The sequence below is a fragment of the Streptomyces tubbatahanensis genome, assembly GCF_022699385.1.
Classification (GTDB): domain Bacteria; phylum Actinomycetota; class Actinomycetes; order Streptomycetales; family Streptomycetaceae; genus Streptomyces; species Streptomyces diacarni.
Genome location: NZ_CP093846.1, coordinates 282,156 through 743,528 on the forward strand (window position 1 = coordinate 282,156; position 461,373 = coordinate 743,528).

The following is a 461,373-nucleotide window of genomic DNA, read 5'->3' on the forward strand; positions in this document are numbered from 1 at the left end:
CGCTCGGTGCCCGGCTCGGGCCTCACCTCGCCGCGCTGCGACGGCACCGCGCCGACCAGGCCGCGTACGCGCCGCACGCGCTGGCCGTGGCACGCACCGTCGCCGCGATGCTGAGCGAGGACGAGGCCGGTGGCAAGGGCCGCAAGGGGCCGCGCGGCAGGGAAGAGCCCCGCTTCTCGCTGCTGCTGGAGGAGAGCGCGCAGGACGGCGAGGGGGCGGCGGGGGGCGGCGGCACCGCGCCGGGCGGTGCGGACGGTGACGTGGACTACCGGGTCTTCACCACCGCCTACGACCGGGAACGCGCGGCCCACGCCCTTGTGAGGCCCGCTCTCCTCGCCGACTTCCGCGCCCGGCTGGACCGGCGGATCGAGGAGGCGCGCCCGCCCACGGCGCGGCTGGCGAGGCAGCTGCGCGAACGGCTGGCGAGGCCAGGGCCCGGTGACTGGGCGGGCGGCCAGGAGGAAGGTCTGGTCGACGGGCGGGCGCTGGCACGGCTGGTGGTCTCCCCCCATGAGCGGCGCGTCTTCCGCACCCGGCGGGCCGAGCACCGGCCGGCGGCGCTGGTGACGTTCCTGCTGGACTGCTCGGGTTCGATGAAGCAGCACAGGGAGCAGCTCGCGGCGCTTCTCGACGTGTGGGCGCGGGCTGCCGACCTCGCCGGCGTGCGGAGTGAGGTCCTGGCGTTCACGACGGCCGCGTGGCACGGCGGCCGCGCCCACCGGGACTGGCTGCGGGCGGGCCGCCCGGCGCGTCCGGGCAGACTCAACGAGCGGCTGCACCTCGTGGTCAAGGACGCCGAGGTGCCCTATCGCCGCGCCAGGAGAGCGCTCGCGGCGCTGCTCAAGCCGGACCTGTACCGCGAGGGGGTGGACGGTGAGGCGCTGGAATGGGCCGCGGGTCGTGCCGCGCGGCGTGCCGCGGGGCGCCGGCTGCTGTTCCTGGTCTCGGACGGCGGGCCGATGGACGGGGCGACGGTCCAGGCCAACCCGCCGCACCTGCTGGACTCCCATCTGGCGTCGGTGGCCGCACGGATCGAGGCCGAGGGCACGGTTGAGCTGTACGGGCTGACGGTGGGCGGCGACCTGAGCCCCTATCTGTCCCGTACCTCGCTCCTGGATCCGGCCGCCCCGCTGGCCCGCTCCGCACGGCTGCTGCCCGCCGCCTGCCGGCCGTGACGCCACCGGCCCGGCTCGCCCGGTCGGCGCGGGCGCTCGCCGGCGAGCGCCCGCGCCGACCGGGCGAGCCGGGCCTCACTCGTGTGCGCTCGCGGCCTCCACCAACTCGCCCAGGATCGAGACCCCCGGGTCGATCGCGGCGAGCTGGGGGGCTGCCAGGCCGATGCGGAAGTGGTTGCGGGGCGGGTCGTCCCCCAGGAAGTAGAGGTCGCCGGGCTCGATCAGCACGCCCCGCCGCTGGGCCAGCCTGGCCAGGCGCCGCCCGTCGAGCGCGGGCGGGCCCGTCATCCAGAGGCTGACGCCGCCCGGGGGCGGCGCGGAGCGCCACGGCAGATGGGTGTTGACGGCGGTGCAGGCCGCCTCCCACTTGCGCATCAGCCGCGTGCGGTAGCGCCGCACGGCCCGGTGGTACTCGCCCGAGCGGATGAACAGCGCCAGCGCGCGCTGGGTGTGCCCGGAAGGGTGCCGCACCGAGTAGCGCCGGATGTCGCGCAGCTCCCGTACGAGTTCACGCGAGGCCACCAGGTAGCCGAGCCGCAGGCCTGGCGCGAGGAACTTCGAGAACGTGCCCAGGTAGACGACCTGCCCGGTCTCGTCCAGGCCCTTGAGCGCCGGTGTGGGCCTGCCCTGGTAGCGGAACTCGCTGTCGTAGTCGTCCTCCACGATCGCGGTTCCCGACTCCCGGGCCAGCGAGAGCAGTTCGCGGCGGCGGCCGATGCTGAGTGTCACGTTGGTCGGATGGTGGTGGCTCGGGGTGACGTGCAGCAGGTCGACACCGGCGAGGGTGGTGGGGGGCTTGAGGCCTGCGGCGTTGACGGGCAGGGGGCGCAGCTCGGCGCCGGCGCGGGCGAAGATGTGCCGGGCGTCCAGGTAGCCGGGGTCCTCGACCGCGACCACCGAGCCGCGGCCCAGCAGCGCCCGGCTCAGCAGGTCGAGACCCTGTTGGGAGCCGACGGTGACCAGCACCTCGTCGGGCTCGGCGCGCACGCCCCTGGCGGGCAGCAGCCGGGAGCACAACGTCTCCACCAGCAGCGGATCGTCGGCCGCGATGCTGTCCTGGAGGCTGAACTGGGCGTGCGGGTGGTAGAGCGCTTCGTTCAGCGCCCGTGCCCAGGCGCGCGCGGGGAAGGCCCGGAAGTCGACCTGCCCGGCCAGGAAGGGGTAGGGGTAGCCGACCCAGTCCGTCTGCTTCTCGATGTGCGGCAGCGGATCGGCGCGGCTGGGAAGGTTGGTGAGCCGCGCCGACCAGTCGTAGGGCCGGACGGCGGTGGCGGGTTCCACAGCACAGTACGGGCGCATCTCGCGGTTGACGAACAGGCCCTGGCGGGCGCGGCTCTCGACGAACCCCTCGGCGACCAGCTCCTGGTAGGCGGCGTTCACCGTGTTGCGGGAGAGTCCCAGCTCACGGGCGAGTTCCCGGGACGAGGGCAGCCGGCCTTCCGCGTCCACCAGGCCGGAGCCTATGCCGTGCTCGATCGCCTTGCGCAGCTGCCGGTACAGGGGCTCGTCCGACTCCCGGTCCACCTCGATCACCGTGCGTGGCATGCCGCCTCCTGGAGTCTGGTCCCATCAGAGTTGCCGGTCCTGGCACTTTCCGCCGGACCAGTTGGGCTCGCAATCTAAACCCCATCGCAGCCGCTGGACAGAGCTGCGCAGATGGGAGTTCGTTATGCGGATCGGCATCCCCAAAGAGATCAAGAACCACGAGTACCGCGTTGCCATCACCCCCTCGGGCGTCCACGAACTGACCCGTGCGGGCCACACCGTGTACGTGGAGGAGGAGGCGGGCGCCGGATCATCCATCGCCGACACCGACTACAAGGCCGCCGGTGCCACCGTGCTGCGCTCCGCCGACGAGGTGTGGGGCGAGGCCGAGCTGGTGCTCAAGGTCAAGGAGCCGGTGGCCGAGGAGTACCCGCGGATGCGGGCGGGCCAGACCCTGTTCACCTACCTCCACCTCGCCGCCTCACGGGAGTGCACCGAGGCGATGCTCGCCTCGGGCATCACGGGTGTCGCCTACGAGACGGTGCAGCCCGGCGACGGCTCGCTGCCGCTGCTCTTCCCGATGTCGGAGGTGGCCGGGCGGCTCGCGCCGCAGGTCGGCGCCTACCACCTGATGCGGGCCGCCGGCGGACGCGGTGTGCTGATGGGCGGCGTCTCCGGCACCCGGCCCGCGAAGGTCACCGTCATCGGCGCGGGCGTCTCGGGCATGAACGCGGTCGCCGTGGCCACCGGCATGTGGGCCGACGTGACCCTGCTCGACCTGAACGTCGACAAGCTGCGCGCCGCAGACCGGATGTACCAGGGCCGGATCACCACGGTCGCGTCCAACGCGTACGAACTCCAGGCCGCCGTCGCCGACGCCGACCTGGTGATCGGGGCGGTGCTGGTACCGGGCGCGCGGGCACCCAAGCTGGTTACCAACCAGATGGTTTCGGGCATGCGCCCGGGTTCTGTGCTGGTGGACATCGCGGTGGACCAGGGCGGGTGTTTCCAGGACTCCCACCCCACCACGCACACCGATCCCGTCTACCCGGTGCACGACTCGCTCTTCTACTGCGTGGCCAACATGCCGGGTGCCGTGCCGAACACCTCCACCTACGCGCTGACCAACGTCACGCTGCCCTACGTCCTGTCCATCGCGGGCAACGGCCTGGCCGCCGCGGCCCAGGCCGATCCCGCCGTCCTGCGGGGCGTCAACGTACTGGACGGCCGGGTGACCTACCGGCCCGTCGCCGAGGCGCACGGTCTGGGCTACACCGACCCCGCCTCCCTCCTGCACTGACCGGGCACCGCACACTCTCGTAAGGAGCTCACCGTGACCGTGACCACCACCGGCACCCACACCGGCCTGCGCGCCAAGGCGCAGGCGCACCTGGGCCAGCACTTCACCCGGCGGGACGTGTGGCAGGGCGAGGAACTGCCCGTCTTCGTCCGCAGCGAGGGCTGCCACCTCTACGACGAACAAGGACGCCGGTTCCTCGACGGACTGGCCGGACTGTTCTGCGTGAACATGGGCCACAGCCGCTCCGACATCGTCGCGGCCGCCGCCGAGCAGATGGAGACGATGGCGTACTCCACCAACTGGGGCGCCGCACATCCGCCGTCCGTCGAGGCCGCGAGCCTCATCGCCGAGCTGGCGCCGGGCGACCTGGACGTGACCTGGTTCGTCAACTCGGGCTCCGAGGCCGTCGAGACGGCGATCAAGTTCGCGCGGCAGTACCACAGGAGCCAGGGCCAAGCCGGACGTACGAAGATCATCAGCCGCAGCATGGCCTACCACGGGGTGACGCTGGGGGCGCTGTCCGTCACCGGGCTGGAGAAGATCCGTGAGCCGTTCATGCCCCTGCTGGAGGGGGTGCGGCACGTCCCCAACACCCTCGGCGTCACCGGCGACCAGGGGCCCGCCGACGCGCTGGAGTGCGTCCGCGCCATCGAGCGGGCCATCATCGAGGAGGGCCCCGAGACGGTGGCCGCCGTCTTCGCCGAGCCGGTGCAGAACGGACGCGGCGCGCTCGTGCCGCCCGACGGCTACTGGCAGGAGCTGCGCAGGATCTGCGACCGGCACGGGGTGCTGCTCGTCGCGGACGAGGTGATCTGCTCGTTCGGCAGGCTGGGCCACTGGTTCGGCAGCGGAGCGTTCGGCACCGTCCCCGACATGATCACCTTCGCCAAGGGGGCGACCTCGGGCTATGCGCCGCTCGGCGGGATGATCGCCCGCGAGCCGCTGGTGCGTGCGCTGTACGACTCGCCGCTCGGCGGCACGTTCACCCACGGCGCGACATGGGGCGGTCACCCGGTCTCCACCGCCGTCGCGGTCGCCAACATCACCGCCATGCGCGACGAGCACGTGCTCGACAACGTCCGCACGCTCGGCCCCGAGCTCCGCGCCGGGCTCGAGGAGATCAAGCAGCGGCACCGTGTCGTCAAGGACGTGCGCGGCATGGGATTCTTCTACGCGATCGAGTTCACCGCCGACCGTGACGCGGGCGCCGAGTTGAGCGAGGAGCAGTCGGCCCGGGTGCTGCGCGAGGTGCTGCCCGCCGCGTTCCGCAAGACCGGTGTGGTGCTGCGGCCCGACGACCGGGGCGCCACGATGCTGATGGTCTCGCCGCCTCTGGTGGCCGACCGCGAGGTGCTCGGCGAACTGCTGGCCGGCATCGCGGTGATGGTGGACGACGTGGCGCACAGCGTCCACGGCTGAGAGGGGCACCCTGTGCGACAGGACGGAACGGCCGACACCACACCGGACCCGCCGCGGGTGCCGGAAGTGGCATCCGCGGGCACCACCGAAGTGTCCGGCCAGAACGGGGGGCTCGGCGGAGCCCGGGCCCCCGGCGGGCCCGCGGCCTCCGAGGGGGCGAAGGATCCCACCGGCGGATCGCGGGATGCCGGGGAGCCGGAGGCCGCGGAGGCGAGCGCGGGGCTGCACAACGGGCTCAAGCAGCGCCACATGACACTGATCGCGCTGGGCGGCGTGATCGGGGCCGGGCTGTTCGTCGGCAGCGGTGTCGTCATCGGCGAGACGGGACCCATCTCCATCGTCTCGTTCCTGCTGGCGGGCGGGCTCGCCATCCTCGTGATGCGGATGCTCGGCGAGATGGCGGTGGCCCGCCCGGCGGTGGGATCCTTCTACGCGTACGCGCGGCTGTCCCTCGGCCCCTGGGGCGGCTTCACCATCGGCTGGCTCTACTGGTATTTCTGGGTCAACGTCGTCGCCCTGGAGGCCGTCACCGGAGCCACGATCCTCCACGCCTGGCTGCCCGGCATCGACCTGTGGGTCATCAGCCTGTGTCTGATGGTGCTGCTGACGGTGGTCAACCTCTTCTCGGTCAAGTCCTTCGGCGAGTTCGAGTACTGGTTCGCCTCGCTGAAGATCGCCGCGATCGTCGTCTTCCTCGTCCTGGGGCTGGCGTTCGTCGTCGGCCTGTGGCCCGGCGCCCACGCCGACGCGGGAAATCTGACCGAGCACGGCGGCTTCGCGCCCAAGGGTCTCGGCCCCGCGCTGACCTCCGTGATCCCGGCCGTCGGCTTCTTCACCGGCGCGGAGATCGCGGCCCTGGCCGCCGCCGAGTCCACGGAGCCGCGCCGCGCGGTCGCCCGGGCCACGCACTCGGTGGTACTGCGCGTGCTGCTCTTCTACGTCGGCTCGATCTTCCTCATCGTGGCGATCGTGCCGTGGAACTCCAAGAGCATCGGCGACGGTCCTTACGTGGCCGCTCTCCAGCAGATCGGGATTCCGGCCGCCGCCGACGTGATGCGCCTGATCATCCTCGTCGCTGTCCTGTCGGCGCTGAACGCGGGCCTCTACAGCGCGTCCCGCATCGTCTTCGCGCTGACCCGCAACGGCGACGCGCCGCGCGGCCTCACCCGGCTCAGCGGCAACGGGGTACCGCGCCGCGCGATTCTGCTGGCCACCGTCCTCGGCTATGTCTCGGTGGTCTTCGCCTACGTCTCCCCCGACACCGTCTTCTCGTTCATCGTCCACTCCTACGGTGCCGTCGCGCTCTTCGTCTACCTGCTCGTCGCCCTGTCACAGGTCCGGCTGCGGCGCCGGCTGGAGCGCGAGGACCCGGGGGCGCTGACGCTGAAGATGTGGGGCTATCCGTATCTGAGCTGGTTCACGGTCGCCGCGATGGCCGTCGTGATCCTCGCGATGGCCTTCCTTCCCGACACCCGTATGGACTTCGTCGCCAGCACCCTGACCCTGGTGGTGGTGCTCGGGGCCTACGCGATACGACGACGCCGGGGGCGGACCTGACCCACGGGAACCGAACGCCGGGCCGGTGAGCCGGGGCGGGGCCGCGACGCCCCGCCCCGGCTCACCGGCCCGGCTCGGCGCGCCTGTGTGCCGAGCGCATCGTGCGGTCGGAGGGGACGACCTGGGCCACCTGGCCGGCCACCTCGATCAGCCGCGGCGCGAGCTCCTCGACGCGCGTGTCGGGCAGCCGTACGGCCGGCACCTGGACGACCACGGCCGCGTGGGCGTGCCCGTGCGCGTCCAGCACCGGGGCGCCGATGCAGCGGACGCCCTCGACGTTCTCCTCGTTGTCGATGCTGTAGCCGCGTGCCCGCGTGCGTTCCAACTCACCGGTCAGCTGCCCCGGGCTGGAAACGGTGTGCGGGGTGACCGCCGGCAGGCGCGCGGGGAGGGAGCGGACGTACGCCTCGGTGTCTCCCGCACGGCTCATCATCGCCTTGCCGGACGCCGTGGAGTACAGCGGGAACCGCGCACCGGGGTGCTGTTCGAAGCGGAGCGGCAGTGTCGATTGGACCCGCATCACCACCACCGACTCGTCGCCGTCCCTGACCACGAGGTTGACCGACTCGTTGGTCTCGGCGTTGAGCTGTTTGAGCAGGGGCATGGCCCGGTCGGCGCCCAGGGTCCGCTGGGCGGCCTGGCCGAGCAGGATGGCGGTGCTGCCGAGGTAGTAGCCGTCCGTCGCGGGGTTGCGGACGAGGAAGCCCTCGGCCGCCAGTGCCCCCACGACCCGGTGCGCGGTTCCCGGGGTGAGGCCGAGGCGCTGGGTGATCTCGGTGATCTGGACGTCGCCCTCGGCCTCGATGAACAGCCGCAGCACGGCAAGGGCCCGCCCGACGGCCTGCGTTCCGGCCGGGCTCTCGGACGCCCTGGGTCCGTGCCGCTCCGAGCTGTCTCCCACTGCAGGCGGCCTCCGTCCTCTCACCCCTACGGCATGTCGGGCCCGTGCCCGTGCAGCCTACCGGCGGTGCGAACCGTCTGCTGCAAGACCCTTGACCCTCTGTCCGGGCACCTCTAGCGTGCCACTCACTCCACATTGTGGATGCTCTTCCAAAAATCTTGCTCCCGCGGTCCCTGTCCGTCTTCCGGCCCACCGGCCGAAGCCGGCCGAACGGGCGAAACCGGCCGAACCGCCGCCAGGGAGCACGGCCATCGGCCCGCCCACACTCCCCTTCCCCCGACTCCGAGGAGGCCCCGTGCCGTCCTTCGACCACCCCACCGAGTCCGTCTTCACCTGGGCCGCACCGCCTTTGAAGTTCGGCCTCGGCGCCCTCGCCGAGATCGGCGAGGACCTGCAGGCCCACGGCGTCCGCCACCCCCTGATCCTCACCGACCCCGGTGTCGCGGCGAGCGGGGTGCCCGACCGGGTCGCCCACGCGGTCAAGACGGCCGGGCTGGACGTCGACATCTTCGACCGCGTCGCCGTGGAGCCGACCGACGCCAGCATCGAGGAAGCCGTCGCCTTCGCCCGCTCGGGCCCCTGGGACGGCTACATCGCCGTCGGCGGCGGCTCGGCCATGGACACCGCCAAGGCCGTCAACCTGCTCACCACCCAGCCCGGCACGCTCATGGACTACATCGCCCCGCCCATCGGCGGCGGCGAGGTCCCCGAGCAGCCGGTGCGGCCCCTGATAGCGGTGCCGACGACCTCGGGCACCGGCTCGGAGGCGACCACCATCTGCGTCGTCGACCTGCTGAGTCTGCGCCTCAAGGCCGGCGTCAGCCACCCTCGGCTGCGGCCCGCACTCGCGGTCGTCGACCCGCTCACCACGCTGACCGTGCCCCCCGCCGTCACCGCGGCCAGCGGCATGGACGTCCTCACCCACGCCGCCGAGAGCTACACGGCGCTCTCCTTCGACGCCCGCCCCGCCTTCCCCGACGCCAAGGCACGCGCGGCCTTCTGCGGTGCCAACCCCGTCAGCGACGTGTGGTGCGAGAAGGCCATGGAACTGGTCGGCACTCACCTGCGCAGGGCGGTGATGAACGGCAACGACCTCAGCGCCCGCTACGGCATGGCCTACGCCTCGGCCGTCACCGGCATGGGCTTCGGCAACGCGGGAACACACATCCCGCACGCCAACGCCTACCCGATCGCCGGCGCCGTCGAGAACTACCAGGCCGAGGGCTACCCGCCGATGCCCATGGTGCCGCACGGCCAGGCCGTCGCCTCCACGGCGATGGCGGCGTTCCGCTTCACCTTCCCCTCGAACCCGCAGCGCCACCTGCGGGCCGCGGAGCTGATCGGCGGCCGCCCCGTCGACCCCGACGAGGGTGCCGAAGCGCTGCCCCGCGTCCTGCGCGAACTCCAGCGCGACATCGACATGCCAACCGGTGTCTCCGCCTTCGGCTTCACCGAGGACGATCTCGACACCCTGGTGTCCGGCACGCTCAAGCAGTCCCGCCAGCTGTCCGTCACCCCGCGTCCCCTGACGGCCCAAGCCGCCGCCCGCATCTTCCGCGAGTCACTGAGCAACTGGTGACCGGCACGCCCGGCAAACCCCGCACCCTGCGCCCCCTCCGGAGGCATTCGCATGCCCGCAACCGCGCAGTCGCCGACCAGTAAGGCCGCACTGGCCGGCGCCATCGGCACCACCATCGAGTGGTACGACTTCTTCCTCTACGGCACCGCCGCCGGCATCGTCTTCGACAAGCTGTTCTTCCCCCGCTTCGACAGCGTCGTCGGCACACTCATCGCCTTCGCCACCTTCGCCGTCGGCTTCGTCGCCCGGCCCCTGGGCGGCCTGATCTTCGGCCACTTCGGCGACCGGGTCGGCCGCAAGACCGCCCTCATCACCACCATGTTCCTCATGGGCGTCGGCACCTTCCTCGTCGGCGTCCTGCCGACCTACTCCGCCATCGGCGTCTGGGCGCCGGTCCTGCTGGTCCTCCTCCGCATCATCCAGGGCATCGGCATCGGCGGCGAGTGGGGCGGCGCCGTGCTGATGTCGGTCGAGCACGCGCCGGAAGGCCGCAAGGGCTACTACGGCAGCTGGCCCCAGATCGGCGTACCGGCCGGACTCATGCTGGGGACGGGCGTCTTCGCGCTCCTCTCCAGCGCCCTGTCCAGCGAGCAGTTCCTCGCCTGGGGATGGCGCATCGCCTTCCTGCTGAGCGCCCTCCTCGTCCTGCTCGGACTCTGGATCCGCCTGCAGGTCTTCGAGACCCCGGACTTCCAGGCCGTCAGGAAGGAGGACACCCAAGCGCGCATCCCGATCGTCGAACTCCTGCGCACCTCCAAGCTCAACCTGCTGCTCGGCATGGGCACCCGCATGGCCGAGGGGATCGCCTTCAACACCTGGGGCGTCTTCGCCATCGCCTACACCACGACCGAACTGGACGTGCCCAGGACGCACGCGCTGATCGGGGTGATGGTGGCCGCGGCGGTGTGCGTGCCCATGATCCCTCTGTGGGGGGCCGCCTCCGACCGGTTCGGCAGACTGCGTACGTTCGGGCTGGGAGCCGCGCTCTTCGGCGCTTCGGCGGTGCCGGCGTTCGTCCTCTTCGACACCGGCTCCGCGCTGGTCATCGGCGGCACGCTCGTCGTGACACTGGGCCTGTTCTACGGCGCCATGTACGGCCCCCAGGCAGCCCTGTACGCCGAACTGTTCCCGCCCAACGTCCGCTACAGCGGCGTGTCGTTCGTCTACCAGGTCTCCGGGATCTTCGCCAGCGGCTGCACCCCGCTCATCCTCACCAGCCTGCTGAACGCGGGAGACGGCAGTCCGTGGCTCATGGTCACCTACATCGTGGGCATGTCGGCGGTCAGCCTGGTCTCCGTCGTCCTCATCGCCGTGCTGGCACGACGCCGTGCCCGCGCCGCCGCCCCCGAGCCCGAACCCGCCGCCGCACAGCCGGCCTCCGCTCCGCCCGTAAGGCAGTGAACGTGCCCACCTCACCCTCCGGCGCCACCGCCGACCTCACCGCCGCCCTCCACCGCGCAGGCGTGAGGGAGACCGACGACTCGGCACTCGCCCGCTCCCTGTACGCCTCCGACGCCTCGCTCTACCGCATCCCGCCCAGCGCCGTCGTCTTCCCCCGCCACCCCGACGAGATCGCCGCCGTGCTGTCCGTGTGCGGGGAACACGGCGTCCCCGTCACCATGCGCGGCGCGGGCACCTCCATCGCCGGGAACGCCGTCGGACCCGGCGTCGTCGTCGACACCAGCCGCCACCTCGACCGGGTGCTGGAGGTGGACGCGGAGGCCCGCACCGCGCTCGTCGAACCCGGTGTCGTCCAGGCCCGCCTGCAACAGGCCGTCGCCCCGCACGGCCTGCGCTTCGGCCCCGACCCCTCCACCCACAACCGCGCCACACTCGGCGGCATGCTCGGCAACAACGCCTGCGGCAGCAGAGCGCTCGGCTACGGCCGCACCAGCGACAACGTCCTCGGACTCGACGTCCTCGCGGGCACCGGCGAGCGGCTGCGCCTGGGCGACGTGCCGGGGCGCACAGCGCACTCCCCCCTTCTCGATGAGCTGTCGCGGACCGTCCGCGCCGACCTCGCCGTCATCCGTACCGAACTGGGCCGCTTCCCGCGCCAGGTCTCCGGCTACTCCCTCGAACACCTCCTGCCGGAGCGCGACTTCGACGTCCCACGGGCGCTGGTGGGCAGCGAGGGGACCCTCGGCCTCACCCTGGCCGCGCGGGTCAACCTCGTACGGGACGAACCGGCGCGCCTCCTGGTCGTCCTCGGCTATCCGGCGATGGCCGAGGCGGCGGACGCCGTACCGGCGCTTCTGGCGCACGCACCGGTCGCCTGCGAGGGGATCGACGCGCGTATCGTCCGCACCGTCGCCGAGCGGCGGGGTGCAGCCGCGGTGCCCGCACTCCCGCGCGGGGACGGCTGGCTGCTGGTCGAGCTGGCGGGACCGGACACCGCGGCGCTCACCGCGGCGGCCGAGCGGCTGGTCAAGGACGCCGGAGCGCTGGACTCCCGCGTGATCACCGACCCTGGGCATGCCGCGGCGCTGTGGCGGATACGCGAGGACGGCGCGGGACTCGTCGCCCGCACCGCTGACGGCGCCCCCGCTCACGCCGGCTGGGAGGACGCCGCCGTACCGCCGGAACGCCTCGGCAGCTACCTGCGCGCGTTCGAGGCGCTGCTCACCGAACACCGGCTCACGGGCGTGCCCTACGGCCACTTCGGCGACGGCTGCGTCCACGTGCGCATCGACTTCCCGCTCGGCTCGCCGGGCGGAACCGGTGCCCTGCGCGACTTCCTCTTGGCGGCCGGCGAGACGGTCGCCCGGCACGGCGGCTCCCTCTCCGGCGAACACGGCGACGGACGGGCCCGAGGCGAGCTGCTGCCGCTGATGTACTCGCCCGAGGCCATCGGCCTCTTCGCCCGCGTCAAAGGGGTCTTCGACCCCGACGACCTGCTCAACCCCGGCGTCATCGTGCGGCCAGAACCCGTGGACGCGTCCGTACGCGCCGCCGGCGCACGCCCGCTGCGCCGCACCGAGCTGCCCACCCTCGCTCTGGCCCACCGGCACGACCGCGGCGACCTGTCCATGGCCGTGCACCGCTGCACCGGAGTCGGCAAGTGCCGCGCCGACACCACGGCGGCGGGCGGCGTGATGTGCCCCAGCTACCTGGCCACCCGCGAGGAGAAGGACTCCACCCGCGGGCGCGCCCGCGTTCTCCAGGACGTCGTCTCCGGGCGACTCGGGCCCGACGGCTGGCGGTCGCGGGCGCTGCACGAGGCGCTCGATCTCTGCCTGTCCTGCAAGGGCTGCTCCTCGGACTGCCCGACCGGCACCGACATGGCCGCCTACAAGGCAGAAGCCCTGCACCAGCGCTACCGCAGGCGGCTGCGCCCCCGCAGCCACTACTCCCTGGGCCGGCTGCCGACCTGGAGCCGCCTGGTCACCAGGCTCCCCGTGTTCACCCGGATCGCGAACCGTGTGCTGCGCTCCCCCGCCCTCCGTCCGCTCCTGAGCTGGGGCGCCGGCGTCGACGCCCGCAGGCCGCTGCCCTCCTTCGCGCCCGTCACCTTCCGGCGCTGGTTCGCCCGGCGGCCCGCCGGGCGGCCACCGCGACACGGCGACGTCGTCCTGTTCACCGACACCTTCACCGACGCCTTCTCGCCCGAGGTGGGTCAGGCGGCGGTCGCGGTGCTCGAAGACGCCGGCTACCGGGTCGCCGTCACGGCGCGGCCGGTGTGCTGCGGCCTGACCTGGATCTCCACCGGTCAACTGGACGGCGCGGCCAAGCGGGTACGGGCGACCGTACGCGCGCTCCTCCCGCACGTCCGCGCCGGCGCTCTGGTCGTCGGACTCGAACCCTCCTGCACGGGAGTGCTGCGCTCCGACGCCGCCGAGCTGCTGGACGGCGACGACGCCACGGCAGCGGCCGAGGTCGCCGACGCCACCCGTACCCTCGCCGAACTGCTCTCGGACACCCCGGGGTGGAGCCCGCCCGACCTGTCGGGAAACACCTACGTGGCCCAGCCGCACTGCCATCACCACGCCGTCATGGGCTGGGACACCGACCTCACCCTCCTGACCCGGGCAGGCGCCGAGGTCACCCGCGTCGGCGGCTGCTGCGGACTGGCCGGCAACTTCGGCGTCGAACGCGGCCACCACGACGTCTCCGTCGCCGTCGCGGAACACCGCCTCCTGCCCGCCGTCCGCGAGGCCGCGCCGGACACCGGCATCCTGGCGGACGGCTTCAGCTGCCGCACCCAGCTGAGCAACCTGACCGACCGACCGGGCGAACACCTGGCACAACTGCTCGCGCGCCGCCCTGACACGGCGGGGCAGTCCCGATCGGCTGCACAGGATCAGGGGCGGTGCGCGAAGAGGAGGTAGCCGCCGAAGCCGAGAAATCCGACGCCGGTCGCCTGGTCAAGTCGGCGGCGCGGCACACGCAGCCGGCTGCCGTCCTGGCGCAGCGCCCGTCCCACCGCGATGTACAGCACGGCGGCGACCCCCTCGACAGCGATGTAGGCGGCGGCGAGCGGGACGAGGGAGTGGGCCGCGGCACCCGCGGGAAGAAACTGCGGCAGAAACGAGGCGAACAACAACAGGGCCTTCGGGTTCGACAGGGCGGTGGCGAACTCCTGCCGCACGGCGACGGCATGGCGCGCGGGCGGGCGTGACACGGCCCTCTCACGCCCGCCCGCACCCGCACCCGCTCCCGCGTTCCGCAGAGCCGTGACACCCAGCCACAGCAGGTAGGCGACGCCGAGCCATCGCACGACCTCGAACGCGAGGGCTGAGCGCGCCAGGGCCGTGCCGAGACCCGAGACCACCATGGTGACGAGCAGAGCGAAGGCGGCGAACCGTCCTGCGACCCCCGCCAGCGCGTAGCGCGCGCCGGCCAGGGCGGCGTTGCGCAGGCCGAGGAGCTGATTGGCCCCCGGGATCATGGCCAGCAGGAAGGCCGCCGGAAGAAAGAGCTGCCACGCGATCATGCCGGCAGTCTTCCCGGCCGCCGCCTCCGACAGGGGCCCTCTCCCCCACTTTCCGGTCACAGAACCGCGGTCGCCGCGATCCTTGCCGCCCTTCCTCTCGCGATCGTCGCGTTCATGCCCGGCCGCACCCCTGTGCCCGGCAGCCCCGCGGCGGCCGGAACGCCGGGCCCGGCACCGGGCTCGTTGACGGTCGCCCCCGCGTGAGCCCGCTGTCACTTCACGCCTCAGGCCGAAGAAGTGCGCCGGGTGGATGAACGAGCACCGACCGGGTGGCCACGACGCAGCTCACCGAGTAGGGCTGCCGTTGGTCGCAGCGATGGATACAGCCACCGGTGGTGCATGGTCGAGCAGTCGGCGAGCTTCGGCTTCGGGGAGATCGCCGACTGGAACCGCAAAACGCCCTCTTCGGCAAGCCGCATCGCCCGTGGTCTGACGACCGCTCCTGCCTCACCGTCCTTGTCGGGCACGCGGCCCGACTCAATCCGCTGCGTGCGCTGTGGAACGCGCCTGCAAGATACCCTCAACACTCTCCAGGAACGTCTCGGTGATCAGTCCGGGATCGGAGAGGCACCCCGCGGCCATGGCTCCGTCCCGGAGCATGACGAAGTGCCGCCCCGCTGCCTCGGCGGGCGCGTCACCGACGTTGGCCAACAGCTCCGTGACGGTGTCGAGGAACCACTGGCGGTGTGCGAGAACGGCCTGGTGGATCGGGTGCGCCGGATCGGGATACTCGGCCACGGCATTGAGGAAGGCGCAGCCGCGGAAGCCCTCCGAACGAATGCCCTCGGCGATGGCACGACCGACCGCGCGCACCTTGTCGCCAGGGGTGTGGGCACCGTCCTGTGCGGCCGACAGCTGCGCTCTGATGCCCTGGTCCGCCTGCTCGAGATAGGCGAGGACTAGATCCTCCTTGCCGGAGAAGTGGCGGTACAGGGTCGCCCGGGTCACCTGTGCTTCCTCGATGATCCGGTCGACGCCGACGGAGTGGATCCCCTCGGCGTAGAAGATCCTTACCGCCGTACCGAGCAGCCGCGCTCGGGCCTCGGACGTGCTGCCTTCTGTCGACTTCCGGCTCATGAGCCCCACTCTACAGCCGGGGGAGAACGTTCGGTCTTGACAAGTGACGCAGGGTACCCAAGGATAAAAAGAGACCGAACGTTCTCCCCCGACATGGAAGGCGGATTCGCCATGGGCACCGTCGTCGACCACCCCGCTCCCACCGCACCGACCGAGCTCCCGGCAGCCCTGCGCCGGCTGTACCTCTCACGTTTCGCGTTCGCAGCCGTCTGGGCGGCCCTGCTGTTCGCGAGGGCCGACACGCTGGGCCCGCTCAGCGGAACGCTGCTGGTGCTCTACCCCCTCTTCGACGCGGCCTGCGCGGTGGCCGACCTGCGGTCGACGCGGGCGGCAGACGGCGCGGCCACGAGGCTGTGGGTGAACATCGGGCTCAGCGTCCTCACCGGCGTCGCGCTGGCGGTCGCACTCGCCGCCGGCATCCCGGCCGTCCTGCGGGTGTGGGGTGTCTGGGCTGTCACGGCGGGCATCACGCAACTCGCCGTGGGAGTGGCCCGGCGCCGAATGGGCGGGCAAGGGCCGATGATCGTGAGCGGGGCCATCTCCACCCTGGCCGGCGTGAGCTTCTTCCTCCAGGCCGGCAAGGACGGCGCCACACTCAGCCATCTCGCCGGGTACGCCTTCCTCGGTGGCGTCTTCTTCCTCGTCTCGGCGCTGCGCCTGAAGTCTGCGGGCCGGATCGGCTGAGCGTCCGTCGGCGCGGACTCTCCCTTGATAGCGGGCGGCCGTTTGCGACATCCGTCGAACCGGCATCGCGCTCCACACGACAGCTGCAGCTCGCTCAGCGTCTCGCGCGGTCCTAGCATTCGGCCGAGACCCGCCTTTCGCCCCTGGGAGATCCATGAAGCAGGAGTACGCGACGACGCAGCCCGACCTCGCGACCGAGTACGCCCGAGCGCTGGTGTGGGAGCAGCATTGCTGCCTTCCGCTCGACCCGGACACCCGCATCGACGAGCTGTGGCGGTACGCGGACGCGGGAGCCTCCTTCGTCTCGGTGAACGTCGGTTACGCGCCACACGACATCGCCGACACGATCAGGGTCCTGTCCGCGTTCCGCCGTCATGTGCTCATGAACCCCGACCGCTACGTCATGGCCGACTCGGCGGACGACGTACGCCGGGCCAAGGCCACCGGGCGTCTCGCGGTCGCCTTCGACCTCGAGGACACGCGTCCCCTGGGAGGCCGCATCGACACTGTGCAGACGTACTACGACCTCGGGGTCCGGACCATGCTGCTCACCTACAACCAGCGGAACACCGCCGGTTCGGGCTGTCATGACGACTCTGACGGCGGCCTGACCGAGTTCGGCAGAGAAGTGGTGGCCGAGATGAACCGCGTGGGCATGGTCGTCGACGCCACCCACTGTTCCTACCGCACGTCCATGGACATCTTCGCCACCTCGACGGCACCGGTCATCCTGTCCCACTCGGCGACACGAGCGGTCCACGACCACGAGCGCAACGTGTGGGACGACCAGATCCAGGCGTGCGCCGCGACGGGTGGTGTCATCGGGATCAACGGCGTAGGAATCTTCCTGGGCGACAACGACACGAGCACCAAAGCACTCGTCCGCCACGTCGATCACGCCGTCGACCTGGTCGGCTGGGAGCATGTGGGCCTCGGCCTCGACTTCTGCTTCGCCACCGACGACGTCAACGGTGAACTGAGCCAGAACCCTGACCTCTTTCCGTCGAGCTACGAGCAATGGGATCGTATCGATTTCATCGAGCCGGAGCGCCTGCCCGCGATCGCGTCGGCCCTGGCGGACCGGGGCTATTCGTCCGAGGCCGTACGCGGAATCCTCGGCGGGAACTTCCTCCGCGTGGCGCAGAACGTGTGGCGCTGACAGCTCATCAAGGCGCCATAAGCGGCATCGGGTAGCAAACTTCATTCGACGTGCTGCGCCCCGCAGAAGGACGCAGTCGACCCTGGAAGGAGATCATGTCACTCCTGTTGACCGGTGCGACCGTTATCGACGGCGTCTCCGAAGAAGGAATCGAAGGTCGGTCGATCCTGGTGGACGACGGCCGCATCGTGGCGGTCGGCCGGCCGGACGAGATTCCGGTCCTGCCGGACACCGAGGTGGTCGATCTCAGCGGAAAGTTCATCATCCCGGGGTTGATGAACGCCAATGTGCATCTCTTCGTCAACGTCCTCTTCGAGACGCTCGTACGGTACGAGGGCAGGTACGAGGAGTTGATCGTCGAGGCCGCCCAGGTCGCACTCAGGAGCGGCATGACGACGGTGTTCGACACCTGGGGGCCGCGGCGCGCGCTCACGGCGGTCCGCGACCGGATCGACCGGGGCGAGGTCGTGGGCAGCCGTGTGCGCTGCGCCGGGAACATCATCGGGTTCGAGGGCCCGTTCTCCCAGGATTTCGACGGACGGATTCCCGGGGTCGGCAGCTCTCATTTCGTCGACCGGGTGAACGCGACGTGGGTCGAAAACACCGGGCGGCATCTGATGTGGCTGACGCCCGAGGTGGTGGGGGAAGAGGTCCGGACGTACATCGAGCGCGGCATCGACTTCGTCAAGTATGCGGCGAACGAACACGGCGGCACCGCCGCCGGCGCCTTCCTCCAGTTCTCCGAGTCGACGCAACGCGCCATCGTCGAAGAGGCTCATCGCGCAGGGCTGACCGCTCAGTCGCACAGCCAGACGGTAGAGGGCCTGCGGATGTCGATCGAGGCGGGCTGCGATCTCGTACAGCATTGCAACATGACGGGGCCTGTGGAGATTCCCAGCAGAACCCTCGAGCTCTTTTCGCAGCACAACTGTGGCGCCGTCGTCTTTCCGTTGACCGACAGCGGAATGGAGGCCCTGAAGGAGAACGTTTCGGACCACGAATGGACGATGTGGAAGGCGTCGGACGCCAATACACGCCGCCTCATCAACTCCGACGCGATGATCCTCCTCGCGAACGACGGAGGCATCTTCCCCCCGGAAGTCATGCAAGAGCCGATGATCAAGGGCACGTGGAACGGATTGCCCGAGGACGAAGCTCTGGGACGGCTGGCGACGGGTCACTTCGTCTGGCTGAGGGCCATGGAGGAGAAAGGCATGTCGCCGATGGACCTGCTGCACGCCGCGACCCGGAACATCGCCAGGGCCTACCGAGTCGAGGACGACCTCGGAACACTCGAAGTGGGCAAGATCGCCGACATGGTCGTGCTGGACGCGGATCCACTGCAGGGCGCCAAGAACTACCGAAGCATTCACGCAGTCGTCAAGGACGGCGCATTGGTGGACATTGAGGCGCTCCCGGAGCGGCCGCTCCTGACCGCGGAGCTGGCCGGCCCGCTCGATGAAGAAGCCCGCTACAAGAGGTTCCTCCACCACGGTGCTCGCCTGCCGGGTTGCCCGGCCTGTGCGCACGGAGCGCACTGACGGCCGGACCCCGAACCCAGGACCCCGGACCGCCCCACCACGGCCCCGAAGGCGTCTCAGGACACCTTCGGGGTCGCGCGCATGCCGTGGTGCACATAGCTCTCGCCGGTGGGCACCGCGTAGAAGGTCACCGGTGTCCAGGACGGACTGTCGGCGAACCGCACGAGGAACTGGCTGTCCGAGACCGGCACCAGCGCGGTCTCCACAACCGGCTCCGGCACCAGGTGCGCGAGCGGCCCGGTCGTCGTGTGCCGCAGCCGCAGCCCGTCGGTTCCCTGGAGGATGTCGATGCGCGTTCCGGCTCGCTCGTACCGTCCGAGGTACCGACGGGCATCCACCGCTACGGGTTCGGCGGGTGGCTGCGGCGGCTCTGGCAACGCCACCCCGGCCTGTTCGGCGAAGAGCTCCCCGAACAGGTCCCAGTACAGGTCCTTCGCCGCGCCGCCGTTGGTGAGGAGAGTGACGGCCAGATCCTGTGCGGGCAGCACCCGCAGGAACGCCGCCTGCCCGAGCGTGGACCCGTCGTGCCCGATCAGTCGGTGGCCGGCCCAGCCGAAGCGGATCCAGCCGAGCCCCCAGGAGTCCCCGAGCGAGAGCGCGTCCGGCAGTTCGACCTGCCGCTCGGTCATCGCCTGTGCCGCACGTTCCGAGAGCAGTCGTGTGCCGTCCGGGGTGATGCCTCCCGCCAGGTGCAGACGGGCGAAGGCGAGGACGTCCTCGGCCGTGGCGGTGATCAGGCCGGCCGGTCCTGCGGAGCGCGGCAGACCCCAGGTGGGGACCGGGCGGGGCGGCTGGTCGCCCTCGGCGTCATGGCCCATGGCGGTCCGGAAGCGCAGCGCGTCCTCCGGCAGCGTGACGGTGCGCCGCAGGCCGAGCGGCGCGCACAACCGCTCGTGCAACGCACGGTCCCAACTCGTGCCGGTGATCTGCTCGATGACCCGTCCGGCGAGCACGAATCCGGAGTTGCAGTACGAGAACGTCGCCCCCAACGGGTGGTTCTGTGCGGCCTCGTCCAACTGGTCGACGAATCGTGCCAGGCAGTCGTCGCCGCGGCCGGTGTCGGTGAACACGTCCCCGTCGATGCCGCTCGTGTGGGTCAGCAGGTGCCGCATCGTCACCCGCCGTGCCACGTGCGGGTCGGCGAGGCGCAGTTCCGGCAGAACGTCGGCCACCGGGGCGTCCAGGTCGAGGGCGCCCTCGTCGACGAGTTGCATGACGAGGGTCGCCGTCCACACCTTCGTGAGGGACCCGATCTGGAAGAGGGAGTCCCGCGTGGTGGTGACCCCGGTGTCCTTGTTGAGCACGCCGTACGCGGCCACGTCGCTGTGGTCGCCACGTGCGACGCCCAGGACCGCACCGGGCACCCGGTGTCGTTCGGCGAGTTTTGTCAGTCGCCGCTGCCAGTACGGGAGTTTCAGCGGCGGGAAGGAGGTACGGGGGTGGTCGATGCGCAGCGGTCGGGACAAGGCGGGCTGTCTCCTCGTGGTTCGCAGGGGGCGGCGGACATGTTCGTTCGCGCGCCGCGACGTGCTCGCCGCGGCCGGGACATGAGGTTCGGGCCGGCCGACGGCGATCCGACAGCGGTCGTCGCTCCGCTGCCGGCCGGGCCGCGCCGTCAGCGCAGTGGATCGACGGCGCGCAGGGCCTCAGGGGGCTGACCCGTGGCGATCTGCTCGGCGAGGAGCCTGCCGCTGACCGGGCCCAGGAAGATGCCCCACATCCCGTGGCCGCCGGCGAGGTAGACACGGGGGTTGCTCCCGGATCCGATCAGGGGGAGGCCGTCCGCGGTGCAGGGGCGGGCACCTACCCATTCGTCCTGGCGGTCGTCGAGTTGCGCGCCTCGCAGGAGAGTGCGCGCCTGGATGACGAGAGACTGGATGCGGCGCGGGTCCTTGGGCGCGGTGACGTCCCGGAACTCCATCGTTCCGGCGATCCGTGCCCGGTCGCCGAGGGGGGTGCAGACGACCTTCTGCTCGGTGAAATAGACAGGTCCCTCGGGTAGGCGGTTCATCTTGACGGTGAAGGAGTAGCCCCGTCCCGCCTGCACGATCTGCCTGACACCTGCCTGGCGGGCCAGCCGGTTGATCCACGCGCCGTGGGCGAGTACGACAGCATCGTAGTCCTCGCCGGCCACGGTGACGCCGGCGCCGGTCGGGTGGAGGGTGCGCACTTCGGCCCCCTCGGCGATCAGGCTGCCCCGCGCCCGTACGGAGTCGGCGATGGCCTGGACGTACTGGGCGGGGTCTATGAACCGCTCGCCGTGGAAGCGCACCACGCGGGTGATCTCATCGGCCAGGACGGGTTCGGAGTCCCTCGCGGCGGCGCCGTCGAGGACCTCGAAGTCCACCGGACGGCCGGTGGCCCGCAGATGGGCGAATTCCTCCAGCAGTCCCTTGCTTTCCTGCGCGGTGCGGAAGGCCGCGGTCAGCGGGTCGGCCGGCTGGGTGCGGGCAGTGACCCCGCCCTCCTCCAGCGCGTCGAACGCGGTCAGGGCGCCCTCGATGAGGGGCAGCATGCCCTGCATCGCCCTGTTCCACCGGGCGGACGTGCAGTTGCGGGCGAACTGTGCCAGCCACCGCAGCGTGCGCGGGTCCGCGGTCGGCGGTATGTAAAGCGGGGACGACGGGTTGAACATGGCGCGGACACCGTACTTCAGGACCGCCGGTTCGGGCAGCGGAGCAGCCAGGCTGGACGTCAGCCATCCTGCGTTGCCCCAACTGGAGCCGGCGGCCACGCCCGAGCGGTCGAGGACCGTTACGCCGACCCCGGCCTCCTGGAGGAACCACGCGGTCGACAGTCCGACCATCCCGGCGCCGATCACGGCGACTCGCCTGGGGGGCTTGCGCGTCGAGCGGGTCATGCCTGGACACCACCTTCAGCGTCTGCGCGCGGTGGGCCCGGACGTTCGGTGAGAAGCATGCTGGTCTCCTGAAGAGGGGGCTGTGCGGCGGTGAGGGCGGCTGCCGGTGTGACAGACGTCGGAATGGAGGGCTGCAACACCGGTCAACCGCAGGGCTGACTTCAGGCGGCGGAAGGCAGATAGTGAGCCGGAACGGGGCCCCGACCGACCGTTCCCCGAGTAAGGAGCCGCCGGTTCCGGGACTTCTCCCTCTAGACTCGCGCAGTCCGCGCTTGCAGACACGTGGCCCGCGTTGCGTTGTGGGCATCAGTACTTCAACACCTGTCGTACGGTCGGTCGGCGCCGGCCAACGGCGTTACGCGGACGCCGCCGTCGAGGACGGCCCGCTACGGCACCCAGCCGCAGCAGGACCGTGGACGTCCGACCTGCCCCGCATCACCGCACGCGTCATCTGTCGCACCAAAGCGTCCCACCTTGTGACTGGCGTCGCACGACGTGGTACGACTTGGGGGCGCCGACGGGAGTCGTGGGCGGGCGAGCGTAGGTCTGCGGCAGGGTGGTGAGTCGTGTGCTCGAAGAGCTTCAGCGCGTGGTGGAGGTACTCGCGCATCGTCTCGGGCGAGCGGTCGCCGTGGACGACCTGGACTTCAGGTTGCTGGCCTACAGCGCTCACCTCGGCGAGGGCGACGAGATGCGCGCGCGGGTCATTCTCGGCCGTGAGGCGCCACCCGAGGCCCTGGCATGGTTGCGGCGCCAGCGTCTGGGGCGCGCGACCGGACCGGTACGGCTCCCGGCCGACAACGGCCTCGGAATCCTGCCGCGGGTAGTGGTGCCGGTCGTGTACCAGGGCGTGCGCTTCGGCTACCTGTGGCTGTTCGACGCAGAAGGCTCACTGACCGACGAGCAGTTGGAGCTGGCTTCGGCGGCGGCCGCTGACGCGGGCGCCGCCTGTTTCCGCGAGCGCGTCCTCTCGGACCTGCGCACGGCTCGGGAAGGCGAGCTGGTGCGCGACCTGCTCTCGGAAGACGAAGAGGTGAGGGGCATGGCCTCGGCCAGGCTGGTCGAGGGCGGCCTGTTCGCGCCGCGGGGCGACGTCGCCGTCGTCGTCGCGCGACCGCTTCCCACGGACGCGGACGGAGTCGACGAGGACGACCGGATAGCTCTCCAGGCCGCTTTGGACACGGTCTCCACTCGGCTCGGCGACCGAGGGAGCCTGCGCCTGGTTCGGCCGGACCACGCGGTCCTGGTCGTCCCGAACGTGACACTGCGACGCTCACCGGAGTTGCCGGACGCTCTCAGGACGACTTCACTGGAACGGCTGGGCGGAAAGGCGAAGTGGCGTGACGTCCATGTCGCCACGGGCAGCCCGGCCCGCCGACTCGACGATGCCGCCACTTCGTACACGCAGGCGCTCGAAGCTCTGCGCGTGGCCGAGGTCGTCCCCTCGTTCGCCCCGCTGGTCGCACACGAGGACCTGGGCATCTACGCGCTGCTCGCCGGCCAGCCTTTCGGCCGGCTCGGCAGCCATGGAGTCCACCCCTCGGTAAGGCAGTTGCTCGAAGCCGACCGTGCGCTCTTCACCACCGCCGAGGTGTACCTGGACAGGGCGGGTGACGCACGGGCGACCGCCACCGAGCTCGGACTGCACCGCGCGAGCGTGTACCACCGCGTCCGGCGCATCGAAGACGTCACCGAACTCGACCTCTCCGATGGGCAGCACCGCCTCATCCTCCACCTCGGCATCAAAGTCTGCCGACTCCTGGGGCTCGTCTGAGGCGGGACACTGAACAGAACACCCTGCTGCGACACCCGTCGAACAGCCATAGGGCAATGCGCGACGAGCGTCGCATGTGGCCGAGCGCGCGTTCGTCTACCTTTGTGAGCATGATGACGTCGGAGGAGCTCACTCGTCGCCTTGCGGACCTGGCCGAAGAGTGCAACGTGGCGGGCGCGGCAGCGGCCCTGTGGCACGACGGCAGGGTTGCCAGAGCCGGAATTGGAACGGCCAACGTCGCCACCGGTGCACCCGTGCTGCCCGACACGCTGTTCGCCGCAGGCTCCGTCACCAAGGTGTTCACCGCATCCCTGGCGATGGCCCTCGTGGATGACGGTCTGCTCGAACTCGACGCACCCGTGCGCGCCTACCTGCCCGAGTTCAAGCCCGTGCATTCCGAGCGGGCAGCGGCCATCACCGTGCGCATGCTGCTGAACCACTCATCGGGCCTGCCCGGCGACTACATGCCGGACCTGGCTTCAGGCGATGACGTGCTCGAACGGTTGATGGGCGAGCTCGCCACCCTGCCGGTCACGGGCGTCCCCGGCGAGCGGTGGTCGTACAGCAACATGGGAATGGGCACTCTCGGACGGCTGATCGAAGTGATCACCGGCGAGAGCTACAACACCGCTCTCGACACACGCGTCCTCCGGCCCCTCGGCCTCAACGCCACCGCCGACGCCGAAGAGCTCCTTCTGCGCTCGGTCGCCGTGGGACACACCGTCGACCCCACCACCGGGAACGTGTCACCGGTCTCCCGGCTGCGCGCCTGGCCCGAGAACGGCCCCGCCGGCTCCCGCTTGTGGCTCGACGTCGACGCTCTGATCGATTTCGGGCGGACGCACATCGACGGGACGACGCCCGACGGACGCCGGTTTCTGTCCCCGTGGGCACTTCACGAGATGCGCGAGCCCCAGTTCGACGACTTCTGGGGCTGCTTCCCCATGTACGTGAACTATGGTCTCGGCTGGGCCGTCGTACGGGAGGGTGACGACCCCGTCCTGGCGCACGGCGGCGCCAATCTCGGTATGCACTCGACCCTGTACGTACTCCCGAGGCAAAAGGCTGTTCTGGCGGTGCTCACGAACAGCACGACCGGGTTCCAGCTGTATTCCGCGCTGTGTGAGCGTCTGCTCAGGGAGTGCTTCGGCGTCCACAGCCCGGCTTCCACGTATTCGCCAAGGCCGGCCGTCGAGGTCGACAACGAGCACTTCACCGGGGTCTACCGGTCCCCCAACGGGCAGGTGTCCGTCGACGTGCGCGACGGGCGGCTCCACCTCCGACTGACACCGGCGCCCCACTTGGACGCATGGGAACGGCTGAACGGCCGCACGCCCGGTGTCAGTCAGGCCCTCCCCCTCGTCTGCGTCGACAGCGAGCAGCGCCGGTTCTCCCTGGGCCTCGGCGGGCCGGGGACTTCCGCGGCCGTGCAGTTCTACGACCCGGGCGCGGACGGACGTCCCACGCTGGTCCGGGTGGGAACCCTCTACGAACGGGCACGCTGAGCGACAACCCACCGCTCAACGCGGTCTCCCGGAGCCTAGCCATCCGTCCGGTGCGTGACGCGGATCTTGGACTGGCCGTGCGGGAGGTCCTCCCAGTCGTCCATGAAGCGGGCGGTCAGGCCGTGGGCGGCGGCGAGGGAGAGCAGGGTTTCGGTGCGGTAGTAGAAGTCCTCCCGCAGCACGTGGTGTTCCGCGCCCTCCGTACGGTCGAAGGTGAAGTCGAACCAGCCGCCCGGGGCGAGGACGCGGCCGATGTGGGCGAAGCACTCCTCGATCACCGGCAGGGGCGAGTGGGAGAACACGCTGTGCGCGTGCACCACGTCGAACCGGCCGTCCGGCAGGAAGCCCAGCGAGAGGTCGCGCACCGGTGTCAGCGTCGGCAGCCGGTCCTGGAGCCCCTGGTCGCGGAGTGTGTCCTGCGCCGCGAACAGGATGTCGGGAGAGATGTCGATGCCGTGGTAGTGGCCGGGACGCAGGTACTCGATGAAGCGCCAGCCCGCTCGCAGGTTGCCGCAGCCGATCTCCAGCATCCGGTGCTCCGGGCGCAGCCCGTGCCTGAGCAGGTAGTCGAACTGCATGGCTCCCAGCGCCAGCCAGCGCTCCCGGCTGCGGCCGCCCACGGCCGCGTCGGGATCGCGGCGCGTGTCCGAGCGCATGACCGCCCGGTAGTAGGCGACGTGATCCGGCGAGCGGTAGCGCAGCCACGTGTCGCGGGCGGTGCGGCGCAGGTGCCGTGGCACACGGGCGGGGTGGCGCAGTGCGTAGGACAGGCGGTGGGTGAGGGAGGAGCGGTCGGCTGTCAGGTTCTTGGGCATGGCTGTGCTCGTTCTCGGTAGGGGCCGTTTTCCAGCAGTCTCACCGGCGTCACCGCCTCGGGGCGTCGGATGTGCGGCTGTCCGGGACGGCCCCGCCGGGCCACGCCGGGGTCAGCCGATCGGATGATGTGTCTCATGAGGAGCGCTTGTATACGTGGTGGTGCGAGGCCCCCGGGAGGCGATGAGGACGCGGTGGAGCGAGACGACACGGAGCCGGACCCCGACGCGCGCTGGCTGACCGCCGCCCTCGACGCCGCCTTCCTGCTGTTGCTCGGCGGTGCGCTCGCCCGCCTGTTCACCCACGGCCGGGCCGAGGGCGCGCGCTCCGCATGGGTGCTCGCGCTCTTCCTCGCCTTCGGTGCGCTCTACCTCTTCGGGCGGCTGACGGCGCCTGCCCCACGCCACGGTGAACGCCCCACCGTCCGGCATCTGGTCTGGCTCGGCGCGGTGCTCGCGCTCTGGCTGGTCCTGCTCGCCCTCGAACCGAGCGCCACCTGGTGCACCATGCCGCTGCTGTTCACCGGGCTGCACCGGCTGCCCGTGCGGCTCGCGGTCCCGCTCGCCGCCGCGCTGGTCCTTCTCGTGGTCGTCTCCGAGGTGCGGATCGCCTCCGGCGGTTTCAACCCGAACCTGGTGATCGCCCCGGTGGCTCTCGGTACGGTCGCCACTGCCGTCCTCGTGCACGGCCGGCGTCTGGCCACTCGGCAGCGGCTGCTGATCGGCGACCTGGTGCGCGCCCGCGGGGAGCTGGCCGCCTCCGAACGGCACGCGGGCATCCTGGCCGAGCGCCAGCGGCTGTCGGCGGAGATCCACGACATCCTGGCCCAGAGCCTGTCGAGCCAGCGGATGCTGCTGCAGGCCGCACAGCGCCACTGGCACACGGAGCCGGACGCCGCGCACACGCATGTGTGGGACGCCGCCGCGACCGCGGACCGCGCGCTGGCCGAGGTCCGCAGGTTCGTGCGCGACCTGGCCCCGCTCGACCTCGCCGAGAACTCCCTCGTCACCGCGTTGCGCACGCTCGCCGAACGGGACGGCGCACCCGGCCGGGCCGTCGAGTTCCGCCTGGACGCCGCGCCCGGCGGCCCAGGCCCGCTGCCCGGGGCGGTCGAGGCGGCGCTGCTGCGCGTGACCCAGCAGGCGCTGGCCAACGCGCGGGAGCACGCCGGGGCGTCCCGGGCCGTCGTCACCCTGACCTGTCTGGAGGACCGGATCACCGTGGACATCGCCGACAACGGCTGCGGCTTCGACGCCCGGAAGCCGCCGCGCCGGCCCCGGGCAGCCGAGCGAGGGCACGGCCTGCCCGTCATGCGCATGCGGGCCAGGGAGGCCGGCGGATCGCTCACCGTCGAGTCGGTGCCCGGGGAGGGGACCGTCGTGACGATGGCCGTGCCGCTCGCCACCGGCGACGCCGGAAGGGAGACGCCGTGACCGGCACACCCGCCACGGTCCGGGTACTGCTGTGCGACGACCACGCCGTCGTCCGTGCCGGGCTGCGCGCCCTGCTGTCCAGCACCGACGGCATCGAGGTCGTCGGGGAGGCGGGCAGCGGCGAGGAGGCGCTCGCCATGGCTGCGGGGCTGTCGCCTCACGTGGTGCTCATGGACCTGCAACTGGGTGCCGGCATGGACGGTGTGACGGCCACGCGCCGGCTGACGTCCGCCGAGGACGCGCCGGTGGGCGGCCCAGCGCCGCGGGTGCTGGTCCTCACGATGTTCGACACGGACGCCGACATCGCCCGCGCCGTCGCCGCGGGCGCCACCGGATACCTGCTCAAGGCCGAGCGCCCCGAGCGGCTGTTCGCGGCGATCAGGGACGCGGCGGCCGGGCGTACGGTGCTGTCGGGTTCGGTGGCCGACCGCGTGGTCTCCCGCCTGCGCAGCCCGGGTCCCACTCTCACCCCGCGGGAGAGCGACATCCTCGGCCGGCTCGTGCAGGGTCTCGGCAACCGGGAGATAGCCCGGGCGCTGTTTCTGAGCGAGGCCACGGTCAAGACGCACCTCGGGCGCATCTACGCGAAGCTGGACGTGCGCACGCGGGCGGGGGCGGTGGCAGCCGCCGCCCGCCACCGCCTGCTGCCGTGAGGGCGTCGCGTGCGTCGGGGCATAATGTCACCATGCGGATCTCGGCCAAGGCGGACTATGCGGTACGCGCCGCGCTGCAGCTCGCGACGGCCGAGCCGGGCGGAACGGTGAAGGCCGAGTTCATCGCGGACGCGCAGGAGATCCCTCACAAGTTCCTCGAGGGCATCCTCAACGACATGCGCCGCGGCGGGCTCGTCGCCAGCCAGCGGGGCGTCAACGGCGGCTACCGGCTGGCGAAGCCGACGGAGGACATCAGCATCGCCGACATCATCCGGGTCGTCGACGGTCCCCTGGTCTCGGTGCGGGGTGTGCGTCCGCCGGAGTTGTCCTACAGCGGGCCGGCCGAGTCGCTGCTGCCGCTGTGGATCGCGCTGCGCGTCAACGTGCGCCAGATCCTCGAAGGCGTCTCGCTGGCCGACCTGGTCTCCGGCCGGCTTCCCGGTGAGGTCTCCCTGCTGACCGACTCCCCCTCGGCCTGGGCCAACCCGTAGTCCTCTCGTCCGGATTCCGCCAGGCGCCACTCCGAGGCGCTGTCCGGCCACCGAGACGTGAGCGGATCACATGATGGACGACCTCTTGTAGGGCTTCTCCACTGCCGCCATTATCCCTACCAACCAAGTAGGAAAACTAGGGATCTCAACTGCGAGGTGGCTGCTGTGCGCACGCTGATACTGCTGGCCTTGGCCGGGCTCGGCGCCCAACTGGTGGACGGCAGCCTGGGCATGGCCTACGGCGTCACCTCCACCACTCTCCTGCTGGCCGCCGGCACCAACCCCGCCGCGGCCTCGGCCACGGTCCACCTGGCCGAGATCGGCACCACCCTGGCCTCGGGCGCCGCCCACTGGAGGTTCGGCAACGTCGACTGGCGGGTGGTCGCCAGAATCGGGGCGCCCGGGGCCGTCGGCGCCTTCGCCGGGGCCACCTTCCTGTCCAGGCTGTCCACCGAGGCGGCGGAACCGCTGATGTCGCTCCTGCTGCTGACCCTCGGGCTGTACGTGCTGATCCGTTTCACCGTCCAGGGGCTGCCCACGGGGAATCTGGGGAAGCCGCTGCGCAAGCGGTTCCTGGGTCCGCTGGGGCTGGTGGCCGGATTCATGGACGCCACCGGCGGAGGCGGCTGGGGGCCGGTCGGCACCCCGGCGATCCTCGCCAGCGGCCGCATGGAGCCGCGCAAGGTCATCGGCTCGATCGACACCAGCGAGTTCCTGGTCGCCGTCGCCGCCAGCCTCGGGTTCCTCTACGGGCTCGGCTCCGAAGGCGTCAACGCCGGATGGGCGGTCGCGCTGCTCGTGGGCGGACTCGTCGCCGCGCCCCTGGCCGCCTGGCTGGTGCGCCATGTGCCGCCGCGGATCCTCGGCTCGGCGGTGGGCGGTCTCATCGTCCTCACCAACGTCCGCACTCTGCTGCGTGGCGACTGGATCTCGGCGGGCGACGCCGCCCAGTGGACGGCGTACGGCATCATCTACGCGGTCTGGGCGGCAGCGTTGGTCCACTCCGTGCGGGAGCACCGGCGCGCGCCCGCTCCGCGAGCGGCGACCGCACAGGACGAGACAGCACCGTCGGCATCCGTCTGAACACCCCCTTGCGCCCGCCCCCGGCCTGGGGCCCGGGCCAGGCCGGAAGCTGCGGAAGCTCTCCCTCTCCCCTTCTTCGGAGGCGCGTGTGACATCGGCTGCCGAGGCACTCCCCTGCTCCGTGGACGGTCCTGGGCCCAGCGGTGCCGGACCGTCGCCCCGTGCGGCGGCCCCCCGTTCGCGGCCGTACCGGTGCGGGCCGTGATCCTTCACGAAGAGGAGCGGGAAGGCGAGCGGGAAGCTGACCCGGCGACGCACCGCGCGGCTCCCCCGGACCTGTGGGAGCAGGTGGCCGGTGAACTCGCGGACCATCTCGCCGTCGACGCCGCCGCACGCGACCGTGCGGGCGCACCGCCCCTCGACGAGGTGGCGTACATCCGCGAGTCGGGTCTGCTCGACGCGCTCGTCCCACCCGCGCCCGGCGGCAGCGGTCTGGCGTGGCCGGATGCCTGCCGGATCGTCCGGCGGATGGCCGCCGCGGACAGCTCCCTCGCCGAACTGCTGGGCCGTCACTACGTGCTGGCCTGGAGCGGGCGTCTCCTGGCGCCTGCCGGTCCCGGTGCCCGGTGGGAGACCCACGCCGCCGGCCGGGGGCTGCTGCTGGCCGGGCGGATCGAGCCGGAGGCGCGCGGCGACCGGTCTTTCGACGACGGGCTGACGCTCACGGTCGACGATGACGGCCACAACCTCAGCGGCCGCAGTGTGCCGGTGCCGGGCGCGCGGGTGGCCGACCGCGTCCTGCTCTCCGCCCGGCGCGCCGGCACGCGGGAGACACGCGCGGTGGTACTGATCGACCCGAGCAGTACCGGCGTCACCACCGAACCCCTGGACGACCGGTTCGGCCAGCGTCTCACCGGGGCCGGCACCCTCCACTTCGCTCAGGCGCACGTCGGCGAGGACGACACGCTCGGCACGCTCGCGGAGGACGAGGATCTGACACCTCCACTCGCGGCGCTCGCCCCGCTCGCGCTGAGGATGATGACCGCGCACGTCGTGCTCGGCATCGCCGAGGGCGCACTGGATGAGGCACGCGACGCCATCCTGGCCACGTACCACACCCGCTCCCCCGCCCCCTGGCGGGACGATCCCACTCTCACGGCGGAAGCCGCGGACCCCGACCTCCTCCAGGCCTACGGAGAACTCGCGGCCGCGGCCCACGTGTCCACGGCGGTCGTCGACCACGCCACACACGCCCTGGCGGTAGGCATCGGCCGAGGAGAGCGGCTCGACTCCGTGCACGGTTCACGGATCGCCGCCTCCGTCGCCACGGCAGAGGCCAGCGCGAGCGAGGCCGCGCTGCGCGTCACCGCCCGCGTGCTGGAGCTCGCCGACGCCGCGCATCTCGACCGGTTCTGGCGCAACGCCAGGTCGCTGACAGCACACCGTGCGCTCGCCCGGGAACTGCGCGCCATCGGCGCACACTTCCTGTACTCGCCCACCCCGTCGCGCTCCTCGGGCGCCTGACACGGGGACGGGCGGGCCGGTCCACAAGACGTGACGCGGGCGCGCGCCCGGACTCGGGGAACCGCCGGGGCCCGCCCCGGCGGGCGTGGCCCGGCTCGGAGCGGGCGCCCGCACTGCCGGGCGCCCGCACAGCGACTACTTGCTGACCGCGAAGCGCATCAGGGCGTGCTCGTCACCCTGCTTGATCTTCCCCGTCGTGTTGATCACTTCGAGCTTCCACGCGCCGCCGACCCGCACGGCCTTGGCCACGGCGCAGCCGTTGTCCTGGGTGAGCATGCTGGGCCAGATGTCGGCGACCTGCTGTACGGAGCCACCGGTCGCGTCGTAGACCTTGAAGCTGATGTTGCGTGCCTTCTGGAAGGAGCTGCCCTTCTTGTAGGCGGCGGCGACGAACACGATCGAGGTGATGTTGCCGGGGACGCCGGCGAACTCGACGGTGACGGTCTCGTCGTCACCGTCGCCGTGCCCGGTCTGGTTGTCGCCGCTGTGCACCAAGGATCCGTTGCCCATGGGGTCCAGCGAGTCGAGGCCCGCCAGCCGGACCGGATCCCCGTCCTGCATCGCGATGGCGATCAGGTCGAGGTCGGTTCCGGCCTTCCGGCGGAACCGGCCCATCACCCCGCCGCTGCTGCCGGCCGTCGGGTCCCAGGAGACACCGATGCTCAGATGGGACACACCGTCCAGATCTGCCGGGCCGTCTTCCTTGGTAAGCGTAATCATGCGTGATTCATCCTCGTGTCAGCGGAACTACCCCACAAAGTGTGCCTGGCCTCCTGCGGACTTCTCGTGAGGGGTCCGCGTACACGGTCCTCGCGACGGGTCCTGATCGACGGGCACAGGCGGGCACTTCGGCGACACCGTACGGCCAGGGACGGCCGGTCCCGGCCGCGGACGGCCGCGAAGGTGGGGAAATTCTTGCGTCGCCTGACGTGATCCGTCGCCGTCCCGGCCGGGCCGACGAAGCCCGGGAACTGCCGGTTTTCGCCGCGCGTAACGAGGTTGTTGCCGAGTATCACGGCTATGACCAGCGGGTATGCGGGATTTCATCGTTGACGGCGGGAGACGGCGGCCTCTAGCGTCCGCCACATGACCTACCGAGCCCACGCGGAAGCGATCGATGAGCTGGACCGTCGCGTCATCGCGGCGCTCCAGCTCAACGGCCGCGCCCCGTGGAGCGCGGTCGCCCAGTGGGTAGGAGCCAGCGAATCCACCGCACAGCGCCGTTACCAGTCGTTGTGCGCCCGGGGGCTCCTCCGGGTCGTCGGCACGGTGGAGCTGGACCGCACCCGCCAGGGCTCCTCGATGCTGGTGCGGGTACAGGCCAGGCCGGGACGCGGACTCGACCTGGCAGAACAGCTCGCCGCCAGCCCCGACGTCCGCTTCCTGGCGGTGGTCACCGGCACGGCGGATCTGATCGTCGACTTCGTCGCGCGCGACAACGACGAGATGATCCGCATGCTCTTCACGGACCTGCCAGGCGCCGACCTGATCACCGGCACGGAGGCCGTCGCCGTCATCCGGACGTTCACCTCAGCCTCGAGGTGGGACACCGGGCTGCTGCCGGCGGACGCCGCCGCGGCTCTGCGCCAGGACACCACCGCCCCGCCGTGCGACCGCGACGAGAGGGACCGGGCGCCACAAGCGCTCTCCGGCCTCGAGAAGGAGATCGCCTCGGCGCTGACGGAGGACGGCCGCACGCAGGTCAGCGCCCTGGCGCGGCGGCTCGGACGCAGTCAGTCCAGCGTCGCGCGGGCCCTGGACCGGCTCATCGGCCGGGGCGTGCTCCAGTTCCGCACGCTGGTGGAGCCCTCCCTGCTGGGTTACGAGGCGGAGTTCATGGTGTGGCTGTCCATCGAACCCGACCGGCTGGACGCGGCCGGCCGCAGGCTCGCGGCACATCCCGGCACCAAGTTCCTGAGCGCGGCCACAGGCCGGTTCAACCTCGTGGGTCACATGGTGCTGCCCCGCCGCGCCGACCTGTTCCGTTACACCAGCGAGGTCATCGGGGCCCTTCCCGGGCTCCACGCCTCCGACATCACCCTCCACCTCGCCACCATGAAGTACTCCTGGCACCGGATGACCCAGGCGGTCTGAGCCGCCACCGCACGCACCGGTGCCTGCCCTACCTGCCCCTTCCCCCTGCTCAGCCTCGGTATCGGTCTCGGCCTGACCCGTCCGCCCCTCCGTCCTCCCCCGCGGACGGTCGCGCGGCCTTCACCGAGCCGCGCCCGGTCCCGTCCCCGAAACCGGCCCCGGACCCGAAATACGTCCCCGAATACTTGTGGAGATCCGTCATGCCCACATCCGACACCGGTGAGCCGACGCCGAGCTGGCGCTGGCCGGAGGAGACCTGGCGCGGCCACGCCGAAGCCGTCCGTGCCGGGCGCCGGCTGGTTCCCGCACGCTGGCCCGGCGGCGCCCGCGTGGCCGTCGCCCTGTCCTTCGACTCCGACCACGAGACGATTCCGCTGCGCGACGGGGAGACGAGCCCGGGGCGGCTGGCGCAGGGCGAGTACGGGGCGCGCGCCGGTGCTCCGCGCATCCTGGAGCTCCTCGCCCGCCACCAGGTGCCCGCCACCTTCTTCATGCCCGCCGTCTCCGCGCATCTCCACCCCGACGAGGCACGGGCCTACACGCGCGACGGTCACGAACTCGCCGTCCACGGCTGGATACACGAGCGCAACACACTCCTGGGCCGCGACGACGAGAGGGAACTGACCGCCCGCGCCCTGGAGACGCTCACGCAGCTCACCGGGCAGCGGCCCACCGGTATCCGCACCCCGTCCTGGGACTTCTCGGACTCGACGCTTCAGATCATGCTGGAGCTCGGCTTCTCCTACGACTCCTCCCTGATGGCGGACGACGAGCCGTACGAGGTCCTCGCCCACGGCCGGCCCACGGGCCTCGTCGAGATCCCGGTCGACTGGATCCGCGACGACGCCCCGTACTTCACCATGGACCGCTACGGGTCCGTGCGCCCGCACAGCCGCCCGCGCGACGTACGCGAGATCTGGGTCGACGAGTTCGACGCCGCCTACCGTGCGGGCGGCGTCTTCCAGCTCACCCTCCACCCCCACGTGATCGGACACCGCTCACGCCTCGTCGCGCTGCGGGAGCTGCTGGACCACATCGCGGCACACACCGGGGTCTGGTACGCGACACACGCCCAGGTCGCCGAAGCCTCCCGCGCCGTGCTGCGCACGCCGCCGGACTCCACCGACGCGCACGACACACGCGCCGACCACCCGGAGGCCACCCCATGAGCCACACCGGCCCGCCGCCCGCGGCGGCGCCCGCACCGGGCGCCGCCACCACCGCGCACCACCGGCTGAGCCCCGCTCAGCGCAAGGCCATCGTCGCCGGGACCATCGGCAACACCGTCGAGTGGGTCGACTGGGCCCTGTACTCGATCTTCGTCAAGATCATCGCGGACGAGTTCTTCCCCCGGGGCAACGAGGCCGTCGCCCTGCTGTCCACCCTCGCCGTCTTCGCCGTCGGTTTCGTCATGCGGCCCATCGGCGCGGCCGTACTCGGCTCCTACGCCGACCGGCACGGCCGCAAGAAGGGCCTGACGCTCACGGTCGGCCTGATGGCCTCGGCCGCCTTCGTCATCGCGCTCACCCCCTCCTACGAGACCATCGGGTTCCTCTCCCCGGTGATCCTGCTGCTGGCCCGGCTCGTGCAGGGCTTCTCCGCCGGAGGGGAGTTCGGCTCCTCCTCGGCGTTCCTCGTCGAGTCGGCCGCCCGGGGACGCCGCGCCTTCGCCGGATCGTGGCAGCAGGTGTCGGTCGCGGGCGGGGTCCTGATCGCCTCGCTGCTCGGCACGGTGGCCACCTCGCTCCTCAGCGACGGCGAGCTGCACTCCTGGGGGTGGCGCCTCGCGTTCGTCGCCGGGGGGCTGCTGGGGCTGATCGGCCTGTGGCTGCGGGTCTCGGTCGAGGACACCGAGTCCTTCACCGAGGCACGGGGCGCGGGACGCACGCGCCGCAACCCCGTCAAGGCGATGTTCGTCGACCATCCCGCCGCCGCGCTGCGCGTCGCGGGGATCACCGTCGCCGGCACCCTGACCTACTACATCTGGGTCAACTACCTGCCCACCTACGCCAACCTGACCACCGGCATCCCGCTGAGCACGGCGCTGCTGTCCCAGACCCTGTGTCTGATCGTCTTCGTGGTCGCCCTGCCGTTCGCGGGGCTGCTGTCCGACCGCGTGGGCCGCAAGCCGACGCTCGTCGCTTTCGCGGGCGGCTTCGTCGTCCTGGCCTGGCCGCTGCTCCACCTGCTCCGCGACAACTTCCTGAGCCTCTTCCTCGTACAGCTCGTCGGGATGCTGCTGATCCTCGGGTACTCGGCCAACTGTGCGGTGATCATGGCTGAACAGTTCCCCGCGGAGGTGCGGGCCACCGGCATCGCGCTGCCGTACGCGCTGGCTGTCGCGCTGTTCGGCGGCACGGCACCGTACGTGACGACCTGGCTGCACGAGAGCGGCCTCAGCGATCTGCTGTGGGTCTACGTCTCGGCCGCCTCGCTGATCTCCCTGCTCGTCTACCTCACGATGCCCGAGACCAAGGACAAGGGGTTTCGCTGATGTCCCACGTACTGATCACCGGTGCGGCGGGGGGCATTGGGGCGGCGATCGCCGAGGAGTTCGCCTCTCACGGCGCCCTCCTCACCCTGACCGACCGGGACCGGGCCGCGCTGGAGAGGACGGCCGCGCGCCTCGGTGACGGCACCGTCGCCCACGCCGCCGATCTCACGGAAGCCGAGCAGCCCGCCGCCGTGGTGGAGCGCGCCTGGGCCAAGCGCGGCCCCGTCGACGTCCTCGTCAACGCAGCGGGCCGCTATCCCTCGCTCGACATGGCCGACCTCCGCGCCGACGCCTGGGATCAGCTGTTCGCCGTCAATCTGCGGGCCCCCGTGCTGGCGATGGCCGCCTACGCGCGGCTGGCCATGGAGGCGGCCGGGGGCGGGTCGGTCGTCAACATCTCCTCGGGATCCGCGCTGCGGAGCCGCCCCGGGGGCGGGCCGTACGCCGCGTCGAAGGCCGCGCTGGAGATGGCCACCCGCGCCGCCGCCCTCGAACTGGGGGCGCACGGCATCCGCGTCAACGCCGTCAGCCCCGGATTCGTCCCGGTCGACAGCGACTGCAACCCCGTCTCCGAGGAGTACGCCGCCGCCATCGGCGGCAACCCACTGGGACGCCCCGGCACTCCCGGGGACATCGCCCGAGCCGTCCGCTGGATCGCCGGGCCCGACGCTTCCTGGGTCACCGGCGAAATCCTGCGCGTCGACGGTGGCTCCAGCAGCGGGGCCCTCCAGTTGCCCCGGATCTGGCCCCCCGACGCGCCCGCGAACCCGCCCGCACGCCCGAGCCGTCCCGCACCCCTCAGCACCGAAGGACAGAGCCGATGAGCAGTCAGCAGCAGACCCCGGCCGGGTACACGGTCGTCGGCGCGGGAGCGATCGGCGGCACCCTGGCCTTCGCCCTGGCGCGCGCCGGACACGCGATCACGGTCGTCGACACCGACCGCGCCCAGGTGGCGGCGATCCGCTCCCACGGGCTGACCGTCGCACGCGGTCAGGAGCGCACGAGCGTGCGGGTGACGGCCCTGACGCCCGAGGAGTACGACGGGCCGCTGGGCCGCGTTCTGCTGGCGGTCAAGGCCCAGGCCACGCAGGACGCGATGGAGTGGATCGCGCCCCGGCTGGCGGCGGACGGCTGTGTCGTCTCGCTGCAGAACGGCTTCAACGAGGCCGTGATCGCCCGGTACGTCGGCGCCGAGCGGACCGTCGCGGCGTTCGTCAACATCTTCGCCGACGTGATCGAACCGGGCGTGGTGCTGGACGGCGGCGCGGGCGCGCTGGTGGTGGGCGAACCGGACGGCGCGCCCGTCAGCCGGCGCGTGCGGGACATCGTCGCCGATCTGCACAGCTGGGGACCCGCCAGGGTGAGCGACAACGTCGAGGGGTACCTGTGGGCGAAGGCGGGCTTCGGCGCGATGCTCGCCGCCACCGCGCTCGCCGACGCCCCGATGGCCGACCTCATCGACCGGCACAGGCCCGCGATGTACGCTCTGACCGCCGAGGTCTACGACGTCGCCGACCGGCTCGGCGTCGCGCTGGAGCCCTTCGACGCGTTCGAGCCCGAGGCCTTCCGGCGCACGGCGGACTCCACCGCCCGCAGAGCCGCCACCGACCGCCTCATCGCCTGGCTGCGCACCCAGACCAAGGACCGCAGCGGCATCTGGCGCGACCTGGCGGTACGCCACCGCCCCGTCGAGGTGACCTCCCACTACGCGGACGTCTTCGCCCACGCCGACCGCGAGGGTCTGCCCACCGGGGTGCTGCGCGCCGTGCTGGAGGGCCTGCGCACGCTGGAGGGCGCCCCGGAGCTGATGGCGGAGGAGCGGCTGGAGCGGTTGGACCGGCTCGCCGCCGCCGCGACCGGCCCGGCCGCCCCGGACAGCGCGGCGTCGGGCTCCAGCCCCGCGGCGGCCACGGGCATGGAGCCCGACCAGGCGGCGGCGGTACGGGACTGGCTGGAACACCACCGCGAGGACATGGTGGCCGACCTGGCCGCCTACACCTCCCAGGGCAGCGCCAGCGACGACCTGGACGCGCTCGACTCCTGCCTGGCCTGGGTGCGGGAGTGGCTCGACCGGTCCCTGGGCGAGCCCGCGAGCGAGGAGGTGCTCGCGCGCGAGAACGCCGGAGACGTGCTCGTCCGCCGCTGTCCGCCGACGGAGGGCACGGCGGACAGCGCACGGCCGGTCCTGCTCCTGGGCCACTACGACACGGTGTGGCCCACCGGCACCCTGGACACCTGGCCGTTCCGGCGCGACGGTGACCGTCTGACCGGTCCCGGAGTCTTCGACATGAAGGCCGGACTCGTCCAGGCGGTGTGGGCGCTGCGCGCCCTCGAGGCGCTCGGTCTTCCCCGCCCGGACTGCATGCTGATGCTGAACGGCGACGAGGAGACCGGCAGTCTGGCCTCGCACGAGGCCCTCGTCGAGGAGGCGCGGCGCAGCCGTCTGGCGCTCGTCTTCGAGGCGGCGGCCGACGGCGCGATCAAGACCGCGCGCAAGGGCGTCGGACTGTTCACCGTCACGGTGTCGGGGGTGGAGGCCCACGCCGGACTCGACCCGGCGGCGGGGGCGAGCGCCGTGGAGGAGTTGGCACACCAGATACTCGCGCTGGCCGCGCTGCGGGACCCCGCCGCCGGTACCTCCCTCAACGTGGGGGTGGTCGAGGGCGGCACCCGCAGCAACGTGACCGCCGGGCGCGCGGTGGCACACCTCGACGTCCGGGTGGCCTCCGCCGCCGAGCAGGACCGGATCGACGCCGCGCTGGCCGCGCTGCGGCCCCTCGACACGCGGACCCGGATCGAGGTCACAGGAGGCTGGAACCGCCCGGTCTTCGAGCGGACCGCACAGGTCGCCGAGCTGGCCGAGCTGGCCAAGGGCTGTGCGGCGCTCCTCGGCGTCGATCTGCGGGAGACCTCGGTCGGCGGCGCCAGCGACGGGAACTTCGTCGTCGCCGCCGGCGTCCCCGTCCTCGACGGGATCGGCGCGACCGGATCAGGGGCGCACGCCCGCTCGGAGAACACCTCGGTGCACGGCATGGTCGAACGCGCGGCGCTGACCGCGCTCGTGCTGGCGTCCCTGGGACGGGAGTGACCACGAACGCGGTTCCGGCCGGACCGGTGGCGACGGCCCGCCCCGGCACACGGCTACCGCGGTTCGCGCCACTCGCTCCTCATGGTCGCGAGAAGGCGCGCCGCCTGCCGTGGGTGCCGGTCGGCGACATCGGTGGTCTCGGCGGGGTCGCGGGCGAGGTCGTACAGCTCGAAGTGCCAGTCCTCGTCGGGGTGGTCGCGCTCGCGGTCCGGGGAGAAGCGCACGGCCTTCCAGTCGCCGACGCGCACCGCCTCGGCCGCGCTGCGGGCGAACGGCCCGTCCTCGCGGGCCTGTCCCGGCGTGGTGTACGGGTCGTTCCGGTAGAAGTACAGCGGCCGGTGCGCCACAGGGCGCTGTGCACCGAGCAGTTGGCGGTGCATCGCGACCCCGTCGAGCCCTTCGGGAACCTGACTCCCGGCGCCCGCGAGCGCGGCGAGGGTCGGCAGCAGGTCCCAGGAGGCGACGACCTGGTCGCTGGCCGAGCCCGGGCGGTGGACGCGTCCGGGCGGTGGACGCGTCCGGGGGCCCGGACGATCAGCGGTACCCGGATGCCGCCCTCGAACAGATTGCGCTTGTATCCGCGCAGTCCCCCGCCGGCTCCGTAGGAATGCGGATCGAGCGCGTCCTCCTCCGTGGGTCCGTTGTCGGAGGCGAACAGGACGACGGTGTCGTCGTCGAGCCCGAGTTCCCGCAACCGGCCGAGGAGGACTCCCACCTGCCGGTCGGCGTAACCGACCTGTGAGCAGTGGCGTCGGGCCGCCGGGCTCAGCCGCGGATCGTCCTCGTAGACGGGGTCGGTGCGCGGGATCTCCTGTGGGCTGTGCGGGAGTTGGGAGCTGACCACGCAGAAGAACGCATCGTTTCGGTGGCGCTCGATGAAGTCCAGGGCCTCGCTCAGGACGAGGTCCGGCGCGTACGTGTGCTCGGCGCCGTCCGCGTTCCCGACCACGGCGTACCGCTCGTGGTCGGACCACAGGTACGGCGGATAGTAGTCGTGCGCGGCGGCGTGGGTCGCCTGGCCGAAGAACCGCTCGAAGCCCTGTCTGTTGGGGTGGCCGGGATGGTCGGACACGTCGGGGCAGAACCCCCACTTGCCGAACAGGCCCGTACGGTAACCGGCGCCGCGCAGCACGTCGGCCACCGTGACGTCCCCCTGGCCCAGCGGAGCGTCCGGCTCCCCCGGGTCGGGGTTGGCCCGCACGGGCGCGTGCCCGGTGTGCAGGCCGGTCAGCAGGGTGGCGCGGGAAGGCGCACAGACCGGCGCTCCCGCGTAGTACTGCGTGAAGCGGGCCCCCTCTTCCGCCATGCGGTCGAGGTGCGGGGTGCGGATGATGCTGTTTCCGAAGGATCCGGTCTCGCCGTAGCCGAGGTCGTCGGTGAGGTAGAGGACGATGTTCGGCCGCCGGCGGTGTCCGGTCCCCGAGGGCGTGGCCTGGCCGGCCGGGGCGTCGGCGGACGCCGGCCCACCCAGACCCGCGGCGGCGAGTCCTCCGGCCGCGGCCAGGACATCGCGGCGCGACAACGGTGCGGGCATGTTCCCTCCTTGCCGCCCACCCCGTCGGCGAGCGGGAGCAGCGGGACGGTGGAATGCCGCCGATTTTTGCATGGGCTCCGGAACAACAACAGGGGGCGGAGCCGGACTCCGGGCCTCGTGGTCGGCCTGTCCCTGGTCGCTGACGGCCGACGCGTGGTCGGCCACCTGCTGGCGCACCACCAGTGCATCTCAGCAGCGCCGCGCCAACGGATCCCCTGGGTGTCCTGGCCACCGACACCCCTCCCGAGCTCGCCCACGCCACCGTTTTCCGAGCGTGTCACTCGGGGGCGGGGTCGAAGACCGGGGTGGTGTCCGCGTCGTACGGCAGGCCGGAGAGCACCTCGGCGTAAGCCCGGTCCACCACGTGCCGGTGGCGTGCGGTGTGCCGTGAGGCGGGGTCCGCGGCCACTCGCGCCACCCGCTTCTCGTACGCCTCGGTGATCTCCTCCGCGGTCGCCCGCCAGTGGGCGTCGTCGGCTACGCGGACCACCTCCACGCACTCCGGCGGCGCCCCCTCCGCCAGGGCGGCCGCGGCCCGGTCGTGGCCGTCGAGGAGCAGCCAGCCGTCCAGGAAGGAGACCCACCACAGCAGGACGGGGGCGAGGGTGCCCTCGCGGGCGTGCTTGCGGTACGCCTTCACACGTGCGGCGTCCGGCGCCGGGAGCGGCCGCAGCGGCAGTACACCGTGCCAGCCGCCGCCGCAGAGCAGTTCGAGGGTGGCTTCGGGCCAGTCGCGGACGAGGTCGCAGTCCCAGATGCCCGGGGTGAAGGTGGCGCGCCGGTTCAGCAGCCAGCGCCCGCGGTGCAGTGGGCCGCCCCTCGCTTCCTCCAGCCACCGCGCGTACAGGTGTGGCCAGTCGGGTGAGGTCCGCATTCTCGCGGCGGTCAGGTGCGGCAGCGGTGAACGGTATCCCGGCAGTCGGCGCAGGTGCAGGTCGCGACAGCAGCCGTCGCCCTCGGACCGGGCCCGGATCAGCGGCCGTTCGCCCTGTCGCAACAACCAGCGGCGGTCCGACGCCCTCTCCAAGCGCAGCGGGGGCCGGGGAGTCCCGTCCTCGGGCACGGTGAGGACGAGCCCGCCACCGGGCAGTGGCTCCCTCGTCGCTCTGGCCATGGGATCAGTGTCCGGCCCGGGGCCGCTCGTCGACAAGCGGAAGGCCGCCCCTGCGGGCACCACCGCGGACCGCGCCGGGCCGGCGCGGAGGCTGCCGCCCCGTGGGCGGCCGGCGGCTCGTCAGCCGGTTCGGGTGGCCGGTCCTGCCGCCGCCAGTGCCTCGCGGGCCGCCGCCAGCGCGCGGTCGCGGTCGGCCGCGACCAGGCCGATACGGGTGCGGCGGTCGAGGAGGTCGGACTCGTCGAGGGCGCCCTCGTGCCGGACGGCGAAGCGGAGTTCGGCCGCGGTGACGCCGGCGGCCACGGGTTTCAACAGGTCGGGGTCGCCGTTCGCCTGGGCGACGACGGCCGCGCTCTCGCTGCCGTACCGGGCGCGCAGCCGGGCCGTGGCCTCACGGGCGGACGTGGGCGTGGTGCCCGCGCCGACGAGGGCGAGGGCCTGGGTGCGGCAGGGTCCTGCGTCGAGCCCGGCGCGCGCGACGGCGGCGTCGACCGCGTCCTCGGCCATCGCCCGGTACGCGGTGAGTTTCCCCCCGACCGCGGTGATGACGCCGTCCGGCGAGGTGAGGACGGCGTGGCGGCGGGAGAGGTCGGCGCTGCGTGACGTCCCGGTGCTCTCCAGGAGGGGGCGGAGTCCGGCGAAGGCGCCGATGACGTCCGCCCTCTCCAACGGGGTGGCCAGCGCGCCGGAGAGCGTGCGCAGCAGGAAGTCGATGTCCTCTTCCGGTGCTTCGGGTATGTCGGGAACGGTTGCGACGGGCTCGTCGGTGAGGCCGGCGTAGACCCGGCCGTCTCCTTGCGGCAGGGCGAAGACGAACCTGCTGGACTCCCCCGGCACCGGGACCGTCAGCGCGGCGCGGGGGTTGCCCAGGCGTGCCGCGGGCAGGACGACGTGCGTGCCTCGGCTGGGCCGCAGGGTGACGTCGGGCACCAGCGTTCCGGCCCAGACGCCGGCCGCGTTGACGACGCTCCTGGCCCGCACCTGCACGGGGGCGCCGGTGAGTTCGTCGCGCAGTTCGGCGCCGTCTCCGGTCAGGTCCTGGGCGCCGCACCGGGTGAGGACGTGCGCCCCGTAGCCCGCGGCGGTGCGGGCGAGGGCGACGACGAGGCGCGCGTCGTCGGTGAGCTGCCCGTCGAAGGACAGCTGGCCGCCGCGCAGGCCCTCGGCGCGCACGGCCGGGGCCAGCGCGAGGGTGAGCGGCGCGGGTATGCGCCGCGACGGCGGCAGGGTGCGGGCGCCGACCCTGGCGCCGACACGCAGGGCGTCCCCGGCGAGGAAGCCCGCGCGGGTCCACAGGGCGCGGGCGCGGGGGGTGTGCGTGTGCACCGGGAGCACCATGGGCAGGGCGCGAACGAGGTGGGGGGCGGTCCTGCTCATCAGGATGCCGCGTTCGCGTGCCGACTCATAAGCGATGCCCACGTCTCCACTGGCCAGGTAGCGCAGTCCGCCGTGTGCCAGCTTCGAGCTCCAGCGGCTGGTGCCGAAGGCCAGGTCGTGGCGGTCGACGAGGACGACGCTGAGGCCGCGTGCGGCGGCGTCGAGTGCGATGCCGGCGCCGGTGACGCCCGCGCCGACGACGAGCAGGTCGACGGTGGGTCCGGTGGCCAGCCAGTCGAGGGAGCGGGCGCGGCGCGCGGCGTTGAGGGAGGTGGTGCGTTCGGTCGGTCGTGTCATGCGGCGGCGCTCCAGTCACGCAGGTAGCCGGTGAGGAGCCGGCCGAGGGAGTCGAGGAGGGCGTCCTCGGTGAGGGTGTCCTCCACGAGCCGCCGGGAGGCTCCGATGGACTGGACGGTCAGCAGGACGACGCGGGACAGTTCCCCGGGCTCGCCCGCGCGTACGGAGCCGTCGCGCTGCCCCTCGGCGATCTGGGCGTGCAGCAGTTCGAGGGCGGCGTGCTGGCTGGAGCCCAGTCGGTGGAAGACGTAGGTGGCCAGCAGTTCGGCCTCGCTGTCGAGGAAGCGGCTGAACAGCGAGTGGTGCCACACCGCGCGCACCGTGCCGGTGGCGCCGTGCACGATGCGCCCGAGTGCGTCGGCCTCGGTCGCCTCGGCGACCGCCTCGGCGAAGAGGGCCTTCAGCTCCCGCGTCATCAGGTCGCCGACGAGCGAGGAGATGTCGGGCCAGTGGCGGTAGACGGTCGGCCTGCTGACTCCGGCACGGCGGGCCACGTCGGTGAGTGTGGTGCGCCGCACTCCGAAGGCCTCGACGCACGCGCGTGCGGCGTCCAGGATGTCGTCCTCGTTCTTCCGTCCAGAGCTTTTACGAATTGACGTCACGTGTAAGACTGTACGCCATGAAGCGACCCACTCGCCGCGTCGGTGACATGGCCTGGAACGCCTGGGGCGACCCGGCGCACGCCCGTCAACTGGAGGACTCCCAGCGGCAGCTCCTCGTCGACACGCTCGGAGTCAGCGCCGCCGCGCCGCCGCGCGTGGAGCGCTCGGCGCTGCGGCTGCCGCCCAGCGCGCTGCCCGAGCCCGCCCGTGCCGCGCTCACCTCGGTCGTCGGCGAGGAGCACCTGCGCACCGACGACGCGGCCCGGATCCTGCACCTGGGCGGCAAGAGCACCCCCGACCTGCTGCGCCGCCGGGAAGGAGACGCCCGGCACGCCCCGGACGCGGTGGTGACGCCGGGCAGTCACGAGCAGGTGCAGGCCCTCGTGGAGATCTGCGCGGAACACGGGGTGGCGGTCGTGCCGTTCGGCGGTGGCACCAGCGTCGTCGGCGGCGTGGAGCCCGCACGCGAGGGCCATCCGGCGCTGATCAGCCTCGATCTGCGGCGCCTCGACGCCCTGGTGGAGCTGGACGAGCAGTCAGGCACCGCCACCCTGCAGGCGGGACTGCGCACCCCCGAGGCCGAGGAACTCCTGGGAGCCGAGGGCTACACGCTGGGACACTTCCCGCAGAGCTTCGAGTTCGCCACCATCGGCGGGTACGCGGCCACCCGCTCCGCGGGCCAGTCCTCGGCCGGTTACGGCCGCTTCGACGCCATGGTCACCGCGCTCAGGGTGGCCACCCCGCGCGGCACCCTCGACCTCGGCCGCGCCCCGGCCACGGCCGCGGGTCCTGATCTGCGGCAGCTCTTCCTCGGCTCGGAGGGCACGCTCGGCGTCCTCACCGAGGTGACGGTCCGCGTACGCCGCGCGCCCGTCGAACGCCGGGACGAGGCCTGGTCCTTCCCCTCCTTCGCGGACGGCACCGCCGCGGTGCGCGCGCTCGCGCAGCGCGGGCTGCTGCCGACCGCGATACGCGTCTCGGACGAGACGGAGACGTTCGTCAACGCCGTCATCGCCGGCTCCGCCGCGCCCGAGGGCTGCCTGTCCGTCGTCAGCCACGAAGGCGACCCCGACGACGTCGCGCGCCGCAGCGAGGCCGCGCGCAAGGTGCTGGCCGCGCACGACGGAAGCCGGCTGGACGACGAGGTGGCGGCCGCCTGGCGGCGCTCGCGCTTCTCCGGCCCGTACCTGCGCGACGCCCTCCTCGACACCGGTGTCCTCACCGAGACACTGGAGACGGCCACCTCCTGGGCGGGCCTGGCCGCGCTGCGCGAGACCGTGACCGCCACGCTGACCGCACACCTGACGACAGCCACGTCGACGCCGGTGGTCTTCTGCCACCTCTCCCACGCCTACCCGTCGGGCGGCTCGCTGTACTTCACCGTCGCCGCGGACGCCGGTGAGGAGCCGCGGTCGCGTTGGCAGGCGGCCAAGCGGGCGGCGGGTGACGCGATCGCCGCGGCCGGGGGCTCGATCACGCACCACCACGCGGTCGGCCAGGACCACCGTCCCTGGATGGAGGCGGAGGTCGGCCCCCTGGGTGTGGAGGTGCTCGCCGCCGTCAAGCGGACACTGGACCCCGCGGGCATCATGAACCCGGGCAAGCTCATCCCCGAGGCCGCCGCCCAGCCCCCCGCGGCCTCATGACCCCCCGACCGAGGACGGCCGTACTCGTCAACCCGGCCTCACTGACCGGAAGCTCGGCCAAGAACGCGGAGGTGGCCCTGCGCCACCTGGCACGGGCCGGCTGGGAGGCGACACTCGTCTCGGGCAGCGATCCAGCCGACGCCCTGGAGCGCACCCGCGACCACCTCGCCGCCGGCACCGACGTCCTCACCGTCGTCGGCGGTGACGGCCTGGTCCACCTGGGACTCCAGGCCGTCGCCGGCTCCGGGGTGCCGCTGGCGGTGGTCCCGGCGGGCACGGGCAACGACTTCGCCCGCGCGTTGGGCATACCGCGCCGGGATCCTGCCGCCGCCGCACGCCTGATCACCGAGGGCACCCGGCGCGCCGTGGACCTCGCGCGATGCGGTGACCGCTGGTTCGGCACCGTCCTGGCCTCGGGCTTCGACGCCCTGGTCACCCGACGGGCCAACGCGCTGCGCCGGCCTCGCGGCGGCGCCCGCTACACCGTCGCCACCTTCGTCGAACTCGCCAGGCTGCGCCCACTCCCCTTCCGGCTGCGGCTCGACGACCGGGAGCTGACTCTCGACGCCACACTCGTCGCCGTCGGCAACACCTGTTACTACGGCAGCGGCATGAAGGTGTGCCCCGACGCGGTACCGGACGACGGAGAACTGGCCGTCACCGTCGTGGAGAGCGCACCCGCCGTACGGCTGATGGCCACGCTGCCCCGGTTCTACAGCGGCTCCCACGTCTCCCATCCGAAGGTGCACACCTACCGCGCCCGCCACGTGGAGCTGGCCGCGCCCGACGTGTTCGCCTACGCGGACGGGGAGTTCATCTCGGACCTGCCGCTGACGGTCGACTGCGTGCCGGGCGCGGTGTCGGTGCTGGTGCCGGAGTAGCACCGGGGCCGGGCCGCGGGACCGGCGGTCCCCCCGCCCCCGGACGAGCCCGGGTCAGCCGGCGTCCGCCGGGACGTGGTGCTGCATGTCGACGACCTCGTCGGCGGCCCGGGTGACGACCGGATCGTGCGTGGCGACCACCGTGACGCAGCCGTGTCCGTGGGTGGTGCGCGCGATGAGGCCGGTCAGGTCGTCCGCGCGGGCGCGGTCGACGGCCGCGGTCGGTTCATCGACGAGGAGGAGTTCGGGCCCGCTCAGGAGGGCTCGGGCCAGGGCCACGCGTTGCCGTTCGCCACCGGAGAGCTGGCCGGGACGGTGACCCGACCGGTGTGCGAGGCCGACCTCGGCGAGCAGTTCACGGGCGCGGCCGCGCAGCGCGCGGGGCCTGCCTCCTGCGAGGGTGGCCGCAGCGAGCAGTTGTTCCTCGGCGGTGAGGCCGGATAGGAGGTTGCCGCTCTGGAAGACGTAGCCGATGCGTGTGCGGCGGGCTCGGGCACGTTCGCGGTCGCTGAGCGCTGCCAGGTCGGTGCCGTTCAGCAGCACCTGCCCCTCGTCCGGGCGGAGCAGGGCACCGGCGACGGCGAGCAGGGTCGACTTGCCTGACCCCGAGGGGCCGACGAGGGCGGTGAGCGCACCCGGCCTGAAGACCGTGCTCAGACCGCGCAGGGCGCGGGTGCGGGACTCTCCCTGCCCGAGAGTGACGGTGATGTCGTCGAGGCGGAGGCTCATCGTGCGGCTCCCAGCATGGTCATCGGGTCGACGGTGGTGACGCGCCGCAGAGTGAGGGCGGATCCCGCGAGGCCCACCAGGACCACGGCGCCCATGGTGGCGGCGAGGCTGCTCGCGGGGAGGCTGAACGGCACGCGCTCGCCGACGAGCAGACCGACGGCGAAGGCGAGCACGGCTCCGACCGCGGTGCCGAGGGCGACGACCACGGCGGCCTGGGCGAGCGTGTGACCGAGCAGCCGGTGGCGGGAGGCGCCCATGGCACGCAGCAGCGCCAGTTCGGGGGTGCGCTGCACGGTCCAGACGGCGAAGAAGGCGCCGACGACCAGCGGGGCGATGAGGAAGAGAAAGACCTGTATGGAGGTCATGGTCAGGCGCTCGCCCTCGTACCCGGGGGCCGCGGCGAAGGCGTCCTGGAGCGGAACGGTCGCGGTGTGGTGGCGGCGGTCCGCGCCTGCGAGCTTCTGGTCGGCGAACCCGGCGGGCAGTTCCAAGGCCACCGCGCTGTACTGGGCGGGGAGATCTTCGGAGCGCACGTCGGTCCCCGGCGTGGTGAAGCGGATCTGGCGCCAGGTGTCCGCGGTGACGTAGGCGGCGGGGACGTGGCCGTAGGAGGAGCGGCTGGTGGTGCCGACCACGCGCAGCTTGATGCCGAGCCTGTCGACGGTGAGGGTGTCGCCGATGTGGACACCGTCGTCGGCGAGCTGCCGGGAGATCACGATGCCGTGCGGTTCGTCCGCGTCCAGGGCCTTGCCGCGGTCGGCACCCGGGTCGGTGAAGGCGCCGGGTTCGACGCCGAAGGCGGCGAGGTCCACCTCGACGTCGCGATTGGTGGTGCCACGGGTGAGCGCGACGCCGAGGGGGGTGGCGTCGACGCCTTCCTCCTTGTCCCAGTCGGCGGCGGCCCGCTCGTCGACCAGGCTGCGGGCGAACTGGTCGGAGTCGGAGCCGGGGGCGAAAGCGACGTGCGTGGCGGGCATGCCGCGCAGCGCGGAGACGGTGTCGTCACCGAGGCCTGTGGTGAACCCGGAGACGATGCCGACGAGCGCCGCGACGAGGACGACGACGCTGCCCATCAGCAGGAAGCGGCCCCGAGCCGCTCTGAGTTCCAGCAGGGCGAGGAACACGGTGTTCCTTCCGATCTTAGGGACAGTGCGTCCCTAAGATAGAAGATGGCGACGCACCGTCCCCAAGCCGGGTGCCTCTGCCCCCCCCACAGGGCCCGACGGCGGCAGACGCCCGCGCGGTCACCCTGGACGGCAGGCGGAGAAGAGTGCGGCTCCGCGTGCGCCGGAGTCAGCCCTCGGCGCGGCAGACGGAGGCGTGGAAGCGCGCCGCCTCGACCTCCGCCGCGTCGGGCGCCGAGGCGCGGACGGCGTCGAGCAGCCGGGAGTGGTCCACGTACTCCTCGGGACGCAGCTGAGCGCCGAAGTGGTCGCGCAGCGACTCGCGGATCACCTGCCCCAGGTCCGCGTACAGCGCGATCAGCACCTCATTGTGGGAGGCGGCCACGACGGCCAGGTGGAAGTCCGCGTCCGCGTCCACGAAGGCGTCACGCTCCCCGGTCGCCCAGGCACGCTCGCGGCGCTCCAGCAGCTCGTCCAGATGCCGCAGGTCCTCCTCGGTGCGCCGCTGCGCGGCCGTCCTCGCGGCCTTCGCCTCCAACGCGGCCCGCACGTCGACCACCTCGCGCTGTTCGGCCGCGGCGAAGCGGCGCTGCATCACCCCTGCCAGCTCGCTCGTCGCCGCCACGTAGGTGCCCGAGCCGTGGCGGATGTCCAGCAGACCGTTGTGCGCGAGCGCCCGCACGGCCTCCCGAACGGTGTTGCGGGCGACGGAGAGCTGCCGGACCAGCTCCGGCTCGGTCGGGATCCGCGAGCCCACCGGCCAGGCGCCGGACGTGATCTGCCGGCGCAGCGCGGCGACCACGTGGTCGAACAAACCGGTCGGACGGGGAGCTGGACATAGACTCATCCCATGATTATACGATGCCTGGATGTCAGACCAAGGCGCTTTTGCCGCACGGCAGTTGAGACGGTGGCGCAGTGCGGCCCTGTCCCCCACGGGGAGACGCCGCTTCGCGGCGCTCGCGCTGGTGCTGGCCGCGGTGAACCTGCGGCCGGCTGTCACCAGCCTCGGCCCTGTGCTGGAGGAGACCCGTGCCGGGCTGGGGATGAGCGCGGTCACCGCCGGGTTGCTCACCTCGATGCCGGCGGCGTGCTTCGCGCTGTTCGGCTTCGCCGCTCCCCGCCTGGCCCGCCGCTTCGGGCCCGGCGCCGTCGTCGCGAGCGGCGTCGCGGCGCTCGCGGCCGGTCTGGCGCTGCGTCCCCTCTCGGCGGACAGCGTCCTGTTCGTGGCGCTGAGCGTGCTGGCGCTGGCCGGCATCGCGGTGACCAACGTGCTGCTGCCCGTCGTGGTCAAGCAGCACTTCCCGCACCGGGTCGGCGCCATGACCGGCCTCTACTCCATGGCGCTCAACCTCGGCGCCTCGACCTCCGCGGCGGTCACCGTCCCGCTGGCCCGGTCCTTCGGCGACTGGCGCGTCGGCCTGGGCGCCTGGGCGCTGCTCGCCGCCGTCGCCGTACCGCCGTGGCTGGCTCTGGCACGTGACCGTACCGGCGCGGCCGACTCGTCGCGGACGGCTGAGTCCTCCGCACCGGGCGGCGTCGCCCCCACCCGTCTCCTCGGCAGCCCGACCGCCTGGGCCCTCACCGTCTACTTCGGGCTGCAGGCCACCGCGGCGTACGTCGTCATCGGCTGGCTGCCGCAGATCTTCCGGGACGCCGGACTGTCCGCCGAGACCGCGGGCCTGCTGTTCGCCGTCACCTCGGTACTCGGCGTTCCCCTGTCCTTCGCGCTGTCCGCCGTCGCGGGACGACTTCGCCACCAGAGCGGAATCGCCGTCGCACTCGGAGCGTTCGGCCTCGGCGGGTATTTCGGTCTCCTGGCCTCACCGGCCTCGGCTCCTTGGCTGTGGGCCGGGCTGCTCGGCGTCGCCAACTGTTCCTTCCCGCTGGCCCTCACGATGATCGGCATGCGCGGTCGTGACGGCAGCACGGTGGTCAGGCTGTCCGCCTTCGCGCAGAGCACCGGGTACCTGCTCTCGATACCCGGGCCCCTCCTCGTCGGTGTGCTCTACGAGCACACTGGCGGCTGGCGTATCCCCCTCGTCCTCATGGCCGTGCTGATGCTGCCCCAGCTCGCGGCCGGCTTCTTCGCGGGCCGCGATCGCCAGATCGGCTGACCCGGGCTGTCCGCAACCTCCCAGCCGCGGGCCCACCGGCGGCTCGACGGCAGGAGCCGGCTCCTAAACTGGCTCCGTGCCCAGGATCCAGGCCGCGTCCGTCGCCGACCACCGCGCCCAGCAGCGTGCCGCTCTGCTCGAGGCGGCACACGAGCTGCTCGCCGAGGGGGACGCGTCCCGGGTGACGTTCGCGGCGGTCGCCCGCCGCACGGGGATGGCCCGCAACAGCGTCTACAAGTACTTCACCGACCGCCACCAACTGCTGACGGAAGTGGTGCGGGCGGCGGCACCGCGCTGGACGGGCCGCATCCACGCCGCCCTCGCCGACGCCGGCGACTCGTCTGGGGAGCGGGTCGCCGCCTTCGTCACCGCCCAGCTGGAGATGGTCCGCGACGGCGAACACCGCATCGCCCGCGCCGGCGCGGACGCGCAGGACGGCGCGGCCCTGCGCGCGGGAGCGGACGCGGCGCACCGCGCCCTCCTCGATCCGCTCGTCGAGGCCCTGCGGGACCTGGGCGACGACGCCCCGCTCAGATCGGCCCGGCTGTTGCAGGGATTCGTCAACGCCGCCACCACCGCCCTGGAGGCGGGCGACGACTACGAAGCCGTGCGCGACCGCGCGGTGAGCCTGGCCGTCGCCGCACTGGGAGGCATCGCGGCCCACGCGCAATCCGCCGGAGCCGCAGGGCCCGGCCACGACAGCTGAGCCCCGCGCGGGGTACGGGCGGCGCTCGCCCCGCCCGCCGGCGCCCGGCCGCCACCGCGACAGCCGGCTCCCGCACCCGGCCTGCGAGACTGCTGGCATGGACGAAGTACCGCACCCCGCCGCCGAAGTCCTCTCCTACCTGGCCGGGGAGTGGACCGTGCGCCGCGAGCTGCGCGACGGGCGGACCGGACACAGCGGCTGGTTCACCGGCCGGGCGACGTTCCGGCCCGGCACGGACTCCGCGTGGCTGCACGTGGAGGAGGGAACCCTGGAGTGGGGCGGGGCCCGGCGCGAGGCCGGGCGGACACTGCGGCTGGTGCCCGGCGCACACGGCGGCGCCGAGGTGACCTTCGCGGACGGCCGGCACTTCCACGACCTCGATCTGAGCAGCGGACGGTGCACCGTCTCGCACCAGTGCGGCGCCGACCTGTACGAGGGGGACTACACGGTGGTCTCCCCCGACGAGTGGCGACTGCGCTGGGCGGTTCACGGCCCGGCCAAGGACCAGTTGCTCACCTCCGTCTACCGGCGATCCTCCACCCAGGGCCCGCCCGACAGCTGATCCGGCGCCGGAGCGCGCGCTGCCGGATCGCACCGCAGGAGCCCGGGGGCCGCCAGGTCGGTGGCGTCTGACTCAACGCGGCTCGCCCGTGACGATCCACAGGTGCCCGAAGGGGTCACGGATGCGGCCCGAGCGCTTGCCGTAGTCCCGGTTCTCGATCGGGACGACCGTCTCGGCCCCGTGGTCCGTCATCCGTGCGCCGGTCTCGTCCGGGTCCTCGACGTCGATCTCCAACAGGACCGGGGAGCCTCCCAGGTCGTGCGGGGACAGCCACCCCCACGCCGAGACGGCGGGTGAGACCCGGAAGGACGTGGAGCCTAGAAGGTGCTCGACGACGGTGGGCCGGCCGTCGTCCCCCAGGGCACGGAACACCTCCTCGGCGCCGAGGGAGTCTCGGTAGTACGCCGCCGCGCGGTCGGGTTCCGACACGATCAGGCGAGGCAGGATCTTCAGCTTCGTCATGCTGTGATCGTGCGGCCTTGCGGCGGCGGAGTCTTGAACATTCGGGAACGGCCGGACCCAATCCGACCCGTCCCGGCCCGTCCCGGCCCGGAGACCGGCCGGCCGCGTTCTCCTCGCCGGACGACACCCCGCGAGCCTCCGGGCTCGGGCCGCCGGGCTACCGGGGGCTCAGGCCGCCGGGCCTTCGGTGCGCAGCCATCCGGTGGGCGTGCACCCGGCCATGGCCCGCCACTCCCGGGACAGGTGCGCCTGATCGGCGAACCCGGACGCGGCGGCCACGTCCGCCAGAGCGGCCCGGGTGGTACCGGCGGCCGCGAGCCGGCTCCGGGCCGACGCGAAGCGGACCAGTCGCTGGTACTCCTTCGCTGTCACGCCGAGTTGCGTACGCACCCTGCCGCTCAGGTGCCGCCTGGAACATCCGAGCAGCTGAGCGGCCTCGTGCACCCGGGGAGTGCGGGACAGGGCCGCGAGCATGGCCCGCAGTTCCGGCGCGTTCCCGCGTTCTTGGTGCCGGGCCAGGCCTGCGAGCAGAAAGCGTTCGACCAGCGCGCGACGCTGCGGCCAGCCCGTGCACGCCGCCAGCTGCTCCGGCAGGTCCGCCAGCGCGGGCGCGACGTCGGCGAGATCGGCGACATGTCCTGCCAGAGCGGACGCCGGAACGCCCAGCAGAGCGGCGGCGCCCAGCGGGCTGAGCGCCAGGTACACACCGCGGGTGCAGCCGCTCTGCCGTATCCGCGCCGGATCGAGGTGCAGGCCTGCCACGGCGGCACGATGGTGACGGCGCGAGGCGGGGCGTGCGAGCCATCCGATCTCGACAGGATCGGCCTCGGGAAGAGTGATCGACAGGGTGGCGGAGGGAAGCCCGCGATGCACGCCGACGGGGCCGGGACCCAGATCATACGGAACGAGCGTCGTCACGAACGGCCGCAGTGGAGAATCCGGCCTTGTCACGGGGGTGGCCCGCCGAAACGGCCCGGACGGCGAGACGGGAGAGCAGGACGCGCCACCGGCACTTGCGTCACTCGGCGGCGACAGCGCGGCGGACGCTGTCGCGGAGCAGGTCGCGGCGTTGGTCGTGGACGTCCGAGGGCTCCTGGGCCGTTGCCGCGTAGACGTTGCTGACCGGCGACCACGCCATGGACATGGCGATGACGAGGGCCATCACGTCGAACGGGTCTCCCCGGCGCACTCGGCCGGCCGCCTGGGCTTCGGCGATGGCCCCCCGTTTGTGGTCGTCGAGGCGGTCGTGGTCCTCGACCAGATGGCCGGCCGGCCTGCGCTCCAGGCGCGCCCAGGTGGCCAGCCGGATCAGGTCGGGGCGGCGGAGGTACTCGTCGTAGAGGCGGACGGCCCAGTCCGCGAGGTCGTCGGCGTCGATCGGCACGACGTTCGTGATCCGCTCCAGCGAGCCGAAGAAGATCGCGTCGAAAAGTCCCTCCTTGTTGCCGAAGTAGGCGTACAGCTGGGCCTTGTTGGTGTGCGCCGCGGACACGATCCGCTCGATGCGCGCCCCGGCGATCCCGTGCTGGGCGAACTCCTGGGTCGCCACGTCGAGGATGCGCTGGTAGGTCGCGGCTCCGCGCGAGGTCAGGGGCTGATCCGCCATGCCCGGGACGCTACCAGACAGAACGGTTGGTTTGCCTGGCGCGGAGAGTGCGCTAAGGTCAAACAGACCGAACAGTCTGTTTAGGGAGGCACTGTGCGGACAACGAGCGGATGGCAGGCGACGGGCAGCCCGGCGACACTGCGGCGCGTCTCGCTGGAGCGTCGCGAACTGCGCCCCGACGACATCGCCGTGCGGATCGACTACTGCGGCGTCTGCCACACCGACCTGCACGCTCTGCGCGACCACGACGACGCGGCCGGGCGTCCGCTGGTGCCGGGGCACGAGTTCACCGGCGTGGTGACCGAGACCGGCCCGGCGGTCACCCGCGTCTCCAGCGGCGACAGGGTCGCGGTCGGCAACATCGTCGACGCGTGCGGCGAGTGCCCCATGTGCCGGGACGGGCAGGAGAACTTCTGCCACGCCTTCCCGACCCTCACCTACGGCGGAACCGACCGGCACGACGGGTCCACCACTCTGGGCGGGTACTCCCGGGAGTACGTCGTGCGCGACAAGTTCGCGCACCCCCTCCCCGCGGGCCTCGATCCCGCCGCGGCCGCTCCGCTGCTGTGCGCCGGGGTCACCGTCTGGGAGCCCCTGCACGCCCTGGGCGTGGGACCCGGAAGCCGCGTCGGCGTGGCGGGACTGGGCGGCCTGGGACATCTCGCGGTCAAGATGGCCGTGGCACTGGGCGCCACCACGTCGGTCATCAGCCGCTCGCCCGACAAGGCCGACGACGCGCGCCGCCTCGGCGCCCACGGGCTGCTGGTGTCCACCGACCCGGAGGACATGGCCGGGGCCAGGGACGGATTCGACGTCGTCATCGACACCATCTCCGCGCCACACGACCTGAGCCCGTATCTGCGCCTGGTCGCCCTGGACGGCACGCTCAGCCACCTCGGGCATCTCGGACCCGTCACGGTGGAGACTCTCGACCTGCTCATCGGACGCAAGAAACTCACCTCAGCAGGCTCGGGGGGCCGCCCCGCGACCGCCGCCATGCTGGACTTCTGCGCCGCCAACGGCATCACCGCGGACATCGAACTGCTCCCGTCGGCACGGGTGAACGAAGCCCTCGACCGCCTGAGCCACAACGACGTCCGCTACCGCTTCGTACTCGACATGTCCGACCTGGAGTGAGGACCTCGATGCGTTCGACGGTCTCTCCGGCGTCGCAGCGGGGCGGGGGTCGCTCCGTCGGTGTGGCCGTGGTCCGCGAAGTCCCGTGCCGCAACGGGAGAGGCGCCCGCTGGTAGTGCCGCGTCAGGCCGACGTCTCACGAAGCCAGGCCCTTTCCACGCGGCTGGTGGCCTCTCAACCCCCTGACGACGGCGCTCCTGACGGGAAGCACCAGCCCGCTAGGCTGAGGTCTTTTTCGGTTTCGCCGTGAGAGGGTCGGCTGATGGCCGCTGCCCATGGGCACCGCTCGTGAGCGTTGGGGACAACAGGAGGCTGCTGGTGAGAACAGGTGTCGCATCCGTACTCGGTCAGGTCTCCACGCCGGCGGCGGTGTTCGGTTCCTGGCAGGTGGGTACGCCGCAGCGCCAGCATGCCGTCGCGGAGGCGATCGCCGGCGCCTGGCGGCGCAGGCCGTGGCCGGGCCCTGGCCTGCGCTCGTACGCGGTCCTGGCTGCCGACGACGGCACCACGCTGCTGCACTTCTCCCAGGTCGACGACTTGGAGGACGTTCCGGCTCAGGACCTGACGTGGAAACAGGAGGTGGACGCGGCCGTACCAGGAATCGAGAGGACCGGCGTCAGCGCGGGTGTGCTGCGGCGCAGCACGCCCGCCTATGGGCCGGCGGCCGAGGCAGCGTGTGCCGTGCTGGTCACCCGGATCTTTGACGGCCCCGATGCCGAGCGGGCGAACCGGCTGGTGGATGCGATGTTCGAGAGCAGCGCCGAGACACCGGCGGCCGAGGGGCTGCTCTCAGCCCACTTCTATGTGAGTCCGGACGGGGCCACGGTGCTCAACTACGCGTTGTGGGCCTCCGCCGACGCGCACCGTCAGGCCATCGAAAACCGTCCGGCCGAGTTGGAGGCCAACGCGCAGTGGCAGCAAGCCCACGCCTGCCCGGGTCTGCTCAGCACGTCTTTCCAACGGTTCCGCCCACTGCTGCGACTGGCGCCGACCGCTCGGTAGGAGAGAGCGCGGACGTGGGCCGGAAGCGGGAGGCCGGAGACGGCACGCGGGACAGGATCCCGCGTGCCGTTCGCCGCGCCGGCTCACCGCGCCGGAGCGTCCCGCGCCGGAGCGTCGCTTCACACCGCCAGAGCGCCGACTCACCGCGTCAGCACGCCGGTTGAGCGCGCGAGCGCGCCCCGCAGGCGCGGACGTTCAGCCGGCGTCGCGGTAGATCTTCGCGCCTCCCTTCGCGTTGGCGCCGTCGTAGAGGCCGGTCGGGCTGGTCTGGGTCGAGAGGGCGAACCACGCGTAGCGCTGCACGAAATCCAGCCCCTCCAGCGTCTTCGTCGAGGAGGTGATAAAGGCGTTCTGCTCCTCCTGGCTCGGGTAGCGGGGGGTGTCCTTGGTGAAGTCGATGAGTGCGTACTCGGTCAGCCAGACCGGCTTCTTGTACCGGTCGTGGACCCGCTTCAGGTAGCCGGCCAGCTGCTTGGAGGCGTCAGGGCCGAAGTCCGAGCCGTACCAGTGCACCGGGATGAAGTCCACGCGCAGGCCGCGCTCCTGCGCGCCCTTCATGAAGCGGTCCAGCCAGCTGCCGGGCTTGTCGGCGTCGACAGCGACCGCGGGGGCGCCCAGGTTCAGGCCGGTCTTCTCCAGGCGGGGCCACAGGTCGAGGGCCTGCTCGGGTGTCATGTCGGCCTGCTGGGGCAGATCGGGCTCGTTGAAGGTCAGCAGGTTCTTGCCCTCCTTCTTCGCCTTGTCCAACTCCGCGTCGGTGACCGAGCCCGCGCCCCAGATCGTCGGGACGTACTCGACCCCCTTCGGCTTGGCGACGCCGGCACTCGACGAGGTCCAGTTGTGGAACCAGGACGCGCCCGAGTCGTCCAGCGCCTGGGTGGCACCGTCGACGGGGTTGAGTGCCACGCCCCTGGCGTGCCCCGCCGCGGGATGGTCACCGGAACCGGGCTCGTCGCCGTGCCCGGGGTTGTTCCCGGGCTCGGTGCCCGGCTTGTCGGAGCCGCCGGGGCCGTGGAAGGTGACGGTCATGCCCTTGCACTCGCTGCACTGGCGCACGACCTGGTTGCCCTGCTCGGCGTCGTGCTTGGACCACGCGTACGCCGTCGGGCACTGCTTGGTGAGCGCTTCGCTGTAGGCGGTCTTCGCGTCGCGGTTCGGGTTGACGCACACCAGCGGCTTGCCCGCCTTGTCCTTGGTCAGGTTCTCGGGCGGGCAGTGGGACAGCAGGTCGACGGGACAGCCCACCGAGGCACACTGCCCACCGTTCTCGGGCGGGGTCGCTCCGTCGGGAGTGATCGTGACGGCTGCCGAGACGGCGTTGACGTAGCTGACGTTGTACCAGGGCGCCGCCGCGTCGGCCGGGTCGAAGTTGAACTCCGCCAGGCTGACGGGCTGTTCACCCGTGGTGCAGCGGTCGGCGTACGGTCCGCAGTCACCCACGGCGCAGTGGAACGTGCTGCCCGACTCCCCGCCGCACCCCTGACGGGCGAAGAACTTGCCCCGCCAGTGGCCCGCGTCCGAGCGCTCGGGAACGGTGATGGTGGCCGACTTCCCCGGGTCCAGGACGGGCAGGTCGGTGAGCGGAGTCGATCCGTCCGCGTTGACCGTGGCGCCGACCCACACGCGACTCCCCGTCTGGTTCCGCAGGGTGACCGTGTGCTCGCCGTCGCCGGCGGCCGCGGCCTCGGTGACGTGGTCCTTCGCGTTGTCGGAACTCCCTCCTGTGAACCCTCCCGAGGCCACGGCCGAGACGGCGGCGACAACCAAGAGAAGAGCGAACAGAAGTGGCCGGAATGATCGAAGTGATGAAAGTGGTCTCTCGCGCACAGAACACGCCTCTCGGGTCAGTTTTGTCTGCTCACGCACGACGGATGCGCGCGGCGGACGGTTCACCCGAGAAGCCGTTGGCTTACGGCGGCACCGGCCCAGGTCCTGTGCCGGGCCGAGGCGACCGGCCGTCAGCTGCCGGCCGGGGTTTCCCATGGGCGGCCATCCGGTGGGGGGTGCCAGGTGGCCGCCTCTGGTCGCGGCGAGAGGCCGGCTGCGCACCGGTTACCCCACCCACCGGCCGGATCCGAACGGATCGTCGGAGTCATCCGGCAGTGGGTGGGGAGTGGTCACGGGCCGCCGCGGGTTCCGGCAGAGGCGTCGAGCACCGGGTGCACCGAACTCATCGGGCACCCGGTGCGTCGGTTACTCGTACACCCGGACCCAGTCGACCTCGAAGACCGCGGGCCTCAGGCCGCTGTCACCGGTGAAGTTGTCGAGCTGGATGTTGAGGTGTCCCGAGGGCATCGACTGGATGTTTCCCCGGTCGGAATCCGCGCCGTCCGCCAGGCGGAACCACTCCTTTCCGTCGACGTAGCCGACCAGTGCTTGCGGTGTCCACTCGAACGCGAAGTTGTGCCACTCGTTCATGTCCACCGGGCAGACCTCGCGGTGTTCCTTCTTGTCCGAGGGGCTGCGCGGATAGTGCAGGAACGCCGTGAGGCACTGTGCGTCCGGGTCGGAGTACTCGACCCAGTCGTACTCTCCGTTCTCGAGGCGGTTGCCCTCGGTGGGCCAGATCAGGTGCAGTGCGTGGTAGAGGTCGCCGCTGGAGCCGATGTTCTTCGAGCGGGACCGGATCTCCCACCGGCCGTACTGGGCGTCGCGCTTCTGGCGGAGCCACCCCGTGTCGCCGTTCTCCTCGCCTCGCATGGTGAGCATGCCGTCCGCCACGGTGCTGTTCTTCGCACACCGGCGGCCGTTTCCGCTGTGCCCCTCCCAGCACCCTTCCGTGCCGCCGACGTCTCCGGAGGGCGTCGCCCACTTGTCGGGGTCGACCGCACCGGTGTAGTCGAACTCGTCCGAGATGGGCAGCGGCGTGCCCCAGCTGTGGCGGTCGGCGGCCTGGGTCGAGTCCGATCCCTGGTCGTCGCCGTGTGTGACGTCGAGCCCGTAGATCTTGACCTCTCCGTAGTTCTCACCGCTGCACGGCGAGGAGTTGCCGCAGTTGGCCTGGGTGTAGGCGCCGGTCTTGAAGTAGTTGGTCGAGTCGGAGTGGTCGAGCGTGGTCTCCAGCTCACCGTTGTAGTAGACCTTGATCTCACCGTCGCTCACCACGTACTTGACCTCGAAGACCGTGCCGAGTTCGTAGTGGTCGGTGATCAGGTGGTGGTTGGTGGTGTCCCCCTTGGTGATCCAGAGCTTCTCACCCTCCAGGCGCAGCGCGGTGACGTCGTCGTCCCCGCCGTGGATCTGGGCGCCGACGACCTCGGGCTTGTCCTCGGGCAGGTGGGTGAAGGCCTCCCGCACGGTCATGGTGTGCGTACCGGAGGTCGAGGACCACTCGATCTCGTCCCCGCCCCCGCTCTCCATCTCCCGCAGCTCGGAGCGCGGGTTGCTGGAGCCGCCCGTGGTGACGCCGTTGACGGGTGCGCGGAACCGCACGGCGTCCCCGGGCTCGGGCACGAGGAAGAAGGGGTCGTGGGAGTAGCCGTCGAGCTCGGGCTGGAAGATTTCGGTGGGTTCCTCCTCGTCGCCGATGGGGAGCGTCACCTTCCAGTCGCTCAGATCGAGGACGTCGGACGGGAGCTTGGCCTCGCCGCCGTCGTCGCCGTCGTCATCACCGGGGGCGCCCCAGACCTCGACCTCGGTGAGGCTGTTCCAGTCTCCCTCGCCCTCACCGCTGTAACCATGGCCGACATAGCGGACCTTCGAGGTGCGCACGGGGTCGAACGCGAACGACTCCAGGCCCGTCGTCGTACCGCTGGTCCTGCCGTCGTGAACGGTGACCCAGCTCGATCCGTTCCAGTACTGGAGCTGGAAGACGTTCTGCCGGGTGGTGCCCTTGTGCACCGCGAGCTTGATGTGGGTGACGGTCTTCGTCGAGCCGAGGTCCAGTTGCAGCCAGGCACCGTCGCCTTCGCCCGACCAACGGGTGGTGTAGTCGTCGTCCACGACGTTCCCTGGCTCGTTTCCGTCGTCGGTACTGGCCGTGACGGCGCCGGCCGCGGGGGTGATCTGGACGTCGGCGGCGTGCGCCGTGGCCGGCACGAGCAGCAACGCCAGCACCGCCATCACCGGGGCGAGGACGGCGAACGCCAACGGCTTGCGCCCACGTCTCCCGAGTAAGAAACGAGACAGAACGATGTGCCTCACAGGTGGGTCCTCCTCTTGCGGTTTCGCTCCGTGGTCCGGCCTCTCCGGCGTGCTGCCGGGCGGCTCGGCGGCCGGCCTCGACCGTGCAGCGGAAGCGACGGGGCATCCGGGCACCGGCCGTCGGTCGGTGCGGCGACTACAGCAGCCCCGGAATTGTTCAGCACGCGTCCGGGCCGCGATGAACAACTCCTCGTGGCCGCGGCACCGGTGCACGGCGTCGGGCTGCCGCCATTACGCCCCGGGCGACACCGGATGCCGGGGAGGCGTGTTCCGTCGGCGTCCGCGGCGCACGAGCAGGGCCGTGACGAGCACCAGGACGAGCAGCAGCGCGCCGCCCACCGTCACCATCCAGGCGGGGACGCCGCCCCAGCGCAGCAGGACGTCCCGGTCATAGGTGCGGTGGAAGGGCCTGTCGGAGGCGGCGCGACGCAGCACGTGGTCGCCGGTGATCTTCTCCGGTTCGGGGAAGTTCTGCCGGAGTGCGGTGAGGTGCACGTCGCCGTCCGCCAGTTCCCGCACCAGCTCGGGCTGGTCGGCCGCCTCCAGCCGGTCCGCGAAAGTGACCTCGGGGGCACGTCCGCCGATCGCGTCGCGGGGCTCCATCCGGTGCGGAGCCAGGACGTACAGGCCCAGGCTCTGCGGCTCGCGGGCGGCTCGTGAAAGACGCATCGGGTAGACGAGCCGGTCGGAGGAGAAGGTGAGGTGCAGGGGCTGCAAGGCGCCCGAGAGAACGTCGCCCCCCGTGTCCTGCGCGCCGTCGTCGCCGGCAGCACCGTCCTCACCGGCGGCACCCCCACCCTCGACGGCCCCGCCACCGTCGACGGCCCCGCCACCGTCGGCAGCGTCGGAGGAAGCCTGCTTCTTGCTCGGTGCCAGCCGTACGGCGACGTACTCCCAGTTCCGCTCGACGTAAGGCGCCAGTTCGCCGGCCACCCGAGGCGGGAGGCGGAAGCCGTTGTCGCGCAGCCAGTCGCGCAGCGCTCCGGGGTCGTCGGCCGCGAGCCGGGCCACGTCGAAGGGCCCCAGCCGCTCGCGTCCCACCACGTCGACGCCGGGCCCCTGGGCCGCCGCGCCAGGAGGCGCCGCGGCGCCGTCGGCGTCCTCGAAGGGCCAGTCCCCTGAGCGGGGCCAGAAATAGGGCCGGTCCTCGGGCCGTGGCGCGGTGAGCGCGGCGAGTTCGTCGAACAGCCGGCTCTCCCCCAGCTTCACCGAGGCGCGGTGGGGTACCGGCATGATCCAGGCAGCCTCCTCGGCGTCACCGTGGACGGTCAGGCGCATGACGATCTGCTCGGTGCGCCCGTCCCAGCGCACCGCCGACGTCTCCTGGTTCACGCCGATACGGGACTGGTCCGCCGGCACCATCGCACCACAGCCGCACGCGTACGCGGGCCACGCGAGGGCGACGGTCTGGGCCCCGAGCAACGCCAACACGAGGGTCAGCGCGCGCAACGCGCCCCTCCCCCGCCCCACCGCGTACGCCCCGCCCCGCGCGGAACGTCCGCCACCGCTTCCGCCAACCCTGACCGCGCCCACCGTGGCGACTCCCTCACTTGCGTACGTCCGGCCCGCCGCCGGTCAGCACCGCACACCGCTGACCGGCCATGTCCCTGCCATGACGTCGGGGCCCACCTCGCGGTTCCGCACCACCCGCCCCGCCCCGCGGTGCGGCCGCCCCAGCGGGACACATAGGGACAGGTAACGGGTAAGGACGACGCCATGACGCGCACTCGGCCCCCGAATACGTCGTAGCCTTCGTGATACCTTGTAACCAGTTGTCGCCGCTGAGGCCGCAGAGAGCGCGGAGAGGTGCACGCCGATGTCGGAAACGGGAACGAAGAGTCCCCGCGAGCGGTACCGCGCACAGGTCCGCGGAGAGATCAAAGAACGCGCGTGGGAGCAGATCGCCACGGCCGGAGCGTCCGCCCTCTCCCTCAACGCGATCGCCAAGCAGTTGGGCATGAGCGGACCGGCGCTGTACCGGTACTACGCCGGCCGCGACGAGCTGATCACCGAACTCGTCAGGGACGCCTACCAGAGCCTCGCCGACACCATCCGTGCGGCCTCCGAGGCCGGCGCCGACGTGTCCGCGCTGGCACACGCGTGGCGCCGCTGGGCCCTGGAGGACCCTCATCGGTACCTTCTCGTCTTCGGCACACCCGTCCCCGGCTACCGCGCCCCCGACGACGTCACCGCCGTCGCGTCCCAGATCATGGCGGTCCTGATCGACGCCTTCGCGGCCCTCACCCCCGAAGTCCCCGAGGCCCACCCGACGCCGTTCGGCACCCACCTCGACAGCCACCGGGAGTGGGCCGCCGGCAACCCCGCACCGTCCGCCGTCCTCCACCGCGCACTGGCCCTCTGGACCCGGCTGCACGGCGTCCTGTCCCTGGAAGTCGCCGGCCACTTCGCCGGGATGGGATTCGACCCCGCCGCGCTCTTCACAGCCGAGCTGGACGCCCTGCTGGACCACTGACCATCTCACCTGACTCCGGGCGTTGACCCCCGCCCGCCCGGAGCCCGCGAGACGTCACTTCTCCTCGTCGATACGTCACTTCCCGTCGGCGAGGAAGGCGCGGTACCAGCCGAGGGTGTCCTCGACAGTGGTGTCCAGGGTGAGAGGTTCGGCCCCGAAGGCGTTCCGCATCGCGCTGGAGTCCATGATCTGGGGCTCGGTGTGCTGGTAGAACAGCTCGGCGTAGGAGTCCATGAACGTCTGGTCGAAGGGGCCGAACGGGCGCGGCTCGCTCAGCACAGTGAGACGCAAGGGCCGTCCGAGCTTCGCCTCGATGGTCTCGAAGACCTGACGCGTGGTGCGAGCCGGCGCGGTGGGCAGGTGCCAGACGCGGCCGTCACCGTGCGGGTTCTCGCCCAAAGTGGCAAGCCCCGCGGCGACGTTGCGGATATCCGTGTAGCTGTGCGGCAGGTCGATGTCGCCCAGAGCCGCCACCTCGCCGCCGGTCAGGGCGCCGGGGAAGACGGCACCGCCCAGCGTCGAGTTGAGCACGCCGGGCCCGACGAAGTCGGCCGAGCGGCCCAGCACCACAGCGACGCGGCCCTGCTGGTGCGCGGCCAGGTACTTCTCGTCCAGCTCGGCGCGCATCCTCCCCTTCTTGGCGGTCGCCCGCCACGGGGTGTCCTCGGTCATCACCTCACCGTGGGTCTCGCCGTAGGGGTAGAGGGTGTCCAGGACGACCAGTCGGGCCCCCTCGGCTTCGACGGCGCCGAGGACGGCGTCCTGGATGCCCGGCATCATGTCGACCTGCAGGTGGTAGGCGACGTTGACGCAGTGGTAGACCACCGCGGCGCCCTTGAGGGCGGCCCTGGCCCCTTCGACGGTGCCGACATCGCCGCGCACACGGGTCACGCCCTCGAGGTCGGGGCCGGCGCCGGAGCGGTCGACGAGGTGGACCCGGTGGCCACGCGAGGCCAGCTCCGCGGCGAGCGTGGTGCCGGCCGGCCCGGCGCCGAGGACAACATGCAGGTCGTTTCCGGTAGCGCTCATTCTTGTACACCCTTCCCGCCAGCTCCCCCCGGACTCGGTTTGTCCGGCTCACTGGCCTGTTAGAGCTTATAACGCACGCAAGCATCTGTCACGCGCGAATGAACTTCTAGAGGGGAGGGAGCGGCGCACGGCAAGGGAGCGCCTCGGAAGATGCCTCACGAAGAGCCGGAGAAGGCGGGCGCAGAGGTCAGTGGCCTGACCTCGGCGAGCGGCGACGGGCGCGAAGAGCCTGCTTCGAGCGGCGCCGGGAGACGGTGGCCGAGAAGCCCGGGAACCGAGCCGAGCAGACGTACCCGCGGGGCGGAGGGGCGCGGGGCGGAAACGCGGGGGCGGGCCGCGGGCGACGGCGCGGAGGGCAGAGCGAAGCCCCCCGAGAGCGGAGTCGGGGGGCAAACACCGCCGATTCGGCGGTTCAGGGTGGGCGCGGCGCGTCACGCCCGTTGCGCACGGGCGTGACGCGGTCGGCAGGTCCTACCCGTTGGCGAGTGCGGTCAGCTGCTCGGCCGAACCGTTGAAGCTGTCGTGGTCGCCCACGGTGGGACCGGTCGAGGTGTACTGCCAGAACGTGTGGAAGCCCCAGCCGGCGGGGAGCGCGCCGGGACCGTCGGCGTACCGCGCGACCCACAGCGGATTGGTCGCGCCGAATCCGGCGTTGTTCCCGGTGCACTGGGTCCACCAGTCGGTGGTGGTGTAGATGACGGCGTCCCGCCCCGTCCGGCTCTTGTAGGTGGCGGTGAAGTCCTTGATCCAGTTGACCATGGCGCCCTGGCTGAGCCCGTAGCAAGTCGCGCCGTACGGGTTGTACTCGATGTCGAGGACTCCGGGGAGGGTCTTGCCGTCCTTGCTCCAGCCGCCGCCGTGGTCGGCGAAGAAGTTGGCCTGGTCGGCGCCGCTGGAGTTGTCCGGCAGCGCGAAGTGGTAGGCGCCGCGGGTCATGCCGACGTCGTAGGAGCCGTTGTACTGCTGCGTGAAGGAGTCGCTCTGGTAGCCCGTGCCCTCGGTGGCCTTGACGTAGGCGAACCGCACGCCGCTGCCCCAGAGCGCCTGCCAGTCGACGTTGCCCTGGTGTCCGCTGACGTCGACGCCTTCGACGGAGGCGTCGAGGCTGGGCTTGCCGTCCTGCTTCCAGCCCTTGTGTACGGCGATGCCCGCGCCCATGTAGGCCTCGCCCGGCTGGAGTTCGCCGGGCCGGTCGGTGGCCTGCGCGGCACCGGCCGCGCCGACGGACAGGGCGGCGAGGGCGAGGGAGAGCGCGGTCGCGACGAGAGCGCGCTTGCCGCGGGAGGAGGGGGCGAGGGCGGGAAGGGGGGCGGAGGTGTCGGTGAGTCTGTCGTTGGACATGCCTGTCTCCAAGTGCTCGGTGGGGGGTTCTGGTGTCGGTGTCCCGGACGGAGTGACAGGCAGGACCGGTCGACGGTCCGCCGGGACGGCGCCACGAGCCGAACGCCGACCGTGCGGCACGGTTGGCGCGAGCACGTCAAAATATAGGCAGCGTCGCTACCCGTGAGAAGAGCGTGCTGTCAATGCCGTTGGTCCAACCTGTGCACATCCCTCACCGGTCCCGCCCGGTCCGCGGCGAGCCGGCCGCCGGTGGCCCAGGAACGGCGCCGTGGTAGTACATACACACACCATTGGGTGACGCGGTCAGGGAAGCCGGTGCGAATCCGGCGCGGTCCCGCCACTGTGACCTGCTCTGGGTCCACTCCAGAGCCGGGAGCCAGACAACTGGCGCGTCGCCGCTTCCTTCGACCCGGGGCGTGGACACCCCAGGAGAGGCTCGCGCGTCATGTTCGACAGCGTATCGATGCAGGGTGCCGTCCCCCGGCGCCGCATACTCGCGGGAGCGGGCGCTCTCACGGCGACCGCGGCACTCGGCGCGTGCGGCGGCTCCGGTGGCGCGCCGGGCGGGGCAGGCGGCTCGCGGCTGCGCGCGGCGTTCAGCGCGGGCGGATCCCAGGAGACGCTCGACCCGCACAGGGCACCCCTCTTCGTCGACCAGGCCCGCGCCAAGGCGCTGTACGACAGCGTGCTGACGTACAAGGACGACATGTCCGTCCAGGCCCGGCTGGCCGAGTCCTGGGACAGCGACCGTTCCGGCACACGGTGGACGGTGCGGCTGCGCAGGTCCGAGTTCCACGACGGGTCGCCGGTGACCGCCGCCGACGTGCTGTGGAACTACCGGCGTATCGCCGATCCCGCGGTGGGCGCCCAGTCGGCGCAGCTCTTCTCGGCCGTCGACTTCGCGGCGAGCCGGGCCAGGGGCCGCGAGCTGACACTGGTGCTGAAGGAGCCGGACTTCGAGTTCGCCAGTGCGCTGGCCGCGCCCGGTACCGAAATCGTCCCGCGGGGCACGAAGAACTTCGCGCAGCCGGTGGGTTCCGGTCCTTTCCGGTACGGCTCGTTCACCCCGGGCGGCTCGGCTGTGTTCCGGGCGTGGGACGGCCACTGGTCGGGCGGACCGCACATCGAGGAACTGGAGTTCGTGCCCGTGAACGAGGAGCGGGCACGGGTGAACGCGCTGCTGTCGGGACAGGTGCACTACGCGCACGACCTGTCCGCCGCCTCGGCCGGACGGCTCGACGGCGAGGAGAACGTCAAGCTGCTCCAGACGAAGCTCAGCACCATGCAGGCCCTGCTGCTGCGGTTGAGCCGCGAGCCGTTCTCCGACGCCCGCCTGGTCGAGGCGTTCACCCTCGGTCTCGACCGCGAGGCCCTGGTGAAGGTGGCGTTGTCGGGGCGCGGCACCGTGGGCAACGACCTCTTCGGCAGGGGGCTGCGCGGTTACCCGCAAGGCCTGCCGCCCCGCGAGCGCGACGTCGACAGGGCACGCGCCCTCGTCAAGGCCGCGGGGGCGGAAGGGCTGCATGTCCGGCTGGAGACCGGCCCCGCCGACGCGAGCTGGCAGAACGCCTCCTCGCTGATCGCCGGCCAGCTCAAGGAGATCGGGCTGGTGGTGGAGCCGAACGTACGCGCCGCGGCGACCTACTTCGGCCAGATCAAGACGAAGGGCGTCGCCGCGCACAGCCGTACCGCGACGCTCCCGGTCCCCACCCATCTGCGCACCCGCCTGCTGGCGGACGCCCCCAACAACCTCACCGGCTACCACTCCGCCAGGTTCGACCGGCTGATCGCCCAGGCGGCAGGCACCCGGGACGAGAAGGTCAGGCTGGAGCTGCTGGCCCGTGCGCAGCGTCTGGCCCGGGACGCCTCGGGTCAGCTCGTGTGGGGGTTCAGCGACTGGATCGTCGGGCTGGCCGCAGGGGTGCGGGGGCTGCGCGAGGCACCACCGAACTCCTGTGACTGGGCGCGGTTCGACACCGTCAGGATCGGCTGAAGAGGCTCGCTGTGGACCGCACGACCGCGACGGGATCCGCACCGTGTTCCGCTACGCACTGAGCCGTGCCGCCGTCGCGGCCGGCCAGTGCTTCGCCGTGCTCGTCGCGGTCTTCGCGCTGACGTCGCTGCTGCCCGGGGACACCGCCGACGTGCTGGTGGGTGAGCAGGGCACCGAGGAGCAGGCCGCGCTGGTCCGCACCCGGCTCGGCCTCGACCAGCCGGTGGTCAGCCGCTTCGGCTCCTGGCTCCACGCCGTGCTCCAGGGCGACTTCGGACGCTCGCTGGTCACCGGCCTTCCGATCACGCACGAGGTCACGGCGCGTCTGGGGACTACCGCGCTGCTGGCCGGCTGCGCGCTCGCCGTCGTCGTGCCGCTGGCGCTGCTGCTCGGGGTGGCGAGTGGTCTGCGGGAGGGCTCGTGGATCGACCGGGCGCTCAACGGGGCGACGGTGCTGCTGCACGCCGTTCCCGAGTTCGTCCTCGGCCTGCTCCTGGTCGCCTGGCTCTCCCTGGGCCTGGGGCTGCTGCCTGCCACGGCCGCCGGCACCGCGGGGGCCGAGCTGCCGCTCACGCCCCAGGTGCTGGTGCTGCCTGTGGGTGTCCTGGTGTCCCGGCAGCTGTGCGACCTGGCACGGCAGGTGCGCATCGGAGTGGCCGAGCGCAAGGACGGCCCGGTGGCATCCCACCTGCGCCTGCTCGGGCTTGGCGAGCGCCGGATCGTGGTCCGGCACGTCATGCCGAACGCGCTCGCGCCCGCCGTCCAGCAACTGGCCCGCTGCGTCGACGGGTTGCTGGGCGGCGCGGTCGTCGTGGAGTCGCTGTTCGCGGTCAGCGGCCTGGGTACGGGGTTCGTCGAGGCGGTACAGAACCGCGACCTGCCCGCCGTGCAGTGCTACGCGCTGGTGTTCGCGCTGACAGCGGTCGCGGTGAACCTGCTGGCCGATCTCGCTGTGCACCGGCTGGTCCCGGTGCGGGAAGGACGCGCGTGACCACCTCGGTGCGCCGGCGTCGGTGCCGCGACGCCCCTCACCGGCGGCGCCCCCGGGCCTGCGCGGCGAGTGCGGGAGCGGTCCTGCTGCCGGCCTTGCCGGTCCTCGTGGCCCTGGCCGGCCCCTTGCTGCCCCTCTCGGCCGCACCCGGCGGCACGCCGTCGGCACCGCCGGGGCCCGGGCACCTGCTGGGAACCGACTCGCTGGGCCGGGACGTTCTCGCTCTGGTGTCGCGGGGCGGGCTCTCGGTGCTCGGCATGACAGCCGCCACGCTGGTGCTGGCGTACGCGGCAGGGGTGCCGTCGGGGCTGCTGGCCGCGCACGGTCGCAGGTGGGTGGACGAGACCGTGATGCGCGGGCTCGACCTGCTGCTGGCCTTTCCCTCACTGCTGCTGTTGATGACTCTGGCAGCGACGGGGCACCGCGGGACCGGCACGCTCGTGGCCGCCGCCGCTCTCGTGCAGGTGCCCGCGGTGGCGCGGCTGGTGCGCGCCACCGCGCTGGCGCCGGGCTGCCGCACGGCCGTGGAGGCGCTGCGGCTCCAGGGCATGCCGGAATGGCGCGTCCAGTGCGGCTATGTGGCCAGGAGCGTGAGAGGCCCGCTGGTCACGGACGCAGGGAGCCGGTTCGGGCTGGTGCTGTACCTGCTCGCCTCCGCCAACTTCCTCGGTCTGGGGCTGCCCGCGGACTCCCCGGACTGGGCCGTGGTCATCGAGCGCAACACGGACGCGCTCTTCCTCCAGCCCGCGGCGGTCCTCGTACCGGCAGGGCTGCTGATGGCACTGTGCGTCGGCGCGAACCTGACGGCGGACCGCTTCCTCGCGCGGCACGAGGGGCGGTCGCGGTGACCGGCGCGGGGCCCGGCGCCGGCGTGGGCGCGGACGCCCGTACGAGCGTGGGCGCGGACGCCGGGGAACTGCTGAGGGTGCGCTCGTTGTCGGCACGCTCGCGTGACGGTGTCACGCTGCTGGACGGGGTGAGCTTCGTCCTCGCCCCAGGCCGGGCCCTGGCAGTGACCGGTCCCTCAGGCAGCGGGAAGACCACCCTGGGGCTGGCCGCGCTCGGCCTCGATTGGCCCGGCATCGCCTTGGGCGGCCGGGTGCTGCTGGGCGGAGCCGAACTGGTCGGCGCCTCCGCGGCCCAGCGGCGCGCCGCCAGGGCGGGCCTGGTCGCACACCTGCCGCAGGACCCGGCCAGCGTTCTCGACCCGGTGCGCCGCATCGGCTGCACACTCCGCGAGCTCGCCCGCTATGCCGCAAGCGGCTCCGCACGCGGGCGGCTTCGCCGTTCCGCGTGCGAGGCGGCGGTACACCAGGCGCTCGAAGCCGCCGCGATACCGGAGGGCGCGGGGCTGTTGCGCCGGTTCCCGCACCAACTGTCCGGGGGCCAGCAACAGCGCGTCGCGCTGGCCACCGCGCTGATCACCCGACCGCGGCTGCTGGTGCTGGACGAGCCGACCAGCGGCCTGGACCAGGACACGGCGGCGGTCCTCACCGACCGGCTGCGGGGCATCAAGGAAGGCGGCACGGCCCTGTTGCTGCTCACCCACGATGCGCGGCTGGTGGCCGAACTCGCCGACACCACCGCCGTACTGGAGCGCGGCCGGATGGTCACCCCTTCCGGGGGTCCCGCACCGGCTCCGCCCTCGGGGCGGCGGCACGGTCGTGCTCGCAGCGCACGCGCCCCTGAGGGCGTGTCCGCACAGGAGGTGACCGTACGCGCCGGGCGGCACCGCGCGGCCCCCGTGCTCGAAGGGGTCAGCATGGCGTTTCCGCCCGGCAGCCGGACCGCGCTCGTCGGCCCGTCCGGATCGGGCAAGACGACCTTCGGCCGGGCGCTGGCCGGGCTGACACCCGCCTCCTCGGGACGGATCGTCGTGGACGGGCATGTGCTGCCCGCGGCCCTGCCCGGGCGCGACGCGACGCAGCGTCGGATCGTGCAGTACGTGCACCAGGACAGCAGGGCCTCCTTCGACGAGTTCCGACCTGTGTGGGGCCAACTGGCCGACACCGGGCGCTTTCTGCGCGGACTGCCACGCGCGGAGGCCGAAGCGCAGGCACGCGCCCTGGCCAGGTCGCTGAGGTTGGAGGACGAGTTGCTCTCCCGCCGCCCCGAAGCCCTCTCCGGCGGGCAACTCCAGCGTGCGGCGCTGATCCGCGGGCTGCTGGCCCACCCCAGGCTGCTGGTCTGCGACGAGGTGACCTCCGCGCTCGACAGCGAGGGTGCCCGCCTGGTGCTGGCGGCGCTCGACGAGGTGAGCCGGGCCGGCGGAGCGGTTCTGCTGATCACCCACGACACCGGGATCGCGCAGGAATGGGCCGAGACGGTGCACCATGTCGACTCGGGACGGTTGGTGACCGCCGACTAGGACCCGCCGCGGCAGGAGACCTCGACGCGTGGCTGTGACCGGCGCGGTCGCGGACCGGCACTCACCCCCACAGTCCCCGCAGGGCGGCGTTGACGGCAGCGGGCTCCTGGGCGTGGGGATAGTACCCGGGCACCCGCAGGAGCCGGCCCCCGAGGGAGTCGGTGAGGGACTCCGCCACGGCCATCAGGGGGAGCCCGACGTGCTCGCGGTACGCCGCAGGTGCCTGCTCCCAGGTCCCGCAGATCACCAGAACCGGCAGGGCGGCATCCCGGATCGGCGCCGGCGGGATCTCCGCCTCCCATACGGGCCGCTCCCGCATGGCGGTGGCAACGGCACGAAGCCGGCGCGGCGTCGGGTCGGGCGCAGGCATCCCCAACCCCTCGGTGGACGCCCGCAGATACTGCTCCGGCGTGATGTCCTGCGGGACGCCGGGGGCGCCGTCGCGCACGCGCGCGAGGAGGTCGGCGACGACGGGACGGTCGGCGGCGGCCGTGAAGGCGGAGGGCTGGAGGAGGGCGAGGGAGCGGACGAGGTCGGGGCGGCGTGCGGCGGCGAGGAGTGCGACGACGAGGAGTGCGACGACGGCACCGTTCCCGTGCCCCACGAGGTGGGTTCCGCCGTTCCCGGCGGCGTAGCCGCCGTCGTCGAGGATGTCCACGACGTCCTCGGCGTCGACGTCGACGTCGCTGCGGGCGGTGTCCGGGCTGTCACCGTAGCCCCGGCGGTCCATCAGGAGCAGTTGCCGGCTGTCGGCGAGGGGCCGCTGCCCGGCGAACCCGTAGGCGGAGTCGCTGCCCCAGGCGAAGATGTTGTGGACGAAGAGGGCAGCGGCCGCGTCCGCCTGGGCCGCCCCCTCTCCGACTCCGTCGCGGTCGTCCCACACGGTCACGTGCACCCCTGACACGAGCGACCCTCCTGAGGCCGGGGAACGTCGACTGCCGGGAGACCACTGGTCCACGGCGCGTGCTCGTTCACGTGCGAGCTCTGCGTTCGCGGCAGACCCTAGCCGCAGCGGCCAAGTACGGTCCAGGCGCGCGGAGTCGTCCTCCCTCCGCGGGTCGCGATGTGGCGTGCGCGCGGCATGCCGGTCTCCTCCGCGCTCTCGTCCACAGCAGCGCCCCTCCGGCGGCGAGGACAGCGACGGCAGCGGGGGCGCCGAGGGTGAGGGCGCTTCGCGGCGAGGCGGCGGCCGCATAGCCCGCCCCGGCCTCGGCGGTGGCCCACAGCGAGGCGGCGAGCACGCTGCAGGGAGCGATGCGGCGGTAGGGCACGCCACTCGCGCCGGCCAGATGGGGGGCGAGGGTGCGGACCACGGGGACGAACCGGGCGAGGAGGAGCGCCTGGCCGCCGCGACGGGCCATCAAGGCTTCGGCGCGCTGCCATGCGGTGGCGGGGACGCGTCGGCCGATGCGTGCGCCGCGCAGGCGGGTGCCGAGCAGGCGCCCGGTGCGGTGGGCGAGGAAGTCTCCGGCCACCACGGCGCCCGCGGCGGTCGTCAGGACGAGGAGCGGGTGCAGGTGGCCTGCCCGGGCGAGCGCCCCCGCGGCCAGCAGCAGGGTGAGGGTGGGGATGAGGGCGCCGATCAGCAGCACGGACTCGGCCAGGACGGCTCCCGCCAGTACCAGGTAGGCCGTGGCGGCGGGCACCTGCCCGAGCGCGGCGGTCAGCGAGGTCACCGGCCCGCGCTCACAGCGGCGCCGCTTCCGCGCGGCGCCGGAGGCAGCGGCGCACGGTCGAGCTGCCAGACCCTGGCCGGAGGGAGGTTGGCCCAGACCGTCCGGCAGTCGGCCGCATACCGGCGCTGGTAGGCGGCCACCGCCTCCACGGCCGCGTGGTGGCGGCGGGCTTCGGCGCGGGAGGAGAGCAGGGTACGCGCCTGGCGCGTGCCCAGGTAGGCGAAGTAGGTCAGCGTGCCGCCCGGGCGAAGCAGCGCCAGGTACTTCTCCATGACCGCTTCGGCCTGGTCCGGGCTGAAGTTGGTCAGAGGCAGTCCGGAGACGATCACGTCGTAGCGTCGGCAGGTGTCCATCTCCTCCACGTGGCCCTGGTTGACGCGGACCCGTACCGGTTCGTCTGCCGGGCGCGGGTGGGCGCCGGCGAGCTGACGCAGCGGGCCGGTGAAGCGCGGGTTGGCTTCGACGACGTCCAGGCGGCTGTCCGCAGGGAGCTGTGCGAGGAGAGTGCGGGTGACGGCTCCGGTTCCCGCGCCTGCCTCCAGGACGGTCAGGGGCCGCCGGGCCCGTGCGCGTACGGGTGCGGTGAGTGCCCAAGCCAGCGCCCGGCCGCTGGGGGCGACGGCTCCCGTGGTGCGCGGGTCGCGTGCGGCCTCTTTCAGGAACATCCAGCTTCTGGCGGCGCGCCGCTGCCCGGCGGCACGCCGGGGTGTCGTGGTGGTCCGATCGTTCATGCCGGCGACGCTAGGCAGCGGCACGCGCCGGGGAATCCGCCGAAGTGCGACCGCCCGCCCCCTACGAAAGGAGGGGGCGGACACGGCTGATCGGCCAAGGACCGCACGCGGGTGGCCGCCTAGGCTTTCGCGGGTGAGCTGGAGAAGAAGTGCCGCGTGGAGGGGGTACGGGCGCTGGGGCCTGGTGCTGCTGCTGACTCTGACCGCGGTGCAGAACACCGCCTCGTCTCTGGGCGGGCGCTATCTGACGGTGCGCACCGCGGCAGTCGTGCTGTGCGGAGCGGTCTTGCTGGTGCGCCGGCTGCCGTGGCCCGTCCCTGCGCTCGTGACCACGGCGGCGGCCGCGGCGTGGGGCTGGCCGACGCTGCCCCTGCTGCTGGTCGCCCTCTTCGATCTGGCCGCGCACCGCCGCGCCCGGGCCGCAGTGGGCTGTGCGGTGGCCGCGCTGGTCGCGAACGTGTTCACGGACCCGGTGTTTTCGCTGTGGAGACCGCAGCAGTACGGCTCCAGCCTCTTCCTCCTCCTCGCTGTGGTCGGCGGCCTGTGGCTCGGCAACCGGCGCCGCCTGGTGGAGGCGCTGGGCGCCCAGGTGGAGCACCTGTCGGTTGAGCGGGAGCTTCGCGAACAAGCGGCCCGGGCGGCCGAGCGGTCGCGGATCGCCGCCGAGATGCACGACGTGCTCGCCCACAGGCTCAGCCTGATCGCCCTGCACACAGGGGTGCTCGCCACCAGAGCCGGCACGCTGCCCGCGCCGGTCGCCGACCGCCTGTCCCTGCTGCGGACCGCCTCCACCGAGGCCTTGGCCGACCTGCGTGACGTGCTCGGCGCGCTGCGGGACACCGAGCAGGTCTCCGTCCCTGCCGCTCCGGTCCTGCGGGAAGCGGAGGAGCTCGTCGAGCAGGCGCGCACGGTGGGCCAGCAGGTGGACCTCCGCGTCACCGGGCACCCCGAGCAGGCGCCCGCGGCCCATCGCCTGGCCGTCTACCGGCTTGTCCAGGAAGGCCTGTCCAACGCGCGCAAGCACGCACAGGGCGCACCGGTCGCCATCCGCCTCGGCTACGCCCCGCCTGCCACTACCGTGGAGATCACCAACGTCGCCGGTGCTCCGGCCCCGGAGCGCGTCGAGTCCGGCTTCGGCCTGGTGGGCCTACGGGAGCGGGTCACCGCCCTCGGCGGCCGGCTGCACGCCGGGCCCGGCGACGGCGGTGGCTGGCTACTGACCGCCGCACTCCCCCACCCGCCCGATCCCGCGCAGAACGGTTCCCGCACATGATCCGCGTCCTGATCGCCGACGACGACGCCCTGGTCCGCCTCGGTCTGGCCGACCTCCTCGACGGCGACGACGAGGTCGAGGTCGTCGCACAGGCCCCCGACGGGCTGCGCGCCGTCGAACTGGCCGCCGCCCACCGGGTCGACGTCGCCCTCGTCGATGTGCGCATGCCCACCATGGACGGCATCACCGCCACCGCCCGCCTGCGCGCCCTCCCCCACCCGGCGAGGGTGATCACACTCACCACCTTCGATCTCGACGAGTACGTCTACAACGCCCTCGCCGCCGGGGCCGACGGCTTCCTGCTGAAGGACACGGACCCCGCCGAGATCCTGCGTGCCGTCCACCTGGTCGCCGCCGGCTCGGCCATGCTCCATCCGAGCGCCGCACGCCGCCTCATCGACCGGTACCACCACTCACACCAGCCGCAGGCGACCGCCGCCCGGACCCGGCTCGACCGCCTCACACCCCGCGAACGTGACGTGCTGGCCCTGCTCGCGCGGGGAAAGACCAACGCGGACATCGCCCAGGACCTCCGGATGCGCGAGAGCACCGTCAAGGCCCACGTCAGCCGCCTGCTGACCACCTTGGAGGTCACCAACCGCGTCCAGGCGGCCCTCCTGGCCCGGGACGCGGGGCTCACCCCGGGACGTGACGGGACCGGGTGACGCCGCCGCGTCTGCTGCCTGGGGTCACCATGGGCTTCCCGGCCGGTGCGGGAACGGCTCGGGCTCCGGCGGGACGTGGTGGAAGCGGCGCGGTGGCGGCCGGTGAGGACCCGCGCCTCGGCGACAACCGCCGTGCCGCCCGCCCGCTCGTTTGCGCGAGGGGCGGGCGGCAGGCGGGCCGGCTCGGCCCGGGTGGTGCGAGGTGGACCGGTGCGGCCGGCACGGAGATGCTTACCGCCGTCGGCCGCGCTCCGGCGTTCCGGTGGCGTTCTTCGCGGCACCCTTCTCGATCACGAACTGGGAACCGGGTTCGACGAGGATGTCCCCGTCGGCCGAGTCGGTGATCGTCACGTTCGAGAGTGTCGCGCTGCCGCGGGCACCGCCGTGTGCGCGGATGCCCGCGCCGTTGTTGGACTTGGAGATGCGCACGTCCTCGATGCGCACGTCAGGTGTGGCACCACCTCCGGACTTGAACTGGATGCCATCGTAGGTCGAGTCGTGGATGTCGGTGTCCCGGATGGTGACGCCCGGGATGTCCTGCCCCTGCGCGAACAGGGTGATGGCGCCGAACTCCTGGGCCTCTCCCCAGAAGGCGCCGCCCGTGCGGTACAGGCCGTTGTTGGCGATCAGGGTCTTGCCGGAGAAGGGCAGCGGATCGTGGTCGGTGGCGAGCATGATGCCGGGGTAGTTCATCGTGTCGGAGACCAGATTGTTCTCGATCGTGTTGCCGTACCCGCCGTAGACGGCGATGCCATTGGCGCGCCAGGGCAGTTGGATGGTGTTGTTGCGGAAGGTGTTGTCGTGGCCGATGTCCACGGACGGGTCCTTGACGTGTTTGTTGGCCCACACGGCCAGGGCGTCGTCGCCGGTGTTGCGGAACGAGGAGTTGACCACCGTGGAGTTGCGCGTGCCGTTGGTGAGGTTCACGCCGTCCGCGTAGGTGTTGCGGATCCGCATGCCGCTGAACTCCAGGCCGTCGCCAGGACCCCACAGCTCCGGGATGTTGCTGTAGTCGCGGCCGACCCAGGTGCCGACGTTGGCGTGCTCGATCCAGACGTTCTTGATCTTGGTGTCCTTGCCGAACCGGCCGTTGAGGCCGACTCCGCCCTCCTGGTTTCCGTCCCCGCCGCGGATGGTTCCCGAGCCGAAGATGGCGATGTCGGAGATCTTGGTGTTGTCGTCGATGTCGAACCCGAAGTTGCCCTCGTGCGGATGGTTGATGCCGCCCGCCTCGTGCGGCGGGGTCAGCGTGTAGAGCTGGGAGTGCCACATGCCGGCGCCGCGGATCGTGACGTCCCGGATGCCCACCTGGTTGTAGTTCCCGCGGTCTTCGGGGTCGTCGGTGAGGATCTTCTGCTCCTGGCGCCACTGGCCTGCCGGGATCCACACGCACGCGATGTCGCCGTTCTGGTCGGCGGTCACGGCCCGCTGGATGGCCTCGGTGTCGTCGGCCCCGTCGCCCGGGACCGCGCCGTACTCGGTGATCGAGGTGCACTCGGCCGGTTTGCTCGCCGCCGGCGCCACCTGCTCCAGGTCGATCAGGTCGACGACGTAGTACGCGGCGTCGTCACCCGCGTCGCGTTGCAGCCGGAACTCGGTGCCCTCCGGGTAGGTGTGCTCCAGCAGTGTGTGCGACTCGTCGAAGAGGCGCCGCGCGTCGCCGCCCGGGGTGTTGGTCAGCCCCTCGGGGCTGTCGGTGTTGCCGTACAGCCAGCTGTGTTTGGAGGAGAGCGTCACCTTGCGCACGAACTCACCGTCGGCGTAGAGGCTGAGAGTGGCCTCCTGGCCGCCGCCGCCCGGTGCGTCCGGGATCGAGTTGCGGACGACGAGTGAGTTGCTGGCGCTGGTGGAGGTGAACTCCACGTACTCGCCCGTCGCGTCGAGCCGTACCGACTTGCGCCCCGAGGACTCCGTGGCGAAGTTGGTGTGTCCGAAGGGGCGTTCCGGCTCGGCTTCGAGGAGCTCGCCCTCGTAGGTGGCGTCCTCCGCCTCGTACTCGACGTACGGCACGGCCGCTCCGCGCCCCACCACGATGGAGCGCGCGAAGACGTTGTTGTCCTCGTTCGTCTCGGTCACGACACCGGTGGCGTCGGCCGTCGCGGTGAGTGTGGCGCCGCCGCTGGTCGCGGTCCAGGTGTCGTCGATGTCGACGGTGGCGGTGCCGCCGGCGGGGATCGCCGCGGTGGTGCCCTCCAAGGTGGCGTCGCCCACGGTGAGCCGGGTGACGGAACCGGCGGTCACCGCGCTGGTGCCGCGGTTGTGCACCTTCACCGCGAACGTGACGTCCTCGCCGACGGCCGGATCGGCCGGCTTCGAGGTGATGCCGGTGACTTCCAGGTCGGGGCCCGGGCTCTGGCCGACGGTCAGTTTCTTCTCGGCGGTGCGGCTGTTGTTCTCGTCGTCCTGCTCGAAGACCGTGTCGGTCGGGTCGACCGCGGCGGTGAGCGTGTAGCTGCCCTGCGCGTGTTCGCCCAGGGAGACCGGCACCTTCGCCGACTCCCCCGCGCCGAGTGCGGGCACCGTGGCGCTGCCCGCGACCGCGCCGTCCAGGCTGGCCTCCACGGTGGTCTTCTCCGCGTCCGCCGTGCCGGCGTTGCGCACTGTGGCGTGCGCCGTGATCCTGTCCTTCTCCGTGGGCTCGGCCGGGTCCCAGGTCAGGTCGGAGAGGGTCAGGTCGGGGTTGGGTGCCTTCGTGCCCATCACCTGGAACTCGGCGACCTGCCCGCCGTACCCGGAGCTGTTGCCGGAGATCTTCAGCCGTAGGTCGGCGTAGCGGCCGGTGACCGGGATCGTCACGGCGTTGCCGTTGTCCGAGGGCGAGAACCGGTAGTCCTCGCGGGCCTTCAGCGAGGTGAAGTCGTCGGCCGACTGCTCTCGCCCGAGCACCTCGATACTCTGCGTGCGCGCGGACCAGGACGGGTCGGGGTTGAGCCTGACCACGACCGACTCGACGTCGGCGTTCGAGCCCAGCTTCACCGTCAGCGTCGACGGCTGGTCGCTCGCCTCCCAGTAGGTGCCCGTGCTGCCGTCGTTGGCATTGGCGGCCAGGTAGTTCTGTGTCGACGACGACGCCTCGATCGGCTTGTCCGACGCGAGGTTCGTCGCCCCGGCCGAGGGGTGGGCGGACGGATCGGGGGTGGCTGCCGCGGCGGCCACGGGCAGGAGCCCGGTGGCCGCCAGCACGACACCGAGCGTCAGGCGGGTCAGGCGTCCGGCACGGGGTAACCGGCTCGTGGCGCCCGGCCGCCGGGCACGGTGGTCCGCTCTGGTGGCGCCGGGCCGTTGACCGCGTTGCTTCCGTCTCATGGCGTCCTCTCCTTCCATGGGTGCACGGGTGCGCCGCGCGGGGCGCCCGGGCCTGTGTGCCGGGCCGGCGGCGCGGGGAGACCGTGGCAGGCTGCGCCGACGGCCCGCGGGATGCGCGCAAGGTGCGCGTTGCGTGCCGTTCGCTGCCCCGGCGCGCTCCGGGGCAGCGAACGGGTCGCATGGACGGGCCCTCGGGAGGGGCTTCGCGGGAGCGGCCCCCACGGGAGGGGCTTCACCGTGAAGGCCTCACTCCACGTTGAGCGTGAACGTGGACGTGGTGTTCCTGATGTCCTCGGCGTTGTCCTTCAGGGTGAGGTTTTTGAAGGTGGCCTCACCGGCGGCGGGGCCCTGCCCCTCCTCCGGCATCTCGTTGGCCCAGATGCCGAAGCCGGACTTCTCGTCGAACTCGTCACCGGACTTGTGCGCCCCGGAGACCGTGATGTCGGACAGCACCGTGTCCTCGACCGGGTTCTGCGGCTGACCGCCCACGTAGTTGGTCTGGAACATGATGCCGTGGTAGGTCGGTTCTGTGATGTCCACGTCGTCCACCCGGATGGCCCGGAACGGCTTGGAGGCGGAGAACATCCAGATGCCCGGGAAGGTCTGCCCGTTCCAGAAGTGACCGCCGGCGCGCTCGACGCTGATGTTCTCCAGCCGCGTCGGGTCGGGCCCGAAGCCGTTCATCGGGTAGCCGAAGTCCAGTGAGGAGACGGTGATGCCGGAGTAGACGAGGGTGTCGGCGACGCGGATGTCGCGGAAGGTGTTGAGGTGGCCGCCGTAGACCGCTATGCCTGCCGCCCGCCAGGTGAGCTTGCTGGTGAGTTTCTCGTAGACGTTGTTCTTCTGGTCGGTGCCGCCCGCGTCGGTCGAGGAGAACAGCGCGAACGAGTCGTCCCCGGTGGCGCGCGCCTCGTTGTTGGTGACCAGGTTGTCGGTGGACCCGTTGGTCATGTTGACGCCGTCGGCGAAGGTGTTGCGAATGCGGTTGTTCTTGAGCGTCATCCGGTCCGTGTTCGCGCCCCAGTAGAGGCAGACCATGTGCTCGGTCCAGATGTTCTCGATCGTGATGCCGGACACGTTCTGGAAGTCGAACACCTTGCCCGGGCCGTCGATGCGGGAGGTGTAGTTGCCGAAGTAGGCGAAACCGGAGAACGTCGAGCCGTTCGCGCCCTGGTCGGCACGGAAGCCGATGTCGGTGTTCTGCTGCCCGGCTGGCGCGTGGAAGCGGGTGAACCACGGGCCGGCTCCGACCACCTTGACCGGCTTGCCGTAGACCTGGAACTTGCTGGAGGTTTCGTAGTCGCCCGGCGGCAGGTAGACGCCCTGGATCTTCCCTGTGGTGTCCATCCGCGCCTTGTCCAGGGCGCTCTGCACGTCCTGGTGGCCGGTGCCGGCCGGCTCGACGTACGCGTCCGGATCCGGGTTGGGCGCGGCCGTGACCTTCTCGAAGTCGACGAAGTCGATCGCGTACGTGGAGGTGTTGCCGCCGTCCTTCTGGAGCCTGATCTTCGCACCTGCCGGGACGGTGCGGCCCAGATCGAGGTGCGCCTCGTCGTAGATGTGCCGCGGCGGGCCCGCGTTCGGGTCGTTCACCGGCGCCGCTTCCGGCCCGTAGAGCCACGCGTACTGGGAGGTCAGCTCGAGAGGCTCGGTCTTCTCACCGTCCACGTAGACGTCGAGTGTGGCGTCCGTGCCGTCCGGGATCGAGAACCGGGTGACCAGGGTGTTGGTCTCCACCGGCGCGGTGAACTCCACGTACTGGCCGGTCTCGGTCAGCGTCACGGCCTTCCGGCCCGACGCCTCTCCCGCGAGGTCGCCGATCTTCCTGTTGGGCCCGAGGACCCGCGCGCCGCCACCGGTGGTGCCGGTCTCGGCCTCGACGGTGGTGTAGGGCATCTCGGCGCCCCGCCCCGCCTGTGTCTTGTGGGCGTGGCCGGTGCGCGCTCGCGCCGACGCGGCACCGGTCTCGGGCGGGGTGAACGCGGCCTTCGTGCGCGCGGCCGTGCCGGCGGGGACCGCGCGGGTGACGGCAGGGCTGTCAGGTGACTGGTTGCCGGCCGCGTCCCTGGCCCGCACCACGTAGGTGACCTTCTTCTCGTCCGGACCCGGAGCGGCGGTGTCCTTCCAGTGCAGCGTCTTCGCCGGGAGGCCGGCCCGCAGCTCGCCGTTCGCGTACACGTCGTAGCCGGTGGCTTCCGCGGTGCGCTGCCAGCTGAGCGTGGTGCCCTTGAGCGCCGTGCCGGCTGGGGCCTCGGGCGGCGTGGTGTCGCCGGAGCGCGCCGCGTAGACGGCGAGCTCCGCCACCTTCGTGGCGCCGGTGACGCGCAGGTAGCGCACCGCTGCGCCGTTCAGCGTGAAGGTGGCCTTTCCCTCGCGTGCCGTGAGGCCGGACAGCTCGCTGAAGTCCTTGCCGTTGGCGGACCCTTCGAGGCGCACGGTCCGGCCCGCGCCGGGCAGCCGGACCTCGGCCCTCTCGAGGCGCCGGGTCGCGCCCAGGTCCGCGGTGACCCAGTCCTTGCTGCTGCCTTCGGCGTACGTGTCCGGGTCGCCGTCCTGGACGCGCGCCGTGCCCTCGCCCATGAGATGCAGCGGGAGGGGCTCGGAGCCCTCGGCCGCGTGCACCGGCACCAGCTGCCAGCTGGTCAGCAGCAGGCCGGCGCCGAGCGTGGCCGCCAGGGTGGACCGCCACGCTCTGCCGCTCACTTGCGTCATGCGCATGACATTCCTTTCTTCGTGGGGGTCGCGGCCCGGCCGCGGGCGCTCAGGCCCGCAGCCAGACCGCCGTGTCCTGCGGCAGCAGTCCCCGCGGGGACAAAGGGCCGCTCGCCAGCAGGAGTTCGGTGTCCGAGGGGAGCACCACCTCGTCGGGGCCGAAGTTGACCAGGCAGATCCAGGTGACGCCGTCCCGCTGCGCGGTGCGGGCGAAGGAGAGCACCCGCGGCTCGTCGGCGCGCAGCCGGCGCAGCGGTCCCGCCTCCCCGAAGGAGCGCCGCAGCCGCAGCGCCGTGCGGTAGAGGGAGAGCATCGAGCCGGGGTCGTACGCCTGCCGCTCGGCGGCGTACCCGGCCCAGTCCGGCGGCACCGGCAGCCAGCTCGGCTCCGGGGCGCCCTCCCAGGGCAGCGGTACCCGGCAGCCGTCACGCCCTGGATCGACCCCGCCGGAGCGGGCGTGCATCGGGTCCTGGATCAGGTCCCGGGGGATCTCCACCTCGGGCAGACCCAGCTCCTCGCCCTGGTACAGGTAGACGGCGCCGGGCAGCGCCAGGGTGAGCAGCGCCGCGGCCCGCGCGCGGCGCGTACCGAGCGCCAGGTCGGTGGGGACCGAGAAGCGCTTCCGCTCGAAGGCGAAGCCGGTGTCCTCGGCCCGCCCGTAGCGGGTGACCGTGCGGGTCACGTCGTGGTTGGCCAGCACCCAGGTGGCCGGTGCGCCCACCGGGGCGTGCGTGGCGAGGGTGAGGTCGATCGACTCCCACAGCTGCGCCGGGTCCCACGGCCGGGACATGAAGTCGAAGTTGAAGGCGGTGTGCAGCTCGTCGGGGCGCAGGTAGCGGGTGAACCGTTCGGCGTCGGGCAGCCAGATCTCGCCGATCAGCGCGGCGCCGTACTCCTCGGCGATCCTCCGCCAGGAACGGTAGATGTCGTGCAGCTCAGGGCGGTCGTGGAAGGGGTGCGGCCGCGACGGATCGGTCGAGGGCAGCCCTTCGGCCTTCGCCAGGAGCGCGGCGGAGTCGATCCGCACCCCCGCGGCGCCGCGCTCGAACCAGAACCGCAGCACCTCCTCGTGCTCCTCGCGGACCCGCGGGTGGTCCCAGTTGAGGTCGGGCTGCTGGGGCGCGAAGAGGTGCAGGTACCACTCTCCGTCCTCGGTCCTGGACCACGGCACCCCTCCGAACTCCCCCACCCAGTTGTTGGGCGGCTCAGGCGAGTACGGCCGGAAGTGGAACAGCTCGCGCTCGGGAGATCCGGGGCCCGCGGCCAGCGCGGCCTTGAACCACTCGTGCTGATCGGAGACGTGGTTCGGGACGACGTCCACGATGCAGCGCATGCCCAGCTCACCGGCCTCGGCGATCAGCTTCTCGGCCTCGTCGAGGGTGCCGAAAGCGGGATCGATGGCACGGTAGTCGGCGATGTCGTAACCGCCGTCGGCGAGCGGCGAGAGGTACCACGGGGTGAACCACAGCGCGTCGACGCCCAGCTCGGCCAGGTAGGGCAACCGGGAGCGCACGCCGTCCAGGTCACCTGTGCCGTCCCCGTTCCCGTCCGCGAACGAACGGACGTACACCTGGTAGATGGCAGCACTGCGCCACCACTCCGTCCTTGACAAGAGGGAGTCCTTTCGAAGGAGATGCGTGAACTGCCTGGTGGGGCCAGGTCCGGCCCGCTGCCGGGCGGCCGGCCCGGCCCGTGAGCCCGGCGACCGGGTCAGCGCTGAGCCCGGCGGCCGGGTCAGCCCTTGAGACTGCCGGCGCCCAGCCCGGCGATGATCTGACGCTGGAAGACCAGGAACAGCGCGATCAGCGGCAGCGAGGCCATCACGAGGCCGGCGACCAGGCTGTTGAGCGGGGTGTCCTGGGCCACCCGTTGCAGGAACACGCTCAGCGGCTGCTGTGCGGGGTCCGGGAGCACCAGCAGGGGCCAGAGGAAGTCCTTCCAGGCCGTGACGATGGACAGGATGGAGACCACGGCGAGGATCGGCCGGGACAGCGGCAGCACCACGCGCCACATGGTGCGCAGCGGGCCCGCGCCGTCGATCTTCGCGGCCTCCAGCAACTCGTCGGGTATGCGGTCGAAGAAGTTCTTCAGGATGTAGATGTTGAAGGCGTTGGCCGCCGCGGGAAGCCAGACCGCGCTCGGGCTGTTGATCAGGTTCCGGTTGAACAGGGGGACGTCCACGACGGTGAGGTAGACCGGCACCAGCAGCGCCGTGGCGGGCATCATCAGGGTCAGCAGCATCAGGCCGAGAATTACGTTGCCGAACCGGGGACGCAGTTTCGAGAGCGCGTAGGCGGCCGGTACCTGCACCACCAGTTGCACCAGCCAGGCCCCGCCGGCGAGCACGACCGTGTTCAGGAAATAGCGGGCCAGATCCATCTCCCGCCACGCCTTGGCGTAGTTCTCCGGGTGCCAGACCTCCGGCAGGTACGTGGGCGGAGTCTGCGCCAGTTCCGACGGCGACTTCATGGCGCCGGTCGCCGCCCAGTACAGCGGCACGATGAAGGCCGCGGTGAACAGCACCAGGGCGACGGCGAAGACCGACCAGTAGATCAGCCGGCCCCTGCGGGTCCGCAGGACCGCCGGGCGTACGAGAGTGCGCATCGAGGCGGACATCACGTCACTCCTTGGAGCCGCGGGTGACCCGCAGGTAGAGGGCGGAGAAGGCGCCCAGGACGAGCAGAAGCAGCAGGCTCAGCGCGCTGGCGGTACCGAAGTCGTTGTAGACGAAGGCGTACCGGTAGACGAGGAACATGACGGTCACCGTGGAGTCCTGGGGGCCTCCGCCGGTCATCACGTAGGGCTCGGTGAACACCTGCATCGTCGCGACGATCTGGAGCAGCAGCAGGACCAGCAGGACGAACCTGGTCTGCGGGACGGTGACGTGGCGCAGCCGCTGCCACAGGTTGGCGCCGTCGAGCTCCGCCGCCTCGTACAGCTCACCGGGGATGGTCTGGAGCGCGGCCAGGTAGATCAGGGTCGTGGTGCCCATGTTGGCCCAGGTCGTGACGAGGACCAGGGAGATGAGGGAGGTGGCGGAGGAGTCCAGCCAGGCCGAGGTCGGCAGGTGCACCGTGCGGAGGATCTCGTTGAGCAGCCCGGGCCCCGGGTCGTAGAACCACTTCCACATCAGCGCCACCACCACGGGCGGCAGCATCACCGGAAGGTAGACCAGGATCCGGAAGTACGCCCTCGCGTGCCGGAACTCGTTGAGTACCACGGCCGTCAGGAACGGCACCGCGAAGCCGAGCAGCAGCGCGTACAGCGTGAACACCGCCGTGTTCTTCCAGGCCGTGAGGAACAGCGGGTCGTGGAAGAGCGTGTCGAAGTTGGCGAAACCGGCCCAGGTGTTGCCCGTCGCGAAGTTCACGTGCTGGAAGCCGAGGAGCACGTTGCGGACGATCGGCCACCAGGAGAACAGTGCGAAGATCACCAGAGCGGCGCTGAGGAACCCGTACGCCGTCACGTGCTCACGCAGTGAGCGCCGGCGGGCGCCGCGCTGCTTCGGTGCGGCGGGCGGCGACGGCGACGGCGTGGCCGCGCGCCGGGGAGGCGTCTTCAGCGAGGTGCTCATCAGGCGGCGCGGTAGATCGCGTTGACCTTCTTCTCGGCGTCGTCGAGAAGCCTGTCGAGGTCGGCGTCCTTCTTGGTCAGGACGGCCTGCATGACCGAGTCGAGAACCGCGTAGACCTCCTGGGCCTTCGGCGGCTCGATCACGCCCGGCACGTGCGGCGCGGCCTGGACGAAGGTCTCGTAGTTGTCGGTCGGCACGTTGGCGTTCTTCTTCTTGACCTGCTCGACCTTCTCGCGGACCTCGCCCTTCCAGATGTCGGGGGTGGGCGGCATCGGAAGACCGACCGGGAGTTCGTCCCGCACGTGGTCGGCGACGTTGCGCTCGATGAGGGCGGGGTTGAGGAACTTCCACTGGAGCCACTTGACGCCCGCCTTGACCTGCTCGGGCGACGCCTTGGGGTTGATCATGTACCCCTCTCCGCCGAGCAGTGTCGCCTTCGCGTCCGGCACCGGGGCCAGCCCGTAGTCCTCGTACTCACCGCCGAACTGCTTGGCGATGACGCTGATGTTGTCGGCCGCCGAGAGGTACATGCCGAGCCTGCCCGAGCCCATCATCCGCTGCACGTCCTCGGCCTGGAGCAGCTGCTTGCTGCCCATCGAGTCGTCCTTGAAGCGCATGTCGTGCAGGTCTCGCAGGGTGGCCCTGCCCTCGGAGGTGTTGAACGCCGCTCTCCACTTGCCGCCGTCCTCCTCGGCGACCCGTCCGCCGCGCGAGTACAGCTCGGCGGTGTAGTGCCAGCCGCCCTGGTTGTTCTTGGAGAAGTCGGCGTAACCGACGGTGTTGTCGCCCAGCGCCGCGATCTTCTTGGCCGCCTCGCGCACCTCCGCCCAGGTCTTCGGCGGCTGGTCGGGGTCGAGGCCGGCCTTCTCGAACAGCTTGCGGTTGTAGACCAGGCCCATCGAGTAGTTCGCCGTCGGGAGACCGAACTGCCGGCCCTCGTCGTTCTGGAAGACCTTCATCAGCTGGTCCTGGACGTCCCCGCGGTGCGGCATGTCCTTGACGGCGTCCGTGAGGTCCGCCGCCTGCCGCTTGTCGATGAGCGACCTGGTGTCGGTGAAGTAGACGTAGAAGACGTCCTCGAGCTTGCCGCCCGCCAGCTTCGCGTTGAAGGTCTTGGGGTCCATGAAGCCCTCGTGGGGCACGATGTCGATGTCCGGGTTGGCCTTCTCGAACTGCCTCACGTGCTTGTCGAAGAGCTTGCGTTCGAAGGCCTGCGTCTTGGGCGGCTGCCCGTTGACGTCGAGCCTCACCTTGCCGCCGGAGTCCGCGTCCGCGCTGTCGCTGCTGGTGCCGCAGGCGGCCAGCGCGCTCAGCGCGAGAACGGTCACGGTGGCGAGCCCGAGCGTACGGCTTCTCGCGATGGACATCGATGGACCCCTTCCGGGCGGGTGATCAGCGGCTCGGTGGTGCGCTGTGCGCGCAGCGTGGGATCGGCCCCACGGGCTGGAATCCGCCGCGAGGCCCTGGGCGCCGGGCGTCGCGCACACTCAACCACCGGGGTCATCGCAGCGCAATATCCCGCGCGTTTATTGCAAAAAATCGATAGCCCCGTCGATCACGGTGCGGAAACCGTCGGACCGCACACCGAACAGCCCTGCGTCCCGGAGGGCGCAGGGCTGCGGGGGGGCGGTGAACTGGGGCGGTTACGTCGCGAGAGGCAGGGCCGGCCGGGCCCGCGGCTGTCGCGTCAGCCCAGTGGCGCGGGGCCTGTGGAGGCGCGGACGACCAGCTCCGGCTCGAAGATGATCTCGTCGCGGACGACCTCCTTGCCCTCCAGCTGGGCGGTGAGCAACTGGACGGCGGCACGTCCCATCGCGTCGATGGGCTGCCGGATGGTGGACAGCGGCGGATCGGTGACGGTCATCAGCGGCGAGTCGTCGTACCCCACCACGGACACGTCCCCGGGGACCGAGAGCCCGCGCCTGCGGGCGGCTCGTACCGCACCGAGGGCGATGATGTCGCTGGCGCAGACGATGCCGGTGACACCGGCGTCCAGAAGCCGGGAGGCGGCTGCCTGGCCGCCCTCCATCGAGTACATGCCGCGGACCGCGAACGCCTCGGGCAACTCGCCCCCCGCCACCCGCGCCGCGACCTGGCCTGCCTCCAGTTTGCGCCGGGAGGGGATGTGGTCGGAGGGGCCGAGCGCGAGCCCGATCCGTTCGTGTCCGAGCGAGCTGAGGTGCCGCCATGCCTGCTCCACGGCGACCGCGTCATCGGTGGAGACGCAGGGGAAGTCCAGCCCCGGAATGGGCGCGTTGACCAGCACCACCGGCAGCCGACGCTCGTGCAGCAGCCGGTAGTGCTCGTGCGGGGCGTCCTCCTGGGCGTACAGACCTCCGGCGAACACCACGCCGGAGACCTGCTGTTGGAGCAGCAGGTCCACGTAGTCGGTCTCCTGGATACCGCCCGGGGTCTGGGTGCACAGCACCGGGGTCAGCCCGCGCTGCGCGAGCGCACCGCCGACGACCTCGGCGAAGGCCGGGAAGATCGGGTTCGACAGCTCCGGCAGCACGAGGCCGATCAACTGGGCGCGTTCGCCGCGCAGCTGCGTCGGGCGCTCGTATCCCAGTACGTCGAGCGCTGTGAGAACCGCCTGCCGCGTCCCCTCCGAGACCCCGGGTTTCCCGTTGAGCACCCGGCTGACCGTGGCCTCCGAGACACCCACTTTCTGCGCCACCTGCGCAAGTCGTCGCGTCATACACGCAACAATAGCGCAAGTTTTGCAAGTGGCTTGCGCGTGCCGAGTCAACGCCGTGCGGCCGCGTCACGTGGCGCCACGGGGCCGGGTTGCGCTCCGCGAGCGGCTCGGGGCCACCCCACGACCGTGACTCCGGTCGCGCCTCGTCACGTCGGGCACGAACGTCGCGCGGGCCCGGCGTACTTGACGCTCCCCAGGCGGGTTCCTATGGTCCCAGAGCGACAACAGACATCAGACGTCTTTCGTTTGGTGGCTCTCGTCACCCCCGCACGGCACCGCACCGTCATTTGTTCGTTCGGCCTCGTCCGACGACCCTGCAGGGAGCCCTTTGTGCGCACAAGAAGACTCACGCTGTTCGTCTCCGCCCTGTCCCTGTCCGTCCCCTCCCTGTGGGCCACGGCCCATGCGCAGGCGACGCCGCAGCCGCAGTCCTTCCACGTGGACTGCGGCGCGGACACCTCCGGTGACGGCAGCCGGTCCACGCCCTGGAACACCCTGGAGCAGGTGAACTCCCACACCTTCCAGCCCGGCGACGCCATCCTCCTCAAACGTGGCTCCACCTGTGAGGGCCGGCAACTCTTCCCCAAGGGCTCGGGGGCCGAGGGGCAGCCGATCACCGTCGACACGTACGGCTCAGGGGCCAAGCCGAAGCTCGCCGGGGCGGGTCAGGTGACCGACGTGGTCCGGCTCGCGGACCAGCAGTACTGGGAGATCCGCAACCTCGACATCTCCAACAAGGGCGACACCGCCGCCACCCGGCGCGGAGTCCACATCACCCGCACCGACTCCGGCACCGGGACCCACTACCGGCTCAGCGGACTGGACATCCACGACGTCAACGGCAACCAGACCAAGAAGGACGACGACGCCAGCGCGGGCATCTTCTTCGAGGTGCTCGGCCACTCGAAGGCGACCAGCTTCGACGACGTCGCCATCCTCGACAACACGGTGAAGACCGTCGACCGCTACGGTATCCACTTCTGGACGCGCTGGATGCGGCGCCCGGAGCTGCAGAACGCCAACTGCGGCTCCACATGCGGGCCCTGGAGGCCGCAGACGGGCGTGGTGATCCGCGGCAACTCCGTCTCCGACATCGGGGGTGACGCGATCGTGCCGCACCACACCGACGGCGCTCTCGTGGAGTACAACAAGGTCGACGGCTTCCGCGAGCGGGAGCCCGAGCACTGCGCCGCCGGCATCTGGGGCTGGAACACCGTGGACGCCGTCTACCAGCACAACGAGGTCAGCGGCGGCAAGAGCACGTGCGACGGCCAGGGCCTGGACATCGACGAGGCCAACACCCGCACCGTCTACCAGTACAACTACAGCCACGACAACGAGGGTGGCTTCATCCTGCTGTGCAACGGCTCGGGTTCCACCTCGGCCGACAACGTCGTGCGCTACAACATCAGCCAGAACGACGGCGGGCAGCTCTTCGACATGGTCTGCGCGAAGACGACCAACACGCAGATCTACAACAACACCTTCCACCTCGCCGAGCCGGTCGAGATCGTCAGCAACGGCAACGGATCCACCGCCGACAACGCGGTCTTCAGCAACAACATCTTCCATGTGGCCACGTCGGACGCCGCCTACGTCGACGTGGGCGGTCTCGGCTTCGACGCGAACGTCTTCCACGGCAACCACCCGTCCGGTGAGCCGACCGACCCGCACAAGGTGACGGCGGACCCGAAGCTGGCAGCGCCCGGCACCGCGACCTCGCGCACCGACGCCGACGGCTACCGGCTCCAGGCCGGTTCGTCCGCCCTCACCAACGGCCGCGTCATCGGCGAGCCCGGCAGCCGCGACTACTTCGGCAACCCGCTCGTGGCCGGCTGCGCCCCCGACCGCGGCGCCCACCAACTGACGACGTCCTGCGCCGCTGCCGCCGAGCGGACGAGCGCCGGATAGGAAACGGCGGCGCGCCGCCGGTGCACGGCCGACTTCCCGTGGCCGAGCACCGGCGGCGCCACTGGTGTCTAGCCGTGTTGCCCCGGGCCGTCGGCGGCGCGCACGCCCGCGCCCCGAGCAGGCGCGGTGCTCGCGCGTACGACCAGGCGCGGTTCCACCAGCGCGGGCGCCGGCACCGCCTCCGGCGCGGTGATGTACCGCAGCAGGTGCGCGACGGCCAGCTCGCCCATCTGCGCGAACGGCTGGGCGACGGTGGTCAGCGGAGGCGAGCAGTACTCCGCCAGTTCGATGTCGTCGACGCCGACCACCGAGACGTCCTCGGGGACGCGCCTGCCCAGCTCGTGCAGCGCCCGCACGACCCCGAACGCCATCTCGTCGCTGGCCACGAAGACCGCGGTGACGTCGCGGATCCGTCCCAGTACGAGGCCGTTGCGGTGCCCTGACGCGGGTGACCAGTCGCCCTCCAGCGGCGGTGGCGCCGCGCGTCCCGCCGCTTCGAGCGTCGCACGCCACCCGTCCCGGCGGCTGGCGGCCTCCAGCCACTCCTTCGGGCCCGCGATGTGCCAGACCGTCTCGTGGCCCAGATCCAGCAGGTGCTGGGTGGCCAGGCGTGCCGCGAGGGACTGGTCGACGGCCACGACCTCGGTGGCGTCGGTGCGTGAACCGTCGATGGTGAGGGTGGGTGTGGCCCGGGTGAGTTGTTCGAGCCGCGGGCTGCTGTGGATCAGCGGCACCGCCAGGATGATCCCCTCGACGCCCTGGTCGGTGAGCCGGGAGAGGGCGGCCTCGATGGCGGAGGTGTCGAGCGAGGCGGTGGTCGCGGTGCTGACCGCGTATCCGGCGGCTTGGGCCGCGCGCTCGATGCCCGAGGTGACCGCGGCCCGCGTGTAGAAGCTGGTTCGCAGAGTGACCACGCCGAGCGTGCGGCTGCGGCCCGAGGAGAGCATGCGGGCGGCGTTGTTCCGGCGGTAGTCGAGCTGTGCGACCGCTGCCATCACCTTGGCTCGCGTCGTGGCCTGCACGTTGGGATGGTCGGAGAGCACGCGCGACACCGTCTGCGCGGAGACCCCCGCGGCCCGGGCCACGTCCGTCATGCTCGGCGGCCGCTTTCCGCCGTCGTCCTGCTTCGTCATGGTCCCCGCCTCGAAGCACTCCCCGTGTTGATACCGCCAACACGATCTGTCAGCCGGAATCGTACAGCGCTCTGCGCTGCCCCGGAAACGACCCTTGGCATCGCTAACATCGTCTGCCATAGTTTCGGCCATCAGCGGTCGGCGGCCCCGAGGGGTCAGCCGGCGTCACGTGCTGATCGTCGACCGCGGAGGCCCTTCCTCCGCCCTGTCATGGCATCCAGGAGGAGCTGTGAAGCGGTCCACTGCCCGATGTGCCGGACTGGCGGGAGCTCTCGCTCTGGCCCTCACCGTCTCCGGGTGCGCCGGGTCCGGTTCGGCCTCCGGGAAGGCATCGATAACATTCTGGGGCTGGGCCCCTGGTTACGCGGACGCCGTCAAGGCGTTCAACGCCGGCCACCCGGACATCGACGTCGACTACCAGTCGGTGCAGCCGGGCGCCAAGGGCGGCTATCAGAAGATGCTCAACGCCGTGAAGGCCGGCAACGCGCCCTGCCTGGCCCAGGTCGGGTACGAGACGATACCCAGCTTCGCGACGCAGGGCGCGTTGGAGAACGTCGCCCAGTACGCCTCCTCGGACAAGGACGACTACGTGGACGCGGCCTGGCAGTCGGTGACGCTGGCGGGCAACGTCTACGGCGCCCCCGTCGACACGGGGCCCATGGCGCTGTTCTACAACAAGAAGGTCTTCGACTCGCTCGGCCTCGAGCCCCCGAAGACCTGGGCGGAGTACAGGAGCGCGGCGGAGCGGATCCACGCCTCGGACCCGAAGCGCCACATCTCCTCGCCCTACATGGACTACGACTACGCGGGGCTCGCCTGGCAGGCGGGCGCCAAGTGGTTCGGGACCGCGCACGACTCCTGGCAGACGACCATGGACTCGGCGGCGAACAAGAAGGTCGCCGACTACTGGCAGTCGCTCACGGACGACGGTCTGATCAGCAGCGCGCCGATGTACGACCAGGCCTGGTACACCGGGCTCGGCAACGGGGACATCGCCACGGTCGTCGGCGCCGTGTGGCAGGCCGGGACCATCAAGGGCGGGGTGAAGAAGGCGTCCGGCGACTGGGCCGTGGCGCCGATGCCGCAGTGGAAGGAGGGCGAGAAGCGGGTCGGCAACTCGGGCGGGTCCGCCACCGCCGTCCTCAAGGGCTGCGACGACCCGGAGGCGGCCTGGGAGTTCGCACACTGGATGAGCACCGATAAGAAGGCGTTCGGCGGCCTCGTCGACAAGGCCGCGCTGTATCCGGCCGCCACCGGCCTGCTCGACCTGCCGCAGTTGAAGAGCGACCCCTACTTCGGCGGTCAGAACATCTACGAGGTGTTCGCCGACGCGTCCCCGCACGTGGACCCGGACTGGACGTGGGGCCCGCTGATGACCAAGACGTCGACCGACCTCAACGACGGCCTCGGGAAGGCGTGGGCGGGCAAGGGAAGCATCGCCGGCGCGCTGCGCACCGCGCAGGACAAGACCCGCACGGAGATGAAGAAACAGGGCCTGTCGGTCTCGGACTAGAGCCTCTCGTGCGCCTCGTGCCGGGCCCGCGTCCCGGCGCACGTGCTCTCGCTTCCGCACCGTGCGCGTGCTCTCCTCCTCCGCCCCGTGCGTGTGCTCTCGCTTCCGCACCGTGCGCGTGCCGCGCGCATCCCCCCGGGCGCGACGGGCTCCTCGGCACCAGTCCCGCCCGTCCCCCGCTGCCCCGACACCCAGCTCGCAGCTTCCAGGTAAGGAAGACAGACCGTGACCCACCTCGCCGACCCGGTAAGGGCCAGCGCCCGCCGGGGCACCGACGGCACCTCGCCACCGGGCCCCGGCCGCCGACCGGGACCCCGCATGACACGGCCACGCGCGCGGCGGCTGAGGCCGCTGCTGTTCTGCGCGCCGTTCATCGTGCTGTTCGCCGGCATGTATCTGGCGCCCATCGCCTACGCGGCCGTCAGCAGCCTGTTCGCCCTGCACCGCACCGGGCTCGGACTCACCGCGCCCACCGCGAGGTTCGACCCGCTCAGCAACTACACCCAGGCGCTCCAGGACGACGCGTTCACCTCCTCGCTCGTCCGGGTCGCGCTGTTCGGCGTGGTCCAGGTGCCCGTGATGCTGGGTATCGCGCTGGTCCTGGCCCTGCTGTTCGACGCCAAGTCCGCGCGGGGCAGAGGTTTCTTCCGGCTCTCCAGCTTCCTCCCGTACGCCATCCCGGGAGTGAGCGCCGCGCTCGTGTGGTCGTTCATGTACTCCTCGCAGTCGAGCCCGATCAACCGGCTGCTGGAGCCTCTCGGCGCGGCCGTCCCCTTCTTCGACGAGGACCTGGCCCTGTGGTCCGTGGCCAACATCGTCACCTGGAGCTGGGCCGGCTACAACGCCATCATCATCTACTCCGCCCTCCAGTCGATCCCCTCCGAGGTGCTGGAAGCCGCGCGGATGGACGGCGCCTCGGCCGTCCGGATCGCCTGGAGCATCAAGATCCCGGCCGTACGCGGGGCGCTGGTCCTCACCACCGTGTTCTCCATCATCGGCTCGGCCCAGCTGTTCAACGAGCCGACGGTGCTGCAGCCCGTCTCCGGGGGGTCCATCTCCTCCGCCTTCACCCCCATCATGTCCGCGCAGAGCGCCGTGGCAGCGGGCAACCACCACTACGCGGCGGCCCAGTCCGTGCTGCTCGCGGTGGCGGTGGGCGTGGTGTCCTTCGCGTTCTTCAAGCTGACCGAGCGAAAGGGCCAGGCATGAGCACGGTGTCAGGGAAACGGGTCGCGCTGCGACCACGGCGGGAGACCGCCCCCGTCAGCCGGGGCGCCGTCATGGGCCTGCTCGGCCTGTCCGCCCTGTACTTCCTGTTCCCGCTGTGGTGGCTGATCGTGTCGGCGAGCAAACCGTTCGGCGAGCAGTTCTCCGGTACGGGGCTGTGGTTCGACGGCTTCGGCCTGTTCGACAACATCGCGCGGCTCAGCAGCCAGGACGGCGGCATCTTCTGGCGCTGGATGCTCAACAGCGTGCTGTACTGCGGAGTCGGTGCGCTGGTGGGCACCGCGCTCTCGGCGCTGACCGGCTACGCGCTCGCCAAGTACGACTTCCCCGGGCGCGGTGCGCTGTTCGGGACCATCCTGGCGGCCGTGCTGGTGCCCAAGGTGCTCTTCACGCTGCCGCTGTACCTGATGTTCTCCGGGGTTCAGCTGATCGACAACCCGCTCGCGGTTCTGCTTCCGAGCGTGGTCAGCCCGTTCGGTGTCTACCTGGCGCGGGTGTTCGCCGCTCAGACGGTGCCGGACGAGGTCCTGGAGTCCGGACGACTCGACGGCGCGGGCGAGTTCCGGATCTTCCGCAGCATCGGCCTGCGCATGATGCTGCCCGCGCTGGTGACGATCTTCCTGTTCCAGCTCGTGGAGATCTGGAACAACTACCTGCTGCCGTCGATGGTGCTCGGCGACGACCGGTTGCAGCCGGTCACCGTCGGCCTGGTCGGCTGGAACGCCAGCCATGTCGCGGTGCCTCCGCCGCTGGTGGTCATCGGGTCGCTGGTGTCCGTCATCCCCCTCGTGATCGCCTTCCTCGCGCTCCAGCGGTTCTGGCGCGCGGGCATGACCGCCGGAGCCCTCAAGTGACCCCACCTCCCACCGGGCCCGCCGCCTCGTCCGCCGGGCGAGCGGCGGCCACCCTGACGCACGCCGACGGCCGGTTCCTGCGCGGCGGCCGGCCCCACCGGGTGCTGTCCGGCTCGCTGCACTACTTCCGCGTCCACCCCGGCCACTGGGCGGACCGCCTGGACCGGCTGGCGGCCCTCGGGCTCAACACGGTGGACACCTACATTCCGTGGAACTTCCACGAACGCCGCCCAGGAGATGTCCGCTTCGACGGGTGGCGCGACCTGCCGCGCTTCGTCCAGCTGGCCCAGCAAGCCGGTCTGGACGTGATCGTGAGGCCGGGACCGTACATCTGCGCCGAGTGGGACAACGGCGGGCTGCCGGCCTGGCTCACCGGCACCCCCGGCATGCGGCCGCGCACGAGCCATCCGCCGTTCCTGGACGCTGTGGGCCGCTGGTTCGACGCGCTCCTGCCGAAGGTGGCCGCGTTGCAGGCCGCCCACGGCGGGCCCGTCGTCGCCGTGCAGATCGAGAACGAGTACGGAAGTTACGGCGACGACCGCCTCTACTTGCGCTGGGTCCGCGACGCCCTCGTCGACCGTGGCATCACCGAACTCCTCTACACCGCCGACGGACCCACCCCGCTGATGCTCGACGGCGGCACGCTGCCCGGCGAGCTGACGGCAGCCACGTTCGGCTCGCGGCCCGCCGACGCCGCGGCACTGCTGCGCACGCGCCGCCAGGGCGAGCCGTTCTTCTGCGCGGAGTTCTGGAACGGCTGGTTCGACCACTGGGGCGAGAAACACCATGTCCGCTCGGCCGACAGCGCGGCGGACACCGTGCGCGACCTCCTCGACGCGGACGGCTCGATCAGCCTGTACATGGCACACGGTGGCAGCAACTTCGGACTGTGGGCGGGCGCCAACCACGACGGGGAGACCTTCCAGCCGACCGTCACCAGTTACGACTCGGACGCGCCGATTGCCGAAAACGGCGCGCTCACACCCAAGTTCCACGCGCTGCGCGCGACGCTCGCCACCGCGCTCGGTGCCGCGGCACCACAGCGGCCGCTGCCCGCCGACCCGCCCCTGCTGGCACCCCGGACACTGCCGGTGACCCGGCAGGCCGCGCTGCTGGAGGCGTTGCGTGCGACCACCGAGCCGGTACACGCGCCCTCACCGCTCAGCTTCGAGGAACTGGGGCAGTCCGCGGGCCTGGTGCTCTACACGGCGCATCCCCTGGTGCCCCCGGGCCGGCAGGAGGTGACCGTGACGGGGCTGCACGACCGCGCCCAGGTCTTCCTCGACGGCGTGCCCGCGGCCGTACTCGACCGCGAGACGGCCTCTTTCACCGTGGAAGGAACGGGAGAGCGCACCAGGCTGGAGCTGCTGGTGGAGAACCAGGGGCGGATCAACTACGGGCCGCTTCTGGGCCAGGGCAAGGGCATCCTCGGCGGAGTACGGGTGGAACGCCGACTCGTGCACGGGTGGTCCATGCACCGGCTCCCGCTGGACGCGTGGACGCCGCAGGAGACCGCCCACGCCGCCTCGGCCGCCGCGCCAGGTGGTACGGCCGGTTTCGCCCACGCACGCTTCGAACTCGGCGAACTCGGCGAACTCGGCGAACTCGGCGAACTCGGCGAACTCGGCGAACTCGGCGAACTCGGCGAACTCGGCGAACTCGGCGAACTCGGCGAACTCGGCGAACTCGGCGAACCAGCCGACACCTTCCTCGCCCTGCCCGGTTTCGCCAAGGGGTTCGTCTGGGTCAACGGCACACTGCTCGGACGCTACTGGGAGGTGGGGCCCCAACGCACGCTCTACGTGCCCGGGCCCCTCCTCCGCGCCGGTGCCAACACCCTCACCGTCTTGGAGCTCGAACGGTTCGGTGGGCACCTCGCCCTCGTCGACCGGCCAGAGCTGGGACCGGCGGAGCAGTACGTCGAGACGTTCGACTGACGGGCGGACGCCACGCGCACCGGCCACTCCCCCGCGCGCGGCGCCGTGACGGGCGCGCCGGCACCGGGCGCCCGTCACGGCAGGCGCCGGGACCCTCGGGCAGGCGCCCGGCTACCGTGGCGCCATGGCGTCGCTGTCTCGTCTCGACCGGTTCCACCGAAGGCACCCCTGGAGCCACAACGACCACTACGGACCGTGGGTCGCCCGCCAGGTGACCGCCGCCGGTGCCCGGCACGTCCTGGACGTCGGCTGCGGCACAGGGAATCTCTCCGCGCTGCTGCGCCGGCGCGCCGCCACCGTGACCGGCCTCGAACCCGACCGGGACACCGCCCGCACCGCGGCGGAACGCTTCGCCGACGACCCCTCGGTCGACATCGTCGAAGCCGACTTCGCGGGGCGCGACACCCGGCGGCGCTGGGACGCCGTCACCCTCGTCGCCGTATTGCACCATCTTCCGCTGGTGCCGACGCTGCGGGAGCTGGGTGGCTGCCTGTCCCCCGGCGGGCGCCTCGTGGTCGTCGGCTGCTACCGGGAGGCCGGGCCCATCGACCTGCTCACCGCTGTGCCGGCCGCGCTCGCGAACCCCGTCATGGCGCTTCTCAAGCACCCGGCCCGTGCCGCGGCGCCGCCCCCGCACATGACGGCGCCCACCCGCGAACCGCTGGAGACCTTGGAGGAGATCCGGGCCGCCGCCGCGCGGGAGCTGCCAGGTGCCCGGATACGCCGTCGCCTGTTCTGGCGGTACACCCTGGTCTACGACGCGCCCGCCGCCCCCGGCCCGGCCTGATCTCCTCCAAGGCGGACGCGGTCCCCTGCTGCGGGCGGGACCGCGCTCCCGAGGCAGGGGCCGGCTCAGACGGTACGGGTCCAGCGCCACACGTGGTCCCCCCGTGTGCCGGTCCTGCCGTCGGGCGAGGTCAAGGACCGCTGCACGGTCTCTTGCGTCTCCACCCGCCAGGTGGGCGGCAGAGCCAGCCCGTCGAGCACGCCTTGGAGCGTCGGGAAGGCCGCGTCGAACGGATACTCGTCCTCCTCCATCCAGGACGGCCAGCCAGCGTGCATGACGACGAGCAGGGTGCCTCCTGGTGCCACTGCTTCGGCGGCCCGTGCGAGTACGCCGTCCTGGTCGAGCGCGACAGGTGACTGGAGGAACTGTGCGCTGACCAGATCGAAACCGGCCTCGGGGAAGCTGAGGCCGAGTTCGTGCTGCTCGAACGCCGTCCGCTCGGCGAGACCGGCCTCCGCGGCGTGCGCGGCCGCCCGCTCCAGCGCCGTGGAGGAGATGTCCACGCCGGTCGCCCGCCAGCCGCGCGAGGCCAGCCACAGCACGTCACTCCCCTCGCCACAGCCGAGGTCCAGGGCAGTGCCCGGTGCCAGAGCGTCGACCTCACGGACGAGCAGCGGGTTCGGGTCGCCGCTCCAGAGGCGTTCGCTGGAGCGGTAGCGCTCTTCCCAGAACTGCGCCGGGGCCTGAGGCTGCGGTGTCGACATCGGGGCTCCTTCGGGACGACTGCGTGGTGCCGGCGGCACCTGAGCCCAGAGTCGTCAGACGGACGAAGGCCGGTCAAACACCGTTGCCGGTCCGGCAAAGGCGCCCTGGGGCGCGGACGGTCGAGCTGGGGCACCGTGCTCGTCGGTGGCCGCGCCCACCTCGACCGGCTGGCAGTGGTCGTGCGCCGTCAGCGTGTGCGGCTGCTCCTGGGACAACGCTCAGCGCTGTCTGGACGATCTCGCACGCTGCGTCAGCCGACTCGAACAGCACGTCGGCAGCGGGCTGCGTGCGCCTCCACGAACTCACCGTGCGGCAACCGCTTGACCGTGCCGGCCTCCCGCCCGTGCAGCGCCTTCCCCCCACCCACCTGGCGGGTGACCCAACTTTCGGGCCGACCGCGGCCCCGAGGGCGGAGCGCCACGTCACGTCGCCGTCCCGGACCCCGCTCCCGCTCCCGCTGCTATCAGAAGGTCGGCGGTTCCGGTGTGAGGGCCGGCGTCCATCGCCCATTCCAGAGGCGTGCGACCGGTGCCGTGGTCTTCACGCAGCCGCGGATCGGCTCCGTACGCCAACAGCGCGCGTACCGTCTCGGTGTGCCCCCAGCACGCGGCCGCGCACAGCGGCGTGCCCTCCGATCCGGGCCCGCCGCTCTCGGCGTCAGGCGCGGCCCCCGCTTCAAGGAGCAGGCGGGCCACGTCCGCCTGGCCGCTCACGCACGCCTGATACAAGGGAGTGGCGCCCTCGGCGTCCGCCCGCTGAGGGTCGGCGCCGGCCCTGAGAAGGGTCTGCACGCGAGCGGCGTCCCCCATCACGATGGCCTCGAAGAGACGCCGGGAGAGCTTCTTCCGCTGCCGCTGGTTCATGAACGTGGAGTTTAGGGGTACGGCGCGGGGGCCGAAGCGCCCACCGAGGAGGAACCCGCCACCGAGGACGCCACTCGCTGACCACCGCCGCCACCAGTGCGTCCCGGCAGCGCGCTTTCCCGCACCGCGCCGGAAAGGCCGAGGGCCGCCGCCGCAGTCAGTGCGGCGGCGGGCGAGCCGCGCTGTACCACGTGCGAAGCCGGCGCGCGTCGGGGTCCGCCTCAGCCCAGCTCTCGTGACCGGGTCTCCGGCAGTGCCAGCACACACACCAGGGAAACCACGGCCATCGCGGAGACGTACCAGCCCACGGCGCTGGAACCGTAGGAGGACTGGAGGTCGGTGGCCACCAGCGGCGCCACCGCGCCGCCCAGCACTCCGCCGAGGTTGTAGGCGAACGAGGCACCCGAGTAGCGCACCCGGGCGCTGAACAGCTCCGGCAGGTAGGCGCCCATGGGCCCGTACACGACGCCCATGCAGAACAGTGTGCCGCCCAGCGCGAGGGTGATCAGCAGCGGTTGTCCGGTGTCCAGCAGCGGGAAGAGGACCAGGCCCCAGACGACGGCGAGAGAGCAGCCGATGAGGACGAGTCGGCGGCGGCCGCGGGCATCGGAGCGGGTGGCGGCGATCCAGGTGCCGACGGCGAGGAAGAGGCAGGCCACCATCGACAAGGCCAGCATGGTGCTGCGCGGGACGCCGAGGCCGTCCGTCGCGTAGTTGAGGCAGTAGGTGGTGGCCGTGTAGAAGAGCCCGTAGGCGACGATCATGCCGCCCGCGCCCAGCAGCATCTCGCGCCAGTGGGTCCTGAAGACCTCCATGGCCGGCGCCTTGCTCTTCTCCTGCGCGTCCATCACGCGCTGGAAGACCGGCGTCTCGCTGATCCGCATCCGTACGAACAGCCCCACCGCGACCAGCGCGAACGACAGCAGGAAAGGCACCCGCCAGCCCCAGGAGCGGAACGCGTCGTCGTCGAGCCCGGCGGACAGGGCCCAGAAGATCCCGGTCGCCGCGAAGAACCCGACGGAGGGGCCGAGCTGCGGGAACGCCGCGAACATGCCGCGGCGTTTCTCGGGCGCGTGTTCCACGGCGAGCAGCGCGGCCCCGCCCCACTCGCCGCCGAGTCCGATGCCCTGGAGGAACCGGAGCAGGGCGAGCAGCAGCGGCGCCCACACGCCGAGGGTGGCGTAGCCGGGCAGCAGCCCGACGCACGCGGTGGAGAGCCCCATCAGCAGCAGGGAGGCCACCAGTACGGACTTGCGCCCGACCCGGTCGCCGAAGTGTCCGAAGACCAGCGAGCCGAGGGGCCGGGCCACGAAGGCCACCGCGTAGGTGGAGAAGGCCGCCAGCGTGGCGTTGAGAGAGCTGAGGTTGGGGAAGAAGGCGTCGTCGAGGACGAGGGCCGCAGCAGTGCCGTAGGCGTAGAAGTCGTAGAACTCGATGGCCGTGCCGATGAAGCTCGCGACGGCCACCCGGCGCATGCTCTCCCCGCCACCGTCCTTGCCCCCGCCGTCCACGCCCGCACCGGCCGGGTCGCTGTCCGCCGGGGCCGTGTCGGTCTCGGGGGTGCTGCCCGGCGCGTCCGTGTCCGGGGCGCTGGTCTGTGACAGAGCGGCACCAAAGGTGCCGTCCGCCGAAGTGCCGTCGCCCTGCGGCTGGGCGGATCCCGGTTTCGCTTGTCCTGCTTGCTGGCTCACAGGCGCACCTTTTCGGGAGGGCGGACGCGAGTCAAGAGACGGAAGCGCGCGTCTCGTTCAGCGAGACGATGCTGGTCGAGCGCGCAACCGCGGGAGATCGGCTGCGCCGTCGTCCGGTTTCTCACTACCATCACCGGATGCAGAACATGACGTGCACCCACTGCGATACGGCCGGACTCGAGCCGGGCTTCGTCGAGGATTCAGGCCAGAACTCGCGCGGTTACGCCCGCTGGATAGCTGGGCATTTGGAGCGTGGCATCTTCGGCGGTGCCAAGCGCATGGGCCGGCAGTCCCGGCAGATCGAGGCCTACCGCTGCTCCAAGTGCGGACACCTGGAGCTCTTCGCGACGTACGAGTCCTGACACCGGTGCCGCGCCGACGGCGTGCGTGCCGTGCGGGCGCGGTGACCGGTGTCCCCAGCCGTGGTGTCAGCCGTAGTAGCGGTCGAAGTTCTGCGAGAACTCCGCGCCGTTGAATTGGTCCCAGTTGACCGACCAGGCCATCAGCCCGCGCAGACCGGGGTGGCTGCCGTGTGGCTCGTAGGAGCCGCACTCGGTTCCCTTGGTGAGGCAGTCGAGAGTCTTGTCGACCTCGCTCGGCGCGATGTGTCCGTTACCGGCCTGCGGCGAGGCGGGCAAGCCGATCGCCACCTTGCTCGGAGGCAGACCGGGGAAGACTTTGCCGGTGTCGCCCTGGACGGGGAAGCCCGCGAGCAGCATGTCGGTCATCGCGAGGGGGAAGTCGGCGCTGCCCATCTGGTGGTAGGTGTCGTCCAGCCCCATGATCGGGCCCGAGTTGTAGTTCTGCACGTGGAGCAGCGTCAGTTCGTCGCGCAGCGCGTGGATCACCGGCAGGTAGGCGCCGGCGCGCGGGTCGCCGCCCCACTGCCCGGAGCCGTAGCGCTGGTAGCCGAGCTGGACGAAGAAGGTCTCCGGGGCCATGGTGAGGGTGAAGTCCGTGCCGTACTTCGCCTTGAGGGACTTGACGGCGGAGATCAGGTTCACGATGACGGGTGTGGTGGGGTTCTCGAAGTCGGTGTCGCCCTCGTCGAGCGAGAGCGAGTGGCCTTCGAAGTCGATGTCGAGACCGTCGAGGCCGTACTCGTCGATGATGGCCGAGACGGACGTGACGAAGGTGTCGCGGGCCTGCGCAGTGGTCAGCCGTACCTGCCCGTTCTGGCCTCCGATGGAGATGAGGACCTTCTTGCCCTGCGCCTGCTTGGCCTTGATCGCGGCTTTGAACTCCTCCTTCGTCTCCGCATTCGGACACTCGCTCTGCGGGCAGAGGTCGAAGCGGATGTCACCGGACGTCGCCGTGGTCGGTTCGCCGAAGGCGAGGTCGATGACGTCCCAGCTGTCGGGGACGTCGGCGAGGCGGGTGTAGCCGGAGCCGTTGGCGAAGCTTGCGTGCAGGTACCCGATCAGGGCTTGTTCGGGTAGCGCCGCGCCGCGGGGCTGGACGGCGGACGAGGCCGCGGGCGACTCGGCGGGCGGGTGGTGGGCGCCGGCGGCTCCGGCCGCGGCGGCCGGAGCGGTGAGCAGGCCGGTCCCCGCGAGGAGGAAGGCCGCGCCCGCGGTGCGGAGCCGGGAGAGTGTGCGTCGGCCCTGGCGGGGGCCGGAGGGGGAGCGTGCCACAACTGCCTCCAGGGTGGCGCTCGTTGGGGAGCGAACCATGGCCAAGTTGGTCCAGACCAAAGAGGTTGTCAAGAGCTGACGCCGTGGCGGACCGACTGCCACAATGGGGACACCGCACGGACGAGCCCCGGCGCGAGGGCTCCCCCACCGCGCGGGAGGGGTGTTGCACGAGATGAGATACGTCCTCGTACGCTGCTGTGCGCTGTTGCTCGGTTCCGCGGCGGTGTGGGCGGGCCTGCATCAGGCCGCGGAGCCTTACCGCACGACCGTGCAGTTCCGGCACGCCCGGCCCTGCCCGAGCAACAGCCCGGCGGAGACGAGCGCGTGCGTGGGGCGGGAGAACGGCCGTGTCGCGGACAAGTACACGGTGACGCACACCTCGGGTGACAGCGACGACACCACCACGCACACCTCCTACTACCTGCGCGTCGAGCGCGGCTCGGGGCGGACGGCGAAGTACGAGGTCTCCTCGGGGCTGCACGGTGCTGCGCGCCGGGGCTCGCGCGCCGGGCTCGAGGTGTGGCGCGGGCAGGTGGTGGGCATCACGGTACGCGGCTCGCGCGACCGGCTCACCCCTGACGCGGCCGACGACCTGCTGTTCAACTGGTGGTGCAGCTGGATCGGGGCGGGCGTCGCACTGTGGTCTGTGCTGGGAAGTGGCCGGCCACGCGGGCTGTTCGGCCCACTGGGGAGCCGGGCGGGCGCCTGGGTGTGGCTGGGGCTGTGCACCGCGCTGCCGGCGAGCCGGATCGCCGCTCACGGCACCGCCGGGTGGGGCATCCTCGGGTGGTCGGCGGTATGGCTGCTCGGCGCGGCGGTGAGCGTGGGTGCGGTGGTGGCCTTCAGGGAGGAAGCGGACGGGACGGCAGGCGGCCGGTGGTTCGCGCGCCGGAGCCGGCGTCGGATGCGCGCACGGCCGGGCGCGGGCTGAGACGGCGGTGCGCGCTCCTCGCTACCCCCCTCGGGCGTGCTCGGGGGCCGGTGCGGAGTGCTCGCTCGACGTGTCGGTCGCGGTGAGGCCCACATACATGGTGCGGTGCAGTTCGGCGGCGTGTGCGGAGAGCAGGTGGGCGGCGCGCGCCGCGTCCCGGCCCTCCAGCGCGGCCCTGATCTGCTTGTGCTGCTCATTGCTGGTACGCAGGTAGCCCATGGTGTAGGGCAGGAAGTAGCAGTACAGCTCGCCGGTGACACGCGTGTACATCGCGAGCGCACTGGGCAGCCCCGTCGCGGTGGCGATGAGCGAGTGGAAGCGCTTGTCCGACGTGTGGAAGTCCGCCCAGGTGGTCGCCGCGTCCATCTCGGCGATCGCCGCGTCCAGCAGGCCGAGCGTCTCCGCGTCGATGCGCGCGGTGGCCAGGTGTGCGAACCCGGCCTCCATGACGACCCGCTCGTCGATCAGGCGCCGGACGCGCGCGGCGTCCTCACGGTAGGCGGCACTCTCGGCCACCGCGTGCAGGCGCGGCTGTTCGGCGATGAACGTCCCCCCGCTGCGCCCCGGCCGCCGCCGGACGATGCCTTCCCGCTCCAACGCGCTGAACGCCCGGCGCACGGTGATCTCGCCGACGCCCAGCGCGGCAGCGGTCGCGCGGACGTTCGGCAGCCGCTCCCCCGGCGCCAACAGGCCCAGGTCGACGGCGAGAGAGATGCGGGCTCTGACGGTGTCGAGAGCGCTGGTGCGGCGGATCGCGGTCAGCGGGCCACGACTCAGCGCCCCGGCGGCGCTGTCACCAAGCTCGGATGCCATCGGCACAGCCTAAGCCCGGCGGAGCGCCACCGTGACGCGGCGAGGGCCGCGCGACCGACCCGGCTCGCGCCCCTTCCCGGCCGCTGGACGGTGGCCCATCCGCGAACCCTTTACGTGGTCAAAGTGAGCATGTTTATATGACGGCCGGGCTCCGACCCACCCGCCCTCCGGGCCCCCTCCCGGGCCTACCGCCCGCTTCCGCCACACGCGCCTCGCGGCTGTCCCCCCCCCCGGCCGCGCTCTCCCTTCTCTCTCCCCGACTCGAAGGTGCCGATGAAGATCTCCGCGCTCCAGACCGCCGGAACACCGGGCGACGTGCACGCCAACTGCGGCGAACTCGACGCCGCCTGCGCCCGGGCCGTGAGCCGAGGAAGCCGCCTGCTCATCACCCCGGAGATGTTCCTGACCGGGTACAACATCGGGGAGCGCGTGCACGAACTGGCGGCCACCGACCTGCTCTCCCCGGTGCGGGAGATCGCCCAGAAGCACCGGCTCGCCCTCGTCGTCGGCCTGCCCGAGAGCGAGCACGGCGCCTGCTACAACTCCGCCGTCTTCATCGACCCCGACGGACAGGTGCGCGGCCGCCACCGCAAGACCCACCTCTTCGGCGAACTGGACCGCACCTACTTCACCGCGGGTGACCGGCTGACCTCCGTCGTCGACTTCGAGGGCGTCCGCATCGCCCTGCTGATCTGCTACGACGTGGAGTTCCCCGAAACGGTGCGGGCCGCGGCCATGGCCGGGGCCGACCTGGTGGCCGTGCCGACGGCCCAGATGGAGCCGTACGCGTTCGTGGCCGACCACCTGCTGCGCGTCCGCGCCTGGGAGAACCAGCTCTATGTCGCCTACGCCAACCACGACGGCGCGGAGGGGGCCTTGCGGTACGTCGGCCGCAGCTGTCTCGTCGCGCCCTGTGGCGAGGTGCTGGACCGCGTGGAGCACGGCGACGGGCTGCTCAGCGCGACCGTCGATCCACGCGTCGTCGCGCGGGCCCGCGACGCCAACCCCTACCTCGCCGACCGCCGCGTGGACCTCTATACCGAGGGCCCTGTCGAACACCGCGCTCCGCACGCCACCCGCGACGCCAAGGACTCCGCATGCTGACCGACTCCGGCCGCGCGCCCGCCGAGGGCGCCGCATCGAGCTCCCCCGACCTCAGCGGGCGGCTGGGTACAGGGTCCATCGTCTTCATGGTGATCGCCGCGGCCGCTCCCCTGACCGTCGTGGGCGGCAACGTCCCCCTCGCGGTGGCCGGCGGCCCGGGCGCCGGTGCGCCCGTCGGATTCGCCCTGGCCTCCTTGCTGCTGCTCGTCTTCGCCGTCGGCTTCGTCACCATGACGCCCCACGTGCCGCAAGCCGGCGCCTTCTACGCCTACGCCACGCGCGGCCTCGGCGGCCGTATGGGGGTCGGTACGGCCGCGGTCGCGCTCGTGACCTACACCGCCATCCAGGTCGGCGTGTACGGCTACCTGGGCGGGGCGGTGAACGACGCCCTCTCCCTCTTCGGCGGCCCCACCTCGACACCGTGGTGGGTCTGGTCGCTGCTGGCCCTCGGCGCGGTGGCGTTCCTCGGCTACCGGCACATCGAACTCAGCTCCAAGGTGCTCGGCGTGGCACTGGTGCTGGAGATCGCTGTCGTGGTCGTCCTCGACGCGGTGGTCTTCGCACGCGGCGGTGCCCACGGGATCAGCGGGGAATCGTTCACTCCGCACGCGGCCGTCTCGGGCCCGCTCGGCATCGCGGTGCTCTTCGCGCTCACCGGCTTCATCGGCTTCGAGGCCACGGCCGTCTTCCGGGACGAGGCCCGTGACCCCGAGCGGACCATCCCCCGCGCGACCTATCTGGCGGTGCTGATCATAGGCGGCTTCTACACCGTCTCCTGCTGGGCACTCATCCTGGCTGTCGGCACGACGGATGCCTCGGCGGTCGCGCAACGCACGGTGGACGGCCGGGGCGACATGCTGATGGACACCGCGCAGGCCTACGTCGGCACCACGCTGCGCGATCTGATGCAGGTCCTGCTGCTCAGCAGCCTGTTCGCGTGTGTACTGTCGTTCCACAACGTCATCGCGCGCTACACCTTCACCCTCTCGCGGCAAGGCCTGATGCCCGCGCGGCTGGGTGCCGTCCACCCCCGCCACCAGTCGCCTTCCGTCTCCTCCGTGGCCCAGAGCATCACCGCGTGCGTGCTGGTCACGGTCTGCGCCGCCTGCCAACTGGACCCGCTGGCGGGGGTGTTCGGCTCCATGGCGGGCGTCTCGACGGTCGGCATGGTGATCCTGATGCTGGTCACCTCCGTCGCGGTGCTGGCCCACTTCGTCCGCCGCCCCCAGTTCGCCCGGGGAAAGCTGTGGCAGACCCGCGTCGCTCCCGCACTCGCCGTACTGGGCCTGTTGGTCGCCATGTGGCTCGTGCTGACCAACTTCACACTGGTCACCGGCGGTGGAGTGCTGCTGAGCACCATCCTGGCGCTCGTCCCCTTCGCAGCACTGGGGGCGGGTATCGCCCGCGGGCCCGGGCCCCGTGGCCTGTCGGAACCGGCCGCGGCTGACGCCGGCGTCAAGACCGACGCCGACCTCGGCACCGAGACGTCCTGACGCCGCGGAGCGGTTCGCCCTCGGCGCGGGGAGACGCGTGTCAGCCCGCCACCAGGGTGCGGCGGAGGAGAGGGAGCAGACGGTCCCAGTGGCGCCGCAGTGCTACGGGGTCGAAGGCGTCGGTGTCGGCCATGGTGAAGCCGTGGACGGTGCCGGGGTAGATCTCGGAGGTGTGGTCGACACCCGCGGCGTCCAGGGCCGCGTTGAGCTCGTCGAGGGCATCGGGGGTCATGTCGGTCTCGGCGTGGCCGAGGTGGACCTGTGCGGTGAGCCGGGCCAGCAGGCGCTCCAGACTCTCGGGCCCGTCGGCCACGGGGCCGTGGAAGTTCGCGACGGCGGCCACCTGCTCCGGATGGGCCGCGGCGGTGCGCATCGCCAGGAGGCCGCCGATGCAGTAGCCGGTCACCGCGACCGGGCCCGCGCAGACCTCGGGCCTGGTGGTGAGGTACCTGAGGTAGGCGTCGGCGTCAGCGAGGACACGGTCGTCGGTGTGTGCCTCGATGAGGGGCATCAGCTGGGTGACGAGCGCGGGCCGCACCTCCTCGCCGATGTGCTCGGGGAGTGCGACGACGGGCGCGGGGCCCTGCCGGTAGAAGACGTGCGGAACGAGCACGTAGTAGCCGTGCTCGGCCAGTTCGTGTGCCATCGTGCGCAGCACGGGCCTGATGCCGAAGGCGTCCGCGTACATCAGCACGCCCGGGTGCCGTCCTCGGGCGTCGGGAAAGGCGACGAACCCGTCGGCCTCGCCGTCCGTGGTGGGGATCCGCACAGTCTTGGTGGGCACTGTCTTCCTTCCTCGGGGGTTCACCGCATCGGCGTCGCGGGCATCCGGCGACATCGGCGTCGTCGTCACCGTCGCCGTCGCCGTCGCCGTCGCCGTCGCCGTCAGCGTCATCGTCATCGCCGTCAGCGTTAGTGTCACTAACGGCGTTGGCGCGAGCGAACGTATCTCGTTAGTCCCACTAACGCAACGGTAGGGTGGGGGCATGAGCAGAGCCGATGCTTCAGACGTGCCCGACGACGGCGCGCGCAGGACGCCCGACAGGCTGCGTCGGCGGGCGAGTCGGCTGTTGTCGCAGCTGACCATGCGATCGGACCGGCTGATCAACGAGGGGCTGGCCCGGGTCGACGCCCGTAAGTGGCACTACGCCGTGCTCGCCTCGCTTCAGGAACACGGTCCCGGCAGCCAGGCGGAGCTGAGCAGACGCTCCGGCATCTACCGCAGCGACATGGTCGGGGTGCTCAACGAACTGGCCGAGCGCGACCTGGTCGAGCGGGGGCCGGACCCCGAGGACCGGCGTCGCAACGTCATCACGATCTCCGCCCGGGGCCGCCGCCGGCTGCACCGCCTCGACAAGGTGCTCGACGCTCTCCACGACGAGCTGCTCGCGCCGCTGAGCCCGGCCGAGCGCGACCAGTTCGTACAGCTGACCACCCGCTTGCTCGACCACCACACCCGTACCTCCTGAGCCGCGTCGGGTGACAGCGGCGCGAACGGGTCACCGCGCTTCGTCGGAGGCGTCGCGCACCGGCTGCGCGTGCCCGCCCGGGCGCCGCAGCGCGGCGACGGCGCCCAGGACGATCCCCACGGCGAGGACGACCAGCCCACGCAGCCACACCTCGCCCTCGACCTGCGTCGCCAGCACCACGCAGGACACCGCGCCGAGCGCGGGCACGAGGGCGGGAGAGCGGAAGTGGTCCCGCTCGGCGGGGGTACGCCGCAGTACGAGCGCGGCGGTGTTCACGAGGAAGAAGACAACCAGCAGCAGGAGCACCAGCGTGGAGGCGAGCGACGCGACGCTGCCGGTCAGCGCGAGGAGCAGCGAGAGCACGGTGGTGGCCGCGATCGCGGCCCACGGCGTGCGGCGCACGGGCAGCACCCGGGTCAGGACGCCGGGGAGCAGACCGTCGCGCGCCATGCCGAAGGTGAGGCGGGAGGACATGATGCCGGTGAGCAGCGCGCCGTTGGCCACGGCGACCAGCGCCACCGCACTGAAGACCCGCGGCGGCACCCCACCCGCTTCCCTGACCACCTCGAGGAGGGGGCCGCTGCTGTTGACCAGCTGGTGCGTCGGCACCGCCGCCGCAGCGACGCAGCCGACCAGCACGTAGACGAGCCCGGCCGTGAGCAGCGCACCGAACAGGGCGCGCGGGTAGGAGCGCCGCGGGTTTCTGGTCTCCTCGGCGACATTGACGGACGTCTCGAAGCCGACGAAGGAGTAGTAGGCCAGCACGGCACCGCTGAGCACCGCCGCGGCGGATCCGGTCCCCGGCGTGCCGACGTCGACGAGCCGGCCGAGGTCGCCGTCGCCGCGCGCGAGGACCCATCCGCCGAGCCCGATGACGAGGACCAGCCCGCCCACCTCGATGACGGTGGCGACGGCGTTGGCCCGGGTGGACTCGCTGATGCCGCGCAGGTTGAGCAGCGCGAGCGCGGCCAGGAACACCAGGGCCACCAGTGCGACGGGCAGCGAGACGAACTCGGCCAGATAGTCGCCCGCGAACCCCCGCGCCAGCGCCGCCACGGACACCACTCCGGCAGCCAGCATGCAGAAACCGGCGAGGAAGCCGACGAACGGGCCGTAGGCCAGGGTGGCGTAGTGGGAGGCTCCGCCGGCCCGCGGGTAGCGGGTGGCCAGCTCCGCGTAGGACGCCGCCGTGAGCAGGGCGAGGCACAGGGCGGCGGCCAGTGGCAGCCACACCGCGGGGCCGGATTCCGCGGCCACCTGGCCCACCAGCACATACACCCCGGCACCCAGGATGTCGCCGAGGATGAAGAAGTACAGGAGCGTGGTGGTGAGCGTCTGGCGCAGCGGGGAGGAACGGTTCGCCGAGGGGTGCGGTGTGCGGTTCATGGACCACGTGTGCCCGCTGCGGCCGATCGAGACCCCGCGACTGCCACCCCGCTGCGGCGGGCGGGTGGCCCGCGCCGTGCCGCACGCGGATGTGTGGTGGCTTCCAGGGCTGCCGCCCTGTCCTCGCGCGCCCCGCGCGCAGGAGACCGCGCCCGAGGGCGCGGCCGGCCCGGGCCCCCTTCGGAGCCCGGGCGTACGGCTCATCCGCCGGAGGGGTTCTCCTCGAAGTCCTCCGGGCTGACATCCGCTTCCTCGAACGCCTCCCTCAGTGTGGCGCCGGAGTGGGTCTTCGGCTGCTCTTCGGGGGGCGCGGCTTCCTCGACCACCTGATCCGTGGTCTCGGTCTTCGGACGGCTTTCTTCCGGAACAGTCATGATCACTTTCCCTCGGGGTCGGACCGGGCGACGCGCGGCGCACGGCGTCCGGACTCCGCTCACACCCCGGGGTCCCCAGCCCGTCCGGGATGAACCGTCACAGGCAGCGGGGAGCTCGTCACCGGGACGCAGCACTCCGAGGCGCAGGGCCTGCGTCGTCTGCTCACTCTCCTGGGCTGCTCGGTCTGCTGAACGAACTGCGGGTAGGTGGCGACGGCGAGCGCGTCAGCCGAGGACGAACGGCACTCGCGCCGCCAGTTCGCCGAGCTCGTTCCTCTCCGCCTGCGTCGGTGCCCGGCGGCCGGTGCCGACCAACAGCACGTCCTTGTCGGTGAGCGACGCGGGAAACGCGGAGCCGGCGATCTGCTCCAGCATCGCCCGGGAGCGGGCCAGCCCCTCCGCGGGCGGATCCGCCGCGTGCGGCAGGTGTGCGATCAGGTCGAGGTGGTGCAGCGTCCACTCCAGCACGTAGGCGGCGAGGTAGTCGCCGACGGTCAGGACCATGCCCTGGGTGCGCACCCGAAGGCCCGGGTCGGCGAGTTCCGCGGCGCGTCCGGCGGCGGATCCGACATCGTCGAGATGGAACGTGAGCAGGTGCGGGTCCTCGTACGCGGCGGCGAGTCGGACGGTCAGCGCGTCGAGTGGGTCCTCGCCGGTGGGCAGCCGGTCCTCGACGCTCCAGTAGCCCGCCGCGTCGACGGTCGGTGCGGTGTCGGCGGGGGTCACCAGGGTGATCAGGACGTCCTGCGCGTCGATGATCAGGTGGCACACGAGGTCCCGTACGAGCCAGCCGGTGCAGCCGGAGGGCCGCTGGAAACTGTCGGCGGGAAGGTCGGCGACCGCCGTGCGCAGCGCCGCCCACGAGCGCGAGAAGAGATCCACCTCGGCAAGGTAGTGCCGTACGGAAGTGAAGGACAAGCGCGTCGGCTCGGCCGGTACCGGCCACAGCCGGCGGGCCCCGCCCGGGCGGGGCCCGCCGGCTGCTCAGGTCCGGGTTGCCCTCCCGCAGTCCTCGTCCTCGGCCTCCCGCATCCGCTCGTCCATCGACGTGTCGCGGTCGTACGGATCGACTTCGGGTCCCCTCGCCGCTTCCCCGTCCGTCTGCGCACCGAACTTCGGGTTCAGATAGCCGTTGACGCCGTCGCAGCCGCCGTTGGTGGTGTCCACCCTGTACGACACGAGGGAGAAAGTGCCCGCTTTGGTGTGCACCTTCGCCGGGTCGTCCCAGCTCATCACGGTCTCGCGCCGCACGATCGTCCGTGCGACCTGGTCGCTTCCCTCCTCGGCGGCCACCACCGGGTACACGTAGGTGACGTCCGCGGTGACTTCGAGCGCGCCGTCCTCGCCCTCCTCGAAGGCCACCCGGCCCCGGGTCTTCACCACGTCCCCGGCGAGTCTCACCTTCGCCGGGTCGAACCGGCTGAACAGCATGAGCGGGTTGTTCTTCCTGCTCGGACTATCGAAAGCGGTGTCCAGGAAGTCCTGCACGTCCCTCTGCTGCGGGTTGATCAGCGCGATGGCCCTCTCCGGGCGCTCGCCGCGCAGCACCCCCGACTCCAGGCTGGACGCCGCCAGGAAGTCACGTGTGCTCTCCAGCGCCTGGGCGACCTGCGCCTTGGACATCCAACCGGTCGCGTCGGGCGCGGGGAAGGTGATGCCGGCCAGGCCCTCGCTCCACTCGCGTGCGGGCGATCCCCTGAAGGGCTCCCGCAGGGTGGGCTGTCGCGCGGCCGCCGAGTCCGCGGCGAGCGGTGCCTGCTCGTCGCTCTGGCCGGGGAGCCACCCGAGCACCCCGGTGGGCTTCAACGCCAGTACCAGCAGCCCGAGCGCGAGCAGGAGTCCCGCCCCGTACAGCAGCCGCTTCGCGCCGCGGCCGGTGCCCCTGCGGGTCTTCCCGCCCTGGGCGGACGGCTCGAACGTCCGCCAGCCCGTCGGCCTGTCGGGCTCCTCGCGCAGCCGCCTGGCCACCATCCTCGCCCGCGCCGACGGCTCCTTGGGCGCGTTCTTCTCGCCGGACTCCGCGTCCCGGAGGAACTGCTCCCACTCCTCGTCCGATATGGACGCCCCGTCGTGCTCGTCGCCCCTGCCCACGCCGCTCTCCCCGCCTCAGCCCCCGACCACCGCATGCCGGTCGTCGCGGGCATGATCGTACAACCACGGACGAAGGGTCACGGCCCGGGCCGACCATCACGGCCCGGGACCTCCCCGTTCCCCGACGCGCGGCTGCCCTGAGACGTGCCTACGGAGCACTCACGCCCGCGTGGAGCCACTTGTTCAACGGCTTTCGCGCGAGCAGCAGTGCTCCGCCCAAGGCCACCGCGGACGTCGCGACGATCGTGAAGTAGGCGCTGCTCGGGATCGCGGCGAACAACTGGCCGAGCAGGCCGGACAGTGACGACCCGAGCGCCAGGGTGAGGAAGTTCAGCCCGACCATCTGCGCCCTGAACTTCGCCGGCCCGATCTTCGTGGCCAACGCCAGCCCGATCGGCCCGACGAAGACCTCGGACGACCCGGCGAGCGCCATGAACGTCAGGATGAGGAACAGCGGGATCGTCCCGTTCCCCGTCACGGTCGACACGACGAGGAGGAAGAAGTAGGCGACGCCGATCTGTATGAGCCCGATCGCGAACTTCGCCGCAGGACCCGGCTGACGTCGCCCGAGACGCCCCCACAGGCGTGCGACGAGCGGCGTGATGAGCACGGCCGAGAGCGGACTGACCGTCGTGATCCAGGCGACGGGGAACGACCACCCCCCGATGTCGAGGTCGACCCGGTCGGTGATGAGGATCGAGATCGCCGTGAACTTCTGGAAGAGGAAACCGAAGTAGACGCCGGAGAGCAGGAACAGCGGCAGGTAGGCGCTCACCCGGGTCTTCTCCTCACGGCTCACCTTGGAGGAGGAGAGGATGACGGCGAAGTATCCGGCCGCGGCGACGAGGGCGACGATCGTGACGACGCTCGACAGGTTCTCCGCCGTGAGCCACCCGGCCAGCGAGCCGGCCACGATGACGGCGAGCGCGGCGAGCGTGTACCCGATCGGAGCGACGAGCTTGCCGGAGGGCAGCGGGTTGTTCACCTGTCCCGCCCGCTCGGGCAGGTTCTTCAGCGAGAGCGCGTACTGGACGATGGCGGCGAGCATGCCGATCGCGGCGAGCCCGAAGCCGTAGTGGAAACCCCACTGGTTCTGTGCGAAACCGGTGGTCAGGGGCCCGACGACGGCGCCGACGTTGATCGCCATGTAGAAGTAGGAGAACCCGGCGTCACGCTTGGCATCGGACTGGCCGTCGAGCAGGAACCCGACGATCGAGGTGATGTTGGTCTTGAGGGCCCCCGTACCGAGGATGATGAGGACCAGGCCGACGCCGAGACCGGTCAGCCCGGGCCAGGCGGCGAGCAGGACGTGCCCGCAGGCGATGATCACGCCACCCCACAGCACCACCCACTTCGGGCTGACGAGCCGGTCGCCGATCCAGGCGCCGACGAGCTGCGCGAGGTAGACGGCGCCGCCGTAGGCACCGACGATGCCCGCCGAGGCGGAGGCCCCGAGGTCGAGTCCGCCCTTGTCGAGCGAGTAGAGGAGATAGAACGAGAGGATGCCCTGGAGGCCGTAGAAGGAGAAGCGCTCCCAGAGTTCCGTGAACGCCATGCTCCAGATCGCGCGGGGCACGGCACGGGACGCGTTCGGGGCGGCGAGCCGCGGTCGCGGTGGTGTCACTGTCATGGTGTCGTCCTGGAAGTCGGGTTACTCGTGGAGTCCTGCCAGCCGTGAGCCGAAGCGGGCGATGAGCGAGGTCCGCTCAGCGCGACGCGCGTGCTCCCAGCTGTCGGCGGCCTCGAACAGCCGGTACATCGCGTGGACGCCGAGCCAGCGCACCGGCTCCGGCTCCCAGAGCCCGGAGTCGTGGTCGTTCCACGGCAGATCGGTCCGCGAGGTCGTCCTGCCCTCGGCACGGTCGAGGAGCGTGCGGGCGGCCAGCTGGGTCGCCGTCACCCCGTGCCCGGCATAGCCGCGGGCGACGCCGATGCGCTGGTGCGGGTCGAAGTAGATGCCCGCGCACCAGTCGCGGGTGACGCCGATGACTCCGCGCCAGGCATGGGCGATCGGCATGTCGAACCCCGGGAAGAGCGCCCCCAGCTTGTGCCGCAGCTGCGCGACGGTCCGCTCGTCGACGGCGCCGCTGCCCGGCGTGCCCGAGTTGAAGGCGTAGGGGGATCCGCGGCCGCCGATCGCGATCCGCCCGTCGGCGGTGCGCTGGGCGTAGACGAAGGTGTGCGCGGAATCGCTGAGGCACTCCCGGCCCTCCCAACCGATCCGCGCCCACGTCTCCTCGGGCAGCTGTTCCGTGACGATGATCGACGAGTTGACCGGGATCACCTGGCGGGCGCCGAGGCCGGGCGCGTCCCCGCCGATCGTGCCCGAGTACGCCTCGAGGCAGGACAGGATGGTCGTGCCGCGGACCGCGCCGCGGTTCGTCACGGCGCATCCCGCGCCGATGCGGCTGACCCGGGCGTTCTCGCAGATCCGCACGCCGCGGGCGGCCACGACAGCGGCGAGTCCCCGGGTGAGCAGTGCGGGATCGACCGCGGTCGTGCGCTCGTAGAAGATGCCGCCGACCGCGTTGTCGACGTTGACGCGGGCCCGCGTCTCGGCGGCGGACAGAAGCCGCACGTCGTCCGTCGAGTAGCCGTAGGTGAGGTCGCCCTGGTAGGTCGCGCGGATGCGCTCCATGCCTGCCGGTGTCTGCGCGACCTTGAGATTGCCGCCCTGCGCCTGGTGGGCGTCGATGCCCTCGGCGTCGAGCACGGCCAGGGTCTCGTCGATCGCTGTGAACATGGCCTGCTGGAAGGCGCGCACCGCTTCGAGTCCGCTGCCCCGGGCAGCGGTGGCGGACTTGGCGTAGACGGCCCTGTTGCCGGGGATGAGGGTCGAGAGCCAGCCTCCGTTCCGGCCGCTCGCGCCGTAGCCGACCTCTTCGGCCTCGAGAACGGTGATCGCCCATTCGGGGTGTTCGAGTGAGGCGTAGTAGGCCGCCCACAGCCCGGTCAGTCCGCCGCCGACGATGACGAGATCCTGGTTCCCGGTCGGCAGCGCGGACGCCGTGGTGCTCGCGTCACCGCCACCGGCGGCATCTGTGGTCTCTCCGGCGTCTGCTTCGCTTCGTGCGGAAGGGCCCGGACGGTCGGAGTTCCGCATCCAGTGCGAGACCTCGCCGTTGCGATACGTGGTCATGAGCTGTCTCCTCGACGGTTGCCGGATTACTGGTGTCCCGGTCGGACGGGCCGCGGCGGCGCGGGCGGTGCCGGGCCATGGCGGCGCGGTCGGGCGGTGCCGGGCCATGGCGGCGTCTTGCGCGTCGGAGACATCGCGCCTCGACGGCGGGGGGGGGAAGGAAGGGAAGGTCAGTAGGTCGGAGGGGACATCGCCCACAGGACGCGCGCGTCCTCGGTGCCCGTGCTCTCGACGACGCGGTGCGGTTGGCTGCTGCGGTAGTGGATCGAGTCGAAGGTCGACAGGGCGTGGGTCTCGCCGTCGATCGTGACCTCGACCTCGCCGGCGATGACGAGGAGGACCTCCTCGGAATCGCCGTGCGTGTAGGGCTCGACGCCCGTCGACCCGCCCGGTCCGAAGTGACCGAGGAGGAGTTCGAGGTGGTCGAAGTGTGCGGGCGTCAGCTTGATCTTCGAGGCGCCCTCGCCGAACGCCACGCCCTTGGCGTCGCGAAACCGCAGGACGGGCTGGACCGAGGACTCGGTCTGCGCGAAGAGGTCTCCGACGTTGAGCCGGAGCACCGCGCAGATCCGTTGCAGGGTCAGCACGCTCGCGTTCGAACGGCCGCGTTCGATGGAGGAGAGGTGGCCCTCGGTGACCTCGGCTCGGGCGGCGACGTCGCTGAGGGTGAGTTGCAGGGCGCGTCGGCGACTGCGCAGGCGCTCGCCCGGGGTCCGGGCCGTGACGGGGTCTGTGCTCACGGCGGAGAAGCTAACCGAGTTTGAGTACCACCACAATAGATTGGGCCACGGCATAGAAAACTTTACTGTGCGAGGTCAGAGGGCTACTCGGCCGAGGACGGGCGGCTCGACGCGAGGGCAACTCACCCGCGCCGGCGGGGTGCTGAGCAACTGGCCCGCGCCGAAAAGGTGTTGTCCGGGGCCGGCCGCCCGCGCTACGGTCACCGCACTCTGCACAAGACGCTCTCTTGGAACAACGCCGCAGAACGGGAGCGAGCCCGCGCAGCACGCGCGGAGCCACGGAGGGGCGGCACGTGCTTCGTCATGCCCTCCGGAGGATTCTTCCCATGAAAATCGGCCTCGGCCTCCCCATCGACGACCCCGCCGCGCTCCTGAGTTGGGCACAGCGCGCCGATACGGGCCCGTTCACGACGCTGGGCCTGCTCGACCGGCTCGTCTTCGACAACCCCGAGCCCCTGGTGACCCTCGCGTGCCTCGCCGGCGCGACCTCACGCGTCCGCGTCCAGACCGAGGTACTCATCGCACCGGTCCACCGCACCGCGCTGCTCGCCAAGCAGGCCGCGACGCTCGACCGCCTTGCGGGTGGCCGCTTCACCCTCGGCATCGGTGTCGGCGGCCGCGAGGACGACTGCCTGGCAGCGGGCATCGACGTCCCGCCGCCGAGGCCGCCGGCTCGACGAGCAGATGGCCGCCCTGCGCAGGACGTGGTCCGGCGCGCCGTACGGCGACGGGGCAGGACCGATCGGACCCGTGCCCGCGACACCCGGCGGCCCCGAAGTGCTCTTCGGCGGCTTCGCCCCCGCCGCGATCGAGCGGGTCGGCAGGTTCGGTGACGGCTTTCTCGGCGCGGCGCTGCCGCCGCGCGCCATGGAGGGGATGTTCCGCAGCGCCGAGGCGGCCTGGAAGCGGTACGAGCGCCCCGGCCGCCCGCGCCTGGTCGCCCAGGCGAACGTCGCGCTCGGCCCGCCGAACACGGTGGAGGAGGCTCGGCGCCAGCTCCGCCGCTACTACGCGTTCAGCGGCCATGTGGACCACATGGCCGACGGTCTGCTCACCACCCCGGCACGGATCCGTGAGGCCGTCGACGCCTTCTTCGGTATCGGCGCCGACGAGGTCATGCTCTACTGCTGGTCGTCGGACATCGACCAGTTCGACCGCCTCGCCGACGCCCTGTTCCACCGATCCACTCCGCTCCGCGGGAGCCGCGACGCAGGAGTCGTCAGGGACGCATGAGCCGTAGCGCCGGCACCAAGACAGCCGCGCCTCGCAAGCGGCGCGCACACACCATTAGGGTGACCCGTTGTGGACGCGGGGTCGGGAAAAGAGATGGTCGATGTTCCGCCGGGGCGGGTGACGCTGTCGGATCGGCGGACGCGGCGCAGTTGGCCGGTCGAGGTCGCGCCGTTTCGGATGGCGGTGTTCCCGGTCACCCAGTTGTTGTACGTACAGGTCACCGGTCGGCGGCCGAGTACGGGCCAGGGCGACCGACTGCCCGTCGAGGGCGTCTCGTGGTGGGAGGCGGTCCGCTTCTGCAACGCGTTGTCCCGGCAGGAGGGCCTGACGCCGACATACCGCCTCGGTGCCGACGACGACGTCGCCGAGTGGGACGCCTCCGCCGACGGGTACCGGCTGCCGACGGAGGCCGAGTGGGAGCACGCCTGTCGTGCGGGTACCACGGGCCCGCGATACGGCAGGCTGGACGACATCGCCTGGTACCGCGCGACCTCGGGAGAACGTATGCACCCCGTTGGCGGCAAGCAGGCCAATCCGTGGGGCCTGTACGACATGCTGGGCAACGCGTGGGACTGGTGCTGGGACGTCTACGACGCCGAGGTGTACGGCAGCTACCGCGTCCTCCGTGGCGGCGGATGGTCCGACGAGCACTGGAGCTGCCGGGCGTCGGTACGGCGCCGGAGTCACCCGACCTTCCGCATCGACGACGTCGGCTTCCGCCTCGCTCGCTCCGGGTCGACATCGAACGGGTGACTGCCGGGCCGGGCGGCCCGCACAGCGCTCACCCGCCGCGCCCGTCGGGAGGCGCATCCTCCACCACGACAGGGCGGACTGTCCGCTTTACAGTGGATTCGAGTACAAAGCAGCTGGTATGCCCTTCTTGTTGCTGACGCCCGCCCCAGGGACAGCGAGGCCGCGTGATGAACGAAGAGCAGCGTGACGACGACGCCGGGTACGTCGACGACGAGGACGACCGACTCCGTGACGAGGGGGACGAGGGGGACGAGGGGGACGCGGGGGATCAGGAACCGCAGGAGGGGGAGCTCCTTCCCGCCGGTGACGACGCCGACCAGGGCCCGGACGTCCTCCTCGACGTCCCTCAGCTCGAGGTCGACGAGATCCACCTCGACGTCGAGGATCTGCGCGCCCGCGTCTCGCTCCAGGCGGAGGTTCTCGATCTGCTCAAGCTCAACGTCGGCGCCGACGTCGACCTCGGCCGCGTCCAGCTCGAGATCAAAGGCGTCGAGGCGCAGGCGCTGCTGAAGGTACGCCTGGACAACGTCGCACGGATCATCGACCGGGTGCTGCGCAGCGTCGACAAGAACCCGCAGATCCTGGAGGCGGTCACCCAGGGTGTGGGGGCCGCGGCACAGGAACTCGGCGGCGGGGCCCGGCAGGCGGTCGGCGAGTTGGGACACGGTGCGGGCGAAGCCACCAAGAGCGTCGGTGCGGGCGCCGGCAGCGCCGTTCAGGACGTGGGCGGCGGCGCCGGCGACGCTGTGCGGGACGTGGGCGGCGGCGCGGGCGAAGCCGTTCAGGACGTGGGTAAGGGTGCCGGCGAAACCGTCCAGGACGTGGGCGAGAGTGCCGGCGAAACCGTCCAGGACGCGGGCGAGAGTGCCGGCGAAACCGTCCAGGACGTGGGCCGGGGCGCACGCGAGTCCGCGGAGGTCGTGGGCGAGGAGAGTGGCGACGCGGTCGGGAAGGCGACGGCAGGTGACGCGGCCGGTGAGGTGGCGCGAGGCGGTGAGGAGACCGCACGGCGGCGGGGCGCCTCCACCGGTTCCGCGTCCGACGGCAAGGAGGATGCCGGCAGACGAACGGAGCGTCGCGCCAAGCGCACGGCCTCGAAGCGTACGGCCGAGCGCGGCGACGGCGGACGCAGGCGGGAGCCGCCATGAACAGCGCACTCGACAGACACGCACCAGCGTGAGCAGGCGCCGGACATCTCGCTCACCTCCTCGGTGCGGGCAGTCGGCCTGCGCTTCCCGGAAGAGCCGCAGACACACGTGAGATTTCACGGCTCCCCAGGCCGCCGGTCGACCTCGCGCAGCGTACGGACGAACCTGCCCGAACGCGTGAGCGCGGGCGTCGAGTACCGCGACGTCGACGTCGACTACGTCCTCGCCACCGGGTTCGCGAGCGACACGCAGTCCACTGGACTCCCCGCCGACCACGCGGACGCCGAAGCCGAGCGGGCGGACACCGCCGCCGGTCACGCGGACACCGCCGCCGGGCGCGAGACGGCCGATGAGCGGGACACCGGCCGGCGCCGGGACCGGCCGCACACACCCTGACGCACTGCCGGGAGCCGCGTCTTCGGGCGGGTCGGCCCGCCGTGTCACTCGCCGGGGCGAGCCTCATCGGCACGGTACCGGGGAAGGACAACGTGGCCGGGGAGACCAGCTCGACTCGCACTCCCCCTGAGCGCGACGCTCCCCACGTACCGGCGATCCCCCGTACCGGCGACCTACAGGTGAGGGAACATCTCGTGACTCAGGAGAAAGCCGCAGACAGTGCCCCGGTCGCACCACGGCTGGACGAACGCTCTTCCGCTGTGGATGACCCCCTGCCCCGGCCGGTGACGGATCTGCGACGCGTCGGAATCAGCCCGGACTTCTGGTATCCGGTCGCCCTCTCCCGCGAGGTGCCGAAAGGCGAGACCTGCGCCGCCGCGTTCGCGGGTGAGCGCCTCGCGCTGTACCGGGGCGCGCAGGGAGCGGTGTACGCCCTGGAGGATCGCTGCGCTCACCGACAGGTTCCGCTGAGCATGGGCGTGGTGGAAGGTGAGACCCTCCGCTGCTGCTACCACGCGTGGGCGTACCGGGGGAACGGCCGCATCTGTCAGATCCCCTACCTGCCCAAGGGCGGGGAACGACCGCCGCGGGGAGTGCGTGCCTACCCGGTGCGGGAAGCCTACGGCCTGGTGTTCGTGTTCCCCGGCGATCCGGAGAAGGCGGCCGTGACGCCGCTGCCCGACCTGCCGGAATGCGCCTCGCCCCGGCACAGGACGATGACGTTCTCCCGTGCCGTGCACTGCCACTACTCCTTCATGCACGAGAACCTGCTCGACATGAACCACCAGTTCCTGCACCGGGGCGTCATCGGCCGCATCCAGCCCAAGCTGCTGGGCTACGACGCCGGGCCGCGGTCGGTGGAGGCGCGCTACCTGTTCACCTCCGGCAAGGGGAAGAAGGACTTCGGCGCCGGACTGCTGTCCGCGAAGGGGCCCGGAGGCAGCAAGGGGTCGGACGTCATCACCATCCGTACGGAGTACCCGTATCAGACCCTCCGTCTGGCTCCCACGAACACGGAACTCCCCGCCTTCTCCCTGTGGGCGGCCTACGTACCCGAAGACGCGGAGCAGCGCGTCACTCGCGCGTACGGACTGCTCATGATCGCCAAGCCGCCGGTTCCGGGCGCGCTCTCTCTCGCCTGGCCGTTCATCCGCCGCTTCACCGAACGGGTCTTCGCACAGGACCGGACGGCCGTGGAGGCGGAGCAGCGCGCATGGGACGAGCAGGGAGAGGACCTAAACCACGAGGTGTTCCCCCTGATCCTCGACCTGAGAGACGTACTACGCGGCAACGGCGCCCCCCTCCCCTCCTGATCCGTGGAGCGGGAGTCGGACGCTCGGCGGATGCCGCGTCCGGGGGCAGGCCGGTTGCGGGGCCGGCTACTTCGTCAGGTGGTCTCGTACGTAAGTGAAGGCCTCGCGGGCGTCGCGGGTGCCCACGTCCACCGTCACGACCTGCCACGGGGTCTGGGCGAGGAGGCGGCGGGTCAGGTCGGCCTCGAAACGGAGGTGTGCGGCGGCCGAGGGCAGGTCGTGGACCGCCCTGGTGCCGGGGGAACCGGCGAGTTTGCGCACGTACCAGTCCGCCCAGGGCTCCCCCTCGCGCTGCACCGCGCGGCGCAGTGCCCGCATCGGATCGTCGTGGACGTAGACGACGGTGACCTGGACCGCCGGCTCCAAGACCTGCACCAGCTCGCTCGTCACGCGGGAGAGAGTCCGCTCCTCGTGGCCCCACGCCACGAGAGAGGGGATGAACGGTACGAGGGCGTCCGTCACCGCGTAGTCCATGCCTCGCGCGTCCATCTCGGCGACGTAGGCGCGCGTGCACTCGATGAGGGTCTCAGGACGGACTGCGGCTTCACCACCGGCGAACTCCTCGGCCACCGGCCGGAACGCCGCCCGGGTGAGGATGTCGGCCTCCTCGAAGTGGTCGACGGACGCGCCGGTTTCGGTCAGCCATTCCGCGACCGCACGGCACAGCGTGGATTTTCCGACGCCTGGGCTGCTGCCGATGACCGAGACCATGTGACGAGACATTCGAGCAGTCTCGCAGCCTCGCATCCACGGAGTCGCGCACGTGCGCGGTCGGGCGGTGCCGCGGTCGCGCGGTCGCGCGGTCGCGCGGTCGCGTGGGCGGCCCCCGGCGGGTGGGCGGCGCCTGGACGGCAGTTCGACGGCAGCTGCGCGGCGGTCTCTTGTGGTGACTGGCGTTCTGTAAGAGAGTGGCTCTTCGACAGGGAAGACCGCTCTTTTCGGTGGCTGGGGAAGCGCATGGTGGCCAAGCAGCACAACGGTGCACCCGACGAAGCAGACCTGACGCGCGCGGACTCTCTGGCGCGGGAGATCTTCTCCGACATCGCCAACAAGTGGGCGTTCCTCATCATCGAGTCCCTCGGTGAGGGCACCCTGCGCTTCAGCGCGTTGCGGAACGCGGTCGAGGGCATCAGCCACAAGATGCTCACCCAGAACCTGCGCATGCTGGAGCGCAACGGGCTGGTCGAGCGGAACGTGCACCCCACCGTGCCCCCGCGCGTCGAGTACACCCTCACCGAGCCCGGGCAGGCCCTTCAGGCAACCGTCGACGGCATGTGCGACTGGACCCACCGGTATCTCGGTGACATCGAGGTCTCGCGCCAACGCTTCGACACCTGACAAACGCGGCCCACCGACACGTGCGGCTCACCGACACACACCGTCGTCCGCCTGCCAGAAGGGGTTGTTCATGTCGATCCGCCGGGCCATGCCCGACATCAGGTCAGAGGCCATGGAGGAGAGCCGCGACTTCTACGGGCTTCTCGGGTTCGAGGAGGTCATGAACCTCGGTTGGGTCATGACGCTCGCCTCTCCCTCCAACCCCACCGCGCAGATCACCTTCATGAGCCGCGACGAGACCGCGCCCGTCGTGCCGGACATGAGTGTCGAGGTGGACGATGTCGAAGCGGCCTACGCGGCGGTGTGTGCCAGCGGCGCGGAGATCGTGCATCCCCTGCAGGACGAGGAGTGGGGGGTGCGGCGGTTCTTCGTCCGCGATCCCAACGGTCGGGTGGTCAACGTGCTGGGCCACCGATGACCCGCCGCTGACGCACGCCGCTCGCCGGTGGCAGGGAGCGTCCGTCACGAAACTGTCCGATGGTCACGCGGGGTACGCGGGGTACGCGGGTGTCTCACTCCCCGGTTTCCGTCTCGGTCGATGTTAAGAAGCAGCCATATTCTTCCACAAGAGAACCTATTTATTTTCTTTCCAGTCATAAACACGCGCCAAAAAAGCAGTTCTCGATTTGACAGGCAGTGAAGCCCTGTCGAATGATCCAACACGTCTCACTTCCCGGCTTCGTCGTGCCGGACAGCCGCACAAGCCTCCTTCAGGGCGTGACCCACCGTCCGGCGGTCAGTGACGGGCCACGCGTGCCCGCAGGTTCCCCCGCCCGCCGCGGGGCCAGAAGTCGTGAGGCCACCACCAATGCACCAACCACCCCCGGGACTGTATGCGCGCCTCGGCGCCATGCTGGCCCTCGAGTACTTCGTGTTCGGCACCTGGAAGCCGACCATGGGCCTGGTCATGAGCCAGAACGGCCTGGGCGACAAGATCGGCCTCGTCTTCATCTTCGCGGCGATCGCCGCGATGCTCTCGCCCCTCTTCGTGGGGGCACTGGCCGACCGTTTCTTCCCCGCCCAGAAGGTTTTCGGCGTCCTGCACCTGGCCGGCGGGACCCTGCTCGTTCTCATGCCGCAGGCGATCGTGAACCGCCAGGGCGCCCTGTTCGTGCTCCTGCTGTTCGCTTTCATGCTGTTCTTCCAGCCGACGCAGGCGATGCCCAACTCCATCTCGTTCGCGCACCTCCAGGGGCGCACGCACGTCTTCCCCTACCTCCGGGCGCTGGGCACCGGCTCCTGGATCATCGCGGGAATCGTCGTCGGGCAGGGCGGCCTGTCCGCTCATCCAGCGATCTTCTACATCGCCGCCGCCGTCTCGTTCGCACTCGGCCTCTACTCCTTCAGCCTGCCCTCCACTCCCCCGCTCTCGAAGGGCCGCGGGTTCCGGCCTCTGGACATGATCGGAGCCGGCGCCTTCCCGCTCTTCAAGCGCCGCACGTTCGCGGTGCTGATCGCGTGCATCCTGCTGACCTTCATACCGGCCTCCACCTACAACGACTACGGCGCGACCTACCTGGACGCCGCGGGCGTACACAACGTCGCCTCGATCATGTCGATCGGGCAGGCGGCGGAGTTCGTGGTCATGCTCCTGCTGCCGCGCCTGCTGGTGAAGTTCGGTTTCCGGAAGATTCTGGTCACCGGGGCGCTCACCTGGATCCTCCGCTGCGTTCTCTTCCTGACCCTCACGCACGGCCAGGTCTGGCTCGCCGTCACCGTCGTCGCGCTGCACGGTGTGACCACCGACTTCTTCATGGTCACGATCTACATGTACGTGGACCGTATGGTGGCCCCCGCTCTCAGGTCACAGGCCCAGGCCCTGGTGTTCTTCTTCCAGTTGGGCGTCGGAAGCCTGCTGGGGGCGGTGGCCGCCAGCTCGATCTACAACAGCGTGATCGGCAATGCCACCACCTCCGATCTGAGCGACTGGCAACCGATCTGGCTGGTCGCCGCTGCGGCCGCGGTGCTCAACGCCCTGCTCATGGTGTTCTTCCTCGGCAAGGACGACCCCGGGCAGGAGCAGCACGGGGAAGCTGAAACCGGGTCCGAGGACGCGCCGCGAGCAGCGGACGCACCGAACCCCGCACAAGCGTCGGCCGCCGTGGGCGGGTCCCCAGAGGGGAACGAGGGCGAGGCCGGCACGCCCGCGGACTCCGGGGGCTCCACCGCCACGCCACATTGCTGACCGCCCACCCCTCCCTCGTCCCCTCCCCCCCCCGGCGCACCGGCCACCGGCCCGCCGGCCCGCCGCCTTGCCGGCCAGCGCTGCCACCTCCGAAAGGACCCTCATGAAGATCACTGCCGTCACATGCGCCCTCCTCGGGAACAGCCCCGTCATCCGGGTGGTGACGGACGAGGGCATCGACGGGTTCGGGCAGATCGAGTCGTACAAGCCGTATGCGAAGGCCTGCGTCCCCCACTTCGCGGAGTTCGTCGTGGGCATGGATCCCACCAACGTCGAATCCGTGCTGTTGCGCATCCGGCGACGTGGCGGCAACAAGCCGTGGGGAAGCGTCGTCAGCGCCATCGAGATGGCGCTGTGGGACATCGCAGGCAAGGCAGCGGGGCTGCCCGTGCACAAGCTGCTCGGCGGCAAAGTACGTGACCGGGTGCGCGTCTACAACGGCGGTGTCCGTGTGCCTCGCGAGGGCAACGAGCCCGAGGACTTCGCAGAGCTGATGCGCCGGCTCAAGAACGTGCCCGAGGGCTTCACCCTCATCAAGCAGGCCATCGGCTACCACGACCCGATGGCCGGCGAGCTGGACGACTACTCCTACTCACAGGTGCGCACCGGCGCGCCGCACCCCAACCGCGGGCTGCTCACCGAGCGCGGGCTGGAGCACACCGTGGAGTGTGTGGCGGCCATGAAGGAGGTCCTCGGCGACGAGGTGGGGCTGGCACTGGACTGCGGCCCGGGCTGGACCAGGAGCGACGCGATCCGCTTCGCACGGCGTGTGGAGCCGTATCACCTGGTGTGGCTGGAGGATCTGCTGACGGGTGACTACGTCCCGTGGACCGACGCGGGGGCCTACCGGGACCTGACCACCGCGACCGCCACGCCCATCCACACGGGCGAGCAACTCTACCTGCGTCACAATTTCCGCGACCTGATCGAGCAGCGCGCGGTCGACGTCATCGGCCCCGACCCGGCCGACGTCGGGGGCATCGCGGAGCTGAAGTGGATCGCCGAGTACGCCGACCTGCACGGCATCTCGATGGCGCCGCACGGCGTGTACGACGGGTTGATCGGCCTCGGGGCCCTGGTGCAGGTGTGTGCGACGCTCCCGGACAACTTCATCGCCTTCGAGTACCCGGTGCCCGAACACCCGTGGTGGTACGACATCGTCGAGGGATGGCCCGAGCAGATCGTGGTCGACGGCCACGTCCAGGTGAGTGAGCGTCCGGGGCTCGGCGTCACGCTGATACCCGAGGAGGCCGGCCGGTACCTCTCTGAGGAGGATCGCCACTTCTTCGAGTGAGGCTCGCCGGAGCCGCTGACGTACGGGTGGGCCTGCGCGGCGCAGGCCCACCCGTATGTCAGGCCACCGGCTTGATGTTGAGGTTCACTCCCAGGTCCGCTTCGCTGTCGACGACGGTCCAGCTGCCGCCGGGATAGTGGCCGAGGTTGCGCACCGGATAGCCGAGGCCGGCCAGTTCATCGACCACCGCGTCACGTGCCGCGCCGACCTGGAAGCCGATGTGGTGGACGCCGTTGCCGTGTTCCGTGAGGAACTCACGGAAGGTGGAGGGGTTCTCGTCCGGTGCGTGCAGTTCGATGGCGAAGCCTCGTTCCGGACATGTGATGACGGCGAACTTCAGGCGTAACACGCCGTCTCGCCGCGATAGGACTCGTCGGGGTCGGGTTCCGCGGGGGTGACGCGCACGTGGGGCCGCGGGGTGTTCAACAGCTCGCACCAGGCGTCGAGAGCGCGGTCCATGTCCTCGACGACCAGGGCGATCTGTATGAACCCGTCGAGGGGTACCGGGGTTTCCACTGTCTGCTCCTCGTTTATCGGGGGGGGAGGGTTTGGTCAGCGTGCCGACGGCAGCGCTTCGGAGCCGGTCTCGGCACCGGTTTCCGGGGCATCCGGCGCCGGCGCCTGGGGTCTCGCGGCGAGACCCCCTTCACGGAAGAGAGCGGCGAAGACGGCGAAGGCCAGCACCGACACCGCTCCGGCGACCGCCCACAGGGTGTTCCAGTCGCTCAGCGACGGGGCGGAGCCGACACCGACGGCCTGGTCGTAGAGGAATCCGGCGATCAGTGAGCCGAGCCCCTGGCCGACGCCGATGCTCATGAAGAAGACGAGCGCCTGTGCCTGTGCCGTGAGGGACGGGGAGACCATGCGGTCGACGTACATACAGGCCGTGATCATGAAGAAGTCGTTGCAGGCCCCGTGCATGCCCACCACGACGAAGGCCAGCCAGTGCGGGCCCTCCCCCATGGCGAGGAACAGTCCGCAGCGCACCACCCAGCAGGCCAGGCCGGTGATCAGCACGCCTCGGTAGCCGATCGTGCGCAGCATGACCGGCAGCACGAGGACGAAGAGCAGCTCACACGCCTGACCGAGCGACATGACGGAGGCGACGTCGGAGATTCCGGCGACCGACAGATACGTCGAGCCGTAGGCGTTGTAGATCGAGATGGGCAGGCTGATGAGCAGCATGCACCCCATCAGCACGCGGAAGTCGCGCCGCCGGAAGAGAGTGAAGGCGCCGCTGCCGATGACATCGCCCAGCTTGAATCTCACGTTGCGCTGCTGCGGCGGCGTCGCCGGCAGAGTGAACGCGTAGAGCCCCAGGAGCACCGACCAGCCCGCGGTCACGTAGAAGATGACGGGGCTGGCGGACAGTCCCGCCTGGCCGATGACGAGGCCGGAGACGATCCACGAGCCCGTGCCCAGTGCCCGGATGTAGGGGAAGACGTCGTGCCGGTCTCCCAGGTGCGCGAACGTGATGTTGTTCGGCATCGCCTGCGTGGGCTGGAAGAAGAGCGTGAAGACGAACAGCAGGCTCAGGAAGAGGTTCTCGTTGCCGGACCGCACGGCGTGCGGGAGGCAGAAGAGCAGGCCGGCGCCTGCCAGATGGAGGGCTCCGAAGACTTTCTGTGCCGGAAAGAAGCGGTCGGCCAGGGCTCCGATGAACATCGGCGAGACGACGGCGGCGACCGAGGAGAAGACGAAGACGAGGCCGATGAGGTCGCCGAGTCCGTTCTTGCTCAGGACGAGCCCGATCGTCGGGTACCAGGACCCGAACACCAGGAACTCGAGCATCATCATCAGGCCGAGGCGGGGGTACAGGTGGGCAATTCTTTGCATCGCATGGTCCTCTGCGCTGAGAACAAGCCTGGGGGAGCCGTGATCCGCCGAGTCGTGCTCCGACGTTCCGTGTCACGGCATGGCTGATCACGGCATGTCCGTGGTAGGGACATGCCGTGATCAGGGCGTGGCGAGGGTCGTGTGGTGGAGGCGGTCCGAGCCGTTGCTACAGGCGCCTGACGCGCACGTTCCGCCAGCGGCAGGCGGCGTCGGGGCCCCAGCGGTCCCGGCCGAGACGGGGGTCGGTGTCGTGGACCTCGAACGCGATGTGCCCCTCGGGGCCCAACAGGGCCGCGACCGCCTCGGGGTCGTAGTGCGGCGCGTCGAGGGTGGACATGTCGATCTCGGCGACCAACAGGCCGTTGATCCAGGTCGTCACGCGGGGGAGCAGGCCGACGCAGCGGATCCGGAACTCGTTCCAGTCCATCCAGCGCCACACGCTCAGGAAGTCCGTCACGTCCGCGCCGCGGGTGAGCAGGTCCCGCTTGTGGGAGGAGAACGGCTCGACGCTGGTTTCCGGGTCGTCCTCCCGCAGTCCCACGGCGTTGCCTTCGGCGTCCTTTCGGGCCGTGAGGGCGAACGGGACGGCGTGGAAGGCACCGATCCCGTTGCCGTAGTAGCCGCCGATCGATCCCGAGCGGCGGTGGTCCAGGAGTACCTGGATGCCCTCCCAGGAGTCGGGGCGCCGACGGATCATGATGCCGCTGTCCGCGGGCCAGTCCGGCTTGGCCTCCAGGACGAGTTCGAAGTCGCCGTACGCCTCCTCGGAGACGAGGTAGCCTCCGTATCCGCTGCCGGGCGGGTCCTGCCGTCCGACGAGGGCGCCGTCCTCGACGGTCCACTTGGCGGGGTGTGCGTCGGCGTGTGTCTGGTAGTCAGCCGGGAAGCCGCTGCCCGTCTCCAGGACGTGCGGGCCGCCGGGCCACTGGGTGCCGTAGCTGCGGGGAACGGCGTACCAGCCGTTCAGTGTCGTGCCGTCGAAGAGGCTTGTGTAGCCCTCTGGTCCGCCGGGGTGGTTCTCCCCCGCGGGGAGGTGGTGCGAGGTCATGCCGGTTCCGCCTTGTTGCCGTGTCGTTCCGTGTGGGGAGGTGGCTGCCGCGGGGCGCCGTGCCGCGAGGGGAGGTGGGCGGCGCGGTCACGCGCCGGGCAGCGGGTAGGACACCATCGCGAAGCGCCTGCTGTCGGGGGCCCAGCTGTTGACGTTGAGCGTGCCCTGCCCGCCGAAGAGGGGGTAGCTGTGCAGCGGGCGTGCCCAGTCGTCGGTCGCGACGAGGTGCACGTGGACGTCGAGGTCCTCGGGGTGGCCCAGAGTGCCCGGCGGGAAGGCGAGGTAGGTGGCGTACCGGCCGTCGGGGGAAAGGTGGGGGAACCAGTCGACGGTCTCCGACTCGACCAGGCGCTTCAGCGGGCCGCCCGCTGCGGGGATACGGCAGATCTGGGCATGTCCTGGCGCCGTCGTGAACGCCTCGCTGTTGAGGTGGATCCAGACGCCGTCGGGTGCGTACTCGGGGCCGTCGATGTGGCCGGGGCCGGTGTCGAGGGTGTGGGAAGCGCCGCCCGTCGCCGGCATCAGCGCGAGCCGCCCCGCCGCCCCGTCCGTGTCGCGGGGAAGGGCCACGTAGGCCAGCGTTGCGCCGTCGGGGCTGATGCCGTGCAGGAAGTGCAGCGTCTCGTCGTCGCTGGTCAGACGGGTTCCCTCGCCGCCGGTTGCGGGAGCGGCGTAGAGGTGGCCGTCCATTCCCGAGACGTGGAGCGTGCGTCCGTCAGGCGACAGCAGGTGGTCGTTGTTGACCTCCGGCACGCCGGTCAGAGGGATCTCGTGCAGTGCGGTCGGCTGCTGGAGGTCGAGGCGCCACATGCGGCCCGCTCCGTTGAGGAGCAGGTGCGTCCCGTCGTGGCTCCAGTTGGGGGCCTCCAGGAGGAGATCGGCCGTCTCGAACAGCTTGCGGGGCTCCGGGGAGTCCGGGCCCGCCGTCCACACCACGGTCCGCTGGCCGGGCTTGAGCTGTCGGGGGCGCATGCCGGTGTCTCGGCTGTCGCTCATGTCCTACGCCGTTCTTTCGTTCGGGGCGGTGGCCGCGCGCTGCGCGGTCCGCCGGAGGGCCACCGGATGCGGCGCTGCGCGCCCGGCACCCGGTCGAACGAAACCGGTTGGTGAGACAGGGGCATCTTTCGCCTCGGGGGACGGCGCTGTCAACCGGTGACCGAGGCGGCCTCCGACGTGGGCGACGGGCGTGGAGCGAGCAGCTCGCCCACGCTCTGCGGGGACAGCACGCGTTCGATGCCCGCGACGGCTCCCCCGGCGACCCCCGCGAACTGGCCGAGCCTGCTGTGCGTCAGGGAGAGGTTGCGCGTGGCCAGGGGCAGCGCGCGGCGGTAGACCACGCCGCGGATACCCGCCAGCATGTCGTCGCTCGCCGTGCTGACCAGACCGCCGAGCAGGACGGTCCTGGGGTTGTAGAAGTGGACGAGCGTGGCGACGACCTCACCGAGGGGCTCGGCGGCGGCGCGTACCGCCCGTACGGCGTCGGCGTCGCCGGCGCGCAGCCGGTCGGCGAGATCCTCGATGCCGCGCAACGCGGGCTGCCTCTCGCGCAGTTGACTCAGTACGGCCGCGGCTGAGGACACCGCCTCGACGCAGCCGACGTTGCCGCACACGCACACGACGTCGCCCGCGCCGGGCACCCGGACGTGTCCGATGTCGCCCGCGGCTCCGTCGGCGCCGCGGTGCGGTTGCCCCTCATCGGTGACGAGCCCTCCGCCGATGCCCGTGCCGATCTTGATGTAGAGCAGGGGTGACGCCTCAGGGGGCAGGGCCCGGGCTTCGCCGAGAGCCATGAGGTTGACGTCGTTGTCGACCAGGACCGAGCAGGAGAAGCGCTCCCCCAGCTGGTCGCCGACGGGGAATCCGTCCCAGCCCGGCATGATCGGCGGCCGCACGGGGCGTCCCATGTGCGAGTCCACGGGGCCTGGCAGGCCGACGCTCAGCCACCTGACCTCGTCCGGCGACAGGCCCGCTTCCGTCAGGAGTTCAGCCAGCTGGTCGCCGAGCGCCTTCAGGCCCTGCTGGGGGCCTTGCCCGACGTCGAAGGAGATCTGCCGCGAGGCGAGCAGGTTCTGGCCGAGGTCGGTGACCGCGAGCCGGGCGGCGTGGGCTCCGACGTCGGCCACGAGGATCACGCCGGGCCGGGCCGCGAGCGCCAGCCGGTGGGCGGGGCGTCCCCGGCCGGCGACGGGGGCCCGCCCCGACTCGGCCACGACGCCCGCTTCCAGGAGCTGGTCGAGGTGGGTGTTGACCGAGGTGCGGGAGAGTCCGGTGGCGCGGACGAGGGCCACGCGGGAGTCGGCGGCGCCCGAGGCGATCAGCCGCGCCAGTGAGCTGCGCACCGTGTCGCTGTCGACCCGCCCCGACACGGACGGCCAGGTCAGACGAACCGGCTCCCACATGTCCACCCCTCTCCGGCCGCTGGGGCCGCTTCGTCCGACGCGCCGCCCCTGTGCAGGCGCGCAACGCTATTAATGCTCGGAAAGAAATTTAATGGAAGTTCTTGTAGGCGTAAATAGCCTGGACTTACGGTTTTCCCGAACGAACACCGGGCGTGAGACACCCGCGAACTCCCCGACAGCCCACGGAAGGAGCCGTTTCGTTGCACGAGGAACCTCCGGGGTGCGCACCGCCGCGCCCCGCCGGCGGCCGCCCCCGCGGGGTGGCGATCCTGGGTGCCGGCATGATCGCCGAGGTGCACCGGCGGGCCGCTCTGCTCGCGGGCGCCACGGTGACCGGCGTCCTGGCCTCCACGCCCGAGCGCTCCCGCGAGGTGGCCGCCCGGTGGCGGGTGGAGCGCGGCTACCGTGCTCTCGACGAGGTGCTCGTCGACGACCGCGTCGACGTCGTCCACGTCTGCACCCCGAACGCCACGCACGCTCGCTACGCGGCAGCGGCGCTGCGTGCGGGCAAGCATGTGGTGTGCGAGAAGCCGCTGGGCGTCTCGTCCGAGGAAGCCGAGGCCCTGACCACACTGTCCGAAGAGAGCGGGCTGGTGGCCACGCTGCCGTTCGTCTACCGCTACCACCCCCTGGTGCGGGAGATCCGCGCGCGCAGGCTCGCGGGGGAGTTCGGCCGGTTGCACCTGCTGCACGGCAGCTATCTGCAGGACTGGATGCTGCCGCCGCAGGCGTCGGGCTGGCGGGTCGACCCGCGGCTCGGCGGCCGCTCCCGCGCGTTCGCTGACATCGGCTCGCACTGGTGCGACCTGGTCGAGTGGGTCACCGGCGAGCGCTTCGCCGAGGTACTGGGTGCGCTGTCCATCGCCGTGCCCGAGCGGCCCGTCACCGGCGGCCCCAGCTTCTCGGCCGCCGGCCCGTCCGCCACGGCCGCCCGGAGCGCGCCCGCGTCGGTGCCCGGCGGCGCGACCGGCGCGGGTTCCGACAGCCCGACCGGCACCTCGTCCGGCAGCGCGACCGGCACGGGCCCTGACGACGCGCCCGGCACGGTGCCCGTACGTACCGAGGACTCCGCGACCGTGCTGCTGCGCACGGCGGACGGCGTGCCGGCTTCCACCGTCATCTCCCAGGTGGCCGCCGGGCGCAAGAACCGGCTGTGGTTCGAACTGGACGGCTCCGAAGGAAGCGCGGTCTTCGACCAGGAGAACCCGGAGACGGCCTGGCTGGGCGGCCTGGACGGCAACCGCCAGCTCGTGCGCGACCCGGAACACGGCACCGCGGAACAGCGGCGGCTCTCCCAACTGCCCGCGGGCCACGCCCAGGGCTACGCGCAGTGCTTCGAGTCGTTCGTGGCCGACACCTACTCGGCCATCGACGGCGAACGCCCCGAGGGCCTGCCGACGTTCGCCGACGGGCTGCGCTCGGCCCGCATCGTCGACGCGGTACTGCGCTCCCACCACGACGACTCCTGGACGAAGGTGTAACGCCATGCGACTCGGAATGCTGACCGCCTGCCTGCCCGGCTGGGACCTGGAACGCATCGCCGCCTGGGCCGCGGGCGCCGGCTACGAGGCCCTGGAGGTGGCCGTGTGGCCTGCCACCGGAGGGCGGGACTTCGAGGCGAGCCACCTGCCGGTCGCCGACTTCGGCCCCGAGGAGGCCGAGCGGACGAGGGAGCTGCTCGACCGGCACGGCCTGCGGGTGTCGGCGCTGGCCTACTACGAGAACAATCTGCACCCCGACCTCACACGGCGCGAGGAGATCCGCACTCACCTGCGCCACGCCGTCGACGCGGCCCAGGCCCTCGGCGTGCCCTACGTCGGCACCTTCATCGGCCGGGACTGGACGAAGCCGGTCGCCGAGAACCTCGCGGAGGCCGAACGCATCCTGCCCGAACTCGTCGCCTACGCCGGCGAGCGGGGGGTGAAGCTCATCGTCGAGAACTGCGTCATGGAGGGCTGGCACCCCGACGGCTACCCCGGGAACCTGGCCTACTCCCCCGAGCTGTGGGAGTGGATGTTCTCCCTGGGCTTCTACCTCAACTGGGACCCCTCACACCTGACGTGGATCGGCATCGACCCCGTCGAGACCATCGCGCCGTACGCCGACCGCATCGTGCACGCGCAGGCCAAGGACGTGGAGCTCGACGCACGAGCCCGGCAGCGCTACGGCTTTTTCGGCAAGACCGCCAAGAACGGTGACCCCTGGGACATGGGCTGGTGGCGCTACCGCGTCCCCGGCCTGGGACAGGTCGACTGGGCGCGCGTGGTGGACAGGCTCTACGAGCACGGCTTCACCGGCACGCTCTCCGTCGAGCACGAGGACCCCGTCTGGGGCGGCGACGCCGCACGCGTCACCCAGGGCCTGCGCATCGCACACCGCACCCTGCGGCCCCTCATGGTCGGCTGAAGCAGCGAAGACCGCACGGAACCAGGAAAGAGCCACCCCTTCTCATGAGCACCACGACCACACCCGCCGGCGGTGTCACGCCCGCCGCGCCCCTCTCCGTCCAGCTCTACAGCGTCCGCGAGCAACTGGCCGACGACCTGGACGCCGCCTTGAGCCGGCTGGCCCGGATCGGCTTCCGCCACGTGGAGCCGTTCGGGCTCGGCTCACCGCAGCAGCCCGCCGACGCCAGGATGGCCCACGCCCGCAGGCTGCGCCGCTCCCTCGACGCGGCGGGACTCGGCGTCTCCACCGTGCACGCCGGACTGCCGACGGACCTGTCCCAGCTCGCGGCCGAATGTGCCGTCCTCGGGGCGGACACCGTCCTGGTCCCGCACCCCCACCTGGTGCCGGGGTTCGACGAGGACGCCTTCACCGACCCGGCTCGGCTCGACGCGTTCGCCGGCACGCTGACCGACGCCGCACACGAACTGGCGGGCCACGGGCTGCGCCTCGGCTACCACAACCACTGGTTCGAGTGGACGCCGCTGCCGGACGGCACACCGGCGTGGGACCGCTTCTGGGACCGGTCCCGCGACGCCCTCGTCGCCGAACTCGACCTCTACTGGACCGTGACGGCCGGCGCCGATCCGGCGCACGTCCTCGCCCAGCTGGGCGACCGGGCCGTCGCCGTCCACCTCAAGGACGGGCCCGCCCGGCGGGACGCACCGCAGACGCCCATCGGCACGGGAGAGGTGGATCTCACCGCGGCGCTACGGGAGGCGCCGCGCGGCATCCGCTGGCACGTGGCCGAGATCGACACCACGGACATGGACGTCTACGCGCTCCTGGAGCACAACGCCCGGGCCCTGGTGGGCCGCGGGCTGTCCCGCTGGGCCCGCTGACCGGCGGGCCGACCGCTCGGCCGGGCCCCACCGACAACGGGAGCGGAAGGAGACGCACGGCGGTTCGCGGAAGGAGGAGCAACGCGTTGGAATACCAGGCGGAATGGCTCGGCAGCTTCGTGGGGGTCGCTGAGCGCGGCGGCTTCTCCGCCGCCGCGACCGCGCTGAGCCGTTCGCAGTCCCGGGTCAGCGCCCATGTCGCGGCGCTGGAACGGGCCCTGGACATACGGCTGTTCGACCGGTCGGCACACCCCACGGTCCTCACTCCCCAGGGGCGGGCTCTGCTTCCCCACGCCCGCACGGCACTGCGCCACCTGCGGTCCCTGGCCGGGACCGCCGCCGACATCCGCCGGGGACGGCGGGGAGAGGTCCGTCTCGGCGTACACACCTCAATCGCGCCCTTTCTGCTGCCCCGCACGGTGCTGCGGGTGCGGCGGTCGCATCCGGGACTGCGGCTGACGGTGTGTGAGCACCAGGCCGCCGAGCTGGAACACCGGCTGCTGGACGGGCGGCTCGACCTGGCCGTGAGCCCGGGGGCGGTGCCCGGCTCCGGCGGCGGGGCGCTCGCCGGTGTACCGCTGTGGCACGAACACCTGCTGGCCGTCGTACCGGAGGACACGGCCGTCGAGCTGCCCGGGGTACTCGGCCCCGAGCACCTGCGCGGCCGGCCGCTCGTGGTGCTGGACGACGAGGCGCCCGGCGCCGTGTCCCTTCCGGTCCACGGCGCTTTCCGCGGCACCGCCGTCGGCAACGGCCCGGTTCTGCGCAGCCCCCAGGCGCAGACCCTCGTCGGCCTGGTCCGCCAGGGCTGGGGGATCGGCGTCGGCGAGGCACTGGCGTTGAGCACCGCCGACACGCGGGGGGTCGCCCTGTGCCCTGTCACCGGTCTGCCACCCGGGCGCGACATCGCACTGTGGCGCCGGGCGGGCGACCACCCCGCGCCGGCCCGCGAGGCGGTGGCGCACTGCGTGCGGATCGCGGCCGTGCCCGCGCTGGCCCGTGTCCGCGAGTACTTTCCGACGCCGGGTTCCGCGCCCTGAGCGGGTGTGCCCGTTCCGCGTGCCGGTGCAGCGCGCCGTGCCGCCGTCACCGCGCAGCTGCCCTCACGTGCTCCCCTCTGTGTGCCGGTGAGGTGCGAGCGCGCCCGGCAGCGGGGCGGGAGCGCGTTATCGGCGGCGCGGATACGGCTATGCGCGTCACGGGCGGGCGGCTGCCGTGAGCGGTGCCCGCGGGTTCCGGAGCGAATCGAATGCCGGCCATGCTGCTCCCGCATGAGGGCGTGGGTCCGGGGCCGCGTGGCGGTTCAATCACCACTGTCACACCCCGGGTCGGAAGGATGGCAGTGGAGACGGACAAGCAGACGGAGCCAGGCCGGGACCGTGCGGTGGTCGTTGTCGGAGGCACGAGCGGGATCGGCGCCGCGATCGCGGCCCGTTTCGCGGACGCCGGAGCGCGTGTCCTCGCAGCCGGTCTGGACGCCGACCGCGCCGCGGCATCCCTGCCGCAGGGCGTGCGCGCGGTCGAGGTCGACCTCACCAACAGCGAGCAGCTGGAGCTCTTCCTCGGCGGTCTCGACCGGCTGGACGTGCTGGTGAACGCGGCTGGGCTGATCCGGCGGGACGAGGAGTACGCCCCCGAGGTCTTCACCCGCGTCGTGTGGATCAACCTGCTCGGCACGATGCGTGCGTGCGTGGCCGCGCGTGACGCGCTGCACCGTACGGGCGGCTGTGTCGTCAACGTCGCCTCGATGCTCAGCTACTTCGGTGGCCCCCGCGCGCCCGCCTACGCGGCGAGCAAGGGCGGGATCGTGCAGCTGACCAAGTCGCTGGCCGTGGCGTGGGCCGAGGACGGCATCAGGGTCAACGCCGTGGCTCCCGGCTGGATACGCACCCGGCTGACCTCGGCCCTCCACACGGACCCGGACGCCGCCCGGCGCGTCACCGAGCGCACGCCGATGGGCCGCTGGGGAGAGCCGGAGGAGGTTGCGGGGGCCGTGCACTTCCTGTGCGGGCCCGACGCGCGCTTCATCACCGGAACGGTGCTCCCGGTCGACGGCGGCTACCTCGCCGCGTGAGGCGAGGGCCGACCGGTCCGTGCAAGGCAGTCCGACAGCCCGCGCAGGAGCGCGGAAACACGTGAGGAGTTTCGAGCATGTCCAGTGCGCCAGGCCCCGTCATCCCCGAAACAGCCCTGGTACCCCCCGAGATCGCGGTGGCGGCTGTACCGGAGGACGAGCGCGTGTGGGTTCCCCAGGCCTCCGGCGTGTGGTTCCGGCCGCTGATGTTCAACACCGTCACCGGCCAGTGGTGCAACCTGCTCAAGGTCACCCGCGCCGGCATCGTCTCCCGGCACCGGCACCCCGGCGCGGTCTTCGGATACGTCCTGAGGGGTAAGTGGTACTACTACGAGCACGAGTGGGTCGCCGAGACGGGCCACTTCGTCTACGAGCCCCCAGGGGAGATCCACACGCTCGCCGTGCCCGAGGACTGCCCGGAGATGATCACGTACTTCAACATCGCGGGCGCGATGGCGTACGTCGACGAGAGCGGCGTGCAGACGGGCTACGAGGACACGTTCACGAAGATCAGCATGTGCCGCGACCACTACAGGCGCAACGGGCTCGGAGCCTCATACGTGGAGCAGTTCATCCGCTGAGTGGCGGCGGCCCTCCGCCGCGGGCTTCCCGGGCCGCCGCCCATGGGAGGGGAGTTCGTTGGACATCCACAACGCCTACCACTACCGGATCGACTGGGTCGTCAGCTTCGTGGCCGTCGCACGCCACGGAGGCTTCTCCGCCGCCGCCAAGGCCCTCTACCGCTCACAGCCACGGGTCTCCAGCCACGTGGCGGAGCTGGAACGGCTCCTGGGCGCCCGGCTGTTGGACCGCTCCGTCCAGCCCGCGGTCCTCACGCCCGAGGGCCGCGCGCTGTTGCCCCACGCGGAGGAGATCCTGCGCCACCTGGACATCCTGGCCGACCTCACGGGCGGAACGGTCCGCGGGGAGGTGCGACTGGGCGCGTATCCGAGCGCCACGTCGCACCTCTACCCGCTGGCCGTGCGGGCGCTGCGCGACGCACACCCCCATGTGCGGCTGGTACTGCGCGAAGGGCCGAGCGTCGAGCTGGGCGGAGCGCTGGCCGACGGCGAGGTCGACCTGATCATCCGTCCCCTGCATCCGCTGCTCAGCGCCGGCCACGTCACCCATCGGGTGCTGTGGCGCGAACCGCTGGTGGCCGTCGTCCGCGAGGGCCACCCGCTCGCGCGTGCCCGCTCGGCCCAGCTGGCGCAGCTCGCGGCGCTGCCCGTCATCAGCATCGGAGACAGCGACCAGGGGCACGGGCACCAGTACGAGGCCAATCTCGCCTTCGCCGGTGCCGGGCTCAACCCCACCATCGCCGCACGGACCAACCAGCCCCAGACGCTGATCTCCATGGTCAGACACGGGCTGGGCGCCGGCGTGACCAACAGCCTGGCGATGACGACGGCGAACACCGAGGGCGTTTCGCTGGTGCCCATAGCGGACGCCCGCTGCGAGCGGGTCGTCGCGCTGTGGTGGCGCACCAGCGGTGTGTCGTCCCCGGCGGTGCAGGCGGTGCGGCAGGTCATCGCCCAGCTTCCGGTGCCGCGGTGGCCCTGGAACGACGCGCTGCCGAACGAACGCGCGGCCGCGCGGCCGGCCGCCGACCGCCCGGCGCGTCACCGCGTCTGACGTACGCATCTCCCGCGCGCCAACGAGCGCCGGCGCGGCCCGCAGGGGCCGCGCCGGCGCTCTCGTCGTCCCGTCCGTGGAGTCCGTGGAATCCGTGCGGTCCGTGGCTTTCTCGCGGTAGCCCGCCCGGTCAGCTCCAGGTGCGGTCGTGGGACCTGCGCTTGTTCCACTCCGGCGTCGGAGCGAAGTACTTCTCCCCCTTCTCCAGGTGCTCCTTGACCGCGTCCTCCACCAGCTCCAGGCCGAGCCCAGGCCGGTCGGTGAGCGTGTAGAAGCCGTCCTTCTGCAGGGGCTTGTCCATGCCGGAGACCAGGGAGTCCCACCAGGAGACGTCGGCCGCGTGGTATTCGAGGGCGACGAAGTTCTCGGTCGCGGCGGCCGCGTGGGCCGCCGCCATGGCACCGATCGGGGATCCCGCGTAGTGCAGGGGCATCGCCATACCGTGCTGCTGCGCGTAGTCGCCGATCTTCTTGGTCTCCAGGATGCCGCCCGCCGTCGCCGGGTCGGGCTGCACCAGGTCCACGGCCTCCTTCTCGATCAGCGCCCTGAAGCCCTCGATCCCGTAGATGTCCTCACCGGTCATCGTCGGGACGTTGACCTTGGAGGTGATCTCCTTCCACTGATCGGTGTAGTGCCAGGGAATGAGGTCCTCCAGCCACGCCAGGTTGTACTCCTCGAGACGCTTCGCCAGCCGGATGGCCGTGCTCACCCCGAAGTGGCCCGTGTGGTCCATGCCCAGCGGGATGTCGTAGCCGACGCTGTCGCGCACCGCCTCGACGAACTTCGCCATCTCCTCCAGCCCCTTGTCGGTGAGCTGGACCTGAGTGAAGGGGTGCTCCGTCTGCCCATAGCTGCCGGGCTTGTCGTTGTACTGCTCCAGGTTGTCCCCCCACAGTCCCGCTCCGGTGAGCGTTCCGGGGATCTTCTGTATCAGCTCGATACCCAGGTCCATCTTGAGGAACGTGAAGCCCTTCTCGACGCGTTCCTTCATCCGCTTGCCGTACTCTTCGGGCTTCTTGGACTCGGTCGTGTCGGTGTAGAGCCGCACCTTCTTGCGGTAGGCGCCGCCCAGCAACTGGTAGACGGGCACCTCGTACGCCTTGCCCGCCAGGTCCCACAGGGCCATCTCCACGCCCGAGACCCCGCCGCCCCGGCGTCCGTCCCCGCCGAACTGCTTGAGCCGCTTGAAGAGCATCTCCACGTTGCAGGGGTTCTCGCCCAGCAGACGGCTCTTCAGCTCCAGTGCGTAGCGTTTGTCCGCGTCGTCGCGCACCTCTCCGTACCCGTGGATGCCCTGGTTCGTGTCGATCCGCACGATGGGGCTGCGGAACGGCACGCCGTCCAGCACGGCCACCCGCACGTCGGTGATCTTGAGTTCGGAGGGCCGGGACGCGCGGCTCACCTTCTGCGACGTGAAGGCGACCTGCTCGTCCACGGGCCCGAACGCGAGAGCGCCCAGGCTCAGCCCGCCGACTCCCGCGGCGGCCGTCTTGAGCACATCGCGCCGTCCACGCAGCGCGGGCCGCTCCCCCGCGCCCGCACCCCTTTCCCCGTGTGCGCTCTTTTCTCCCACATTCTTTTCAGCGTCTTCCTGGGACATGACTCTCCCTCATCGTTGAGCGGCGAGGCGGTTTTCCGTCGAGCGCCAACCCTAGGCCGGTGCCGCCGGGAAAGACCGGGACGGATACCAGCGACTTCCGCATGCAGTCATCCGGAACAGGAATACGGCGAGGCAAGCGCCCTGTTTTTCACCGCTCCGGCATTTCACTGCTCCGCCTCGACAAGCTGTTCCGCGCCCGGCGGCAAGGGAGCCTCGCATATCTCCCGCAGCAGGGTGCGGGCCGCCGGTTTCAGCGGCCGGTTGGAATCCCAGAGCACCGCCACCCGCCGCCCGCATCCCTCCGCGAGCCGGCGGACCCGTACCCCGCTGGTGTCCGCGGTGAAGACCGCCAGCTTGTTGGTGACACCGACTCCGAGGTGGTGGCGGACCAGGGAAACGAGTGTCTGCGGCTGGTTGGTGGCCTGCACCGCCTCGACCTCGAAGCCGTGCGCCCTGAAGACCTTGTAGGTCTCGAAACCCGGAGCCTCGCCCGAACCGAGCCGGCCGATCGTGATGAGGGGGTACTCGGCGACGGAGGCCACCGGCAGCGGGTCGGGCAGCCCGGCGAGCGGATGCTCCGGCGTGTGCACCACGCACAGCGGCTCGCGCCACAGGGGCCTGCTCCGGGCCGAAGGGCCGATCGGCGGAGCCATCGGCCGCAGGCACACGTCGATCTCCCCGTGGTGGAGGGCGGTGTCCAGTTCCAGCGTCGAACGCTCCAGGAGCGCGACCTTGATGTCCGGGCTGGTCCTGGCCAGGCGGTCGAGGAGCGCCGGTATGAAGGCGGCGCTGGCGCTGGGGTAGCTGCCCAGGGTGACGACGCCCCGCGCGGCGCCACGGCGGCCCGCCATCGCCTCCTCCGCGCTGTTGAGCGCCCCCAGGATGGAGCGGGCGTGTTCCGCGAGCACGGTCCCGGCCTCGGTCAGCTCCACGGGGCGCTTGCTCCGGTCGAACAGCGGCACCCCCGCTTCCCGCTCCAGCGCCGCGACGTGGGTACTCACGCGCGGCTGCGAGCGGTGCACGGCTTCGGCGGCCGCGCTGAAACTCCCCGTGTCGATGACGCCGAGAAACGAGACGAACCACTCGAGACGAACCTCTGGTCGCAGCATGGCACAGCACTTATCCCAGCCGCTTGTGCCGGCACAACCAGGGGGAAACGAGCCGAATGCCCGGTGCTGCGTTCTGCGAATACTTGTATACCCAACTCGCGCTTCACACCGAGCGGCTGGCTTCCTAGGCTGCCGGTGGCAGACGATCCGTTCTGCATTCTTCTCATCTGGCTTCGCGCCGCTGGCTTCGAGGAGTCATTCCCATGCCGCCACCCTCCGCTCTTTCCAGATCCCCCTCTCCTGGCAGAACGCGCTGGGGAATGATCTGGTTGGCGTTCGGCGCCGTCACCATCAATTATCTGGACCGGGCGAATCTCGGTGTGGCGCTCCCCCACATCACCGAGGACCTGGGCCTGTCCAACTCGGTGTCCGGAATCCTGCTCGGCGCCTTCTTCTGGACGTACGCGGCTTTTCTGCCGCCGTCCGGCTGGCTCGTGGACCGGTTCGGGCCGCGCCGCATGATGGTCGTCGCCGTGGCCGGGTGGTCGGTGGTCACCATGCTCATGGGGGCGGCGACCGGCTTCCTGGTGCTGCTCCTGCTCCGGCTGCTCCTGGGAGCGGCCGAGTCCCCGGCCTACCCGTCCAGCTCGAAGATCGTCTCACGCTGGTTCCCCACCCGCGAACGCGCCCTGGCGGCCTCCATCTTCGACAGCGGCGGACGAGCCGGTACCGCCATCGCGCTGCCGGTGTGCACCGCGGTCATCGCGCTCCTGGGCTGGCGCGGGTCCTTCGTCACCGCGGGGCTTGTCGGCCTGCTCTACTGCGCCGTATGGCTGCGTTTCTACCGTGACCCGGAGACGCACCCGAAGCTGACCGACGCCGAACGCGAGCACATCCGCGACGGCGACACCGCGGCAGGCCACGGCGAGGCCATGCCGTGGCGAGACCTGTTCCGCTACCGCACCACCTGGGCCATGGTCCTCGGCTTCTTCTGCCTGTCCTACGTCCTGTACTTCTTCATCACCTGGTTCCCCTCCTACCTTGTCGACGCCCGCGGCTTCGACCTGCTGAACCTGGGCATCTTCGGCATGCTGCCCTCGCTCGTGGCCATCCCCTCGCAGCTGCTCGGCGGCGCCCTGCAGACCCGGCTGATCCGCGCGGGCCGCAGCGTGTCCTTCGCCCGCAAGCTGCCGCTGGTGAGCGGGCTCGTCCTCTCCTCGGTGATCTTCTTCGCCGGCACCGTGGACAGCGCCGCCGCCGCGCTCGCCCTGCTCGCCTTCTCCCAGTGCGCCCTGACCTTCGCCGCGTCCGGCCTGTGGGCGCTGCCCTCCGACGTCGCCCCCGCGCCCGGCAACGTGGCCTCGCTGGCGGGGATCCAGGGGTTCGCCTCCAACACCGCCGGATTCGTCAGCCCGCTCGTGGTGGGTGTGCTGCTGGACGCGACCGGCGGCTCGTACGTCGTGCCGCTGGCGGTGGCCGGTGGCGTCGCCCTGCTCGGTGCGCTGATCTACGGGCTGCTGCTGGGACGCATCGCCCCGCTCGGACAGACCAGTGAGGTGTCGCAGCCCGACGCCGCTGTGGTGACCGGCACGACCGGCACCTGAACCACCTGACATCGTGAGGAGTCACCTTGCCCAGCTCGCCCCGCTTCACCGACGAGACCCTGCACGCCTTTCGCGACCTGTCCACCGCCTCGGTCGCCGACGCCGTGGAGGCCCACGGCGCCCGCGGCTTCGTGTCCGGAGCCGTCCGCCAGCAGACCCCCGGCACCGGCAGCCTCGTCGGCCCGGCCGTGACCGTACGCGAAGTGCCGGCCGACGCACCGGAACCACCCACCCACGCGCTCGCCGCCATCGACGAGTCGGCGCCAGGAAGCGTCGTGTGCATCGACGCCGCCGGCGCGGACATCGCCGTGTGGGGCGGGCTGATGACGGCCGGCGCCGTCGCCCGTGGCATCGCGGGCGCCGTCCTGGACGCCGGGGTGCGGGACGTGACGGAGATCAGCCGCGACTACCCCGGCTTCCCCGTCTACGCCAGGTCCGCGGTGCCCGCGACCACGGTCGGCCGCTACCGCACGGTCTCGCTCAACGAACCCGTCCTGGTGGGCGGGGTGACGATCCGCCCCGGCGACCTCGTCGTCGCCGACCGGGACGGCGTGGTGCGGGTGCCGGCCGAACTGGTCGATGACGTGCTGCGCACCGCCTCCGAGATAGAGGAGCGGGAGCGCGAGCAGACCCGCCTCATCCTCGACAGCGGATCGCTGCGGGACGGCCTGGCCAAGTACAACCGGATCTGACCGATGACGACCTCCACCCACCCCCAGGTGCTCGCCCTCGGCGAGCCGCTGCTCGAATTCAACGCCTCCTCGGAGGGGCCGCTCACCCACGCCGCAGACTTCCAGGTCGGCTACGGCGGTGACACCTCCAACATGGCCATCGCCGCCCGCCGTTCCGGTGCGAGGGCCGGCTATCTCACCCGCGTCGGGGACGACGCGTTCGGCAGGCGCCTGCTCGACCTGTGGCAGGCGGAAGGCGTCGACACCGCCGGCGTCACCCAGGAGGCCGGCGGCCGCACAGGCATCTACTTCGTCTCCCGGCACGGCCGGGGCGCGCACACCTTCGCCTACTACCGCGACGGGTCGCCGGCCAGCCGTCTGTCCCCCTCGGACGTGCCCGCGAGCGCCGTCGCGGCCGCGGACCTGCTGCACGTCAGCGGCATCACCCAGGCCATCAGCTCCTCGGCGTGCGACGCCGCCTTCCACGCCGTCGCGACGGCCAGGCGGTACGGGACGCTCGTCTCCTACGACCCCAACCACCGTCCGGCACTGTGGAGTCCGGACCGTGCCCGCGGCATCGTCATGCGTACCGTGGAGCTTGCCGACCTCGTGCTGCCCAGCCTGGAAGAGGGCCGCACACTGACCGGGGAGTCCGACCCCGAGCGGGTGCTGGACGCGTTCGCCCGGCGCGGCCCGTCCCTGGTGGTGCTCAAGATGGGCGAGGCCGGGGTCCTCGTGGCCGAGACCGCGCACGGACGGACCACCCATGTTCCGGCGCACCCCGTGCGTGCGGTGGACGCCACCGGCGCGGGAGACACCTTCGACGGCGCCTTCGCCGCTCGACTGCTGGCGGGCGCCACCCCGTTGGAAGCCGCACGCTACGCGGTGATCGCCGCCGCCCTCACCACGACGGGGTTCGGTGCGGTCGATCCGATACCCCACCGCGGAACAGTCGCCGAGAACCTCGAAACACAGCACCGCGGTGAAGACCGCGCAGCCGAATCCGACTCCAGGAGTGACCTGTGATGGCGACCCGCAAGACGATGCTTCCCGCCCTGGCCTGCGGGACCGCGCTGGTACTCGGGGCCCTGACCCTTCCCGCCTTCACGTTCGCCGACGGGCCCTCCCCCGACAGGAGCGGCGGCGCGAAAGAGCCGCAGGCGGCACCGGAGCCGGAAGCACACGCCCGCCCCGTCGTCGCGCCGAAGGACGAGGTCGCCTACACCACCGCCGAATGGAAGGGGAAGCGCTACCCCGACGGGCGCCCCAAGGTCTCCGACGACCTCCTCACCCGCATGAAGATCGTGTCCATCGAGCAGGCCTGGGGAACACTCGAGGAACACGGCTACCACAATCAGTACACCGGGGACTGGAAGACACTGCACTCCGACGAGCCCGTCATCGGCCGCGCGTTGACGGCCCAGTTCCGGCCCAGCAGCCCCGGTCTGGAGAAGCGCCTCACCAAGGCGGGACACGCGGCCGGGCACGACGGCCAGATGAACACCTGGCCCATCGCGATGCTGAGGAACCACGACGTCTACGTCGCCGACGGTTACGGCAAGACGAAGGACGGCACCCTCATCGGAGGCAACCTCGGCCACGACATCCACGCCAGGACGCACACCGGCGTGGTCTTCGACGGCTCCGTCCGCGACGTCGGCGAACTCAGCGACATCAAAGGCTTCAACGCGTTCGTGCGCAGCTGGCACCCCTCCTACATCAAGGAGATGATGCTGGCCGGGGTCAACACCGACATCCGGATCGGGAAAGCTGTCGTACTGCCCGGGGACGTGGTACTCGCCCGACGCGAAGGGGTGGTGTTCATCCCCGCGCACCTGGCGAAGACCGTCGTCGAGGAGGCGGAGTCGGGGCTCTTGCGGGACACCTTCGTCAAGCAGCGCCTGGAGGAGGGCAAGTACACCTCGGGCCAGGTCGACAAGGGCTGGGACGAAGTCGACCGGAAGATCAAGGAGGACTACCGGAACTGGTTGCAGGAGAACAAGGACAAGCTCCCGGTCCCGGCCGACCGCGTGGAGGAGATCATCGAGGAGACCGCCGGCGCCTGAGGGCCGGCCCCGCACCTCCGTCCGCGGACATCGCCAACTCGGCTCCCCTCTAGGCCAGTTGGTGAGCCCCGACGGGTTACGCACCGTCCCTGCCGCCCCTATGCTGCGGCAGCGCTCCCCCTGTGTGCGGGGGGACAGAGCCGACGAGGGGGCCGCGATGAAGCTGGGAAGATGGGGCGCCGCCGCCATGGGCGCCGCGCTGTTGCTCGGGACGGCGCAGGCGGGTCCCGCCGGGGCTGCGGCGGATCCGGTCTGTCCGACGGTCTTCGGGCACGGCGGTTACCCGACCGGGGCCGACCCCTGGGACCGCGACCAGATACGCCAGCCGAACAACCCCGAGGCCCTCGCCCAGCAGAAGAGCTGGGGCGCCGGTGGCGTGGAGGCCGACCTACAGCTCACCAGGAACGGCACCAAGGCCGTGATGTGGCACAACACCACGACCAACGGACTGACCGGCACCCGCACGCCCATCACCGAGCTGTGGTGGGCGACGGGCGCGGATCAGCTCAAGGGCCGTACGATCACGCGCGGCCCGTACAGCGGAGAGACCGTGTACACCTTCCGCGAGTGGCTCGATGACGCCAAGGCCAAGGGTCTGGTGCCGCTGGTGGAGCTCAAGGGTGAGGCCCGGCAGTCGCTGCTCAACAGCGACGCGGCCATGCGCGACAGAGCCTGGAGCGAGATCATCGCACCGATGGCGGAGCGGATGCCCTCCCAGGAGATCATGATGTTCACCCACGACACCGCTCTCGAACCCGAGCTCGTCAAGCGCCTCGAGGCGGCCGGGCTCGGTGCCGCGCTCACGGCCCACCCGGCGTGGGTCGACGGGATCGGCTGGGAGGAGCCGCCTCCGGCGGCCTCGGGCAACTACGCGTCGTGGCAGGACAACCTGTCCCGGCTCGGCTCTCCCACACGTTCGGTCAGGATGGCCACCTCGTGGACCAAGGATTTCAAGGCCTGGCTGTCCGGCAAGTGCGTCTGACGCGGTACACCGCCGGGGAGTACCGCCCTGGGAGTGCGCGGTGGCGGCCTTCACGGCCACGCGGGAGATGCGGGCCGGCCGCCGCGGTGTGCGTACGGCCGGCCGCTCCTGTGCGCGGTCCGAGCGCGTCACGTGTGGCGTGCGCGCTCGCCCATGGCCCTGATCAGGCCACGGTGATGTTCTCGGCCTGGGGGCCCTTCTTGCCCTGCGTCACGTCGAAGGTGACGGCCTGACCCTCCTGGAGCTCGCGGAAGCCGGTGGCGTTGATGTTGGAGTAGTGCGCGAAGACGTCGGGGCCCCCGCCTTCCTGGGCGATGAAGCCGAAGCCCTTTTCGGCGTTGAACCACTTGACGGTTCCGCTGGCCATGCTGATGCCTCTCAGTCGATATCGGGTCCGCACCGCGCGGACCCGGAGGTGATCGCCCTGGCCCTGCGCTGCACAACACAAAGCCCACGCCGGAGCGCGGGCAGGTACGGCGAACCACGACATCTGCCCCAGACGCTACACGGAGATACCGGCCATCACCAGAGAGAAACGATCCCGAACGCCCGAGAGGTCGTTCGACCCGGCGTAGCGCCCTGTCCCGTCACGGCGCGATGTCCTCCAACCGGCGCCCCGCGGTCTCTTCCGCGCCGAGTCCCGCGGTGAGCGCCCCGACGGCGGCGACGGCGGCCAGGCCGAGGAAGACGGCTCCGAGCCGCCCTCCCGCGTAGACGGCGCCGACGACGATCGGGCCCGAGATGACACCGACCCGGTTGAGGGCGCCGCCGACGCTGCTGCCCAGGGCGCGCATACGGGTGGGGAACAGCTCCGGCGTGTAGAGGTAGAGGCAGATGTTGGAGCCGAAGAAGAAGACGGCGGCCAGCGACGTCCACACCAGGACGTGTACCGGCGAGTCGCCGCCGAACAGGCCGAGGGCGAGCAGCGCGGCGGCGGCGAGTCCCAGGCAGCCGGTGACGGTGCGGCGGCGGCCGACGACGTCCACCGTGAGGGCGACCAGCGCGCAGCCGAGCAGTCCCGCACACGAGGTGACGGTCGAGTAGAGGAGGGCGTCGGACAGGGGGAGGTGGTAGCGGGTCTCGTAGATGGTCGGGAGCCACGAGGTGATGCCGTAGTTGACGAAGTATCCGGCGAACCACAGCATCCCGACGACCGCGGTGCGGCGCCGGTAGGGCCCTGACAGCAGTTCACGCAGTCCGCCCCGGGGCCGGTCACCGTCCTGCGTCGGCGTCGGCGTCGGCGTCGGCGTCGGCGCCTGTGCCGGTGCCGGTGTCGGTGTCGGTGCCGGTGCCGTGACCGGGTGCGGGGCGGCGGGAGGCGGCAGCGGGGATCCTGTGGCCCTCTCCACCTCGGCCTCGATCCGGGCCATCACGCGCAGCGCCTCCTCGGGGCGGCCGTGGTCGGCCAGCCAGCGGGGGGACTCGGGGACCCGGTGCCGGACGAGGAGGCACAGGAGCCCGGGCAGTGCCGCGATGCCGAACATCCAGCGCCAGCCCAGCAGCGGAACCAGCCAGGCGGCGAGCAGGGCGCCGACGGTGAGGCCCGCGGGGAAGACGAGTTCGTAGAGCAGGACGAAGCGGCCGCGGCGATGGCTGCGGGTGATCTCCGCGATGAAGGTGGCCGCGACGGGCACCTCTCCGCCGATGGCGAGGCCCTGCACGAAGCGGGCCGCCATGAAGGGTTCCGGCGCGGTGCACAGCGTCAGCAGCAGGTTGCACGCCCCTGAGACGCCGATGCAGGTGGCGATGACCCGTACGCGGCCGTACCGGTCGGCCAGGCGCCCGGAGACCACGGCGCCGACCAGCATGCCGACCGAGCCGACGGTCAGCAGCATCGTGGAGTGCGCCGTGCCCAGGTGCCACTCCTGGCGCAGCTGCGGCAGCGCGTAGGCGATCAGCAGCTGATCGAACGCCTCGAAGAAGGTGACCACCCCGACGATCAGCCGCACGGTGACGTGCCAGCGGGAGAGCGGCAGACGCTCGAACCTGGCGGCCACGTCGGCGGGCACGGTCCGGGGCGGGGGCGGTTTCGGCGGGAGGGGGTGGGCGTCGTGCGCGTCGTGTGCGTCGAGCGTCATGGAGGAGTCCTCCGGCTCCGCCGCCGTCCGTGGTGACCGAGGGGAGCGGATCGGGCCCCGTCGGGAGGGGCGCGGCAGTCGGTGTGCGAAAGGTGGGCGGGCCGGTCGGCGGCCTGACCCCGAGCTGGCTGCTCGGTAAGCACAAAGCCTCTTAGGGCTTAAGTTCTACAGCTCCCCCGTCGGCGAGCGTCAAGACGTCGTGCAGGGGAAAATCGATCCGTCTCGACTCTTGCGAGTGAATACTTAAGCCCTTAGATTTCTAGCGCTTGAGCAACACAGCCCACGCCCCCACCTCTTGGAGGTCCCAGATGCCGCGCATCCCAGCCGACGAGATCCTCATCGCGGGACAGTGGCGGCGCGGAGAGGGCGAGTTGGCCGAGTGCACCGACCCCGCCGACGGCACCGTCCTCGCCACCCTCCATGCGGCCTCCGAGCGCGACGTGGACGAGGCGGCGCGAGCGGCGGCCCGCGCGGCGGCCGACCCCGCCTGGCGCGACCTGCTGCCGCACGAGCGGGCGCGGCTGCTCCACCGGATCGGGGACCTGGTCGAGGAGGCGGCCGAGGAACTGGCCGCACTCCAGACCGCCGACACCGGCAAGACCCTCGCCGAGACCCGCGCCCTCGCCCACAGCGCGGCCGGCACCTTCCGCTACACGGCGGCCGCGCTGGAAACGGCCGAGGACGCCCTCACCCCCGCACGGGGCCCGTATCTGTCGCTGAGCCTCCATGAGCCCATCGGGGTGGTCGCCGCCATCAACCCCTGGAACTCGCCCGTCGCCAGCGACGCGCAGAAGCTCGCCCCGGCGCTCGCCGCGGGCAACGCCGTGCTGCTCAAGCCCGCCCAGTGGACGCCCCTGGTCTCCCTCGCCCTCGGCCGGCTGGTCAGCACGGCGCTCGCCGAACGCGGCCTGCCCGCGGCCCTGCTCTCGGTGCTGCCCGGCTCGGGGCGCACCATCGGTGCGGCGCTCGCACAGCACCCGCTGGTCGGCAGGATCGGTTTCACCGGGAGCACACGCACAGGGCGCGAACTCGCCGAGGTGGCCGCGCGGAAGCTGATTCCCGCGTCGCTGGAACTGGGCGGCAAGTCGCCGACGATCGTGCGGGCCGACGCCGACCTCGAGGCGGCCCTCGCCGGGGTGATGTTCGGCGTCTTCTCCTCCAGCGGCCAGTCGTGCGTCGCCGGGTCGCGGCTGTTCGTCGCCCGGGAGCTGTACGAGGAGTTCCTCGCCACCCTCGTGGAACGGGTGCGGGCGCTGCGCGTCGGCCCCGGCACCGCCCCGGACACCCAGGTGGCGCCGCTGGTCCACCCTCAGCACCGGGACGCCGTCGCGGCCTGGGTGCGGCTCGCCCGCCAGGAGGGCGGACGCGTGCTGTGCGGCGGCGGCGCGCCCACCGGCGAGCCCTACGACCGCGGCGCCTACTACCTGCCCACCGTCATCGACGGCCTGTCACCCACCGCGCGGGTGTGCCAGGAGGAGATCTTCGGGCCCGTCCTGGTGGCCTTCCCCTACGACGACGAGGACGATCTCGTCCGCCAGGCCGACGGCACCGTCTACGGCCTGGCCTGCGGCGTCTGGACCCGCGACCCGCTGGCCGCCTGGCGGCTCGCCCGACGGGTGGAGGCCGGAACCGTGTGGATCAACACCTACAAGCAGTTCAGCATCTCCACCCCCTTCGGCGGGTGGAAGGACAGCGGCCTGGGCACCGAGAAGGGCCGTGACGCCATCCGCGCCTACCAGCGCCAGAAGTCCGTCTACTGGGGCACTTCACAAGCCCCCCTCCCCTGGGCCTCCTGAGTCCCGCCAGGACCCGCACCGCTCATCCGTACCCGAGGAGAACGGCATGCCACACTCTCCGGCGCCCTCCGCGCCCGCCCCGCCCCTCGCGCGCCTGCGCGCGCTGCGCTCCGTCGAACTGCTCACCCCGGCCCTCACGGAGACCGCCGGCTTCTACGAGGAGGTGTGGGGCCTCCAGACCGTCGAGACCGAGCGGGGCGCGCGGTGGCTGCGCGGCACCGGTGAGGAGCACCACGCGCTCCAGCTGACCCGCTCGGACCGCACCGGTCTGGGGCGGCTCTCCTTTGCCGTGGGCACGCCCGCCGAGGTGGACGAGGCGGCCCGGCGGCTCCAGGCGCGCGGCATGGTCCCCGAAGCGGGCCCCGGGCCACTCGACCAGGTGGGCGGCGGGTACGGGCTGCGCTTTCGCGACCACGAGGGACGGCAGATCGAACTGTCGGCCGAGACCTGGGCCGTTCCGCCGCGCGGGCGGGAGGAGGCCGTGCCGGTGGGCGTGACGCACACGGTCCTCAACACCACCGACATCGACGCCTCGGTCGGCTTCTACCGCGAGGTGCTGGGCCTGCGCGTCTCGGACTGGTCCGAACACCAGATGGCCTTCCTGCGGTGCAACGCCGACCACCACTGCGTGGCCTTCAACCAGGCCGACTGGGCGTCACTCAACCACGTGGCCTACGAGATGCCGTCCGTGGACCACTTCATGCGCGGCCTCGGCCGGCTGCGGCACCACGGCGTCGTCCCGCAGTGGGGCCCTGGACGGCACGGGCCGGGGAACAACACGTTCTCCTACTTCACCGACCCCGCCGGGCTGGTGTGCGAGTACACCTCGGAGGTCGCGCAGGTCGAGGAGGACCGCTGGATCGCCAAGGTGTGGCGCCGCACACCCGAACTCTCCGACCTGTGGGGCACGGCGGGTCCGCCGTCTCCCCTGATCCGCCGCCACATGGCGGGCACCGCGGACGGCAGCCCCGTCGCACCGCCCGCCGCCGCGGGGCAGGAGGTGGCGGCATGAGCCGGCTCGCCGTGGGGCTCGTCGGCTGGGGAGCCATCGGCCGCACCGTCGGAACGGCGCTCGCCGCGGGCCGGGTGCCCGGCGCCGAACTGGTCCGGGTCGTCGACAACCGCCCCCTCGGTGACGCCGTGGCCGCCCCGCAGACCTCCGTCGAGGAGGCGCTGGCCCACTGCGACGTACTCGTGGAGGCGGCGGGTGCGGGGTTCGTCCGCGAGTGGGGCGAGCGGGTGCTGTGCGCCGGTACCGACCTGCTGGTCGCCTCCACGGGGGCGCTGACCGACGACGAGCTCGCCAAGCGGCTGCTGGCCACCACCCCTGGCCGGGTGCACTTCACCGGTGGCGCCGTCGGCGGACTCGACCTGCTCCAGGCCGCCCGCTCCATGGGCCCGCTCACCGAGGTGTCGCTGACGACCACGAAGCTGCCCGGCACCCTCGAACAGCCGTGGATGGACGAGGGGCTGCTGGCCCGGCTACGCACCGCGACAGCGCCCGTCGAGGTGATGGCGGGCACGGCCCGTGACGTGCCCGCGCACTTCCCCAGGTCCACGAACGTGGCCGCCTCCGTGGCGCTGGCCGTCGGCGACCTGGACGCCGTCCGGGTGCGCGTCGTCGCCGATCCGGACGCCACCCGCACCCGGCACGTCATCGAGGCGCACGGCCCGTTCGGCTCCTACCGCTTCGAGGTCAACCACCTGCCCGATCCCGGCAATCCGGCCACCAGCCAGGTGGTGCCCCACGCCGTGCTGCGCGGGCTGGCCGCGCTGGCCCACAGCCCGGGGCGGATCCTGTGACCGCCGCGCCCCGGCACACCGCCGCCGGCGCACCGGCCCGCCCGGCCTACGACCTGAGCGGCTTGCACGTGGCCGAGGCGGGCGCCGAGGGGCCGCTGCTGCTGTGCCTGCACGGCATCGGCTCCTCCTCCGCCTCCTTCGGACCGCAGCTGGCCGGACTCGGCGGGCACGCCCGGGTGCTCGCCTGGGACGCACCCGGCTACGCCGACTCGGCCGACCCCGAGGCGCCGTTGGACCTGGACGGCTTCGCGGACGTGGCCGCGGCGCTGCTGCGCTCGCGCGGCGCCCGCGAGGAGCCGGGCTCCCGCGCCCACGTGCTCGGCGTCTCCTGGGGCGGCGTCGTCGCCCAGCGGCTCGCCCTGCGCCACCCCTCTCTCGTGGCGTCCCTCGTGCTGGCCGACTCCACCGCCGGGTCGGGCGGCGACCCCGGCAAGGCCGAAGCCATGCGGGCCCGCGCGGCTCAGTTGCGGGAACTCGGGCCCCGGGCGTTCGCCCGGGAGCGGGCCCCGCGGCTGGTCTCGGCCGCCGCGCCCGAGGACCTGGTCCGCCGGGTCGCCGACACCATGGCCGCGGCCGTCCGGCTGCCGGGATACGGCTACGCGGCCGAGTCGATGGCCGCCACCGACCTGCGGGCCGACCTGCCCGCGCTGGCGGCGCCTGCGCTCGTGCTCTGCGGTGACCAGGACCGCGTCACGGGACCCGAGGCCTCCCAGACCCTGGCCGGCGGCATCCACCGCGCCGCCTACGTGATCGTCAAGGACGCCGGTCACCTCGCCAACCAGGAGCAGCCCGAGCGCTTCAACGCCTGGGTGCTCTCCCACCTGCACATCGTCACCGAGTAACACCGACCCCAGACCCCGCGCGACACCGACCGAAAGGACACCACCGTGCCGCTGACCACCACCGCCTACGACGGCAACGGCGACCTCGCCGCCTACACCGACTCGCTCATCGCCACCCGCGCCTCCCGCGAGCCCGACTGGGACACCCTCGCCTTCCAGGAGAAGGCCGGGCCGCAGTTCCGCCGTGCTCAGATCCGATACGTGGGCTCCGGTGCCACCGGCAACCACGAGGGCGACAACCACATACTGCCCTCGGGCGGGTTCACCTTCTCCAACATGCTGCTGCCGCCCGGCGCCGAGGGCCCCGCGCACACCCACCACGACGTCGAGGAGGCGTTCTTCGTCCTGGAGGGCGAGGTCCGCGTCGGCGTGCACCGCGGCCCTGAGGAGACCGAGTACCGTACCCTGGGGTACCGGGACATGATCGTCGTGCCCGCCGGGGTGACGCGCTCCCTCAAGAACGAGGGCGAGACCGACGCACTGTTCTGCGTCATCATCGGCACCCGGAAGCCGCAGGTGCCCTCCTACCCCGAGTACTCCCCGCTGTACGGCGTCACCCGTGACTGAGCCCCCGGCGGCAGTCCGGACGGTCGTGGTGACCGGTGCGGGCCGTGGTCTGGGGGAGGCCATGGCCCGCCGGGCGGCCCGCGACGGATTCCGCGTCGTGGTCGCGGAGGTGGACGCCGCGCGCGGCGAGGCGAGTGCCGCACGGCTGCGCGAGGAGGGGCTGGAGGCGCACGCGATCCCGTGCGACGTCGCCGACCCGGCCTCCGTCGCCGCCATGGCCGACCGCGTCGCCGCCCTCGGCCCGCTGTACGCGGTGGTCAACAACGCGGCCCTGGCCAACGGCGTGGGCGGCAGGGAGTTCCAGGAGATCGACGTCGCGGAGTTCGACCGCCTGTGGACGGTCAACGCGCGCGGCCCCTGGCTCGTCGCCAAGGCACTGTACGGGCCGCTCACCGCACACGGCGGACCCGGACGCATCGTCAACATCGCCAGCGACGCCGCTTTGTACGGGTCGCCCAGGCTGGCCCACTACCTCGCCGCCAAGGGCGCCGTGATCGCCCTCACCCGGGGGATGGCCAGGGAGCTCGGCGACCGGGGCGTCACCGTCAACGCGCTGGCGCCAGGACTCACCGAGTGCGAGGCGACCGCCTCTGTTCCCGGGGAACGGCACGGGCTCTACCGCGCGAACCGTGCCATCTCCCGTGCCCAGCAGCCCGAGGACCTGACCGGACTCCTCTCCTTCCTGCTGAGCGAGGAGTCCCGGTACATCACGGGTCAACTCCTCGCCGTCAACGGCGGCTTCACCATGCACTGACCGCATGGGCCACCCCACCCCCACTCCCCCGACCCCTTGGAGCATGCCATGGATCTCGGCCTTGCCGGCCGCGCCTACCTGGTCACCGGCGGTAGTTCGGGCGTCGGCCTGGCCACGGTCAGCGCCCTGCTGGCGGAAGGCGCACGGGTCGCCACCTGCGGCCGTGACGCCGCCCGGCTGGCCGCAGCCACCCAGGGGCTGCACGCCGAGCCCGGCGCCCTGTTCAGCGACGTGTGCGACGTACGGGACGCGGACGCGGTGGCCGCCTTCACCGACCGTGCCGCCGCCGCACTCGGCGGTCTCGACGGCCTCGTCAACAACGCGGGCCGGTCCCGCATGAAAACGCTGGACGAGACGAGCGCGGAGGACTGGCGGGACGAACTGGAGCTGAAGTTCGCCGGGATACTCCACCCCCTGCGCGCGGCCCGGCCCCATCTGCGGGCCTCGGACGCGGGCAGTGTCGTCAACGTCAACGCCGTCCTCGCCAAGCAGCCCGAGCCCCGGCTGATCACCACCAGCGCGGCCCGCGCCGGCATCCTCAACCTCTCCAAGTCCCTGTCCAGCGAGCTGGCCGGCGAAGGAATCCGGGTCAACTCGGTGTGTTTGGGACTGATCGACACAGGACAGTGGACCAGACGGCACGCCGCGGCGGACTCCGGCCTGACCTACGCGGACTGGCAGGCCGAACTCGCCGCCGACCGGGGTGTCGCACTCGGCCGCCTCGGCAGCGCGGAGGAGGTCGCCTACGCCGTGATCGCGCTGCTGTCCCCCCGCGCCTCCTACATCACCGGCACCAGCCTGGACGTCTGCGGCGGAGTCGGCCGCGGCGTCCTGTGACCCTGCGAGGAGCACCCTGCATGCGTTACGACAACGGAGGCGAGCTGCTGGTCGCCGTCCTGCGAGAACTCGGCGTCGAGGTGGTCTTCGGAATCGTCAGCGTGCACAACCTGCCGCTGGTCGAGGCCGTCGACCGGGAACTGCGGTTCGTGCCCGTACGGCACGAGGCGAGCGCCGTCAACGCGGCCGACGCCTACGGCCGCGCCCGCGGCGGCCTCGGCTGCGCCCTCACCTCCACGGGGACCGGCGCGGGCAACGCCGCCGGATCCCTCATCGAGTCCCTCAGCGCGGGCGCGTCCGTACTGCACGTCACCGGGCAGATCGAAAGCCGCTACCTGGGCGGCGGCCGGGGCTTCATCCACGAGACCAGGGACCAGCTGGGCATGTTGCGGGCCGTCTGTGCCCACGCCGCCACCGTCGGACCGGCCGACGACGCGGGGCGGGTGCTGCGCGCCGCGGCGGCTGCCGCGCTGGCCACCCCCGGTGGGCCGGCCAGCGTCGAGTGGCCCATCGACCTCCAGTACGCCCGGCAGACCGACCGGAGCGAGCCGCCCGCGCGAGCGGCGCTCCCCCACCCCGCCGACGGCGGGCTGCGGGCCGCGGCCGAAGCACTGGCCACCGCCGACCGCCCCCTGGTGTGGGCGGGCGGCGGCGCGGCCCGCGCGGGACGGCAGCTGCGCACCCTGCTGGAGGCGACCGGCGCCGGGCTGCTGACCTCCAACTCCGGGCGCGGCGCAGTGCCCGAGGACCATCCGCAGGTCATCGGCAACTTCGCCACCGCTCCCGCGGCCCGCGCCCTGCTGTCCGACGCGGACGTGCTGCTCAGCGTCGGCACCCACTTCCGCTCCAACGAGACCGCCGACTACGCCCTCGCCCTGCCCGACACGCACGTCCAGATCGACGCCGACGCCGCCGCGCTGGGCCGCGTCTACCCGGTGACGCACCCGCTGCACGGCGACGCGGCCCGCGTCCTGACCGCGCTGACCGACGCACTGCCAGGCACGCTGCCAGGCACACTGCCCGACGGCGCGCGCCCGCAGGAGAGCTGGGGCGCCCGCGTGCGCGGCGTACGCGCCGACGTGCGCGCCGCGCTGCACGACTCCCTGGGACCCCAGGCCGCCGTCTGCGACGCGCTGCGCGCCGCGCTGCCGCGCCGGGCCGTGGTCGCACGGGACGTCACCATCCCCTCCTCCAGCTGGGGCAACCGGCTGCTGGAGCTCTACGACCCGCGCGACAACCTCTTCCCGCGCGGCGGCGGCATCGGCCAGGGTCTGGGCATGGGCATCGGCGCCGCGCTGGCCCGCCCGCACGAGCCGACCGTGGTGGTGGCCGGGGACGGAGGCCTCGCCGTGCACCTGGGCGAACTGCTCACCCTCGCGCAGGAACGCCCGCGCCTGACGCTCCTCGTCTTCAACGACGGCGGCTACGGAGTGCTGCGCAACATGCAGGACGCGTACGCCGAGCGCCGCAGCGGCGTCGACCTGTGCACCCCCGACTTCGCCGGGCTCGCGGCCGCCTGCGGACTGCCGTACGCACGCGTCGCCGCGCCCGAGGAGGCCGCACCGGTCATCGGCGAGGCCGTCGCGGCGCACGGACCCACGCTCGTGGAGGTCGACCTGATGGCGCTCGGCCCCATGAAGACCCCGTTCACCCCACCCGTCAAGATCCCCGCCACAGGTGCGTGAGGAGGCCGGCCATGACCGATGCCACCGGGCCCGACCCGGCCGAGGACGGCGACGCCGTCCCGCTCGAACTGCTCGTCCACCGCATGACCTGGGAGGCCGACGGCGTCCTCTCCCTCGAACTCGTCCACCCCGACGGCAAGCCGCTGCCCGCCTGGACCCCCGGCGCCCACCTGGAGGTGTCGGCCGGGGGACACACGCGCCAGTACTCGCTGTGCGGAGACCCCCGCGACACCGGCCGCTACCGGATCGGCGTCCTGGACGAGCCGGCCTCGCGCGGCGGTTCGCGGCACATCCACACCGCGCTGCGCCCCGGCCACACGGTGACCGCGCACGGCCCGCGCAACCACTTCGCGCTGGAGGACGCCGAGGCCTACGTCTTCCTCGCCGGTGGCATCGGCATCACCCCGATCCTCGCCATGGCCCGCGAAGCCGACCGCCGCGGCGTGCCGTACACCCTCGTGCACGGTGGCCGCACCCGGACCTCGATGGCGTTCGGCGCGGAGCTGGAGGCCCTGCGCGGCGGCACCGTACGGCGCGTACCGCAGGACGAGCAGGGCCACATCGACCTTCGGGCAGCACTCGGACACCTCTTTGAGGGCACGCTCGTCTACTGCTGCGGCCCCGAGGGGCTGCTGGCCGCCGCCGAGGAGGCCTGCCCGCCGGGGCGGCTGCGCGTGGAAAGGTTCGCGGCACCCGTCGGCGGACAAGCCGGGGCCCAAGGCGGCGACGAGGCGGCCTTCGAGGTCGAGTGCCGCGCCTCCGGGGTCACCCTCGACATCGCAGCGGACACCTCCATCCTCGACGCCGCGGAGGCCGCGGGGCTGCCCGTCGCCAGCTCCTGCCGCGACGGCATCTGCGGCACCTGCGAGACCCGGGTCCTCGACGGCACGCCCGACCACCGCGACTTCCTCCTCAGCGAAGCCGAACAGGCCGCGAACACCACGATGATGATCTGCGTCTCGCGGTGCGCCTCGGACCGGCTCGTTCTCGACATGTGACCCCTTCACCTCTTCGACCCCGCTGGAGACAGCCCATGAGCACCGCAGAGCACGCCTGGCCCTCCCTGGACGTCCACCAGTCCCGCAGCCACGAGCCCACCCCCTACGAGGGGAAGCTCGCCCGCACCCTGGAGGAGGTCTTCACCCAGGACGGGCACGAGCTGGCCGACGTCGTCGCCGGGCTCAACGCCCGCCAGGTCCACACCCCCGACGGGCAGCCGTGGACCGAGGAGACCTTCACCGCCGAGATGCACCGCCTGGGAGCCTGACCATGAAGTACACCCCGCTGTCCACCGCCGCGGACGCCGAGCACATCTACGCCAACGGGCTGCGCAACCAGTGGCACCCGGTCGTGCCCTCCCACTTCGTACGCCCCGGCGGACTACGCAAGGTCACGGCCCTCGGCGAGAACTGGCTGCTGTTCCGCCGCGCCGACGGCACCCTCGCCATGCTCGCCGACCGCTGCCCCCACCGCGGGGCTCCGCTCTCCCTGGGCCGGCACCTGGGCGACCGTATCGCCTGCTGGTACCACGGTGTCGAGGTCGACGGGGGCGGGACCGTCACCTCCGTCCCCGGGCTGCCGGGCTGTGCGCTGGAGGGCCGCACGCTGGTGACCTCGCTGCCGGTGCGGGAGATCGGCGGGGCGATCCTCGCCTACTTCGGGGACGAGGAGCACCCCGAGCCGGTCCGGCTCACCCTGCCCGAGCCGCTGACCGACCCCGAGGTCTCCTCGTTCCTGTGCTACGCCGAGTGGGAGGTCCCCTGGCGGTACGCCATGGAGAACCTGCTGGACCCGATGCACGGCGCCTTCCTGCACCACGAGTCGCACACCATGTACGACGGCGACACCACGGCGAAGTTCCGCATCAGGGAGACCGAGCGGGGCTACTTCTTCGAGAAGACCGACCAGCGCGGCGTCAACTTCGACTGGGTCGAACTGTGCCGCACGGGCGTCGACTGGGTCGACCTGTCGATTCCCTACCCGCCCTCGGCAGGACCCGGCGGCCCGTTCGGCATCGTCGGGATGGCCTGCCCCGTCGACGCCGGGCGCACCGGGGTCTTCTTCTGGCGCTATCGCCGCGTCTCCGGCTGGCAGCGCGACACCTGGCACTTCCTCTACCGCACCCTGATCGAGGAGCGGCACTGGCAGGTACTGGAACAGGACCGCGCGATGCTGGAGGCGATGCCGCGCGACGCCGACCAGCGCGAGAACCTCTACCAGCACGACCTCGGCGTCGTCCGGCTGCGCCGGCTCTACCAGGGCCAGGCCAGGGAGCAGGCGGGCCGGGCAGGACAGCAGGCGGACCAGGTGAGGGAGCGGCCCGCGACGAGCGGGGCTCAGGTGTCCGCGGCGCCCTCGGGAACCTCCGCGTCCAACAGGGAGCGTTCCAGCTTGGACAGCAGCCGGGCCAACTGACGGCGCTCGGCGGGTGAGAGGCCGCCGAGCATCCGGCGCTCGTTGTCCAGATGCTCGGCGAACACCTCATCCACCGTGGCCAGCCCCGCGTCCGTGAGCCGCGAGTAGACGATGCGCCGGTCCTCGGCGTCCCGCTCGCGCACCAGCAGCCCGTCCTTCTCCAGCCGGTCGATCCGCAGCGTCACGCCCGCCGAGGAGACCAGCCCGGAGTCGGCCAGTTGCCCCGCCGTCAGCCGGTAGGGCGCACCGGCCCTGCGCAGCGCCGTCAGTACGTCGAACCCGGCCACCGAGAGGCCGTGCCGCTCGATGGGGCCCTGCATCCGGGCGCTGTAGTGCAGGAAGGAACGGTGCAGCCGGGCGAGCACCTCGAGCGGGGCGGTGTCCAGGTCGGGTCGCTCACGCGCCCAGTCCTCGACGATCCCCGCCACCGCGTCGCGCCGCCCCGCGGCCTTGCCCGCCGCCATACCGCCCCCTCGCCTCGTGTCCGTGACAGCGAGGAAATCTTAGCCCCTAAGTTTCGGCGGCCGACCGCCGCGAGGGCGCGCGTGCGGCACGGCGCCGGGCTGACGCGGGCGTGAGATGGTGGCGGGCGGCGCTCGCCCGGGCGAGGCGAAGCGCTCACCCGAAGACGACGCGACGCGCTCGCTCAGACGATGGTCAAGAGCGTCACGGCCGACGGCAGCTCCTCGCCCGAGGCCCCGCGGAAGGTGACGGTGAGTTCGTGCTCCCCCGCGGCGGCCGAGGCGGTGTCAACGGTGACCCGCGCGGACTGCGACCGCGTCCTCTCGGCCCGCAGGGTGCCCTCGGCGGGGTGCACCGAGACGCCCCGCTCGGCCCGCGCCCGCCAGCTGACCGTGTGCCCGGTGAAGTCGACGTCCTGGGCCGTCACCGTGAGTGTGGCCCTCTCGCCCCGCTCGACGGTCAGCGTCCCCGGGCTGAGGAACCCGGTCGCGGGCGCCCGGTAGGCGTCGGCGATCATCTGCCGCAGCCGCGCGTCGTCGTAGGGCAGTTCGCCGTCCTTCGTCCAGCGCCGCTGGGCGGGGACACCGGGCAGGCACACCCCGGCGAAGCGGTCGCCCAGCACCAGCGTCCGGTATCTCTCCCTTGCCTGCCGCGCCTCGGGGGCGTCCGGGTCCGCCAGGACGCCGATCTCCATGTCCGCCACGGCGATCCGCGCGTTGCGGGCCCACCTGTCCAAGACCAGCCGTGCGCCCGCGTCCTCGGCCCGCTCCGCGGCTTCCTCCACCGCGTCGAGGGCGTCGCGGTAGGCCTCCAGCAGCCGCGCCGCTCCCTGGGCCCCGCCGTGCGCGTCAGGGTCCAGCCGGGTCAGCTCCAGACAGCGGCGTACGGCGGGGGCCGCGCCGGACCCGAAGCGCGCCTCCAGGTAGCCGTCGAGATATCCGCCGGCGTCCAGCGTGGTGTCCCAGGCGAGGGCGGCCACCAGGTTCTGCACGGGTTCGTACGGCACCCAGTCGGCCGGCTCGCAGTACATGCCGGTGCCGTCGAGGCCCAGGCCGTCCTCGAACGCCGCGTCCGCGGCGATCACCTCCAGCGGGTGCACCGGCAGGCTGCGCCACCGGTAGCGGCGGTAGTACTCGTACATCGACAGCGTCCCGCGGAAGCTGGAGCGCCACTCCCGCAGGTGCCGGGCGGCTTCGGCGTTGCCCGGGGTGCCGGGGTCGTCCAGCGGGGCGGTGTAGCTGCGGCCGATCGGTGCGAAGTCCACCAGGACACGCGGATCGCAGGCGTAGTCGGGGTCGGGCGGGCTGAGAGTGGAGGCGTAGGCGATGCGCTCCACCCGTACCCCGGGCAGCTGTTCGTGGACCGCCGCGGCCAGCTTGTTCACGACGACGGACTCGGCGTTCGACGCGGTTCCGTACCTGTCGAGGATCGCGTCCTGGAACGCGGGCACATCCGGCGGCCAGCAGTCGAACACCGAGATCTCCGGGCGCGCGCGCAGGTAGGCGAGCACCTTGTCGACGTAGGCATCGAGTGCGCGCGGCTCGTGGATGTCGAAGACGGGGCCACCGGTGCGGTAGAACTCGGGATACTCGTCGGGCGGCAGGAAGCTGTCGTACCCGTGGCCGCCCACCTCGATCCGCATGCCGCGCCTGCCCGCCTCCTGGACGACGGCCGGCCGCACGTGGTCGTACCGGGTGACACCGAGCCCCAGGTAGTCGGTGGGGAAGACCAGCGTGTTGAGGCGGTTCTTGGCCATCCAGTCGATGAGGGGCGGCAGGGTGGCCAGGGTGTGGCTGTAGCCCTCCTCCGCGTACTGGCGGCGCATCTCCCACGCGGGCGCGTCGACCAGCCGCCGGGCGGGCAACGCCAGGTCCCGGGCGCGGGGCACGTGCTCGCTGTGGCCCTCGTACGCCGGGAAACCGGGGGCGAAGAACCGTACGCCGCACTGTTCGAGCAGCGCGTAGACCGCGTACAGCGGGGCGCGGTCGCCCAGGCCGGTGAGCAGGGCCCACCGTGCGTCGCAGAGCACGGCCAGGGTGTCTTGCGGCCGGTCCGCCAGGTGGCGTCCCGCCTCCGCCAGCCGGCCGGCGGGGAGCGTGGCCGCCCCGTCGCCGGCCCCGGAGCGCAGGGCCACCACGCCGGTCACCCCCTCCGGGGCCTGGCGGTCGGCGAGCCGTGCCCGCTGGAGCGGCAGCCGTACGCCTGTCATGCGGTGCACGTAGGCGCGCAGTTCCGAGGCGGCGAACCGGGCGCTTCCCTGCCCCCACCACAGGACGGCTGCCCTGGCGCGGCCGCCGGCCACCAGGGGCAGTCGTGTCCGGTCGGCGGCCACGGCTCGCCCGGCCACGGCCGGGGCCGTCTGGAGTGCGGTGGCTCCGGCCAGCCCGGCGGCTCCGGCGACGAAGCCGCGGCGCCGTACGCCTCCCGCCCGAGGTGTCACGCTCATCTCGTCACGCCCTTCCCTGTCGGTGCCGTGGCGGCTCGTGCGTACAGGTCTTGCAGGTAGTAGTCGTCCGGGTCCTCGCGCCCGGGGAGCCGTGTCATCTCGTGGAAGACCTGGGCCAGCGCGTCGAACCACCGCTGGAGGGTGCCCTCGCGCCCCAGATCGGTCTTCTCCCGCGAGGTCAGCAACTGCACGTGTCGGGTGGAGCCGGCCGTCCGGGAGGCGGGCACGTCCAGGAAGTCGGCCACGACCTTCTCGGAGGCGGCGGGGTGGCGCACGATCCAGTCGTTGGCCCGCCGCAGCACACCCACCACCTCGGTCACCAGTTCCGGGTCCCGGGAGGCGAGTTCCGGCTGGGTGACGAAGACGTTGGGGAAGGTCATCTTCGGGGAGAAGTCCTGTGTCCTGACGATCTCGCGCAGTCCCGGCACCTGGTCGCGCATGGTGTCGACGAGTGGATACCAGGTGGCCGCCGCGTCGACGTTTCCGGAGGAGACGGCCGTCACGACCGTGCCGGCGTCCATGCCGATCTTCGTGATGTCGGACGTCTTCAGGCCCGCCCTCCGCAGCGCCAGATGCAGGATCATGTCGCCGGACGTGCCCTCGGCGACGGCGACCTTCTTGCCCTTCAGGTCCGCGGCCGTGCGGATACCCGAACCCGGGCGCGCGACGACGCGGTCGGCCTGCCCCAGCATGTTGACGGCGATGACGGGCGCACGGCCCGTGGCCGACATCCACAGCGCACCCGGGCCGAGATAGCCGAAGTCGAGGTCTTCTGAGCCCAGCGCCTGCACCTGGAGCGGCCCGTTCGTGAACCGCTTCAGGCGAGGGGTCAGGCCCGTCCCGCGCCACAGCCCCCGCTTCTGCGCGACGGCGAGGGCAGCCGCTCCGCTGTAGTCCGCGGTGTAGCCGAAGGTGACCTCTCCCCGCGCGTGCCGGCTCGCGGCCTCGTCCCCGCCACAGCCGGTGACGGCGCCCGCCACCAGCAGCAGCGCGAGGACCAGCGCACCCGGAAGGCTCCTGGTACGGATCGTCACCGTCCGGCCTCCTCGCTCGACGCGTCCGGCCGCGGACCGCCCGGCGGGGTGCTCCGCTCGTGCGGCGAGGCGCCGGGTGCGTGCGCCGGGTCGGCCGGCGTGGCACCCGGCGCGTGCGGCCGGTCGTCGCCCGAGGCGCTCGGCGGGTCGAGGTGGCCGCGCTCCGGGCCGGGCTGGTGGTGCACCGCGCTCCACACGCGCCCCCGCAACGCGGCGAAGCGGGCCGACAGGCGCATCTCCTCCGTGCGCGGGTAGGGCAGGTCGACGTGCACCTGTTCGTGTACGCGCCCGGGTCGCGCCGCCATGACGACGACCCGCCCGGCCAGGTAGACGGCCTCGTCCACGTCGTGGGTGATGAACAGGACGGTGCGCCGTCTCCGGCCCCACGTCCGCAGCAGCGCGTCCTGCATCCGCACCCTGGTCAGCGCGTCCAGAGCGCCGAACGGCTCGTCCATGAGCAGCACTTTCGGGTCGACGGCGTAGGCGCGGGCGAGGGCGCAGCGCTGCTTCATGCCTCCGGAGAGCGTCTTGGGAAGCTGCCCGGCGCAGTCGCTGAGGCCGACCAGTTCCAGGACCTGCCGGGCCCGCCGCACCCTCTCGGCCTTTGTGACCCCGGCGAGTTTGAGTCCGTACTCGACGTTCGCCGCGACGGTCATCCACGGGAAGAGCGCGTACTGCTGGAAGATCACGCCGCGTTCCGGTGAAGGGCCAGCCACGGCGTGTCCGTCCACGGACACCGTGCCCGCGTCCGCCTCCAGCAGCCCGGCCGCGAGGTTGAGCAGCGTGCTCTTGCCGCAGCCCGACGGGCCGACGACGGTGACGAACTCGCCGTCGGCGATGTCGAGATCGACGCCGTCCAGCGCCCGTACGGCCGCCCTCCCCTTGACCGGGAACTCCCTGGTGACCTGGCGGAAACTGATACTGGACACCGGCTACCTCCGCTCCTGCCAGTGGGTCAGCCGTCGCTCGGCGAGCAGCAGCCCCCGGTCCATGACGAGCCCGAGCGCCCCGATGACGAGCAGCTGCACGAAGATCGTGGGCAGGTCGTAGAAGATCTGCGCCTGCTGCATACGGGAGCCGAGGCCGCCCTGGGCCGCGATGAGTTCGGCCGCCACGACCGTCGCCCACGCGGCGCCCAGCCCCACCCGCATGCCGACGGCGATGTAGGGCGTGGAGGCGGGTACGACGACGCCGCGGAAGACCTGGAGGTCGCGCGCGCCCAGCACCCGGGCGGCGTTGACGAGGGTGACGTCGACGGCGACCACGCCCTGGTAGGTGGACACGACGCAGGACAGGAACGCGGCGAGGAAGATCACGAACACCTTCGGTGTCTCACCGATACCCATCAGCACGATCGCCGGCGGGATGATCGCCAGCGGGGGCACCATCCGCAGGAAGTGCAGCCACGGCTCCACCACGCGCCGGACCACGGGGTACCAGCCCATGACGAACCCCGCGGGAACGGCCAGTGCCACCCCCAGCACGTAGCCGGTCAGTACCCTGCGCAGGCTCGCCACGATGTCCGCGCCCAGTGTCCCGTCCGCCGCCAGCTGCCACCCGCGCCGCAGCACCGACGAGGGACCCGGCAGGTTGTCGACGACTCCGCCCGCGAGTGCGCTCCACACGGCCAGCCCCGCCACGACGGAGCACGCACCCAGCGCCAGTGCACCGGCAGGACCCGCGAGCAGGCGGCGGGGCGGCAGCGCCCGCCGGGGCACGGGCGGGCTGCTCATGCCCCGCCCTCCGCACCGCGCGGGCGCGGGTGCCCGGGCCCCCGCAGCCGGCCGCCCTGCTCGACGGGCCCGGCCTCGTGCGCGACCTGAGCCGCGACGCCGTCGACGTCCTCGGCGCGCCCGTCTCCGATGTCGGCCATGTAGCTCATCCAGGTGTAGGCGGGGTCGCCGCGGCGCAGCAGCTCGCGGTACAGCCGCACCGTCAACTCCCGCCGCACCCGCGCGTAGGCGGGGGCCTCGTAGACGTTGTGGAGTTCGTGGGGATCGGTGGCCAGGTCGTAGAGCTCGTGGACGCTCTCGGGGTTGTGCACGAGCTTGTGGCGGCTGTCCCTGATCATGCGCTGCGCGTAGGGGAAATGGTGTCCGTGGAACTCGGTGACGACCTGGTCCCTGACGCCGTCCACGGGCGCAGCTCCTCGCAGCAGCGGCAGCAGGCTGTCGCCGTCGCACTGCTCGGGCGGCTCCTGTCCTGAGAGTTCGAGCACGGTGGGATGGAGATCGATGAGCGTGGCGAATTCTTCCCGCACCTGCGGGGGCGCGCCGGGTACGCGGACGATTCCGGGGATCCGGTAGATGTCCTCGTACATCGCGGGCCCCTTGTCGTGGAGGCGGTGGGCGCCGGTGAACTCGCCGTGGTCCGCGGTGAAGACGACTGTCGTCTCGTCCGCGAGGCCGTGGTCGCGCAGCGCGTCGAGCACCCGCCCGACCTGCCGGTCGATCATGGTGACGTAGCCCCAGTAGACGGCGATCAGCTTGCGCCAGGCGTCGGGGTCGAACGCGTCGGTGGACCAGTAGTCGCGGTAGCGGCGCTGCACCTCGGGCTTCCCTGCGAAGGTCTCCGCCATGGAGGGGGGCAGGGGCACGTCCGCCGGGTCGTACAGGTCGTAGAACTCGTCGGGGACGAGGTAGGGCAGGTGGGGGCCGTACCAGTGGCAGGAGAGCATGAAGGGGGTGCCGGTCCGCTTCCAGGCGTCGGCGTACGTCTCCAGCAGTTCCAGGGTGCGCTCGGTCAAGAACGCCTCGACGGTGGCCTCGGCCGGTTGCCGCAGTCGGCCGGCGAGCAGGTGGCCGCGCCCTGTGCCGTTGTCGGCGGTGCCGAAGACCGGTTCCCGCACGGCGAAGGGCGGATGGCCGTGCGCCTTCAGCCACTCCTCGTAGGAGGGGTGGTGGAACGGGTTGAGGGCGCCGGGCAGGTGTTCGCCGTCGAGCCCGTAGTACTCGGGGCCGCGCGTGCGGCCGATGTGCCACTTGCCGACGTGGCCGACGTGGTGGCCGCCTTCCCGCAGCCGCTGCCACAGCATCGGGTGGTCGTCTCGCAGTTCGTCCCTTCCGCCGCCGTTGCGCTCCGGGTTGACGAGCAGGCCGTGGCGGAAAGGGTGCAGGCCGGTGGCGAGGGAGGCGCGGGCGGGTGTGCAGATGGCCGTCGGTGTGTAGAAGCGGTCGAACCGGGTGCCGTCGGCGGCCAGTGCGTCGATGGCCGGGGTGTCGACCACGCTGTTGCCGTAACAGCCGAGTGTGTCCACCCGGTGCTGGTCGGTCATCAGGAACAGGACGTTGCGAGGTGCCACGGTGCCGCCCTTTCTCAGGTCGCGCCGAGCTGGTGCGGGCGTTTCGGGGTCGCTGTGCCGGATCGCCGCCGGGCGCCACCTGGTCCTGCGGGGGGGGGCAGGCGGCGGGCCCGGGTGCCGACGCCGTCCGAGCGGTCGGCGTACGGCGATTGACGGTGAACCTCCCACCGCCCCGACTTTCCGTCAACCCTCCGGAAAAAATTGAGGTCGGGTGTCTCCCCCGCGTTGACGGCGTCGAGCCGGCACGGCAACGATGCCGTCATGACCGCAGGTTCACGGACAGACCGGCCCGGCACGGGCTCGGACACCAGGCGGCGGGAGCGGCCGTCGGAACACCGCGCCACCGAGCACCGCGCCACAGGGCGTGCCGAGACCGCCGGGGAGCCGGACGTGGTCCCTCCGGAGCGGACCGACGCGCTGCGGCGGCTGCGCGGAAGCCACGAGGCGGCGGTCCTCGCCGAGTTGCGGCGCAGCGGCGGCCTCAGCCGCAGCGCGCTGATGACACGCACGGGGCTGTCCCGCACCACGCTGTCCGAGATCGTCTCCGACCTCCTGGAACGCGGGACGGTGGCGGAGAAGAGCGCCGCCGCGGAGGCCGGTCTCCCCCGCCAACGGGGCAGGCCTGCCCAGCAGATCACCCTCAACGCGCGCGGCGCCGAGCTGATCGGGATCGACCTGCGCCGCACCCGGCTCCAGGTCGTCATCGCCAACAGCGCTCACGAGGTGGTGGGCCGCCGCGAGTGCCGGCTGCCCGCCCGTGGCGGGCCCGACGAGCGCGGGGCCGCCATCGCCGCCGCGGTCGAGGAACTGGCCCGCGCCGGAGGGCTCGACCTCGGGCCCGTCCAGGGCATCGGCCTCGGCCTCCCCGGCTACGTGCACGACCCGGCCACCGCCGACCCGGCCGTCATGACACCGGACGCCGCGCGCACCGCCGCGGCGCTGCGGCGGCACTTCCGGGTCCCGGTCGTCACGGACAACAACGCCCGCCTCGCCGCACTGGCCGAAGTCACCTGGGGAGCGGCACGCGGGTACCGCGACATCGTCTACGCCCGCTGGTCCGAAGGGGTCGGCGGCGGCCTGGTCGTCGACGGCCGCCTCGTGTACGGCGCCCACGGCGTGGCCGGAGAGCTCGGCCACGTCAGCCACGACCCGGCGGGAGCGCCCTGCCACTGCGGCGGCAGAGGCTGTCTGGAGGGGAGGATCAGCGTGCCGGCGATGCTGGCCGCCTGCGCGGCGCGCGGCGGCACCCCCGGCGACGCCGCGGGGCTGCTCGCCCAGGCAGCAGCGGGCCAGGAGCCGGCGCGGACGGTCGTGACTGACGCGGCCACGGATCTGGGGCGCGGCCTGGCGGCCCTCGCCGCCCAGACCGACCCCGAGTGCCTCGTCATCGACGGTGAGCCCGCGACGCTGGGCGATCTCGTCCTGACCCCCCTCCGCGAGCAACTCGCGGCGCTCTCCCTGCCCTCCGCGTCCAGGTCGGTGCACGTGCGCGCCGCCGCTCTGGGCGACAACGCGGCGGCCCTGGGCGCGGTGGCCCTGCTGCTGCGCACCGCCGGCCAGGGCGAGGAGCTACCCGACATCCCGTTGCCCGCCGGGCCGTCGGCAACGGTCCACCCCGCTGCTGCCGACACCACCGCCCCGGTCGCCTCGCCTCCCGGCCGCGCCCCCCAAGGGTGACCACGAGGCGCGCGCCACCGTTCTCGGCGAAGCGTTCGAGTACGGCTTCGTGCGGCGCGGGGTCGCTCCCCTTGGCGGCGAGCCACCCGTCGTCGCCGGTGCGCCTCCACGGCCCAGGCACTGGGCGGATGGACCGGACATGGCACCAGACTCCGGGCCAGGGCGACGCCCCCGGTCCGGTGACCGGGGGCGAAGGGCGCGAGGGAGAGCGGCTACCGCGCTCGGGCGGTCACACCCTCGCCGTCCGCGGCATCACCCGCATCGGCAACCGGTCCGGGTGCGCCACCGCCGAGGCCACCTCCTTCACGGAGTGTTCGGGCAGCGGTTCCAGCCGCCAGCGGGCCAGCACGGTGGCCAGCGTGATGACGATCTCCGCCCAGGCGAAGCCGTCACCGATGCACTTGCGGTTGCCGGAACCGAACGGGATGTAGTCCTCGCGCGGTCGGCCCTGGCGGCGCTCGGGGAGCCACCGGTCCGGGTCGAACCGCTCCGGGTTCTCATAGAGGCGCCCGTCGCGGTGCAGCGCGTAGAGGCTGAAGGCGATCTCGGTGCCGACCGGCAGTTCCGCGCCGCCGAGTTCGACGGGTGTGGTGACCCGGCGCATCAGCAGCGGGACCGAGTGCATGCGCGACACCTCGCGCAGCACCTGGTCCATGTACTCCAGCTTGGGCACGTCCTCGAAGGTGACGGGCCGGTCGCCGACCACGGATGCGAGCTCGGCCACCAGGCGGTCCTCGACCTCGGGATGGGTGGCCAGTTCGTGGAAGGTCCACGACAGCGTCGAGGCGGTCGTCTCCGTGCCGGCGAACATGATGGCGACCAGTTCGTCACGCACCTCACGGTCGCTGAGCGCCTCTCCGGTGTCGCTGTCGCGCGCGGCGAGCAGCATGGAGAGCAGGTCGTCGGCCTCGGGGTCCTCGTGCTCGCGGGAGGCCGCCACGACGTCGTCGATGACCTTGCGCAGGCGGGTGGCGGCCGCGTCGAACTTACGGTTGGCCGGGATCGGCAGCCGGTCCAGCAACCTCGGCGTCACCGCACGCAGCAGTGCGGTCTTCAGCAGGATCGGCACGTCGCGGCGGACGGCCACGGCGGCGGGGCGGCTGATGTCGGTGGAGAACATCGTCTCGGCGAGGGTGCCGACCGAGAACTCCGCCAACTCCTCGTCGACGGCGATCGTCTGGCGGGCGGACCAGCCCTCGGCCATGGCCGTGGCCCGGTCCGCCATCACGCGCGCGTACGCGGCGATCCGCTCCCGGTGGAAGGCCGGCTGCATCAGCCTGCGGTGCGGGCGGTGGATGTGCGAGGGCGCGGTCGGCAGGGAGTCGCCGACCAGGACCCGCGCCCTGACGAAGAAGCGGCCCTTGTCGACGTGGCGGGCCTTGGTCACCAGGAGTTCGTGGGTGAGGTCGGCGCTGGTGACGAAGTAGATCGGAAGGGTGCCGACGTCCACCCGGACCAGGTCGCCGGTCGATCTGAGGGACTGCATGAAGTCCAGCGGTCGCCGCAGCAGGGGGACGACGTGGCCGAGCAGGGGAAGTCTTCCCGGGGCCCGGGGTATCGCGCGCGGGGCGGTGTTCACGTGGGTGCTCCTCTTCGTAACGCTCTCGGCGGTCGTTGCTCAGGCGCAGGAGCAGTGGTGGTGTCCGGCCATCGCCACGCGGTCCTTCGCGTGGCGCTGGGGAACGGGGACGGCCGCCTCGCCGTCGGCCGGCTGCCTGTGGCGCGGGGTGGGTGGCGCCACCGGGACCGGTATTTCAGCTCCCTGGGGACCTTCGGGGCCTTCGGTTCCTTCGGGGAGGAGGTCCCACCACCAGGAGACGGCCGGGATGTCGAGAGGTTCGGTGCTGTCGTCCGTCGGTGTGTCGCGGAACGTGGTGGGCAGGTCGGCGGGGTCCTCGGGGGTGGTGTACCGGCGCGAGGAGATGCCCCAGTCCTGGGCGGCCCGGATGAAGGAGGTGAGGCTTGTCAGGTACTGGCGCAGTTGCGGGCTGCCGGAGGCGGCGAGGTGGGCGCTCAGCCTCAAGAACAGGCACATGACGCGGTCGCGTTGGGCGACGGTGGTCTGGAGGGCGTCCGCGGGGCTCATCGCGTGGTGGTGTTCCAGCACGCGCAGCACGTTGAGGTAGTACTGCTGGCCCCGGGACTCCTTGTGGTAGGAGAAGAGGTCGTTGTCCCACGTGATGATGAAGTAGGCCATCTCGGCGGCGGCCCGCACGGACGTGCTGTCCCTCTCGTGCGGCTGGAGTTCGTAGCCGTAGCCCATCTCCAGCAGCGGCATCACGACGGACGTGGCACCGTCGTAGAGCCGCATGAGGGTGTAGTCGTTGAGGTCGGGGACGGTGCCCTTGTTGCGGTGCGAGGCCTCCCACACCACGGACAGGAAGTACTCCCGCAGCGCGTCGACCCAGCGGGCGACCTGCCCCGGCGTCGCGTGCAGGTTCATCCGGTACCGCAGGTCCCGCAGCCCGGCGGCCAGGGAGTCGCCGGTGAGCATGGGGGCTTCCGGGTTCTGGGCTATGCGCAGCAGCCGGGAGAGTTCGGGGACGAGCTCCTTGGGGTCGGCGCCGAGTTCCCCCTCTTCGCAGTGGCCGTCGTCGACGCCGAAGAGCCACAGGACGAAGTCGGCGAGCAGCGAGATGACCTCTTCGTCGCCGTCCGGGAGGATGCGGGCGGCGAAGGTGCCTATGTCGTGGCCGATGAGCTTCTCGCGCAGTTCACGCGAGCCGATGTCGAAGCTCTTGGCCCAAGCGGCGGTCTGTTGGTCGATCCGCTCGTGGCGGGGGTGTATCGCCGGGGGAATCGGAGAATAGACGGGCGGAACCAGTACCCCGTGCTCCACTATCGATCACCTCAGTCACTCCTGCGGCCGCGCCGCTTCCTTGCCCGAACACTCGTCGAGGGTCTGCCGACGGCGCGCCGGGGTTCCGGACACGACGCCGCGCACGTCAGGCGCCATGCCGAGGCCCGCCCCCTGGCGGGGACGGGCCGACACGTGGCACGGAGCGATGACGCGGCGTGACCCTCTTTGCTCATGTGTATCCATTGCCACAAGCAACCATTCACGCCACAGGAGACTCAGTGGGGCGCGCTTGGCATATTCGGCACGGCAACAGGGGCGATTCCCCCCGAGACCGAGGCAACTCGGGCGTCACCCCGCAGGAGCGCGCACGGACGCGCACCCACAGGAAGGCGGAAGAACCGGATGAGCGAGGCGAGTCGGAACAGTCAGGCAATCACCGGCCACGGCCGCGCAGGCGGCGCCTGACGGCCGCCCAGCCCGTCCCGCGCTCCGGCTCGGACGACGGCACGGCCCCGGCAGCCGCCGCGTCCCCGGGCAGCGCCGTCGGCCGTACCTGGGTCCCGAGCGCCGCACCGGCTACGGGCTCGGTCGGCGGCAGGGGCTGCCGGGCCGACGCGGACGTCTCGCCGGGCCTCGGCCGCCCCGTCCGACGCGGCGGCGTGAACGAGGTGGGCAGCGCCACGAGCCGACGGGACATCAGGGCCGAGTCCCAGCGCAGCTCCTCCTGCGGCACCGCGAGCCGCAGGTCGGGAAGGCGCGAGAGCAGCGTGTCGAGTCCCGTGTCCGCGATGGCCCGGCCCAGGTCCCGGCCCGGGCACTCGTGCGGCCCGGCGCTGAAGGCCAGATGGGAGCGGTTGCCGTGCAGCGGCACCGACAGGTCGGGCCGGACCGCGGGGTCGACGTTGCCCGCCGCGAGCCCGAGGACCAGCATGTCGCCGGCCTTGATCTGCCGGCCGGCGAGCTGGGTGTCGCCCGTCGCCCACCTGCCGATGTTCGTCGTCATCGGCGGCTCGTCCCACAGCACCTGTTCCAGGGCGTCCGGCAGGGTCATGTGCCCCCCGGCCAGGGTCGCCCGGAAGCGGCGGTCGGTGAGCAGCATCCGCAGCGTGTTCGCGATCAGGTTGACCGTCGGCTCGTTGGCGGAGACCAGAGTGACGCGCAGGTGCTCGCGGACCTCGTCGTCGGACAGCCCCGCCGGGTGCTCGATCAGCTTGGAGGCCACGTCGTGCGCCGGCTCCACCCGCTTGCGCTCCACCAGCCGCTGGAGAGTGTCGGTGATGAAGTCGTTGCTCTCGACGGCGGTCTCGGTGCCCTGGATCATGTCCTTGGCGGCCTTGACCAGCTGGGGCCCGTACTCCTCCTCCATGCCGAACAGCTGCGTGATGACGCGCAGCGGCAGCTGGTCGGCGAACTGCTCGACCAGGTCGGCCTGTCCGGCGTTCTCGAAACCGTCGATCAGCTGGTGCGTGAAGCGGATCACGTACCGGCGGATGCCGCGCGACTCGAAGCGCGACAGGCTGTCGGTGAGCGCCTGGCGCAGCCGCTGGTGCTCCATGCCGTCGGCGAACACGCACAGCGGCTGCCACGTGGTCAGCGGAGCGAGCGGGTGGTCAGGGGGGATCCTGCCCTCGCGCATGGCGTGCCAGTGGCGCGAGTCCCGGGAGAAGAGCGAGGGCGTGCGGGCCACTTCGAGGTTCTCGCGGTGGCCGAGCACCAGCCAGACACGTACGTCGCCGGGCAGCAGCACCGGAGCCACCGGACCGTGCTCGGACCGCAGCTTCTCGTACAGCCTCATGGGGTCGGTGTCGGCCTCGGGACCGAAGAGGCGGCGCAGCCCGTCCGCGCCGCCGCCCGGCCCGGCGCCCGCGGCGTGCGCGGGGCAGCCGGGCGGCGGGGCGGCCGCCGCTTCGGCGCCGGGCTCGGGCCGCGGGGACGGCACATACGTCTGACGCCGCTCGTCCGAGGGGTTGGGGGGTTGCGGGGTCACGTCGCCTCCGAAGTCATGGCGAGGGAGTGCAGGTACTGCATCAGCGCCAGGAGGACGCCCTTGCTGGACTCCCGGTTCCGGGCGTCACACACCATGAGCGGCACCTCGTCGGTCAAATCCAGCGCCTCACGCAGCTCCCCGTCGGTGTAGGACGGCGCCTCGTCGAACGCGTTGACGGCCACCACGAAGGGCGTCTGCGAGTCCTCCAGGCGGCCGAGCACGTCGAAGCTGGCCTCCAGCCGCCGGGTGTCGACGAGCACCACGGCACCCAGCGCCCCGTCGAACAGGCCGTTCCACAGGAACCAGAAGCGCTGCTGCCCCGGGGTGCCGAACAGGTACAGGACCAGCTCGTCGTTGAGGCTGATGCGGCCGAAGTCCATGGCGACCGTCGTCATCGACTTCCGCTCGACGCCGGCGAGGTCGTCGACGCCGGCGCTGGCCTCCGTCATCGTCTCCTCGGTTGTCAGCGGCCTGATCTCGCTCACGGAGCGCACCAGGGTCGTCTTGCCGACGCCGAATCCGCCCACGATGACGATCTTGACCGCGGAGGTGGCCGACGCCGGCAGCGCGTCCTCGCTCCGAGGCCCCGCTGACGTCTCAAAGGTTCTGGAGGCCATGGATCACCGCCTTGATGATGTCGATGTCGGGAAGGGCAGGGGCGGGCGCCCTGGCTTCCACACGTTCTTCGGCCAAGAGGTCGGCGAGCAGCACACTGACGATGCTCACCGGGAGTTTCAGGTGTGCCGAGATCTCCACGACACTCAGCGGGGACGCGCACACCCGCAGGATCGACTCGTGCTCGGGCTGCATGCCGATCTGCGGCGGGGTACGGGAGACGATTAACGTGACCAGGTCGAGGCCGGTCTCGTCGAAGCCGCTGCGCCCGCCCGTCAGGACGTACAACCGCTCCGGACCGCCCTCGTCCCACTCCTCGCCGACCTGCGTCATCGCGCCAGCCGGTCGCCACGCGGGGGGCTGGTGAGGTGGGCGCCGATCCGGGTGACCAGGCCGCGCATGTGCTGCCCGACGAGGCCCATGTCGACCCCCTCGTCGACCAGGACGACCAGGTGCGCCCCCTCGCCCGCCGCCATCAGGTGCAGGAAGCCGCCGTCCAGTTCGATGACGACCATGCGCATGCTGCCGTTGCTGTGCGGGAACTCCTCGGCAGCCGCTCTGGCCAGGCTCTGCAGGCCTGCTCCGATCGCCGCCAGCCGGTCGGAGGTGTCCTTGTCCAGCGGGCACTGGGCCATGCACAAGCCGTCCGACGACAGAAGGACGACATGGCGGGTCTGCGGGATGCTGTCCGCCAAGTCCTTGAGCATCCAGTCCATGTCGGGCTGCCGAACCATCGATCACTCACCTTCATCCGACGACTTGTCGCTGTGTTCCTGGGCGGCAGTCGTTGCCGATCGCTTGCCTGACAGGCCCTCCTGGAAGGCGCCCATCCACATCCCGGGCGCGGGCTCGTGGGACGTCGCCTCCTCCCGCTCGCTCTCCTCCACCGCGGGAGCACCGGCCCTCGTGGGGGCGGTGGACCGGCCGCCCCGGCGGCTGCGCCGCTGCGGCAGCCCACTGGCGGTGCGCTCGGCGACCTGCGGCGTCTCCTCGTCCATCAGCTCCTGCTCCCCGCGGCCGGAGGTCGACGGTGTGTCCTTCCTGGCCGGCGGCACGGGCCCCGCGGGCCGGTCCGCCGGCCGCTGCCCCGATGTGGCGCCGATGCCGTGGGCGCGCCCGCTCGCGGGCGCCGTGGTGATCAGCTCGTGGGGGACGACGAGAACGGCGCGCACGCCCCCGTAGGCGGACGGTGCCAGCGACACCTGGAAGTCGTACTCCTGCGCCAGGCGCCCGACCACGGTCAGGCCAAGGCGCGGCGCCTCACCGAGGTCGTTGAGGTCGATGCCCTCCCGCGCGGTCTCCAGCATGTGCTCGGCGCGGGTCCGCGCCTCCTCGCTCAGCCCGAACCCGCCGTCCTCGATCTCGACGGCGATGCCGGCGTGCACCTCGCCCGCCGTCAGGTGGACACGCGTCTGCGGCGGCGAGTAGCAGGTGGCGTTGTCCAACAGCTCGGCCAGCGCGTGGATCAGCGGCTCCACCGCGCGTCCCATCACGGCGACCTCGGCGACCGAGTGCAGCGAGACCCGCTGGTAGTCGGCGATCCGCGACATCGCGCCACGCAGCACGCTGTAGAGCGGCACGGGCTGGCTCCACTGCCGCCCGGGCCGGGCCCCGCCGAGTACCGCGATGGTGTCGGCGAGCCGGCTGATCAGGGCGTTGCTGTGGTCCAGGCGCAGCAGGTCGGCGAAGAACTCGCGGCTCTGTCCGTGCCGCTCCTCCATCTCCCGCAGGTCGGTCGCCTGGCGGTGCACGATGGCCTGGACGCGGCGGGCGATGTTGACCACGCCGCGCTGCGCGGAGTCGCGCAGCGACTCCTCGGCCCGCACCGCCTCGACCACGGAGCGCACCAGCTCGTGGTGCGCCGCCTCGAACTCGGCCCCGAGCCCGGTGGCGGGGCCCGCGGAAGCGGCCGCGCGCACCACGTTCTCGGCGAACTCGCCCCGGCGCAGCGCTTCGACCGCTTCGGGCAGCCGCTCCTTGGCCAACCGCACGGTCGCGGCCTCCTGCTCGTGCAGGTGCCGCTGGAGGGCCGCCTGGTGCTCCGCGTACTGGCTCCGCAGCGCCTCCAGCGCCCGTCCCCTGCGGGACAGTTCACCGGTGGTGAGCGCGACGGCGGCGGTCCCCACGACCCCGCACCAGATGACCGCGGAGCGCGCGTCGCCGGGGACCTGGGTGGCCGCGACGGCCGTGGCGGCGGCCATGGCGAGCGCGGGGAGCCACCACATCCAGGGCGGCGCGGACCGTTGACCTCCGGGCGACGAACCCGTGCGCATCATCAGCGTCCTCAAATCGTTCGACGGACTGGGCAAAGAGGCGATGTGGGCAGCAGCGAGTGCACCTCCGGTCCGCCGACGGGCTCGCCCCACCGTTTTGGGACCCGTGCAGAACTGGACGTGACCGGAGACCCGGTGACGCACCGTCATGCCGAGTCGCAGGCAGCATAACCGGAATGGATCACCACGGAACAAGCGAGGTCCACTCCGGATGTGTGCGCGCCGCCCTCGACGCGGTGGTCACGCCTTGGCCGCGCCCCGGCGTCACAGCCCCCTCACGACCCTCTCACCCCGCTGTCACCGCGCCGTTGGCCGGTCACCTGCCCAGGCGCGCGTTCACGGCCGGGGGTTGGTGCGGTGCCAGCGGGGGCGTGCCTCACCGCCGCGGCGTCCTGCGACGGACGCGCAGCGGGGGCACACCCGCTGCACTCGGTCCGCCGCTCCCCCGGAGTCGGGGAGGATGTCGGGCCAGGCGATGTGGGCGAACCGCGCCAGCCGCGACCGGCTGAGCGAGAGGCCGCACACGGTCTGGTTCAGACCCTGTTCCCAGGCGTGCACCTCGCCCGCGGGCAGCCGGCGGCCGTCTTCGTCGTCCACCCACTGCCCCGACGCGGCGACCGCGTACCGCTTCGTCGCTGCCATGCTGCTCGTGCCTTTCGACGTGCTGATCCCGTGCGCGTTCTCCCCTTCTCCGGTTCCCCGCGGGCTCCCTCTGACGCGTCAGCGGGTGACGACGTGCCGCTCGTCCGGGACGCAGTGGGTCATGGTGAGGCCCGAGACGTCCCGCGCGGGGTTGCTGCCCAGGTGCGCCAGCCGCTCGCGGTCCTCCTCGGTCAGGTTCTGGCCGGCCAGCGGTTCGAGGCCGGAGACGTCGCCGGGACCGATACCCAGGCCCTCGCCGACGCGGAGGCCGAGTTCGTTCTCCACGAGCAGGAAATGCCAGACCATCCGTTCTTGGACCCTGCGGTCGGCCTGGGAGATCAGGTCGACGAAGTTCTTCACCAGGTCGTCGCGCTCCCAGTCCTCCAGCAGGCGGTACCGCTGGCCCGCCTGGAGGTAGTCGTTGGTGCGCGGAATGCGTTTACGCGTGACCCTCCCCTGGATTTCGGGGCCTTCGTCGTCGGTGGTCGGATACCGGCTTTCGCGCAGCCCGCCCAGGACCGACGGCTCGTAGTTGACCTCCGGATTCCCCGCGTGCGGATCCTGCTCGTAGGCCATCATTCCGTCGCGCTGGTTGGTGTGCACGGTGGCGTTCTTGGCGCGGTTGACCGGGAGCTGCAGGTAGTTCGGGCCGACGCGGTAGCGCTGCGTGTCGCTGTAGGAGAAGGTCCGCCCCACGAGCATCTTGTCGTCGGAGAAGTCCAGGCCGTCGACGAGGACGCCCGTGCCGAAGGAGATCTGCTCGTTCTCCGCGAAATAGTCCTCGACGGTGCGGTCGAGAACCATGCGGCCCACAGGCTTGGGCGGGAAGTCCTGCTCCGGCCAGGTCTTCGTGTCGTCCAGGGGGTCGAAGTCCAGCTCCGGATGGTCGTGGTCGTCCATGATCTGGACGAGCAGTTCCCATTCGGGGTTCTCGCCGCTGCGGATCGCCTCGTACAGGTCCTTCGTCGCGTGCCCCAGTTCTGAGGCCTGGACGGCGGCCGCGTCGTCCTCGGTCATGCTGCGCACACCCTGCTTGGGCATCCAGTGGTATTTGACCAGGACGGTTCTCCCCTCGCCGTTCACCCATTTGTAGGTGTTCACGCCGAAGCCCTGCATGTGACGGTAGTCGGCGGGGATACCGCGCGGGCTGAAGAGATTGACGAGCATGTGCATCGACTCCGGGGTCTGCGACATGAAGTCGAAGATCCGGGCCGGCTTCTGCTCGTGCGAGACCGGGTCGGGCTTGAGCGCGTGGATGACATCGGGGAACTTGATGGCGTCCCGGATGAAGAAGACACCCAGGTTGTTTCCGACGAGGTCCCAGTTGCCTTCCTCGGTGTAGAACTTCACCGCGAAGCCGCGCGGGTCGCGGGCCGCCTCCGAGGAATCCCGGCCGCCGATCACGGTGGAGAACCGCACGGCCACGTCGGTGCGCTTGCCGCGTTCCTGGAAGAGCTTCGCCCGGGTGTAGCGGCTGACGGGCTCCTCGCCCCAGCCGCCGTAGCTCTCGAAATACCCGTAGGCGGTCGCGCCGCGGGCGTGGACCACCCGCTCGGGAATGCGTTCCCTGTCGAAGTGGCTGATCTTCTCCAGGAACTGGTAGTTCTCCAGCGTGGCAGGGCCGCGCGCACCGACCGTCCGCTGGTTCTGGTTGTCGTAGACCTTGTGACCCTGCCGGTTGGTGAGCACCGGGCGGTCGTCATCGGGCGCGGATCCCTGGCTGGCTACGTCTGTCACTGCTCTTGGGCCCCTTCAGCACGTGACGGCGCTCGGTTCCGCGCCGCGGAGGAGAACTCGGGTCAACAGAGGTACCCGTTCGGGCGGCGGTCCCACAGACCTCACCGCATTGGTGTACTCCTTCGGCGCACACCGCCTGAGAGCCCGTCAGCGGGGGGGCGACCGCGCTCAGGGGCCTGCGGAGGGCTGGACGGCCAGGAAGCCCGCGTCCAGTACGCGGCAGGTCTCCTCCAGCAGCCGCTCCCGCTCGGCCTCGCCGGCTTCCGCGGTGCGCATCGTCACCGTGAGCGCGGCGACGGCGGTGACGGCGCCGAGGCGCACGACGTGGGAGTCCGCCGGCAGGCCGAGACGCGCGGCGATGCCCGCCTCGACGGCGCGGACGACCTTGCGGGTGAGCTGGGTGGCCTGCGCGGCCACTCCAGGGCTGTGGGCCATGACCTCTCGCACGACAGTGGCACGGCTGCCGGGCTCGGGGGCGAAGGCGGTGGTCGTCATGGCCCACAGCGCGGCCCGTACGGCGCTCTCCGCCCTGGGCCTGTCCACGATGAGGCCGGCGAGGTACGCGTCGTCGGAGGCGTCCCAGGCGAGGAACGCCTCGTCCTTGGTCGCGAAGTGGTTGAAGAACGTGCGGCGGGAGACTCCCGCGTCGGCGCAGATGTCGTCGATGGTGACCTGGTCCCTTCCCCACCGGCCCGCCAGCTGGGTCGCCGAGTCCCGCAGGCGGGCGGTGGTGGCCCGCTTCCTGTACTCGCGCTCGCTCGGCGCCTGTCGTCGCGATGCACTCACGCTCTCGTCCCGTCGCACTCGCCCATCAGGATCTTTGCACTCATTGCACTCTCCAATGTACCCTCCACCTAGGAGTGCAATGAGTGCAAAGACGCGCCTCGCAGGGTGCAGTCAGTGCACTGAAAGGTGACTCGGGACCAGCGCCGCCACCCCCGGCCGGACCGGCCCCGCCGCCCTACGCAGAGAAAGGCACACCATGACCGAATACGCGTTCAAGGAAGCCGGCCGCGAGCTGTCCAACTGGGGACGCTGGGGCGAGGAGGACGAGCTGGGCACGCTCAACCTCGTGACCCCGCGGACTGTCAGGCAGGCCGTCGAGTCCGTGCGGACCGGGCGGCGGTACGAGTTGAGCATCCCGGTCGGCTCCTCGGGACCGCAGACCGGCTGGATGCGGCGGATCAATCCCGTCCACACCATGACGGTCACCCCGCACGACTTCACCGCCCCGGAGGGGCTCGTCATCAGCGACGACTTCATCGCCATGCCGCTCCAGTCCGGGACCCAGCTCGACGGCCTCACCCACGTCGGATACGACGGCTCCTTCTACAACGGAGTGCCGGTCGAGACGGTCGCCCCGGCCCGCGGAGCGACCCGCAACGCCATCGACGCGACACTTCCCGGCTTCGCGGGCCGCGGCGTCCTCCTCGATGTCGCGGGACTCGACGGCGGGGAGTGGCTGGAGGCGGGGCGCGCCCTGACCGTGGCCGACCTGGAACGCGCCGAGGAAGCCACCGGTACGCGGCTGAGGAGCGGTGACGCGCTGCTCGTGCGGACCGGCTGGCTGCGCAAGGGACTGACCGAGGGCTGGGACGGCTGGCTGGACGCCGAACCGGGGCTCGCCCCGGAGTGCGCCGCGTGGATCCACGAACGCGAGGTGGCGATGGTGGCGGCCGACAACTGGGGCGTCGAGGTCCAGCCCGCGAGCGACGGCCTCGTGCCGCTGCACGCCATCCTGATCCGGGACATGGGCATGATGCTGGGCGAGATCTGGAACTTCGAGGAACTCGCCGCCGCCTGCCGCACCGACGACACCTGGGACTTCTTCCTGACGGCCACCGCCTTGCGCGTCACCGGCGGCGTCGGCTCCCCCGTCAGCCCCGTCGCCATCCGCTGAGCCGGGTAAAGCCGAACCCGGCGCCGCTGCCCGGCCGCGCCCGGCCGACCGTCGGCCGGGCCTGCCACCGGCCTGCCGGGGCTCTCAGGGCCGGTCGGCTCCCACCCCGCGCGCCACCCGCTCCAGACGGTGGCGGTAGCCCTCCCACCAGGCCAGGTCGGCCGGGGGCATGTTGTCGTTCCCGTCCCGCAACCCGGTGGCACCGTCGACGAGTTCCCGCACGATGTCGGCGTGCCCGGCGTGCCGTTGGGTCTCGGCGAGCATGTGCACCAGGATCCGGTGGAGTGTCACCTCGCTTCGGTCGGCCGGCCAGTGCGGCACCCAGCCCGCGGCGTCCAGCGCCAGGCTCTCGATGGTCGCGTCCGCGTGCGCGCACACCCGGCGGTACCGCCCGACGACGTCCTCGCGCGACTCGTTAGCGGTCGCCCACATGTCCGCGTTGGTCTCGGCGTCCTGGGTGAGGCGGGGCAGCAGGTGGTCGGCGGGGCGCCCGAACGTGTCGCCGAAGTAGCCCAGTTCGCAGTACGACACGTGCTTGACGAGGCCCAGCAGATTGGTGCCTGTGGGCGTCAGCGGGCGCCTGATGTCGTACTCCGACAGCCCTTCGAGCTTCCACAGCAGGACGTCACGGGCGGTCTGCAGATAGCGGTGGAGATCCTTCTTGGGATCCGGTGCGGTCATGCCCGACAGCCAACCATCCTCACGCGCCCCGTGCCCCCTTGTCGGCGGCATTGGCGGCCTACACGAACCGTCCGGCGCCGTCGCGTCCGAGTATGACCGTCTCATGCCCGAACGCATTTACTTCCGGGTCCCTCGCTCGTAACATGGCCGTGCACCCACAGAGACGGTCATGAAACGGACGCAGAACAACATGTACGCACCGGAGCGCCAGCAGGAGATCCTGCGCCTGGCCCGTGAGAGCGGGCGGGTGGACGTGCTGTCCCTGGCCGAGGAGTTCCAGGTCACCGCGGAGACCGTACGGCGCGATCTGAAGGTGCTGGACCGGGCGGGGCTCATCCGCCGCGTCCACGGGGGCGCCATCCCCGCGGGCCGGCTCGACTTCGAACCCGACCTCGCCGAGCGGGACGCGGTGGCCGCAGACGAGAAGGACCGGATCGCGCAGGCCGCACTGGCCGAGCTGCCCGCCGAGGGCAGCGTCATCCTCGACGCGGGCACCACCGCCGCCCGGCTGGCCGCGCTCCTCCCCCTCGACTCCACCCTCACCGTGGTGACCCACGCGCTTCCCGCCGCGGCCCGGCTCGCCGACCACCCCGGCATCGCCCTGCACCTGGTCGGCGGCCGCGTACGGCACCGCACCCGGGCCGCCGTCGACGCCTGGGCGCTGCGGGCCTACGGCGAGATCCGGGCCGACGTCGCCTTCGTCGCCACCAACGGCTTCTCCCACACCGGCGGGCTGACCACCCCCGACCTCGCGGAGGCCGCGGTCAAGCGTGCCGCACTCGCGGCTGCCCGCAGGGTCGTACTGCTCTGCGACTCCGCGAAGTTCGGTCAGGAGCACCTCGCCCGCTTCGGGGCCCTCCGCGATGTCGACCTGCTGATCACCGACACGGGCCTGGCTTCCGAGGACGCGCTGACGATCGAGCGTGGTGGCACGGCGGTGGTGCGCGCGTGATCCTCACCCTGACCCCGAACCCCAGCCTCGATCGCACCTACGAGCTGCCGGGTCTGGAGCGCGGCGCGGTGCTGCGCGCGGCCGGCGACAGGGTGGACCCCGGCGGCAAGGGCGTGAACGTCTCCCGCGCCGTCGCCGCCGCCGGCGGCCGCACCGTGGCGGTGGTTCCGCTCGGTGGTCCTGAAGGCGCGCTGCTGGCCCGGCTGCTCGAAGAGCACGGCATCGAGGTGGCCGGGGTCCCCGTCGCGGAATCGACCCGCGTCAACGTCGCACTCGTCGAGCCGGACGGCACGCTCACCAAGGTCAACGCGGCAGGTCCCCAGATCGAGAGGGCAGCCGCCGAGGCGATGCTGGAGGCCGTCCGAGCGCGGTCGGCGGACGCGGAGTGGATCGCCTGCTGCGGCAGCCTGCCGCGCGGCCCCGGGCCCGAGTGGTACGCCGAGGTGGTGGACCGCACCCACCGGGGCGGAGGCAGGATCGCCCTGGACACCTCCGGTGCCGCACTGACCGCCGCGCTCGGGCGACGGCCCGACGTGGTCAAGCCGAACACCGTGGAGCTGTCCGAGGCCGTCGGGCGCCCCCTGGCCACGGTCGGTGACGCGGTGAAGGCCGCGGAGGACCTGCGCGGGCGCGGTGCCCGCGCCGTCCTGGCCAGCCTGGGCGCCGACGGGCAACTGCTCCTCGACGAGACCGGTACGTACTTCGGTACGGCGGCTCAGGTCGTCGCGCGCAGCGACGTCGGCGCGGGTGACGCGTCGCTGGCCGGTTTCCTGGCCGCCGGCGGCCGGGGCCCCGCGGCGCTCGCCGCGGCCGTCGCGAACGGAACCGCCGCCGTGCAACTGCCGGGCAGCGCGATGCCGGGCCCCGCGGACCTCGACCCGGCGCTGGTCACCACGACCACGGACATCCCCGTGAACCGCGCCCTGACCCATCCGACGCGATGAAGACCGGGTTCCCCCTCCCCTCCCCCAGCCGCCCGTGCGGGCGGCCGGTCACCAAGGAGCCGCGATGAGCGAGCTGATCACCCCGGACCTGGTCGATCTCGACCTGTCCGCCGACACCAAGGAAGCGGCCGCCAGGACGCTCGCCACGCGGATGGCGGCGGCCGGCAGGGTCACCGACATCGAGGGGTTCCTCACCGATGTCGCCGCCCGCGAGGCCCAGATGCCAACCGGCCTCGACGGCGGTATCGGCATCCCGCACTGCCGCAGCGCACACGTCAGCGAGCCCACGCTGGCGTTCGGCCGCAGCGCGCACGGCATCGACTTCGGCGCGCCGGACGGTCCCGCCGACCTGATCTTCCTGATCGCGGCGCCCGACGGGGCCGACAGCGAGCATCTGACCATCCTCTCCGCGCTGGCGCGGCGGCTGGCGGACCAGGAGTTCGCGGCGGCGCTCCGCGTGGAGCAAGACCCGGGCGCGGCGGCTGCCATGATCCGTGGCGACGGGCCGACGACCGCGCACGAGGACGAAGCCGCGCACGAGGACGGCGCGGAACCGGCGGACGGCGCGGAGCCGGCGGACGGCGCGGAGCCGGCGGACGGCGCGGAGCCGGATGCGGTTTCCGCTGGTGACGGGCCCTCCACACCGCCGGCCACCGGGGCGGCGGGCACGGGGGCGGACGAGACCCCGTTCCGGATCGTCGCCGTCACGTCCTGTCCTACGGGCATCGCGCACACCTACATGGCCGCCGAGGCCCTGGAGCGGGCCGGGCAGGAGGCCGGGGTCGAAGTGAGCGTCGAGACCCAGGGGTCAGGGGGGTTCACGAAGGTCGAGCCCGGCGTCATAGCCGGCGCCGACGCCGTGATCCTCGCGCACGACGTGGAGGTGCGGGACAGGGCCAGGTTCGCCGGCAAACCCACCGTCGACGTCGGCGTGAAGGCCGGGATCAACCGCCCCGCGGAGCTGATCGCCGAGGTGCGCGCCAAGGCCGCGCGCGGCGAGACGAGCGGGCCCGCCGGCCAGGAGCCGGAAGCCGTCGAGGGACCGGGGGCGGGCGAGGGCTTCGGCTCGCGGCTCCGCCGCTACCTGATGAGCGGCGTCAGCTACATGGTGCCGTTCGTCGCCGCGGGCGGGCTGCTGATCGCGCTCTCCTTCGCCCTGGGCGGCTACGAGATCTCCGACGCGAAGTCGGTTGCCGACCACTTCGTGTGGACCGAGGTCCACAGCTGGGCCGCCCTGCTCAACCAGGTCGGCAGCGCCGCCTTCGCCTTCCTGGTACCGGTGCTGGCCGGCTACATCGCCTACGGCATGGCCGACCGGCCCGGTCTCGTCCCCGGGTTCGTGGGCGGGTCGATCGCGGTGACCATCGACGCGGGCTTTCTGGGCGGTCTGGTCGCGGGCCTGCTCGCCGGCGCGGTGGTGACGGCGATCCAGCGGGTGCGCATTCCGCCGACGCTGCGCGGCATCATGCCGGTGCTGGTGATACCCCTCGTGGCCTCCGCCCTCGTGGGCTTCTTGATGTTCGTGGTGATCGGCGAGCCGATCGCGGCCCTGCAGAAGGCGCTGACCGACTGGCTCGGCGGTCTGTCCGGATCCAACGCCGTCGTCCTCGGCGTGGTGCTCGGCCTGATGATGTGCTTCGACCTCGGCGGCCCGCTGAACAAGGTCGCGTACGCCTTCGCCGTGGGCGGTCTGGCCGACCCGAACGACGGCAGCCTGAAGGTGATGGCCGCGGTGATGGCGGCCGGCATGGTTCCCCCGCTGGCGATGGCGCTGGCCACGACCGTACGGGGGAAGCTGTTCACCGAGACCGAGCGGGAGAACGGAAAGGCCGCGTGGGTGCTGGGGGCCTCCTTCATCACCGAGGGCGCGATCCCCTTCGCGGCGGCGGACCCGCTGCGGGTCATCCCCTCCGCGATGGCGGGCGGCGCGGTCACCGGCGCGCTGTCGATGGCCTTCGGCTCCACGCTGCGTGCCCCGCACGGAGGAGCGTTCGTGGTGCCGCTGATCGGGAACCCGCTGCCGTACCTGCTCGCCATCGCCGCTGGTACGGCGGTGACGACGGGTCTCGTCCTCGTCCTGAAGGGCCGTCAGCCGCGGGCGGCTGGCGCCCGCGCCGAGACGACGCCCGGCGCTCGCGAGGAGGCGGCGGAGCCGGTGGCCCCGGCGGCGCGTCGTGCGGGCACGGCGGGCGAGGTGGCCGAGGTGGCCGACTCCTCGCGGTGAGACGGCGCACGCCTCGTCGTTGCGCGGACGGCCGCGGGCCCGTGCGAGGACGGCGCCCGTGCACGGGCAGCGGACGGCGGGCAGCGGACGGCGGGCAGCGGCCGTCCGCGGCCCCCGCTGGGGTGACGTGCGGGCGTGCTGGAGCGCGCTTGCCGGGTGCTGTGGGCTCGGGGACTTCTACTTGTCGACCGGACCCCTCCCCGAGCCCTCGAAGGACAGTGAGCCATGACGGACGATTTCGTTGTCGACGTGAGCCGCATCCGCGCCGACGCCCGGGCGAAGATGGAAAGCGGTCCTGTGACGGGCACCTACGAAGCCGATCGGGACCGTGTGGTGGCCGTTCTCAACGACGTGGTCGCCACCGAGGTCGTGTGCTGGATGCGCTACACCCGGCACGCCATCTCCGCGACCGGCATCGACAGGGCGCAGGTCTCGGCGGAGTTCACCGAGCACGCCAAGGAGGAGTGGGATCACGCGCTGCGCGCCGCCGAGCGCATCTCCCAGTTGGGCGGCGAGCCCGATTTCGACCCGGCCACCGTGGCCCAGCGCTCCCACACCGACTACACCGCCACCCCCGACGGCGAGCTGAAGCAGATGCTGCGGGACAACCTGGAGGCGGAGCGGATCGTCATCGGCGTCTACCAGGAGATCATCCGCTGGCTGGGCGACAAGGACCCCACGACGCGGCGGGTCATGGAGAGCATCCTCGAAGAGGAGGAGGACCACGCCGACGACCTGCTGGACCTGCTGGGCGGCTGATCTGCGAGGTTCACGGGTGGACGAGGACCTGGGCGAGCGCCACCCGCCCCGTGCCGGTCGCTTTGATCGTCACATGGCGGGTGGTGCCGGCCAGGTCGACCAGGGTGGGGCGCAGGGCCTCGCCCGTCACGTGGACGGTTCCCGTGTCCGTGCTCACGTCGAAGTCCGCGGTGGTCATCGAGGCGTCGTTCCAGACCTCGATCCGGCTGACGTGCCGGGGGCGGCCCAGGTCGACGCGCCACCAGGCCCCCTCCTCGCGGAGCGTTCGGGTGTCGGTCGTGGTGTCACCGTCGATCGCGCGGCTCGCCGCGGCCGAGCCGTCCTGCGACGACTGGCTCGGGGTGCCGGTGCGCGCCAGGTCGCGGCGCAGATGCTCGGCCGGGGCGCTGCCGGCTCCCGCGGAGACGGCCGTGCGCAGGGCCTGGGCGGGCAGTTCGTCCAGGCCTGTGTGGTTGCCGGTCATCACGGAGCCCCGGCCGCCGAGGTCGGGGGCCGCGGTGTCGGTCCAGTTGCCGCTCACGGTGTTCTCGATCCCGTAGTCGGCCCAGTTGGAGACCCACTTGTAGCCGACGCGGGTGATCACGTTGCGGTCGACGCGCAGGTGGCTGCTCTGCTCGTCGAGGTAGATGCCGTTGCCGTCGCGTTCGGTGTTGCCGTAACCGGAGCGGTTGATGTAGTTGCCGGAGATCACCGTGCCCGGCTGGGAGCCCTGCGTGTAGACGGCGCCCCCGTCGTGCTGGGCGTGGGAGACCTCCATGACGTGTGTGATGCGGTTGTTGGTGATCGCGTTGTCGCGGAGCACGGACCGCCTGGCCTCCGGTTGGTTCCAACCCCAGCCCACCGAGACGCCCGAGTACGGCAGGCGGTCGAGCGTGTTGTGGTCGACGGTCAGCTCCGCCTCGTAACCGGCCCAGATACCGACGGCGTCGGTGTACTCGACGCCCGCCCCACGGACGGTATTGTGGGAGACCGTGTTGCGCTCACCCGCGAGGGCCTCCTCGGGCCGCGGCTCGGTGTCCCCCACGTACAGGGCGCCGGAGGAGAGGTCGGTGAAGGAGGAGCGGGTGACGGACGAGTCCTTCGTGCCGGCTTCCAGGATCGCGCCCGCGCCGCCGAGGTGGGTGAAGCGTGCGCGCTCGACGGTGATATGCCGCCCGCCGCGCACGGTCAGGGCCGCCGACGGCTTGGTGTAGTGGCGGCCTGCGTGGTCGACGGGGCCGTCGGCACCCGTGAGGGTGAGACCCGCCTGGGTGCCCGCGTAGCCCTCGTCGGTGCCGGGCTGCCGGTAGGCGGCGTGGGCGAACCCGAGGCCCGCGAGGGTGAGGTCGTGGGCGCCGTCGATCACGAGCAGCTGCTCGGTGTGCGGGGTGACGGCCTGTGCCCGGCGCATGTCCTCGCCCTTGCGCGGCAGATAGGTGACCGTGCGTGCTCCCGAGTCCCACACGAACTCCCCCGGTTCGTCCAAAAGCTCCACGGCGTTCTCGAAGAAGGCGACACCCGTGTACCGGTCGGAGTCGACGGTCGTGCTGTCCCAGGAGGGGCCCGTGCGGTCGGTGCCGCTGGAGGAGTTGGTCCAGCAGGGCCGGGCGAAGGTCAGGTCGTCACCGCTCACGCCGGAGACGCGGCAGTGGTAGTTGCGCCAGCGGACCCTGATGACGGCTTCCGCGTCGGTGGGCCTGCGCCAGTCCGCGATGCCGGTGGCACGGGCGCCGCTCATGCCCTCCTTGGTCGCGTCGCACACCTCGGCCGCACACGCCGCGCCGCGCGCCCGGACCGCGCGCTCGCCGTCCACGAACAGCTGGCGCGGGGTGACCCCGTCCGGCACGCCGGCCGTCCAGGTGCCGTCCCCGTTACGGGACCAGCCGCTCAGCGCACGGGCGCCGGACAGGACGGGACGGGCTCCCGGGGCCGCCGACCAGGTGACGGTGTGCCCTTGCTGCCCTGAGTCCCGCTCGTCCAGACGCAGCGGCTCGGTACGGGCGTAGGTGCCCGAGCGGAGAAGTACGCGGGTGTCGCGGCCGGTCACGGTGCGTGCCTCGTCCCGCGCGCCCTCCAGGGAACACGGCCGTGCGCGGGTGCAGGCGTCGCCCTGCCCGTGCGGGGCCGCGTACAGGGTGCGGGGGCCGCTGTCGGCGTGCGCGAGCGGCGGGCCGGCGAGGAGAGTGAGGAGGAGGAGTGTCGCGGCCAGGAGTGCCGTGGCCGCGGGCCGTGCTGCTGCGGTGAAGCGGTTCACGTGTCGGCCTTCCAGTCGGGGCGGCCCGGCATCGGCGGGTTGACGGCGCCGAACAGCCAGCCGCGCAGGAAGCGGTCGAGGGAGCGGTCACCGGTGACCCGCACGGTGTGCCGGATGAAGTCCTCGCTGGTGACGTTCCGGTCCTTGAAGCGCTCGGGCCACAGCCGCATGACGCGGGAGAACCGCCGCTCGCCGAGGCGCAGGCGCAGCGCGTACAGGACCAGGGCTCCGCCGTCGTAGATGTTGGTGCCGCCCAGCTCGCGGGGCAGCCCCGGCGGGCCGTGCTCGGCGCGGACCTCGTCGAGCTCGGCGTAGGTGGCCTTCATCTTCTCCTCCAGGTCCGACCATCCCCGCTCCTCGCTGTAGAGCGCGGCGTAGTAGACGGCTGGTCCCTCGTTCAGCCACGCCTGCTGCCAGTCGGCGGGCGTGACGGAGTCGCCGTACCACTGGTGCACCAGCTCGTGCACCATCGTGGTCTCCCAGACGGGGCGCCCCTCGTCGTCGGGTTCGAACCAGTCGGTGGACAAGAGGCTGAGGGTCTGGTTCTCCAGTGCGTCGGAGTAGCCGTCGTAGAGGTGGCAGCCGTAGACGGAGAACGGGTAGCGTCCGAACCTGGCCTCCAGCCAGGCGAGATGGTCGGCGGTGCGGTCGACGATCGGACGGTACGTCTCCTCCTGGCCCTGGGGGACGACGTGCCGCAACGGCAGGCCGCGAGGTCCGCTGCCGTACAGGTAGGTTCCCTTGACCACCGCGATGCCCACGAGTTCGGTGGCCATGCGCTCGCGCAGGGCGAAGTGCCAGACGGTGGAGCCGTCGGGGCGCGGTGTCCTGTGCAGCAGTTCACCGTTGGCGGTGGCGACGTATCCCTGCGGTGCGCCGATGTGGAACGTCCAGGTGGCCTTGTCCAAGGGGTGGTCGTTGCAGGGGAAGAAGGTGTCGGCCCGGGAGGACTGGGCGGCGCAGGCGAATCCGCCGTCGGAGCCGAACCGCCAGCCGGTCAGGCCCGTGCGGGGAGCCTTGCCGTTGCCGTGGTAGCGGATGTCGAGTGTGAAGGCGGTGGAGCGGCGCAGCGGGCGCCGGGGGGTGACGGTGAGCTCCTGGCCGCTCTCCCCTTCGGACAGCTGCCATGCCGCCGCCCGCCCGTCCACGGTGACGGAGTCGATCGTGTGCCCGTCGGTGTCCAGGTTGAAGGCCGAGAGGTCCTGAGTCGCCGTGGCCCGCAGGGTCACGCGGCCGGTGAAGTCATAGGTCTCCGGGGTGAAGTCGAAGGTGAGGTCGTAGTGGCCGACCTGGTAGCCGCCGTTGCCGAGGGTCGGGAAGAGCGGGTCGCCGAGGCCGTCGGAGCCGGGCCGCGGGTCGAAGCCCCCGCCCTGGGAGGCGTCGGCGGCCCGGGCGGGCGAGCCGAGGGCGGGTACGGCGAGCGCGGCGGCCACCGCCGTGCCGCCCAGCCGCAGGGCGGCACGTCTGCTGGAGGGTGGGCGGCTCATTTCTTTCCCTTCTGGAGGGCTTCCTCGAACTCGCCGCGGGCCTTCTCGGCGCCCTTGTCGAGATAGTCCTTGACGAGGCTGTCGTAGGCGGACATCGGCTTGCGGCCCGAGATGATGTCCTTGAGGCCGTCCTGCTTGAGCGTGTGGAGGCTGCCGGTGCCCTTGGCCTCCCAGGTCGGCGAGAAGACCGCGAGGGTGGGGTCGGGGGCCAGCATCGGGATCATCTTCGAGTAGGCCGCGTGGGCGTACCGGACCGCGTCCTTCGAGGCCGGGCTGAAGACGGCGGGCACCGCGGAGGCGAGCATCTTCCACGGCGCGGCCACGTCCTGGGTGCCGCGTTTGGTGAGCACCGGGTTGCCGTGGGTGTCGCGGGTGAAGTCGGTGCCCTCGACGCCGTAGTTGATGAGCGTGTACTCCTCGCTGCCGAAGGGGGCCGCGACGAAGTCGGCGAGAGCGAGCAACTGCTTGACGCGTGCGGCCGGCGCCTTCCTGACGAAGGTGGTGGAGAGGCTGAGGTTGTCCGTCCAGGCGACGGCTCCGGAACCGAAGGGCGTCATCGGGCGGGGGTCGTAGGTCTTGTCGACCGCGGCCATGGCGGCGACGTATCCGGTGCTGGGCGTCAGGTAGGGCGGCATGCCGTCGTAGACGTAGGCGGCCTTGCCGTTCTTGAACAGGTCCGTGTACTGGGCTTTCTGGGCGCCGGACATGCCCAGCGAGCCGGGGTAGAAGCAGCCGGCCTCGTGCAGCTTGCGGGCCGTCTCGACAGCGAGCCGGTACTCGTCGGTCTCCAGATCGGCGGTGAACCGGCCGCTCTTGGCGTCCATCCGCCAGTGATAGGGCGCTCCGGCCGACATGGCGAGCAGATTGGTGACGTCCGCCATGATCGCGTACTGGTCGTGCCCTGGGCGGGTCAGCTCCTTGCACAGCTCCGTGAAACGGTCGAGGCCGGTGATCTCGTCGAGGTCCGAGACACCCGCCCTGGCGAAGAGGTCGTGCCGGTAGAAGCCGGCGCCGCCCGTGACCGCCCGGGAGATCGGGACGCCGTAGAGCTTCCCGTCGTAGATCGCTTTCTGCCAGGCCCCCTTCGGAATGGCGGCGAGGTTGGGGTACGCCTCGATCCTGTCCCCGGCGAGGAAGGGGGTGAGGTCGGCGCAGGCGGCGGCGAGGAACCCGGCCTTGTTGTCGAGCCCGCCCGTCTCCGGGTACATGAACAGGTCGGGCAGGTTGTTGCCGGCCACCATGGTGGAGAACTTGCCCGGATAGTCGTCGGCCGGTACGGCGGTCAGGTCGACGGTGCCGCCCAGCTTCTTCTCGATCGCCCGCCAGGCGGCGTTCCTCTCGCGCCCGGCCGGCGGTGGGGCGAAGGTCTCCATGGCCGCCGAGACCGGCTCCGCGCCCTTGAGGGGACGGCCCTTCACGGCCGGCAGCGGTGTGGCCGGGTAGCGGAAGAACGCCTGCGGCACGCCCTCGGCGGTGCCCGGCAGGTCGGGCTTGACGCCGATGTCGCGCACCGCCGTGTGGGGCAGCAGCTTGGGGCTCCTGGTGCCTGGCCTGGCTCTCGTGCCCCCGTCTCCGCAGGCGGTCACGAGCGGGGTGGCGGCCAGGGTGAGGCAGAGCCCGGCTCCGGTACGCAGGAGCGCTCTTCGGTCGATGCGGGCGGAGGAGGGCACCTTGCGGTCTCCTTGCGTGAGGCGGGGAGGGCGGGAGGCGGCGGAGCGGCGCGGACGTCGGGGGCTCAGCCCTTGACGGCTCCGGTGAGGACGCCCTTGGTGAAGTAGCGCTGCAGGAAGGGGTAGACGAGCAGGATCGGGACGACGGCGACGACCAGCACGGCCATCTGCACGGACTGGTGAGGCGCGGTGCTCTCGCCCAGCGCGGTGCCGCCCAGGCTCTGGCCCTGGAGGACGAAGGTGCGCAGCACCAGCGGGATCGGCCACTTCTCGGAGTCGTCGAGGTACAGCAGCGCGTTGAAGAACGCGTTCCAGTAGGTGACGGCGTAGAAGAGGCTGATGACCGCGAGGACCGCCTTGGACAGCGGCAGGACGAGGCGTACCAGGATGCGCAGGTCCCCGGCGCCGTCCACGCGTGCGGCGTCGAAGAGCTCACCGGGCAGGTTCATGAAGAACGAGCGGAGCACCACCAGGTTGAACGCGCTGACCAGGGTGGGCAGCACGAGCGCGGCGTAGGTGTCGTACAGCCCCAGCTCGTTGACGAGCAGGAAGTTGGGGATGATGCCGGGGTTGAACAGCATCGTGAACAGGGCCGTCATCAGCATGAAGCGCGATCCTGTGACGTCCCGCCGGGAGAGCCCGTAGGCCATGCCTATGGTGATCAGCAGGCTGGCCACGGTGCCCACTACGGTGATGCCGATGCTCACCAGCAGGGCGCGCAGGACGACTCCGCCGGTGAAGAGGGTGCGGTACGCCTCCAGTGTGGGGTGGTCGGGCCACAGGACGAGCCCGGTGCTTTTGACGATGTCGGTCTGGGAGGCGAAGCTCGTCCCGATCACGCCCAGCAGCGGGTAGGCGACCGCGAGGACGACCACGGAGAGGACCGCGGCCTTCGCCACCAGCGTGGCCTTTCTCGGTTTCTCCATCCACGGTGGACGGGCCTGCGCGCCGCCTCGCCCCGTGGCCGGGTGCCGGGAGGGAGGGCGGGGACGGGTCCGGGCTCCGCTGTCCGCTCCCGGGCCCGTCTTGGCCGTGGTCTGGTCAGCGGTCAGCACCGCGGTACACCCCTTCGTGGCCGAGGCGGTGGGCGACCTTGTTGGCCCCCAGGACGAGGGCGGTGCCGATGACCGCCTTGATGAGGCCCACGGCGGCGGCGACGCCCCAGTCGTTGTCCTTGATGCCGTGGTAGTAGACGTAGGTGTCGAGGACCTCTCCGGCACCGGGGCCGACCGCGTCGCGCTGGAGCAGGATCTGCTCGAAGCCCACGGACAGGACCTGGCCGAGGTTGAGGATCAGCAGCAGGATGATCACCGGGGCGAGCCCCGGCAGGGTGACGTGCCACAGCCGGCGGGCAGGTCCTGCCCCGTCGATGGCGGCGGCCTCGTAACTCTGGCGGTCGATGGTGAGCAGCGCGGCGAGGATGATGATGGTCCCCCAGCCCGCGTCCTTCCACACCATCTGGAGGGTGAGCAGCCAGGGGAAGGCCTCCGGGTCGCTCATCATGTCGTAGCGGGGCAGCCCCAGGCTCCCGAGGACGTCGGGGAGCAGCCCGGCGCCGCCGAGGATCTGCTGGAAGACCGAGACGATGATGACCCAGCCGATGAAGTGCGGGAGGTAGACCACGCTCTGCACGAAGCGGCGGAGACGGTCGCTGACGACGCTGTTGAGCAGCAGCGCGAGACCGATGGGGACGGGGAAGAAGAAGACCAGCTGGATCACGGCGATCCGCAGGGTGTTGCCGGCCGCGGACCAGAAGGCCGGCTGGGCGAACGCCGTGGTGAAGTTGGTGAAGCCGGCCCAGACGCTGTGCATGTAGCCGAGGTAGGGCTGGTAGTCCTGGAAGGCCACCATGTAGCCGAGCAGCGGCACGTAGTGGAAGACCACGAAGTAGGCGAGCCCGGGCAGGGCCAGCAGCAGCATCACCTTGTCCCGCTTGATGCGCTGCCAGAGGGTCAGGCGGCGAACCGGCGCGGGGGCAGGCGGTCTTCGGGCGCTTCGGCGTGGTGTGTCCAGCGGTGCGGGTGGAGCGGTGTCAGCCATGATGCGGTCCTGTCGGGCTGGGGCGATGCCACGGGGCCTACTGCGCCCGCAACGTAGTAACCGCTTACGTACAGCGTCAAGAGATGTGTCAGCGCGCTCTGCACCCAGGAGTGGACGCCCGCTTGACGAGGGCTCAGCGACTCCCTAGCTTTTCCGGCAGCCCATAGAATGCGTTTACTGTCCGGAGGCAAGGTGCGCACTACCGACGAGGCGCCGGCTCACACCGGTACGGACACCGCGGCACAGCCCTCCCGTCGGCCGCGCACCCTGCTGGCCATGACGCCGGGCCTCCTCGACGAGCTCTTCCCGGCCCCCGCGAGAGCCCTGCTGGAGGAGATCGCGGACCTCCAGACGCCGGCGCCCGCCGACGAGTTCACCTCACCCGGGGCCCGCGAGGCGCTGGCGCACTGCGAGGTGCTGCTCACCGGCTGGGGCTGTCCGCCGGTGGACGCGTCCGTGCTGGAGCGCGCCCCGGCCCTGCGGGCGGTCGTCCACGCCGCCGGCACCGTCAAGACCTTTCTCGCACCCGACGTCTTCGAGCGCGGCATCGTCGTCTCGTCCGCCGCCGCGGCCAACTCGGTGCCCGTGGCCGAGTTCACGCTGGCCGCCATCATCATGGGCGCCAAGCGCGCCTTCCCGCTCGCCCGCCTCTTCCGCGACCGCCGCACCCACCGCACCGCCGCCGACCTGGGCCGCCAGCACTGGCTCGGCACCAACGGGCTGCGGGTCGGCGTCGTCGGAGGCTCCAGAACCGGGCGCCGCGTCATCGAACTGCTGGAAGCCCTCGATGTGGACATCACCCTCTACGACCCCTATGTGACGGACACCGAGGCACGCGCGCTGGGGGCGACCCGCCTCGAGTTGGACGCGCTGCTGGCCACCAGTGACGTGGTGACGGTGCACGCTCCGCAGACCCCGGCCACCCGCCACCTGCTGGACGCCCGCCGCATCGGACTCATGCGTCCCGGCACGCTGCTCGTCAACACCGCACGCGGCGCCCTCGTCGACACCGAGGCACTGACCGAGCACCTGGTGTGCGGGCGGATCGACGCCGTACTCGACGTCACAGAGCCCGAACCCCTCCCGGCCCACCACCCGCTGTGGGACCTGCCGAACGTCTGGATCACCCCGCACCTGGCCGGCGCCCAGGGCAACGAGACCGCCAGGCTCGGCACCCAGGCCGTCGAGGAGCTGGCCCGCTTCGCGCGCGGCGAGCCGTTCGCCCACCCGGTGCCGGCGGCCGAGTTGGAGCGCCTCGCATGACGTACCGCACGCCCCGGGTCATAGGCTTCGCGCCACCAGACGACGTCACGGAGGGGATGGGCCGTATGGGGCGCCAGAGCGGCACGGACGCGGACGGACAGCGCCGCTCGACGGTCACCGATGTGGCCCGGCGTGCGGGGGTCTCCACCGCGACCGTCTCGCGCGTGCTGAACCGCAACTATCCGGTCGCGGCGGCCACGCGGGAACGCGTCGAGAAGGCGATCCAGGAGCTGGGCTACGTCGTCAACGCCCACGCGCGGGCGCTGGCGGGGGTCTCGGGGCGGACCGTGGGCATCATCGTCAACGACGTCGTGGACCCGTTCTACGCCTACATCGCACGCGGTGTGGAACGGGAGGCGTCCCGTGGCGGCCGGCTGTGCCTGGTCTGCTGCACCCAGGGCGATCCGCAGCGGGAGCTGGCCTTCGTCGAGCTGATGCACGAGCGCCGCGCCGACGCGGTGATCGTGGTGGGCGGAAGCGTCGCCGACCGCGCGTACACGGACGAACTCGCCCGGCGCGCCACGGAGTTGGACGCGGACGGATCCAAGCTCGTGCTGTGCGGGAGGCCGCCGCTGGGTGAGCGGGTGCCCACCGCGTCGGTCGAGTACGACAACGAGGGCGGTGCGTTCGCGCTCACCGACCACCTGCTGACGCAGGGGCACGAGCGCGTCCTGTATCTGGGCGGGCCGCCCGGCCTGTCCACCACCCGCGACCGGCTCGCGGGCCACCGGCGTGCGCTGGAACTGCGCGGCGCGGAGCCGGATTCCGCGCTGGAGCAGCCCGGCGCCTTCAGCCGGGCCTTCGGCGCCCGGCGGATGGCCGAGGTGCTCAGGCAGGGCATCCGGTTCACGGCGGTGTTCGCGGCGAACGACATCGTGGCCGCCGGAGCGGCCCAGGCGCTGGAGGAGGCGGGGGTGCGGGTGCCGCAGGACGTCTCCCTGGTCGGGTACGACGACGTGCCCGTGGCGCAGGAGATGCGCCCCCGGCTGACGACCGTGCACGTGCCGCTCGAGGAGATGGGGCGGCAGGCCGTGCGCGTCGCCCTGCGCGACGAGGACGAGGACCCCTGGCGCGAACCCGCCACAGGCGTGGTCCGGCTGGGCACGCACATCGTGGTACGGGACTCCGTGGCGCCGCGGGGCACACACCGCGGCCGCATGTGACCGCTTACTCCGACCGCACTCACCGTCCGAAGGAGCCCAGGATGCGCTCTTCCCCCACCCGCATGGTGACCGGCCGCCGCGCCCTCCTGGCCGCACCGGCCGCCGCCCTGCTCCCCCGCCCCGTTCAGGCCCGCGCGGCACAGACCGGGGGGCCGGCCAGGGAGGCCGGTGTGTTCGAGACCCTGCTCACCCGCGCCACCCAGCTCCTCACCGGATACGACACCGATCCAGCCGATCCCGACGTCGCCGCCGCCCTCGGCCGGCTGGAGACCGCGGCGACCGACCTGTGGCAGCGGCTGGACCGCTCCACCTCCCGGACCGCGCTGTGGAGCGACCTGTCCCCCGTCACCGAGCCGGGCAACTTCGGGCAGAGCTACACCCGCCTGCGCACCCTCGCCCTCGCATGGGCCACCCCCGGTACCGGCCTGTCCGCCTCGGAAGAGGTGGCGGACGCGCTGGTCGGGGCGCTTCGCTTCCTGCACGACGAGGCGTACCACGCGCAGGCCCAGGAGAGCGGCAACTGGTGGTTCTGGGAGATCGGCGCCCCCCGCGCGCTGCTGGACAGCTGCGTGCTCGTGCGCGCGCACGTGCCGGCCGACGACCTGAGCCGGTACCTGGCCGCGGTCGACCGCTTCTGTCCCGGTCCCGACCGCCGCACCAACTCCCCTTCCCTGTCGGAGACCGGTGCCAACAGAGCCGACAAGTGCCTCATCGTCGCCCTGCGCGGCCTGCTCGGACGGGACGAGGGGAAACTCGCCTCCGCCCGCGACGGCCTCTCCGACACCCGCGACTCCGGGCGCAACACCCTCTTCGGGTACGTCACCTCGGGCGACGGCTTCTACGAGGACGGCTCCTTCGTCCAGCACGAGGCCGTGGCCTACACGGGTTCGTACGGGAACGTGCTGCTCACCGGCGTCGCCCAGGCCATCGCGCTGCTCGCGGAATGCCCCTGGGCCGTCACCGATCCGCGCGTGGAGGTGGTGTACGACGCGGTTGAGAAGTCCTTCGCGCCGCTGGTCTTCGACGGGCTGATGGCGGACGCCGTACGCGGGCGTGCCGTCTCCCGCGAACAGGAGAGCGACCACACCGCCGGCGCGGCGCTGATCTCCGCCGTCCTGCTGCTCGCCGAGAGCGCCCCCGCCGCCCGCGCGAAGAGGTGGCGGGCCCTGGTCAAGGGCTGGCTAGAGCGCAACCGCAGCTACCCCTACGTCGATGAGGCGGACGTGCCCCAGGTGGTGCGCGCCAAGGCGTTGCTGGCCGACGGACACGTGCGTCCCGCAGAGCGCCCCGCCTCGCACGTGGTCTTCGCCGACATGGACCGGGTGGTGCACCGCAGGCCCCGCTGGGCGCTCGCGCTCTCGCTCTCCTCCCGGCGCATCGCCGGGTACGAGGCGGGCAACGGGGAGAATCTGCACGGCTGGTACACCGGCGACGGCATGACGTACCTCTACACCGAGGACGACCTCGGCCAGTTCGGTGACGGTTTCTGGCCGACCGTCGACCCGTACCGGCTGCCGGGGACCACGGTCGAGGTCCGGCACCGCGAGGACGCGGGCACCGGTGCCGGGACCGGCCTCTACCTGCCGTCGAACCGCGTCGCGGGCGGCGCCGCGCTGGAGGGCCGGTACGGGGTGTCCGCCATGGAGCTGATCGGCGTCGAAGGCAGCCCGCGGGCCAAGAAGGCCTGGTTCTTCCTCGACAACGCGCTCGTCGCCCTCGGCGCCGGCATCCGCGCCGGGGAAGGCCGCAGGGTCGAGACCGTCGTGGAGAACCGCAACCTGCACGCGCACGGCACCTCGGCTCTCCGCGTCGACGGCGTCCGCATGCCCGGCGCCCAGGGCTGGTCGAAGGCGTTCGACCGGGCCGGCTGGGCCCACCTGGAGGGCGTCGGCGGCTACGTCTTCCCCGCGGGCGCGGCACTGCGCGCGCTGCGCGAGGAGCGTACCGGAGCGTGGCGGGACATCAACACCGGCGCGGACACCGCCGGCGGCTCCAGGCCGCTGACGCGGCGCTACCTCACCCTCTGGTTCGACCACGGCGTCTCCCCCACCGACGGGGGCTACGCCTACGTGGTGCTGCCGGGCGCCTCGGTCGCGGCGACCGCCAGGTGGCGGGTCTCGCGGCCCGTACGCGTGGCCGCCAACTCGCCGACGGTGCAGGCGGTCGAGTCCCGCCGGGACGGCCTGACGGCGGCCCAGTTCTGGCAGGCCGGCACCGCCGCGGGCCTGGCCACCGACGGGCCCGCCTCGGTAGTGGTACGCCGCGGCCGCGGCGAGGCGACCGTCTCCGTCGCCGACCCGTCACGCACCGCTGACCGGGTCACCGTCCGCCTGCCCTTCCCCGTGCGGTCCTTTCTCAGCGGTGACGACACCGTGTCCCTCACCCCCGGTCGCCACCCGCTGCTGACCGTCGCGGTGGGCGGCTCGCGCGGCCACACCCACCACGCCCGCCTGAGGTGACACCGCCCGCATCCGGAGGGTCCTTTCTCATGTCCGTCCCGCCCCACCTGCCGCTGCCGCCGACCGACCGGGTCCGCTCTCCCCGCACCGGGTGGACGCGCGCCCACTGGGAGGCGGTCGCCGACCGGCTCCTCGACGCGTTCCTGCCGTACGCCACTCCAGGGCTCGCCCAGTACCGGCTGCCGGGCCGGGGCAGTTGGTCGGGGGTCGTCCTCGACGGTCTGGAAGGCTTCGCCCGCTCCTTCCTGCTCGCCGCGTGCCGCATCGCGGGCGCGGGCGGCGACGTCGACGCGGCGCTGGTCGAGCGGTACGCCGCCGGGCTCGCCTCGGGGACCGACAGGGCCGGCGGTGAGGCCTGGCCCGCGCTGACCGACTGCTCGCAGCAGATGGTCGAGGCCGCCTCGATCGCCGTCGCCCTGCACGAGACCAGGCCCTGGCTGTGGGACCAACTGGATGCCCGGGTGCAGGAGCGGATCGTCGACTGGTTGTCCGGCTTCGTCGGCGCACGCACCTGGGACAACAACTGGCGGCTTTTCCAGGTGGTCTCCGAGCAGTTCCTCGCCTCGGTCGGCGCCCCGCACCGCAGGGCCGACATCGAGAGCGGCCTGGACCGGATCGAGGACTGGTACGTGGCGGACGGCTGGTACACCGACGGGGACGGCCGCAACTTCGACTACTACGGCGGCTGGGCCCTGCACCTGTATCCGCTGCTCTGGTCCAGGATGGCAACGGCAACCGAGGGCACCGACGGCGGCCGCGGCGAGGTCTACCGGCAGCGGCTGAGCGCCTACCTCGCCACCTATCCGCACTTCTTCGGCGGCGACGGCGCACCCGTCCACCAGGGGCGTTCCCTGTCCTACCGGTTCGCCGTCCTGGCCCCGGCGTGGATGGGCGCGCTGGCGGACTGCACCCCGCTGGCGCCCGGCCTCACCCGCCGCCTCGCCTCGGGAACGCTGCGGCATTTCGTGGAGCGCGGCGTCCCCGACGAACGGGGGCTGCTGCCGCTGGGCTGGTACGACACGTTCCTGCCCGCGTCGCAGCCCTACTCGGGCCCCGCGTCGCCGTACTGGGCGAGCAAGGGGTTCCTCGGGCTGCTGCTGCCTCCGGACCACCCGGTGTGGACGGAGACCGAAAGCCCGCTGCCCGTGGAGGAGACCGACCAGTGCGTCGCGCTCCCGGCCCCCGGCTGGCTGCTGCACAGCACCCGGCACGACGGCCTCGTCCGGCTCGTCAACCACGGAAGCGACCACCAGCCGCCGCGCGGCGTCGGCCAGGACGATCCGCACTACGGCGCCTTCGCCTACTCGACGGCCACGGCGCCCACCAGCGCCCCGCACGCCCGGCAGCGGACCCGCGACAACCACCTCGCGCTGCTCGCCCCCGACGGCACCCCCTCGTCGCGCCGCCGCATCCACCCCCTCAGCTGTGCGGACGGCCAGGCGTCGTCCTGGTACGAGGCCGAACTGCCCGGGCACCCTGGCACCTTCCGCATCGAGACGGTCTCGCTGCCGCACGGGCCGTGGGAGGTCCGGGTCCACCGCGTCCAGGCGCCGCCGGGCGCGTCGGTCCGGGAGAGCGGTTACGCGGTCGCCCACCGGCAGCCCGTGCACACGGCGACCGGCCCGGGGTGGGCCCTGGCACGTACGGCGGACGGGCTGACGAGTGCCGTGATCGCGCTGCACGGCTGGGATGAGGACGGGGCCTCGGTCGCCCTGGAGACGCACGCCAACGCGTACGGACCGCACTCGGCGACGCCCTCCGTGACGCTGACCGGCCACCCGGAGGACGCCGGGGCGGCCGGCGGTCTCCACGCCTCTTTGATCGTGCTCTCCCGGAACGCCGTGGACCCGTGCGCGCTGCGTGCGTCGGTGACCGCCGAGGTCAGCGGCGAGACGCTCCTCGTCCGCTTTCTCGACGGCACCGTGCTGCGACCGCGCTGGGCGGCCTCGACAAGGACAGGGGGTGGCAACCCCCTGGACGCGCAGCCCCGTTGACCGCTCGACCGGTGTGGCTTAGCGTCAGCACATCAGACATCTGACGTCTTCTCACCTGGGGCCGCCTACATGGAAACGCGCGCCGATGGACCGCGGAACAACCGCACGCCGGGCCCGGGCCGCCGGGCACTGGCCGGTGTGGTGGGCGCGACGGCGGCGGGAGTGCTGCTCTCGTCGCGCGAGGCGGCAGCCGCCCCGGCCTCTTGGGCGGCCGCCTCGGCCAGACCCTCCCTGCGGGACACCGCCACCTCGGGCAACGGCGCAGACACCGCCGACTCCGCGCTGCCCGTGCTTCGGCCCGGCGACGACTGGCAGCAGACGCTGGCACGCACGAGCTGGGTCCAGCTGGTTCCCGGATCCACCTACACGCTCTCCTCGGCGGTCGAACTCCCGGACGCCTGCCTCATCGTGGGCAACGGCGCCACCGTCACCGTCACCGGAGCCTCGATGGGGGCGCTGCGGGCCACCAGAAAGCGCGACATCACCCTCACCGGCATCCACTTCCGCGGCCAGGACGCCGACCCCCTCGGCAGCGCCATGGCGGCGGACCACGTGGCGGTGGCCCTCACCCGAGCCAGCGACGTACGCGTGACGGGCTGCGACTTCACCCACTGGCGCGGCGCGGGCCTCGTGGTGACCGGCTCCGCCTCCGACGACTTCGTCGCGTCCCGCACGCTGATCAGCGGCAACACCTTCGACCGGTGCTACTTCGGCGCCTCCACCGCGGACCGCAGCGAGTACGCGGTGCTGGCGGACAACGTCTTCACCCACTGCCGACTCGCCCTGTGGAACTCCTCGGGGAACTGGAACATCCACGGCAACACCGTCGTCGGCTGCTACGGCGCCTACTACTCCCTCGCCGCCACCAGCCCCTACGGGCGACAGAGCGACGACAACTGGAACCACGGAGCCCTCACCGGCAACACGCTCAACCACGCGAACGGCGGCACCTCCCCCCGCTGGACGGCGAACGCCGCCTTCCCCCTCGACGGCTCCTCCCGCGACCCCGGCCCCGGCGTCGTCGTGTCCGGGCTGCTGCCTCCCACCTTCAGCGGCAACACCCTGTGGTACACGGACGTGACCGCCGCCGACCTCCAGGGCAGCGGCTGGGTCCTGAGCGGCTGCGCCCTCTCCGACCTCACCGTGCGCTGCTCCGGTTCGGCACCCGTGCACCTCGTCGGCCACCAGGGCAACCACCCGCCCACGCTGGAGGGCAACGTCACCGACGTGCTGGCCGGCGCGAGCGGCCGATCCCCGTCCGCCACCGGTTAGACCCCTCGCGCCCCGGGCGTTGTCCGCTCACCGATCGGCGTGATCACGTGGGGGCCCAGCCCGCACGACGGTGCCGGCGAGAGTGACGGGAGAAGCGTCGATGGTCAAGGAAGCGGAGGGGGAGCCCTCCCGGCCGGTCAACTGGGCGGGGAACATCCGGTACACGGCCGAACAGCTGCACCGCCCCGCTTCGCCTGACGCCCTGCGCGCACTCGTGGCCGGCAGCCGCCAGGTACGGGTGCTGGGCAGCGGGCACACTTTCAACCGGCTCGCCGACACCGACACCACGCGGGGCGCGCTGGTCTCGCTGGCCGGGCTGCCACCCGTGACGGAGGTGGACACCGCGGCCCGTACGGTACGGGTGGGCGGAGGGGTGCGCTATGCGGAGCTGGCCGCACACGTGCACCGCCACGGCCTCGCTCTGGCCGCGATGGCGTCGCTGCCGCACATCTCGGTCGCGGGCGCTGTGGCGACGGGCAGCCACGGCTCCGGCGACACGACGCCGCCGCTGTCGGCCGCGGTGCGGGAGGTGGAACTCGTGACCGCGGACGGCTCGCGGGCCGTGGTGCGGCGAGGCGAGCCCGACTTCGAAGCCGCCGTGGTCTCGCTCGGCGCGCTGGGGGTGGTCACGGCGCTGACGCTGGACCTGGAGCCGGCCTACGAGGTCGAGAGCCACGTGTTCGACGGCTTCCCGATGGCGGACCTGGCCACGGAGAGCGACGTGGCGGCGGTGACGGGGTCGGCCTCCAGCGTCAGCCTGTTCACCGACTGGCGTACCCCGAGGTGGACACAGGTGTGGCTCAAGCGGCGCTGCGACGGACCCGAGGTCTGCTTTCCCTGGTCGGCGCCCGTCACGGAGCAGCGCCATCCCGTGCTGGGCCGAGCGGGGGCCAACTGCACCGCGCAGGGCGGCCTTCCGGGCCCCTGGCACGAGCGGCTGCCCCACTTCAGGCCGGAGTTCACCCCCAGCAGCGGCGCGGAGTTGCAGTCCGAGTACCTGGTGCCGCGGACGGAGGCCAGGCCCGCGCTCGCCGCGCTGGCCGAGGCCGGGGAGACCGTCGCGGCGGCGCTCCAGGTGTGCGAGGTGCGGACGGTCGCGGGCGACGACCAGTGGCTGAGCCCGGCGTACGGCCGCGACTCGCTGGCCGTCCACTTCACCTGGACACCTGAGCTCCCCCTGGTGAGGGAAGCGGTGGCGGCCGTCGAGGAGGCTCTGGCGCCGTTCGCGGCCCGCCCGCACTGGGGGAAGGTCTTCACCGTCTCGCACCGGCGGCTGCGGGACGTCCACCCGCGCCTCACCGACTTCGCCCGCGTGGCGTCGCGCTGGGACGCGGGCGGGAAGTTCCGCAACGGCTTCCTCCGTACGGTCCTGGAGGGGTGAGAGCGACGTCCGCCGGACGGCGCGGAGTCCGGGTGGACCGAACGGGGGTGTGCGTGCCCGTGTCCGCCCGATCGCACGCGAAGCCTTGACGTTGGTCCAGACCTTGGGCACGGTGCTGTGCCGAGAGAGCGCTCATCCCCCCACCGTGAAGGAGCGCATCGTCATGGTCCGTACTGGCAGAAGACGCCGTGGGTACCGTCCGGCGGTGATGGCCGCGATGGTGACGGCACTCGGCACGATGGCGCTGCCGAGCGCCCAGGCCGACGGGACGTCCGGGCAGCCCCCGCAGGCCGCCGAGCACGCACAGGTCGGACAGGTCACCCAGGAGGCGTGGCGCACCGACTTCGACGGGTCGGCGGGGTCCCCGCCCTCCGGTGACGACTGGATCGTCGACACCGGCACCAGCTACCCCGGCGGGCCGCCCAACTGGGGCACGGGCGAGGTGCAGACGTACACCGACAGGCCGGAGAACCTGCAACTCGACGGCGAGGGCCACCTGAAGATCACCGCCCTCAAGGACGGCGACGCCTGGACCTCGGCCCGCATCGAGACCCGGCGCACGGACTTCGCGGCGCCCGAGGGCGGCACGATGCGCGTCTCGGCGAGCCTGAAACTGCCCGAGGTCTCCGGGGAGCAGGCACTGGGCTACTGGCCGGCCTTCTGGACACTGGGCGCCGACTACCGCGGCAACTACCAGAACTGGCCGGGCGTGGGCGAGTTCGACATCATGGAGAACGTCAACGGCCAGAGCGCCGCACACGGCGTCCTCCACTGCGGTGTCAACCCTGGCGGCCCCTGCAACGAGACCACCGGCATCGGCAACAGCGCGACGTGCGACGGCAGCTGCCAGGGCGGCTTCCACGAGTACGCGCTCGAACTCGACCGCACCGGCGCCACCGAGGAGCTGCGCTGGTACCAGGACGGCCGGCTCTTCCACACCGTGCGGGAGTCCGACATGGACGCCGCCACGTGGCAGAACGCCACGGACCACGGCCACTTCGTCCTGCTCAACCTGGCCATGGGCGGCGCCTTCCCCAACGGCGACGCGGGCCAGGACACCCCGACGGCCGCCACCGTGTCCGGGGGCTCGCTCCTCGTCGACCACGTCGCCGTGGACGTCACCGCTCCCGCCGGGAACGAGGCGGGGTGAGAGAAGAGGTCTCCGAGCGGCGCTCCCCACCTACTGCGGGGGGCGCCGTTTGACGTCCCTGGCAGCATGACCGCCACGTCTGTTTACGTGATCTCCGAGGTCGAGGTGGTGGACGAGGAACTGGCCGACAGCTACCGGGCGTTGGCTGAGGACTCCATTCGCCGGCACGGCGGCCGCTACCTCGTTCGCGGTGCCCTGCCCGACGCCGTGGAGGGTGCCTGGCCCGCCTCCGAGCGCCTCGTCGTCCTCGAGTTTCCGGACGCCGAGCGGGCCAGGGAGTGGTACGCGTCCGCCGAATACGCGCCGACGCTGAAGCTGCGGCAGTCCGCACTGGAGCGGCGGCTTCTCTTCGTCGACGGGGTGTCCGGGTAGCGGGCCCGGGAACCGCCCGGCCCCGCCGTGATCGGCACGGCGCAGGCCCCGGCCGGCGAGGCACCCGCTCGGCGTCAGGGACCCAGGGATCACGTCCACCGGTTCGGGGCCGTCCGCGGCTTGATCCGGTGATCGATGCCGTACAGGATGATCGCCGTGTCAACTCACCCCGCAGTCAATCCCCTTGGCGGCGCCTGGCCCCGTGTCTCGGCGCCGTGGCCCGAACGCAGCGCCCCGCTCTACGGTCAGGACTTCGCACGCGACCCGTTCTCCTACTACGCGAGTCTGCGCAGAACCTTCGGTCCAGTGGCCCCGGTGACACTCGAGGAGACGGGGGCCTTGCGCGGGTACCTGGTCCTCGACCACGCCGACCAGTTGGACATCCTGCAAAACCGCGGCCGTGTGCTGTGGACGCGGGACTCCCGCTGGTACCGCGACCTGGCACAGGGAACCCTTCCCGCGGGGCATCCGATGATCCCCCAGTTCGCCTACCGGCGCAGCCGCCTGTACGCGGAGGGCGCGGAGCACGCGCGGCTGGCCGAGCCGGGCAACAAGGCGCTGGCCGAACTCGACCTGCTGCGCACCCGCGACCTGATCGAGGACCTCGCGCACCAGCTCATCACCGCGTTCTTCCCCGAAGGCGGGCCGCGGGAGTGGAACGAGGTCGACATCCTGGCCCAGTACGCGCTGCCGCTGCCGCTGCTGGTCGTGATGCGGCTGATGGGCATGGACGAGAGCGGCGCGCTGGCCACGGGCAACGCCATCCACGACCTGCTCAGCGGTGGCACAGGTGCCGAGCGTGCCGCCGCCGAGCTCGACGCGCAGATGCGTGCCCTGGTCACCGGCAAGGAGCGGGCCCCGGGGCCCGACCTGGTCTCGTGGATGCACCACTACAACCGCGAGCTGAGCCTGGGCATGGACACGCACGAGTTGAGCGAGGACGTGTGGCTCCAGATCGTCGCGGGGCGCGGCGCCAGCACGACCTGGATCTGCAACACCGTGCTGGAACTGCTGACCAACCCCGACCTCCACGCCGACGTCATCGCCGGGCGCTGCCAGATGGAGGAGGCGATGAACCGCGTGATGTGGGTCAACGCCCCCATCCAGAACCTCATCGGCCGGTGGGCCACCCAGGACACCACGCTGGGCGGATACCCCGTCAACTGCGGTGACATGGCCATCATCTGCCTCGGCGCGACAGGCGCCGACCCGACGATGCTCTCGGCGGGCTGGGACGTCTCCCGGGTCAACAGGTCGCACCTGGCGTGGGGCGCGGGGGCGCACGCCTGCCCGGCCCACGACATCGGCACGCTCATCGTGCGCACCGGGCTCGAGGTGCTGTGGAGCCGGCTGCCGGGCCTGCGGATGTCCGTGGCGAAGGAACAGCTCAACTGGGACCTGCCGTACATCGCGCGGTCCCCCACCGCGCTACCCGTCATCTTCCCCCTCCCGCCGACGGCCTCGACGAACGGACAGCAGTGGACCGCACAGCACAGCTTCATCTCGAACCCGCCCCAGCCGATCTCCACGGAGGCGAAGGAGCGGCCCTCCGCGCAGCAGGGCCGGTTGCCACTGTGGCGCTCCCTGGTGGCGTGGTGGCCAAAGCGGTGACGACGCGGGAGGCGGGCGCCCTCGTGATGAGCGACGCCCGCTTCTCCAAGGACATCAGGAACTGGGGCGCCCACGCGCGCGGCGAGATACCGGCGGACTGGCCGCTGCTGTTCATCGTCGAGGGCAAGGGGCTGCTCACCACCGACGGACAGACCCACCGCCGGCTGCGGCTTCCCGTGCAGCGGGCCATCTCGCCGCGGCGCGTACAGGCCCTGCGGCCCCGTATCGAGGCCGTCACCGACCGCCTGCTGACCGAGCTGGCAGCCGTACCCGCGGGTCGGGAGACCGACCTTCTGAGTGGCTTCGCGCTGCCGCTGCCGCTGGAGGTCATCTGCTCGCTCCTCGGCGTCCCGGAGGAGGGGGCGCTGCGCGAGGAGCTGCGTGAGCTGTCGGCCGCCGCCATGAACTCCGAGGCCTCCGTCGAGGAGGTGCAGGACACCGTCGGGCAGCGCTTCCCCGCGACCCTGCTGGCGCTGATCGGACAGAAGCGGGCACGCGGCGACCGTGACGACCTGACCATGGACCTGGTCACGGCCATGGACGAGGGCGAGCTCTCGGAGGCGGAGGTCATCGGGAACCTGGTGGTGACCATCATCGGTGGGCACGAGACCACGGCCAACCTCATCTGCCACGCCGTCACAGGGCTGCTGACCCACCCCGACACGCTCGCGGCGGCCAGGAAGCGGCAGGAGGCGGGGGCCGACGGGGACAACCCCTGGTCGGAGGTCGTCGAGGAGGCGCTGCGCTGGGAGTCCCCCAGCCGCAACGTCATGTTCCGCTACGCCACCGAGGACGTGGCCATCGGCGAGGACGTCGTCCGCGAGGGAGAGGCGGTGCTGGTGCCGCTGCCGGCCATCCAGCGCTGCCCGCACGCCTTCCCCGACCCGTCACCCGACGTGTTCGCGCCCGGACGCGCCGACGCCTCCCGCCACATCGCCTTCGGGGTCGGCCCGCACCGCTGCCCCGGCGCGTCCCTCGCCCGGCTCGAGGCGGAGATCGCCCTGAGCCGGCTGTTCGACGCCTTCCCGCACCTGCGACTGGCCGCCACACCGGCCCCCCGGGTGCCGTCCCTGGGCATCAACGGATACCAGAAGCTGCCGGTCCACCTGGGCTGAGACGAGGCGCCGGATCCGCGGTGCGGCGCCGCCCGGGGCCGGGTGGCGCCGCACCGCGGGTTTAGCGGCCTGTCGCCAGGGGCACCGCGTGGGCCGGGTGCTGCTCCGGTCCTGGCCCCCGCGCGGGCGGCACGCTACGACCACTTCCCGGGCACTGCGCGGTGTCGCGGTCGGTCGGCTGTCGGTGACGACGCGCGGCGCGGGCGAAGACCCGGCAGCGACGCTGCCCAGCCCTCTCCCCACGGGAGGTCGCATGAGCTTCGATGGCGGGACGGGCCGCGGTGACGGCTCCGCCGACGGTCAGGACCGTCGTGGCCGCTGCGACGACGGCCCGGGTCATGCTCACCGCTCCGACGACGGTCAGGACCGCGGCGGCGGTATGGACCGCGGCGGGGGTGCGCAGCCGGAAGAGCGCTTTCCGGAGAGCGCGACCGAGCGGTCCGCGATGCTCGGCGCACTCATCACCGCCAGCCATCTGTCCACGCTGGAGATGCTTCCGCACCACCTGTCCGAACAAGCGGCCCGCGTCGGACTGACCGACGTGAAGATCTATCTGGTCGATCTGCAACAGGACCTGCTGACCCCGCTGGCCCCCCACCCCCCGCCCGCCGGTGGGGAGGGCCTGCGCCCGGAGGAGATCAGCGTGGAGGGAACCGTGGCCGGACGGGCTTTCCAGCACGGAGAGGTCCTTCCGGCGTCGCCGGGCGACCGCGACCACTGGTGGGTGCCGCTCGTGAACGGTACGGACCGGCTCGGTGTGCTGCGCATCGCCGCACCGGACGCCGACGAGGCGGCTCAGCTGGACATGCGCCGGCTGGCCGGTCTGGTGGCCCTGATGGTGGTCAGCAAGCGCGGGCTCAGCGATTCCTACAGCCGGCTGGTCCGCCGTCGGCGCATGGATGTGGCGACCGAGATGGAATGGCGTCTGATGCCTTCCAGGAGCTTCGCCACCGAAAGCCTGATGATCAGCGCGCTGATGGAGCCCGCGTACGAGGTCAGCGGGGACGTCTACGACTACGCCTTCGACGGGCGCATCGCGCACCTCGCCCTGTTCGACGCGATGGGCCACGACACCGCCGCGGGGCTGACCGGCAACCTCGCGCTGTCCACGGCCCGCAACGCCCGCCGCGAGGGAGCCGATCTTCCCCAGACGGCCGCGGCCGTGGAGGACGTCCTGTTGGAGCAGTTCTCAGGGGACCAGTTCGTCACGGGCATCCTGGCTCAGCTTGACGTGACCACCGGTGCGCTGCGCTGGGTCTGCTGCGGGCACCCCCCTCCGGTCGTCGTGCGCGGGCGCCGCACCTTCCACCTGGACCGCCCTCCGGCGCCTCCCATGGGGGCCGGTTTCGGCGCACCGGAGGACTTCTGGAGCACGGAGCTCGAACCCGGTGACCGTCTGCTGCTCTACACCGACGGCATCACCGAGGCCCGCAGCCCCGCGGGGGAGGAATTCGGCCTGGGCCGCTTCCTCGACTTCCTCCTCCGCCACCAGGCGGACGGACTGCCCGTCCCCGAAACGCTGCGCCGGCTGATCCGCCACCACCTGGAGTACCACCAGGGGCGGCTCGACGACGACGCGACGATCCTGCTCGCGGAGTGGCACGGTCCTGTCGGCCTCGCCACCGGCGAGGCCAAGGACCGCGTCGGCGTCCCGGTCGTACCGGACGGCCGCCGCGAGGGCTGAGACCCCACGGCCCGGCTTCTGCGGGTGAGGCGCGCCCGCCGTGGGCGGGAGAGGGTCACGAGCGACGGGGCTTGCCGCGGCGTGAGCCGCCGCCCTGCGCACCCCTGCCACCGCCTCCGCCGCGGGCGCTTCGGCCTCCCGACCTGCCGGGCGCGGGCTTGCGGCGCGGTGCGGGCTTGTCCGAGCGCTTCTGCTTGGGCTGGGCCTCGGGGGCCCTGCGGCCCCGGGTGCTGTTGACGGTGCGGCCGCGGACGATGCCGATGAAGTCCTCCACCCCGTCCGTGGTCCGCTCCTGGGGCCACGCGAGCGCCACCTGGGAGGTGGGGGCGTCCGTGACGGTGCGGTACGTCAGGTCCCTGCGGTGGTGGAGGCGGGCCAGGGACTGGGGGACGACGAGGAGCCCCACCCCGGCGGCCACCAGCTCGACCGCGTCGGCGGTCGTCGCGGGTCGTTCCCTGGCAGCCAGGCCGGGCAGGTTCTCCCAGCCGAGGACGTCGTCGAGGGGGTGCAGCAGGATGTCCTCGGCCAGATCGCCGGTGGTCACCTCGTCCGCCGCGGTCACGAGGTGGTCCTTGGGGACCACGACGACCGTCTTCTCCGTGTAGAGGGGGATCGCGCTGAAGTACTCACGGTCGACGGGGAGCCGCACGAACCCCGCGTCGGCACCGCCGTCCCGCAGCAGCCCCGGCGCCTCGGCGGCGGTCACGGGGGCGAGGTGCAGCGGCACGTCCGGCAGCCGCTCCTCCCAGATCCGCGCCCACTTCGTGGGCGTCACACCGGGGACGAACGCGACCGTGAACGAAGGGGAGGATTCCGAGCCTGTCACGCCGCCAGGCTACCGGGCGTGGTGAAAGGCACCGCGGGCGATCGATACCCTTGACCCATGACGTCGCACAAGACCACCCAGACCATGAAGCCCGCGACCGCGGCGAAGAAACTGGGTGTGTACCTCGAAGCCACCCCCGCCGAGTTCCAGGAGGGCGTGGTCTCGCGCGACGAGCTGAACGCCCTCCAGGCCGAGCCGCCCGAGTGGCTGCTGGAACTGCGCCGCAACGGCCCCCACCCGCGCCCCGTGGTCGCCGCGAAGCTGGGCGTGTCCATCTCGGGCCTCGCCCGGGGCGGCGTCACCGAGGCGCTGACGACCGAGAAGATCGACGCGCTCAAGGCGGAGAACCCCGAGTGGCTGCGCAAGGAACGCGCCACCCAGGCCGAGGTCCGCAAGGAAGCGGCACGCATCAAGGCGAAGAACGCCGCCGCGCGCGACGAGGAGCGGCAGGCGCCCCGCCGCTGAGCGGAGGCGCGGGAGTTCGGCTTTTGTTCCACTTCCGTACAGGTTCCCGGGCGTACACGGGTGGCAGGATGCGCTGGTCTGCTCGCCTGTGACGGGCGAGGTAGCGCACATTCCTCGCACGCACAGGGCTGGTCCATGTCGCTTGAGAACGTCTCCCCGAGTCCGGCGGTAACGGAAACCGCCGTACCCGAACTCCGGCCGCTTCCCGGCGAGTCGGCTTCCGACGAGTCGGCTTCCGGAAAGGCGAGTCCCGGGAATACGAGTCCGGGTGACACCAGACCCGGGAAGGCGGGCTCAGGGGCACGCCAGGGCCACCGGTACGACATCGACCTGCTGCGCGTCGTGTGCGCCTGCTCGGTCGTCGTCGGGCACGTCGGTGGCGCGTGCATGGAGGCGGTCGACAGGAGCGCAGACAACGGGCGTGCGGTCTACTGGACGGGCCTCTTCCTCGACTCGGTCACCAGCTGGGCCGTCCCGATGTACTTCGCCATCGCCGGCTGGGCCGTGCTGGTGGGCGCTCCCCCGCGCAGCGGCCGGACCCTGCGCCGGCGCTCCCTGCGCATGCTCGTGCCTGTGGGCATCTGGTCGGCGGTCTATCTCGCCTGGGGCCGGCTGCGGGACACCAACGAGGGACCGACGTCGAAACTCGCGCTGGAGGCCGTGTTCGGCACCGTCCAGCCCGCCTACCACCTGTGGTACTTCTACGCCCACGTCCCGCTCATCCTGATCCTGGGCCTGGTGATGCTGCTCAAGGCCGGACAGCGGCCATGGGGAGTGGTCGCGGCTCTGGTGGTCATCTCGGCGGGGCCCACCGCGGTCAGCGACCTGACCCGGCTCACCGGGTGGGACGTGCCGCGCTTCGGCTGGCAGCCCGGGAGCTACGCGCTGGTCTACGCCGTGGTCGGCGCCCTGCTCCTCAGCCTGCCGGCCACCCCGCGCAGGCACCGCGGCTGGTGGGCGGCGGGCGCGGTGGCGGCGCTGGCCGCGGTGCTGTGGTCCCAGGACCGCATCCACTTCGTCATCCCGAACGCCAGCGTGTTCGTGGCCGCGCTGAGCGTGTGCGTGCTGTTCGCCGTCAACGGGGTGCGGATCCCCGAGCGGATCCGTCCCCTGTTGGGCAAGCTGACGGACGCGGGGCTGGGCGCTTTCATGTTCCACGTGCTCGTACTGAACGCGGTCGCGCCCTGGTTCGTCTCCGCGGGACGCGGAGGGCTCGGCGCCGCCGGAGCCGCGGCGGCGCTGGCCGTCGTGACGCTGGTCCCCTCCTTCGCGCTGAGCATGCTGTGGGGGCGGCTCAGGTTGCGGCGCTACCTCGGATAGGCGGGCCGGCAGGCCGGGGACGTGCCCGGCCTGCCGGCCTGTCGTGTCACCGCAGTGCGCGCTGCGCGGTGCGGATCCGGCGCGCCGCCCAGCGCGCGGACGGGCTGCCGCGCAGCAGCCGGGCGCGGACCGACGTTCCGCCTCCGGGGAGCGCCAGCGCGGTGAGGCGGCGGCGCTTGAAGTAGCGCTCGGTGTTCTCATCGAGGCGGGCGTCGAGCCAGGCGATGGCCTCCTCGCGCAGCAGCGGGTGGAGCTTGGCCTGCATGCAGTAGCCGACCGTCCGCAGGAGAGCGGCGAGTGCGTCGGTCCGCTCGCCGGTGCCGGGCGCGTACGTCCGCTGCCCCGTGACGGGCGTGTGCTCCGCGTCGGCGGCCGCACCGCCTTCCAGATCGGGGACGAGGAAGTCGACGAGGGTCACCGGCACGCGGTTGCTGTTCTGGTACGGCGTCAGCCGGTCGAGCAGCGGCGTCGTGCCCACTCGGGCGATGCCGATGCCGTAACAGGTGGCCGCGGTCAGCATGGCGGTCGAGAAGCAGCCCACCACCAGGTTCGGGCGGCACCGTTCGTACACGGTCTCGGCCAGCACCGGGCTGTCCAGGACGTGCAGCCGCACCCCCGCCTGCGCCGCGGTCTTCTCCAGGACGTGCGAGTAGCGGGCCGGAGCGGTGGGATGCGGTTTGAACACCAGGCACTCGTGTCCCGCCGCGACCGCCCCGCGCAACATGCGCACGTGCAGTTGCTCCTCCTCTTCCGGGCTGAGGATGCCCAGCGCCGCGAGGTACTGTCCGAGCAGCACGGCGCTCGGTCCCTCGGCCGCGACGCCGGCGAGCTCCGGCAGTCCCGCGGCGGCCTCGCCCAGTTCGCCGAGGACCGCCCTGAAGGCGTCGGTCGGCACGGTCTCGGGCCGCACGGCGTGCTCCGCCAGCAGCAGCGGACGCAGCCCCGGCACCAGGTCCAGGTGCAGCAACCGCTGGATCCGGCAGCCCAGCCACTGGGGCAGCCGCTCCCTGGTGGGGCCGTAGCTCATCAGCCCGTCGGCGTAGACGTGGACGGCGCTGCCGCTGAAGATCGTGGCCAGCGCTTTCGCGGGGCTGACGTGGACCGATTCCACGACCAGCTCGACCGGCGCGTCGCCGAGCCGCCACGTGTGGCGGAACATCCGCTCCCACACGGGGGATTCGTCGCGCAGCGGAGCCCAGGTGCTCGGGTGGAAGGGGCGGATGGCCTCGTTCCAGTCGATGGTCTCGTCGAACCGCTCGGCGAGGCGGTCGAAGCCGGTCATGGCGGTGAGCCCGGTCGCCGCCTCCGGGGTGGGGGCGTTGGTGGTCACCAGGAGAATCCTGCGGGCGGCTTCCCGCGGCCCGAACTGGCCCGCGTCCAGGGAGGCGGCCAGGGTCGCCGCACCGTAGAGCGTGGAGACCTCGAAGAGCTGTACGGGGCGAAGGGCCCGGTTGTCCCGGGTGTGGCGAGGAGACGTGCTCACGGCTCAGGCCGCCTTTCGCGCGGAACGGTGGCGTCGCAGCATGTCGGCGCGTGCGTGGTCCATGCCGGAAAGGGTCTCCTCCAGCACGTCCTGGGGCATGCCCTGCATGGCGGTGGTCACCATCTTCTTCAGACGTCTGGCGACCGGGGCGTGATAGCGCCGGATGGCGGCCAGGTGGAAGGCGAGCAGCGCCAGGTACGTCCGCACCGCCTTGGGCAGGAAGCGCTCACCCTCGGGGTCGGCGGCGAGGTCGGCGAGCAGGGCGTCGTGGGCGGGGATGAAGTCGAGTTGCCGGGCGTCGCGGATCTGGGTGAGGGAGGTGGCCACCCCGCGCCGGTAGAAGACGCCGAGCAGCCCACTCGCCGCGAAGGAGCGGGCCTTCAGGTGCAGCCGCCATGTCCACAGCCGGTCCTCCGCGGTGCGCAGGCCGGCGTCGAAGCGCAGCGCGCCGTCGGCGAACAGTTCGCGCCGGTAGACGCCCGCCCACACGAACGGGTAGTCCACCATCGTCTCTGCCTGCGGCGGGGCGATCACGTCCCGGGGGTGCAGCACCCGCTCGCGCACCGGTGCCGGAGCCCGGCGCACGACGCGTTCGGTGCCGGTGCTGCGCACGTGGTCCGTACGGACGAAGTCGCAGCCCAACTCCTCGATGGCGCGCACGAGTGCGGCGAGGTGCCCTGGGCCGTACCAGTCGTCTCCGTCGAGGAAGGTGACGTAGTCGCCGCGCGCGGCGTCGATTCCGCTGTTACGGCTCTGCGCGATGCCCTTGTTCACCTCGTGCCGCAGCACGGTGGCGCCGGGCAGCCGGTGTGCCCACGCGTCGAGAATCTCCGGGGTGGCGTCCGTGGAGCAGTCGTCGACGAGGAGGAACTCCGTACCGGCGTCCGCGTTGTTGGCGAGGCTCCGCAGAGTGTCCTCCGCGAATTCCTGCACGTTGTAGCACGGCACGATGACGGTGAGCTTTGGCATGGGCAATCCAGGGGGCAGGGCGGAATGACGGAGAAAAGGAGCCGCACGGCGAACGGTCGGTGAATTCGTGGTGAACTCGGAAAGGAGAGAAAGATCGGTGCACGCGGAACCCGGCAGCCTGGTCAAGGACAACGGGCAAGAAATGCACGGCAGCAGCGTAAGCACTGCGAGTGGCTTTTCGGCCCGGCTTGAGTGAAGCGACGAAAAACCCGGCATGCGAAGCGCCCCGGCAAAAGACGCAAGCGTGGCCAGTTGCCCAGCTCTCCGGTGAATTCTTCGAGATTCATCTCACAGGATTCATCTCACAGGACAGGGGTGTGCGCGGCTCAGACCGCCTCCGCCTCGATGACCGAGGAGAGGGACGGGGTCTCAGCGATGCGGTTGAGCCGGAACCCGGAGCTGTCCAGCAGCGTCCGGAAGTCCGCGGCGGTGCGCTCCCGGCCCCTGAGAACCATGAGCATGACGATGTCCAGGTCGAGAGCGGGGTGCGGGGTGCCGTCGTCCGGCAGCACCGCGTCGATCACCAGCAGGCGGGCGCCCGGCGTCATCGCCGCCCGCACGGCGCCGAGGATGCGCAGGCAGTCCTCGTCGGACCAGTCGTGGAGGACGTTCTTGAGGAGGTAGAGGTCACCGCCCGCGGGCACCGCGGTGAAGAAGTCGCCGCCCTCGGTGCTCCAGCGCCCCTCCAGCTCCGGTTCGTCCAGCAGGTGTTCGGCGACGGTCCCGGGCCGGTCGTAGAGCACGCCGGTCAGGCCGCGGAAGCGGGTGAGGAGGTCGCGCAGGAGACCACCCCTGCCGCCGCCGACGTCGACGACCGTGCCGCTGTCCGGGAACGGGTAGCCGTCGGTGATGTGTGCGTTGACGGTGCCGGGACGCGAGGTCATCGCGGCGTCGAAGAGCCGGCTCTTGTCGGGCACCGCGGCCAGGTGGTCGAAGAAGGAACAGCCGTAGGCCGCGTCGAAGCCGGGCTCTCCGGTGCGCACGGCGCCGGGGATACCGGCCGCGGCCCGGCGGAACATCTCGTCCGTGAACATCAGGACGGGGGCGTGCTGTGAGCCGGGGACGTCCGTGCGCAGGGCCGTGCCGCTGTCGGTGAGGGTGAAGGCGCCGTTCTCCTCGTGGAAGAGACCGCGCGCGGCCAGCAGCCGCAGCACCCGGCGCAGCGGATCGGCCCGGGTGCCCGAGCGGTCGGCCAGTTCTTCCGCGGTGCGGGGCCCGTCCGCGAGGAGGTCGGCGATCCCGTGCTCCACGACGGCGCGCAGGGCCGAGGCGTGGATGTGCCCGTACATCAGGTCGCGCAGGGGGCCGACGGGCGCGGGTACGGGCACGCCAGTCGGCTGGTCGTCCGGGGTGAAGGTCACCGGTTCGCTCCTGTCTTCGGGGGTGTGCCACACCACCGTCGCCGACCGCGGTGGGCCGAAGGCGTCCGTGACACGCGGCTCAGCGCTCGGGGGTGTCCCGGCGGGCCAGGAGAGAGACGACGTGTGCGGCGAGGGCGTCGAGGACGGCGGCGGCGCCCTCGCCGTCACCGAGGACGAGGTAGTTGAGGGTGAGGCCGTCGATCATCGAGGCGAGGTAGCGCACCAGGGTCTCGGGTGGAACGAGGAGCCGCAGGCCGAGGTCCGCGCACAGGTGCTCGATGAGGTTCCGGTTGGCGGCGGCGTACTGCTCGTACTGGCGCCTTGCCAGGTACTCGAAGCCCGGCTGGCGCAGGGCGTACTGGGTGAGTTCGTAGGTGAGCATGTGCTCGTCGGGGTGGGCGAGCACATGGCCCCAGTAGGTGCCGAGCGCGGCCCTGACGCTCTGGTGCATGTCGTCGGTGGGCTGGATGCGTGCGGCGACAGGCGTGACCGAGTGCGCGGTGATCGTCTCCATGACGTTCTCGAGCAACGCCTGCTTGGAGTCGAAGCAGTAGTGGAAGACGCTGAGCGAGACGCCGGCCTCGGCGCAGATGGAGCGGGTCGTGGCCCGCGCGACACCGTCGCGGGTCATCACGCGGATGGCCGCTTCCACCAGTTGTCTGCGCCGCTGCGTCGACGGCAGCCGTTCCATGGTCGGCTTCCTCCTCGGGGCCGGGCCGGCTCGCCGCGGACGGCGCCGGTGAAAGTTGCGTGGAGGCCGTGCGGGGAGCCGGGGGCGGTCTCGTACGGCGGGCTTCAACGGGGCGCGGGCTGCCTGGGTTTGGGCGCCTGGAGCCCGATTTGTGCGCGGTGGATACGGGCAGAGAGCAGCTTGAGGGTCCGTCAGACCGCCTGGACAGGTCAAGCGTCCGGGACGGTTGACCTGATAATCCGGCGACCGCATTCTGTGCCGGTCACAGGACGCGGCAGGCCGGCCTCGCGGCGCGCCCCGTCGAGCAGCGATCGTCTGGAGGAGCGCCAGATGCGTAAACGATGGACCGGCCTGGTCACGGCAGCCTGTCTGGTGGTGACCGCGGCACCCTCGCTCGCGGTCGCCGCTCCCGCCGCGCGCGCCGCGCCGGAGCCTGCCGGCGCGACGTCCTCTGAGGTGACGGACTACTGCGAGGGCCAGTGCCACGACATCCTGCCGCCAGGGCAGAACGGCTCGGCCACCGCGGCGCAGATCATCCTCAACAAGATCACCGGAGCCAAGCCCAAGCACACGGACGACCAGTTGGGCAAGTACGCCGACCTGGTGGACGACTACGCGGGTCTGACCAACGGCAAGCTCAGCACGTTCTTCAACGACGCCTCCTTCGGTGTCCCCGACGACCAGGTGGAGAGCCGGAAGAACCCCGGCGGACGCAAGGACGTCACCATTACCCGGGACACGGCCGGAATTCCGCACATCAAGGGGACGACCCGCGCCGGCACGGAGTACGGGGCCGGGTACGCGGCCGGCCAGGACCGGCTGTGGATGATGGACGTCTTCCGGCACATCGGCCGCGGCCAACTGACCTCCTTCGCGGGCGGCGCCGAGGGCAACCGGCAGCTGGAGCAGCAGTTCTACCTGGGCGGCGCCTACAAGGAGAGCGAGCTGAAGGCACAGGTCGACCGGGTGCGCGACTCCGGGCCGCGGGGACGGCAGGCCTACGAGGACGTCACCGCCTACCTGAAGGGGCTCAACCGGTACATCGATGACGCCAAGAAGGGGCTGTACTTCCCCGGCGAGTACGACCTGACCGGCAACGCCAACATCCTCACAGGTGAGGGGATCGAGCCGTTCGAGCCCACCGACCTGGTCGCCATCGGCACCGTCATCAGCGCCCTGTTCGGCGCCGGCGGCGGTGAGCAGGTCGCCGCCGCCCTCGTCAAGCAGGCCGCCCAGCACAAGTACGGCAAGGAGAAGGGCGAGAAGGTCTACCAGGCCTTCCGGATGCAGAACGACCCGGAGGCCGACCTCACCCTCCACGACGGCCAGCGGTTCGACTACGCGGCCAGCCCCGAGAACCCGCACGGGGTCGCCATGCCCGATCCGGGCTCGGTGAGCAAGCAGCAGGTCGTCTACGACCCCACGGGATCGGCCGCGGACGGTGCGAAGGCGAAGGGGAAGCGGAAGGCCGACGGGGGAACCGGCGGCCAGGGAAGCGGTGCCGCCGCCGACGAGGCGCGGGACCGCTCGGACACCGCGAAGGCCAACCTCCGCCACAAGCCGAAGCTGGCCAAGGCCGAGGGGACGCTGTCCGACGGCGTCCTTCCCAAGGACCTCTTCTCGCGCAAGCACGGCATGTCCAACGCCCTCGTGGTCTCCGGCAAGCACACCGACACCGGCAACCCCGTGGCCGTCTTCGGCCCGCAGACCGGCTATTTCGCGCCGCAGTTGCTGATGCTCCAGGAGATCCAGGGCCCAGGACTCAGCGCCCGCGGCGCCGCCTTCGCCGGGCTCAACCTGTACGTGCAGCTCGGGCGCGGCCAGGACTACGCCTGGAGCGCCACCTCGGCCAACCAGAACATGACCGACACCTACGCCGTCGACTTGTGCAACACCGACGGCAGCCCCGCGACGAAGAACTCCACCGCCTACATGTTCCACGGCACCTGCACACCGATGGAGAAGCTCGTCCGCGAGAACGCCTGGAGCCCGACCATCGCCGACGGCACCAAGAAGGGCTCGTACAAGCTGGTCGCGCACCGGACGAAGTACGGGGTGGTCCGCTACCGGGCCACCGTCGACGGCAAGCCGGTCGCGTACACCACGCTGCGCTCCACCTACCGGCACGAGGTCGACACGCTGATCGGCTTCCAGATGTTCAACGACCCCGAAGCGGTGACGGGGCCCGAGAGCTTCCAGAAAGCCGCCTCGAAGATCGGCTACACCTTCAACTGGTTCTACGCCGACGCGGAGCACACGGCCTACTACAACTCCGGTCTCAACCCGACGCGCAGTCCTGGGGTGGATCCGAACCTGCCCATCAGGGCGAGCGAGAAGACCGAGTGGCGGGACTGGGACCCGGAGACCAACACGGTTTCGAACACGCCCTTCGGCGAGCACCCCAACGACGTCGACCAGGACTACTACGAGTCCTGGAACAACAAGATCGCCAAGGGGTACACGGTGGCAGGATTCGGCGACGGGCCCGTCTACCGCAGCGATCTCCTCGACAGCCGGATCAAGGATCTGATCAGCGACGGCAAGAAGGTCTCGCGCGCCTCCCTGACCCGCGCCATGGAGGACGCGGCGGTCACCGACCTGCGCGGCGAGGCGGTACTGCCCGAGCTGCTGAAGGTCATCGACACCGAGAAGATCGCGGACCCCGACCAGAAGGAGGCCGTCGACGGTCTCCGCAGCTGGCTCGAGGACGGTGCGGAGCGCAAGGAGACCGCTCCGGGCAGCAAGACCTACGCCCACTCCGACGCAGTCCGGCTGATGGACGCCTGGTGGCCGCTGCTGGTCGAGGACGCGTTCCGTCCCGCCCTGGGCGGGGAACTCTACGACGCGCTGACGAACGCGCTGCAGGTCGACGAGACGCCCTCCACCCCCGGCGACGGCGTGGCCCACAAAGGCTCGGCCTTCCAGCACGGATGGTGGTCCTACGTGCACAAGGACCTGCGCAACGTCCTGGGCGAGAAGGTACCGGGCGCGGCACCGCAGAAGTTCTGCGGCGCGGGTGACGTGGCACAGTGCCGTGCGACCCTGCTGAGCACGCTCGCCGAGGCCGCGAAGACCCCGGCGGAGACGACGTACCCGGGCGACGACGTGTGCGAGGCGGGCGACCAGTGGTGCGCCGACTCCATCCAGCAGCGTCCGCTGGGCGGCATCACCGACGACCTGACCAACTGGCAGAACCGCCCGACCTACCAGCAGGTGGTGCAGTTCCCCGCACACCGGTGAACTGAGGCGGCACGGCGGTGGAGGGGTACCGGCAGGCCCGGTACCCCTCCCTCGTGCTCCGGCCCCCTCGCGGCCTGCGGGTCGGTCCGAAGCGTCTCTTGGCGGCGTGGCGGCATGGCGGCCGCACGGACGGGTACCGGTGGCCAGCGAGTACCCTGCGGTGACGGGCGCGTAGTGCGTAGTGCGCGGTGACGGGCGGCGGGATGCGGCCGGGAGGCCTGCGGGACGAGGAGGAGTACCGGGAGGCAGGCCACTGCCTGCGCGGTCATCCGCGCGAGCCTTCGCGCGGTGTGTGCCGACAAGGAGGCTCGAGGCGATGGCAGGCGTGCGGCTGGGTGTGCTGGACGTGGGGTCGAACACCGTCCGGCTGGAGATCGCGGACGCGGACGGCGCGGCGCCCCTCCCCCTCCACACGGTCAAGTACCCGCTGCGGCTGGCCGACGACGTGGCCGAGGACGGCCGGCTGCCAGGTGACGCGGTCGCCCGGCTGGTCGAAGCCGCGGCGGCGGCGCGGGACGAGGCCCGCGGGTGGGGTGTGCGTCGGCTGATGGCGTTCGCCACGGCCATCGTGCGCCACGCGCCCAACTGCGAACAGGTGTTGCGGGTGGTGCGCGAGGAGGCGGGGATCGACCTGCAGGTGATGTCCGGTGACCGGGAGGCCGAACTGACGTTCCTGGCGGCCCGCCGCTGGATGGGCTGGCGCGCCGGTTCCCTCGTCCTCATCGACATCGGCGGCGGCTCCGCCGAGGTGGCCTTCGGACGCGCCGGGCTCCCGGACTTCGCCGTGTCCCTGCCGCTGGGGGCCCGTCACCTGACGCGCGAGCACTTCGGTGCGGCGGACCCGCCCGCGCGCGACGCGGTCAAGGCGCTGCGCCGCCAGGTCAGACACCAGCTCCGCGACGTGGCCGCCCGGATCCGCTGGGAGGAGCCGCACACGGCCGTGGCCACCTCCCGCACCTTCCAGCAACTGGCCCGGCTGTGCGGGGCCGCGCCGGGACGCAAGGGCCCCTTCGTGCCGCGCTGGTTGGACCGCGGCCGGCTCGGGCGGCAGATCGGGACGCTGGCCGAGCTGCCCGCGGCCGAACGCGCCCGTCTTCCAGGGGTCTCGCCGGCCCGCGCAGGACAGATCCTGGCGGGCGCCGTGACCGCCCACGCCGCGATGGGTCTCCTCGGCCTGGAGCAGTTGCTCATCTGTCCGTGGGCGCTGCGCGAAGGCGTACTCCTGGAACACCTCGAGGGCTCCAGGCCCGCCGCCGCGGGCGATCCGGAAGGCGGGGTGCCGCACGAGAGGCACGCGGACGGCTCGCCGGCCCGGGCCACCGCTGTCAGAGGCGAGCACGTGGGCGACGCCGCGCGCACGTACGAGAGGGTTCACCCGTGAGTGGCCGGGTGGCCGGATCCGGGCGGGCCGGGAAGATGACGCGCCGATGGGTGACATGCAACGGCGCGCGGTGGGCAGGTGTCGTGACACAGTCGTGACCTGGGCCAGCCGGACGCGTATGGAGGCGAAGCCATGAGGGTGACCGGTCTTACGGACAGCGGGAGCATCGAGGCCGGGGAAGCCGGTCCTTCCTTCCCGCTCGGGGATCCGGCCCAGGTCTCTCCCCATGACGCGCGCACGCTGACGCAGGAGTTCCTCGCCCGTCTGGACGCGCTGGAGGAGGGCACCCGCGAGTACAGCTACGTGCGCGACACGCTGATCGAGATGAACCTGTCCCTGGTGCGCTACGCCGCCTCCAGGTTCCGCTCCAGCGGCGAGGAGATGGACGACATCGTGCAGGTCGGCACCATCGGACTCATCAAGGCCATCGACCGCTTCCAGGTCTCCCGCGAACTGGCCTTCACCACCTTCGCGGTGCCCTACATCGTCGGAGAGATCAAGCGCTTCTTCCGCGATACCACCTGGGCCGTCCACGTCCCCCGCCGGCTCCAGGAAGCCCGCGCCCAACTCGTGCGCGCCGCCGAGGAACTGCGCTCCCGGCTCGACCGTGAACCGACGGTCGCCGAGTTGGCCGTGCTCATGTCGCTGGCGGAAAGCGAGGTCGTCGAAGCGCAGAAGGCCTCCAACGGCTACACCACCTCCTCCCTCGACACCACCTCGACCGGTGACGACGACACCGCCCTCGCCCACCGCATCGGCTCCCCCGACCCGGCACTCGAGCTGGTCGAGGACTTCCACACCCTGGCCCCTCTCATCTCCGCCCTCGACGAACGCGACCGCAAGCTCCTCCACTACCGCTTCGTCGACGAGCTCACCCAGACCGAGATCGGAGAACGCCTCGGGGTCACCCAGATGCACGTCTCCCGCCTCCTGAACCGGCTCCTCGGCCGCCTGCGCGACGGCATGACGCCCGCCGGAGAGGCGGCCACCGAGCAGCCGGGCCAGACCGGCTCGGCGGCCGCCGCCCCGCCGGCTGCGGCCGAGCCGGCGCCCGCCCCGCGCGGGGAGCCTGTCCCCTCCTCCGACGCGCCGCCCGCCGACGCCCGCGACGCGGGGGACCTGGTGGGTCTGCGCCAGGTCCCCGCGCACCTGCCCGGGACCACGCTGGCGGCACTGCGCTGGGCGCGCGCCAACGATCCCGCCTTTCCCGCCGCGTCGGGCAAGCGCGGCAACGCACTGCTCTACGGCCTCGGTGACCTGCGGCACTGGGCGGCCAACCGGCCCCGCGCGGGGAAGTCCCGGCAACGGCCAGGTGCCGCGTCGTGTCCGCGAGGGCGGCGGTGAAAGGGGTAGCGCGGCTCGGGCAGCAGTCGCCCTCCGGGCACATGCATGCGCGCTCCCGTGCCAGGGCACCCGGTGTCCGCCGTACGACGCGACGTGCGGTGGACCGTACGGCGGCATCACCGGGAGAGGAGTACGCAGGTGAACGAGCACGACAAGGCCCCGCGCACCGCGGTGGAGGAGACGGAGGAGGAAGTGCGGGAGGCGCTGACCCACGTCGAGGAGGACGACGAGCACACCGGCGAGGCGGGGGACGCGTTGCGCCCCGACCGTGACGCCCAGGAGCAGGCGTACGGCGAGCCGGACGAGTGACCTCACCGGCCTCCCCGCGGCTCAGGCGCCGACGGTCCCGTCGACGCCCTCACGCAGAAGGTCCGCGTGTCCGTTGTGACGGCCGTACTCCAAGAGCACGTGCACCATCACCATCCGCAGCGACACGTCCTGGCTCCATCTGGGCTGATACCCGGACTGGTCCAGGGACCGCGCCTCCCGCTCGATACGGCGCGAGACGGCCACCTCCGCGTCCCAGGCCGCGAACGCCTCGTTCCTGGTCGACGCGCTCGCGTCGTACGCCGCCTGGAAGTCGATCCGATCGGACCAGACCATGGGCGCGTCGTTGTCCTCGAACACCCGGCGGAACCACGCACGCTCCACCTCGGCCATGTGACGCACCAGTCCGAGCAGCGACAGCGTGGACGGCGGCATCGACCGCTGCCGCAGCTCCTCGTCGCTCAGCCCCTCGCACTTCATGGCGAGGGTCGCGCGGTGGTAGTCGAGGAAAGCCCGCAGCATGGCGCGTTCGCTTCCGAAACGGGGCGGTCCCGTACGGGGCTGGCTGGTCACTGGCCGTGCTCCTCATCCGCGTCTGCGTCAATGCCGCCGTCTCCCGCCGACCGCGGCCGGAAGCACCGCTGTGGCCGCGGCGCCCAAGCCCCGGCCCATAACGCGGCGTTATGGGAAAACGGTATTACCCGCCTCTCCTCGGTTTCCGGAATCCTGGGCCCGTATTCCCCTGGCCTCCACGCGCCGGACACAGGCGCGTCGTCGGAAACGAGGAACCTTGCGGATCACCAGGCTACTCCCCACACTCATAGCCGCCTTACTCGCGGCTCTCACTCTCCAAACCGCCGCGGCGGCCGAGGACCGCTCCCCCGACGAGGGGGCGCGGGCCGCCGTCGCGACGAAGGCCCACGGTCTCCAGGACGGGCCGCAGCCGATCATCGGCGGCGGCTACGCACAGAGCGGGCCGTGGGCGGCACGGCTGTTCTCGGGCGGCAGGCAGACGTGCAGCTCGACGATCATCGCCCCCACCTGGATCCTCACCGCCAAGCACTGCGTCAGCGGCGGCGCGCTGTCCTTCCGCGTCGGCAGCCTCGACCAGACGAGTGGCGGCACCACGGCGAACGGTACGCAGGTGAGCACCCACCCGTCCGCCGACCTGGCGCTGGTCCGCCTCGACCGGTCCGTCTCGACCACCTACGCGACGCTCGGCGACCCGGGCACCGTCTCGGTCGGCCAGACGGTGCAGGTCTACGGCTGGGGCGCGACCTCGCGGTGCGGTCAGGAGATCAACTGCCAGTCCCGCTACCTGAAGGTGGCCAACGTGGTGGTGACCGGGGGATGCAGGGACGCCTACAACGGCTCGGCGATCTGCGCCCGCCGCGGTGACGGCATCACCGCGGGCGGCGACTCGGGCGGTCCCATGATGGCGGGCGGCGCCCAGGTCGGTGTCGCCTCCACCAGCGACCGGCAGACCACCACGGCGTACACCAACGTGACCCAGTACCGCTCCTGGATACGGTCGGTCGCCGGCGTCTGATCCTCCCGCCCCGCCGGCCCGCGCTCCTGACAGCTCCCTCACGCCCGCACGAGGGCCTCGCCAGGCCTTGTGCCCCTCACGGCGTGCCGGGGTTCACAGCGACCAGGTCGCGGGTGAGGAGGGCCACGTAGAGGCAGGCACGGGACTCGGGATCCTCCAGGTCCACGCCGAGCAGGCGCTCGATCGCGGCGATCCGGGTGTACAGCGTCGGCCTGCTCAGCCGGGTGCGCCGCGCCAGAGCGTTCTTGTTGCCGTTCACCGCGAGGTAGTCGCGCAACAGGTCGAGCAGTCCCGGACCGTTGCGCGCCTCGTCCTCCAGGATCCGGTACAGCTCCGTCTCCGCGAACGCCTGGAGGTGCCGGTTGTCCCGCAGCAGGGACAGCAGCCCCCGCAGCCGCAGGTCCGCGCTGCGGTGGAAGGGCCGCTCCGCGCCGTCCATCCCGGCGGCGACCTCCGCGATGTGGGCGGCCTCCGGCAGCCGCCGTGCCGCGGCCAGCAGCGAGGAGGCACCGTGCCCCACACCGATGCGCCGGTGCCGGCCGTCCCCGTACTGCCCCGAGCCGGGGAGCTGCTGGTCCAGTAGCCCGGCGAAGCGCTCCAGCAGCCGGTCCTCCTGTGTCGGTGCCGCGCAGGAGAACAGCACCCGGATCTCGCCGGTGTGGTTCGCGGTGACCAGGGCCGAGATACCGGCGGCCTTGGCGGCGCGGATGACGGCCTCCAGGTGGCGCCGGTCGCGGCGCTGGACGTCGAGCGGGTCGGCGGCCGTCGGGTGGGCGAAGCGCAGCGCCAGCGGAAGGTAGCGGGCGCCAGGGCGCAGTCCGACCGCCTCGGCGCGGGCCAGTGCCTCCGGCTCGCCCGGGACGCGGCCCTCCGCGAGGTCGTTGAGGAGCCCGCCCTGGGCCCTCCGCTCGACGTCGGCCTGGTCCTGCTCGGCCATCAGGCGCAGCGACAGCGCCTGGGCCGCCCGTTCGAGCACCATCCGCACCCGCGGCGCCCGGCCGCCGTCCGTTCCGCGAGCGTCCGGCATCACGAGCCGGCCCCACACCCGCTGGTGGACGACGACGGGGGTGTGCAGCCAGTCCTCACCGCCGCCGACGCCGGTGCGATCCAGCTCGGGCACCAGCCGGGACCGCCTCTCCCATCCCGTCAGCAGATCGACGGTGGAGCCGCCGGGGCCCGGGGTGGAGGCGAGCACACGGTGGGCGACGTCCTCGAAGACGACGGCCGTGCCCGAGAGCGCGGCGGCGCGTCCCACGACCGTCTCCAGCGCGGCGTGTTCGAGGCTCAGCGTGGTGAACGCCTCGTGCGTCCGCTGAGCGAACTTGAGCTCTTCGTAGTGCTCGTTGACGATCTGGCTGTGCACGGCTTCGGTCACGTCCACGAAGCGCACCTCATGGCGCAGGAGGATCACGGGGAACCGCAGTCCTTCGGCGGCCCGCGCGAGGGTCGCCGCCCGGTCCTCGCCGTCCCCGTCGTCCTCCCCGTCCCCGCCCGCGCCGCTCCCGCCGCCCGGCGAGGGACCCGCGCCGCTTTCCGGCCGCTCGCTCGATGCGGCCCGGTGGCCGCCCGCCGGGCTCACGGCCTCGATCACCACTCCTGCCGCCCCCGCCGCGTCCAGCCGGGCGAGGTAGGCGGCCAGGCCCGGCTCGTCCCGGGCCCCGGCGGGTCCCTCCGCTGTGGTGAGCACGAGCTCGCCGCCGCGCAGCAGCCCCGTCAGGTCGGTGAGCTGGCTGACATGCACCCACCTCACCGGCCGACAGAGGTGCTCGGAACCGGCGATGACCTGCGGGAAGCCCGCACGCAGCGGCTCCAGTGCGAGGACGTCACGGACGGAGAGAGGCATTGCCACAGTGTAAAAGAACGTCCACACGTTCTTACACTGTGCAGGAAGTCGGCAGCCCTGTCCGCGCCCATAGTGGCCAGTGCGGCGCGCGGAGAGTCCCGGCCGTACGGGCTTGGGAGGTCCTGGATGAGCACGACTGTCACGACGGTTCCGCACTGGGTCGGCGGCGAGGAGTTTCTGCCCGCCGCCTCCCGCACGAGCGAGGTCTTCGACCCGGCGACCGGTGAGGCCACCAAGAACGTGGCGCTGGCCACCGAGGACGACGTCGCGGCGGCGGTCGCCGCGGCCCGTGCGGCGTTCCCGGCCTGGCGCGACACCTCGCTGGCGAAGCGCACCCAGGTGCTCTTCGCGTTCCGTGAGCTGCTGAACGCCCGCAAGGGGGAACTGGCCCAGATCATCACCGCCGAGCACGGCAAGGTGCTCGACGACGCGCTGGGCGAGGTCACCCGCGGTCTGGAGGTCGTGGAGTTCGCCTGCGGTATCGCGCACCTGATGAAGGGCGGAATGACGGAGAACGCCTCCACGAAGGTGGATGTGGCCTCCATCCGGCAGCCGCTGGGCCCTGTCGCCATCATCAGCCCGTTCAACTTCCCCGCCATGGTCCCGATGTGGTTCTTCCCCGTGGCCGTCGCGACGGGCAACACGGTGATCCTCAAGCCGTCCGAGAAGGACCCGTCCGCCGCCAACTGGCTCGCGGCGCTGTGGGCCGAGGCGGGGCTGCCCGACGGCGTCTTCAACGTCGTCCACGGCGACAAGACGGCCGTGGACGCCCTGTGCGACCACCCGGACATCAAGGCGGTCTCCTTCGTCGGCTCCACGCCGATCGCCCGGTACGTCTACGAGCGCGGCACCGCGGCGGGCAAGCGCGCCCAGGCGCTGGGCGGCGCGAAGAACCACATGGTCGTCCTGCCCGACGCGGACCTGGACGTGGCCGCCGACGCCGCCGTCAACGCGGGCTTCGGCTCGGCCGGTGAACGCTGTATGGCCGTCAGCGCCCTCGTCGCCGTCGGGAAGATCGCCGACGAGCTGGTGGCGAAGATCGCCGCGCGCGCCACGGCGCTGCGTACCGGCGACGGGCGGCGGGGCTGCGACATGGGCCCGCTCGTCACGGGCGCCCACCGCGACAGGGTCGCCTCCTACGTCCAGGCCGGTGCCGAGCAGGGTGCCACGCTCGTGGTGGACGGCCGCGAGGTGAAGGCCGACGGCGGCACCGAGGGCTTCTGGCTCGGGCCGACCCTCATCGACCACGTGACGCCGGACATGTCCGTCTACACGGACGAGATCTTCGGCCCGGTGCTCTCGGTGCTGCGCGTCGAGTCCTACGACGAGGCGCTGGAGCTGATCAACGCCAACCCGTACGGCAACGGCACCGCCCTCTTCACCAACGACGGCGGCGCGGCCCGCAGGTTCCAAAACGAGGTCGAGGTCGGCATGGTGGGCATCAACGTGCCGGTGCCGGTGCCGATGGCCTACTACTCCTTCGGCGGCTGGAAGAGCTCCCTGTTCGGTGACACCCATGCGCACGGTGCCGAGGGCGTGCACTTCTACACGCGCGGCAAGGTCGTCACCTCGCGCTGGCTCGACCCGAGCCACGGCGGCATCGACCTGGGCTTCCCGCAGAACGTCTGACACCTCTCGCGGAAAGAGAGCACTCGCGGAAAGAGAGCACCCGCATGACCGAGCCCCTCATCGACACCGCCGCCGCGGCACGCGCGTACGAACTCGACCGCGCCCACGTCTTCCACTCCTGGTCGGCCCAGGCCCGGATCGACCCCATGGTGGTCTCCGCGGCACGCGGCAGCCACGTCTGGGACGGCGAGGGCACCAGGTATCTGGACTTCTCCAGCCAGCTGGTCAACACCAACATCGGGCACCAGCACCCCCGGGTGGTCGAGGCCATCAAGGCGCAGGCCGACCGGCTGTGCACCATCGCGCCGCAACACGTCAACGACCAGCGCTCGGAGGCCGCCCGGCTGATCGCCGAGCTGACCCCCGGCACGCTCGACAAGGTGTTCTTCACCAACGGGGGCGCCGACGCCATCGAGCACGCCGTGCGCATGGCCCGCCTGCACACCGGGCGCTACAAGGTGCTCTCCGCCTACCGCTCGTACCACGGCGGCACGAGCACGGCCATCAACCTGACCGGTGACCCGCGGCGCTGGCCCAACGACTACGGGGCCGCCGGCACCGTCCACTTCTTCGGTCCGTTCCCCTACCGCTCCCCCTTCCACTCCGGCAGCCCCGAGGAGGAGACCGAGCGGGCGCTGCGGCACCTGGAAGAGGTCATCGCCTTCGAGGGGCCCGACTCCTTCGCCGCGATCGTGCTGGAGTCCGTGCCGGGTACGGCGGGCATCATGCCGCCGCCGCCCGGCTACCTGGCAGGCGTGCGGGCGCTGGCCGACCGGTACGGCATCGTCTTCGTCGCGGACGAGGTCATGGCCGGTTTCGGGCGCACAGGACGGTGGTTCGCCATCGAACGCGACGGCGTCGTCCCCGACCTGATGACCTTCGCCAAGGGCGTCAACTCCGGCTACGTGCCGCTGGGCGGCGTCGCCCTCGGCGACCGGATCGCCGACACCTTCGCCGAGCGGCCCTTCCCCGGCGGGCTCACGTACTCGGGCCACCCGCTGGCCACCGCGGCGGCCGTCGCCACGATCAACGTCATGAAGGACGAGGGCGTGGTGGAGAACGCGGACCTGATCGGTGAGACCGTGCTGGGCCCGGGGCTGCGCGAGCTGGCGGAGCACCATCCCTGCGTCGGCGAGGTGCGGGGCATGGGTGTCTTCTGGGCCCTGGACCTGGTCAGGGACCGGGCGACGAAGGAGCCGCTGGCCCCGTACGGCGGCACGAGCGCTGCCATGACGGAACTCGTCGCCGCCTGCAAGGCCGGTGGGATGATCCCGATGACCAACTACCACCGGCTGCACGTCGTACCGCCGTGCACCATCAGCGCCGATGAGGCGCGAGAGGGCCTGGAGGCCCTGGACAAGGCGCTCACCGTGGCCGACCGCCACACGGTGGACGGCTGATCCCCCCCCGGCCTCCTGCGCGCCCACGAATGGCTGAATGCGCGCGCGGGAGGCCGGGACACGCTGTAGTTGCCCGCGAGCACTGCTGGGCGCGCCCCACGTGCGAGGGCGACGCGCCGCGCTTCATCCCCCGCTTCCGGCCGCGCCCGGCGAACAGTCCGCAACGGGCATCAGGACACGGGAAGAGGGCGGAAGGTGGCAGTACACACGGAGGCGACGGAGGCACACACGCCTCAGGAGCCTCGGCAGCGGAAGCCCGGCAACGTCGTGGTCGCGTGGCTCACCACGACGGACCACAAGAAGATCGGCTCGCTCTACATGATCAGCGCGTTCGTCTTCTTCCTGCTGGGCGGGTTGATGGCGCTGTTGATGCGGGCCGAGCTGGCACGCCCCGGCACGCAGGTGCTCTCCAACGAGCAGTACAACCAGGCTTTCACGATGCACGGCACCGTGATGATGCTCTTCTTCGCCACGCCCCTGTTCGCCGGATTCGCCAACGCCATCATGCCGTTGCAGATCGGCTCCCCCGACGTGGCCTTCCCCCGGCTGAACATGCTCTCCTACTGGCTGTACCTGTTCGGCGGGCTCATCGCCATCGCCGGATTCCTCACCCCCCAGGGCGCCGCCGACTTCGGCTGGTTCGCCTACACCCCGCTCTCGGACGCCATCCGCTCCCCCGGCATGGGCGCCGATCTGTGGGTGATGGGCCTGGCGCTCTCCGGCTTCGGCACGATCCTGGGCGCCGTCAACTTCGCGACCACCATCATCTGCATGCGCGCCCCTGGGCTGACCATGTTCCGCATGTCGATCTTCACCTGGAACGTCCTGCTCACCAGCGTCCTGGTGCTCATGGCCTTCCCCGTGCTGGCCGCCGCGCTGTTCGCGCTGGAGGCCGACCGCAAGTTCGGCGCGAACGTCTACAGCGCCGAGAACGGCGGGCCGCTGCTGTGGCAGCACCTCTTCTGGTTCTTCGGCCACCCCGAGGTCTACATCATCGCGCTGCCCTTCTTCGGCATCGTCTCCGAGATCATCCCCGTCTTCGCCCGCAAACCGATGTTCGGATACGTCGGACTGATCGGGGCCACCATCGCCATCGCCGGGCTGTCGGTGACGGTGTGGGCCCACCACATGTTCGTCACCGGGGGCGTACTCCTGCCGTTCTTCTCCTTCCTCTCGTTCCTCATCGCGGTACCCACGGGTGTGAAGTTCTTCAACTGGATCGGCACCATGTGGAAGGGTTCACTGTCCTTCGAGACGCCCATGCTGTGGACCACGGGCTTCCTGGTGACCTTCCTGTTCGGCGGGCTGACGGGCGTGCTGCTGGCCTCCCCGCCGATGGACTTCCACGTCTCCGACTCCTACTTCGTGGTCGCGCACTTCCACTACGTCGTCTTCGGCACGGTCGTCTTCGCCATGTTCGCCGGCTTCTACTTCTGGTGGCCGAAGTTCACCGGCAAGATGCTCGACGAGTACTGGGGGAAGGTCCACTTCTGGCTCCTGTTCGTCGGATTCCACCTGACCTTCCTGGTCCAGCACTGGCTCGGCGCGGAAGGCATGCCCCGCCGGTACGCCGACTACCTGGACGCCGACGGGTTCACCGCGCTCAACACCCTCTCCACCATCGGCGCCTTCCTGCTCGGCGCCTCGACGCTGCCGTTCCTGTTCAACGTGTGGAAGACCTCCAGGACCGCCCCCGTCGTGGACCATGACGACCCGTGGGGGTACGGCCGCTCCCTCGAGTGGGCCACCTCCTGTCCGCCCCCGCGCCACAACTTCCTGGCGCTGCCACGCGTGCGCTCCGAGTCGCCCGCCTTCGACTTCCACCACCCCGAGGTCTCCCAACTCGACCAGGCGGAGTGGGCAGGCCGCCGCGATGCCGTCGAACCCGGCGCGGGCGTCGCACCCCCGTTCGGCCGCGATCAGGACAGGGACTGAGACCGGTGCGCGCCACCGCCCCCACCGCGCGGCAGACCGCGGCGGACATCAACCGGATCGAGGGATACCTGCTGCTCCAGGCCGAGCGCGACGAAGCACAGGCCCAGGCCGAGGCCTTCGCCGCGCGCATGCCCTGGCTCACCGCCGGACAGCGGGACGAGGTCGTGCGCCTCTACACCGCGGACCGGATGGCTCTGACCCGTCGCGTGCTGCACGGCCTCACCGAGCGCTGCGCCGAGCTGCGCGAGGAGTACACCGCCCGCTACCTCCAGCTCCGGCGCCGGGTGCTGGCCCGCGCGACGTTCGCGCTGCTGCTGGGCGTCGCGCTGGTCACCGGCGCGTGCTTTCTCGACGGGCTCCCCTGAGACGGGGCGGGGGCGCGCGCCACGGCGTCGGCGGCCCGGCGGCCCGGCGGCCGGTCGTCAGTTCGTCGGTGTGGCCGGTGGTGCGGTGCCCCTGAGGGAGGGGTGGTTGCGGGCGGAGCGCAGCAGGGTGGCGGCGCCGCGGACGGCCGCGGTGTGCGGTGCGGGGACCGCCGCGACGCGGGCACCCAGCCCCTCGGCAAGACGCGGGGTGATGCCGGGGGACAGTGCGCCGCCCCCGGCCAGCACGACACCCCGCTCGAGCGCGTCCGCGGTGTTCGAGGTGCCGTCCTGCTCGCGCATCGCCCCGACCATGGTGACCACCGCGTCGATCAACTGGGTCGCGGTGGTCGTCTGGTCGAGGTCGCCGGTGCCCAGCGCGGCGCGGCGGGCGTCGAACACCGCTCCCCGGGCCAGCAGCACCGCTTCGGTGAGATGGGCACCGATGTCCACGACGAGCAGCGGGCGGCTCAGGTCGGCTCCGGCGGCCAGCGCGACGGCCCGTGCGGCGGGGATGGTCAGCACGGTGCGCGGCCGCAGGACCTCGACCGCGGTGCGCGCGTCGGTCCTGTAGGCCACCCCGTCCAGCACCGGAGCGGTCAGTACGACCAGGGGCCGGCCGAACCGGGGCAGCCGGCGGCTGAGCATACGGTCGAGCAGCCGGGCCGTTCCCGCTGTGTCCACGATCGTGCCCCGCTGGATGGGCCGGCCGGCCGAGGTGCCGGGGAAGGCGACCGTGGGTACGTCGAGAACGCGCTGGCGTCCCGCCACCAGCGCGCGGGTACGGGCGCTGCCCAGATCGAGGGCGACACCCGAGCACCGCGTGCACAGGGGCCAGACGCTGCCGGGCCCTGTGGGCGGTACCCGGTGCGAGGCGGTCACCGGTCCCCTCTCCTCACCTGCTGGCAGCGGCCGCAGTAACGGGCCTGCGGCACGATCATCAGGCGTTCCAGCGCGATGGCACGCCGGCACAGGTGGCAGGTGCCGTAGCAGCCCTCTTCCATCCGGCGCAGCGCCGCCTCCACGTCGACGAGGACCATCCGGGCGCAGGCGGCGAGCTGGCGGCGGACCTCGGCCTTCGCCGCCACCTGCCGTCCGGGCCGCCGGCCTGCCCGGGGAGTAGGGGTCGCCGCGAGCCTGCGCAGCTGCTCGCGGCGGAAGAGCCGCTGCTCGCGCAGGTTCGCGGCGAGCGTCGCCAGGTCGTCCGCTCCCAGGGCGGTCCTGCGGTCGTCAATGGATGTGTTGTGCACCACGTCACCCCTTGGACAGGGCGTAAGAGTCATCGGAGGGGGGTCGGTCATCTGGAGGACAGAGCGCGGAAGGCCGGGAAGCGGTCAGTTCGCACGGCCCTGGCAGCCGACGCAGAATCGGACATAGGGAAGGATCTCGAGACGCTCGGCCGGAATGGTCTTCGCGCAGGACATGCAGGTTCCGTAGGTGCCGGCGTGCACCCTTCCGAAGGCGGCTTCGATCTCCGCCAGTACGCGCTCGATGGCCTCCTTCTGCACGGACCCGAGGTGTGCGTCCGCGTCGGAGCCGGCCGCATCGAGAGCCTTCAGCTGGGTGAGGCGTGCGTTGCGCTCGTGTTCGAGGCGCTGGCCGGCCTCCTGTGCGGTGAGCCGTGCGGCAGCGGCGGGCCGGGCTGTCTCGAACGACATGGCGGAGTTCCTTGTCTGCGGGTGGGGCGTGGCGCCCGGTCGGTGCTGCGGCACTGCTGTGCCGCCATTCCACCGTGACCGATGCGGGCGGAAAGTCCCATGGGGCGCGGCACCCATATCCGCTGCGGCTCAGCACCCATCTCCACCCGCCCGGGTCGAAGGGCCCGCGCGTCCGCGGGCCTGAGCCGGGGCCATCGGCGCAGGTCCGGCGGGCTCCGGGGGCGAGCGGTTGAGCACTCCGAGCGGGTGGGCGTGCTCCGTGCCCGCACGGCGATGACGGATAGTGGGTGCCGTACCCGCGAAGAAGGAGGCGTGAGCCCGGTGTCACTGTTCTGGCGAATCTTCGCCCTCAATGCCGTGGTGCTCGGCACCGCCACGGCGTTGCTGCTGTGGGCCCCCGTGACCGTCTCCGTCCCCGTGGTGCTGACCGAGGCACTGATCCTGCTGGGCGGCCTGGCCGTGATGCTGGTCGCCAACGCGGCGCTGCTGCGCGTCGGGCTCGCCCCGCTGGACCGGCTGACGGGGCTGATGACGACCGTCGACCTGCTGCGGCCAGGACAGCGGCTGCCCGTTCCCGGACCCGGCGGGATCGCCGAGCTGATCCGCACCTTCAACGCGATGCTCGACCGGCTGGAGAGCGAGCGTGCGACCAGCAGCGCCCGCGCCCTCGTGGCGCAGGAGAGCGAACGGCGCCGGATCGCCCAGGAACTCCACGACGAGGTCGGCCAGAGCATGACCGCCGTGCTGCTGGAGCTCAAGCGGGCGGCGGACCGCGCGCCCGAACCGCTGCGCGAGGACCTGCTGCTGGCGCAGGAGACCACGCGGGACAGCCTGGACGAGGTCCGCCGACTGGCACGCAGGCTGCGCCCCGGGGTTCTCGAGGACCTCGGGCTGGTCAGCGCCCTGACCTCGCTCGCCGGCGACTTCGCCACCCACACCGGGCTGGGCGTACAGCGCCGTCTGGCCACCGACCTGCCGCCGCTGGACTGGGAGACGGAACTGGTCCTCTACCGCATCGCCCAGGAGAGTCTGACCAACGTGGCCCGCCACTCCGGAGCCGACCGCGCCGAGGTGGCCGTGGACCGCACGGACGAGACGGTCGTCCTCTCCGTCACCGACAACGGCCGCGGCATGGGCGTGGCCACGGAAGGCGCCGGCATCCGCGGCATGCGCGAGCGTGCCCTGCTCATCGGCTCCCGCCTGGACATCACCCCCGCCCCCGACGGCGGGACCCGGATCCGGCTGACCGTCCCCACCACAGGAAAGCGCCCCGCCCATGTCTGACAACCCGGTCCGGATCCTCCTCGCCGACGACCACACCCTCGTCCGCCGCGGAGTGCGCCTGATCCTGGACGGCGAGCCGGACCTGAAGGTCGTGGCCGAGGCGGGTGACGGGGCCGAGGCCCTCGCCGTGGCGCGCACCGAGGAGTTCGACCTCGCGGTGCTCGACGTCGCCATGCCCCGGATGACCGGGCTCCAGGCGGCGCGGGAGCTGTCCGCGCTCAAGCCGGGCGTGCGGACGCTGATGCTGACGATGCACGACAACGAGCAGTACTTCTTCCAGGCGCTGAAGGCCGGAGCCTCGGGCTACGTCCTCAAGTCGGTCGCCGACCGCGACCTGGTCGCCGCCTGCCGTGCCGCGATGCGCGACGAGCCGTTCGTCTACCCGGGCGCCGTGACCGCGCTCATCCGCACCTACCTCGAACACGTCCGCCGCGGCGGTGAATCGCCCGACCAAGTGCTCACGGCGCGGGAGGAGGAGGTCCTCAAGCTCGTCGCGGAAGGGCACTCCTCCAAGGACATCGCCGCGCTGCTGTTCATCAGCGTCAAGACAGTGCAGCGGCACCGGGCGAACCTGCTGCACAAGCTCGGTCTGCGCGACCGTCTGGAGCTCACCCGCTACGCCATCCGGTGCGGCCTGATCGAGCCCTGAGCCGCCGGTGCCCCGCCGCGTACCCCCACGGGCTGCGGCGTGCGGCACCCGATCCGACATCACCGTGCGAGTCGGCTGCGAGGGAGGGGGCGGGGAATGAGCCGAACGTCGCGCCCCGCGCCACCGCGTGACCGCGCCTGCCGGGTGCGGGCACTCCTCGCCCTGTTCGCGGCGTTCCTGGCGCTCTGGGCCGGCCTGGCAGGTGACGCGGGCACGGGGAACGGGCCCGGGGGCACGGGGAACGGGCCGCGGCCCGCCCCTGCCGCGCTCGCCTCCGCCACCTGGGCCTCGCCCGAACCTGCGGCCTCGCCCGAACCTGCGGCCTCGCCCGAACCTGCGGCCTCTCCGGCCACCTCGGCCTTCTCCGTGCCCTCGGCCGCGCCCGTCGAGGAGGCGTGCACGCAGCCTGACGAGGAGTGCGCGGCCCCGCGCGCCGCCGCGGCGTGGGCCCACTCCGCCGGCGGCAGGGACCGGCCGCACTCCCCGCCCCATCCGGCGGCCGCGCTCCCCTCCGCGCCTCTCATCCGTCCCGCACCCCCGAGCCCGTGGCCGACATCCTGCGCCGGTGACGTGCCGGACGGAGAACAGCAGCCCACGCACCGGGGCCGCAGCCCTCCCCCTCCTCCAGGCAGCTGAACCTTCCACTTTCCCCACTTCCCCCCTTTCTTCCTTCTGCCGCTGCGCCCTGCCGTGGCCGCGGCATGCCTGTTGGAGATCCCTGTGACGCGTTCCCTGCGCGTGAGGGCGTTGTGCGCACTCGCCGTGCTCGCCCTCTCCGTTTTCATCGCCGCCACCGTGCCGGTCCGCCTCGGACTCGACCTGCGGGGCGGCACCCAGATCGTCCTGGAAACCCGCTCCACGCCCACGGCGGCCGCCGACAGCGAGGCGACCGACCGCACCGTGGAGGTGCTGCGGGGCCGCATCGACGCCCTCGGCGTCACCGAACCCACGCTCACCCGGTCCGGGGACAACCGGATCATCGTCGAACTCCCCGGGGTGCAGGACCCGGAGAAGGCGACCGAGGTGCTGGGCCGTACCGCGCAGCTGACCTTCCACGAGGTGCTCGGCGCCGCCGAGAAGAGCGACAAGAGCGCACAGAAGGGCAAGGATCGCGGCCCGCACCGCGAGCGGGTACTCAAGGACGACTCCGGCGATCCCCTGCGCCTGGCGGCCGCCTCACTGACCGGAGAGGACGTCAAGAGCGCCGACGCCCGCATCGACCAGCAGCGCGGTACGGGCTGGCACGTGACCGTCGACTTCGAAGGCAAGGGGCGTGCCGGGTGGGCCGGGCTGACCGGTCAGGCAGCCTGCCAACCGCCCGGCGATCCCGCACGCCGGGTGGCGATCGTCCTCGACGACAAGGTCATCTCCTCGCCCCAGGTCGACCCGTCGGTCACCTGCCGTACCGGCATCACGGGCGGCTCCACCGAGATCACAGGACGGTTCAGCCACGAGGAGGCACGCGAGTTGGCCCTCCTCATCAACGGCGGGGCCCTGCCCGTGCCGGTCGAGACCGTCGAACAGCGCACCGTCGGCCCCACCCTGGGCGCGGAGGCCATCGAAGCCAGCGCGTGGGCCGCCGTCGTCGGCACCGGGCTGACCGCGCTGTTCGTCGTCGCCGTCTACCGCCTCATGGGGGCGCTCGCCGTCGTCGCACTGGCCTGCTACGGCCTGCTGTCCTACGCGGCGCTGGCCGCTCTCGGCGCCACCTTGACCCTGCCGGGCCTGGCCGGGTTCGTCCTGGCGATCGGCATGGCCGTGGATGCCAACGTCCTGGTGTTCGAACGAGCCCGGGAGGAGTACACGGCCCGTAGCAGGCCCAGTACCCGCACCTCCCTCGCGGCCGGCTTCCGCAACGCTTTCAGCGCGATCGCCGACTCCAACATCACCACCCTCATCGCCGCGGCGCTGCTGTTCTTCCTGGCCTCCGGGCCGGTACGCGGCTTCGGGGTCACCCTGGGCATCGGCGTCATCGCGTCCATGTTCAGTGCCCTGGTGATCACGCGGGTGCTCGCCGAGTTCGCGGCCTCCCGCCGCGCGGTGCGGCAGCGTCCCCGGCTGTCGGGTATCGCGGGGGCCGGAGCGGTACGGGCCAGGCTGCTGCGCCGCGACCCGCACCTGATGCGTCGTCCGCGGCGGTGGCTGGCCGCCTCCGCGGCCGCCGTCCTCCTGGCCACCGCGGGCATCGCCGTCCGCGGCCTGGACCTGGGCGTCGAGTTCACCGGCGGCCGGCTCATCGAGTACACCACCACCGAGTCCGTCGACCCGGACAAGGCACGGGCCGCCCTGGCCGACGCCGGCTTCCCACGCGCGGTCGTGCAGTCCTCCGGGGACGACAACCTCACGGTGCGCACGGACGAGTTGACCAATGCCGAGGAGGAAGAGGTCACCCAGACGGTGAGCGGCCTGGCCGGGGAGGCGGAGAAGCTGCGCGACGAGGTGGTCGGGCCCAGTATCGGCGAGGAACTGCGCCAAGGAGCGCTCATCGCCCTCGCGGTGGCCCTGGGCTCGCAACTCCTCTACCTCGCGGCACGCTTCCGCTGGCTGCTCGGTTCGGCCGCGGTGGTCGCCATGGCGCACGACGTCCTCGTGCTCGTCGGAGTCTTCGCCTGGCTCGGCAAACCACTCGACGGGGTGTTCCTGGCCGCGCTCCTCACCGTCATCGGTTACTCCGTCAACGACTCCATCGTCGTCTTCGACCGGCTCAGGGAGCTGAGCCGGGGCCGCCGCACCGCGCCCTTCCCCGAACTGGCGAACCAAGCGGTCCTCCAGACGCTGCCCCGCACCGTCAATACCGGTCTCGGCGCGGTGTTCATCCTCTCCGCGCTGGCCGTCCTGGGCGGCGACTCCCTCACCGACTTCGCCTTGGCGCTGCTCATCGGGATCGTGGTCGGCACCTGGTCGTCCGTTTTCACCGCCACGCCCCTGGCAGTGACGCTCACCGGCGACACCGGGAAGAAGTCCCGCTCGGCGAAGCCGGTGCGGCGCTCCTGAGCCCGCCCGCCACACCGCACCGCGCCTCCCCTGCCCCTGCTGGAGGGGAGGCGCGGTGGGTTCCGCCGCTCTCTCACACCTCCAGGTGCGCCTCGATCCGGCGCAGCTGGTGCCGCGCCATGGCGAGGTTGGACTTGCCCGCGTCCAGGGCGATGTAGAGGAACAGCCCGTTGCCGCTCTTGGCTCTCAGCAGGCGGATCAGGTGGTACTGCGTGCCGAGGGTGATCAGGATGTCCTCGATCTCGTCCTGGAGTCCGAGGTGTTCCATCGTGCGCAGCTTGGCGCGTACGACGTCCGTGTTCCCGGCGGCGGCGACCTCGAGGTCGAAGCTCTTGCCGCCGCCGACGGTCCCCAGGGCCATGCCGCTGGTGTAGTCGACCAGGGCCACCCCGATCGCGCCGTCGATGCTGCCCATCGCTTCCTTGAGGGAGGCTTCGGTGTTGGCCATGACGCTGTGCTGCCTTTCGTCGGGTGGGTGGTGCGGTGCGCGGGTGGTGGTGCGGTGCGCCCGCACGTCACATCGGTGACGGCGGATTCCGTCTGCGCCGTTCGAGCGGTGGTCTGCGGGGTTCGTCCTCGGGAGGGTTGCGGGCGCCGGCGGGCTCGCCCCCGCCGACGGAAGCCGGGGGCGAGGCCGACGGCGGGAGCGGCGAGTGCCGGGAGGCGGCGAGAGCTTCACCGATGCGACCCGCGGTGCGCCGCCCCTCCAGGTGCAGGCGGCCGACGTTGGCGCGGTCGTCCGCCAGGAGCGTGAGCACGGCGGAAGGGCCCGCCGCGTACGTGGCGACATACCCCAGCTCCCCGTGGATCAGCAGCTCTCGGAAGGCGCCGCGCCCGGTCGCCTCGTTCATCCGGAAGGCCAGCCCCAGCGCGGCGGCGGTGAGAGCGGCCAGCGGTTCCGCGTCTGGCCGCTGCTCGGCCTGCGCGGCCTGCGCGGTCCGTCCGGTCGGCGCGGGCCGCGCGGGGCCGAGGGCCTCGGCGAGGACGAAGCCGTCGACGGTGGCCGCCAGCGCCCCGCCGATCTGCGGAACCCTGGCCAGCAGCCCGTACAGTTCCTCGCTCACGCCCGGCTCTGCCGCCACGAGCACTCTCCTTTCGGCGCGCTGCCGGAACCTGCTGATCACAGCGCCTCCAGTGCGTCCCTGAGCCTGCGCAGCAGCGCGACGTCCGGGTCGGGGAACACGGCGGGCGGCGCCGCCACCTCGGCCCCCTCCTCCGGAGCGCCCGAGGGCGGTTCAACCGCCGTGGCCCGCGCCGGTTCGGCCACCGTGGTCCGCGGCGGGGCGATCCTCGGGTCGGAGGGCGGAGCGCTCTCCGCGGCCGGCGGCGGGGCGGCCTCCGGTGACCGGACGGGCACGGGCTCCACGGGCCGGGCCGAGGTGTCCGTGCGGGCCCCGGCGCCCTGCGGTACGACCAGTCCCGCGGCCGCCAGTCTGCGCAGATCCACGAGGGTGTGGAAGGCGGGCCGGCCCAGGGCCCGCGACAGGTCGGTGGCGTTGCGCACGCCGTCGGCCAGTTCCAGCACCGCGAGGCGCCGGGCGGGCACCAGCCCTGCGCCGCCGCCCGCCGCCGTGCGCACCGGGGCCCCGGACGCGGCCGGCCGCGTGACGGTGCGGGCCACCGCCGCGGTCGGTACGGGCGGCAGGACGTCCAGGCGGGCGTCGGGCCAGATGCGGTCGAGGAGCGCCCGGCGGCGCGCCGTTGCCCGTTCCGCTGCCGCCAGAGTCACAGCACCGGCGCCGCCGCCTGGGGTGTCCTCCAGCCAGTGCCGCACCCCCTTGCGAAAGCGTCCAGGACCGCCTGCGGACTCCAGCACGAAGAACGCCGCGTCGTACAGCGCCAGGCGTGCGCACAGCTCCAGCGTCCCGCCCGGCACGTGGCCCGCCTCGACGAGGCTCCGTATCGCGTGGGTGTCCACCTCGGCGGGTGGGGCGGGGTCCGAGGGGATGACGTCCGGTGGGGCCGCGGGGTGGTGCCGGCCCGTGCGGGAGGGAAATCCGGCGCCGGTGAGCAGGAGTTCGAGCACGGGCGCCGCCGGGCTCTCCGCGTGTGCGATCCGCCCTTCGACGAGGAAGAGGGTGCCTCCTGCCCGCGTGAAGGCGCCGGTGGCCCGTTCCTGGGCGAGCCGGTGCAGCATCGAGGGGGCGCTGGTGCGGGGTACGCCGTCGGGCGGAGGGACGCAGTGAGCGGGGACCGCCGGGGCTCGCTGCTCCTCGGGGGCGGGGACGCCGCCCGCTCGGCGGGCCTGCGCCGGCCGGGGGCGGGAGGGGCGCTGCCGGCCGGGCTCGGGCGGCACCCTCAGCAGTGGTGCGGCCGCGGGCCCGAGGACGGGGACGGGCAGTGGGACGGCGTACCGCATCACAGCACCATCCGATCCGCTATCTCCCCGAGCCGGATGCGCGCCAGTGCGAGGTTCCCCTCGTCGCGGGCGAGCCACAGGTGGAGGAAGAGGGTGCCTTCGAGCGCGCCGGTGAGGAACCGCAGCAGGTGGTAGCTGTCGCTGTTCGTCGCGATGACGTCCTCGACGGCCGGTGCGCCGTCGCGCTCCTGCGGGGTCGGTGCGGCGAGCGGTCCGAACGAGCGGTTCTCGGCGACCATGCGGGCCAGTTCGGCCGTCTCGCAGGCGGCCGCCTCGTGGTCGCCCCCTGGCGCGTCCCCCGCGACCCCCAGTGCCAGTCCGCTGATCCAGTCGACGACGGCGGCACTGCGCGCACCGGGTAAGCGCATCACCTCGAGCAGGCATGCGTCGATTCCGGACACGCTGTACCCCCTCCCCGGAACGGCACGGAACACCAACGGCACGGCAGCGCCCTCCCCTGCCGCGCCACGCGAACGACGGTTGGTACCGCCCGGACACGGACGGTGAGGCTGACGCTACGCATGCGCATGCCAGGGGTCGCGCGTTCCGGCAAATTCCACTGGAACATGCCAGGAGTACACGCAAAATGACCGGCGAGCTTTCGGAACTGACCGCTCAGTGAACGAAAATGAACGCACCGGCGAACAGGGAGCCCACCCCGTGCGGACCCGGGCTGACGCGCGCCGCAGGCCCCGCCGGGGCACGCGCGAGACCCCACGGCGAACACGTGCCCCCTCTTGCACGTGTTCGAAAGTGTGGCAGGCTGCCCGGTCACATGCCCAATGCGGGCCGCTCCCGGAGCCGTTGGCGCCCGGAGGCGGAACCGCACCGTCGAGAGGACCCCCCATGCGTGCTCTTCGCGCTCCTCTGGCTGCCACCCTCGGTACCGCGACGCTGCTGGCGCTGGCCCAGGCGCCGGTAGCGGCGATGCCGCTCAGCCCCGACTCCCCCCACTCCCCCGCGGCCTCCCCCTACGCCGCGCCCGACGACTACTACAACGACGCCGAGGGCAAGACGGGCCCCGAGCTCAAGACGGCGCTGCACGGGATCATCAAGGAGTCCGAGACGCTCTCCTACGACCAGGTGTGGGACGCGCTCAAGGCCACCGACCAGGACCCGGCCGACTCCTCGAAAGTCGTCCTCCTCTACTCCGGCCGCTCGCAGAGCGCCGACGACAACGGAGGAGGCGCCGACCAGTGGAACCGTGAGCACGTGTGGGCCAAGTCCCACGGCGACTTCGGGACCTCGCCAGGGCCCGGCACGGACGTCCACCACCTGCGCCCCACGGACGTCAGCGTGAACAGCCAGCGCGGCAACAAGGACTTCGACGAGGGAGGCGAGGAAGTCGGCGAGGCGCCGGGCAACTTCACCGACGACGACTCCTTCGAGCCCCGTGACGAGGTCAAGGGCGACGTGGCCCGCATGGTGCTGTACATGGCCGTCCGCTACGAGGGCGACGACTCGCACCCCGACCTGGAGCCCAACGACAAGGTGGACAACGGCTCAGCGCCCAACCTGGGACGCCTGTCCGTGCTGAAGCAGTGGAGCGAGCAGGACCCGCCGGACGACTTCGAGAAGCGGCGCAACGACGTCATATACGACCAGTTCCAGCACAACCGCAACCCCTTCGTCGACCACCCGGAGTGGGTCGGCGAAGTCTGGTCCTAGAGCACCTCTCGCCGTAGGGACCTGGGGCACCTCTCGCCGCAGGGCGTGGGGCGCCTCTGGCTGAAGGCGGCGGCCGGCCCCGAGCGGACCGCGGGACCCCCGAGCCGGGGCCCGGCGGTCCGCGTCAGGGGCGGGGCGCTTCCGCGTCGAGGCCGTCGAACATCTCCAGCAGGGGCCGCGGCGCGTCGGGGGAGAAGAGGATCTCCAGGCCCCGCGCGGATTCCCCGGCCGCGTGCGCGGCGCGCGGGAAGAGCGTCTCCTCGTACGCCGCCAGCGCCGCCTCGACGTCCCCCGGATGACCGGCCAGGCAGCGGCCGAGGTCGGCGCCGTCGATGAGCGCGAGGTTGGCGCCTTCCCCGGCGAACGGGGACATCAGGTGGGCCGCGTCGCCGAGAAGGGTCACCCCCGGGACGCGGGCCCACCGGTGCCCGACGGGCAGCGCGTGGATGGCGCGCGGCACGGGACGGCCGTCCGCCTCGGCGACGAGCCGGCGCAGGGCGGGGTCCCAGCCCTCGAAGTACCGCAGGAGGGTGGTCTTCACCGTGTCGCCGCCGTCGGTGCGGTCCAGGGCCGCCAGCCAGGCCTCGTCCACCCGGAGGGCCACGTAGAGGTGCAGGCAGCCGTCGGTCTCGCGGTGGGCGAGCAGTCCCTTCTCCTCACCGAGCGCGAAGAGCATGCCGCGGCCGATCGTCTCGGCGCACGCGGGGTGGCGCGCGTCCGCGTCCAGCAGGTCGAGTTCGACGAAGGAGACCCCGGTGTAGGCGGGCGTCACCGCGCTGACGAGGGGGCGGACCCGGGACCAGGCTCCGTCGGCGCCGATGAGCAGATCCGTCGTAAACGACGTGCCGTCGGCCAGCGTCACCTCGTGCCGGCCCTCCCCCAGCGCGCGGCAGGAGGCCACCCTGGCGTTCCAGCGCACGGTGTCCCCTGGCAACGAGGACAGCAGCAGGTCGCGCAGGTCGCCCCGGTCGATCTCCGGCCGTCCTCCGCTGTCGTCGCCGTCCTCGCGCAGGACGCGGCCGCGTTTGTCCATGACGCGCAGTTCCTGGCCTCCGGGGTGCACCTTCGCCAGGAAGTCCTCGTGCAGGCGCGCCGCACGCAGCGCGGCCTGCCCGGTGTCCTCGTGGATGTCGAGCATGCCGCCCTGGGTGCGGGCGCGCGGGGAGGCGTCGAGGTCGAAGACGGGCACGTCGATGCCGTGGACGTGCAGCACGCGGGCGAGCGTCAGGCCGCCGAGCCCGCCTCCGACGACGGCGATGGGGAAATGAGGGGTCATGTGCTGAACCTTTCCGGTGCGGTGCGTTCGGTACGGAGATTCCGGTCGGTGCTCATGAGGTCAGGCGTGGGTCAGGTCACCTCTCGTGGTGTGGCCGACGTGCCGTTGACGATCGCCTGGAAGATCCAGCGCAGCCGCTGGTGCGGGGTGCCGGAGGTGAGGTCGTCACCGAGCGCGGCGATCCGGGGGTGGGTGTCGGGCGGCGCCTCGGCCAGCGCGCGTACCAGCGCGTGGTGCTCCTCTTCGGCCGCGTCGTCGCCCTGGCGTGCGGACTGCTCGGCCGCGGTGGCGGTGGCCACCTGGAGGAGCACGTCCACGCCCCACGCCGCCTGCCCCCCGGGGACGCCTCCCTCGTGGAGCAGGGCCAGCACCCCTTCGACCAGGGCCAGGTAGTGGGGCCCCGCGGGGCGGGCCAGGAGGGCCGAGTGCGCGAGCTCGGGGTGGGCGAAGAGCACGCGGGTGTAGGAGGCGAGCACGGCGGCGAGCCGCTCGCGCCACTCCCCCGGAGCCGTCACGGGGCCATGGTCCACCTCGCCCAGGAGTTCCTCCAGGACGGCGGCGTGCAGCTCGGCCGTGTTCGCGACGTAGACGTACAGCGAGGCGGGACCTGTGTCCAGCTCCGTGGCCAGGCGCCTCATGGTGACGCGCCGCAGCCCTTCGGTCCGCATGACGCGGACGGCCGCGGCGACGATGCGGTCGTGGCTCAGCGCGGGTTTCGCCGGACGCTCCCGGCGGCTCTCGGGGCGGGGTAGGGTGTCATACCCAAGACGATAACGAACATGTTCGTCACGAACAAGTTCGTTCCGCCTCGGCCGCCGGGACGCGGTGCCGTCGCGGGACGCGGTGCCGTCACGGGAGGGGTGCGCCTCCCGTGACGGCGCCGGCCACTACTGCTGGCCGGCGAACCGGGCCGGAGCGAGCGGGGCGAAGGCGCCCTTGTCCACACCCGCGAACCGGTCGGGCCGGAACTCCGCGAGCAGCGGGCTCTCCCTGCCCCCCACGATCTCCTCCGCGGCCAGCCGGCCCAGGAGCGGACCGAGGGTGATCCCGCTGTGCGTGGCGATCGCGTACACGGAGCCGCCGCTGTTGAACCCGGCGGCCGTCCTGCCGTCGGCAGGCATCGCCCTTTGCCCCACGCGGAGGGACTCCAGCCGGGCGCCCTCTGCGCCTGCCAGCAGCCCGCGCAGCCGCGCGACCAGCTCACGGGCGTGCGCGCCGTCGGGCCTCGGTGGGGCGGCGGGGTCGGCGTCCGCGTCGAGGTCGAGGCCCTGCACGACCAGCCGGCCGCCTCCCTCGGGACGCACGTTCAGCTCCGGAGTGGTGAGCACCCGGCCCAGGCGGGTGGCCAGCGGTGCCGTGTAGCCGAGCAGGCCGACGGTGGCCGATCCGGCGGCCCGCGGGTCGGCCATCGGCAGGGCGAACCCGGACTCTCCCGCCAGGCCCTCGCTCCAGCGGCCCACCGCCAGGACGGCCACGTCGTAGCACGCGCTCTCGCCGGACGCCGAGGTCAGTCGGGCACGCCCGCCCTCGTCGGTGACGGCGACGACCTCCTCGGGGCAGCGCAGTACGGCACCGTGGTCGCGCGCCTCCCCCCACAGCCGGCCCAGCAGCGCGGCCGGCTGCACGTACCCCTCACGCGGATACCAGGCGATGTCGCTCACCTCGTCGGGTACGCGCAGGTCCGGGACCAGCTTCCTGGCCCGTGCCGGGGTGATCCACTCCGCGGGGTAGTCGCGGCGTCGCAGTTCCGCGAGCGCCGCGGCGAGGTGCGCCTGGCCGCTCGGGTGCGCCCACTCCAGGTTGCCGCCACGGAAGAACCACTGGCCGCCGGGCCCCTGGAGAGCCTCGTGCTCGGCGATCCCGGCGACGTTGAGCTCGTGGTAGGGCAGCGGGTTCTTCTGGTGGGAGTTGATCCAGGCGAACGTGGTGCCGGTGGTGCCGGCCGCGGGTGCGGTGCGCTCGAAGACCGTCACCTCCGCCCCGGCCAGCGCCAGCGACCTCGCGGCGGCGGCCCCGATGACTCCCAGTCCCACGACAGCGATACGCACTGATGTCTTCCTTTCGCGTCTTTCCGACCTCTGCGGCTCCTGCCGGCCTTGCGGCTCCGACCTGCCACTCGGCCACTCGGCTTCCCCTGCCAGGCGCAGGCTTGTCGACCTGGCGAGCCTTGTCGACGGGGCGTCTCCTGCCGAGCGGCCGACACTGACCGACCGGTCGGCGACGCCGCCTCCGTCACCCCTTCGGGGCGGGCAGCGGCTCGGCGGTGTCCGCGCCACGTGGCGCGGCGGACCGGCCGCGCGCGCCCGGCACCAGCAAGGCCAGCAGCGCGAGCGCCGACGCGGCGATGCCGTAGACCGCGTAGGGCACGGTCGTGTCGAGGAGTTGGGCGCTCGCGCATCCGGCGATTCCGGCGAGCATGCTCGCCAGGGCGGCGGCCGGCCGCAGAGGGAACCGCCGGCGCAGCAGGTATCCGCCGAAGACGGGTGCGGCCAGCGTGGCGGCCGAGTACGCGTAGCTGGCGACCAGCCAGTCCAGCGCGCTCGGGAAGAGGATGGCCAGGGTGGCGGCGAGCGCGGCCACGAGCACCGTGACGATACGGGAGAGCGACACGGTCTCGCGGTCTCCGCGGCCCCGGCCGAAGACGTTCTGGTAGAGGTCGCGGATCACGTTGGCGACGACGGACTGCAGCGCGGCGCCCGTGGTGGAGATGATCGTGGCGACCAGGAAGGCTCCGTAGACGACGAGCAGTACCGCGGGCAGCCGGGTGATGAGCCAGCCCGCCGCGTCCTCCGGGTTGTCGAGGCCGGGGTTCATGGCGCGCACGGCCAGGCCGATACACCCGGCGTACAGGCCGCCGACGAGGATCGTCACTCCGGACAGCACCAGGCCACGGCGGGCGTCGGAGACCTTCTTGGTGGCGAACACCCGTTGGAAGTAGAGCTGGTTGGTCAGCGTTCCGGGGACGATGGCCGCCACCCACAGCCAGATCTGTTCGCCGCCTGCCGCGGTCAGCCCGCTGGGCTGCCACAGGCGGGCGGGAACGTTGCCGGTCACTCCGCTCCAGCCGCCCGCGAGGTGGATCGCGTAGCCGGCCACCACCAGCGACATGACGATCTTGAAGATGCCGAAGACGAAGTCCGTCCACACCACGGAGGTCAGTCCGCCCGGCAGGACGAAGACGAGCGAGCCCGCCGTGATGGTGAGGATGAGCACCGTCGGGGAGATACCGGTCAGTTCGCCGAACAGCTTGGCGAAGGCCACGAACTGGGTGGCCAGCCAGCCGAACGGCACGATGAGCGCCGCGACTCCGGCCATCGCGGTGACCGGCCTGCTGGCGCCGAACAGCCTGCTGACGATGTCGGGCACGGTGGTGAACCGCTGTTCGCGCAGCCAGCGGGCGATCAGGGTGAGCCCCAGGAAGCCCAGCAGGACGCAGCCCTCGTAGGCGAAGACGGACCAGCCCGCCGCGTAGGCGATGCCGACGTGGGCGATCAGCACCCCGCCGCCGACAGCGGTGGCGAACTGCGTGATCACGACGACACCGAGCGGGAGCGACTCGGGTGCGGCGAGCCAGTCGTCCGAGTTCTTCGCCCGCTTGCCGAAGTACAGGGACAGCAGGGCGCCGAGCGCGATGATGAGCAGGCTCGCGAGGACGATGGCGACGATCTGGCCGGTGGAGTTTCCGGGCATGGCATGCCTCCAGGGACATGGCGGGACCACCACCGCGACCCGGACGGGCACACGGGTGGTGCGGGGAGGGCGCTCAGGGGCGGGGACGGTGGGTGCGGCGGATCGGTGACGGTGACCGGTGAGCGGGAGGGGCACGGTCTGGCGGGGGTGGTGCGCCTGCGCGCAGACGCTCGGGAGTGGGAGGTCCCAGCGCTGCGGCGCGGACCGGGTGCGCGGCGGCGGTGGTGCGGCCGAGGGCGGACTTGCGTGGGGAACCGGGGCGAGCGGGATGCCGGCTGAACAGGGACGGTTGCCGCGGCGACTGGGCGGGGGTACCGCGGCGCCCGGCAGCGGCGGTGGTTACCGCCGCGCGGCCGCCGGGGCGAACCGCCGCGGGTCGAGCGGTGTGATGTCGTGCTCCGTGCCGCCGTTCAGTGCGAGATCGGCGGCGATCTGGCCGAAGACCGGCGCGAGCTTGAACCCGTGCCCGGAGAAGCCGGTCGCCACGGTGGCGTTCGCCGCGCCGGGGAGCGGTCCGACGACGGGGTGCTCGTCGGGGGTGAACCCCTCCGCGTAGGTGCTGATGCGGACGGGGTCGGGTGCCAGTCCCGGCAGCAGGCGCCGGACGGCGGCGGAGGCCGCGCGGGCCAGGTCGGGGGCGGCGCTGCGCGGGAGTGCCGCGGGGTCCTCGAGTTCGGGCCAGCCGAGGTGGTGCGGCACGATCTTGACGGCCACGCCGTCGAGGACGGGGAAGCAGGAGAAGCCCGCGTCCGGGTGGCGGCGAATGGCGATGGGCAGGCGATCCGGCTGGTGGGCGGGCACGTCGCGGGCGGCGAACCAGCACGCGGTGATCAGCCGTGCCCGCACGGGGATGCCGCTCGTGGGCGCGAGGTGCGGTGACCACGGCCCCGGGGTGAGCACGAGGTGGTCGACCTCGTGGGTCTGCCCCTCGGCCGTGATCCGCCAGCCGGCCGCTGTTTCGGCGCACTCCTCCACGCGGTGGTAGGAGAGGACGCGCGCCCCGTGGCGCTCGGCCGCGTCGAGCGCGCCCTGGACCGAGGGTTCGGGGCGCAGGACGCCCGCGTCGGGGTCGCGGACGGCGATCTCGCCCGGGTCGAGCCGGTGTTGCGGGTACCGCTCGGCGGCGGCCGCCGCGTCGAGGACCTCGTGCGGGAGGCCGGCCTCTTCGGCGCAGCGCCGCACCGCCGACACGTCGGGCTCGTCGGGTGCTCCGATGGTCAGGCCGCCGCACAGTCTCAGCAGCGAGCGGCCGCAGTCCGCCTCCAGCGCACGCCACAGCCGGTGGGATCGGCGCAGCAGCGGGACGTAGGAGACGCCTTCCTTGTAGACGGTGCGGAAGATCCGGGACTCGCCGGCCGAAGCTCCCCGGTCGTGTCCGCGGCCGTAAGCGTCGAACGCGAGGACGTCGGCGCCTCGCGTGGCCAGCTGCCAGGCCGTCATGGCGCCGATGACGCCGGTTCCGACGATCGCCACACGGGGCGCGGAAACCGTCATGAGCAAGCTCCTTACGGAGGATCGCGTGAGCACGCGGTACGGGTGGGGTGGTCAGTCACCGCTGACCGACTGCTCGATGTAGAACTCCATGAGGCCGGGCCGCAGCAGGTACGCCGCCGCTTCGGCGAGTTCCCCGTTCGCCAGCCAGGTCAGCCTGCGTTGGCGCAGCACGGGGAGGCCGGGGTCGCAGGCGAGCAGCCCGGCGTCCCGCTCGTCGAGCAGCACGGGGTCGAGGTACATCCGCGAGGTCGCCACGGGCACGCGGTGTGCGCGGAAGTAGGAGAGAAGGGTCAGGTGGGCCAGGTCCTCGTCGAGCAGGTGCGGGGCGAGCGCGAACGGGACGGTGGTGTACTCCAGGGCGAGAGGGGTCTCTTCGACGTCGAACTTGCGGCGCACCAGGTGGTTGACCGGCGTGTCGTCCGCCAGTCCCGCCACCGGCGGTGTCGCCTCCGCGGCGCGGACGACGGCGGCGCTGCGGACCTCGTGCCGTCCCGGGATCTCCGGTCCCCTCAGCCGGGGGTTCACGAACCTGAGCAGATTCTCCTGGCGGGCGCTGTCCGCCACGAAGGTGCCGCGGCGGCGGTGCCGTTCGACGAGCCCTGCCTGGGCCAGTTCGTGCAGGACCCGCTGCGCGGTGGCGCGGCCGATCCCGTACTGCTCCTGCAACGCGGCCTCGGTGGGGAGCCGGGAGCCGGGTGGCAGTTCGCCGGATCTGATGCGGGCTTCCCACTCGCTGCGGATCCGGAGGTACAACGGCGCTGACATGAAAGGACCGTAGTAGTGGTTCAAATGACCGGTCAATACCTCGGACACGGGTATCGGGGACCGGTGGCTCCACCCTCGCGCTCGCTCGCGGAAGGCCGGGTGGCGGCCAACTGCCGCGGTGGGGCAGAGTGTTCGCTCACCGTCACCACCAGGGGGTCCCGTGAGTGAAGCGTCGTTCAAACCCGGCAACACGCCGCACAGCGCCCGCATCTACGACTACTTCCTCGGCGGGAAGACGAACTACAGCGTGGACAGGAAAGCCGCGGCCGCCACGCTGGCGGCGTTGCCGGACGTCATGACGGCGGCCCGCCAGAACCGGGAGTTCATGCAGCGCTCGGTGCGCTATCTGGCCAGGGAGCGCGGCATGCGCCAGTTCCTCGACATCGGCACCGGCATCCCCACCGCGCCCAACCTGCACCAGGTGGCCCAGCAGGAGCAGCCCACCGCCCGGGTCGTCTACTCCGACAACGACCCGATCGTGCTCGCCCACGCCCGCGCCCTGATGACCAGCACCCCCGAGGGGGCGACGGACTACATCGAGGCGGACGTCCGCGACCCCGAGGTGATCCTCGAACACGCCGGCAAGACGCTCGACTTCGCCGAGCCCGTCACGGTGTCGCTCGTCGCCCTGCTGCACTTCATCCCGGACACGGACGAGCCACCCGCGCTGGTCAGCCGCCTCCTGCGGGATCTCGCGCCGGGCAGCGCCCTCGTCCTTACGCACGGCACCGCCGACCTGGAGGTGCGGGACGAGTCGGGTTCTGTGCACGATGTGGAGCGGGTCTACCGCGACCGCGGCATCTTCTTGACCGTCCGCCCGCGGGAGGCCGTCGCGGGGTTCTTCCGCCACCTCGACCTGGTCGAGCCCGGGATCGTCGCGAGCTGCGACTGGCACCCCGAGATCGCCGCGCCCGACGAGCCCCCCGCCCTGCCCGGCACCGTCAGCCCGGCGGAGACGTCCGTCTGGGCGGGCGTGGGCATCAAGCCGTAACGCGGCCGTTCAGCCCTCGCCCGCGAGGAGCCGTTCGCGGATGCCGTCGAAGTGGGTGCGCATCGCGCGTTCGGCGCGCGGGCCGTCCCCGGCCGCGACCGCGTCCACGATCTCCCTGTGGTGGGCGCAGGTGATCAGCGGGTCCTGATGGCCTCCGTCGAAGTCGCCGCGCACCTTTTCCATGGCCGCCCAGAAGGCGTCGAGCACTTCGCTCAGCAGGTGGTTGTCGAGCGACCTGTAGAGGGCCAGGTGGAAGGCGCGATCGGTGGCCCTGGCGATGCCGCCCTCCTCGCGGGCTTCGCGCTCCATGGCGGCGACGATCCCCCGGAGGACGTCGAGGTCCTCGGCGGGCACGGAGGCGGCCACACCGACGATGAGGCCGGCTTCCAGCGCTTCGCGCACCCGCATCAGTTCGTACAGCCCCGCCTCGCCGTGGCGGTGACGCACCGCCGCGCGGAACGCGAGCCCCTCGGCGAAGGGCGCCATGGAGAGCGAGCCGACGACCGTGCCCGAACCGCGCCGGATCTCGACCACGCGCAGGGCCTGGAGGGCCTTGAGCGCCTCGCGCACCGAGACCCTGCTGACGTCGAAGAGCTCCACGAGCTCGGTCTCCGTGGGCATCGGCGAGCCCGGGCCCAGACCGCGGTCCAGGATCAGCTGCCGGATCCGCGCCTGCAGATCCTCAGACACCGTGGTGCGTGGCACGCGTGCGTTCCTTTCTCGGGTGACCCGGCTGCGGTGACCCGTTCTCCGACGGCCCGCTGTGGATTGTGACCCATTACCTCTTGATGACACGTGTCGGGGTCACCTAGAGTACAGACATAAGACGTCTTACATCCTATGTTCGCGGGCGGTCCGTCGAGCAACCGGCCGCCCGCTTCAGCGACTTGTGGAGTACCGCCATGCCTGTGACCGCGCCCCTGAGCGGGATCGTCCCGCCCGTGTGCACCCCGCTCGACAGCGCCGGAGAGGTCGACACCGCGTCCCTGGCCCGGCTGGTCGAGCACCTGCTGGGCGGCGGAGTGCACGGGCTCTTCGCCCTCGGCTCGACCAGCGAGGTCGCCTACCTCACCGACGGCCAGCGCGGCACCGCCCTCAAGACCGTGGTGGAAACCGTTGCCGGCCGGGTACCGGTGCTGGCCGGCGTCATCGACACCACGACCCACCGGGTGCTCGACCACGCGCGCGAAGCGGAGAGGCTCGGCGCTGACGGCCTCGTGGCGACCGCCCCCTTCTACACCCGTACGCACCCGCGCGAGATCGCCGGACACTTCCGCCGCGTCCGCGACCGCGTCGACCTGCCGCTGTTCGCCTACGACCTGCCCGTCTCGGTGCACAGCAAGCTCTCCCCCACCCTGGTGCGCGAGCTCGCCGCCGACGGCACCCTGGCAGGGCTCAAGGACAGCAGCGGTGACGAGGGGTCGCTGCGCCGCCTGCTGGTGGAGCTCGGCGGCCGCGAGGGGCGGGCCACCGGACGCGCCCCCGGCTTCTCCGTGCTCACCGGCTCCGAACTGACCGTGGACGCGGCGCTGCTGGCCGGCGCCGACGGCGTGGTCCCCGGCCTCGGCAACGTCGACCCGGCCGGCTACGTGCGCCTGTGGGAGGCGGCCAGGTCGGGCGACTGGCTGCTGGCGGCCAAGGAGCAGGAGCGGCTCACCTCCCTGTTCGCTCTGGTGGACGCGGGCCCCGAGGCCGACATGGGGCGCAGCTCCTCCGCGCTCGGCGCCTTCAAGGCCGCCCTGCGGCTGCTGGGCGTCATCGAGTGCGGCGACACCGCCTTCCCGCAGATCCAGCTGGACGCCACGGCGACCGCCGAGGTCGGCGCGCGGCTGCGCGACGCCGGTCTGACCACCGTCCGATGACTACGGCCCGCGCCTCGCGGCCCGCCGCCGGCACCGCGCGGACAGCGGCGGTGATCGGCCTCGACCTGGGCGGCACCAAGATCGCCGCCGCGCTCGTCGGTCCTGACGGTGCGGTGCTGCGGCGGCACCACCGGCCGACCCCCGCCCGCGAGGGGGCCGAGGCCGTCCTCGACGCGCTGGCCGCCGCGGCGCGCGAGGTCGACGGCGGCGCGGCGGCGATCGGCGTCGCCGCCGCCGGCGTGATCGATCCGCGCACCGGCACCGTCACCAGCGCCACCGACTCCCTGACGGGATGGGCAGGGACGGCGCTGGCGGCGGGCCTCGGCGAGCGCACGGGACTGCCGGTCGCCTGCGACAACGACGTGCGCGCCACCGCCGCAACCGAGCTGCCGGCCCCGGGCGATGCGCAGGACTCCTTCGTCTACGCCGCGATCGGCACCGGCATCGGGGGCGCGGTGGCCGTGGACGGCCGGATGCTGCACGGCAGCGCGGGCATCGCCGGGCACCTGGGCCACCTGCCGAGCCCGGAGGCCGCCGGTCTGCCGTGCACCTGCGGCGGCACGGGACACCTCGAGGTGATCGCCTCGGGGCCCGCCATGACCGCGCTGTACGAGCGGCTGAGCGGCCGCCGCGCCGACCGGCTGGAGACGGTGGCCGCGCACGCCTCGGCGGGCGAGGCCGCCGCGGAGCGCGCTCTGACCACCGGAGCCCGCGCCACCGGCCGGGCACTGGGCGGGCTCGCCAACGTCGTGGGCCCGCACCGGGTCGTCGTCGGCGGCGGCGTCCCGCGCGTCGGCGACCGCTACTGGTCCGCGCTCACCGACGCCTTCCGCGCCGAGCTGATGCCGCCGCTGCACGACCTGCGTCCCGTGCGCCCCCGCTTCGGCCCCGACGCGGCCGTCCTCGGCGCCGCGCTGCTCACCCGCACCGTCACCCTTCACCACCCGGGAGAAACACGATGACCTCATCCGTCGCAGACGCCGTCAAGGGCCGGCTGATCGTCTCCTGCCAGGCGCCGCCCGGCGACCCGATGCGGGAGACCGGCACCCTCGTGCGGCTGGCCCACTCCGCGGCGGCCGGCGGGGCCGCGGGCATCAGGGTCAACGAGCCCGAGGTGGTCGCCGCCGTCACCGCCGCCGTCTCGCTGCCCGTGATCGGCCTGTGGAAGGACGGCGACACCGGCGTCTACATCACGCCGACGGTGCACCACGCCCTGGCCGTCGCGGACGCCGGGGCCCACGTCGTCGCCGCCGACGCCACGGACAGGCCCCGCCCCGACGGCAGCACGTTCGCCCAGCTCGTCACGGCGGTCCACCAGGCCGGCGCCCTGGTGATGGCGGACGTCTCGTCCTTCGAGGAGGGCGTCACCGCGGCCCGCGACGGCGCCGACATGGTCTCCTCCACCCTGTCCGGCTACGTGCCGGGAACGCCCCGGCAGGCCGGCCCCGACCTGCGGCTGGTCGCCGCCCTCGCCGAAGCGCTCGAGGTGCCCGTCGTCGCCGAGGGACGGATCAACACCCCCGACGAGGCGGCCGAGGCCCTGGCCCTGGGCGCTCACAGCGTCGTCGTCGGCACCGCCATCACCGCACCCACCGCGCTGACGGGCCGTTTCGTGGAGCGCCTCGCCCGCCCCTGACGCAGCCGCGCCGCAAGGCGCTCGTTCCCGACGGCGCTCGACGACGAGGCTGTCCGGCATCATGGAGTCACCGTGCACCACACCGCCCCCGCACAGCCGCCCTGGTACCGCCAGGTGGGCCGCAGCCAGTGGAAGGCCTTCTTCGCCGCCTGGATCGGCTACCTCCTCGACGGCTTCGACTTCGTCCTGATCACGCTCGTACTGACCGAGATCAGCGACGACTTCGGCCTCGACACCGTCCAGGCCGCGAGCCTCGTCTCGGCCGCTTTCATCACCCGCTGGCTCGGTGGCGCCCTGCTGGGCGCCCTCGGCGACCGCTTCGGGCGGAAGCTGTCGATGGTGGTCAGCATCCTGCTGTACTCGCTGGGCACCTTCGCCTGCGGGTTCGCCTGGGACTACACCAGCCTGTTCGTCGCCCGGCTCGCCATCGGCATGGGCATGGCCGGCGAGTACTCCGCCAGCGCCACCTACGTCATGGAGAGCTGGCCGGTGCGGATGCGCAACCGGGCCAGCGGCTTCCTGATCTCCGGCTACTCGGTGGGCACCGTCCTGGCCGCGGAGGTCTACAAGTGGGTGGTGCCCACGCTGGGCTGGCGCTGGATGTTCTACGTGGGGCTGATCCCCATCGTCATCGCGCTGTGGATGCGGCGTGCGCTGCCCGAGGCCGCGGACTGGAAGGCGGAGGTCGGCGAGCAGGAGGAGCGCCCCAACCCGTTCCGTCCGCTGTTCGCCACCCGGGCCAGGGGGACGGCCAACGTGGTACTGGCCGTGGCGGCCACCGTCTCGCTCTTCGCCGTCTTCACGCCGCTGGGCGAGGGCCTGGTGCCTGTGCTGTCGGTGATCGCCGGACTCGCCCTGGTGGCCTTCGCCGTGCAACTGGGCGGCCGGCGCGGCTGGCTGCTCTACGTGGCGATGATCGTCACGATCTTCTTCGCCTTCCTGTACTCCTGGCCCATCCAGGCGCTGCTGCCGACCTACCTGAAGTCGGACCTGGGCTACAGCCCCGGCCAGGTCACCGACGCGCTGTACTACGCGGGCTTCGGCACGATGGTCGGCTGCTGGCTGGCCGGTTTCGTGGGCGACTGGATCGGCACCAAGAAGGCCTACGCCTTCACCCTGGTGGCCTCGCTGGTCTTCGTCTTCCCCGTCTTCGCGGTCGAGGACAACCTGCTGCTGCTCGGCGTCCTGCTGTTCTTCCTGCAGGCCACCAGCTTCGGCATCTCGGGGCTGCTGCCCCGCTACATCGGCGGCCACTTCCCCACCCGCAGCCGGGCCGCCGCGCTGGGCTTCACCTACAACGTGGGGGCACTCGGCGGCGCCGTGGCCCCCGTGCTGGGGGCCAACCTCGCCTCCGGCATGGACCTCGGCCAGTCCCTGGCCCTCCTCACCTTCGCCGGGACGATGGTCGTGGTCCTGCTCGTCGGCTTCGACGTGCCGGGCCGCCTCGGCAGGCTCCTCGACCCGGACGGGCCCGCCGACCATCTCGTCGACGAGGGTCCAGCGCCCCGCGATCAGGCGCGGCCCCCGTCCGCGCGTACCGGCGCCTGACGCGGCGCTCAAAAACGCCCGGAGTGAGCCCTCCTCACCTGCCCCCGTGCGGGCGCGTGGCGAGGGCTCACCGGTGCGGGGCCGACAATGGCGGGGTGATGGAGGATGACGACCCGTATCTGTGGCTCGAAGAGATCGAAGGCGACGCCGCGCTCACCTGGGTGCGCGAGCGGAACGCCGAGACCGTGGCGGAGCTGACCGCCGACCCGGGGTTCGAAGCGCTGCGCCAGGAGGTGCGCGAGGTCCTCGGCGACTCCGCGCGCATCCCGTACGTGGTGCGACGCGGCCCGCACCTGTACAACTTCTGGCGCGACACCACCCGCCTGCGCGGGGTGTGGCGGCGCACCACCCTGGAGGAGTACCGCACGTCCGATCCGCACTGGGAGACCGTGCTGGACGTGGACGCGCTGGCGGACGAGGAGGGTGTGCCGTGGACGTGGGCAGGCGCCGCCGTCCTGCGCCCGTGCCACAGGCGGGCGCTGGTGAAGCTCTCCAGGGACGGCGCGGACGCGACCGTCGTACGGGAGTACGACATGGACAGGGGCGCGTTCATGGCGGACGGGTTCCGGCTGCCCGAGGCCAAGAACTCCGTCAGCTGGATCGACGAGGACCACCTCTTCGTCGGCACCGACGCGGGCCCTGGCGACCTCACGGCCTCCGGCTACCCGCGCACGGTGCGGCGCTGGCGCCGCGGCTCCCCGCTCGAGGCGGCCCCTGTCGTCTTCGAGGGGGACCACGAGGACGTGTCCGTCAGTGCCTGGCACGACCCCACGCCCGGCTTCGAGCGCGATCTGGCCGTGCGGAGCCGCGACTTCTGGCACAGCGAGCACTTCCTCCTCAGCGCGGACGGCCCCGTGGTGCGCATCGAGGCGCCCGACGACGCGCTGGTCGGCGTGCACCGGCAGTGGCTGCTGGTCACGTTGCGCTCGCCGTGGCTGGAGCGGCCCGCCGGGGCGCTGCTGGCGTTCGGCTTCGAGGCCTTCCTGCGGGGCGAGCGCTCTCACGAGGTGCTGTTCACGCCCGACGAGCGCACCGTATTGGAGGGGTACGCCACCACCCGCGACCACCTCGTCCTGGAGACGCTGACCGATGTCTCCTCCCACCTGCACCTGTTGACCCCCTCGGGCTCGGGCACCTGGTCGCGTCGCCCGCTGGGTGAGGTGCCCGCGCTGTCGTCGGCCGGGGTGACGGCCACCTCGCCCGACGAGGACGGTGACAGCGGGGAGGAGGTCTTCTTCTCGGTCTCCGGATTCGTGCAGCCCGCCACTCTGTGCCGCACCGTGGCGGGCGACCCGGAAGTGGAGACGCTGAAGCGGGCACCGTCCCGCTTCTCCACCGAGGGGCTGCTGGTGCGGCAGCACTTCGCCGTCTCGGCGGATGGGACGAGGGTGTCCTACTTCGTGGTCGGGCAGGAGGGGCAGGAAGGCCCCGCGCCCGTCCTGCTGTACGGGTACGGCGGCTTCGAGGTCTCCCTGACGCCCTTCCACTCGGCCGTGACGGGCCGGGCGTGGCTGGAGCGCGGCGGCACCTACGTGATCGCCAACATCCGCGGCGGCGGCGAGTACGGGCCCGCCTGGCATCAGGCCGCGCTCGGCGCCGACCGCGTCCTGGCGTTCGACGACTTCGCGGCGGTGGCCCGCGACCTGGTCCTGCGGGGCGTCACCACGCCCGGCCGGCTGGGCATCTGCGGCGGCAGCAACGGCGGCCTGCTGACGGGCGTCATGCTCACCCGCCACCCCGAACTCTTCGGCGCGGTCGTCGCCGAGGTGCCGCTGCTGGACATGCTGCGCTACCACCGGCTCCTGGCCGGGGCGTCCTGGGTCGCCGAGTACGGCGACCCTGAGGACCCCCGCGACCGCGCCCATCTGCTGCGCTGGTCGCCGTACCACAACCTGCGCCCCGGGATGGGCCGGGAAGCGGGCGGCACCTGCCCGCCGCTGCTGCTGACCACCTCCACCCGCGACGACCGCGTCCATCCGGGCCACGCCCGCAAGATGGCCGCGCGCATGCGGGAACTCGGGCTGCCCGTCCACTACTACGAGAACACCGGCGGCGGTCATGCCGGGGCCGCCGATCACGAGCAGGCCGCCTACGTCGAGGCCGTGGTGCACTCCTTCCTGTGGCGGTCGCTCAGCGACGACGGCCGGGTACCGGCGAAGGGCGAGGCGAAGCCGCGCTGACACAGCGTCAGCGCGGCTGTGGCGGGGCGGGCTACGGCGTCGCGGCCCTGTGCAGCGCGTCGGCCACCGCGTCCAGGAAGGAGGCGACCGCGTCGGCGGTGAAGGGCAGTTCGGGGTTCCAGGGCAGCACCTGGGCGCGGCGACTCATCCGCTGCCAGGCGGCGACGTCCGCCAACCGCGCGTCGGGGGTCGCGTTCGCCCGGGTGTCGCGCAGGATGACGTCGGGCTCCAGGCCGGCCAGTTCCTCCCAGCCGTACGTCGCCCAACTGGGGCCCGCGGCGGGCAGGTCGAGCACGCGCACGCCCGCCCGGGTGAGCTCGCCCAGCAGCGGCCAGCCGGCCGGACGTGCCAGGTGCGCCTGGCCGGTGCCGGCGGGTGAGAGCGCCAGCACCCGGACGTGCGGGGCCGCCTGCGCTGCCGCTTCGAGCTGTCCCACGCTGCCGTCCGGCCCCTGGCGCTGTTCCTGTCGCTGTCGCTGTTCCTGCCCCTGGCCCGTCGCGCCCGCCGTGGCGTCCTCGCGGGCCGGGCCCAGCGTGCCGGCCAGTGCGGCGAAACGGTGGGTTACGTCCGCCAGGCTCGTGCCAGGGCCGACGTGGAGGACGACCACGGGTAAGGAGGGTTCGAGCGCCTTGTGCAGGTCGGGTCCTATGCCGTAGAGCCGGTCGCCGTCGTAGGTGACGGTGACCAGCAACTCCGGCTCGGCCCCCGCGATGTCCTGCGCGGTCAGTTCCGCTCCGGCGCCCAGGTAGGCGGCGTCCCGGAGGCCGGGGGTCTCCCGTTCGACGGGGTCGGTGCCCGGCTCGTCGTGCGGTGAGCCGAAGACCGCGGCGACGGGCACCCCGTGCTCGGCCAGCACGGCCGCCGCCTGCGTGTAGGCGACGAGGCGCCGGGGCGTGCGTGCGGCTGTCACCTCCTGCCCCCTATCGTCGCGGAAGGTCCACAGATCGCTTGCGACCACAGTGCCTCGCTTCCTTGGGAGTTGGTTGCGGGCCGGTGGGGGTGGGGCCGGGCGGTCGCCTCGGCGCGCCGGGGTGTCCGTCCGGCGCGGGGCGGCGCCCGTCCCCTCCCCTCGGGTCCGCGGGGGCGGCGTCCGCTCCCCGGGCTTACGACTTAGGTGAGCCTAACTTCCTTGTTCCCGGGTGTCACTGCCTCCGCGAGGTGCGTGCGCAGGCTGCGGGCGGGACGTCCCGTGACGCGTGTGACGGTGTCGGTGGTGCGGTCCTCGGCGCCCTCGGCGATGGCCAGGTCCATGCCGGCGAGCACGGCGGCGAAGTCGGCCGGCACCTGGGTCGTCAGGTGGTCCCGCATCTGCTCGTACGTCAACGCGCTGTGGGCGACGGCACGCCCTGTCACCTCGGTGAGCAGGTGCGCGACGTCGGAGTAGCTGAGCGCCTCGGGGCCCGTGAGCAGCAGGTCGGTGTCCGGGCTGCGGGTGTCGGTCAGCGCGCGGACGGCGACGGCCGCGATGTCCTCGGCGTCGACGAAACCGACGCGCCCCTCGCCCGTGGCGGTCCGGATCACGCCCTCCGCGCGGATGGTGGCGGCGTGGAGATGGTCGCCGGTGAAGTTCTGCATGAACCACGAAGGCCGCAGGACCGCCCACTCGTCGAAGAAGGAGGGCAGCATCTCGTGGACCTGTCCGACCGCCGGCCCTCCGGCGGCGATCGCCGAGGCGCTGAGCAGTACGGCACGGCGTACTCCGCTCGCGCGCGCCTGCTCCAGGAACGGGCGCATCACGGCGGCCGGTTCGGTGGATCCGACGGGCGGCACCAGGTAGACGCGGTCGGCTCCGCGCAGGGCCTCCGGGTAGGTGCCGGGTTCGTACCAGTCGAAGCGGACGGTTCGTGCGCCGTGCACCGGGGCGGCACGGCGGCCTGCCGCCTTGACGCGGTGTCCTTCCGCGGCGAGGCGGGCGGCCACGCGGCTGCCGGTGGTGCCGGTGGCCCCGATGACGAGGACGGCGGGAGGCGCGTCGGGATGGGTGTGGCGCGAGGTCATCGGGTCCTCCGGGTGAAGTCGGCTGCGCCGTCCCGCGGGAGGGCCAGCGGATTCCAGTAGTCGCGGTAGTGCGTGAAGCGGCCCTCCACGGCCGTGACCACGGCGATGTAGGTCATGTCGAACGGGGCGCCACTGCTCACCAGCCGCCCCACCCCGCGCATCTCGACGACGAGGGTGTCCGGCTCGCCGGTCTCGTGGATGTGCACGTGGGGAAAGGCGTGGAGGTCGATGTGGTCGGGGTAGTGGCGCATGTAGTCGGCCACGGCGGCCTTGCCTTCCAGCCGCTCGGGCCACCCTTCGGGCGCGAAGGGGAACTCGAAGACGCCGTCGTCGTCCCACAGGTCGACCCAGGCGGGGATGTTCTTCTCCAGCAGGAGTCGCAGGCCGTGGCGGAAGAGGTCCGCGGGGCGCGGATGCGCGGGCATGGGTGTTCCCTCCGGGTTAGAATGCGGACCCTCGGTCCGTTTCTGTCGACGACTATACGGACTGAGAGTCCGCTTAAGCAGCTGGAGGAGACCCGTGCCCGAGCGCAAGCCCCGCGCCGACGCCGCCCGCAACCGGGAAGCCGTACTCGAGGCGGCCGACCGGCTCATCGCGAGCTGCGACAGACCCGCGCAGGTCACCATGGCCGACATCGCGGCAGCGGCCGGCGTCGGCAAGGGCACGCTCTTCCGCGGCTTCGGGGACCGCACCGGCCTGATCCACGCGCTCTTCGAGGCCCGGCTCGAACCGGTGCGCCAGGCCGTCGCCGAGGGGCCGCACCCGCTCGGACCCGCCACCCCGCCCAGGGAGAGGGCCCTGGCTCTGCTGGACGCCCTCCTGTGCTTCAAGCTCGACCACCGGCACCTGTCGCTGGCGCTGGAGGAGGCCGGGTCCGACAGCCCCTACGGCGCCGCACACTACGACTGGTGGCACGCGACGCTCAGCGGCGTACTGGAGCGGCTTCCCGGCTTCACCGGAAGTGACTTCGCCGCGCACGCGCTGCTCGCCGCCGTGCGCGCCGACCTCGTCGACCACCTGGCCGGCCGGCGGAACCTCTCACGCGAGCAACTACGGGCGCAGCTGGCCGACTTCACCGGGCGTGTGCTGGGCGGCCCGGCACCGGGCGGGGCGGCGGACGGCGCCGGGCCGACGAGCGGGACCGGAACCCGCTGACGGGGCGAACGGCGCCGGGCGGGCGGACGACATCGGTCCCCGGCGCGTCGCGCCCGGCCCGTCGGCGGCGCCCGGTCAGTGGGCGGCGCCCGGTCCGTCGGCGGCGCCCGGTCAGTGGGCGGCGCCCGGTCCGTCGGCGGCGCCCGGTCAGTGGGCGGGGCCGGACCCCACTGACGGCAGGTAGCGGGGTGCGCGCCAGGCGTCCAGCCTGCGCTCCACCGACGCGCCCAGCGACAGGAGCCTCGCGTCCTGGTGGTCACCGGCCATCAGGAGCAGGCCCACAGGCAGCTCGCCCACCGATCCCGCGGGCACCGAGAGCGACGGGTACCCGGCGACGGCCGCGGGGGTGGAGGACGGGATCACGTCGTCGTCGCCCCGCGCGCAGTCGGTCGTCCACGCGGGCGGGTTCGTCGGAGAGGCGAGGGCGTCCAGGTCGTGGGCGGCCAAAGTCTCGTCGATGGAACGCCGGGAGAGGTCTTTCAGCTCGGCGCGCATCGCCCGGTACTCCGGGTCGGTGGTGGGCGGTGCGGCCAGCGCCTGTTCGAACAGCTCCTGTCCCGCGAAGCAGCCGCGCTCCGCCGGGTGGGTGCGGTTGAACTCGATCAGCTCGGCGAGGTCGGAAGGTCCGTCGCGGGTGGCGAGGTAGGCGTTGATGTCCCGGTGGAACTCGCTGAGCAGCGCAGGGAACTCCAGCTCGGCCAGCCGGTCCTGATAGGGCGGGGTCACCTCGACGACCTGCGCGCCGGCGGCGCGCAGCTTCTCGGCCGTGCGGCTCATCACGGCGTCCACCTCGGGGCCCAGCGACGGCAGCCGCCACAGACCGATCCGCTTGCCGCGCAGCCCACCGGGGTGCGTCAGCTCCGCCACGCGGTCGCCGAGCACGCCGCCCGACGCGTGGCCCGGCCTGGCGGTACTCCCGCCGCTCCGCACCTCTCCTTCGCTCCCCTCGCCGCTGAGTACCGCCAGGGTGAGCGCCGTGTCGGTCACGTTGCGGGCCATGGGCCCGGCGGTGTCCTGCTCGGCGGAGATCGGCACCACGCCGGACCCGCTGACCAGCCCGAGGCTGGGCTTGTGCCCGACGACGCCGTTCATGCCCGCCGGGCAGACGACGGATCCGTCCGTCTCGGTCCCGATCGCCACCTGGGAGAGCGACGCGGCGAGCGCGGCGGCCGACCCCGAGGAGGAGCCGCACGGATTCCTGTCCAGTACGTACGGGTTGTGGGTCTGGCCGCCGACCGCCGACCAGCCCGAGGTCGGCTTCTCGGCCCGGAAGTTGGCCCACTCGGACAGGTTGGTCTTGCCGAGGATCACCGCTCCGGCCTTCCGCAACCGGGTCACCAGCGCGGCGTCGGTCTTCGGAGGGTGCTTCGCCAGTGCCAGCGATCCCGCGGTGCTCGCCAGCCCGCGGGTGTTCACGTTGTCCTTGACGAGGACGGGGATACCGTCCAGCGGACCGCGGGCCCTGCCGTGCCGGTGCCGCGCGTCGCTGGCCGCCGCCTGCCGCAGGGCCGTCGGGTCGGTCCGCAGCACCGCGTTGATCGTGGGATCGATGCGTTCGATCCGCCGCAGGTAGGCGCGGGTCAGGGCGGAAGAGGTCAACGAGCCCTTCGCCATGCGGCGCTGGAGCTGCGGAATGGTGACCGTGTCGAGGTCGAATCCCAGCGCGTCGGCCGCGGGGGGCGTCTGGCCCGTCGCGGTGTCGGCCGCCTCCGCGCGCGGATTCGGCGTGCCCGTCAGCAGGGACCCCGCGACCAGGGCTGCGATCAGTGCGGCAACACTCCTCTTCCCCATGGAGGTCAGCCGACTACACATCCCCCTGGCGCGCAAGGGGGCCCCTCGCACGGCGCGTCTCCCCCGGCCTTGACGGCGAGGGGAGCGATGGCCACTCTTACTGCTCGGTAGAACCGGTCCCCCCGCTCGGAGGAATCGGCCCCCCGCTCGGAGAAATCGGTTCCGCCCCCTTAGCGCCCCTCGGCTCCGCCACGACCGCGTCTCATCCCGTCGATTCCGTCGTCCAGTTGGTCTGCGAGGTGGTCATGTCCGCATCCCGTTCTCCTATCGCGCGACCCGCGCCCAGACGGCCCTCACCGGCCCGTCGCCCGGCCTTCGGGCGCGTGCGCGCCGCACTGTCGGCCGGCGTGTCGCTCCCGGTGGCCGCCGTACTCGTCCTCGCCGGCGCCCCCGCCGCCTCCTCGGCGGAGCCGGGGGCCCACGGCACAGCTCAGGCGCTCACCCGCTACGTCGCCCTGGGCGACTCCTACACCTCGGGTCCCGGCATCCCGGAGCAGACGGATGAGAACTGCGGCCGTTCCGACCACAACTATCCGACGCTGGTGACGGCCGCGCTGGCGCCTGGGACGTTCACCGACGCCAGCTGCGGTGGCGCGACGACAGCCGAGATGACGGCACCGCAGGGCACAGCGCCCCCGCAGTTCGACGCGCTGAACGAGTCCACCGACCTGGTCACCGTCGGCATCGGCGGCAACGACATCGGGTTCGGGGGCATCGTCGCGCGCTGCGTTCTGCTCGGCGCTCTCGTGCCGAACGGGGCACCGTGCAAGGCAAGTTACTCCCTCGGTGGCTCCGACGAGCTGGCCGCCCGCATCGAGGCCACGGCCACGAAGATCGACGAGGTGCTGCGCGGCATTCACGACAGGTCACCCGGCGCACGCGTACTGGTCGTCGGCTATCCCGCGCTGCTGCCCGAGGACGGCGGCAACTGCCCGCGGACCGTCTCGCTCGCCTCGGGTGACGCCCCCTGGCTCAGGGACACGGAGAAGAGACTGAACTCCATGCTCGCCGAGCGCGCCGAGGCGTCAGGGGCCGAGTACGTCGACACCTACACCGGCTCGGTCGGACACGACCTGTGCAAACCCGTGGGCACCCGCTGGGCGGAACCGCTCCAGGCCGTGGACGCCGCGGGCTTCCACCCCAACGCCGCGGGCCACCAGGCCATGTCCCAGGCGGTGCTGGCGGCCGTACGGCGCTGAGCGTCCGCGCCCGCCCCGTCGTCGGGCGCGGAAGGGCACGCACGTGTGAGGGTGGCCCCCACCGGGTGGGGGCCACCCTCACACGTGTGCGACCGCTCCTCCCCGGCGGGGTCTTGACCGCAGACCCGCGGAGGTCTAGGTTCCTCGCACCTCCAGAGGTACATCGATTAACCACTCGTTAACCGCCTGGTTGGAGACCTCCCGCTGTGCGCTCGTCCCCGCTGACCCGACGCGGCCTCCTCGCCGCAGGCTGCGGCCTCGCCGCGACCGCCCTCCCCGCCCTGTCCGGCTGCTCCGCGCTGGCCGCCGCGGAAGGTGACCCCGACACGCTCGTGGTGCACAGCCAGCTGGGCACCACCGCTCCGGGCTCCGCCACCTACCTGCGGGCGCTCGACCGCTTCCGGAAGGAGAACCCGGGGCTGAAGGTCAAGAACCTGGTCAACGGCGACGACCTCGCGCAGGTCTACGAGACCGCGCGCCTGGCCCGCAAGGAGCCGGACGTCGTCATGGTCAACCTCTACGACAAGACGCTGGCGTGGACGGACGTCGGCGCCACCGTCGACGTCAAGGACTACCTGGACGACTGGGGGCTGCGCGAGCGGGTACTGCCCGAGGCGCTCGCGGCGTGGACCGACGGCGAGGACAGGCTGCGCGCCTTCCCGTACTTCGCCACCAACTGGCCCGTGGCCTACAACAGGGCGCTGCTGGAGAGGGCGGGCGTGGCGGAGATACCGGTCACGGGCGACGAGCTGATCCGCGCCGCGCGCAAGCTGCGCGCCAAAGGAACCGCGCCCGTGACCGTCGGCGGCAACGACTGGACGGGGCAGAAGCTCCTCGCCCAGATCATCCAGACCTTCCTCACCGAGGACGAGGCCCGGCACGCCTACGCGACCGGGGACTTCGGAAGCAGGGGCGCGCGTCAGGGCATCGACTACTTCGTCGAACTGCGCGACTCCGGCGTCTTCACCGACAAACCGCAGGGCCTCACCTCGGACTCGATGATGACGCAGTTCAACACCCAGTCAGCGGCGATCGAGTCGGCGATGTCCTCGGCGCTCGCCGAGGTGCCCGAGCGGGTGGCGCGCCACACGGACGTCGGCGGCTGGCCCCTGGCCGACGGAGCCGTCCACGACAAGCCCACCATCCTGCGCTCCTACACCCTGATCGGGTTCTGGATCAGCCCCAACGGCACCAAGAAGATCGACGCCGTGAGGAAGTTCCTCCGCTTCATGTACAGGGCCGACACCGTCTCGGCGTTCATCACCGAGAGCGGCCGCGACATGGCCGTGCGCTCCGACGCGCTGAGCACCGACTTCCCCCTCGTGGCCGCGGCGCAGCGGCTGGGCTCCGACGTCGGCCAGGTGCTGCTGCCCGACGTGTACGTACCGCCCACAGCCAACCAGCCGCTGATCACCGCGACCAGCACGTCCTTCACCCGTGGTGTGAGCGCGGCCCGGGTACGTGCAGCGCTCGAGGCCGCGTACCGCTGAGCATGAGCCCGCGCCCCGCCTCCCCTCCCCCACGTCCCGAGCCCCAGCCCACGGGAGTCACCTCATGACGACGCTGACGCCGACACCCGGCGCGGCAGAGCCCGGCCTGACCGGTACGCCGCCCCGCACCGCCGGGCGCCGCCCACGGCCGCGCCCGCGCCGGCAGGGCGGCACGATCCTCGCCGTGCCCGCACTGGTGTGGTACCTGGTCTTCATGGTCGGCCCGATGGTGGCCATCTTCGTGATCGCCGCACTGCGCTGGCCCGGCATGCTCCAGCCGGTCTCCTTCGCGGGGCTCGGCAACCTCCGTACCGTGCTCGACGACCCGGTCTTCTGGGCCGCCGTGCGCAACACCGCCGTCCAACTCGCCGTGGCCCTGCCGATCATGATCGTGTGCGCCTACATGGTGGGCTACTACGTGGCGCAGCGGCCGCCGGGGCACCGCGTCATCCGCTACCTGCTGTTCGTGCCGGGGCTGATCTCCACCCCGGCGAAGGCCATGGTCTTCTACGCCGCGCTCTCCCCCGACGGGCTGCTCAACGGCGCCCTCGAATCCGCGGGGCTGACCTCGCTCACCGACGCCTGGCTCGCCTCCCCCTCCACCGCGCTGGCCTGCCTCATCGCGCTGGACGTCTGGGCCGGCATCGGTTTCACCGCCGTGCTCTTCGCCGCGCGTCTTGGCAGTGTCCCGGACGAGCTGGGAGAGGCCGCGCAGCTGGACGGCGCCGGGCACTGGCGGACGATGTGGCGAGTCCACTTCCCCGTCATCCGCGACTACGTGGGCGTGGTCACCATGCTGCAGTTCCTGTGGACGCTCTTCGGATCGGCGCAGCACGTGCTGCTGCTCACCCAGGGCGGCCCCGGCAGCTCCTCGACCACGCTGTCGTTCCTCGTCTACCAGAAGGCGTTCATCGCCGCCGACCTCGGCTACAGCCAGACCGTCGGCGTCCTCCTCTTCCTGGCCGGGCTCGCCGGACTGCTGACCATCCGCCGCCTCTTCCGGCAGACCTACTGATCGGACGCACCATGAAGTTCGGCAAACGCTGGATACCCGCGCACCTGCTGGTGTGGAGCTACGCGGTGCTGCTGCTCGTGCCGCTGTACTACTTCCTCGCGTCGGCGTTCAAGAGCAACGAGGAGATCTTCGCGCACCCGTTCGCGCTGCCGGACTCCTTCGGCCTCGGCAACTTCTCCACGGCCTTCACCAGCGCCGACCTCGGGCTCGCCGTCGTCAACTCGGCGCTGGTCACCAGCGTCGCGCTGGTGCTGACGCTGGCGCTGGCGCTGCCCGCCGCCTTCGCCCTGGCCCGCTCGACGGGCCGCCTGGCCTCGGCGATGGAGAAGGTCTTCTCGCTGGGGTTCCTCATCCCGACCTTCGCCGCGCTCTTCCCCACCTTCCTGCTGGCCGCGGCGAGTGGCCTCTTCCACACCCGTACGTTCATGGTGCTGTTCCTGCCCGCGACGGCGATGCCCCTCTCGGTCGTCATCCTGGTCCAGTTCATGCGGACCGTACCCAAGGAGATGGAGGAGGCCGCCCGGATGGACGGGGCCTCCACGTACGCGGTGCTGCGCCACGTCTACGCGCCGATGTGCCTGCCGGGCATCGCGACGGTCCTGCTGCTGAACTTCCTCACCTTCTGGAACGAGTACCTGTACTCGCTGGTGATCATCGGTCCCGATCCCGCCCAGCGCACCGTCCAGGTCGCCCTGCCGACGCTCAAGGCCATCACCGGCACCGACTACGGCGTCCTCACTGCGGGAACGGTGCTCACCCTCGTCCCCGTCTGGATCGTCTACACGGTGCTCCAGCGACGCATGCAGCAGGCCCTCGTCAGCGGGGCGGTGAAGATGTGAGCGCCTCCACCGGACAGCCTCCCGCCAAACGCCCCACCATCAAGGCGGTGGCGGCCGCTGCCGGGGTGTCGACCGCAGCCGTCTCGCAGGCCTTCAACGACAAGGGCCGCCTTGCCGAGGCGACCCGGCAGCGCATCCTGGCCACCGCCGTCGAGCTGGGCTGGTCGCCCAACGCGCCCGCCGCCGCGCTGCGCAGCGCCCGCACCCGCACCCTCGCGCTCGTCGTGCGGCGCCCCACCGACGTGCTGGGCGCCGACCCGCACTTCAGCGAACTGATCACCGGCATCGAGGGCGAGCTGTCGCCCCGCGGCTACGGGCTCCTCCTCCACCTGGTCGCAGGGGTGCGCGAGGAGACCGCTCTCTACCAGCGGTTCGCCGCCGAGGGGCGGGTCGACGGCGCCCTCCTCACCGACGCCCGCGCCGACGACCCCCGCCCCGCGCTGGTGGCCCGCCTGCGGCTGCCCGCCGTGGTGCTGGGCCCGCCCGACGCGGCCGGACCCGTGCCCAGCGTCGGCCTGGGCCACCAGGGCGCGGGCGTCGAGGAGGTGGTGGCGCACCTGTCCGGGCTCGGGCACCGCCGCATCGCCTACGTGGCAGGGCCTGCCGAACTGCACCACACACGGCTGCGGCGCGACGCCTTCGAGGCGGCTCTCAAAGCGGCCGGGCTGCGGCCGTGGGCCGTGCTGCACACCGACTTCACCGAGGTGTCGGCCACGGCCACGACCGAGGCGCTGCTGGCCGCCCCCGACCGGCCCACCGCGATCGTCTACGCCAACGACTCCATGGCCGTGTGCGGTATCGGTGCCGCACAGCGCGCCGGCCTGCGCGTACCCGACGACCTGTCCGTCGTCGGCTACGACAACCTGCCGCTCGGCCACTGGCTGCACCCCCGGCTGACCACGGTCGACCAGCAGGTGCAGCGGGTCGGTGGCGCGGCCGCCCGCACCCTGCTCGCCCGCTGCGGCGAGGACGTCGCCGCACCGGTACTGGAGGACCGGCCGCGGCTGGTCGTCCGCGAGTCGACAGGACCCGCACCCGGCTGACCAGCTGCCCGACCACCGAGCCGCCGGAACCACCCACCGCTCCACGAGGACGAGAAGGACCATGCGACGCCACAGCGCCCGACTCACCCACGACCCCGCCGTCCTGCCCTGGCTCGGCGCCAACTTCTGGTCGCGCACCGGCGGGCCGCTCATGTGGCGCGACTACCGCCCCGAGACGGTCCGCGAGGAGCTGCGGGTCCTGCGCGAGCACGGGCTGAACATGACCCGCTCGTTCTTCTACTGGCCCGACTTCCACCCCGAGCCGCACCGCGTCGACGAGGCACTGTGCGGGCACTTCACCGACTTCCTCGACGCGCACACCGAGGCGGGCATGGCAACGGTGCCCACCTTCATCGTCGGGCACATGTCGGGCGAGAACTGGGACCCGGTCTGGCGCGCAGGCCGCGACCTGTACGAGGACGTGTGGATGGTGGGCAGGCAGGCCTGGTTCGTCTCCGAGATGACCCGCCGCTTCAAGGACCACCCCGCGGTGACCGGCTGGCTGATCACCAACGAGATGCCGGGGTACGGCCGCGTGTACCAGGTCGACCCGCCCTCGTGCGACGTCGTCACCGCCTGGGCGCAGGCCATGTGCAACGCCGTGCGGGCGGCGGGCGGCACCCAGCCGGTCTCCCTCGGGGACGGCGCGTGGGGCATCGAGGTCACCGGACGGGACAACGGCTTCTCCCTGCGGGAGACCGCCGAGTACGTCGACTTCGTCGGCCCGCACGTCTACCGCTCCGACACCGACCGCGCCCGCCAGCACCACCGCGCGGCCTTCGAGTGCGAACTGGCCGCCGTCACCGGGCAGCCCGTCGTCCTGGAGGAGTTCGGCGTCTCGACGGACACCGTCTCCGCCCGCAACGCGGGTGTCTACTACCGGCAGACGCTGCACACCTCGCTGCTGGGCGGCGCCACCGGCTGGATGGCGTGGAACAACACCGACTACGACGACCTGTGGGACCGCGCCCCCTACGACCACCACCCCTTCGAGATGCACTTCGGCATCACCGACCGCACCGGAGCCCCCAAGGCACCGCTGCGAGAACTCGCCGCGTTCGCCGACACGCTGGCAGCGGTCGACTTCGCCCGCTGCCGCCGCACGGACGCGGACGCCGCCCTGGTCGTGCCCGCCTTCCTGGAGCGCGACTACCCCTACAGCCGCCCCGCCGACCGCCCGCTGATCTTCACCTCGCTGCACCAGAGCTACGTGACGGCACGCGCCGCCGACCTGCCCGTGGGCCTCACCAGGGAGGCCGACGGGCTCACCGGAGAAGCCGCCCTGTACCTGCTGCCCGCGACCCGGCAGTTCACCACCCGCACCCGGCGGGCGCTCCAGCGCAGGGCCGAGGAGGGAGCCACGGTCTACCTGTCGTTCTGCTCCGGTGAGCACCCGGGCACCCGCGGCCCCTGGTTCGACGGTCTCGACGGCCTCTTCGGGGTGGAACTCCAGCTGTCCTACGGGGTCGCCGAACCCATCGAGGACGACGAGTTGGAGATGACGTTCACCCAGGACTTCGGCCCCCTGGCCGCCGGGGACGTGCTGCGCTTCCCCGTCGCAGGCAACGAGGACAGCCGGGCGTACCTGCCCGTCGTGGAGCGCGGAGCCCGCGTGGTGGCCGTCGACGCACACGGCCGCCCCGCGCTGCTGGTCCACGAGACGGGCGCCGGGCGTACCGTCCTGGCCACCTACCCGCTGGAGCACATGGCCGCCCGCACCGCACGCGTCAACCCCGAGGACACGCACCGGCTGTACGCGGCACTCGCGCACGTCGCGGGGGTCCGCCGCGCCGTGACGGTCGACGACCCGTACGTCGGCGCCGACGTCCTCGTCCACGAGGACGGGCGGCGCTTCGTGTGGCTGATCAGTCAGTGCGACGAGGAGCGCACCGTCCACCCGGCCGCCGACGGCACCCTGCACGAGCTGCGCACCGGCGCCCCGGAGCCCGCGGTGACGCTCGCCCCCTGGGGCGTGCGGGTGCTGGAGCTGAGGTGAGCGGGCCCCGCTACCGCGCCCCCTCCGCGCCGGTGCCGGAGCGGGTGCGCGACCTGCTCGCGCGCATGACGCTCAGGGAGAAGGTCGGCCAGGTCAACCAGCGCCTCTACGGCTGGCACGCCTACACCCGCACGCCCGAAGGGCACCGGATCAGCGACGCCTTCCGCGCCGAGGTCGCCGCCTACGACGGCATGGGCGCCCTCTACGGACTCCAGCGCGCGGACGCCTGGTCCGGCGTCGGCTACGCGGACGGCATCACGGCCGCGGACGCGGCGGGCCTGGCGAACGCGGTCCAGCGGCACGTCGTGGAGAACACCCGCCTGGGCATCCCGGTGCTCCTGGTGGAGGAAGTGCCCCACGGCCACCAGGCGCTGGACGGCACGGTCCTGCCCGTCAACCTGGCCGTGGGCGCCACCTGGGACCCCGAGCTGTACGAGGCGGCGGCCGCCGGAGCCGGGGCCGAACTGCGCCGGCGCGGCGGCCACGTGGCCCTCGTCTCCGCTCTCGACCTCGCCCGCGATCCGCGCTGGGGCCGCACGGAGGAGTGCTTCGGCGAGGACCCGTACCTGGCCGCGCGGTTCACCGAGGCCCTCGTACGCGGCATGCGCACGGCGGGTGCGGCCGTCGTCCTCAAACACTTCGCGGGCCAGGGCGCGACGCTCGGCGGCCGCAACAGCGCGGCGACCGAACTCGGCGCACGCGAACTCCACGAGATCCATCTGGCGGCGGCCAGGGCCGGTGTCCGGGCGGGCGCGGCGGGGGTGATGGCGGCCTACAACGAGTTCGAGGGACTGCCCTGCGTCGCCCACCGCGGGCTGCTGAGAGACCTGCTGCGGCGGCGGTGGGGCTTCGACGGTCTCGTCATGGCGGACGGTACCGCCATCGACCGGCTGGTCAGACTCACGGGCGACCCCGTCGCCGCGGGCGCGCTGGCGCTCGACGCGGGCTGCGACCTGAGCCTGTGGGACGCCTGCTTCCCCCGTCTCGCCGAGGCCGTCACCCGCGGCATGGTCGCCGAGGAGACCCTGGACGGTGCCGTGGCCCGGGTGCTGACGCTGAAGTTCCGCCTGGGCCTGTTCGAGCAGTCCCCCGTTCAGGACGCGCCGCAGCCCGGGCCGCCCCCGCACCCGCCGCTACGGGAGCTGAGCGAGCGCCTCGCCCGCGCCTCGGTCACGCTGCTCGCCCACGACGGGCGGACCCTGCCGCTCACCGAGCGGGCGCGCCGGATCGCCGTTCTCGGCCCCGGCGCCGACTCCCTCCCCCAGCAGCTCGGCGACTACACCGCACCGCAGCGGCCCGGAGTCGGCCACACGGTCCTGGACGGCATCCGCGCGGCCGCGCCGCCCGGCACCGACGTCACCCACGCACCCGGTTGCCGACTGGTCGGCGCCGGCCTCGACGGCGTCCCCCGCGCCGTGGCACTGGCGGCGGAAGCGGACGTCGCCGTCCTCGTCCTGGGCGGATCCAGCGCCCGAGGCGAGGACACCGCCTTCGCCGCCAACGGCGCCGCGCTGCCGCCGACGAGCGACCTGTCGAGCACCACCGCGGGCGAAGGCGTCGACCTCGCGGACCTGCGGCTGCCGACGGGCCAGCGGGAACTGCTGCGGGCCGTGGCAGCCACCGGGGTGCCCGTCGTCGTGGTCCTCGTCCAGGGCCGGCCGCACGCGCTGCCCGAACTGTCCGGCACGGTGGGCGCCCTGCTGAGCGCCTGGTACCCGGGCCCCTGGGGCGGACGCGCCCTCGCCGACGTCCTGTTCGGCGCGGCCGATCCCGAAGGGCGCCTCCCGGTCTCCGTGCCCCGCTCGTCGGCCCAACTCCCCGTCTACTACAACGGCAAGGACCACGGCTACCGCGGCTACGTCGACCAGAGCGCCCGCGCCCGCCACGCCTTCGGCCACGGCCTGTCCTACACCACGGTCGGCTACGCGCCGCCCCGCCTGTCCCGCTCACGCGTCACCACCGACCGCCCGTCCCTGACGTGCCGCGTCACCGTGCACAACACCGGTGAGCGGCCCGTGCGCGAGACGGTGCAGCTGTACGTACGGCGCGTGTGGGGCGGCTCGTCGTGGCCGCGCACCCGCGAACTGCGCGGCTTCACCCGGCTCGCCCTGGCCCCCGGACAGGCGGCGGAAGCGGTCTTCGAGATCGGCCACGAGACGCTGGCGTCGGTCGGCCGCGACCTCGAACCGGCCGTCGAGCCCGGCGAACTCGCCCTGGAGACGGGCCCCTCGTCCGACCGCACGCAGGAAGTGCGGCTGCTGATCGAGGCGGAGCCCGCCCGCGTACCGGGGCCGGGCCGGCGGCCGGCCCCGGAGCAACCGGCCGCCGCGGACAGCAGGACCCGTCCCCCGGAGGGAGGTGCGTACCCGAACGGGGGAACGTGACCCATTACCGCCCCTCGGCCCGACCGCCGTGACCGGGACGGGGACCGTGACACCACTGCGTCTCGGCTCCCCCACCGAGGCTCAGGGGGCGGGTCGGGCTCTGTCGGAGGCGGTCGGCCGACCGCCTGCGCGAGCCGTGCGCGAGCCCGGCCGCACGGTACGTCAAGCGGGCTCGCCGCCCCGGCGGGCGCCGGGCAGGTGCCGGCCGGGATCCACGCCCGTCAGCTCCCGGCTGGCGTCCCACAGCCGTGCGGCGCAGTCGGTGTCCGTCAGCTGCTGCCACACCGGTTCCGCCCTCGGCCTCCCGCGCAGGCGCAGGACACGCGGTCCCCACAGCTGTCCGCCGCGCACGGCCGGGTCGAGCACGGCGCGCACGGCGGGCCACGCCCCCGCATGTTTCCCCTGGAGGAAGAGGCCGGCGGGCAGGCTCCGCACCCGCGCCGGGCCGGTCCGCACGTGGACCGGCGGACGCGAGGGCGTCAGGGAGTCCAGCGCGCCACCGGGGTGCACCACCACGCTGGTCACGGTGGAGCTCGCCGCCCGCAGGCGGCGTTCGAGTTCGAGTCCGAAGTACATCTGCGCCAGCTTCGAGCGTCCGTAGGTCCGCTTGGCCCGGTAGTCGTGCCGTGACTGCAGATCGTCCAGGTCCAGCCGCTCGGACTTCGCCGCGAAGCTGCCCGTGGTCACGACGCGTCCGGCGGGCGCCGCCGACAACAGCGGCATCAGCCAGTGCGTCAGCGCGAAGTGGCTCAGGTGGTTGGTGCCGAACATCAACTCGTCGCCCGCCGGGGTCTCCTGCCGCGGAGGCCGGTCGAGCGCGACCCCGGCGTTGTGCACGACTGCGTCGAGCCGCTCCAGGTCGAGGGCCTCGACCGAGGCGCGCAGGGAGGAGAGATCAGCCAGGTCGAGCCGCACAGACCGCAGGCGCGCGTCGGGCACCCGGGCCCGGACGGCTCGCACGGCGGCCTCGGCCCTGGCCGGGTTCCGGCTGCCCAGCACGACGACGGCGCCCGTCCCGGCCAGTTGCTCAGCGACGAAGTAGCCGATACCGGCGTTGCCACCGGTGACCAGGACGGTGCGGCCCTCGGCGCGGGGCAGCCGGTGGACGTCCCACGGCGGGACATTGGACGCGGACGGCATGACGGAGACTCCCCAACCCGAGTGAACGAACCACATTCCGGCCGCCCCGAAAGCCCGGCGCGACCGGTGTCCACACAGTGGCAGCGGCCACCGACATCTTCTCGACAGATCGCCGACAGCGCGTGGTGCGGTCCGCACGGGAGGCCCTAGGTCGAAGGAGCGGGGCGAGCCGCGCCTTTGTGCCGATGCCCGCGCGCGGTGCGGGCCCGCACGATGGCCACCATGTCACCTACACCCTCACCCTCGGTACCCGGGGCCGGGGACGCCCCCGGTGCTGTCGTCGGGGCCGGCACCCGGCACGGTCCGGGGCGCGCGACTGGTCTCGGTACGGTGCCTCGGCCCGGGCCGCCCGCCTCACGCGCCTGGGCCGTCGTGCTGGCCTCCAGCATCGGTCAGTTCCTCGTCGTGCTGGACGTCTCCGTCGTCAACGTCGCGCTGCCGAGCATGCGCGAGGGGCTGGCGCTGAGCGGCACGGCGCTCCAGTGGGTCGTCAACGCCTACGCGCTGACCTTCGCGGGATTCCTGCTGCTGGGCGGGCGGGCGGCGGATCTGTTCGGCCGCAAGCCCGTCTACCTCGCGGGGCTGGGTCTGTTCACCGCGGCGAGCCTGGTGGGCGGTCTGGCACAGAACGCGGAGATGCTCGTCGCGGCGCGCGCCGCGCAGGGGATCGGCGCAGCCGTCCTCGCGCCCGTCACCCTCTCGCTGCTGACCTCCACCTTCCCCGAGGGGCCGGCGCGCACGCGGGCGATCGCGACCTGGACAGCGGTGGGGACGGCAGGCGGTGCGGCCGGCGGTCTGGTCGGCGGGGTGCTGACGGATCTGCTGTCGTGGCGTTGGGTGCTGCTGGTCAACGCGCCGGTCGGGGTGTTGGTCGTCGCGGTCGTCGTGTTCGGGTTGCGGGAGCGGGGCGAGCGGGCCGGCCGACGGGGTCTGGACCTGCCGGGTGCCGCTCTGGTGACGGCGGGGGTCGCGGCCCTCGCCTACGGTGTCGGCCAGACGGAGTCGTACTCGTGGGCGGCTGCCGACGTGGTGGCGCCGCTGGTGGCCGGGCTTCTCGCGCTGACCGCCTTCGTCGCGGTGGAGGCACGCTCGGCCGCGCCGCTCGTGCCGCTGCGGCTGGTGCGGCTGCGTGCCGTGGCGGCGGGGAACGTGGTGACTCTCGTCGCGATGACCGGCGCCTTCGCGATGTGGTACTTCCTCTCGCTGTACATGCAGAACGTGCTCGGCTACTCCGCGATCCGGGCCGGGCTGTGCTTTCTGCCGCACACCGCGGCGGTCATCGTCGGCTCCAAGGCCGCGCCCTGGCTGATGCACCGATTCGGCACCCGCCTGATGGTGGCCGCGGGCGGCGTGGTGGCGACGGCGGGGTTCGGCTGCCAGGGGCTCGTCCTGACGGCCGACGGCACGTTCTGGGGCGCGCTCCTGGGGCCCGGTGTCCTGATGGCGGGCGGCATCGGCCTGTTGATGACGCCGCTGACGGACGCGGCGACGACCGGGGCCGCCGCCCGCGAGGCGGGGGTGGTGGCCGGGCTGGTCAACACCTCACGGCAGATCGGCGGCGCGCTCGGGCTCGCTGTCCTGGGCGCCGTCGTCGCGGCCACGGCCTCGGACGGTGCCCGCCCTTCACCGGGCGCACTCGCCGACGGCTACGCGGCCGCCTACCTGGCGGCGGCCGCGCTCACGGCCCTCTCGGTACTGCTCGTCGGGCTGCTGCCGCGCGCCGCCGGACCCGCGCACGGGGTGAGCGGGAGGTGAGCGCGGTCGGCGGGCGCTGACAGCTCGTCAGTGCCCGCGATACCGCGTGCGCCGGAGGCGGCCCGTCAGCCCAGGTAGCCGGTCAGGCCAGGCGGCGCGCTATGCGAGGCGGCCGATCCCGCCGTACCAGGAGACCTCGGCGTGGGAGGGGCGTTCGGCTTCCGGCACGGTGGAGCGCCAGTCGGAGACCACCTGGATGCCGGGGTCGACGAGTTCGAAGCCGTCGAAGAGGTCTGTCAGCGCCGAGCGGTCGCGCAGGGTGAGGGGGACGCCCTGGGCGCGGTAGGCGGTCTGGACACCGAGCGCCGTGCTGGGGGAGATCTCGGCGGTGGCGTGCGAGAGGACGAGCATGCTGCCGGGGGCGAGCGCCCCTCGGAGCTGTTCGACGATGCCGCCGGGCTCCTCCTCGTCGGACAGGAAGTGCAGGACCGCCACCGCGAGCACCGCCACCGGCTGGGTGAAGTCGAGCAGGGCCTGGGTCTCGGGGTGCTCGATGATCCCACGGGGGTCGCGGATGTCGGTCTGGATGACGGTGGTGCGCTCGTCGGTGCTCAGCAGTGCCCTGCCGTGGGCGAGGACGATGGGGTCGTTGTCGACGTAGACGACGCGCGCGGAGGGGTCGTGGGCCTGCGCGACCTGGTGGACGTTGTGCGCGGTGGGCAGGCCGGATCCGATGTCGAGGAACTGGCGTATGCCGGCTTCCTCGACGAGGTACCGCACGGCCCGGCCGAGGAACTTGCGGTTCTCCCTGGCCGCGGTGCGCAGCGTCGGGAAGGCCGACACCGCCTTTTCCGCGGCGCTCTGGTCGGCAGGGTAGTTGTCCTTGCCTCCGAGGAGGTAGTCGTACATGCGGGCCGAGTGCGCCTCCCCGATCCGCAGGCTGGCGCCGCTCGACTCCTGGGCGCCCGCGGCGCCCTCCGCCGCTCCCGGGGCGGTCTCGTCGTGCATGTTGCCGGTGTGCGTCATTCTTCCTCCGCCGCTCGCTCCAACTCCCGCCACGCGCCGGGCACATGCCCCGCCTGGACGGTACGCAGCCTATCCGGCCCCTGAGCGGCCACAACACCGACACCGCCACATCCACCGGGCCCCGCGAACAGCTCGGCGGGTTCGTCCGCCGACGCGTCCGCCGGTTCGCCCGCGAGGACGCGCGTACGTGGGGTCACGAGGCGGTTTCTACTGGAGGGTAGGCACGGCCTGGCGCTTGTTATACAGTCCGTCTAACAAGAGGCGTGGGGCACCTCAGGGGACGCCTCACGAGACGCCTGCCAGCGGCCGGTCCTCACACCGCGAGGCCCGGCGCAGGGCGGCCGCCCGTCGGCCGGCATCGGCCAGGACGCACCGGCGGCCGACCGGGAAGGCCCGAGATCCGATCCGAGGAGTCGCAGCATGGCAAGCAGCACCACCCGGCCGGACACTCCCGCGAGCGCCGACCCCGCGAGCACAGGCCGGCACCCCGAACACGACGAACAGGACGTCGCCCGGCGCCTGTTGGACTCCTCCGCGAAGCTGTCGTACGACCCCAGGACGGAGGTCGACTGGGACACCCCGCTCGACGAGAGCTACCACGGCGCGAGCCCGGAGTGGAGCACGCTGTACGGAACCTCCTACTGGCGGGAGATGTCCGAGGCGCAGCGCAAGGAGCTGACCCGCCAGGAAGCCGCTTCGGTGGCCGGCACCGGCATCTGGTTCGAGATCATCCTCCAGCAGATGATCCTGCGCGACGTCTACGCCAAGGACCCCTCGCAGGAGAAGGTCCAGTGGGCCCTGACCGAGATCGCCGACGAGTGCCGGCACTCGATCATGTTCGCCCGCGGCGCCAAGAAGCTGCGGGCCCCCGCCTACCAGCCGCGTTTCCTCGCCCGTGAACTGGGCCGCGCCTTCAAGACCCTCGCGTTCGGCGAGGCCGCCTACGCGGCGATCCTGGTCGCCGAGGAGGTCCTCGACGTCATGCAGCGGGACTGGATGCGCGACGAGCGGGTCGTCCCCTTCGTGCGCACCATCAACAACATCCACGTCGTGGAGGAGTCGCGGCACATGAAGTTCGCCCGCGACGAGACCCGCAAGCGGCTGGCGAAGGCGGGGTGGGTGCGCCGGCAGATCAACGCCTTCGTGATCTCCATCGCCTCCTACGTCATCGTCACCAGCATGGTGAACAAGAAGGTGTACGCCACCGCCGGGCTCGACGAGGAGCGCGCGCTCGCCGAGGCCGGCGCGAACGAGCACCACAAGTCGATGATGCGCTCCAGCTGCGCGGGGCTGATGGAGTTCCTCGCCTCGGCCCGGCTGCTGACCAAACCGGCGCTCGTCTTCTACAAGCGCGCCCACCTGATCTGACCCTCCGCCGACGCAGGCGCCGACAGAACTGGCCCCATGACCTACGCCATCAGTCAGAACTGCTGCAACGACGCGACCTGCGTGTCCGTCTGCCCGGTCAACTGCATCCATCCGGCCCCCGGGGAGCGGGACTTCGGCAGCACCGAGATGCTGTACATCGATCCCGCCGCGTGTATCGACTGCGGTGCCTGCGCCGACGCCTGCCCCGTGGACGCGGTCTTCCCCGTGGAGAGCCTCACCGGGCCGCAGCGCACGTACGCCCGGATGAACGCCGACTACTACGCGGACACACCGACACCCGAGCCGGCCGCCGACAGCCCCACCTTCCACAGCTGGAGCGAACCGGCCTTCACCCGGGCCCTGCCCGCCGACTTCGCCGCGCCCCGGGTCGCGATCGTGGGAACGGGTCCGGCCGGCATGTACGCGGCCGAGGACCTGCTGCTGCACACGGCGGCCGAGGTCACCCTCCTGGACCGGCTGCCGGTGGCCGGCGGACTCGTGCGGTACGGCGTGGCGCCCGACCATCCGGCGACGAAGAAGATCGGTGAGACCTTCGCCAGGTTCCACCAGCACCCGCGAGTCCGGATGCTGCTGGGCGTAGAGGTCGGCGAGCACCTCACCGCGCAGGAGCTGGCCGCCCACCACGACGCCGTCGTCTACGCGGTGGGCGCCCCCGGCGACCGGCGGCTGGACATACCGGGCGAGGAGGTGTCCGGCAGCATCTCCGCCACCTCGTTCGTCGCCTGGTACAACGCCCACCCCGACGTCCCCGCGGACGCGATCGACCTCTCCGCTCCCCGTGTCGTCGTGGTCGGCACCGGGAACGTCGCCCTCGACGTGGCCCGCATCCTCCTCACCGACCCGGAGGAACTGGCCGGCACCGACATCGCCGACCACGCGCTGGAGGCGTTGCGGACCAGCGCGGTGCGCGAAGTCGTGCTGCTGGGGCGCCGCGGCCCCGAGGACGCCGCCTGCACCCGGCCCGAGCTCCTCGCCCTGACCCACCTGCCCGGCGTCCACCTCGTCGTCGACGACCACGACCCCCGCATCGGCCCCGCGCTCGACGCAGCAGGCCCCGAGGACAAGGCGGCGCTGCTGCGGGGAATCGACCGCGAGCAGGTCGACTACGCGGGGCCGCCGCACGATGACGGGCGGCGCCTGATCTTCCGGTTCCACTCGGCCCCCGTCGAGGTGCACCCCTCAGCCCCCACCGAGGTGCACTCCGACAGCGAGGGCGGGGCCGCACCCGGCGTCGCGGGCGTGCGGGTCACGGGAAGCGCGGGGCAGGTGGACATCGGCGCGGGCATGCTGCTGCGGGCCATCGGCTACCGGGGAGCGCCCGTGCCCGGACTGCCGTTCGACGAGGGTGACGGGACGGTGCCGCACGAGAAGGGCCGGGTCGCCGGCCGGCCCGGTACCTACGTGGTCGGGTGGATCAAGCGCGGCCCCAGCGGCGGCATAGGCGCCAATCGCGCCTGCGCGGCCGAGACGGTGACCACCCTCCTCGACGACGCCGCGAGCGGCGCACTCGCGCAACCCGCGCACTCGGCCAAGGCGTTCCGGCGCCTGGTGCGCCGCCGCAACCGCCACGTGGTGGACGCGCGCGGGATGGCCGCCATCGACCGTGCCGAGCAGGCCCGGGGCAGCCACAGCGGGAGGCCGCGCAGCAAGCTCGCCACCGTTCCCGAGCTGGTGGCGGCCTCGAAAACACGCCTCCCCCTCCCCCGCTGACCACCAGCCGCCGCCCTGCCCGAAGTGCCGACGGTGGGTGTGGGGTCGGTGTGCTGTGGGTGACGGCGGCGGGGGCCGGATGTGAGGGCACCCATAGGGGCCAGATCACATACGAAGCACCTTCGTATGTCCGATTTGCCGGGGTTCGGGGGTGGGGGTCGAGCGGCGCACGGTGACGGGTGAAGGGGACGAGGCGGGATAGTACGTCACATAGTTGTCGGGGCGGGGAGCCGGTCCGCAGGGTGGGCCCCAGGTCGCGACGAGACCGGGCACGGAGCCCGGAAACGCGGCCGGATGTGTCCCCCTTCGAAAGGCATCCGCTCGCATGCGTACTGCTCTGCGCAACACCAAGCTGACCACCGGCCTGACCGTCCTGGGCGCCGCCGGCATCGCCACCACCGCACTGGGCGGCACCGCCCACGCCGCCACCACCCCGCCCCAGACCAAGCCCGCCGCCCACGCCACCCAGACCGCCGCCGACAAGGACGACAAGAAGTCCGACAAGGCCGACGACAAGAAGGCGGAGAAGAAGGCGGACAAGGCCGAGGGCAAGGGCAAGGGCAAGGACGGCAAGTCCTACCCCGACAACCTGGACGGCTGGATCCGTGAAGCCAAGGCCATCATGGACAAGCACGGCATCCCCGGCTCCTACGACGGCATCAAGCGCAACATCATCCGCGAATCCGCCGGCGACCCCAACGCGGTCAACAACTGGGACGTCAACGCCCAGAAGGGCACCCCCTCCAGGGGCCTGCTCCAGGTGATCCAGCCCACCTTCGACCAGTACCACGTCAAGGGCACCCCCGATAAGCTCACCGACCCCGTCGCCAACATCGTCGCCGCCTGCAACTACGCAGCCGACCGCTACGGCACCATGGACAACGTCGACTCCGCCTACTGAGCAGAAGGCACCACCCAGCAGCCGACACCACACACACGCACCACGCGCACACGCGCACACGCACCACGCATGCGACACCCCGAGCGGGTGGGAGGAACACCCTCCCACCCGCTCGCCGCGTGTGCGGCTCTCAGGGTGCGAGCGGGCCGTCGGGGCCGAAGGCCAGGTCGGCGAAGCGCTCGCCGATCCGGCGGTGTGCGGCCGCGTCCGGATGCAGCTGGTCGGGCAACGGCAGCTCCGCGAAGTCGGTCTCGCCGTAGAGCTTCCGGCCGTCGAGGTAGAACAGGTGCGGGTCCTGTGCGGCCCGCTGGGTGACGATGCGGGCGAGCTCCTCCCGGATGACGTTGAGGGTCAGCTTGCCCGCGGCCCGCTCCGCCGGGTCGCCCATGGCACGGAAGAGCAGCCTTCCCGAGCTGATGTCGCTGAAGTCCGGAGCGCAGGGCCCCGGGGTGTCCTCGTGTATGGGACACAGGATCGACGAGACGACCAGCAGCGGGGTGGTCGGGTGGCCCTCGCGGATCGTGTCGAGGAAGCCGTGCACCGCCGGGGTGAAGGCCCGCAGCCGCATCAGGTCGCCGTTGACGAGGTTGATGCCGAGCTTGACGCTGATCAGGTCGGCGGGGGTGTCCCGCATGGTGCGGGCGGTGAACGGGTCGAGCAGGGCGCTGCCGCCGAGCCCGAGGTTGACCAGTTCGACACCACCGCGCGAGGCGGCCAGCGCGGGCCATGTGGTGGTGGGCCCCGCGGCGTCGGAGCCGTGGCTGATCGAGCTGCCGTGGTGCAGCCACACCTTGCGCCCCTGGTCGGGTACGGGCTCGACGGGGGCGTCGGTGCGCAGCGCGCCGAGTTCGGTGGTCTCGTTGTGCGGCAGCCAGATCTCGATGTCCTTGACCCGGTCGGGCAGGCCCTCGAAGTGGAGCGTGTCGGCCGGTCCCGGGGTGGTCTCGGCGGTGCCGGCGAGCATGTCGATGGTCAGGGTGTTGCCGCCGGTGGCGGTCGCCCGGCGGACGGGCCGGCCGTCGACGAGCAGCTCGTACACGCCGTCCGGGCGGGGCGGGGCGCCCACGTAGTCGCGTTTGGTGGGCAGTACGTCCAGCTCCACGGTGGTCGCACCGGTGCGGAGCGCGAGGCGGACCCCCGAGGGCTGTGATTCGGCCATGGCGAGTTGTCCGTCGGTGTTCTGGGCGCGCGCCCAGGCGGGCAGCCGGTGGGGCAGGACGCCGTGCGGGGTCTGCTCCAGGTCGGCGGCGCCACGTACGAGGTCCATGGTGACCGGCGTGGTGATCCAGTCGTGCGTGGGGTTCATGGGTCCTGCCTGTGGTCTCGAGAAGGCCGCTTCACGCTCAGGCGCGGGCGGGGAAGGGAGGAGGGGTGCGGGTGAGGTCAGGGCCCCGGTGGGCGCAGGCTGCGGAGCAGGGCGTCCAGGTGGTCGACGACCCATGTCCAGGTCTCCGGCGAGCCGGGGGCGCTGTGGCTGAAGCCTCCGGACGCCTCCAGGCTGACGAAACCGTGGAAGACGCTGCCGAGCAGCCGCACGGCGTGCGTCTGGTCCGGCTCCGGCAGGTCGTAGCCGCGCAGGATCGCTCGGGTCATCTGGGCGTGCCTGCCTCCGGCGCTCGCGGCGGCGGTGCGGGAATCGAGGGGGAACCGGGTGGCGGCGTATCGCCCCGGGTGCGCGCGGGCGTAGTCGCGGTAGGCGTTCGCGAAGGCCGCCAGGGCGTCCTTGCCCGCGCGTCCGGCCAGCGCGTCGGCGGCGCGCTCGGCCAGTTCCTCCAGGGCGAGCAGCGCGATACCCGTCTTGAGGTCATGGGAGTTCTTCAGGTGCGAGTAAAGGCTCGCGACCTTGACGTCGAAGCGTCTGGCGAGCTCCGAGACGGTCACCTGGTCGAATCCGACCTCGTCCGCCAGCTCGGCTCCCGCCCGGATCAGCCGCTGCGTGCTCAGTCCGGCTCGCGCCATGTCCTTCACCCGCCACCTGAGAGTCTTCCATGCAAGCTTTAAGGAATTGCCTAAGCCCTTTAGGCAATTTACGGTAACATTCATGAAGACGCTGACAGAACCAGAGATCCGTTCCGCGTTCGTGAACTGCACCAAGGGCGAGGCCAAGCGGCCGGCGGTCCCCCGTGACCTCGCCGACCGGCCCTGGGACGCGCTCGACTTCCTCGGCTGGCGTGACCCCCAGGCGCCGGGCCGCGCCTACCTCGCCACCGAGTTCGAGGGCCGTACCCGAGCCGTCGCGCTGCGCAGTCCGGCGCCCGCCTCGTGGCAGGCGCGGCGCGGCATGTGCTCGATGTGCCTGACCCCGCACACGGGCGGTGTCTCGCTGATGGTCGCGCCGAAGGCGGGCAAGGCCGGGCAGCAGGGCAACTCTGTCGGTACCTACATATGCGGCGACCTGGCGTGTTCGCTGTACGTACGCGGCCGCAAGGATCCGGCGGGCGGCGCCCGGATACACGAGTCGCTCACCCTGGAGGAGAAGATCCGGCGGATCGAGGGGAACGTCGCCGCGTTCCTCGCGAAAGTGGTCGCGTGATCGTGTCGCGGACCCGACCGAGCTCGTTGGTGGTGGTGACCCCAGGTGAGCAACCGGAAGGAAACACCATGCGTGCACGTGCACTGACGGCGGGGATGCTGGCCGCCGCCGCCTCGTTGACCGGCGTCGCCGCGGCGTCCCAGACCGCGGCCGCTGACAGCACCGCGGGCGGCCGGAACGCCGCCGCGGAAGCGGGTGGCGTGTCCGACCAGCTGGGCCTGTCCTCCGTGATCTCCCAGGCCGAGCAGCAGTTGCGCATGGTCGGGGAGCAGGCGCAGCAGCACGGCCGCTGAGGCGCGGGACAGCGCCCCGCGCCCGCGTCCGCTCCCGCGTGCACGTCCGCGTCCGTGCACGCGTCCAGGTGGGCGGTGTCACGAGCCGGCCCCGGCGGCTCAGGCTTCGGCGGCGACGCGAGGTGCCGCGCACGCGCGCAGGCCGGCGGTCAGTTCGGTGGCGTCGAGGCCGCGCCCGATGAACACCGCGCGGCTGCGGCGCGGCTCGGCGGCGCTCCACGGCGCTCCCGGGCGCAGTTCGTGGAGCCGGTGGACGCCCTGCAGCACGTGGCGGCAGTCCTGACCGGCGAGGGCCACGATGCCTTTGAGCCGGTAGAGGTCCGCGCCGCGTTCGGCCGCCAGGTCCCCCAGCCACCTCTCCAGCGCGGTGCGGTCCAGCTCCTCGGGGATCTCCACGCTGACCGAGCCGATCTCGGGGTCGTGCCAGTGGCGGCTCTCGTCCTCGGTGAGCCAGCGATGATCGGCCTGCGCGCTGCGGTCCAGGTCGAAGGCGCCGATGCCGAGCACGGCGTCCAGGTCGACCTCGGCGTGGCAGGAGGTGACGAGGCCGGCGGTCGCGTTGATTCCGCGCAGCCGCGCCAGGAGGGCGTCGAGTTCCGCCGCCTCCACCAGGTCGGTCTTGTTGACCACGACCCGGTCGGCGACGGCGATCTGGTCGGCCACCTGGCGGCCGGGCCCCGTGTGGTGCTCACCCGCGTCCCAGGCGTCGAGGTGGGGGGTCACGTGCCCGGCGTCGACCAGCGTGACGACCGCGTCGAGCCGGAACCTGGAGGCGACCTCCTCGTCCACGAAGAACGTCTGGGCGATGGGGTTGGGGTCGGCCATGCCGCTGGTCTCGATGAGGACGCGGTCGAGGTGTCCGCGTCGGGCCAGTCGGTTCAGGATGTCGATGAGGTCGGTGCGCGCGGTGCAGCACAGGCAGCAGCCGTTGGCCATCTCCACGATCTCCTCGTCCGTCTCGACGACGAGGTCGTTGTCGACCGGGATGTCACCGAACTCGTTCTCCACCACCGCGACGCGCTGCCCGTGCCGCGCGGTCAGTATGTGGTTGACGAGCGTGGTCTTGCCGGCGCCCAGAAAGCCGGTCAGCACGGTTACCGGGATCGCGGGGCTCTTCCGCGCTTCCCTGTCATGGTGTGTCATCGGCGCTCTCCGGTGGGATGTGGGTGGGCGAAGGGGTGGCCGCGCGGTGCTGCGCGGCGTGGGAAGGCACATCGATGCCCGCACGCCGCAGCAGTGCGTCGGCCCGCTCCTGTGCCTCGGCTGCGGCTGCCTGCTCGTCCACGGACAGGCAGTGCCCGTCCGTGTGCACGATCCGGCCCCCGGCCACGGTGGTGGACACATCGCCGGCGCGGGCCGCGTAGACGAGAGTGCTCATGACGTCGTGCAGCGGCCGCAGGTGCGGGGCCGTCAGGTCGACGACGGCCAGGTCGGCGAGGCGGCCGGCGACGAGAGAGCCCGCGTCGACACCCGCGTAGCGGGCGCCTTCCCTGGTGGCCATCGCCAGCACCTCCCTGGCGGTGACGACCTGGGGGTCGAGGGTGTGCAGCCGCTGCGCGAGGACGGCCTGTTTCATGCACTCGAACATGTCCTGCCGGTGTCCGCAGCTGGGCCCGTCGGTGCCCAGCGCCATCAGGACGCCCGCGTCGCGCAGTGCGGGCAGCCTGAGGGTGCCCGAGGCGAGGTAGCCGTTGGAGACGGGGTTGTGGGCCACTGCCGCACCCGCCGCGCCCGCCTGTTCGATCTCCTCGTCGTCCAGCCACACCGCGTGCGCCAGCGTGGCCCGTTCGTCGAGCAGCCCCTCCCCGGCGAGCCACTGGAGGGGGCGCACGCCGTAGGCCGCCGTGTAGCCGCGCGGGTCGGCGCCGGATTCGCAGCAGTGGGTGTGCCAGCGGGTGCCCAGCTCTCCGGCGAGGCCGACGGCGGCGCGCACCAGTTCCTGATCGACGTAGGTGAGGTTGAGCGGCGCGGGCCACACCTCGACGCGCGAGCCCGGCGGGCGGTGGCTCACGGCCTGCCTGGTGAGGTCGAGTTCGTCCTGGGCCGTGTAGCGGAAGAGGGCGTCGGGCTGGCCGCGTGCGGCGGCCACCGCGGTCCGCTCACCGACGATGCCGCGGGCCACCGCACCGCGCAGTCCTGCCTCTTCGAGGGTTCGGGCGACGGCGAGGGTGGTGTCGAGGTCGGTGGGCGCGTAGTGGTGGTCGACGACGGTCGTGATGCCGGCGCGCAGCGCCTCGGCGGCGGCGAGCCTGACGCCTGCCACCGCGTCCTCTCCCGTGACGGCGATCGAGTACGGCCACATGAAGTCGCACAGCCACGGCACGATGGACATGCCTTCGCCGAGCCCGCGCACGAGTGCCTGGTAGAGGTGGGTGTGGCCGTCAACGAAGCCGGGGATGACGGCCTGCCCCCGGCAGTCGAGGACGGTGTCCGCCCGTAGCGCGGACAGCTCGTCGGCCGGGCCGACGGCACTGATCCGGTCGCCGGTGACGGCAACGGCGCCCGGGTCGTGCACGGTGTACCGCTCGTCGACGGTGACGACGGTGCCCCCGGTCAGCAGGAGATCGCAGTACCCGGCGACGGGCCGGGCCCTCGGTTCGTGCCCGGACCGGGGCGGATGCTGGACGGACGTCATGGCGGCTCCCTCCCCCGGACCGCGCGGAGGCGGCGGCGGGGACGAACGGCTCGGTCTCGCCGAACGGTTGGCCCGCTCTGGGGCGGGAGGTCACCGGCGGAGGGGTGCGCTGCGGCGGGCCGCCCCGGGGACGGCCTGCCTGCAACATGTAATGCGCCTCCGCCGAGGACTGTCAAGACGGTGGACGGCGTGGGTGGGCCCCTGAGTCGCCAGCACGTCACGGTGTTCGGCCCGGATTCGGCCCGGTGTTCCGCCACACGGCTCCAAGGTGCCGGGGGTGCGGGACGGGTTGACAGGCACGCCGCTGTCTCTACGGTCCCTTACATTGCATGCAACACGCAGTGCCGCGTCCAACACGCAGCACCGAGCACGCAGCACTCCCCCGGAGCCGGTCCGTCCACCGGCCTGCCCGAGCCGCGGTCACGGCTGCTCCGTGCCGTCGGCCGCACCGATGGAATCCGCCGCTCATCCGCGCGGCGGAGGAGGGAGCAGGGCATGGTCAACTTCCGCAGCGTCGTGGGGCGTCCGCGCGCGTCCCGCGCCGGGAACAGGGCCGGCGGACCCGGGCCCCGCGCGCGTTCGCCGCACGAGGTGGACGCCGTACCTCCCGTGTGGCACCTGTTCGTGTACGGCACCCAGCACGTCCTCGCCTTCTACGCGGGAGCGGCCGTGATGCCGCTGCTGGTCGCCCAGGGGGTGGGGCTGCGCGGCGCGGACCAGGCCATGGTCGTCAACGCCTCGCTGCTGGCGTGCGGGCTGGCGACGCTCCTCCAGTCCGTCGGACTGCCCGGCATCGGCATCCGGCTGCCTGTCGTGCAGGGCCCGGCCACCAGCGCCGTCCCCTCACTCATCGCGGTGGGGCTGGCCGCCGGCGGGGCCCACGCCGGCCTGTCCACCATGTTCGGCGCGGTGATCGCCGCCGGACTCGCGCTCTTCGTCGTCGCGCCGGTCTTCAGCAAGCTGGTGCGCTACTTCCCGCCGCTGGTGACCGGCACGATCGTGACGGTCGTGGGGGTGACGCTGCTGGCGGTGGCCGCCAAGCAGGTGGGCGGCGGGGATCCGGGAGCGGCCTCCTTCGGCAGCCCCGCGCACCTGGGGCTGGCCGGTGCGACGCTCCTCGTCATCATCCTGGTCTCACGCTTCTCCAGCGGCTTCGCGGCGACCGTGGCGGTGCTGGTGGGCCTGCTGGCGGGGACGGGGCTGGCGATGGCGACGGGGCTCGCGGACTTCTCGGGTACCGGGTCCGCACGGTGGTTCGGGATGACCGAGCCCCTGCACTTCGGGGCGCCGCGCTGGGACACGGCGGCGGCGCTGTCCCTGTCGCTGGTGATGGTGGTGATCGCCGTCGAGAGCATCGGCCAGTTCTTCGCCGTCGGACGGATCGTCGGACGCGAGGTCGGCGAACGCGACGTCGTACGGGCGCTGCGCGCCGACGGGCTCGGCACGATGTTCGCCGGACTGCTTGGCTCCTTCCCCAGCACGGTGTTCTCGCAGAACGTGGGGCTGTTGCAGCTGACCAGGGTGCGCAGCCGGTGGGTGGTCGCGGCGTCCGGCGTCATCATGGCCGCGCTGGGGCTGATGCCGAAGGTCGGTGCGGTGATCGCCGCGATGCCGACGCCGGTGCTGGGCGGGGCGACGATCGTCCTCTTCGGCACCATCACCGTGGTGGGTGTGCAGATCCTCGCGCAGGCCGACCTGGCGCACAGGCACGGCACGCTCGTGGTGGCGGTCAGCCTCGGCGTGGGCTTTCTGCCCACCGCCTACCCTCAGTTCGCGGAGCGGCTTCCCGGCGAGCAATTGCATGTAATTTTCGGGAGCGGCATCATCCTCGGTTCGCTCACGGCTGTGCTGCTCAACCTGCTCTTTTACCACGTAAGCCTGCCGGTACGGCGCGAGGCGCCAACGTCCGCGGCGGCACGAGGCGTTGACGGCCTCGGAGAGCACATGCAACATGAAGTCGTCAGGGCAGCCGACGATCCGTCCACGGACGCCACACAGGCGGGACCGGCGAGCGCGGGCCCCGGCCCGGCCGTCACCGGCCCCGGCCCGGCCGTGACCGGTGGCGGAACAGCCGCCACAGGCAGTGGCCAGGCCACCGGGACGCCGCCACCACCCGGCGGAGCCCACACCTGAGAGCCGCCGCCTTCCCACCGACCACTTCCGCCCACCGAGACCGGGCCCGCACGAGGGGGTTCTTCCACACGATGCCGATCGAGAGCGCGGTGAGCCGTCTGGCAGGCGGCAGTCTGCTGGCCGACCAAGCGTACCAGGAGTTGAAGAGCGCCGTCCTCGCCGGCCGGCTGTGCCCGGGCGACGCGCTCTCCGTCCCGGCGCTGGCGACGCAGTTGGGCATCAGCCGCAGCCCCGTGCGCGAGGCGGTGCAGCGCCTCATCCACGACGGCCTGGCCACCCACGAACCCCACCGGGGGGCGGTCGTGGCGCGCGTGGACGTGGCGGACGTGCGCCAGCTGTACGTGCTGCGGGAAGTGATGGAGGGGCTGGCAGCCCGGCTGGCCACCGAGCGGCTCGACGCGGCGCGGGTCGCCGAGCTGCGCGCGCTGCTGGAGGAGCACGAACGCGTGGTGGCCACCGGGGACGACGAGGAGAGCCACACCCGGATGGACATGGCCTACCACCGGCTGATCCGCGAGGTGGCGGGCAACGACCACCTGACCGCCGCCCTGGACACCATCCAGGGCAAGGCCCACCTGGCGCTGCACTCACTCTGGCGCAGCCCCGAGGCCCAGCGGCTCGCCGTCGCCGAACACCGGCGCATCTTCGAGGCGATGACCTCGGGCGATCCGCAGGCGGCCGAGGAGGCGGCCCGTGAGCACGTGCGGCGGCTGCGGATCCGGCTGTCGCAGACGGTGCCGCAGCGGGTGCCGGCCGAGGGGCCGGCACCAGACGCGGTGGCGAGGGCGCCGCGTGCCGGCAGCGCCGGGTAGCGCGGGACCGCCGCGCTCCCACCCGCCTGCCCCGCCGCCGCTCGGTGTGCGGGGCGAGCGGGAGGCACCGGGCCACCGCGCTGCCGCCGGCACCGCCCGCACGGGCACCGCACCCACAACCCCCGCCTTTACCGCCCACCAGTCACCTGCCACCACCTGCGAACAACCGGCCACCGGCCACCGGCCACCGGAGGCCGACACCCGGCGAGAGGGAGGCACACCGTGAGCGGCACGACGACAGCGCACCCACCCGACACCGGCGCACCGGCCCAGGCCCAGACACCACCGACCTGGACGACGCCAACCCAGACCACACCGGCCCAGACCGCGCCGGCCCAGACCGGGCCGGTCGGCGGGACGGCGGCTCCGCCGCGCGGCGTCGGCGCCCCGCGCACGCCCGGAAACACCGGCTCGGGCGCCGGTGTCGGCAGCGGAGCGGCGCGCCCCGACGGCGGACTCAAGGTGACCGGGGCCTTCGCCTACTCCTCGGACCTGCGCAGGGACGACGCGGTGTGGGGCGCCACGCTGCGCAGCCCCCACCCCTCGGCGCGCGTCCTGAGCCTCGACGCGTCCCGCGCCCGCGCACTGCCCGGGGTGCGGGCCGTGCTCACCCACGAGGACGTTCCCGGGCTGCCGCGGTACGGGATGAAGGTGGCCGACCAGCCGGTCCTGGCATCCGACCGGGTGCGCTACCAGGGCGAGCCGGTGGCGCTGGTCGCCGCTGACCATCCGGAGACGGCGCGCCGCGCGCTCGCCCTCATCGACGTCCGCTACGTCGGACTCCCGGCGCTCACCGACCCGGAGGCCGCGCTGCGCGGTGAGGGTCCACTGGTGCACGAGACCCACCCCCTGGGCGCCCCGACCGCGGCGTCCGCGGCTCCGGCCGGCGGTCCCGCCGCAGGCCGGGTGGCACCGGGCAACCTGGTACGGCACGTGCGCATCCGGCACGGTGACGTGGCGCGGGCGCGGGCCCGCGCTGACGTGGTCGTCGCCGGGGTGTACGAGACCGGGATGCAGGACCAGGCGTTCCTGGGGCCCGAGTCGGTGCTGGTGGTTCCGGCGGAGGACGGCGGGGTGGAGGCGTACGTCGCCTCGCAGTGGATCCACGACGACCAGCGGCAGATGGCGGCGAGCCTGGGCCTGCCGGTGGAGAAGGTGCGGGTGCGGCTGTCGGGGGTCGGCGGAGCCTTCGGCGGGCGGGAGGACGTCTCCTGCCAGATCCACGCCGCCATGCTGGCGCTGCGCACCGGGCGTCCTGTGCGCATGAGTTACGGCCGCCGCGAGTCGTTCCTGGGCCATGTGCACCGGCATCCGTCGCGGATGCGCGTCGAGCACGGCGCGACGCGCGAGGGCCGGCTGCTGTACATGACGGCCAGGCTGCTGCTGGACGGTGGCGCGTACACCTCGACCTCTCCGGTGGTGACCGCCAACGCCAGCTACTTCGCCGCCGGTGCCTACGAGGTGCCGAACGTGGCGATCGACGGGTTCGCCGTCTACACCAACAATCCGCCCTGCGGGGCGATGCGGGGCTTCGGCGCGGTGCAGTCCTGCTTCGGGGTCGAGTCGGGCATGGACCGGCTGGCCGGGCGTCTTGGCATGCATCCGGTGGAGCTGCGGGAGCGGAACGCGATGCGGACGGGCACGGTGCTGCCGACCGGGCAGCCCGTGGACGGCCCCGCGCCCGTCGCCGAACTCCTGCGGCGGCTGCGCGACCGTCCGCTGCCGCCGCCCGCAGCACGAGACGGGCAGCCGGAGGCCTCGCCGGCCCGGCCCGGCGGGCTGAACAACACCACGCACGGCGAGGGGGTGCGGCGCGGCGTCGGTTACGCGGTCGGGGTGAAGGCCATCGGGTTCTCCGGCGGGGTGGACGACCGCTCCACGGCGCACGTGCGGCTGCTGCTGGCGGGTGGCGAGCCGGTCGCCGAGATCCGGTCGGCGGCGGCCGAGTGCGGGCAGGGCATCGTCACCGTGCAGGCGCAGATCGCGCGCACCGAACTGGGAGTGGAGCGGGTGGTGGTGCTGCCCGCGGACACCTCGGCGGGTGACGCGGGCTCCTCGTCGGCGTCCCGGCTCACGTGGATGAGCGGCGGCGCGGTACGGGGCGCCTGCCGTGCGGTGCGGGAGCGGCTGCGCGCACGCGGTACCGGCCCGCCGGCCGCGCTGCTCGCCGAGGGCCCGGTGGAGGCGGAGTTCACGTACGCGCACCGGCGCACCGAGCCGGTGGACCCGGAGCGGGGGCAGGGGGCGGCGCACATCGCGTTCGCGTTCGCGGCGCACCGGGCCGTCGTCGACGTGGACGTCGAACTGGGCCTGGTGAAGGTGGTGGAGCTGGCCTGCGCGCAGGACGTGGGCAAGGCGATGAACCCGATCGCCGTCCACGGCCAGATCGAGGGCGGCACCGCACAGGGTCTGGGCCTCGCGCTGCTGGAGGAACTGCGCGTCGAGGGCGGCCGGATACGCAACGGTTCGTTCACCGACTACCTCATCCCGACCATCGCCGACATGCCGCCGGTCCCCACCGACCTGTTGGAGCTGCCGCATCCCGACTCCCCGTACGGGCTGAACGGGGTGGGTGAGCCGCCGACGCTCTCCTCCACTCCGGCGCTCGCCAACGCGCTGCGGGACGCGACGGGGCTTCGGCTGCCGAGGGTGCCGGTGCGGCCCGAGGAGATCATCGACGCCGCCGAGGGGAGGTGAGGCGGGCCTTCGGGTTCCCCCAACGGTCCGGGTACGACAGGCCCACCGCGGGCCCCAGCCGAGGGCCCCACCGAGGGAGAGGACGACGCACGTGATCATCGACACCCACATGCACCCGACCAACAAGCCGGACAAGGCCTGGCGGCACGCCGGCGATCCCTTCACGGGCGAGCGGACGCTCGCGATGATGGACGGCCCCTACACCATCAACGGCACACCGCGCCGCATCGACTACGGCTGCATCATGCCGCCGCCCGGCAACACCGTCTGGCAGGACGGGATGCGCACCGGCCGCGAGGGCATCCGCGACTACATGTCCTACATCACCGAACTGGTGACGGCGCACCCGGACAGGTTCGTCGGGAACTTCCTGTACAACCCGCGCTTCGGTCCCGAGAACGGGGCGAACGAACTGGAGTTCCACGTCAAGGAGTACGGCTACAAGATGATGAAACTGCATGCCAACATGCACGCTTATCGTCCCGACCGTGCCCTGGACTGGCTGCGTCCTGTGCTGCGGGTCTGCGATGAGCTGGGCGTGGTGGTGCTGATCCACACCGGGGACGGTCCGTACTCGATCCCGACGCAGTTCTACCCGATCATCCGCGAGTTCCCGAACGTCAATTTCATCCTGGCCCACTTCGGGGTGCAGACCGGCGGCGTGTACTGCTTCGAGGCGCTGTACATGATCCTCGACTCGCCCAACGTGTACGGCGAGTCGGGCTGGCTGCTCCAGTCGCGGATCGTGGAGTTCGCCCAGCAGATGGAGAAGCACCAGCTCGTCTTCGGCACCGACTCGCCCCCCAACGAGCCCGGTATGTGGGCGCGTGAGCTGGAGGTACTGTGCGGCCCGCCACCGCAGGGCATGCACCTGTCCGAGGAGGACCTGGAGGGCTACCTCGGCAACAACATGGCCCGGCTGCTGGGCCTGGAGCCCACTCCCCCACCGCGCGACGAGGCCGAGGCGAAGCTGCGGCTGACCGACACCTACGCGTCCTCGGACAGCACCCGCGCCGCCCGGGCCGCGGCCCGGGCGTAGCCGCCAGGTCCGGGGGCGGGGCGCGTCCCGCCCCCGGACCGTGCCGCGCAGGAGGGAGGGAGAGCGCCGTGCACGCGAGCGCAGCGCAACGGTCGCAGGACCTGCGGGATTTCCTGGCGGACTACCCCGCACGCCACCCGGAGGACGTGACCACCGTCCACGAGGAGATCGACGGGGAGGACGTGGCGGCCCTGGTGCTGGAGCTGGCCGCCCGCGGACGCGAGGACATGCTGGTGTGTCCCGGTGTGCGGGGGCTGGGCGGCACCGGTCTGGTCACCAACGTCTTCGCCTCCCGGCGCCGGGTCGCCCGGCTGCTGGACGCCCGGCCCCAGCAGCTGCACGCCGCCTACCAGGCAGCGGCGGCGCGGCGCACCACACCGCGGGTGGTGTCGGAGGGGCCGGTGCTGGAGCGGGTGGCCAGCGGGCCCGAGGTGGACCTGGGAAGGCTGCCGCTCATCCGGCACTTCGCCTCCGACCGCGGTCCCTACCTGACCAGCGGTGTGATCGCCGCGGAACCGCCGCCGGGAGTGCCGGGGCGCGCGGGGAACCTCAGCTACCACCGCGCCATGGTGCACGCGCGTGACCAGCTCGCCACCAGCCTCCACTCGCGCGGCCACCTGTGGCAGTTGCTGGGGCTGGCGGCCGAGCGCGGCGAACGGCTCCCGGTGGCCATGGTGATCGGCGGCCACCCGCTGTTCCTGCTGGCCGCCTCTGCCCGCCTCGATGCCGGCACCGACGAACGGGACGTCGCGGGGGGCCTGTTCGGGGCGCCGCTGGAGGTGGTGCGCACCCCGCGGTACGGCATCCGGGTGCCGGCGAGCGCCGAGCTGGTGCTGGAGGGCACCATCGACCCGGAACTCAGGGCGGACGAGGGCCCGTTCGGCGAGTTCTCCGGGTACTCCTCCAGCCGCTCCACGCACAACGTGCTCACCGTCGAGACGGTGCTCGGCCGGCGTGAACCGCTGCTGCTGGACATCGCGGGCGGCAACACCGCCGACCACCTCAACCTCGCCCGCATCCCGCGCGAGGCGGAGATGGCGCAGAAACTCTCCGAGCGCTTTCCCGAGGTCGCACGCCTGCACTATCCGACCTCCGGCACCCACTTCCACGCGTACGTGGCGCTGCGCCGCTCGCGGCCCGGGCAGGCGCGGCAGGTGATGCTGGGGCTGCTGGGCTGGGACCCGTACCTGAAGACGGTGGTGGCGGTGGACGAGGACGTGGACGTCACCCGTGACACGGAGGTGCTGTGGGCGCTGGCGACGCATCTGCAGCCGCACCGGGACGTGTTCGTGGTGGACGGGCTTCCCGGCAGCCCCCTCGATCCGTCGTCCACGGCGGAGGGCACCACCTCGCGGATGGCCCTGGACGCCACCCGCGCCCCCGGCTTCGACGGTGTCCGCATCGACGTCGCCGCGCGCAGCACACGCACCGCGCGGCGCCTGCTGGACGGCGGTGGGCGGTAGCGCGTCCCGGCACGGCCGGGCGGCACGCTCGCAGGCCCGACGACGCGCTCGCGGACCCGGCGGCGTTCACGCGGAGACCCGGCGGCGTTCACGGGGAGACCCGGCGGCGTTCACGCGGAGAAGTAGAGGCTCGGTGTGGTGCCCAGCGCACGCCGGAACATGGCCGTGAAGGCGCTCGGAGTGGCGTAGCCGACGCGCAGCGCGACGGTGGTGACGGGCACCCCCTTGGCCAGCAGCGCCACCGCGTGCGCCAGCTTGGCCTGCCGCACCCAGTGGCCCAGGCTCATACCGGTCGCCTCGGCGAAGCGGCGCTGGAGGCTGCGCGGGCTCATGTGCGCGGCGGCGGCGGCCTGCCGTGTCGTCCACGCGTCCTGCGGGCAGCGGCGGATCCGCGCGCACAGGTCCGCCAGGCGGGGGCAGTCCGGGGCGGGAAGGTGCAGCGCCGGCACGGGGCGGGGGGTGAGTTCGCTCAGCAGCAGCCGCATGACGAGTCCGGCGCGGCCCTCGGTGTCGTACTCGACGGGCAGCCGCGTCGCCTCGTCGATCAGCTCGCGCAGCAGCGGGGAGACCGAGACGACCGTGGGGGCAGCGGGCAGCCGGGTGGCGCCCGGGTCCAGATAGAGCGTCCGCATGGCGACCCTGCCCGCGCAGGTCATCTCGTGGTCGAGCCCCGCGGGCACCCACGCGCCCCTGCTGGCCGGCACGACCCAGGTGCCGAGCGGGGTGCCCACCGTGATGGCTCCGGTGATGCCGTAGATCAGCTGTGCCCTGCGGTGCCGGTGCGGCGGGATGTGGTGGCCGTCGGCCAGGTCGCGGGCCATCGCCGCCACCGGACGGGGCACGTCCTGGTAGTCGTCCCGGTTCTCGCTCTTCCCGAACATGGCGCACTCTCGACATCACCTGGCAGTACGGCGAAAGTATGCCAGCCGGGCCGGCCATAGCGTCGTTCTCCGTGCCTGATCCCCGTCTGACGCCCTCGCCCCCGCCACCGGCGCGGGGTCACGGGCTGACCCGCCTCCACGTGCTCGTCCTGGCCGTCGCCAGCGCGGTGACCGCCTCCAACGTCTACCTCAGCCAGCCGCTGCTGGAGGAGATCGCCGGCTCGCTGCGGGCCGATGCCGCGCTGCTGGGCGCGATCCCCACCGCCACCCAGCTCGGCTACGCGGCCGGCATCCTGCTGCTGGTGCCCGCGGGGGACAGCCACGACAGACGTCGGCTCATCCTGGTGCTCACCGCCTGCTCGGGCCTGGCCCTGGCGGCGAGCGCGGCCGCCACCAGCGCCTGGCTCCTGGCCGCGGCCGGCTTCGCGACGGGGCTGCTCTCCCCCGTACCGCAGTTGGTCACGCCGCTGGCCGTGGCGCTGTCCGAGCCGCCCGAGGGTCGGCCGGGCGGACGGGGACGCGTCGTCGGCACCGTGCAGGCGGGGCTGCTCGTCGGCATCCTCGCCTCCCGCGCCTACGCGGGCGCGCTCGCCGAGCTCGTCGGCTGGCGCGGCGTGTACGCCGTCTCCTGCGCCCTCACCCTTGTGCTGGCCGTCGTCCTGCGCCGGTGCCTGCCTGCGGACCCGGCACCGGCCGGCACCGAGGGCTACCTCGCCTGCCTGGCCTCCCTGCCCCGGCTGGCGGCCCGGCCTCCGGTCGCCCGGGTGGTCTTCTCCGGGGCGCTGGTCGGTGTGGCCTTCGGCGCCTTCTGGACGACGCTGACGTTCCTGCTGGCCCGCCACTACCACTACGACAGCGCGCGGATCGGGCTGTTCGGGCTCGTCGCCGCCGCCAGCGCCCTGGCCTCCCCGTGGGCGGGCAGGCTCGCCGACCGGTACGGCCCACGGCGCGGTCTGGCCGCGCTGACCGCTGCGGTGATCGCCGGCTGGCTGGTCCTGCTTCCCGGCGGCACCTCCCTGGCCTGGCTGGTGGCCGGCATCGTCCTCCTGGACGTCGGTGTGTGGGGCAACCAGACGGTCAGCCAGACCGCGCTCTTCTCCCTCCCCACCCACCTGCACAACCGGCTCAACACCAGCTACTTCACCTGCCGCTTCGCCGGCATCGCGACCGGCTCCCTGGCGGGCTCGCTCGCCTGGAGCGCCGCGGGCTGGCCGGCCGTCGCCGCTCTCGGCGCCACCTGTGCCACCCTCGGACTCGCACTCGGCCTGCTCCCCCACCGCGCCCACACGGAGCCGGCGGCCTGAACGGACCTCGGCAGCACCGGTGCCATCCGTCGGCACTGGCCGAGCGTCACGCGCAGTCGGACGGCGACGCCCCGTGAGGGCGCTCGCGGACCGGCGCGTCCCCGCTCGGGTCCGGGGGGTCGTCAGCGGGCGGTGGCGCCGCGGCGCGGCCCTCGACGAGCGGCAGTCGTACGGCGAAGACCGTGCGGCCGGGCGAGCTGTGCGCGCTCACTCCTCCCCCGTGCGCGGCGACCACCGCCCGAACGATGGCCAGCCCCAAGCCGGTGTTCCCCTGGGCGCGTGAGCGCGAGGCGTCGGCGCGTGCGAAGCGCTCGAAGACCACGGGCAGCGCCTCGGCGGGGATACCGGGGCCGTCGTCCTCGACCCGTATCTCGGCCGCGCCCGAGGAAGCGTCGCCGTCGGGCGGCGAAGAAAGGCACGGAGCCGCGGGAACGTGCCGCAGGCGAGCCGTGACGACGGTGCCCTCAGGGGTGTGGGTCCGCGCGTTGGTCAGCAGGTTGGCCAGCACCTGCCGCAGGCGCGCCGCGTCGCCGGGGACGACGACCGGTACGCCGGGCAGGTCGAGTTGCCACCTGTGGTCGGGGCCCGCGGCGCGGGAGTCGCTCACCGCGTCCACCACCAGCGCCGAGAGGTCCACCTCTGACCTGCTCAGCGGCCGGCCCGCGTCCAGCCGCGCCAACAGCAGCAGGTCCTCGACCAGGTCGGTCATCCGCTCCGACTCCGCCTCGACGCGCGCGAGCGCGTACCGGGTCTGGGGGCCCACCTCCTCCCGGCCGCGCCGGGTCAACTCCGCGTAGCCCCTGATCGAGGCGAGGGGCGTGCGCAGCTCGTGGCTGGCGTCGGCGACGAAGCGCCGCACCCGCGTCTCGCTCTCGTGGCGGGCCGCCAGCGCCGCGCCGACGTGCCCCAGCATCCTGTTGAGCGCCGCGGCCACCTGCCCGACCTCGGAGCGGGGGTCGATGTCGCGCAGCGGGACGCGTTCACGCAGCCGTACCTCACCCTCGTGCAGCGGCAGCCGGGAGACCCGGGTGGCGGTCTGCGCCACCCGGGCCAGTGGCCGCAGCGCGAGCCGCACGCTGGCGGTGCCGACGAGCGCCGCGGCGATCAGCCCCGCGCAGGCGACGCAGACCTCGGTGACGACCAGCGTGCTGACGGTGTCCTGGACGCCCGAGGCGGGCAGGCCGACGAGCAGCGTGCCGCCGTCCACCGGCACCGACCGCATCCGGTAGGTCCCCTCTCCGGGCAGCTCCGCGGTGTGCGGCTCACCGTCGCGCGGGGCGTGCGCGAGTGCGGAGAGCTGCTCCTGGGACAGGGGCTCCACCGCCACCCCGTGGCCCGTCGGCGCGCTGTCGTCCTGGACGCTGATGCCCGCGTGGAGCACCTTCGTGCCGCCGGAGTCCTGGCCGCTGCCGCCCGACCCCGACGGGGCCACGGCGCCGACCGTCCCCAGCGGCTGGCCTCCCATGGTCAAGAAGCGCAGCCGGTCCCCGTCGGGCGGTGCGCCATGTCCCGGCGGGCCGGGGCCCGCGGCCCGCACGGCGACCTCGGCGAGCTGGTCGTCGAGCTGCCGGTAGAGGTGGGAGTGCAGGGAGATGGTGGTCACCGTGCCGATGACCGCCGCGACCACGGCGATCAGCGCGAGGACGCACAGCACCAGGCGGGTCCGCAGCAGTCGCGGCGGGCGCGGGCGGCCGAGAAGACCGGGCAGGGCGCGCAGGGAGGGCATCGTGAGGGTCCTCACCGGCCGTCGGGCGCGCCGGGTTTGAGGACGTAGCCGGCGCCCCGCCGGGTGTGGATCATCGGCTGCCGCCCCGCGTCGATCTTCCTGCGCAGGTAGGAGATGTACAGCTCGACGATGTTCGCCTGGCCGCCGAAGTCGTAGGACCACACGCGGTCGAGTATCTGCGCCTTGCTGAGCACCCGGCGCTGGTTGCGCATCAGGAACCGCAGCAGCTCGAACTCCGTGGCGGTCAGCCGGATCTCCTCGTCCGCCCGCCAGACCTCGTGGCTCTCCTCGTCGAGCACCAGGTCGCCCACCGTCAGCAGCGACACGTCGCGCACCTGCTCGGCACCCGCCCTGCGCAGCAGACCGCGCAGCCGGGCGACGACCTCCTCCAGGCTGAACGGCTTGGTCACGTAGTCGTCGCCGCCCGCCGTCAGCCCCGCGATACGGTCCTCCACCGCGTCCCGTGCAGTGAGGAAGAGGACGGGCACCCCCGGGATCTCACCCCGCAGCCTGCGCAGCACCGTCAGTCCGTCGGTGTCCGGCAGCATCACATCGAGCACGACCGCGTCCGCGCGCCACTCCCGTACGGCGCGCACCGCACCGGCGCCGTCCCCGACGGAGCGCGCTTCCCATCCCTCGTACCGCAGGGCCATGGACAGCAGCTCGGCCAGCGGCGGCTCGTCGTCCACCACGAGCACCCGCACGGGTCGCCCGTCCCGCGTGAGCGCCGCTCCCGTCGCGGTCGCGGCGGCCGAAGCGGCCCCGGGCCGCGACGGGACGGCACCGGCACGCCCGGCTTCGGCGGACACAGAAGACTCACCCATGCCGCCAGCCTCCGCCCCGACCCTGAGAGTTCCCTGTGCGGCACCTGTGAGCCGGCTGAGAATACGCCGGGAACGGGGTCCGCCGGCCGGTGAGCCGGCGGCCGGGGGCGCCGGAGGCGGTGGCAGTGGGGCGGCGGCCCGGGGTGCCGGAGGCGGCGGTGGTGGGGGGCGGTCGGTGCGTACCCTGGCGGGAGTCCGCCGTACGTTCGAGGAGTACCGTATGACCGCCACCGCTTCCGCAGTCCCGACCCGTACCGCTGTCGTCACCGGCGCGAGCAGTGGTATCGGGGCCGCCACCGCGCGCGGACTGGCGGCCGCCGGCTACCGGGTGGTCCTCACCGCGCGCCGTGCCGAGCGGATCGAGGCCCTCGCCTCCCGGATCGGCGAGGCGGGCCACCACGCGGAGGCGTACCCCCTGGACGTGACGGACCGCGCCGCTGTCGACGCGTTCGCCCGGTCTCTGACGTCGGTCGATGTGCTGGTGAACAACGCGGGCGGGGCGCTCGGCGCCGATCCGGTCGCCTCGGGCGAACCTGACGAGTGGCGGCAGATGTACGAGACGAACGTCATCGGCACCCTGAACCTCACCCAGGCGCTGCTGCCCGCGCTCACCGACAGCGGTGACGGCACCGTCGTGGTGCTCTCCTCCACGGCCGGGCACGCCACCTACGAGGGCGGCGCCGGGTACGTCGCGGCCAAGCACGCCCAGCACGTACTCGCCGAGACGCTGCGGCTGGAGATCGTCGGGAGCCCCGTGAGGGTGATCGAGGTCGCGCCCGGGTTGGTCAAGACGGACGAGTTCGCGCTGACCCGGTTCCACGGGGACGCCGAGAAGGCCGCGGGCGTCTACGCGGGCGTGGCCGAGCCGCTGACGGCCGAGGACGTCGCGGAGACGATCACCTGGGCCGTCACCCGCCCGAGCCACGTCAACATCGACCTGCTGGTCGTCCGTCCGCGCGCGCAGGCCTCCAACTCGAAGCTGCACCGCGAGCGGTGACGGGCGGCCGCCCCGGGCCCCGCGCGCGTACTCAACGGCCCCCGGCCTCGGGGAGTTTCTCCAGCATCGTGCGGGCGCAGTCGAGGACGAGGGCGCACACCTCGTCGGGGTCGGCGCCCGCGAGAGCCCCCCTGCCGACCACCGAACGTGTCAGGCCGATGCCCAGCAGCCAGGCGAGGACCAGGTCGGCGCGGAGCGCGGCGTCCTCCGCGTCGGTGAGCGTGGCGAGGGCGTCCGCGTACTCCTCGCTCAGCAGCGCCCCCGTGCGGGAGGCGGTGCCGCCGACGGCCGAGCGCAGGAAGATCTCCAGCGCCCGGTGGCGCTGTCCCTGCTCGTCGGTGCCCGCGGCGAGCAGGCCGCGCAGCGCGGTCTCCAGCACGCTCTCTGGCGGGGTCTCGCGCAGGTGCCGCAGGCTCTCGCCGGCCACCACCTCCTCGAACAGCGACTGTTTCGAGCCGAAGTAGCGAAAGAGCAGCGCCTGGTTGACCCCGGCGCGGGCGGCGATCTCGCGGACGGTGGTGCGCTCGTAGCCGCGCTCCGCGAACAGCACCGCCGCCGCCTGGACCAGCGCCTGCCGTGTCGCTGCGGCGTCTCTCTTGCGTGCGGTCCGGTAGGCGGTCATGCCCCTCCCCCGTCGAATCCCCCGTCGAAGCAGCCACTCGGAGCGGCCAGCGTAACGGCCCCGCGCCCAACCGCACCCCGGTGAGGCACCGTTGACCGCCGCGACCGCACCGGCCTACTTTTGTAAGCAGACGCTTACAACCGGTAGGAGGTCGTGTGACCAGCACCGACACCGAACCCGTGGCCTACCCCTTCAACGAGGCGACGTCCCTCCACCTCTCCGACCGCTACGCCCTGATCCGCGACCAGGACGGGCTGCCGCGCGTGCGCCTCCCCTACGGCGAGGACGCCTGGCTCGTCACGCGTTACGCCGACGCCCGGCTCGTCCTGGGCGACAGCCGCTTCAGCCGCGCGGAGTCCGTGCGGCACGACGAGCCCCGCCAGTCGGAAGGGCGGCTGACGGGCGGGCTGTTGAGTATGGACCCGCCCGAACACGCCAGGCTGCGCACCCTGGTGGCCAAGGCCTTCACCGTGCGGCGGGTGGAGAAGCTGCGCCCCGACATCCGCGCCCTGGCCGAGGACCTGCTGCGGGACATGGCCGAGGCGGGGCCGCCCGCCGACCTGGTGGACGACTTCGCGCTGCCGCTGCCCGTCGGCGTGATCTGCCGGCTGCTGGGGGTCCCGGAGGCCGACAGGCCGCGCTTCCGGGTGTGGAGCGACAACGCGCTGTCGACCAGTTCGCTGACGGCCGAGGAGTTCGAAGCCAGCAGGAACGAACTGCGCGCCTACATGGCGGGGTTGATCGACCAGCACCGCGCGCACCCGGCCGACGATCTGATGACGGCGCTGATCGAGGCGCGGGACGATCGCGACCGGCTCTCCGAGCTGGAACTGGTCGATCTGTGCGTGGGCATCCTCGTCGCGGGGCACGAGACGACGGCCAGCCAGATCCCCAACTTCCTCTGTGTCCTGCTCGACCACCCCGAGCAGTTCGCGCGGCTGCGCGAGGACCCGGCACTGGTCGCCGGCGCCGTGGAGGAGCTGCTGCGCTTCGTGCCGCTCGGCGTCGGCGCGGGCCAGCCGCGCTACGCGACCGAGGACATCGACATCTCGGGGACGCGCGTGCGCGCAGGCGACCCGGTGCTGGTGGCCATCGGAGCGGCCAACCGCGACGCGCTGCGCTTCGACGGCTCGGGCAAGCTCGACATCACCCGTACGAACAACTCGCATCTGGGTTTCGGGCACGGCGTGCACCACTGTCTGGGCGCGCCCCTGGCCCGGGTCGAGCTCCAGGAGGCGCTGCGCGCGCTGCTGGGTATCCTGCCGGGTGTGCGACTGGCAGGGGACATCGACTGGAAGACGGCGATGCTCGTGCGGGGCCCGCGCTCCATGCCGGTGAGGTGGTGAACGATGACGTGGCGTGTCGAGATCGACCGGGACGTGTGCATCGGGTCGGGCATGTGTGCCGGCATGGCACCGGATGTCTTCGAGCTGGAGAACGAGCGCTCGCGTGCGGTCGCTGAGGAGATCGACCCGCAGGAGGCCGCCCTCGACGCGGCGGACTCCTGCCCGGCGCTGGCCATCACGCTGCTGGACGAGGACGGCGAGGTCGTCGGCCCCCGTCCGTGACCTGCGCAGCGCCCGCCCCTGACCCGCGCAACGCCCGCCCGGGTCCGCGGAACGCCCGCCCGCGTCCTGCGTGGTGGACGGGTGGTCCGTTCGCGTCCACCGTCCCCGTCCGCGCGGTGGACGTCGCACCTGCCCCGCCCGTGAGACTCGGGCGGGGCGTGCGGCGGGCGGCTCAGAAACCGGCCTCGTCGCGTCTCAGGGCGCCACCTCCGCCTCCCGCGGCCGGGGGATGAGGAACGAGGCGGCGTAGGCGGCCGCCACCACGACGCCTCCCAGGAGCAGGGCGGCCACGTAGCCGCCTGCCGAGGAGCTCCCCTGCGGGCTGCCGGACACCTGGACGGCGGACAGCAGCGCGAAGCTGAGCCCGGCGCCCAGGCCGAAGGCGGCCGAGATGAGTCCGGGCAGGAACCCGGGGTGGTCCTTGGGCGCCAGCACCACGCCGAGCAGGTTGAGGACGATGTTGGCGATGCCCGCGTAGGTGACCCCGAGCAGGACGGTGCAGCCGACCATGACGGGGAGCGAGTGGACGCCGACCAGCGCCATCACCACGACCACGACGGCGCTGCCCAGCAGGCCCCAGCGCAGCAGGCGGCGGTAGCCGACCAGGGGCGCGAGCCGCCCGGTGAAGGGGCCCACGAGCCAGCCGACGAGCGCGAACGGGGTGAGGAAGACGAGCGAGGCGAGGCCTGCCCCCATCCCGAACCCGGCCTGCTCGTTCTGCACGAACGACATCAGCACGCCGTTGACGGCGGCGAAGACGCCGGTGAGGGTGAGGAGGGTGGTCAGCAGGGGTGCCCAGGTGGCGCGCTGCCGCAGGTCGTCGATGCGCACCAGGGGGTGCCGGCTGCCCTTCTCCACCCTCCAGAAGACCGCGAACGCGAGCAAGGCCACCGCGAGCAGGCCCGCCGCCAGTGGCCAGTTGGCCCCGCCCAGTTTCTTGGCCTGGTCGACGGCGAGCAGCAGCGCCGCGACACTGATCACGAGGGGCGGCACGCCGGGCCAGTCCATCGGGGTACCGGCCGAGGGGCGGGATTCGGGGCAGCCCAGCGCGACGGCCACCGCGGCGACGAGCGCGACGAGTGCGATCACCCAGAAGATGCTGCGGAAGCCGTGGTGGGCGGCCAGCCAGCCGCCGGCCAGCGCGTCGACGCCCGCGATGCCGCCGTTGACGGCGGTGACCAGACCCATGAGCGTCCCGAACCGCTTCGGGTCGGTGATCTCGGAGCGCAGCATCAGCAGGGAGATCTGCACGACGGGTCCTGAGACGCCCTGGGCCACGCGGGCGATGTCGAGCACGGCGATGTTCGGCGCCACGGCGGCCAGTACCGTGCCGGCGGCCATGACGACGAGCATCCACAGCAGCACGCGCCTGCGCCCGACGATGTCGCTGAAGCGCGGCAGGAAGAGGGAGAACATCGCGCAGGCGGTGAAGAACGCCGTCTGCGACAGGCCGGTGGCCGCCTCGTCGGTGTGCAGCTCGCGGGCCATGGTGACCAGGGCGGGGCTGAGCATGCTGGCGTTGAGCTGGAAGGCCACGCAGGCGGCGAGCAGTGCCGTCATCAGCGCGGCGGTGCCGGCCGGCTTCTTCGCCGTCCTGACGTTCAGGTCGGATGCCATCCCGCTGCTCACTTCCGTATCCGGCACAGGCGGTCGACGAGCAGTTCGGGGAACGTGCCGTCGGTCTCCAGGACCACGGCGGCGTTGGCGCCGGGCTGTGCGGGGTAGCCGCGGTGGATGCCGCGGGTGTCGGCGACGAGCGCGCCGCGTGCCGCGCCGTCGGCGGTGTCCACGGTGACCGGCAGCCGGGGCGCGGCCCGGGGGGTGACCTCGCCGACGGCGATCCCCGCGGCGAGCGGGTCGTGGCAGGCCGAGCCGCGGAAGGGCAGCGCCGTCTCCTCGTGGAAGGTGAAGTAGAAGTCGAGGATCTCGCCCGCGAGCCGGCCGGCGGGGTTGCCGCAGGCGAGCAGCCGCTGCCGGTGCGCCTCGGTGAGGTTCTCGCGCATGGTGACGTCGAGCGGTACGAGGGTCAGGTCCCGCCACCCGGCGGCCAGCACCGCGGCGGCCGCCTCCGGGTCGTGGCCGATGTTGGCTTCGGCGAGCGGGCTGATGTTGCCGGGGTGGTGGACCGCGCCACCCATGATCGTGAGACGGCCCACCCACTCGGGCAGCCGGGGCTCCGCGCGAAGCGCCAGCGCCAGGTTGGTCAGCGGCGCCGTGGCGAGGATGTCGATGCCGGCCTCGGCCTCGCGGGCGGTGCGCAGGAGGAGTTCGACGGCGGTGCCCGGGCCGGGTGCCGCGGTGGGCGCGGGTAGCGCGACACCGCCGAGGCCGCCGTCGCCGTGGACGAAACCGGCCTCGGGGTGGGTGTCGCCGCGCAGGGTGGTGGCGGCTCCGGCCGCCACGGGGATGTCGGCACGGCCCGCGGTCTCCAGTACCTGGAGCGTGTTGCGGGCGGCTCGCTCCGCGGTGGTGTTCCCGGCGACGGTGGTGACGGCGCGCAGGTCCACCCCCGGGGTCCGGCAGAGATAGAGCAGGGCGACGGCGTCGTCGATTCCGGTGTCGCAGTCCACGAGCAGAGGGCGGGGGGCGGAGACGGGCATGGGTCACTTCCCGGGAGAGGAGACGAGCGGCAGGGCGGGCAGCCCGAGAGGCGCCCGACCGAGCAGTCGAGATTGTCGGACAATCAATTGGCCGAGAGAGTAGCCCTGCCCCGAGGTCGGCACAAGGGTTCACCCGCGGGAGGCATGCACGGCACCCGCGGGAACTCGGCGTGGGAGCAGTGCCGCAAAGCGGACGGGGACTTGACGGAGAGCCGCCGAAAGACCGTTGCGAGGCCGCTGGAAGACCGGCGCAGGGCTGGCACACGGCTGGCGCAGGGCCGAGGGAAGGCCGGTGGAAGAGGATGCGGCGAGGGGCGCTAGTCTTGGGGCGCACGCGTGGGCGGATCGCCATCGCAGCAGGACGACCGTCGCGCAATGTCCGACAAATGAACTCGGGAGCTCCGATGCCTCGACAGGGAGACCGTCGGCACTCACCCCGCGTGAAGCTCTACCAGCGGATCGTGGCGGCCATCGACGACGGCACCTTCCCTCCGGGGGCCAAGCTGCCGCCCGAGCCCGAGTTGGCCGCCCAGCTGGGCGTGAGCCGCTCGGGGCTGCGCGAGGTGCTGATCCTGCTGCAGGAGGACGGCGTGATAACCCGCCGCCAAGGCTCGGGAAGCGTCGTCAATCAGCCGCCGCCCGCCCCGGGGCTGGAGCGGCTGCTGCCCGTGGAAACGCTTCTGGGACCCGGCGCGCGCCGGTGCCGCCGCCTCGCCGTCGAGTGGGAGGAACCCACCGACTTCTCCGGCTACCACCTGCGCATGGCACCGGCGGAACGCGCCTGCTTCTGGGAGACGGTCGTCGACGTGGACGGCGCGCCCGCCTGTTTCGCGCACGAATGGGCCGCGGACGAGTCGGCGCTGCGCGCGGCGGCAGGACCGGCCCTCGTCGCCGCCCTCGGCACCGCCCCAGCAGGACCCGGCCCCACCGCGGCCGGCGCCACCGCGGCCGGCGCCGGGGATAGGGACGGGGCGGCCGACGCGAGCGAGAAGCCAGAGGGGGGCGCGAAGCCCGGCGGGCGGGGGGCGCCCCGAGGAAGCGGGTCCCCCGACGGGCGTGAGCCGGGCTGCACCATGCTGGCCGCGTTCCTGCACAGCGGTGCCGCCTCCCTGCTCACCGCGCGCAGCACGCTGGGGGCCACCGTGCTCGGTACGGAGCGCGGCCGGGCCGTCTCCCGGCCGCCGGAGACCCCGGCGCTGCTGCTCACCCAGACCGTTACGGCCGCCGGCCGCCCCGTCATGGCCGCCAAGTACCTCTTCCCCGCGGGCGCACCGCTGCTGTCCCTGACCCCGCGGCGCTGAGTCCCCGGGCGCCTCGGTGGCGCCGGGCCTCTCACGGGACCGCGCGCCGGGCCCGCGGGACGACGACAGGGGCGCCGTCGAGGGGGGCGGGCAGGATGTCGGCCTCCGCCTGGTAGAGCTCCTTGACCAGCGTCTCGTCGACCGTCTCGCGGGGGTCTCCCTGGGCCAGCACACGGCCGTCCTTCATGGCGACGAGGAGGTCGGCGTGGCGGGCCGCCGCCGTCAGATCGTGCTGCACCATGACGACGGTGCGCCCGGTGGCGGCCACCTCGCGGACGAGGGCGAGGACGTCGAGGGCGTGTCCGAGGTCGAGCGCGCTGGTCGGCTCGTCGAGCAGCACCACGGGGGTGTGCTGCGCGAGCACCATGGCGAGCCAGCACCGCTGACGCTGGCCGCCGGAGAGCTCGTCGAGGCGTTCGGCGGCCATCTCGGCGGTGCCGGTGGCCTCCAGCGCCTCGCGGACGGCGCGTTCGTCCTCGCGCGACCACTGGCGCAGCAGCCCCTGGTGGGGGTGGCGGCCGTAGCGGACGAGCCCGGCCACGGTGACGGCCTCCGGCGCGCGCGGCGACTGGGGCAGCAGGGCGACGCGGTGCGCGGCCTGGCGGCGGCTCAGCCGCCACACGTCGGCGCCCGCCGCCCGCACCGTCCCGGAGTCCGGGCGGTGCAGCCGGGCGAGGGCGCGCAACAGGGTGGACTTGCCGCAGCCGTTGGGGCCGACGACGGCGGCCACCTGGCCGCCGGTGACGGTGAGGTCCACGTCGTGGACGACGGGTCTGCCGGGGTAGCCGGCGTGCAGGGCGCGGACCTCCAGGCCCGGGGTCGTCTCGGTCATGGTCGGGTGCGCGCCTTTCGGGTGGTGCGGTCGGAGCGGAGCAGTACCCACAGGAGGAAGGGCCCGCCGAGCACGCTGGTGACGACGCCGACGGGGAGTTCGACGGGGGCGGCGACGCGGCCGAGGGCGTCGGCCGCGACCACGAGGACCGCGCCGGCGAGGGCGGAGCCGACGACGGGCACCCGGGTGGGCCCCGACAGCCCCTGGGCGAGGATCGGTGCGGCCAGCGCGACGAAGGCGACGGGTCCGCCGACGCCGACCGCCAGCCCGGCCAGGGCGACGGCGAGGCAGAGGGCGGCGGTTCTCAGACGGCGCAGCTCGACGCCGAGCGAGGCCGCCACCTCGTCGTCGAAGCGCAGCAGTTGCAGCCGGTGTCCCGCCGCCAGGCTGAGCGGCACCAGGAAGAGCAGCGCGATCGGGAAGGGCGTGCCCGCGCTCCAGTCGCGCCCGTTGAGGCTGCCGACGGCCCACAGGAACACCCCGCCGGCGGTGTTGTCGTTCTCCCGCGACATGATCAGGTCGCTGACGGCGCCGACGAGGGTGGAGACGCCGATGCCCACGACGAGGAGGCGGTAGCCGGCCGTGCCCGCGCCGCCCGCGCACAGCACCACGAGGGCGGCGGCGAGGACGGCACCGACCGGGCCGAGCCACCACTGGCCGACCATGCCGGTCGCGGATCCCGCGGCGGAGGCGACCACGGCGGCGGTGGCCCCTTCGTTGACGCCGACCAGGTCGGGCGTGGCGAGCCGATTGCCCGCCAGGGTCTGGGTGAGACAGCCGGCGACGCCGAGCGCGGCGCCGACCATCAACCCCACGCACAGCCGGGGCAGCCGGAAGTCGCGGACGATCATCACCGTGCCCGGGTCGCCGGTGCCCAGCAGGCCGCCGACCGCCTCCGCCGGCCCCATGCCGCTGGAAGAGGCCACGACCGCGAGCGTGGTGGCCAGCGCCAGCAGCGGCAGGAGGAGGGCGGCGGCCAGCGCGCTGCGGCGCGGGAAGAGCCAGGAGAGTGCTCCGGCGCGCAGCACGGTGCTGTCGGGCGGGAGCGCGGGGGGACGCTGCGAGGAGGCGCGGGGGTGGCCGTCGGGTGCGCTCATGCGGAGGCTCCCGCGGTGGACATGCGGTGCGAGCGGGCGATCCAGATGAGCAGCGGTCCGCCGACGAAGGCGAGCAGGACGCTGACCGGCGTCTCCCACGGCCTGATGACGATGCGGGCCAGCAGGTCGGCGAGGAGGAGCACGTCGGCCGCCACGAGTGCGGACAGCAGGAGTTGGGCGGTCATCCGCGCACCGGCCACGGTCCGTGCCGCGTAGGGCGCGAGCAGCCCCAGGAACGCGATGGGGCCTGCCACGGCGACCGCGCAGCCGGCCAGCAGGGAGACGGCGCCCGCCACCACGAGGCGGACGCGTTCGGGGTGGTGGCCCAGCGAGCGGGCGCTGTCGTCGCCGAGTCCGAGCGCCGACAGCGGGCGGGAGCAGGCCAGTGCCGTGCCCAGCCCGAGGAGCACCAGGGGCAGCAGGTCGAGCAGGTCGCCGGTCTCGACTCCGGCGAGCGAACCGATGGTCCAGTAGCGGTAGGTGTCGAACGTCGCCCTGGTGCCCAGCAGTACGTACGAGGTGAGCCCGTGGAAGGTGGCACCGAGCGCCGAGCCGACCAGGACGATCCGCAGCGGGGACCCGGCGGTCCGTCCTGAGGCGGCGAGCAGCAGGACGACGGCGCTCGCGGTGATGCCGCCCGCCAGCGCCCAGCCCAGCAGCGCGGTGGAGGACTCGGCTTCGAAGAAGGTGAGTCCGCACACGACGGCGAAGGCGGCCCCCGCGTTGACGCCCAGCAGGCCGGTCTCCGCGAGCGGGTTGCGGGTGGCGGCCTGGAGCAGGCATCCGGCGAGCCCGAGGCAGACGCCGACGAGGACGGCGGCCAGCGTTCTGGGCAGCCGGACGTCCACGACGGCGAGGCGGAGTTGGGCGTTGGCGCGGGCCTGCGGGTCGCCGAGGAGGTAGTCCCAGGCGCGGCCCGGGGAGCTGGAGCCGCTGCCGACGAGCAGCGAGGTGAGGACGAGCCCCAGGAGGAGAACGGTCAACACGGTGGCGGCCCGGAGGACCGATCGCCGCTTGCGCGCGGGGTGTTGCCCGGGGTGGGCGCCGGATACGGCGGCCCGTCTCTCTTGCGCACTGCTCATAAGGTTAGCCTAACCTAAGCTCGTCCGTCCGGAGTCGTCCGGACGGCAGAACCGCGCATGCCCGGAGCCGACCGCGCGTGCCCGAAGGAGAGAACCCGACCATGCAGCTCAAGCCCTCAGCCCCCGTTCGCCAACGCGTCACTCCCGCCGTCGCGGCGCTGTGCCTGACCGCGTGCGCGGCAGCGCTCGCCGGCTGCGGCTCCCCCGACGCCAAGGCCGGAGGGGACGGCAACGCGGACAAGGGCGGCACGGTCCGGGTCACCGACGCCACCGGCGCGAAGGTCGCGGTCCCCGAGGACCCCGAGCGCGTGGTCGCGCTCAGCGAGATGGACCTGGACTCCTCCCTCGCGCTCGGCGTCGAGCCGGTCGGTCTGACCGCGGGCCGGGGCCAGCAGGGGGCGCCCGCCTACCTGGCGGAACAGGCCAAGGGCATACCCGTGGTCGGCGCGGTGACCGGCCCGGACATCGAGAAGGTCGTCCGCGCGAAGCCGGACGTCATCCTCGCCGGGCAGCTCGCCGACAAGCAGGTCCTCGCGCAGCTGCGCAAGATCGCGCCCACCGTGGTGACCCTCGACAAGTCCAAGGACTGGCGCAGGTCCCTGCGGCTCACCGGCAAGGTGCTGGGCAAGGACGACGAGGCCGACGGCTTCCTCGACGACTACCGCGCGAAGGCGGACGCACTGAAGAAGGACCTCGGTCCCGACGCGGGCGCCACCGTGTCCGTCGCCCGGTACTCGGCCAAGGGCACCGCCGTGATGCAGCAGGGCGTCTTCATCAGCGACGTCCTGGGTGACCTCGGCTTCAAGCGGCCGGGCATCCAAAACCGCACGGGCGAGGGCCACTCCACGCCGATCAGCGACGAGAACCTCAAGAAGATCGACGGGGACTGGCTGTTCATCGGCACCCTGTCCCCGAACGGCCCCGACGCCGACCTGTTCGACGAACTGACCCGCAAGCCCGCCTACGAGCAGCTGGACGCCGTACGCGACCAGCACGTCACCGAGATCGACGGGTCCAAGTGGACCAGCCTGGGCGGCGCCAACGCCGCCGTCTCGGTACTGGCCGACATCAGGAAGGCCATGGTCGAGTGAGCACCGCACACCGGACGGCACCCGGCGCGTCGCGGCCCCGCACACCCGAACCCGCCCCCGAACTCGACGGAAGGCTCGCCCTGGTGACGGGCGCGGCCCGGGGCATCGGCGCGGCCGTCGTACGGGCGCTCGTCGCACAGGGCGCGCACGTCCTGGCCACCGATCTGGACCCGGCGGGCGTGGAGAAGCTCGCCGCCGAGCATCCCGGCCAGGTCACCGCCCGCCCGCTGGATGTGACCGACGCGGCGGCCGTCGAGGCGCTGCTGGCCGAGAGCGACCGCCTCCTGGGCCCGCTGGACATCGCCGCCAACGTCGCGGGAATTCTGCGCACCGCCGAGGTGACCGCGCTGAGCGACGCGGACTGGGAGGCCACCTTCGCCGTCAACACCGGCGGCGTCTTCCACGTGTCCCGGGCGGCTGCCCGCCCGATGTCCGCGCGCGGCAGCGGCAGCATCGTCACCGTCGCCTCGAACGCGGCGGGCATCCCACGCACCGGCATGGCCGCCTACGCCGCCTCCAAGGCCGCGACGGTGATGTTCACCAAGTGCCTCGGCCTGGAGGTGGCCGGGCGCGGAGTGCGCTGCAACACCGTCTCCCCCGGCTCCACGCTCACCGACATGCAGCGGGCCTGCTGGGGGCCCGGAGCCGACGACGAGGCGGCCGCGGCGCGGCGGGTCGTCGAGGGCGACCTCGCGACGTACCGCACCGGCATTCCGCTCGGCCGGATCGCCGACCCGGCCGACGTCGCCGAGGCCGTCGTCTTCCTCGCCTCCGACCGTGCCCGCCACATCACCCTGCACGACCTGTACGTGGACGGCGGCGCCACGCTGCGGGCCTGAACAACCGCCCCGCCGTTCGCCACGGTTCGTGCTCTCCCCTGGAGAAACCATGTCTGTCCCCTTGCGTGAACTCCCCGCCCCCACCGACGAGAGGGGGGCCGCTCAGCCGAACCCGAGCCTGTCGCCCGGCGCGGCGACCGCCCTTCTGGACGCCTACCGAAGCGGCACCGACCGGCTGCTGGCCACGCCCCACCGCACGCTGCTGGCGCACGGTACGGCGGCCGAGACGCCGCACGACGCACGGCCGCTGCCCGAGCGGGTACGCCACCTGCTGGACGCCCGGCGGCAGGCCGGAGACCCGGCACCGCTCGTGGTGGGCGCGCTGCCGTTCGACCCGGACGCGCCGCCCGCGCTGGCCGTCCCCGAACGGGTGCGCTGGGCACCACCGCTGCGCGAGGACCCGCTGGTCGTACTGCCGGTCCCCGAGCCGGAGGCCGAAGGCCGCTGGGAGATGCGCGAGGTGCCCAGCGCGGAGCGGTACGGCCAGGCGGTGGCCTCGGCCGTGGCACGGATGCGGGCCGGGGAGTTCGACAAGGTCGTGCTCGCCCGCACCCTGGAGCTGACCGCGCCCGGCGAGCCCGGCCTGCCCGCCATGCTGCGCCGGCTGGCCCGCCGCGACCCGGCCGGCTACACCTTCGCCGTGCCCAGCGGCCCGGGCCGCACCCTCGTCGGCGCCAGCCCCGAACTCCTCGTCGCACGCCGGAACGGCCGCCTGACGGCCAACCCGCTGGCCGGGTCGGCGCCCCGCAGCGGCGACCTGGCCGAGGACGTGCGGCGGGCCGCCGCCCTGCTGGAGTCGCCCAAGGACCTGCACGAACACGCCGTCGTGGTCGACGCGGTGCGCGAGGCGTTGGCGCCGTTCTGCTCGCACCTGGAGATACCGCAGAGGCCGACGCTGGTGCGCACCGCCGCCATGTGGCACCTGTCCACCACCGTCACAGGGCAGCTGTCCGACCCCTCGGTCACCGCGCTGGAACTGGCCTCGGCGCTGCACCCCACTCCGGCGGTCTGCGGCACGCCGACCCGCACGGCACGCGAGGTCATCGCCGCACTGGCGCCCTTCGCGCGCGGGCCCTACACCGGCATGGTCGGCTGGCAGGACGCCGACGGGGACGGCGAGTGGGTGGTGACGATCCGCTGCGCCGAGGCCGAGGGCTCACGGCTGCGGCTGTTCGCCGGGGCGGGCGTGGTGGCCGGCTCCTCCCCCGAGGCGGAGACCGCCGAGACCGCCGCGAAGTTCCGCACGTTCCTGGACGCCGTGGGGGCCGCGCTGTGAGCCCCCGGCAGACTCCGCCCGCACAGACCCGGGGGACCGTGCCCGCACCTGACCTGCGGACCCCGCCCGCACAGGACTCCGCCGCCACGGCACTCACCCCGGGCGTGGACGCGCCCACCTGGCCTGCCGGGTTCGCCGAACGCTACCGGGCCGCGGGCTACTGGCGCGGCGAGACCTTCGGGGGAATGCTGCGCGAGCGGGCCGCCGCGCACCCCGGCCGCGTCGCCCTGGTGGACCCCGCGCCCGAGCGCCGCACCTGGACCTACCGGCAGTTGGACGAGCGCGCCGACCGGCTGGCGGCGGGCTTCGCGGCACGCGGCATCGGCAGGGGCGACCGGGTCGTGCTGCAACTGCCCAACGTGGGCGAGTTCGTGGAGGTCGTCTTCGCGCTCTTCCGGATCGGCGCACTGCCCGTGTACGCGCTGCCCGCGCACCGCGAGACGGAGATTGCCTACTTCTGTGCCTTCACCGAGGCCGTGGCCTACGTCATCCCCGACCGGCACGCGGGCTTCGACCACCGGGAGCTGGCCTCCACGGTGGCCCGGAGGACACCGTCGCTGCGGTACGTGTTCGTCGTCGGCGATCCTGGCGAGCACACCGCGCTGGCCGACGTCGCCCGCGTCCCGGAGGGACCCCTCGACGGGCCGGAACCGCACGAGTTGGCGTTCCTCCAGCTCTCCGGCGGGACCACGGGTGTGCCCAAGCTGATCCCCAGGACCCACGACGACTACCTGTACTCGCTCCGCGGTTCGAACGAGATCTGCGGCGTCGACGCCGGCACCCGCTTCCTGGTCGTCCTGCCCGCGGCGCACAACTTCCCGATGAGCTCCCCCGGATGGCTGGGGACCCTGCTGGCCGGCGGCCGGGTCGTGCTGTGTCCGCGCCCCGAACCGGGCACCGCGTTCCCCCTCGTGGCGCGCGAGTCCATCACCATGACCGGTCTCGTGCCGCCGCTGGCGCTGGTGTGGACCCAGGCCGCAGCCGCCGCCGAGGACGACCTCTCCAGCCTGGAACTCGTCCTCGTCGGAGGTGCGAAATACAGCGAGGAGGCGGCGCGGCGCCTGGAGCCCGCGCTGGGCTGCCGGCTGATGCAGGTCTTCGGCATGGCCGAGGGGCTGGTCAACTACACCCGGCTGGACGACGACGAGGAGACCGTCGTGACCACCCAGGGCCGTCCCCTCTCCCCCGCCGACGAGGTCCGCGTCGTCGACGACGGCGACCGCGACGTGCCCGACGGCGCGTTCGGGCACCTGCTGACGCGCGGCCCGTACACGATCCGCGGCTACTGGCGCGCCGAGAGGCACAACGCCCGCTCCTTCACCCCGGACGGCTTCTACCGCACCGGCGACCTGGTGCGCCGCACCCCGAGCGGCCACCTGGTGGTCGGGGGCCGGGCCAAGGACCAGATCAACCGCGGCGGCGAGAAGATCGCACCGGAGGAGGTGGAGAACCTCATCCTCGCCCACCCCGGCGTGCACGACGTCTCCGTCGTCGCCGTGCCCGACACGTACCTGGGGGAACGCTCCCTGGCCTACGTCATCCCGCGCGAGGGCGCCGAGCCGTTGCGCCCCGCCCAGATCAGACGGTTCGTGCGGGAGCGCGGCATCGCCGCCTACAAGGTCCCCGACCTCGTCGAGTTCGTCACCGCGTTCCCGCAGACGGGCATCGGCAAGGTCAGCAAGAAGGGGCTGCGGTCCGCAGCGACCGCCGCCGAGCAGCAGTGAAAGGCGCCAAAGACCGTGGCACTTCCCGCCATCGCCCCCTATCCCCTGCCGAGAGCCGACGAGTTGCCCGCCAACCGCGCGGCCGGCTGGCGCGCGGACCCGGCACGCGCCGTGCTGCTCGTCCACGATCTGCAACAGCACTTCCTCGGCGCCTTCCCGGCCGGGCAGCAGCCGCTGACCGGCATGCTGGCCCACACCGCGCGGCTGCTGGAGACCTGCCGCGGCCTGGACGTACCGGTCGTCTACTCCGTACAGCGCGGGGGCCAGACCCCGCGCCAACGCGGCCTCCAACTCGACTTCTGGGGGCCGGGGGTGGCCGATGACAGGGACGCCCTCGCCGTTCCGGAGGCCGTCGCGCCCGTGCCGGGCGACCACACGGTCACCAAGTGGAAGTACAGCGCGTTCGTCCGCACCGACCTGGAGGGCATCCTGCGCCGGGCCGGCCGCGACCAGCTGATCGTCGTCGGCGTGTACGCGCACATCGGGGTGCAGGTGACCGTCTGCGACGCGTGGATGCGCGACATCGAGGCGTTCGTCGTCGCGGACGCCGTCGCCGACTTCTCCGCGGGCGACCACGCGGCGGCCCTGCGCTGGGTCGCGGGCCGCTGCGGTGTCGTCACCACGACTGACGCGCTCCTCGACGACTTCACCGCCACGCCGCGCCCTGCCGACCACCCCACCGCCCGCACGGAGGCCTGAACCGATGTCCCTCACACCCGAGCAGATCCGCGCCGACGTCGCCGACGCCCTCGGCGAGGACCCCGCCGACATACCGCTCGACGGCAACCTGATCGACCACGGGCTCGACTCGGTGCGCCTGATGACCCTGCTGGAACGCTGGCGCCGCGACCACGAGGTGCGCGCCGACTTCGCCGACCTCGCCGAGACCCCCGCCATCGAGGCGTGGGCACCGCTGCTGGGGGCGGCATGACCGTACTGACCACACACAGGCCAGGGCCCGCGGAAGCCGGCGACGGTGCCTGGCTGCCGCTCACCACCGCGCAGGAGGGCATGTTCTACGCGCAGGCCCTCGACCCGCTCAGCCCCGCACAGAACACCGCCGAGTGCCTGGTGCTCGACGGCCCGCTCGACCCGGAGGCGTTCGCGGCCGCGCTGCGCCGGGTGGCCGGCGAGGCCGACGCGCTGCGGGTCCGCGTCCAGGACACGGAGCAGGGCCCGCGCCAGCAGGTGCGGGCGTCCGTGGAACCGCCGCTGACCGTACGGGACCTGCGACCCGCCGGGGAAGAGGCCGAGCGGCAAGCCCAGGAGTGGATGGACGCGGACCTCGCCACCCCGTGCGACCTGGCGAGGGACCCGGCCTTCCGGCACGCCCTCTTCCGCGTCGGCGACCGGCGGTGGCTGTGGTACCAGCGCGTCCACCACCTGGTCATGGACGGGTTCGGGCACGCGCTCCTGGTGCGCCGCACCGCGCAGGTCTACAGCGCGCTCGTCGGCGGCCGGGAGCCGGGCCCGCGGGCCTTCGGGCCGCTGGCCGACCTGGTGGCCGAGGACGCGGCCTACCGCGCCTCCGAGGAGTGCGCACGAGACCGCGCGCACTGGTGCGCCGCCCTGGCCGACCGGCCGGAGGCGCCGCGGCTCGCCGGGCGCAGCGCACTGCCGGCCCGGACGTTCCACCGCCGCACCGCCCACCTGGCGCCCGAGGCGACCGAGGAGCTGCGGGCCCTGGCCGGCAGGCTCCGCGCCACCTGGCCCGACCTGCTGATCGCCGCCCAGGCCCTCTACGTCTCCCGGGCCTGCGGCCGCGACGACGTGGTACTCGGACTGCCGATGATGGGCCGGATGGGGTCGGTCGCGCTGCGGGTGCCCGGCATGGTGATGAACGTGCTGCCGCTGCGGCTGACGGTGCGGCCCGAGGACTCCTTCGCCGACCTGGTGCGCCAGGTGGTGCTCGGCGTGCGCCAGGTGCGCCGCCACCAGCGGTACCGGTACGAGGACATCCGCCGCGACCTGGGCCTGCTGGGCACCTCCCGGGGACTGGTGGGCCCGCTCGTCAACGTCATGCCGTTCGACTACGCGGCCGACTTCGCCGGCACGCCGCTGCGGGCTCGGAACCTGTCCGCAGGTCCTGTGGACGACCTGACCGTCAACATCTACGACCGTGCCGACGGGCGCGGACTGCGCATCGACCACGACGGCAACCCGGCCCTGTACGGCCAAGCCGACCTCGCCGCACACCAGGAGCGCTTCCTCCACCTGCTGGACCGGCTCGCCCGGACCGACCCGCACACCCCCACGGCCATCCACGGCATCGCCACACCGGCCGAGGAGGCCCTGGTCGTCGAGGAGTTCAACCGCACGGCGCGCGCGCTGCCGCCCACCACCCTGATCGGCCCCATCGAGGCGCAGGCCGCCCGCACCCCGCGGGCCACCGCGCTGGTGTACGGCTCGACGACGCTCAGCTACGCCCAACTCGACGCCCGTGCCAACCGGCTGGCCCGGCACCTGCGGACGCTGGGCGCAGGCGTCGGCACCGTGGTGGCGGTCTCCGTGCCCCGCTCGGCGGAGCTGGTGGTCGCCCTTCTCGCGGTGCTCAAGACGGGGGCCGCCTACCTGCCGCTCGACCCCGACTACCCGGCCGCGCGGCTCGCCCTCATGCTTGAGGACGCCGCGCCGGTGTGCGCCGTCACCGACCACGCGGAGCGGCTCCAAGCATCCCGCGGCACCCCGCTGGTCGCCCTCGAGGACCTGGACGAGACCGCACTTGCCTGCTACCCGCCCGTGCCTCCCGCGCGGCCGCTGACACCCGCCCACCCGGCGTACGTCCTCTACACCTCGGGCTCCACGGGACGCCCCAAGGGCGTCGTCGTCCCGCACCGCGCCATCGACAACCGGCTGCGCTGGATGCAGCACACCTACCCGCTCACCCACACCGACCGGGTGCTCCAGAAGACACCCTCGTCGTTCGACGTCTCCGTCTGGGAGTTCTTCTGGCCCCTGCGCGAGGGCGCGACGCTGGTGGTCGTGGAACCCGGCGGCCATCGCGACCCGGCGCGCCTCGCCGAGGTGATACGGCAGCAGGGCGTCACCGTCTGCCACTTCGTGCCGTCGATGCTCCAGGCGTTCCTCTCCGGGCCCGAAGCGGCCGGGTGCACGGGGCTGAGCCGGGTGTTCTGCAGCGGCGAGGCGCTGCACCGCGAGACGGCGCAGGCCTTCTTCGCCGCACTGCCCGGCGTCGAGCTGCACAACCTGTACGGCCCCACCGAGGCCGCCGTAGACGTCTCCCACCACGCCTGCGACCCGGACGCGCCAGGCCCGGTACCGATCGGCCGCCCGGTGTGGAACACCCGCCTGCACGTGCTCGACGCGGCCGGACGGCCGTGCCCGCCAGGCGTGCCGGGAGAGCTGTACCTGGCCGGAGCCCAACTGGCCGACGGTTACCTGAACCGCCCCGAACTGACCGCCGAGCGCTTCGTGACGACGACGCCGGGCGGCCAGGAGGTAGCCCACCGGCCGCCGGAACAGCGGATGTACCGCACCGGGGACCTGGCACGCTGGACGGAGGAGGGAGAGGTCGTCTACCTGGGTCGCACCGACGACCAGGTGAAACTGAGCGGCCAGCGCATCGAACTCGGGGAGGTCGAGGCCGCGCTGGCGGCCGGGGCCGAAGTGACCGGCGCCTGCGCCGTGGTGCGCGAGGACCGTCCGGGCGAGCAGCGCCTGGTCGGGTACGTGACCGGGGACGCGGACCCGTCGGCGGTGCGCGAAGCCCTCGCCGCGGAACTCCCCGCACACATGGTGCCGTCGGCGGTCGTCGCCGTGGCCGGGTTCCCGCTCGGCCCCAGCGGCAAGCTCGACCGCGGGAGACTGCCCGCGCCCGTCTTCACCGCCTCCGGCGGCGCGGCCGGCGGGCGGCGCCCCGCAGGGCCGCGCGAGGAGCTGCTGACCCGCCTGTTCTCCGAGGTGCTCGGCGTGCCGGACGTGGGACCCGAGGACGCGTTCTTCGACCTGGGCGGCACCTCGCTGCTCGCCGTCCGGCTGGTGGCCCGCGTACGCGAGACGCACGGGGCCGAACTGACCATCGGCTCACTGTTCGAGGCACCGACCCCCGCCGCGCTCGCCGCCCGCCTGGAGACCGCGGCCCCCGTCTCCGGCGACGCCCTGGACGTGCTCTTGGCACTGCGCCCCACCGGCGGGAGGACACCGCTGTTCGCCCTCCACCCGGCGGGCGGCCTGGCCTGGTGCTACGCAGGGCTGACGGCCCGGCTCGGCCCCGAACAGCCCGTCTGGGGCGTGCAGGCACGCGGACTCGCCGACGAGGAGCCGCTGCCCGGCTCACTGCTGGAGGAGGCCGCCGACTACGCGGCCGGAATCCGCGCCCTCCAGCCGCACGGCCCCTACCGGCTGCTGGGCTGGTCGGTCGGCGGGGTCCTCGCCCACACCGTGGCCGTACTGCTCCAGGAGGCCGGGGAACGCGTCGACCTGCTGGCGCTGCTCGATGCGTTCCCCGCCGAACAGTGGCGTGCCAGGCCCGCACCCGAGGAGGGCGACGCGCTCACCGCCGTGCTGCGGATGGCCGGCTTCGAGCGCACGACCGAACGCGACCGCGACGACGTCCTGACCACCCTGCGCCGGGCGGGCAGCCCGCTGGCCGGGCTCGCCGACCGCACGCTGGCACGGATCGTGGACGTGGTGCCCAACCACGCCCGGCTGATGCGCGAGCACCGGCACCGGGTCTTCGACGGCGATGTCGTCTTCTTCACGGCCGCGGCACCACGCGCCGAGGACTGGCTGACCCACACGGCATGGCAGCCACACGTCACCGGCACGATCGCCAACCACGACCTCGCCTGCACACACCCTCGACTGCTACGGGACGAACACCTCGACACGATCGCCTCGACGCTGCTGCGGAGGCTCGCTCAGCTGGACGGCTGAGCGGGCCCGGCGCCGCTTTCGAGGCGTCCGGGGGAGTGCTAGGCAGCACCCGCGGAAATCCGAACGGGTACTCCGAGAGTGTCGTGCCGGCGCGTCGGAAAGCAGCGGTCTTCCGCGCGTCGCGCGCCGGGACACCACATCTTCCCAGCGTTGCGGTCAGCACCGTCGGACCGAGGACCGCGCCGCTCCGACCTCCTGGTCCTTCACAGCGTCCCCGCAGCCTGGAGGGGGCTGGCGGAGTTACCGGCGCGCCTCCGCTATCGCGGCCAGGGCGCCGACTCTGTCACCGGCGTCAGTGACGTTCTGGGCGATGCGCTCGGCGTGCTCGGTGTCTGCGGGGGCCAGCGCTATGGCCACATTGCGTACCGTGACCGACTTCAACCCGTCGTCCGTGATGCTTTCGGCTGTCCGTATGGCGCGGTCGGCGTAGGCCGGTCTGTGTTTGACGAGCTCGGCCTGCAGGCCCGCGACGTAAAACAGCCCATGGTCACGCATCTCGTCTTCGGCGGGGACCTGGCGCGCGAGGCGTTCGGCTTCGCGAGCGTAGCCGAGCGCTCGGCCGGTGTCCCTGTCGACCACCGATTTCCCGGCGACGACCAGGGTCCAGGCCATGGCTGTCCGGGGGAAGTTCCTGTCCTCCTCCGGAAGGCTCAGAAGAAGGCGATCGAACATGCGGACGTACCTGTCCAGACGAGCGGGGTCCGTTCCCGCAGCGTCCCTTCCCGCAGTGGTCAGCGCGCGCGTGACGTCCTTGAGTACGAATATCCTCCGCTTTTCCGGAAGTTGGCGCGCCTGAGCTTCGGCCTCGGCGAAGAGTTCGTCCGCCCGGTCCGGGTCGGCGGCGGCCAGGTGCTGGCCGGCCAGAGCCAGCACGCTCAGGGCCAGCCCCAGCTCTTGGGTCAGGTCGTCCTCCAGCGCCCGGACGATGGCTATCGACTCGTGGGCGAGCGCTGCCGCCTGCTCGGCGTCGAGTGGAGCAAGGCCTTCCCCCACGCGGGCAAGGTCACGCGCGAGGTAGCGGTCCAAGCGGCGCTGCTGTTGGACGGTGAGCTCCGGCTTGACGGCCTGGGCCACGCGGAGGAGCCCGACGGCTCGACGGGGGTCCTTCTCTGCCAACTCATACGCGCTGTCGGCCTGCGTCCGCGCGACGCCGATCAGCCGGTCGCCCAGCGCCGCGTCGGCGCAACCCCATACAACGCTTCGCAACCTCCCCGCGAGATCGACAACACGGTCGGGGATGGTCGCAGCCGCCGGTGTGAGGAAGGGCAGAGCTTTGGTGAGTGCGCTGAGAGCCTCCGCCTTTTCATCCAGGACGATCCCCGGGACTGCCTTCTCGGCCTCTTCCAGGAGCTCCACCGCCTGGTGGTAGTGGCGCGCAAGGGCCACGTCCTTCGCGATGGTGGCCAGTTCCACCACCCGCCACCCCCACTCCGGGCCGGTATTGGCTCTGACCTCGCGGGCCCGGCGCATGCCTTCCGGCGAACAGCGCGAGTCCTCCTCGAACCGCTCCCTTTCGTCAACGACCCTGTAGAGGTGTGCGGAGTGGTCCTTCAGACGCTGACGCCACGCTGTGTCGTCCTCGTCGACGAGGAACGACAGGGTCCGGAACCTCGCGGCCTTGTGCCGCGTATCCGGGAGACCGTGCAAAGCCTCCTCTGCCCTCTCCAGAAACCAGGTCGCCCGGTCGCGGTCCGCGTCGACCACCGCCCTCGCCAGGTCGATCAGTCCGGAAGCCCTCGCATCGGGGTCCGCCATCCCCGAAACGGCCTCTTCGCCCTCCTCCGCAAGGCTTCGCGCCCGCGGCGGATCGAGAGCGACCAGGCAGATGGCTGCACTCGTGAGAAGGCGAGCCCTCTGGGAGAGGTCGGTGATGTCGTGGCCGGCCTCCACGACCTCGTCGGCCAGCAGTCTCGCCTTGCCGGGGTCGACCGCGATCGTCGCGGAGGCAATCCTGGCCAACAGGCCCATCCTGGTGAAGCGGTCCGGGACAGCACGGGCAACGTTCTCGGCGGCATCCCGTGCCGCGACGTGGGCAGCCGAGGGACCCGGATCCGGATCGGGCGCGGCTTCCTGCTCCCGGCGTTCGTGTGGTGAGCGGTTGAGGAGGTGAATGTGGCGTGTGACGTTGTTCTGCGCGAACAACTGCGGTTCGGGGCTGTCGCGACCGCGCATGCGGTCGCGGACCCTGAGCCAGATGTGCTCCAGACTGATCTCGGGACCGACTCCGGAGATGCCCGCTTCCAGTGTGGCGATCAGTTCACCCGTGAACTCGGGGAACGCGGCGCCAGGCCGCACGAACGAGCGGCTGTGCGGTGGCGCCGACGTCAAAACGCAGTCACCGTAGCCGCTCTCGTCCCACCCACGAGACTCCCCCTCCCCGCTGCGTGCACCGGTTGCCTGCGCCTCGGGGTCTTCGTCGAGCGCGGCGGCCAGATCGTCACGGGTCGGGGCTCCAGGCGACATTCCACCGGCGATACCGCTGTAGCAGCAGTCCAGGATGGTGACTCTGTGCCTGGCCCGATGACCGGCCTGCCTGATCAGGTCGCGGAGCAGGCGGTAGGGCAGGGTGCCGATCTGCGGGTAGTCGGGGTCGGCGTCGACGAGCGCCAGGTGAAGGCGTTCGGCCTGGTCTCGAAGCCCGTGCCCGGCGAAGTACACCACCAACGTGTCCTCCGTGGCCAAGGCGGCGTCCCTGGCAGCCGTCAGGATCTGCTCCCGCGTGCTTTCGGAGCCAAGAACGGTGACATGTTCGTGCGGGAGTCCCCAGATCGCGGGCTCGCGGAGCAGTCGGGCCGTGTGGGCCGCGCCCGTCGCCGCCGCCGACATGGCGGCCAGCCCGGCGTGCGCGTAGTCACTGATCCCGACCACCACCGCACGGCTCTTGTGCGGATCAGGTAGCACCACTCGCCCCCCTGTCGTCCCTGGTCGATTGCCGGGAGCTGTCCTCGTCGACCAGGCCCGAGTGGCCAGTTGGTGTGTCGCTTTCGCAGTCCCGCGTTGCGCTCAGGAGACGAGCGAGGCGGGCTGCGTCCTCCGGGCTGCCGTCCTCGATCACCATGCGCAGACCGTTGTGCTCGACCACCAGCCGCGCGCCCGGCCGCCGCCGCGGCGGAAGAGAAGCGCGGAAGTTCAGATGGGAGTAGATCAAGCCGGCAGTGGAGAAGCCGGCGCTCAAGCTCAGGCCGATCCACTCCAGCAGGCCTCCGGACATCCCGCCGTCAGTCAGTCCTGAACGTTCGCGAGTGATGGTGACATACCGGCCCACTGCCCGGTCCTTGGCAATCCAGTCCGCAAAAAGGCCGGTGAGGTCGCCACCGCCGTCGGCCGTGCACGCGTTGGCCGACTCGTCTCCGATGCGTAGGCGCACATGTCCCCCTCGACCTCAGTGCTCATGGAGCGGCTCCCCCAGACCGTGGTCCGCGGTGGGTTTCATTGTTACCCGACGACATCGCCAGTTGGCATCCCTGCGCTCAACTGGCGCCGCGCCCGGCGGACCGCTCCGGCCATCAGCCGTCGCCGAGCAGCGCCACCAGCCCGTCGGCCAGTTCGGTGCGCCAGCACAGGTAGTCGTGGCCGCCGTTGAACTCGGTGCAGGTCGCGTCCGAGTAGCCCGCGGTGGCGAGGGCCTCGCGCAGTCGGCGGGCGGCGGGCAGGGCGACCCACTCCTGGCGGCCGAAGGAGAGCCGGAAGCGGACGGGCAGCCGAGGTCCTTCCGCGATGCGCCCGGTCAGCCACTCCGCCGCGGGTCCGTCAGGCCACCAGAACGAGCCTGACTGGGCCAGCACGTTGCCGAATCTGCCGGGCGCCCGGAGCGCGGCGAACGCGGCGGTGAGGCCGCCGAGGCTCTGGCCCGCCAGCACGGTGCGCGCCGGGTCGGCGGTGAGCGGCAGGCGCCCGGCGGCCCAGGGCAGGAGCTCGTCGGCGAGGAAGGAGACGAACTCGGCGTTGCAGGTCAGCTCCTGCCACCGGGTGGCGGCGTCGACCGAGTCGGGCAGCACCGCGGCGAGGGGTGGGAGGCACCCGTCGGCGATGAGGTTGTCCAGCAGGTGCGCGAGGCCGAGCCGCGGCTGCCAGTGCTCGCCGTCCAGCAGCACCAGCACGGGGAGTTCGGCCGGCGGCTCGGCGGACAGGGCGGCTGCCGGGGTGTAGAGCCACACGCGCCGGGTGGTGGAAAGGTGCGCGCTCGCCACCTTTCCCTCGGTCACCGTGCCGTGGGCCACCTCGGCGCGCGGGGTCCAGTCGGCGGCCGTGGGAGCGGCGGGCAGCTCGGCGTAGGGCACCGGAGCGCCTCCCCAGCGGCGGGGAAGCGTGCGGGGGTTGTGGGGGTCGGTCCGGCGCCGGGTGCGCAGCCAGGGCCAGTAGTCCTGGCCGGTGGGCGCGGGCCCGTCACCTTCGTCGACGAAGAGGTCGTAGGTGCCGCGCCAGTCGTGGCGCAGTCGGAGGGTCCAGTGCCAGATGTCGGTGCCGGGCGCCCGCTCCATGAGGTTGTTCTCCGGGGCGCGCGGGTCAGCGAGCTTGTTGGGCAGCACCTGCACGGCGCGGGTCGTGGGGGTGCCGCGCCACAGGAAGGTGACGGCGCGGTGGATGGCGCTGCCGTGCGGGTCGGGGCCGACGAGTGGGGTGCCGCGCCGGCGGACGTCGGCCCAGAACTCCTCCAGGGCCGCGGCGGTGGCGGTGGGGCCCGGCAACGGGAGACCTGGCCGCGGGGACCGGGGCACCGGCTGGGGGCGGGGCAGCCGGGGCGGGTGGTGCGGTGCGCCCTCGGGGGGCGCGGTGGTGGTCATGGTGCTGGGCTCCGGGTGCGCGGCGTGGGAAGGGGATCAGCTTACCCCTGGAGGGTGAAACTTAGGTAAGGCTAAGCTAAGTTAGCCCTTGTCCGCCTCCACCCAGGAGGCGCGCACACCGAGGAGACCGACGCAGCATGACCACCCTGACCTGCCGTATCCGCCGTACCGCCGCCGTCGCCGTGGCCCTCGCCGCCGGCAGCACGCTGACGCAGACGGCCACCGCCGCGCCCGCCCAGCCCGCCCACCACCGCGGCTCGCACGTCACCTCCGCGCCTCTGACGGCCGGCCTCTACCAGTCCGCGTACTCCGAGCGGAACCACGTGCTGTGGACCACCTCGGCCGTGGGCCGCCCGCCGGTGACCGAGTCCGCGCTGCTCAAGGTCGATGCCCGCACCTTGAAGGTGAAGGACTCCATCCAGCCTCCGGTCACCGACCCGGCGACCGGCGCCGTCGAGGCGGTCTACGGCGTGGCCGTCGACGACGAGCACAACACGGTCTGGACGACCAACACCCGCGACAACTCGGTGGCCGTCTACAGCCAGCGTGACGGCAAGCACCTGGCGACGCTCGAAGGCGTCGAGCACGCCCGCGAGGTCGTCGTCGACGAGCGGCACAACACGGCGTGGGCCAGCGGCTTCGGGGACGGCACCCTCGTCGCCTTCGACACCCGTACCCACAAGGAAACCAAGCGGATAACGGTGGAGGGCTCCTCCCCCGCGGGGCTCGCCGTCAACGAGCGGACCGGCACCGTCTACGCCACCGACCTCGAAGGCGACCGCATCCTCGCCGTCTCCCCGCACGCCAAGGAGCCCACGACCTTCCCCGCGGGTGACGGGCCGATCTCCGTGGCCCTCTCCCGCGACGGGCGCACCGCCTACACCGCGGACCAGGAAGCGGGCACCGTCTCGGTGGTGGACCTGCGCAAGGGCGAGGTCACCAGGTCCGTACCGGCCGGGGAGGGCACGCTGTCCGTGGCCACCGACCCGCGCTCGGGCCGGGTGCTGGCCGCCAACCGCACGGCGGGCGACGTCAGCGTCGTCGACCCGCGCCGCGGCACCGTCGTCGAGACGCTGGCCACGGGGGCGAACCCGAACCACGTCACCGTCTCCAGGTCCGCCGCCTATGTCGTGGACAAGTCGGGCTCCGGCCCGGCGGGCGAGGACCAGGTGCACCGGGTGCGGCTCGGCCGCTGACCCGGCGGCACACCGCTCCCGACCCGGCGGCGCGCCGGTCAGGGCCGTGCGCCCTCCCGCGTCCGGCGCGCCACGCCGTCGAGCAGGCGGCAACGCTGCGCCTCGTGCGTGGCCAGCTCCACGCCGACGCCCGCCAGCGCCAGCGCCCCGTCGAGCACGGCACGGTCGGCTCCCTCGCTCGTGCCATGTGCGGCGAACTCCGCCGTGTGCTGGAGGGCGCCGTGCGTCTCGTAGCCGATGGTCGGGTGGATCGTGGGGACGGCGTGGGAGACGTTGCCCATGTCCGTGGAGGCCATCAGCTCCCCGTGCCGGGGCTCGGGCGTACGCCCCAGGGTGCGCGCCGCCCGCACGTAGGCCTCGGTCATGAAGCGGTCCTGGCGCAGCTCGGCGAAGTCCTCGCCGTGCTGCGCCAGTTCGAGCTCCGCGCCCGTGGCCAGTGCGCCCGCCTCGAAGCAGGCACGGACGCGCGCCCTGAGGTGGGCGAGCTGCTCGGCTGTGGGCGCCCGCAGCTCGTAGCGCGCCCGGGTGCGGGCGGGCACGACGTTCACCGCCTGACCGCCGTCGGTGACGATCCCGTGCACGAGGGTGCCGGGCGCCAACTGCTGGCGCAGCAGGCCGATCGCGGTCTGCGCGACGGTCATCGCGTCCAGCGCGTTGACGCCTTCCCAGGGGGCCAGCGCCGCATGGGCCGGCCTGCCGTGGAAGGTGACGTCCCAGGCTCCGATCGCCAACGACGAGGCGCCGACCGTGTCGGCGGGCGCCGCGTGCACCATCATGGCCGCCGCCACGCCGTCGAAGACGCCGGCTTTCAGCAGCAGAGCCTTGCCGCCGACGTCCTCCTCCGCGGGCGTGCCGACGAGTCGGACGCGCACGCCGATCCGGTCGGCGACGGCCGCCAGGCCCAGCGCCGCGCCGATCGCCGCCGCGCCGTTCACGTTGTGGCCGCAGGCGTGTCCGATGCCGGGCAGCGCGTCGTACTCCGCGCACAGGGCCACCGTCAGTTCTCCGGTGCCGTGGTCGGCCACGAGCGCGGTCGGCAGTCCGGCCACGCCGCGGGTCACCGCGAAGCCCGCCTCGTCGAGGAGGTCACCGATCTTCGCGGCCGACCTGTGCTCTTCGAGCGCGGTCTCGGGTTCGGCGTGCAGGCTGTGGCTCAGGGCGAGCAGCCGGGGGCGCCACTTCTCGACGGCGCCTGACACCGTGCCGGCCAGATCGCGTAGGTGCCGGTCGCGCGCGTTGCGCCCCTCACATCCGTCGCCCCCCTCCCCTCCCTTGCGCCCGTCGTGCCCGTCGCACCGGTTGGGCCCACTGCGCCCGTCCGCCGGCTCCGGCCGGGCCGCCGGTGTCGTCGGGTTCTTCATGCCGCGTCTCCGTTCCGTGCGAGGGGCTGTTCGGCTCGTGCGGGGCCTGCGGGGTGTGGGGAGCCCGCGGGATGTGAGGGACCCGTGGGGTGTGCGGGGCCTGTGGGGTGTGCGGGCGCGGGTCCGCGCTCGGCCGTGCCGTGGCGGAAGGCCAGTCCGGCGGCGGCCCCCAGCAGGGCGACACCGGCGCACACGGTCCAGCTCCAGCGGAACGCCGCCAGGGTGAGCCTGCCGTCCGGCGCCGCCCGGTGCGCCGCGAACAGGGCCCCGATCACGGCGGCGCCGATGGCCGCGCCCAGGGACAGCGCCAGTTCGTTGAGTCCGACGGAGAGCGCCGTCTCGTCCTCGGCGACGACCTCCGCTGCCAGGGTCCTGGTGACCGCTTCGAAGATGCCGGTGGCCAGGCCGACCAGGAGCGCGCCGACCAGGTAGGGGGCGGGAGCGCCGTCTGTCGCGGTCATGGTGAGGAATCCGGCCGCGCACACGGCTCCGCCGAGGGCGAGCATGGTCCGGTCGCCGACGCGCCCGGCCAATCGCGGCGTCACCGTGGAGCCCAGGCAGCCGAGGGCGACCATGGCGAGTGAGACGAGCGCGATCGTGCGCGAGCCCCAGCCCATGCCGTAGCCCGCCTCGTCGGGTTCGGTGCCGAGGAAGACCGCGTTCGCGCCGAGGAAGCCGATCGCACCGAAGGCCAGGCAGAAGGTGTGCACGTTGACCACGGCGAGCCGCGAGCCGCGCAGCAGCCGCACCTTCACCAGCGGGTGCGCCGCCCGGTGTTCGACCGCTACCCAGGCGGCGAGCAGCACGAGCGCCAGCGCGGCCGTGCCCCAGGAGGCGGGCGAGGCCCAGCCCCAGGCGGAGCCCTGCGCCAGTACGAGGACGAGCGCCACCAGCCCCAGGGTCAGCAGGGTCGCCGCCCCGAAGTGGAAGTGACCGCCCCGCGCCGCGGAGCCCTCGGGCAGCACGAGCGCGGCGGTCAGCGCCGCCGCGCTGAGCGGAACGGCCGTCCACAGCCCGGCCACGGCGTGCCCCTCGCTGAGCGACCCGGCGACGAGACCGCCGGCGCCGATCGATACGAGCAGGGCCCCGACCAGTACGGACATCCCGGTGCGGCCCAGTTCGGGTGCGCGGGAGCGCAGAATGCCGGCGAGCAGCGGGAAGAACCCGACCACCGCCCCCTGCAGGCTCATTCCGAGGGCCAGGGTGGCCGTGGCGGGCCATGCCGCCATCAGCAGCGAGCCGCCCGTCACCATCGAGACGGACACCCGCAGCACCCTGCGGTGTCCGTACAGATCGCCGAGGCGGGAGAGCAGCGGTGTCAGGACCGCGAAGGCGAGCTGGGAGAGGAGGTAGAGGTTGTTCTGGCCGACGCTGCCGATGCCGAGGTGCGCTCCGATGCCCGGCAGCAGCGGAGTGAGATAGCCCTGGACGACTCCGCTGCACACCACGACGACCGCCATGGTCGCCAGCAGTCCCCGCCCCGAACCGATGCCTGCGGCCACGATTGCCTCACCCCTTCTGGTGGCTGGAAACCGATGTGGCGGCTACTGTGCGGGCACCGGCCGCAAGGTCCGGTCAGTTCGTCGGAATCGTGCACGAGAGCCGGTACGCATGCGGGAAACGGTCGTCGCCAGCGAGCTGGATCTCGCTCTCGTCCACGCACTGCAACTACGCCCCAGGGCGTCCTGGGCGGAGTTGGCGCCGCCCCTGGGCGTCACGCCCGGAACTCTCGCGCGGCGCTGGGAGCGGCTGACCGGTGCGGGGCTGGCCTGGGTGTACGCGGCGCCGGGGCGGGAGTTCTCCCGCACCCGCTGCTCCGCCTTCGTGCTGGTGCGCTGCCGCCCCGGTGCCCGCGGCCGGCTCGCCGAGCGGCTGGCCGGCCTGCGGGAGGTCGTCACGGTCGAGCTGACGGCTTCCGGCTCGGCCGCGCTGCTGCTCGACGTGCTGGCGCCCGACCTGCCGTCACTGACCGCTTTGGTCCTCGAACGCCTGGAGCGACTCCCCGGCGTCACCGGCGTGGACACGCTCCTGACCACGTCCCTGCCTCTCGAGGCCAGCCGCTGGCGGCTGCGTTCCCTGGACGCGGGCCAGCTGGCGGCGCTGGGAAGGGCCGGGGCGCGGCCGCGCGACCCGGTCTCCTCCGTCGGCCTGGACGACGTCGACCACGCTCTCCTCGACGTCCTCGTCCGCGACGGGCGAGCGGGGTTCGCCGCGCTCGCGGAGCACACCGGCGCGAGCCCGGCCACGGTGCGGCGCAGGCTGCGCCGCCTCACCGAGTCGGGGGTGATCGTCTTCCGCTGCGACATGGCGGACGAGCTGACGGGCCTGCCCGTGCCCGTCACCTTTCTGGGCCGGGCACCGGCCCGCGACGTCAACGCCGTTCACCGTACGCTCGCCGCCCTGCCCGAGTGCCGTCTGGTCGCCGCCGTCACGGGGCGGGACAACATCCTCGTCACGCTCTGGCTGCCCGGTGTGGGCGACATCCAGCGCCGCGAGACGGCCCTGTGTGCCCGGCTGCCGTCCCTCACCGTGACCGACCGCATCGTGGGCCTGCACACGGTCAAGCGGATGGGCCATCTACTCGACGAGCGGGGCCGCCGCACCGGGACCCGGCCCATCCACCCCTGGTAGCCGGGGCCCGCGGCAGGTCACCGGCCGCGCCTCACGGGCTGACGCCTCACGGGCTGACGGACACGAGCGGCGCGGGCAGGGCCCCCGGGTCTCCGGTGCGGGCGAAGGCCAGCCAGCAGGCGCGGACGGCACGGCCGAGGGAGTCGATATCCCCCCAGGCCGTCTCGCCGAGCATCGGTGCGCCGCGCCACGCGTCCCGGGAGCCGAGGAGCAGGGGCAGTTCGACGCAGTGGGTGGCCCCCAGGGGTGACCCGGCGGGACGCCAGTCGAGGCGGTAGGCGTGGAGGCGGGCCCCGGCCCGCCGCAGCTGCCCGCCGAAGTGGGCGAGCGGCATCTCGTAGACCTGGCGGGTCCGCTCGGCGACCGTACCGGTCTCGCCGGGCAGTGGCGGGAAGGCGGACATGTCCTCGGCGTTCCACCCGTACATGACGTCCAGTTCGCCTGCGCGCGCGGTGAGGCCGAGCCCCGGTGCCGCCAGGGGCGCGGTTCCGGTCACCGGGGTGAACGGGGGCTCCAGAGCGCTGCCCGAGCGGCGCTGGTGGTCCGCTGCGGTGCGGCCCTGCGCCGCCAGCAACGCCTCGGGGTCGGCGGTGCGCGGGTCGCAGCCGAGGTGGTCGGCGAACATGTGTCCGATATCGCGGGCCTCCTGGCGGGAGCGGGCCGCGATGGGCAGGGGCGCGCTTTGCAGCAGGGCGCGGCGGAAGAGGCCGTCGGCTTCGGGGACGGCCATCAGCAGCCGGATCGAGAGGGCGCCCGCTGACTGTCCGAACACGGTGACGTTGCCGGGGTCGCCGCCCCAGTCCGCGATGTGGTCGCGGACCCAGCGGAGGGCCTCCAGCTGGTCGAGGAGGCCGAGGTTGCCGTCGCTGACCCCGTCGAGGACGAGGTAGCCCAGGGCGCCGAGGCGGTAGTTGACGCCGACCACCACGGCGTCTCCCTCGGCTGCGAGCGCGCCTCCGTCGTACCAGTCCAGGACTCCCCCACCGCTGCTGAAGCCGCCGCCGTGCAGCCACACGAGCACGGGCCGGGCGCCGTCGTCCCTGGCAGGCGTGGTGACGGTCAGGTGCAGACAGTCCTCGCTCTGCGGGCGGCGGTCGTGGGGCGGGCCCATCACCGCGTCGAGCCGGGAGGGCGGCTGGGGGCAGATCCGGCCGCCCGGCGGGCGCGCCCCGGCGGCGGACGGCGGGCGGGGCGGCGCGAAGCGTTCCGCCTCGGCGTACCGGATCGGCCCTGACCTGAGCATCGGCCTGTCGTCCATACCTCACCTCCGGGTTCGAGTGCGCGGCGGCCTTCGCCGCTCCTCGGGGACCACTGCGAAGAGCGCCACCGTACCGACGAGGCCGCCGCGCGCCGGGGCACCAGGTGCCAGGTGTGGGCCGACGGGCCGGCCGGTGGGCAGCGGGCGGCGGAACCGAGCGGGGGACGACCCGAACGGATGCGGAGGCCGGGACACGGCGGCCGGCTGCGGGTACCGGTGAGAGGAGCCACTCGCCGGATCGGGTACCGGCGGGACGAGTGAAGCCGCCCTTCGAGGGGACCTGCAATGCAGCCGTGAGCACGTGTCGGAACGGAGGGTAGGTGCATGGCCGACAACAAGCCGCCAGGCGGCATGGGTGAGGGAGTCGAAGAGGGCACGGTCACCACGGACGTGCCCGCACGGCTCGACCGTCTTCCCTGGTCGCGCTGGCACTGGATGATCGTCATCGGCCTCGGCACCGTCTGGATCCTGGACGGCCTCGAGGTGACGGTCGTCGGCAACGTCGCGGGCAGGCTCGCCGAGTCGGACAGCGGCCTGGACATCACCGCGGGTCAGGTCAGCGGCCTGGCCGCGGCGTTGTACGTGGCCGGCGCGTGTTCGGGCGCGCTGTTCTTCGGCTGGCTGACCGACCGGCTCGGGCGCAAGAAACTCTTCATGATCACCTTGGCGGTGTATCTGGCGGCCACCGCCATGACCGCACTCTCGTTCGAGAGCTGGTGGTTCTTCCTCTTCCGCTTCCTCACCGGATTCGGTATCGGCGGCGAGTACGCCGCCATCAACTCCGCCATCGACGAACTGATCCCGTCCAAGTACCGCGGCCAGGTCGACGTCATCATCAACGGCAGCTTCTGGCTCGGCGCGGCCGGCGGCGCGCTGCTGTCGATCGTGATGCTGGACGAGGACATCTTCCCCGCGAACATCGGCTGGCGGCTCACCTTCGCGCTGGGCGTCGTGCTGGGGCTGGTGATCCTGCTGGTGCGGCGCCACGTGCCCGAGAGCCCGCGGTGGCTGTTCATCCACGGCCACGGCAAGGCCGCCGAGGAGCTGGTGAGCAGGGCGGAGCGGGAGACCGTCGCGCACCGCGGCGAGGAGCTGCCGCCACCCGCCGGGCAGATCACCATTCACCAGCGCAAGGCGGTGGGTTTCGGTCTGATCGCCCACGCCATCTTCACGCGCTACCCCAAGCGCGCCGTGCTCGGTCTGGCCCTCTTCCTCGGACAGGCGTTCCTCTACAACGCCATCACCTTCGGTTTCGGCACCATCCTCATCACCTTCTTCGACATCTCCTCGGGGCGCACCGGGTACTTCTACGCCGTCATCGCCGCGAGCAACTTCTGCGGACCCCTGCTGCTGGGCCGGCTCTTCGACACCCTGGGCCGGCGGCTGATGATCTCGGGGACGTACCTGCTCTCGGGCGTTCTGCTGTTCGGCACGGCATGGCTGTTCGACTCGGGACGGCTCAGCGCCGCGACCCTCACCGCGTGCTGGTGCGCCGTCCTCTTCTTCGCCTCGGCCGGTGCGAGCTCGGCCTACCTGACGGTCAGTGAAGTCTTTCCGATGGAGACCCGCGCCCTGGCCATCGCCTTCTTCTACGCCGTCGGCACCGCGGCGGGCGGCATCAGCGGCCCCATGATCTTCGCGCAGCTCACCGAGAGCGGCGTCGTGGGAGAGACCGCGCTCGCCTTCCAGATCGGAGCGGGTCTGATGACGGCGGCCGGGCTCGTCGCCGTCGCCCTCGCCGTGCCGGCGGAGCGCCGTGGTCTGGAGGACATCGCGGCGCCGCTCACCCAGCGGCAGGCCGAGCAGCCGAACGGACGGTGAGCTCGGGTGACCCCGGGACGGTTCACCGCACCAGGGGCGCGGCGCCGCTCACGAACGTCTCGATGCTCTCCCGCGAGGCGGTGTCCGCGGCGTCGTGGCCCGCCTGGTTGTCGGCGGTGGAGACGGCCCACGTGCGGCGGTAGGCCTCCTCGGCAGCGAGCCGCACGCCCCGATGTTCGGTCACCAGTTTGACCCGGTACAACTCCTGCCTTGCCACGGTCCGCAGACGGTGCGCCTCGTCGCGCGCGGTCAGGAACGCCGCCCCGCCCGGGTCCTCTTTCCTGCGGTACCAGCGCTCCGCCTGGCCGCGTCGGTAGTCCTCCACCGCCGCGGCGAACGCGCTGTAGACGGCCACCCGTTCCTGCCGGAGCGCCTCCGCCCGCGCGAAGTCCTCGCCGCGCCGGGACGCGAGGCGCTGGAAGACATGGGTGATCACGGAACCGAGCAGCGTGCCCACCACGGCGATGACACTCGCCCAAAGAGCTTCCACGCGCCCAGTCGATCACACGAGCGGATCACCGGGCAGCCCCTTGGCGGCTCACCCGGTCTCAGGGGCGCCGCGCGAAGGCGTGGAACATGTGTTCCATGAGCTTCGGAGCCGACTCCAGCGGCCGGCCCAGACGGCGCGCCGACTCCAGGACGGAGCGCTCGTCGTACCGCCAGCCGAGGGAGTCCAGTTGGTCCCGCGGGCCGCGCTTGGCGCCGTCGGGCAGCAGTGCGGGCAGGTCGATGCCGAGAGCCGCGCCACCGTCTCGCACCAGCGCGTCTCCTGCCAACTCCTCGACAGCCGAGACGTCTTCGATGGCGAGGCTGCTGCCGGAAGCGGAGAGGCGGTCGATTTCCTTGAACAGCCGCTCCTCGGCCTCCGGCGGCAGATACGGCAGCAGCCCCTCCGCCAGCCAGGCCGTGGGCAGTGTCGCGTCGAAGCCCGCCTCTTCCAGCGCGGAGGCCCAGTCCTCACGCAGGTCGGCGCGGACCGGGGTGTGCGCGCAGGAGGCCGCGGCGCCGTGCTCCGCCAGGACGGCCAGCTTGAAGTCCAGCACCAGCGGCTGGTCCAGCTCGAAACAGCGGACGCCGGCCGGCCACTCCAGCCGGAAGGGGCGGGTGTCGAGGCCGGAGGCGAGGATGACGATCTGGCGTACGCCGTCACGTGCCGCGCCGGTGAGGAAGTCGTCGAAGACCCGCGACCGTATGCCCAGGTACGCCGTCATCAGCGGCCACAGCCCGGAGGCACCGGCCCGCTCCTCCAACTCGTCCAAGGTGGTGGGGAACGGGGCGGCGGAGGAAGCCGCCGCGAGGAAGGCCGGCGCGTAGGGATCGGTGATCAGCGCGTCGGGGCGGGTCGACTCGATCGCTCTGCCGGCGGCGACCGCCAGGGCCGTCACGCCGACTCCGGAGACGATGTCCCACTGCTGATCCGCGCTCACGAAGGTTCCTCCATCGGTACAGGGGCAGACGACACGCCGACCGGGCGAGGCGCACGGCAGCGCGCTGGGGGCGCGCCCGCGGCCAGGCGCACGGCGCTTCGCGGACGCTACAAGATGGCCCCTACAGCCAACCAGAGCGCGAGGGGCGGTGGCGCTCATTTTTCGCCAGTGTGTTCGCCCGAGGCGCTGCGCCACCACTCTTGCGGGGCCGCTCCCGCACGCCCGCCCACCGATCAGCCCCCTCACCAATCCGCTCCGTCCCCTCACCAATCCGCGCACACCGCCGGTTCCGAAGACGAAGACAGGGGCAGCGGGACGACCGGAGGCCGACGCGCCGCCCCGGGCATCGGGCCGGCGAGGAACGAGTGAGGAACAGTGCGACTGAGGGACGGCTTCACCCCGACCGCGGACGGAGCGGCCGGCGCCGCGGGGCGGACACCAGCGGACCGCGCCGGAGGGGAAGAGCGGTGAGCGCTCCCGACTGGCCGGCGCTGCTGCTCAACCTGCCGGCCGCGGCCGGCGCCGCCCTCGCTGTCCTGCTGCTCACGTTCGCGGTCGCGCTCCGCACAGGGCGGCACCGCGTCGTGGACGTCGCCTGGGGCCTCGCCTTCACCGCCGTCGCCGTGGTCAGCTGCGTGCTGTCCGCGGGAACGGGCGACGGGACGCGTCGCCTGCTGCTCACCGCCGCGACGGCCGTGTGGGGACTACGGCTCGCCGCACACATCGCCCGCCGCGGCAGGGGCAAGGGAGAGGACCCCCGCTACGAGAGGATGCTGGCCAAGGCCCCCGGCGACCGCCGGCTGTACGCGCTGCGCATGGTCTACCTCCTGCAGGCGGCGTTGGCGTGGCTGATCTCGCTGCCGGTGCAGGCGGGCCAGTACGTGACGGCCTCCCCCGACGCCCTCACCGTGCTCGGCGCCGTCGTGTGGGCCGCGGGGCTGGCGTGCGAGGCGATCGGCGACCACCAGCTCGCCCGGTTCAAGGCGGACCCGGCGAACCGGGGGCGCGTCATGGACAGGGGGTTGTGGTCGTGGACCCGCCACCCCAACTATTTCGGAGACTGCCTCGTGTGGTGGGGGCTGTATCTGATGGCCTGCGGCACATGGCAGACCGCGGCCCTGTGCCTCGTCTCGCCGGTGGTGATGACCCTGCTGCTGACCAAGGGCAGCGGAAAACGGCTCCTGGAAGCACACATGGCCGAGCGCCCCGGCTACCGCGAGTACCAGGCCCGCACCAGCGGTTTCCTGCCGCTGCCGCCCCGCAGGACCCGCGCCACCCGGGCGCCCGAGACGAAGCCCGAGACGAAGAGGGACATATGAACGCCCGTCCTCCCCGGCCCGCACGCGCCGACTCCACCCGGCCGTCGGAGCCGGATGACCGGGACGCGCTCGTGCTGCGCCGCTCCCCCGCACGGCCGCAAGCCGCCGTCCTGCTCCTGCACGGGGGGCGCGCCGACGGCCTGGAGGCGCCCCCCGCCCTCAACCTGCCCGCCCTGCGGATGCGCCCCTTCGCCACCGCGCTGCTCCGCGCCACGCGGAGCCGCCCCGTGCTGGTGGGCAGGGTGCGCTACCGGCGGCGCGGCTGGAACGGCGAGCGCCAGGACACCGTCCGCGACGCCCGGCGTGCCCTCGCGGAGTTGCGCCACCTGGCCGGGCCCGTACCGGTCGTGCTGGTGGGTCACTCCATGGGCGGACGCGCCGCCCTGCGCCTCGGCGGTCTTGACGAGGTGCGCGCGGTGGTGGCGCTCGCACCCTGGTGCCCGGAGGGCGAACCCGTCGCCCACCTCGCGGGCCGGCGCGTCACCGTCCTGCACGACGAGAGCGACCGTGTCACCCGCGCCGCCGGCTCCTGGGACCTTCTCCACCGGGCGCAGGAGGCCGGTGCCCTTACAGCGGCCGTTCCCATGCCGCACGGCGGTCACACCATGCTGCGCGACGCCCGCCGCTGGCACCGGCTCGCCACGGAAGCCGTGCTGGACGCGCTCGGAATCGGGCCGCAGGACGCGGAAGGCACGGGCACCGGCGGTGTCCGCCTGGGATCCGCCGGTTGACCTGCTGCGATCCGCCGGTTAGCGTGCTGGATTGCTCCGGCCCGGCGCGCCCCGCACAGGCGTCCGAGCCGCGACCGTAGGCGTTAACGTCAACCAACGCGTCTCTTCAGCCTGCTCGAAACGGCCGGGGTGGCGCGGCGGCGCGGAGCCGACGGGACTCCACCGGCCGAGAACGGAGAACGGCCGGTGACCACCGACACACCGCACCAGGACCGCTCGGGTCCCCCCGACGACGAGCTCACCGACGCGTCGCGGGAGCGGAGAACCGGTCTGCGGCGGCTGCGCCGCTTCGCGGTGGACACCGCACCGCTGCGCATAGTCCCCTTCCGGCGGCTGTGGACCTCGACCGTGGTCACGGCCGTCGGAAGCCAGTTGACGGCCGTCGCCGTGCCGCTGCAGATCTACGACGACACCGGCTCCTCCGCGCTGGTCGGCCTGGCAGGCGCCGCCGCGCTCGTCCCGCTGGTCGTCTTCGCCCTGTGGGGCGGGGCGGTCGCCGATCTGATGGACCGGCGCAAGCTGCTGCTGTTCAGCAACTCGGGCATCGCCCTCACCTCGCTGCTGTTCTGGGCGCAGGCGGCCACCGGCATGCGGTCGGTCACCGTCCTGCTCGTCCTGCTCGCCCTCCAGCAGGCGCTGTTCGGTATCAACCAGCCGACGCGCACCGCGTCGGTGGCCCGGCTCGTACCGGCCGGACAGCTTCCCTCCGCCACCGCGCTGACCTCGACCGTTTCGCAGTTCGGCCAGATCGCCGGACCGCTGCTCGCCGGGGCGCTGGTGCCCGTGCTGGGACTTCCGGTGCTGTATCTGTGCGACTCGCTGGCCCTCGTGGTGGCGCTGTGGGCGGTCTGGCGGCTGCCGTCGCTGCCCCCGCTCAAGGTCGCGGCCCGGCGCGCCGGGCTCGGCGACATCGTGGACGGCTTCCGCTACCTGGTACGTAAGCGGCTGCTGCTGGTCTCCTTCCTCGCCGACGTCATCGCCATGGTGCTGGGCATGCCGCGCGCGCTCTTCCCGCAGATGGCGCAGCTCGACTTCGGCGGCCCCGAGGGCGGCGGCACGGCCCTCGGCGTGCTGTACGCGGCTCTCCCCGTGGGCGCCCTGTTGTGCGGGCTGCTGTCCGGCCTGTACTCGCGGGTGCGGCGGCACGGGGTGATGGTCGTTCTCGCCGTCAGCGTGTGGGGGCTGTCGGTCGCCGGGTTCGGACTCTCCGGGCCGCTGTGGCTGGCCGCGGTGATGCTCGCGGTGGCGGGCGCCGCCGACATGGTCTCGATGGTCTTCCGCGGCGCCATCCTCCAGTCGGCCGCGACCGACGAGATGCGCGGCAGGATGCAGGGGGTCTTCACCGTCGTGGTGGCGGGCGGGCCGCGCCTCGCCGACCTGTTGCACGGCACGATCGGCGCGGCCGCCGGGACCCGGCACACCGTGGTCGGCGGCGGCCTGCTGGTGGTGGCCGGCACGCTGGCCCTCGCCTTCGCGGTGCCCGCCTTCTGGCGCTACGTCCCCGAACGGTAGCCACCGGCCGGCGGAGCCGACGCCGCCCGCGCCGGCCGTCCGGCGAGCCGACTCGGCCGATGCCCACGAGTCAGCCGCCTGACCGGGGCCCCGACTCCGCACACCCCGGCCAAACCCCTGTGGCGGCCAAGCCCTGTGCCGGCCACGCCTCTGTGGCGGCGGGTCAGCCGTCCCGCTCGTACACCGTGACCGCGACCCCGCGCCGCACCACGCGCTCCTCTATCAGCGGGCGGACCCGCTCCCAGCGCCCTTGGGCCAGGCCGCAGCCTATTTTCGGCATGTGCACGGAGGCGCCCAGCTCCTCGGCCCTGCCCGCCACCGTGCCCAGGGCGGTGGCGATCGCCTCGTACCGCACCGGGACGCCCTTGCTGCCCCTGCGCATACCGCGCTGCCCGATCATGTTCGCCACCCACACGTAGCGGTCGACCTGGACGAACTGGACGGCGCCGAGCCCGAAGTCGTTGTGCGCACGCTCCCGGTGCCAGCGCCGGTAGGCGGCCTCCGGCTCCGCCCAGCGGCGGGAGAGCGCGGACACGAAGCCCTTGCCCCAACCGCCCAGGTCGTTGCAGACATGCGCGATGATCTTCACGCCGTTGCCCTGCGGCGACGTGGCGTCTCCCCGTACGATCTCCAACTGCGCCATGCACGGGACGATAGCGGGGCCCACCGACAACGGCCCCCTCACGCGGCGCGCTTGCGCAGCGGCGGAAGCGACCGCGGCCTTGCCTCTGGGGCAAAAGTTTTGCCCTGCGGGGAAGGTCCGTGCCTTAATCGGGAACATGAGCCCGAACCCTCACCATCATGAGGCAGCCGGGGCCGAAACGGGAGAGCTGCCCGCTTTCGCGCCGCGGATGCGCCTGCTGAGGCGGCGGAGCGGGCTGAGCCTGGAGGCGGCCGCACGCAGGGCCGGGCTCTCGCCCGCCCACCTCTCCCGTCTGGAGACCGGGAAGCGGCAGCCGTCCCTGCCGCTTCTCCTCACCCTCGCGCGGGTCTACGGCACCACTGCGGGCGATCTGCTGGGAGAGACCACCGCGGCCGCCGACCCCGTCGTCAGGGGCGCCGAGATGGAGGCCGTCGACGCCGGGGGCTGGCGCTACCGGCGGGCAGGTCAGGCCGGGCGCGCGCTCCAGGCCCTGCGCGTGCACGTGCCGCGCGGACCGCAGGGCGACCTCGTCCGCGTCCATCCGGGCGAGGAGTGGCTGCACGTCCAGCGTGGCCGCCTGCGTCTCACCCTCGGACAGACGACGGAGGTGCTGGGCAGCGGCGACTCGGCGCACTTCGACTCCCTCACGCCGCACCGTCTTGAGGCCGTGTCGGCGGACGGCGTCGATCTGCTCTTCGTCCACACGCTGCTCCAGTCGCCCACGGCGGACCTGTGCGTGGGCGGCCCGCCGGGACACGGCCCAGGGCCCGCGCCGACACCCCGCTGAGCAGCCCGACCCGTGTGCGGGCCCTTCCCGCCCCGCGCCCCTCCCGATCCCGTCCCTCGTCCGTCCCGCCCACCCGCTTCGCCCCCTCGACCGCGCACGTCCAGCTACGGAAAGGCCCCGCCATGAGCACCCCGGCTCCCCATCCCCCGCACCGGCCGGCACGCCCGCGCAAGCCCCGGGACGAACCGGGTGTCGAGCGCGGCTACGGGCGCTTTCCGCGCGGTCTGGCGCTGCGCCTCTTCGTCTACGTGGTGGCCGGTCACCTGCTGGCCGGCTTCCTCTTCCTGCTGTTCGAGGTGGGCGGGGGCAAGTAGGCCCGGGAACCGGGGGCACAGGACACGAGCGGGCGCGGGAGCTGTCCGTCCGGGCCCGGCGCTCCGGAGAACCTTTCAGGCGTCCGCCGGGCGGATGGCCTCCGCCGCAGGAGCGGCGCCCGCCGGGCGGGAGGCGGTCGCCGGGAGGAGCCGGAGTTTCTCGTCGCTCTCGGTGCCCGGTGTCGCCGTGTAGACGAGGAGCGCCTGTGCCTGCTCCGGGTCCAGGAGGACCTGGCACTGCAGTTCCAGGAGGCCGAGCTCGGGGTGGCGAAACCTCTTCGGATCGACGCGGGGCGCGCTCACCTCGTGGGCGCTCCACCAGCGGGCGAACTCCTCGCTGGTCTCCAGCAACTCCGCGACGAGGGCCTCGGCCCGGCTGCCGCGGCCCTGCCGCGAGTAGGCGCCGCGCAGCTCGGCGGTGAAGAACCGGCTGTGCCGGGGGTGGTCCTCCTCCGGGTAGAGCAGCCGGGCGGCAGGGTCGGTGAACCAGCGGCGCAGGAGGCTGCGGTTCGGTCCGGTCAGCCGCATCTCGTCCCCGACCAGTGCGGCGGCCAGTGGTGTCTGCCACAGCGTCTCGGCCAGGTCGGTGACGACCTGCGCGGGGGTGTCACCGAGCCGGTCGAGAATCCGCATCAGTCCGGGTGCGAGGTGGTCGGAGCCGGTCCGCGGCGGGGCGTTGTGTCCGGCGATGCGGAAGAGGTGGTCGCGTTCGGCCAGGGACAGCCTCAGCCCGCGGGCCATCGCCGCGAGCATCGCCGGGGACGGCTGCGGTCCACGCTGCTGTTCGAGGCGCCCGTAGTAGTCGGTCGACATGCCGCTCAGCGCCGCCGCCTCCTCCCGGCGCAACCCGCGGGTGCGCCGGCGCGGGCCGCGGGGCAGTCCCACGTCCTCGGGCTGGAGGGCTTCCCGCCGGACGCGCAGGAAGTCCGCGAGCTGTGCTCGGTCCACTGTTCTTCCTTCCTCGGACTCTCTCGGAGCGGCTCTGAGCAGCCTGAGCGGCTCGGGACAGCGCTCGGGGCAGCGCTCGGGGCAGCTTACGGATCGCTCCCGAAGCGGCACGTCAGAGCAGCATGCCGCCCGACGCCTCGATGCGCTGCCCGGTGATCCAGGCCGTGCCCGGGGCGAGCAGCGCCGCGGCGGCTGCGCCGATGTCGTCCGGTTCACCGACCCGGCCCATGGCGGTGACCGAGCCGAGGGCGGTCCGCGCCGCCGCCTGGTCGCGCACCGCGCCTCCGTTGAAGTCGGTGGCGGTGGCTCCGGGCGCGAGGGCGTTGACGGCGATACCGCGCGGCCCCAGCTCCTTGGCCAGGTAGCGGGTGAGCACCTCGACGGCGCCCTTGGCGGCAGCGTACGCGGAGGTCTCGGCGGCGACGAAGCGGGTCAGTCCGGTGGAGACGTTGAGGATGTGTCCTCCGTCCCCGAGGAGGGGCAGCAGTGCCTGGGTGAGGAAGAAGACGCCCTTGACGTGGACGCCCATCAGCCCGTCGAAGTCCTCCTCGGTGGTCTGGTCGAACGGCTTTTGGACACCGTGGCCCGCGTTGTTGACCAGGGCGTCGAAATCCTCGCGGTCCCAGTGCTGCTTCAGGGCGTCCCGCACGTCCGTGGCGAAGGCCGGGAAGGCGGAGGTGTCGGCGGTGTCCAGCCGGAGGGCCACCGCCGTCCGGCCGAGCGCGCGGACGCGCTCCGCGACCGCCTCCGCCTCGTCGGCGTGCGAGCGGTAGGTGAGCAGGACGTCGGTGCCGGCCTCGGCGAGGTGCAGTGCGGTGCTGCGGCCCAGGCCGCGGTTGGCGCCGGTGACGAGAGCGATGCGGGGCATGGTGGCCGTCCTTCGTTGTGGTGGGTTTCTCCCTCTCCACGGTGTCGCTCCCCTCCGGCGGGAGGAAGGCAGCACCTGTCCGGGGATCGCCGGTCCCCCTTTCACCCGACCGCACCCGCCCACCCGCGATACCAGGCGCTCGCGCCCCGCCCCATGACGGACCCGGCTCCAGGAGGAGACCCGTGCAGATCGACCTTTCCGCCCGTACGGCCCTTGTCACCGGCTCCACCCAGGGCATCGGGGCCGCCATCGCCGCCGGTCTGGCCCGCGCCGGCGCACGGGTGGCCGTCAACGGCCGCAGCCGGGAGTCCGTCGAGGCGGCCGTCGCCCGGCTTGCCACGCAGACGGGCAGCGACGCGTTCGTCGCCGCCTGGGGGGACATCACCACCGACGAGGGCGCCCGCGAGGTCGCCCGGGCGGTTCCCGCGGTGGACATCCTCGTCAACAACCTGGGCGTCTTCGGCGCCAGGGACGCGCTGGAGATCACCGACGCGGAGTGGCGCCGCTACTTCGAAGTGAACGTGCTGGCCGCCGTCCGGATGATCCGCTCCTTCCTGCCCGGCATGAAGGAGCGCTCCTGGGGGCGGGTCTTGAACATCGCCAGCGACTCGGCGGTGGTCATCCCCGCCGAAATGATCCACTACGGCGTGTCGAAGACGGCGCTGCTCGGCGTCACCCGCGGCTTCGCCAAGGACGCGGCCGGTACCGGCGTCACCGTCAACTCCCTCATCGCGGGGCCGACGCACACCGGTGGTGTGGAGGACTTCGTCCGCGAACTCGTGGGGCACGGTCTGCCCTGGGAGGAGGCCCAGCGGGAGTTCATGCGCACGCACCGGCCGCAGTCCCTGCTCCAGCGGCTGATCGAGCCCGAGGAGATCGCCAACATGGCGGTCTACCTCAGCTCCCCTCACGCGTCGGCGACCACCGGAGGGGCCGTACGCGTGGACGGCGGGTACGTGGACTCGATCCTCCCCTGACCTGGGGCGCCCGGCGGGCTCATCGCGCGCGCGGCCCGCGACGCCGTGGTCCCCCGGTCGCCCGTTTGCCGGAACGGCAAAAAGCCTCGTGAGCCCGGGCACGGCCCCGCAGGATCGGTCGGGAGCCGCCGCCTGCCGGACCGGACCGTCCGGTGCCGAACGCGTCCTGCGCGCGGAACATGCCCGGCTGGTGCACGGGACTGCCCGGCTGACGCACGGCTCGGCCGCCGGGCCGGAGCACGAGGAGGAGACCGATGCCCCCGCACGCCATGAACGTCACCCACCGGCTGGTACCGACCCCCGCGGGGCGAACCCATCTGGTGGAGCAGGGCACAGGGCCGCTGGTGCTGCTCGTCCACGGGTTCCCCGAGTCCTGGTACTCATGGCGGCACCAGCTGCCGGTGCTGGCCGCCGCAGGCTACCGGGCAGTCGCCATCGACGTCCGCGGCTACGGACGGTCCTCCGCGCCCGCCGACCCCGCCGCCTACCGGATGCGCGCGCTGGTGGAGGACAACGTCGCGGTGGTACGCGCGCTGGGCGAGCGGTCGGCCGTGATCGTCGGACACGACTGGGGGTCGGCCATCGCCGCCGACTCGGCGCTGCTCGAACCGGACGTCTTCCGCGCGGTGGGGCTGTTGAGCGTCCCCTACGCGCCGCACGGCGGACCACGCCCGAGCGAGGTCTTCGCCCGGATGAGCGGCGACGAGTTCTACGTCTCCTACTTCCAGGAGCCCGGCCGCGCCGAGGCCGAGATCGAGCCGGACGTCCGCGGCTGGCTCGCGGGGATCTACGCCGCGCTGTCGGCCGACACCATGCCGCCCTCCGACGCACCCGACCCCCACTTCGTCGGCGCGGGCGGAACCCTGCGCGAGCGCTTCCCCGACGAGCTGCCCGGCTGGCTCGGCCCAGACGACCTGGACGTCTACGCCGGGGAGTTCGAGCGGACCGGCCTGACCCCGGCGCTGAACCGCTACCGCAGCATGGACCGGGACTGGGCCGACCTCGCCGCCTTCGACGGCGCCCCCGTCCGACAGCCCGCGCTGTTCGCGGGCGGCGGGCTGGACGCCTCCACCACCTGGCTGTCCGACGCCATCGCCGCCTACCCCACCACGCTGCCCGGGCTGCTCAGCAGCCGGATCCTGGAGGGCTGCGGCCACTGGATCCAGCAGGAACGTCCCGCCGAGATCAACGAACTGCTGCTCGACTGGCTGGCCGGCCTGCCCTCATGAAGGGCCACGGGGTCCGCTCTGAAAGGGCCACAGAGGGCCCACCGTGACAGGCCACGGGGCTCGGGCCCTGAAGTGGCCTCGCAGCGCCCGCTCGGGGCCCCTGGTTCAGTCGGCGGGCTCCTGGGCCGGCAGCGCCGCGTCCACCCGGAAGCCTCCGTCCCCTGTGGGCCCGGACTCGATGGTCCCGCCGGCCAGCCGTACCCGCTCGGCCAGCCCGAGCAGTCCGTGTCCCCCGCTGGGCAGCAGCGGTCCCCCGCCGTCCGGCGCCGCGTCCACGGGCCGTTTCGGCGGGCCGTTGACGATCCCCACGCGCACGGTCTGCGGAGTGAACGCCAGGCGGATGTCCGTCGTGGCACCGGGAGCGTGTTTGTGCACGTTGGTCAGTGCTTCCTGCACCACCCGGTGGGCGGCCCGCTCGACCGGTTCCGGCAGCGCCCGTGGTGCGCCCTCGGCGTGCACGCTGACCGGCAGCCCCGCGGTCCTGGAGCTGTCGGCGAGTTCGGTGATCCGGTCGACCACCGCGTCGGCAGGGCGCCGTGCCTCGGGAGCCGGGGACGGGCCGGCGCCACCGTCCGCGGCGGCGCCGGCGGGCCGCGTGCCGTGCGCGGGTTTCGGAAGGGCGGTCGCGGGCTCGGCCGCCTCCTTCACCGGCTTGTCGGATCCGTCTCGAAGGACGCCCAGCATCTCGCGCAGTTCGGTCAGGGCGCGCCGACCGGCGGTCTGGATGATCCGGGCCGTGTCGGTCGTCACCTCGGCGTCGTGGGACACGGCGCCGAGCGCGTTGGCGTGTACGACGATCAGGCTCACCTGGTGGGATACCACATCGTGCATCTCCCCGGCGATCCGCTGCCGTTCCTCGGCCCGCGCGGCCTCGGCGATCAGCCGCTGTTCGCGCTCGGCGCGCTCCGCCCGCTCGACGAGGCCCGCCAGGACGGCCCGCCGCTGCCCCACGTACATCCCCAGCAGCAGCGGTACCAGAACGTCCAGGACGAAGTTCACCGTGAACCAGGCCACCAGCACGCGGGGGCTCGACCACGCATCGGCGCTGCGTGGTGCGGTCATCACCAGGCCCGCCCCGGCGGCCACCCACGCGGTCCGGCGGCTGCGCGGGCCGCGGTAGGCGCCCTCGGCGTAGTAGGCGCACGGCGTCACGAAGACCGAGGTCTGGAGGGCGTCGGCGAGGAGCGCGACGGCGAGCACGGGTTCGGGCATCCGGCGCCGCATGAGGAGAGGCAGCGCGCTCACGGCGGCGAGCAGCACGTTCGCCCAGGGGGTGGCGGGACCGAGGTAGGGGTTCTTGAGGCTGTTCCAGACGGAGGCGAGCAGCACGAGCCCCGTGAGTACCAGATCGGCGGCGCGCGGTGTCAGCAGCGGCGCGCGCGGGGCGGGCCGCTCGGGGAGCCCGGTGGCTGCGAGCGGGTCGGCCTGCGCGCGCGGGTCGGCCTGCGGCAGCACGGCCCAGGAGCGCAGGGTGTGGCGAAGGGGACGGGTGCGGCTCGTGGTACTCACCCGGCGAGCATAGGAGGCCGCGGTCGCGGCGAGCACAGCGGCGGTCGACCCGCACTCACAGCCCCGCCGCCGGCACGGCGACGGCTGACCCTCGTGTACTGGCTCGCGCGGGGCCGGCGCACGACCCGGCCGGGGCGGACCGGTGCCACGGGCGGCCTCACCCGAGCGGACGGCACGGCAGCCGGGCCCGCGCCGGACCCCCGCCCGCGACCGGGCACGCGCCGCGGCGGCGCGTGCCCGGTCGCGGGGCGCGGTCAGCTCGCCGGGTTGTGGGCCAGGACGGCTTCGAGCAGGCCGGGTTCGGCCTCGGGGAAGTCCATCGGGACGATGCCGAGGCCCGTCGTGCCCGCGAACTCGGAGCTGTCGAGGAGCGCGCGCACCCGCGGGTTGAGGCGGTCGGCGTTCGAGGCGGGCGGCAGTCCGGCCGCCGTGCTGACGAAGTTGACGTAGAAGGGCCCGGGCTCGGCGGCGGCCTGGCGGAACTGCTCGGCGATCCTGGGATACTTCGAGAACGGTTCCGCCTGGTAGTCGTCCTGGACGTCGAAGACCTCCGGGTCGGCCCACCGCACGCCCGGCAGTCCCCCGTTGTCGGCCAGCAGGACGACCTTGCCGCGGGCCTCGCCCAGGGTGGGCAGGGTGTCCTCCATCAGGAAGAGGGACCGCCAGCCCTTCTGGTCGAGGTAGACGTCGAAGATCTGCCGGAACTCCTCGTCGCCGACCGAGGAGTACTCCTGCTTGACCCGCATGAGGACCGTCTCGTGCGGGTGCGCGGCCAGGAAGTCGCGGCAGGCGATCAGCACGTCGCCGAACATGAGGTGCTGGAAGAAGGCGCCGTGGTGGATGGCGAAGACGCCGTCGATGGCGCGGCAGCGGACGTCGAGGAAGCGGACCCCGGCCGCGAGCTGGTCGGCTATGAGGGTGTCCTGGCACTCCGTCCAGGGCCCGCCGAAGCGCGCTCCGGAGTCGTGGGTGCCGGGGAGGGTGAGCGTGCGCAAGGCTGTCGACGGCGCCAGTGCCGCCATCCAGTCCTGCGGCCCCAGCCGTGCGCGGGAGCCCTTGTGCGTGGTGCTCCACGCCACGGCGACGCCCGTGCCGCCCGCGTACGCCAGCGTGCCCGCGCCCGTCACCACTGCCGCGTTCCTGAGAAATCTGCGCCGGTCCATCCCCAGCTCCCTCCCCGTCGCCTGCGGTCCTCCTGCGGGACCCCTCGGACGGTGAACCTACTGGATCATGAACTGCCGCCTGCGGCCGGAGAGTCGGCTGTGGCGCAACTGTTGCGAAGGGCGCGCCGTCCCTGCGAGCACCACGCCGCCGCGCGCCCACATTCGCGGGCACGGAACCGGCGTTACCCCTGCTACCACCGGTAACTTCCGGGCAATAGCGGGCTTGCTGTTTCGCCTGGTGCCGAGCGAGCACGCGTACTGCTGTTCCTACGCCAACTGGGCGTCCCCCCACGACACTTGGAGGTTCGATGATCTCCCGGCCCAGACACGGCACGCACCGTACGGTCACCCTCGCCGCCTCCGTCCTGCTCGCCGGCGCCGTCACAGCCCCCGTGGCGCAAGCGGCACCGGGCGCGGCACAGGCGCCGGGCGCGGGCGGGCAACCGCAGCACTGCACCCTCGACCTGACAACCGGCGCCGAGCACTGCTACGCCACCTTCACCGAGGCCGTCGACCACGCCAGCAAGGGACGCATCGACGACGCGCCCGCCTCGGCCCGCACGGCGACAGGCGACAGCGGCTTCCGCACGGAGGTCGAGCGGCTCGCGGACGAGGACGGGGCGCGGGCCGACGGCGTCATCCAGGGCACGTTCTTCGACGACCCCGGCTTCGGGGGCGACTCGCTGACCATCAGCGGCGAGGGCCTGTGCGAGAAGGACGGCTGGGTCGACTACCAGCACGACCTGGAAGACGGCTGGAAGAACCGCATCTCGTCGGTGCAGCCATGGGGCAACTGCTGGATCTGGCTCTACCCCGAGCCGGGCCTCGGCGGCGACCGGGACGGCCCGTTCAAGGAGAACACCGGCGACATCGGTGACTTCATGAACGACCGCACCCAGTCCATCGGCTTCAGCTGACCCGCAGCCGGCCAGCAGCCGACCCGGCGCGGCGCCCACCGCGCCCGCGCCATCCCCCCACACCTCCTGCGAGGAGACCCCCCATGAAACGACGCGTCAGGCTCTCCGTCCTGTTCGCCGCCCTGGTGACCGCGGGCAGCGCCGCCCTCACCCCCACCGTCGCCCAGGCGGACGACGACCCGCCCACCACACGGGAACTGCTCGACAAGTGCGACAACGGCACCGACGTGTGCGAGTTCCACCCCGACGGCCCGCCCAAGGACTCCATGGGCGAGGCGCACCAGGTCGGCGACTCGGCCTTCAACTGCACCGACGACCTCCAGCGCTCCACCGTCGGCTGGTCCGACACCACCGGCGAGTCCAACAGCGTGGGGGTGTCGCTGAGCGCGGAGTACGGCTTCGCCGAGGTCTTCAAGGTCAGCATCGAGACCAACTACCAGCACACCTGGGAGAGCTCGCACACCGAGTCCGAGCAGACCAACATCGACGTCAAACCCGACGAGGTCGGCTGGGTGACGCGCGAGGCGCAGATGCAGACGGTCAAGGGCCAGTACGAGATGCACTTCCCCGACCCGTTCCACGGCCACTACATCTGGTACGTGCCGTTCGAGGCCACGGGCCCCAAGCCCGACGCGCCCAGCACCAAGACCCAGCACACCCGGCCGATGACCGAGGAGGAGAAGGCCCAGCACTGCGGCTGACAGGTGCCGCCCGCCCCGCGAGGCCCGCGGCCTTGCGGGGCTTCCGGCCGCCCGCGCCGTACGATCGTGCCGACCGGCAGCGCCGGGAGACCCGCCGGGGCAGGCCGTGCCCTGGCGGCGCGGCCGCCGGGACAGGCAGCGGCAGGGGACGGAAGGGCGGCGAGCCAGGATGAACGCGCCCGAGGGTTCTGCGCCCGCCGCCGGGACCGTCGCCTTCCGGTCGGCGGAGGGCCGGTGGCTGCTCACGGCCACGGTCCTCGGCTCGGCCATGGGGTTCCTCGACGCGACCGTCGTCAACGTCGCCCTCCCGGCGATCGGACGGGACGTGCACGCGGACGTCTCCGCGCTCCAGTGGGTACTGGACGGCTACCTGCTCACGCTCGCCGCGCTGATCCTGCTCGGCGGCTCCCTCGCGGACCGGTACGGGCGCCGGCGCGTCTTCACCCTCGGCGTCGGCTGCTTCGTGGTGCCCTCCGTGCTGTGCGCGGCGGCCCCTGACGCCGGAATCCTCATCCTCGCCCGTGCGCTGCAGGGGATCGGCGCCGCGCTGCTCACCCCGGGCAGCCTGGCCCTCATCCAGGCGAGCTACCGCTCGGCCGACCGGGCCAGGGCCATCGGCACCTGGTCCGCGCTGACGGGAGTGGCCTCCGCGCTCGGCCCCCTCCTCGGCGGCTGGCTCATCGACGCCTTCTCCTGGCGGTGGATCTTCCTCCTCAACGTCCCGATCGGGTTGGCGGTCGTCGCCGTCACCGCCCGCCACGTGCCCGAGAGCCGCGCCCCCGGCGCCACGGGCCGCCTGGACGTGCGCGGCGCCGCGCTGGTGACGGCCGGGCTCGGCGGCGTCACCTACGCACTGATCGAGGGTCCCCGTGGCGAGTCGCCCGGCTGGGTGACGGCGCTCGCACTGCTCGCCGGTCTCGCCGCACTCGCCGGGTTCGTCCACACGGAGCGGCACGCCGAGCACCCGATGCTGCCTCCCGGGGTCTTCCGTGCCGGGCAGTTCCTCAGCGCCAACGCCGTGACCTTCGTGGTGTACGCCGCGCTGGGCGGGGTCTTCTTCCTGCTCGTCGTCTTCCTCCAGACCTCCCTGGGGTACAGCCCGCTGGCGGCCGGTGCGGCCTCGCTGCCCGTGACGCTGCTGATGCTGGCTCTCTCCTCGCGAGCGGGCGCGCTGGCACAACGCGTCGGCCCGCGGCTGCCCCTGAGTGTGGGGCCGCTGCTGCTGGCCGCCGGCATGCTGCTGATGCTGCGGATCGGCGTGGACGACGGCGGCGGCCCGGCCGGTTACGCCACTTCTGTGCTGCCCGCGGTGCTCGTCTTCGGGCTCGGGCTGGCCACCACCGTCGCGCCCGTGACCGCCACCGCGCTGGCGGCCGCACCGTCCGGGCACTCCGGCATCGCCTCGGGCGTCAACAACGCCGTCTCCCGTCTCGCGCAACTCGCGGCCGTCGCCGCCCTCCCCCTGCTGGCCGGCATCGGCGGCCGGGACTTCCAGGACCCGCGCGCCCTCGCCGACGGTTTCCACACCGCCATGCTCATCACGGCGGCCCTCGCGGTGGCCGGCGGTCTCCTCGCCCTGGCAACCATCCGCCGCGACGTCCTGGAGACGGCGGCGGAGCCCGCACCGGGCCCGAAGGAGCCCCCTGCCGGCGAGGCCGCGGGCTGTCCGTACGAATGTCCCGTGGCGGGCACGCCGCTGCGGGCGAAACCCCCTCCCGGCGAGCCGCCGCCCGGCACCGGTCACCCCGGCGCCCGGCCACACGGGGAATAGGGAGACGGAGAAACGGCGTCTCGCACGTGTCGCGCCGGGACGCGCACGGGCCGACGCGCGTACGTTCGTGAGCGCGGCACCGCAGACGGCAGCCACGCACCGTCCCGGGCAGCTACGAGGTCGATGGAGTCCGCGTGCGGATTTGTGCGTACGTCACCGCGCCGGCGAGCGTACTCGCCGCCTGCGCCACGCTCGCCGCGCTCCTGGCACCGCCGCAGGGCGCGGCCCACACGCGGCCTGCCCTCCCGGTACCCGGCCGCTCCGCGGCGGCTTCAGCGGCAGCGGTGGCACCGTCGGTGACGACGGCAGCGGCGTCGTCGGCTGCCGGGCGTGGCCCGGCAACAGGGCCGAGCCCGGGCCCGCAGATCCCCGGCTCCAGCCGAGGGTTCGGCCGGCCCTACGCGGGGTTCGCGCCCGCAGATACGGTGCTGCACCGCACCAGCCCGGGGCGGGCGGGCCTCGATCCCGGCCCCCTCGACGCGTTCACGCGGCAGCTGGCCGAGTGGACCGACCCGGCACGCGGCGAGGGATACCTCTTCCCCGGCGCCACCGCGCTCCTCGCCCACGAGGGCGCCGTCGTCGCGCGTCTCGCCCGTGGCGACGCCCTGCGGTACGGGCCGGACGGGCGCGAACTGCCGCCCGCGGAGCGCGTACCCGCCCGTGCCGACACCGTCTACGACCTGGCCTCCCTCTCGAAACTGTTCACCTCCCTGGTGGCGGCGCAGCAGATCGACGCCGGACGGCTGCGGCTGGACGCGCCCGCCGCCCGCTACCTGCCGGGGTTCGCCGCGGCGGGCAAGGACCGCATCACCATCCGGCAGCTGCTCACCCACACATCCGGCCTGCCGGCCGATCCGAGACCACCGCTGTGGCAGGTCTCCGGCGGCCGCGAGGCCCGCGCCCGAGCCGTCCTGCGTGCCGCACCACTCAACGCGCCCGGAACCCACTACCGCTACTCCGACCTCAACATGCTCAGCATGCAGCTGGTGCTGGAGAAGGTCACGGGGAAGCGGCTCGACACGCTCGTACGAGAGGGCATCACCGAGCCGCTGGGCATGACCGACACCGCCTACAACCCGCCGCACTCCTGGTGGCCGCGCATCGCCGCCACCTCGAACCAGCGCCTCCCCGACCGCGGAGGCCCGCTGCGCGGCTCGGTGCACGACGCCAACGCCTGGGCCATGGGCGGTGTCGCCGGGCACGCCGGGGTCTTCTCCACCGTGGACGACCTGGCGCTCCTCGCCCAGGCGCTGCTCAACGGGGGCACCTACCGCGGCCACCGCATCCTCAGCGGGCACGCCGTGACCCTGCTGGAGCGCGACTACAACAGGCGCTTCCCCGGTCACGACCACGGTCTCGGCTTCGAGCTGAACCAGCCCTGGTACATGGGCGGCCTCACCGCACCGCGGACGCTGGGCCACACCGGCTTCACCGGCACCTCACTGGTGATCGACCCCGCCTCCCGCTCCTTCGCGATCCTGCTGACCAACCGCGTGCACCCCGACGACGCGACCCCCTCCACCAACCCGGCGCGCCGGGCCGCCGCCACCGCGCTCGCCCGCGCGATCCCCGCGCGGCCACCGGACAAAGGACGCTCCTGGTACGCCGAGCCGAAGGGGGGAGAGGCCGGCACCCTGACGACCCCGGCCCTGCACGCGGACGGCCCGCTGACCGTCAGCTACGACGCGCTCGTCGACAGCGGCGCCGGGGGCGGCCTGGTGCTGGAGCGCAGCACCGACGGCTCGGACACCTGGCGCGCCGTCGCCGGTACGCGTTCTTCCGGGCACGGCGAACGGGCCTGGCAGCACGTGCGGGTGCCCCTGGAGGCAGCCCCTTCCCGGGCGGGAGTGCGCCTGCGCTGGCGCTTCACCGCGGCCGGCCCGTGGGAGGGCCGCGGCGCGGACGTCGCGGGGGTGCGGGTCACCGACGCGACGCGGGTGCTGTTCGCGAGCGACTGCCCCCGCACACCACTGACGGCACGCGGCTGGCGCCCTGTGGCCCGCCCCTGGCCGCTGGCGCCCGGCGCGTGCCTCACCTCGGATGCCGTCGGCTGCGGCGCCGTTCGATGAGCCGGCGGATCCGAACGTGAAAACCCTAGTCGGACCGCGCGCCCTCGCGGCCCCCCGTGGCGTGCACCGCCAGCAGGGCCAAGCCGCTGAGGAGGAGGATGCGGGTGGCGGACTGAAGCCCGTTCCACTTCTCCGACTGCCACATGGCGAACCACTCCCCGCCGATGGCGAGGAAGCCCGCGCCGAACAGCAGAAGGAGCATCGACAGGCCGACGGTGGAGACGGCACGCGCCCGCCCTGGGTCGCGTCGCAGCCACAGCCACGTCCCGGCGATCAGGACGAGCGCCGACGCCGTCTCCCAGACGATGATGGCGACGTAGGCCGCGTCCTGCCAGAACCGGGATGTGATGGCCCGCCACATCAGGTCCTCGTCGCGGAAGGTGGTGTCCATCGCGAGGACGTGCCGCACGAACTGCTGGTTGGTGCCGAAGTCGGTGATGTTGCCGAAGGCGACCAGCGCGATGTAGAGGGCGACCGAGGCGGTGAGGACCGTGGCGGCCACCTGGCGGGGCGTGAAGGAGCCGCGCCGGCGGGGGGCCGCCGCGTTGTCGCCCTGGCCGTGGAGGTGTTCCGATGAAACGCTCATGATCAGACTATTGCCGGTCTCCGGCCGTTCCTGCCACCCCGTTCTGCCGCGCCACTCGCCGGCGCCGCCGGCCCGCGAGGAGGAGCAACCCACCCTGTCGGCCCAGGGGTTCGGCCCGGTGCCTGGCTCAGGCGCTCTCCCGTTCCGCCCGGCGACGCCGCGCCGGCCGCCCCGTCCGCTTCGCGCGCCCCTCGTCCTCGCCCGTGTCGCGCCGCAGGACGAGCGCGGCGATGACGACGCCGACCGTGACGCAGCCCGCGGCGGCGAGCATCGTCGCGGTCTGCGCTTGTGTGAAGGCGGTCCGCGCGGCGGCGGCGAGGGCGTCCCCGCGGCCCTCGGGCAGGCCCCTGCTGTGGTCGAGGGTCGCGGCCAGCGCGCCGCGGGCCTCACCGGGAACGGTCGCGGGCAGCCCCGCCCGGTAGACCGCTGCGACGAGGCCGCCGAGGAGGGCGACACCGAGCGCGACGCCGAACTGCTGGTGCGTGTCGTTGAGCGCCGAGCCCAGCCCCGCCCGGTCCTTGGGTACGGCTCCCAGCACGGTGCTGGTGACGGCGGGGCCGGCGAAGCCGTTGCCGCCGCCCACCAGGAACAGGCCGACGGCGGCGAGGAGGTAGCTGCCGTGCGGGGTGAGCGCGGCCAGGAAGAGGAAGCCCACGGCCGTGGCGGTGAAGCCGGCGATGACGCTGAGCCGGTGTCCGATGCGCGCCGGCGCCCGGCCGCCCGCGTACGAACCCAGCACGACGCCTGCCGCCATCGGCGCTGAGGCCAGGCCCGCCTGGAGGGGGTCCATGCCGCGCACCAGTTGCAGGTACTGGGCCAGGATGAACAGGGTGCTGCCGGTCCCCATGGAGATGATGGTCACGGCGGCGCTGCCGCCCGCGAACTGGCGGTCGCGGTAGAGCGACAGGTCCACCATGGGGGCCGCGGCCCTCCGTTGACGCCGCAGGAAAGCGGCTCCCGCCAGCAGCGCCACCGGCGCGGCCACCAGGACGGCGGGCTGCGACGGTCCGCCTTCTCCGGCCAGGATCACCCCGGTGGTCAGCGCGACCATGCCGACGGTGATCCACGCGGCGCTTCGCGGATCCACCGGGCGGACACTGCTGTCCCGCGACTCGGGCACCAGTCGCCAGATCGCCACGACGGCCCCGCACGCCACCGGCACGTTGACCAGGAAGGCGCCGGTCCAGCTCCACAGCGCGACCAACGCGCCGCCCAGCACCGGGCCGACGGCCATCGCCACCGAGGCGACGACGCCCCACACCGCGAAGGCACGGGGACGCTCGTGCGCGGGGAAGACGTGGACCAGGAGCGCCAGCGTGGCGGGCATCACGAGTGCGGCGCCGACCCCCATCAGCGCGCGCATCGCCACCAGCCACCACACCGACCAGGCCAGCGCGGCGGCAGCCGAGGAGAGGCCGAGGACGACCAGCCCCGCGACCATCGCGCGCCGTCTGCCCCAGCGGTCCGAGAGGGCCCCGGCCGTGATCAGCAGCCCGGAGAAGACGACGGTGTAGGCGTCGAGCACCGCCTGCTGCCAGGCCGTGGACGCCTCGAACCGGGCGGCGATGGAGGGCAGCGCCACGTTGAGCACGGTGTTGTCGACGACGATCACGAGCAGCGCGGCGCAGATGGCCACCAGGATCGCCCAGCGGCGCGGGTGGCCCTGGTCGTGGGCGCTCTCGTGCCCGTCGGGGGCTGTCCCGCTCACGCGTCTCCGATCGGTCCGGGTGGGCCGCCGCGCCGCCTTCCGCGCCGCGCGCCGTCGTCCGCCCCGTACGGCTGCCGGACTCGCCGTGCCGCGGGGTCTCTCCCGCACGAACGTAGCCTGCCGCCCGTTTGCCCGCTCGTGCGGGCCTCCCGGTACCGGCGGGGATCCTTCCCCTCAGGAGGACCCGCGGCGGATCAGCTCCGTGGGGAGGACGAGTTGGGGCTGTCCGGCGCCGGGAGCGGGGGCGCCGCGCGGGTCGGGTTCGGAACCCATGAGCCCGAGCAGCATCCGGACCATGGCGCGCCCCATCTCCTCGATGGGCTGCTTGACGGTCGTCAGCGGCGGGTCCATGTGCCGGGCGACGGCGGAGTCGTCGAAGCCGACGAGCGCCACGTCGTGCGGCACCTCCCGCCCCGACTCCCGCAGGGCCAGCCGGGCGCCCGCGGCCATCACGTCGGAGGCGCAGAAGACGGCGTCCACGTCCGGATCCCGCTCCAGCAGTCCCCGCATGGCGCGGTGGCCGCCCTCCTCGGTGAAGTCGGCCTCGGCGACCAGCCGCCCGCCCGGTGCCGAAGCCGGGCGGTGGGCCGCCTCCACGGCAGGCCGTGCGCCCGGCTCGGGGCCGGTCCTGCCGGCTGCCGTGAGCGCTTCGTGGTAGCCGGCCAGCCGGCAGCGGGCGGCGTACATGTCCAGGGGGCCCGTGATGGTGGCGACCTTGCGGCGTCCACGCCCGATGAGGTGTTCGACGGCGAGCTGGGCGCCGAGGAGGTTGTCGGAGTCGACGTAGGGCACGTGTTCGGCCGACGAGCGGCGGCCGCTGAGCACCGCGGGCATGCCGACGTCCCGCAGCAGGTCGGGCAGCGGGTCGTCGGCGTGTACGGACACGAGCAGCACGCCGTCGACGCGGTGGGCCGCGGCGTACTGGGTGAAGCGGTCGCGGCTGCGCTCGTCCCTGATGAGGGTGAGCAGCAGCTGCTTGTCGGTGTCGGCGAGTTCGGCGCTGACGCCGCGCAGGATCTCGGAGAAGTAGGGCTCGGCGAAGAGCCGGTTCTCCTGTTCGGGGACGACGAGGGCGATGGCGTCCATGCTGCCGGCGGCCAGGGCGCGCGCCGCACGGTTGGGGACGTAGCCGAGTTCGGCCACGGCCGCCTGCACGGCGGCGCGGGTGCGTTCGCTGACCCGGGGCGAGCCGTTGATGACCCGCGAGGCCGTCCCCCGCCCGACGCCGGCGCGGGCGGCGACCTGTTCCAGGGTGGGCCCGGTCTTCTGGGCGTCTCCCCCGCGGGCTGCTGGCATGGACGGTCCTCCTTCCGGCGGCCGGGTCGAGCGACCGCGGCCGGTACGCGTGCGGCTGTGGATCTCATTCAACTACACGCGCTGGTGGAAGCGCTCCCCCTGTCACAGCCCTTGACGCAGCGGCGCTCCTCGCCCATTCTGCAACGCATGAATGGGAGCGCTCCCACACACGGGTGCGGATGCGGCTCCCGCTTTCGGCAGTATTTCGGGAGGGGCGGCACAGCCATGGCCACGATCAGGAAGACGAGCACCACAGGGAAGAGAAGCGAGGGCCGGGCGCACGCCCCCGAGGGCCAGCGGCGCACCGGGCACCGCGCGCTGCGCACCCGCCCCCTCGCCTACGGCCTCACCGCCGTGCTGGGAGCCGGTCTGCTCAGCGGCTGCGCACAGGACAGCGGAGGGTCGAGCGCGAGCGCCGACGGCAAGACCACCGTGTCCGTCGGGGTCTTCGGCGTCTTCGGCTACAAGCAGGCCGGCCTCTACGACGAGTACGAGAAGCTCCACCCGAACATCCGCATCAAGGAAAACGCGATCGAGCGGAACGAGAACTACTACCCCGCCCTGCTCAACCACCTGTCGGCCGGCAGCGGCCTGAGCGACATCCAGGCCGTCGAAGTCGACAACATCAGCGAGGTCGCACAGCTGCACGCCGACAAGTTCGTCGACATGGCCAAGGCCGAGGGCGTCGACAAGTCCGACTGGCTGAGCTGGAAGTGGAACCAGGCCAAGGCCCCCGGCGGCCAGGTCGTCGGGCTCGGCACGGACATCGGGCCCATGGGCATCTGCTACCGCAAGGACCTGTTCGAGAAGGCGGGCCTGCCCAGCGAGCGGGGCGAGGTCGGCAAGCTGTGGAAGGGCGACTGGGAGAAGTACGTCGAGACCGGCGAGCGGTACATGAAGGCGGCACCGAAGGACACCGCCTTCACCGACGGCGCCGCGGGCCTGTACAACGGCGCGGTCTCCAGTTACCCGGTCAAGTACTACGACGCCGACGGCAAGCTGGTCTACAAGAAGAGCAAGGGCGTGCGCGAGTCCTGGGACCTGGCCATGCGCGCCGTCGACGGGAAGATGACCGGCAAGCTCAAGCAGTTCGACAAGGAGTGGGACCAGGCCTACGCCAACGGCGCCTTCGCCAGCGTCGTCTGCCCGCCCTGGATGCTCGGCTACATCAAGGAGAAGGCCGGCGAGAAGGCCGCGGACAAGTGGGACGTGGCACCCGCGCCGAAGCCCGGGAACTGGGGCGGCTCGTTCCTGACCGTCCCCAAGGGCGGCAAGAACGAGAAGGAGGCGCTGAAGCTGGCCCAGTGGCTGACCGCCCCGAAGCAGCAGGCGAGGCTGTTCGAGAAGCAGGCCAGCTTCCCCAGCGCGAAGGCGGCGTACGACCTGCCCGAGGTCAAGGACGCCAAGCACCCCTACTTCGGTGACGCGCCCATCGGCGACATCTTCGCCGAGGCCGCCGAGGGCATCCCCACCATCCCGCTCGGCCCCAAGGACGGTGTCATCAAGACGACCATCTCCGACATCGGCATCCTCCAGGTGGAGCAGCAGGGCAAGTCGCCCGAGGAGGGCTGGAACGCGGTGGTGAAGAAGATCGATGACGTCGTCGAGAACTGATCCGCTCCCCCGGGCGCGGACCACGGGGCCGCCCGGGGCCACCGGAGAGGAACCGGCGCGGGCAGAGGGCGGTCAGGGCCGCGCGGCAGCCACCGAGAGCACCGGCGGCACTCAGGGGCCGGGGCCCCGCGTCCGCCGGCGCCACCGGTGGGACGCACGCTTCAGCCCCTACGCGTTCATCGCGCCGTTCTTCCTCTTCTTCGCCGCCTTCGGCCTCTTCCCGCTGCTCTACACGGGCTGGGCCTCGCTGCACCGGGTGTCGCTGCACGATCCCACCCACATGGAGTGGGTGGGGCTGCACAACTTCTCGCGGCTGCTGGAGGACGACTTCTTCTGGAACGCGCTGCGCAACACCCTCACCATCGGCGTCCTGTCCACCGTGCCGCAGCTGCTGATGGCCCTGGGCCTGGCACACCTGCTCAACTACAAGCTGCGCGGCTCCACCTTCTTCCGCGTCGCGATGCTCACCCCCTACGCCACGTCCGTGGCCGCCGCCACGCTGGTGTTCGCCATGCTCTTCGGCCGCGACTACGGGATGGTCAACTGGGGCCTGGGGCTGATCGGCATCGACCACGTCGACTGGGAGAACGGCACCTGGACCTCGCAGCTGGCCGTCTCCTCGATCGTGATCTGGCGGTGGACGGGCTACAACGCGCTGATCTACCTGGCCGCCATGCAGGCCGTCCCGCACGACCTGTACGAGTCCGCCGCGCTGGACGGCGCCTCCAGGTGGCAGCAGTTCCTGCACGTGACGGTGCCGAGCCTGCGGCCGACGATCCTGTTCACCGTCGTCGTCTCCACCATCGGCGCCACCCAGCTGTTCGGTGAGCCGCTGCTGTTCGGCGGCTCGCAGACCGGTGGCGGCTCCCACCAGTACCAGACGCTGGGTCTGTACCTGTACGAACAGGGATGGTTCAACTTCCAGCTCGGCCGCGCGTCGGCCATCGCCTGGGCGATGTTCCTCCTCCTCATCGTGGTCGGCCTGGTCAACTGGCTGATCTCCCGACGACTCAACAAGACCCACTGAAGGGGGGCGGGAGATGTCGCACACCACCACCCCGCGCCGCGCCAGGGGCGCCGGGCGGCACCTGCACGCCGGGAAGTTCACCTACGCCGTCCTGCTGCTGTTCACCGTCGGCTCGCTCTTCCCCCTGGTCTGGACGGCCGTCGCCGCCTCACGGAACAACCAGCGGCTGGCGGAGACGCCACCGCCGTTCTGGTTCGGCGGGGACCTGTTCGCCAACCTGACCACCGCATGGTCCGACGCCAACATGGGCAAGGCGCTGTTCAACACCGTCTTCGTGGCGGGCACCATCGCCCTGACCACCGTGGTGTTCGCCACGCTGGCCGGGTACGCCTTCGCCAAGCTCCGTTTCCGGGCGAAGAACGCCCTGCTGCTGACGGTGATCGGCACCATGATGGTGCCGCCCCAGCTCAGCGTCGTCCCGCTGTTCATGGCGGTCGCCGAGCTGGAGTGGACCAACCAACTGCAGGCGGTCATCCTGCCGATGATGGTCAACGCCTTCGGCGTCTTCTTCATGCGCCAGTACCTGGTCAGCGCGCTGCCGACCGAACTGATCGAGGCCGCCCGGGTGGACGGCGCGCACAGTCTGCGCGTCGTCTGGCACGTCGTCTTCCCGGTGGCCAGGCCCGCCATGGCCGTACTGGGCATGCTGACGTTCGTCCTGGCCTGGAACGAGTTCTTCTGGCCCATCATCGCGCTGACCCAGGACAACCCGACGGTGCAGGTCGCGCTGACAGGACTCGGCCAGGGCTACATCCCCGACGAGTCCGTCATCATGGCCGGCGCGCTGCTGGGCACCCTGCCGCTGCTCGTCGTCTTCCTCCTGTTCGGCAAGCAGATCGTGGGCGGCGTCATGCAGGGGGCCGTCAAGGGCTGAGCCGGCCCACGGGCGGGCCCGCGGGCCGGAGCCGGGACGGACACCCGTGGGGGCGTGTCCGTCCCGGCTCCCCGCCCCGCACCCTCCGCGCACGCCGCACAGGCGCTCGTACCGCACACGTACACACCGCACACACCGCACACGCGTCCGAAGGGCGCACACGCCTCCGACGACCGATCCGGGGCACCGACCGTGCCCCGTGCCACCCCGGGGCACAGCCGTGCCCCGCACGATGGGAGCGCTCCTATGACTCTGTCGCCCGACACCGCCGCACACACCGCCACCCCCCTCGACTTTCCCAGCGGATTCCTGTGGGGCGCCGCCACCGCCGCCTATCAGGTCGAAGGCGCGGTGCGCGAGGGCGGACGCACCCCCTCCATCTGGGACACCTTCTCCCACACGCCGGGCAAGGTGGTCGAGAACCAGACGGGGGACGTGGCCTGCGACCACTACCACCGCTACCGCGACGACGTGGCGCTGATGTCCGAACTCGGCCTGGGCGCCTACCGCTTCTCCGTCTCCTGGTCCCGCGTCCAGCCGACCGGGCGCGGCCCCGCCTCGCAGCGCGGCCTCGACTTCTACCGCGCGCTGACCGACGAGCTGCTGACAGCGGGCATCAGGCCTGTCGTGACCCTCTACCACTGGGACCTGCCCCAGGAACTGGAGGACGCCGGCGGCTGGCCCGCCCGGGACACCGCCCACCGCTTCGCGGACTACGCCCGCCTGGTCGCCGAGGCGCTCGGCGACCGCGTCGAGCTGTGGACCACGCTCAACGAACCCTGGTGCAGCGCCTTTCTGGGCTACGGCTCCGGCGTGCACGCCCCGGGGCGCACCGACCCCGTCGACGCGCTGCGGGCGGCCCACCACCTCAACCTGGCACACGGACTGGGCACCCAGGCGCTGCGCTCGGCCCTCCCGGGCCGCGCCCAGGTGAGCGTCAGCCTCAACGCGGCCGTGGTACGGGCCCGTACGGACAGCGCGGCCGACCGCGACGCCGCCCGCCGGATCGACGCGCTGGCGACCCGCGTCTTCACCGGGCCCATGCTGCACGGCAGGTACGACGAGGACCTGCTGGCCGACACCGCCGAGCTCACCGACTGGTCCTTCGTCCACGACGGCGACACCGACACGGCGCACCAGCCCCTCGACGGCGTCTGCGTCAACTACTACACCCCCACCGTGGTCTCCGCCGCACAGGAAGGCACCGAACCCGAACGCCGGGACGGCCACGGCGCCAGCGCCCACTCGCCCTGGCCGGCGGCGGACCGCGTCTCCTTCCACCAACTGCCCGGCGAGCGCACGGCGATGGGCTGGAGCATCGACCCCGGCGGTCTGACCGAACTGCTGCTGCGCTTCCGCTACGAAGCGCCCGGCACGCCCCTGTACGTGTCCGAGAACGGGGCCGCCTACCCCGACACCGCCGACGCGGACGGCCAGTACCACGACCCCGAGCGCATCGCGTACGTGCGCAGCCACCTCCAGGCCGTCCACCGCGCGATCAGGGAAGGAGCCGATGTCCGCGGCTACTTCGTCTGGTCGCTGCTGGACAACTTCGAGTGGGCGTGGGGCTACGGCAAGCGCTTCGGCATCGTCCACGTCGACTACGCCTCGCAGCGACGCACCCCGAAGTCGAGCGCCGCCTGGTACGGCCGCCTCGCCCGTTCGGGAACCCTGTCCCAGGAGTGACCTGCCGGAGGCGCGCCGGCGTCCCGGCGGTTCAGTCCGTCCGGCCGTCGGCCGCCTCCGCCTCGGCGGCGCGCTCGATCACCTCGCGTTCCCGCCGCGCCCTGCGACGGTCCTCGCGATCGGCGTCGACCACGTCCAAGAAGACGTGGTCGACGTCGGCACACCGCTCGGCCAGGCCCCTCTTGACCCGGACGAGCGCGTCCTCCACGTGCTCGCTCTCCACCCCGGGCGCCAGGTCGACACGGGCGGCCAACAGCACCGAGTCCGGGCTCATCCGCATCGTCAGCACCTCGGTGACCGCGTCGATCTCGGGCTGCGCGTCGAGGAAGTCCAGGATCTCCCGGCGCAGCACCGGGTCGGCCGCCACGCCGATGAGCTGATCCTTGGCACCGCGTCCGAGGACGAAGGCGACGTAGACCAGCAGCGCCCCGATCGACAGCGACGCCACACCCTCGTACCAGCCCTGCCCCGTCACCATGTGCAGCGCCATCCCGGCCATGGCCAGCACCACACCCAGACAGGCCGCGCTGTCCTCCGCCAGCACCGTCCGCAGGGCAGGATCCTCGCTGTGCCGTACCTCGGCCCGCATCGTCCGGCACGCCTCCCGCGCCTGCCCACGCACCTGAAGCAGCGCCCTGACCAGCGACGTCCCTTCGGCCAGCAGCGCGACGAAGAGCACGAGCAGACCCACCACGTAGCCGGTGAGCGTCTCCTGGCTGCTGGAGGTGAACGCCTCGAAGCCCTGGAAGAAGGAAAAACAGCCGCCCGTGACGAAGATGCCGACGGCGGCGATGAGGGACCAGAAGAACCGCTCCTTGCCGTAACCGAACGGGTGCGCCGCGTCGGCGGGTTTGCGGCTCCGCTTCAGCGAGGCGAGAAGGAAGACCTCGTTGAGGCTGTCCGCGACCGAGTGGGCGGCCTCCGACAGCAACGCGGGCGACCCGGCGACAAGCCCGCCCCCCAGCTTGGCGACGGCGATCAGCAGATTCGCACCGAGCGCGACCCACACGGTCGTCTTCGTCTCCCCGTCCTGCCGTGTCCCGTCCGACGGCGCGGCCTCTCCCTGTGGCGGCGTCCCTGATGCTGTCGTCTGCGACGCCGACGTCGCTGCCTCAGTCATCGACTCCCCGACTCTCCGGCTTCCATGAGCGCGGCCACGAGTACCCCCCTCGCTCGGCTTCACAGCGGGTCACGAAAGAAGACCCAGGCCGCCCCGTTTCGCCGACGGTGGGTGTGGGGTTGGTGTGCTGTGGGTGACGGCGGCGGGGGCCGGATGTGAGGGCACCCATAGGGGCCAGATCACATACGAAACACCTTCGTATGTCCGATTCGCCGGGGTTCGGGGGTGGGAGTGGAGCGGCGCACGGCGACGGGCGAAGGGGACGAAGCGGGATAGTACGTCACATAGTTGTCGGGGCGGGGAGCCGGTCCGCAGGGTGGGCCCCAGGTCGCGACGAGACCGGGCACGCAGCCCGGAAACGCGGCCGGATGTGTCCCCCTTCGAAAGGCATCCGCTCGCATGCGTACCGCTCTGCGCAACACCAAGCTGACCACCGGCCTGACCGTCCTGGGCGCCGCCGGCATCGCCACCACCGCACTGGGCGGCACCGCCCACGCCGCCACCACCCCGCCCCAGACCAAGCCCGCCGCCCACGCCACCCAGACCGCCGCCGACAAGGACGACAAGAAGTCCGACAAGGCCGACGACAAGAAGGCGGAGAAGAAGGCGGACAAGGCCGAGGGCAAGGGCAAGGGCAAGGACGGCAAGTCCTACCCCGACAACCTGGACGGCTGGATCCGTGAAGCCAAGGCCATCATGGACAAGCACGGCATCCCCGGCTCCTACGACGGCATCAAGCGCAACATCATCCGCGAATCCGCCGGCGACCCCAACGCGGTCAACAACTGGGACGTCAACGCCCAGAAGGGCACCCCCTCCAGGGGCCTGCTCCAGGTGATCCAGCCCACCTTCGACCAGTACCACGTCAAGGGCACCCCCGATAAGCTCACCGACCCCGTCGCCAACATCGTCGCCGCCTGCAACTACGCAGCCGACCGCTACGGCACCATGGACAACGTCGACTCCGCCTACTGAGCAAAAGGCACCACCCAGCAGCCGACACCACACACACGCACCACGCGCACACGCGCACACGCATGCGATGCCGAGCGGGTGGGAGGAACACCCTCCCACCCGCTCGCCGCGTATGAGCGAAGCCGCGTTAGGGGCGGAGAGCGAGGGGAACCCGGGCGTCGTCAGTCGCGGGGCGGCGGTCGCGCAGCGGCCGTTGCCGGGGGCCGGAGGTCGGGGCGGGAGTGGGTGTGGTGGTCGTCGGCGGAGTGGAGGGACACGGTGACGGAGAGGTGGTCCATGCCGGTCTTCTCCTCGCTGGACGCCCTCAGCGAACTGGTCACCCGGCGCGGTCAGCTCTACGTGCGCTGGTCACGCGGGCCCGAGGTCGACCTGCAGCGGGGATCGAGCATGGACGACCTGACGGGAGCCGCCATGCCGGGGCTCTCCGCCAGCCCACTGGCCGTGGAGGAGTGGTGGGACGGGCGACCCGTGCGGGTGTGGGTGGCCCGGCGCCTGTACGACTATTCGCATCTGCCCCGGCTCAAGGACGCCCGCACCCGTCCCTGGGTGCTGTCCGGCGACGAGCTGGGGCGCGGGCCCGACAACGAGCCGCTGGTCCGTGACGTCTCTCCCCTCGGCTGGATCGCCGATCAGGTCATCGCGGAGGCGCACGAGATCGTCACCCGTCAGCCGGGCAGGTGGGGCCCGATCCGCCGGGACGGTACGGCGCCGTGAGACCCGGTGGCGGAGCGGGACGGGTGCTCGGCCGGGGCGGTGCCGGTCGCCCGGTGAGCGTCAGTGGGCGGCGTCCACGACCTTTCCCGGGTTGAACAGGTTGAGGGGGTCGAGCGCGTCCTTGACGGCGTGCTGCACAGCGCAGACCTGCGGCCCCAGCTCCCTCGTCATGCCGTCCCGTTTGAGCAGTCCGACGCCGTGTTCGCCGGTGACGGTGCCGCCGAGCGCGACGGCTTCGGACAGCAGTTCCTCGAAGGCGGTCTGCGCGGCCTCGCGGGCCGCGTCGTCGCCGGGCGGGGTGATCAGCAGCGGGTGCAGGTTGCCGTCGCCCGCGTGCGCGATGGTGGCGATGCGTACGCCGTGCCGGTGCCCGGTGGCCTCGGTGCGGGCGAGCATCTCGGGGACGGCGGAGCGCGGGACGCAGATGTCCTCGGTGAGTACGGGGCCGAGCCTCTCCAGCGCGGGGTAGGCGAGCCGACGCACCTCGAACAGCGCCTCGGCCTCGGTGGGGTCGGTGGACCGCTCGGCCCACAGCGCGCCGCTCTGAGTGAAGGCGGCGGCCACCGCTGCGGCCTCCTCCTCCCCTGCCTGGCCCGGGGAATCGACCCGGGCCAGCAGCAGCGCGGCGGCGTCCGCCTCGATGCCCAGGTGCTTCCACTCCTCGACCGCCGTCATGCAGGCGCGGTCGAGGAGTTCGAGCGCGGCGGGCTGGAGCCCGCGGCGGGTGCACAGGGCCACGGCCTCCCCGGCCGAGACGAGGTCGTCGAAGGCGCCGACCACGGTGTGCGGGGTACCCGTGGGGGCCCGGCGCAGCCGCAGGGTGATCTCGGTGAGGACGCCGAAGGTGCCTTCGGATCCGGTGAACAGCCCGGTCATGTCGTAGCCGCTGACGCCCTTGGCGGTGCGGCGTCCGAACCGCACGGCGGTGCCGTAGGGGCCGGCGGGACCGCCCATGACGGCTTCGAGGCCCAGGACGTAGTCGCGGGTCACGCCGTACTTGAGGCAGCACAGGCCGCCCGCGTTGGTGGCGACGTTGCCGCCGATGGTGGACCAGGGGGCGCTGGCCGGGTCCGGCGGGTACCACAGCCCGTGCTCGGCGACGGCGGCCTTGAGGTCGTTGTTGACCACCCCGGGCTGGACGACGGCCAGCAGGTTCTCCGCGTCGATCTCCAGGATGCGGTTCATCCTGGAGAGGTCCAGCACGAGGCAGCCGTCGGTGGCGTTGGCACCGCCGGAGAGGCCGGTTCCCGCGCCCCGGGTGACGACCGGTATCCGCAGGCCGGCGCAGACGCGGACGGCGGCCCGCACCTGGTCGGTGGAGTTCGCACGCAGTGCGGCCAGGGGTTTCCCCGCCGGGGCCCACTCGGCGTCGTCGGCGGCCAGTGTGGCCAGGACGTCGGGGTCTGTGACGAGTGCGCTGTCCGGCAGTGCGGCGGTGAGCGCGTCGAGTGCGGTGTCCACACCCGCAGACGCTAGTGCCGTGGCGGGGCCGGTGACCATGGAGAGTTTCTCCGGCGCGTGCCCGCTCAGGTGGGTGGTTCGCCCAGGGTGCGGGCCAGGCGGTGCAGCCGGAGCGCCAGGTGGATGTCGAGGGCCCGGTCGCCGTGCCGCCAGGTGTCGCCGAGCCGTTCGGCGATGCGCTCCAGGCGCTGGTAGAGGGTGTTGGGGTGGATGGTGAGGGCGGCGGCGGTGGCGGTGTGGCCGCGGCCCTGGGTGAGGAAGGCGTCGGCGGTTCCGGTCAGGTCGGTGCGGTGCCGCGCGTCGTGGTCGAGGAGGGGGCCGATGGTGGCGTGGACGAAGCGCTGCGCGTCGGCCCGGCCCGAGGCGCTGAGCAGGTAGCGGTAGGGGCCCAGGTCGGCGGGTGCCGCGCGGACGTCGGCGCGGTCGAGCGCGTGCAGGACGCTCAGGCAGGCGGCGGCGTCCCGGTAGGCGGCGGCCAGCCCGGCGACGCCGTGGGCGGGGCCGCCGAGTCCTGCGGTGACGCCGGTCAACTGGTCGCGCAGCTCCTCGGGGCTGATGTCCAGGATGCCGACGGCACGGCCGCGCACCACGCCGCTCAGTCCGCCGTGGCGGGCCGCCAGCCGGGCCAGGGCGGGCGCGTCGTGCAGGTCGGCGACGGCCACGGTGTGGCCGCGGGCCACGTCGAGACCCCGGGTGCGGGCGCGGCGTTCGAAGGCGGAGGTGTCCTCGACCTCGCCGACGACCAGCGCTTCGAGCAGTTCGGCGGCGGAGCGGCGTTCGGCGTCGGTGGCGGCGCGCTCGGCGGCGACCACCAGGGCGATCGTCATGGCCGCCCGCTCCAGCAGGCGTGGGGAGTCCTCGTCCAGCGGTGTGCTCGTGCTGACGCGCAGGGTGCCGAAGCGGGCGGCGGAGGAGGAGACGGGGACCGTGCGGGTGCAGCGGTCCGCTCCGTCGTCGGGCACCGCCGCCGAGCCGTTCCTGGCCGTGGCCACGGTGCGGCCCGCCTCGTCCTCGAAGCGGACGGTTCCGGCGACCACCCGGGAGAGACCGGTGACCGCCTCGTCCACTCCCCCGCCGCGCAGCGCGGCCCGCAGCAGGTCCTCGTGCAGGGCGACCGCGCGGTCGACGGTGGTCACGTGGTCGCGCAGCCGCTCGATGAGACGGGCGTTGTCGATCGCGACGGCGGCGTAGGCGGCCAGCGAGGACAGCAGTGAGGTCTCCTGTCCTGTGAAGGACCGCACCCGGCGCTGGGCCACCATCAGGACGCCGAGCGTCTCCCCGCGCAGGCGCAGGGGCGCGCCCAGGATGGTGCGCAGCCGCTCGGCGCGGGCCACGTCGTCCACGCCCGGCGCGTGGTGCAGTCCGGCGTCGTCGAGGTAGTCCGTGCTCTGCACCGGCTCTCCGCGCTCGACCACCCGCCCGGCGAGCCCGCTGCTGGGCTCCAGCACGATGCCGCGCAGGCGCGGTCCCGTTGAGCCGTCGGTCACCTCGATGGTCATCTTCCCGTCCGAGCCGGTCAGCGCGAGGTAGGCGACGTCCACGTCGAGCAGGCGCCGCGCCTGGGCGACGCTCTCCTGGAGGAGCGCTCCGCGTTGGTGCGTGCCGGTCAGCCGCAGCGCGAGGTCTCCGAGCGCCGCCAGCTCCCGTGCCCGCTGCTGGCGCTCGCGCAGCCGGGAGCGGAGCCGCTCGGCGCGCAGCGCCTCGGCGGCGATCCGTTCCCGTTCGGCCTCCTGGGTGGCCGCCGCCAGCCGCCGCTGCCGCAGCGCCTCGTACGCCGTCGGCTCCGCGTCCTCCAGCAGCAGCTGCAACCACGACTCGGCCCGCTCGTCCACGCCGCCATGCTCTCACCGGAACGCGGCGACCTGCCGTCGCGGCAGGCGCTGGGGCCTCGTCCCGCGGATCTGGGCCGGGAAGGGGGTGCCACCGCCCACCCTCGACGACGTCGACGTGGACACCGGGCGGGCGAGGCCCACCGCCCCGGCACCCACCCGCGGTGACGTACCGCTTAACGGTCATTAACATCTGCTCTGACGCCGGCGCCCGGCGTCCGCACATCCGCACACCGGCGGCCCCGCCGCCGTGACCGCCGCACCGGCGTGAGGAGTTGGCCGTGGCCTCTGAGTACCCACTGACCCCGACGACGAGTCCGACTCCGGCGGCGGAACGCGCTCGCATCCTCGCCGCGCCGGGCTTCGGCCGCTACTTCACCGACCACATGGCCACCGCCACCTGGAGTGCGGACCTCGGCTGGCACGGCCACCGCGTCGGCCCGCTTGAGCCCTTCTCGCTCCACCCCAGCGCCGCCGTGCTGCACTACGCGCAGGAGATCTTCGAGGGGCTCAAGGCCTACCGGCACGCCGACGGCACCGTCTGGCTCTTCCGGCCGGAGGAGAACGCGGCACGCTTCGCCCGCTCGGCGCGGCGGATGGCGCTGCCGCAGCTTCCCGAGGAGGACTTCCTCGCGGGGGTGGAAGCGCTCGTCCGCGCCGATGAGCCGTGGGTCCCGGTGCCGGGCAACGAAGAGAGCCTGTATCTGCGCCCGTTCATGTTCGCCTCCGAGGCCTTCCTCGGGGTGCGCCCCGCCACGCAGCTCGTCTTCTCGGTGATCGCGAGCCCCGCCGGCCCCTACTTCGCCGGCGGCCTCACCGGCGTCACGCTGTGGGTGACCAGCACCTACTCCCGGGCGGCCAGGGGCGGTACGGGCGCGGCCAAGTGCGGCGGCAACTACGCGGGCGGGCTGGCCGCCCAGCTGGAGGCCGAGGAGCACGGCTGCGACCAGGTGCTGTACCTCGACAGCGCCGGCGAGGGCAACCTGGAGGAGTCGGGCACCATGAACCTGTGCCTGATCACCGCGGACGGCCGCCTGATCACCCCGCCGCTGGGCACGATCCTCGAAGGCGTCACCCGCGACACCCTTCTCACATTGGCCGCCGAGGCCGGGCTGACCTGCCAGCAGCGCCCGATCACCATCGAGGAGCTGCGCGCGGGCGCCGCCGACGGCACCGTCACCGAGGTGTTCGCGGCGGGTACGGCGGCCGTGGTCACCCCCGTGATCGGCTTCAAGGGCGACGGCTACGCGTTCACCGTCGGCGACGGCGAGCCGGGCCGGCAGACGGCGGCCCTGCGCACGCGGGTGCTGGACATCCAGTACGGCCGCGCCGAGGACGCGCACGGCTGGCTGCGCCGCGTGCTGTGACCCCTTCGGGAGCGGGTCACGCCTCGGGCCGGCGGGTGGCGGCGGCCATGCGGTCAGGCAGGTCGGCCGTGTGGGGGTCCCAGCCGGGCCCAGGCGGGGCTGGCGACGGAGGGTGGGCGGCCAGGTGGGCGGCCCACGCCTGAGGATCCTTGCCCAGGTCGACGCCGGTCAGGGCGGCCAGGCGAGTGTGCGCCTGTTCGGCCAGCAGGGCGCGGTTGTCCGTCAGGTAGCGGAGGAGGACGCGGTAGCCGTCGCCGCTGCCGCAGGCCGCCAGGGCCCGGCCGATGCCCAACTCCAGCAGTGCACGCCTCTCCTGTACGTCGTCCGGCTCCACCACGCGGCCGCCGCGTTGCTGGTCGCGCAGGGCAGGCCGGCCGTGCAGGGCCTCCAGAACGGGCACGGCCGCCGGGTCGCCCCACCGCTCCGCCCCCGCGCAGACCGCGTCCACCCACGCGAACGGAGACCTCGCCGGATCGCGGAAGGTCTCCTCGTCCGCGTCCACCAGTTCCGCCACGCGCCGCCAGAGGGCGAGGACGCCAGGCGCGCGGGCGAAGGCCAGGGTGTGCAGCAGATACACCTCGTCGGGCATCGCCGACTGGTCCGGCGGCAGCTGCGCCTCGCGGATACGGGAGGTGCGCGGGGGCAGCCCGCTCCCGGCGAGCCGGCCCGCCAGGTGGCGCAGCAGCTCCCTGCTGCCCTCCGGACGGCCGCGCAGCGCCAGCAGTTGGCCCAGCAGCAGCCGCACCCCGGGCACGGGCTCCCGTACCAGGGCTTCGGCCAGGGCGTCGGTGGTGCCGGTCCTGGTGTCGAGTGCCAACAGGACGAACGGGATCCGCCCGTGGAAGACCTCGCGACGGCCCATGTCGGCGTACGTGTGGAGCGGCGCGTGAGAGGCCAGTTCACGGATCAGCTCCGCGGTGTCCTGGGCGGTGGCGGTGCCGGTGGTGGTGCCGGCAGGGTCGATGCCGGTGCCGGTGCCGGGCGGCGACGCGCTCGGGGCCTCCGCGGGCAGCCTGCCTCGGCGGACGAGCTCCGCCTGGAGTGCGGCCACGGGAAGCTCGTCGGGTACCACGCGGGCCGCGGCGCAGCGGGCGGCGGCCAGGCCCGCCACGTGCCCGAGGTTCTCCATGTCGGCCTGCATGCGCAGCGCGGGCAGCGCGTCGTGCGTGGCCGACAGCGCTTTGCCCGCCACGAGCAGGCCCGTCACACCGCGTGGGAGCAGCGCGCGGTACGGCACCTGGACCAGCAGATTCGGCGGTATCAGGCCGAGTTGGGGCCACAGCGCCTCGCCTTTGCCCTTGAGGTCGTGGTTGGAGAAGTGCACGCTCACCACGTCGGGCCAACGGCGCCCGGTGAGCTGGTCGGTGAGCGTGAGCACCACCTGGCCGCGCAGGTGGCGTGACTCGCGGCCCGCGGGCGCCGGCGCGTGGTCGTGCATCCGGCGGCCGCGGCGGCGTGCGGCGAGCACCGCCCGGGTCACGTCGACGACGTCGGTGGCGTCGGCGAGGCCGCCGAAGTCGTTGCGGGAGACGCCCGGTGCCTCGATCCGGCCCAACGACGACCACATCACGGTGTGCGTTCCGGCCGCGCCGTATGTGCAGGGGGCGCCGGCCCACGCGGCCAGGTCGGCGTCCCCCGTCGCGTCGACCACGACGCGTGCCCGCACGGCGAACGGCCCCAGGTCCCCGGCGAAGACGGCGCCGACGACCCGGTCCCCCTCGCACAGCACCGCGCACGCCCGGGCGTCGTAGACGTTGTGCACACCCGCCCGGTGCAGGGCCTGGTGGAGGGCGAACGCCTTGGCCTCGACGGTCCAGCGGCCCACACCGCCGCGCAGGCCCAGCGCGCGGTGCGTACGGTGCACCTCCGTGCGCAGCCGGGCCGCCCAGCCCTCCCTGCGGCCGAACCAGTAGCTGGGCACTCCCCCGTAGGTGCCGGCCCCTCCCGGCCCGGGGCCGGCCTCCACCAGCGCCACCCGGGCTCCCTCCTCGGCTGCCGTCCAGGCGGCGGACGCGCCGCTCGGACCGCCGCCCACCACCAGGACGTCCACCGTGGCGCCGAACGGCACCCCCACGTCCGCCACCCGCTCGCGCGGATACCGGCGGCCACGCTGCGGGGCGTCCTGCTCCCCCGTCCGCAACGTGCCCGACGACGGACACGGGAGGCGGACCGGCTCGGCGAGGGCGCAGGGCGGCGCGGCAACGGACGGCGCGGCGTCCGCGGTGGGGCTCGCGTCCGCAGTGAGGCTCGCGTCCGCGGTGGATACGGCGTCCGCGGTGGGCGCGGGCCCGGCGATGGGGCCTCGGGGCGCGGGGGCCATGGCACGGGCCAGGTCCACACCGTTCCCGACAGCCGCGAACGGGTCGAGCAGCGGGGCGTCCGCCGTCATGGCGAGCAGTGGGGCGGGCGCGCACCACACGCCCGGGCGTACGGGGTCGGGGAGGGAGCGCCCGGAGGCGGCACGGGCGGCCAGCGGGCGGGTACCGAGCGCTCCCAGGACGGCATGGCGGAAGGCCGGATGCTCGCGCAGCAGAGTGCCGGCCGCACGCAGCGCGGACCACCGGTCGCCTGTGGTGGCGAGCAGTGCGTAGAGGTGGCCCTGTCCACGGCAGCCGTCCACGAACCGCGCACCGGCGGCCGCCGGGTGATGTGCCAGCCGCGCCGCCTCCCCCGCCTCCTCCGCCACCCGGTCGAACTCCACGGACCAGACGCCGCCTCGGCCCCTCCCGCCCGCTCGCCGTCCGGCGCCGTGGATCACCGGGTGGTTGCCGGTCGCATCCAGCAGACGGGTGCAGCGCACCAGTTGCCTCCCGGACTTGCCCGCGATCACCACTCCGCGCCCCTCACCCGCCTCCCCATGGTGGAGCGCCAGCGGATCGACGCCGTACAGCACCTGGCCGCCGGCGGCCGTCAGCGTCTCCTCCAGGTGGAGTTTCCAGGCGGTCGGGCGGAGCGGGAGGTGGCGGCCGGGCGGCGTGCCCGGGGGCAGCAGCCCGGCGAGCAGCGGTGGTGGCGGGTGGCCGTCCTCCGGCGTGGTCAGCCAGGGGCGGTTGGCGGCCGTCAGCTCGCCGCCCAGCATGTAGCCGTGTTCCAGCACCACGACCGACCGCCCGGCGCCGGCCAGTTCGACGGCTGCCGCCACGCCTGTCAGGGTGCCTCCGAGCACCGCCACGTCCACGTCGAAGAGCACGGGCAGTGCTCGGCCGGGCAGTCGCAGCGCGTCGCCGCTCACGCCGCGTCCGGCGGGGGCACGGTGCCGGTGGCGGCGACGCGCGCGTACCAGTGGCCGCTGTCCTTGAGGGTGCGGGTCTGGGTCGTCCGGTCGAGGTGGGCGAGGCCGAAGCGGGGCCGGTAGCCCATCGCCCATTCGAAGTTGTCGACGAGGGACCAGTGGTAGTACCCCTCCACCGGCGCTCCCGCCTCCCGGGCGCGGTGCACGGCCTCCAGGTGGGCCCGCAGGAAGGCGGTGCGCCGCTCGTCCCTGACGCGGCCGTCCGCGTCGGGCCCGTCGTCGTAGACCGCCCCGTTCTCGGTGACGAGCAGGGGCGTGCCGGGGTAGTCGCGGTGCAGGCGCAGCAGCAGGCGGCACAGGTCGTCGGGGACGACTTCCCAGCCTGTGTCGGTGCGCTCCACGTCCGCGCGGCCCGGCTCGACCTTCCACGGCCACGGCCCGTCACCTGGGCGGGCCGAGACGATGCGGCGGGTGTAGTAGTTGACGCCGATGAAGTCGCTGCCCGTGCCGATGAGTGCCAGGTCGCCGTCGTGCACGAAGTCGAGCGGTCCGGTGGCCCGCTCCCAGTGCTCGCGCATGTCGTCCGGGTAGCCGCGGCCGAGGGCCGGGTCGAGGAACCAGCGGTTGACGTAGCCGTCGGAGGCGCGCGACGCGGTCCTGTCTGCGTCGCTGTGGGGGTCGAGCGGGGTGTGCGGAAAGAGGCTGTAGGCGATTCCGGCGCGGGAGTCGGGGCGCCCGGCACCGCGCAGTGCCCGCGCGGCGAGGCCGTGGCCCAGCAGCAGGTGGTGCATGACGCGGACGCAGGCCGCCAGGTCCTTCTCGCCGGGGGCGTGGAGCCCGAGTTGGTGGCCGAGTACGCCGACGATCCACGGCTCGTTGACGGTGACCCAGTCGCGTACCCGGTCGCCGAACTTCTCGAAGCAGACGGCCGCGTACTCGGCGAAGCGTTCCGCTGTCCGGCGGACCCGCCACCCGCCCTCGTCCTGGAGGGCCTGCGGCAGGTCCCAGTGGTAGAGGGTGACCAGCGGGTGGATGCCGCGCTCCAGGAGGCCGTCGAGGAGACGGTCGTAGTGGGCCAGGCCGCGCGGTTCGAGGCGGCCGCCGCCCTCGGGCAGGAGGCGCGGCCAGGCCAGGGAGAAGCGGTAGGCGTTGAGGCGGAGCGCGGACATCAGCTCCAGGTCCTCCTCGACGCGGTGGTAGTGGTCGGCCGCCTCGTCGCCGGTGTCGCCGTTGTCGACCGCGCCGGGAACGCGGCAGAACCGGTCCCAGATGGAAGGCCCGCGCCCGTCGGCCTCCACGGCGCCCTCCACCTGGTACGCGGAGGTGGCGGCGCCCCACCGGAAGCCGGGTGGGAAGCGCAGTGCGCCGCGCGGGCTCTTCTCGGTGACGGGTACGTCGGCGGTCATCGCAGCTCCTCGAATTCCGGCATGGCGCGGGCTCGTTCGCAGGCGTACAGCAGGACGCCCGCCGACCAGGCATGCGAGAGGGTCAGCAGCATGCCCTTCGCCTGGAAGCACTCGGTCTGGTAGAAGCGTTCGCTGACCATGCCCCGGTAGGCGTTGAAGTCGCCGTCGGCGCGGGCCACGAACTGGCGGAAGCAGTCGAGGTTCTCCCGCGCCGAGGTCAGGTAGTGGGGATCGTGCAGGTGGCGGGCCAGCCGCACCCACTCGGGCAGGCAGATCAGCCCGAAGGAGTGCAGGTGCTGGTTGGAGGGGGACGCCTGGTCGCCGCCGCGGGTGCGGAAGCCGTAGGCGCCGAGCAGGGTGTGCGGGGGGAAGCTGACGTCGTAGCTGTAGCGGAAGGTCAGTGTCCAGTCGGCGGCGCGGCGGGCCAGGTCCAGCCAGCGCGGATCGCCAGGGTCCGCCTCGTGCAGCAGCGTGTAGGCGATGACGGCGTTGTACCCGTCCTCCGAGGTGGGGGCCAGGGAGACGTCCTCGGGCGCACCGCACAGGAACTCGTCGCGCAGGTCGGCCGCGAAGGCGCGTCCGGCGTGGCACGCCGTGGCCAGCCACGCCGGCTCGCCGAGCGCGGCGGCGGCCTCGGTCAGCGGCGCGACCCACGCCAGCCCGGCGCTGCCCTCGTAGGTCAGGGGAGCGCCCGTGTCGCTGTGGTGGGCGGCGGCCAGCCGCCCGTCGTGGGCCCGCCGCCCGCCGTGGGCGACGGCGAGGTTGGAGCGTACGGCCCGCTCCCAGCCGGGGTGGTCGTGGCCGCGTGCGCGCTCGGCGGCCAGCGCCCGCAGCAGGAAGAGAGTGGCGTCGCCCAGGGTGCGCGAGTGCAGCCGGTGCGGTTCCGGCGTCCAGCCGGCGCTCCAGCCGCCGCGCGCGCCCCACTGCCCCCAGAACGTACCGCCGGGTGCGAGGTTTTCCGCTATGTGGTCCAGCACGCCGACCGCGGCCTCGGCCATGCCAGGATCACGGGTGCGCCGGGCGTGCAGCAGCAGGGCGTGCGCGTAGGGGGTGCCGCTCACCCAGGAGACGTGCATGGCGCTGCGGTCACCCCGCTCCCCCAGCGCCTCGCGGTCGAAGGCCGCCGTCTCCAGCAGTACGGGCGGGTCGTCGCGGTAGTGCCAGCGGTGCAGTCCGTAGGCGCACAGCCGCGCCGCCTCGTCCAGTCCGACCCAGGCGGCGGGCTCCTTCGGCACGGGGGTGCGCTCGTGCAGGGTGCGCAGCACGGGCGCGTAGGCGTGCGGGTCGGTATCGAGCAGGTGCACGGTGAAGCGCACGGTGCGAGTCGTCTCCGGCTGCCAGGTGTGCGTGGGGGTTCGCGGGGGCCGGGGCGTGGCGGAGCCGTAGTAGACGACGGGCTCTTCCCGGAAGGGGGCGTGGAGGCGCAGCGCGGGGTGGCGGCCCGGCAGCAGCGCGAAGCCGACGCCCTGCTCCCCCAGCTCGCCCACTTCCGCCACCAGCGCGAGGGCTGCGCCGCCCAGCCGGTCACGGGCGAAGACGGCTGGGGTGGCGCACCGGTCGGCGCGGAACGACCACGCGTCGGCCACCAGTGCCCGCGGATCGTCGGTCCCCTCCGCGAACCGCGGGTAGGGCCGCTCGCATCCCGGCAGCCTGCCGGGGCCGTAGAAGACGCCGGGGATGAGCCAGCCGGGGTCCTCGGTCTGTCCGAGCCGCACCTCGATCCGCAGCCCGGCGGCGGTGGGGGTCCGGGCCGTTCTGCGTACGGTCAGCGCCCCTTCGTACGCCTGGGCGCGCGGGTCGGTGGGTCCGTAAGGGCGCAGGTGCATGCGGGCCGCGAATCCGTGTGCGGCACCGCGCAGTTCGCGGCTTCCGTCCGGGTGCGGCCGGTCTTCGTGGACGGGCACCGGCAGGCAGTCCCCTTCCGGTGTCATCAGGGCGACGACGCAGGGCAGCGCGACCTCTCCCCCGTCCGGGGTGCGCAGCCGTGCCGCCTGGTGGGGTGGTGCGTCAGCTGAGGGTGCGGGCACGTGAGGTTCCCTCCGTCCAGGGCTGCCGCCCGTCGGTGGCGGGTGCCGCGCGCCACCGGCGGAGCCGGGCACGGTCTCGCCGGGGCGCGGGGTGGCTGTGCGTCGCCGCGAGGTGGTTCATGCGTCGTCGCGGGTCCTCTCCAGCAGGTCCGTCTCGACGACGGGCTGTTCGGGGTCGCGCGGTACGCGGAACGTCTTGATCTCGCAGGGGCCGAAGTCCGCCTCGATGTACCGCCCTTCGGCCAGGGGCAGTCCGATCCTGGCGTGGGCCGAGTGGCCCGTGGACTCGTAGGCGCGGACGATCAGGTCGCCGGTGGCGTCCTCGTCCGCCTTGACGACGGTGACCAGGACGCTGCCCGCGCCGTCGTCCGCGTGCGCGGCCCGCTGCGGCAAGGGCCCGTCGTGGAAGGTCTCCAGCAGGCTGAGGAGGGGCTGGTTGAGTTCGGCGGCGCGGCGCGCCGGGTCGGCGTCCCGCCAGTCGCCGGCGTGCGGGATGAGCAGCAGTTGGAAGTCCTGGCGGCCCTGGTCGAGGTAGTCGTAGATGCCGTCGGGGTCGAGTTGGCGCGGCTCGTGCCAGGCGTAGGCGGGGCTGCGCAGTGCGGTGAGGCCGATCTCGCCGCCGGTGACGTCGTGGCCGTGCTTGCTGTCGTTGGCGACGGTGAGCCCGGCGCGGCGGCCGTCGGGCAGTGTGCCGCTGACGTCGACCCACGCCTGGGTGGGCTCCTCGGTGCCGTCGGGGACGCGTTCGAGGTGCCCGTAGGGGATCTCGTGGGTGGCGGTCGCCTCCGACAGCGCGGTGGGGAAGCGGAGCTTGAGCAGCTTGAGCTGTTCGTGCCAGTCGACGGTGACGCGGACCTCCACCTGGCGGGACCCGGCGGAGACGACGTACTCCTCGGCGAGCGTGGAGCGCTCGTAGCGGCTCTCGACGCGCAGCACGGCGCGGACGGGCCCGTGCTCGACGAGCCGGACGCGGGCGGGGGTGAAGGAGCCGATGGCCCGGTCGTAGGCGCGCACCCGGTGGCCCCAGGTGTCGGAGGGGTCGTCGACGACGACGGCATGCGGGCCCGGACGCTCGGGCAGCAGCTCGGCGCCGGAGTCCTTGTCGAACAGGGAGCTGAGCCAGCCGGTTTCGGGGTCGAGGGTCAGCCGCAGGTGCGCGTTTTCCAGGCTCGTGCCGGTGGCGGTGACGGGCTCCGGGCCCTCGCCGGCCGCGAGGACGTGCTCAGGGGTGTTGCCGCTTCCGGGGGCCTGCCGCGGGTTCGCGCCCGGGCGCAGGTGGTAGACGCGGTAGCCGAGGGGCGGCACGGCCGCGCGGAAGGCGAGCCGGCCCCGGCTGCCGCTCATGGTGGCCTCGGAGCGGGTGAGCTGGACGGGGACGGGCGTGTCCTCCTCGTCGGTGAGCCCGGCGTCTGCCGCCTGCCCGAACTCCGTCTCGACGTCGGTGTGCACCTCCCAGGGGTGCGGGTTGAAGACGACGAGCGGGACGGTCTCCTCCCGCAGCGGGATGGCGATGCGGGAGGAGACGGCCTGGACGGCGCGGTTGCAGGCCTCGGCGGCCAGCGAGCGGGCCCGCCCGTAGTCGTCGCGGGCGTCGTCGTAGGCGGAGCGCAGGGAGGTGCCCGCGAGGATGTCGTGGAACTGGTTGAAGAGGACCAGTTTCCACGCCTCGGCCAGCTGCTCGTGCGGGTAGGGCTCGCCGGTGACGGCGGCGGCGACCGCGGCCCACTTCTCGGCGCGCTGGAGGTCGTTCTCGGCGCGGCGGTTCCACGCCTTGATGCCGGAGTGCGCCGAGTAGCAGCCCGGGCCGTGGTGCTGGAGTTCGCCGGCGTGCACCGGGATGTCGTCCCGGTCACGTATGCGCTGGTAGAAGGCTTCTGGGTGGCTGAGTTCGAGCCGGGGCAGGCCACCGAGCCGGTTGAGGCGTTCGACGCTGTCGAGGTTGGTGCGTGTGGGGCCGCCGCCGTGGTTGCCGACCCCGTAGAAGACCATCAGCTCCCGCTCGTCGGGCGGCATGATCGCCAGCGCCTTGTCGAGGTGCCCGCCGATGTCGCGCCCGTTGCTGGTGTACTCGTGCGGCAGCCGGTAGGCCAGCACCCGGGAGCCGTCGGGGGCCTCCCAGTGGAAGAACTGGCCCGGCAGCCGCTGTTCGTGCGGCCCGGGGCGCAGGAACATGTAGCCGTCCATGCCCGACTTGCGCAGCAGCTGCGGCAGCATCGCGTTGTGTCCGAACGGGTCGACGTTGCAGCCGACGGTGGCCGTCGTGCCGAAGCGCTCCAGCAGGTACCGCTGGCCGTACAGGGCCTGGCGGACGAACGACTCCCCGGAGGGGATGTTGCAGTCGGGTTCGATCCACCAGCCGCCGACGACCTGCCAGCGGCCCTCGGCGACGCGCTTGCGTATCTCCTCGAACATCCGCGGGTCGTGGCGCTCGATCCACTCCAGGTACATGACGGAGTCGCAGGTGAACACGAAGCCGGGGTACTCCTCCATGCGGTCGAGCGCGGAGCGGAAGGTCGCGCGTATCTCCTGGAGCCCTTCGGGCCAGCGCCACAGCCACACGGGGTCGATATGCGCGTTGCCGACGAGGTGGAGGGTGCGCCGGCGGGAACCGGGCGTCGCGCGGGGGGCCGGGGTGGTCATGCGGGCGTCTCCAGACGGTCGCGGTCGCTGGGGCGGGGTGGGGCGGCGGTCGGGGCGTGGTCGGTCTCGGCGGCCCACGCGTCGACCCGCTCGCTGAGCAGGTGCAGCAGGGTGAGGTGTGCTTCCTGGATGCGGGCTGTGGCGGTGGCGGGCACGAGAAGGGTGTGGTCGGCGTGCTCGGCGGCGGGCATGCCGTCCTGCTCACCGCCGGTGAACAAGGCGGTGACGGCGCCGGCGGCGCGGCCCGCCGCCAGTCCGCGCACGACGTTGGGCGAGCGTCCCGAGGTGGTGAAGGCGAGCACCATGTCGCCGGGGCGTGCCAGTGCCCGCACCTGGCGGGCGAACACGTCGTCGAACGCGTAGTCGTTGGCGATGCAGCTGACGACGCTGGGGTCGGTGGCCAGCGACACCGCGGGCAGCGGGCGCCGCTCGCGCAGGTAGCGGCCGATGAGTTCGCCCGCCAGGTGCTGGGCGTCGGCCGCGCTGCCTCCGTTGCCGAAGGTGTAGAGGCGGCCGTCTTGGGCGTAGACGTCGATGAGCGCGTCGGCGACGCGGTGGAGCGCGGGCAGCAGGGCGCGGGTCGCCCCGAGCGCGGCGAGGTGCTCGGCCAGGTGGGCGGCGAGCCGGTCCGCGGCGGGTTCTCCGGCGGGCCGGGTGGGGGTGGGGTGGGCGGGGTCAGCCATGACGCTCCTGGTCGCGGTGCGGATTCGTGAGGCGTTCGAAGGCGATGGCGGCGGCGCCGAGCACGCCGGCCTGGTCGGCGCGTGCGGCCCGCACGATGCGGGCGGCGCCCGCGGCCGGGCCCATGGCCCGTGCGGCGACCAGCTGCCGTACGGGCGCCAGGAGTTGCTCCCCCGCCCGGGTGACGCCGCCGCCGAGCACGACCAGGTCGGGCTCGAAGACGTTGACCAGAGTGGTGAGGCCGCCCGCGAGCAGGTCGACCGTCTCGTCCCACACCCGGGTGGCCACCGCGTCCCCGTGTCGCGCCGCCGCTGCCACCTGCGCGGCGGTCGGGTCGGCGGTGCGGCCCAAGGCGGTGGACTCGCCCCGCAGGCGGGCTTCGGTGGCGGCTTCGGCCGCGCGCCGGGCGAGGGAGGTGCCCGAGGCGTACGCCTCCAGGCAGCCCGCGCGCCCGCAGCTGTCGCACCGGCGCCCGCCGGAGCGGACCGTCACGTGTCCGGGTTCGCCGCCGTTCCCCGCCGCGCCGCGGAAGGTCCGCCCTTCGAGGACGACGCCGCCGCCGATGCCGGTGGAGATCGTCAGGTAGAGCAGATGACGGCAGCCGCGTCCGGCGCCGAAGCGCCACTGGCCCGCAGCGCCGGCCGTGCCGTCGTTGTCCAGGACGGCACGCGGACCGAACCGTTCCTCGGCCAGCCGCGTGACGGGGATGTCACGCCAGCCGGGCAGGTGGGGCGGGGCGATGAGCAGGCCGGTGGCCGAGTCGAGCGGGCCGCCGCAGCCGATGCCCGTGCCCAGCAGGGCGGCGGGGGCGACGCCCGCGCGGGTCAGGACGTCCTCGCCGAGGTCGAAGAGCCGCTTGAGGCACGCCTCGGGTCCGTTTCCGACGCCCGTGGGACAGACGGCGAACGCCTGGGTGCCGCCGTCGGCGGTCACGACGCCCGCGGCCAGCTTCGTCCCGCCGATGTCGAGGGCCAGCACCGGCCGCCCGGTGCAGTCCGGGTGGGGTCGGTCGGGCGGGGTGCGGCGCGCGCCGCCGTGCTGGGGGTGGGTCATCAGCCCTTCCGTCCTTGTGTGGCGATGCCGGAGACGAAGTGCCGCTGGCCGAGGAAGAAGACGAGGATCATCGGCAGGGTGACGATCAGGCTGGCGGCGCACACGATCTCCCAGCGCATCTCGCCGCCCTCCCCGAACTGGTCGAGCACCGCCTTCAGACCGCGCGGCACGGTGTAGAGGCCGGGGTCGCGCAGGTAGATCAGCGGCCGCACCAGATCGGTCCAGGCGGCCTGCACCTCGAAGACGAACGTGACGACCATGGCGGGCTTGCACAGCGGCACGGCGATCTGCCAGAACATCCGCCAGTAGCTGGCGCCGTCGATCCTGGCCGCCTCGAACAGCTCCCGCGGCAGGCCGAGGAAGAACTGCCGCAGCAGGAAGATGTAGAAGGCGCTGCCGAACAGGTTGGGGGCCCACAGCGGTACCTGGGTGCTGGCCAGGTGGAGCCAGTTGAAGATCAGGTACTGCGGCACCATCGTCACCACGGCGGGCAGCATCATCGTGGCGATGACGAGCCCGAACAGCGCGTTGCGGCCGGGGAAGCGGAAGTAGGCGAAGCCGAAAGCCACCAGGGAGGAGCTGACGGTGACCGTGACGGCGGCGGCCGCAGTGACGGTGACGCTGTTGCCGACCCAGGTCAGCAGCGGCACCGCGGTCCAGATCTCGGTGTAGTTGGCGAACTGCCACACCGTGGGGATCAGCGCGTTGTCGAAGACGTGTTCCGACGGTTTCAGCGAGGCGCTGATCAACCAGACGAACGGGTAGAGGAAGACGAGGGAGGCGCAGGTCAGCGCGAGCAGGCGCAGCGCCTTCCCCGTACGGGTCTCCCTCCGGCGGCGCCCGGATCCTTCGCGGCCGGGCGCGGCGGCCGGGCGCCGCCGCGCGGCACCGTGCGCGGCGCTGCTGTCCCGATCCCGCTGCGGTGGCTTGTGGTCGGGCGGCGAAGCGGTGAGGCCGCTCATCGGGTCTCCCCCTCGTAGTAGACGAACCGCCGGCTCAGCCGGGCCTGGAGGACGGTGATCACCAGGATGATCACAAAGAGCAGCCAGGACATCGCCGACGCGTAGCCCATGTGCATGAACTGGAAGGCCTGCTGGAAGAGGTAGACGACGTAGAAGAGCGCGGCCTCGTGGCTGTAGGTCTGGGCGTTCGAGGTGCCGAAGAAGGCGGTGTAGGCCTCGTCGAAGGTCTGGAGGGCGGCGATGGTGTTGACGACGAGGGTGAAGAAGACGGCGCCGGAGATCTGCGGCAGCGTCACGTGGCGGAAGGACTGCCAGCGTCCCGCGCCGTCGAGTTCGGCCGCCTCGTACAGGTCCTGCGGCACGGCGCGCAGCGCGGCCAGGTAGATGACGACGGTGCTGCCCAGCGCCCACAAGGTGGTCAGCACCAGCCCCGGTTTCACCCACGCGCCGTCTGTCGTCCAGCTGGGGCCGTCGACGCCGACCCAGCCCAGCGCGGTGTTGATGAGCCCGACGTTGCCGTTGAACAGCAGCAGGAAGAGGATGCCGACGGCCACGGACGGTGTCATCACCGGCAGGTAGAAGACGGTACGGAAGAACCCGGCCGCCCTCCCCACGCGCAGCAGCAGCAGCGCCAGTGCCAGCGCCAGCGCCATGGACAGCGGCACCCGCATCAGGGCGAAGAGGAGCGTGTTGGCCATGGAGGTGGCCACCTGGGGGTCCTCGAACAGCTGCCGGTAGTTCTCCAGGCCGACGGAGCGGGTGGCGCCGATGCCGTCGTAGTTGGTGAACGACAGGACGAAGCTGGCGGCCATCGGCCCGGCGGTCAGGGCGAGGAAGCCGACCATCCAGGGGGAGATGAACGCGTACGCGGCGCGGGTGTCGCGGCGGCGCCAGGAGGCGAGCCAGCGGCGGGTACGGGCGCGCCGGGACGCCTCGGGCGCGGACAGGGGCCGCGCGGAGGGGTCCGGGGTGCCGGCGGGGGGCTCGGGGGAGGAAACGGGCGAGGCGGACGAGGTGGATGTTCCCATCGGTCACTCACCGTCCTGCGCGGCGCGGTCGAGCGCCGACTGGGCCCTGCGCTGGGCCTCGTCCAGTGCCTCCTGGGCGGTTTGGGTACCGGAGAGCACGCTGTTGACCGCGTTCATCCACGCCTTGCGGAACTCGCTGCCCGCCGCGTTCGCCGGCACGGTGACGGCGTCGTCCTGCGCCGAGTAGAGGGTGGTGGCCGCGTCGTCGAACGCCGGGTTGCCGGTCTTCTTCCACACCTGGTTCCTGATGCGGCGGTCGGCCTCCTTGTTGCCCGTGAAGTCACCGATGTAGGGGGAACCGTCCGCGCGGATGTCCTTCGCCTTGGCCCTGGCCGCCTTCACCCAGGTGTCGGCCGCGGTCATCGTGGCGATGAACTCGCACGCCTTGTCCGGGTGCTCGGATCCCTTGGGTATCGCCCAGCTGTAGCCGGAGACGTAGTTGAGCGGCTCGCCCTCGCGATCGCGGAAGGCTGTGGTGGTGAGCGCGGCCTTCGGGGTGGTGTCGGCGAGGACGTTCACGTACCAGTCCTCCATCGGGTAGGCGCCGACCTGGTTGCGGACGAACTGGTTGGCCGCGCCGAACTGGTCGAAGGAGTCACGCAGTGCTTTCATCCGGCCCCAGCCGCCCTGGGCGTCGATGAGCCTGACCGTGAAGTCGAGCGCCTCCACGACCTCGGGGCTGTTCAGCTTGGCGGTGCGGCCGTCGTCGCTGAGCAGCGCGCCGCCGTTGGCGCGCACCCACAGCGGAAAGAACTCGGGGATCTTGGGGTCGAAGCCGATCCGGGTCAGCTTGCCGTCCTTGCTGCGCCGGAGATCCTTGGCGAGCTTCAGCAGGCCGTCCCAGTCGGAGGTGTCCACGTCCTCGGGGCGGCGCCCCGAGTCCTTCAGCGCGGCACGGTTGAGCAGCATCACGCGGTTGTCGTAGGAGTCGGGCAGCCCGTAGACGGTGCCGTTCAGGGTGGCCTCGTCGATCGCGCCGTCGCGGTACTGGTCCAGGTCGATCCCGCGGTTCTTCAGGCAGCTGGTGAGCGGCACGACGGCCCCGCGGGAGGCGTAGCCGCCGAGCAGGGTGCGGTCCATGCGCACGACGTCGGGCGGGTCGCCCGCGGCCACCGAGGAGAGGAACTGCTGTTCGTCGAAGGCCCCTTGGTTGACCTGGAGGTGAACGCCGGTCAGGGCCTCGCGCGCCTCCTGGATCCGGACGTCGGCCAGAGCGTCGCCCTGGCCGAAGCCCATGGTCGTGAAGGTGCCCGAGGTGTCGGCGAAGCCGACGCCGCCGCAGGCGGTGGCCGGCAGCAGCCCGACCGCGGCGGCCAGCGCGGCCGCGGCCCGGCGCAGCCGGCGACGGGGTGGTGGTGCCGCCATGGCGCTCTCCCTTGAGGTTGGCTGACACGGGGGACGGATGGTGCGGGGTGTCCGGGGGTGCGGTGGAGGCTGACACGTCGCGGTGCGGCGCGAACGGCACGAGTCGGCCCGCCGGTTCGGCGTCACTCGGTCTGGCATCGATCCCAGATGGGAACGTAACCACATGCGGAAGGGGAATCAAGGGTCGGCGCACGGCCGGTTTTCCGGGGAATCCGCGCAGCCGGCTGGCGAGCGAGCCGTGCAGCGCGGCCGCTACCGCCTCGGGGGCGTCTCACCGTCGGTTCTGCGCGCCACGAAGACCAGCTCGCGGCCGGGCCGGTCGGGCGCGTCCCGCACGTCGCGCACCGCGAACCCCCGCTCCCCCAGGTCCGCCTCGACCTCCTCCCGGTCGCGGAACCTGAGCGTCGACTCGGACGTCAGCACCCGCCCGTCGGCGGAGAACTCGTAGGCGTGCCGGAAGGTCACCAACGGCCCCTCGACCGCCACGAGATCGCTCCAGCTCGCGACCGTGCCCCCGCCCGGCACCCGGGTCACGCGGTAGGAGTCCTCACGGTTCCACCGCTCCCAGGCCCGCACGGCGGGGTTCCTCGTCTCGAAGACCAGGTGGCCCCCAGGGCGCAGCGCGCCGTACGCGCTGCCCAGCGTCGAGCGCCACGCCTGCCGGCCGACGATCTCCTGAGCGACGTTGGCCGTCATCGTGACGAGATCGGCGTCCAGCGGTGGTGCCGCCCGCGCGTCGCCACAGATCCAGCGCACCGCCTGTCCACCGGCTTTGGACCGGGCCACATGGAGCGAGGCGCCCGCCGGATCCACCCCGGTGACCTCGATCCCACGGGCCGCCAGCAGCAGCGCGAACGTGCCGGTACCGCAGCCGAGGTCGAGCACCCGCCGCGCGCCGAGTTCCGCCACGAGAGCGAGGTAGGGCTCCAGGTCGGCGCGTTCGCCCTCCAGCACGTCGTAGAGGGCGGCGAGCCGGGGCTGCCTGAAGAGCTCGTCCGCCATACGCCCACGGTAGGTCCCCTGCCGCGCGGACGGCAGTGCGCGGGGCCGGGCCACGACCGCCGGTGTGCTCGGCGCTCCCAGCGTGCCCGGCCCTCTCGGTGCTCTCGCTCCGTTCGGCGTTTCCCGGCCGCCCGGCGTGCTGCGTTCGCCGGGCGGTCTCAGTCCGTTCGGCCCCGCCACACGCCGGAGCGCCACTGGGTGCGCAGCGTCGCGTAGTCACGCGCCTGAAGGCGCTCGCCCGTGCGGTCCAGGTGGGTGGTCACGTAGAGGGCGGGGACGCCGAGCGCGGGTTTGGCCTCGGTGTAGGCGCGCCACTGGGCCAGGTCGGGGGCGCACCAGTCGTCGGTGTCGACGAGGAGATGCGGGCAGCCGGCGCGGGCCACGGCGGCGCGGTAGCGCATCTGCGGGACGACGGGTGCGTACGGGTCCGGATCGTCCAGCCGCAGCATGTCGTTGAGCCGGACCATGTCGGTCACGTCGGCGAACGCCGGGTGCGGGGTGTGGGTGACCACCAGCGCGTCCGGTTTCGCCTCCTTGGCCGCCGCGTACATCACCGCCAGCTGCTGGTGCAGCAGCGCGACGCCCCAGGCGGGGCCGTGGCCCACGAGGTGGTGGCCCGAGGGCGTGTCGGCGGTGAAGTCGATCTTGAGGCCGTCCGCGTCCAGGCCGTCGGGGGCCAGCATCGCGCGCAGGTTGTCCCGCAGCAGCGCGCGTGCCTCGGGGTGACCGGGATCGAGCGCGACGGGGTGGCCGTCCGGAGTGCGCACGCACCAGCCGGCCGGCACGCCTTCGGTGGCCCAGGCGCGCCACCACAGCAGCACCCGCTGCCCGGCGGCGTGCCGCTCGGCGATCCAGCCGCGCAGGTCGGGCCACCGGCCGGCGTCCGGCTCCCAGGACCCGTACCGCCGCTGCCACTTGTCGTCGACCACGACGGTGCCGGGGACGAGACCGTGCCGGGCCAGGTGGTCGAGGTGGGCGTCGTACTCCGCGCGTGTGCTCAGTTCGGGCGCCGGGCGGCCGGTGTCGCGGGCCCTGGCCATCTGGGCGCCCCAGCCGCAGAACATCGGCTCCGACCACCAGGCGGGCCGGGCAGCACCGTCCTGGGGCGACGGCGGCGGCGCCCAGCCGCGCGCCACGAGCCAGGAGCGGTGGGAGCGCAGACCGGCGTACGGATCGGGGTGCCCGGGGGCGAGTCGCACGGTGGGGGTGCGGAACGCGCCGTCGACCGTGGTGTGTCCCTCGTGGTCGAGCCGGAGGTGCCAGCCGCCGTCTGAGGGCACGTAAGCCAGCTGGGTGAAGGTCTGCGCGGCGACGGGGCAGCCGATGCCGACGGTCCACCACGCATCGGCGAGGCCCGTCGCCGGCTCGGCGTCGTCGGGCAGTGCGGTCCGCGTCAACGCGAGGCACAGCGGCGCCGGGGTGAAGAACCAGTGGCCGCGGCCGGCCCGTGCGTCCCCGCACACGCCGATCACGGCGCTCTCGCCCGCGCCGCGCAGCAGCCGGCGCGGGGCGCCGGGGTTGGGCGAGAAGAGCGTCTGCCAGGCGTGGCCGCTGGGCCGCAGCCCGCTCCCCCGCCCGCCCAGCGCGGAGCGGAAGGCCAGCAGATGTGTTTCGTCCAGCCGCCCCGACCCCGTCACGTGCCAGCTCACCTCCGGGCCTTCGGGGCCGCACCACAGGCGGGTGTGCGCGCTCTGCCAGGCGGTACTGCGGCGGGCGACGGTGATCAGCGGGCAGGCGTCCTCGGTGGTGAGGACGGGCGGGTCGACGGAGAGGGTCTCGTCCCGGGCTCCGACGCGGTCCAGGGCGCCGGGGAGACTCAGTTGCAGCGGGTGGTCCGCGCCGGCGGCGAGACGCGCTGTGACACCGTCGGGCTCGACGGTCAGGCGGTATCCGGGTGCGGTGACCTCGAGACGGCCGTCGTCGTGGGCCTCGGCGCTCACCAGGGGTGCGGGACGCGGGCTCATCGGACGCTCACCAGGGCCTCGGCCTGCTGCCCGAACCGCACCTGTCCCACCGTCAGTTCGGCCCCCAGGCGCAGCCGTTCGGCGGGGAGTGCCGCGTCGTCCACCGCGACCACGAACTCGGCCACCGCTTCCGCGTGCCCGGCCACCTCCAGCACCGCCGAAGGGGGCTCCGCGTGCCAGCTCGCCGGCAGGGCCAGCCGCACCTCGGCCCGCTCGGGGCGCGGGAAGGGGTTGCGTATCTCCACCTCGATCCGCGTCTTGCCGCCGGGGCTGACGGCGCTGCGGTACGGGGTGATGCGGGCGCCGAATCCCTCCGCTGCGAAGTCGACGTCCTGAGGCAGCAGTGCGCGGTGCAGACGGGCCAGCTCGCGCCCCTTGTCCAGCAGCATGTCCAGGTAGGCGTCGGTCACCTCGAAGGGTGGCCAGTGGCCGCTGATCATCAGCTCGGGGCGCAGGGTGCGGTACAGCTCGGCGCTGCGGGTGAAGTCGTCGATCCGGAAGCGGTTGCGGTACTGGTAGTTGAGGATCTCGGGCCGCAGCCCCGGCTCCCACTCGGTGGTCTGCTGGTCGCCGGTGGCGATGACACGGCGGCCGTCGACGGTGAAGGAGTAGGCGGCCGCGTAGAGAGTGTGTCCGGGCAGGTCGTGGACGCCGATCTCGTACTCCCGCCAGCGCACGGGTGCGTCCACGGGGAGCACGCGGTCGACGGGGATCGGGTCGTACCACAGGCAGGGCAGGTCCCAGCGTTCGGGCGCGGCGAGGACGGGTGCGATGTGGGCGGGCGACCACACCCGCGTCCCGTGCACCTCGCGCAGCAGGTTGAAGCCCGCCACGTGGTCGTCGTGGTAGTGGGTGGGCAGCGCCACCTCGACGCGGTCGACGCCCAGGTCGCGGCGGAGGGCGTCGATGGAGGCGAGGAGGGGGCGGCGGGAGGCGCGGTCCGAGCCGCCGGGCAGACCGGTCGTCAGGTCGTAGCCGAAGTCGATGAGCAGGGCCGTGCCGCTCTCGGACAGCAGCGCGTAGGAGTTGGCCATCGAGGTGGTGTTGCGCAGCAGGTGCGGGGTGATCTCGCGCCACGGCCGCTCCAGCATGCGCGCGGCGTCCCAGGGCTCCTTGCGGTGCAGGTCGAGCAGGCGCGTCAGGTGGGTGCGGGCGCGGGCGACGGCCGCGGGCGGGTCGGTGACGGGTTCGCCGTGGGAGGGCAGCAGCAGGTCGGGCTCGTGTGTGAGGAGCTGGAGACAGGAAAGCACCGTGGCCGCGACGCCTTCCCGTCCGGCGTGAGGGTGGTGTCCGGTGTAGGCCCACTGCGTGGCCGCGAGCGACCAGACGCGGCCCTCGCCGTGGAGGAGGTCGCCGACGAAGGCGAGGCGGCGGCCGCCGTGTTCGACCAGGTAGCTGACGGAGCCGACGGTGTGGCCCGGGGTGGGCAGGGTGTGCACGGCGAAGGGGCCGTGGCGCTCGGTGCGGTACTCGGCGACCGTCCCGGTGACGGGCACTTGTTCGAGCAGCGAGAAGCGGTCCTGGCGCACGTCGTAGTCGTTGGCCAGCGGCCTGGTGCGCCAGTGTTCGTCGACGCCGGCTATCAGGTCGTGCTCCACGGGCGGCACCCAGATCCGTACGCCGGCCGCGACGGCACGGGCGAGGCCCTGCACCTGGTCGCGGTGGTGGTGGGTGATCAGGACGTCGGTGACCTCGTCCACGCCGAAGTCGGAGAGGTGGTCGAGGACGTCGCCGCTGCCGAAGTCGACGAGGACGGCTCGGCGGCCCTCGCGCAGCACGTAGACGTTGCAGGTGTCCCGGAAGAGGAACACGTCGCGTCCGATGAGCACTTCCCGCCCCCAGCTCTCGGTGTGCGCGGCCCTCGGTGTGGTCGTGCGGAAGAGGGGCGCGACTCGGTGTGGTATCGATTCCAGACGGGAACGCTGCCAGTGCGGCACCGCCCGGTCAAGACCCGGTGCGTCAGGCGGTACCGCCGGGCCGGTACCCGGCGCATTAGGATGACCGGGCCGAGCAGCGGGGGCGCGGAGCGGCAGGTGACAGAGCGGACGTCGTGGGCGACGGCAGGGAGGGCGGCCGGTGAGCGCGCAGGGGGACGAGCCGGTGGACGCGCGGGGAGACGAACGGTCGGCGCCCCGGCGCCCGACGCTCAAGGACATCGCCCGGGCGGCAGGGGTCTCCCGCTCCACGGCGGCCAGAGCGCTGAGCAAACAAGGCTACGTCGGCGCCGCGGCGAAGACGCGCGTCCAGGCCGCCGCCGAGGAACTCGGGTACGTGCCCCACGGGTTGGCCAGGTCGCTGCGCCAGCAGGTGTCCCGTTCGGTCGGCGTCCTCGTCTCCGACCTGCGCAACCCCTTCTACGCCGACCTGGCCGCCGGCATCTCCCGGCACGCCCGCGCCCGCGGCTACACGATGGTGCTCAGCGACGACAGCGGCCGCGCGGACGTCGAACGGGAGGCGGCCCGCGCGTTCGTCGCCATGCGGGTCGCGGGCGTGATCGTCACGCCGGTCTCCGAGGAGGTCTCCGCCTTCCTGCTGCGCCAGCGCGTTCCCGTCGTGGAGGCCGACCGCCAGTTCGCCACCGGACGCTGCGAAGCGGTGATCGTGGACAACATGGCCGCCTCGCAGCGGCTCAGCGAACACCTGATCTCCCTGGGCCACCGCCGGATCGCGCTGCTCATCGACGAGACCGACTGGACGACCGGGCGCGAACGGTTCCGCGGCTACCGCGAGTCGCTGCTGGCCTCGGGCATCCCGGCGGACCCGACGCTGCTGGTGTCGGCAGGATCCGACGTGGACGCCGCGCGGAAGGCCGCCGTCGACCTGCTGGCCAGGCGCGACCGCCCCACCGCCGTGTTCGCCGCGAACAACGTGCTGGCGGAGGGGCTGTGGCGGGCCGCCCACGACCTGGGCCTGCGGGTGCCGGCGGACCTCTCCCTCGTCTCGTTCGACGACGCGCCCTGGATGAGCATGGTCGATCCAGGGGTCACCGCCGTCGCCCAGGACGCCGTGGCGCTGGGAGAGGCCGCACTCGACCGGCTGCTGACCCGCATCGACAATCCTGAGGCGCCGCCCGTGACCGTCGTCATCGACGCCGAAATCCAGGCCCGCGGGTCGACGGCGGCCCCGCGCGAGAGCTGAGGGGCCCGACCGCACCGGCCCGGGCGGGCTGCCACCGCGGCTGAGTAACCCGCTGAGTACGCGCGCTCAGGTAGGGCCGGGGGCGGACGGGAAAGCTGAGCGCATGACGACACCACCGCTGTCCGGGCAGCCGTACCCGCCGCACCGTCCGGGCACGGCTCCCCCTCCCCGTCCGCCGGCGCCTTCGCAGGTGCGGCGCGGACTGCGGGCGGCACTCGCGGTGGCGGTGGTGCTCACGCTGGTGTGCGGCGGCGGCGCCGTCTGGTGGCTGCTGCGCGGCCGTGCCGACGCCCCGCTGGCCGACAGGCCCCGGGTGAGCGACGACAGAGCCGGCGTCTCCTACGCGCTCCCCCCGGGCTGGGGGCGCGACCGCCGGGAGGAAGCGGACCCGAGGCACGCGTTCTCCTCGCGGATCACCCGCACCACGGCGAGCGGCAAAAGCGGCGGCACCGTCCTCACCGGCCGGTCGGGGCAGGTGGTGCCGGACGCCGACCTCGGGACGTACACCGAGGCGGCGGCCAGGTCGAACGCGGAGCACTTCTTCCCCCGCCGCCCGGCCGACCTCGCCGGGTCCCGGGCCACCGAGGTCAGCGGCCATCCGGCGCACACGGTGGCGCTGCGGCTGCCGGCCCGCGGGGGAAGGCGCGCGGCCCACCTGCTGATGACCGTCTTCACCGTGGACAGCGACCGCACCTCGTTCGTCCTCGGTCTCACCACGGGCGGCTCACGGGCGGACGTCCACGACGTGGAGGACGTGCTGGCCAGCGCCCGTACGAGGTGAACCGGATCGGCGGCCGCCGACCGGGCCGCCGCCCCTGTCCTGACCACCCGAACGGGCGCATCGGATGCCACCCCGCGCGCTGGAGGGGCACGTCGGCGGGGCGCGAGGGAGGATGGAGGGAAGCGCCCAGGGCAGGAAGGTAGCCGTCGTCGTGACGAACCGCGAGGAGCCGCCGGCAGGCGACGCCGACGGCGCGCCGGGGGCGGGCGAGGGGCCGCACGGCGTGTCCCTGTCCCCGCCCGGCGGGCTCCTGGACGTCCTCGGCGTGGGGGCCGTGGTGCTGGACGCGCGGGGACGCATCGTGCTGTGGAGTCCGCAGGCCGAAGAGCTGTTCGGCTACTCGGCCGCGGAGGCGCTCGGCAGCTACGCGGCGCCGCTGCTGGTCCCCGACGAGCAGCGGGACCTGGTGCTGGGGCTCTTCGACGAGGTGCTGCGGGCCGGCCGGAGCTGGGCGGGCTCCTTCCCCGTGAAGCTGCGGAACGGCAAGGTCAAACCCCTGGAGTTCCGCAACATGCGCCTCAACGACGACCAGGGCGCGGTCTTCGCGCTGGGTCTGATCACCGACCAGGCCACGCTGCGGGAGGTCGAACGCGACCTGGCCTTCTCCGCCCGGCTGGTGCAGCAGTCGCCGATGGGGATCGCGGTCATGGACACCGCGCTGCGCTACGTGTCCGTCAACCCGACCCTCACGCAGCTGGACGGCGTCGGTGTCGAGGAGCACCTGGGCCGCTCCGTCCACGACGTCCTCCCCCACGGCCACGCGGGCAAGGCCGAGCGGGTGATGCGGCGGGTGCTGGAGACCGGCGATCCCGTCATCGACCAGGAGGTCCTCGGCGGTGAGACCTCGCGGGGCGAGGGGCGGGCCTGGTCCGTGTCCGTCTTCCGGCTCGACGACGCGGGCGGGCGTCCGCTGGGGCTGTCCGTCTCCGTCACCGACATCACCGAGCGCCACCAGGCCGCGCTCCAGGCCGAGGCGGCCCGGCAGCGCCTCTCCCACCTGGCGGAGGCGTCGGTCCGTATCGGCACCACGCTCGGCCTCGAACAGACCGCCAGGGAACTGGCCGAGGTCGCCGTGCCCGACCTGGCGGACATCGCCGCCGTGGACGTGCTGGACGCCGCCGTCAGTGACCAGCCGGTGCGCATCCCCCAGGAGGAGACCGCCACCTTCCGTGCCCTGGCGCTCGCGCTCGCCTACCCGACCGTCGCCGCGGACGCCGCCGACCTGCCGGGGCACGTGGCACGCTACGGAGCCGACCGGCTGGTCACCCGCTGTGTCGCCACGGCGGAACCCGTCGCCGTACCGGCGGTAGGCCCCGAGGATCTGCTGCACATCGCCAGGGACGAGAAGTCCGCGGCGCTGCTGGCGCGCGCCGGGGTCCACTCCTACCTGGCCGTCCCCCTCATCGCGCGCGGTGAGGTGCTGGGGGCGCTCGACCTCAAGCGCACCCGCAACCCCAAGCCCTTCGACCGCGACGACACCATCCTCGCCTGCGAGCTGGCAGGACGCGCCGCCGTCTGCATCGACAACGCCCGCCTCTACCGGCAGCAGCACAACATCGCCCTCACCCTGCAACGCAGCATGCTGCCCACACCGACCGCCACCGCGACCCGGCTGCGGGTCGCCTCCCGCTACCAGCCGGCCGGCGCCCACAGCGAGGTCGGCGGCGACTGGTTCGACGTGCTGGAGCTCGAAGAGGACCGCACGGCCCTCGTCGTCGGCGACGTGATGGGCAGCGGCATCAACGCGGCCGCCACCATGGGACGGCTGCGTACCGCCACCCAGACCCTCGCCCGGCTGTCGCTGGCGCCGCACGACGTGCTGCGCCACCTCGACCGGATCACCATGGGCCTCGACCCCTACATCGCCACCTGTCTGTACGCCGTCTACGACCCGGCAAAGGGCCGCTGCCGGATCGCCTCGGCCGGCCACCTGCCGCCCGTCCACGTCCCCGCCCGGGGCGAGCCCCGCCTGGTCGGACCGCCCGAGGGCGCCCCGCTGGGCACGGGGCTGGGCGAGTACGGCACCACCACGGTCGGCCTGGAGGCGGGCGACCGGCTCGTGCTGTACACCGACGGGCTGGTCGAGACGCGGCGGGACGACATCGAGGACCGGCTGGACGCGCTGCTGGATCTGCTGCGTCCGGGCGGCCCCGGCGCGGCGGAGTCGTTGGAGGAAACCTGCGACCGGCTGCTCGGGACGCTGCGCCACCCCGACAACCACGACGACGTGGCCCTGCTGGTCACCAGCCCCCGCCCCTGACCCGCCCGGTGTTGGCCCGTCCCGGCCTGTGCCGGGCGGGCTCCGGCGGCGGAAGCGGGGTACCGGAGGTGAGGCGGGCGGGTCGCGGACGTAGGGTCGTGCGGAGACGGGGCCGTGCCCAGAAGCGCCCCTCGTGGCTGGAAGGCGACCGTGACTGCGAACACCGAGCACCCGTCCCTGCTGGATCTGCCGCCGCTGACCGCGGAGCACTTCGCCGCCGTCGAGGACAAGGTTGCCGCACTGCTGCGGACCGGGTGCGACGTGGTGGCGATGCAAGGCGAGGCACTGCTGCCGCTGGAGGCGTGCATCCGTTCGGCCGCGGCGCCCGGCAGTACGGCGCTGAACGTGGTCAGCGGCCCCTACGGGGAGACGTTCGGCGGCTGGCTGCGTGCCTGCGGGGCCGAGGTGGTCACTCTCAGCGCGCCGTTCACCGGTGCTGTCGACGCCGAACAGGTGGCCGAAGCCCTGCGGCGGCACCCGCGCATCGGCCTGGTCAGCCTCGTCCACGCGGAGGCGGCGACCGGCAACACCAACCCCGTCGCCGAGATCGGCGAGGCGGTACGGGAGAGCGGCGCGCTGCTGATGCTCGACGCCGTCGCCTCGGTGGGCGCCGAGCCGCTGCTGACGGACGCGTGGGGCGTGGACCTGTGCGTCGTCGGCGGCCAGAAGGCGCTGGCGGGCCCGGCCGGGGTCTCCGCCGTCTCGGTCAGCGCCCGGGCGTGGGAGCGGATCGCCGCGAACGAGCAGGCGCCGCGCCGCTCGTACCTCTCGCTGCTCGACTGGAAGCAGCGGTGGCTCGACGGCGGCCGTACCGCGCTGCCCCACGCGCCCGCCCAGTTGGAGATGCTGGCGCTGGAACAGGCCGTCGACCGGGTGGCCGCCGAGGGGCTCGACAACTCGATCGCCCGGCACCGCGCGGCCTCCGCCGCGACGCGCGCCGCGGCGCGCGAGCTGCCGGGGCTGGCCCCGTACGTGGTGCGCGACCAGGACGCGGCGCCCGCCGCCACGACGCTGCGCGCGCCCGCGGGCGTGGACGCACGCGAGGTGGTGGCCGCGGCGCTGGAGGCCGACCCCCGGGTGCCGCTCCAGGCGGCGGCGGGCGCGCTCGCCGAGGAGATGCTCCGCGTGAACCACTACGGTCGTGCCGCCGACCGCACGGTGGTCGCGGACACGGTACGGGCCCTCGCGGCGGGGCTGCGGACACTGGACGTCACGGGCGCGGGCACGGGGACGTCCGCGGCGGCCGCAGCCGTCGACAGCGCCGAAGCCGCCTGGGACGCGACGGCATCGACTTGACGGCGGGGCGGCGGAGGCGGGCCCGGGCACCGGGGCGCCTTCGCCGGTCGTACACGCGGCGGTTCACTCCGGCCAGGGCGACTCCAGAATGGTGCGGACGAAGTCGCCGCGCTCGAAGTGCGGATCGTAGTGCGCCAGGACGTCGGCCTTCACGTTGCCGAACGTCGTCTCGGGCTTGGGACCCACGCCGTCCGCGAAGGCGCGCAGCATGCGCTGTTTGAACGCGGGTCGCGGATGCAGCGCGACGACGGCCGCACGGTCGTCCGCCGCCAGTTCGTCGAAGCCGAAGCCCAGGACGTCGTACTCCACTCCCGCCGTCACCAGCGCCACCTCGGGCTCCATGAACTCCGGGACGCCCGGTGTGGTGTGCAGGGCGATCGCCGTCCACACCCGCCGGATGCCGTCCTCGGGCACGGAGCGGGCCGTGAGGAAGCGGCGGGCCTCGTCCGCGCTGTCGACCTCGAAGCGGCGTCCGCTGTCGTGGAACCGCTCGCCCAGTCCCACGTCGTGGAAGAGGGCCGCGACGTAGAGCAGTTCCGGGTCGTGGCTGAGGGCGCGGGCGCGGCCCAGGAGGCTGCCGAAGAAGAAGACGCGGCGCGAGTGGTCGTAGACCAGGTCGCTGGTCGTGTCCCGCACGAGCTCGGTGGCCTCCGCCGCCAGCCGGGAGTCCGGTACCCGCACCCCGCCAGGGCCCTCGTGTTCGTCCGTCCGCTCACCCATCCGGGCTCCTTCGCTCCTGCCTCGTGGCCTACGCCCTCGCCCCTGCGCCGCTTCGGCCGCCACCCGGGCACACTCCGGGCCCGCGGTGTCCTCGGGCCTGCCGCTCAGTGGCCGCCGGGGGTGGGTTCCAGGACGAAGACCGGGATCTCGCGGCCGGTCTTGCGCTGGTATTCGGCGTAGTCGGGGAACGCCTCCACGGCGCGCTCCCACCACCGCGCCTTCTCCTCGCCGGTGACCTCGCGGGCCGTCATGTCCTGCCGCTTCGGCCCGTCCTGGAGTTCGACACGGGGATCCGCGACCAGGTTGTGGTACCAGACGGGGTGCTCGGGCGCCCCGCCCTTGGAGGCGACCACGGCGTACTTCCCCTCGTGCTCCACGCGCATCAGCGGCGTCTTGCGCACCTTGCCGCTCCTGGCACCCCGCGTGGTGAGGACGATGACGGGCATCCCCCGCATCGTGGTGCCCTCCGTGCCGCCGGAGCTCTCGTACAGGTCGACCTGGTCACGCACCCACTGCTCCGGGCTCGGCACGTACTCACCCTGGATCGGCATGCTGCTCTCGTCCCCTCGTCGGTTCGCGGCCGGACCGCTCGCGGCCGTCGGATCATCTTGCCTGGCTCCCCTCGGCTTACCACCGGTGACGGGGCCGTACACGTGGCCGGAAGCGGCCGGCGGCGCCGCAGCCGCCCGGCACGGGCGGGCGGACCCCCGCCTGGCGTCCGCCCGCAATTCCGTGTGCAAACAGCACCCTCCCTCCGGCACTGTGGACACATGGAAGCGCACTCACGCCGCGCCACGGACCGTGCGGGCCGTGTCGCCCTCGGGACGCCACAGCTGCGGGCGTTGCGGTACGTCGCGGCGCGCTCGCGCGGCGGGCCGCTCCGAGCCGGGGTCCGCGTCACGCTGAACTTCCACCCCGACCGGCTGGTCGGCGAGGAGCCTGTGCTGGAGCGGCTGGCGCGGGAGGGCACCTACTCCTCGCAGTTCGTCACCGGTGTCAGCAACGGCGGTCTGACGGCGCACCCGGGCGGCGAGCGGTGGCGGTGGGAGACCCGGATGTTCGGCGGCGCCTACGACGAGGCGCCGCCCGAGGAGCGCCCCGTCTACGGTGCGCTCGACCACCGCCGCCGCCGGGGCGGTGCGGCCCCGCGCTTCGGCTCGGCCCATCTGCGGCTCACCGCAGCGGCGCTCGCGCGTACCACGTTCTGCTATCCGGACAGCGTCACCGAGCCGTCCGCCTTCGGTGTGGCCTGCCGGATGGCGCTCGTCGAACTGGCCGAGGCACAGGGCCGTGACCCGCTGGACGACTACGTCGAGGCCCACGTGCACGGCGGCGTCGATCTCGGCCGGGACGTCGAGGCGCTCGTCCTCGACCCCTCCTTCCGGAACACGGCGGTGGAGGCGGCGGCCGCGCGGCTCCCCTGCCCCGTCGCCTGGCACCCCGGCTTCGTGCTCACCGTGGACGAGCTGCGCCGCCACCCCGACTACCGCGGCCAGGAGTACGTGGACCTGGGCGTGCGCATCGCGCGGGAGGGCGGCGGCCGGCTCGACCCCCGCATCCTGGGTGAGGCCGCGTGCACGGGCCGCCACGATCCGCAGGCGGTGAAGAAGGTGTGGCACTGCCTGGCGCGGTTCGGTTCCGCGTCAACCAACGTCCCCCCGTAGGGTGTCGGCAACGAGTTCGACGCTCCGGCGGACCACCGGAGCCCAGTTGGGGAGCGGCGCATGCATATCGGGGACGGCGGTCAGGAGCGGCTGAACACGGGGACGGCACACTCGGCCCGGGTCTACGACTACATCCTGGGCGGCAAGAACCACTACGAGGCCGACACGGTGGCCGGGGACGCCATGGTGGAGGTGTGGCCCGCACTGCCGGTGCACATGCGGGCCAACCGCGCCTTCATGCTGCGCGCGAGCCGCTATCTGGCGCGGGAGCGGGGCGTGCGCCAGTTCCTGGACATCGGCACGGGGCTGCCGACCTCCCCCAATCTGCACGAGGTCGTCCAGGGCGCGGCGCCCGAGTCCAAGGTCGTCTACGTCGACAACGACCCGATCGTGCTGAACTACGCGCAGGCGCTGCTCACCAGCACGCCCGAGGGCCGTACCACCTACATCGAGGCGGACATGCGGGACCCGGACGCCATCCTCGGCTCCGCCGAGTTCCGCGACACCCTGGCCCTCGACGAACCGGTGGCGCTGCTGGTCGTCGGCATGCTGCACTTCATCCACCCGGGCGACGACGACCACGGGCTGCTGAGCCGGCTGCTGGACCCGCTGCCCGCGGGCAGCTATCTCGCGGCGACCGTCGGGACCGCCGACTTCGCCCCGGAAGAGGTCGGACGGGTCGCCGAGCGGTACGCGGCGGAGGGCATGCCGATGGCGCTGCGCACGCGCGAGGAGGCCGCCGCGTTCTTCGACGGGCTGGAACTGGTCGAGCCCGGTCTCGTGCAGGTCCACAAGTGGCGCCCGGACCCGGGCGACGAGCAGGTCCGCGACGAGGACATCGCGATGTACGGCGCGCTGGCCCGCAAGCCCTTCTGATCCCCGGCCGCCCGTGCCGCGCAGGCGTCCTGGTCAGTCAGCCGAGCGCGTGGCGCACGTACCGCCGGGCGGTCTGTGCCAGCACCTCGGTGCCGTCACGTGCCCACAGGCCTGGGTTGAAGATCTCCACCTCGACGGGGCCCCGGTATCCGGCCGCGTCGACCAGCGAGCGGAAGTGGCGCAGATCCACGCAGCCGTCGCCGAGCTGGCCCCGCCCCAACAGCACGCCCTCGGGCAGCGGGGTGACCCAGTCGGCGAGCTGGAAGGCGGCGATACGGCCCGTGCTGCCCGCGCGGGCGATGTGCCCGGGCGCCTGGTCGTCCCACCACAGGTGGTAGGTGTCCACGACGACGCCCACCTGGTCAGGCGGGAAGCGTTCGGCCAGGTCGAGCGCCTGGCCGAGGGTGGAGACCACGCACCGGTCGGAGGCGAACATCGGGTGCAGGGGTTCGAGTGCCATGCGCACGCCCACGGCGGCCGCGTGGTCGCCGAGTTCGGCGAGCGCGTCCGCGACCCGCTCGCGTGCCCCGCGCAGGTCGCGGCTGCCCCGGGGGAGCCCGCCCGAGACGAGCACGAGGGTTCCGGTGCCGAGCGCGGCGGCCTCCTCCAGTGCCGCGCGGTTGTCGTCCAGGGCGCGGCGCCGCTCGCCGGGATCGGTGGCGGTCAGGAAGCCTCCCCGGCACAGTGAGGTGACGGTGAGGCCCGCGTCCCTCATCAGCCGGGCCGCCGCCTCGACGCCGTACCGGCGCACCGGCTCGCGCCACAGCCCGGCCTGGGTGACGCCCAGTTCGCCGCAGGCCTCGGCGAGCGCGGGCAGGGAGAGTTGTCTGACGGTCTCCTGGTTGATGGAGAAGCGGGCGAGCTCGGGCGGGGTGGCTGTCACCGGGGCACTCCGTGGACGGCGAGAAGCTGCTGCATGCGGGTACGGGCCAGGTCGGGGTCGGGGAAGAGGCCGAGTTGGTCGGCGAGTTCGTAGGCGCGTGCCAGATGGGGCAGGGAGCGTGCCGTCTGCAGGCCGCCGACCATCGCGAAGTGGCCTTGGTGGCCCGCGAGCCAGGCGAGGAGGACGACGCCGGTCTTGTAGAAGCGGGTGGGCTCCTGGAACAGGTGCCTCGCAAGGGGGACGGTGGGGTCGAGTACCGCGCGGAAACCGGTGGTGTCCCCGGCGTCGCCGGCGTCACCGGCGTTCCCGGCGTCCAAGGTGCGGACGGCCGCGGCGGCCAGCGGGGCGAGGGGGTCGAAGACGCCGAGCAGCGCGTGGCTGAAACCGCGCCCGTCGCCCGCGATCAGCTCGGGGTAGTGGAAGTCGTCTCCGGTGTAGCAGCGCACCGTGCCGGGCAGGCGGCGGCGCAGCGCGGTCTCACGGCCGGCGTCCAGCAGGGAGACCTTCACCCCGTCCACCTTGTCGGGGTGTTCGGCGATGATCGTCAGGAACGTCTCGGTGGCGGCGTCCAGGTCCTGGCTGCCCCAGTAGCCCTCCAGCGCTGGATCGAACATGTGGCCGAGCCAGTGCAGGATGACGGGCTCGGCGGCCTGGCGCAGCAGGTCGCCGTAGAGGGCGAGGTAGTCCTCGGGGCCGCGGGCGACGGCGGCCAGCGCGCGCGAAGCCATCACGATGGCCTGGGCGCCCGCGTCCTCCACGACGCCGAGTTGCTCCTCGTACGCCGCACGCACCCGCTCCGTTCCGGCCGCGGGGCCGCTCAGCTGGTCGGTGCCCACCCCGCAGGCGATACGGCCGCCCACCGCGCGCGCCTCGGCGGCGGAGCGGCGGATCAGCTCGGCGGCGCGGGGCCAGTCGAGCCCCATGCCGCGCTGCGCGGTGTCCATCGCCTCGGCCACGCCGAGACCGTGCGCCCACAGGTGGCGGCGGAACGCCAGGGTGGCATCCCAGTCGACGGCCGCGGCGGCACCGGGGTGGTGGTCCGCGAACGGGTCGGCGACGACGTGGGCGGCGGCGAAGACCGTGCGGGAGACCGGCGGCGCGGCCCCGGGCCCGGCGCTGACGGCCGGGGCAGGTTCGGCCCGTGGCACGTAGCCGCGCAGCGCACCGGTGGCGTCGGGCAGCCGGATTTGGGCGGACGCTCCTGCGGCCGGGCGCGGCGCGGCGCTCACAGCGACAGCTCCGGCACGGCCAGGCGGCGGCCCTCGGCCGAAGAGCGCAGGCCGAGCTGGGCGAGTTGGACGCCGCGCGCCCCGGCCAGCAGGTCCCACTCATAGGGGGTGCCGAGTGCGACGTGGCGGAGGAAGAGTTCCCACTGGGCCTTGAAGCCGTTGTCGAAGTCGCCGTTGTCCGGCACCTCCTGCCACTGCTCGCGGAACCTCTCGGCCGCGGGCAGGTCGGGGTTCCACACCGGTTTGGGTGTGCCGGCCCTGTGCTGGGCGCGGCAGCGGCGCAGCCCGGCGACGGCCGACCCCTCTGTGCCGTCGACCTGGAACTCGACCAGTTCGTCGCGGTGGACCCGCACCGCCCAGGAGGAGTTGATCTGCGCGAGGGCGCCACCCTCCAGCTCGAAGATGCCGTAGGCGGCGTCGTCCGCGGTCGCCTCGTAGGGCTCGCCGCGCTCGTTTCTGCGGCGCGGGATGTGGGTGGTGGCGTGGGCGGTTACGGAGGTCACGCGGCCGAAGAGGTTGTGCAGCACGTACTCCCAGTGCGGGAACATGTCGACGACGATGCCGCCGCCGTCCTCGGCACGGTAGTTCCAGGAAGGGCGCTGCGCCTCCTGCCAGTCCCCCTCGAACACCCAGTAGCCGAACTCGCCGCGCACCGAGAGGATCCGGCCGAAGAAGCCGCCGTCGACGAGCCGCTTGAGCTTCAGCAGGCCCGGCAGGAAGAGCTTGTCCTGTACGACGCCGTGTTTGATCCCCGCGCTCGTGGCGAGCCGCGCCAGCTCCAGTGCGCCGTCGAGCCCGGTGGCGGTCGGCTTCTCGGTGTAGAGGTGTTTGCCCGCGGCGATGGCCTTCCTCAGCGCGGCCTCGCGTGCGGAGGTCACCTGCGCGTCGAAGTAGATCTCGATGGTCGGGTCGGCCAGGACGGCGTCCAGGTCGGTGCTCCACTCGTGAAGCCCGTAGCGGGTGGCGAGGGATTCCAGCGCGTGCGCGCGCCGGCCCACCAGTACGGGCTCCGGCATCAGTACGGTTCCGTCGCCGAGGTCGAGACCGCCCTGCTCGCGCAGGGCCAGGAGCGAGCGCACGAGGTGCTGGCGGTGTCCCATGCGGCCGGTCACGCCGTTCATGGCGATCCGTACGGTCCTGACTGTCACGTGTGCGTCTTCCTCTCGACTGCCTCTCGATCCGCTCGCGCGCAGACGGTCCCGTCCGGTCCGCCGTACAGTCGGTGAGCGTCGGTAAGCGCTTTCCCCGCGGCACGCTAGCTGTCCTCGAAAGAGCCCACAAGAGGGCCGTACGGAGAAGCGACGGTCCGCACGAACCTTTCGTGAGAGCGTGGGCGAAGAGGGAAGAGCTGTTCGAGGGAAAGCGCTTGCGCCCTCAAAGGTGGTCTCCTCGTGGAGGGGGTCGAGGACACGCCCGGAGGTGAGAACATGGCGCTCGCCCCTCGGCCGCAGCCCCCCAGCGCACGCGGGAGCCGTAGGCACGCAGGAGCGGGAAGACGGAGGAAGACATGACAGTGACCCTGGCCGACGTGGCCGCCCGGGCCGGGGTCTCCTCGGCGACGGTCTCCCGCGTGCTGAACGGCAACTACCCGGTGGCCGACGGAACCCGCACCCGCGTCCTGCGCGCCGTCGACGAACTCCAGTACGTCGTCAACGGACCCGCGAGCGCACTGGCCGCCGCCACGTCCGATCTGGTCGGCATCCTGGTCAACGACGTCGCCGACCCCTTCTTCGGCATCGTCGCGAGCGCCGTGCAGAGCGAGATGGGCGGCGAAGGGGCCACCGGCACGGGCCAGAAGCTCGCCGTCGTCTGCAACACCGGCGGCTCCCCCGAGCGCGAGCTGACCTATCTGACGCTGCTGCGCCGCCAGCGGGCCGCCGCCGTCGTCCTGACCGGAAGCGCCGTGGAGGAGACCGCACACAGCACCGCGCTCGCCGACCGGCTGCGCCACCTCGCCGCCTCAGGCACACGGATCGTCCTGTGCGGCAGACCCCCGCTCGCACCCCGCGACGGCACGGGGGAAGAACCGGCCCTCGCCCAGGACGGCATCGTCACGCTCGCCTTCGACAACCGGGGCGGAAGTCACCGTCTCACCGCGCACCTCCTCACCCTCGGGCACCGCCGCATCGGCTACGTGACGGGCCCCGCAGAACGCTCCACCACCCGGCACAGGCTGGAGGGGCACAGGAGGGCCCTCGGCGAACAGGCACCCGAGGCGCTCGCCGAAGCGGAGCGCCTCACCGTGCACGGCGGCGCCTACGACCGCTCGGCCGGCTACGACGGCGCACTCGAACTGCTGCGCCGCGCACCGGACCTGACAGCGGTGCTGGCCGCCAACGACACCGTGGCACTCGGCGTCTGCGCCGCTCTGCGCGACCGCGGGCTGCGCATACCCGAGGATGTCTCGGTGGGCGGCTTCGACGACCTTCCCTTCGCCGCGGACGCCTCCCCCGCGCTGACGACCGTGCGGCTGCCTCTCCACGAGGCGGGCGCCAGGGCCGGACGTCTCGCGCTGGGCCTGGAGACCCCGCCACCCGGCGACGTCGCCACGGTCCGCGCCGATCTGATGGTGCGCGCCTCGACGGCCCCACCCGCCCCACGCTGACACTCCGGGCCGCGCCCAGAGGGGGGCGCGGGGAACTGCGCGACAAGCCACGGCCCACCCGCGGGCCGCACGCTACGAACAGTGGTGTCCCCGTACCCGGAGCAGGCTCCGCAGGAAACGCCCAGGTCCGGCCGAGCCCCGCAGGAAGCCCTGGTCGTGGCCTACCCCCGCGCGGCCGGAGGCGCACCCGCGTCCGCGGCCCGACCCGCATCCGGGGGTGTGCCCGCGCTCGGGGGCTTCTCCTCCGGGGACGAAAACTCGTCCGCGGACGAGCGGACAGGCCCGGGCCGCCCGGCATCCTCCTGCTTCATGGCCCGCGTCTCGCTCTTGAGGATCCGCAGGGACTTGCCCAGTGAGCGGGCGGTGTCCGGCAGCCTCTTGGAGCCGAAGACGAGGAGCGCCACCAGCGCCACCACCAGCAGATGCCAGGGCTCCAGACCGTTGCGCAAGAACACTGCCGCCTCTCCCTTCCTCGACAGTTGCGTTATTGCGCAACCATACAACCGGCGCTCGCGCCGGCACCGGTGGGCTCCTCGCGTGCGTACCGCCTCATGGCGGCCGCGAGCGCGACGCCGTACAGCAACAGCACCAGCGCGAGCAGCGCGTAGGACAGCGGCGTCAGCGCGGCGACCATGCCCAGGAACGGGCCGAGAGCGGTCAGGGGCAGCAGAATCCCGGTGGCCGCCAGCAGGAGAGCGGCGAGCGCGACGGGCCCTGGCAGGCCGGGGCGTCGGAGACGGGGCACGGTGCGCAGCAGCACCATCACCATCGCCTGGGTGAGCAGGTTCTCCGTGAACCAGCCCGCGTGGAAGAGGGCCTGCCCACTCGCGTCGGCCGCGCCGCGCACGGTGAGGGCGAGCACCGCGAAGGTGGCGAGGTCGGCCGCGGCGTTCAGCACCCCGAAGGCGGTGATGAACCGCAGGATCTGCCCGGGCCGCAGCGCGGCGGGCCGCCCGGGCGAGGCGGAGCCGCGCCGGTCGAAGGCGAAGGTCAGTTGCGCCGCGTCGAAGAACAGGTTCTGCACCAGGACCTGCGCGGGGAGCATCGGCACGAACGGGAGCAGCAGCGCGGCGGCGAGCATCGCCAGGGCGTTGCCGAGCTGGGAGGAGAGGGTCACGCGCAGATAGGCGGTGAGGGAGACACCCGCGCGGCGGCCCGCGTCCAGCGCATGGCCCAACCCGGCGAACGGGCGCTCGCCGAGGACCACGTCGGCGCTCTCGCGTGCGGGCGCGACCGCGTCGCGCGGGCACAGTGCCACGTCGGCGGCGCGGAGCGCCGCCAGGTCGTTGACACCGTCGCCGAGGAACCCCGTGGTACGCCCGTCGGCCTGCAGAGCGGCGACGACGCGCGCCTTGTGGCGCGGGGTGCACCGCGCGAACAGGCGGACGCGCCCGGCCTCGCGGGCCAGTTCGTCGTCGCCGAGCGCGTCGATACGGCGAGCGGTCAGCACGTCGTCGCCCGGGTCGAGGCCCAGCTCCCGGCAGGTGCGGACGGCGGTACCCGGATCGTCACCTGTGAGGACCTTCACCTCCACGCCGCGCCCGCTCAGCGCGCGCAGCACCTCCGGCGCGTCCTCGGTGAGGGAGTCCCGCAGCGTGACCAGCCCGACGAAGGCCAGACCGCGCTCGTCCGCCACGCCCACGCCGCGCCCGTCGGCCCGGGAGCCGCGTTCGGCGGTGGCCACAGCGAGCAGCCGCAGGCCGTCGGAGGCGTACCGCGCGGCCACCGCGCGCAGCGCCTCACGCTCGGCTTCCGGCAGCGCGCACCGTTCCAGCACGGTGTCGACCGCGCCCTTGACCACGAGCGTGTGCACGCCCAGGCGCCCCGGCTCCCTGACGACGGCCGTGGACAGCCGCCTGGCCGGGTCGAAGGGGAGCGCGGCCACGCCCTCCCACGCCTCGGCACCGGGTTCGGAACCGCTCCCGTCCACGGGCCCCGCCGCTCGCGCCGCGGCGTGGAGGACCGCCTCGTCCAGCGCGTCGGGCACCGGGTTCTCGGCCAGCTGCACGGTCCACAGCGCGTTGAGCGCCGCCCAGCGCAGGACCGCGGGGTCAGGACGCAGGTCCGCGCCCAGCGCCTGGTCGACGACCGGACGGTCCTGGGTGAGAGTGCCCGTCTTGTCGAGGCACAGGACGTCCATGGCGCCGAGGTCCGGCAACGCGGACAACCGCCGCACGATCACCCGGTGTTCCCGCGCGAGGGAGACGGCACCGCGGGCGAGGACGGCGGTCGTGACGACGGGCAGCATCTCCGGCGTCAGGCTGACGGCGACCGCCACGGCGAAGGGCAGGATCTGCACCCCGTGCCCGCTGACGGCCGCGTCGGCCGCGAGGGCGAGCGGCGGCGTCAGCAGCATGAAGCGGACCAGGGCCCGGGCGACGCCGCGCACCGAACGGTCGAAGGCGCCGTGCGCGGCGCGTGCGTGCCCGTGCCCGGCCGCCAGCCGGGTGGCCGCGCCGGTGGCGATCACCACAGCGGTACCGCCACCCGCGACCACGCTGCTGCCCTGGAAGCACAGGTGGGGCTGTTCGAACAGTGCGGTGTCACCGGCGGGCGGCACGGCCGCCGCGTCGGCGCGGTGCTTGGGCAACGGACCCGACTCGCCGGTCAGCGGCGCCTGATGCACGACCAGACCCGTGGAACGCAGCAGCAGCACGTCGGCCGGAACGAGATCGCCGGGGCCGAGCCTGATCACGTCCCCCGGCACCAGATCACCGACCGGAACCTCCCGGGGCAGCGGTCGCGCCGCGTCCGCGTCGGGGCGCCGCACCACCGTGACGGTGCCGGCGAGCAGGGCCCGCAGACCCGCGACCGACCGGTCCGCCCGCAGCTCACCGCTGGCCCGCAGCACACAGCTGACGGTGACCAGCGCCGCGATCACCCCCGCCGCCCCCAGCGACCCCACGGCCGTGGAGACGACCGCCAGACACAGCAGGACGGCCGTGAACGGGTCCCGCACACCGCGGCCGAGGCGCCGCCACAGCGACGGGGTGCGCCACGAGGGCGGGGCGTTCTCGCCGTACCGCGCCAGCCGATCCGCCGCCTCGGCCTCGGTGAGCCCACGCGGGCCCGCCTCCAGCCGCCGCAGCGCGGTGAGCGGGGCGTGGGCCGCCAGCCCTGCCGCGTGCTCCAGCGGCGCCGCCTCGCTACGGGCGCGTGCCGGCCCCTCCCCGCGGCGGGAGAGGCCCGCCGTCTCAGGCACCGAACTCACTCAGCCGCGGAACCCGCCGCGGCCGCGAGGGCTCCACGTCCAGTTGCCGCACCATCTCGTGCACCACGGCGACCACGACCGGGTCGTCGACCAGATACACCTGCCGCCGGCCCTCACGCCGGGCCCGCACCAGCCCGGCCAGCTTCAGCTTGGCCAGGTGCTGGCTCACGGCCGGCAGCGTGCCACCGACCCGCTCGGCGAGGTGGGTCACATCGCACTCCCCCTGGGACAGCGCCCACACGATGTGCACCCGCGAGGGCGAGGCGAGCAGGCCGAAGGCCGCGGCGGCCTCTGCCAGCACCCGAGGGGACGGGTCCGTGTGACCGCCTGCCTGCGATGCCACCGCTGCACTCCCGTCCGCACGTCCGCACGTCTTCAGGCGACCGGCCCGCGGCCGCCCCCGCCGCGGACCGCGCGCCCGCGACGGGCCTCAGTCTAGAGGCGCGCGGTGCCGGTGGTGCCGGTCAGGCCGCCACACCTCCTCCCTCACGGCACCCCGTCAGTTGCGCAACCATGGAACTGTTCCGCGCCTCTCGGCGTCTTTCCGTGCGCCGGTACGTCCGTTGCCGGTGAACTGGAGAGGTATGTGATGGGCATCATCAGTTGGATCATCCTCGGCCTGCTGGCGGGAGCCATAGCCAAGGTGCTGCTGCCGGGCCGCGATCCGGGCGGCCTGATCGGCACCGTGCTCATCGGGGTAGCGGGCGCGTTCGTCGGCGGCTGGATCTCGAGCACGTTCCTGGACCGCCCCATCCGGCAGGAGTTCTTCGACCTGCCCACCTGGGGCGCCGCCATCGGCGGCTCGCTCGTCCTGCTCATCCTCTACCGCCTCCTGCTGGGCAACTCCCGCAACTGAGCGCCCGAGCGGGCCCGCGCGGGCCGCGGCCCGCGCGGGGAGCACGGGGTCGCGGGCGCACTGGCGTTCGCCCCGCCCCCTCACCCGCCGTGCGGGTCCCTTCCTCCGGCTGGGCCTCCCGAGCCGGAGTCGCGGCCGTCGGGGCCGGAGCCGGCGGAGTCGGGCGCATCGCGGTCGTAGCCGGCGGAGTCGGGCGCATCGCCGTCGGGGTCACGGTCGCCGGTGCCCGGGCCGCCGCGTGCGGGGCTGCCGAAATCCGGGCCCGCGTAGTCGGGGCCGGCGAAGTCGGGGCTGCCGAAGTCGAAACTTCCGTAGTCGAAAGACCCGTACTCGAAAGACCCGTAGTCGGGGCTGTGATGACCGGAACGCTTCGCGGACGCCTCCCGTTCGGCCGTTGCCTCCCGCCTTCCGGATGCCTCGCCCTCGGCGGACACCCCCCGCTCCGCGGACGTCTCACACTCCGCGGACGCCTCCCGCTTCGCGGACGCCTCCCGCTTCGCGTCGGGCAACCGCTCGCGCAGGTACGGCAGTACCGCGCGCTCCAGCAGAGCAGCGCGCCACGCCGTTCTGGCGTTCTCCTCCGCTCTGGCCCTCTCCCCCGCACGCCGGCCCTCCGCGAGGCCCGGCGCACCGCCGGGCCCGGACGCGGGGCCCGCTCTGGAGTGGCGGCGCGCTGTGACGACGAGCCTGCCCAGCCCCAGGGCGCCCGTCACCGCGGCGACCCCGGCCCCCGACCACCCCGTCACCACGAGCGAGGCACCGACGTCCCGCTGAGCGCGTACCAGCATCAGCACGTATCCGAGCACCAGGAAGATCACGGCCGCGGCGGCGGCGACCAGCGGCACCAGCACGGCGAGCGCCGCGGACAACCCGCCGCCACGGATCCGGTGCACCCTCCTCGGCGGTGGTGCCGCCCGGCCGCGGGCGATGCGGTCGTCGCGTATCCGGCACAGCGCGCGGTACTCCGCCGCCGCCGCGCCCGCCAGCTCTTCGGCGGACGCGTGCGCCCAGTCCCTCAGACGCTCCGCGGTGCCGGCCGGCGCTCCCCGCAGCTCTCGCCGGAAGGCCTCCGAGCGCAGGGCTTCGTCCACCACCTGCGCGAACTCCCTGCCGGTTTCCGTCTGGAAGCGGGGGACGGCCCCACTCCCGGGCGGCGAAGCTCCCATTACTCTTCCTCCCAGACACCCGGCGGGCTGCCAACAACCCGGCGGGACGCGAAAATCTACAAGGCTGTAGAAGATACTCAAGCGAGCGGCGCGGCGACCACACGTCCCGAGCGCACGGGGCCGGTCGCACGGTGGCCGGCCGACGCGCGGCGCCGGCCGGCGGAGGGAGGAGTTGTGGGCGAGACAGCGCACGAGCGGGGACGCCGACGCGGACAGGGCGAGCTGGAGGCCACGGTGCTGAGCGCCCTGCACGCCGCGCCGGGGCCCGTCACCGCCGCATGGGTGAGGGAACAGCTCGGCGGCGGCCTCGCCTACACGACCGTCGTCACCATCCTCACGCGCCTGCTCGCCAAACGGGCCGTCACCCGCGAGAAGGCCGGCCGCTCCTTCGTCTGGACGCCCGCGGCGGACGCGGCGGGGCTGGCCGCTCACCGGATGCGGCAGGTGCTCGACAGCGAGAGCGACCGGGGTACCGTGCTGACCCGCTTCGTCACAGGGCTGACCGACGACGACGAGCAACTGCTGCGCTCGCTGCTGACGCAGACCGGCGAGGGCGGTCACGACCGCGCCCCACACCCGGCCACCGGTGCCGGCACCGAGGCGCCGGGCAGCGACGCGGAGGGGAAGAGCGACTGAGCCGTGGGGTTCTTCGTCCTCCTCCCTCTCGTCCTGCCCCTGACGTCCTGGCCGGTGGCCCGGCTCGCCGAGCGGCGTCTGCACCCCAGGGCCACGACGCGCCTGCTGGTCGCGGCCGGCGTCGTCCTGGCCGCGTGCAGCACCCTGTGCCTGGCGCTGCTGGTCGTCGTCGGCACGGCTCAGTTGCCCGGCAACCCGCTCCCCGACGCGTGGTCCCATCCGGAAGTACGTGCGGCCGTCCCCTACGACGAGATCCTGGGGAAGGCCGCCATCCCGGCGCTCCTCGCGCTTGTCGGCGCGGGCTGCGTCACCGTGGCGCGCCACCTCCGCGTCCGGCGGCGCGTCCGACGCGCGCTCGACGGCTTGCCGCCCTCCCCCGTCGCGATACTGCCCGACAGCGCGCCCTACGCTTTCGCTCTGCCCGGAAACCGGCGTACGCGCTCACGGGTCGTGGTCACCAGGTCCCTGCTCGGCGCGCTCGAACCGGCCGAACGGCGCGCGCTCTTCGCGCACGAGCGCGCACACCTGACAGCCCGCCATCCCCTGCTGCTGCTCCTCGCCGAACTCGCGGCCGTCGCCAACCCCTTCCTGCGGCCCCTGCGCACGGCCGTCACCTTCGGGGTGGAGCGGTGGGCCGACGAGGAGGCCGCCCGGATCGTCGGTGACCGGCGGCTGACCGCCCGCGCGGTCGGCAAGGCGGCTCTCCTCGCGCGCAACGGCCCGCCGCGGACCCTTCCCGCGCTCGCGGGCGCGGGACAGGTACCCCGGCGCGTGCAGGCGCTGCTCGACCCGGCGCCGACCGCGCGGCTCTGGCTCCCGCCGACCACCGCCCCCGGGCTCGTCGCGGGGCTCGCCGCGTGGCTCGCGGCCGTCGGCGCCGCCGTCTCGGCGCTCTCCTCGGCCAACGCCGCCGTGGCGCTCGTCGTCATCCTCCACGCGGCCACCCCGCTGTGAGCCGCCAGGACGCGCGCACCGACGCGCCCGTCGAGAGTGCTTCTCGTTAGGGTGATCCGCTGGGCCGGTGCGGCCGTACGGCGCGGAGGGGAAGCGAGGGTGACGCGTGGGAGCAGCTGACACGCCGGCGATACGGGTGCCCGTGGGGCGGGACGCCGAGCGCTGGACCAGCCGGAGCACCGAGCGGCGGGTGCTGCTCGTGGTGCACAACGTCACCTCGGCGGGCCGGCTGCTGGATGTGCTGCCGCTGTTCCACGACGACTTCCGGCTGCAGCTGCTGGTCACCTCGACGGGCTCCTCCGCCTACCAGGCAGGTATGCGCGAACTGTTCGCGGAGCTGGGCCTGCCCGTGCTGCCCTGGAACCAGGCGCTGACGACCCCGGTGGATCTCGCCGTCTCCGCCAGTTTCGGTGGTCAGATCGAGTTGCTTCAGGGCAAGTTGGCCGTACTGTCACACGGTGTCGGATACACTAAAAAATTGGCCGTGCCGGGTGCCGGGTGCCGGGTGCCGGGTGCCGGGTGCCGGGAGCCGGGAGGGGGAGCCGACGTTCGGGTTGTCCCGGGAGTGGCTGCTCGCGGAGGGCGAGCCGTTCGTGGACGCTCTGGTGCTGTCCCATCCGGAACAGGTCGAGCGGCTGCGCCGGACGTGTCCGGAAGCGGCCCAGGCCGCCGTCCTCGCCGGAGACCCCTGCTTCGACCGCATGCTGGCCGGCCGCCCCTACCGGGACCGGTTCCGCCGCGCACTGGGGGTGCGCGACGGACAGCGCCTTCTCGTGCTCAACTCCACGTGGAACCCCGAGGGGTTCTTCGGCAACGGTGGCGGCCAGGACCTGCTGCCCGAACTGCTGCCCCGTCTCGCGGCGGAACTGCCCGCCGACGAGTACCGGGTCGCCGCGGTGCTGCACCCCAACATCTGGTACGGACACGGTCCCGGCCAGATCCGCGCGTGGCTGGACCGGGCGCGACGCAGCGGGCTCACCCTGATCGACCCCGTGCACGCGTGGCGGCAGGCGCTGCTGGCGGCGGACGTGGTGCTGGGGGACTTCGGCGCCGTCACCTACTACTCGGCAGCGCTCGGCGTGCCCGTGCTGCTGGCGTCCGCGAACGACGACAGGCTGGACCCCGAGGCCCCGCTCGCGGAGTTCGTGCGGGAGGCCCCCCGCCTGGATCCGCGCCGTGAGCTGCCCGAACAGTTGGAGAAACTGCTGGCGGACCACAGGCCGTTCAGCGGCCCGGCCGAACACACCAGTTCGGCGCCCGGCGCCTCGGCCGCCGCGCTGCGCCGCCGCTTCTACGGCCTGATGGAGCTGCCGGAGCCCGCCGCGCCCGCCCTGCTGGAGCCGCTGCCGCTGCCACCGTACGCGCCGCCCCGCCGCACGGCGCCCCTGCACGTGCGCACGCGGGTCGAGGGGCGCGACGTTCACCTCGAACGCTCGACGGACCAGCCGTACCACGCCCACACCTTCGGCGAGACACACCTGGCCGTCCACGAGGACACCCGGGATCCGGGTGACCTGGAGGCGGCCGACGTGATCGTGCGGGAAGGCGGAGCCGATGATCCCCGCCTGGGCGGTCCTGGCAGGTGGAGCGCGCAGGTACTGCGCCGGCATCCGCACTGCGCGCTGGCCGGCTTCGTGACCGGGCCCGACTCGTGCACCGTGCGCACCAGGGAAGGCCGTCTGCTCGACCTGTCCGCCGGGGACGGAGCGGACGCCGATCCGGCCGCGTTCGCCTCGGCGCTGTACGCGTGGCTGGCGAGCGGCGGCCGGCTGCCGTCCGACGGCACGACGCTGCGGGTGCACACCGCCGCGCTGTCGCACCCGGTGCGGGTCAGGCCGGCTACGACGCGCCCTCGCACCGCCGCCGCAGATCCGCCAGATACCGCAGGTGCGTCGTGGCCTTTTCCGGTGTGAGCAGCCGCTCGGCCTCGGCGATGGCCTCCAGTGCCCCGGCCTGGTCGCCCTCGTCGTGCAGCGTTTCCGCGAGGTCGGTGAGAGCGCGGGCGTGGTTGTAGGCCTCGCCCGCTTCCGCGAAGAAGTCCCGTGCGCTGACCAGCCGGGCGCGGGAGCGGGCGAACTCGCGCATGCCGCGCAGCGCCCTCCCCTGGTGGCGCGTGGCCAGGGCGAGCGCGCGGGGAAGGTCTGCTGCGCCCTCCTGGCCCGGCGTGATGAGCCGGTAGAGGCGCTCGGCCTCGGTGAAGCACGCGAACGCCTCTTCCCACCGCCACGCCGACAGCCGCAGCAGGCCCCGCAGCTCCACCGCCGAGGCCTCGCCCCGCAGATGGCCCACCGCGCGCTCACAGGCGAGGGCCGCCTCGATCTCGCCGTCCGCCTCGTCGTGGTGCCGCAGTTCGCCGAGGCAGTGGGCGAGTTGGAAGTGCAGCGCGCCGGCGATGCGGGAGTGCGGACTGTGCTGCTCCGCGCAGCCCGCGGCGAACCGGAGGGCGGGCAGCACGTCGTCGAAGTGCCCGGCCTTCAGCTGGAGTGGCCACAGGGCGCGGGCCAGTCGCAGCGCGGTGTCGGTCTGTTGGTACTCCTGCGCCACGAAGACCGCCCTGAGCACGTTCGCACTGTCGGCCAGCAGTGCCGTCATGCCGGCGGCCTCGTCGGCGTACGCGGTCCCCTCCGCGGGCGCCGGCTCGACACGCCAACTCTGCGGCAGCGCCGCGTGGGCGCCGTGCAGCGCCCTGTTCAGCAGGCCCTGGACCACGCGGGAGACCGCGGCCACGCACGCTGGAACGGTCTCCTGCGAGCCCGCCGCGTCGGCCAGCGCGCGCCGCACCTCGGGCCTGAACCGGTAGCGGCCCTCCGCGGTGGGCTCCGCCAGCTGTGCCTCGGCGGCCTAGTCGAGCATGCGGGCCGCCTCGCCGGGCGCGACCTGCGCGGCCCAGCCGGCCAGTTCGGCGTCGATCGCCGGCCAGTCGCCCAGGCAGACCAGTCGGCACAGCCGGGCCGTCTCCGGGCGCAGGCGGCGCGACGCGGCGTGCACCAGCCCGCGTACGGGATGTACGGAACGTTCCATGGTCTCCTCCGCGTCGTCGGGGAGGGGGGCTTCTTCGGTGAGCAGACGCGTCGCGGCGACCCTGAGTGCGTAGGCGTTGCCGGCGCAGTGGTCCAGCAGCGCCGGCATGTGCCGCTTGGCCCGCGTCACCCGCTCCTGGCCCGCCACCCGCCGCAGCAGCTTCACCGCGTCCCGGTCCGGCAACGGGGGCACGGCGACACGTTCCGCCTCCAGCGCGAAGGCCGGGCCGGAGGAGACGACCAGCAGGAAGACCTCAGGCGTGGCGGGGATCAGCGCGCGGACCTGGGCCGCCGTGCAGGCGTGGTCGATCACCACCAGCGCCCTGCGTCCCGCCGTCAGGCTTCTGTAGAGCTCCTCACGGGCCTCACCTGTGGGCGGGATCCGGTCGGGCTCCACGCCCATGCGCTCCAGCAGGCGTCCCAGCACGGCGGCCGGTGCCACGCGGTGCTCCCCTGCGCCGTCGCGGAGGTCGACGTAGAACTGCCCGTCGGGGAACCGGTCGGCCTGGCCTGCTCCCCAGTGCAGGGCCACCGCGCTGGTGCCGATCCCCGGGGGTCCGTACAGCAGCGCGACTCGCGGACGGCCCCCTGCGGCCCGCCTCGCCTCCCGCTGCACCTGCCTGATCACGCTCTCGCGGTCGGTGAAGTGGCGCGTTGCGGGCGGCAGTCCCGCGCCAGGCCGCAGCTCGGCCGCGTCCCGCGGCAGGCTCCGCAACAGCAGCGCCCACTCGTCCGCCTGCCGACGGTCCGCGCTCACCCGGATGTACACGCGACGGGCGAGATCCTCGCGCTCCTCCTCGGTGCCCGGCAGCGGCGCTCCCCACCCCAGGGTGCGGCGCACCTGGGCGCCGGTCGACAGGAGCAGCCGTTTGCCCAACTCCCCGGCGGCGCCGTTTCCCACCGTGCCGAAGAACGCGGCGAGCGCCCCCACCGTGACGACCTCGAACACGCCAGCCCTCCCCTGAGTCCGGTACCGGACCGACTGTATCGGCCAGGTCGCGCACGGAGACAGTCCGAACTCCCCTGCCGGGAAGGGGCGGTCAGCTCTCCAGGGCCGCGGTCATGACGCGCAGGTGGTCGGCGACGGGCCCGAAGGTGAGCAGGCCGCTGCCCGCGCCGGCCTGTTCCCCGGCGGCCGGCGCCAGCTGGGCCAGGGCCCGCCGCGTGACGGCGCTTTCGCCCACCGCCGCCGCGGCGTCGCCGACGAGACACCACATCGCCTCGAACAGGAGGTCACGCGGCGGTGGGGGCATGGCGCGCAGCGCCGCGCCGGCCTCTTCCCTGCGCCCCTGGGCTACGAGCAGTGTGGGGCGCACCCAGGGTTCGTACGGGCCCCAGTCGGCCGCCTCGTCCACGGTGAGCGGCTCCCCGTGCGCGATCTGCACGCTCAGCAGGGCGAGGGGCGGCAGGCCGTCGCGCAGCCCCGGCATGCCCGCGCCGTCGAGACACACGGCGGCCTGCTCGTAGGCGTGCCGGGCGGACTCGGGCGCCCCGGTCATGGCCGTCCGCAGCGCCCTGTACCAGGTGGTGAGGACGGCGACGAGCGGGAGTTCGTGCCGTGCGGCCAGTGCGTCGGCCGCGGCGGCGTGCCGGTCGGCTCCCGCCAGGTCGCGGCGGGCGCACCCGGACTGGAGGCGGATGAGGTGGCCGAGCACCTCGTACCGCGCCAGCCCGTGCCGCGCGGCGAGGTCCACCACCTCGGCGCCGATCGCGTCGCGCCGTGCCGCCAGTCCGGCACGGTGGAAGGTCTGCATGAACGTGCCGTTGAGGGCGAAGGCCAGCAGCGCCGCGTCGTCGAGGCCGCGGGCGATCTCCTCGGCCTGCCGGGCCGCCTGGAGCGGGCGCGCCGTCGTCTCCCGGGCGGCTTCCCCGCCGGGCAGTGCGCCCCGCGACTCCACGGCGACGGTGGCCAGCAGCCGACAGCGCGCCGCGGCGTGCGCGTCGGCCGCTGGGGACGCGTCCGGCGAGGGGCCCGGGACAGCGGGCGGGGGCGGAAGCAGACGCAGGGTCCGCTCCGCCGCGCCCACCAGCCACCGCGACTGTTCGGGGTCGTCCGCGCGGGTCCAGATCGCGGGCACGTCGAAGACGCCGATGACGCGTGCCGTCAGTTCGGGATCACCCATCTCCTCGGCGGCGGCCACCGCGGCGACACGGTGGTGCCTGGCCGACTCCAGCCCGCCGCCCCCGGTGACGGCCAGGTCCCGCATGAGGCCGACGGTGGACTCCAGGTGGACCCGGGAGCGCGCCGAGACGTTGCTCTCGTAGGCGGTGGTGGCCTGCGCCCACACCTGCGCCGCCGTGCCGGCCGCGCCCTGGTCCAGGTGTTCCGCCTGGCGCAGGATGTCCTCCTCCAGGCGGCGCAGCCGGGGCCCCGGGTCCACCCCGAGCTGTTCGGCGAGCATGCCGCGGGCCCTGCGCAGCACGGAGAGCGCGTCGGCCTGCCTGCCGGTGCGGTACAGGGCCCGCGCGAGCAGCTGCCAGGCGTCCTCGCGCCACGGGTGCTCCGCCACGTGGGCGTCCAGGTCCGGCACGGCCCGCGCGGCCTCCCCCAGCGCGATGCGCGCCCCAGCTCGGCGTTCGAGCGCGTGGAGGCGCAGCTCGGTGAGCCGCGCCCGCTCGCCGCGCGCCCACGGTGCGTCGCCGAAGTCGGCGTAGGCGGGGCCCCGCCACCAGGCGAGTGCTTCGGTGAGGCGGTCTGCCACCCGCGCGGGTTGCGCGTCGGCGAGGGAGGCAACGGCCTGTTCGAACCGCCAGGCGTCGACGTCGTCGGGCGCGGCGCGCAGCGCGTAACCGGAGCCCTCCGTGACCAGCAGCCGGGAGGGGCTGCGGGGCGGCCGCTCGGGTTCCAGGGCCCGCCGCAGCGCGGAGACGAAGGTGCGCACCGCGCCCACGGCGTCGTCGGGCGGGCGCTCCCACAGGTCCTCCACCAGCCGCGTCACCGTCACGACCTGCCGGCGGGCGACGATCAGGCGGGCCAGGACGGCCCGGTGCCGCGGCCCTTTGAGGGCCAGGGCCTCGCCGTCTGGGCTCCAGGCCGCGACCGCGCCCAGAACTCCGTATCGCACCCGCACTCCGGCGTCCCCATCTCCCGTACCACTCGCCGACCCCAAACGTATACGCGCTCATCGGTTGCTCATCCACGGCCCGCAGGGTGGAGACGCGAAGCGCGGGCCGGCGAGGCCGAAGCCCCGCCTTCGGTGACGCCCCCAGCGACCCCGCTGAGCGGCGACAGAACGAGACGGCCGGCACGGCCGAGACGAGTGACGGCAGTGACGGCAGTGACAGCAGTGAGGACAGCCATGACAGCACGCACACCTTCCGGGACCGACCCCCGGATCCCCGGCTTCGAGTACCGCCGCGTCCAGGTGGCGGACGGCGTCGCGCTCCAGACGGCCGTCGCAGGGTCCGGCTCGCCGGTCGTTCTCCTGCACGGGTTCCCGCAGACCCACCTGATGTGGCGGCACGTCGCCGCGGACCTGGCCGCCGACCACACCGTCATCTGCCCCGACCTGCGCGGCTACGGCGACAGCGACAAACCGCGGGAGGAGGATGGCGAGACCTACTCCAAGCGCACCATGGCGGCCGACGTCGTCGCCCTCGCGCGCGCCCTGGGGCACGACCGCTTCGCCCTGGCAGGCCACGACCGCGGGGCCCTCGTGGCCTTCCGGGCCGGGCTCGACCATCCGGCCGCCGTCACCCACCTGGCCTGCCTCGACGTCCTGCCCACCCTGGACATGTGGGAGGCCCTGCACGGCACCTCGGCGGCCGTCGGCTTCCACCTCTACCTCATGGCCCAGCCTCCCGGCCTGCCCGAGCGCATGATCGAGGCAGCCGCCGACGCCTTCTTCTCGCACTTCCTCGACATCTGGGCCAACGACCCCGACGCCCTGCCCGCCGACATCCGCGACGCCTACCTGGCCGCCTGCGCGAAGGCGGTGCCCTCCATCGTGGCGGACTACCGCGCCTCGGCGGGCATCGACGTCGAGCACGACCGGGCCGACCGCGCCGCGGGGCGGCAGCTGGCCATGCCGGTGTCCGTGCTGCAGCAGGACTGGGGCGCGGCGCTCGGTTACGAAGCCGCCGCCCTGTGGCGGGCCTGGGCACCCGGCCTGCGGCACTCCACCGTCTCCTGCGGCCACTTCATGGCCGAGGAAGCGCCGCGGGACATCAGCGAGGCCCTGCGGGAGCTGCTGGCCCGTTAGGGGCGGCTCCGTCCTTACGGCTCGCGTCGGAAGACGTGGGCGTCGACCTCCTTCAGGTAGGCCTCCCGCGTCGTCTCGTCGAGGAAGGAGGCCCGGAAGGAGTTGCGGGCCAGGGTGCGCAGCGTCTCCTCGTCCAGCCCGAGCGCCTCGCGCACGGCGGTGAAGTTGTCCTCGGCGTAGCCGCCGAAGTAGGAGGGGTCGTCGGAGTTGACGGTGACCATCAGGCCCGCGTCCAGCATCGCGGGCAGCGGGTGGTCGGCGAGGCGGTCGACGACGCGCAGCCGCAGGTTCGACAGGGGGCACACCGTCAGCGGCACCTGGTCGGCGGCCAGCCGCCGTACCAGTTCCGGATCCTCCATGCTGCGCACCCCGTGGTCCACGCGGTCCACGCCCAGCACGTCCAGGGCCTCCCACACGCCAGCGGGCGGACCCTCCTCACCGGCGTGTGCCACACGCTTGAGGCCCGCCTCCCGCGCCAGCTCGAACACCTCGCGAAACTTCGCGGGCGGGTTGCCGACCTCCGCCGAGTCCAGGCCGACCGCGGTGATGAGCTGAAGATGCGGGCGCGCTTCCTCGAAGGTGCGCAGCGCGGAGTCGGCGCTCTCGTCGCGCAGGAAGCACATGATCAGCCGCGTGGTGATGCCGTATTTGTCCGGCGCCGCGTCCAGCGCCCGCGCGAGCCCGCGGATCACGGTGCCCACAGCGACGCCGCGCGCGGTGTGCGCCTGCGGGTCGAAGAAGATCTCCGCGTGGCGCACACCCTGCTCACGGGCGCGGGCGAGGTAGGCGTCGGCCAGGTCGGCGAAGTCGTCCTCCGTGCGCAGCACCGTCATCAGCGCGTAGTAGAGGTTCAGGAAGGACTGGAGGTCCTGGAAGGAGTAGGCGGCCCGCAGGTCGTCCTGCGAGGCGAAGGGGAGAGTGAGCCCGTTGCGCTCGGCGAGGGCGAAAGCCAGCTCGGGCTCGAGGGTGCCCTCGATGTGGAGGTGCAGTTCTGCTTTGGGGATCGGTGCTGCCATGGCGTGGAAGCCTATCGGCTCGGCTCAGGTGAGGTCATGCGCGGTTCCCCGGCCACCGCGCGCCGTGGCCGCGACCCCGGCGGCCGCGCGAGGCCCCGGCCCGCCCCGGACCACCGCCCCGGGCCGGCGCTGGGCAGCGGGCCGATGACGTACACGACTCCCCGCGCAGCCGCACGGCCCCGCGCGGGGCTTGCGCGACCGGCCCGCCGGGACTCGCGCGACCGCCCCCGCGCGGCACTCGCGCGACCGCTCGCCCGGGACTTGCGCGGCCGCTCGCCCGGGGCTTGCGCGGCCGCGCAAAACGCGCACGCCTCCGCCGGGGCGTGCGCACTTCGCGGCCACGCGGCTCGTCGGTGTGGCTGCTAGTCTCGCCCGGAGGTACACATGCGAATGCTGATCAACGTTCCCGAGTCCGTGGTCCCCGACGCGCTGCGGGGGATGGCGGCGGCACACCCGGAGCTGACGGTCGACGTGGACAGGCGGATCGTGGTCCGCCGGGACGCGCCCGTGGCGGGAAAGGTGGCGCTCGTCTCGGGAGGCGGCTCGGGTCACGAGCCGCTGCACGGAGGTTTCGTCGGGCCGGGGATGCTGGACGCCGCCTGCCCGGGCGAGGTCTTCACCTCTCCCGTTCCCGACCAGATGGTCGCGGCCGCGGCGGCCGTGGACAGCGGCGAGGGCGTGCTGTTCGTCGTCAAGAACTACACCGGCGACGTCCTGAACTTCGACATGGCGGCCGAGCTCGCCGAGGACGAGGGCGTGCGCCTCGCCAAGGTGCTGGTCCAAGACGATGTCGCCGTCACCGACAGCACCCACACGGCCGGGCGCCGCGGCACCGGCGCGACCCTGTTCGTGGAGAAGATCGCCGGGGCGCTCGCGGCCGAGGGCGCGCCGCTGGAGCGGGTCGCGGACACCGCGCGTCGCGTGGCCGAGTCGTCGCGCAGTTTCGGGGTGGCGCTGAGCGCCTGCAGCACCCCGTCGAAGGGCGGCCCCATGTTCGAGCTGCCGTCGGGCGAGCTGGAGCTGGGCGTCGGCATCCACGGGGAGCCGGGCCGGGAGCGGCGCGCGATGATGACCTCGGGTGAGATCGCTCAGGCGGCCGTTGACGCCGTACTGGAGGAGCTGCCCTCCGATCAGCCGGTGCTGGCGCTGGTCAACGGCATGGGGGCGACGCCGCTGCTGGAGCTGTACGGCTTCTGCGGCGAGGTGCACCGGGTCCTGGCCGAGCGGCGGGTTCCGGTCGCCCGTACCCTCGTCGGCAACTATGTGACCTCGCTCGACATGGCAGGCGCCTCCGTGACGCTGTGCCCGGCCGACGAGGAGCTGCTGCGGCTGTGGGACGCGCCTGTGCGCACCCCGGGGCTGCGGTGGGGCGTCTGAGCGGGAGCGCGCAGCGGCGGTGAGGGGGGACACCGTCGCGAGGCGGTCCTGGCCCGTCGGGATCCGGTACCGCACCCGGTACCGGTCCGGTCGGCGGGATTCCGGCGCGGCCGGGGTGCCGCGTGCGGGACAGGGCGCGCCGCCGTTGCCGCCGGGCGCGGTACGCCCCGCACGTGGCAGCACGAGAGACACCGGGACAGCGGCGAAGGGACAGTGGTGAGCGGCAAGGTGACGAACGGCGCCGGCGAGGGCACCGGCGGAAGCGCGGAGGGCTGGGACGCCGCCTTCTTCGCGCGCTGGATGCGGGCCGCGGCGGACGCGGTCGACCGCGAGGCCGACCGGCTGACGGAGCTGGACTCGGCCATCGGCGACGCCGACCACGGCGGCAACATGCGCCGCGGGTTCGAAGCGGTCCGCAGCGAGCTGGACGAGGGCGTGCCCGCCACGCCGGGCTCGGTGCTGATGACGGCCGGCCGCAAACTCGTCTCGACGGTCGGCGGCGCTTCGGGCCCGCTGTACGGGACGCTGCTGCGCCGTACGGGCAAGACGCTCGGTGACGCCGAGGTGGTGACCGGCGAGGAGCTGGCCGGGGCGCTGAGCGCGGGCATCGACGCGGTGGCCCAGCTGGGCGGCGCCAACGCGGGCGACAAGACGATGCTGGACGCGCTCAGGCCGGCCGCCGACGCGCTGGCGGACAGTGGCGGCAAGGATCTGCGAGCGGCCCGGACGGCGGCCGAGAAGGGTGCGGAGGACACCACTGGGCTCCAGGCGCGCAAGGGCCGCGCCAGCTACCTGGGCGAACGGAGCATCGGCCACCAGGACCCGGGAGCCGCCTCCGCGGCACTGCTGATGGCGGCGCTCGCCGAAGCGGGCGGCGAAGCGGAAGGGAGCGCCTGAGCATGGCGGACGCGAACAACGGAGCCCGGGTGGGGATCGTGCTGGTCTCCCACAGCAAGCAGGTCGCCGACGCGGTGGCCTCGATGGCCGCCGCTCTCGCCGGGGTGCCCGACGCGCCCGTCACCGGCGCGGGCGGCCTGCCGGACGGCGGCCTGGGCACGAGCGAAGAGGTGATCACCGAGGCGGCCCGGCGCGTGGACGCGGGGGCGGGCGTCGCACTCCTCGCCGACCTGGGCAGCGCCGTACTGACGGTCAAGACGCTGCTGGCCGAGGGCGACGAACTGCCCGGCCCGGCACGGCTGCTGGACGCCCCTTTGGTGGAAGGCGCGATCGGCGCCGTGGTGACGGCCGCGGGCGGTGGCGACCTCGCGGCGGTGGCAGCGGCGGCCGAGGAGGCGTACACCTACCGCAAGGTGTGAGGCTTACCCGCGAGCGGTGAGGCGGGCGCGGGTGTCCGCTCGGGCACCCGCGCCGCGCCGTCCCGCGCCGATGTCCGGCCCGGGCCGCCTCTCGCCCTCTCGAGCGCGTCACCGTGCCGGGACGGTGCACACGGGGCCTGTCCGGCCGCAGGCAGCGCCCTCCATGCCGGGACCGACCCGGCCACGGGGGGCCGGCGCCGGCCGCTCCCGCGCCGTCAGCGGCCCCGGTCCCGGTCCCGTCACCGACGCCTTCGCCCCTTCCGCCGTCAGCGCCCTCGCCCTGCGCACCGCCGATGCCGCCGGCATCGCCGCCGGTGGGCGCGCCGCACCCGTCGTGGACCGTACCGCCGGGCCCGCCGCGGGACGTTCCGCCGGGCCCGCCGAGGGACGCGCCGCCGGACGTCCCCCGGGCCCCGCCGATGGATCCGCCGCGGGGCGGGCCGTCGCGGGGCGGGCCGTCGTGCCTGCCGCCGTCGTGTCCGTCGCCGCCGCGGTCGGGGACAACGCGTAGCGGCCGTAGCCGGTGCGGCGAACCAGCCCGTGCTCCTCGGCCTGGGCGAGGAGCTTGTTCGTCTGGGAGGGACTCAGACCCGCGCGGCGGGCGATGACGCCCAGCCGGTGGGCGCCCGGGTCCTCCTCCTCCAGTTCCGCGAGAGCTGCCATTAACGCGAAGGCCCGTGCGGCGCTCACGAAGTACGCCCCGGTCTCCGTCTGCTGCGTGGTCTGCACTGCACCCGTATCTCCATAGGTACACACCTTTGCAGTCGCGTCCTGTCGAGCGGCTTGCCGCATATGTGCGTGCCCCGCTCGCCCGTTCCGCATTCACTGTTCCTGACCCGCCCCCGTACGTCACGGCGGAATACGTCGTTCACTTTTCCGCCGGTGGAAAAGTGGCGTTTTTCGACGTGCCGCCCCTTGCGCGGAACGCAATCGCTGTCGGAAGGTGACGACGGTCGACTTCCAGCCGTCACCGCACCAACAGGGAAGGCGGGATGCGCGGATTGCTTTTCTTTCAACGAGCGAGCACCGCCACCGCCATGGATGTGCAGGCGCCTCGCGGGAAGAACGGCGCCCCCGCTTTCGGATGAATTCCATCCGCCCCGAAATACCGGGGCCCTCATGAACGCGCCGTCGACTCCTGTGTCCACGGCGTCGCCGAACCCCGTCACGGAAAGGAGAGCGCCATGCGTTACGTCCACTGATGACACCACGTCACCGCGGCCACGCGTCTGAACGCGTGGCCGCGAACGGCGCCCCCGAGGGGCGCACTCCGTAAACCGCACCGGCGGAGAACCGCACCGGCGAGAGAGGCAGACCATGACGGGAGCCGCGGCGCACCGACAGCGGGACACCCGCTACGACCCACTGGCGCCCGAGGTCATCGCCGCACCGCACCCCTTCTACCGGCGGCTGCGCGAGCATCAGCGCGTCTACTGGCACGGGCAGCTCGACTCCTGGGTCCTCACCGGGCACGCCGAGTGCCGTGCGGTTCTCGGCGATTCGGCCTCCTTCGGCTCGGACTTCCGCAGGGTCGGAGAGGAGATCCCCGAGGCTCTGCTGAGCGTGCAGTCCCTCGACCCGCCCGCCCACGGAGCGATCCGGCACCTGCTCGTCTCCGCGCTGCACACCCGCTCGCACACGGCGGTGACCGACACCGCGGCGCGGCTCGCCGCGCGACGGCTGGCTGCCGTACGCGGCACGGACCGCCCGGTGGATCTCGTCAGCGAGGTCGCCCGCCCCCTCGCCCTGCACACGATGTGCGACTTCTTGGGCGTCGCCTCTCCCGACGGGCCCTGGTTCGAGGAGATGTCGAACGCCATCGTCCGCAGCATGGACGCCGGTCTCGACCCCTCGCGCGCCGAGCCCGGCGTCAAGGCCAGACAAGAGCTGAGCCGCATGGTCGGCACATGGCTGGAGACGGCCGAGGAGGGCGGTTTCATCGGAGCCGTGCGGGCGGCCCGTGCGCGCACGCCCGAGGTCTCGCAGGCCGTGCTGGCCAACTCGCTGCGCGCCGTGCTGCACGCGGGGTACGAGTCGGTCAGCCGTCTGCTGGGCAACGCGCTCGCCCGCCTGGTGACGGGCGAACAGGCGCTGCCGGAACGCGCGGCCGCCGAGGGGCGGCTCGACACGCTGGTGGACGAACTGCTGCGGCTGGAGGGCCCGGTGCAGGCGGACGCCCGGGTGTGCGTGCGGGACGGCGAGGTGGCCGGGCAGCGGATAGGGCGCGGTGAGGTGCTGGTGCTGCTGCTGGGCGCCGCCAACCGCGACCCGGACGTCTTCCCCGATCCTGACACCGTCGACCTCGGCCGCCGCAGGGGGCAGCATCTGGCCTTCGGCCGGGGCGCGCACGCCTGCCTGGGCGCGGGCCTGGCCACGCTGCAACTGCGCGCCGTGCTCGTGGCGTTGCGTGAGGCGCGCCTCGGATTCGTCCCGTCCGGCACGGCCGAGTACGAGCCGACCGCGACGCTGCGGGGACTGCGGACGCTCCCCGTCCGCGTACGCGACACCGGCCCGTGACCGTGCCCGCGACCGCCCCGCGCGGCCTCCCCGGCCCGGCCCCGGGCCCGGAGCGCTGACCCGGCACATGCCCGGGCCCCGCCCTGCCTGGCCCTGCCCTGCCCTGCCCCGGTCAGGGAGCCCGAGCCGGCCGTCGCCCGCGCGCGGCCGGTCCCCCGCCCGCCGTCGCGGGTCACCGCTCGAAGGGACTTCCTGTGCGTACCTCTTCCCGCCCGCTGCGCCGGGTACTGAGACTGACGGCGGCAGCCGCGCTGACGCTGACCTGCCTGGCCGGCCAGCAGACGGTGGCCGCCGCCGCGACCGCTCCCGCCGGGGAAGGACCGGCACGCGCCGCCGCGTCGCGCGCGCTGACGGCCGACCGGCTGGCCTCCCAGGTGCGCGGCCGTGACGTGTTCCGCCACCTGCGGGCCTTCCAGCGCATCGCGGACGCCAGCGGCGGCGACCGCGGCTACAACCGGCCCGGGTTCACGCGTTCGGTGCGGTACGTCGCCGGGCAGCTGGAGGACGCGGGGTACGCGGTGCGGCGGCAGAAGGTCCCCTACACCGACTTCGACGTCACGAGCGAGCGGCTGTCCGTGCGGGCGGGCCGCGGCGGCCCCCGCGACGTGCCCGTGCTGATGACCCGGTTCACTCCCTCGACCGCCGCGCACGGCGTCAACGCGCGCGCCGTCGCCCTGCCCGAGGGCAGAACCGGCTGCGAGCCCGGCGACTACGAGGGGGTGGCCGTCCGCGGCTCCGTCGTCGTCCTGGCCAGGAACGCCTGCGGGTACGCGCACCAGCAGCAGGTCGCCGCGCGGGCCGGTGCACGCGCTGTGGTGATGTACTACCCGACCCCGTCACCGCGCAACAACTACCGCCTCATGGCCATCGATCCGGAGGATTTCCGCATCCCCATGGGCATGGTCTCGCAGACCGACGGGGAGCGGCTGGCCCGGCAGGCGGCGGCGCGGCCCGGGGCACGGGTGCGCCTGACCCTGCGGGCGCGGAACGTGGAGCGTGAGACGGTCAACCTGATCGCCGAGACCCGCGGCGGCGACCCCGACGACGTGGTCGTGCTGGGCGGGCACCTGGACAGCGTCCCCGAGGCCCCCGGCATCAACGACAACGGCTCGACGGCCGCGACCGTCCTGCAGACGGCGCTGGCGATGGCACCGCACCAGGACGCGGTGCGCAACAAGGTCAGGTTCATGTGGTGGGGCGCCGAGGAGATCATCGACGTCGGCTCCGGGTACTACGTGGACCACCTCTCCGCCGCCGAGCGCGGCAGGATCGCGGCCGTCCTCAACGGCGAGCTGCTGGCGCCCTCCAACTCAGGGCGGTTCGTGTGGGACACGGGGTCGGGCGGCAGCCACGAGCTCGCCGAACTGTTCGCCGGGTACTTCACCCGGCACGGGCTGCCCTTCGAGCGCCAGGATCCGGGCGCCATCGGCTCCGACCACCTGGTCTTCCAGGAAGCGGGGCTTCCGGTCGGCGGCATCGACGGGGGCAACCTGGGGGTGAAGACGGCGGCACAGCAGAGACTCTTCGGCGGCACTGCCGGGCAGATGTTCGACCCCTGCTATCACCAGCCGTGCGACCGGCTGGCCGCGATCGACCGCCAGGACCTCGACCGGAACGCCCCCGCGCTGGCCTGGGTCACGGCCCGGCTGGCCACGGACGACGACGCGGTCCGAGCCGTACGCAGGGCAGGGCCCTGACCCAGCCGGCGCGAGGCGCTCAGCTGCGGTCCTCCTCGAAGGTCCGCAGCAGGTCCGCCGCGACGCTCACCGCGATCGTGGCGGGCTCCTTGCCGGTGATCTCTCTCAGGCCGATCGGGGTCTTGATCCGGTCGATCGTGGCGTCGTCGTGACCGCCCTCGGTGGCCAGGCGCTGCCGGAACCGCGACCACTTGGCGGCCGAGCCGATCAGGCCGATCGACCCGAGCCCCGTGGTGCGCAGGGCCGCGTCGGCCAGCGCCGCGTCCTCGGCGTGGTCATGGGTCATGATCAGAACGTGGGTGCCGGGCGCCAGCTCCGCCAGCGCCTCCTCGGGAAGCAGCGGGTTGTGGTGCACGTGGACCTGCGCCACCGCGTCCGCCAGCACGTCGAGCCGTTCGTCGGTGAGCATGTCGGTGCGGGTGTCGACCAGGTGCAGGTCGAGGCTGTGGCGGGCCAGGATGCGCGCCAGCTCGAGACCGACGTGCCCGACACCGAAGAGCGCCACCGCGGGCACCACGGGCAGCGGTTCGAGCAGTACGGTGACGGCTCCCCCGCAGCACTGCACGCCGTGCCGGTTGGTGACCTTGTCGTTGAGGGCGAAGTCCATCAGCTCAGGCTCCGGATCGCCGGTGCCGATACGCTCGCGGGCCCGGTCGATCGCCACGGCCTCGATGTTGCCGCCGCCGATCGAGCCCCAGGCACCGGTCCGCCCCACGACGAGTTTGGCACCGGCCCGGCGGGGCGCGTGGCCGCGCACGGTCGCCACGGTCACCAGCACGCCGGGTTCCCGGCGTGCCCGCAACCGCGCGACCGCGGCCACCCAGGTCGTGTCAGGCATTGCTCAGGGCGCTCGCGCCGGCGCGGACCACGCTGCCGTCACGAGCGTCGTGCCGCGCGTGACCGCCGCGCTGTGCGGCACCGCCGCGGGCCGCTTCGACCGCCCAGAACACCGCCTCCGGCGTCGCGGGCGAGGCGAGTTCCACGCTGACCCCGGCGGGACCGAACGCCGCCGCGGCCTCCCGCAGCGCCTCCCGTACCGAGAACGCCAGCATCAGCGGGGGCTCGCCCACCGCCTTGGAGCCGTAGACCGCGCCCTCCTCGGCGGCGTTCTCCAGCAGCGTGACGTTGAACTCCTCGGGCATCTCCGAGAAACTCGGCAGCTTGTAGGTGCTGGCCGCCTGGGTGAGCAGCCGGCCGCGGTGGGGTCCCTCGCTGGTGTCCCAGCGCAGGTCCTCCAGAGTCAGCCAGCCCGCGCCCTGCACGAAGCCGCCCTCGACCTGACCGATGTCGATCATCGGGGAGAGGCTGTCGCCGACGTCGTGCACGATGTCCACCCGCCGGATGCGGTACGCGCCGGTGAAGCCGTCGACCTCCACCTCGGTCGCCGCGGCGCCGTGGGCGAAGTACTTGAACGGCGACCCCCGGAAGGTCTTCGCGTCCCAGTGCAGCCCCTCGGTGCGGTAGAAGCCGGACGCCGACAACTGCACCCGCTGGAAGTACGCGGTGTGCACCAGCTCGTCCCAGGCCAGCTCCTTGTCGCTGCCCAGAGCGCGCGCGACGCCCTCGACGATGCGCACGTCGGAGGCGTTCGCCCCCAGCTGCGAGGCGGCCACCTGGAGCAGCCGCTGACGCAGCTGCTCGCAGGCGTCCTTCACCGCGCCACCGTTCAGGTCGGCGCCGGAACTGGCGGCGGTCGCCGAGGTGTTGGGCACCTTGTCGGTACGCGTGGGGGCCAGCCGCACCTTGTGCAGCGGGATGCCCAGCGTGGTCGCGGCCACCTGCAGCATCTTGGTGTGCAGGCCCTGGCCCATCTCGGTGCCGCCGTGGTTGATCAGGACGGAGCCGTCCTTGTAGATCAGCACCAGCGCGCCGCCCTGGTTGAAGGCGGTGAGGTTGAAGGAGATGCCGAACTTCACGCCCGTGAGCGCGAGGGCCCGCTTGGTGTGCGGGTGCGCGGCGTTGAAGGCCGCGATCTCGCGCTTGCGGTCGGCGAGGCCGCCGTCCTCGTGGACCTGCCGCCAGACGGTGGAGATCCGCTCGGGCTGCGTGACCGGCTGCCCGTACGGAGTCGTCTGGCCCTGTCCTGGCTGGTAGAAGTTGCGCTCGCGCAGCTGCATGGGGTCCAGCCCGAGCCGCGGCGCGCAGCGGCCCAGGATGTCCTCGATCACCAGCATGCCCTGCGGTCCGCCGAAGCCGCGGAAGGCGGTGTTGGAGACCGCGTGGGTCTTGGCGATGCGGCCGGCGACGCGCGCGTTGGGGATCCAGTACGTGTTGTCGATGTGGCACAGCGCGCGGGCCAGCACCGGCTCGGACAGGTCCAGGCTCCAGCCGCCGTCCGCGGTCAGGCGTGCCTCCAGCGCCTGGATGCGGCCGTCCGCGTCGAAGCCGATCTTCCACTCGGCGTGGAACCCGTGCCGCTTGCCCGACATCGTCAGGTCCTGCGTCCGGTTGAGGCGGAACCTGACCGGACGCCCGGTCAGCTTCGCGCCGAGCGCCGCGACGGCCGCGAACCCGTGCGGCTGCATCTCCTTGCCGCCGAAGCCGCCGCCCATCCGCAGGCACTGCACGGTCACCTCGTGGCTGTGGACGCCCAGCACGTGCGCGACGATCTCCTGGGTCTCCGACGGGTGCTGGGTGCTGCTCTGGATGAACACCTGCCCGTTCTCGTCGACCTGCGCCAGCGCCGCGTGCGTCTCCAGGTAGAAGTGCTCCTGACCGGAGAACTGGAACTCGCCGCTGAACACGTGCGCGGAGTCGGCGAAGCCCGCCTCCACGTCGCCGGTGACCACGACCGGCTGCGCGCCGTGGAAGCTGTCGGCCGCGATCGCCTCCTGGAGGGTGAGCACGGAGGGCTGTTCGTCGAGTTCCACCTCGACGGCCGCCGCGCCGAGCCGGGCCGCCTCCAGGGTCTCGCCGAGCACCCAGGCGACCGCGTGGCCGTGGAACATGACCTCGTCGGGGAAGAGCGGCTCGTCGCGCTTCATCCCCGCGTCGTTGACGCCGGGCACGTCAGCGCCGGTCAGCACCCGGACCACACCGGGCACGGCCAGCGCGGGCTCGGTGCGCAGCGCGGTGATCAGGCCGTGCGCCTTCATGACCTGGACCGGGTAGGCGTGCAGCACGTCCTTGGTGCGGTGGACCAGGTCATCGGTGTAGAGCGCGGTACCGGTGACGTGCTGGCTGGCGCTCTCGTGCGGCATCGGCACGCCGACGACAGGTGCTTCGGGACGCTCGGACAGATGGCTCATGCCGACACCGCCTCAGTGGTTTCCGCGTACAGCTTCAGCAGGCTCTGGCCGAGCATCGCGGAGCGGTACTCGGCGCTGGCCCGGTGGTCGTTCATCGGGGTGCCCTGGGCCCGCAGCACTTCGGCGGCGGCCTCGGCGGTCTCCCGCACCCACGGCTTGCCCTCCAGGGCCGCCTCGGTGGCCAGTGCGCGGACCGGCGTGGCGGCGACGCCGCCCAGCCCGATGCGCGCCGTGCGGACGAGGCCGTCCTCGATGTCCAGCGCGAACGCGACCGCCACGCTGGAGATGTCGTCGAAGCGCCGCTTGGCGATCTTGTGGAAGGCCGCGAGGGGCGACAGCGGCAGCGGGATGCGCACCGCGCGGATCAGTTCTCCCGGACGGCGCACGCTCTGCCGGTAGCCGGTGAAGTAGTCCGCCAGCGGGACCTCGCGCTCACCGTCGGCGCCGGCGAGTACCACCGACGCCTCCAGTGCGAGCAGCACGGGCGGGCTGTCACCGATGGGCGAGCCGGTGCCCAGGTTGCCGCCGAGGGTCGCGCCGTTGCGGATGAGCCGGGAGGCGAACTGCGGGAACAGTTGCGCCAGCAGCGGGACGCGGCCGTCGAGCCGGCGTTCGATCTCGGTGAGCGTCAGTGCCGCGCCGATCTCGATGTGGTCGGACTCGACGCTCAGGCCCCGCAGTTCGGGCAGCCGGTCGATGGCGACCACGCACTCCGCCCGGCGGGAGCGGATGTTCACCTCCACACCCCAGTCGGTGCTTCCGGCGACCACCACCGCCTCGGGCCGCTCGCGCAGCACCCCCAGCACCTCGCTCAGCGTGCCAGGACGCAGGAACACGCTCTCGCCCTGGGCGTACTCGGTGGCCACGGGCGCGGGCGGGGACTGCTCGCGGCGCTGTGCCAGCGGGTCGTCCTCGGTGGGCGCGCCGAGGGCGAACGCGGCATCGCGGATCGGGCGGTAACCGGTGCAGCGGCACAGGTTTCCGCTCAACGAGTGCAGGTCGAACCCGTTGGGACCGTGCTCGGCGTCGGACGTGCCGGCCGCGTCGCCCTCTGCCGGGCCCGTGCCCGCGTGCGCGCAGCGGTCGGGCCGGTAGTACTCGGCGGCCATGCTGCACACGAAGCCCGGTGTGCAGTAACCGCACTGGGAGCCGCCGCGGAGCGCCATCTCCTCCTGCACCTGGTGCAGCGTGGGCGGCGTGCCGGGTTCGCCCGCGGTGGCGAGGCCCTCGGAGGTGACGATCTCCTGCCCGTCGAGAGCCGCGGCCGGAACCAGGCAGGCGTTGACGGCCACCCAGTCGGTCGGCTTGTTCACCCCCGGACGGGCCACCAGGATCGAACACGCGCCGCATTCGCCCTCGGCGCAGCCTTCCTTGCTCCCGGTGAGCCCGCGCTCACGCAGGAAATCCAGAACCGATGTATGGGGTGCGGCCGGGGAAATCGGGGTGACCTTCCCATTGACCGTGGCCCGCGCCGCTACCATGACACATCCTCATTTCGGTGCGCGGTCGTACTGATGATCCTAGTCGCCATTTCAGTGGCTTTCTCTTTCGGTGGCACGGCTTGAGAACCGGGAGCGCGGACCGGCACGGGACGGCGTGCCGCCGGCGATGACGAAGAGCGGAAGAGGCCGGGGCGCTGTACGGGCGCGCCGGGAGAAGGGGGCTACTCAGCAGCCGTGGGCTACGCGGCCCGGAACCCAGGCGGTCCGCTGAGCGAGGCGCTGCAGGTCGGAGAGGGTGGACATCCGACTTCGCCTCCTTCTGGCCGCCTAGGGGTCGGTGTGCTTGAAACTAAGTTGCCGCAGACCCGCCAGTCAACCCGACCTGGGAAAACGAGTGTCGGGCTCAGAGGAAGCTCTGACGAGCCGATCGAATGACTCCTCGCGCGTTGGCCTATCGTCCAAAGAGCCCGGCGCCGGGCCTCCCGCACTTTCCCGGCACCCTCGCCGCTTACAGCCGGCACCGGCCTGATCCTCGACGAAGCAACGCCACCCTGACGAGCCGAAGTCAGGAGGGAACGGCCTGCCCACGCAAGAAGCCCGGCTGGAAGACACCAGCCGGGCTTCTTGCGTGGCCTGCTCACCGCCTGGACCAGGCGGTGTCGCAGCGACCACTGGAATTCACGTGCCACCGAGGCCGAAGAGGGCCCCGGCCGGTCTGTGCCGAGGAGTCCTCAGCATCCCCTCGTGGAGATCCCGCCCTTCGGGGAAGCCTGAGCAGCCGTGCTGTTCGGGGTGGCCGCCCTGCAGGTGTCCTCATCGACGTACATCGACCAGCTGCCGTTCTCGTTCTGGTCACAGTGGAACTTGACGATGTGCGGAGTGTTGTCGCCTGACGACTTGCAGGACGAGAAGCTCCCAAAGGTGCCGTTGTAGTACCCGGACTGGGCGGCGGCCTTGGTAGTCGCTGCGGCCGGTGCGGCCTGGGCGGACTGGGCGGCGATGCCCGAGAAGGCCAGGAGGCCGACGGCGGCGACTGCTGCGCGCTGGAACTTGCGCATGTTTCCCCTCTTCGCGTACGTAGGCGCGGTGGTGCGTGCACGGCTGGACGGCATGCGGGCTCGGCTTGTCACCGAGCGCGAAGGGGCCGGCCGGCTTCGCGAGCGGCCGGGCTCGTGTCCGGCCGCCGCGAAGCGCCGCGCCGCACCGCGCTCCAAGATCGTTTCGGTCACCTGAAGCCCACCACGCGTTCGGATGACGCCTCAAGGGATCAAGATCTTTTGTTACGCGACCATCACAGGCTGGCCGCAGCTTTCACTTCGCCTCCCCTGGGTACGGCCCCGGCGCCTACTGCGCCGACATCCCGCAGCGGCCAGTCCCCCCCCCCCCCCACAAAAAAAAGAGGAGACGCGGCGGAGCGGGCAGTCAGTAGTCGACGCGGTCGGACTTGGCCAGCCACGCGTCGAACGGCGCCGTACGGTGGGGCAGGTCCAACTGCTCGACGTGCACAGGCCACATCGACGTCGGCTGCTTCTCGAACAGGTCGTAGAACTTGCGGTCGTCGAAACCGGCGACCGCGGCGTCGTGCCGGTCGGCGGAGAAGACGATCCGGTCGACCCGCGCCCACAGCGCGGAGGAGAGGCACATCGGACAGGGCTCGCACGAGGTGACCAGGACACAGCCCTCGAGTGAGAAGGTGCCGAGCTGCTTGCAGGCGGCGCGCATCGCACTCACCTCGGCGTGCGCCGTCGGGTCCAGAGCCGCGGTGACCTGGTTGTTCCCGAACGCGATGATGTCGTCGCCCTTGGCGACCAGGGCACCGAACGGACCGCCGCCGTTCGCCACGCTGTCGGTGGCCAGCCTGATCGCCTCGCCCATCCAGGCACGCTCGCGATCTTGGGTGTTCGCTTCTTGGGTCTGCGCAGTCACGGTCGCTTCTTTCCGTTCGGAGACGGCGGGGACTCCCCGGTGGCCTGGACGTGCGGGACACCGCTCGGCCAGGGCAACTGGCGGGTTCCACACGTGCGGTCGCGAGCTCGGCTCGTCCGACGGCACCCGCGGGGAATCAGCGCGCCTCGACGCCTTCGTTCAACTTGTGTGAGGAGTACACCGTCCCCCGTGTGACGTCAGCCAGAGGTGGAAGACATGAAGACTTTCGCAGGCGGGGGCCCGCTCTTCGTAGTTCCCTACGAAGAGCCGGCCGACGCGTGTTGTCTCACTTGGCCAACGCCGCCGCCAGAAGGCCAACACCGAGCGCACCCTCACCACACCCGGGTGGGGGCCCGGGGGGTGAACATGCCGGGCCGGAAGGGTCGGGAAGGGGCGGGCAGGAAACCTGGCGGTCAGGGGGTCTTCCGCTCCGTGCTGCTCTCGCGGGTGAGGAGCCGGTGGGGAATGGTGATCCGGCGGGCCGGCAGGTTCTCCAGGCGGCCGTATATGCGATCGGCGAGGCACTGCAGAGCCCGGTCGGCGATCTGCCGCTTGTCCGGAGAGACCGTACTCAGGGCAGGGGTGGCGTAGCGGCCGTCCTCGATGTCGTCGAATCCGACGACGGCCACCTCCGACGGTGCGGCCAGGCCGTGCTCCCATACGGCGCGCAGGGCACCGAGGGCGAGTTCGTCGCTGAAGCAGAACACGGCGTCGGGCTGCCGGTCGCTCAGGAGGAGTTCGCGCATCGCCCGGTAGCCCTCTTCCCTGTGGAGGGTGGTCACCGTACGGGTGAGCGAGGGGTCTTCGGCAAGGCCGGCGGCGGCGAGGGCTTCCCGGTAGCCCCGGGCGCGCTGTTCGGCGGTGCCGTTGCGCAGCTGGGGCTGGAGTCCGACGGCGGCGACGCGCCGCCGGCCGAGCGCGAGCAGGTGGGCGGTGGCCTCGCGGGCGGCAGTGACGTTGTCGATCGTGACATGGTCGGCGGTGCCTTCGGCCTCCTGCTCGCCGAGCACCACCAGCGGCAGGGTCGCGCTGCGGCGGACGAGTTCCTCCGGCGTGAGGGCCCAGGGACTGATGATCATCCCGTCGACAGTGTGCCGCTCGGCGCCTTCGACGAGGCGGCGCTCCCGTTCGGCTGAGCCGTCGGTGCGGTCGAGGATCACGGTCCAGCCGCGGTCCTGGGCCGCGTCGATGAGCAGCTCCGCGAGCTCGCCGAAGTAGGGGGAGCGGATCTCGGGCACGGCCAGGCCGATCAGCCCCGTGCGGCCCTGGCGCAGGTTGCGGGCGGCGAGGTTGGGGCGGTACTGGAGTTCCTCGATCACCCGCAGTACGCGCGCACGGGTCCCCTCCGCGACCGAGGGCGCGTTGTTGACGACGTTCGAGACCGTACGGACGGACACCCCCGCCCGTTCCGCCACGTCCTTGAGTTTCGCGGCCACCTCGCTCCTCTCCAGCCCTTCCCCGGCCTGCGCCGTCCCGGGCGCCGCCGGGCACGGTGCAGATCCTCCCACGGCCGTTCCTGCCTGCCCCGAAGATTCTTCCCTCATCCTATTGCCACGTTGCATTCCACGTTGCAAAGTATCGGGAAACCTGAGCCCCGACCGAAGGGAGCCACCGTGGGCACCCCCCTCACCCTCGACGGCACCACCGCCTCCGCACCGGCCACGCTCGGCTACGCGGAGGTGGGCGCCGCCGTACGGGACCTGTACACCGACGGCATCACCGCACGCCGCGGCGCCTTCGCGCCGGAGTGGGCGGACCGGATGCGCGAGGACATCGAGGCCGCCTACGAGGAGGCGCGCCGGCGTCCTGGCGGAGCCGTAGGACGCGGCCCGAACCGCTACTACGTGGAAATACACCCCGAGCAGCTGCGGGGGTTCGTGGACCTCGTCGACCACCCGTGGGTGCGGGCCGTGAGCGAGGCCGTCCTCGGCTCGGACTACCGAGTCGTCGAACTGGGCTTCGACATCCCCTTCGCCGGCGCGGTCAACCAGCCCTGGCACCGCGACTTCCCCCTGCCCGACGCCACCCGCCACGAGCGCAGGCTGACCTCCCTCGCCTTCAACGTCACCGGCGTGGACACCGCTGAGGACATGGGTCCCTTCGAGATCGCCCCGGGCACCCAGTGGGACGACGACACCCGCTTCTCCCACGCCATGTTCCCGCCCAGGGAGGACTACGAGCGCTACCTCTCGCGCGCCGTACGCAAGTACCCCAAGCGCGGCGACCTCTCGGCGCGGTCGGCGCTGACCCTGCACCGCGGCACCGCCAACCACTCCCCCAAGTCCCGTCCGGTCCTCGTTTTGGGCATGGACGCGCCGGGAGCCGGCAACGAGGCCCAGCACGACCTCGCCGTCACCCGCGACTACTGGGCGTCCCTGCCCGAGCGCGTACGCAAGCACCTGTGCTGCCCGGTCGTCGACGAACTGAGCCCGATCGTGCAGAAGCACACCATCGAGGGGCTGGTCATGGGCGACGCGGAGCCGGACGCCTGAGGCGGGCCCCCCAGCAGCCGCCCCCCAGCAGCCGTCGAGAAACACGCCGCGCACCCGAAAGGACCGCCCCGTGACCGTCCCCCCACCGACGAAGTCGGCCGACCCCGGCGCCGCCCCGGAGCGGAACCCCGCGCTGCTCTACGCCGTCGCCGGCATCTCGGCCCTCGGCGGCCTGCTCTTCGGCTACGACACCGGAATCATCTCCAGCGCACTGCTGGACCTGAGCCGTGACCTTGACCTCTCCTCGCGGCAACAGGAGGTGGTCGTCAGCGCCATCCTGGTGGGTGCCATGATCGGCGCCCCCGTCTCCGGCACGCTGACCGCCCGCCACGGCCGCCGGCCCGTCGTCATCGGCGTGGCCGTCGTCTTCGCGGCCGGCTCCCTCATCGCGGCCGTGGCCCCCGGCGTCGGCTCCCTCGTCGCGGCCCGGGTCGTGCTGGGTCTGGCCGTGGGCGCGGCCGCCAACACCGTCCCGGTCTACATCGCCGAGACGGCGCCCGCGGCCGTGCGCGGGCGGCTGATGGTGCTCTTCCAACTCATGGTAGCCACCGGCCAGCTCCTCTCCTACCTCGTCGGCTACGCCCTCGCCGGGCCGGGAGGCTGGCGCTGGATGTTCGCCCTGGCCGCGATTCCGGCCGCCGCCTTGGCCCTGGGCATGCTTCCACTACCCGAGAGCCCCCGCTGGCTGGTGGGCCAGGGGCACCCGAAGCGGGCCTCCGACATCCTGACCCGGCTGCGGAAGCCCGGCTCGGACATCGAGAGCGAACTCGCGGACATCGACGCCGTACGCAGCCACGAACGGGGAGCGGGCTGGGGTGCGCTGCGGGGCCGCTGGGTCCGGCCCGCGCTGGTCGTCGCCCTCGGTATCGCGGCCTTCTCCCAGCTCACCGGCATCAACGCGATGGTCTACTACGCGCCGACCCTGCTCAGCGACGCCGGCTTCGGCGACTCGACGGCGCTGCTGACCGGAGTCGGCATCGGGGTCATGCTCGTGCTCGCCGGCATCGCCGGCGCCCTGCTCGTCGACCGCACCGGCCGCCGGAGGCTGCTGCTCGTGCTGCTTCCCGGGTCCGGCCTGGCCATGGCGGTCCTGGGGCTGGGATTTCTGGCGGCAGACGGCTCGGCCGGGCAGAGGTGGACCGTCATCCTGGGGCTGTTCGCCTACATCTTCCTCAACGGGGCCTCCATGCAGGCCGTGGTCTGGCTGCTCGCCCCCGAGGTCCTGCCGCTGGCCGTACGCGGGCCTGGCGTCAGTCTGGCCACCACCGCGGTGTGGGGGTTCGACCTGCTGATCGCCCTGACGGCGCTGACCGCCGTGGAGACATTCGGGCGGACCGCCACCTTCCTCTTCTACGCCCTGATGAACGCCGCCTGCTGGGTGTTCGTACTGCGCCGGGTGCCCGAGACCCGCGGTCGCTCACTGGAACAGATCGAACAGGCCCTCCGGCGCCGCACGGCACCCCGAGCCGACCGGGCCGGATGACGAAGAGGCCGCCGCACCCGCGCCGGTCGGGCCCCGCCTCTGGCCGGCGGGGCAGCCCCCCGCTTCACCGCCGAGTCGCTCCCCTCGGCCCCGCCACACCGAGGCCGGCGCCTCGCCCCGCGCCCTGACCGGGTCCGCCGGGCCACGGGTGGCTCTACGTATGTATCCCAGCGGTCGGAGCGGGCCCGTCCCCGTGGCTTCACGGCGTTACCCCCGCACGTCCACCGGTGTGTTCCGACGTATGCTGAGCAGCCGGGGAAGCGGACATACGGGAGGCACGGCGGTGGCGATCACCAGCATTGACGTCGCGCGGCTGGCCGGTGTGTCACAACCGACGGTGTCCCGAGCCCTGCGAGGCGACCCCCGCGTGTCCGAGGAGACCCGGCAGCGCGTACGCCAGGCAGCCGAGGCGCTCAACTACGTGCCGAGCGAGACGGGCCGCAGCCTGTCCACCCGCGCCACGCGCCGGGTCGGCGTCGTGGTCACCGACCTGACGAATCCGTTCTACCCCCACCTGGTCGCCCCGCTCCACGACGAACTGGAACGCTGCGGCTACCGCATGATGCTCTTCACCGAGCGTTCCGAGGACGCGGTGGCCACCGAGCGGCTGCTGGGGCAGTCGGTCGACGGCGTGGTGCTGACGACCGCGACGACCGAGTCCGCTCTCCCCGCCGAACTCACCCGGCGCGGCCTCCCGTTCGTCTTCCTCAACCGCGAGACGGGGATCTTGGGCCCACCCGTCGCCGTCGTGGACAACACCGAGGGCGGCAGGCTGGTGGCCCGTGAGCTCGTCGCACTCGGACACCGCCGCATCGCCGGCATCTTCGGTCCCCGCAACACCACCACCGGGCAGGAGCGTGAGCTGGGTTTCCGCCTCGCGCTGGCGGAGGCCGGGATCGGCCTGGCCGAGGAGGCGGTGCTCCGCGGCCCCTTCGAGTTCGCCACCGGGTACGCCGCTCTCAGCGAACTGCTGGCCTTGCGGCCACGCCCGACCGCCGTCTTCTGCGGCAACGACGTGGTGGCCATCGGCGCCCTCAACGCCGCCCTCGCCGCGCAGGTCACCGTGCCGGACGAGCTGACCGTCTTCGGCTTCGACGACATTCCCATGGCCGGCTGGGAGAGCTTCCGGCTCAGCACCGTCCGCCACGACATGCACGAGATGGCCCGTACGGCGGCCAGATTGCTGGTGCAGCGCATCGCTCAGGGCGGCGAGGGAGAGGCGGAGCGCGTCGTCTTCCCGGCGCAGCTGGCGCTGCGCGGCACCCACGCGGTCGCCCGAACGGACTGAGGCACCGCGACCGCGTGCCTCGTTCGTCCGATGTCGCCGCTCTCCCTCCGGGCACGGGGCGCGGGTGGGGGAAGGTGCGCTTGCCGGTGTGCCGTCGTGGACGGCACACCGGTCGACCGCCGGGCAGAGCGGACGTCAGCTACCGCTCCGGCGTGCTGAGAGCGCGCAGAGTCCCCATCAGGACGTGCGTGAGGTTGTAGAGGACGGCCCCCGGGGGCGCGGCGGCAGCCTGCTGTGTCGAGTTGACGATCGTCACCATCGGCTTGCCGGCCCGCTTCGCCGCCTCGACAACCTCCTGGGTGGCGCCGCGCACCGCCGGTTCGGCCGCACCGCCCGTCAGCCCCATCGCGACCGACAGGTCCGCAGGCCCGACGAGCGCCGCGTCCACGCCCGGAACCGCCAGGATCTCACCGGACGCCGCACACGCCCGCGGCGTCTCCAGCATCGGCACGACCACCGTGGTGGCGGCGGCGTGCGCGAGGTGCTCGGCGATGCCCGCCTGGCCGAAACGCCCCGAGCGGCTGTAGGTGGCGAAGCCCCGCTCCCCCTGCGGAGGGTAGTGCGCCCAGGCCACCGCCCTGCGGGCGTGGTCCGCGCTGTCCACGTGCGGCACGATGATGCCCTGGGCCCCCGCGTCGAGTGCCCGCAGGACGAGGGAGGGTTCCTCGGCGCCTACGCGGATCAGCACGGGAAGCCCGTGGGCCCCGGCTGCCTGGATGTGCTGTTGCAGGGGCACGACGTCGGCGGGACCGTGCTCGCAGTCGATCACCACGAAGTCGAGCCCCGCGACACCGGCCATCTCCACCAGCGGCCCTGCGGGCAGCCTCAGCAGTCCGCCGAGGAGGCGTTCCCCGCCGGTCAGCCGTTCCTTGAGCGGCACCGGGTCCGTGTCCTTCACCGTGCCACCATCCCCGCGGACAGATCGATGTCGGCCGCGCACAGGCCCGGCATCTGCAACATGGCGACCAGCGCGGACGCCACCTCCTGTTCGGTGACCATGCGTCCGAGCAACGCGCGCGAGACGAAGGCGTCTTCCGCCGCCTTGGGAGTGGTGCCCGTGCGCTCCGCCTCCAGCCGGAAGTTCCGCTCCATCCGCGGCCCGCCGACCGGCCCCGGGGAGAGGGAGTTGACGTTCACACCGGCAGGCCCCGCCTCCCCCGCGAGGGTGGTGGTCAGCCCGAGCACCGCCATCTTCGAGGCGCAGTACGGCGTACGCCGCACGAGCGGGCGCTTGCCCGAGACCGACGCGACGTTGACCACGTCGCCCCGGCCGCGCTCGGTCATCGCCGGGAGGAACGCCCGGCACATCAGGTAGACGCCGCGGACATTGACGTCGAAGACCCCGTCCCACTCCTCGGGCTCGATGTCCACCAGCGGTTTGACCGGCCCGGGCACCCCCGCGTTGTTGACGAGGACGGAGACCTCCTCGCCGGCGAGTTCCCGCGCCAGGGCCGCCACGGACTCATGACTGCCCACGTCGCAGGTCGCCGCGCGGCCCGGCCCGGCAAGAGAGGCGACGGTCTCCTCCACCGTCGCGCGGGTGCGGCCCACCGCGATGACCCTCGCTCCGGCGGCGGAGAGCGCCTGGCACATGGCGCGGCCCAGCCCGTTGCCGCCCCCGGTGACCAGCGCGGTACGTCCCTCGACGGGCGCCGTCACCGCTGTGTCCCGGTCGGTTCGCCCTGCGCCCAGGGCAGCTCGGCGTTCCCGTACTTGGCCGCCCGCACGTCACCCGAACGGGCATGCCCCTCGAACAACTCCACGCGGGCCGCCCGGCCGCACACCTCGCCCAGGTACGCGCTGGAGGAGGCGTTGGTGACCTCCTGGTAGGTCACCGTCTTGAGGTACTTGCCGACCCACAGGCCACCGGTGTAGCGGGCAGCACCCCGCGTCGGCAGCACGTGGTTGGTGCCGATGACCTTGTCCCCGTAACTGACGCACGTGCCCTCGCCGAGGAACAGCGCACCGTAGTCGCGCATCTTCTCCAGCGCCTGCCGCGGGTTCTCGGTGAGGACCTCCACGTGCTCGCTCGCGTAGCCGTCCGCGACCGCGAACGCCTCCTCCAGCGCGTCCACGACCACGACCTCACCGTGGTCGCGCCACGCGGGCTCGGCGAAGTCCTTGGTCGGCATGCCGGGCAACAGACGCTCGATGTGCTCGATCACGGCCCTGCCCAGCTCCGCCGAGGTCGTGACCAGCACGGCGGGCGAGTCGGGCCCGTGCTCGGCCTGGGAGAGCAGATCCACGGCGACCACGAACGGGTCAGCGGCCTCGTCCGCCACGACGAGGATCTCGGTGGGCCCGGCGAACAGGTCGATGCCGACCTCGCCGAACAGCTGTCGCTTGGCCTCGGCCACATAGGCGTTGCCGGGGCCGGCGATCAGATCCACCCGGTCGATCGTCTCGGTGCCGACCGCCATCGCCGCGACGGCCTGCACCCCGCCGAGCAGGTGGATCTCGTCGGCCCCGGCCAGGTGCATGGCGGCCACGGTGGCCGCCGGGACCTCTCCCCTGATGGGCGGCGTGCACGCCACCACCCGCGGCACACCGGCGACTTTGGCGGTCACGATCGTCATGTGCGCGGAGGCGGTCAGCGGATACCGTCCGCCGGGTACGTAGGCGCCCGCGGCGGACACCGGCAGGTGCCTGTGGCCGAGGTGGACCCCGGGCAGTGTCTCCACCTCGATGTCGCGCAGCGCCTCCCGCTGGTGCCGGGCGAACGTGCGCACCTGCTCCTGGACGAAGGTGATGTCCTCGATCACCTGCTGCGGAACGTCGGCGACGATCTTCTCGATCTGCTCAGGCGACAGGCGGAACGTCTCAGGCGACCACGTGTCGAACTGCTCGGAGTACGTGCGGACGGCCGCGTCACCCCGGTCACGGATGTCGGTGAGGATCGCGGAGACACGGTCGGCGACCTGACCGGAGTCCTGGCCGGCCTTCTCCTTGGGGACGGGTCGTTTCAAAAACTCTCGCATGTCGGGCTCCTGGTCGTACGTGCGGAAGTGTTCAGTCACAGGTGGCGGCAGACGGCGTACCGACCACGTCGGTGAGCCAGCGGCGCAGCGACGCGGCGGTCTCGCCGGGGCGCTCCAGCGGGAGCAGATGGCCGGCGTCGGCGAGCACCCGGAGTGAGCCGGCAGCTGCTCGCTGGGCGATGTCGCGGTGGAACGACGGCGGACACAGGGCGTCTCGTGCGCCGCAGAGCGCCAGCACCGGGCACTCCAGCGCCGCCACGGCCGCGTGCGCGTCCGTACGGGTCGCCTGGGCCGCCAGCTGGGCGCGGAAGGTGTCAGGGCCGATGCGGCGCGCCATTCCGAGGAACCGTTCCCGCAGCGGCTCCGAGGGGTCAGCGGCCGCGTACATCGTGGGCAGGATCCGGTCCGTGAGCACCGACTCGAACTCACCTGCCGCGGCACGCTCCGCCAGCTGCCGCCAGCCGGCGAGCTGCCCGGGCCGCGGCGCCTGCGCGTTGGTCGAGAGCGCGCAGAGGCCGGCCAGTCGCTCGGGGGCCCGCCGGGCCACCTCGAACGCGACGATCGCGCCGAGGCTCAGCCCGACGAGCACGAACTCGCCCTCGACGCTGGAGAGCACCTCCTCGGCCATGTCCGCTATGGACGGTGCGGTGATCTGCGCGTGGACGACGGGCCCGGGCAGCGCCGGCTCGACCTCCGTCCACAGCTCGGCGTCACACAGCATGCCGGGGACGAGTACCGAAGGCAGCGGCCCCCTCCCCGTCTTCGGGCCCGTCATCGAGGCGCCGAAGCCGGTACGAGGTGGGCCGGGGCGAGGTAGCCGTTGTGGTCGCGCGCGAAACCGGCGTCGGCGGCCGCCTTGACGACCTCGTCCGCCCACTCCAGGCGCACTCGGCCGTCACCGCCGTTCACGACGACCATGGTGGCCGGGGAGTCCGACACGTTGCGCATCGAACGCCAGGCCCCCGCCGGAACGGACAGCATGTCCCAGGGGCCGAGCCGCACGCTCACCTCGTCATGGTGGTTGAGGCGGACCTCCCACTCGCCCTCCTTCACCATCAGCACCTGGGTCTCGCTGTGGCGGTGGGTGAGCAGGCCCTCGTCCGGGTCCGCCCGCAGCCACGCCATGTTGTGCCCGTGCGGGTGGTAGATCCGCGGCTCCTGGCGGCGGTTCTCGGTCATGCCGAACCCGATCACCAGGGCGAGCCCGGCGCGCCCACCCGGTACCACACCGCAGAGGAACGCCTGGTCGCACCACTCCAGGTCGTCCTGCGTGGCGACGTACCTGCGCATGTCGTCCGCCGAGTAGTCCACGAGAGACGCGATGTCCGCCGGATCCATCGGCCGGACCAGCTCCTCACTGTCCGGCAGCTGCTCGCCGGCGACGGTGTCCACGAGCTGGTTGTCCGAGGTGAGGTAGAGGCCGTGTCCTTCGGCCTCGCGCAGCACGGTGGGGCCCCAGATGATGCCGCCGGTCTCGTCGTGCCCCAGGCAGGTGAACAGCCAGCCGTCGTCGGGCCCGGTGTTGGTGAAACCGCGGAAGATCCAGGTCGGAATGGAGGCGATGTCCCCTTCCCGCAGGGTCAGCTCCCCCTCCTCCCCCTCGGCGCCCCAGCGCAGCAGGTACTCCCCCCGGAAGCAGAGGAAGACCTCCGCGGTGAAGTGCAGGTGCAGATTGTTGGTGATGCCGTGCGGCATGGCGGCGGCTCCGATGTTGTAGCCGTGCGGCTCACGCAGGTTCACCACCTGACTGGAGCTCTGTGTGACGCCCGGGCCGACCATGGCGTAGTTCTCCTTCTGGTCCGAGCCCGGCGTACGGCAGTCGATGAACGCCTGGTTGCACGAGACGAAGTCGCTGCGGCGGATGGTCCGCCGGTCCAGCTCCTCCTGAGTGACGAGAGGGGATGTCATGGTTCTCCTTTCCTGCTGCACTTTCCTACTAGGCATGCATACGTATGCTCAGCATGCAAAACCCGTTGCGTGTGTTTGTCAAACGCGAGGTGTGGTCCGCGCGTTCGTGAGCGTCGCGCCTACGGCGCACTGACTGTGGCGCGGGCTGCTCACTCGGCCTGGACACGGCCGCGGCAATGCGGTGACCGGCGACCCGTCGCCGGTCGCCGGTCGCCGGTCGCCGGTCGCCGGTCGCCGGTCGCCGGTCGCCGGTCGCCGGTCGCCGGTCGCCGGCGGAGCCTCGACGCCGGTTCGGGTCGCGGGGTGAGGGCAGCACGGAGTACGTGACAAGGCGAGCGCACCGGGACCGGGCCCCACGCCAGGCCGCGCCCCTACGCGCTCACGCGCCTCGCGGGCCGTACACGCCTCACGGGCCGTACACGCCTCACACGCCTGTCACACGCCGGCGATCTGGCGGTGCAGTGACAGTTCGTCGAACTCCGCGAATTCGGCGACGATCTTGCCTCCGTGCACATGGACATGGTTGATGCCCATGACCGACACCTCACGCTCGCCGCGTGGGGTCGGCACCGTCCCGGCGAGGTTCCACCTGACCGCCACCCGGTCGAGGTTGAAGTCCTCGAGCCAGTACAGCTCGTCGATGCGGAACTCCCTCTCGGGCATCAGCCGCAGCCAGTCGTCCACGTAGTTCTTGATACCCGCGAGGTGCTGGTACGTCCGCGACGTGCCGACCGAGAGCCGCGCGTCATTGCTGTAGGCAGCGAACACACGCTCGGCGTCCCCCTTGCCGAACAGGGCGGTCAGGTGGTCCTGGACGAGTTCGCCGGAGCCGTGCACGCGTGCGGGGATCGCGGGGACCCGCACGCCGAACTCCGCCGCGGTACGCCCCTCCGGCTGCTGCCTACCCGTGGACGTACTGGCCCACATCCGCGCCGCGGCATCGTGGCCGATGCCCAACTGGGCCGCACGGGCGCCCGGGTTCCACGCCTTCCACTCCTCGACGTAGTGCTCCCCCTTCACCGCGCAGTTCGCCGTGGCGCTGACCCGGATCCAACGCCCGGTGGGGCCGCCGAAGACGGGGTCGCCTGCGTTGCGCGCGGTCCACGTCCAGCGCATCGAGGTGCGGTACCCGTCCCGGTCGTTGCCCGTCCAGATCGTCTCGTCGATACGTCCGCGGAAGCCCTCCCTGCCGGCGAGCGCGCGCTCGGTGTCCTCGACGACGTGCTCGACACCGACCATGTCGCCGGAGTCCATGTGCGTGATCGTCTGCGGCGTGTAGGTCCGCGTGATCAGGTCCACCTCGCGCTCGTTCCAGATGCGGTAAGTCGAGCGCTCGACGAAATCCACGATGTCGTGCCATTCCGTGCCCGCCATGCTCGACGTGGGCTGCTCGGACATGTCGCTCCTCGCTCCTCGCTCAGTTGTGTGCTGTGTACTTGTCATCGGAAAGCGCACTGCGGTAGGTCTCCTGCATGAAGCGCAGAATGACGAAGAGGGAGAACACCGCGAGCGTGGCGAGGAAACCCCACAGTGCGTAGACGGTGCCGAACCGCGACACCAACAGGGTCGCGATGAAGGGCGTCGCACCGGCGAAGATGGCGAACGAACTGTTGAACGCGATCGCGCTGGCGCTGTACCGGGTCTTGGTCGGGAAGAACTCCGCCGCACACACGGTGACGATGCCGGTGAGGAAGAACTCCGGGACGATGTAGATCAACTGGCCGAGCACCGCGCTGGTGAACGTGCCCTCCTCCAGCACCAGGAAAGCGAGAGGGACCAGGAAAATGCAGGCGAGCACGCCGGTTATCAGCATGGGTTTGCGGCCGATCCTGTCCGAAAGCGCCCCGGCAAGCGGCAACAGGGGTACCAGAACCCCGATCGAGATGACGTTGGACAGGAAAGCCTCGCCCTGGGGGACCTTCAGTGTGCCGCTCAGGTACTGGGGCAGGTAGGTCACCCAGCCGTACGACAGCACGGCCAGCGTGATCGACGCACCGCAGAAGACGAGGATGCCCCGCCACTGCGACACGAGGGCCTCTCGCAGCGGGGTTTGCACGACCTCGTCACCGCTGTGTGTAGCGGCCTCGAATTCCGGGGTCTCCTTGATGCGGAGCCGGAGGTAGAGGCCCGTCAGCGCCAGCGGCAACGCCAGGAGAAACGGCAGCCGCCAGCCCCACGTGGTCATCTCCTCATGCGGCAGGAGGGTGGTCAGCAACGACGACAGCCCGGCACCGCCCAGCAGACCGAGGAAAACGCTCATCGAAACGAACGAGCCATAGAAACCACGCCGCCGCTGGGGGGCGTATTCGACGATGAACGCGATGGCCCCCACGTATTCGCCGCCCTGCACCACTCCCTGCAGGATGCGGACCACCAGCAGCAGCGCGGGGGCGACGAAGCCGACCTGCGCATAGGAAGGCAGTACACCGATCAGCGCGGTGAGGACACCCATCAACACGATTGCCAGTGAGAGCGTCTTGCGCCGGCCGACGCGGTCGCCGAACCGGCCGAACAGCAAACCTCCCACGGGCCGGATGAGGAAGGAGATGGCAAAAAGCGCATAGGTGCTCAGCACACTGGCCAACGGGTCGGTCTCGGGAAAGAAGACCGGAGCCATCAGAGGTGCCAGGTAGCCGTACACGGCGAAGTCGAACTGCTCCACGAAGTTACCGATTCCGCCGGCCCAGATGGCCTTGCGGACCTCGGCGGGTGTGGCCTGGGTTCTGCCGCCTGCTTCGACGGCGGCCGTAGCGGTCGCGGTCACGAGTCCTCCCGTTGCATCACGGCCGGCTTGCGCGCCGGACCACGTCAGTCCCTCCCCTTGGCATGAATACGTATGCCAACGCGAGCACCGTAAGAGGTGCCGACCGCTGGGTCAAGGCTTGGACGCGCGCGTACCCGGTGTGGCCCGACGAGCCGTGAGAGCCGATGGCCGCCCTCGACCGCGACCTTGGGCTACGGCTACGGCTACGGCTACGGCTACGGCTACGGCTACGGCTACGGGGAGAGGACAGCAGGAGGGGTGCAGCGAGGGCGTGCTGTCTCACCAGGCGTCGGCTCGCCGGTTGGGGCGCCGTTACCCCAGCGACGGCACCGAGGCATGCCCGAGTCGCGAGTGAGGCGCGGGAACAGGCCGCAACCCTCACACTCATCGGTGGAGGTCGCGGGAATTTGCGGGAGCCGGGGGGAACCTGTTGTGCCGAGCCGAGCCCGCACCGGCATGGCGGCCGTTGCCGGGCTCGGATCGATCACCGCACGGCGCTGGGCGTGTGACGCGGCCGCATCGCGCCGGCGAAAAGGGAGGCGATCACCAACAGGAGGAGGACGACGGCCATGGCCGCGCGCAGTCCGACGTGCTCGGCGAGGAAGCCGAGGAGGGGCGGGCCGACGAGGAAGGCCGCGTATCCGGCGGTGGCGACCGCACCGACCCTGGCCGCGGCGTCCGTCTCGTCGTCCCCCGCGGCGGACACACTGACGGGGAAACCGAGGGCCGCGCCGAGGCCCCACAGGACGACGGCCGCGCCGGCGAGAAGCGCACTGGAGGAGAAGATGACCAGGGCAAGGCCGGCTGCCGCGACGAGAGCGCCGGCGCGGATGACGACAGTCCGGCCGTAACGGGCCAGGGGAGCGTTTCCGGCCAGGCGGCCACAGGTCATCGCGGCGGCGAAGAGCAAGTAGGTGAGCGAGCCGCCGGTGGCACTGGTGCCGTGCCCGTCCACCATCAACAGCGGTAGCCAGTCGTTGGCGGACCCTTCGGCGAAGGCCATGGCCAGGACGATGACGCCGATCAGCACCAGCCGTCCGTCGCGCCACACCCGCAACTGGGCCCGCCAGCCCGACCGCTTCACCTCGCCCGGGTCGCCCGTCGCCCTGCCCGTCCCGGCCGGTATTCCGCGTATCGCCCACACGGACGCGGCGGCGACCACCGCCGTCGCCGCCGACAGATGCCAGACGACGGGGAACCGCCACGCGGTCAGCGCCATTCCCAGCCCCGCGCCCACGACGGTGCCCAGGCTGAAGCCTCCATGCAGCAGGGGGAGAACAGGTCGGCTCAGGTGGTGTTCGACGGCGGCGCCCTCGATGTTGAGGGCGATCTCGCCGAGGCCGACACCCGCTCCGAACAGCGCCAGGCCGCAGAAGACGCCAGGGGCCAGCGCACCGGTGGCGGCACCGGCGACGACGGCCAGTCCGGCCACCATGAGGACGGCGCTGACGAGCAGAGTGGCCCGCCCCCCGGCCCGCCGCACCATCCCGCTGGAGAGGAGGACGCCCGTCATGGACCCGGCGGAGAGCCCGAAGAGGACCAGCCCCATGCCGGCGCTGGAGACCGCCAGGGAGTCCCGGATCGCGGGGGTACGCGCGATCCAGGAGGCCATCCCGATGCCGGTGGCGAGGGTGAGGACGAACAGGGAGGTGCGCCAGTGGCGGAGTGTGGGGGGCATGGAGCCTCGGCAATCGCGCGACAGCAGAGGCGTACGATCGTACACTGGCGTGCGTACGATCGTACGCTTGCGGATCTGCGACCGGTGTTCCTCACACAATGGCCCCGAACCGGCGCTCCGGAGGGCGGTGCCGCCGACGTGGGTGGCTCAGGCCCCCGGCAGGTACTGCCGATCGGCGTGCTCGCCGGAGACGATCCTGCCCATAGACCCGCTCCCCGCAACAGGAGGACCCTTGGCAACCGGACGCGTTGATCCCGAACGTCGTAAGCGCATCATCAGCGCCGCGCTCGACCTCATCGCCGAGGAGGGTGTCGCGGGCGTCTCCCACCGCAAGGTGGCAGCCCGAGCGGGCGTACCACTCGGTTCGATGACCTATCACTTCCACAACCGCGACGAACTGCTGCGCGAGGCGTTCACCAGCTTCTCCGGCACCATCATCGCGCTCTTCGAGCAACACCTCGCCGCCGCCACCACCCCGGACGAGGCCCGCGAGGCCGTTGCCGACCTCGTGCACCGCCTCTCGGACGGCAACGAGCGAGAACTCGTGCTCACCCACGAGCTGTACACCCTGGCGGCCCGGGAACCGGCCTACCGAGAGCTGACCCGCGCGTGGATGCACAGCAGCCGGCAGGCCCTGCAACGGTATTTCGACCCTTCGACGGCGCGTCAGCTCGACGCCCTCATCGAAGGGCTGTCCCTCCACCGCGCCCTCGAAACCCAGCCCCACGAGCGGGCGCTGACCATCGAGGCGATCGCCCGCATCACCGCGTCCAGCTGAGACGCGGTGATGCGCGAGCTCGGAGCAACAGGACAGCAGAGGTCCGCCGCCTCGCCACGTACTTGGCGAGGCGGCGCGCGGTCTCCTCGGCGGTCAGAGGGAACGGGCAGGCCCCGACCGTGCGGCACGGCGGCCCCCGTCACCCGCGCCTCGCCTGCGCCCGCACCTCCGCGGGCGCAGGCGCACCCGCGCACCGGCCGTCTTCGACAACTCATGCTTTGACAGCTCGTGCTTCGCCACCTGATGCTTCGCCACCTCGTGGAAGCCCTCACGATGACCCGCGCACCGCCCCCTCCCTTCGACCTCACCGGCCGCGCGGTGATGACCGGTTGCCGACGCGGCGTCGGTATGGCCATGCCGAAGACACGGCGCTCAGCTGATGTCTGCGGTTGGGGCGTCGCGGGTCATAGGCAGGGTGGGCATTCTCCCTCGCCAGAGGTAACGCTCACCTGTGATCTCGAAGCCGTGGCGCAGGTAGAACCCGATGGCCCGACTGTTGTAGTCGGCGACCCCCAGGCGGATGCGTGCGGGACCTGCCCAGGTGAAGAACTCGGCCAACAGGCGGCTACCGAGCCCTTGGCCCTGGGCATGGCTCAGCAGATACATCGGTCCGAGGATGACCGACTCATCCCAGTGGCCACAGAGGTAGCCGACGATCTCCGGCCCAGACCGGACGACACGACAGAAGTGCGGGGCAGGTTGCTGGTTCGCTACTTCGATGAACTCTCGCCACTCCGCGATGCCTTCCGCTGTGGCGGATGAACCACGGTGCTCACGGATCGATCCAGGACTCATCGACCCGAGCTTCCGCGTTGAGGTAGTTCTGCAGCCAGTTCCTCAGGTGCAAGGGCCCCAAGACCGCAGCGTCGTCAGGGTGAGCGTCGGTGATCAAGTAGGCCATGTCAGAGCATACGTGTGCGCTGGCGAAGTCATCGTGCCACCGCCCTGGAGAGGTTCAGCCGACTTTGGTGGGCTCTTCGGCTCGTTCGAGGCGATGGCGACGCTGTTCTTCTCCTCGCGCTCGGTCAGGACGAGGAGGTGCGGAGGTCATACCCGTCCACGAGCCGAGAGAGCCAGCGAGAGACGGCCGGGTCAGACAGGAACCGATCTTGACGCGCCCGACATGTGTGATGTCGAGTTGACGGTAGGAAGAGGCACCAGCGCATAGGGGGTCGAGATGGTCATCGCAGAAGAGGACGTCTTCGATCCCGTTGAGATGCTGAGCCTCTATGACTCGGTCGGCTGGGAGGGTTACACCAGCGACGTCGACAAACTCTGTCGCGGTCTCGTGAACTCTCACCTCGTCGTCACGGCACGAGACGGATCGGGAACCCTCCTCGGACTGGCCCGGACCGTCTCCGACGACGAGCACATCTGTTATGTCCAGGACGTCGTGGTCGATCCGGCGAACCACAGGCAGGGGGTGGGCCGGGCGCTGGTCGAGTACGTGATGCGGCGCTACGCGCACTGCCGGTTCTTCCTCCTGTCCACCGACCACGAGTCCTCGGAAGAAGGCAGCCGCAACCACGCGTTCTACCGGAGCCTGGGCTTCCTGTCCTACGAGGAAAAGGAGATGTCCGGCTTCGGGCTGCCAAGGAAGCGCCCCGACTTGCGCGATACGGCTCCATAGGCGGGCGATTCTGCGGGGCAGCTCGGAGTGTCACTGGAGCAGGATCATCTTGTGGAGCAGTGCAAATCCGGCTCGGCCGAGGCCCTTCCACGAAGGGAATCGGTCGACAACTTGCACAGCGTCGGGGGCACCACGCCGTGCACTTTCAGCGTATGCGCCTGCCCGGTCCCGGCGGATGATCTCCCCGGCGGGGTGGAGGACCAGCCAGGCGGCCAATGACGCAGGTGTCCCCCGACGGCCTCAGCGCGCTGACCGGGTGGGTGAGGTGGCCGGATGGTCGCCTCGCGCGCCGTCCGGCCACCTCGCGTGCGGGCGGGCGCGCGGGCCGGGCGCGCGGTCGCCCGCACGCTCGTGTGGGTCGGACCCGCTCCGTCGTCGCTGCCGTCGCTGCACGTACAGGCCCGCGAGGACGAGGACGGCGGACAGCGTCAGGGAGAGCCACAGTTCGAGCCGGTGGCCGGGGGTGACGGCCATGATGAGCAGGACGGCGACGATGAAGGCGATCGTCATGAGGGTCAGCCACGGGTGCAGCCACATCCGTACCTGGGGGGTCTCGCCCGCCGCGTCGGTCCTGCGGCGCATGGCGAGTTGGGTGACCGCGATCGTCAGGTACATCATCAGCGCGATCGCGCCGCTGGAGGCCATCAGGTAGCCGAAGAGCTTCTGCGGCAGGAAGTAGTTGCCCGCGACCGCGAGGAAGCCGACGGCGGTGGAGCTGAGGATGGCGTGCCGTGGCACGCCGCGCGCGGTCACCCTGCGCCAGGAGGCGGGTGCGTCGTTGCGCAGGGCGAGGGAGTAGGCCATCCGGGAGGCGGTGTAGAGCGCGGAGTTGAGGCAGCTGGCGACGGCCACGAGGACGACGACGTCCATGATGGGTCCGGCCGCGGGCACGTGCATGCGCTCCAGCGTGAACTGGTAGCTGCCGACCTCGAGTCCGGCGGCGTCCCAGGGCACCAGGCACACGACGACGAACGTCGAGCCGAGGTAGAAGAGGCCGAGCCGCCAGACCACCGCGTTGACGGCCTTGCGCACGCCTTCTCTCGGGGTGGCCGACTCCGCGGCGGCGATGGTGACGACCTCGCTGCCCTGGAAGCTGAACATGGCGGTGAGCAGTGCGGCGACGACAGCGGTCCAGCCGTTGGGGGCGAAGCCGCCGTCGGAGGTCAGATGGCTGATCCCGGCCGCGCCGTCGCCGGGCAGCAGGCCGAGCACGGCGAGCACCCCGAGGGCGACGAAGGCGCAGATCGCGACGACCTTGACCAGCGCGAACCAGTACTCGAACTCGCCGTAGTTGGCGACGCTCAGCAGGTTGCTGCCCGTGAGGGCGAGGGTGACACCGAGCGCCCACAGCCATGCGGGGCCCCCGCACCAGCCGGCCAGGATGCGGGCGGCCGCCGTCGCCTCGATGGGTATGACGAGCACGTAGAACCACCAGTAGAGCCAGCCCACGGCGAAGCCGGCCCAGTGGCCGAGCGCCTGGTCGGCGTAGGTGGAGAACGAGCCGGTGTCGGGACGGGCCGTGGCCATCTCGCCGAGCATCCGCATCACCAGCACCACGAGCGCGGCGGCGAGGACGAAGGAGACGAGGACGGCGGGCCCGGCGGTGGCGATGGCGGCGGAGGAGCCGACGAACAGTCCCGCGCCGATCACCCCGCCGATGGAGATCATCGTGACGTGCCGCCGTTTGAGGCCGTGGGCGAGCCGGCCGGTGTCGCCGCGCACGCCATCGCCCCGAACGTTATCGCCGCTCACGCCGTCGTCCCGAACGCCATCGCCGCGCACGCGGTCGTCGTCCACCGCGTCGTCCGGGGGGCGGTCCGCCGTGTGCGGTGTGGTGCCGTCCGGAGCGCGCTCGGGCTGTCCGGCTGGGGGCTGCGACGTGCTTGGTGCCATGTCGGGGACGTTAAGAGCCCGCTCCCCAAAGGACAACCTTGACATATCCAGTGCTTGGCCAAGGATTGCCCTATGACACTGAACCAGCTCCGTGCCTTCGTCCTCGCCCAGCAGCTCGGCTCCTTCACGGCCGCCGCCGAACAGCTCCGGATGGCACAGCCGTCGGTCTCCGAGCTCGTCCGCCGCCTGGAGGAGGAGCTGGGCACCGAGCTGTTCACCCGGGGCGGCCGACGCCTGGTCCTCAGTGGTCCTGGCAAGGAGCTGCTGCCCTACGCAGAGCAGGCGCTCTCCGCGGTCGAGCACGGCAGCAGGGCGGTGCGGTCACTCGGGTCGCTCGGCGGCGGGACGGCCACCTTCGGCATGCTCAGGAACGCCGACTACTACCTGCTGGCCGACCTCGTGCGGCAGTTCCACGCGCGCTACCCCGCCGTGCAGGTCCGCCTGGTGGGCCAGAACTCCGCGGAGACCGCGGCGGCCGTCGCCTGCGGCGAGCTGGAGGCGGGTCTCGTGGTGCTGCCGGTGGACGACGAGGAACTCACCGTCACACCGCTGGTACGCGACGAGGTGCGCTACGTCAGCCTGGATCCGGAGCGTACCCGCCGGCCCGTCACCATCGAGCAGCTGGCGAACGCCTCGCTGATCCTGTACGACGCGCACTTCGGCTGGAAGGACCCGACCCGCCGCCAGCTCGCCGAGCGGGCGCAGTTGGCCGGACTCACCCTGCGGCCGCTGATCGAGCTGGAACACGTGGAGTCCGCCCTCAAGCTCGTCGCGCACGGTATCGGTGACACGGTGGCCTCGCGCGCCGTCGTCGAGAGCCAGAACTTTCCGGCACGGCTGAGCAGCGCCCCGTTCGCCGAACCGCTCTACGACACCATCGCCCTGGTGCGGCGACGTGGCCGCCCGCTGACTCCCGCGACGCGTGAACTGGCCCGCCTCGCCCAGGACATGCTGCGCGAGGCGCATCCGGAGGCGGTCCGGTGACCCGGCACCTTTCCCCATACGTATTCGGATCGGCTTGCTGTTGACGCTCCCCTGTGCCGCCGCTAACTTGACCGCACTCCTCACGCATACGAATGCACAGCCACGAGCATGGGCCCGAGTGCATACGTGCGGCGACGCCTGCGGGACGCGCCCCTCCCGGCACCGGACGTCGGGGCCCGTCCCCTCACACCCCGAAGGGGGACCACGATGGCCACAGCGTCGACACCGTCCGAACGCCCCGCCCCACCACCCGGCAAGGCCGGAATGCCCAAAGCGGTGGTCGCCGGATGCATCGGCAACTTCATCGAGCAGATCGACGTCGGGCTCTACGGCTACCTCGCACCGGTGATGGCCGGCTCCTTCTTCCCCGGTGGCGACCCGACCGTCGCCCTGCTCAGCACCTACGGGACGTTCGCCATCGGCTTCCTCGTCCAGCCGCTGGGCGGTGTGATCTTCGGCAGGATGGGAGACCGCGTCGGCCGGCGCACCATGCTGATGCTCACCATCGTCCTGATGGGCGTGCTGACCGCCTGCATCGGCATGCTGCCGACATACGCCCAGGTGGGCGCAATGGCCCCGGCACTGCTGCTGGTGATCCGCATCCTCCAGGGGGCGGTGCACGGCGGCGAGTACGGCGGAGCGCTCACCTTCATCATCGAATACGCGCCGCGCCGCAGCCGGGGCCTGTACATGGGCTACGCCTCCCTCGGCGTGTTCGGCGGACTGCTGGTCGGAGCCGGTCTCTCCGCCCTCGTCTCAGCACTGCTCGACGACGGGCAGATGGCCACCTGGGGCTGGCGGCTGCCCTTCCTGATCGCCCTGCCCCTGTCCCTCGGCGGACTGTTGCTGCGCCGCAGGGTCGGTGAGACACCGGCGTTCCTGGAGCACCAGCGCAAGAACCCCGCACCGCAGGAGTCGCCGATCTGGGAGACCCTGCGCGCCTACTGGCGGCCGCTTTTGACCTTCACCGGCTACGCCATGACCAACGCGGTGCTCTCCTACACCTGGGTCACCTACCTGCCGCAGTGGCTCGACACCGAGGGCGGCCTCGGGCACTCGGCAGCCTTCGCCAGCAACCTCATCTCCCTGGCCGCCTATCTGCCCCTGCTCGTCCTGGCCGGGTGGCTCTCGGACCGGATCGGGCGCAAGCCGATGCTGCTGGCCGGGTGCGTGGCCTGCGTGACCCTCGTTCCGCTCGCGTTCTGGGTGGCACACCAGGGCAGCTTCGGGTCAGCTGTGCTGGCTCAACTGATCTACCTGATCCCGGAGTTCTGCATCGCGGTACCCGCGACCGCGAGTCTGCCGGAGATGGTGCCGACCCGGGTGCGGGTGACGGCGACCGCGCTCGGCTTCAACGTCCCCTTCTCGGTGTTCTCCGGCACGGCACCCATGGTCGCCACCGCCCTGGTCGGCTGGAGCGGCACCCTGTACGCCGTCTCCGGATATCTCGGCGCGCTCGCGGTGATCTCGTTCTTCGCCGTCCTCCTCGGCTTCCGGGAGACCTCTCGCCGCACCCTCGCCCCGGGTGAGGCCCCGGCAGCGACGGACCACGCAGGCGACGAGGTGATGCCGGCTTCCGGGGAAACGACTGCCGCGCGCGGTGCAGAGGGCCACTCACCGGCTCCCGAAGCCCCGGCAGCGGCCGGGCCCCGATGACCCGCGTGGTGTGCAGGACGCTGGCTCCCCGGCTGGGGGACCCGGCCGCCAACCAGCGGGCCGTCGTCGAGGCCATCGCCGCCGAGTCGGCCGCAGGCGCCGACCTCCTCGTCCTGCCGGAACTGGCCACCTCCGGCTACTGCTTCGCCTCACGGGAGGAGGCCGGCGCCTGCGCGGTGGCAGCCGACGGGCCCGAACTCGCGCAGTGGTGCGCGGCCGTGCACGGCCGAACGGTCGTGGTCTGCGGCTTCCCCGAGCGCGGCGGCGACGGGCGGCTCTACAACAGCGCGGCGCTCCTGGACGCGGGCGGTGTCCGCGCAGTCCACCGCAAGGCGCACCTGTGGGACCGGGAGACACTGTTCTTCACTCCCGGAGAGAGCCCGCCGCCGGTCGTGGACACTGCGCACGGCGCCGTCGCCGTCCTCATCTGCTATGACCTGGAATTCCCCGAGTACACGCGCCGCGCCGCACGGGACGGCGCCGACCTGCTGGCCGTCCCCGTCAACTGGCCGCTCGTTTCCCGGCCGCCCGGTGAACGGCCGCCTGAGGTCGTCATCGCCCAGGCAGCGGCGCGGGTCAACCGCGTGGTCGTCGCCTGCTGCGACCGTTCCGGGACGGAGCGCGGGCAGGCGTGGACGGAAGGCAGCACCATCGTCGGTGCCGACGGCTGGGTGCTCTCCTGCGATGCGAGAGAGGGCCGGGGCGCGGTCTCGGCTGTCGTCGATCCCGCCGTCTGCCGCGACAAGCAACTCACCCGGCACAACGACCTGTTCGCCGACCTGCGCCCGGCTCTGTACGGGAGCTGAACGCGGCGTGGCCGCGCGCGCCTGTGCGCCGTACGCGTCAGACGACAAGCGGCAGCCGAACGGCGAACGACGACCGGCAACCGGCAACCGGCAGGCAGCCGGCCAGTGACCCGCCGGCTCAAGGAAAACCCTATGGATATCGCGGGACAACTCAGGGTTGTCCAGTATTGGAGGTCCTTCTAGCGTGACCGGTATGCGATTCAGCACCTCCCGTCTTGCGGAGCTCGACGGCTCGTACCGCTTCCTCAAGCCCCCGCCCGACTCCCCCGCCGCCCAGCGCGACCCCGCGGTCGCCGCCCGCGTCTCCGAGATGCTCTCCACCATCGAACGCGAGGGCATGGACGCCGTCCTGCGCTACGCCAAGGACCTCGACGGCTGGGACCTGCCCGACGTCGAGATATCCGCCCGGGACCTCGCCCGTACCGGGGACGAACTGCCCGCCGACGTACGCGCCGCACTGGAGCTGGGGCAGGCCCGCACCCGCGACTTCGCGCTGCGGCAGCGCTCCCACCTCGTCGACTTCGAGGCGGAGCTGGCCCCGGGGCTGGTGGCCGGGCAGCGCTACGTGCCCGTCCAGCGCGTCGGCGCCTACCTGCCCGCCGGGCGCTTCCCCCTGCTGGCCGGCGCCTTCATGACCGTGGGGGTGGCCAAGGCGGCGGGTGTTCCCGCCGTCCTCGCCTGCACACCACCCGGCCGGAACGCGGCCGCTGACCCGGCGGTGCTCTTCGCCGCTCACCTGTCGGGCGCCGACCGCGCCTACGTTCTCGGCGGCGTCCAGGCGCTGGCCGCCATGGCGTTCGGGCTGCTCGGTGAGCGTCCGGTGGACATGCTCGTGGGGGCGGGCAACGCCTATGTGGCCGAGGCCAAGCGGCAGCTGTACGGCAAGGTCGCCATCGACCTGCCCGCGGGCCCCTCCGAGGTCGCCGTCCTCGCGGACGAGACCGCCGACCCCGTGCTGGTCGCCGCCGACCTCCTAGGCCAGGCGGAGCACGGCACCGAGTCGCCCGCGGCGCTCGTCACCACCTCGGCCGAGCTCGGCGAGGCGGTCATCGCCGAGATCGAACGGCAGTTGGAGACCCTCGCCACCCGCGACATCGCCGGGCCCGCTTGGCGCAACCACGGGTCGGTCACCTGGGCCAGGGACGCCGGGACAGCCATGGAGCTGATGGACGAACTGGCCCCGGAACATCTGGAGATCCAGACAGCGGACGACGAGGCCTACCTGGCAGGGCTGCACAACTACGGCTCCGTCTTCCTGGGCAAGTGGTCCACCGTCGCCTACTCGGACAAGGGCATGGCCGGCACCAACCACGTTCTGCCCACAGCCGGCGGTGCCCGGCACAGCGCGGGCCTTTCGGTCTCCCGGTTCCTCAAGCCGCTCACCTACCAGCGGGTGACCCGCGAGGGGACCGAGCAGTCGGCCGGCGCGGTGGAGGCCATCTCCGCCTACGAGGGAATGGCCGCGCACGGCGCCACCGCCACGCTGCGCCGTGAGGCCCTGACGAAGGGAGAGTCGGCGTGAGCGGCACGGACAGCGGCGACACCACCGCGGGGCGCGAAACGGTGCCGCCGCAGCCGGCGAGCGCACCCGACAGCGGAGGGGGCTCCCGGGCCAGGCCCGCGGGCGGGCCAGAGGCGGCGCACCACCCCGCGGCCGACCGGACCGACCGGGCGAACCGGCGGTACATGCCGCCCGACTTCTCCATCGCCCTGCGTCCGGGCAACGGCGCCGACGCGCCCGGTTATCCGGTGGGCGAGCGGCGGCATCCGATGCGCGGCTTCGAGGACACCTACAGCGACATCGTCGACTACATCGTCCGCATCACGCACCGCATCTGGGAGGACCAGGACGTCGGCTACGTCTACGACACGTATGCGCCCGGCTGCCGCCTGCACGACGACAGCGGGTTGAAGGTGGGCGTGGAGCCGCTGGTCACGGGCACCATCGCGAACATCCACGCCTTTCCGGACTGCCGGCACTACGCGGACGAGGTGATCTGGGCCGGCGACGACCGCGACGGGTTCGTCACCTCCCACCGCGCCCAGAACACCGGTACCCACACCGGTGACTGGCAGTGGGGTCCTGCCACCGGCAAGCCGCTGCGCACGTGGGTGATGGCCAACTGCGAAGTGGTCGAGAACGAGATCACCGAGGAGTGGGTCCTCTACAACACCGCGGCGAAGCTGGACCAACTCGGCATCGACGTGCGCGAGGCCGCCCGCGCCTTCGGCAACGAGGGCGGCCTCAGCCCGCTCACCGACCGGCAGTTGGGCGACGTGGACCGTCTCACGGGCGGCCGCAAGCCCCTCCCCTACCCGCGCCGTGCGGACGGAGCCGGGTTCGACCCCGACCACCTGGTGCGGGCGCTGTACCACGACGTCTACAACCGGCGCGACCTGAGCGCCGTCGACCGGGCGTACGCGCCCCACGTGCGCTGGTACGGGCCGACCAACCGGACAGGCTACGGCCGCGCGGACGTGCGCGGCATGGCCCGCGGCCTGCTCGCGACGTTTCCCGACCTCGGCCACCAGGTCGACGAGGTCTACTGGATGGGCAACGAGGCCGACGGCTACCGGGTCTCGGTGCGCTGGACGGCGGTGGGCACCCACCGGGGCCACGCCCTCTACGGCCGGCCCACCGGCCGCCGCGTCCACCTGTGGGGGCTCACCCAGCTGTACCTCTCACAGGGGCGGATCACCGAGGAGTGGACGCTGTTCAACGAGTTCGACGTGCTGGCCCAACTGCTGCGCGACGACCCCGCGGACCGGCTCGTGTGACAGGGCCCCTGCGGCGCCGCGCACAGCCGGCGCCGCAGGGCTTGCGCACGCGGGCCCGCCCGTCGCGCCGCCACGGGGCCCGGCCCCGGCTACGCCTTCGGCATGCCCTCGAACCAGGCGGGGCCTTCCTGCGTGGCCTGCTTGATCCGGAAGACGGCGAAGTCCGCGAGGGGCGGCAGCGCGTCCAGGCCGAACCAGCCCACTTCCAGCGACTCGTCGTCGTTGACGCGGGCGTCGTCGCTGACCGCACGGCAGCGGAAGGTGATGTCCATGAACTGGCAGACGTCGCCGTTCGGATAGGTGACGGGCTTCTCGATGCCGTGGACGGAGACGACCCGCTCCGGCACGCACCGCACGTGCGTCTCCTCGAAGACCTCCCGCACCGCGCAGTCCGCCGGCTGCTCGCCCGGCTCCGGGATGCCGCCGATCACCGACCACGTACCGGTGTCGGCACGCCGGCCCAGCAGCACCCGCCCCCGGTCGTCGAAGACGACCGCGGTGACACCGGGCAGGTACAGCAACTGGTGCCCCGCGGAGAGGCGCAGGTCACGGATGAAGTCAGGAGTGGCCATGCACCGACCCTACGACGCGGTCGGCGCCACGGCCGTGCGAGGAGGCCCCGTGAGGCGGGTGCGGTATCCGGTCGTCAACGTGTCGGAAAGGCTCTAGTGTCCTCGCCTGTGACAGAGCCTTCCTCATACCACCGTGCGACAGCCGACGCCTACGACGCCGTCGCCGTTCTCTACGCCGACCTCGCCCGCAACGCGCTCGACGGGTTCCCGCTGGACCGCGCGGTGCTCGCCGCCTTCGCCGACACCGTGCGGGCCTCGGGGCCAGGACCCGTGGCCGAGCTGGGGTGCGGCCCGGGGAGCCTCACGGCGCACCTGCGGGACCTGGGGCTGGACGTCTTCGGCGTCGACCTGTCGCCCGCGCTGCTCGCCCTCGCCCGCGAGGCGTACCCGGACCTGCGGTTCGAGATCGGTGCCATGGAGGCCCTGGACGTGGACGACGGCCGGTTGCGGGGCATCGTGTCCTGGTATTCGGTCATCCACGCCCCACCGCGGGACCTGCCCGCGTACTTCGAGGAGTTCCGTCGGGTGCTCGCGCCCGGCGGAACGCTGCTGCTCGCCTTCTTCGAGTCGGAAGGAGAGCCGGCCACGGCGTTCGACCACAAGGTGACGACGGCCTACCGGTGGCCGATCGACGACCTCGCGGGCCTGGCAGGCGAGGCGGGCTTCACCGAGGTCGGCCGGATGCTGCGGGAGCCGGGCGAAGGGGAACGGTTCCGTCGCGGGCATCTGCTGCTGCGCTCGGACACGTGATCAGGTGGGGCCGGGATCAGGCCGCAGTACGGCGAGGCGGGCGCGGATGTGCTGGACGGCCGCCTCGGCGTCGTCCACGGTGACGGTGAAGACCCGGCCGTCCCCCAGCCGCAGGACGACTCCCTCGCCGCGCCGGATCACCACCGCCGTGCCCATCCCGGGGCGCCAGCGGTAGCCCCAGCCGCCCCAGTGCCGCGGGGTGACGGTGGGCGCGTGGTCGGCCGCGACGACGTCCCGCAGGGGGATCCGTCGTCGCGGCACGCCCGCGTGGCCGCAGCGCACCTGGAGGCTGTCCTCGTCGACGGTGACCTCGACGTGGACGAAGGCCAGCGTGCCGAAGAGGATCAGCAGCCCGGCGGCCACGCAGCCGACGACCGACATGACCAGCGGCACGAGACCGCCCGACCAGCTGGGGTCGACGGCGAGCTCGATACCGAGCGCCAGGCAGCCGGCACCCAGGGCGGCGAGCCCCCACTGGAGGCGGCTGGTGGCCCGTCCTGTCCACCCCTCGGCTCTCGCGGCCGAAGCGGCGCCCGCCAGGGGCGCGGGTGGGGCGAGGGGCGCGAGAGGGGTGTCGTCGGGGCCGCGGAATCCGGCGCCACCTTCGGCGGGGGGCGCGCCGTCGCGGGGCAGATCCGTCATGTTCGGCAGCGTACTCCCGCGGCGCGGCGGGGGCAGCCCGTGAAGCCGAGCCGTCCGCAAAGCCCCCGAAGGGGTGTATACGGAGCGTGAAGGGGTCAGCCGCGCGCGGCCGGGGCCAGGGCCAGCAGGCGGCCCTCCGCGTAGGTGAGCGCGGCGGCGGGAAGAGTGCTGGTCCTGCCGCTGTGCAGCACCGTGAGGCCGCCGGTGGGTGCGGCACCGGGGTCGGGAGAGATGCCCGCACGGCGGAGCGCCTGCGCACAGACGGCGACGGCGGAGCCCTGGAGCGCCGGCCCGTCGGAGCCGGGGCCGCCGAGGGCTTCGCGGATGCGCTCGCCGACCAGTTCGTAGTGGGTGCAGCCGAGGACGACGGTCCGCACTTCGGCGGGCGTGCGCCGGGCCGCGGCCTCGACCGCCGCCGAGATCAGCTGTTCGTCGCCGTTCTCGATGGCTTCGGCGAGGCCGTGGCAGGGGACGCCGGTGATGTCGGCGCCGTTCGCGAACTCCTCGATCAGCTGCTGCTGGTAGGGGCTGCCCGTGGTGGCGGGCGTGGCCCAGATGGCGACACGGCCCCCGGTGGTGGCGGCGGCCGCGGCCGCGGGTTTGACGGCGGGGACGGTGCCGATGACCGGCAGCGCGGGCTCCAGTTCGGCCCGGAGGGTGGGCAGCGCGTGCACGGAGGCGGTGTTGCAGGCCACGATCAGGGCCTCGGGCTCGTACGCGGCGGCGGCGCGGGCGCACAGGAGGGCTCTCTCGGTGATTCCCTCCGCGTCGCGGGGGCCCCAGGGCATTCCGTCGGGGTCGAGCGAGAGGACCAGGTCGGCGTCGGGGCGTGCGCGGCGCACCGCCGCCGCGGCGGCGAGCAGGCCGATACCGGAGTCCATGAGCGCGATCTTCACGGTGAACAACTGTAATCGATCGGCTCCGCGGACCCGGCTCGTCATGGTGCCCCCGACGGCCCGCGTGCGGCAGACTGCCGCTCGATGACCACCCTCACCTGGACCTCCGCCGTTCCGCTCGCCTCGCTGGCCGCGTGGGTGTGGCTGCTGCTGGGGCAGGGCTTCTTCTGGCGGACCGACGTGCGGATGCCGCCCGCGCCCGCCGAGGGGCCCGCGGACTGGCCGTCCGTCACCGTGGTCGTGCCGGCCCGTGACGAGGCCGAGGTGCTGCCGGTGAGCCTGCCGTCGCTGCTGGCGCAGGAGTACCCGGGGCGGGCGGAGGTCCTGCTGGTGGACGACGGATCCACGGACGGTACGGGACGGCTCGCCCGCGCGCTCGCGGAACGCACGCCGGACGCCCTGCCGTTGACGGTGCTCCTTGCCGGGGAGCCGGAGCCGGGCTGGACGGGCAAGCTGTGGGCTCTGCGGTGCGGGATCGCCCACGCGCGGGCGGGCCACGGCACCGGTGGCCAGGCGCCGGATTTCCTGCTGCTGACGGACGCCGACATCGCGCACGGCCCCCACTCGCTGCGCCGGCTGGTGCGCGGGGCTCTCGCCGGGCGGCTCGACCTGGTGTCGCAGATGGCGCGGTTGCGGGTGCGTACCGGCTGGGAGCGGCTGATCGTGCCGGCCTTCGTGTACTTCTTCGCGCAGCTGTATCCGTTCCGCTGGGTCAACAGACCCACGGCGCGTACCGCCGCCGCGGCGGGGGGCTGCGCGCTGCTGCGGACCGAGACCGCGGTGCGGGCCCGGGTGCCGGACAGCATCAGGGACGCGGTCATCGACGACGTGACGCTGGGCCGCGCCGTCAAGCGCGCCGGGGGCCGGATCTGGCTGGGCCTCGCGGACTCCGTGACGAGTGTGCGCCCGTACGCGGGCCTGCGGCCGCTGTGGCGCATGGTCTCGCGCAGCGCCTACGCGCAGCTGCTCAACAACCCGTTGCTGCTGGTCGGCACCGTGGTGGGGCTGGTGTTGGTGTACCTGGTGCCGCCGGTGTGGGCGTGCGCGGGGTCGCCGGCGGGTGGGGCGGCGTGGCTGCTGATGACGCTGACGTACCTGCCGATGCTGCGCTACTACGGTCAGCCGCTGTGGCTCGCGCTCCTGCTGCCTGTGACGGCCGCGCTCTACCTGGCGATGACCGTCGACTCGGCGGTGCAGCACTATCGGGGCCGGGGCGCCGCGTGGAAGGGCCGTACCTACGGCTGACGGCGCCTCCCTGGGCCGGTCGGCCTCCGCTCTTGCAGGGCGGACTGGTCTTTCTCGGGGCGCGACGCCGTGCCGCGCGCCCCGTCCCCGTCACTTGCGCCCCGGCGTCCACTGCATGCCCCAGCCGTACTCCTGATCGACGGTGCGCTGAGGACTCACGCCCCGCTGCGGCACCAGGTAGCGCGCTTCGCGACGCACCATCAACTCGCCGCTCTCGTTGCTGATCAGGGCGAGGGCGCACACGGTGGAGGGGATGGTGCACTCGTCGAGGGAGAAGTCGACGGGCGCGCCGTGCTGCGGCCTGAGCGTGACGGTGGCGTGCAGCCCGGCGAAGCTGCGCGCGCCCTCGTAGATGGTGACGAAGATGAGGACGCGCCGCAGTTCGGCCGCGTGGTCGAGGTTGAGCGTCAGGTTCTCGCCGGTCTCCACGGCGCCGGTGCGGTCGTCGCCGTCGAGATGGATGTAGGGCGGCCGGTGCAGCGAGCCGAAGGAGTTGCCGAGCGCCTGCACGACGCCCTTGCGGCCGTCGGCCAGCTCGTAGAGGGCGCACAGGTCCAGGTCGGGTCCCGTCAGCGCGCCCATGGCCTTGCTCAGCCGTCCGGCCAGCCCCTTGGGCTGCTGGGCCTGGGTCGTCCAGTTGAGGTTGACCCGCATGGCGCCGGAGGTGCCGCCCTGCTTGGTCAGGGAGACCGACGGGGCCTCCTTGGTGAGCGTCACCTTGCTCAGCCGCACGGGCGCGGCAGGAGCGGCGGGGGCGGCGGGCGCGGGCTGAGGCGCCGGTGGTGTCGGAGCCGCGGGGGCGGGGGCCGAGGGGGCCGGGGGCATGGAGGGGGCGGGGGGTGCGTCCGCCGTCGGGCCGGGGACCGAGGGGGTCGGCAGGTCGGGGGTGCTGGGGGCGCCGGGTCCCTGCGGCAGACCGGGCGCCTGCACCCCGGGGGGTTCCGGCACGTGCGGGGTGGGGGCGCTGTGCGGGTGCAGCGGCGCGCCGCTGCCGGCCGGGGCGGGCGCACCGCCAGCGGCGGACGGCTCGTCGACGCTGATGCCGAAGTCCGTGGCGAGACCGGCCAGGCCGCTGTCGTACCCCTGGCCGACGGCGCGGAACTTCCACGCGCCCTGCCTGCGGTAGAGCTCCCCCAGCAGATAAGCGGTCTCGGCCGCGGCGTCGGCCGGGTCGAAGCGCGCGATCTCCGGCCCGGTGGCCGGGGCTCCGGGGGCTCCGGCCTCCAGCAGGCGTACGTACAGTCCCGGCACCTGGCCGAAGCTGCCGCCGTCGGCGGAGGCCGCGATGACGATGCGGTCGATCTCCGGTTCGACGCGCGTGAGGTCGACGGTCAGCGCGTCGGTGCAGGCCTCACCTATCGGGTTCTTGCCCTCGTGGTGCACGGCCGACGAGGAGTGCCGGGGCTGGTTGTAGAAGACGAAGTCCGCGTCGGAGCGGACCTTGCCGTGCGAGTCGAGCAGGAGTGCCGACGCGTCGACGTCCGGCACGAGCGGTCCTGACGACCAGCCCAGCTCGATCCGGACCGTCGCAGCGGTTACGGGGACGTTGGTCCCCTTGCGCATCGTCATAGCCACTCCCCCTCGGGCTCGGTGGGCCCCGCGTTCCGGTCCCTCCCAACCTATTGCACGCGTCCGCGCCCGCCGAAGCCCCTCCGCGCTCTTCTCGCCGCAGCCCGCGAAAGTCGAACAACTTGTTCGGGCAGGGGCGTTTGGGGGCATTGCCGGTGGGCTTATGCTTCTGTCAGCTTCTCCTCCCGCGCGCCCGTTTCAGGAGACAGGCGGGAACGAGCCGTCTCGCCATGCCTGACCGCGTGTCAACACGGTCGGCATGAGGGGGCTTCGGCCCCCGGTCGAGCTCCTCCCGCGCGCTCCCCTGGCGCGGTCGCTCCTGCGGGGTGAAAACAGGTGCCCGCCTGCGGTGATGCGGGTGGGCCAGGCGTTGTGTGTGTACCTCTCTAGTGCCGATGCGGATTGTGGGCTTACCTTATGAGCATGACCTCCCCCCGCAGCTCTTACAGCGGCGGCTACTACGCTGCATCGTCCTATCCCGAGACGCCGATCTACGACATGCTCGTCGCTGAGCGGGGCACACCGCAGATCGCTCCCATCCGGGTGCCGTCGGCCTATGACACGGGGAGTACGGGCGGCGCGCTCGCGGCGCTGCCCCCGGCACTGCCCGCGGGCCCCGACCCGCGGCAGCCGCAGATGCCGCAGCCCGCTCCGCTGCAGCACGCGCCCGGATACGGATATCCGGGCGCCGCCGCGCCGCAGCCCCCGGCGCCGCAGCCCGTACCGCAGCAGGCCGCGCCGATGCGTCAGCAGCCGGTCCGGCAGGCTCCGGCCGCCCTTCCGCCCGGTGGAGGTTCGGGCATGCAGGGCGGCCCCGTTCCGCTCCAGCACACGCCCGCGCCGCACATTCCGCAGCAGGCGCCGCCGCGCGGCTACGGCTATCCGGGACCGCAGGGCCCGGGGCAGCCGCAGGCACCGATGCAGCAGATGCCGCCGCAGCCGCAGCCGCAGGTCCAGGTGCAGCAGTACCAGCAGCAGGCGATGCACAACCAGGCGACGCAGTACATGCGTCCGGTGGCCCCGCGCCCGGCGGCTCCGCGCCAGATGCCGGGCCAGTACGAGGACCCGTACGGCGGCCACCAGTACGGCGGCCGGGGGTACTGACGCGCCGTCGCGAGCGCGACGCACGCGTGTGGAGCGCTTGCGCGGGCGCCGCCGTGGGGGAGACGGCGGTGCCCGCGGGCGTGTACGGACCTCGGGGCGCCGGAGCGCTCAGCTGCCGACCAGCCGCGACCTGATCAGGAAGCGCACCCCCTCGGGGGCCTCCAGCGAGAAGCCGCTGCCCCTTCCCTCGACGACGTCGACGGTCAGACGGGTGTGGCTCCAGAGCGCGAACTGCGCGGACGACATCCAAAACGGGACGGGTTCGGCCACGCCGTCGATCTCCAGCTCGCCGAGCAGCACGTCGGAGCCGCCCGTGCGGAACTCGCCTCTGCCGTAGCACATGGGGCTGCTGCCGTCGCAACAGCCGCCGGACTGGTGGAACATCAGCGGCCCGTGCTTGGCGGTGAGCGTCCGCAGCAGCTCGGCGGCCGCGGGCGTGACGGCGACCCGCTCGGACTCCGACCACTCGGACTCCGACCGCTCGGACTCCGACCGCTCGTCAGGCGAGGCCATCAGAACATTCCGAGCTTCTTGGCGTCGTAGCTGACCAGCAGGTTCTTGGTCTGCTGGTAGTGCTCCAGCATCATCTTGTGGTTCTCCCGGCCGATGCCCGACTGCTTGTAGCCGCCGAAGGCAGCGTGGGCCGGGTACTGGTGGTAGCAGTTGGTCCACACCCGTCCGGCCTGGATGGCGCGCCCGGCGCGGTAGGCGCGGGAGCCGTCGCGGGTCCACACGCCCGCGCCCAGCCCGTAGAGGGTGTCGTTGGCGATGCGGATGGCGTCGTCGAAGTCGTCGAAGCCGGTGACGGAGACGACGGGGCCGAAGATCTCCTCCTGGAAGACCCGCATGTCGTTGCTGCCCTCCAGGACGGTCGGCTGCACGTAGTAGCCGCCCTCCAGCTCGCCGCCCAGCTCGGCGCGCCCGCCGCCGGTCAGCACGCGTGCGCCCTCCTGAGTGCCGATGTCGAGGTAGGAGAGGATCTTCTCCAGCTGGTCGTTGGAGGCCTGCGCGCCCACCATGGTCTCGGTGTCGAGCGGATGCCCCTGCACGAGGGCCTGGGTGCGCTGCACACCCGCGTCGAGGAAGGCGCGGTAGTGGCTGCGCTGGATGAGGGCGCGCGAGGGGCAGGTGCACACCTCCCCCTGGTTGAGGGCGAACATGGCGAAGCCCTCGAGGGCCTTGTCGTAGAAGTCGTCCGCGTCGTCGGAGACGTCCTCGAAGAAGATGTTGGGGCTCTTGCCGCCCAGCTCCAGGGTGACGGGCCTGAGGTTCTCCGAGGCGTACTGCATGATCAGCCGCCCCGTCGTCGTCTCCCCCGTGAAGGCGACCTTGGCCACCCGCGCGTTGCTCGCCAGCGGCTTGCCCGCCTCGGCGCCGAAGCCGTTGACGATGTTGACGACGCCGGGCGGGAGCAGGTCCGCCACCAGGCTCATCCAGTAGTGGACGGACGCCGGGGTCTGCTCGGCGGGCTTGAGCACGACGGTGTTGCCCGCGGCCAGCGCGGGCGCCAGCTTCCAGGTCGCCATCAGGATCGGGAAGTTCCACGGGATGATCTGCGCGACGACGCCGAGCGGCTCGTGGAAGTGGTAGGCGACGGTGTCCTCGTCGATCTGGGAGAGCGACCCCTCCTGGGAGCGGATCGCCGCGGCGAAGTAGCGGAAGTGGTCGATGGCCAGCGGGATGTCGGCGGCCAGCGTCTCGCGGACGGGCTTGCCGTTCTCCCAGCTCTCGGCGACCGCCAGCTCCTCCAGGTGCGCCTCCATGCGCTGCGCGATCTGGTTGAGCACCTGCGCGCGCTCCGCGGGTGAGGTGCGTGACCAGGCCGGGGCGGCCTCGTGGGCGGCGTCGATGGCACGCTCGACGTCCTCCGCGGTCCCGCGGGCGATCTCCGTGAAGGGCGCTCCGGTGACCGGGGTCGGGTTCTCGAAGTAGCCGCCCTGCTTGGGGGCGACATAGCTGCCGCCGATCCAGTGGTCGTAGCGCGACTGGTAGCTCATCAGCGCATCGTCGGTTCCGGGCGCGGCGTAGCGGCTCATGCTCTGCCTCCCTGTGCTGGCCGGCTCCTGCGCCGGCCGACTCGTACGGGCCCCGCCCGGCGGTCGGCTCACGCGGGTCGGCGCGGCCGTCGGGCGGGCGGTGCCGGGAGGCTAGTCCCCGCGACGTTGCGGATAGGTTGCGAGCGCTGACGATGTCCGGCATGCCGCCGCTCGTCACGCGCGGCATCCCGCCGCTCGTCACCCTCGGCGTCGCGTCCTCGGCCCGTCACGCTCTACGGGCGGTCCCGACCGCGCCCGGTGACAGCCCGTAGAGCGCGCTCAGTTCGCGCACCCTGGCCGCCGTACGCGCTGACGGGCGCAGGCCGTGCAGGGCCTCCCACGCCTCCAGGTCGTCCTCCGCGCCCGCGGTGCACAGCCACCGCTCCAGCAGCCCTGGTTCGGCGCCGGACAGCAGGTGGCGCCGCAGCCGGTTCTCCAGCAGCCGGCGGAGCCGCACCACGCCGGGGGCCTCGGAGGCGGGCAGCAGCGGCCCCGTGTAGGCGTCGAGCGCCGCGGCGGGATCGTCCGCGGCCAGCGCCTCGCCCACGGTGTCGTAGTCGGTGTACGGGCGGTGCCGTAACCGGTAGGGGCGGGAGGCCAGCAGCGGTCCGAGCAGCTGCCGCAGTCGGGAGAGTTCGGCGCGCAGGGTGACGGGGTTGACGTCGCGTTCCCCGTACAGCTCGCGGGCGAGCGCCTCACCGGTCAGCCCGTCGGGGTGCGCGGCGAGCAGCAGCAGGATCTCGCTGTGCCGCCGTCCGAGCCGCAGGCCCCCCGCGCCCGGGCGGTGCAGGCGTGCCTCGTCGCGGCCGAGAACGGCGAGCAGGCCGCCGTCGGGTGGCGTGCCACCGTCATCCGGGCCCGGGCCCAGCGCGGCGAGGCGGGCCTCGGCGGCCCGCGCCGTGGCCTGGACGAGGGCGAGGCTGTGCGGAGAGGCGAGGTGGTCGCCGCCCGTGAGGTCGACGGCGCCGACGACGCGCCCGGTGCGCGGGTCGTGCACGGGTGCGGCCGCGCACGTCCAGTCCTGTACGGGGCGGCAGTAGTGCTCGGCGGCGAAGATCTGCACGGCGTGGCCGACGGCGAGCGCGGTGCCGGGCGCGTTGGTGCCGCTGGCGCGCTCGGCCCACTGCGAGCCGGGGACGAAGTTCATCCGCTCGGCCCGGCGCAGCACTTGGGGGTGTCCCTCGACCCAGAGCATGGTGCCGCGCTCGTCGCAGACGGACAGCAGGTGGGCGCCGTCGTCGGCGATGGTGCCCAGCAGCTCGCGGAAGAGCGGCATCGCGCGGGCCAGTGGGTGCCGTTCGCGGCGCAGTGCGAGGCCCGCGTCGTCCACCTCGACACCGGCCATGCTCTCGGGGGCCAGCCGCGCCCCGGCGCAGCGCCGCCACGAGTCGGCCACCACCTCGCGTACGGGCGCGTCGACGGTACCGCCGGTCAGGAACGTCTCGTGGGCGCGGCGCAGGGCTCCGGCCCGCTGGGCCGCGTCCGCCCCCGCCTCGAGCGCCAGCCATGGATTGCGCACCCCGTCATCGTGCAGCGGGCGCAGCCGGCGGGCAACGCCCCGGACGAGTCGGGCCGGCACCCACTGGCGCGGTGCGCGTCCAGGGTGTCGTACGGGATGCGGGGGGCGCGCGGGGTGTCGGATCCGCCCCGGCCTGGTACCCATCCGGCATGCCGGAACACGAGCCCCTCACCGAGCGTGAGGCCGACGGGCTGGACGCGCACTGGCGCGCCCTGAACTACCTGTCGGCCTGCCAGCTCTACCTGCGCGCCAACCCGCTGCTGAGCGAGCCGCTGCGCCCCGAGCACATCAAGGCGAGGCTGCTGGGCCACTGGGGCACCTGCCCGGGGCTGACCCTGCTCTACACCCACCTGGGCCGGCTGATCCGCACCCGCGGCCGCCGCACGCTGGGGGTGTGGGGTCCTGGCCACGGGGCCGCGGCGGTGCTCTCGGGCGCCTGGCTGGAGGGCACCTACTCCCAGCTGCGCCCCGACGTGCCGCGCGACGAGGAGGGCATGCGCAGGCTGTTCGCGGAGTTCTCGCAGCCGGGTGGGGTCCCCAGTCACACGGCGCCGAGCGTGCCGGGATCGATCCAGGAGGGCGGGGAGCTCGGGTACGCGCTGGCGCACGCCTTCGGCGCGGCGTTCGACAATCCCGACCTGCTGGTGTGCGCGGTCGTGGGAGACGGCGAGGCGGAGACGGGTCCGCTGGCAGGATCGTGGCACGCGAACAAGTTCCTCGACCCGGTGCACGACGGCGCCGTGCTCCCGGTCCTGCATCTGAACGGGTACAAGATCGCCAACCCGGCGGTCCTGGCCCGGCTGCCCGAGGACGAGCTGGAAGCGCTGATGCGCGGCTACGGCTACGATCCGCTGTTCGTCACCGCGGAGCAGGACACCCCGCCCGCGCAGGCGCACCGCGCGCTGGCCGGCGCGCTCGATGTGGCGATGGAGCGGATC

At 72.5% G+C, this 461,373-nt stretch carries 385 protein-coding genes, 8 pseudogenes and 1 riboswitch (2 of these 394 running past the window's edge); of the genes and pseudogenes, 202 read left to right on the plus strand and 191 right to left on the minus strand.

Going from position 1 to position 461,373, the window contains the following annotated elements:
- A protein-coding gene (locus MMF93_RS01195) for a cobaltochelatase CobT-related protein (RefSeq protein ID WP_242748676.1) crosses the window boundary here: on the plus strand, positions 1-1,175 show its 3' portion. The gene continues 616 nt to the left of window position 1, outside the view; only the last 1,175 of its 1,791 coding nucleotides appear in the window; its start codon lies off the left edge, out of view; it ends in the stop codon at positions 1,173-1,175.
- A gap of 75 nt (positions 1,176-1,250) precedes the next feature.
- On the opposite strand, the gene pdxR is transcribed toward MMF93_RS01195, so the two are convergent.
- The gene (pdxR, locus tag MMF93_RS01200) at positions 1,251-2,720 is read right to left on the minus strand and encodes a MocR-like pyridoxine biosynthesis transcription factor PdxR (RefSeq protein WP_242748677.1); all 1,470 of its coding nucleotides are present in this window, start codon (positions 2,718-2,720) and stop codon (positions 1,251-1,253) included.
- 124 nt (positions 2,721-2,844) lie between these two features.
- Between pdxR and ald the strand changes: the two genes are divergently transcribed.
- From ald to MMF93_RS01215, 3 genes are read left to right on the plus strand one after another with little or no spacing between them, the layout of a single operon-like run.
- Positions 2,845-3,960: an alanine dehydrogenase gene (gene ald / locus MMF93_RS01205; RefSeq protein ID WP_242748678.1), complete on the plus strand. Its 1,116-nt coding sequence runs from the start codon at positions 2,845-2,847 to the stop codon at positions 3,958-3,960.
- Between the two features lie 33 nt (positions 3,961-3,993).
- Entirely contained in the window at positions 3,994-5,379 is a 1,386-nt protein-coding gene (locus tag MMF93_RS01210; protein WP_242748679.1) for an aspartate aminotransferase family protein, read from the plus strand.
- A 12-nt stretch (positions 5,380-5,391) separates the two neighbouring features.
- Complete coding sequence (locus MMF93_RS01215) at positions 5,392-6,936, plus strand: amino acid permease (protein WP_242748680.1); 1,545 nt, start codon at positions 5,392-5,394, stop codon at positions 6,934-6,936.
- Between the two features lie 61 nt (positions 6,937-6,997).
- Here the strand turns inward: MMF93_RS01215 and MMF93_RS01220 are convergent, their stop codons facing one another.
- Positions 6,998-7,837 (minus strand): IclR family transcriptional regulator, encoded by an 840-nt coding sequence (locus tag MMF93_RS01220; protein ID WP_242748681.1) that lies wholly within the window; start codon positions 7,835-7,837, stop codon positions 6,998-7,000.
- 295 nt (positions 7,838-8,132) lie between these two features.
- On the opposite strand from MMF93_RS01220, the gene MMF93_RS01225 reads away from it, so the two are divergent.
- The 3 genes from MMF93_RS01225 to MMF93_RS01235 are packed head-to-tail and all read left to right on the plus strand — an operon-like array spanning position 8,133 to position 13,744.
- Positions 8,133-9,416, plus strand: a complete 1,284-nt coding sequence (locus tag MMF93_RS01225) for a hydroxyacid-oxoacid transhydrogenase (protein ID WP_242748683.1) — start codon at positions 8,133-8,135, stop codon at positions 9,414-9,416.
- 51 nt (positions 9,417-9,467) lie between these two features.
- Positions 9,468-10,817, plus strand: coding sequence for an MFS transporter (locus MMF93_RS01230; RefSeq protein ID WP_242748684.1), 1,350 nt, complete (start codon positions 9,468-9,470; stop codon positions 10,815-10,817).
- Positions 10,818-10,819: 2 nt separating this feature from the next.
- Positions 10,820-13,744 (plus strand): FAD-binding and (Fe-S)-binding domain-containing protein, encoded by a 2,925-nt coding sequence (locus MMF93_RS01235; protein WP_242748685.1) that lies wholly within the window; start codon positions 10,820-10,822, stop codon positions 13,742-13,744.
- Here MMF93_RS01235 and MMF93_RS01240 read toward each other — a convergent pair.
- Both MMF93_RS01240 and MMF93_RS01245 read right to left on the minus strand, forming a co-directional pair.
- On the minus strand, positions 13,717-14,349 hold the full coding sequence (locus MMF93_RS01240) for a LysE family translocator (RefSeq protein WP_242748686.1): 633 nt from the start codon (positions 14,347-14,349) through the stop codon (positions 13,717-13,719). The genes MMF93_RS01235 and MMF93_RS01240 overlap by 28 nt on opposite strands.
- Before the next feature lie 477 nt (positions 14,350-14,826).
- Positions 14,827-15,426 (minus strand): TetR/AcrR family transcriptional regulator, encoded by a 600-nt coding sequence (locus MMF93_RS01245; RefSeq protein ID WP_242748687.1) that lies wholly within the window; start codon positions 15,424-15,426, stop codon positions 14,827-14,829.
- 111 nt (positions 15,427-15,537) lie between these two features.
- On the opposite strand from MMF93_RS01245, the gene MMF93_RS01250 reads away from it, so the two are divergent.
- From MMF93_RS01250 to MMF93_RS01260, 3 genes are all read left to right on the plus strand, one after another.
- On the plus strand, positions 15,538-16,110 hold the full coding sequence (locus MMF93_RS01250; protein ID WP_242757170.1) for a hypothetical protein: 573 nt from the start codon (positions 15,538-15,540) through the stop codon (positions 16,108-16,110).
- Positions 16,111-16,264: 154 nt separating this feature from the next.
- Complete coding sequence (locus MMF93_RS01255; protein WP_242748688.1) at positions 16,265-17,269, plus strand: dipeptidase; 1,005 nt, start codon at positions 16,265-16,267, stop codon at positions 17,267-17,269.
- Positions 17,270-17,364: 95 nt separating this feature from the next.
- Positions 17,365-18,810 (plus strand): amidohydrolase family protein, encoded by a 1,446-nt coding sequence (locus MMF93_RS01260; protein ID WP_242748689.1) that lies wholly within the window; start codon positions 17,365-17,367, stop codon positions 18,808-18,810.
- Positions 18,811-18,866: 56 nt separating this feature from the next.
- Here the strand turns inward: MMF93_RS01260 and MMF93_RS01265 are convergent, their stop codons facing one another.
- Positions 18,867-20,276, minus strand: a complete 1,410-nt coding sequence (locus MMF93_RS01265) for a serine hydrolase domain-containing protein (RefSeq protein WP_242748691.1) — start codon at positions 20,274-20,276, stop codon at positions 18,867-18,869.
- A 149-nt stretch (positions 20,277-20,425) separates the two neighbouring features.
- A complete protein-coding gene (locus tag MMF93_RS01270) occupies positions 20,426-21,670 on the minus strand; it encodes an NAD(P)/FAD-dependent oxidoreductase (RefSeq protein ID WP_242748693.1) in 1,245 nt (414 codons plus the stop codon).
- 568 nt (positions 21,671-22,238) lie between these two features.
- Between MMF93_RS01270 and MMF93_RS01275 the strand changes: the two genes are divergently transcribed.
- Positions 22,239-23,444 carry a PucR family transcriptional regulator gene (locus MMF93_RS01275; RefSeq protein WP_242748695.1) on the plus strand — a complete coding sequence of 402 codons (1,206 nt, stop codon included), beginning with the start codon at positions 22,239-22,241 and terminating at the stop codon, positions 23,442-23,444.
- 110 nt (positions 23,445-23,554) lie between these two features.
- Positions 23,555-24,949, plus strand: coding sequence for a serine hydrolase domain-containing protein (locus MMF93_RS01280; protein ID WP_242748696.1), 1,395 nt, complete (start codon positions 23,555-23,557; stop codon positions 24,947-24,949).
- A gap of 35 nt (positions 24,950-24,984) precedes the next feature.
- On the opposite strand, the gene MMF93_RS01285 is transcribed toward MMF93_RS01280, so the two are convergent.
- Positions 24,985-25,764, minus strand: a complete 780-nt coding sequence (locus MMF93_RS01285; RefSeq protein WP_242748697.1) for a class I SAM-dependent methyltransferase — start codon at positions 25,762-25,764, stop codon at positions 24,985-24,987.
- Positions 25,765-25,956: 192 nt separating this feature from the next.
- On the opposite strand from MMF93_RS01285, the gene MMF93_RS01290 reads away from it, so the two are divergent.
- The 5 genes from MMF93_RS01290 to MMF93_RS01310 all read left to right on the plus strand — a co-directional run bounded on the left by MMF93_RS01290 (position 25,957) and on the right by MMF93_RS01310 (position 30,886).
- On the plus strand, positions 25,957-27,195 hold the full coding sequence (locus tag MMF93_RS01290) for a sensor histidine kinase (RefSeq protein ID WP_242748698.1): 1,239 nt from the start codon (positions 25,957-25,959) through the stop codon (positions 27,193-27,195).
- On the plus strand, positions 27,192-27,848 hold the full coding sequence (locus tag MMF93_RS01295) for a response regulator (RefSeq protein WP_242748699.1): 657 nt from the start codon (positions 27,192-27,194) through the stop codon (positions 27,846-27,848). Before MMF93_RS01290 ends, MMF93_RS01295 begins: the two co-directional genes overlap by 4 nt.
- 32 nt (positions 27,849-27,880) lie before the next feature.
- Positions 27,881-28,339 carry an RrF2 family transcriptional regulator gene (locus tag MMF93_RS01300; RefSeq protein ID WP_242748700.1) on the plus strand — a complete coding sequence of 153 codons (459 nt, stop codon included), beginning with the start codon at positions 27,881-27,883 and terminating at the stop codon, positions 28,337-28,339.
- Positions 28,340-28,504: 165 nt separating this feature from the next.
- Positions 28,505-29,422 carry a sulfite exporter TauE/SafE family protein gene (locus tag MMF93_RS01305; protein WP_242748701.1) on the plus strand — a complete coding sequence of 306 codons (918 nt, stop codon included), beginning with the start codon at positions 28,505-28,507 and terminating at the stop codon, positions 29,420-29,422.
- 201 nt (positions 29,423-29,623) lie between these two features.
- Positions 29,624-30,886 (plus strand): acyl-CoA dehydrogenase family protein, encoded by a 1,263-nt coding sequence (locus MMF93_RS01310; RefSeq protein WP_242748702.1) that lies wholly within the window; start codon positions 29,624-29,626, stop codon positions 30,884-30,886.
- A 135-nt stretch (positions 30,887-31,021) separates the two neighbouring features.
- Here MMF93_RS01310 and MMF93_RS01315 read toward each other — a convergent pair whose 3' ends face one another.
- Positions 31,022-31,606, minus strand: a complete 585-nt coding sequence (locus tag MMF93_RS01315; RefSeq protein WP_242748703.1) for a TerD family protein — start codon at positions 31,604-31,606, stop codon at positions 31,022-31,024.
- Positions 31,607-31,972: 366 nt separating this feature from the next.
- Between MMF93_RS01315 and MMF93_RS01320 the strand changes: the two genes are divergently transcribed.
- The 5 genes from MMF93_RS01320 to MMF93_RS01340 all read left to right on the plus strand — a co-directional run bounded on the left by MMF93_RS01320 (position 31,973) and on the right by MMF93_RS01340 (position 38,562).
- Positions 31,973-32,980: an Lrp/AsnC family transcriptional regulator gene (locus MMF93_RS01320; protein WP_242748704.1), complete on the plus strand. Its 1,008-nt coding sequence runs from the start codon at positions 31,973-31,975 to the stop codon at positions 32,978-32,980.
- Positions 32,981-33,180: 200 nt separating this feature from the next.
- Positions 33,181-34,149 (plus strand): polysaccharide deacetylase family protein, encoded by a 969-nt coding sequence (locus tag MMF93_RS01325; RefSeq protein ID WP_242748705.1) that lies wholly within the window; start codon positions 33,181-33,183, stop codon positions 34,147-34,149.
- Positions 34,146-35,474: an MFS transporter gene (locus MMF93_RS01330; RefSeq protein WP_242748706.1), complete on the plus strand. Its 1,329-nt coding sequence runs from the start codon at positions 34,146-34,148 to the stop codon at positions 35,472-35,474. Before MMF93_RS01325 ends, MMF93_RS01330 begins: the two co-directional genes overlap by 4 nt.
- Positions 35,474-36,298, plus strand: a complete 825-nt coding sequence (locus MMF93_RS01335; RefSeq protein ID WP_242748708.1) for an SDR family NAD(P)-dependent oxidoreductase — start codon at positions 35,474-35,476, stop codon at positions 36,296-36,298. The genes MMF93_RS01330 and MMF93_RS01335 overlap by 1 nt, the downstream gene beginning before the upstream one ends.
- Entirely contained in the window at positions 36,295-38,562 is a 2,268-nt protein-coding gene (locus MMF93_RS01340; RefSeq protein ID WP_242748710.1) for a 2-dehydropantoate 2-reductase, read from the plus strand. The genes MMF93_RS01335 and MMF93_RS01340 overlap by 4 nt, the downstream gene beginning before the upstream one ends.
- A gap of 53 nt (positions 38,563-38,615) precedes the next feature.
- Here the strand turns inward: MMF93_RS01340 and MMF93_RS01345 are convergent, their stop codons facing one another.
- From MMF93_RS01345 to MMF93_RS01360, 5 genes and pseudogenes are all read right to left on the minus strand, one after another.
- On the minus strand, positions 38,616-38,942 hold the full coding sequence (locus MMF93_RS01345) for a hypothetical protein (protein WP_242748712.1): 327 nt from the start codon (positions 38,940-38,942) through the stop codon (positions 38,616-38,618).
- A gap of 185 nt (positions 38,943-39,127) precedes the next feature.
- Positions 39,128-40,168, minus strand: a pseudogene (locus tag MMF93_RS33625) (sulfatase-like hydrolase/transferase); the annotation flags it as partial.
- A 205-nt stretch (positions 40,169-40,373) separates the two neighbouring features.
- Positions 40,374-41,210: a hypothetical protein gene (locus tag MMF93_RS01350; protein WP_242748714.1), complete on the minus strand. Its 837-nt coding sequence runs from the start codon at positions 41,208-41,210 to the stop codon at positions 40,374-40,376.
- Between the two features lie 120 nt (positions 41,211-41,330).
- The gene (locus MMF93_RS01355; protein WP_242748716.1) at positions 41,331-42,884 is read right to left on the minus strand and encodes a glycerol-3-phosphate dehydrogenase/oxidase; all 1,554 of its coding nucleotides are present in this window, start codon (positions 42,882-42,884) and stop codon (positions 41,331-41,333) included.
- A complete protein-coding gene (locus MMF93_RS01360) occupies positions 42,881-43,486 on the minus strand; it encodes a TetR/AcrR family transcriptional regulator (RefSeq protein ID WP_242748718.1) in 606 nt (201 codons plus the stop codon). Before MMF93_RS01360 ends, MMF93_RS01355 begins: the two co-directional genes overlap by 4 nt.
- Positions 43,487-43,503: 17 nt before the next feature.
- On the opposite strand from MMF93_RS01360, the gene MMF93_RS01365 reads away from it, so the two are divergent.
- A complete protein-coding gene (locus MMF93_RS01365; protein ID WP_242748719.1) occupies positions 43,504-45,132 on the plus strand; it encodes an FAD-binding oxidoreductase in 1,629 nt (542 codons plus the stop codon).
- Positions 45,129-46,013, plus strand: a complete 885-nt coding sequence (locus MMF93_RS01370; protein ID WP_242748720.1) for a diacylglycerol kinase — start codon at positions 45,129-45,131, stop codon at positions 46,011-46,013. The genes MMF93_RS01365 and MMF93_RS01370 overlap by 4 nt, the downstream gene beginning before the upstream one ends.
- A 54-nt stretch (positions 46,014-46,067) precedes the next feature.
- On the opposite strand, the gene MMF93_RS01375 is transcribed toward MMF93_RS01370, so the two are convergent.
- From MMF93_RS01375 to MMF93_RS01385, 3 genes are all read right to left on the minus strand, one after another.
- Positions 46,068-46,742 (minus strand): ABC transporter ATP-binding protein, encoded by a 675-nt coding sequence (locus MMF93_RS01375; RefSeq protein WP_242748721.1) that lies wholly within the window; start codon positions 46,740-46,742, stop codon positions 46,068-46,070.
- Positions 46,739-47,866 carry an ABC transporter permease gene (locus MMF93_RS01380; protein ID WP_242748722.1) on the minus strand — a complete coding sequence of 376 codons (1,128 nt, stop codon included), beginning with the start codon at positions 47,864-47,866 and terminating at the stop codon, positions 46,739-46,741. The genes MMF93_RS01375 and MMF93_RS01380 overlap by 4 nt, the downstream gene beginning before the upstream one ends.
- A 169-nt stretch (positions 47,867-48,035) precedes the next feature.
- Positions 48,036-48,713 carry a FadR/GntR family transcriptional regulator gene (locus MMF93_RS01385; protein WP_242748723.1) on the minus strand — a complete coding sequence of 226 codons (678 nt, stop codon included), beginning with the start codon at positions 48,711-48,713 and terminating at the stop codon, positions 48,036-48,038.
- A 22-nt stretch (positions 48,714-48,735) separates the two neighbouring features.
- Here MMF93_RS01385 and MMF93_RS01390 point away from each other — a divergent pair, with 22 nt between their 5' ends.
- The 3 genes from MMF93_RS01390 (at position 48,736) to MMF93_RS01400 (ending at position 51,251) form a co-directional block, all read left to right on the plus strand.
- On the plus strand, positions 48,736-49,983 hold the full coding sequence (locus MMF93_RS01390; RefSeq protein ID WP_242748724.1) for a CynX/NimT family MFS transporter: 1,248 nt from the start codon (positions 48,736-48,738) through the stop codon (positions 49,981-49,983).
- Positions 49,984-50,059: 76 nt separating this feature from the next.
- Positions 50,060-50,689, plus strand: a complete 630-nt coding sequence (locus tag MMF93_RS01395; protein WP_242748725.1) for a TetR/AcrR family transcriptional regulator — start codon at positions 50,060-50,062, stop codon at positions 50,687-50,689.
- Between the two features lie 97 nt (positions 50,690-50,786).
- Positions 50,787-51,251, plus strand: coding sequence for a DUF6314 family protein (locus MMF93_RS01400; protein WP_242748726.1), 465 nt, complete (start codon positions 50,787-50,789; stop codon positions 51,249-51,251).
- A 72-nt stretch (positions 51,252-51,323) separates the two neighbouring features.
- On the opposite strand, the gene MMF93_RS01405 is transcribed toward MMF93_RS01400, so the two are convergent.
- The 3 genes from MMF93_RS01405 to MMF93_RS01415 form a co-directional block, all read right to left on the minus strand.
- Complete coding sequence (locus MMF93_RS01405; protein ID WP_242748727.1) at positions 51,324-51,713, minus strand: VOC family protein; 390 nt, start codon at positions 51,711-51,713, stop codon at positions 51,324-51,326.
- 168 nt (positions 51,714-51,881) lie between these two features.
- Positions 51,882-52,475, minus strand: a complete 594-nt coding sequence (locus MMF93_RS01410) for a helix-turn-helix domain-containing protein (RefSeq protein WP_242748728.1) — start codon at positions 52,473-52,475, stop codon at positions 51,882-51,884.
- Between the two features lie 256 nt (positions 52,476-52,731).
- Complete coding sequence (locus tag MMF93_RS01415; RefSeq protein ID WP_242748729.1) at positions 52,732-53,319, minus strand: TetR/AcrR family transcriptional regulator; 588 nt, start codon at positions 53,317-53,319, stop codon at positions 52,732-52,734.
- A gap of 93 nt (positions 53,320-53,412) precedes the next feature.
- Between MMF93_RS01415 and MMF93_RS01420 the strand changes: the two genes are divergently transcribed.
- Both MMF93_RS01420 and MMF93_RS01425 read left to right on the plus strand, forming a co-directional pair.
- On the plus strand, positions 53,413-54,456 hold the full coding sequence (locus MMF93_RS01420) for an NAD(P)-dependent alcohol dehydrogenase (protein ID WP_242748730.1): 1,044 nt from the start codon (positions 53,413-53,415) through the stop codon (positions 54,454-54,456).
- A gap of 318 nt (positions 54,457-54,774) precedes the next feature.
- On the plus strand, positions 54,775-55,458 hold the full coding sequence (locus tag MMF93_RS01425; RefSeq protein ID WP_242748732.1) for an antibiotic biosynthesis monooxygenase: 684 nt from the start codon (positions 54,775-54,777) through the stop codon (positions 55,456-55,458).
- A 195-nt stretch (positions 55,459-55,653) separates the two neighbouring features.
- Here MMF93_RS01425 and MMF93_RS01430 read toward each other — a convergent pair whose 3' ends face one another.
- The 3 genes from MMF93_RS01430 to MMF93_RS01440 all read right to left on the minus strand — a co-directional run bounded on the left by MMF93_RS01430 (position 55,654) and on the right by MMF93_RS01440 (position 61,050).
- Positions 55,654-57,225 (minus strand): glycosyl hydrolase, encoded by a 1,572-nt coding sequence (locus MMF93_RS01430; protein WP_242748734.1) that lies wholly within the window; start codon positions 57,223-57,225, stop codon positions 55,654-55,656.
- Between the two features lie 426 nt (positions 57,226-57,651).
- The gene (locus MMF93_RS01435; RefSeq protein ID WP_242748736.1) at positions 57,652-59,547 is read right to left on the minus strand and encodes a polysaccharide lyase family 7 protein; all 1,896 of its coding nucleotides are present in this window, start codon (positions 59,545-59,547) and stop codon (positions 57,652-57,654) included.
- Positions 59,548-59,832: 285 nt separating this feature from the next.
- A complete protein-coding gene (locus MMF93_RS01440) occupies positions 59,833-61,050 on the minus strand; it encodes a DUF2330 domain-containing protein (protein WP_242748738.1) in 1,218 nt (405 codons plus the stop codon).
- Between the two features lie 367 nt (positions 61,051-61,417).
- On the opposite strand from MMF93_RS01440, the gene MMF93_RS01445 reads away from it, so the two are divergent.
- Positions 61,418-62,074, plus strand: a complete 657-nt coding sequence (locus MMF93_RS01445; RefSeq protein ID WP_242748739.1) for a TetR/AcrR family transcriptional regulator — start codon at positions 61,418-61,420, stop codon at positions 62,072-62,074.
- Positions 62,075-62,149: 75 nt separating this feature from the next.
- On the opposite strand, the gene MMF93_RS01450 is transcribed toward MMF93_RS01445, so the two are convergent.
- Together MMF93_RS01450 and MMF93_RS01455 are read right to left on the minus strand one after the other, a co-directional pair.
- A complete protein-coding gene (locus MMF93_RS01450) occupies positions 62,150-63,103 on the minus strand; it encodes an NAD-dependent epimerase/dehydratase family protein (RefSeq protein WP_242748741.1) in 954 nt (317 codons plus the stop codon).
- A 471-nt stretch (positions 63,104-63,574) separates the two neighbouring features.
- Positions 63,575-64,444, minus strand: a complete 870-nt coding sequence (locus MMF93_RS01455; protein ID WP_242748743.1) for a lysozyme — start codon at positions 64,442-64,444, stop codon at positions 63,575-63,577.
- Between the two features lie 283 nt (positions 64,445-64,727).
- Positions 64,728-64,850, plus strand: a riboswitch (cobalamin riboswitch).
- 39 nt (positions 64,851-64,889) lie between these two features.
- Between MMF93_RS01455 and MMF93_RS01460 the strand changes: the two genes are divergently transcribed.
- The 4 genes from MMF93_RS01460 to MMF93_RS01475 all read left to right on the plus strand — a co-directional run bounded on the left by MMF93_RS01460 (position 64,890) and on the right by MMF93_RS01475 (position 69,796).
- Positions 64,890-66,437 (plus strand): ABC transporter substrate-binding protein, encoded by a 1,548-nt coding sequence (locus MMF93_RS01460; RefSeq protein ID WP_242748745.1) that lies wholly within the window; start codon positions 64,890-64,892, stop codon positions 66,435-66,437.
- 43 nt (positions 66,438-66,480) lie between these two features.
- Entirely contained in the window at positions 66,481-67,428 is a 948-nt protein-coding gene (locus tag MMF93_RS01465) for an ABC transporter permease (protein ID WP_242748747.1), read from the plus strand.
- A 95-nt stretch (positions 67,429-67,523) separates the two neighbouring features.
- Positions 67,524-68,276 carry an ABC transporter permease gene (locus MMF93_RS01470; RefSeq protein WP_242748748.1) on the plus strand — a complete coding sequence of 251 codons (753 nt, stop codon included), beginning with the start codon at positions 67,524-67,526 and terminating at the stop codon, positions 68,274-68,276.
- Positions 68,273-69,796: an ABC transporter ATP-binding protein gene (locus tag MMF93_RS01475; protein ID WP_242748750.1), complete on the plus strand. Its 1,524-nt coding sequence runs from the start codon at positions 68,273-68,275 to the stop codon at positions 69,794-69,796. The genes MMF93_RS01470 and MMF93_RS01475 overlap by 4 nt, the downstream gene beginning before the upstream one ends.
- Before the next feature lie 61 nt (positions 69,797-69,857).
- Here the strand turns inward: MMF93_RS01475 and MMF93_RS01480 are convergent, their stop codons facing one another.
- The 3 genes from MMF93_RS01480 to MMF93_RS01490 form a co-directional block, all read right to left on the minus strand.
- Positions 69,858-70,700, minus strand: a complete 843-nt coding sequence (locus tag MMF93_RS01480) for an alpha/beta fold hydrolase (protein ID WP_242748752.1) — start codon at positions 70,698-70,700, stop codon at positions 69,858-69,860.
- A 67-nt stretch (positions 70,701-70,767) separates the two neighbouring features.
- The gene (locus MMF93_RS01485) at positions 70,768-71,472 is read right to left on the minus strand and encodes a DedA family protein (RefSeq protein WP_242748753.1); all 705 of its coding nucleotides are present in this window, start codon (positions 71,470-71,472) and stop codon (positions 70,768-70,770) included.
- Positions 71,469-72,203 (minus strand): class I SAM-dependent methyltransferase, encoded by a 735-nt coding sequence (locus MMF93_RS01490; protein WP_242748754.1) that lies wholly within the window; start codon positions 72,201-72,203, stop codon positions 71,469-71,471. The genes MMF93_RS01485 and MMF93_RS01490 overlap by 4 nt, the downstream gene beginning before the upstream one ends.
- A gap of 133 nt (positions 72,204-72,336) precedes the next feature.
- Here MMF93_RS01490 and MMF93_RS01495 point away from each other — a divergent pair, with 133 nt between their 5' ends.
- Positions 72,337-73,476, plus strand: a complete 1,140-nt coding sequence (locus tag MMF93_RS01495) for a sensor histidine kinase (protein WP_242748755.1) — start codon at positions 72,337-72,339, stop codon at positions 73,474-73,476.
- Complete coding sequence (locus tag MMF93_RS01500) at positions 73,473-74,141, plus strand: response regulator (RefSeq protein ID WP_242748756.1); 669 nt, start codon at positions 73,473-73,475, stop codon at positions 74,139-74,141. The genes MMF93_RS01495 and MMF93_RS01500 overlap by 4 nt, the downstream gene beginning before the upstream one ends.
- Before the next feature lie 231 nt (positions 74,142-74,372).
- On the opposite strand, the gene MMF93_RS01505 is transcribed toward MMF93_RS01500, so the two are convergent.
- The 8 genes and pseudogenes from MMF93_RS01505 to MMF93_RS01535 all read right to left on the minus strand — a co-directional run bounded on the left by MMF93_RS01505 (position 74,373) and on the right by MMF93_RS01535 (position 86,431).
- The gene (locus MMF93_RS01505; protein WP_242748757.1) at positions 74,373-77,447 is read right to left on the minus strand and encodes a CARDB domain-containing protein; all 3,075 of its coding nucleotides are present in this window, start codon (positions 77,445-77,447) and stop codon (positions 74,373-74,375) included.
- Positions 77,448-77,693: 246 nt separating this feature from the next.
- Positions 77,694-79,361: pseudogene (locus tag MMF93_RS01510) on the minus strand (glycosyl hydrolase); the annotation flags it as partial.
- Positions 79,362-79,778: 417 nt separating this feature from the next.
- A pseudogene (locus MMF93_RS33630) lies at positions 79,779-80,165 on the minus strand (glycosyl hydrolase); the annotation flags it as partial.
- A gap of 43 nt (positions 80,166-80,208) precedes the next feature.
- Positions 80,209-81,771: a glycoside hydrolase family 13 protein gene (locus MMF93_RS01515; protein ID WP_242748759.1), complete on the minus strand. Its 1,563-nt coding sequence runs from the start codon at positions 81,769-81,771 to the stop codon at positions 80,209-80,211.
- Between the two features lie 122 nt (positions 81,772-81,893).
- Positions 81,894-82,775: a carbohydrate ABC transporter permease gene (locus MMF93_RS01520; protein ID WP_242748761.1), complete on the minus strand. Its 882-nt coding sequence runs from the start codon at positions 82,773-82,775 to the stop codon at positions 81,894-81,896.
- Between the two features lie 4 nt (positions 82,776-82,779).
- Entirely contained in the window at positions 82,780-83,733 is a 954-nt protein-coding gene (locus MMF93_RS01525) for a carbohydrate ABC transporter permease (protein ID WP_242748763.1), read from the minus strand.
- A complete protein-coding gene (locus MMF93_RS01530) occupies positions 83,733-85,100 on the minus strand; it encodes an ABC transporter substrate-binding protein (protein WP_242748765.1) in 1,368 nt (455 codons plus the stop codon). The genes MMF93_RS01525 and MMF93_RS01530 overlap by 1 nt, the downstream gene beginning before the upstream one ends.
- A 320-nt stretch (positions 85,101-85,420) precedes the next feature.
- Positions 85,421-86,431 (minus strand): LacI family DNA-binding transcriptional regulator, encoded by a 1,011-nt coding sequence (locus tag MMF93_RS01535; RefSeq protein ID WP_242748768.1) that lies wholly within the window; start codon positions 86,429-86,431, stop codon positions 85,421-85,423.
- A gap of 330 nt (positions 86,432-86,761) precedes the next feature.
- Between MMF93_RS01535 and MMF93_RS01540 the strand changes: the two genes are divergently transcribed.
- Entirely contained in the window at positions 86,762-88,342 is a 1,581-nt protein-coding gene (locus tag MMF93_RS01540; RefSeq protein ID WP_242748771.1) for a right-handed parallel beta-helix repeat-containing protein, read from the plus strand.
- A gap of 68 nt (positions 88,343-88,410) precedes the next feature.
- Here the strand turns inward: MMF93_RS01540 and MMF93_RS01545 are convergent, their stop codons facing one another.
- The gene (locus MMF93_RS01545) at positions 88,411-89,475 is read right to left on the minus strand and encodes a LacI family DNA-binding transcriptional regulator (RefSeq protein ID WP_242748773.1); all 1,065 of its coding nucleotides are present in this window, start codon (positions 89,473-89,475) and stop codon (positions 88,411-88,413) included.
- 229 nt (positions 89,476-89,704) lie between these two features.
- Here MMF93_RS01545 and MMF93_RS01550 point away from each other — a divergent pair, with 229 nt between their 5' ends.
- The 5 genes from MMF93_RS01550 to MMF93_RS01570 all read left to right on the plus strand — a co-directional run bounded on the left by MMF93_RS01550 (position 89,705) and on the right by MMF93_RS01570 (position 95,793).
- Positions 89,705-90,988 carry an ABC transporter substrate-binding protein gene (locus MMF93_RS01550; RefSeq protein ID WP_242748775.1) on the plus strand — a complete coding sequence of 428 codons (1,284 nt, stop codon included), beginning with the start codon at positions 89,705-89,707 and terminating at the stop codon, positions 90,986-90,988.
- 318 nt (positions 90,989-91,306) lie between these two features.
- Positions 91,307-92,197 carry a carbohydrate ABC transporter permease gene (locus tag MMF93_RS01555; protein ID WP_242748778.1) on the plus strand — a complete coding sequence of 297 codons (891 nt, stop codon included), beginning with the start codon at positions 91,307-91,309 and terminating at the stop codon, positions 92,195-92,197.
- Entirely contained in the window at positions 92,194-93,069 is an 876-nt protein-coding gene (locus MMF93_RS01560; protein ID WP_242748781.1) for a carbohydrate ABC transporter permease, read from the plus strand. Before MMF93_RS01555 ends, MMF93_RS01560 begins: the two co-directional genes overlap by 4 nt.
- Positions 93,066-95,006: a glycoside hydrolase family 35 protein gene (locus MMF93_RS01565; RefSeq protein WP_242748784.1), complete on the plus strand. Its 1,941-nt coding sequence runs from the start codon at positions 93,066-93,068 to the stop codon at positions 95,004-95,006. The genes MMF93_RS01560 and MMF93_RS01565 overlap by 4 nt, the downstream gene beginning before the upstream one ends.
- Before the next feature lie 124 nt (positions 95,007-95,130).
- Positions 95,131-95,793 carry a class I SAM-dependent methyltransferase gene (locus MMF93_RS01570; protein ID WP_242748786.1) on the plus strand — a complete coding sequence of 221 codons (663 nt, stop codon included), beginning with the start codon at positions 95,131-95,133 and terminating at the stop codon, positions 95,791-95,793.
- A gap of 65 nt (positions 95,794-95,858) precedes the next feature.
- Here the strand turns inward: MMF93_RS01570 and MMF93_RS01575 are convergent, their stop codons facing one another.
- From MMF93_RS01575 to MMF93_RS01590, 3 genes are all read right to left on the minus strand, one after another.
- Positions 95,859-96,497, minus strand: a complete 639-nt coding sequence (locus tag MMF93_RS01575) for a class I SAM-dependent methyltransferase (RefSeq protein ID WP_242748788.1) — start codon at positions 96,495-96,497, stop codon at positions 95,859-95,861.
- 423 nt (positions 96,498-96,920) lie between these two features.
- Positions 96,921-97,361, minus strand: coding sequence for an ankyrin repeat domain-containing protein (locus tag MMF93_RS01585; RefSeq protein WP_242748790.1), 441 nt, complete (start codon positions 97,359-97,361; stop codon positions 96,921-96,923).
- A gap of 221 nt (positions 97,362-97,582) precedes the next feature.
- The gene (locus MMF93_RS01590; protein WP_242757172.1) at positions 97,583-98,836 is read right to left on the minus strand and encodes an MFS transporter; all 1,254 of its coding nucleotides are present in this window, start codon (positions 98,834-98,836) and stop codon (positions 97,583-97,585) included.
- Between the two features lie 353 nt (positions 98,837-99,189).
- Here MMF93_RS01590 and MMF93_RS01595 point away from each other — a divergent pair, with 353 nt between their 5' ends.
- Complete coding sequence (locus MMF93_RS01595; RefSeq protein WP_242748793.1) at positions 99,190-99,414, plus strand: hypothetical protein; 225 nt, start codon at positions 99,190-99,192, stop codon at positions 99,412-99,414.
- A gap of 66 nt (positions 99,415-99,480) precedes the next feature.
- Here MMF93_RS01595 and MMF93_RS01600 read toward each other — a convergent pair.
- A pseudogene (locus tag MMF93_RS01600) lies at positions 99,481-100,491 on the minus strand (chitinase); the annotation flags it as partial.
- 358 nt (positions 100,492-100,849) lie between these two features.
- Here MMF93_RS01600 and MMF93_RS01605 point away from each other — a divergent pair.
- Positions 100,850-101,617, plus strand: coding sequence for a hypothetical protein (locus tag MMF93_RS01605; RefSeq protein WP_242748798.1), 768 nt, complete (start codon positions 100,850-100,852; stop codon positions 101,615-101,617).
- 21 nt (positions 101,618-101,638) lie between these two features.
- Here MMF93_RS01605 and MMF93_RS01610 read toward each other — a convergent pair whose 3' ends face one another.
- The gene (locus MMF93_RS01610) at positions 101,639-102,430 is read right to left on the minus strand and encodes a FadR/GntR family transcriptional regulator (protein ID WP_242748801.1); all 792 of its coding nucleotides are present in this window, start codon (positions 102,428-102,430) and stop codon (positions 101,639-101,641) included.
- A 273-nt stretch (positions 102,431-102,703) separates the two neighbouring features.
- Between MMF93_RS01610 and MMF93_RS01615 the strand changes: the two genes are divergently transcribed.
- Both MMF93_RS01615 and MMF93_RS01620 read left to right on the plus strand, forming a co-directional pair.
- Positions 102,704-103,534, plus strand: coding sequence for a carbon-nitrogen hydrolase family protein (locus MMF93_RS01615; protein WP_242748804.1), 831 nt, complete (start codon positions 102,704-102,706; stop codon positions 103,532-103,534).
- Positions 103,528-105,027, plus strand: coding sequence for an APC family permease (locus MMF93_RS01620; protein WP_242748807.1), 1,500 nt, complete (start codon positions 103,528-103,530; stop codon positions 105,025-105,027). The genes MMF93_RS01615 and MMF93_RS01620 overlap by 7 nt, the downstream gene beginning before the upstream one ends.
- Positions 105,028-105,067: 40 nt before the next feature.
- On the opposite strand, the gene MMF93_RS01625 is transcribed toward MMF93_RS01620, so the two are convergent.
- The gene (locus MMF93_RS01625) at positions 105,068-105,811 is read right to left on the minus strand and encodes a dienelactone hydrolase family protein (RefSeq protein ID WP_242757174.1); all 744 of its coding nucleotides are present in this window, start codon (positions 105,809-105,811) and stop codon (positions 105,068-105,070) included.
- A gap of 202 nt (positions 105,812-106,013) precedes the next feature.
- Here MMF93_RS01625 and MMF93_RS01630 point away from each other — a divergent pair, with 202 nt between their 5' ends.
- A complete protein-coding gene (locus MMF93_RS01630) occupies positions 106,014-106,496 on the plus strand; it encodes a MarR family winged helix-turn-helix transcriptional regulator (protein WP_242748811.1) in 483 nt (160 codons plus the stop codon).
- Between the two features lie 30 nt (positions 106,497-106,526).
- Here MMF93_RS01630 and MMF93_RS01635 read toward each other — a convergent pair whose 3' ends face one another.
- The 7 genes from MMF93_RS01635 to MMF93_RS01665 all read right to left on the minus strand — a co-directional run bounded on the left by MMF93_RS01635 (position 106,527) and on the right by MMF93_RS01665 (position 114,226).
- Entirely contained in the window at positions 106,527-107,882 is a 1,356-nt protein-coding gene (locus tag MMF93_RS01635) for an APC family permease (protein WP_242748813.1), read from the minus strand.
- A 200-nt stretch (positions 107,883-108,082) separates the two neighbouring features.
- The gene (locus tag MMF93_RS01640; RefSeq protein ID WP_242748815.1) at positions 108,083-108,256 is read right to left on the minus strand and encodes a hypothetical protein; all 174 of its coding nucleotides are present in this window, start codon (positions 108,254-108,256) and stop codon (positions 108,083-108,085) included.
- A gap of 225 nt (positions 108,257-108,481) precedes the next feature.
- A complete protein-coding gene (locus MMF93_RS01645) occupies positions 108,482-109,138 on the minus strand; it encodes a maleylpyruvate isomerase N-terminal domain-containing protein (RefSeq protein ID WP_242748817.1) in 657 nt (218 codons plus the stop codon).
- Positions 109,139-109,240: 102 nt separating this feature from the next.
- Complete coding sequence (locus MMF93_RS01650; RefSeq protein WP_242748819.1) at positions 109,241-110,347, minus strand: hypothetical protein; 1,107 nt, start codon at positions 110,345-110,347, stop codon at positions 109,241-109,243.
- A gap of 148 nt (positions 110,348-110,495) precedes the next feature.
- Entirely contained in the window at positions 110,496-111,977 is a 1,482-nt protein-coding gene (locus MMF93_RS01655; RefSeq protein WP_242748822.1) for a peptide MFS transporter, read from the minus strand.
- Positions 111,978-111,998: 21 nt separating this feature from the next.
- Entirely contained in the window at positions 111,999-113,486 is a 1,488-nt protein-coding gene (locus MMF93_RS01660; protein WP_242748825.1) for an NAD(P)/FAD-dependent oxidoreductase, read from the minus strand.
- Positions 113,487-113,656: 170 nt separating this feature from the next.
- Entirely contained in the window at positions 113,657-114,226 is a 570-nt protein-coding gene (locus tag MMF93_RS01665) for a helix-turn-helix domain-containing protein (RefSeq protein WP_242748827.1), read from the minus strand.
- Between the two features lie 326 nt (positions 114,227-114,552).
- Here MMF93_RS01665 and MMF93_RS01670 point away from each other — a divergent pair.
- The 5 genes and pseudogenes from MMF93_RS01670 to MMF93_RS01690 all read left to right on the plus strand — a co-directional run bounded on the left by MMF93_RS01670 (position 114,553) and on the right by MMF93_RS01690 (position 119,069).
- Positions 114,553-115,459, plus strand: a pseudogene (locus MMF93_RS01670) (LLM class flavin-dependent oxidoreductase).
- A gap of 93 nt (positions 115,460-115,552) precedes the next feature.
- A complete protein-coding gene (locus MMF93_RS01675) occupies positions 115,553-116,212 on the plus strand; it encodes a formylglycine-generating enzyme family protein (protein WP_423835333.1) in 660 nt (219 codons plus the stop codon).
- A 167-nt stretch (positions 116,213-116,379) separates the two neighbouring features.
- On the plus strand, positions 116,380-117,360 hold the full coding sequence (locus MMF93_RS01680) for a TrbL/VirB6 family protein (protein WP_242748832.1): 981 nt from the start codon (positions 116,380-116,382) through the stop codon (positions 117,358-117,360).
- A 177-nt stretch (positions 117,361-117,537) separates the two neighbouring features.
- Positions 117,538-117,756: a hypothetical protein gene (locus tag MMF93_RS01685; RefSeq protein WP_242748835.1), complete on the plus strand. Its 219-nt coding sequence runs from the start codon at positions 117,538-117,540 to the stop codon at positions 117,754-117,756.
- A 239-nt stretch (positions 117,757-117,995) separates the two neighbouring features.
- Positions 117,996-119,069, plus strand: a complete 1,074-nt coding sequence (locus tag MMF93_RS01690; RefSeq protein WP_341483325.1) for a Rieske 2Fe-2S domain-containing protein — start codon at positions 117,996-117,998, stop codon at positions 119,067-119,069.
- 66 nt (positions 119,070-119,135) lie between these two features.
- Here MMF93_RS01690 and MMF93_RS01695 read toward each other — a convergent pair whose 3' ends face one another.
- Positions 119,136-119,792, minus strand: coding sequence for an ATP-binding protein (locus tag MMF93_RS01695; protein WP_242748837.1), 657 nt, complete (start codon positions 119,790-119,792; stop codon positions 119,136-119,138).
- A 234-nt stretch (positions 119,793-120,026) separates the two neighbouring features.
- On the opposite strand from MMF93_RS01695, the gene MMF93_RS01700 reads away from it, so the two are divergent.
- The 4 genes from MMF93_RS01700 to MMF93_RS01715 all read left to right on the plus strand — a co-directional run bounded on the left by MMF93_RS01700 (position 120,027) and on the right by MMF93_RS01715 (position 123,886).
- Positions 120,027-120,407 (plus strand): winged helix-turn-helix transcriptional regulator, encoded by a 381-nt coding sequence (locus tag MMF93_RS01700; RefSeq protein ID WP_242748839.1) that lies wholly within the window; start codon positions 120,027-120,029, stop codon positions 120,405-120,407.
- 70 nt (positions 120,408-120,477) lie between these two features.
- Entirely contained in the window at positions 120,478-120,825 is a 348-nt protein-coding gene (locus MMF93_RS01705; protein WP_242748842.1) for a VOC family protein, read from the plus strand.
- Between the two features lie 390 nt (positions 120,826-121,215).
- Positions 121,216-122,592 carry an MFS transporter gene (locus MMF93_RS01710; protein WP_274709418.1) on the plus strand — a complete coding sequence of 459 codons (1,377 nt, stop codon included), beginning with the start codon at positions 121,216-121,218 and terminating at the stop codon, positions 122,590-122,592.
- A 103-nt stretch (positions 122,593-122,695) separates the two neighbouring features.
- The gene (locus MMF93_RS01715; protein WP_242748847.1) at positions 122,696-123,886 is read left to right on the plus strand and encodes a mandelate racemase/muconate lactonizing enzyme family protein; all 1,191 of its coding nucleotides are present in this window, start codon (positions 122,696-122,698) and stop codon (positions 123,884-123,886) included.
- A 58-nt stretch (positions 123,887-123,944) separates the two neighbouring features.
- Here the strand turns inward: MMF93_RS01715 and MMF93_RS01720 are convergent, their stop codons facing one another.
- The 6 genes from MMF93_RS01720 to MMF93_RS01745 form a co-directional block, all read right to left on the minus strand.
- Entirely contained in the window at positions 123,945-124,235 is a 291-nt protein-coding gene (locus MMF93_RS01720) for a VOC family protein (RefSeq protein ID WP_242748849.1), read from the minus strand.
- Positions 124,223-124,402: a VOC family protein gene (locus tag MMF93_RS01725; protein WP_242748852.1), complete on the minus strand. Its 180-nt coding sequence runs from the start codon at positions 124,400-124,402 to the stop codon at positions 124,223-124,225. Before MMF93_RS01725 ends, MMF93_RS01720 begins: the two co-directional genes overlap by 13 nt.
- A 36-nt stretch (positions 124,403-124,438) precedes the next feature.
- On the minus strand, positions 124,439-125,722 hold the full coding sequence (locus MMF93_RS01730) for an MFS transporter (RefSeq protein ID WP_242748854.1): 1,284 nt from the start codon (positions 125,720-125,722) through the stop codon (positions 124,439-124,441).
- Positions 125,723-125,888: 166 nt separating this feature from the next.
- On the minus strand, positions 125,889-126,770 hold the full coding sequence (locus MMF93_RS01735) for a 3-keto-disaccharide hydrolase (protein WP_242748857.1): 882 nt from the start codon (positions 126,768-126,770) through the stop codon (positions 125,889-125,891).
- Between the two features lie 87 nt (positions 126,771-126,857).
- Positions 126,858-127,766, minus strand: a complete 909-nt coding sequence (locus MMF93_RS01740) for a TolB family protein (protein WP_242748860.1) — start codon at positions 127,764-127,766, stop codon at positions 126,858-126,860.
- Between the two features lie 149 nt (positions 127,767-127,915).
- Positions 127,916-129,169, minus strand: coding sequence for an ROK family transcriptional regulator (locus MMF93_RS01745; RefSeq protein ID WP_242748862.1), 1,254 nt, complete (start codon positions 129,167-129,169; stop codon positions 127,916-127,918).
- Between the two features lie 200 nt (positions 129,170-129,369).
- Here MMF93_RS01745 and MMF93_RS01750 point away from each other — a divergent pair, with 200 nt between their 5' ends.
- From MMF93_RS01750 to MMF93_RS01780, 7 genes are all read left to right on the plus strand, one after another.
- Positions 129,370-130,650 (plus strand): Gfo/Idh/MocA family protein, encoded by a 1,281-nt coding sequence (locus MMF93_RS01750; RefSeq protein ID WP_242748865.1) that lies wholly within the window; start codon positions 129,370-129,372, stop codon positions 130,648-130,650.
- Positions 130,651-130,654: 4 nt separating this feature from the next.
- The gene (locus tag MMF93_RS01755; protein ID WP_242748867.1) at positions 130,655-131,575 is read left to right on the plus strand and encodes a sugar phosphate isomerase/epimerase family protein; all 921 of its coding nucleotides are present in this window, start codon (positions 130,655-130,657) and stop codon (positions 131,573-131,575) included.
- A gap of 44 nt (positions 131,576-131,619) precedes the next feature.
- A complete protein-coding gene (locus tag MMF93_RS01760; RefSeq protein WP_242748869.1) occupies positions 131,620-132,456 on the plus strand; it encodes a sugar phosphate isomerase/epimerase family protein in 837 nt (278 codons plus the stop codon).
- Between the two features lie 86 nt (positions 132,457-132,542).
- Positions 132,543-133,496 carry a LysR family transcriptional regulator gene (locus MMF93_RS01765; RefSeq protein ID WP_242748872.1) on the plus strand — a complete coding sequence of 318 codons (954 nt, stop codon included), beginning with the start codon at positions 132,543-132,545 and terminating at the stop codon, positions 133,494-133,496.
- Between the two features lie 296 nt (positions 133,497-133,792).
- Positions 133,793-134,530, plus strand: a complete 738-nt coding sequence (locus MMF93_RS01770; protein WP_242748874.1) for an SDR family NAD(P)-dependent oxidoreductase — start codon at positions 133,793-133,795, stop codon at positions 134,528-134,530.
- 77 nt (positions 134,531-134,607) lie between these two features.
- Positions 134,608-135,111 (plus strand): 2,4'-dihydroxyacetophenone dioxygenase family protein, encoded by a 504-nt coding sequence (locus tag MMF93_RS01775; protein WP_242748876.1) that lies wholly within the window; start codon positions 134,608-134,610, stop codon positions 135,109-135,111.
- A gap of 58 nt (positions 135,112-135,169) precedes the next feature.
- Positions 135,170-136,165, plus strand: a complete 996-nt coding sequence (locus MMF93_RS01780; RefSeq protein WP_242748878.1) for a LysR family transcriptional regulator — start codon at positions 135,170-135,172, stop codon at positions 136,163-136,165.
- 130 nt (positions 136,166-136,295) lie between these two features.
- Here the strand turns inward: MMF93_RS01780 and MMF93_RS01785 are convergent, their stop codons facing one another.
- On the minus strand, positions 136,296-137,765 hold the full coding sequence (locus tag MMF93_RS01785) for a mandelate racemase/muconate lactonizing enzyme family protein (protein WP_242748880.1): 1,470 nt from the start codon (positions 137,763-137,765) through the stop codon (positions 136,296-136,298).
- 164 nt (positions 137,766-137,929) lie between these two features.
- Entirely contained in the window at positions 137,930-138,874 is a 945-nt protein-coding gene (locus tag MMF93_RS01790; protein WP_242748881.1) for a LysR family transcriptional regulator, read from the minus strand.
- 260 nt (positions 138,875-139,134) lie between these two features.
- Here MMF93_RS01790 and MMF93_RS01795 point away from each other — a divergent pair, with 260 nt between their 5' ends.
- The 5 genes from MMF93_RS01795 (at position 139,135) to MMF93_RS01815 (ending at position 144,137) form a co-directional block, all read left to right on the plus strand.
- Positions 139,135-140,418, plus strand: a complete 1,284-nt coding sequence (locus tag MMF93_RS01795) for an MFS transporter (protein WP_242748883.1) — start codon at positions 139,135-139,137, stop codon at positions 140,416-140,418.
- 26 nt (positions 140,419-140,444) lie between these two features.
- On the plus strand, positions 140,445-141,110 hold the full coding sequence (locus MMF93_RS01800) for an RraA family protein (protein WP_242748884.1): 666 nt from the start codon (positions 140,445-140,447) through the stop codon (positions 141,108-141,110).
- Positions 141,111-141,113: 3 nt separating this feature from the next.
- Positions 141,114-142,115 carry a sugar kinase gene (locus MMF93_RS01805; protein ID WP_242748885.1) on the plus strand — a complete coding sequence of 334 codons (1,002 nt, stop codon included), beginning with the start codon at positions 141,114-141,116 and terminating at the stop codon, positions 142,113-142,115.
- The gene (locus MMF93_RS01810) at positions 142,115-143,155 is read left to right on the plus strand and encodes an RraA family protein (RefSeq protein WP_242748887.1); all 1,041 of its coding nucleotides are present in this window, start codon (positions 142,115-142,117) and stop codon (positions 143,153-143,155) included. Before MMF93_RS01805 ends, MMF93_RS01810 begins: the two co-directional genes overlap by 1 nt.
- A gap of 157 nt (positions 143,156-143,312) precedes the next feature.
- Entirely contained in the window at positions 143,313-144,137 is an 825-nt protein-coding gene (locus MMF93_RS01815; protein WP_242748889.1) for a PI-PLC domain-containing protein, read from the plus strand.
- Between the two features lie 163 nt (positions 144,138-144,300).
- Here the strand turns inward: MMF93_RS01815 and MMF93_RS01820 are convergent, their stop codons facing one another.
- Both MMF93_RS01820 and MMF93_RS01825 read right to left on the minus strand, forming a co-directional pair.
- A complete protein-coding gene (locus tag MMF93_RS01820) occupies positions 144,301-144,504 on the minus strand; it encodes a cold-shock protein (RefSeq protein ID WP_114015179.1) in 204 nt (67 codons plus the stop codon).
- 220 nt (positions 144,505-144,724) lie between these two features.
- Positions 144,725-146,215, minus strand: coding sequence for an MFS transporter (locus MMF93_RS01825; protein WP_242748891.1), 1,491 nt, complete (start codon positions 146,213-146,215; stop codon positions 144,725-144,727).
- A gap of 308 nt (positions 146,216-146,523) precedes the next feature.
- Here MMF93_RS01825 and MMF93_RS01830 point away from each other — a divergent pair, with 308 nt between their 5' ends.
- Genes MMF93_RS01830 through MMF93_RS01880 form a run of 11 tightly spaced genes read left to right on the plus strand, consistent with a single transcriptional unit; the run spans position 146,524 to position 156,914 of the window.
- Positions 146,524-148,011, plus strand: a complete 1,488-nt coding sequence (locus MMF93_RS01830) for an aldehyde dehydrogenase family protein (RefSeq protein ID WP_242748893.1) — start codon at positions 146,524-146,526, stop codon at positions 148,009-148,011.
- Between the two features lie 46 nt (positions 148,012-148,057).
- The gene (locus MMF93_RS01835; protein ID WP_242748894.1) at positions 148,058-149,023 is read left to right on the plus strand and encodes a VOC family protein; all 966 of its coding nucleotides are present in this window, start codon (positions 148,058-148,060) and stop codon (positions 149,021-149,023) included.
- Positions 149,020-149,814 carry an aspartate dehydrogenase domain-containing protein gene (locus MMF93_RS01840; protein ID WP_242748897.1) on the plus strand — a complete coding sequence of 265 codons (795 nt, stop codon included), beginning with the start codon at positions 149,020-149,022 and terminating at the stop codon, positions 149,812-149,814. The genes MMF93_RS01835 and MMF93_RS01840 overlap by 4 nt, the downstream gene beginning before the upstream one ends.
- Positions 149,811-150,656 (plus strand): alpha/beta fold hydrolase, encoded by an 846-nt coding sequence (locus tag MMF93_RS01845; RefSeq protein WP_423835334.1) that lies wholly within the window; start codon positions 149,811-149,813, stop codon positions 150,654-150,656. The genes MMF93_RS01840 and MMF93_RS01845 overlap by 4 nt, the downstream gene beginning before the upstream one ends.
- Before the next feature lie 45 nt (positions 150,657-150,701).
- Positions 150,702-151,223 carry a cupin domain-containing protein gene (locus MMF93_RS01850; RefSeq protein WP_242748899.1) on the plus strand — a complete coding sequence of 174 codons (522 nt, stop codon included), beginning with the start codon at positions 150,702-150,704 and terminating at the stop codon, positions 151,221-151,223.
- A complete protein-coding gene (locus MMF93_RS01855) occupies positions 151,216-151,977 on the plus strand; it encodes an SDR family oxidoreductase (protein WP_274709419.1) in 762 nt (253 codons plus the stop codon). Before MMF93_RS01850 ends, MMF93_RS01855 begins: the two co-directional genes overlap by 8 nt.
- A 48-nt stretch (positions 151,978-152,025) precedes the next feature.
- Entirely contained in the window at positions 152,026-152,814 is a 789-nt protein-coding gene (locus MMF93_RS01860) for an SDR family oxidoreductase (protein WP_242748902.1), read from the plus strand.
- 20 nt (positions 152,815-152,834) lie between these two features.
- Positions 152,835-154,499, plus strand: a complete 1,665-nt coding sequence (locus tag MMF93_RS01865) for a thiamine pyrophosphate-binding protein (RefSeq protein ID WP_242748905.1) — start codon at positions 152,835-152,837, stop codon at positions 154,497-154,499.
- Positions 154,500-154,510: 11 nt separating this feature from the next.
- Positions 154,511-155,497 (plus strand): PDR/VanB family oxidoreductase, encoded by a 987-nt coding sequence (locus MMF93_RS01870; RefSeq protein ID WP_242748908.1) that lies wholly within the window; start codon positions 154,511-154,513, stop codon positions 155,495-155,497.
- Positions 155,498-155,532: 35 nt separating this feature from the next.
- A complete protein-coding gene (locus tag MMF93_RS01875; RefSeq protein WP_242748911.1) occupies positions 155,533-155,766 on the plus strand; it encodes a recombinase-like helix-turn-helix domain-containing protein in 234 nt (77 codons plus the stop codon).
- 2 nt (positions 155,767-155,768) lie between these two features.
- Positions 155,769-156,914: an aromatic ring-hydroxylating oxygenase subunit alpha gene (locus MMF93_RS01880; protein ID WP_242748914.1), complete on the plus strand. Its 1,146-nt coding sequence runs from the start codon at positions 155,769-155,771 to the stop codon at positions 156,912-156,914.
- Here the strand turns inward: MMF93_RS01880 and MMF93_RS01885 are convergent.
- The 6 genes and pseudogenes from MMF93_RS01885 to MMF93_RS01910 form a co-directional block, all read right to left on the minus strand.
- Positions 156,836-157,378 carry a MarR family winged helix-turn-helix transcriptional regulator gene (locus MMF93_RS01885; protein ID WP_242748917.1) on the minus strand — a complete coding sequence of 181 codons (543 nt, stop codon included), beginning with the start codon at positions 157,376-157,378 and terminating at the stop codon, positions 156,836-156,838. The genes MMF93_RS01880 and MMF93_RS01885 overlap by 79 nt on opposite strands.
- Positions 157,379-157,560: 182 nt before the next feature.
- Positions 157,561-159,822, minus strand: coding sequence for a DUF4838 domain-containing protein (locus tag MMF93_RS01890; protein WP_242748920.1), 2,262 nt, complete (start codon positions 159,820-159,822; stop codon positions 157,561-157,563).
- Positions 159,819-160,856, minus strand: a complete 1,038-nt coding sequence (locus MMF93_RS01895; protein ID WP_242748923.1) for an aliphatic sulfonate ABC transporter substrate-binding protein — start codon at positions 160,854-160,856, stop codon at positions 159,819-159,821. The genes MMF93_RS01890 and MMF93_RS01895 overlap by 4 nt, the downstream gene beginning before the upstream one ends.
- Before the next feature lie 173 nt (positions 160,857-161,029).
- A pseudogene (locus MMF93_RS01900) lies at positions 161,030-161,785 on the minus strand (ABC transporter ATP-binding protein); the annotation flags it as partial.
- A 3-nt stretch (positions 161,786-161,788) separates the two neighbouring features.
- The gene (locus MMF93_RS01905; RefSeq protein WP_242748926.1) at positions 161,789-162,589 is read right to left on the minus strand and encodes an ABC transporter permease; all 801 of its coding nucleotides are present in this window, start codon (positions 162,587-162,589) and stop codon (positions 161,789-161,791) included.
- Positions 162,586-164,157 (minus strand): sulfatase family protein, encoded by a 1,572-nt coding sequence (locus MMF93_RS01910; RefSeq protein WP_242748928.1) that lies wholly within the window; start codon positions 164,155-164,157, stop codon positions 162,586-162,588. Before MMF93_RS01910 ends, MMF93_RS01905 begins: the two co-directional genes overlap by 4 nt.
- A 261-nt stretch (positions 164,158-164,418) precedes the next feature.
- Here MMF93_RS01910 and MMF93_RS01915 point away from each other — a divergent pair, with 261 nt between their 5' ends.
- Positions 164,419-165,834 (plus strand): ROK family transcriptional regulator, encoded by a 1,416-nt coding sequence (locus MMF93_RS01915; RefSeq protein ID WP_242748931.1) that lies wholly within the window; start codon positions 164,419-164,421, stop codon positions 165,832-165,834.
- Between the two features lie 229 nt (positions 165,835-166,063).
- On the opposite strand, the gene MMF93_RS01920 is transcribed toward MMF93_RS01915, so the two are convergent.
- The 10 genes from MMF93_RS01920 to MMF93_RS01965 all read right to left on the minus strand — a co-directional run bounded on the left by MMF93_RS01920 (position 166,064) and on the right by MMF93_RS01965 (position 176,674).
- A complete protein-coding gene (locus tag MMF93_RS01920; RefSeq protein WP_242748934.1) occupies positions 166,064-167,413 on the minus strand; it encodes a cytochrome P450 in 1,350 nt (449 codons plus the stop codon).
- A 39-nt stretch (positions 167,414-167,452) separates the two neighbouring features.
- On the minus strand, positions 167,453-168,673 hold the full coding sequence (locus MMF93_RS01925; RefSeq protein ID WP_242748937.1) for a selina-4(15),7(11)-diene synthase: 1,221 nt from the start codon (positions 168,671-168,673) through the stop codon (positions 167,453-167,455).
- A gap of 394 nt (positions 168,674-169,067) precedes the next feature.
- Positions 169,068-170,573, minus strand: a complete 1,506-nt coding sequence (locus MMF93_RS01930; RefSeq protein ID WP_242757182.1) for a cytochrome P450 — start codon at positions 170,571-170,573, stop codon at positions 169,068-169,070.
- 44 nt (positions 170,574-170,617) lie between these two features.
- Complete coding sequence (locus MMF93_RS01935) at positions 170,618-171,238, minus strand: GTP-binding protein (RefSeq protein WP_242748942.1); 621 nt, start codon at positions 171,236-171,238, stop codon at positions 170,618-170,620.
- Complete coding sequence (locus MMF93_RS01940) at positions 171,219-171,569, minus strand: DUF742 domain-containing protein (protein ID WP_114015164.1); 351 nt, start codon at positions 171,567-171,569, stop codon at positions 171,219-171,221. Before MMF93_RS01940 ends, MMF93_RS01935 begins: the two co-directional genes overlap by 20 nt.
- Entirely contained in the window at positions 171,566-171,970 is a 405-nt protein-coding gene (locus MMF93_RS01945) for a roadblock/LC7 domain-containing protein (protein WP_181860706.1), read from the minus strand. The genes MMF93_RS01940 and MMF93_RS01945 overlap by 4 nt, the downstream gene beginning before the upstream one ends.
- A 3-nt stretch (positions 171,971-171,973) precedes the next feature.
- The gene (locus tag MMF93_RS01950; RefSeq protein ID WP_242748945.1) at positions 171,974-173,512 is read right to left on the minus strand and encodes an ATP-binding protein; all 1,539 of its coding nucleotides are present in this window, start codon (positions 173,510-173,512) and stop codon (positions 171,974-171,976) included.
- 333 nt (positions 173,513-173,845) lie between these two features.
- On the minus strand, positions 173,846-174,151 hold the full coding sequence (locus MMF93_RS01955; protein ID WP_242748947.1) for a hypothetical protein: 306 nt from the start codon (positions 174,149-174,151) through the stop codon (positions 173,846-173,848).
- A gap of 78 nt (positions 174,152-174,229) precedes the next feature.
- Positions 174,230-175,888, minus strand: coding sequence for a catalase (locus MMF93_RS01960; RefSeq protein WP_242748950.1), 1,659 nt, complete (start codon positions 175,886-175,888; stop codon positions 174,230-174,232).
- A 168-nt stretch (positions 175,889-176,056) separates the two neighbouring features.
- Positions 176,057-176,674 carry a TetR/AcrR family transcriptional regulator gene (locus MMF93_RS01965; RefSeq protein ID WP_242748953.1) on the minus strand — a complete coding sequence of 206 codons (618 nt, stop codon included), beginning with the start codon at positions 176,672-176,674 and terminating at the stop codon, positions 176,057-176,059.
- Between the two features lie 196 nt (positions 176,675-176,870).
- Between MMF93_RS01965 and MMF93_RS01970 the strand changes: the two genes are divergently transcribed.
- Entirely contained in the window at positions 176,871-177,788 is a 918-nt protein-coding gene (locus MMF93_RS01970; RefSeq protein WP_242748956.1) for a cyclase family protein, read from the plus strand.
- A gap of 84 nt (positions 177,789-177,872) precedes the next feature.
- On the opposite strand, the gene MMF93_RS01975 is transcribed toward MMF93_RS01970, so the two are convergent.
- Positions 177,873-178,469 carry a DinB family protein gene (locus MMF93_RS01975; RefSeq protein WP_242748960.1) on the minus strand — a complete coding sequence of 199 codons (597 nt, stop codon included), beginning with the start codon at positions 178,467-178,469 and terminating at the stop codon, positions 177,873-177,875.
- A gap of 190 nt (positions 178,470-178,659) precedes the next feature.
- On the opposite strand from MMF93_RS01975, the gene MMF93_RS01980 reads away from it, so the two are divergent.
- The 4 genes from MMF93_RS01980 to MMF93_RS01995 all read left to right on the plus strand — a co-directional run bounded on the left by MMF93_RS01980 (position 178,660) and on the right by MMF93_RS01995 (position 183,348).
- Positions 178,660-179,421 (plus strand): DeoR/GlpR family DNA-binding transcription regulator, encoded by a 762-nt coding sequence (locus MMF93_RS01980; protein ID WP_242757184.1) that lies wholly within the window; start codon positions 178,660-178,662, stop codon positions 179,419-179,421.
- Positions 179,418-180,365 carry a 1-phosphofructokinase gene (gene pfkB, locus MMF93_RS01985; RefSeq protein WP_242748963.1) on the plus strand — a complete coding sequence of 316 codons (948 nt, stop codon included), beginning with the start codon at positions 179,418-179,420 and terminating at the stop codon, positions 180,363-180,365. Before MMF93_RS01980 ends, pfkB begins: the two co-directional genes overlap by 4 nt.
- 64 nt (positions 180,366-180,429) lie before the next feature.
- Complete coding sequence (locus MMF93_RS01990) at positions 180,430-182,589, plus strand: PTS fructose transporter subunit IIABC (RefSeq protein ID WP_242748966.1); 2,160 nt, start codon at positions 180,430-180,432, stop codon at positions 182,587-182,589.
- A gap of 225 nt (positions 182,590-182,814) precedes the next feature.
- Positions 182,815-183,348 (plus strand): ferritin-like domain-containing protein, encoded by a 534-nt coding sequence (locus tag MMF93_RS01995; protein WP_114019786.1) that lies wholly within the window; start codon positions 182,815-182,817, stop codon positions 183,346-183,348.
- A gap of 10 nt (positions 183,349-183,358) precedes the next feature.
- Here MMF93_RS01995 and MMF93_RS02000 read toward each other — a convergent pair whose 3' ends face one another.
- From MMF93_RS02000 to MMF93_RS02020, 5 genes are all read right to left on the minus strand, one after another.
- Positions 183,359-185,581 (minus strand): right-handed parallel beta-helix repeat-containing protein, encoded by a 2,223-nt coding sequence (locus tag MMF93_RS02000; RefSeq protein ID WP_242748969.1) that lies wholly within the window; start codon positions 185,579-185,581, stop codon positions 183,359-183,361.
- On the minus strand, positions 185,578-187,068 hold the full coding sequence (locus MMF93_RS02005) for a M1 family metallopeptidase (protein ID WP_242748972.1): 1,491 nt from the start codon (positions 187,066-187,068) through the stop codon (positions 185,578-185,580). The genes MMF93_RS02000 and MMF93_RS02005 overlap by 4 nt, the downstream gene beginning before the upstream one ends.
- Entirely contained in the window at positions 187,065-188,738 is a 1,674-nt protein-coding gene (locus tag MMF93_RS02010; RefSeq protein WP_242748975.1) for an extracellular solute-binding protein, read from the minus strand. Before MMF93_RS02010 ends, MMF93_RS02005 begins: the two co-directional genes overlap by 4 nt.
- Before the next feature lie 65 nt (positions 188,739-188,803).
- Positions 188,804-189,664, minus strand: coding sequence for a carbohydrate ABC transporter permease (locus MMF93_RS02015; RefSeq protein ID WP_242748978.1), 861 nt, complete (start codon positions 189,662-189,664; stop codon positions 188,804-188,806).
- 115 nt (positions 189,665-189,779) lie between these two features.
- Positions 189,780-190,778: an ABC transporter permease gene (locus MMF93_RS02020; protein ID WP_242748981.1), complete on the minus strand. Its 999-nt coding sequence runs from the start codon at positions 190,776-190,778 to the stop codon at positions 189,780-189,782.
- A 276-nt stretch (positions 190,779-191,054) separates the two neighbouring features.
- Here MMF93_RS02020 and MMF93_RS02025 point away from each other — a divergent pair, with 276 nt between their 5' ends.
- From MMF93_RS02025 to MMF93_RS02075, 11 genes are all read left to right on the plus strand, one after another.
- Positions 191,055-192,041, plus strand: a complete 987-nt coding sequence (locus MMF93_RS02025; RefSeq protein ID WP_423835571.1) for a hydroxyacid dehydrogenase — start codon at positions 191,055-191,057, stop codon at positions 192,039-192,041.
- Positions 192,042-192,106: 65 nt separating this feature from the next.
- A complete protein-coding gene (locus MMF93_RS02030; RefSeq protein WP_242757186.1) occupies positions 192,107-193,204 on the plus strand; it encodes a LacI family DNA-binding transcriptional regulator in 1,098 nt (365 codons plus the stop codon).
- Positions 193,205-193,245: 41 nt separating this feature from the next.
- A complete protein-coding gene (locus MMF93_RS02035; RefSeq protein WP_242748987.1) occupies positions 193,246-195,663 on the plus strand; it encodes a polysaccharide lyase 8 family protein in 2,418 nt (805 codons plus the stop codon).
- Between the two features lie 29 nt (positions 195,664-195,692).
- Positions 195,693-197,657, plus strand: a complete 1,965-nt coding sequence (locus MMF93_RS02040) for a DUF2264 domain-containing protein (protein WP_242748990.1) — start codon at positions 195,693-195,695, stop codon at positions 197,655-197,657.
- A gap of 69 nt (positions 197,658-197,726) precedes the next feature.
- Positions 197,727-198,929, plus strand: a complete 1,203-nt coding sequence (locus MMF93_RS02045; RefSeq protein ID WP_242748995.1) for a right-handed parallel beta-helix repeat-containing protein — start codon at positions 197,727-197,729, stop codon at positions 198,927-198,929.
- Between the two features lie 100 nt (positions 198,930-199,029).
- Complete coding sequence (locus MMF93_RS02050; RefSeq protein ID WP_242757188.1) at positions 199,030-200,310, plus strand: FAD-binding protein; 1,281 nt, start codon at positions 199,030-199,032, stop codon at positions 200,308-200,310.
- A 208-nt stretch (positions 200,311-200,518) separates the two neighbouring features.
- Positions 200,519-201,460, plus strand: a complete 942-nt coding sequence (locus MMF93_RS02055; protein ID WP_242748998.1) for a glycoside hydrolase family 16 protein — start codon at positions 200,519-200,521, stop codon at positions 201,458-201,460.
- Between the two features lie 66 nt (positions 201,461-201,526).
- The gene (locus tag MMF93_RS02060) at positions 201,527-201,832 is read left to right on the plus strand and encodes a DUF1330 domain-containing protein (RefSeq protein WP_242749001.1); all 306 of its coding nucleotides are present in this window, start codon (positions 201,527-201,529) and stop codon (positions 201,830-201,832) included.
- A 156-nt stretch (positions 201,833-201,988) separates the two neighbouring features.
- Positions 201,989-203,443, plus strand: coding sequence for a cytochrome P450 (locus MMF93_RS02065; protein ID WP_242749004.1), 1,455 nt, complete (start codon positions 201,989-201,991; stop codon positions 203,441-203,443).
- Positions 203,440-204,558 carry a cytochrome P450 gene (locus MMF93_RS02070; RefSeq protein ID WP_242749007.1) on the plus strand — a complete coding sequence of 373 codons (1,119 nt, stop codon included), beginning with the start codon at positions 203,440-203,442 and terminating at the stop codon, positions 204,556-204,558. The genes MMF93_RS02065 and MMF93_RS02070 overlap by 4 nt, the downstream gene beginning before the upstream one ends.
- A 253-nt stretch (positions 204,559-204,811) precedes the next feature.
- A complete protein-coding gene (locus MMF93_RS02075; protein ID WP_341483224.1) occupies positions 204,812-206,242 on the plus strand; it encodes a PP2C family protein-serine/threonine phosphatase in 1,431 nt (476 codons plus the stop codon).
- A 55-nt stretch (positions 206,243-206,297) separates the two neighbouring features.
- On the opposite strand, the gene MMF93_RS02080 is transcribed toward MMF93_RS02075, so the two are convergent.
- Complete coding sequence (locus MMF93_RS02080) at positions 206,298-207,068, minus strand: LysR family transcriptional regulator substrate-binding protein (protein ID WP_242749010.1); 771 nt, start codon at positions 207,066-207,068, stop codon at positions 206,298-206,300.
- A 57-nt stretch (positions 207,069-207,125) separates the two neighbouring features.
- On the opposite strand from MMF93_RS02080, the gene MMF93_RS02085 reads away from it, so the two are divergent.
- A complete protein-coding gene (locus MMF93_RS02085; protein WP_114019776.1) occupies positions 207,126-207,533 on the plus strand; it encodes a DUF5997 family protein in 408 nt (135 codons plus the stop codon).
- 135 nt (positions 207,534-207,668) lie between these two features.
- On the plus strand, positions 207,669-208,853 hold the full coding sequence (locus MMF93_RS02090) for an acyltransferase (RefSeq protein WP_242749013.1): 1,185 nt from the start codon (positions 207,669-207,671) through the stop codon (positions 208,851-208,853).
- Positions 208,854-208,899: 46 nt separating this feature from the next.
- Here MMF93_RS02090 and MMF93_RS02095 read toward each other — a convergent pair whose 3' ends face one another.
- The 4 genes from MMF93_RS02095 to MMF93_RS02110 all read right to left on the minus strand — a co-directional run bounded on the left by MMF93_RS02095 (position 208,900) and on the right by MMF93_RS02110 (position 213,357).
- Positions 208,900-210,336: an alpha-2,8-polysialyltransferase family protein gene (locus MMF93_RS02095; RefSeq protein ID WP_242749015.1), complete on the minus strand. Its 1,437-nt coding sequence runs from the start codon at positions 210,334-210,336 to the stop codon at positions 208,900-208,902.
- 3 nt (positions 210,337-210,339) lie between these two features.
- Positions 210,340-211,305: a glycosyltransferase family 2 protein gene (locus MMF93_RS02100; RefSeq protein WP_242749017.1), complete on the minus strand. Its 966-nt coding sequence runs from the start codon at positions 211,303-211,305 to the stop codon at positions 210,340-210,342.
- A 326-nt stretch (positions 211,306-211,631) separates the two neighbouring features.
- Positions 211,632-212,666: an acetylserotonin O-methyltransferase gene (locus MMF93_RS02105; protein WP_242749019.1), complete on the minus strand. Its 1,035-nt coding sequence runs from the start codon at positions 212,664-212,666 to the stop codon at positions 211,632-211,634.
- A 79-nt stretch (positions 212,667-212,745) separates the two neighbouring features.
- Entirely contained in the window at positions 212,746-213,357 is a 612-nt protein-coding gene (locus MMF93_RS02110) for a TetR/AcrR family transcriptional regulator (RefSeq protein ID WP_242749021.1), read from the minus strand.
- A 330-nt stretch (positions 213,358-213,687) separates the two neighbouring features.
- Between MMF93_RS02110 and MMF93_RS02115 the strand changes: the two genes are divergently transcribed.
- The 4 genes and pseudogenes from MMF93_RS02115 to MMF93_RS02130 all read left to right on the plus strand — a co-directional run bounded on the left by MMF93_RS02115 (position 213,688) and on the right by MMF93_RS02130 (position 219,631).
- The gene (locus MMF93_RS02115) at positions 213,688-216,597 is read left to right on the plus strand and encodes a penicillin acylase family protein (protein WP_242749023.1); all 2,910 of its coding nucleotides are present in this window, start codon (positions 213,688-213,690) and stop codon (positions 216,595-216,597) included.
- 325 nt (positions 216,598-216,922) lie between these two features.
- A complete protein-coding gene (locus tag MMF93_RS02120) occupies positions 216,923-217,978 on the plus strand; it encodes a Ppx/GppA family phosphatase (RefSeq protein ID WP_242757192.1) in 1,056 nt (351 codons plus the stop codon).
- A 132-nt stretch (positions 217,979-218,110) separates the two neighbouring features.
- Positions 218,111-218,956: pseudogene (locus MMF93_RS02125) on the plus strand (SigB/SigF/SigG family RNA polymerase sigma factor); the annotation flags it as partial.
- Between the two features lie 504 nt (positions 218,957-219,460).
- Positions 219,461-219,631: a hypothetical protein gene (locus tag MMF93_RS02130; protein ID WP_242749026.1), complete on the plus strand. Its 171-nt coding sequence runs from the start codon at positions 219,461-219,463 to the stop codon at positions 219,629-219,631.
- A gap of 21 nt (positions 219,632-219,652) precedes the next feature.
- Here the strand turns inward: MMF93_RS02130 and MMF93_RS02135 are convergent, their stop codons facing one another.
- The gene (locus MMF93_RS02135; protein WP_242757194.1) at positions 219,653-220,111 is read right to left on the minus strand and encodes a DinB family protein; all 459 of its coding nucleotides are present in this window, start codon (positions 220,109-220,111) and stop codon (positions 219,653-219,655) included.
- A 268-nt stretch (positions 220,112-220,379) separates the two neighbouring features.
- Between MMF93_RS02135 and MMF93_RS02140 the strand changes: the two genes are divergently transcribed.
- Positions 220,380-221,138: a S1 family peptidase gene (locus MMF93_RS02140; protein ID WP_242749029.1), complete on the plus strand. Its 759-nt coding sequence runs from the start codon at positions 220,380-220,382 to the stop codon at positions 221,136-221,138.
- 76 nt (positions 221,139-221,214) lie between these two features.
- Here the strand turns inward: MMF93_RS02140 and MMF93_RS02145 are convergent, their stop codons facing one another.
- On the minus strand, positions 221,215-222,981 hold the full coding sequence (locus MMF93_RS02145) for a PucR family transcriptional regulator (RefSeq protein ID WP_242749032.1): 1,767 nt from the start codon (positions 222,979-222,981) through the stop codon (positions 221,215-221,217).
- Positions 222,982-223,107: 126 nt separating this feature from the next.
- On the opposite strand from MMF93_RS02145, the gene MMF93_RS02150 reads away from it, so the two are divergent.
- The 4 genes from MMF93_RS02150 (at position 223,108) to MMF93_RS02165 (ending at position 228,310) form a co-directional block, all read left to right on the plus strand.
- Positions 223,108-224,610, plus strand: coding sequence for a CoA-acylating methylmalonate-semialdehyde dehydrogenase (locus MMF93_RS02150; RefSeq protein ID WP_242749035.1), 1,503 nt, complete (start codon positions 223,108-223,110; stop codon positions 224,608-224,610).
- Between the two features lie 44 nt (positions 224,611-224,654).
- Positions 224,655-226,010, plus strand: coding sequence for an aspartate aminotransferase family protein (locus tag MMF93_RS02155; RefSeq protein ID WP_242749038.1), 1,356 nt, complete (start codon positions 224,655-224,657; stop codon positions 226,008-226,010).
- Positions 226,011-226,205: 195 nt separating this feature from the next.
- Positions 226,206-227,945, plus strand: a complete 1,740-nt coding sequence (gene ctaD, locus MMF93_RS02160; RefSeq protein WP_242749041.1) for an aa3-type cytochrome oxidase subunit I — start codon at positions 226,206-226,208, stop codon at positions 227,943-227,945.
- 5 nt (positions 227,946-227,950) lie between these two features.
- Entirely contained in the window at positions 227,951-228,310 is a 360-nt protein-coding gene (locus tag MMF93_RS02165) for a hypothetical protein (protein ID WP_242749044.1), read from the plus strand.
- 57 nt (positions 228,311-228,367) lie between these two features.
- Here MMF93_RS02165 and MMF93_RS02170 read toward each other — a convergent pair whose 3' ends face one another.
- The 3 genes from MMF93_RS02170 to MMF93_RS02180 form a co-directional block, all read right to left on the minus strand.
- Positions 228,368-229,189, minus strand: a complete 822-nt coding sequence (locus tag MMF93_RS02170) for a rod shape-determining protein (RefSeq protein ID WP_242749047.1) — start codon at positions 229,187-229,189, stop codon at positions 228,368-228,370.
- Complete coding sequence (locus MMF93_RS02175; RefSeq protein ID WP_242749049.1) at positions 229,186-229,560, minus strand: TraR/DksA family transcriptional regulator; 375 nt, start codon at positions 229,558-229,560, stop codon at positions 229,186-229,188. The genes MMF93_RS02170 and MMF93_RS02175 overlap by 4 nt, the downstream gene beginning before the upstream one ends.
- 81 nt (positions 229,561-229,641) lie before the next feature.
- Complete coding sequence (locus tag MMF93_RS02180; protein WP_242749051.1) at positions 229,642-229,965, minus strand: TraR/DksA C4-type zinc finger protein; 324 nt, start codon at positions 229,963-229,965, stop codon at positions 229,642-229,644.
- Positions 229,966-230,286: 321 nt separating this feature from the next.
- Here MMF93_RS02180 and MMF93_RS02185 point away from each other — a divergent pair, with 321 nt between their 5' ends.
- The 4 genes from MMF93_RS02185 to secD all read left to right on the plus strand — a co-directional run bounded on the left by MMF93_RS02185 (position 230,287) and on the right by secD (position 234,892).
- Complete coding sequence (locus tag MMF93_RS02185) at positions 230,287-231,249, plus strand: HAMP domain-containing sensor histidine kinase (RefSeq protein WP_242757196.1); 963 nt, start codon at positions 230,287-230,289, stop codon at positions 231,247-231,249.
- Positions 231,242-231,898 carry a response regulator gene (locus tag MMF93_RS02190; RefSeq protein ID WP_242749053.1) on the plus strand — a complete coding sequence of 219 codons (657 nt, stop codon included), beginning with the start codon at positions 231,242-231,244 and terminating at the stop codon, positions 231,896-231,898. The genes MMF93_RS02185 and MMF93_RS02190 overlap by 8 nt, the downstream gene beginning before the upstream one ends.
- Before the next feature lie 96 nt (positions 231,899-231,994).
- Positions 231,995-232,534: a hypothetical protein gene (locus MMF93_RS02195; RefSeq protein ID WP_242749055.1), complete on the plus strand. Its 540-nt coding sequence runs from the start codon at positions 231,995-231,997 to the stop codon at positions 232,532-232,534.
- A gap of 84 nt (positions 232,535-232,618) precedes the next feature.
- Positions 232,619-234,892: a protein translocase subunit SecD gene (gene secD, locus MMF93_RS02200; protein WP_242749057.1), complete on the plus strand. Its 2,274-nt coding sequence runs from the start codon at positions 232,619-232,621 to the stop codon at positions 234,890-234,892.
- 73 nt (positions 234,893-234,965) lie between these two features.
- Here the strand turns inward: secD and MMF93_RS02205 are convergent, their stop codons facing one another.
- From MMF93_RS02205 to MMF93_RS02220, 4 genes are all read right to left on the minus strand, one after another.
- Positions 234,966-235,340 (minus strand): hypothetical protein, encoded by a 375-nt coding sequence (locus MMF93_RS02205; RefSeq protein ID WP_242749059.1) that lies wholly within the window; start codon positions 235,338-235,340, stop codon positions 234,966-234,968.
- A 67-nt stretch (positions 235,341-235,407) separates the two neighbouring features.
- Positions 235,408-235,974 (minus strand): roadblock/LC7 domain-containing protein, encoded by a 567-nt coding sequence (locus MMF93_RS02210; protein ID WP_242749062.1) that lies wholly within the window; start codon positions 235,972-235,974, stop codon positions 235,408-235,410.
- A gap of 38 nt (positions 235,975-236,012) precedes the next feature.
- Positions 236,013-237,251: a hypothetical protein gene (locus tag MMF93_RS02215; RefSeq protein ID WP_242749065.1), complete on the minus strand. Its 1,239-nt coding sequence runs from the start codon at positions 237,249-237,251 to the stop codon at positions 236,013-236,015.
- Positions 237,251-237,652, minus strand: coding sequence for a hypothetical protein (locus tag MMF93_RS02220; protein WP_242749067.1), 402 nt, complete (start codon positions 237,650-237,652; stop codon positions 237,251-237,253). The genes MMF93_RS02215 and MMF93_RS02220 overlap by 1 nt, the downstream gene beginning before the upstream one ends.
- Before the next feature lie 445 nt (positions 237,653-238,097).
- Between MMF93_RS02220 and MMF93_RS02225 the strand changes: the two genes are divergently transcribed.
- Complete coding sequence (locus tag MMF93_RS02225; RefSeq protein WP_423835336.1) at positions 238,098-238,919, plus strand: endonuclease I family protein; 822 nt, start codon at positions 238,098-238,100, stop codon at positions 238,917-238,919.
- A 124-nt stretch (positions 238,920-239,043) separates the two neighbouring features.
- Here MMF93_RS02225 and MMF93_RS02230 read toward each other — a convergent pair whose 3' ends face one another.
- The 6 genes from MMF93_RS02230 to MMF93_RS02255 form a co-directional block, all read right to left on the minus strand.
- Positions 239,044-240,195 (minus strand): FAD-dependent oxidoreductase, encoded by a 1,152-nt coding sequence (locus MMF93_RS02230; protein WP_242749069.1) that lies wholly within the window; start codon positions 240,193-240,195, stop codon positions 239,044-239,046.
- A 71-nt stretch (positions 240,196-240,266) separates the two neighbouring features.
- Positions 240,267-240,902: a TetR/AcrR family transcriptional regulator gene (locus MMF93_RS02235; protein ID WP_242757200.1), complete on the minus strand. Its 636-nt coding sequence runs from the start codon at positions 240,900-240,902 to the stop codon at positions 240,267-240,269.
- Between the two features lie 180 nt (positions 240,903-241,082).
- Positions 241,083-242,243, minus strand: a complete 1,161-nt coding sequence (locus MMF93_RS02240; RefSeq protein ID WP_242749071.1) for an NAD(P)/FAD-dependent oxidoreductase — start codon at positions 242,241-242,243, stop codon at positions 241,083-241,085.
- A 184-nt stretch (positions 242,244-242,427) separates the two neighbouring features.
- Positions 242,428-243,885 carry a sodium:solute symporter family protein gene (locus MMF93_RS02245; protein ID WP_242749073.1) on the minus strand — a complete coding sequence of 486 codons (1,458 nt, stop codon included), beginning with the start codon at positions 243,883-243,885 and terminating at the stop codon, positions 242,428-242,430.
- A gap of 339 nt (positions 243,886-244,224) precedes the next feature.
- Positions 244,225-245,379, minus strand: a complete 1,155-nt coding sequence (solA, locus tag MMF93_RS02250; RefSeq protein WP_242749075.1) for an N-methyl-L-tryptophan oxidase — start codon at positions 245,377-245,379, stop codon at positions 244,225-244,227.
- A 51-nt stretch (positions 245,380-245,430) separates the two neighbouring features.
- Positions 245,431-246,144, minus strand: a complete 714-nt coding sequence (locus tag MMF93_RS02255; protein ID WP_242749077.1) for a GntR family transcriptional regulator — start codon at positions 246,142-246,144, stop codon at positions 245,431-245,433.
- Positions 246,145-246,304: 160 nt separating this feature from the next.
- Between MMF93_RS02255 and MMF93_RS02260 the strand changes: the two genes are divergently transcribed.
- Complete coding sequence (locus tag MMF93_RS02260) at positions 246,305-247,135, plus strand: SAM-dependent methyltransferase (protein ID WP_242749080.1); 831 nt, start codon at positions 246,305-246,307, stop codon at positions 247,133-247,135.
- Positions 247,136-247,144: 9 nt separating this feature from the next.
- On the opposite strand, the gene MMF93_RS02265 is transcribed toward MMF93_RS02260, so the two are convergent.
- On the minus strand, positions 247,145-247,840 hold the full coding sequence (locus tag MMF93_RS02265; RefSeq protein WP_242749081.1) for a FadR/GntR family transcriptional regulator: 696 nt from the start codon (positions 247,838-247,840) through the stop codon (positions 247,145-247,147).
- Positions 247,841-248,037: 197 nt separating this feature from the next.
- On the opposite strand from MMF93_RS02265, the gene MMF93_RS02270 reads away from it, so the two are divergent.
- From MMF93_RS02270 to MMF93_RS02290, 5 genes are all read left to right on the plus strand, one after another.
- A complete protein-coding gene (locus MMF93_RS02270) occupies positions 248,038-248,997 on the plus strand; it encodes a dihydrodipicolinate synthase family protein (protein ID WP_242749082.1) in 960 nt (319 codons plus the stop codon).
- On the plus strand, positions 248,994-249,959 hold the full coding sequence (locus MMF93_RS02275) for an ROK family protein (protein ID WP_242749083.1): 966 nt from the start codon (positions 248,994-248,996) through the stop codon (positions 249,957-249,959). The genes MMF93_RS02270 and MMF93_RS02275 overlap by 4 nt, the downstream gene beginning before the upstream one ends.
- The gene (locus tag MMF93_RS02280; RefSeq protein WP_242749084.1) at positions 249,956-250,633 is read left to right on the plus strand and encodes an N-acetylmannosamine-6-phosphate 2-epimerase; all 678 of its coding nucleotides are present in this window, start codon (positions 249,956-249,958) and stop codon (positions 250,631-250,633) included. The genes MMF93_RS02275 and MMF93_RS02280 overlap by 4 nt, the downstream gene beginning before the upstream one ends.
- Positions 250,634-250,705: 72 nt before the next feature.
- Positions 250,706-252,181 carry a sialate:H+ symport family MFS transporter gene (locus MMF93_RS02285; RefSeq protein ID WP_242749085.1) on the plus strand — a complete coding sequence of 492 codons (1,476 nt, stop codon included), beginning with the start codon at positions 250,706-250,708 and terminating at the stop codon, positions 252,179-252,181.
- A 98-nt stretch (positions 252,182-252,279) separates the two neighbouring features.
- The gene (locus MMF93_RS02290; protein ID WP_242757202.1) at positions 252,280-254,361 is read left to right on the plus strand and encodes a prolyl oligopeptidase family serine peptidase; all 2,082 of its coding nucleotides are present in this window, start codon (positions 252,280-252,282) and stop codon (positions 254,359-254,361) included.
- 31 nt (positions 254,362-254,392) lie between these two features.
- Here MMF93_RS02290 and MMF93_RS02295 read toward each other — a convergent pair whose 3' ends face one another.
- The 3 genes from MMF93_RS02295 to MMF93_RS02305 all read right to left on the minus strand — a co-directional run bounded on the left by MMF93_RS02295 (position 254,393) and on the right by MMF93_RS02305 (position 256,784).
- The gene (locus MMF93_RS02295) at positions 254,393-255,271 is read right to left on the minus strand and encodes an ABC transporter substrate-binding protein (RefSeq protein ID WP_242749086.1); all 879 of its coding nucleotides are present in this window, start codon (positions 255,269-255,271) and stop codon (positions 254,393-254,395) included.
- Between the two features lie 200 nt (positions 255,272-255,471).
- Positions 255,472-256,359, minus strand: coding sequence for an NAD(P)H-binding protein (locus MMF93_RS02300; protein WP_242749088.1), 888 nt, complete (start codon positions 256,357-256,359; stop codon positions 255,472-255,474).
- Positions 256,356-256,784 (minus strand): nuclear transport factor 2 family protein, encoded by a 429-nt coding sequence (locus tag MMF93_RS02305; RefSeq protein WP_242749090.1) that lies wholly within the window; start codon positions 256,782-256,784, stop codon positions 256,356-256,358. Before MMF93_RS02305 ends, MMF93_RS02300 begins: the two co-directional genes overlap by 4 nt.
- 94 nt (positions 256,785-256,878) lie before the next feature.
- Here MMF93_RS02305 and MMF93_RS02310 point away from each other — a divergent pair, with 94 nt between their 5' ends.
- On the plus strand, positions 256,879-257,514 hold the full coding sequence (locus tag MMF93_RS02310; RefSeq protein WP_242749092.1) for a TetR/AcrR family transcriptional regulator: 636 nt from the start codon (positions 256,879-256,881) through the stop codon (positions 257,512-257,514).
- A gap of 147 nt (positions 257,515-257,661) precedes the next feature.
- On the opposite strand, the gene MMF93_RS02315 is transcribed toward MMF93_RS02310, so the two are convergent.
- Complete coding sequence (locus tag MMF93_RS02315; protein ID WP_242749094.1) at positions 257,662-259,305, minus strand: amidase; 1,644 nt, start codon at positions 259,303-259,305, stop codon at positions 257,662-257,664.
- A 347-nt stretch (positions 259,306-259,652) separates the two neighbouring features.
- On the opposite strand from MMF93_RS02315, the gene MMF93_RS02320 reads away from it, so the two are divergent.
- From MMF93_RS02320 to MMF93_RS02350, 7 genes are all read left to right on the plus strand, one after another.
- Positions 259,653-260,504 carry an SGNH/GDSL hydrolase family protein gene (locus tag MMF93_RS02320; protein ID WP_242749096.1) on the plus strand — a complete coding sequence of 284 codons (852 nt, stop codon included), beginning with the start codon at positions 259,653-259,655 and terminating at the stop codon, positions 260,502-260,504.
- 206 nt (positions 260,505-260,710) lie between these two features.
- Complete coding sequence (locus MMF93_RS02325) at positions 260,711-261,994, plus strand: ABC transporter substrate-binding protein (protein ID WP_242749098.1); 1,284 nt, start codon at positions 260,711-260,713, stop codon at positions 261,992-261,994.
- Between the two features lie 64 nt (positions 261,995-262,058).
- The gene (locus MMF93_RS02330; protein WP_242749100.1) at positions 262,059-263,009 is read left to right on the plus strand and encodes a carbohydrate ABC transporter permease; all 951 of its coding nucleotides are present in this window, start codon (positions 262,059-262,061) and stop codon (positions 263,007-263,009) included.
- A gap of 11 nt (positions 263,010-263,020) precedes the next feature.
- Positions 263,021-263,848, plus strand: coding sequence for a carbohydrate ABC transporter permease (locus MMF93_RS02335; protein ID WP_242749102.1), 828 nt, complete (start codon positions 263,021-263,023; stop codon positions 263,846-263,848).
- A complete protein-coding gene (locus MMF93_RS02340; protein WP_242749104.1) occupies positions 263,845-264,891 on the plus strand; it encodes a LacI family DNA-binding transcriptional regulator in 1,047 nt (348 codons plus the stop codon). The genes MMF93_RS02335 and MMF93_RS02340 overlap by 4 nt, the downstream gene beginning before the upstream one ends.
- A 61-nt stretch (positions 264,892-264,952) precedes the next feature.
- Positions 264,953-266,887, plus strand: coding sequence for a cellulase family glycosylhydrolase (locus MMF93_RS02345; RefSeq protein ID WP_242749106.1), 1,935 nt, complete (start codon positions 264,953-264,955; stop codon positions 266,885-266,887).
- On the plus strand, positions 266,884-269,271 hold the full coding sequence (locus tag MMF93_RS02350; RefSeq protein WP_242749108.1) for a glycoside hydrolase family 3 N-terminal domain-containing protein: 2,388 nt from the start codon (positions 266,884-266,886) through the stop codon (positions 269,269-269,271). The genes MMF93_RS02345 and MMF93_RS02350 overlap by 4 nt, the downstream gene beginning before the upstream one ends.
- A 162-nt stretch (positions 269,272-269,433) precedes the next feature.
- Here the strand turns inward: MMF93_RS02350 and MMF93_RS02355 are convergent, their stop codons facing one another.
- Positions 269,434-270,411, minus strand: a complete 978-nt coding sequence (locus MMF93_RS02355) for an SDR family NAD(P)-dependent oxidoreductase (RefSeq protein WP_242749110.1) — start codon at positions 270,409-270,411, stop codon at positions 269,434-269,436.
- Between the two features lie 213 nt (positions 270,412-270,624).
- On the opposite strand from MMF93_RS02355, the gene MMF93_RS02360 reads away from it, so the two are divergent.
- Positions 270,625-272,166 carry an MFS transporter gene (locus MMF93_RS02360; RefSeq protein ID WP_242749111.1) on the plus strand — a complete coding sequence of 514 codons (1,542 nt, stop codon included), beginning with the start codon at positions 270,625-270,627 and terminating at the stop codon, positions 272,164-272,166.
- Positions 272,167-272,265: 99 nt separating this feature from the next.
- Here MMF93_RS02360 and MMF93_RS02365 read toward each other — a convergent pair whose 3' ends face one another.
- Positions 272,266-273,132 (minus strand): SAM-dependent methyltransferase, encoded by an 867-nt coding sequence (locus tag MMF93_RS02365; RefSeq protein WP_242749112.1) that lies wholly within the window; start codon positions 273,130-273,132, stop codon positions 272,266-272,268.
- Entirely contained in the window at positions 273,129-273,329 is a 201-nt protein-coding gene (locus tag MMF93_RS02370; protein ID WP_242749113.1) for a hypothetical protein, read from the minus strand. The genes MMF93_RS02365 and MMF93_RS02370 overlap by 4 nt, the downstream gene beginning before the upstream one ends.
- A 223-nt stretch (positions 273,330-273,552) precedes the next feature.
- On the opposite strand from MMF93_RS02370, the gene MMF93_RS02375 reads away from it, so the two are divergent.
- From MMF93_RS02375 to MMF93_RS02385, 3 genes are all read left to right on the plus strand, one after another.
- Positions 273,553-274,500, plus strand: a complete 948-nt coding sequence (locus tag MMF93_RS02375; protein WP_242749114.1) for an AurF N-oxygenase family protein — start codon at positions 273,553-273,555, stop codon at positions 274,498-274,500.
- Positions 274,501-274,536: 36 nt separating this feature from the next.
- Complete coding sequence (locus MMF93_RS02380; protein WP_242749115.1) at positions 274,537-276,231, plus strand: FAD-dependent oxidoreductase; 1,695 nt, start codon at positions 274,537-274,539, stop codon at positions 276,229-276,231.
- A gap of 325 nt (positions 276,232-276,556) precedes the next feature.
- Positions 276,557-277,132 (plus strand): transglycosylase SLT domain-containing protein, encoded by a 576-nt coding sequence (locus tag MMF93_RS02385; protein ID WP_242749116.1) that lies wholly within the window; start codon positions 276,557-276,559, stop codon positions 277,130-277,132.
- Between the two features lie 130 nt (positions 277,133-277,262).
- Here the strand turns inward: MMF93_RS02385 and MMF93_RS02390 are convergent, their stop codons facing one another.
- Both MMF93_RS02390 and MMF93_RS02395 read right to left on the minus strand, forming a co-directional pair.
- Complete coding sequence (locus MMF93_RS02390; RefSeq protein ID WP_242749118.1) at positions 277,263-278,438, minus strand: GDSL-type esterase/lipase family protein; 1,176 nt, start codon at positions 278,436-278,438, stop codon at positions 277,263-277,265.
- Between the two features lie 77 nt (positions 278,439-278,515).
- Positions 278,516-279,091 (minus strand): TetR/AcrR family transcriptional regulator, encoded by a 576-nt coding sequence (locus MMF93_RS02395; protein ID WP_242749119.1) that lies wholly within the window; start codon positions 279,089-279,091, stop codon positions 278,516-278,518.
- 82 nt (positions 279,092-279,173) lie between these two features.
- Between MMF93_RS02395 and MMF93_RS02400 the strand changes: the two genes are divergently transcribed.
- Together MMF93_RS02400 and MMF93_RS02405 are read left to right on the plus strand one after the other, a co-directional pair.
- Positions 279,174-279,665, plus strand: a complete 492-nt coding sequence (locus tag MMF93_RS02400) for an FBP domain-containing protein (RefSeq protein WP_242749121.1) — start codon at positions 279,174-279,176, stop codon at positions 279,663-279,665.
- 68 nt (positions 279,666-279,733) lie between these two features.
- Positions 279,734-279,958, plus strand: a complete 225-nt coding sequence (locus MMF93_RS02405; RefSeq protein WP_242749123.1) for a hypothetical protein — start codon at positions 279,734-279,736, stop codon at positions 279,956-279,958.
- A gap of 99 nt (positions 279,959-280,057) precedes the next feature.
- On the opposite strand, the gene MMF93_RS02410 is transcribed toward MMF93_RS02405, so the two are convergent.
- Both MMF93_RS02410 and MMF93_RS02415 read right to left on the minus strand, forming a co-directional pair.
- Positions 280,058-281,101 (minus strand): CobW family GTP-binding protein, encoded by a 1,044-nt coding sequence (locus MMF93_RS02410; protein WP_242749125.1) that lies wholly within the window; start codon positions 281,099-281,101, stop codon positions 280,058-280,060.
- Positions 281,088-282,593: an amidohydrolase family protein gene (locus tag MMF93_RS02415; RefSeq protein WP_242749127.1), complete on the minus strand. Its 1,506-nt coding sequence runs from the start codon at positions 282,591-282,593 to the stop codon at positions 281,088-281,090. Before MMF93_RS02415 ends, MMF93_RS02410 begins: the two co-directional genes overlap by 14 nt.
- A gap of 495 nt (positions 282,594-283,088) precedes the next feature.
- On the opposite strand from MMF93_RS02415, the gene MMF93_RS02420 reads away from it, so the two are divergent.
- The 5 genes from MMF93_RS02420 (at position 283,089) to MMF93_RS02440 (ending at position 290,737) form a co-directional block, all read left to right on the plus strand.
- Complete coding sequence (locus MMF93_RS02420) at positions 283,089-284,726, plus strand: nucleobase:cation symporter-2 family protein (RefSeq protein ID WP_242749129.1); 1,638 nt, start codon at positions 283,089-283,091, stop codon at positions 284,724-284,726.
- Positions 284,727-284,797: 71 nt separating this feature from the next.
- Positions 284,798-285,538, plus strand: a complete 741-nt coding sequence (locus MMF93_RS02425; RefSeq protein WP_242749131.1) for a GntR family transcriptional regulator — start codon at positions 284,798-284,800, stop codon at positions 285,536-285,538.
- A 222-nt stretch (positions 285,539-285,760) separates the two neighbouring features.
- A complete protein-coding gene (locus MMF93_RS02430; RefSeq protein ID WP_242749133.1) occupies positions 285,761-288,235 on the plus strand; it encodes a molybdopterin cofactor-binding domain-containing protein in 2,475 nt (824 codons plus the stop codon).
- A 91-nt stretch (positions 288,236-288,326) separates the two neighbouring features.
- A complete protein-coding gene (locus MMF93_RS02435; protein ID WP_242749135.1) occupies positions 288,327-289,274 on the plus strand; it encodes an amidohydrolase family protein in 948 nt (315 codons plus the stop codon).
- A 68-nt stretch (positions 289,275-289,342) separates the two neighbouring features.
- Positions 289,343-290,737, plus strand: coding sequence for a UbiD family decarboxylase (locus MMF93_RS02440; RefSeq protein ID WP_242749137.1), 1,395 nt, complete (start codon positions 289,343-289,345; stop codon positions 290,735-290,737).
- A 110-nt stretch (positions 290,738-290,847) separates the two neighbouring features.
- On the opposite strand, the gene MMF93_RS02445 is transcribed toward MMF93_RS02440, so the two are convergent.
- Positions 290,848-291,618, minus strand: a complete 771-nt coding sequence (locus MMF93_RS02445) for an AraC family transcriptional regulator (protein ID WP_242749139.1) — start codon at positions 291,616-291,618, stop codon at positions 290,848-290,850.
- 71 nt (positions 291,619-291,689) lie between these two features.
- On the opposite strand from MMF93_RS02445, the gene MMF93_RS02450 reads away from it, so the two are divergent.
- Positions 291,690-292,922 (plus strand): MFS transporter, encoded by a 1,233-nt coding sequence (locus MMF93_RS02450; protein ID WP_242749141.1) that lies wholly within the window; start codon positions 291,690-291,692, stop codon positions 292,920-292,922.
- Between the two features lie 46 nt (positions 292,923-292,968).
- Here MMF93_RS02450 and MMF93_RS02455 read toward each other — a convergent pair whose 3' ends face one another.
- Together MMF93_RS02455 and MMF93_RS02460 are read right to left on the minus strand one after the other, a co-directional pair.
- Positions 292,969-294,648, minus strand: a complete 1,680-nt coding sequence (locus MMF93_RS02455) for a sensor histidine kinase (RefSeq protein ID WP_242749143.1) — start codon at positions 294,646-294,648, stop codon at positions 292,969-292,971.
- Positions 294,649-294,659: 11 nt separating this feature from the next.
- Complete coding sequence (locus tag MMF93_RS02460; RefSeq protein WP_274709420.1) at positions 294,660-295,472, minus strand: response regulator transcription factor; 813 nt, start codon at positions 295,470-295,472, stop codon at positions 294,660-294,662.
- 220 nt (positions 295,473-295,692) lie between these two features.
- On the opposite strand from MMF93_RS02460, the gene MMF93_RS02465 reads away from it, so the two are divergent.
- Positions 295,693-296,469, plus strand: coding sequence for an SDR family NAD(P)-dependent oxidoreductase (locus MMF93_RS02465; protein WP_242749145.1), 777 nt, complete (start codon positions 295,693-295,695; stop codon positions 296,467-296,469).
- A gap of 31 nt (positions 296,470-296,500) precedes the next feature.
- Here the strand turns inward: MMF93_RS02465 and MMF93_RS02470 are convergent, their stop codons facing one another.
- Complete coding sequence (locus tag MMF93_RS02470) at positions 296,501-297,091, minus strand: TetR/AcrR family transcriptional regulator (protein ID WP_242749148.1); 591 nt, start codon at positions 297,089-297,091, stop codon at positions 296,501-296,503.
- Positions 297,092-297,246: 155 nt separating this feature from the next.
- On the opposite strand from MMF93_RS02470, the gene MMF93_RS02475 reads away from it, so the two are divergent.
- Together MMF93_RS02475 and MMF93_RS02480 are read left to right on the plus strand one after the other, a co-directional pair.
- The gene (locus tag MMF93_RS02475; RefSeq protein WP_242749150.1) at positions 297,247-298,437 is read left to right on the plus strand and encodes a cytochrome P450; all 1,191 of its coding nucleotides are present in this window, start codon (positions 297,247-297,249) and stop codon (positions 298,435-298,437) included.
- Positions 298,438-298,440: 3 nt separating this feature from the next.
- Positions 298,441-298,659 (plus strand): ferredoxin, encoded by a 219-nt coding sequence (locus MMF93_RS02480; RefSeq protein ID WP_114020735.1) that lies wholly within the window; start codon positions 298,441-298,443, stop codon positions 298,657-298,659.
- Positions 298,660-298,854: 195 nt separating this feature from the next.
- Here the strand turns inward: MMF93_RS02480 and uriT are convergent, their stop codons facing one another.
- The gene (gene uriT, locus MMF93_RS02485; RefSeq protein ID WP_242749152.1) at positions 298,855-300,276 is read right to left on the minus strand and encodes a uridine transporter UriT; all 1,422 of its coding nucleotides are present in this window, start codon (positions 300,274-300,276) and stop codon (positions 298,855-298,857) included.
- An 8-nt stretch (positions 300,277-300,284) separates the two neighbouring features.
- Positions 300,285-301,259 (minus strand): nucleoside hydrolase, encoded by a 975-nt coding sequence (locus MMF93_RS02490; protein ID WP_242749154.1) that lies wholly within the window; start codon positions 301,257-301,259, stop codon positions 300,285-300,287.
- Positions 301,260-301,663: 404 nt separating this feature from the next.
- On the opposite strand from MMF93_RS02490, the gene MMF93_RS02495 reads away from it, so the two are divergent.
- The gene (locus MMF93_RS02495) at positions 301,664-302,560 is read left to right on the plus strand and encodes a GntR family transcriptional regulator (RefSeq protein WP_242749156.1); all 897 of its coding nucleotides are present in this window, start codon (positions 301,664-301,666) and stop codon (positions 302,558-302,560) included.
- 31 nt (positions 302,561-302,591) lie between these two features.
- Here MMF93_RS02495 and MMF93_RS02500 read toward each other — a convergent pair whose 3' ends face one another.
- From MMF93_RS02500 to MMF93_RS02510, 3 genes are read right to left on the minus strand one after another with little or no spacing between them, the layout of a single operon-like run.
- Entirely contained in the window at positions 302,592-303,392 is an 801-nt protein-coding gene (locus MMF93_RS02500) for an ABC transporter ATP-binding protein (RefSeq protein ID WP_242749158.1), read from the minus strand.
- The gene (locus MMF93_RS02505; protein ID WP_242749160.1) at positions 303,389-304,489 is read right to left on the minus strand and encodes a FecCD family ABC transporter permease; all 1,101 of its coding nucleotides are present in this window, start codon (positions 304,487-304,489) and stop codon (positions 303,389-303,391) included. The genes MMF93_RS02500 and MMF93_RS02505 overlap by 4 nt, the downstream gene beginning before the upstream one ends.
- Positions 304,486-305,571, minus strand: coding sequence for a FecCD family ABC transporter permease (locus MMF93_RS02510; protein WP_242749162.1), 1,086 nt, complete (start codon positions 305,569-305,571; stop codon positions 304,486-304,488). The genes MMF93_RS02505 and MMF93_RS02510 overlap by 4 nt, the downstream gene beginning before the upstream one ends.
- Positions 305,572-305,672: 101 nt before the next feature.
- On the opposite strand from MMF93_RS02510, the gene MMF93_RS02515 reads away from it, so the two are divergent.
- From MMF93_RS02515 to MMF93_RS02545, 7 genes are read left to right on the plus strand one after another with little or no spacing between them, the layout of a single operon-like run.
- Complete coding sequence (locus tag MMF93_RS02515; protein ID WP_242749164.1) at positions 305,673-306,662, plus strand: ABC transporter substrate-binding protein; 990 nt, start codon at positions 305,673-305,675, stop codon at positions 306,660-306,662.
- The gene (locus MMF93_RS02520; protein ID WP_274709421.1) at positions 306,659-307,501 is read left to right on the plus strand and encodes a 2,3-dihydro-2,3-dihydroxybenzoate dehydrogenase; all 843 of its coding nucleotides are present in this window, start codon (positions 306,659-306,661) and stop codon (positions 307,499-307,501) included. Before MMF93_RS02515 ends, MMF93_RS02520 begins: the two co-directional genes overlap by 4 nt.
- Before the next feature lie 49 nt (positions 307,502-307,550).
- Complete coding sequence (locus MMF93_RS02525; protein WP_242749166.1) at positions 307,551-308,777, plus strand: isochorismate synthase; 1,227 nt, start codon at positions 307,551-307,553, stop codon at positions 308,775-308,777.
- A 38-nt stretch (positions 308,778-308,815) separates the two neighbouring features.
- On the plus strand, positions 308,816-310,501 hold the full coding sequence (locus MMF93_RS02530; RefSeq protein WP_423835337.1) for a (2,3-dihydroxybenzoyl)adenylate synthase: 1,686 nt from the start codon (positions 308,816-308,818) through the stop codon (positions 310,499-310,501).
- Between the two features lie 15 nt (positions 310,502-310,516).
- Positions 310,517-311,200: an isochorismatase family protein gene (locus tag MMF93_RS02535; RefSeq protein ID WP_242749168.1), complete on the plus strand. Its 684-nt coding sequence runs from the start codon at positions 310,517-310,519 to the stop codon at positions 311,198-311,200.
- A gap of 4 nt (positions 311,201-311,204) precedes the next feature.
- Entirely contained in the window at positions 311,205-311,432 is a 228-nt protein-coding gene (locus MMF93_RS02540) for a phosphopantetheine-binding protein (protein ID WP_242749170.1), read from the plus strand.
- Positions 311,429-315,397: an amino acid adenylation domain-containing protein gene (locus MMF93_RS02545; RefSeq protein WP_242749172.1), complete on the plus strand. Its 3,969-nt coding sequence runs from the start codon at positions 311,429-311,431 to the stop codon at positions 315,395-315,397. Before MMF93_RS02540 ends, MMF93_RS02545 begins: the two co-directional genes overlap by 4 nt.
- Before the next feature lie 240 nt (positions 315,398-315,637).
- Here the strand turns inward: MMF93_RS02545 and MMF93_RS02550 are convergent, their stop codons facing one another.
- The 3 genes from MMF93_RS02550 to fes form a co-directional block, all read right to left on the minus strand.
- Positions 315,638-318,268 carry a caspase, EACC1-associated type gene (locus tag MMF93_RS02550; RefSeq protein ID WP_242749174.1) on the minus strand — a complete coding sequence of 877 codons (2,631 nt, stop codon included), beginning with the start codon at positions 318,266-318,268 and terminating at the stop codon, positions 315,638-315,640.
- Between the two features lie 19 nt (positions 318,269-318,287).
- On the minus strand, positions 318,288-318,764 hold the full coding sequence (locus MMF93_RS02555) for an effector-associated constant component EACC1 (protein ID WP_242749175.1): 477 nt from the start codon (positions 318,762-318,764) through the stop codon (positions 318,288-318,290).
- 139 nt (positions 318,765-318,903) lie between these two features.
- The gene (gene fes, locus MMF93_RS02560; RefSeq protein ID WP_242749176.1) at positions 318,904-320,181 is read right to left on the minus strand and encodes an enterochelin esterase; all 1,278 of its coding nucleotides are present in this window, start codon (positions 320,179-320,181) and stop codon (positions 318,904-318,906) included.
- Between the two features lie 137 nt (positions 320,182-320,318).
- Between fes and MMF93_RS02565 the strand changes: the two genes are divergently transcribed.
- A complete protein-coding gene (locus MMF93_RS02565) occupies positions 320,319-321,377 on the plus strand; it encodes a YncE family protein (RefSeq protein WP_242749177.1) in 1,059 nt (352 codons plus the stop codon).
- Between the two features lie 38 nt (positions 321,378-321,415).
- Here the strand turns inward: MMF93_RS02565 and MMF93_RS02570 are convergent, their stop codons facing one another.
- Both MMF93_RS02570 and MMF93_RS02575 read right to left on the minus strand, forming a co-directional pair.
- On the minus strand, positions 321,416-322,738 hold the full coding sequence (locus tag MMF93_RS02570) for an amidohydrolase (RefSeq protein WP_274709422.1): 1,323 nt from the start codon (positions 322,736-322,738) through the stop codon (positions 321,416-321,418).
- Complete coding sequence (locus tag MMF93_RS02575) at positions 322,735-324,240, minus strand: MFS transporter (protein WP_242749178.1); 1,506 nt, start codon at positions 324,238-324,240, stop codon at positions 322,735-322,737. The genes MMF93_RS02570 and MMF93_RS02575 overlap by 4 nt, the downstream gene beginning before the upstream one ends.
- A gap of 109 nt (positions 324,241-324,349) precedes the next feature.
- On the opposite strand from MMF93_RS02575, the gene MMF93_RS02580 reads away from it, so the two are divergent.
- Complete coding sequence (locus MMF93_RS02580) at positions 324,350-325,369, plus strand: Lrp/AsnC family transcriptional regulator (RefSeq protein WP_242749179.1); 1,020 nt, start codon at positions 324,350-324,352, stop codon at positions 325,367-325,369.
- 46 nt (positions 325,370-325,415) lie between these two features.
- On the opposite strand, the gene MMF93_RS02585 is transcribed toward MMF93_RS02580, so the two are convergent.
- Positions 325,416-326,627 (minus strand): carboxylesterase family protein, encoded by a 1,212-nt coding sequence (locus MMF93_RS02585; protein WP_242749180.1) that lies wholly within the window; start codon positions 326,625-326,627, stop codon positions 325,416-325,418.
- Between the two features lie 324 nt (positions 326,628-326,951).
- On the opposite strand from MMF93_RS02585, the gene MMF93_RS02590 reads away from it, so the two are divergent.
- Positions 326,952-328,448 carry an MFS transporter gene (locus tag MMF93_RS02590; RefSeq protein ID WP_242749182.1) on the plus strand — a complete coding sequence of 499 codons (1,497 nt, stop codon included), beginning with the start codon at positions 326,952-326,954 and terminating at the stop codon, positions 328,446-328,448.
- 22 nt (positions 328,449-328,470) lie between these two features.
- Here MMF93_RS02590 and MMF93_RS02595 read toward each other — a convergent pair whose 3' ends face one another.
- Positions 328,471-328,938, minus strand: coding sequence for a hypothetical protein (locus MMF93_RS02595; protein WP_242749184.1), 468 nt, complete (start codon positions 328,936-328,938; stop codon positions 328,471-328,473).
- Between the two features lie 58 nt (positions 328,939-328,996).
- A complete protein-coding gene (locus MMF93_RS02600) occupies positions 328,997-329,875 on the minus strand; it encodes an SAM-dependent methyltransferase (protein WP_242749186.1) in 879 nt (292 codons plus the stop codon).
- A 467-nt stretch (positions 329,876-330,342) separates the two neighbouring features.
- Here MMF93_RS02600 and MMF93_RS02605 point away from each other — a divergent pair, with 467 nt between their 5' ends.
- From MMF93_RS02605 to MMF93_RS02615, 3 genes are all read left to right on the plus strand, one after another.
- On the plus strand, positions 330,343-331,194 hold the full coding sequence (locus tag MMF93_RS02605) for a DUF1295 domain-containing protein (RefSeq protein ID WP_242749188.1): 852 nt from the start codon (positions 330,343-330,345) through the stop codon (positions 331,192-331,194).
- Positions 331,191-331,925, plus strand: coding sequence for an alpha/beta fold hydrolase (locus MMF93_RS02610; RefSeq protein WP_242749190.1), 735 nt, complete (start codon positions 331,191-331,193; stop codon positions 331,923-331,925). The genes MMF93_RS02605 and MMF93_RS02610 overlap by 4 nt, the downstream gene beginning before the upstream one ends.
- A 186-nt stretch (positions 331,926-332,111) precedes the next feature.
- Positions 332,112-333,437: an MFS transporter gene (locus tag MMF93_RS02615; RefSeq protein WP_242749192.1), complete on the plus strand. Its 1,326-nt coding sequence runs from the start codon at positions 332,112-332,114 to the stop codon at positions 333,435-333,437.
- A 163-nt stretch (positions 333,438-333,600) separates the two neighbouring features.
- Here MMF93_RS02615 and MMF93_RS02620 read toward each other — a convergent pair whose 3' ends face one another.
- Positions 333,601-334,080 (minus strand): macro domain-containing protein, encoded by a 480-nt coding sequence (locus MMF93_RS02620; protein WP_242749194.1) that lies wholly within the window; start codon positions 334,078-334,080, stop codon positions 333,601-333,603.
- A gap of 136 nt (positions 334,081-334,216) precedes the next feature.
- On the opposite strand from MMF93_RS02620, the gene MMF93_RS02625 reads away from it, so the two are divergent.
- Both MMF93_RS02625 and MMF93_RS02630 read left to right on the plus strand, forming a co-directional pair.
- On the plus strand, positions 334,217-334,867 hold the full coding sequence (locus tag MMF93_RS02625; protein ID WP_242749196.1) for a helix-turn-helix domain-containing protein: 651 nt from the start codon (positions 334,217-334,219) through the stop codon (positions 334,865-334,867).
- A gap of 122 nt (positions 334,868-334,989) precedes the next feature.
- Positions 334,990-335,181 carry a DUF6126 family protein gene (locus MMF93_RS02630; RefSeq protein WP_242749198.1) on the plus strand — a complete coding sequence of 64 codons (192 nt, stop codon included), beginning with the start codon at positions 334,990-334,992 and terminating at the stop codon, positions 335,179-335,181.
- A 75-nt stretch (positions 335,182-335,256) separates the two neighbouring features.
- Here MMF93_RS02630 and MMF93_RS02635 read toward each other — a convergent pair whose 3' ends face one another.
- Positions 335,257-336,129, minus strand: coding sequence for a helix-turn-helix transcriptional regulator (locus MMF93_RS02635; RefSeq protein ID WP_242749201.1), 873 nt, complete (start codon positions 336,127-336,129; stop codon positions 335,257-335,259).
- A gap of 112 nt (positions 336,130-336,241) precedes the next feature.
- Entirely contained in the window at positions 336,242-336,997 is a 756-nt protein-coding gene (locus MMF93_RS02640; protein ID WP_242749203.1) for an SDR family NAD(P)-dependent oxidoreductase, read from the minus strand.
- 182 nt (positions 336,998-337,179) lie between these two features.
- Here MMF93_RS02640 and MMF93_RS02645 point away from each other — a divergent pair, with 182 nt between their 5' ends.
- Positions 337,180-337,974, plus strand: a complete 795-nt coding sequence (locus MMF93_RS02645) for an SDR family NAD(P)-dependent oxidoreductase (protein ID WP_242749204.1) — start codon at positions 337,180-337,182, stop codon at positions 337,972-337,974.
- A gap of 254 nt (positions 337,975-338,228) precedes the next feature.
- Positions 338,229-339,203 (plus strand): alpha/beta fold hydrolase, encoded by a 975-nt coding sequence (locus MMF93_RS02650; RefSeq protein WP_242749205.1) that lies wholly within the window; start codon positions 338,229-338,231, stop codon positions 339,201-339,203.
- Between the two features lie 105 nt (positions 339,204-339,308).
- On the opposite strand, the gene MMF93_RS02655 is transcribed toward MMF93_RS02650, so the two are convergent.
- Both MMF93_RS02655 and MMF93_RS02660 read right to left on the minus strand, forming a co-directional pair.
- Positions 339,309-340,712: a sensor histidine kinase gene (locus MMF93_RS02655; protein ID WP_242749206.1), complete on the minus strand. Its 1,404-nt coding sequence runs from the start codon at positions 340,710-340,712 to the stop codon at positions 339,309-339,311.
- Between the two features lie 254 nt (positions 340,713-340,966).
- Complete coding sequence (locus MMF93_RS02660) at positions 340,967-341,875, minus strand: phosphatidylinositol-specific phospholipase C (RefSeq protein ID WP_242749207.1); 909 nt, start codon at positions 341,873-341,875, stop codon at positions 340,967-340,969.
- 308 nt (positions 341,876-342,183) lie between these two features.
- Between MMF93_RS02660 and MMF93_RS02665 the strand changes: the two genes are divergently transcribed.
- The 4 genes from MMF93_RS02665 (at position 342,184) to MMF93_RS02680 (ending at position 347,333) form a co-directional block, all read left to right on the plus strand.
- Complete coding sequence (locus MMF93_RS02665; protein ID WP_242749208.1) at positions 342,184-342,792, plus strand: beta/gamma crystallin family protein; 609 nt, start codon at positions 342,184-342,186, stop codon at positions 342,790-342,792.
- Positions 342,793-342,875: 83 nt separating this feature from the next.
- On the plus strand, positions 342,876-343,493 hold the full coding sequence (locus MMF93_RS02670) for a hypothetical protein (protein ID WP_114020701.1): 618 nt from the start codon (positions 342,876-342,878) through the stop codon (positions 343,491-343,493).
- A 169-nt stretch (positions 343,494-343,662) separates the two neighbouring features.
- Positions 343,663-345,264, plus strand: a complete 1,602-nt coding sequence (locus MMF93_RS02675; RefSeq protein ID WP_242749209.1) for an MFS transporter — start codon at positions 343,663-343,665, stop codon at positions 345,262-345,264.
- A gap of 134 nt (positions 345,265-345,398) precedes the next feature.
- Positions 345,399-347,333, plus strand: a complete 1,935-nt coding sequence (locus tag MMF93_RS02680; RefSeq protein ID WP_242749210.1) for a serine hydrolase domain-containing protein — start codon at positions 345,399-345,401, stop codon at positions 347,331-347,333.
- 25 nt (positions 347,334-347,358) lie between these two features.
- Here MMF93_RS02680 and MMF93_RS02685 read toward each other — a convergent pair whose 3' ends face one another.
- From MMF93_RS02685 to MMF93_RS02695, 3 genes are all read right to left on the minus strand, one after another.
- Positions 347,359-347,919, minus strand: a complete 561-nt coding sequence (locus MMF93_RS02685; protein WP_242749212.1) for a DUF2165 domain-containing protein — start codon at positions 347,917-347,919, stop codon at positions 347,359-347,361.
- Between the two features lie 127 nt (positions 347,920-348,046).
- Complete coding sequence (locus tag MMF93_RS02690) at positions 348,047-349,627, minus strand: MFS transporter (RefSeq protein ID WP_242749214.1); 1,581 nt, start codon at positions 349,625-349,627, stop codon at positions 348,047-348,049.
- 174 nt (positions 349,628-349,801) lie between these two features.
- Positions 349,802-350,923 (minus strand): LacI family DNA-binding transcriptional regulator, encoded by a 1,122-nt coding sequence (locus MMF93_RS02695; protein WP_242749216.1) that lies wholly within the window; start codon positions 350,921-350,923, stop codon positions 349,802-349,804.
- Between the two features lie 225 nt (positions 350,924-351,148).
- Here MMF93_RS02695 and MMF93_RS02700 point away from each other — a divergent pair, with 225 nt between their 5' ends.
- From MMF93_RS02700 to MMF93_RS02715, 4 genes are all read left to right on the plus strand, one after another.
- Positions 351,149-352,537 carry an ABC transporter substrate-binding protein gene (locus MMF93_RS02700; protein ID WP_242749217.1) on the plus strand — a complete coding sequence of 463 codons (1,389 nt, stop codon included), beginning with the start codon at positions 351,149-351,151 and terminating at the stop codon, positions 352,535-352,537.
- A complete protein-coding gene (locus tag MMF93_RS02705; protein WP_242749219.1) occupies positions 352,518-353,564 on the plus strand; it encodes a carbohydrate ABC transporter permease in 1,047 nt (348 codons plus the stop codon). The genes MMF93_RS02700 and MMF93_RS02705 overlap by 20 nt, the downstream gene beginning before the upstream one ends.
- Positions 353,565-353,577: 13 nt before the next feature.
- Positions 353,578-354,438 carry a carbohydrate ABC transporter permease gene (locus MMF93_RS02710; RefSeq protein ID WP_242749220.1) on the plus strand — a complete coding sequence of 287 codons (861 nt, stop codon included), beginning with the start codon at positions 353,578-353,580 and terminating at the stop codon, positions 354,436-354,438.
- Positions 354,439-354,684: 246 nt separating this feature from the next.
- On the plus strand, positions 354,685-356,124 hold the full coding sequence (locus tag MMF93_RS02715; RefSeq protein ID WP_242749222.1) for a GH1 family beta-glucosidase: 1,440 nt from the start codon (positions 354,685-354,687) through the stop codon (positions 356,122-356,124).
- 31 nt (positions 356,125-356,155) lie between these two features.
- Here MMF93_RS02715 and MMF93_RS02720 read toward each other — a convergent pair whose 3' ends face one another.
- Positions 356,156-357,244, minus strand: coding sequence for a cation diffusion facilitator family transporter (locus MMF93_RS02720; protein WP_242749224.1), 1,089 nt, complete (start codon positions 357,242-357,244; stop codon positions 356,156-356,158).
- A gap of 399 nt (positions 357,245-357,643) precedes the next feature.
- Between MMF93_RS02720 and MMF93_RS02725 the strand changes: the two genes are divergently transcribed.
- Positions 357,644-358,219 carry a transglycosylase SLT domain-containing protein gene (locus MMF93_RS02725; protein ID WP_242749116.1) on the plus strand — a complete coding sequence of 192 codons (576 nt, stop codon included), beginning with the start codon at positions 357,644-357,646 and terminating at the stop codon, positions 358,217-358,219.
- A 276-nt stretch (positions 358,220-358,495) separates the two neighbouring features.
- Positions 358,496-358,933 carry a DUF6098 family protein gene (locus MMF93_RS02730; RefSeq protein WP_242757212.1) on the plus strand — a complete coding sequence of 146 codons (438 nt, stop codon included), beginning with the start codon at positions 358,496-358,498 and terminating at the stop codon, positions 358,931-358,933.
- A gap of 60 nt (positions 358,934-358,993) precedes the next feature.
- Here MMF93_RS02730 and MMF93_RS02735 read toward each other — a convergent pair whose 3' ends face one another.
- Both MMF93_RS02735 and MMF93_RS02740 read right to left on the minus strand, forming a co-directional pair.
- Positions 358,994-360,433 (minus strand): FAD-binding oxidoreductase, encoded by a 1,440-nt coding sequence (locus MMF93_RS02735; RefSeq protein ID WP_242749226.1) that lies wholly within the window; start codon positions 360,431-360,433, stop codon positions 358,994-358,996.
- 26 nt (positions 360,434-360,459) lie between these two features.
- Positions 360,460-362,226: a helix-turn-helix domain-containing protein gene (locus tag MMF93_RS02740; protein WP_242749228.1), complete on the minus strand. Its 1,767-nt coding sequence runs from the start codon at positions 362,224-362,226 to the stop codon at positions 360,460-360,462.
- 278 nt (positions 362,227-362,504) lie between these two features.
- On the opposite strand from MMF93_RS02740, the gene MMF93_RS02745 reads away from it, so the two are divergent.
- Complete coding sequence (locus MMF93_RS02745) at positions 362,505-363,590, plus strand: branched-chain amino acid aminotransferase (protein ID WP_242749230.1); 1,086 nt, start codon at positions 362,505-362,507, stop codon at positions 363,588-363,590.
- 16 nt (positions 363,591-363,606) lie between these two features.
- Here the strand turns inward: MMF93_RS02745 and MMF93_RS02750 are convergent, their stop codons facing one another.
- The 12 genes from MMF93_RS02750 to MMF93_RS02805 all read right to left on the minus strand — a co-directional run bounded on the left by MMF93_RS02750 (position 363,607) and on the right by MMF93_RS02805 (position 382,779).
- Complete coding sequence (locus MMF93_RS02750; protein ID WP_242749232.1) at positions 363,607-366,822, minus strand: FAD-dependent oxidoreductase; 3,216 nt, start codon at positions 366,820-366,822, stop codon at positions 363,607-363,609.
- Positions 366,819-368,228, minus strand: a complete 1,410-nt coding sequence (locus tag MMF93_RS02755; RefSeq protein ID WP_242749234.1) for a GH1 family beta-glucosidase — start codon at positions 368,226-368,228, stop codon at positions 366,819-366,821. The genes MMF93_RS02750 and MMF93_RS02755 overlap by 4 nt, the downstream gene beginning before the upstream one ends.
- Positions 368,225-370,255, minus strand: coding sequence for a hypothetical protein (locus tag MMF93_RS02760; protein ID WP_242749236.1), 2,031 nt, complete (start codon positions 370,253-370,255; stop codon positions 368,225-368,227). Before MMF93_RS02760 ends, MMF93_RS02755 begins: the two co-directional genes overlap by 4 nt.
- A 117-nt stretch (positions 370,256-370,372) precedes the next feature.
- On the minus strand, positions 370,373-372,895 hold the full coding sequence (locus MMF93_RS02765) for an alpha-mannosidase (RefSeq protein ID WP_242749238.1): 2,523 nt from the start codon (positions 372,893-372,895) through the stop codon (positions 370,373-370,375).
- A complete protein-coding gene (locus MMF93_RS02770) occupies positions 372,892-373,578 on the minus strand; it encodes a D-sedoheptulose-7-phosphate isomerase (RefSeq protein WP_242749240.1) in 687 nt (228 codons plus the stop codon). The genes MMF93_RS02765 and MMF93_RS02770 overlap by 4 nt, the downstream gene beginning before the upstream one ends.
- Entirely contained in the window at positions 373,571-374,629 is a 1,059-nt protein-coding gene (locus MMF93_RS02775; protein ID WP_242749242.1) for an ROK family protein, read from the minus strand. Before MMF93_RS02775 ends, MMF93_RS02770 begins: the two co-directional genes overlap by 8 nt.
- A complete protein-coding gene (locus tag MMF93_RS02780; protein ID WP_242749243.1) occupies positions 374,629-375,591 on the minus strand; it encodes a carbohydrate ABC transporter permease in 963 nt (320 codons plus the stop codon). Before MMF93_RS02780 ends, MMF93_RS02775 begins: the two co-directional genes overlap by 1 nt.
- Positions 375,588-376,619: a carbohydrate ABC transporter permease gene (locus MMF93_RS02785; RefSeq protein WP_242749244.1), complete on the minus strand. Its 1,032-nt coding sequence runs from the start codon at positions 376,617-376,619 to the stop codon at positions 375,588-375,590. The genes MMF93_RS02780 and MMF93_RS02785 overlap by 4 nt, the downstream gene beginning before the upstream one ends.
- A 3-nt stretch (positions 376,620-376,622) precedes the next feature.
- Entirely contained in the window at positions 376,623-377,984 is a 1,362-nt protein-coding gene (locus tag MMF93_RS02790) for an extracellular solute-binding protein (RefSeq protein WP_242749245.1), read from the minus strand.
- A gap of 252 nt (positions 377,985-378,236) precedes the next feature.
- Complete coding sequence (locus MMF93_RS02795; protein ID WP_242749246.1) at positions 378,237-378,986, minus strand: class I SAM-dependent methyltransferase; 750 nt, start codon at positions 378,984-378,986, stop codon at positions 378,237-378,239.
- Between the two features lie 158 nt (positions 378,987-379,144).
- Positions 379,145-380,950 (minus strand): alpha-amylase family protein, encoded by a 1,806-nt coding sequence (locus tag MMF93_RS02800; protein WP_242749247.1) that lies wholly within the window; start codon positions 380,948-380,950, stop codon positions 379,145-379,147.
- The gene (locus tag MMF93_RS02805) at positions 380,947-382,779 is read right to left on the minus strand and encodes an MBL fold metallo-hydrolase (protein WP_242749249.1); all 1,833 of its coding nucleotides are present in this window, start codon (positions 382,777-382,779) and stop codon (positions 380,947-380,949) included. The genes MMF93_RS02800 and MMF93_RS02805 overlap by 4 nt, the downstream gene beginning before the upstream one ends.
- Before the next feature lie 247 nt (positions 382,780-383,026).
- Here MMF93_RS02805 and MMF93_RS02810 point away from each other — a divergent pair, with 247 nt between their 5' ends.
- The 4 genes from MMF93_RS02810 (at position 383,027) to MMF93_RS02825 (ending at position 388,425) form a co-directional block, all read left to right on the plus strand.
- Positions 383,027-384,088: a LacI family DNA-binding transcriptional regulator gene (locus MMF93_RS02810; RefSeq protein WP_242749251.1), complete on the plus strand. Its 1,062-nt coding sequence runs from the start codon at positions 383,027-383,029 to the stop codon at positions 384,086-384,088.
- Positions 384,089-384,191: 103 nt separating this feature from the next.
- Positions 384,192-384,869 (plus strand): hypothetical protein, encoded by a 678-nt coding sequence (locus MMF93_RS02815; protein WP_242749253.1) that lies wholly within the window; start codon positions 384,192-384,194, stop codon positions 384,867-384,869.
- A gap of 151 nt (positions 384,870-385,020) precedes the next feature.
- A complete protein-coding gene (locus tag MMF93_RS02820; protein ID WP_423835338.1) occupies positions 385,021-387,129 on the plus strand; it encodes a SpoIIE family protein phosphatase in 2,109 nt (702 codons plus the stop codon).
- Between the two features lie 150 nt (positions 387,130-387,279).
- Complete coding sequence (locus MMF93_RS02825; protein ID WP_242749255.1) at positions 387,280-388,425, plus strand: pyridoxal-phosphate-dependent aminotransferase family protein; 1,146 nt, start codon at positions 387,280-387,282, stop codon at positions 388,423-388,425.
- A 63-nt stretch (positions 388,426-388,488) separates the two neighbouring features.
- On the opposite strand, the gene MMF93_RS02830 is transcribed toward MMF93_RS02825, so the two are convergent.
- A complete protein-coding gene (locus tag MMF93_RS02830; protein ID WP_242749257.1) occupies positions 388,489-389,145 on the minus strand; it encodes an HD domain-containing protein in 657 nt (218 codons plus the stop codon).
- Positions 389,146-389,249: 104 nt separating this feature from the next.
- On the minus strand, positions 389,250-389,696 hold the full coding sequence (locus tag MMF93_RS02835) for a nitroreductase family deazaflavin-dependent oxidoreductase (RefSeq protein ID WP_242749259.1): 447 nt from the start codon (positions 389,694-389,696) through the stop codon (positions 389,250-389,252).
- A 219-nt stretch (positions 389,697-389,915) separates the two neighbouring features.
- Here MMF93_RS02835 and MMF93_RS02840 point away from each other — a divergent pair, with 219 nt between their 5' ends.
- Together MMF93_RS02840 and MMF93_RS02845 are read left to right on the plus strand one after the other, a co-directional pair.
- Positions 389,916-390,809 (plus strand): DUF3626 domain-containing protein, encoded by an 894-nt coding sequence (locus tag MMF93_RS02840; RefSeq protein WP_242749261.1) that lies wholly within the window; start codon positions 389,916-389,918, stop codon positions 390,807-390,809.
- 60 nt (positions 390,810-390,869) lie between these two features.
- Positions 390,870-391,685 (plus strand): SAM-dependent methyltransferase, encoded by an 816-nt coding sequence (locus MMF93_RS02845; RefSeq protein WP_114025367.1) that lies wholly within the window; start codon positions 390,870-390,872, stop codon positions 391,683-391,685.
- A 37-nt stretch (positions 391,686-391,722) separates the two neighbouring features.
- Here MMF93_RS02845 and MMF93_RS02850 read toward each other — a convergent pair whose 3' ends face one another.
- From MMF93_RS02850 to MMF93_RS02860, 3 genes are read right to left on the minus strand one after another with little or no spacing between them, the layout of a single operon-like run.
- Positions 391,723-392,568 (minus strand): sugar phosphate isomerase/epimerase family protein, encoded by an 846-nt coding sequence (locus tag MMF93_RS02850; protein WP_242749263.1) that lies wholly within the window; start codon positions 392,566-392,568, stop codon positions 391,723-391,725.
- Positions 392,565-393,797, minus strand: coding sequence for a dihydrodipicolinate synthase family protein (locus MMF93_RS02855; protein ID WP_242749265.1), 1,233 nt, complete (start codon positions 393,795-393,797; stop codon positions 392,565-392,567). The genes MMF93_RS02850 and MMF93_RS02855 overlap by 4 nt, the downstream gene beginning before the upstream one ends.
- Entirely contained in the window at positions 393,794-394,945 is a 1,152-nt protein-coding gene (locus MMF93_RS02860; RefSeq protein ID WP_242749266.1) for a Gfo/Idh/MocA family protein, read from the minus strand. Before MMF93_RS02860 ends, MMF93_RS02855 begins: the two co-directional genes overlap by 4 nt.
- Before the next feature lie 359 nt (positions 394,946-395,304).
- On the opposite strand from MMF93_RS02860, the gene MMF93_RS02865 reads away from it, so the two are divergent.
- On the plus strand, positions 395,305-396,402 hold the full coding sequence (locus MMF93_RS02865; protein ID WP_242749267.1) for a LacI family DNA-binding transcriptional regulator: 1,098 nt from the start codon (positions 395,305-395,307) through the stop codon (positions 396,400-396,402).
- Between the two features lie 161 nt (positions 396,403-396,563).
- Here MMF93_RS02865 and tatA read toward each other — a convergent pair whose 3' ends face one another.
- From tatA to MMF93_RS02880, 3 genes are read right to left on the minus strand one after another with little or no spacing between them, the layout of a single operon-like run.
- Positions 396,564-396,857, minus strand: a complete 294-nt coding sequence (gene tatA, locus MMF93_RS02870) for a Sec-independent protein translocase subunit TatA (RefSeq protein WP_242749268.1) — start codon at positions 396,855-396,857, stop codon at positions 396,564-396,566.
- Between the two features lie 29 nt (positions 396,858-396,886).
- The gene (locus MMF93_RS02875) at positions 396,887-399,604 is read right to left on the minus strand and encodes an HAD-IC family P-type ATPase (RefSeq protein WP_242749269.1); all 2,718 of its coding nucleotides are present in this window, start codon (positions 399,602-399,604) and stop codon (positions 396,887-396,889) included.
- Complete coding sequence (locus MMF93_RS02880; RefSeq protein WP_114025374.1) at positions 399,597-399,956, minus strand: ArsR/SmtB family transcription factor; 360 nt, start codon at positions 399,954-399,956, stop codon at positions 399,597-399,599. Before MMF93_RS02880 ends, MMF93_RS02875 begins: the two co-directional genes overlap by 8 nt.
- A 246-nt stretch (positions 399,957-400,202) precedes the next feature.
- Between MMF93_RS02880 and MMF93_RS02885 the strand changes: the two genes are divergently transcribed.
- Positions 400,203-400,469, plus strand: a complete 267-nt coding sequence (locus MMF93_RS02885) for a GlsB/YeaQ/YmgE family stress response membrane protein (protein ID WP_242749270.1) — start codon at positions 400,203-400,205, stop codon at positions 400,467-400,469.
- 80 nt (positions 400,470-400,549) lie between these two features.
- Here MMF93_RS02885 and MMF93_RS02890 read toward each other — a convergent pair whose 3' ends face one another.
- Positions 400,550-401,635 (minus strand): hypothetical protein, encoded by a 1,086-nt coding sequence (locus tag MMF93_RS02890; protein WP_242749271.1) that lies wholly within the window; start codon positions 401,633-401,635, stop codon positions 400,550-400,552.
- Positions 401,636-401,809: 174 nt separating this feature from the next.
- Here MMF93_RS02890 and MMF93_RS02895 point away from each other — a divergent pair, with 174 nt between their 5' ends.
- The 3 genes from MMF93_RS02895 to MMF93_RS02905 all read left to right on the plus strand — a co-directional run bounded on the left by MMF93_RS02895 (position 401,810) and on the right by MMF93_RS02905 (position 405,138).
- On the plus strand, positions 401,810-402,271 hold the full coding sequence (locus MMF93_RS02895; protein WP_242749273.1) for a BlaI/MecI/CopY family transcriptional regulator: 462 nt from the start codon (positions 401,810-401,812) through the stop codon (positions 402,269-402,271).
- Positions 402,272-402,274: 3 nt separating this feature from the next.
- The gene (locus tag MMF93_RS02900) at positions 402,275-403,225 is read left to right on the plus strand and encodes a M56 family metallopeptidase (RefSeq protein ID WP_242749275.1); all 951 of its coding nucleotides are present in this window, start codon (positions 402,275-402,277) and stop codon (positions 403,223-403,225) included.
- Between the two features lie 554 nt (positions 403,226-403,779).
- Positions 403,780-405,138, plus strand: a complete 1,359-nt coding sequence (locus tag MMF93_RS02905) for a hypothetical protein (RefSeq protein ID WP_242749277.1) — start codon at positions 403,780-403,782, stop codon at positions 405,136-405,138.
- Here MMF93_RS02905 and MMF93_RS02910 read toward each other — a convergent pair.
- The 3 genes from MMF93_RS02910 to MMF93_RS02920 all read right to left on the minus strand — a co-directional run bounded on the left by MMF93_RS02910 (position 405,065) and on the right by MMF93_RS02920 (position 409,316).
- The gene (locus MMF93_RS02910) at positions 405,065-406,006 is read right to left on the minus strand and encodes a hypothetical protein (protein ID WP_242749279.1); all 942 of its coding nucleotides are present in this window, start codon (positions 406,004-406,006) and stop codon (positions 405,065-405,067) included. The two genes, MMF93_RS02905 and MMF93_RS02910, sit on opposite strands and share 74 nt — an antisense overlap.
- Before the next feature lie 60 nt (positions 406,007-406,066).
- Entirely contained in the window at positions 406,067-407,194 is a 1,128-nt protein-coding gene (locus MMF93_RS02915; RefSeq protein ID WP_242749281.1) for a hypothetical protein, read from the minus strand.
- 91 nt (positions 407,195-407,285) lie between these two features.
- The gene (locus MMF93_RS02920; protein ID WP_242749283.1) at positions 407,286-409,316 is read right to left on the minus strand and encodes an AfsR/SARP family transcriptional regulator; all 2,031 of its coding nucleotides are present in this window, start codon (positions 409,314-409,316) and stop codon (positions 407,286-407,288) included.
- A 228-nt stretch (positions 409,317-409,544) separates the two neighbouring features.
- Between MMF93_RS02920 and MMF93_RS02925 the strand changes: the two genes are divergently transcribed.
- Complete coding sequence (locus MMF93_RS02925) at positions 409,545-410,447, plus strand: alpha/beta fold hydrolase (RefSeq protein ID WP_242749285.1); 903 nt, start codon at positions 409,545-409,547, stop codon at positions 410,445-410,447.
- Positions 410,448-410,461: 14 nt separating this feature from the next.
- Here MMF93_RS02925 and MMF93_RS02930 read toward each other — a convergent pair whose 3' ends face one another.
- Positions 410,462-411,463, minus strand: coding sequence for an adenosine deaminase (locus MMF93_RS02930; protein ID WP_242749287.1), 1,002 nt, complete (start codon positions 411,461-411,463; stop codon positions 410,462-410,464).
- Between the two features lie 384 nt (positions 411,464-411,847).
- On the opposite strand from MMF93_RS02930, the gene dhaK reads away from it, so the two are divergent.
- The 4 genes from dhaK to MMF93_RS02950 all read left to right on the plus strand — a co-directional run bounded on the left by dhaK (position 411,848) and on the right by MMF93_RS02950 (position 414,667).
- Complete coding sequence (dhaK, locus tag MMF93_RS02935) at positions 411,848-412,840, plus strand: dihydroxyacetone kinase subunit DhaK (protein ID WP_242749289.1); 993 nt, start codon at positions 411,848-411,850, stop codon at positions 412,838-412,840.
- Positions 412,841-413,056: 216 nt separating this feature from the next.
- Entirely contained in the window at positions 413,057-413,737 is a 681-nt protein-coding gene (dhaL, locus tag MMF93_RS02940; RefSeq protein ID WP_423835339.1) for a dihydroxyacetone kinase subunit DhaL, read from the plus strand.
- A 2-nt stretch (positions 413,738-413,739) separates the two neighbouring features.
- Positions 413,740-414,156, plus strand: a complete 417-nt coding sequence (locus tag MMF93_RS02945) for a PTS-dependent dihydroxyacetone kinase phosphotransferase subunit DhaM (protein WP_242749291.1) — start codon at positions 413,740-413,742, stop codon at positions 414,154-414,156.
- A 163-nt stretch (positions 414,157-414,319) separates the two neighbouring features.
- Complete coding sequence (locus tag MMF93_RS02950; protein WP_242749293.1) at positions 414,320-414,667, plus strand: hypothetical protein; 348 nt, start codon at positions 414,320-414,322, stop codon at positions 414,665-414,667.
- 23 nt (positions 414,668-414,690) lie between these two features.
- Here the strand turns inward: MMF93_RS02950 and MMF93_RS33635 are convergent.
- Positions 414,691-414,978, minus strand: a pseudogene (locus tag MMF93_RS33635) (helix-turn-helix domain-containing protein); the annotation flags it as partial.
- Between the two features lie 495 nt (positions 414,979-415,473).
- On the opposite strand from MMF93_RS33635, the gene MMF93_RS02955 reads away from it, so the two are divergent.
- Positions 415,474-416,673 (plus strand): cytochrome P450, encoded by a 1,200-nt coding sequence (locus MMF93_RS02955; protein ID WP_242749295.1) that lies wholly within the window; start codon positions 415,474-415,476, stop codon positions 416,671-416,673.
- 194 nt (positions 416,674-416,867) lie between these two features.
- The gene (locus tag MMF93_RS02960; protein ID WP_242749296.1) at positions 416,868-418,370 is read left to right on the plus strand and encodes a M28 family peptidase; all 1,503 of its coding nucleotides are present in this window, start codon (positions 416,868-416,870) and stop codon (positions 418,368-418,370) included.
- Between the two features lie 19 nt (positions 418,371-418,389).
- On the opposite strand, the gene xdhC is transcribed toward MMF93_RS02960, so the two are convergent.
- The 6 genes from xdhC to MMF93_RS02990 all read right to left on the minus strand — a co-directional run bounded on the left by xdhC (position 418,390) and on the right by MMF93_RS02990 (position 426,422).
- A complete protein-coding gene (gene xdhC / locus MMF93_RS02965) occupies positions 418,390-419,208 on the minus strand; it encodes a xanthine dehydrogenase accessory protein XdhC (protein ID WP_242749297.1) in 819 nt (272 codons plus the stop codon).
- On the minus strand, positions 419,201-421,618 hold the full coding sequence (gene xdhB / locus MMF93_RS02970; RefSeq protein ID WP_242749298.1) for a xanthine dehydrogenase molybdopterin binding subunit: 2,418 nt from the start codon (positions 421,616-421,618) through the stop codon (positions 419,201-419,203). The genes xdhC and xdhB overlap by 8 nt, the downstream gene beginning before the upstream one ends.
- Positions 421,615-423,099 (minus strand): xanthine dehydrogenase small subunit, encoded by a 1,485-nt coding sequence (locus MMF93_RS02975; RefSeq protein WP_242749299.1) that lies wholly within the window; start codon positions 423,097-423,099, stop codon positions 421,615-421,617. The genes xdhB and MMF93_RS02975 overlap by 4 nt, the downstream gene beginning before the upstream one ends.
- 692 nt (positions 423,100-423,791) lie before the next feature.
- The gene (locus MMF93_RS02980) at positions 423,792-424,118 is read right to left on the minus strand and encodes a hypothetical protein (RefSeq protein ID WP_242749300.1); all 327 of its coding nucleotides are present in this window, start codon (positions 424,116-424,118) and stop codon (positions 423,792-423,794) included.
- A 364-nt stretch (positions 424,119-424,482) separates the two neighbouring features.
- Entirely contained in the window at positions 424,483-424,935 is a 453-nt protein-coding gene (locus tag MMF93_RS02985; protein ID WP_242757218.1) for a nucleoside deaminase, read from the minus strand.
- Between the two features lie 464 nt (positions 424,936-425,399).
- Complete coding sequence (locus MMF93_RS02990) at positions 425,400-426,422, minus strand: LacI family DNA-binding transcriptional regulator (RefSeq protein WP_242757220.1); 1,023 nt, start codon at positions 426,420-426,422, stop codon at positions 425,400-425,402.
- Positions 426,423-426,665: 243 nt separating this feature from the next.
- Between MMF93_RS02990 and MMF93_RS02995 the strand changes: the two genes are divergently transcribed.
- From MMF93_RS02995 to MMF93_RS03005, 3 genes are all read left to right on the plus strand, one after another.
- Positions 426,666-427,478, plus strand: coding sequence for a phytanoyl-CoA dioxygenase family protein (locus MMF93_RS02995; RefSeq protein WP_242757222.1), 813 nt, complete (start codon positions 426,666-426,668; stop codon positions 427,476-427,478).
- A gap of 70 nt (positions 427,479-427,548) precedes the next feature.
- Positions 427,549-428,961, plus strand: a complete 1,413-nt coding sequence (locus MMF93_RS03000) for a sugar porter family MFS transporter (protein WP_242749301.1) — start codon at positions 427,549-427,551, stop codon at positions 428,959-428,961.
- A gap of 241 nt (positions 428,962-429,202) precedes the next feature.
- Complete coding sequence (locus tag MMF93_RS03005; protein ID WP_242749302.1) at positions 429,203-430,249, plus strand: LacI family DNA-binding transcriptional regulator; 1,047 nt, start codon at positions 429,203-429,205, stop codon at positions 430,247-430,249.
- A 139-nt stretch (positions 430,250-430,388) separates the two neighbouring features.
- Here MMF93_RS03005 and MMF93_RS03010 read toward each other — a convergent pair whose 3' ends face one another.
- The 8 genes from MMF93_RS03010 to MMF93_RS03045 all read right to left on the minus strand — a co-directional run bounded on the left by MMF93_RS03010 (position 430,389) and on the right by MMF93_RS03045 (position 439,577).
- Entirely contained in the window at positions 430,389-431,147 is a 759-nt protein-coding gene (locus MMF93_RS03010) for an HpcH/HpaI aldolase family protein (RefSeq protein ID WP_242749303.1), read from the minus strand.
- Positions 431,144-431,908 (minus strand): SDR family NAD(P)-dependent oxidoreductase, encoded by a 765-nt coding sequence (locus MMF93_RS03015; protein WP_242749304.1) that lies wholly within the window; start codon positions 431,906-431,908, stop codon positions 431,144-431,146. The genes MMF93_RS03010 and MMF93_RS03015 overlap by 4 nt, the downstream gene beginning before the upstream one ends.
- A complete protein-coding gene (hisD, locus tag MMF93_RS03020; protein WP_242749305.1) occupies positions 431,905-433,227 on the minus strand; it encodes a histidinol dehydrogenase in 1,323 nt (440 codons plus the stop codon). The genes MMF93_RS03015 and hisD (MMF93_RS03020) overlap by 4 nt, the downstream gene beginning before the upstream one ends.
- Before the next feature lie 31 nt (positions 433,228-433,258).
- On the minus strand, positions 433,259-434,002 hold the full coding sequence (locus MMF93_RS03025) for an alpha/beta fold hydrolase (RefSeq protein ID WP_242749306.1): 744 nt from the start codon (positions 434,000-434,002) through the stop codon (positions 433,259-433,261).
- Entirely contained in the window at positions 433,999-435,135 is a 1,137-nt protein-coding gene (locus tag MMF93_RS03030) for a cupin domain-containing protein (protein WP_242749307.1), read from the minus strand. The genes MMF93_RS03025 and MMF93_RS03030 overlap by 4 nt, the downstream gene beginning before the upstream one ends.
- Positions 435,136-435,570: 435 nt before the next feature.
- A complete protein-coding gene (locus MMF93_RS03035; protein ID WP_242749308.1) occupies positions 435,571-436,533 on the minus strand; it encodes a nuclear transport factor 2 family protein in 963 nt (320 codons plus the stop codon).
- 19 nt (positions 436,534-436,552) lie between these two features.
- Positions 436,553-437,899, minus strand: coding sequence for an MFS transporter (locus MMF93_RS03040; protein ID WP_242749310.1), 1,347 nt, complete (start codon positions 437,897-437,899; stop codon positions 436,553-436,555).
- Positions 437,900-438,383: 484 nt separating this feature from the next.
- Positions 438,384-439,577, minus strand: coding sequence for an MFS transporter (locus tag MMF93_RS03045; protein ID WP_242749312.1), 1,194 nt, complete (start codon positions 439,575-439,577; stop codon positions 438,384-438,386).
- A gap of 232 nt (positions 439,578-439,809) precedes the next feature.
- On the opposite strand from MMF93_RS03045, the gene MMF93_RS03050 reads away from it, so the two are divergent.
- On the plus strand, positions 439,810-440,355 hold the full coding sequence (locus MMF93_RS03050; RefSeq protein ID WP_242749313.1) for a TetR/AcrR family transcriptional regulator: 546 nt from the start codon (positions 439,810-439,812) through the stop codon (positions 440,353-440,355).
- 372 nt (positions 440,356-440,727) lie between these two features.
- Here MMF93_RS03050 and MMF93_RS03055 read toward each other — a convergent pair whose 3' ends face one another.
- On the minus strand, positions 440,728-441,150 hold the full coding sequence (locus tag MMF93_RS03055) for a GNAT family N-acetyltransferase (protein WP_242749314.1): 423 nt from the start codon (positions 441,148-441,150) through the stop codon (positions 440,728-440,730).
- Between the two features lie 382 nt (positions 441,151-441,532).
- On the opposite strand from MMF93_RS03055, the gene MMF93_RS03060 reads away from it, so the two are divergent.
- On the plus strand, positions 441,533-441,985 hold the full coding sequence (locus MMF93_RS03060; RefSeq protein ID WP_242749315.1) for a GNAT family N-acetyltransferase: 453 nt from the start codon (positions 441,533-441,535) through the stop codon (positions 441,983-441,985).
- 240 nt (positions 441,986-442,225) lie between these two features.
- Here the strand turns inward: MMF93_RS03060 and MMF93_RS03065 are convergent, their stop codons facing one another.
- Entirely contained in the window at positions 442,226-443,878 is a 1,653-nt protein-coding gene (locus tag MMF93_RS03065; protein WP_242749316.1) for an amino acid permease, read from the minus strand.
- 72 nt (positions 443,879-443,950) lie between these two features.
- On the opposite strand from MMF93_RS03065, the gene MMF93_RS03070 reads away from it, so the two are divergent.
- The 5 genes from MMF93_RS03070 (at position 443,951) to MMF93_RS03090 (ending at position 450,102) form a co-directional block, all read left to right on the plus strand.
- Entirely contained in the window at positions 443,951-444,862 is a 912-nt protein-coding gene (locus MMF93_RS03070; protein WP_242749317.1) for a LysR family transcriptional regulator, read from the plus strand.
- 207 nt (positions 444,863-445,069) lie between these two features.
- A complete protein-coding gene (locus tag MMF93_RS03075) occupies positions 445,070-446,518 on the plus strand; it encodes an MFS transporter (RefSeq protein ID WP_242749319.1) in 1,449 nt (482 codons plus the stop codon).
- Positions 446,515-447,324: a nitrilase-related carbon-nitrogen hydrolase gene (locus tag MMF93_RS03080; protein ID WP_242749321.1), complete on the plus strand. Its 810-nt coding sequence runs from the start codon at positions 446,515-446,517 to the stop codon at positions 447,322-447,324. Before MMF93_RS03075 ends, MMF93_RS03080 begins: the two co-directional genes overlap by 4 nt.
- Positions 447,325-447,517: 193 nt before the next feature.
- A complete protein-coding gene (hisD, locus tag MMF93_RS03085; RefSeq protein ID WP_242749323.1) occupies positions 447,518-448,846 on the plus strand; it encodes a histidinol dehydrogenase in 1,329 nt (442 codons plus the stop codon).
- The gene (locus MMF93_RS03090) at positions 448,843-450,102 is read left to right on the plus strand and encodes an ester cyclase (RefSeq protein WP_242749326.1); all 1,260 of its coding nucleotides are present in this window, start codon (positions 448,843-448,845) and stop codon (positions 450,100-450,102) included. The genes hisD (MMF93_RS03085) and MMF93_RS03090 overlap by 4 nt, the downstream gene beginning before the upstream one ends.
- A gap of 89 nt (positions 450,103-450,191) precedes the next feature.
- On the opposite strand, the gene MMF93_RS03095 is transcribed toward MMF93_RS03090, so the two are convergent.
- A complete protein-coding gene (locus MMF93_RS03095) occupies positions 450,192-450,674 on the minus strand; it encodes an NUDIX hydrolase (RefSeq protein ID WP_114025410.1) in 483 nt (160 codons plus the stop codon).
- A 108-nt stretch (positions 450,675-450,782) separates the two neighbouring features.
- Here MMF93_RS03095 and MMF93_RS03100 point away from each other — a divergent pair, with 108 nt between their 5' ends.
- On the plus strand, positions 450,783-451,424 hold the full coding sequence (locus MMF93_RS03100) for a class I SAM-dependent methyltransferase (RefSeq protein ID WP_242749328.1): 642 nt from the start codon (positions 450,783-450,785) through the stop codon (positions 451,422-451,424).
- Here MMF93_RS03100 and MMF93_RS03105 read toward each other — a convergent pair whose 3' ends face one another.
- Together MMF93_RS03105 and MMF93_RS03110 are read right to left on the minus strand one after the other, a co-directional pair.
- A complete protein-coding gene (locus MMF93_RS03105) occupies positions 451,425-452,066 on the minus strand; it encodes a hypothetical protein (protein ID WP_242749329.1) in 642 nt (213 codons plus the stop codon).
- Between the two features lie 95 nt (positions 452,067-452,161).
- Positions 452,162-452,962 carry a glutamate racemase gene (locus MMF93_RS03110; protein ID WP_242749330.1) on the minus strand — a complete coding sequence of 267 codons (801 nt, stop codon included), beginning with the start codon at positions 452,960-452,962 and terminating at the stop codon, positions 452,162-452,164.
- Positions 452,963-453,046: 84 nt separating this feature from the next.
- Here MMF93_RS03110 and MMF93_RS03115 point away from each other — a divergent pair, with 84 nt between their 5' ends.
- Positions 453,047-454,207, plus strand: a complete 1,161-nt coding sequence (locus MMF93_RS03115; protein ID WP_242749331.1) for a glycosyltransferase — start codon at positions 453,047-453,049, stop codon at positions 454,205-454,207.
- Positions 454,208-454,297: 90 nt separating this feature from the next.
- Here the strand turns inward: MMF93_RS03115 and MMF93_RS03120 are convergent, their stop codons facing one another.
- Positions 454,298-455,776 carry a TerD family protein gene (locus tag MMF93_RS03120; RefSeq protein ID WP_242749332.1) on the minus strand — a complete coding sequence of 493 codons (1,479 nt, stop codon included), beginning with the start codon at positions 455,774-455,776 and terminating at the stop codon, positions 454,298-454,300.
- A 423-nt stretch (positions 455,777-456,199) separates the two neighbouring features.
- Between MMF93_RS03120 and MMF93_RS03125 the strand changes: the two genes are divergently transcribed.
- Positions 456,200-456,880 carry a DUF6643 family protein gene (locus MMF93_RS03125; protein ID WP_242749333.1) on the plus strand — a complete coding sequence of 227 codons (681 nt, stop codon included), beginning with the start codon at positions 456,200-456,202 and terminating at the stop codon, positions 456,878-456,880.
- A gap of 108 nt (positions 456,881-456,988) precedes the next feature.
- Here the strand turns inward: MMF93_RS03125 and MMF93_RS03130 are convergent, their stop codons facing one another.
- The 3 genes from MMF93_RS03130 to MMF93_RS03140 form a co-directional block, all read right to left on the minus strand.
- Positions 456,989-457,393: a DUF779 domain-containing protein gene (locus MMF93_RS03130; RefSeq protein WP_242749334.1), complete on the minus strand. Its 405-nt coding sequence runs from the start codon at positions 457,391-457,393 to the stop codon at positions 456,989-456,991.
- A complete protein-coding gene (exaC, locus tag MMF93_RS03135; RefSeq protein WP_242749336.1) occupies positions 457,393-458,916 on the minus strand; it encodes an acetaldehyde dehydrogenase ExaC in 1,524 nt (507 codons plus the stop codon). Before exaC ends, MMF93_RS03130 begins: the two co-directional genes overlap by 1 nt.
- Positions 458,917-459,142: 226 nt before the next feature.
- Positions 459,143-460,435, minus strand: a complete 1,293-nt coding sequence (locus MMF93_RS03140) for a helix-turn-helix domain-containing protein (protein WP_242749337.1) — start codon at positions 460,433-460,435, stop codon at positions 459,143-459,145.
- A gap of 149 nt (positions 460,436-460,584) precedes the next feature.
- On the opposite strand from MMF93_RS03140, the gene MMF93_RS03145 reads away from it, so the two are divergent.
- Positions 460,585-461,373 carry the start of a phosphoketolase family protein gene (locus MMF93_RS03145; RefSeq protein WP_242749338.1) on the plus strand. The gene runs 1,599 nt beyond the window's last position, so 789 of the gene's 2,388 nt are visible here — the first part of the coding sequence; the start codon lies at positions 460,585-460,587; its stop codon lies off the right edge, out of view.

Bases quoted from the DNA above. Each gene is read 5' to 3' on its own strand.
- pdxR (WP_242748677.1), bottom strand. From the start codon at position 2,720: ATGCCACGCACGGTGATCGAGGTGGACCGGGAGTCGGACGAGCCCCTG.
- ald (WP_242748678.1), top strand. From the start codon at position 2,845: ATGCGGATCGGCATCCCCAAAGAGATCAAGAACCACGAGTACCGCGTT.
- MMF93_RS01230 (WP_242748684.1), top strand. From the start codon at position 9,468: ATGCCCGCAACCGCGCAGTCGCCGACCAGTAAGGCCGCACTGGCCGGC.
- MMF93_RS01240 (WP_242748686.1), bottom strand. From the start codon at position 14,349: ATGATCGCGTGGCAGCTCTTTCTTCCGGCGGCCTTCCTGCTGGCCATG.
- MMF93_RS01245 (WP_242748687.1), bottom strand. From the start codon at position 15,426: ATGAGCCGGAAGTCGACAGAAGGCAGCACGTCCGAGGCCCGAGCGCGG.
- MMF93_RS01250 (WP_242757170.1), top strand. From the start codon at position 15,538: ATGGGCACCGTCGTCGACCACCCCGCTCCCACCGCACCGACCGAGCTC.
- MMF93_RS01255 (WP_242748688.1), top strand. From the start codon at position 16,265: ATGAAGCAGGAGTACGCGACGACGCAGCCCGACCTCGCGACCGAGTAC.
- MMF93_RS01260 (WP_242748689.1), top strand. From the start codon at position 17,365: ATGTCACTCCTGTTGACCGGTGCGACCGTTATCGACGGCGTCTCCGAA.
- MMF93_RS01270 (WP_242748693.1), bottom strand. From the start codon at position 21,670: ATGACCCGCTCGACGCGCAAGCCCCCCAGGCGAGTCGCCGTGATCGGC.
- MMF93_RS01280 (WP_242748696.1), top strand. From the start codon at position 23,555: ATGATGACGTCGGAGGAGCTCACTCGTCGCCTTGCGGACCTGGCCGAA.
- MMF93_RS01285 (WP_242748697.1), bottom strand. From the start codon at position 25,764: ATGCCCAAGAACCTGACAGCCGACCGCTCCTCCCTCACCCACCGCCTG.
- MMF93_RS01300 (WP_242748700.1), top strand. From the start codon at position 27,881: ATGCGGATCTCGGCCAAGGCGGACTATGCGGTACGCGCCGCGCTGCAG.
- MMF93_RS01315 (WP_242748703.1), bottom strand. From the start codon at position 31,606: ATGATTACGCTTACCAAGGAAGACGGCCCGGCAGATCTGGACGGTGTG.
- MMF93_RS01320 (WP_242748704.1), top strand. From the start codon at position 31,973: ATGACCTACCGAGCCCACGCGGAAGCGATCGATGAGCTGGACCGTCGC.
- MMF93_RS01325 (WP_242748705.1), top strand. From the start codon at position 33,181: ATGCCCACATCCGACACCGGTGAGCCGACGCCGAGCTGGCGCTGGCCG.
- MMF93_RS01330 (WP_242748706.1), top strand. From the start codon at position 34,146: ATGAGCCACACCGGCCCGCCGCCCGCGGCGGCGCCCGCACCGGGCGCC.
- MMF93_RS01335 (WP_242748708.1), top strand. From the start codon at position 35,474: ATGTCCCACGTACTGATCACCGGTGCGGCGGGGGGCATTGGGGCGGCG.
- MMF93_RS01340 (WP_242748710.1), top strand. From the start codon at position 36,295: ATGAGCAGTCAGCAGCAGACCCCGGCCGGGTACACGGTCGTCGGCGCG.
- MMF93_RS01345 (WP_242748712.1), bottom strand. From the start codon at position 38,942: ATGCACCGCCAACTGCTCGGTGCACAGCGCCCTGTGGCGCACCGGCCG.
- MMF93_RS01350 (WP_242748714.1), bottom strand. From the start codon at position 41,210: ATGGCCAGAGCGACGAGGGAGCCACTGCCCGGTGGCGGGCTCGTCCTC.
- MMF93_RS01355 (WP_242748716.1), bottom strand. From the start codon at position 42,884: ATGACACGACCGACCGAACGCACCACCTCCCTCAACGCCGCGCGCCGC.
- MMF93_RS01365 (WP_242748719.1), top strand. From the start codon at position 43,504: ATGAAGCGACCCACTCGCCGCGTCGGTGACATGGCCTGGAACGCCTGG.
- MMF93_RS01370 (WP_242748720.1), top strand. From the start codon at position 45,129: ATGACCCCCCGACCGAGGACGGCCGTACTCGTCAACCCGGCCTCACTG.
- MMF93_RS01375 (WP_242748721.1), bottom strand. From the start codon at position 46,742: ATGAGCCTCCGCCTCGACGACATCACCGTCACTCTCGGGCAGGGAGAG.
- MMF93_RS01385 (WP_242748723.1), bottom strand. From the start codon at position 48,713: ATGAGTCTATGTCCAGCTCCCCGTCCGACCGGTTTGTTCGACCACGTG.
- MMF93_RS01390 (WP_242748724.1), top strand. From the start codon at position 48,736: ATGTCAGACCAAGGCGCTTTTGCCGCACGGCAGTTGAGACGGTGGCGC.
- MMF93_RS01400 (WP_242748726.1), top strand. From the start codon at position 50,787: ATGGACGAAGTACCGCACCCCGCCGCCGAAGTCCTCTCCTACCTGGCC.
- MMF93_RS01405 (WP_242748727.1), bottom strand. From the start codon at position 51,713: ATGACGAAGCTGAAGATCCTGCCTCGCCTGATCGTGTCGGAACCCGAC.
- MMF93_RS01415 (WP_242748729.1), bottom strand. From the start codon at position 53,319: ATGGCGGATCAGCCCCTGACCTCGCGCGGAGCCGCGACCTACCAGCGC.
- MMF93_RS01445 (WP_242748739.1), top strand. From the start codon at position 61,418: ATGTCGGAAACGGGAACGAAGAGTCCCCGCGAGCGGTACCGCGCACAG.
- MMF93_RS01450 (WP_242748741.1), bottom strand. From the start codon at position 63,103: ATGAGCGCTACCGGAAACGACCTGCATGTTGTCCTCGGCGCCGGGCCG.
- MMF93_RS01455 (WP_242748743.1), bottom strand. From the start codon at position 64,444: ATGTCCAACGACAGACTCACCGACACCTCCGCCCCCCTTCCCGCCCTC.
- MMF93_RS01460 (WP_242748745.1), top strand. From the start codon at position 64,890: ATGTTCGACAGCGTATCGATGCAGGGTGCCGTCCCCCGGCGCCGCATA.
- MMF93_RS01490 (WP_242748754.1), bottom strand. From the start codon at position 72,203: ATGAACGATCGGACCACCACGACACCCCGGCGTGCCGCCGGGCAGCGG.
- MMF93_RS01500 (WP_242748756.1), top strand. From the start codon at position 73,473: ATGATCCGCGTCCTGATCGCCGACGACGACGCCCTGGTCCGCCTCGGT.
- MMF93_RS01505 (WP_242748757.1), bottom strand. From the start codon at position 77,447: ATGAGACGGAAGCAACGCGGTCAACGGCCCGGCGCCACCAGAGCGGAC.
- MMF93_RS01520 (WP_242748761.1), bottom strand. From the start codon at position 82,775: ATGTCCGCCTCGATGCGCACTCTCGTACGCCCGGCGGTCCTGCGGACC.
- MMF93_RS01525 (WP_242748763.1), bottom strand. From the start codon at position 83,733: ATGAGCACCTCGCTGAAGACGCCTCCCCGGCGCGCGGCCACGCCGTCG.
- MMF93_RS01530 (WP_242748765.1), bottom strand. From the start codon at position 85,100: ATGTCCATCGCGAGAAGCCGTACGCTCGGGCTCGCCACCGTGACCGTT.
- MMF93_RS01535 (WP_242748768.1), bottom strand. From the start codon at position 86,431: ATGACGCGACGACTTGCGCAGGTGGCGCAGAAAGTGGGTGTCTCGGAG.
- MMF93_RS01545 (WP_242748773.1), bottom strand. From the start codon at position 89,475: ATGACGAAGCAGGACGACGGCGGAAAGCGGCCGCCGAGCATGACGGAC.
- MMF93_RS01555 (WP_242748778.1), top strand. From the start codon at position 91,307: ATGACACGGCCACGCGCGCGGCGGCTGAGGCCGCTGCTGTTCTGCGCG.
- MMF93_RS01560 (WP_242748781.1), top strand. From the start codon at position 92,194: ATGAGCACGGTGTCAGGGAAACGGGTCGCGCTGCGACCACGGCGGGAG.
- MMF93_RS01570 (WP_242748786.1), top strand. From the start codon at position 95,131: ATGGCGTCGCTGTCTCGTCTCGACCGGTTCCACCGAAGGCACCCCTGG.
- MMF93_RS01575 (WP_242748788.1), bottom strand. From the start codon at position 96,497: ATGTCGACACCGCAGCCTCAGGCCCCGGCGCAGTTCTGGGAAGAGCGC.
- MMF93_RS01585 (WP_242748790.1), bottom strand. From the start codon at position 97,361: ATGAACCAGCGGCAGCGGAAGAAGCTCTCCCGGCGTCTCTTCGAGGCC.
- MMF93_RS01590 (WP_242757172.1), bottom strand. From the start codon at position 98,836: ATGCGCCGGGTGGCCGTCGCGAGCTTCATCGGCACGGCCATCGAGTTC.
- MMF93_RS01595 (WP_242748793.1), top strand. From the start codon at position 99,190: ATGCAGAACATGACGTGCACCCACTGCGATACGGCCGGACTCGAGCCG.
- MMF93_RS01610 (WP_242748801.1), bottom strand. From the start codon at position 102,430: ATGGCATCCGAGCTTGGTGACAGCGCCGCCGGGGCGCTGAGTCGTGGC.
- MMF93_RS01615 (WP_242748804.1), top strand. From the start codon at position 102,704: ATGAAGATCTCCGCGCTCCAGACCGCCGGAACACCGGGCGACGTGCAC.
- MMF93_RS01620 (WP_242748807.1), top strand. From the start codon at position 103,528: ATGCTGACCGACTCCGGCCGCGCGCCCGCCGAGGGCGCCGCATCGAGC.
- MMF93_RS01630 (WP_242748811.1), top strand. From the start codon at position 106,014: ATGAGCAGAGCCGATGCTTCAGACGTGCCCGACGACGGCGCGCGCAGG.
- MMF93_RS01635 (WP_242748813.1), bottom strand. From the start codon at position 107,882: ATGAACCGCACACCGCACCCCTCGGCGAACCGTTCCTCCCCGCTGCGC.
- MMF93_RS01640 (WP_242748815.1), bottom strand. From the start codon at position 108,256: ATGACTGTTCCGGAAGAAAGCCGTCCGAAGACCGAGACCACGGATCAG.
- MMF93_RS01655 (WP_242748822.1), bottom strand. From the start codon at position 111,977: ATGACAGTGACACCACCGCGACCGCGGCTCGCCGCCCCGAACGCGTCC.
- MMF93_RS01660 (WP_242748825.1), bottom strand. From the start codon at position 113,486: ATGACCACGTATCGCAACGGCGAGGTCTCGCACTGGATGCGGAACTCC.
- MMF93_RS01675 (WP_423835333.1), top strand. From the start codon at position 115,553: ATGGTCGATGTTCCGCCGGGGCGGGTGACGCTGTCGGATCGGCGGACG.
- MMF93_RS01680 (WP_242748832.1), top strand. From the start codon at position 116,380: ATGAACGAAGAGCAGCGTGACGACGACGCCGGGTACGTCGACGACGAG.
- MMF93_RS01695 (WP_242748837.1), bottom strand. From the start codon at position 119,792: ATGTCTCGTCACATGGTCTCGGTCATCGGCAGCAGCCCAGGCGTCGGA.
- MMF93_RS01700 (WP_242748839.1), top strand. From the start codon at position 120,027: ATGGTGGCCAAGCAGCACAACGGTGCACCCGACGAAGCAGACCTGACG.
- MMF93_RS01705 (WP_242748842.1), top strand. From the start codon at position 120,478: ATGTCGATCCGCCGGGCCATGCCCGACATCAGGTCAGAGGCCATGGAG.
- MMF93_RS01710 (WP_274709418.1), top strand. From the start codon at position 121,216: ATGCACCAACCACCCCCGGGACTGTATGCGCGCCTCGGCGCCATGCTG.
- MMF93_RS01715 (WP_242748847.1), top strand. From the start codon at position 122,696: ATGAAGATCACTGCCGTCACATGCGCCCTCCTCGGGAACAGCCCCGTC.
- MMF93_RS01730 (WP_242748854.1), bottom strand. From the start codon at position 125,722: ATGCAAAGAATTGCCCACCTGTACCCCCGCCTCGGCCTGATGATGATG.
- MMF93_RS01735 (WP_242748857.1), bottom strand. From the start codon at position 126,770: ATGACCTCGCACCACCTCCCCGCGGGGGAGAACCACCCCGGCGGACCA.
- MMF93_RS01740 (WP_242748860.1), bottom strand. From the start codon at position 127,766: ATGAGCGACAGCCGAGACACCGGCATGCGCCCCCGACAGCTCAAGCCC.
- MMF93_RS01745 (WP_242748862.1), bottom strand. From the start codon at position 129,169: ATGTGGGAGCCGGTTCGTCTGACCTGGCCGTCCGTGTCGGGGCGGGTC.
- MMF93_RS01755 (WP_242748867.1), top strand. From the start codon at position 130,655: ATGCGACTCGGAATGCTGACCGCCTGCCTGCCCGGCTGGGACCTGGAA.
- MMF93_RS01760 (WP_242748869.1), top strand. From the start codon at position 131,620: ATGAGCACCACGACCACACCCGCCGGCGGTGTCACGCCCGCCGCGCCC.
- MMF93_RS01770 (WP_242748874.1), top strand. From the start codon at position 133,793: ATGGCAGTGGAGACGGACAAGCAGACGGAGCCAGGCCGGGACCGTGCG.
- MMF93_RS01775 (WP_242748876.1), top strand. From the start codon at position 134,608: ATGTCCAGTGCGCCAGGCCCCGTCATCCCCGAAACAGCCCTGGTACCC.
- MMF93_RS01785 (WP_242748880.1), bottom strand. From the start codon at position 137,765: ATGTCCCAGGAAGACGCTGAAAAGAATGTGGGAGAAAAGAGCGCACAC.
- MMF93_RS01790 (WP_242748881.1), bottom strand. From the start codon at position 138,874: ATGCTGCGACCAGAGGTTCGTCTCGAGTGGTTCGTCTCGTTTCTCGGC.
- MMF93_RS01795 (WP_242748883.1), top strand. From the start codon at position 139,135: ATGATCTGGTTGGCGTTCGGCGCCGTCACCATCAATTATCTGGACCGG.
- MMF93_RS01805 (WP_242748885.1), top strand. From the start codon at position 141,114: ATGACGACCTCCACCCACCCCCAGGTGCTCGCCCTCGGCGAGCCGCTG.
- MMF93_RS01810 (WP_242748887.1), top strand. From the start codon at position 142,115: ATGGCGACCCGCAAGACGATGCTTCCCGCCCTGGCCTGCGGGACCGCG.
- MMF93_RS01815 (WP_242748889.1), top strand. From the start codon at position 143,313: ATGAAGCTGGGAAGATGGGGCGCCGCCGCCATGGGCGCCGCGCTGTTG.
- MMF93_RS01820 (WP_114015179.1), bottom strand. From the start codon at position 144,504: ATGGCCAGCGGAACCGTCAAGTGGTTCAACGCCGAAAAGGGCTTCGGC.
- MMF93_RS01825 (WP_242748891.1), bottom strand. From the start codon at position 146,215: ATGACGCTCGACGCACACGACGCGCACGACGCCCACCCCCTCCCGCCG.
- MMF93_RS01830 (WP_242748893.1), top strand. From the start codon at position 146,524: ATGCCGCGCATCCCAGCCGACGAGATCCTCATCGCGGGACAGTGGCGG.
- MMF93_RS01835 (WP_242748894.1), top strand. From the start codon at position 148,058: ATGCCACACTCTCCGGCGCCCTCCGCGCCCGCCCCGCCCCTCGCGCGC.
- MMF93_RS01840 (WP_242748897.1), top strand. From the start codon at position 149,020: ATGAGCCGGCTCGCCGTGGGGCTCGTCGGCTGGGGAGCCATCGGCCGC.
- MMF93_RS01860 (WP_242748902.1), top strand. From the start codon at position 152,026: ATGGATCTCGGCCTTGCCGGCCGCGCCTACCTGGTCACCGGCGGTAGT.
- MMF93_RS01865 (WP_242748905.1), top strand. From the start codon at position 152,835: ATGCGTTACGACAACGGAGGCGAGCTGCTGGTCGCCGTCCTGCGAGAA.
- MMF93_RS01870 (WP_242748908.1), top strand. From the start codon at position 154,511: ATGACCGATGCCACCGGGCCCGACCCGGCCGAGGACGGCGACGCCGTC.
- MMF93_RS01875 (WP_242748911.1), top strand. From the start codon at position 155,533: ATGAGCACCGCAGAGCACGCCTGGCCCTCCCTGGACGTCCACCAGTCC.
- MMF93_RS01880 (WP_242748914.1), top strand. From the start codon at position 155,769: ATGAAGTACACCCCGCTGTCCACCGCCGCGGACGCCGAGCACATCTAC.
- MMF93_RS01885 (WP_242748917.1), bottom strand. From the start codon at position 157,378: ATGGCGGCGGGCAAGGCCGCGGGGCGGCGCGACGCGGTGGCGGGGATC.
- MMF93_RS01890 (WP_242748920.1), bottom strand. From the start codon at position 159,822: ATGAGCGTGACACCTCGGGCGGGAGGCGTACGGCGCCGCGGCTTCGTC.
- MMF93_RS01905 (WP_242748926.1), bottom strand. From the start codon at position 162,589: ATGAGCAGCCCGCCCGTGCCCCGGCGGGCGCTGCCGCCCCGCCGCCTG.
- MMF93_RS01915 (WP_242748931.1), top strand. From the start codon at position 164,419: ATGACCGCAGGTTCACGGACAGACCGGCCCGGCACGGGCTCGGACACC.
- MMF93_RS01935 (WP_242748942.1), bottom strand. From the start codon at position 171,238: ATGGCCTCCAGAACCTTTGAGACGTCAGCGGGGCCTCGGAGCGAGGAC.
- MMF93_RS01940 (WP_114015164.1), bottom strand. From the start codon at position 171,569: ATGACGCAGGTCGGCGAGGAGTGGGACGAGGGCGGTCCGGAGCGGTTG.
- MMF93_RS01945 (WP_181860706.1), bottom strand. From the start codon at position 171,970: ATGGTTCGGCAGCCCGACATGGACTGGATGCTCAAGGACTTGGCGGAC.
- MMF93_RS01950 (WP_242748945.1), bottom strand. From the start codon at position 173,512: ATGATGCGCACGGGTTCGTCGCCCGGAGGTCAACGGTCCGCGCCGCCC.
- MMF93_RS01955 (WP_242748947.1), bottom strand. From the start codon at position 174,151: ATGGCAGCGACGAAGCGGTACGCGGTCGCCGCGTCGGGGCAGTGGGTG.
- MMF93_RS01970 (WP_242748956.1), top strand. From the start codon at position 176,871: ATGACCGAATACGCGTTCAAGGAAGCCGGCCGCGAGCTGTCCAACTGG.
- MMF93_RS01975 (WP_242748960.1), bottom strand. From the start codon at position 178,469: ATGACCGCACCGGATCCCAAGAAGGATCTCCACCGCTATCTGCAGACC.
- MMF93_RS01980 (WP_242757184.1), top strand. From the start codon at position 178,660: ATGTACGCACCGGAGCGCCAGCAGGAGATCCTGCGCCTGGCCCGTGAG.
- MMF93_RS01990 (WP_242748966.1), top strand. From the start codon at position 180,430: ATGAGCGAGCTGATCACCCCGGACCTGGTCGATCTCGACCTGTCCGCC.
- MMF93_RS01995 (WP_114019786.1), top strand. From the start codon at position 182,815: ATGACGGACGATTTCGTTGTCGACGTGAGCCGCATCCGCGCCGACGCC.
- MMF93_RS02005 (WP_242748972.1), bottom strand. From the start codon at position 187,068: ATGAGCCGCCCACCCTCCAGCAGACGTGCCGCCCTGCGGCTGGGCGGC.
- MMF93_RS02015 (WP_242748978.1), bottom strand. From the start codon at position 189,664: ATGGAGAAACCGAGAAAGGCCACGCTGGTGGCGAAGGCCGCGGTCCTC.
- MMF93_RS02020 (WP_242748981.1), bottom strand. From the start codon at position 190,778: ATGGCTGACACCGCTCCACCCGCACCGCTGGACACACCACGCCGAAGC.
- MMF93_RS02025 (WP_423835571.1), top strand. From the start codon at position 191,055: ATGACGCCGGGCCTCCTCGACGAGCTCTTCCCGGCCCCCGCGAGAGCC.
- MMF93_RS02030 (WP_242757186.1), top strand. From the start codon at position 192,107: ATGGGGCGCCAGAGCGGCACGGACGCGGACGGACAGCGCCGCTCGACG.
- MMF93_RS02035 (WP_242748987.1), top strand. From the start codon at position 193,246: ATGCGCTCTTCCCCCACCCGCATGGTGACCGGCCGCCGCGCCCTCCTG.
- MMF93_RS02040 (WP_242748990.1), top strand. From the start codon at position 195,693: ATGTCCGTCCCGCCCCACCTGCCGCTGCCGCCGACCGACCGGGTCCGC.
- MMF93_RS02045 (WP_242748995.1), top strand. From the start codon at position 197,727: ATGGAAACGCGCGCCGATGGACCGCGGAACAACCGCACGCCGGGCCCG.
- MMF93_RS02050 (WP_242757188.1), top strand. From the start codon at position 199,030: ATGGTCAAGGAAGCGGAGGGGGAGCCCTCCCGGCCGGTCAACTGGGCG.
- MMF93_RS02055 (WP_242748998.1), top strand. From the start codon at position 200,519: ATGGCCGCGATGGTGACGGCACTCGGCACGATGGCGCTGCCGAGCGCC.
- MMF93_RS02060 (WP_242749001.1), top strand. From the start codon at position 201,527: ATGACCGCCACGTCTGTTTACGTGATCTCCGAGGTCGAGGTGGTGGAC.
- MMF93_RS02075 (WP_341483224.1), top strand. From the start codon at position 204,812: ATGAGCTTCGATGGCGGGACGGGCCGCGGTGACGGCTCCGCCGACGGT.
- MMF93_RS02085 (WP_114019776.1), top strand. From the start codon at position 207,126: ATGACGTCGCACAAGACCACCCAGACCATGAAGCCCGCGACCGCGGCG.
- MMF93_RS02090 (WP_242749013.1), top strand. From the start codon at position 207,669: ATGTCGCTTGAGAACGTCTCCCCGAGTCCGGCGGTAACGGAAACCGCC.
- MMF93_RS02100 (WP_242749017.1), bottom strand. From the start codon at position 211,305: ATGCCAAAGCTCACCGTCATCGTGCCGTGCTACAACGTGCAGGAATTC.
- MMF93_RS02110 (WP_242749021.1), bottom strand. From the start codon at position 213,357: ATGGAACGGCTGCCGTCGACGCAGCGGCGCAGACAACTGGTGGAAGCG.
- MMF93_RS02115 (WP_242749023.1), top strand. From the start codon at position 213,688: ATGCGTAAACGATGGACCGGCCTGGTCACGGCAGCCTGTCTGGTGGTG.
- MMF93_RS02135 (WP_242757194.1), bottom strand. From the start codon at position 220,111: ATGCTGCGGGCTTTCCTCGACTACCACCGCGCGACCCTCGCCATGAAG.
- MMF93_RS02145 (WP_242749032.1), bottom strand. From the start codon at position 222,981: ATGCCTCTCTCCGTCCGTGACGTCCTCGCACTGGAGCCGCTGCGTGCG.
- MMF93_RS02150 (WP_242749035.1), top strand. From the start codon at position 223,108: ATGAGCACGACTGTCACGACGGTTCCGCACTGGGTCGGCGGCGAGGAG.
- MMF93_RS02155 (WP_242749038.1), top strand. From the start codon at position 224,655: ATGACCGAGCCCCTCATCGACACCGCCGCCGCGGCACGCGCGTACGAA.
- MMF93_RS02180 (WP_242749051.1), bottom strand. From the start codon at position 229,965: ATGTCGTTCGAGACAGCCCGGCCCGCCGCTGCCGCACGGCTCACCGCA.
- MMF93_RS02190 (WP_242749053.1), top strand. From the start codon at position 231,242: ATGTCTGACAACCCGGTCCGGATCCTCCTCGCCGACGACCACACCCTC.
- MMF93_RS02195 (WP_242749055.1), top strand. From the start codon at position 231,995: ATGAGCCGAACGTCGCGCCCCGCGCCACCGCGTGACCGCGCCTGCCGG.
- MMF93_RS02205 (WP_242749059.1), bottom strand. From the start codon at position 235,340: ATGGCCAACACCGAAGCCTCCCTCAAGGAAGCGATGGGCAGCATCGAC.
- MMF93_RS02215 (WP_242749065.1), bottom strand. From the start codon at position 237,251: ATGCGGTACGCCGTCCCACTGCCCGTCCCCGTCCTCGGGCCCGCGGCC.
- MMF93_RS02225 (WP_423835336.1), top strand. From the start codon at position 238,098: ATGCGTGCTCTTCGCGCTCCTCTGGCTGCCACCCTCGGTACCGCGACG.
- MMF93_RS02230 (WP_242749069.1), bottom strand. From the start codon at position 240,195: ATGACCCCTCATTTCCCCATCGCCGTCGTCGGAGGCGGGCTCGGCGGC.
- MMF93_RS02245 (WP_242749073.1), bottom strand. From the start codon at position 243,885: ATGCCCGGAAACTCCACCGGCCAGATCGTCGCCATCGTCCTCGCGAGC.
- solA (WP_242749075.1), bottom strand. From the start codon at position 245,379: ATGACGGTTTCCGCGCCCCGTGTGGCGATCGTCGGAACCGGCGTCATC.
- MMF93_RS02255 (WP_242749077.1), bottom strand. From the start codon at position 246,144: ATGTCAGCGCCGTTGTACCTCCGGATCCGCAGCGAGTGGGAAGCCCGC.
- MMF93_RS02270 (WP_242749082.1), top strand. From the start codon at position 248,038: ATGCCTGTGACCGCGCCCCTGAGCGGGATCGTCCCGCCCGTGTGCACC.
- MMF93_RS02275 (WP_242749083.1), top strand. From the start codon at position 248,994: ATGACTACGGCCCGCGCCTCGCGGCCCGCCGCCGGCACCGCGCGGACA.
- MMF93_RS02280 (WP_242749084.1), top strand. From the start codon at position 249,956: ATGACCTCATCCGTCGCAGACGCCGTCAAGGGCCGGCTGATCGTCTCC.
- MMF93_RS02290 (WP_242757202.1), top strand. From the start codon at position 252,280: ATGGAGGATGACGACCCGTATCTGTGGCTCGAAGAGATCGAAGGCGAC.
- MMF93_RS02300 (WP_242749088.1), bottom strand. From the start codon at position 256,359: ATGACCTCGCGCCACACCCATCCCGACGCGCCTCCCGCCGTCCTCGTC.
- MMF93_RS02305 (WP_242749090.1), bottom strand. From the start codon at position 256,784: ATGCCCGCGCATCCGCGCCCCGCGGACCTCTTCCGCCACGGCCTGCGA.
- MMF93_RS02315 (WP_242749094.1), bottom strand. From the start codon at position 259,305: ATGGGGAAGAGGAGTGTTGCCGCACTGATCGCAGCCCTGGTCGCGGGG.
- MMF93_RS02330 (WP_242749100.1), top strand. From the start codon at position 262,059: ATGACGACGCTGACGCCGACACCCGGCGCGGCAGAGCCCGGCCTGACC.
- MMF93_RS02335 (WP_242749102.1), top strand. From the start codon at position 263,021: ATGAAGTTCGGCAAACGCTGGATACCCGCGCACCTGCTGGTGTGGAGC.
- MMF93_RS02345 (WP_242749106.1), top strand. From the start codon at position 264,953: ATGCGACGCCACAGCGCCCGACTCACCCACGACCCCGCCGTCCTGCCC.
- MMF93_RS02355 (WP_242749110.1), bottom strand. From the start codon at position 270,411: ATGCCGTCCGCGTCCAATGTCCCGCCGTGGGACGTCCACCGGCTGCCC.
- MMF93_RS02360 (WP_242749111.1), top strand. From the start codon at position 270,625: ATGGCCACCATGTCACCTACACCCTCACCCTCGGTACCCGGGGCCGGG.
- MMF93_RS02365 (WP_242749112.1), bottom strand. From the start codon at position 273,132: ATGACGCACACCGGCAACATGCACGACGAGACCGCCCCGGGAGCGGCG.
- MMF93_RS02375 (WP_242749114.1), top strand. From the start codon at position 273,553: ATGGCAAGCAGCACCACCCGGCCGGACACTCCCGCGAGCGCCGACCCC.
- MMF93_RS02380 (WP_242749115.1), top strand. From the start codon at position 274,537: ATGACCTACGCCATCAGTCAGAACTGCTGCAACGACGCGACCTGCGTG.
- MMF93_RS02385 (WP_242749116.1), top strand. From the start codon at position 276,557: ATGCGTACTGCTCTGCGCAACACCAAGCTGACCACCGGCCTGACCGTC.
- MMF93_RS02390 (WP_242749118.1), bottom strand. From the start codon at position 278,438: ATGAACCCCACGCACGACTGGATCACCACGCCGGTCACCATGGACCTC.
- MMF93_RS02395 (WP_242749119.1), bottom strand. From the start codon at position 279,091: ATGGCGCGAGCCGGACTGAGCACGCAGCGGCTGATCCGGGCGGGAGCC.
- MMF93_RS02400 (WP_242749121.1), top strand. From the start codon at position 279,174: ATGAAGACGCTGACAGAACCAGAGATCCGTTCCGCGTTCGTGAACTGC.
- MMF93_RS02405 (WP_242749123.1), top strand. From the start codon at position 279,734: ATGCGTGCACGTGCACTGACGGCGGGGATGCTGGCCGCCGCCGCCTCG.
- MMF93_RS02410 (WP_242749125.1), bottom strand. From the start codon at position 281,101: ATGACACACCATGACAGGGAAGCGCGGAAGAGCCCCGCGATCCCGGTA.
- MMF93_RS02415 (WP_242749127.1), bottom strand. From the start codon at position 282,593: ATGACGTCCGTCCAGCATCCGCCCCGGTCCGGGCACGAACCGAGGGCC.
- MMF93_RS02420 (WP_242749129.1), top strand. From the start codon at position 283,089: ATGGTCAACTTCCGCAGCGTCGTGGGGCGTCCGCGCGCGTCCCGCGCC.
- MMF93_RS02425 (WP_242749131.1), top strand. From the start codon at position 284,798: ATGCCGATCGAGAGCGCGGTGAGCCGTCTGGCAGGCGGCAGTCTGCTG.
- MMF93_RS02445 (WP_242749139.1), bottom strand. From the start codon at position 291,618: ATGTTCGGGAAGAGCGAGAACCGGGACGACTACCAGGACGTGCCCCGT.
- MMF93_RS02455 (WP_242749143.1), bottom strand. From the start codon at position 294,648: ATGCCCTCCCTGCGCGCCCTGCCCGGTCTTCTCGGCCGCCCGCGCCCG.
- MMF93_RS02460 (WP_274709420.1), bottom strand. From the start codon at position 295,472: ATGGGTGAGTCTTCTGTGTCCGCCGAAGCCGGGCGTGCCGGTGCCGTC.
- MMF93_RS02465 (WP_242749145.1), top strand. From the start codon at position 295,693: ATGACCGCCACCGCTTCCGCAGTCCCGACCCGTACCGCTGTCGTCACC.
- MMF93_RS02470 (WP_242749148.1), bottom strand. From the start codon at position 297,091: ATGACCGCCTACCGGACCGCACGCAAGAGAGACGCCGCAGCGACACGG.
- MMF93_RS02480 (WP_114020735.1), top strand. From the start codon at position 298,441: ATGACGTGGCGTGTCGAGATCGACCGGGACGTGTGCATCGGGTCGGGC.
- uriT (WP_242749152.1), bottom strand. From the start codon at position 300,276: ATGGCATCCGACCTGAACGTCAGGACGGCGAAGAAGCCGGCCGGCACC.
- MMF93_RS02490 (WP_242749154.1), bottom strand. From the start codon at position 301,259: ATGCCCGTCTCCGCCCCCCGCCCTCTGCTCGTGGACTGCGACACCGGA.
- MMF93_RS02495 (WP_242749156.1), top strand. From the start codon at position 301,664: ATGCCTCGACAGGGAGACCGTCGGCACTCACCCCGCGTGAAGCTCTAC.
- MMF93_RS02500 (WP_242749158.1), bottom strand. From the start codon at position 303,392: ATGACCGAGACGACCCCGGGCCTGGAGGTCCGCGCCCTGCACGCCGGC.
- MMF93_RS02505 (WP_242749160.1), bottom strand. From the start codon at position 304,489: ATGAGCGCACCCGACGGCCACCCCCGCGCCTCCTCGCAGCGTCCCCCC.
- MMF93_RS02510 (WP_242749162.1), bottom strand. From the start codon at position 305,571: ATGAGCAGTGCGCAAGAGAGACGGGCCGCCGTATCCGGCGCCCACCCC.
- MMF93_RS02515 (WP_242749164.1), top strand. From the start codon at position 305,673: ATGCAGCTCAAGCCCTCAGCCCCCGTTCGCCAACGCGTCACTCCCGCC.
- MMF93_RS02525 (WP_242749166.1), top strand. From the start codon at position 307,551: ATGTCTGTCCCCTTGCGTGAACTCCCCGCCCCCACCGACGAGAGGGGG.
- MMF93_RS02540 (WP_242749170.1), top strand. From the start codon at position 311,205: ATGTCCCTCACACCCGAGCAGATCCGCGCCGACGTCGCCGACGCCCTC.
- MMF93_RS02545 (WP_242749172.1), top strand. From the start codon at position 311,429: ATGACCGTACTGACCACACACAGGCCAGGGCCCGCGGAAGCCGGCGAC.
- fes (WP_242749176.1), bottom strand. From the start codon at position 320,181: ATGACCACCACCGCGCCCCCCGAGGGCGCACCGCACCACCCGCCCCGG.
- MMF93_RS02565 (WP_242749177.1), top strand. From the start codon at position 320,319: ATGACCACCCTGACCTGCCGTATCCGCCGTACCGCCGCCGTCGCCGTG.
- MMF93_RS02570 (WP_274709422.1), bottom strand. From the start codon at position 322,738: ATGAAGAACCCGACGACACCGGCGGCCCGGCCGGAGCCGGCGGACGGG.
- MMF93_RS02580 (WP_242749179.1), top strand. From the start codon at position 324,350: ATGCGGGAAACGGTCGTCGCCAGCGAGCTGGATCTCGCTCTCGTCCAC.
- MMF93_RS02585 (WP_242749180.1), bottom strand. From the start codon at position 326,627: ATGGACGACAGGCCGATGCTCAGGTCAGGGCCGATCCGGTACGCCGAG.
- MMF93_RS02590 (WP_242749182.1), top strand. From the start codon at position 326,952: ATGGCCGACAACAAGCCGCCAGGCGGCATGGGTGAGGGAGTCGAAGAG.
- MMF93_RS02610 (WP_242749190.1), top strand. From the start codon at position 331,191: ATGAACGCCCGTCCTCCCCGGCCCGCACGCGCCGACTCCACCCGGCCG.
- MMF93_RS02620 (WP_242749194.1), bottom strand. From the start codon at position 334,080: ATGGCGCAGTTGGAGATCGTACGGGGAGACGCCACGTCGCCGCAGGGC.
- MMF93_RS02625 (WP_242749196.1), top strand. From the start codon at position 334,217: ATGAGCCCGAACCCTCACCATCATGAGGCAGCCGGGGCCGAAACGGGA.
- MMF93_RS02630 (WP_242749198.1), top strand. From the start codon at position 334,990: ATGAGCACCCCGGCTCCCCATCCCCCGCACCGGCCGGCACGCCCGCGC.
- MMF93_RS02640 (WP_242749203.1), bottom strand. From the start codon at position 336,997: ATGCCCCGCATCGCTCTCGTCACCGGCGCCAACCGCGGCCTGGGCCGC.
- MMF93_RS02650 (WP_242749205.1), top strand. From the start codon at position 338,229: ATGCCCCCGCACGCCATGAACGTCACCCACCGGCTGGTACCGACCCCC.
- MMF93_RS02660 (WP_242749207.1), bottom strand. From the start codon at position 341,875: ATGGACCGGCGCAGATTTCTCAGGAACGCGGCAGTGGTGACGGGCGCG.
- MMF93_RS02665 (WP_242749208.1), top strand. From the start codon at position 342,184: ATGATCTCCCGGCCCAGACACGGCACGCACCGTACGGTCACCCTCGCC.
- MMF93_RS02670 (WP_114020701.1), top strand. From the start codon at position 342,876: ATGAAACGACGCGTCAGGCTCTCCGTCCTGTTCGCCGCCCTGGTGACC.
- MMF93_RS02675 (WP_242749209.1), top strand. From the start codon at position 343,663: ATGAACGCGCCCGAGGGTTCTGCGCCCGCCGCCGGGACCGTCGCCTTC.
- MMF93_RS02685 (WP_242749212.1), bottom strand. From the start codon at position 347,919: ATGAGCGTTTCATCGGAACACCTCCACGGCCAGGGCGACAACGCGGCG.
- MMF93_RS02695 (WP_242749216.1), bottom strand. From the start codon at position 350,923: ATGCCAGCAGCCCGCGGGGGAGACGCCCAGAAGACCGGGCCCACCCTG.
- MMF93_RS02700 (WP_242749217.1), top strand. From the start codon at position 351,149: ATGGCCACGATCAGGAAGACGAGCACCACAGGGAAGAGAAGCGAGGGC.
- MMF93_RS02705 (WP_242749219.1), top strand. From the start codon at position 352,518: ATGACGTCGTCGAGAACTGATCCGCTCCCCCGGGCGCGGACCACGGGG.
- MMF93_RS02710 (WP_242749220.1), top strand. From the start codon at position 353,578: ATGTCGCACACCACCACCCCGCGCCGCGCCAGGGGCGCCGGGCGGCAC.
- MMF93_RS02715 (WP_242749222.1), top strand. From the start codon at position 354,685: ATGACTCTGTCGCCCGACACCGCCGCACACACCGCCACCCCCCTCGAC.
- MMF93_RS02720 (WP_242749224.1), bottom strand. From the start codon at position 357,244: ATGACTGAGGCAGCGACGTCGGCGTCGCAGACGACAGCATCAGGGACG.
- MMF93_RS02725 (WP_242749116.1), top strand. From the start codon at position 357,644: ATGCGTACCGCTCTGCGCAACACCAAGCTGACCACCGGCCTGACCGTC.
- MMF93_RS02730 (WP_242757212.1), top strand. From the start codon at position 358,496: ATGCCGGTCTTCTCCTCGCTGGACGCCCTCAGCGAACTGGTCACCCGG.
- MMF93_RS02735 (WP_242749226.1), bottom strand. From the start codon at position 360,433: ATGGTCACCGGCCCCGCCACGGCACTAGCGTCTGCGGGTGTGGACACC.
- MMF93_RS02755 (WP_242749234.1), bottom strand. From the start codon at position 368,228: ATGACCGCCGACGTACCCGTCACCGAGAAGAGCCCGCGCGGCGCACTG.
- MMF93_RS02765 (WP_242749238.1), bottom strand. From the start codon at position 372,895: ATGACCACCCCGGCCCCCCGCGCGACGCCCGGTTCCCGCCGGCGCACC.
- MMF93_RS02770 (WP_242749240.1), bottom strand. From the start codon at position 373,578: ATGGCTGACCCCGCCCACCCCACCCCCACCCGGCCCGCCGGAGAACCC.
- MMF93_RS02775 (WP_242749242.1), bottom strand. From the start codon at position 374,629: ATGACCCACCCCCAGCACGGCGGCGCGCGCCGCACCCCGCCCGACCGA.
- MMF93_RS02780 (WP_242749243.1), bottom strand. From the start codon at position 375,591: ATGAGCGGCCTCACCGCTTCGCCGCCCGACCACAAGCCACCGCAGCGG.
- MMF93_RS02785 (WP_242749244.1), bottom strand. From the start codon at position 376,619: ATGGGAACATCCACCTCGTCCGCCTCGCCCGTTTCCTCCCCCGAGCCC.
- MMF93_RS02790 (WP_242749245.1), bottom strand. From the start codon at position 377,984: ATGGCGGCACCACCACCCCGTCGCCGGCTGCGCCGGGCCGCGGCCGCG.
- MMF93_RS02795 (WP_242749246.1), bottom strand. From the start codon at position 378,986: ATGGCGGACGAGCTCTTCAGGCAGCCCCGGCTCGCCGCCCTCTACGAC.
- MMF93_RS02800 (WP_242749247.1), bottom strand. From the start codon at position 380,950: ATGAGCCCGCGTCCCGCACCCCTGGTGAGCGCCGAGGCCCACGACGAC.
- MMF93_RS02815 (WP_242749253.1), top strand. From the start codon at position 384,192: ATGACGACACCACCGCTGTCCGGGCAGCCGTACCCGCCGCACCGTCCG.
- MMF93_RS02830 (WP_242749257.1), bottom strand. From the start codon at position 389,145: ATGGGTGAGCGGACGGACGAACACGAGGGCCCTGGCGGGGTGCGGGTA.
- MMF93_RS02835 (WP_242749259.1), bottom strand. From the start codon at position 389,696: ATGCCGATCCAGGGTGAGTACGTGCCGAGCCCGGAGCAGTGGGTGCGT.
- MMF93_RS02840 (WP_242749261.1), top strand. From the start codon at position 389,916: ATGGAAGCGCACTCACGCCGCGCCACGGACCGTGCGGGCCGTGTCGCC.
- MMF93_RS02845 (WP_114025367.1), top strand. From the start codon at position 390,870: ATGCATATCGGGGACGGCGGTCAGGAGCGGCTGAACACGGGGACGGCA.
- MMF93_RS02865 (WP_242749267.1), top strand. From the start codon at position 395,305: ATGACAGTGACCCTGGCCGACGTGGCCGCCCGGGCCGGGGTCTCCTCG.
- MMF93_RS02885 (WP_242749270.1), top strand. From the start codon at position 400,203: ATGGGCATCATCAGTTGGATCATCCTCGGCCTGCTGGCGGGAGCCATA.
- MMF93_RS02890 (WP_242749271.1), bottom strand. From the start codon at position 401,635: ATGGGAGCTTCGCCGCCCGGGAGTGGGGCCGTCCCCCGCTTCCAGACG.
- MMF93_RS02925 (WP_242749285.1), top strand. From the start codon at position 409,545: ATGACAGCACGCACACCTTCCGGGACCGACCCCCGGATCCCCGGCTTC.
- MMF93_RS02930 (WP_242749287.1), bottom strand. From the start codon at position 411,463: ATGGCAGCACCGATCCCCAAAGCAGAACTGCACCTCCACATCGAGGGC.
- dhaK (WP_242749289.1), top strand. From the start codon at position 411,848: ATGCGAATGCTGATCAACGTTCCCGAGTCCGTGGTCCCCGACGCGCTG.
- MMF93_RS02945 (WP_242749291.1), top strand. From the start codon at position 413,740: ATGGCGGACGCGAACAACGGAGCCCGGGTGGGGATCGTGCTGGTCTCC.
- MMF93_RS02950 (WP_242749293.1), top strand. From the start codon at position 414,320: ATGCCGGGACCGACCCGGCCACGGGGGGCCGGCGCCGGCCGCTCCCGC.
- MMF93_RS02955 (WP_242749295.1), top strand. From the start codon at position 415,474: ATGACGGGAGCCGCGGCGCACCGACAGCGGGACACCCGCTACGACCCA.
- xdhC (WP_242749297.1), bottom strand. From the start codon at position 419,208: ATGCCTGACACGACCTGGGTGGCCGCGGTCGCGCGGTTGCGGGCACGC.
- xdhB (WP_242749298.1), bottom strand. From the start codon at position 421,618: ATGAGCCATCTGTCCGAGCGTCCCGAAGCACCTGTCGTCGGCGTGCCG.
- MMF93_RS02975 (WP_242749299.1), bottom strand. From the start codon at position 423,099: ATGGTAGCGGCGCGGGCCACGGTCAATGGGAAGGTCACCCCGATTTCC.
- MMF93_RS02980 (WP_242749300.1), bottom strand. From the start codon at position 424,118: ATGCGCAAGTTCCAGCGCGCAGCAGTCGCCGCCGTCGGCCTCCTGGCC.
- MMF93_RS02985 (WP_242757218.1), bottom strand. From the start codon at position 424,935: ATGGGCGAGGCGATCAGGCTGGCCACCGACAGCGTGGCGAACGGCGGC.
- MMF93_RS03005 (WP_242749302.1), top strand. From the start codon at position 429,203: ATGCTGAGCAGCCGGGGAAGCGGACATACGGGAGGCACGGCGGTGGCG.
- hisD (WP_242749305.1), bottom strand. From the start codon at position 433,227: ATGCGAGAGTTTTTGAAACGACCCGTCCCCAAGGAGAAGGCCGGCCAG.
- MMF93_RS03025 (WP_242749306.1), bottom strand. From the start codon at position 434,002: ATGACGGGCCCGAAGACGGGGAGGGGGCCGCTGCCTTCGGTACTCGTC.
- MMF93_RS03030 (WP_242749307.1), bottom strand. From the start codon at position 435,135: ATGACATCCCCTCTCGTCACTCAGGAGGAGCTGGACCGGCGGACCATC.
- MMF93_RS03035 (WP_242749308.1), bottom strand. From the start codon at position 436,533: ATGTCCGAGCAGCCCACGTCGAGCATGGCGGGCACGGAATGGCACGAC.
- MMF93_RS03045 (WP_242749312.1), bottom strand. From the start codon at position 439,577: ATGCCCCCCACACTCCGCCACTGGCGCACCTCCCTGTTCGTCCTCACC.
- MMF93_RS03055 (WP_242749314.1), bottom strand. From the start codon at position 441,150: ATGAGTCCTGGATCGATCCGTGAGCACCGTGGTTCATCCGCCACAGCG.
- MMF93_RS03060 (WP_242749315.1), top strand. From the start codon at position 441,533: ATGGTCATCGCAGAAGAGGACGTCTTCGATCCCGTTGAGATGCTGAGC.
- MMF93_RS03065 (WP_242749316.1), bottom strand. From the start codon at position 443,878: ATGGCACCAAGCACGTCGCAGCCCCCAGCCGGACAGCCCGAGCGCGCT.
- MMF93_RS03070 (WP_242749317.1), top strand. From the start codon at position 443,951: ATGACACTGAACCAGCTCCGTGCCTTCGTCCTCGCCCAGCAGCTCGGC.
- MMF93_RS03075 (WP_242749319.1), top strand. From the start codon at position 445,070: ATGGCCACAGCGTCGACACCGTCCGAACGCCCCGCCCCACCACCCGGC.
- MMF93_RS03080 (WP_242749321.1), top strand. From the start codon at position 446,515: ATGACCCGCGTGGTGTGCAGGACGCTGGCTCCCCGGCTGGGGGACCCG.
- hisD (WP_242749323.1), top strand. From the start codon at position 447,518: ATGCGATTCAGCACCTCCCGTCTTGCGGAGCTCGACGGCTCGTACCGC.
- MMF93_RS03095 (WP_114025410.1), bottom strand. From the start codon at position 450,674: ATGGCCACTCCTGACTTCATCCGTGACCTGCGCCTCTCCGCGGGGCAC.
- MMF93_RS03105 (WP_242749329.1), bottom strand. From the start codon at position 452,066: ATGACGGATCTGCCCCGCGACGGCGCGCCCCCCGCCGAAGGTGGCGCC.
- MMF93_RS03115 (WP_242749331.1), top strand. From the start codon at position 453,047: ATGACCACCCTCACCTGGACCTCCGCCGTTCCGCTCGCCTCGCTGGCC.
- MMF93_RS03120 (WP_242749332.1), bottom strand. From the start codon at position 455,776: ATGACGATGCGCAAGGGGACCAACGTCCCCGTAACCGCTGCGACGGTC.
- MMF93_RS03125 (WP_242749333.1), top strand. From the start codon at position 456,200: ATGACCTCCCCCCGCAGCTCTTACAGCGGCGGCTACTACGCTGCATCG.
- MMF93_RS03130 (WP_242749334.1), bottom strand. From the start codon at position 457,393: ATGGCCTCGCCTGACGAGCGGTCGGAGTCCGAGCGGTCGGAGTCCGAG.
- exaC (WP_242749336.1), bottom strand. From the start codon at position 458,916: ATGAGCCGCTACGCCGCGCCCGGAACCGACGATGCGCTGATGAGCTAC.